Source organism: Flagellimonas eckloniae, assembly GCF_001413955.1.
GTDB classification, from domain to species: Bacteria; Bacteroidota; Bacteroidia; order Flavobacteriales; family Flavobacteriaceae; genus Flagellimonas; species Flagellimonas eckloniae.
Genome location: NZ_LCTZ01000002.1, coordinates 3637501 through 4098873, shown reverse-complemented (window position 1 = coordinate 4098873; position 461373 = coordinate 3637501). Strand labels below are relative to the sequence as shown.

Here is a 461373-nt window from a genome sequence, read left to right as displayed (position 1 = left end):
ACGACCTGTGTAATGCAGGTCGTTTTTTATTTTTATAAACGACTAACTCAAACAAGGTTTTATGAAACAATGCTACACGCTGCTTTTTGTCCTAGCTGGACTCACCCTTACCGCACAAAATACGACTCTCGATTATTATTTACCTCAAGACATTAGCTACAACCCAAATATTCCAAAACCATCTGAGATCATTGGGCATGAAGTTGGCGAATGGCATGTAACCCATGACAAATTAGTATTCTACATGCAGCAGCTTGCAGCTGTAAGCAATCGTATACAAATTGAGAATCGTGGAGAAACCTACGAAGGGAGACCTCTACTTTTACTTACCATTACCTCTCCAGATAACCATCAAAATATTGAAAATATAAGGCAACAGCATACTGCATTATCTGACGGAGATAATTCTTTGAATACTTCAGAAATGCCAATTGTGGTCTATCAAGGTTTTTCCATTCACGGAAATGAACCTAGTGGCTCCAATGCATCTTTGGCCTACGCCTATTATTTAGCGGCGGCGGAAGGACCAGAAATTGATGCGATGTTGGAAAATATGGTCATTCTTTTAGACCCAAGTTTTAATCCAGATGGGTTGCAGCGTTTTGCCTATTGGGCCAATGTCCATAAAAGTCAGAATTTGAATGCTGATACCAACGAAAGAGAATATCATGAAGTTTGGCCCGGTGGGCGTACAAACCATTATTGGTTTGATATGAATCGAGATTGGTTGCCTGTACAATTGCCGGAAAGTAAAGCTCGCATAGCTTCTTTTCATAAATGGTTGCCCAACATTCTTACGGATCATCATGAAATGGGAACAAACTCAACCTTTTTCTTCCAGCCTGGAGAACCTTCAAGGGTAAATCCTCTAACTCCAAACAGAAACCAAGAATTGACTAGGGAAATTGGAACATACCATGCTAAAGCATTGGACAAAATAGGCTCCCTTTACTATTCAGAAGAAAACTACGATGATTACTATTACGGTAAAGGCTCTACTTTTCCCGATGTTAATGGAAGCATAGGCATTCTCTTTGAGCAAGGCAGTTCCAGAGGTCATATTCAAGAGAGTGAAAATGGTATTTTAACCTTTCCCTTTACTATTAGAAATCAGTTTACCACAGCTCTATCTACCATAGAAGCAGCCAAAAATATGCGTGTCAAGATATTGGATTACTATAAAAAATTCTATAGTGATATGCGCTCAGAAGCTTCAAGAAGCAAAACCAAGGCCATTATTTTTGGAGATAGTAAAGATGCTTCCAAAACATGGCACCTGGCCGAAATTCTGAACAGGCACAAGATAAAGTTCCATGAATTGTCTTCTGATGCAACTATTGCGGGAAAAATTTATAAAAAAGGGTATAGCTACATCGTCCCGATGAACCAAAAGAACCCTAAACTCATCAATGCAATGTTCGAAAAAAGAACCACTTTTAAAGACAGTCTTTTTTACGATGTTTCCGCATGGACTTTTCCATTGGCTTTCAATGTGGACTATGCCAATTTAAATTCAATGTCAAATGCCGGTGCTGAAATAACGGACTTTAAGGCACTTTCGGGAATGGTGAGTGGTAAAAGTCAATACGCATATCTTTTTGAATGGCACGAATACTACACGCCTAAAGCCTTGAACAAAATCTTGGAGAAAGGACTTCGCGCCAAAACCGCAAAATCCCCGTTTACTTTAAATGGAGTACGATATGATTATGGTACCATTATGATTCCGGTGCAGAACCAGAAATTAGACCCAGAAGAACTTTATCAATTTTTAAATACCGTCGCGAAAGAAAGTAAAATTAAAATCACAGCTGTATCCACTGGTATTACCACAGGAATAGATTTGGGCAGTAATGATTTTGACCCCGTTAAAAAGCAAGAGGTAGCTGTATTGGTGGGTGATGGTGTTCGTTCCTATGATGCAGGAGAAATTTGGCATCTGCTCGATACTAAATACGATATGAAAATCACTAAAATTGACACCCGTTACTTTAATGATGTTGATTTGGATAGATATACCGATTTAGTTATTCCAAGCGGATGGGGAACCAAAATATTGGATAAAGAGGGTGCAGAAAAAGTAAAAGCATGGGTTAAAAGTGGAGGCACCGTCATAGGCTATAGAAATACCATCAATTGGTTTGAAAAAAATGACTTCATAAAACTTGAAATGAAGAAAGATACTTTAGTGGCCAAGAATATTGCCTTTGACCAAAAAGCTGATTTTAATGGTGCCCAAGTTACAGGAGGTGCTATTTTTGAAGCAAAGATAGATCGGTCGCATCCTATTAATTTTGGATATAAAAATGATAGATTAGCCTTGTTCCGAAACACAAACATCTACCTGAAGCCTGAGAAAAATAGCTACAACAATCCTATTCAATACACCAGTGATCCTTTATTGAGTGGCTATATTTCAGAAGAAAACGAAAAACTCATCAAAAATAGTGTTCCCTTTAAAGTTGGGAGAATTGGGAAAGGACGTGTGATCCTTTTTACCGACAACACAAATTTCAGGGCTTTCTGGTACGGAACAAATAAGTTATTGATGAACGCCATCTTCTTTGGAGAAATGATGTAATTATAGATAACCAACAACTAAATTTTACATGCGGACAGGTATTTTATCAACCAAGATTCTGACTCTTTTTTTTATTTTGGGCATAACTACTTCTTTCGGTCCTATTCCTGAGGATATAAAAAACGAAGGAATTGAGGAACAAACCTTGACTTTCAATACAGATGGGCTGTACAATGCGGAATTCTTCGATTATATTTTTAGGGGACAGTTTGAAAATGTTCAACTAAAGCGGGAGGACAATCAATTTCTCATGATCTTTGAACAATACCTTAGAACTTTTGGCCGGCAATGTCCCAACAATCTACCTTCCACTAAAGTGGAAATCATGAATTGGGTCTGCGCCACCGAAGAAGTCACCACAAATGGGTACGGTATTGAAACCAGTAGGGTCTGTATTGACTGGACAACAGTGGGTTCAGGTCTATATGCCCGTAGAGATTTATATGAGGCCAAACTCCAAGTAGAAAGAATTCAAAGTACAGAGGTATTCCGAAATACGCTAGCTATGATGGCAGACCCTAATGCCATAGGGAATTCTGTTGATATGATTCATAAAGCCAAAGGATTAAAAAATGATATGGCCCAACTTTTCAACTTAAATAAATGTGATAGTCCTGGGGTTCGCAGGTTTGAGGAAAACTTAAAGGCCTTCGCTCTTAACAAGCCCGGGGTTCGAATGCAGGAAGCAAGCAAATATGCCACTATGAAAGAGATAGGTGGCCCAACGGGAAACCAGAATTTTACCAAATTAGTGGATGACCTTGTGGCCAATCATTCCAAAACCTGGGCCTTTAACAGATATGAAATAGGAAGTATCTCGGGTTTAACCATTTTAGCCAGTGACAACCAAGGAAGACCAAGAGAATTAAAAGCAAACTACAAGTATAGTGGATTTACAGCAAGTAGCGCCGGATGGGTACGGGTAACCTTTGACAATGGTCTGCCTAAATGCATTTATTTCTTCGATTTTCCCAATAATTGCAAAACCCCTAATAGTAGCATTGTAGCTTCATATGCGCAGGGTAAATATGGCAGGTGACCAAAAGTGTATTGGGAGTTGAAATTCAAAAAAACCTTCACCAATATTTTTTTTGATTCGATGATGTAATACCCAATTTTATAAGAAAAACATTCATTAATGCATGTCCCATAACCGCAAGAAAAACTGTTTTGGGGCTGTATGCATTCCATAAAATCAATCCAAAACTGCCATAAAATATTGGATACAGTAAAAGAGCAAAAGCAAACCTAAATGTGGCCTCAAATTCCGGTTCCAGCACGCGGGGTTTGACCAGAATTTTCCATAAAAACACCAAAGGCAAATTGGATAGATAGAACAGTGATTTCAAAATTCCAGAAACAAAACTCTTTTTTGGGGAAGTCTTTTGTGGAATAGCATCTTTGGCAATTCTTAAATTATTTCCTTTTGGATATAAGTAGTGCTCGCCCTCTACTCCTATTTTGCTAATGATTTCATTATACCGTATTTCAGGAATATGGGTAGTAAGTTCTGTAAGGCTTTCAAAAACCTTTTGTTTTATCTCGTTGACAAAATCCGTTGCATCTTTATACTCTTGTGCGGCTATGGGTTTACCAAAGTAGAGTACCGCAGAATCCCCAACCTGTGTTGGATATGCATAGTTTTGCCCAATGGGCACTACCTGTAAATCCAAATTAGGATTCTTTTCCAACGCACTATTTATGATTCTGGTAAAACCTTTACTCAAAGGCCTTACTCTACGTTTTAAACTATGATTGGCCTCCGGAAACAATAAAATTGCTTCATGCGCCTCCAATAATTCTCCACATTGACTAAAAATAGCGTTGTTCTTGTATAGGTTGGACTTACCATCCCTAATCCTATATACGGGCAACATCTGTAAAAAATTAAATAGGGGTTTTAAAAATCGTCCTTTAAAAACATCTGATCTTGTAATGAACCACGGCCTATTTTTAAGATGGGTAGCAATCAGCAGCACATCCATAAGCGCATTTTGATGATTGGAAAGAAACACTATCGGTTTGTTCTTTGGGATGTTTTCCATTCCCACCACTTCAATGTTTTTGTAATAGCAAAACAATCCAACCTTAACCCAAAGTCTAATGAAATTATAGCCTAATTGCTTCAAACCAACTCTTCTTTTTCAACAGGCTTACCGCCCCAAATAAAACTTATTACGAGACCGGACACCAGATGCCAAATCCCCCAAAAAGCAGTCAATAAAGCCATACCGCCCAAACCATCAAAAAATGTGAATATCAACAGCAATCCTAATCCAGAATTCTGAATACCGGTTTCTATGGTCAGGCATCTAATGTTATCTTGGGAGAGTCGTATCAATTTTGCAATTGAAAATCCCGTTAACAAAGCGACCAAATTATGAATGATCACCAGCCAAAAAACATAGAGCACATACTCCATGAAAATCTCCTTGTTTTTATAAAGTGCCAGAAATACTAAAATCACAAAAAAAAGCAACGAACCTATCTTAAAGCCCTTAGCCAATTTTTTGGCTGTTTCTGGCCAGTAATTGTTCACCAACATTCCCAAAACCAAAGGTATTCCAAGTAAAAGGGCCACAAGTCTTATCATTTCCAATGGAGAAATGGAAACTTGTTGCAAGATGGATGCTGTTGGGGAATACAGGCCTCCCCAGAAACTAAGGTTAAACGGGGTCATGAATATAGCCAATAGGGTGGCAATAGCCGTCAAGGTAACAGATAGCGCGGCATTACCCTTTGATAAATGGGTAAAGAAGTTGGACACGTTTCCACCAGGGCAGGCCGCCACCATAAACATGCCCAATGCAATACTGGGCAAAGGTTCTGTAATCCACACGAGGACAAAAGTTATAATGGGAAGCAGCAAAAATTGACTCACAACACCAGTCAAAACGGGCTTCGGGGTTTTTAAAAGTCGCTTAAAATCATCTAAGGAAATTTCCAACGCAATGCCAAACATGACCAAAGCAAGGGCTAAATTAAGAGTCCAAAGTGCACTTTCATCAAAATTAATGTGAACATTATCAATTAGCTGTTCCAAAAACCAGGGTGTTTGTGCTACAATATACAGGATTCTTTCATTTGTGAAGAAAGTCCACTAAATTCATGGTTTAAAACAGAATAAAAATCATGGCAAGAACTCCAAGCAACATGCTCCCTTTGGGCACAAAAGCTCCAGATTTTCTCTTGATGGATACGGTAAGCGATGTGCAACGCCCACTACACGAACTAAAAGGTGAAAAGGGCACGGTAATCATGTTCATTTGTAATCACTGTCCGTTTGTAATCCATGTAAACCCTGAAATTTCAAGACTAGGAAAAGAATACAAGGAGAAAGGTATTAGTTTCATTGCCATCTCAAGTAATGATATAGAAAACTACCCGCAAGATGCGCCCCATTTAATGAAAGAAAAGGCCAAGATGGAAGGATATTCTTTTCCCTATTTATATGATGAAACACAAGAGGTAGCCAAAGCCTATGATGCCGCATGTACTCCAGATTTTTATCTCTTTGATAAAGGTCTGAAACTGGTGTACCGGGGGCAATTGGACGATTCCCGCCCCGGCAATGGTATTCCTTTAACGGGAACTGATTTAAATAATGCTATGGATGCTTTGTTGGAAGAAAAAGAAATCATCACTGAACAAAAACCAAGCATTGGTTGTAATATTAAGTGGAAGTAAGCAAAAAATAGATTCCTGCTTTCACTGGAACCAAAACAAAACATATGAAAATCAATCCGACAGAAGCTTTAGAAAAATTGGCTGCCCAAGACAGTCCATTTTTGACCCTTTTTAGTCATGGAACCCTTGAAGTGGAAATTTACAAACCCGAAAAGGTAGACTTGCAAACACCCCATACTAGAGATGAGGTGTATGTTGTAATTTCAGGAACCGGGGAGTTCATCAATGGAGATAAGCGAACTACGTTTACCCCGGGAGATTTTTTATTTGTTCCTGCTGGAGTGGAGCATCGCTTCGAGAACTTTACGGAAGATTTTTCAACCTGGGTCCTATTTTATGGCCCGGAAGGTGGTGAATCTAAATAGAACAAGACCATGGACATTTCTCTTGAACCCATATCGCCAGAAACCATAGATACATATATTTCCGTAGGAATAAAATCCTATAATGAACACTATCCGCATTTATGGGATAATGAGGATACAAGTACCTATATCAACAAAAATTTCACAAAAAAGGGTGTTGAAAGAGAACTGAGCGATGGTAATAATGCCCATTTTTTGATCTACCTAAAAGATAGGGCCATTGGGATTGTCAAGCTGGTCAAAAATTGTTCTATTGATGAGTTTTCCAATGAAGAATCTTTGCTAGCTGAAAAAATCTATCTTCTAAAAGCGTACGCTGGGAAAGGAATAGGAAAAATTGTATTGCAATACATAGAGAATCACGCTAAAAATTTAAACAAACGTATACTATGGCTGGATACCATGCAGAAAGGGAACCCCATAAATTTTTACCTGAAAAATGGGTTTCACATCAAAAGAGAAAGTGAATTGACCTTAACTGGGGCAAAACCTTCTGAAAGGGCTATGTGGATCTTGACCAAACCGTTGTAGATCACCAACCCTCTCTTTTTATCAAATTTTCAATATGCGCAAAATGATGGCTTCCATGCCATGCATAACGGGAAACATTTATTGCTAAAGTTGTTTCTTCATTGCCTTCGGGATGGGTGAATTTTCGTTGCAAATCTTCTTTGGAAAGCCCTTTTAGGAGATAGACCAATTTAGCGTGCACCGCTTTTAAATGGTCCAAAGACAATTGAATAGGTGCTGACTTTGCATCAAACAACTTAGACCATTCTTTTTCTAAATACGCTTTTATCATTGGATTGTCTTCCGTAAGCGCCCACTTAAACCGTATATAGCTATGGTGATGGCTATCAGAAATATGATGCACCAATTGCCTAACCGTCCACCCACCTGGCCTATAAGGTGTTTCCAATTGTTCCGCGGATAGCGGTGTTACCATATCTGCCAATCTTTGCGGTAAATGTTCTAAAATCCTTATCCAATCGTCAAGTTGTTTTTGAGTGATATTTTCAGGAATTTCAAAAACCCCAATAGGGTAGCGAAGTTGTTCTAAAGTATCTTTTTCCATACCATAAAAATACTAAACTTTAAAGCTGTAAAATATCTAAACGTGACCAAAATCATTTGCGGCAACAAAACTTTAATAGACTTTTAACGGGCACTAAATCTTTAAGAACAATAATCTACTAATTTTGTAGGATAGTATAGTTTTAGTTATTAATAAAAATCAAAAAAAATGGCAACACTACGATTGGGAGACACCGCTCCAGATTTTACTGCAGAGACTTCTCAGGGAGTTTTAGGGTTATACGATTATATAGGCGACGGATGGGGAATTCTTTTCTCACACCCTGCAGATTTTACACCGGTTTGTACCACTGAATTGGGAACAGCAGCAAAGTTCAAGGATGAATTTGCAAAGCGAAATGTGAAAATGATGGCCTTGAGCGTGGATGGTGCCGCATCTCATGCCGAATGGATAAAGGATATTAATGAAACCCAGAATACCGTGGTTAATTTTCCCATTATTGCAGATGAGGATAGAAAGGTATCCGATTTATATGATATGATTCATCCCAACGCCAACGATACACTTACGGTACGCTCGGTCTTTATCATAGGTCCAGATAAAAAGATAAAACTGATTTTAACCTATCCTGCTTCAACAGGTCGTAATTTTTATGAGTTACTGCGTGTAATAGATTCGTTACAATTAACTGCCAACCATAAGGTTGCAACTCCAGCCAATTGGGAACATGGTGAAAGGGTTGTGGTAAGTCCCGCAATTCCTACCGAAGAAGCCGAAAAGCTATTTTCTGGAGGTGTTGAAGAGATAAAACCTTATTTACGATTAACACCAGACCCAACTGCTTAATTGGCTTATTTTAACAAAAAAAGTGAAAAATCTTAATTTCCAGCAAATTAAAGTGTACCTTTGCGGCTTAAATTAATTTTTAGTATTTATTATGAGTAAAGGAACAGTAAAATTCTTCAATGATTCAAAGGGCTACGGCTTTATTACTGAAGAAGGTTCAAACACAGATCACTTCGTACACGTTTCAGGCTTAATTGACGAAATTAGAGAAGGTGACGCTGTAGAATTCGAACTACAGCAAGGTAAAAAAGGATTGAACGCCGTAAATGTACAAGTTATAGATTAAGGTAACAGCACACTTTTTTATAGAACAGACCCGGGCAATGCCCGGGTTTTTTATTTCCAATTTTGTTTAACTCCAAACGCAACCTTAGCGTTTTTTCTTATCTAAACATTAAACAAACTTAGCTTTCCTCTTTAACCATTAAATAGAACACTATGAATACCTTCTTTGCAATTCTATCCGTTTTGCTTGCCGTTAATCTACTTTTACTATTGTTGAGCGTGAACAGTTCCAAAAAGTGAAATTTGTAAATTTCTTAGTAGAACGGATTTAAAGTAAAATATAATTCAACAATATAGTAGGGTATTTCTGCGTTGGGTTGTTATAAGATAAAGTTCCCCAAAACGAAATCTTAAACCAATGAATACTTTCTTTACTGTTTTAATATTGCTACTTGCCCTTAATCTTTGCCTATTGTTGATAAGTGTTAACAGAACAAAATAAAAAAGCCTCCATAAATGGAAGCTTTTTTTATTTATTAGCTGTTCATGCTATTTTACCTGCATTAACTCCACATCAAAGATTAAAGTTGCATCTGGTGGAATAACCCCACCAGCGCCAGCACTTCCGTAAGCCAAATGTGAAGGAATTACAAAACGAGCTTTGTCTCCCACTTTTAACAGTGCGATACCTTCATCCCATCCTGAGATTACCTGTCCCACACCCAAAGTAAAATCAATGGGTTGATTTCTACTATAGGAAGAATCAAATACCTGTCCGTTGGGCAAGCTTCCTTCATAATGTACTGAAACCGTTTTTCCTTTTTCAGCTTTGGTTCCACTACCCTGCTGAATCATTTTGTAGCGCAGTCCACTTTCTGTAGCATTAAACCCTGCTGCCAATTTCTCCATTTCTGCTTCTGCCAAGGCCTTTTGCTCGGCTATTCTCTTTTCCCTGGAGCCTTCAAATGTTCTAAACGCCTCAATGGCATTCCATCCTTCAGCCTCAGCTCCTACTCTCACTATCTCAAGTGTCTCAATGGCATCGTTTTGGGCAATGGTATCCACAACCTCTTGTCCACTTTCCACATGACCAAACACCGTATGCTTATTGTCCAACCAAGGTGTGGGAACATGGGTTATAAAAAATTGACTGCCATTGGTTCCCGGTCCGGCATTAGCCATAGATAATACCCCTGGGCCTTCGTGTGTCAGTTCTGGATGGAACTCATCATCAAACTTATACCCGGCATCGCCAGTTCCTGTTCCTTGTGGACATCCCCCTTGAATCATAAAATCTGGGATAACACGATGAAATTTTAACCCGTCATAATAGGGTTTTCCCTGAGGTTTTACAGCGTTTTCCATATTCCCTTCGGCCAAGGCCACAAAGTTACCCACAGTTCCCGGGGTTTTATCATGGGTCAATTTTACTAAAATCTCTCCTTTTGTTGTATTGAATTTTGCGTAGATTCCTTCTTGCATTGTTTTGATTATAAGATGAATCGATTACTCGATCATTGATTTTTTAAGGCAGCAAAGGTAACTCTTTTGGATTGTAGGGAAAAGTATTTTGGGGTTTCAAAAAAGCCCTAGAGCATATCTAATGGACTTTGGATATTTTTAATACTGTGATGGGTGACCTTAGTATATATTTGGGTTGTTTTTACGGAGTTATGCCCCAATAATTCTTGAATAAACCGCATATCGGCACCGGCCTCGAGCAAGTGTGTTGCATAACTATGGCGAAGGCCATGAATACCAATTTGCTTGCGGATCCCCGCTTTTACCATGGCGCGTTTAAAAACTTGTTGAAGACTTGATTTTGTGTAAGGCCCACCATATTGACCTTCGAGCAGGTATTCCGATGGCTTGTAAGCAGCGTAGTATTTTCTTAACAAGGGAAGCAATGTTCTGGGCAACGGAACGTAGCGGTCTTTCTTCCCCTTGGCACCTCGCACATGTACCATCATACGTTCACTGTCAACATCAACAACCTTAAGGTTTACAACTTCTGAAACTCTAAGCCCCATTCCATATGAAAGTTGCAATCCTACGAGATGTTTTAGGTTTTTGGTAACCTTGAACAGTCTTTTTACTTCCGATTTGCTCAGCATTTTTGGTAAGGTTAAAGGCTTTTTGGGCCTTGGAATATCAAAAAACATCTTGGGCCTATGCAATACATGTTCAAAAAAGAATTTAATCGCATTGATCTTTCCATTAATTTTTCGCTCTCCCATTTTCTCTCTGTTGATACAGAACAAAAAATAGTCCTTAAGTCTTTTAGGGTTAAGATTCAGGACAGGGTAGTTTCCCAATAGCTTTAGGAGGTGTTCAAATTCAGCGAGATAGATACGTACTGTACTTTGGCTATACCTTCTTAGCTTTAGCTGCTCTTGCATTTTTAGGTATGCCTGTTGATTTATCGGATGTATTTTCCCTATCTTTTTTACGGTATTTGATTTTGAAGCCATGTGCAGTTCTCGCCTAACCGAGGGGAGGTCTGGCAAATACCATGCTTTTTTTGTAGCACTCCATTTTACAGCGGGAAATCTTTTGCGCAATGCCGTCTGCAGCTGTTTGTTATACTTAAAACTTATTAGGATTACTTTTTTGCCTCGATGCTCGCTTGTTTGGAAAATGTAGTGAGATAAATCCATGTAGGTATTTTATATAACGAGGCAACCAAATCTACAAAATGTTATACAAAACACCTGATATAAATTTGTTTGCAATCACTTTGCTGGCCTAACATTTATGTATAAATGCTATCTTAGAGGCAACTAACGTAAATACAGACTTATTTACGTGTTACCACATATTTTGAAAAGAAAAGTTCTAATCATATTCATAACCCTGATTATCTGTGGGATTGGCTTTGTGATTTATTCAAACAAAAAAATTGAGGGAGTTTGGATAAATCATTACAACACAAGTGTTTCGACCGACTATTTTTCTCCAGGTCGTGACGTACTGAAAATAAAAAATCAAACTTTTCATTCCTATAATCATCAGGCAAATGGTGGACTTATAAAAGAAAAGTATTTCCTTATTGGTAAATCTCTAAGACTATGGCCAAAGGATTCAACAGATTATACATTACCAAAGGTATTTGTTAATCGGGACAGTCTGTTTTTCGAATTTTATAACGAGCATAGAAGGATTTACAAAAAAATTCCAGATTCATTGAAAAACAATTCATATTTCAAATTGGATTTTACCAACAAAGCCTTTCGATTGGAGTCTGAAAAAGGTATTGACACAAACTATTTTGACTCGAAGTTAACGTATTATCGCCGAAAGGACCATCCACATATTGATTGGTATACTGGAGGCTGGGAAACTGTCTCTATTGACAACTATGACTTTTTATTATTGGCAGACGCAACACCAGTTATTATAAAGGAAAATAATGGGAATGTTTTACTATATGTTCTCGATGAAAAGAATAAATTACTGAAAATAAAGCTAGTTGAAATTCAACTGGACAGTACGGACTTAAAAAGCTTAGCACGACACAAAAAATATTATGTTGACCGTTAAAAACATGTGGTAACACGGTGTATAATTAATTGCGGGCGGATTTCCCAAAATGGAAATCCTTGCAATCAATTATCTTTAAGTCACAGCGGACATTTTCCGTTGGAGAAGTCCGCAACTAATCATACACAAACCGTTGTACACAAGCTAAATGAACATTTACAGAATAATTATAAATCGGATTCTATTTCGCTTTCTTCCCATAATAGGGCTTTACATTTTTATCATTTACTACAAGGAAATAACCTTTGATAACATCCTAAAAAAGTTCGACTTTATGGACTGGATTGTAATTGGACTATTTGTGTTTTTCTGCTATGATTTGGTAAAACTTATCAATAAAGCGATGGAAAGGAAAAAAAAGCTCCGTCAAGCACAACTAAAGGACATTCCGACTCAAATTGATTTGCCAAATAAGTTGAACTTTTTAAATAAAAGGATTAGCATTAACGAAAAGAGCATTGATGTATTTTCAAAAAACAAGGTCATCCTTCATTTAAGTAAGGTCAAAAAGCAAATAGAACTTAGAAAATCAATGGGTAATAAAATATTGAAATTCAACGACATACATTTTGTATTTCTTGAATACAATCAATATGAAAAAGACACCTTAATAGACTCTTTTTCCTCTGGTTCATCGTATGACAAAAACGTTTGGAATAATTCAATAATGGCTATGCTCAAAAACGGACAACAAGTAAAGCTTTTTGAAGCTAAACTGGAGGAAACCAATTATGAACAATTGGTCGATTATCAAATATCGGGTAAATACGAAGAGAAATCATACTTAGAGAATGGAAAAAAAATAGTACGTCTTTTTAGTCACTATACGAACAAAAAATATTTGATAGTAAATAACACTGTATAGAAAGCCAGTGTACAACACAACCTATAAACAATACGGACTTCGTGCTTAATCGCAGGGTTTGTGTATTTTTATGATGTCCGCAAAATCTTTTGGATTTTGCTTTTTAGTGGGACAAAGAAAAAAACAAAACCAAAAGATTTCGTTATGTGCGTGGTGGAAAGCAAACGCTAGTTTGCTCCCGTACTGTTCATAGCTAAACCGATGGTGTAGCATTCGCCTGCGGCGAACAAAATTGCTACATCTCACTCACGTTCGATTCCCGCCCTTTTGCAAGGCTACACCATCGAGAGGGCTACACCAAATTGCCGAAACCGTAGGATAAGGGACCTATCCGCCAATATCGCCGCAACGGCGCTAAACAACGCAACACATCAACGGCTAAACGCAATTTGGAACGGCCACATCCGTATTTTACGATTTTATGTACCTTCGGTACAATATCAAAAAATCCAGGGCCGCACTGCGCGTAGCCCTCTCGTTGTGCATAATTTAACCAAACAAAAACGTGAAAAAAATATTCATCTTGACTCTACTCTCATTTTTCGGTTGTAAAAACGAACCAATCTGCACTGTAAATGAAAATAACGCTGGAAAAGAAATTTATGATTTAGACGAGGCAACTTGTTTCATTGCTTTAAAGCTGAACAAGAAAAAGTCCGACTTGAAATTGATTCGCAGTGCTCTAATTGCGGAGGAAAACTATATGAGTAAAATCGGACTGATAACAGAAAATCAGAATCCCGAAAGTGAACCTGAATCGAACGCAGAATTGGACATTAACCAAATGGCGGAATATGCTATGAATGAGGAAAAAGTTGAACTGACAAAAGACGAATTAATCGAAATCTATGACACCGAAATCGAATATTTAATGTTCATCGGAGTTGTGGTACAATAAAAACTATGCACAACAATGGCTATAATTAATACGGGCTTTGGTGCTTAATCCAAAGCTTAGTGTATTTTTATAAAGTCCGCCAAATCTTTTGATTTGGCTTTTAAAATGAAAAAATTAAAACAAAATAAAAAGTTTTGGCTAAGTGCTTTGTCGGAAATTAATCGCTAATCAATTCCCGTACTAATCATAGCCGAAGCCGTTAGCAAACATTTAAAATAAAAGATGAGCATATTTAAAAAACTATTTGGTGGTGAAAAACCAAAAGAAGAGTCTCAAATTGACAAGTCAAAATTCAATAAGATAGAGAAATCTGATTTTAGCGATTTTCAAGATTTGGTAGAACAGAATGCTGGACTTTCATTCGAGAAACAAATGATTTTTGGAGATGTTATTGGCTCAAGTGCTTGGGAACTAGATATGGGAAAAGGAAAAATCTTCTTTGGAGCTTTGGAATTGCCAATTCAAATAATCGGTTCATTGGCTTTCAATAATAACTCTTGGATGTGGGGGTGGGCAAATACGCAAAGTGGGATGCCGGAAAATTTGCTCAAACAATCTAATCAACTAAAGGAAATCGGAGAAAGTAAGAATATTCAAAAGTTAATTGATGGACAATACAACGTTGATGAAGGATTTGAACATAAAATTGGAATGTTAGCTTGCGGTTTATTTAAAGCTAAAAGCTACTATTGTGCAAATTATGGACAAGGGACACTTGTTGTGACTATCGACGACAATAAAATACCAGAAGTGGACAAAAATAGACTTGAAAAAATAATGACCAATTTTCCTCAATTAATTAGCGGAACAGATTTGAATCATAAAAACGCTTTCTTGAATTATTTAATCGACCGTGATTTTGAATTAAGTATTTCCGAAAATAAAATTGAAGGTTTAAGAAATAATAAAATTGTAGTAGCAGAATTTGATGAATTGGACAGATTGAAATCATTAAACGGAAAAATATAAAAAACGTTTGCTAACAATGGCTATAAGTAATTGCTTGTTCTCGCCTACTTCTGAAAATCCGCTAGAATTTTCAGCTTGGTGTGTACTTGTAAAATTAAGTGCTAAACCACGCAACTACTCATAGCCGAGACCGATGGTGTAGCATTCGCCTGCGGCGAACAAAATTGCTACATCTCACTCACGTTCGATTCCCGCCCTTTTGCAAGGCTACATCATCGAGAGGGCTACACCAAATTGCCGAAACCGTAGGATAAGGGACCTATCCGCCAATATCGCCGCAACGGCGCTAAACAACGCAACACATCAACGGCTAAACGCGATTTGGAACGGCCACATCCGTATTTTACGATTTTATGTACCTTCGGTACAATATCAAAAAATCCAGGGCCGCACTGCGCGTAGCCCTCTCGGTTGGCGGTAATTTGACAAACAAATGAAAATGGTTTTTACATATATCTATATTCTGACTTTACTGCTTTCATGTAACATGAAAAATGAACCAGTTTATACTCAATTAAAGCCGAATATCTATGAGATAAACAACCAATATTTCTATAGTGAAAAAGTTCACACATACCTAATCGTATTGGATGATAAAGTACTTCTCTTTGACATTCCGACCTATTCAAAAGAAATCAAAGACTTTATAACTTCCTTCGAGAAACCCGCTTATGCAATAATTTCACACGGTTCGTGTGGAATTTCCGACGGAACAGAATGGCAGAAAGAGATTGGGCTTAAAGTTTATGCTCATAAAGCAGACACGAATCATCCTTGGTTAAGAATGAAACCTGATGTCTTCTTCACAGAAATGTCGGAATTTGGAAAAAATATTGAAGTAATTCACACACCTGGACATAGTGCAGGAGCAGTTTGCATATTAGAAAAATCATCAAAGTCTTTATTTACTGGAGACACTTTCTATGGCAACAAGAATGGCGAGATTAGGGACTTTAACAAAGAAAATCCTGCTGATTATGAAAACCCATCGGACAGAATTGAAAGTTGTAAAAAACTATTGAACTATGATTTTGAAGATGTTTATCCGTTTCATTATGAAATAATAGATAAAGGTGGAAAAGAAAAATTGACGGAATATTTGAAAGATAAATAAAAACTGCCGCCAACACTGTGTATAAAACATAGCTAATAAATGCTAAATCGTAAGGTTTAATACTATTTGGAAAGGCCGCCAAATTTTTAATTTGGCTTTAAAACGAAAAAGTTAAAACAAAATATAAAAATTCGACTCTGTGTTAATCCGAAAAACTAGTGTCTTTTTATACGCTACATTTCATACACGAGACCGTTCGCTACAAGTTTAAATGAATATAGAGGAACTCGGAAAAAAAGAGTTGGAACTTTACTCAAGAATTAGCAACCTAAACGGAAGTATCGAAGATAAAAGCGATAAGGTTGTCTATTTTGGAATAACCAAAGATTACCGAGAAATTCACCAAGAATATTCTCGACTGGCGAAAAAGAATCTTGAAGCACTTAAACGGGGACTATTTATTATGTGGTATGCATTAACTGAGCCTGTCTGGTTATCCGGAATGGGAGAATTGGACTCTGAAGCTGAATTAAGGATTATTAAATTAATCGATAGGAGACTTAAAAGAGACGTCACAGATTACGAATTGGATTGGATGTTAGACTATTATTCTGACTGGGATTACGCTTTCGAAAAATTTAGCGCTTATAAAAATCTGCAAAATAGATTAAAAAGGAAATCAAAGACAGAATTGCCAGATGAAATTGATGTAAAAGAAATGGAAAGGAGAGGGCGAATGGGACTGTATTGGAATTCTTTGACAAATTTTAATAAATAAACAAACCTGTAGCTAACAAAGTGTATAGTTCATTGTTCCAATTTCACTAGCAACAACTTTCCATAATCTTTGTATATTTCGTTAGTGGTAATTTAAAAATGACGAAATCATACTCCGAAATATTGATAAGTAATGAACCTGACAGTGGTTTATTCAAATCACTTTCGGACAGATTGAGAACGGAATTTAAAGCAGAACTTATTGACAGAGTTGAAGACTTGGACTCAAAGTATTTTGATTTCAAAATCAAAGACAAAGTATTGACCTTGCACCTTCAAAATTACATTGGGATAACGCTTTTTCCTAAAGAACCGAATGACTCGACAGTCAAAGCCAACTTACTCGCTGAAACTGTCGGATTTAAACTCAAGTACTCTACTTCTGACTTTGACACTTGGGTAAAAATTAAACACCAAGCAGAAGCCGAAATAAATTACGTTCTAGAAAATGTGCAAGAAGCAAGGAGTGACAAAACTGACTATGAATTAACAACTTATCAAGATTATGCTAATTGCGAAGGACACGACCATTGCGAAATCTGCAATACAGTAATTTCTTGCAATGTAGATGAAAATGAATTCTACTCGACTCAAAGACATTCAATTTGTCCAGACTGTTTTAAAAAGTATGTGGAAAATGACAAATACGTAACTGAAATCGAACGACTTGAAAAAATAAAAAAATTACCGCCAACAAGGGCTATACACAATAAGGGGTTGGTTGCTAAATTGAAAAGTTGGTTTTCATAGCAAGTCCGCCAAATCGTTGATTTGGCTTTTAAAATGAATAAGATAAAACAAAATATAAAAATTCGACTCTGTGTTAATCCGAAAAACTAGTGTCTTTTTATACGCTACATTTCATACACGAGACCGTTGGCAGTAATTTTACAAAAAACACAGACTGATAATATGAAAGCTTTTTTAACTGTTATTTTCTGTTTCATAATATTTACAGGATGTAAAGATAATGACGAAATAGAAGAGAAAAAGGAAGTTAATACTAATCCCAAAGTATCAATTTTAGGAGTATTTCATTTTGCAGGAACATCAGACTACTCTTCTGTGGAGTTTGAAAGTCTTGAGTCCGAAAAGAGGCAACTGGAAATTAAAGAGGTCGTAGAAAAACTTAAAGACTTTAGGCCAACTAAAATTATGCTTGAATTCCCTGCCTATGATTCTCGATATTTAGATAGTTTATATACGGAAACTTTAAATGGGAATCATGACTATTCTATTAACGAAATAGAGCAATTGGGCTTTAGATTAGCAAAAGAATTAAATCATAGTAAGATTTATTCCATAGACCACAGACTTGATTTACCATTTGAAAAACTCATAAAGTTTGCTAAAAAAAATGACAAGAAAAGATTTGAAAATATGGTTGCTTCTATTGAGAAACAGGATAAAAAAGAATCAGATTACCTGGAAAAAAACTCAATATTAGAATACCTTATCTATCGTAATTCAAATGAAGAAGATATTAGAAACAAAGACCAGTATCTCAACAAGTCGGCAAAATTTGTTAACGATTCAAGCTATATAGGAGCTGAATTTGTGTCAAAATGGTGGGAGCGTAATATTTATATGATGACTAATATCGACAAGTGGTTAAACTCGAATGACAGGATTTTGGTTATAGTAGGAGCTGCTCACAGAGCGGTTCTAAAAGATTTTTATGAAGACAGAACTGATGTTGAGTATTTGGAAATAACCAATTTTTTGAAAAATAAAACTACTGCCAACAATGGTTATAAGTAATCGCTTGTTCTCGCCTGTTTCTGAAAATCCTTGCGGATTTTCAGTTTGGTGTATACTTGCAAAGTTAAGTGCAAAACCACGCAACTACTCATAGCCCTCTCGTTAGGCAATATTTCCAAATAAATGGAAAATACTAAATACAAAAGAATACAAGATTATCTAATATCAATTTTCGAACAAAGAGGTTTTGTCGCGGAAAGAAATCAAGACATATCGGATATAGATAATTTTATCATTCAATTCAAAAAGACCAATGATTTAAAAAAAGACTTGGTTCATGTAAGTGTACAATCAGACTCCAAAAGACACAATCTAGTTATTCTTTTTATTGCAAGAAAGAGAATAAACGATGTAGAGATCTATATTAATAATAAAAGACGAAAGTTACTTCAGGATTCGCGAGGAGAAAATTATACTATTCAAACCTTTAGTGGCTTTTTGGAAGATATAAGACTTATTCCCATTTCGGAAATTCAGAAGGATATAGAATTATTTTTAGATAGAATCCAAAAATTTGTAGAAAGCATTGTTCTAAAATCCTTAACTCGATACAAAACCATCCACCATTTGGAAGCGGCAGTAAACAAAGAAATAAATAATGCTAAGCCATTATGGGGCAATGTATTTTGGATTCAAAAAATTATAATTTCCAAGCTGTCAGACTCGGGCAATTATGAAATGTTGTTCAAATACATTATGGAGATGCATATGAAATGCTTAGAGCAAGAAGTGGACAACAATGAAAAAGAATACTATCAAAATTGTGTTGATGTTCTTTTAGAACTACGGGCAGAGTTACAAAATGTACAACCTTACAATATTGTGCTAAATTAATTTCAAAATTATTGATGAAAGTTTTACTAGAAAAAGATTGGTGTTATACACTTTACAGTAATAATGAGTCATACAGGTTAGAAGTCATATGTGGTTCGATAGCATTGTACGAATTAAAAATATTATTAAATCAGAAAGAAATAGAAAAGTTTTTGAACCATGGAGAATCATATATTATTGAATTGGCTGAGGATATTTCGAAAAATTCAACATCATATTTAAAACGATCAATTAAAAATTAATTTAAATGAAGAACATTGCCCAACAATGTATAACCGCAATTACCGCGGATTCGACTATGTTTCGACAAGCTCAGCACAGGCTAAAATCCACTCTGAATTGCTAACGCCAGTGCTAAACCGAATATTAACGCATATAAACCCGTAACTGACGGTTATAATAGACCGTTGTACATAACTTAAAGAAATCATGAAATCAAAACAATACATAAAAAATGGTGCGGGCGAAAATTACAATTATTCACAAGACCACTGCTTTATTAAACTGTCATCAAAAGATACGAATGGAGAATTATGTTTAATCGAAGACACTTTAAAACCAGGGTTTCATTTAAAGCGACATCATCATAAATTGATGACTGAGGTATTCTACATGTTGATTGGCGAGATGGAGCTTGTTTTTGATGATGAAACAATACTTCTAAAAGAAGGCGATACAATTACAGTTCCACCTAACGTATGGCATGAAGCCATTTGCAAGGATGGTGGAAAAATGCTTACTATCTTTAAAAATGGGCAATTTGATATTTTTCTAGAAGAACTTTCAAATATGACTGAAGCAGATTTCTCCAATGAGGAATTAATAAAATCAGTTTCTAACAAATATGATATTTACGAAGAGTAAAAAAAATGTACAACCCCGATTTATTTGCATAAGTTTATTTGTTCAAGGTGTTCATCAGTCGCTTTGATCCAGTTAGTAGATTCGACTACCGTTCGGCTTCGCCCAAGTGAATCCACTCTGAATTGCTATAGCCAATGCTAAACCGAAAAACAGTAACTTAAAATCCGTAACGGCCCGTTATAAAAACCGTTGGCAAAAAGCTAAAAATGGCACTCTTTTATGGTAGAATTAACAGAGGGAAAATCCAATGACGACTTTAAAATTGCTATTCAATTGTTTAAGAATATGCTGCTCAAATTGGGGTTGATTTGGAGTTTCAGAACTTCACTAATGAAATACAAAACATAGAAGTTCAATATTCAAGACCAAAAGGCATAATTTTCATTGCTAGAAATGATGAAAATTTGCCATTGGGTTGTTTTGGTATTAGGGTGCTGGAAGACTCAATTTGCGAACTGAAAAGAATGTTCTTAAAAAAAGAAGCCCGAGGACTTGGCCTCGGAAAACAAATGCTGGAAAAGGCAATTGAGGCCGCAAAGGAACTTGGGTATCAAAAAATGCGTTTGGATACATTGCCAACTATGAATGCAGCCATTGGACTTTATAAAAAAGTAGGGTTTTATGAAATTGAGCCATACCGATTTAACCCAATACAAGGGACAAAATATTTTGAACTAAGTCTGCACAAATAAAGCCTATATCGAACAAAACCTAAACATAATGCAGACTTTACAGCTAAAACCAAGGTCTGAGTATTTTTTATAAAGTCGCCAAATCTTTTGATTGGGTATTAAAAAAGAAAAAATAAAAGATTCGGCTTGTGTATCATCCGAAAATTATCGCTTATTTTCAGTGCTACTTTTTATATACGTGACCGCTAGGAAAAATCTTGAATCAGATGAGAAGAATACTTTTATCATTTTTGTTTTTTTGTATCGTACAATTTGTCGTGGCACAGAATGCATTTCAAAAAGCTTTTACTTCCAAAACTAGATCTACAAAAGAAAACATTCGCATAGAATTTTATGATGATTTAGGAAATTCGGGACACTTGCCTATTTCCATTATAAAAGGTAAACTGGAAGGACCGGTTTTCACCATTGTTGGCGGTGTTCACGGTTATGAATATCCACCAATTATTGCTACGCAAAAATTACTGCAGGAAATCAAGACGGAAGAGCTTAAAGGAACATTGATCATCATTCCAATTGCCAATATCGCTTCCTTTTACACACGAACCCCTTTTATTAATCCCCAAGATCAGAAAAATTTAAACAATGCCTTTCCTGGAAAAAAGAATGGTAGTATTACCGAACAAATAGCCTATTTTATGACTACTAATATTATTGCTTCAAGCGATGTTTTTCTAGATGTTCACGGTGGGGATGCTTGCGAAGACCTTATTCCTTTTGTATGCTATTACAACAACAAAAAAAAACCAGAGCAAACCGCCATAGCTAAGAAACTTTCTGAAAATAGTGGATTTGAATATGTTGTTTCCTATCCCTATACAATTTCGGATACTGAGCCGGCCAAGTATACTTTTAAGCAAGCGGTACAAGACGGAAAAACAGCTCTAAGTATTGAATGTGGCAAATTAGGGAACGTACAAAAAGAGAATGTCAATTTGATAAAAAAAGGGGTATATAATATGCTTGAAACAATGAATATGTATTCAAATGGATCTGGACCCCATAAGAATATTATTTATCGCAATAGCCAGACTTATATAAGGTCCAGTGTGAATGGCATTTTTCATAGCGACTATAAAGCTGGGGATAAGGTAAATACAAATGACGTTGTTGGTTATACTACTGATGAATTTGGTATTGTTCTAGAGGAATACAGATCATCTAACGATGGCATTATTTTGTATATGCTTGCCACGCCGCCAATAAATAGTGATGATACCGTAATGTGTATCAGCACTTATTTAGAAGACTAAACTTTTATAAAACATAGCTAATAAGTGCTAAACCAAAAGTTCGTACATATTTACAAAGACCGACAAATAGTTGATTTAGCTATTAAGAATAAAAAATGAAAAACAAAATGAAAAACTTGATTAAACTGATATTACTATTATCAGTGTCAGTTTCATATTCTCAAAAAGTATCTAGCGATTTAAATTATTTTCCTAAAGTAGAATTTAATGATAAAATTGTTGGAAGTACTATTGATGATAAGGGTACTACTTTTGAAAAAATAGTGCTGGATGGATTTGACTCAAAAATTCCATTTTATATCATAAAACCAAAAAATGGAAAAGAGGGGGAATTTGTAATACTTCTTCATGGTCTAACGGGTAATAAAGACAATTGGGTTGATCCAACAACCAGTCTATCTGAAAAATATGTAAAGCTTAAAGATTCATTATTGACACATGGATATTCGGTAATAATCCCTGATGCAAAATATCATGGAGAACGAAGTTATGAAGCGAACTTTGCTTCACCAGTAACTTTTTTTCCATTACAAGATTCTCAAAAAGTATATAATCTATTTTCCACAACGGTTAAGGATATCAGAATTATAATGGATTATATGCAATCTAGTTTAGGAAATACATCGACTACTTTTGACGTGATTGGTTATAGTATGGGTGGAATGATGGCAATACTTTTAAACTCGGTTGATGACAGATTGAATCGAGTTGTTGTTTGTGTAGCACCTTTGGATATTCAAAAAAATTCCAAAAGAATAGGAATGAACGAAGAGAATGCAAAAGGCTTGGATGCCATATCACCAAATAACTATGCCACAGTACAAAAAGCACCCATTTACTTGCTTATGGGAACCAAAGACGGTTGGTATACTAGAGAAGAAGCCCAAGATTTCTTTGATAAGATAACCATTAAAGACAAATCATTGAAATTCTACGAATCTGGACATTATCTGCCTGATGAGTTTATTTCAGAGGTAATTAAAAGTGTGACTAAAGAATAAAAACTCTGTGCAACAATAACTATAATTCATTTTGGGTTTGACTAAAGTTAAAAAAATGAACAAAAAAAGTATTACATCATTAGCAACGTTTTTAATCCTTTGTATTTCTCCACTACTAAATAGTTGTTTAAATACTACTAAGGAACCTGATAAAAAAGAAGCGACAAAATCCGTTTATGCAAGTGACATCATTCCATTTTTCAATCATTGGAATTTGATTTTAGGTGATGGGTCAAATGCCGGTAAGGCAATTGACTTTAAGCACGATGATTTCTTTTACACTGCGAATGATGGCAAAAGGAATTGGGTAGTTTATAAAGCCCCTAATGCAGGAGATACCCATGGAACTTCAAACAATACAAGGACTGAATTGGCCCAGGTAAAAAAATGGTCTCCTGAAACCGATGCTAAACTGACGGCTACGCTCAAAGTCATGAATGTATCAACAACGGGAGATGCCCGGGTAGCGGCATCATACGCCGTGGTTGTAGGTCAAATTCATAGCGCCGATGGACATGAGAACGAACCCCTTAAGATATTTTACAAGAAATTCCCAAGCCACACCAAAGGTTCCGTTTTTTGGCATTATGAAATAAATACCGCTGGTGATAACAATTCTGGAAGATGGGACTATTCAACAGCGGTTTGGGGCAATGACTTTTCTGTTGTTGGCACTGAAGAAAATACCTATCCAGAAGAACCTGAGGATGGTATCGCGCTAGGTGAGGAATTCAGTTATGAAATTGAGGTCAAGGACGGCATGATGAATTTGAAATTTATATGTGAAGGACATGAGACCAAATCGTTTACAAAAAACTTAATCGTATCAGACTATACAACAACTGCTGATATTCCTGAACAAACACAAAATTTGTTCGTGCCAATTGGTCAGGATGGGGTTGAGCGTGAAAATGCGTATGCCGATGAGGGGCTTTTTTTTAAGCTAGGTTCCTACAATCAGACCAATGGAAAATCTCCTGAAGTAAACAAGAACTGGTGTTCTGGTGCCGAAACGCATGGTGGTGATATTCAAAAGCAATACAAAGACGGTAACTACGCTGAAGTATGGTTTAAAACAGCAAGTATCTATGTAAGTGATGCTGCCGTGTCCAATGAAGGCTATTTCACCAAAAATGATTGAGTCTTATATAACACTGAAAGAATGGCAATCATCAGGCAACATTAAAATAGTAATTAGAACTATCCCTCATTTAAAAACAGTATGAAAATTAAAAATCTAATAATTACACTTCTCTTACTAGTAAGCTTCAGTTCTACGGCCCAAAATATTTTCAGGACAGTATGTAAAGGAGATTTGAAAAGATTGGATAGTCTTCTCCAACATAGTTCCATAAATATTCAAGATAACCGGGACAGGTCATTATTGCATTGGGCAATAGGGTGCAAAAAACCAGAAGTTTTCGATGCTCTGATTACTAAAGGGATTGATTTCAATATAGAGGACAATCAAAAGAGAACACCTTTGCATTTAGCAGTTAATTTTGAAAGTGAACACTGTTTTAATACGCTTCAAAATTTACAGACCGATAACTCTTGGATTGACAACTACGGACCAGTTTTACTGGAAAGCGCCGTTTTAAATAAAAGTGAATTATTTGTTGAAAAACTGGTGAAAATTGGAATTGACATCGACGCCAAAAATGAAAGGGGTAGTACACCTTTGGAGATAGCAAAACGGATAGAGGCAACTGAAATCTATACCTTGCTTTTGTCTTTGGGAGCAGATGAAAATTCAGTTCGCACCTTTACAATGAATGGTGCGTATATGGGGCAGAAACCACCAGAACTTATTCCAAGTATGTTTGCGCCAAACTTTATTTCTACAGAAGAATCAGAATTTGGTTCTTTTTTTAGTACAGATGGAACAGAGTTTTACCTTGGGGTAGATGTAAACGGTAAAAGTGAAATTCGATACTCTAAAATGATAGGTACGGAATGGAGCAAACCAAAAACTTTTCTTTCACATGAGCGCTATGGTTACAATGACCCTTTTCTCTCCAATGATGAAAATAGATTATACTTTATATCCGAAAGAGCTTTAGATGGGGTTGGCGATTTGAAAGATGTTGATATTTGGTATATCCAAAAGAATGACAAGACTTGGTCTGAGCCTATAAATGCAGGTCCAAACATAAACACAGACGGGAACGAATATTACATTTCGTTTACCAATGAGGACACAATGTATTTTTCATCCAATGGTCACAATTCAAAAAAAGATGACCATGATATCTATTACTCAAAAAATGTGGGTGGTATCTTTCAAAAATCAATTCCCCTTGGCGATGCAATCAATACACCCAATTATGAAGGAGATGTTTTTATTGCGCCAGATGAATCCTATATTATCTTCTGTTCAACCCGTGACGATGGATTTGGACAGGGCGATTTGTACATTAGTTTTAAAAATAGTGATGACAGTTGGACCACAGCAGTAAATATGGGAGAGCCTCTAAACACTAAAAATTATGAATATTGCCCTTTTGTAAGCAAGGACGGTAACTATTTGTTCTATACGAGTAACCAAGATATCTTTTGGGTAAGCACAGACATTATAAACGAGATTAAAAACAAAATGTAAAATCTTGTTGATTTACATGCTACGGAAAGTTAAGTTAGCCGCATTACCTTTGTTCTTATGAGAAAATTCCAGTACATATATGTTCTAATAGTGGTAGTATTAGTTACCTCCTGCAAACAAATTTCGACCAAAGCCGCCGAAATAAATGAAAAGACAGAAGTGTCAATAAAAGGCCAGATACTCCATGAAACCGAAAATTTGGTCATAACAAGGTTATCCAACCATATTTATACCCATATTTCCTATTTAGATACAGACGATTTTGGTAAAGTTGCCTGTAATGGAATGTTGGTAATTAACGAATCCAAGGCTGTTGTTTTTGATACACCAACTACAAATGAAGGTTCGCTAGAGTTACTGAATTTTGTTTCAAAAAATATGGCTAGCAAAATCATAGCAGTAATCCCTACTCATTTTCATTCCGATTGTTTTGGAGGTATAGAAGAGTTTGAAAAACAAAACATACAGTCCTATGCGCATAAACTTACCATAGAAATGCTTAAAAGCAGGCAACAGGACTTTCCACAATCAATACACGAATTTGATGAAGACTTTGTGCTAAGTCTTGGAGATAAAAAAGTTTATGCGGAATACTACGGAGAAGGACATACCAAAGACAATATTATTGGATATTTTCCTGAAGACAATGCCCTTTTTGGTGGATGTTTACTTAAAAGTGTCGGGGCTTCCAAGGGGTATCTTGGAGATGCCAATCTGGAACAGTGGTCAAAAACAGTAGAGAAAGTAAAATCCAAATACCCTAAAATAGAAATTGTAATCCCTGGACATGGGAAATGGGGTGGAACTGATTTGTTAGACTATACTATGGAACTATTTGAAAATCATTGAACCTAACAATATTGAAAACAGCACTTTACAACCTAATCTCGAGGGGTGATTTTGCTGCTTTTATCTTTATCAATTAGTATTCTTAACTTAACACCTTTGGTTAGGTAAATTGAATCAACATGAAAAAACATGTTACATCACTACTCCTCTTTCTTCTGTTTTTCATACAATTATGTGTATGCCAAAATGAGAAAACCATACCACTCAAAAATATGTACCCCTGGTGCATTGTCGCCTTTGATTCCATAGAGAGATCTCCTGCTGAACGAATACAGATGCTAAAAGACCTTGGGTTTTCCAAATATGCTTATGATTGGCGTAATAAGGACCTGGATGAAATGGAAAAAGAGCTTGACTTAGCAAAGGAAAACAGGATTGCGATTATTTCTGTTTGGTTTTGGCTGAATGCCAAAAGGGACTCCTTCGGTAAACTAAGTCCTGCAAATAATCGTGTTTTAGAGATCATAAAACGTTCAAAACTTAAAACAACCCTATGGTTAAGTTTTAGCCCAAACTTCTTTGAAGGCAAGACTCAAGAGGAATCAATGGGCCTCGCATTGGAGATGATCAAATTTATACATGCAAAGGCGAAAGAAATTGGTTGTAACGTAGCATTGTACAATCATAGAGGTTGGTTTGGCAATCCTTCCAATCAAGTTGAGCTTATAAAAATGCTTCCACAATGTAATTTGCGTATGGTGTATAACTTTCACCATGCCCATGAGTATTTGGATGATTTTCCGCAAATTGTAAAAAAGATAAAACCCTATTTAACCGCCGTTAATTTGAATGGCATGAGGAAGGAAGGCCCTAAAATCTTACCCATTGGAGAAGGTAATCAAGAAAAAGGTATGGTCAATATGCTTATCAATTCCGGATTTGAAGGTCCATGGGGTGTTTTGGGCCATGTGGAACATAAAGATGTACAATATGTCTTGGAGCAAAATATTAAAGGATTAAACATCCTAGAAATAAATTGGCCTCAAAACAGGAAAAAATAAAAATATCAGAAATATCTTCTTTGATTTGCATCAAAGTTTACACTGAGATTATGTGTATTTATCCCTTTATCTTCTTTGACGGTATTGTACCATATTTGTCCATCAAATACACTAAACTCGCCATAGTGGCCGCACCTAGCTCCAGTTCTCGCTTGTTTACATGTTCAAACGTATCGTTTTCAGCATGGTGATGGTCAAAATAGCGTTGAGAATCTGGTCGCAGCCCCGCCAAAACCAAATCTTGATCCATAAGTGGACGAATATCAGCACCGCTAAACCCTTTTACAAACATATGGATCAAATAAGGCTCGAAAAGGCTTTTCCAACTTTGTACTTGTTTTAGATTTTCTTCGGAACAGTTAAAAGAAAAACCTCTTGGAGTAAATCCGCCCGAATCACTTTCCAGCGCAAATACATGTTTTTCATTTTTTCTTCGAGCTACTTCGGCATATTTGTTTCCACCCCTGAGTCCATTTTCTTCATTCATAAACAAAACAACACGCAAGGTACGCTTAGGTTTGTATCCTGTTTCCTTTAGCAAACGAAGTACATCCATACTCTGTACACATCCAGCACCATCATCATGGGAACCATCCCCCAAATCCCAAGAATCCAAATGTCCGCCAACAATCATTACCTCATTGGGGTATGTACTTCCCCTGATCTCACCTATAACATTATAAGATTCTACATCTTCGTATTGTTTGCAGCTTTGTCTAAAATGAAATTTGATATCTGGGTTTAAGGTAAGCGTAGTGCTCAATAACTCCGCTCCTTTGGTACTTATTGCAGCAGCAGGAATGCGATTTGAAACCGGGGTATCTCCATAACTCATTGAGCCAGTGTGTGGATAATCGTCCAAGCGTAAATTCATGGAACGGACTATAACCCCCAAAGCGCCATATTTCCCTGCTTCCGCCGCACCGGAATATCTCTGGTCCACACAACCTGAATATGCAGCAAATGTGCTTATTTGGGTGGCATCCATTGGTCTATTGTAAAACACTATTTTACCAGCTATCTTTTCTTCCCCCAGTTTTTCAAGATCTTCTATTCCTTTTACTTCAATAATACTGGCTTTGAGACCTCCGTCCGGTGTTGCCACGGACCCTCCAAGTGCACAAATGGGAACATTTGTGGTAAGTCCAGGTTTGGTTTCTATATAAGCAAATTCAGGAGTGCCCCTTACCCACTTTGGAACCATAACGGGCTGTAACCAAACCCTATCCAACCCTAAAGAATCAAGTTGGCCTTTGGTATAATCAACTGCCTGTTGTGCCTGAACGGATCCCGAAAGACGACCTCCAATTTGATTGGAAAGGTAATTTAACCAATCGTATGCTTTGCCGTTGGTCAAAGCATGGTCATAAATTAACTTGATTTGTTTTTCATCATCTGATTGTGAAAAAAATGGGGTACTGACCAATAAAATGGCTAGGAGTAAGGCTATTCTCATTCGGTTTCTTTTTCCAATTCTTGTTTAAAGCTTTCTAATTTAGCTTTTATTTTTTCTTCGAGCTCTGGTTCGGCAATATCTTTGTGTTTTTTTAACGATTCCAATAGAATTGATGCAACTATGACCCTGGCTGCCTTTTTGTTGTCTGCCGGAATTACAAACCAAGGTGCATGGGGTTGAGAAGTTTTATTAATAGCCTCTTCATAACATTCTTGATACTTATCCCATAATTTGCGCTCTTTTAGGTCCCCTGGGGAGAATTTCCAATTTTTTTCCTTTAGCCGTAACCTTCGCAACAATCGTTGTCGTTGTTCTTCTTTGGATAGATGTAGAAAAAATTTAAAGATTAGAGTGCCGTTTTCGGCAATATGCCTTTCAAAATCATTGATTTGTCGGTATCGATTTTCCCAAAATGCTTCATTTATATCTGAAACTGAATCAACTCCCGGGATATTCTCACCCAAAATATAGGAAGGATGTACTTTGGTCACCAATACATTTTCGTAATGTGTTCTATTAAAAACACTGAACTTACCTCTCGCAGGTAATGCAATATAGTGACGCCATAGATAATCATGCTTCAATTCCAATTCAGTGGGTACCTTAAAACTGTGGACTTGCACTCCCCTGACATTAAAATCCTTGAAAACCTCTCGAATAAGACTATCCTTGCCCGAAGTGTCCATTCCCTGCAAGCAAACCAAAACACCGTATTTTCCATGGGCATACAACTTGTCCTGAAATTTGCCCAAATCTTCTCGAATTTCCTCCAAATTCTTTTTGAGCTCCTTATCTGTACTATTAAAATTTTCAAATGTGCTTTTTTCCGAAAGTTTTGTAGCGTTTTTCGCCTTGTATAGGTCGATTTTTATGTTTTCCATAGGACTGAATATACCTTTTTTTACCCATTTTTTCAATCATCGACACAAAACTACCATTCAACGATACTTTTTACGTTTTATAGTTTTAGATCGTTCTTTATCGATTTTTTTTCAACTTAACCCAATCCCCAACGTAATTTAGAGAGAATAACAAGACGCAAAGTCCCAAATCTAGCGTTATGAAAAAAAATAAGATTATTCTCTTTATAGTCTTTATAATAGGTGTAATTAGTCTATTAATACTGTCTTCTTTTATATCTCGCAGTGCATGTGAGTACGCGAATTCCAATATTGAATACATAAAAAATCAAATGCAGGAAGCAGTTGTTGCCAATGATTTTGAAATGTCAAAGTATTATGCTTATAAGGCCATAAATGGAATTGAAAAGACGAGACTCAACTTTATAGATTGTGGTTGCCAAGGAACTATTGAAAGCCTTGAAAAAGCACTTTACTATCTAAAAAAAGGTGCAAAAGAACCTACTTTAAAAGACGCCAAAAAATATTTACATATCGCTCTGGAGAGTACGACTATTGGTATTAATGTCCTCAAAGAATTTGAACAGGATTTCTCTAGCCCCTATGGTAACAACGTATTAGTTCTAAATACCAAGGATGCCTTAGAGCACCAAACTGATGATCCTATGCCTCATGGCGAACATCTACGAACACATGTGCACAATTGCTTACTTGGATTTGAAAGCTCTCTTGACAAAGTGGTAAATGAAGTACCGTGTAAGGAGGCTCAAGCGTTTATCTCAAAAATACATGAGGAAGCTCGATTAAAATTAATGAACGTAGGTTTGTCAGAGCCAAAAAAACAATATCACCAACGCGTTAAGACAATAGCAGAAGATGCACTTTTGCAGTTAGGTGATTGTTCTTTGGATTAATTTATTTACTGGCAAATAATTTTACATCTTCCTCAGAAACTTCTTTGCCTCCCAATATGATTAACCGCTCCACAACATTGCGGAGTTCACGAACATTTCCTGTCCAATCATATCCTTTTAAAAGTTGGATTGCCTTTTTTGAAAATTCTTTTGGTGAAGTACCTTGCTCTGAAGCTATTTTTTTTGAAAAATGGTCAATCAATATGGGAATATCATCCCTCCTTTCATTTAATGCGGGTACCTTTATCAAAATTACCGCCAAACGGTGATACAGATCCTCTCGAAACTTACCATCTTCAATTTCCTTTTTTAAATCCTTGTTGGTCGCGGCCAGAACCCTAACATCTACCTTAATATCTTTATCGGAACCAACCCTGGAAATTTTATTTTCCTGCAATGCTCTCAAAACCTTCGCTTGGGCCGATAGGCTCATGTCTCCAATCTCATCTAAAAAAATTGTGCCCTTATTTGCTGCTTCAAATTTACCTGCCCTATCCTTCACTGCCGATGTAAATGCACCTTTAACATGTCCAAAAAGTTCACTTTCAATTAATTCTGATGGAATTGCAGCGCAATTAACCTCTATAAATGGAGCGGAATAACGAGGACTTTTCTCATGTAACCAGTGCGCAACCAATTCTTTTCCTGTTCCGTTGGAACCGGTAATCAAAACTCGAGCATCTGTAGGAGCCACCTTCTCTATCATATCTTTAATGACTTCTATGGAGTCACTTTCCCCAACCATTTCATAATTTTTGGAAACCTTCTTTTTTAGGATTTTATTCTCAACCTCCAATTCCTTGCGATCAAGGGCATTACGTACCGTTGTCAACAATCGGTTTAAATCTGGTGGTTTGGATATATAGTCAAAGGCCCCTAGGCGCATAGTGTTCACGGCTGTATCCAAATCGCCATGACCGGAAATCATGATAAAAGGAATTTCTGGTTTTATCTTCCGAGCCGCCTCAAGTACCTCAACTCCATCCATTTTTGGCATTTTAATATCGCACAACACCAAATCAAAGTCTTCTTTTTTAACTGCTTCAATACCCTTTAGGCCATCCTCAGCTTCCTGTACATTATAGGTATCGCTTTCCTCACTCAATATTTTTACCAAAACCCTTCTAATGGCGGATTCATCCTCTATTACCAAAATTTTTGACATACTTTATTATTTAAAAGATTCCAATCTTGAACCCAGTTCTAAGATAAAGGTTTGACTCATCATTTAACAGAAAAACATCACCTCTTTTATCATTCCTTAACTTTCCTTCCTGTTCCAATGAACGCCCTCCCAAAACATAGAGAGACATTCTTTTTGATATATTGTATTGGTAACCAATGGCCCCAACTAGTGCGGAAAGCGAAATTTTTGACCCTAATTGATTATCTGGTAAAACGATATTCTCTTGGATATTAATAAAATATCCATCAAATAGCATCGTCATTTCAAACGTATGCTTTTTGGAAATATGATACTTAAAATTGGATCTTGGTATTCCAAGGGTATAGGACCACTTGGGGTGAAATCTTTTGTAGTAACTTATCAGTGGCAAAGGAACAGGTAGTCCTGTGGTACTGTTGTAAGATAGACCAAGGACAATTCTAAAAGGCTTCTCTGCATTGGGCTTTTCTTTCCATAATGTAGCGGTAGCATTAAAAAAGAAATCATCCGTGATGGTTCCACTTGTAAAATTGGAGGCCAATCTTGGTGTTATTATGGTCACCAAATTCCAATTCTCGTTCCACTTGGTTATAAAACCCACGTTTAAATCAACTACATGAAACCGAATCAATTCACTTCTATCAAAAGGAAAATCTTGTGAATAACCAATATCAAGTTTATTGTACTCCATACCCGTTATTAGATAGTCCTTTTTCTCATTTAATTTTATAGGAAGATTAAACAAAAACCTGTAGCGTTGTGTTTTAATGCCGGTATCGTTTTCAGGAATATTGAGATATTCCAATCTAAATATGTCAGAACTCTGACCGAATCCTGAGCAGCAGAAAAATATCCCCAGGAAAAATCCAAAAATCCAGTTTGTAGTATTACGAGTCGAAGTTTTTATTTTCTTGAGGTTTTTGCTGGATTATATGAACATCCCTTTGTGGGAATGGAATGCTAACGTTATTTTCTATGAACTTGGTATTTATGGCGTAACGTATATTACTTTTTATTTTAGGATCACCAAAACTGTCATTGGTAAAAAAATGAAGTGAAAAAAGCAGCGCAGAATCTCCAAAATCGTCAAAAAGGACAAATGGTTTAGGTTTTTTAAGTACTTGTTTCTCTTCATCAGCAACTTGTTCCAAAAGTTGTGTAACCAATGTAACATCGCTACCATAGGCAACTCCAACACTTACCTTCTCACGTGTAGTCTTATGGTTTTGGGTGTAGTTATGGACAATATCGCTTATAAACTTATGATTGGGAATAATGATTACCTTATCATCGCGAGTAAGCGCCCGGGTAGTTCGTAGTTTTATTTCAAAAACTTTGCCCACTTTCCCATCAACCTCAACAATATCTCCAACTTGTAAAGATTTGTCCACGATAATGAAAATCCCTCCAAGAATGTCTTGGAACAATTCCTGAAGTGCAAGCCCTAACCCCACGAACAAGGCCGCAGAGGCTGTAATAATTAATGTGATATCAATTCCCGCAGCACTAAGGGTCACCAATACCACAACCACATATATTACGTAGTTGATGAATTTGAAAACACTGGAGAATTTTAGTTTATCCTCCTGTTCCATTTTTCTAGTCAACAGGTGTCTAAGCCATTTTAATACAAACTTGGTAACAATGAAAGCAACGGTCAAAAGCAACAACAAGCCAACGGTTAGGTGTATGGATTTTTCTCCTTCCCCTAAATGAAATCCCAGATTTAGGAATTCCTTGACAGAGCCCCAAATATCTTCTTGAATGATTTCTTTTATTTCGTTGCCTTCTTCTTGCATTATAATTAACCTAATATTTCAACCACCTGAACAATTCCCTATATGTAGGCCTTTTTCCATACATTAATATGCCTACTCTATAAATCTTGGCCGCTAACCATACAATTCCCAAAAATGTTCCAATCAGGAGAACAATGGACAGTATTAATTGCCACAAAGGTACACCTCCTTCGCCAATTCCGCCTGGCAATCTCATAAGCATAACAATAGGAGAAGTAAGTGGAAACAGTGAGAATCCGACCGCAATTGGTCCATGCGGATTACTGAAAACGGAAAAGAACCCTACATAGATAGCCAACATTAACGGCAGTATTATTGGAAAAATAAATTGCTGTGTATCTGTTTCATTATCCACTGCCGCTCCAATAGCCGCATAAATTGAACTATAAATCAAATACCCTAAAATAAAATATATCAAAAAGGAACTGATTAAAAGTATCCATGGAATATTTAAAATTTCCTTTGCGTAAAGCATCATTTCACTGTTTGAAGAAACGGGAAATTGCTCCATGCCGCCGATTGTTTCGGGTGCGATTGAAGTTTCGGCTGCTATAGCACTTAAATCAATATCTAAAAACAATACCACCAAAAACAATAGAAGTGATGCTGAGATAATCCAAATTGTAAATTGGGTGATTCCAGCCAAAGATGTGCCAATTATTTTACCTAACATTAATTGAAATGGTTTCACGGAAGAAATGATTACTTCAATAATCCTACTGGTTTTTTCTTCGATAACACTGCGCATTACAAAACCTCCATAAATAATAATGAACATCATAATGGCATAACCAAATCCTCCCCCGATAAACGCTTTAATCTCATTTATTCCTTTTACACTTTTCTCACCTTCAAATGTGGCCAGATTTATTTCAAAAGGCTCTTCAATATCTTGAAACTGTGTAGAGGACACTCCTAGTCTGGACAGTTTTTTTTGCCGTAATTGGGTTTGAAAAACACTTTCAAGTCTCTGTGTAACATTGGTATTCGGATTATCCTTGGTATACAAAAATGCTGATTTTGATGCCTGTTCCAAACTAGCTCCCTTTGGAATGTAAAGTAGACCATAATACCCCAACGAACTAGTTGAGTCCTTGGCTTCCTGTAAAGAAAGGTTTTGAAAACGCACAAACGACATACTTTGTGAGGTCTTAAATTGGTGATCCAAAAACTCACTTTCATTCAGGACCGAAATCACTCGCTTTTCACTGTCATTAATTCTAATCAGGTAGGCAATCAAAACAATCATTCCCACAATTAACAAAGGGCTTAGAATTGTCATTATTATAAATGACTTGTTTCTCACCTTTGCCAGGTACTCCCGTTTTATAATCAACCCCAGCTTACCTGTCATTCTCTTTATTATTTACGGTTTGAATAAAAATATCATTGGCCGAGGGTATCGTTTCTTCAAAGCGGTTGATATTTGCTTGGCGTGAAAGTTCCGATAATATATCTGTAGTAGTATTGGATGGCAATTGGACAGTGAAATCCAATTGGTTTTCTTTAGCATCAAATTTTGATGAAAGTATATGATACTTTTCTTCTAAGGTTTTCATAAAGGTATCTCCATTCAATTCCGTCTCCAATCCAACGCTAAAAATATTGTTCTTATATGCCTTTTTTATATCGGATAGTTTACCATCCAGTATTTTTTCCGATTTATGAATCAAGGCGATATATTCACATAATTCTTCCACAGACTCCATTCGATGCGTTGAAAATATGATTGAAGTTCCTTTTTCTTTCAATTGAAGAATCTCATCTTTAATAATGTTGGCATTTATAGGGTCGAAACCACTAAAGGGCTCATCAAAAATCAATAGTTTGGGTTCATGGAGAACAGTTACTATAAACTGGATTTTTTGCGCCATTCCTTTGGAAAGTTCCTGGATTTTTTTGTTCCACCAATCCCCTATGTCCAATCTGTCAAACCAATACTTTAATCGTTTTTTTGCATCATTTTTAGAAAGCCCTTTAAGTTGTGCAAGGTACAATGCTTGCTCTCCAACTTTCATGCTTTTGTAAAGTCCTCTCTCTTCTGGCAAATAACCAATCATCGAAATATGTTCTGGCATAAGAGGGCTACCATTAAACAAAATCTCTCCAGAATCTTGATAGGTGATTTGATTTATTATTCTAATAAAGGTGGTTTTTCCGGCCCCATTGGGTCCTAAAAGTCCGTAAATGCAGTTTTTGGGTATTTCAAGCGAAATGTTGCTCAATGCTTTATAGTCTCCATAGGATTTGGAAACATTTTTGGCAACAAGGATGTTATCCATTTAAACAATTTTTTCAAAGATATGTATTTGAGCAAAAAGACAAGGGTATCCAAAAAAACAAAACCCACCCTTAAAAAAATCTAAGGATGGGAAAAAAATTGCTATGAAAAAGAAAATTAGATGTCAGTTGCCCAACATCAGCTTCAAATATACGTTTTTTATTTAAACAGAAAGCTTTAATCGTTAGGAGAACATATCTTTTACCTTCTCAAAAAACGATTTATCAGATTTTTCCGGTTTTGGTACAAAATTTTCATCATTTTGCATGCGCTCAAAGAATTCTTTCTGTTCCCTATTCAATTCTTTAGGAGTCCAAACATTCACATGAACCAACAAATCTCCACTGCCATACCCATTGATACTTGAAATTCCCTTTCCACGTAACCTTAAAATTTTTCCTGACTGGATTCCCGGTTCCAACTTTATCCTCACTTTTCCACTTACGGCATCTATCTCTTTTGAACTTCCTAAAACAGCCTCTGAAAAACTAATATAGAGATCGTAATGTAGATTATCCCCTTCTCTTTTGAGGGAATCATGCTCTATAGTTTCAATGGCCACCAATAGGTCTCCTGGAATTCCATCTCCTGGTGCTCCGTTACCTTTTCCGGTAACTTTTAACTGCATCCCCTCTTCCACCCCTGGTGGAATTTTTATGGAAACGGTTTCTTCTTCTACTTTAAGCCCCTGTGCATCTGCGCCACTTGGTCTTTTGTCGATAGTTTGTCCAGCTCCTCCACAAGTACTACATGTTGCAGAGGTTTGCATTCTGCCTAAAATTGTATTGGCAATTTTTGTGACTTGACCGCTACCGTTACATGTAGGACATGTTTTATAGGTTACGCCATCTGCCTGTACTTTTCTTCTAACCTTTACTTTTTTCTCAACACCATTTGCAACTTCTTCCAAAGTCAATTTTACTCGAATCCGAAGGTTACTTCCCTTTACTCGGCGTTGTCCGCCGCCAAAACCACCAAAGCCGCTAAAACCACCACCACCAAAAGCACTCCCAAAAATATCCCCAAATTGACTGAAGATATCATCCATATTCATACCGCCACCGCCAAAGCCATTGCCGCCTTCAAAAGCAGCATGGCCAAATTGATCGTATTTGGCACGTTTATCTGGATCGCTCAGGATTTCATAAGCTTCTGCTGCTTTTTTAAACATTTCTTCAGCTTTGGCATCTCCAGCGTTTTTATCCGGATGAAATTCTATTGCCTTTTTCCTGTACGCCTTTTTAATTTCTGCAGCTGATGCGCCTTTGGAAATACCTAATATTTCGTAAAAATCCTCCTTCATATATAGTTAGTTACCAACCACCACTTTTGGGTGTCGAATAATGCGGTCTCCAAGTTTGAAGCCTTTTTCGACCACATCTATTATTTTTCCTTTTAATTTTTTATTGGGCGCTGGAATTTGGGTAATGGCATCATGTACTTCAGCATCAAAAACATCTCCTGCTCCTACCTCAACCTCCTCTAGTCCTTTACCTTTAAGGGTTTCTTTTAGTTTATTGTTAATCAGCTCTACCCCTTTGACCATTTCTTTATCCTTGGATTTTGAAATTTCCTTCAACGCTCTGTCAAAATCGTCCAAAACGGGTAAAAGAGAAACTATCACCTCTTGCCCAGCTGTTTTAAAAAGCTCCATACGTTCCTTTGAAGTTCTTTTCTTAAAGTTCTCAAATTCTGCAAAAAGCCTTAGAAACTTATCCTTTTCCTTTGCCACATCCTCACGCAATTGGTCTTCTACAGACATTTCATTTTCCTCAACATCTGTATTTTCATCGCTCAGTTCAGGACTTTCCATCGTCTGCGAATCATTAAGTTCCGCTTCCATTTCCTCAACCTTACTTTTCTTGCTCATATAACTTGATTTTATTTCCTTTTGTAAAATGGCAAAAGTACTGCCAATTGTCTAAAAATGTCAAAATGTCACCACAAATCATAAAAAAATCCGCCTGGGGCGGATTCTAATTTCATAAGTAACTTAAAAGCTTACACAAACTCCTTGTTTAAGGAAGTGGCCTTGGAATGGCTATGCTCATCATTAGAAAGATATAACTGTTCAAGGGCAGCACCAATGTTAGGGTGCTGAAAGTTAAACCCTTTTTCCTCAATGCGTTTACAACTTACGCGCTGACTTGCAAAGAGCAAATAGGACATTTCGCCCAGAACAAACTGCATAACAAATTTTGGAATATTGGGCAGTACTAGTGGTCTATTCAGGACTCTAGCCAACACTTTTGTCATCTTGGAGTTGGTTACTGGGTTTGGGGCCACACCATTAAATGTACCATCAAGGCCTTTTTCAATTATAAAGACGAACATTTGTGCCAAATCTTCAATGTGAATCCAAGATTGCCATTGGTTTCCGCTTCCAAAAGCTGCGCCCACATAATTTTGTATAGGTTTGGCCATTTTGGGCAATGCTCCTCCCTGGGCAGACATAACAATTCCCACCCTAAGTTTAGAAACATTAAAATTAAATGTATTTAACGCATCTATTTTAGCCTCCCAATCACTGACCACTTTACCTAAAAAACTATCATCAACGGCAGTTTCATTTTCATCATAAAAGGTAAGAAGGGAATCTGGATAAATTCCAATGGCCGATGCTGAAACAAAAGTCTTGATTTTTGAGGAGTCGATTTCTTTTAAAGCATCGTGCAAAGTTTCCAGACTGTCTATTCTACTTGAAAGTACCTTTTTCTTGTATTCTTCTGTCCAACGTTTAGCAATGCTTGCTCCGGCCAGATTAATAATAGCCGAAACATTCTCAAAACAAGCTAAGTCTATTTCACCCTTGGCAGGATTCCAATAAAACCCTTGGAAATCTTCGGAAGAAACTATTTTTGTCTTTCGAGTGGTAAGGTAATTAACTGCAATACCTTTATCGTGTAACACCTCAACAATAGCATTTCCAACTAAACCAGTGGCTCCAGTAATCAATACCTTCATATTGTTATTTTGAAACAAACTTAATGGTTTAACTCTCTGTTTTTGAGGCATTAATTTAGGTTTAACACAAATGTTTAAACTTTAAACAAATTTATCATAAAATCCCAGTACCAATTAACATGAAATTTGCAAAGACCTAAGCTTTGATGGCTCTAAGCATTTCCCGTTTTCCAGGTGGTCCTGGTAGGCGTTCCACAATAAAGCCGACAGCTTGTAAAGCCCTGCGAACGCTACCTTTGGCAGAATAGGTCACCAAAACTCCTTTTACTTGTAATGCTTCATACATTTTTAAAAATACCTCTTCTGTCCATAATTCTGGTTGTACCCGTGCACCAAAAGCATCAAAATAAATAAGGTTGAACAGATTTATGTCATTTATCGACCTAAAATCCTTGTTCTGCTTTAGAAGCTGAAAAGTTTTTGCGATTTGAACCTCCTTCTCCCAAGGTGATGCATGCATTTCATCAAAATATTTTTGGTAAACCTCTGTTTCAAGCTGCGAAATATAATTTAATTGATTCACTTCCTCAGCGGCAACCGGGTACGCCTCCACTCCAGTATAATTTATCTTAAGATAAAGTTTCTCGCTTTCCAAAAAGGTAATTAGGGCATTTAGACCCGTTCCAAACCCTATTTCTAAAATATTGATTTTGGTATTTGTAAATAATCGGAGTCCGTGTTCTATAAAAACGTGATATGCTTCTTGTATAGCTCCGTGTTTGGAATGATATTGTTCATCCCAATCCTCAATCTGAATTGTTTTGGAACCGTCCCCCGTTGTTATAATTCTTCGCTTCAAATCACTTGGCAATTAAAACACCCGAAGCTTCAAATTGAAGGGTACGTTTTGGAGCCTTAATTTTTGAGATTTCTTCCTTTGATTTTCCTGAATCTTCCGCATAATGTTTTTGTTCTTCAATGGAAACTTTCTCTGAAAACGCAATACCATTAAGAACTACTTTACTATTGGCCACATTAGTAGGAACAAAGAAACCATAGTCCTTAAATTTTACAAAAACCTGCTCGCCTTGGTCTAAATTTACCTTCATCCAACAACCTTTGGCCTGACATACTTCTACAATAGTTCCGGAAAATTGGGTAGCAACGGTATCTTTTATATTGATTGTATTCAAGACTTCTTCATATTGAGCAACATGTGTTGCTTTCTCAAACGGCTCTCCATAAGTTTCATAACTACCATTCTGTCCGTATGTCTGTATTTGAAAGAGTAAGAATATGGCAGCTAAAATGTTAAATGTTTTCATAATTAAAAAAAATAAAGATTGTACTTACGAATTACATGATTTAAAATTAATAAAACATTAAAAACTTAGGATAATTAGCTAATTTTATCTGTTCAAATTCTTTTTAGCATGGGAACAATGACAAACACTTTGGTAGTAGAAAAAGCGAAAACTTCCAAAATACAGGATGTTGATTTTGACAATCTTTCATTTGGAAGTGTCTACAGCGACCATATGCTTGTATGTGATTATAGAAATGGGAAATGGGAAGCACCTAAAGTTGTCCCGTATCAACCCCTAAGTCTGGATCCTTCAGCGAAAATATTTCATTACGGACAATCTATTTTTGAAGGAATGAAAGCCTACAAGGATGAGGCAGGGGATGCATGGTTGTTCAGACCTTTGGAAAACTTTAAGCGTTTGAACAAATCTGCAAAAAGGTTGGCCATACCTGAACTTCCTGAAGAGTATTTTATGGAAGGACTTACCACGCTTTTACAATTGGATAAGGATTGGATTCCACAAAACCCAGGCAGCTCTTTATACATTCGTCCATTTATGTTTGCTTCCGGAACAGGTTTTCACGCTTCACCAGCAGATGAATATAAATTTATTATATGTACTGCTCCTTCCGGTGCGTATTTTTCCGGAAAAGTAAAAGTATTAATTGAAGAAAATTATTCAAGAGCAGCAAATGGTGGGGTTGGTTATGCTAAAGCTGGTGGAAATTATGCCGGACAATTTTATCCAACACAATTAGCCATAGAAAAAGGATACAATCAGGTTATTTGGACTGATGATAATTCGCATGAATATATAGAAGAAGCTGGGGCAATGAACGTTTTTGTTCGAATAAATGATACTTTGATCACAGGCCCAACCAGCGATAGAATCCTTGATGGCATAACACGAAAAAGTATTTTGGATATTGCCAACGAAGAAGGTATAGCTACTGAAGTTCGAAAAATTTCCGTGCATGAAGTTGTTGAGGCTGCCAAAACAGGTGAATTAAAAGAAATGTTCGGTGCCGGAACAGCCGCAGTAATCTCCCCTATTTCAGCTTTTGGCTATAAGGATACAGATTATGATCTACCTGAATTGCAGAATAGCTACGCTTCCCTTCTTAAAAAGCGAATAACGGATATTCAGTACAACCGAGTAGCGGATACGTTTGGTTGGAGATACAAAGTATAGTTAAAAAAAAGTGCCTTTTAGGCACTTTTTTATTTATCCAAAACTCCTTGTATATCGGGTTTAAAATAGTTGGGGCCTTTTAGCACTTTTCCATCTTCCCTATAAATAGGTTTTCCATTTTCGTCCAACTTGCTCATGTTGCTTCGTTGTATTTCAGCAAACACTTCTTCTATTTTATATTGCATGCCATGCTCCAATATGGTACCGCAAAGAATATAGAGCATATCTCCCAAAGCATCTGCAACTTCCACCAAATCATTGTTTGTTGCAGCTTCTAGGTATTCTTTATTTTCTTCATCCATTAAATTAAACCTTAATGCATTCTTGGACTCACCTAAATTAGCCTTGGGTTTATGCAGCACTCCCAAGCCAAAAGAATTATGAAACAGCTCTACTGCCTTTATTTTACTTTCCATTGAATATGATTTGATTTAGCTTTGCGTAAAAATATAAAATATGTTCAGCACCGGACAGTTAATTTTTACTGCTCTTTTTGTAGTTGTGTTTATAGGAGTTATAGTTTCAACATATAAAAGGGATAAAAAGACACATAAAAAAAATTATAAAGGGGTTAAATGGGTTTTAATTTCCTTTGCCACATTCATAATAATATTATTTATTATTAAACACTTTCTTAAAAATTAACAAGAATATTGGCTACGCCACAAAAATTAACAGTTTTACAACTTTAATCAGAGAGCAACTCGTATACTATAGGAAAAGACGTACTTTTGTTTAACATTAGTTTAGTAAATGCAATGGTAACATTTTTCACCCTTTTATTCGTTTTGCTAGCTATCAACGCAATTTTGTTGATTTTCAGTGTTAATGGTGCTAGTGAAAAGTTTAAACAACCAATTCAAAAAATTTCGGAGACTTCAATTACAAAATTATTCCCCCAACAACAGTCTTCCGAAACCGAATACAAGAAAGCGGTATAGTTTGTACCTTTGGGTATGAAACAGGTTTTTCTTGTTTTTTTAGGTGGTGGGTTCGGTAGCGTACTTCGTTACGCAATTTCCAAACCCCTGAATACTACACTTCAAAATTTCTTTTTAGGCACTTTCTTGGTAAACATTATAGGATGTCTTTTAATTGGAGTTATCTTGGGACTCTCTTCAAGAAGTAATTTTCTTTCAACAAACACCACTTTATTTCTTGCCACTGGGTTTTGTGGAGGATTTACAACATACTCCTCATTTGCTTTTGAAAAACATAGTTTGCTCAAAAATAGCGACTTGTTCAACTTTTCTATGTATACAATTGCCAGTATTGCTGTTGGGGTTTTAGCCATCGCTTTTGGTTTATGGCTTTCAAAACTAGTGGATTAGTTATAAAATTCATTTTTACTACTTCTTTTTGTTAATATCTGAACATATTTTATAAAAATTCATGTTTTCTGTTAAAAACATCGATTTTTTGATTGTTATGTTAAGGAAAAATCATCAAATAATTAATAAAACTGCATTCAAAATAATATACCCCTAAAATTATAGGGGTATTTTTTATATAAACATAAAAATTTGGACCACTACCTCTAATTATAGATGGTCTTTGATGATTTAACATATATTTGGCATATCAATTAACTACTTAATTATGAAAAAAGTCGAGGCAATTATTAGGAAATCCAAATTTGATGAGGTGAAAAAAGCACTTCATGAAATTGAGGTCAACTTCTTTAGTTACTGGGATGTAACTGGAGTTGGAAATGAAAAACAAGGACATGTGTATCGTGGTATCTCTTACAGTACCTCAGATATACAAAGAAGGTATTTGGTCATAGTGGTATCTGATGACTTCTTAGAAAAAACTGTTGATACCTTGGTTGATACAGCAGCAACAGGCAATGTCGGAGATGGAAAAATCTTCGTATCTGATGTGATTGAAGCTTATAGAATTAGAACCAAAGAAAGCGGAAGCGCTGGAATTAACTAAAAACCAAAATAACTAACAATATTTAAAGATATGGACGCAGGATTATTTACAGCGAATAATGTTTGGATGATGATTTGTACCGGACTAGTGTTTTTCATGCACTTAGGTTTCTCTTTTTTGGAGATCGGTCTCACCAGACAAAAGAATACCGTTAATATTTTATTTAAGAATGTATTTATTATATGTGTAGGCTTACTACTTTATTATGTAGGCGGATTTAACCTAATGTACCCAGGTTTTGAAGATGGGGATATGGGCTTTCTCAAGTTTGCAGGTTTTGGAATTGCAGCACCTGAAGGTGGTATGACTCCTGATTATGCAGATGGAGGATATACTTGGTGGACAGATTTCTTATTCCAAGGAATGTTTGCCGCAACGGCAGCTACAATTGTATCTGGAGCAGTTGCAGAACGTATTAAACTTGGTGGATTTATGATTTTCACCATAGTTTACGTAGGATTGGTATATCCAATTGTAGGTTCATGGCAATGGGGTGGTGGATTCCTTTCATCACTTTCTTATGGTTCAGCTGAAGGGTTTTATGACTTTGCAGGTTCCACTTTGGTTCATTCCGTTGGTGGATGGGGTGCATTGATTGCGATTTTCCTTCTTGGGGCTAGAATTGGTAAATTCGGCGAAGATGGAAAGCCAAAAGCTATTCCAGGGCATAGTCTACCATTTGCCGCAGCAGGTGTTTTGATACTTTGGTTGGGATGGTTTGGATTTAATGGAGGATCTGTTCTTTCAGCAGACCCAGAACTAACTTCTCTGGTATTGGTAACAACTTCCTTGGCTGCAGCAGCCGGTGGTGTTTCCGCTTTCTTAACTTCTTTATTGGCATATAAAAACTACGACCTAACTATGTTCTTAAACGGAATCTTAGGTGGTTTGGTAGGTATTACAGCTGGTGCTGATCAAATGTCTCCAAACGAGGCTGTTATCATCGGATTATTGGCCGGTATCATTATCGTAGCTGGTGTAGCTCTTATAGACAAATTAAAGTTGGACGATCCTGTTGGAGCAGTAGCCGTTCACTTGATTTGCGGTATTTGGGGTACTTTGGCCGTAGGTATTTTTGGAAGCTTGGCCAGTTTTGACCAGTTCTTGGTGCAGTTGGCAGGTGTTGGAGCAGCAGCTACGTTTTGTTCCATAACAGCATTTATCATACTCTTTACCATCAAGAAAGTATCTGGACTACGAGTCTCCGAAAAAGAAGAATTGGAAGGTCTGGACATCCACGAACATGGAATGGATGCCTATGCAGACTTTAGAATGAATCAACACTAATAAATAAAAAGGAAACGGAGCGTTTGGCAGAACGCTCCGTTATATAACCTTTTCAAATTACAAAACTCAATTAAAAAACAAATTAAAGCTCTTAAGTAAGAGCACGTAAATAATTAAGATATGAAAACGATTATAAATACAAAATACATAAAAAATTTAGCTTTTGCCGCAATGGCTTTACTATCAACAGCTGTTTTTGCACAGGATGAAGAGGAATCTCCAAAGTTGGAAATCAGCGGTTCTGTGGATGCTTACTTCAGAACGACCACTAAAGATGGAGGGGAAGCTACCACTTCAACTTTTACTTCATTTGCCAACCAAACTGGTTTTGCATTGGGTATGGCCAATTTAGTTGGTAGCTACGATATGGGAGATACAGGAGTTGTTGTTGATTTAGTTTTTGGACCTAGAGGTACTGAAGCCACTTTTGAAAATGATGTATTGAACGGTATCATTAACCAAGCATATGTATACTGGAATGTATCTGAAGGTACTACTTTAACAATGGGTCGCTTTAATACATTCTTGGGTTATGAGGTAATAGCTCCCCAAGCAAACTTTAACTACAGTGTCTCTTACTTATTTTCCAATGGACCTTTTTCACATTTGGGTGTAAAAGCAGATTTTACCTTGTCTGATGATGTAAGCTTAATGCTTGGTGTGATGAATCCATGGGATACCAATGACATTAGTGGTACAGGTGAATATTCTTTGGGAGGTCAACTTGGTTTTTATGGGCAATACCTAAACCTTTACTATGACAGTGGTAAAAATGGTGGTCTAGGATTCGAAGTAGACTACACTGGTGGGTTCGACCTTTCTGAGGACTTTTTCTTTGGAATCAATGCAGCTTATAACGATAACTCAGAAGCCGGTACCGGTTTTTACGGTGCAGCCATTTACCCACAGTTGTCCACCTCTGATAGTTTTGCTATAGGGTTACGTGGGGAGTATGTGACGTTTACTGATGATGCGGCTACTGATGATTCAAACGTTCTTGGGTTGACACTTACTGGTAGCTTCACAAAAGACAACCTAATCATCAAACCAGAAGTTCGTTTGGATAGCTGGGGCAATGATTTTGAACCCTACAATGATGGTGACGGAGGTTTTACAAATAGCCAATCTTCCTTCTTGATTGCCGCCATTTTCTCTTTCTAGACCCAAAAAATACATTTTAATGCTAATAGAAAGCCTTACTCCTTAGGGATTAAGGCTTTTTTAGTCCTTTTTGAAGTCTTTCACTCCTGCTCTCATATTAGTTCTCAAATAATTTTGCCTTGGCACTAGAGGGCAGGAGTACTTTTTATTATACACACAATAGGGATTATAGGCCTTGTTAAAGTCAATGATAATGGTATCCTTATCATGAATTGTTAAATCGATATAACGTCCTCCCCCATAAGTTTCAGTTCCATTTGTTTCATCTAAAAAAGGAAGAAATAAATAGTCTTTATATTCCTCTTGGTCCATCAAATCGAGGCTTTGGTAAATTTCAAGTTTATGTTTCGCCCCATTCAATTCAAAATAGGCAATACCATATACTACTTCCCTCCTCTTTTCTTCGGTGGTGGTGCCCATCAAAAAAGGAACCGCATCAGGCGTTCGTTCAAATCTTGCTCTTACCATATAAGTGCTATCCGGTTCAAAAAAGTCAAGCCCTTCAAAATTTTTTCGATATTTATCTGGTAACGGTGATGTATCAGGGTTTTTAAAAGTTTCATTCAGTTCTCGCTGAAACAATAATATTTCTTGTATTGCCTTCGATTCAATTTGAACCTTATCAACAGTAGAAGTGTGGTATTTTTTATCAGATTTACAGCCAACTATCAAAAACAACATCACACCAAATACATATTTCATATTGAAAATCTTTTCCATAAAAATAGTAGAAATCGTTCATAATGGTACCTTAGCTATTGCATCACTAATAAAATACCTTGACAGATGGTCAAAAACATTTGCATTTTTACTATTCTACTTCTAATTGTTTCCTGCGGGCGTCAAAAAAATGAGACTATAACAGACACTACGCAAAGAGTTTTTCCAAAGATAGATTCCAATAAATATAATGTCGCCTTTTTACTTATGGATGGTGTCTACAACACAGAGTTTACTGCTCCTTATGATATTTTTCAGCATACCCAATACCGAAAGGGAATAAAGGCCATGAACACGTTTACCGTTGCCAACACTTTGGAACCTATAACTTCGTTTGAGGGAGTACGTATTCTACCGGACTTTGATTATACCCAAGATTCCATTCCCGATATTGATATCCTGGTAGTACCAAGTGCTGAACATCATTTAAACACGGATTTAAAGGATACCATAATGTTGAATTTTGTCAAAAAAGTGAGTAAAGATGCTTTGTTTGTAACTTCTCATTGTGATGGAGCCTTTGTACTGGCAAAAGCTGGTCTTTTAGATGAAGTCGTGTCTACAACCTTTCCAAGTGATATTGACACCTACAAAACCATGTTTCCACATCTGAGGGTCAAGGATAGCGTACTTTTTGTACATGATGGTAAATTTATTACTTCTGCTGGTGGGGCTAAAAGCTTTGAAGCTGCCCTCTATTTATGTGAGCACCTTTATGGAAAAGAGATTGCAGAGTCGCTTGCTGGTGGGCTTGTTATTGATTGGGATTTAAATACTGTTCCAAAACTTATTCTTCAATAATCTCGTAACGCGCATCCTTTAAATATTGGGAAACCAACTTGTTGAATTTTGGTGTTATCCGCAACAAAGCGGTATCCTCCAAACCGTATAGTTTATCCGTATCATTAAAACCTTTCTTTAGCGCTTCTTCCAAGTAAAATAATGCGGTTCCGTAGTCCTCATTTTTAGAACTTAGGGATATTATTTTTAAATAAAATTCAAAATTATCCGGTTCCAATATCGTTTTTAACATATACAAAAATGCCAAGGCATCCTCATCTATTACTGGCTCCGATAGCTCAATTTCAATATTGTCTTCTGCTAAAGCGTTTACATAACCAAGCAATCTGTAACCCATCTCCTTTTCATTGGGATTAACTCCAGAGATAAACTTTTGTATCTCGGCCATTTGATAATTCCACCAACCTAAATTATTGAAATTATGGGTGATGACATCCTCCTCTATGTAATATTGATAATCTTCCTTCAACAGGGATTCTTTGAAAAAAGCCGCGCTTTCTGCTCTTTTCATTCCTCTAAAAACTTTATTTTTTCTTAGCTCTTTTTGTACCTGTCTTAAGGAATCCATGTTTTTATGTACACTGTAAATCGACATCATTTCAGCCATATATTGTTCTGCCAACAATAATCTTCCTGAGTTTTTGAACCTATTCACCTTGGCAATGTCCTCTTTAAACGCATTTTCGATATAACTGGAATCTTTGGCAACAAACTTCCTTCCCATTGCAGCTAAAGTGAACAATTGCAAAGCTTTTTTAAAATAACTCTGATTTGGCCATTTGCCATCATTCTCATCCAACAAAACTTGATTGGGATACCGAAATCTATCCAAAACCTTTTCCAGGTTAAGCATTTCTATATAGTTGAAATTTCTCTTTCCAACAATTCCAATAAAATGAAAAGTACGTTTACTGTTCAATAAATCCGTGTTCGCCATTGACTCATTAACGGATACAACCCCATTTACATTTCTAATAAAAATTGGGACCAGACTAGCTAAACGAGCTCCAGAATCTATTCCACCCGCATATACCCTATCTTTATGAATGGGCAGAATTTCGATAATTTTCCGAAATGCGTTGCTTGTGTTTACCATGTTGTCCGTTAACGAAATACTATCCTTTACCGAAGGAGCCGCAAGCACATAACCTTCTTTCTCCGCAGCTTGCACAAACATGGAAATTGTCTGTTTTGGCTTACCCTCCAAATCCATAATCAATAACAATGGCCAAAATTTATCCGTAGTAAAATCTTTTGGGAGGTAAAGGGAAAAAGTTTCTGCAATGGAATCATTGATTGACAAAGATTCTATAATCGTTCCTTTTTTAAGGACCATTTGTTGTGCAATTGTAGGTTGCAACAAAAATGTAATTAGAAAAAGTGAAGTGTATATTTTTTTCATAATAGTTCCTCAACAAAAACCTAGCCAAAAAGAAAAATCCAATGATACTACAAAATTAATCGAAATTTACATGCTAACCTTACTTGCTTTAATAGGGGCATGGTTCACAATATTGGAAAGCACAATATGGGTTCTGCATTCGCCATAGCTAATTAGTTCATCAATAAACTTTTCTAAATGTGATTGATCTTTGAGTACCACCTCCATAATAATATTTTCATTACCTGTGATACGATAACAATTAATTACTTCCTGAAAGGATTCTACTTTACTGAGAAACGGCTTCAGTTTACCCATAAACGCCCGCAACATGATTATTGCCTTTAATTGATGCCCAGCCAAAGTATACGAAACACTGGTTTGGTATCCTTCTATTATTCCAAGGTCTTCCATCTTTTTTACCCGTTCCGCAACAGCTGGAGGCGTCAACCCCACTTTGCGTCCTATATTGGCAAAAGACTCCCTTGCATTTTGCTGTAAACAACCAAGAATTTCCCAGTTTAACTCATCTATCTTCATATCCAAAGAAAAATCAAATAATACCTTATATTCAAAAGCAGATACATAAATCTACTTTTTAAACCAAAGTTACATTATCTTTTTCATATGTAATTTTATAGTTACAAATTGCTTTAAAACAAAATGAAGAGAAATTCCTTAAATTCTCTAGGTGTATACCGTAAATCATTGGCTTTGCGAGATTTGAGCGAAGCTGTAGCTAACTATTTTGCTTATAATAAGGAAATAATTTCCTTGCGTAAAATTGACAGCTTTCGAGATGACATTACCCAATCCTTGATGACAGATGCCGTGCTTATTACCAAAGAGGTGGAACTTGCTGCACTCAGCAATTCGTATTCTGTTCGAATGAAAAGCATGACCTTTATAAATATCATGACCCGAAACATTTTGGCTTATTGCAATGGTTTAGAGAGGGATGGTATCAAAGAAAAAGAATACTTGAATCTTTTACGAAAAGAAATCAAAACGTTTAGGGGTTCCTTTAAGAAATGGAGAAAGTCTCTTCAAAACGGAAATGACTAGCCTATTTTCCCATTAGAAAATCTACATATTTCTCCTGTACTGACCTCCAACTTGAAACAATGCATTTGTGATTTGACCCAATGAGCAATATTTTGTGACTTCCATTAATTTCTCAAAGAGATTTTCATTGTTGATAGCTGTTCGTTGAAGCTCCAACAATTGAATTTCCGTATCGGACTCGTTTCTACTATGTAAATTTTGCAAGGTTTCAATTTGATTTTTCTTCTCTTTGTCTGCAGCTCTAATAACCTCCGTTGGCAAAATAGTTGGCGAACCCTTGGAACTCAAAAAAGTATTAACACCAACAATGGGATATTTACCGGAATGCTTCAAGGTCTCATAATGCAAGCTTTCTTCCTGAATTTTAGAACGTTGGTACATGGTTTCCATTGCTCCAAGTACTCCTCCCCTTTCCGTAATTCTATCAAACTCCACCAAAACCGCTTCCTCAACCAAATCCGTTAATTCCTCAATTATAAACGAACCTTGCAATGGGTTTTCATTTTTGGCCAACCCCAATTCCTTATTAATAATCAACTGTATAGCCATTGCCCTTCGTACAGATTCCTCCGTTGGTGTGGTAATGGCTTCATCATATGCATTCGTGTGCAAGGAATTGCAATTATCATAAATAGCATACAGTGCCTGTAAGGTGGTACGGATGTCGTTGAAGTCAATTTCCTGAGCATGTAAACTTCTCCCCGAAGTCTGTATATGGTACTTTAACATTTGGGCGCGCGAATTTGCCCCATACTTTTCTTTCATTGCCTTAGCCCAAATCCTTCTAGCCACTCTACCTATTACCGCATATTCTGGGTCAACCCCATTTGAAAAAAAGAACGAAAGGTTTGGACCAAACTTATCAATGTCCATTCCTCTGCTCAAATAATACTCTACATAAGTAAAACCATTGGACAATGTAAACGCCAATTGCGTAATTGGGTTAGCTCCGGCCTCTGCAATATGATATCCTGATATGGAAACCGAGTAAAAATTACGCACCTCGTTTTCAATAAAATATGCCTGCACATCTCCCATAAGGCGTAGTGCAAACTCCGTAGAAAAAATACACGTATTTTGTGCTTGGTCCTCTTTTAAAATATCAGCCTGCACTGTACCTCGAACCTGCTTCAAGGTATTTATCTTGATTTCTTCATATACTTTTTTAGGTAAAACTTGGTCGCCTGTAACCCCTAAAAGCATTAACCCTAAGCCGTCGTTTCCATTCGGAAGTTCTCCATAATAACGAGGTCTTTTACTTTTTTTCTTTTTGTATATTGATAAAATCTTCTGCTCCACCTCCTGCTCTATCCCTTTTTCCTTGATATATTTTTCACAATTTTGGTCAATAGCGGTATTCATGAAAAATGCCAATAACATCGGTGCGGGGCCATTGATAGTCATGCTTACGGAAGTCATTGGATCACTTAAATCAAAACCAGAATATAATTTTTTAGCATCGTCCAAACAACAAATTGATACTCCAGCATTTCCTATTTTTCCATAAATATCTGGTCTATGGTCTGGGTCATTTCCGTACAGCGTTACGGAATCAAACGCTGTTGAAAGCCGCTTGGCGGGCATATCCAGACTCACGTAATGAAAACGCCTATTAGTGCGTTCTGGACCGCCTTCACCCGCAAACATTCGCGTTGGGTCTTCCCCAACTCTTTTAAAAGGATATAAACCGGAAGTATATGGGAATTCACCCGGAACGTTCTCTTGCAAAATCCACTTAAGAATGTCTCCCCAAGCTTTATACTTGGGCAGCGCCACCTTAGGTATCTTGCTATGGGAAAGTGATCTTGTATGTGTTTCAATATTAACTTCCTTACCTCTTACTTTAAATGAATATAGTTCAGATTTATACCTATTTATGGTATGCTCCCATTTTAGAATGGAATCCCAGTTGTGTGGGTCAAGGTTCATTTTCACTTTATCAAATTGAGTCAATAGCAATTTAATGAAGGGAAGTTCTTCATTCTGAACTTGTTTCAGAATCATCACATGGTCAAGGCCAGATTTTATTAGATGCCCATTCTCATTCCCATCGGAAATGATAGATAGGATAGTTTGATGAATGCCAAACAACTTTTGGGCTACTCTCGCTTGTTCCTCAACGTTTTTATCATAAGCTCTGTTATTCTCGGCTATTTCTGACAAATATCTGGTTCTAGAAGGAGGAATAACGAATACTTTTTCAGCTACCTCATTTGCAACTTCAAAATTTGAAATCAACTTTGAGTCAGCTTTTTTAACCAAAGTATCCATCACAATCTTATAAAGTCTATTCATTCCCGGGTCATTGAATTGGGATGCAATTGTCCCAAAAATGGGCAAATCATCTTGATCAACATCCCATAGACCCTGATTTCGCATGTACTGCTTTTTCACATCACGCAAGGCATCCAAAGCGCCTCTTTTATCAAACTTATTAATGGCAACAACATCGGCGAAATCCAGCATATCAATTTTTTCAAGCTGTGTAGCTGCTCCAAATTCAGGAGTCATCACATACAAGGATACATCACTGTGTTCCAGGATTTCGGTATCGGATTGTCCTATTCCCGATGTTTCAAGAATTATTAAATCAAAATTGGCTGCCTTAAGCACCTCAGCCGCCTCGGATACATGTTTGGAAAGTGCCAAGTTTGATTGCCTGGTAGCCAATGAACGCATATACACACGATCATTGTTTATGGAATTCATTCTAATCCTATCGCCCAACAGTGCCCCTCCAGTTTTTCTTTTGGAAGGGTCCACAGAAATTATTCCAATATGTTTTTTGGGGAAATCGGTCAAAAACCTTCGTACCAATTCGTCTACCAAACTGGATTTTCCCGCTCCTCCTGTACCAGTTATCCCCAAAACTGGAACATGACCATTTTTCTTGTTTATCTCAGACTCAAAAACCTCAAAGCGGTCGTGCCTATTTTCAGCCAAAGAAATTAATCGGGCTATTACGCTTGAATCTTTTTCTATTAGTAGCTCATTCAGTTTTTTGCCTTTGCTCAACTTTAAATCAGGAACTTCCGTATCACAACGCTCAACCAAATCATTAATCATTCCCTGGAGTCCCATTTGACGACCATCATCTGGAGAATAGATTCGTTCTATTCCATAATTCATCAAATCCTTAATCTCTTCAGGAAGGATAACTCCACCGCCCCCACCAAAAATTTTAATATGATTGGCATTTCTTTCTTTGAGCAAATCGAACATATACCTAAAATACTCATTGTGTCCTCCTTGGTATGAGGTAATAGCTATAGCATTTGCATCTTCTTGGATGGCGCAATTTACAACCTCGGCTACACTCCGATCATGACCCAAATGAATCACCTCAACACCTGTGGATTGAATTATACGCCGCATGATATTGATAGCGGCATCATGACCATCAAATAGCGAAGCCGCTGTAACAATTCTAATCTTATTTTTAGGTTGATACGCCTTTATTTGTTCCATTAGCAATAACTAAGCTGTTTTTGCTTTGCAATTTACAGAAAATGCAACATATAATTGTTTTTAGTTAGAATTTTATAAAAATTAAAGTTAGTTTCAGTTGCTTTTTTTGAATATCATAATTTTATGGCGTTAAATTAGAGGTATGAAACTCACGATACTTATACATTGTCCGGATCAATCTGGTATTATTAAAGCGGTAACAACATTCATCCACGAACAAAATGGAAATATTATTTACCTAGATCAGCACGTTGATAAGGAAGCTGGTGTATTTTTTATGCGATTGGAAAGTGAGTTTGAAGACAACATCCGTTTACCGGAGTTTAAAAAAGAGTTTAAGAAGGGTCTGGAGGAAAAGTATCAAATGAAATTAGGGGTATATACCGATAGTGTAAGGCCCAAAATGGCCGTTTTTGTATCTAAGTACAACCATTGTCTTTATGACCTGCTAAGCCGATACAAATCTGGAGAGTTATTGGTAGACATTCCTTTTATCATGAGCAATCATCCGGATCTAAATTATATAGCCGAGCAATTTCAGATTCCATATTATCACGTTCCGGTAACCAAGGACTCTAAGGAAACTGCTGAAGAACGGCAACTGGATTTATTGAATGAATACAATGTAGATTTTATTGTTTTGGCGCGATACATGCAGATATTATCCTCAAAAGTCATTGATGTTTATCCTCAAAAAATAATCAACATCCATCACTCGTTTTTACCTGCCTTTGCAGGGGCCAAACCATATCATGCAGCCTTTGAACGTGGTGTTAAGATTATTGGGGCAACAAGCCATTATGTAACCGCTGAATTAGATGCGGGGCCCATAATTGAGCAAGGTGTTACAACAGTATCGCATTCACATTCCATAAAAGATTTTATTACCAAAGGCAGGGATTTGGAAAAAATTGTGCTCTCCCAGGCTGTACAGCATCATGTGGCGCGAAAAACAATGGTTTATAATAATAAGACGGTAATTTTTTCTTAAATATTATTCCATAAGGCATATTGTTTTACTAATAACAGTAATTTCACTTCAACTATAAATTATTAAACATGAAAAAATTACTGCTTGGCCTTCTGGCCTTTCAGCTTATAAGCTGTACCGAACTGCAACAAGTTGTAAACCAATTACCACAAGGAACAACTGGCATTGGCAACGCTGAAATTGCACAAGGACTTAGAGATGCCCTAAATCTTGGAATTGAAAAACAAGTGAACAAATTGTCCGTTAAGGATGGTTTTTTCAAAAATGACCTCGTTAAGATTTTGTTGCCTGAAGAGTTAAAGAAAGTGGACAAAACGCTTAGGGATGTTGGTCTTAGCAGCCTAGCAGATGAAGGTCTCCGAATTTTGAACAATGCTGCTGAAGATGCTGTTAATGAAGCTACTCCAATTTTTGTAGATGCCGTAAAGGGAATTACTTTTAGTGATGCCAAGCAAATTCTGTTGGGCAATGACAATGCAGCTACAATATATTTAGAACAATCTACCAAGACTAAACTCTATGAAAAATTCAACCCAATTATAAAGACCTCATTCAGTAAAGTTGGCGCAGATCAAATTTGGAGCAATATAATAACCAAGTATAATAACCTACCCCTTACCTCGAACGTAAACCCTGATTTAACCGATTATACAACCCAGGAGGCTTTGGATGGTGTTTATACTATGATAGCAATTGAAGAAAAGGATATACGGACCAAGATTTCATCTAGGACAACAGATTTGTTAAGAAAAGTATTCGCTCTTCAAGATTAATCACAAAATTTTCCCGTATACGCAATAAGTTAAATATATCACCGTTCTTTTCTTAGTAAAACATGTCAATTATAACAAAATCCTAAAGTTAAATTAACATTGGTATATAGCTTATAATTGAATTTTGCAAAAGATTATCTGAGTTAGCATTTTTTTGAGTTAGTTAGTTTAAAACCGGTGTTCGCACCGGTTTTTGCATTTTAATATGGTCAATTTTCCATCAATACATTTGGACCTAATCTGATAGCGAGCATTGAATTTGAAAGAGTAAATTCTTATCGGGGCTTACTTTTTTTATGACTTATTTAACGTTTGGAATTTTCTAATTCTGTAATTTACTTAAGCAGCTAATTCACAATCAAAAAATGGGACATTCAAAACTACTCGTTCTTGTATGCTTGTTGTTCGCCATGTTCGGTTACGGAACTGCTTTTAAAATCAATGAGCGCTCTACATCGGTTTCGCCTATTTCATTTCAAGATTCTTTGAAATGGGCCGATTACTACTATAATATAAATAGATATCAAAAAGCAATCGATATTTATGAAAAAAACCTCAACGGTCAACCTGATCTGCAAAAAACGAGGGTTCTTAAAAAACTTGCACTAAGTAAGGCTGCGCTTAACATACCTGAAGAATCTGTAAACTATCTGGAGGACTACCTCATGATTGATTTTAATGCTGCATTTATTCAGCATGAAGGGTTTGATAACATTAGAGATTCCCCGCAATTTAATTTAATTTCTCAGCGCTATCTACCCCAGTTGGGGTTTTGGCCATTGGTCTATCTTTACGTCTCTATAATTGGGTTCTATATTTCGATTGTTATACTGGTCAACAAAAACATAGACTTACAGGCAAAAATTCTTGTTTCTGCATTTGTTTTCATCAATTCCATTTTTATTTTACATATTTCAATAAGTCTTGCCAATTACCATTTCGAATATCCGCATACTTATTTAATGTCCATTCTGTTTTCGTATCTCTATGGTCCATTACTCTACTTTTATTTTAAAAGGATAACACTTTCTTATGTTTTTAAGGCCAGGGATTTACTACATTTAATTCCAACGGTTTTACTGGCACTTTATGTGATTCCCGTTCATATTCTTCAAACCTCTGATCAAAAACTGAAAATACTACTAGAAAGAGCAAGTCTTGGAGTTGATGCGCCAATAGACTCTGAGCTTTTAATTTTGATTTTGACAAAGGCAATTTCTTTAATGATATATGGTTTCTTTGTTCGAAAACTGTACCTTAAGAGTAAAAAGGACCAAACCCTTAATAGCCAAAGTAAAAATTGGCAACGGAATATTTATTACATCCATTTCTCATATATTATTGCTTATATAACATTTGGGCTTGTAATAATTGTTTATAGTTTTACCGCTGCGGCAATTCATGTCCCAAATGTATGCATGGCGATTATGGTTCTTTTTGTAGGTTTTTCAGCAAGTGTTAGACCTAATTTGGTAAATGGTGTATTTGCATATACCCATAAGTTTTTTGATAAATACAAAAAGTCCGGACTTACCCCAAGTTTATCAAATGAATTGAAAGAAAATCTTATTTATCTTTTTGCGGTTGAAAAGATTTATAGAAAAAACAACATAAACCTCGATATGGTGGCTCAAAAATTAAATACCACCCGCCACAACGCCTCTCAGATTATTAATGAGCATTTTGATGTTAGTTTTCATGAATTTGTAAATATGTATCGAATAACGGAGGCTAAACAACTACTTCAGGAAGACACATCACAAAGGTTGAACATTATCAATATTGCATACGAAGTTGGCTACAATAACAAGGTTACTTTCAATAAAGCATTTAAAAAGGACACCCAACTTACTCCAACAGAATATCAAAAAAATATGATAGGAGTCTAGTTTTGGGCTAAGTAAACTTAAATCGGCTATGGAAAGGTTTATCAGGTATTTCTAAAAATAGGTTCAGATAGGCTAACTTAATACATTAAAACAGCTCATCGGACAGTTACAATCATTCTTTTATATTTCTCTCCTATTCAATTTGAATTAGTCATCAACACAACTGGCGTTGGGCTGTTTTTTACTGTCTTTTATATAATCCATCAAAAGCAATATTGACCACCTTATCTCCTTGTAGAACCTCCCAAAATTGCCTAACTGTACCATCATCATTTTTTGTCCAGGTAATTCTATTTATATAGCTTTTACCATCTTTTGTAAATTCATCAGAAGATAATATCATTTTATTTCCAATTCTATTACCTTTTAGTTTTAAATACGAGCCGCCGTTATCGACCCAAAGCTGTTGCCATTGCCTTGAAACCGTATTAAAAAAATTAAGGCTTGTTCCCGTGTAACCAGGTTTGGCACTGGTCCAGTTTTCACGAATAACACAACCGTTCTCTTCTTTACTAATACTATTCTTTCCTGCGATGTCTCCATTTGCGTTGGTCACCTCCCAGTTACCGACCCAAAAGTCAAATGCCTTATGTTCTTCTGAACAACAGTTGCAAGATTGTTCATCTTGCGCACCGATGGAAAAAGAAATCAGAAAAACTGATATTGTCAAGAAAGGTTTCCAATAATTACTATACATTTTGCAAGTAGTTTATTACTTCTTTATTAAAGATGATAGGTTGTTCCACATTAACTACATGCCCGCAATCTTCAACTACAAATAATGTGGACTGAGCATGAGAATTAACCACTTTTTTAATGGTGGGTAAAAACAAATAATCCTCTCCTCCCATGATATAAAAGGTTGGAATCTTGATATCCACCGTTCTAAAAAAACGTAGTAGTGGGTTAATTTCAGAGGTTAACTTAAACCATCTTATAAATTCTTTTTGGTATAGTTTTTTAGCCTCTCTTACAAAAAGCAGCCGAGATTCTTTATGGTTTTTATTTGGCATGATCACAAACGCAAAAAATTTATACAACCATATATAAGGAACTATAGATTTAAAAATCACTCCCAGCCTCATAAGTAACTGTGAGCGAAAATTAAGTTTCATAATTGCACCACCCATTACCATGCTCTTTACTCGACCGGAATAGTTCTCAGCCAGATTTCGAATTAAAATTGTGCCTAATGAAATGCCAATGAAATGCGATTTATCGATTTCCTCATAATCCAAAACCTCTACGATATCAGCAGTAATAGAATCAAAAGTATACTTATCATTAAAGGCATCCTTGATGTTGGGTTTTGAGTTGCCGTGCCCCCTTAAATCCAATAATAGAATATTAAAGTGCTTTTTAAAATCCCTAAGTTGTTTGTACCAAATTGTAGAACTACCTCCCGCACCATGAACAAATGTAACCCACTGTTCTGATGATTTATGCCGATACGCGGTATAATTAAGCAAAGTTGTTTTTTATAAAAGTACGTTAATTTTTTCCTTGAAAATGGCAAGATCATGGGCATCACGCTTTGTTTTTTGTTAATTTTTAGATAAAGTGCCTGATTTCTAGTTGTATAGACAATTCTCTTGTAGTCCAAAACCTTGTTTTCAACGTATCTTTGGTAGAACAAATCTTTAGAAATGAAAAATCAATATTGTAGAGTTGGAGCAGTTACTCCAATCACCAGTGGAAATCAGGCCATATCGGTTTTAGAATATAGATATCAAAGCTTTATTGAAAAAGCCGCTGACACGACTTACATGGATACCAATTTGGGAGAATTTTTTAAGCAAAAGGCTCAGGCAATTAAAAAAATATTGGAGAATTTAGCTTAAACTATTAATTCCGTTTGCGCAATTCAATCTCCATTACTTGTTGCAGCCCTCTTGCTTTGTTATTTGCTGCCATAGCAAAATCCTCTCCTTGGGAAGCGTAGATTATTCCTCTTGAAGAATTTACCAATAGGCCAACATCTTTAGTCATTCCGTAGGCACATACGTCCTGCAAACTTCCTCCTTGTGCGCCTACACCTGGCACTAACAAGAAATTTTCCGGAATAATATGTCTTATTTGCTTTAAGTAAGATGCTTTGGTTGCACCAACCACATACATTAGATTTTCTGAATTCTTATATGTTTTCGATACTTCCAAAACTTCCTTATAGAGTTCATGTTCACCAACATTTTTTGTTTGAAAATCGAAAGCCCCTTGGTTTGAGGTCAAGGCCAATAAAATGGTATGCTTGTTTTCAAATTCCAAAAATGGCTCAACTGAATCTCTTCCCATATACGGAGCTATGGTTATCGAATCAAAATTTAGGGTTTCAAAAAAAGCTTTGGCATATCTAGTAGACGTATTTCCAATATCCCCTCTTTTTGCATCTGCAATGGTAAAAACTTCAGGGTATTCAGCATTCAGATACTTCATTGTCCGTTCCAAGGATTTCCATCCGTTTAGGCCATAAGCCTCATAAAAAGCAATATTGGGCTTATAGGCCACACAGAATTGATGCGTGGCATCAATAATTGCTTTATTGAATGAAAAAATAGGATCTTCCTCTTTAAGGAGATGCTTGGGTATCTTATCCAAATCTGTATCCAAACCAATACAGAGGAAGGAGTTTTTTTGTTTGATTTGGGAAATTAAGTGGTCTATTTTCATTTACAAAGGTTGTCGACTACGCCCGAATTGACAATTAATTCAATACTAGCTACTAATGCTAAAAAATCTCCGATGCTTCTTTTAGTTTTTCTGTGTTCTCTACCAACATTAATTCGTCAATAATCTTCTGTACATCACCATTGATAATATTTTGCAAATCATAGAGTGTCAGACCAATTCTATGATCCGTTACTCGTCCTTGCGGGTAGTTGTAAGTTCTAATTTTTGCTGAACGATCACCGCTACTCACCTGGGAATTACGCTTGGCTGCATCTTCTTCCTGTTTTTTTGCCAATTCCAAATCGTACAATCTAGAACGTAACACTTTAAAGGCTTTTTCCTTGTTTTTATGCTGTGACTTCTGATCTTGACATTGTGCCACCAAACCTGTCGGAATGTGGGTCAATCGTACTGCAGAATATGTCGTATTCACCGATTGCCCTCCAGGCCCCGATGAACAGAAAAAATCAATTCGTACATCCTTGGGCTCTATTTGCACATCAAAATCTTCTGCCTCTGGAATTACCATCACTGTTGCCGCACTAGTATGTACCCTTCCTTGGGTTTCGGTCTGTGGGACCCTTTGAACCCTATGTACTCCGGCCTCAAACTTAAGCGTGCCATAAACATCTTCACCAGATACTTCAAAGTGAATTTCCTTATAACCACCACTGGTCCCCTCGTTTAAATCAATAATATTGGTTTTCCAGCCTTTGGATTCGCAGTACTTGGCGTACATTCTATAGAGGTCCCCGGCAAAAATACTGGCTTCATCACCCCCAGTTCCCGCTCTAATTTCCATCACCACATTCTTCTCGTCCTCCGGGTCTTTGGGTATCAGTAAAAACTTAATTTCATCTTCAAGTTTTGGCAGTCCTGCTTTGGCCTCATCCAATTGCATTTTCGCCATTTCCAACATTTCCGCATCACTTCCATCAGAAATTATCTCTTCTGCTTCATTAATATTGTTTGTTAACTCAATATATTGATCGCGCTTATCAACAAGCATCTTAAGGTCTTTATACTCCTTATTGAGCTTTACATACCTCTTTTGGTCCGCTATTATATCTGGTTGAATTATAAGGTCAGAAACCTCGTCAAAACGTTGTTTTACTATATTGAGTTTGTCTAGCATAAATCAATCCGCGTTAGGAATGCGAATTTACGATTAATTTGTACATTTAGTAAACGCTATGCATCCTTTACTACGCCTGAAAACTTACTATCTTATTTTTTTCTTTTATCGGATCATACTTCTTGTTTCCAGTATAATTGCTATTATTCTGTTTTATGCAAGAGCTCCATTTTCCTCGGTTATGGGTTTTAAGTTATTGATGCTTGGATTAATTTTTATCATACTCCAAGAAACTAAGTACAGACAGGAACTGACCTTCTATCAGAATTTTGGCATCTCTAAAACAATGCTCTTCCTGATTTCTTTCATTTTTGATGTGATTACAACTTTAATTATCTATCTAACCTTTTTTTTATTTGATTCTTGAAATTGATAACATAGAACTGAGTTTTGGGTCGAGAAAGGTACTGTATGGTATTTATCTGAGTGCACAGGAAGGAAAGGTTACAGGGATTTTGGGAAGAAATGGATGCGGTAAGACTTCCCTACTGAAAATCCTATTTGGAAACTTAAAACCTAAGTATAAAACCATACGAGTCGATGGGAAGAATATTAAAAAATCGTTGTTTCAATCAAACTCCATCGCATACCTGCCGCAACACCGACTGCTACCAAAAAATCTAAAAGTAGATACCGCTTTTAATTTATTCAATGCCGACTGGAACAGGTTTATTGAAAACTTCAAAAGTTTTGAGATTTACAAAAAATACCGAATTTCCCAACTTTCAAGCGGAGAACTTAGAGTACTGGAAACCTATCTTATTATCACCAAAAAAAAGAAAATTATTTTACTGGATGAGCCCTTTTCTTTCATCGCACCTATATATATTGAAAGATTCAAGGAAATTATTAACTATGAGAAGAAGGGAAAAATTATTCTTCTCACAGATCATTTCTACCGGGATATCTTAGAAGTGAGTAATACGATTTACCTTTTAAAGGATGGATACTCCAAACAGATAAACATCCAAGAAGATTTGGAAAAAGAGGGTTACGTATTGCCTAATTCCCGATAAACGTGGTCCCCAGCGTAACAATAGAAGCATTTAGTCCATTACTTCTGTCGTACTTGCTAAAACGCAAATCAATGGTCTTTAGTCCAAAGGTCAAGATCTTGGTATTGGTGAAAATATCCTTGTACTGAATGCCAAGACCATATTGGTGTGCATCGTATTCGGACAAATCATAATCCGAAGTATAAAAATCGAATGTGGATTGCGCATCTTCTTTTGCATAAAAATAATCGGCAGCGGATTGGGTATAATAGCGATATGTGGGATACAACGTAAATTTGTCCGTTATCTTAACCGGTGCTTCAATACTTGCGGTATGGGATGTAATCCCCCAATCATCCCAGTAAAAACGATAATAGGTCCGTAGAACAATCATATCGGTGACATAATAGTTCAATCTTCCTCCAAATGGAATTTTAAATCTAGTGTCCGGCAATTGCTCAACATCATCAGCCAGCTGAAAATCATCAATGAAAAAATCTTCGGCATCCCCAAAATAAACCCGTTGAAAAGGTGTACTCAACAATCCGTTTTGAGAGACCACATCCATGAAAAGTGATCCTTGCAATTTCTTGGCTAGGATTTGGGAAAAATTTAATGATACTGAATATGAATTTCTATTCTCCTTTTCAAACACGGCAAAAACGGGATTGTAGGTACCATTTCCAACAATCCGATTATCAAAAAAACCATCCCGTAATTCAATGGGGTAAATAGCGTTCCATTTATCTAAAAAGACATTTCCGCTAATGGTTACTTCTGTATTCTTTTCATTAAAAAGTCTGGAGTAACTACCCCCAAAACCAATGGAAAAATAATCGTATTCCGTTGAAAAATAGGCGTTAGCTGTCCATATAGAATTTCGATCCTCGGAACTATGCTGATAGCTTGGATTTATATAAGCCAAAAGATCCTTTCTTGATTCGCCCGATGAGGCATCAAAAGGAGTGGTGTTAAGATTATTTCCATCCAAGGGATTTACATTGCTGGAAGATGCCGATGTGTAGGCAGACAAACCGACATCAACAGTAAGAACATCATTGGCATTCATGGGCATTCGTAAAACAATGGTAGAGGTCGCATCTGTAAGTTCTTCCGTTCCCTCGCCTCCCGTTACCGCAGCGTTCTGCCCGTCTTGACTGTAATAACTGAACAAAAAATCTATTTCACTTGTCTCTAGGACCCGCTTTTTATAGGAAGTATTGTTTTGTTGCGCATTTCCAAAACCAACGATGCATAAGAATGCTATTACGAAACTTATTTTTATGGGGCTTTTAAATTGCTGGAGCATTGGATTACCGTAATTTAAGTCTTAGGATTTGAAGTCTTAATTTTTAATTGCAGCCACAGCCACCACCTGTTTTTCCTCCATTGGCACCTGCTGAAGCTTCTCTATAAATTTGAAAATTCGTTTCAAAACGTTCAGATGCCCTTGCCCCCAATTGCATTTCAATATCGTTGATATAGGCTTTATCATATTCACGTACAGCAACACAGGAGCTTGAAAAAATCAATAAAGCCAAGAAAAAAAGAGGTTTCAACATATTTAAATTTACTGATTTTTATCGAATTGGATTCCGGTGCTTTTATGGATTTTGTTATCTGAATCCACCACCACTACCTCTACACCATCAATTTGATTGACCATATGGATTCCACTATCTTTTCCCATAATAAATATAGCCGTAGCCAAGGCATCACATAGTTCCGCATTTTTTGCAAATACCGAAACACTATTGACCCCGATGGTAGGATAACCCGTTCTTGGGTCTATGATATGGGAGTACTTTTCATCATTGAGCATAATATACTTTTCATAGTTTCCGGATGTGGCAACCGAAGATTCCACAACAGGTAACCAGCTGAACACCTTATCTTTACTCAACGGGTTTGCGATGCCAATCAACCAACTTTCCCCTGTCACTTTTGTTCCCCAAGTGGTTAAATCTCCTGAAGCATTTATAATACCTCCTTTAACCTGTTTGGATATCAGAAGTTCCTTGGCCTTATCAGCGGCATATCCTTTTCCAATGGCACCAAAACCAATACGCATTCCAGATTGTGAGAGATAAACGGTTTGTTCTTCTGAATCCAAAATAATTTTCTTGTAGCCGATTTTGGCGACAGAACGTTCTACCTCAAATTCGGAAGGTTTGCCCTTCATGGTGCCATCAAACTTCCAGATTTTGTCCATTGAGGCATAGGAAATATCAAAAGCTCCGGATGTAATTTCTGAAATCCTTTTTGAACGTTCTATTAATCCAAACAGTTCCTGACTTACCCTCACGGGTTTTATCCCAGCATTCTTGTTGACCAATGCCGTTTCTGATGATGTATCCCACGAAGAAATTATCTTCTCTATCCGCTCTATTTCCGATACGGCCTCATCAATATTTATATAGCCAATGTCCTCATTGGGAGCAATTACAGTTATCTCGAACCGGGTCCCCATCAATTTCATTATTCTTTTTACAGCAACACCTTTGTTCTCCTGTCCCCAGGAAAACAGTAAAAAAAAGCTGCAAAAAAGTACAAGGAAGGCTCTCATTGGATAAAATCATTAACTAATGAGATATATTCCCCAGGTGAAGTTTTAGTGTTAAATCCAGTCTTTCCCAAAACGGATTCTTTCTTATCCAGTATAACCACCAAAGGGAAATACCCTGTGGAATTATATTTTTCTGCAAGGGTTTTGTTTGCGTTTAGTTTATCCAGAGGAAGCTGGTTTTTCTTCTTTCTAGGAAAGTCAGCATTGTAGATTACATAGTTGGCCTTGGCATAGTTTTTAAACTCCTCCGATTCCAAAATTTTCTTTTTGAATCTAATACAGGGTGCACACCAATCTGAACCTGAAAACACCAAAACAATAGGCTTGTTCTCTTCATTGGCCACCTTAACCGCATCCGCAAAATTATCTTTCCATTGTGCGTTTAGACTACCTATAACAAAACAAAACACTATAGGAAATAGTGATTTCATAAACTTAAGGTTTAAAAATTATTCGAAAATGCGAAGGGTTGTTCCGTCCAGCTCTGTATTATAAACTTTTATTGCTTTTGCAGGATTGCTATCAACTTGATTTAATGGGATGCCATCCTGATCAAAACGTGATCCGTGGACATCGCAATAAAATATTCCCCCATCTTGATTTACAAAACGAACTTGGTCATAAGATTCATGGCTACATACCTGACTTGCAGCAACAAACTCACCTTGAAGGTTTTTGGCTATGACAACTAGATTTTGCAAAATAAACCCACCGTTGGTGGATAGATTATTCGCTTCTGCCGATGTAAGGTCTATGGTAAAGTCAACTCCAGTAGGTTCTTCAACAATAGTACCTGTAACATCATCCTTGGAACAACCATGAACACATGGGAATGTTAGTGCAAAGGCTGCACCTGCTCCTAAACTCTTTAAAAATTCTTTTCTTTCCATAGCGCGGGGTTTATAGAGAGAACGTTAATTTGGATTGAATCGTATGCTAGTATTCAAACTTGCCGTATTCACTTTCGATAGTCAATTTCTTACCTTCCGCGTTTTCTACCCTACCAATAATTTGGGCATCTACGTTGAAACTTTTTGAAATGGATATGATATCATCCGCTACCTGCCCATCAACATATAATTCCATCCTTTGACCGCAATTAAAAACCTGGTACATTTCCTTCCAATCTGTACCTGACTGTTCCTGAATCAACTTGAACAATGGTGGAACAGGAAACAGGTTATCTTTTATGACATGAAGACCCTCTACAAAGTGAAGAATTTTTGTCTGCGCTCCCCCACTACAATGTACCATTCCATGGACTTGTTTTGCGGAATATTTTTCCAATACTTTTTTAATGATCGGGGCATAAGTTCTAGTGGGCGACAGCACCAATTTTCCAGCATCCAATGGTGAATCGGTAGCATCCGTTAATTTTGTGTTCCCTGAATACACAAGGTCATCGGGCACTGCTGCATCATAGCTTTCTGGGTATTTTTTGGCCAAATACTTGGCAAAAACATCATGTCTTGCCGAAGTAAGTCCGTTACTTCCCATACCTCCATTATACTCAGTTTCATAGGTGGCCTGACCAAAAGAAGCCAACCCTACTATTACATCTCCCCCTTTAATATTGGCATTATCGACCACTTTAGTTCTTTCAATTCTAGCGGTTACGGTTGAGTCCACAATAATGGTACGGACCAAATCACCAACATCTGCGGTTTCCCCTCCCGTTGAATGGATGGTTATACCGTGTTTTTGTAAATCAGAAATCAATTCCTCTGTTCCATTGATAATGGCAGAAATAACTTCTCCAGGAATCAAGTTTTTGTTTCGTCCAATGGTAGACGAAAGCATTATGTTATCTGTAGCTCCAACACAGATTAGATCATCTATGTTCATAATAAGTGCATCTTGGGCTATCCCTTTCCAAACCGAAACATCTCCGGTTTCTTTCCAATACATATATGCCAAAGAGGATTTTGTTCCTGCCCCATCCGCATGCATTACCAAACAATAATCTTCATCTCCAGTAAGGTAGTCAGGAACTATTTTACAAAAAGCTTTAGGGAAAAGCCCTTTATCAATGTTCTTAATGGCATTGTGGACATCTTCTTTTGATGCTGAAACACCTCGCTGGGCATATCTTTTACTTGTGTCTGAAGACATAAATTTGGTTTGGGCAAAAATAACAGAAAGCCATCAATTAATGATAGAATGATTTCTATTCTTTTGAGCGAAAGAAAGTAACATACCCATTGGCAATAATTACTTAGCAAACAATAGTTCCCTGTATTTGGTAAAAGGCCATAAATCGTCTGAAATTAACTTTTCAAGCTTATCGGACTGTTCGCGAATGGATTCAAAATAAGGCTTTATGGTATTGCAATAGGCCTGGGCCTTTTTATTGATTGTTGATAGCCCGTTTGCACGTCTTCTAGCCGCAGTCATATCATCCGTCAATTTTTTGATTTCAACAATATGTTCCCCTATTTGCTCCAAAATGTTCAGTTGACTCTCCGCAACCTTCTTATGGGCCGCTCCATAAACATCTTTTAACCCTTTAATATTTTCCAAAAGAATGTTTTGATAACATATCGCAGCAGGAATTATATGATTATAGACCATTTCTCCCAATACCCTACCTTCAATCTGAACATGAAAAATATAGGTTTCAAGCTCTACTTCTTGGTGTGCACTAAGCTCCACCTCACTCATAACTGACATCTCTTTGAAAAGCGCAATACACTCTTTTGATGTAAGAACTTGGACAGCTTCTGGCGTATTCTTATTGTTGCTCAGTTTTCGTCTTCTGGCTTCTTCCTGCCATTCCATACCATAACCGTCCCCGTCAAAACGAATCCTTTTTGAGGTTTTGATATATTCCCGGAGTACATTGAAAACTGCTTCGTCCTTTTTCAAATTCTTTTTATCCACCAATACATCCACTTCTTTTTTAAATTCCGTTAGTTGCTTGGCAACAATGGTATTTAAAATAGTCATCGGTTTGGCACAGTTCGTCTTTGCCCCTACTCCCCTTATTTCAAATTTATTTCCCGTAAACGCAAAGGGTGAGGTTCTGTTTCTATCTGTATTGTCCAATAAAATTTCTGGAATTTTACCAACCACATTGAGTTTTAGTTCCGTTTTTTCCTGTGGAGACAACTTTCCTTTGGAAACACCCTCCAATTCATCCAAAACATTACTTAATTGTTCTCCAATAAAAATGGAAATAATAGAAGGAGGTGCTTCATTTGCACCTAAACGATGGTCGTTACTTGCAGAAGCTATGGAGGACCGCAACAGTTCCTCATAAGTATCCACTGCTTTAATGGTATTGATAAAAAAGGTCAGAAATTGGAGGTTCTTCATTGGCGTAGTGCCAGGACTTAACAGATTAACACCTGTATCTGTTGCCAAAGACCAATTATTATGCTTGCCTGAGCCATTAACTCCTGCAAAAGGTTTTTCGTGAAAAAGAATCGAAAAATTATGCTTATCGGCAATTACTTCCATCACATCCATAAGCAGTAGATTATGATCTACGGAAAGGTTGGCCTCTTCAAAAACGGGGGCAAGTTCAAACTGATTTGGTGCCACCTCATTGTGTCTGGTTTTAACCGGTATGCCCAGCTTAGTACATTCCTTTTCCAAATCACTCATAAAACTTAACGCCCTGTTTGGAATCACTCCAAAATAATGGTCGTCCAATTGCTGTCCTTTTGCAGCTGCATTCCCAACCAAGGTTCTTCCCGTCATTAAAATATCCAATCTAGAATGCGCCAACGCTTTGTCAACCAAAAAATATTCTTGTTCCCATCCCAAAGTAGCATATACTTTACGAACGTTCTTGTCAAAAAATTGGGTTACCGCAGTTGCAGCTTGGTCTACAGCGTGCAATGCTCTAAGCAAGGGAGCCTTGTTGTCCAATGCCTCACCAGTATAGGCAACGAAAATGGTTGGAATACAAAGTGTTGTCTTATAAATAAATGCAGGAGAAGTTGGGTCCCATGCAGTGTAACCACGAGCCTCAAATGTATTTCGGATTCCACCACTTGGAAAACTGGATGCATCAGGTTCTTGTTGAACCAATTGCCCTCCTTCAAATTTTTCCATTGCCCTTCCATCTGGAAGTATGTCGAAAAACGCATCATGTTTTTCTGCTGTTGAGCCTGTTAATGGCTGAAACCAATGTGTGTAATGTGTGGCACCCATTGATAGAGCCCATGCCTTCATACCCTCAGCAACTTGATCTGCAATTTTTCTGTCAATTTTACTTCCTTGAAAAATGGCAGATTTCACCTTATCAAATGCTTCCCTAGTCAAAAATTGAAGCATTTTTTCTTCATTGAACACATTTTTACCAAAAAGCTCAGAACGTTTGCCAGTTTCTTCAACATTCTGATAATTTCTTTTGCGACTTTCTACCAATGCATCAAATCTTGTTCGTGGCATACTACATATTGTTTAAAATACAAAGCTACAATTAACAATTTAATAATATATCTCCAAAATTTTACTTTTTTTTCATTGAACCCTATCCAAAACAGGGGTAATATAAATAATGGGCAGTAGTTTGTGATTTTAACCCGTTAAAATAGAGATTATTGAATGAAAAACATATTTTTGTTAATCGTAAATTTGAGAACAAATAACTACCGGAATTATGAGTAAATCTAAGTTAGAGTACATCTGGTTGGACGGATATGAACCAACCGCAAACTTGAGAAGTAAAACTAAAGTTGAAGAAGATTTTAGTGGAAAATTGGAAGATTGTCCAATGTGGTCTTTTGATGGAAGTTCAACACAACAAGCAGAAGGAGGTTCTTCAGATTGTCTTTTGAAGCCAGTTGCCATTTATCCAGATCCTGTGCGAAGAGATGGGTTTTTGGTTATGACTGAGGTTTTGAATGCAGATGGCACACCTCATATATCAAACTCAAGGGCCACCATTGATGATGAGGACAATGATTTTTGGTTTGGTTTTGAGCAAGAGTACTTTATCATGGATACAGAGACCCAACTTCCCTTAGGTTTCCCCATTGGTGGATACCCCGGTCCACAAGGGCTATACTACTGCTCTGTTGGCGGAAGAAATACTTGGGGCAGGGATTTGGTCGAAGAGCACGCAAACCAATGTATCGATGCAGGACTTAACTTTGAGGGAATCAACCAAGAGGTAGCTGCAGGACAATGGGAGTTTCAATTGTTTGCAAAAGGTGCACAGAAAGCAGGAGATGAAATTTGGGTTGCCAGATATTTATTGAATAGACTTACCGAGAGTTATGGATACTACATTGAACTTCACCCAAAGCCAATCAAAGGTGACTGGAATGGTTCCGGTATGCACGCTAACTTTTCCAATACAACCCTAAGAACATGTGGTTCCAAAGAAACTTACGAAAAGATTTGCGAAGCGTTTAGACCTGTAGCTGCTGAACATATTGCCGTTTATGGTGAGTTCAATGATCAGCGTTTGACAGGATTGCACGAAACCGCTTCCATACACGATTTTAGCTATGGTGTATCGGATAGAGGAGCTTCAATCCGTATTCCAATTATGACGGTTGAAAAAGGATGGAAAGGATGGTTGGAAGATAGAAGACCAGCTTCTAATGGAGATCCATACAAAATTGCAGCACGAATCATAAAGACCGTGAAATCTGCAAACGTATAGTAAATTATATATTGTTGTTATATAATATTGAGCCATCCTTTTAGGGTGGCTTTTATTTTATGGTCAGATAGATAAATGTAACATAGAATAGTAGCAATATTATACCATCCCGCCACCCCAATCGTAATCCTTTTGGAAAGAAAACCAAGGGAAGTATTAAAAAAGAAATTCCCAACATCCAGAAAATATCATTGGAAAGCAAGCCTTGGTCCATTACAGTGATAGGAGTAATTATTGATGTAATTCCCAAAACAGCCAAAAGGTTAAAGATATTGGAGCCAATCAAATTTCCAAGTGAGATGGCCTTTTCCTTTTTTATGATCGCAATTATGGATGCGGCCAACTCAGGAATACTAGTGCCGACAGAAACAATGGTAATACCAATTATTCTATCGCTTACGCCAAATGTTGAAGCCATTCCCACTGCACCATTGATCAATAGTTCAGAACCTCCCCAAAGGGCAGTGCCACCAATGCCCAAAAACAAAACAATCATATATAAAGGAAGAGGGATATCATCTTCAGGCATTTCATCCACTACAGCGGTTTTCTGAAATCTGAGTAGGTAAATCAGGAACAAAAACAAAAAGACGACCATGATAATACCTTCATACTGTTGAAGAACGCCATCAAAATATATAAACCCAACAAAAAGTAAGGATGCTACCATCATCACAGGCCAATCCGTGGTATAAAAGCTTTTGCGAACATCAATACTTCCCAGTATAACAGTGATGGCCAATACTAATCCTAGATTGGCAATATTTGAGCCTACAACATTTCCCAATGCTAAATCAGGAAACCCATCAAGTGCAGCTTTAATACTGACAATGAGCTCAGGCGCTGATGTAGCAAAAGAAACCACGGTCATACCAATAACAATTTTTGGAATTGCAAGACGAAGTGATAGAGCGACCGCCGCTTTCAACAACCAATTTCCTCCTAAAATAAGAAGTACAAGACCTATGATGATAAAAAGAAGGTTTCCCAAGAACTAGAATTTGCCGTAAATATAAATGAAGATTCGTTGTTGTGAGGGAGTAATTCAAAAAAATAAAAACTAAATAAATAGTTAAATAACTATAAAAATAGTTGTTTAACTAAAAATATAGTAATATGTTTGAATTATAAAAAAATACAATGCAAAAATTAACCAACAAGGAAGAAGATGTGATGAAAATTCTCTGGAAGCTAGAAAAAGCTTTTGTAAAGGAGATTTTAAAGGAAATAGAAGGTGGAAAACCACATTACAACACGCTTTCCACCATCGTGAGAAACTTGGAAGAAAAGGGGTATGCTGGGCACGAAGCTTTTGGCAATACCCATAGATACTTTCCGATAGTCACAAAAGAGGCTTATAGAAAGTTATTCATCAATTCAACCATCGCCGACTATTATGATAATTCATATAAAAGTTTGGTGTCCTTTTTTGCGAAGGAGGAAAAAATATCGGTTGAGGAACTAAAAGAGATTATAAACCTCATTGAAAACAAGGGTTAGATGGAAGCTTTTTTAATTTATCTGTTAAAATCTGCGGGAGTATTAACCCTTTTCCTTGGCTGTTACTACTTATTTTTAAGAAAAGAAACCTTGTTTACTGCCAACAGATGGTTTTTGGTCATTGGATTGGTTACCTCAGCAATCCTTCCATTCATACATCTCACCACTACAATTACCCTGTCTGCCGAAATGATGGCTGGGACAAATTCAACCATGGGAAATGATGTCATTGTAGATAGCCAATCCTTTTCTACTTTGCGAAACTTTTTAATTGTAACCTATCTTTTAGGTGTTGCCATATTCTTAGCTCGCTTTATAGTACAAATTCGGTCAGTACTTACCTTTATAAAGTTGGGCAAAAAGAAAATCACGGAAAATGTGACTTATGTTGAAAGCTCCATGGATGTTCAACCTTTCTCCTTTTTTAAGTATGTAATCTATAACCAAAAAAAACATTCTGAAAAAGAATTGGAATCCATACTTGCGCATGAGTTGGTGCATGCGACTCAAAAACATACGGTCGATATACTTTGCGTGGAGCTCATTTCAGTATTCCAATGGTTCAACCCTTTTGCTTGGCTTTACAAAAATGCTCTGAAGCAAAATCTAGAGTTTTTGGCAGATACCAAAAATAGTTCCTTAAAAAAGAATAGGAAGCAATACCAGTATATTCTGTTGTCACAAAGTATATCCAAACAGAATTTATCCATAGTAAATCCATTTTTTAATTCATTAATCAAAAAAAGAATAGTTATGATCAATCAGACTCCCTCAAAAAAACGCAAAACCCTAAAAAGTTTGGTTATTTTACCCTTATTGGCTCTTTTTCTTGTTGGGTTCAATACAAAAACGGTTTATACATTTGAAAATGCGGACGGCCCTACATCTGAAAATACCAAAATCGAACTTATTATCGACAAGGATACTTCTGATGATGAGCTTGTCAAAATAAAGTCAGATCTGGCGGAAGATAAAATCGACTTTTCATACACGCTTCAGAGAAATGACAAAGACGAAATCACTTCTTTCTCCATTAGTGTTGAAGGTCCAAAAAACTCGGCCACTTTAAATAGCTCCAATTCCAATTCAGCAATTAAACCCATGTATGTTATTGTCGACCTTACCACCAATGAAATAGCAATTGGACAAGGCAATAAAACTTCATTTAGACACAGCCCAAATTCAATATATGTTTATGACGATGAAACACATTCCAAAAAAATCAAGGTGAAAAAGAGTAAAAAAGGTAATGGTTTTTTCTTTACACATCATGATGGAGATGAAGACCCCCTCTATATAATTGATGAAAAGGAATTCTCAAAAAAACAATTTGAAAAACTAGATGCTGACCAAATTGAAACCATGAGTGTTCTGAAAGGCGAAAAGGCTATTGAAAAATATGGTGAAAAAGCAAAAAATGGAGTAGTTGAAATTGTAACCAAAAAGAAAAAATAGTCCAAATAGATATGTATTTTAATTAAAAAACCGACTCTTCTTAGGAGTCGGTTTTTTATTTTGAAAAATAATGAAATCGCTAAAAACGGTAGTTTTTTAAACGAAAAGCCCCTTGGTTTTCAAAATTAGGTTAAAAACACCCCTTCAATTATTACATTTTATTACTTAAAATTGAATTTTATATTTCATTTTTAAATATTATTAAAGGAAGTCACATAAATTCTAAATTCTATTTCATTTTTTAACCTACACTCTTGTATGCAATTGTATTGATTTTGCTCCAAAAATTTGGAAACATGATAATTCTCATTTTATATTAAAAAACGTAACCGGTTCTCAACAGTTTTATCAACCCTTAAAAACAATCAACACAATGATTACAATTGTCAAGTTTATGGTGATGTTGCTTATACAGCTCATCGAGTTCATTTTTGTCTAACCTTTAAAACCAATCGCTATGATTACTTTATTTGGAATACTGATTATACAATTAGGAATTGTTACACTGGTCACAAAACCACTTTTCATTTTTCCTCCCCAATTTTTTGCAAAAAGGCAATGTCTTCTTCCACTGTCAATAGAAGTAAGCTCGTAGCAGTACAAAAAACAGGGCTTGTAATGCAATGGTGTCCATTCCAGCTGCCATCTTTATTTTGAATCTTTAGGATACGTCCACTCATACCATCGTACCATTTTTTCCAATCATCATCCTTACTAACCAACAAAGATTCACCAGTTTGCAGGTAGCTTAAAAACTCTTCTCCTCCATTATTCCCAAAGCCATCCAAAACCTCATCTCTTTGGGCAGTTTCCTTAGCAGATTCGTATATTTTGTATGCAGTACCATATTTTTGAGCCTCACCTTGTGCATATCCTATTTCTTCTAGGGTTTCCGCATTTACTTCTGCATCAGCTGCTATCTTTCCTTCTGCTTTGGCTTTGTTAATGTCAGCTTTAGCCTTCCTTGCCTCTTTTGCACTGGCTCTTACGCTACCACTAACAGCATACAACATAATTCCAGCTCCGTCATCCGTTTTAACCGAACCGTCTTCCTCATTATAATTATCTTTTTGATATTTTCTTGACCTTTCTATAACCACCTCATCCACTGAAGCTCCTGCTGCTTGGGCCGCTTCCAAGGCACTATTGGCCATTCCGCTCTGCAAAACACCGGCCCAACCTGCGCCTCTTTGTTTTCCATGCGCATCCGTCCCATTTTGAATATGCGCAATACAAATACCCAAACAACGAACAACCCTTTTTCTATCCATACCGGATAGATTTCTGTCAAGAACATTAGAAAGAAACTGTGCCGCAAGTACAGCATCAATATTTTCGCCTAGTTTTGTCTGAATCTGGGTATTTCTAACCTGAGTGATGTAAGGACTGTCATCATTTGCATTCTCTATAGTGTTCAGTAGATAATCCAACGCATTTTTAAGATTTTCGGCGTGAATCCCTTTTTTTAGCGTTGTACCGCTCCTTAACAATGCCATACCTACCATAGCCGTAGTAGCTGGATCAGCCTTTACAGCATGCGGGTCTCTAACGTGTTGGGCCGAATGGCCACCAGCTCCATAGCCTCCGTTGGGCAATTGCGCCTTGGATAACCATTGAAGTCCATCGCGTACTGCTAGTTGTAGGTTCTGATCAGACTTGTATCGATCAAAACCTTCGGATGATTGTTCACCCATTACGGTCATAAATACACAACCCTTCTCTGGCTGTAAGGTTCTTTTTGGCGTAGAAGCCATTAGCGCAACGTAAAACACTATCCCAACCAATGTCAGCGCAGGCACCCATATAAATTTCAGTTTTGTCTTCATCTTTAAAAATTTTAATTTTTGTTGAAGCTAGACAAGGTAATCCACCCAAAAAATGTCTATTGAGCCTGTTTGACCTTTGACTGAGTGTACCCGAAGTTTTATTGAGTGAAATTTTTTATACTGGCCTTTTTTAGTACTATTCTTTGAAAATCACTTGAACTTTTATAAGAATACATTGATGGTTGAGTTCCCGTTCTGCCTGGACTCTTTTTTAGAAAATTTTAGCAATTTGATACATTCATATTTTGTTTGATATACCTATTTTACATTTTTCTAACAAATCATACTTAAATTGATGAAAAAAATAACAATTTTAATTCTTGCCCTTGTTGTTTTTCAATCCTGCAAAGAGAAACCCAAAAAAGAAGAATCTGCTACCATCAGCGCCAATTTTAGCACTTTATTGGACAGCTATTATGAGGATGGGTTAAAACTAAATCCAATAACCGCCACATTGGCTGGTGATCATCGTTATGATGATGTATTTACAAACGCCCTTTCAGATGAGTTTGAAGAAAAAGCAAAAACTCACTTTGAAAGCTATAAAAATAAACTTGCCGCATTTTCAGATGAAAACCTTACAGAAAGTGAGCAAATGAGCAAGGCTATTTTGGACTGGGAATGCGATATCAACTTAAATGAGTTCAACTTTAACGCAGATCTCACTCCAATTGACCAAATGTGGTCCACCAACCTATTTATGGGGCAACTAGCCAGTGGTTCCAGTGCACAACCGTTTGCAACTGTTGAAGATTATGAAAAATGGATGAAAAGGGTAGATGGGTATCTAAAATGGATGTCCAGTGCTAAAGAAAAAATGAGAGAAGGAATGACCAAAGGTCATGTACTCCCAAAATCATTGATCAAAAAAGTACTACCCCAACTACAATCCCTTACTACAAAGGATTTGGACAAGCACCTCTTTTATCAACCAATAAAAAAATTGCCTGAAGGTTTTACAGAGGATGAAAAAACTGCTTTAACGGAAGCATATCAAAACATGGTGAGCAATAAAGTAATTCCTGCGTATCAAAAACTGTATGATTTCATGAAGCATGAGTATTCAAATGTAGGTAGGGAATCTAGCGGTATACAAGGAGAACCAAATGGTGATGCTTATTATGCACATCAAATAAAAAAATATACCACCACCAATATGACCGCTTCAGAGATTCATAAATTGGGTCTAAGTGAGGTTGCAAGAATACGGTCTAAAATGGAAGAAATTAAAAATCAGGTTGGTTTTGAGGGAGATTTAAAAGCTTTCTTTGATTTTGTTCGAAGCAACAAAGAATTAATGCCGTACACGGACCCTCAACAAGTAATCAATAATTTCAATGCTATTCATGACCGCATGAAACCGCAGATAGAAAAACTGTTCGATGTAAAACCAAAAACTCCTTTTGAAGTTCGCCGTACAGAAGCATTCAGGGAAAATTCGGCTAGTGCCGAATACAATCCAGGGTCATTGGATGGTACCCGTCCAGGTATTTTTTACACGCCTATTCCCGAGGTTACCAAATACAATGTGTACTCAGATGAGTCCTTGTTCTTACATGAGGCTATTCCCGGGCATCACTATCAAATATCCTTAACGCAAGAAAGCGATGTGCTTCCAAAATTCAGGAAAACACTTTGGTATAGTGGTTATGGCGAAGGATGGGCACTTTATAGTGAATCCTTGGGAACAGAATTGGGTCTTTATACAGATCCTTATCAACTTTTTGGTATGCTTGGGGCAGAAATGCACAGAGCGGTTCGTTTGGTTGTGGATACCGGCTTGCATTCCAAAGGATGGACACGTGAAGAAGCCATTCAATATTCTTTGGACAATGAGGCTGAATCCGAAGCTAGCATCACTTCTGAAATTGAACGTTATATGGCCAACCCTGGACAGGCATTATCCTATAAAATTGGTCAATTGAAAATTATTGAACTACGTGAAAAAGCAAAAAATGCCTTAGGAGATAATTTCGATATTCGTCAATTCCATAATCAAATTTTGGAAACCGGATGTGTTCCGCTTGCATTGTTAGAGGATAAAATAACTAATTGGATCAAAGAGAATAGCTAAAAATATAAGAAGGTGTTAAAGCGCCTTCTTTCTTTTAGTCCGTAAGGTTGGAAAACTGCAAACTTGGCTATATTTGTATGACCAATACTCCAAACAATGCTCTATAAGCTTTTAGCTAGGATCAACAAGGCTATCCTTCCTTCATATTCCAAAAAAGGATTGGATTTGTCCAAGGCATCCAAGTTACAGTTGGCAATTATTGGTTGGCGCTATTTTATAACTACAAAAGCTTTAGATCAATAAGTGAGCAAAGCCTTTATATCATAACCATTTAACTTATCTGCACCATTTAAAAAAGTTAGCTGGATTAAAAAATTACATTGCACCACTTCTCCCCCTAATTTTTCCACTAGTTTACAAACTGCATTTGCGGTTCCGCCAGTTGCCAACACGTCGTCATGTACTAACACTTTTTCGCCCTTTTGTATTGCATCCGTATGAATTTCCAGGGTATCCTCACCATATTCCAAGGAATAGGACTCCGAGATTGTTTTATACGGCAATTTTCCTTTTTTACGTACGGGAACAAAACCAGCATTGAGTTTTGATGCAATTAAGGGTGCGAAAATAAAACCTCTGCTATCTACACCAACTACCTTGTCAATAGCATAATCTTTAACCATACCGCAAAGTGTTTCACAAGCTTGGACAAGTGCTTGAGGATCTTTTAAAAGAGGGGTGATATCCTTAAAAATGACACCAGGTTGAGGAAAGTCTTGTATATCACGAATGTAGCGTTCAAAATCCATTATTTTTGGTTATGAGGTTTTGTCGTAAATTTAAAAAGAAATATATTTGCACCCCATTAAAAAGGCCTCGTGGCGCAACTGAATAGCGCATCTGATTACGGCTCAGAAGGTTACAGGTTTGAATCCTGTCGAGGTCACTTAAAATAAAGGGGCTAACAGAGTTTTCTTAATACGCCCCTTTATTATTTGCCCAGTTCTTGCCCATTTTATAATTAAATTTCGATTTATGAGTAAGGACCACATGATTGACGATGCAGTCAGATATATTGCAGAAAACAAGAACCATACAATTACAAAAGATTCCGATTCTGAACTTTTGGAAAAGTTGGAATACGCCCATATTCGTGGCTTTCTTAAATTAGAAAAGTCTAGTAAGTTCAAACGCTACAAAATGGCTGAAAAAGGTCAAAACTTGGCTGACGCTGAATACAATCACTCAGTAATAAGTCATGCTGGGCAAACCAATATTGTTAATTCAGGAAATTTACATATGGGTGACAATTTTGGCAACTATGGTCAAGGTATTAAAAGTGCCAAAAGTTCAATAAACTGGACTAAAGTCGGAGCCATTGCTTCAGTTATAGGAATTGTTGTAGTGATTTTAATTGCAATCCTTAGTTAAATTGATAATGGAAACATGTTCGAAAGTAATACGGGCTTAATAACCATTCTTTATTGAGTTCAGTTTTAGAGAACAAATCTAAGATTATTGATAATTTGTCATTAGTTTTAGAAATAAAAAGCAATTTATATAATTCTTTAACAACAAAAACCATAGTCAAACGATGGTTTTTATTTTTATCTAATCAAATACTTTCTTTTATTTTTTAAAATCCATTGTTTACAGATAAAGTTTTATATTTTTCGTCTAACCAAACCAAAAATATTATATGACAATTGAGGAAATACTAAACAAACTACCTAAGGTTAAAGATGATCGAAATTATTGGTTAGTTAGAGCAGATGGTGGCAAATATTATGACTCCTTTTTAAGGGGCGGCTTTATTGCGATTGGCTATAACAAAATTTCCCTAAAGGACATTCAAAAAGGTAACACAAAAGATGATACTGGTGTTAATATTTTGAAGTTCAACATTATGGATAAATATAAAGACGAGGAGAAAAGACCTGGACACACTGCTAAACAGCTATTGAGGTTTGCATATGAAGTTAAAAAAAATGACATCGTTCTAATTCCAAGTGAAAACTCCGAAGAAATTGCATTCGTTGAAGTTACACAAACTGCCGCTTACAATGATTTGAATGATAGTTACGATTGTCCATATATCAAACGTAAAAAAATTAGATATCTAAAGACCGTCCCTAGGGATACCCTTGATCCCAATCTATATAAACTAATGTTTTCACATCATACTATAACCACTGCGAATATTTATGATTCCTACATTGATAAAATCATCAACTCATTCTTTATCAAAGAAGATGAAGCTCACATGGTTCTTAACGTAGAATCCGAAGAAGATGTTAAGGCTAGAAGTGTGTTTGAAATGGGAGGGCTAATTTTAGATGTTTTTGATGAATTTTGCAAAGAAGAAGAGCTTGATTTAGATTCAAATGACTTTGACGTAAAATTAGCAATACAATCACCTGGGTTTATCGAATTGGCTGGAAATGCTATTTCTGGCATTTTAATTGTAGGAATAATTTTTGTTTGTCTAGCCGGGGGAAATTTTGATTTAAAGATTAGTGAGGAAGTAAATTTAAACGTGCAAACTGATGGCATTATTGAAAGAATACGTCAATTTTTAAAGTCCAACAGTAAGATTCAGACGAAAAAGAAGTTGTTGAAAAAACATATGAAGTCTCTGAAAATAAAAGAACCAACGGAACTAATAGATGTTCTCAAAGAACTAGATAAGGATTAATGATGTGAATAGGCTACTTAATATAATGTCGGTTACAGGGTCTTTCGCAATTGTATTTTCCGTGTTACTAATTCTAATGGAATTTACTTTAGGCCAAATAGGAGTGGTTAATCATATGTTAATTGCAAATTCGATTCCACTGAGATATCCTGTTTTTGTTATTATCGCCCTTTTGATTATAAGAAAATATATTACATTCAAATTTCCACATAAAAGACCATAATTTCCTTTTTTGTTTTTTTCTTGTAATCTATTCCAATCCCTTCAGAGTGAAGTGGATCTATTATCTCTGACCTATTGGCTACAAGGGTATTAGGGACCTCCTGGATGATTGTTCGCAAGTGGATGGCTAAACGCACTAACAGCGAAATATGTCAATTTCAAATCATCTGGAATTTTTCCTAATATGGTATCAACTTCAGTCCATTTCTGAAGGTATTCCTTCTCTCGACTTATGCAATTGTTGTAATACATGTAGAAATTAGAGGACATGTAAATTAATAGAAAATGAAATGAAGACCTAATGAAATTTATAGTTCAATCAACCCAAGAAATTCATTAAGTATATTAAAAGTGCCATTCAGGAACAGTAAAGTAGGTTTAGCAACTAAAGAAATAGCCGTCAAATTTTTCTTGTGGAAATTTCATGTTGTAAAACTAAAGAAACCGCTCCCAAATAAATGGGAACGGCACCAAACCAAAAAATCTAAAAAGTAAACCTAACTATGCTCTTAATTGAGCAATCCTCTTGACCGCCGGAACGAATACCTGGTCTTCCTTCCTTGCGGATGTGAGTTCTAAATACTTTGAAAACGCATTTACCAAACGAGTTCGGTCGTCCATGTTGATAACTCCGTTCTCGAAACCAGCGTTCAGGGTTTTGCACAAGTCCTTTGCCATATTGAGGGCATTGGATTGCATATCATTCTTCACATAGTGATGGTTACGGTCTTTTACTTTTTTAACCGTTTCAGGACTTACTTGTACATCCCCATCGATGATAGCGAATCCAACTGCCGAATGCCGTCCAGGTACCAGGTCAAAAGCCGCTTTTGCAACACTACCATCCAGCCCTTGACTTGAAAGTACAAATTCAACCGTTGCCTTTGGAAATCCGTAAGCGGTGCGAATAAGCCCTTCTAATGCGCTCCAACCTTGATGAAGCAATAACTCCCTTTCTTCAATACTTAGAGGTTCTGGGAGCAGCTTTTGTGCTTGATCCAAAGCATATTTCGCTTGTTCTGCCCATGCACTATATTGGCTTAAAGTCTTTTCAATACCATCATGGTTTACCCACAAAATTTCACGTTTGAGTTCTGCTGATGCGCTCATAATTTTCGTTTTTTGTTGTTCTTTCTTTTGTTCATAACTCTTTTGGCGTAACCAACTGTTTCTTCGGTAGGCTCCAACACCTCGATTACCTCCCCATCCTCTGCTATAATGGTTTCGGCCCCTGGCATGAGGAAAGTGCCTGTTGCAAATTGGCCGTCCAAATAGACAGTATCGCCCACAGCGGGATCTTCCCCGGCTATCAAGTCCGGGAACACCAATTCTTGTCCAAGGATATCCTGAAACGTTTGTTCGGCCCTCGGTTTCCATAATCGCCTAGCGGCATGCTTTTTAGTTGCTTTCATTGTTTTGATTTAATTATTAATGACTATCGTTTATACCGTCTTGGACTGCCTCAATTTGTTCCTCTGAATAGGTCTGGAATACTGTTGGTTTTGATATCATCAGATGGTCCAGACTGTATTGTTTCAATAGGTTCAGGTAGTGATCAATTCTCATACGTCCATCGGCTTCCAGTTCAATCTTGCCCTCCAATGCTTCCACATACTTTGTGACCTGGATTGGCACCTCAACATAGGGGTCATCCGCATACACGCTTGGCGTTGGCAAGTACCCAGGACGCTCCGGTGCATCTACCAAGCTTTTCATCAATTCAAGTTTTTGTTCATCATCCATTGCAGTACTTTTTAAGTTCTTTGTTCATCTGCTTCTTTTCGAGGGCTGCAATCCGTTGTAACCTCTCTTCTTTGCTCAGGCTAAGAAAATCTTGTACATCAAACGAAACGTCCTCTATCTCGCTCCTATTCAGCTTGGGCAATACAAACTCCAACATCGAAATGAAGGCATTCACCCGGTCCTTGGGAGAGAGCTCTTTTAAGTCGCTCAATACAGCTTCATATTCAGCATCAACCAGCTTTTGAATTCTACTACGTATTGATGCCGTGGTCTTATTTGGGCTTCCTTTCCTTGAAGATTTTGCCCCTGCTTCTGAAGCGGTTTTACTATCAAATGGCATTGTTACTTGATGTTACTTTAACTTTTCTATTTGGATAGGTCAGAACATAGGAAGCAACCAATTCAGCAGCTTCCTTTGCCTGTTTAGGGTCTTTACTGTTTGTAAATTCCAAAAGACGCATTGCTAAAATTTCGTCATTGCCCATTTTAATGGTTACGCTGCCATCATCATGAATCTTAACAACATCTGAAGCATCTATCTTCAATTGGCCTTTGCTCTTTATCAACTTCAAAAGTGCTTCGGTCAGCGGTCTTTTACTTTCTGTTTTTTTCATTGTTTTGGTTTTCTATTTGCTTGTACTCATACCCCCCTTTCCTACGCATAATACTTATACTAGGAAACCAAGGAATGCAGAAAAGAACCTAATCGCCATTAAGTGGGTTTTATTTAAACTCCGTAGAGGTATTTTGCGCTTTAGACCGAGTTGTCGGGGGTTGGACATTGCTCGGATTAACCCTTTCTTATCTACCCTACTCCAAGAAAATTGCTTCTCGCCTCATTTCTATTTGGAATAGCTTCGTTCTGTTTTTTGTTTTTATGTCTTAGGGAAGTGTTACCACTGTCAAAGATCACTCCCTGCATGGCAATAATGCCAATTGAGAGTATCTACCCTATATGATTTATTACTAACTTTATCATGCAGTTACCGTTATTAAAAACCCTCGCTGGCGAATCAGGCCGTTGGAGGGTTTTTTATTCTTATCTACTTAATGCGTTATCCAAGTCATTGGATAAATCCAGGCTGGTTTTCATCTTCCCAGACTTCACCCACTCCAACAATTCTGATTTCAGGAAATAGAGCTTCCCGCCTTTCTTGTAATAGGGAATATTGCCAGATTGGACATCTTTGTAAATAGTTTGATTGGAACGGCCTAAAAACTTTGAAGCTTCAGCAATTCCTATTGGGATTTCAATAGGCTTATGATTTGGAGCAATAAATTTGGATAGTTTGTTTTCAAAGCCTTCAAATCTATTGATTAGGCTCTGTAACATTTTTGGTGTTTGTTCAAGTGTGGGAGTATCCATATCTACTATTTTTTAGCAAATATGTGTATGTCTTGGAGTGGTTATGGAGTAACTTTTTGTAACCTTTCTAAAGAACCTTCAAATCTGATAAATATTGGGATGCTCTTTTCTTGCCTTGTTCACTTAGATATTCCAAGACGTTTTCTAAATGGGTTTTTAATATCTCGGGGGTATGCACCCTCATTAAAGACTTGGTATAAATACGTTCTTCTGGGTAAACATTACGGTATTCTCTATAAAGAGTTGAAAGTGCAATGTTTCCAAACTTGCTACTCACTCTGATAGCTTCAGAATTCTTTTCTTCATTTTGCGGTACAGCTTTGTGAACTCTAATTTGTTCAATGGAGCAAATCAAAGCAATTTCGATAGCTGGCAAGTCGAAAATTTGAGATAGTTGATTCCTTTTTTGTTCTAAAAACTGTTCATACTTTAATTTCCTTACACTATACTTTTTTGAAACTTTGACAGATTGTACTCGGCTGATTTCGATTTCAATAAAGTCCAATTCCTTTACCTCAACATTATCGCTTTTCAATTCAACTTGGGCTGGCCCCATAAACAAAGCACCCCCAACTTCTTTAAAAAGCTTTGTCCTTTTAGGGTTTAATAACTCCCCATTTTGATAAATACGATCTGCTACTTGTATTGCCCATTCCCTATACTTCCGCTTATAATAGTCTTCGGCATTTTTAGCGGTTAATCCAATGAACTGAAGGTGACTAAATCGTGTTGAATCCATCAATCAAAGTTTAATAGTTTGTCCATTAAATCCTTTTTAGTTTCATCTTCAAACCCATCTAAATAGTTTTGGGTAACGGATATATCACTATGATTCAAAGCCTCACTTACAAACTCAATACTAGCCCCATTGTTAACCATATTAGTTGCAAACGAGTGTCTAGCCCAATAAGTGCTAAAACCGCTCGGAAAATCAAGCTTTTTAGCTATACGCTTAAGCTGTTGATTGGTGGCCCGGATAAAGTTGTTGACCTTCCGAAAAATAGCTTCTGGAGTATCATTATCTTGAAGAATCGGGAAGACATATCCATCTTCTCGATAGTTGGTACCATAGCACTCTAAAATCCTTTGAGATTCCCGATTTAACGGAACTTCTATTTTCTTAATATTGGTTCTTCTTTTTGTTTTAGTCTTTGCTCGGTAATAGACAAGCTTACTATCTTGAATATTCTCAAACTTCAGAATTGCAATATCCTTAAAGTTCATTCCCTGACTAACATAGCTGAAAAACCAATAATCCCTTGCCTTTTCTTCTAAAGGATTCAATTTTGCCTGATAGAACTCTTTTATTTGTTTTCCGGTCAGTGTTTTTTTTACGGTTTTTTCTTCAGGTATTTCGAACTTACCTTTACCAAATGGATAGTACTTGGGTTCTAAATCGTTAGCACGGATAGCATTATTAAAAATTACTCTTAGTGTTCTGGTATAGATGGCAACTGTGGTTATACTTCTACCCATATCATCAATCATATAAGACTCATAATCCTCCAACCATGTAGGAGTTATTTGATGAAACGATAATGAATCACCGGAACCACTATTCTTTTCTTTGTCATACTTGAGCAATGATATCATTGAAGATCTATAACTAGATGCAGCTCCAATCCTACCCTTAGATTCAAATTCCTTGATTGTTTTGTTAAAATGGTACGCAGCATTGGTTTTATCGGATGCCTTCCTTAGAAGCTTTGTCTTGAACTTATCAAAGTCGAAGTAGTCCAAGGAGTCCGCAGCAGCTTCCGCTCGTTTATAAAGCTCGCTAAGGATTCTATAGCTGGCTTTATACTCACTCTTTACTTTGTCAGGAGAAACACCCCATGCATTGATAAATTGGTTTTCAGTCATGGTAAGATTGGTGCCAATCCTTTTCGCCTTCTTTAATAGGTTTGAATAAATCCGAACCTTGATTGGGTATTTGTAATTGTTAAGTTGTCTGCGCTTATCCAGGACAATTGAAATCTTATAATCCATTGTGATTTGACATTTGCCCACAATTTACCCAGATTTGCCCACAAAATATATAAAAAGATACCAAAAGATATTAACTCAAAAACTTTTGATGATAGGGTTTTACAAGGTTTCACTACAATTCAACCAAAAGAAGAATAACGTTATATTTTGATTACGGCTCAGAAGGTTACAGGTTTGAATCCTGTCGAGGTCACTGGGAGGAAACTCCAAACAAATAAAAAACCTTGTAAAATCTAAGATTTGCAAGGTTTCATTGTTTTTGGTCATAATAAAATTTGAATTTAACAAAACGCTAGAAGGCAAGAACGGGACATTTTTAACACAACTTCAAAATTTTCCTAAATGAGCTCCGTAAAACCAATGTTTTATGAAAATCATTGTCTTTACTTCCGTTCTACCTTAATATATCACTTAACCTTTAACCATGATTCTTTAAATTTGCTAGTAACTTTCATCTCAATGTAGTGTAACATTCAAAGTAAATCTGGGAAATGAAAAATGAAAGTCCCGAGGCAAAGTCACTCTATGAATTATATCTTCATTTGGGACTACCTGTGGATTTAATTCAACCTTCCGAAGGATTCGCTATCCTTAATTTGAAGGATATTAATTTTACACTTCCATATCAGTCCCCATCATTCCGTCCCGACTATTTTTCGTTTCTTTTTGTAAAAGACGGCAAGGGAAAGTATACCATAGACGAACACTCTTTTCCAGTGGAACCACATTCCATCTACTTTACCAATCCGAGCAATTACCGAACATTCAGTTGGGAAAAAATCGAGGAGATTTATCTGATTACTTTTGATGAAACATTTCTAAAACAATATATCAGCAAAGAAATCTTCTCTGCATTTCCATTTTTATTAACTGAAACCATCAGTCCTAAAATTGTAAGTGATGAATTTTATGGCGAAGTAGAACAGGTTTATCTAAATATCCACAACGAATACCTTAATCAATCCACCGATACATATAGAATTGTTGGGCACTTGTTGGCGGTTATGCTCTATAAAATCAAAGCCTATTTTTGGCAGGATTACAATCCCATTTATGAAGGAAACAGAAGTTCACAAATCGTCAAATCGTTCAAACGATTGCTTGAAAAACATTATCGTGATTTAATAACGGGAAAAATGGAAACCGTTTTTAGGGTTCAAGATTATGCCAACGCACAAAACTTGCATCCCAACTATTTAAGTAACATTATCAAAATCAAAACAGGAAAACCTGTTACTACCTGGATTGCGGATAAAACAATTTCTGAAGCCAAATCCCTCTTGCAAAATTCATCCATGCCCATCAAAGAAATAACCTATAAATTGGGATTCTCTGAAACTGCCCATTTTAGCAACTTTTTTAAAAAGCACACTGAAATATCGCCTGTTCAATATAGAAAAGAGCATACTATTTAATGAGTTAGTCCTCTAGTCCCCTCTTCTATTTAAATTTTACAACGAGTACTGTATTCCTCGCAACAAACAAGGGATAGTACCTAAATACCTTTGTTCCAATAAATTCAAAAAGATAGACAAATGAAAAATTTAAGTAACAAAGTAGCACTTATTACAGGTGCATCAAGAGGTATTGGCGCAGAGGTAGCACTACATTTGGCCAAGGCTGGAGCAAAAGTGGTTATTAACTATTCCGGTAGTACAGAAGCAGCTGAAGATGTCGTCAAACAAATCAAAACAAATGGTGGGGATGCTGTCGCCATACAAGCTGATGTAAGCAACGCACAAGATGTAAAAAGCCTTTTCGATACTGCCATTGCCCACTACGGAAAAATTGATGTGTTGGTCAATAATGCAGGTATTATGATCAATACGCTTATTAAAGATACCACCGACGAGGATTTTGCAAAACAACTGGATGTAAATGTAAAAGGAGTATTTAATACACTTCGCGAAGCTGCCACAAAATTAGCAGAAAATGGAAGTGTCATCAACTTTTCAACTTCGGTAAATAGAATCATGCTGCCTACCTATGGACCTTATGTAGCTACTAAAGCAGCCGTTGAACAGTTGACACGTGTGTTTGCAAAAGAAGTGGGAAGCAGGGGTATCAATGTAAATTCAATCTCCCCAGGACCTACCAATACTGCGTTGTTCACAAAGGGAAAACCACAGGAAGTAATTAATCGATTAGCTTCTTTATCAGCCTTCAATCGTATTGGGGAGCCAGAGGATGTTGCAAAAATTGTAACCTTTTTGGCCAGTGATGAAGCAAAATGGATTTCTGCTCAGAACATTGGTGCCAACGGAGCAATGGCTTAACTGCTCCAATCATTTAAATAGTAGATATTATGAAAACATTTTTAACAGCCCTCGTTATGGGGCTATGCGGAGCATTGGCAGTATTTATCTCATTTTCGATGGGATGGGCGACATGGGTTATGTTTCTTGCCTGGATAAGTTATTACCTGTTCGGAAAATCGATCAAAGTATATGTTCCCAGTTTCTTACAGATCATATTGGGAATACTACTCGGAGTACTCATACAATCTATGGCCAGTCTTCTTGTGCCTGCCATGGGAGCAATGGGATTTCCATTGACCGTTTTTGTCCTTATTGGTTCGCTCGCATATGTAACAAAAATCAATGGGCTGAATAACATCCCTGCTTGGTTTCTAGGGTTAATCATATTTTTTGGGGTACATCCAGAGCTACAGGTAATTCCCGTATTGGGTCTACTTGTTCCAATAGTTACAGGGGTCATTTTCGCATTGATCAATGATACAGGACTGAAATACATAAACACAAAATTTTAAAACATAAACAATGAATACACTACAAAATAAAACAGCTTTGATTACCGGTTCTGCAAGAGGTTTGGGAAAAGCCATAGCGGAAAGATATGCAGCACTTGGAGCAAATATCGTCGTCAATTATTCTAGAGACAAGGTATCAGCAGAAGAGACACTATCCACTGTTGAAGCCATGGGGGTCAAAGCAATAGCTATACAAGCCGATGTCAGCAAAGTAACCGACATTGAAAGACTATTTAATCAAACAAAAAAAGCCTTTGGAAAAATAGATATCGTCGTTGCCAATGCCGGTATAGAAATGGTAGAAACACCGGTAACGCAATTCACGGAGGAACAATTTGACCGTTTGTTCAGTATCAATACCAAAGGAGTTTATTTTACCATGCAGCAGGCGGCTAAAAACATCGAAGATAACGGACGTATCATTTACATCGCTTCGAGTACTACGGCTTTTCCGGTTCCGGGAATGGCTGTATATGGTGGAAGCAAAACCACACCACGTTATCTGGTGGATGTTCTTTCAAAAGAAATAGGGCATCGAGGTGTTACCGTAAACTCTATTATTCCATTTGCAGTAGATCATTCCGGAATATTCGTTGATTCCAATGCTTATCCCGAATTAAGAAAATCGCTGATCGAAAGCTGTCCCATGGGTAGGTTGGCAGAAGTAGAAGATGTAGCGAATCTAGCAGAATTTTTTGCCAGTGATCTATCATCCTTTGTAAATGGACAACACCTATTGGTAAATGGTGGTGCTACACAGTGAAAGCATACCGATAGTTGAAATGAATCACTGATGCAATTTATTCGATAAACCCAACTTCCTCACTTTGGCTACATCCTTCCCCAATTCGGCTACAAGAGGGCAAAAGTGATGATTGAACTTTGTATTGTTCTAACATTAAAATTTAAGATCATGGAATATCAAAGAGAAAATAAAGTTTGGTTTATCACGGGCTCTTCCCGTGGATTTGGACGTATTTGGACGGAAGCCGCACTCGAGCGCGGCGATCGAGTCGTGGCAACAGCCCGCAGATTGGAGAGCATATCCGATTTACAGGAAAAGTACGGCGAAAAGGTGCTCACCTTAGCACTCGATGTGACAAAGACGGATCAGGTAAAGGCTGTACTCGAGAAAGGGTATAATCATTTTGGCAGATTGGACGTCATTCTGAACAATGCCGGTTATTCACTTGTGGGTACGATCGAGGAATCAGGTTTGGACGATGTCCGGGCACTCTACGAGACCAACATTTTTGGAGCACTCTCTGTTATTCAGGCAGCGCTACCATTGTTGCGCAAACAAGGTGGAGGTCACATATTGGGCGTATCAAGTAGTCTGGGTCTTGAATCGATGCCTGTAATCGGATACTATTGTTCCACAAAATGGGCATTTGAAGCCATTCATGAAAGTTTGGCTGCAGAGGTGGAGGCCTTTGGTATCAAAGTAACCCTTATTGAACCAGGTTCCTATGCGACCGAGTTCGGCAGTCCCGAATCATTAAAGATGGCCAATGGACTTGACATCTACTCGGACTTTAAAGGGCAATTTGTGCAAGGTCTTCGAAACTTGGAAAGGGGAAACCCCAACGCTACCCCGAAGGCTATTTTCAAAGTGGTCGATGCAGAGCAGCCACCTCTACGACTTTTCCTGGGCAACCAGACATTGCCCTCCGTACGCAAGGCTTACGATGAGCGGTTGGCAACATGGGAGGCATGGGAAGCGATATCCAATGCCGCGCAGGGTTGATAAGACTAAAGCATTTTTTTAACTTTAACGATGACCGATATTTGTTATCTTATCGGTCGTCGTTTTCTAGCAACTAATCCATGAGAAAAGAAGAAAACATACCACGAAAATTTGATTCCTTATCGGACTTTCATCGTGCTTTTGGGCTTTCAAAGCCCTCCCACCCCCTGATAAGTTTTATAAATATCGAAGAGATCCCTATTCCAACAGCCGAATCATTTGATTTCTTTATTTTAAACTTTTATAAGATCGCTTACAAAACCACGCTTTGCGGACAGGCTAGATACGGTCAAAACTACTATGACTTTGGTGAAGGTGGACTGATTTTTACCGCTCCAAATCAGGTATTCGAAAGCCCAAAAAGCACTGCATCGGGCTATATCTTTTTTATCCACCCCGACTTTCTGTTGACGTACCCTCTTGCTAAAAAAATGAAGCAATATGGCTTTTTTTCTTACGCCGCCAATGAAGCATTACATCTTTCTGCCGAGGAAAAATCGACCATGATGGCTATTTTTAAAATCATTGATGATGAGTTAAAGAGCAGAATAGATGATTTTAGCCATGATGTGGTCATTTCGCAAATAGAACTGTTGCTGAACTACAGCAATCGATTTTACAACCGACAATTTATTACGCACAAAGCCATTTATAACAACCTGTTGTTACAACTTGAGGATCTTTTAGAAGATTATTTTAATGGCCCAAAACCGTTAAACGATGGTTTGCCCACGGTTCACTATTTAGCTGACCAGGTCAACGTATCTCCCAACTATTTAAGTGATATGTTACGCTCACTGACCGGGCAAAATGCCCAACAGCATATTCATCATAAGTTGATAGAAAAAGCAAAGGAAGAACTTTCCACGACCCGTCAATCCGTGAGCGAGATTGCTTTTGTTTTGGGTTTTGAACACCCACAATCGTTCAGCAAGTTCTTTAAAGCAAAAACCAAACTCACCCCATTGGAGTTTAGGCAATCGTTTAACTAATCATAAAAACGTACAGTAGATCGTTCACTGGAACACTACCTATAGAACAACGAATTGATAGACCTTCCATTCTGACTACAACAACAATCATTTTGGCTACATCTGTTGCTCAATGAAACAGCAACTTTGTATAAATAAAAAAATAGAAAAAATGAAAATTGTAGTGACAGGCTCATTGGGGAATATTAGCAAACCTCTTGCAGAAGAATTAATTGCAAAAGGACATTCAGTAACGGTTATAAGCAGCAATCCCGAAAAACAAAAAGACATTGAAAAATTGGGAGCAAAAGCTGCTATTGGCGCTATGGAAGATGTAGATTTTTTGACAGAATCATTTACAGGAGCAGATGCTGTGTATTGTATGATTCCACCGGGAGACTACTTCGACCCAGATTTCAATCAAATAGAATTTTACAAACAAGTTGGTAATAACTATGCTGAAGCTATTTTAAAATCAAACGTAAAAAAGGTTATACATTTAAGTAGTATAGGCGGTAATATGAATAAAGATAATGGCCAGCTTATTACACATACCAATGTAGAAAATATCTTTAAGTCCTTACCAGAAGAAGTTAAAATTACCACGCTAAGACCTACATCTTTCTACTATAATTTATTTGGATTTATTCCTGCAATAAAATCTCAAGGAATTATAGCTTCTAACTATGGTGAAGATGATAAGTGTCCTTGGGTATCACCTTCTGATATTGCCGAAGTTGTTGCTGAGGAATTAGAAGGTTCATTCTCAGAAAGAAAAGTGCGCTACATTGTAAGTGAAGAGTTAACTTGTAATGAAATAGCAAAAACATTGGGTGAGGCAATTGGAAAACCAGACTTAAAATGGATTTTGATTTCTGATGAGGATATGTTAAGTGGTGCTTTATCCATTGGATTTAACCCTAAAATAGCAGAAGGATTAATAGAAATGCACAAAAGCATACATAATGGCAAACTATTGGAAGATTATTATAGTAGTAAGCCAAAATTTGGGAAAGTAAAACTAAAAGAGTTTGCAAAAGAGTTTGCAAAGGCATACAACCAATAATTGGTACATTTAAATATGGCGAAGAAAAAACCATATAGAATTAAAACAGTTAGTGAGTTTCATAAATTCAGAGGGCTGCCAGCTCCCAAGCATCCTTTGATCAGTGTAATAGATTACGCTTCGATAAAGCATTCAGATGAAAGCAACTCCATGAGCTGGGTACTTGATTTTTATGCTATTTCTTTAAAAAAATCTTCCCATACCAATTTTGGATATGGATATCAGCAGTGCGATTTTGATGAAGGCTCACTATTTTTTATGGCACCAAACCAGGTATTTCGCGTGGAGGTTGACAAAAACCATACCCCGGTGAACTCAGGATGGATTCTTCTTATTCATCCTGATTTTATTTGGGGCACAGCTTTGGCAAAAACAATCAAGCGGTACGATTTTTTTGGTTATGCCGTAAACGAAGCGCTGTTTCTGGGCCCCAAGGAAGAATCAATAATAAATGGTATTATTCAAAACATTCAGCAAGAGTATCAAGCAAACATTGATAAATTCAGCAAACAAATCATTAGCACGCATATTGAAAATTTGCTCAGCTATTCTGAACGCTTTTATAATCGTCAATTCATAACAAGGGAAAAGGTCAATCATCAAATTTTAGAACGTTTGGAGATGCTATTGACAGATTACTTTAACAGTGATGATTTGGTAATAAAAGGCTTGCCATCCGTTCAATATGTTTCCGAGAAATTGAATGTTTCACAAAGTTACTTAGGAAGCCTACTTAGAGTGCTGACGGGACAAAATACACAACAGCACATTCATGAAAAACTTATTGAAAAAGCCAGAGAAAAATTATCTACCACGAACTTTACAATTAGTGAAATTGCATACGAATTAGGTTTTGAACATTCACAATCCTTCAGTAAGTTCTTTAAAGCAAAGACCAAACGCACCCCAATGGAATTTAGGCAATCGTTCAATTGACATGCCTGCATCATCTACAACTATGCAAGAAAAACTAAGGAGCCATATTGAAGAAATAGTACCGTTAACCGATGATGAGTTTTTGTTCATTCTATCTCATTTCTCTGAGGAGGATTATAAAAAGAATGATTTCCTCATTCAACAAGGAGAATCCGTAACGCATTGTTATTTTGTCAATTCAGGGCTTTTAAAATTAGTGTATGATGATGATGATGGAAAACAACACATTGTCTCGTTTGCAATGGAAAACTGGTGGGAAAGTGATTTTGCAGCTTACTTTACCCAAACTAAGGCTAAATTAGCATTGCAGTGTATCGAAGATACCTCGGTATTTTCCCTAAGCCTCAAAAACTACGAAAAGCTATCAACGCAATTGCCCAAAATGCAGCGTTTCTTTCTCAAAAAATCCAACTCGGGCCACATTGCCTCACAAAATAGAATTTTATCTTTTCTAACATCAAGTGCTAAGGAACGGTACGAGCAACTGCTCCAACAATATCCATCATTATTTCAACGAGTTCCCAAAACACTCCTGGCTTCTTTTTTAGGCGTTTCACGCGAGACGCTCAGTAGACTTTCTTCCTAATCATTGTTACTTTTTCATAATTGTGATGTAGGTCACATGTAAACCATCCTGTTATTCAAACATTTGCAATGTCATCATAAATCAATAATCGTGAAAAGCAAAGTAAAAATTTTAGCAGTCGTATTACTAACCGTTACGTCCGCATTAGCACAAAACAAAAAAGAAGGACAAATGGAAAAAAGAGTAATTAATCCTTGGAAATGGCAGGATGATAGAAGTTACGTACAAGCCGTAGAAGTAACAAAACCTGAAGGAACGCTATACGTTTCTGGACAAACGGCAATCGATGCCGAGGGAAGATCAAGCACAGCCGATATGAAAACACAATTGATTCTGGCGCTTGAAAATTTAGAACAAGTCATCAGCGAAGCTGGCTACGAAAGTAAGAACATCGTACGACTTAATGTCTATACTACTTCTACTGCAGAACTTTGGTCCCATTTTAATATATTCCAAGATTGGATAAAAAAACATGGAATAAAACAGACGAGTACCGTACTTGAAGTAAAAAGTTTGTTTGAAACCTTAAAAGTCGAATTGGAGGTTACCGTGGTAAAGTAGTATTCGCCATAAAAAATGAATGTCCAAAAATCTTCAAATGCCATAACGGTTTGGGTGCGAATCCAAACCGTTTTTCATTGAACCAATATGTTACTGTTCAAAAGTGTTTAAGTTTTACATGATGCTTATTCCGACGGCTAAGTGAAATTTGAACACTCCTTACAAATACCCGAAATAACACAATTTACTCCCTTTACTTCATATCCATTGGGAGCATTGAAATTTACCACCACCGGTAGGCATTCAATGGTGTCACATTGCGTACACTTAAAGTGAAAATGATGTCCAGCCAAAGCTTTGTCCTCACAATCCATACAAACGGCAAAATATTGTTTTCCGTCTTCCGCAACTATTCTATGCAAAATGCCATCTTCACAAAACCGGTTTAAAACACGATAAATCGTTGCCCGATTGATATCCGTGGTGATTTTTTGTTCAATAGCATCCCTGCTCATGGCCCTCTTGGCTTTTGTAAGAACCTCCAATACAGCTTCCTTGGTCGGGGTATTTCTTCTTTCCATATAAAATGCGATTAAGTCGCATTAATAATGCGACTATATTGCAATAGTAAGATTTTTATTTAAATTTGTCAAAAATTCATTGTAATGAATCACACTAAAACCTTTGAAGTAATCATCATCGGTGGTAGCTACGCCGGACTTTCTGCTGCTATGGCGCTGGGTCGATCTTTGCGAAGTGTTTTGATCATCGACAGCAGTCTACCTTGCAACAGGCAAACACCCCATTCGCACAATTTTATTACACATGACGGCAAAGCACCTCGTGTCATTTCCGAACAGGCAAAAAATCAAGTTTTGAAGTATAACACCGTAAAGATGGTGAACGACTTGGCCGTGCACGGAAAAAAAGTTGAAAATGGTTTTGAAATAACCACGGAATCCGGACAAAAGTTTCGTGCCAATAAGCTGATTTTTGCCACGGGCGTAAAAGATATAATGCCCGATATAAAAGGTTTTTCGGATTGTTGGGGGATTTCCGTTATTCATTGTCCGTACTGTCATGGTTACGAGTTCAAAGGACAAAAAACAGGAATCATGGCCAATGGGAATACTGCATTTCACGTCACATCATTAGTTAACAATCTAACAAATGATATTTCAATCTTGACCTCTGGAAAAAGTGATTTTACCATTGAGCAATACGAAAAGTTAAACCAACATAATATTCCAATTATCGAAAAGGAAATTGTTGAGATGGAACATAAAAATGGGCATATTAAAAACGTGCTATTTAAAGATGGAGGCAAAACCGGCTTCAAAGCAGTATATGCCCATATTCCTTTCAAACAGCATTCTGAAATTCCTGTTTCTTTAGGATGTGAACTGACCGACCAAGGAATTCTCAAGGTAGATATGTCCCAAAAAACCAATATCCCTGGTATTTTTGCTTGTGGAGATAGTGCGAGTCCTTTGCGTTCCGTGTCATATGCGGTAGCTACCGGAACCATTGCAGGCGCGATGGCAAATATGGAATTAACCCAGGATAGATTTTAAAAAAGATATGTTAGGAAATAATGTAATTCAGTGGGATGATTTTACCAAAGTTGAAATGAGAATCGGTACCGTAATTTCTTGTGAAGTTTTTGAAAGCGCGAGAAACCCAGCGTATAAAATGAACATCGATTTTGGAGAATTTGGAATTCGTAAAACTTCGGCCCAGATAACTAAACTATATCGACCCGAAAATATCATCGGAAAACAAGTTATTGCGGTACTAAATTTTCCACCGAAGCAAATAGCCAAGATGATGAGTGAATGCCTGGTCTTGGGAGGCGTTGGAGATAATAATGAAGTAACCTTGATTCAGCCTGAAAGGGCCACCAAAAACGGAACCCGCATCGGATAGGAAGGTGATATGTACCGTTCATTAAAAAAGGAGGAGCTATAAAAACCCCTCCTTTTCGTTTTTGATTGATTATAGTTTTCCAAATAGCGGAAGCATTCTTTTACTTCAATGTAACACTCAGGACGATGTTTGCATTTAACAACTTTGAAACCGGGCAGACTTCTTTGGATTTTTCCGCCAATCTTTTAAATTCTTCATCAGAAATACCAGGTACCTCCCCAGTTAAATCCAACTCAATTTTTGGGATAGAACCGTCTTCAAAGAATACTTTTGCTTGGGTGTCCAAATTGGTTGGAACGTAACCTGCCTCGCTGATCAAAAAACTCAGTTGCATCGTGAAACAACCTGCGTGTGCCGCTCCTATCAATTCTTCGGGGTTTGTCCCGATACCTTCTTCAAATCGGGTCTTAAATGAAAGTTGGGTTTCGTTTAGAACGGTACTTTGCGTGTTTACGGTTCCCGAACCTTCCATTCCGGTTCCTTTCCAATTGACGCTTGCTCTTCTATTAAATTTCATGTTTTTTACTTTTTTAAATTATACATTATTTAATTCTTAGTGCAATTTTGCTTTAATGGCCTGTGTAGCCTGTTTTATTGCTGCTCTCGGAGCAGGTGTATTGGTAATGGGGTTTAACATGACAAAATCATGTATGGTGCCTACATATCTCGTCGCCGTTACTTTTACACCGGCAGCATTCAATTTTTTTGCATAGGCTTCTCCCTCATCCCGCAACACATCATTTTCCGCTGTAATGACCAATGCTTCAGGTAATCCTTTCAGTTCTTCCAAGGTCGCATTTAGAGGCGTCGCCGTAATCTGACTTCTGACACTTTTGTCGGGGGCGTAGGCATCCCAAAACCAAATCATTGCGTTTAAGGTCAAGAAATGGCCGTTTGCAAATTGTTGGTAAGAGGTGGTATTATAATTGTCATCCGTAACGGGATAAAACAACACTTGAAAATCAATTTTAGGTCCTTTTCGCGCTTTGGACATTAGAGTAACGGCAATGGCCATATTACCTCCAACGCTATCTCCTGCCACCCCAATTTTATCGGTATTTATTCCTAAGGATTGTCCATGTTCTTTTATCCATTTAGTCGCGGCATAAGCTTCTTCATTTCCTTGGGGGTATACCGCTTCTGGCGTTGGTGTATAGTTTACAAAAACCACCGCTACATTTCCACCAACGGCCAATTCCCTTACTAAACGGTCATGTGTAAAATCATTCCCCAAAATCCAGCCACCTCCGTGGAAATACATCAGAACCGGCAGTTCTTCACTACTGTTTTTGGGTTTTACAATTCTAAGAGTAACTGAAATACCATCTTGGGCGATTTCTTTTTCAGTAACATCTACAGGGAATTTTTCATAATCTCCTGTTTGGGCTCCTATCAAAACATTACGGGCTTCTTCAATAGATAACTCATAAATCTGTGGACCATCATTGCTATGGACCGCTTTAAGAAACTCTCTGGTTTCTTTTTCAACTCCATAATTACCACTTAAAGTGGTTTCAATTTGTGCATTTAACAAAGATGTTAGTGCCATTGCTGCTGTAATCATTACTTTTTTCATTTTTAAAAATTTTAATTGTTACTATTTGTTTTAAATTCTGGTACAAACGTACTGTCGATAACTTCATAAATCAAATTAATAATTTTTATATTTGATTAATTAAAATTATAATTATGACCTTGCAGCAATTAAAATATATTGTAGCCCTGGATGAGGAGCGCCACTTTGGAAGAGCTGCCGAAGCATGCGTTGTATCACAACCAGGTCTTACCATTCAATTGAAAAAACTGGAAGAGGAAATAGGAATACAACTATTCGACAGAACAAAAGTTCCTTTAAAGCCCACAGCAATGGGTGAGGAAATCATTGTTAAAGCAAGAAAGCTTTTGAAGGATGCTGATCACATCCGCGAATTCATCATCGAAAAAAAGAACCTTTTACAGGGAACGATAAAATTGGGGGTTGTCATAACCCTATCCCCTTATCTAATTCCCTTGGCAATAGACAACATCAAAAAATCCATGCCCAAGGTAAACTTCATTATTGAAGAAACCTCTACCGTCGGACTTATGGAATCTTTGGAAAATGGGAGCATCGATATCGCATTAATGGCTACCCCTACTGGGAATAATAACCTAAAGGAATTCTCGATTTTTAACGAGCAATTTGTTGCTTATTTGAATCCTAGCCATTCTTCATCAAATGAAGAATTTTATACGTATCAAAAAAAAGATTATTCGGAACTACTGTTATTAAAGGAAGAGTTTTGCTACAATGCACAACTATTGAATATTTGCGATATTAAGGAAGGGAAGAAAAAGATGGAACAGTTTAATTTTGATGTTACCTCGATTGAAACATTAAAAAATTTGGTTCGTGCAGATTTGGGTTATGCTATCATACCTGAATTATCAATTTTACATGAAAAGAACAAACATCTTATTAAACCTTTCAAAAACCCAAGACCGGTCAGGGAAATTAGCTTGGTAGTTTCCCAAAGTTTTTCAAAGACCCTCATACTTGAGAAATTAAAAGATGCCATTTGGAATTCCATTCCAGAAAGTTGTAGGGAAATAAGCAACTACAAAAAAATTAGTTGGGACGATTCCCCATACTTTAGGCAGGCAACCAGTAAATGACTTTTAAATTCACCTGCCCTTGAGCATAAACTCATTTTTTCCCTTTGGTTTTCTTGTAAATGGTACGAAGTCTATCCTCCCAATCCACCGACCAATCGTAAAAACTGGACAATGGCTCCACAAGACTTTTTCCAAACTCGGTTAAGGTATATTCTACTCGTGGCGGCACTTCGGGATATACCTTTCGTGAGATCATTCCATATTTCAATAAGGTTTTTAGTGTCTGTGACAACATTTTGGGTGAAATACCAATGACCTGTTTTTGTAAATCGCTATTTCGTTTTGTCCCTTGCATCAGTGTAGTTAAAATCAATAAAGTCCATTTATCCGCTATCAAAGCAAAGGATACTTGTATGATACAGTTCTCATCAAAAACGGTTCTGGCACTCAAAGATTCCAAATACGAAATTTTTTTTATTTTTTTTTCAGCTTCCATTACTATTGTTTATTCATTTACTACCCAAAAGTAAGCTATGCACTATTCAGTGCCCTCTTGTGCGATACAAGTATAGCACATAAATTTGTGGAAATAAGTAGAAATTTAAAAAATAATACGATGGAAACAAAAACATTCAACCCGATACTGGCAATATTAATTGCAGTATTTCTGACAACAACGTATTCGGTCCAGTCCCAAAAAGGACAAATCGAAACGAATAACAAGACCTTGACTATAGATGAAGAAAAAATAGTTCAGAATCTATTGGAAGCCTTCAATCTGGGTACTGAAAACGTACTTGAGCTTTTTCATGAAGACGCCATTATTGAATATCCTTATGCCCATTCGTTGGGTACGCCATCTAAACTGGATAAAACGCAGTACGGTAATTATTTGAAAGGTGCTCTTGCAAATATGCCGGATATCGTCTTCTCACAGGTGAAGAGCTATCCATCACAAAACCATGTCGTATGGGCGGAATTCCATGGGGAAGTGGTTATCCCATCGACGAATCAATTATACAAGCAAGACTATGTCGCTCGTATACTACTCAAGAATGGAAAAATCATCCATTATAAAGAGTATTGGAACCCTCTGGCGGTATCCGCTATGGGAGACCATAAAGAGGTCAATAAAATGTTTAACGATAAATCAAAAAAGTAACATCATGAAAATAGCAATCGGGGCTGCAGCAGGTAATGTAGGCAGCCGAATCGCAAAAAAAGTAGCATCAGCAGGTCATTCTGTTATATTATTAGGAAACAAGCTGGATGCTTTAAAAAATTTGAACATCCCAAATTCATCTTCGCACGAAGTGGATATGAGTAACATGGAACAGGTAGTTGCACACACAAAAGGGGCAGATGCGCTATTCTGGCTTGTACCTCCAGCACTTGGGGTTACAAGTTTAAAAGCGTGGTATAATGACATTATCGCTGCTGGGGTAGCTGCCATTAAAGAGAACAATATACCCCGTGTGGTTGCCATTTCTTCCCTCGGTGCCGGAGCTTCCGATAACCTGGGAACGGTGACTTATGTGGGCACTATGGAAAGAGCTTTCAAAGAGGTGGCATCCAATGTGGTTTTCTTAAGACCTGGCTATTTTATGGAAAACTTCTTATTACAAAAGAATGACATCCTTGAAAAAGGTTATTTCTCCTTTCCTTATGCTACGGATCATGATATTCCTTTCATCAGTGCTGATGATATTGGGGATATAGCTACGGAATACCTTATAGACAAGCATTGGGCAGGGCAATGGACCAGAAATATTATGGGACCGCGCAACATTAACCTAAAGGAAGCGGCGGATATTTTCTCGGAAGAATTACAGCAAGAGGTTGTATACAAGCAAGTGACCTATGGTGATATAAAAAATCAATTCGCCGATTTTGGTGCCAATGATATCGTACAGAAAGAATTGGTCGACCTCTATAGAGCTTTGGGAGATCCCAATGGTGCCTATGCGACACCTCGAACCCATGACGCGCATACACCAACAACCCTTGCGGACGTAATCCGGAATAAGTTTATTTCAAAATAGTCAATTTATAAAGTTATCCTGAAAATGAAGGTTCCAAACAACCACAAAAAGTGGAAGATCAAGCGAGTTTCAAAATGAAGCTCGCTTCTTTTTTGGAATAAGGTGGAACTTTGTAAGGAAGGGTAAAATCATTTAGTTTTATCTTTTTTATTATATTAAATTGATAAGTCTATGTTTTGGTATTGAGTTTATAGGTGCTCTAGACCAGCAAAGATTGAAATCCCATTGAAACTATATCAAGAACAGCAATCAATTATTCATCAATCATCAATATAGGATGAAAAATTTTATGTATTCAACAAAAGAGGCAAAAAAAGTATTGCCATTAGCGCCTTTTTAGGTGGTAAAACATTCGCGCTAACATTAATTTTAGCTCAGACCAAACTTAATCCCAGTACATTAATGTATTTAATCCCAAAAAATAACAACCATACAACCAATATGTTTAAAAAATTAAAGCCACAGGTTTTTTTGCTTTTTTGTTGGCATTTGCATGCAAGGGAAAACCAAAAGTTTCTGAGGTAGAAGAGCATAAGGAGAACCGCCCAAATATTGTTTTTATACTAGTGGATGATTTAGTGTATTCAGATGTTGGCTATATGGGATATCAAAATAATATCAACACCCCAAATATTGATAAACTGGCAAGAATAGGTAGATGCTGAGATCCCTAGATAACAGAGACAAGCTATTTACCAATTATTAGAAATATGGAACTAAAAAATAAATTCTTTTTAATCTTGATTGTAGTCATGCTACTTCAGGGCTGCAATCAAAAAGAAAGCACCTTTCAAATCAATTCACCAAATGATAAAATAGCCGTGGTTATACATAATTTGGAAGGGAAGATTACATATTCTTTATTGTCAATGGGGGATACTCTAGTCAAACCTTCAGAGTTTTCCATTTTTCCTGATAAGTCAGCCAAAATCATGGCAGTCCAAAATAGGTCTGAAAACAGCAAATGGAAACCTACATGGGGGCAGTTCAGTGAATTTAATGATAACTATAACGAGTTGATGCTGGATGTAGAATACAATCAAGTCAAAACGAAACTCTATGTCCGTTTGTACGATCAAGGAGTTGGCCTTCGATATGAAATAGAAGACTATAAGGAAGAAGATCAGGCTACATTTTTATGCCAGTACCAATTGAATAGTGGTCAGGTTATCTATTCCGCAAACAGGGAGCATGAGCCTTTAGGCCCATTGGAATTGGATGAATATAAAAAAGCAGTGATGCCCAATGCTAAAGAAGCACATAATACAGTAGGCGAAAAACTGAAAATTTACATTCCTATTATAGTGGAACAGCCCAATACGCCATACCTATCCCTTTTGGAATCAGATCTGTTTTCCGCAAAAGGGTTTGAGTCAATGAAAATCGGTTATGATGAAGAAAGAGGTTCGTTGGTTTCTTCGCATAAGACAGAATTGGAAGGTGGCAAACTGATTACTCCATGGCGGGTGATTTTGGTCAATGACAAAGTCGGGGACCTGGTGGTCAACCCGGTTACTATGAATCTTGCTGCACCATTGGCTTTGGAAGACGATTCCTGGGTCAAACCCGGAATAACGCTTTGGGACTGGCGGGTGCACGGCTATACCGCAGATGATGGATTTCAGTACGGAATTACTACGGAGAGCTACAAACGCTTCATTGATTTTCAAAAGGAGATGGGCATAGGGTACTTCTTAATTGATGACTTCTGGTACAAACATGTATCAAAAGGTCATTTTGAGCTTTCTGATCATTTGAACTTGCAAGAAGTCATAGACTATGCCAATGACATGGGTACAGATCTTTTGCTTTATTATGACAATAGGCATGGTTCGTATGGTAATGACGAGCTTTTTCCATACTACGAATCACTGGGAATGAAGGGAATGAAGTATGGATTTATGGGTGACAATGCCAAGTTCACCAGGATGGCTGTCCAAAAAGGCGCAGAAAGTCATTTACTTATGGATTTTCATGATGGCCCAGTACCGATGACAGGAATTGAAAGGACATATCCCAATGCGGTTTCCAAAGAGTATTGCCATGCACAGCAAGATAGGCGTGCAGCATTCACGCCGGAAGCCTTTGTAAAAATGGCCCTGATCAATGCAATACAGGGTCCGTTGGATATGAATAATGGAGCCTTTGACCTAACCGGAATTAATAGGGGTGAACGGGAAAAAGGACCAAGAGAACAGGGCTCCTACATATCCACAGTAACATCAGAAGCCGCCAGAACCTTGATCATTTATGCCGGTCTTGTATGTATTACGGATGCACCGGAAGCTTATATGGAAAAAGCCGACTTGTTCGAGTTTATCCAAAAATTACCCATTGGAAAATGGGATGAAAGCCGTGTTCTAAATGCTAAAATGGGAGAATATATTACAACGGCCAGAAGTCATAATGGCGAGTGGTTTGTAGGCTCCGTACATGACCAAAAAGGTGGTGTCCTAAACATACCTCTTGACTTTCTTAAAGATGGAGTGACATACGATGTCACCTATTATGAAGATACGGATGAAACACATTGTGTTACCAATCCAGAAGCATATCAGGTAAGGACAGGGACAGCTAAAAAGGGCGATATTGTAAAAGCCAAAATAGCTCCGGGTGGAGGTCATTGTATGTGGATTAGGCCTTCAACAAATAAGTAAAAACAATCAAGTGAATACATTAAACAAAACATTAATCAATCTCGCTTTAGGTCTTTTGTTATTATGTTCCTGTAAGGAGGCCCAAAAAACTATTGAAAACATTAAAAAGCCCAATATTCTCTTTATTGTGGTTGACGATTTAGGCTACGCTGATTTGGGGGTAATGGGAAGTGAATACTATGAGACTCCCAACATAGACAACCTGGCGGATAAGAGTACTGTTTTCACCAATGGTTATGCCACTTGTGCCGTTTGCACTCCTTCAAGGGCAAGCCTGCTCAACGGACAGTTTACCGCAAGACATGGACTTACACAGTATGATGGTGCTAAATCTGGTCAACTTTGGAAAGCCCTCAACCGCCACACAAAATTGTTGCCCCCAGAATTTAATCATCATCTGGATCAAGCTGATATTGTCTTACCTGAGGTTTTAAAAGATAATGGCTATGCTACGTTCTTTGCAGGCAAATGGCATTTGGGGAGTGAAAAAAACCGATCATTACCCACAAACCATGGATTTGATATTAATCAAGGTGGGTATGAAAGGGGCGGCCCATACAGTGGTGGTTATTTCTCTCCCTTCAATAATCCCTATATGCAAGATGATGAAGGTGAACAGGGAATGTCAATGTCAATGAAGTTGGCCAAGGAAACTTCCAAATTCATCCATGCACAAAAAGATTCCACTTTTTTGGCCTATCTCTCGTTTTATGCGGTGCATTCTCCCATACAGACTAGCCAGGCTAAGTGGAAAAAATATAGAGATAAAGCCGATAGCATGGGCATTGCTGAAAAGGGATTTGAGATGGAACGGATACTGCCTGCAAGAAAATATCAGGACAACCCAGTATATGCAGGTTTGATAGAACAAGTAGACGAAGCTGTGGGCAGTGTGCTCAATACGTTGAAGGAACTGGGATTGGAAAAGAACACCATAGTGGTGTTTACTTCGGATAATGGTGGCGTTACTTCAGGCGATAATTACTCCTCCAATATGCTACAGTTGAGAGGAGGAAAAGGGTATCAATGGGAGGGTGGTATTCGTGTCCCTTACTTTATCCATGTGCCCTGGATGGAACAAAAGAGAAGGAATGCAGTGCCCGTATCGGGCGCGGACCTATTCCCTACACTATTGGATCTTGCCGATATTCCACTATTGCCAGAGGTCCATGCAGATGGTAAAAGCCTTGAGCCTCTTTTAAAGGGTGATACCATAGAAGAACGTTCACTATACTGGCATTACCCGCACTATGGCAATCAGGGTGGCGAACCAGTTTCCATTATTCGCAAAGGTGATTGGAAGCTCATACACTATTGGGAAGATAACCATCAAGAGTTATATAACTTGAAGAACGATTTAGGCGAACGAAATAACACTTTAATGGGAAATAAAACCTTGGCCCTTGAGATGAAAAAAGAGTTGATGGATTGGCTAAAAGAAATGGATACACATTATGCGGAGGTAGATACGGAATGGGATGAAAAAGCTAGACAAGAGCGCTTGGAAAGCCATAAGAATATTTTGATGCCAAGATTGGAAAATCAACGTCAGAAGATGTTATTACCAGATTGGAAACCCAATGATGATTGGTGGGGCAGCGCTATAGCAAAAGAATAGCTCCATTCACAAACCCTTTTTGTAGTGCATAAAATGAAACAGAAAAAATCGGTATTGCTCTTTAATCTAATACTGTTGACCTTGTCAGTACAAGGGCAGGATAATACCCATAGAATGTCCCATGATGCTCCCGCGAGCGAATATCTGGCAGAAGGACCAGGCTTTTGGCTACATACAGGAAGTGCGGCCATTAGGCAATGGACGCTTTGGGAGCTTTGTTTGGAGGAACCATCGACAATGGGCAGTATTGCAAAAGAGTAAATAGTATAGAAAGTCTCGCCGCTCGTTATTTTGGGAACGATATTAGGCTGGGCAACTATGCTACATATGAAATCATTTCAAACGAACACACAAAGAATAAATAATGAATCAAAATTTAATACAAAAAGGATATCAGTTCATAATCGCAATACTTATATTCTTTGCATATTATACAGGTATTGCTCAGCAAAGCCAATGGCCCGTACTCAAAACCTACGATCAGGAGCATATACAAAAGATAAAAATGCCCATTGGAGGTATAGGCACTGGAACTATTTCACTTACAGGTAGAGGTTCTTTAGAGGATTGGGAAATTATGAACCGACCAGCTAAGGGATTTAATCCTACTTTGGAAAATAGGGGACCCGTAAAGCAAAAAGGACCGTTTTTTGCTATTTATGTTGAAGATGGGGAAGGTAAAAAACAAACACGGTTGTTAGAAGGCCCTTCAGATATTGCCTCTTATGAGGGAGCATGGGGTGCATACTCTAACCATCATGGGTTACCCCGGTTTGGCAATGCATCGTTCAGTACGGCTTATCCTTTTGGACAAGTTACGCTGAGAGACGAAAGCCTTCCCGTAGAGATTGTTGTTGGCGCATTCAATCCATTAATCCCGGGTAATATTGATGATAGTAGCATTCCCATGGCAGTGCTCAATTTTAACGTAAAGAACACTGGTACCAAAACCATTGCCATTTCACTTGCCGGGAGCATACAGAACTTTATTGGTTTTGATGGTGCACGGGGAAAAGCCGTAAAGAATGTAAACACCTACCGAGAGGAAGATGGAGTAAAAGGAATCCATTATACAACCAAGGGTGTAGATTCAGAGAGTGAACAATGGGGAAGTATGAGCTTTGTTTCCCTTAATGAAGGAGAAACCACTTACAGAACTGCCTGGCAAGCATTGCAGAGTAGATGGGATAAAAAAAGACTTGATTTCTGGGATGATTTCTCTGAGGATGGTCTGTTGGAAAAAAGAACAAATGCTGATGCTAATGCACCTTTAGGTTCAATAGCGGTAAAAAACACACTCAAAGCTGGTGAAGAAAAGAATTTTAGGTTTTTAATTAGTTGGTATTTTCCCAACAGACAAACCTGGGATAAGCCGGGTTTTCAAAAATTGATAAAAGCCACAGTAGGCAATTACTATACTACAAAGTATTCTGATTCCTGGGAGGTCGTCATGAAGACACTTCCCCGTCTAAATGAATTGGAAACCAAGACCAAGACATTTGTAAATGCACTGATTAAAAGTGACATTCCAATAGAAGTAAAAGAATCGGCTCTTTTTAACCTGTCACATTTGAGAACTCAGTTGGCTTTCCGCACAAAAAGTGGTCATCTTTTGGGCTGGGAGGGGTTGTTTGATAATCATGGCTCCTGTTTTGGCTCATGTACTCATGTCTGGAATTATGAGCAAACAACTGCATTCTTATTTGGGGAATTGGCAAAAACCATGCGTGATGTAGAGTACGGTTATGCTACAGATAAAAATGGCCTGATGAGTTTTAGAGCTTATCTGCCATTAGATTCTGCGCAAGAATGGGGTAAAACCGCAGCTGATGGACAGATGGGATGTGTCATGAAATTTTATCGCGATTGGCAACTGTCAGGTGATGATGAATTCTTAAAAAAACATTGGCCTACAGTAAAAAAAACTATGGAGTTTTGTTGGATTCCTGGTGGATGGGATGCCAACAAAGATGGGGTTATGGAAGGTTCTCAACATAACACCATGGATGTGGAATACTTTGGGCCCAACCCACAAATGGGATTTTGGTATCTCGGGGCACTCAAGGCTTCGGCAGAGATGGCATCTTATCTAGGGGATAAAAAATTTGTAAAAACATGCCAGAAGCTATTTAGACAAGGATCTGAGTGGATGGATAACAATCTGTTCAATGGTGAATATTATGAACAGCATATCCAACCCCCCATGTCTGCTGAAAATGTAGCTCCATCATTAATAGGTGCTACTTCTGGTATTCATACCACAGATTTTACATCTCCTGACTTTCAATTGGGTGAAGGTGTTTTGGTAGATCAACTGGTAGGTCAGTTTTTTTCACATCTTGTTGGACTTGGGTATTTGGCAAAAGAAGAAAATATAAAGACTACACTTAAATCTATCATCAAGTACAATTATGTGGAGAATATGTCTTCCCACACCAACTTTCACCGGTCTTATGCTTTGGGTGACGAGTCCGCCTTGTTAATGGCTGCCTACCCGAAGAAAAGACCAGAGAAGCCTTTTCCCTATTATACTGAGGTAATGACCGGATTTGAATACACAGCTGCAATCGGTATGCTTCAAGAAGGTCAAACGGAGAATGGGTTAAAGAGCATTCGAAATATTAGAGATCGTTATGATGGAAGAAAACGAAACCCATTTAATGAAGCCGAGGCAGGGCATCACTATGCAAGGAGTATGATTGCTTGGAGTGGTATTATAGCAACGACAGAATTCCAATATTCCGCTGTTGAAAAATCCATGAAATTTACATCAAAGCCAGGAAAGTACTTTTGGTCTAACGGCTATCAATATGGTACTGTAAAAATTTCTGGAAACAACTTAGAGAAAAAGGTAGCTATAACTGTTCTTAATGGTTCCGTTACACTCAAGTCATTTAAGTTGGAAGGCTTTGGTAGTGAAGATTTCAAAAAAGGCAAAACGTTCAATGAAAATGATGTAGTCAATTTTAAAGTTAACAGAGATTAGAAAAAATTATGAAAATGGATAGGATAACGAATAAACACTTCTTGCAAAGTATCGGCATTCTGTTGGCAATTATCCTTGTGATTGGATGCGACACAAAAAAGACAGAAAGCAAACCAGAACCAGTAGAAGACTATACAAGTTTTGCAGATGATTTTACTTTCATGAGTGAGTACACCGATATGATTGAGCTTACCGATCCTACGGGACAAGGCAAGATTGCTGTCTCTGCTGCACTTCAAGGAAGAGTGATGACCAGTAGTGCTGCAGGGTCGGAGGGTCGAAGTTATGGTTGGATTAACCGAGAATTGTTTGCTTCAAGAGATACATTGGAGCACATTAATGTGTTTGGAGGGGAAGAACGTTTTTGGCTCGGACCAGAGGGAGGGCAATACTCTATCTTCTTTGAAAAGGGAACTGAGTTTAGTCTAGATAATTGGTATACACCTAGGTTGATAGATGTAGAACCATTTGAAATCAAAAAAAATACGCCCAATAGCGTATCATTCACAAAGAAAGCCGCACTAACGAATTATTCTGATTTTAGTTTTGAGTTGGAAATTGAACGCAAGGTCGAAATACTATCCGCACATACCATATCGGCAGAATTGGGTGTGGATATAGAAATGGACATAAAGTCTGTCGCCTATCGAACCACTAACACCTTATCAAATATTGGAGATAAAGATTGGCAAAAGGAAACAGGTCTTTTATCTATCTGGTTGCTCGGTATGTACAATGCCTCATCATCTACTACAATAATTATCCCTTTTTATCCTGGAAGTGAAGAAATATTGGGAAAACCTGTAACTGATGATTACTTCGGTAAAGTACCCTCGGAACGTCTCATAGTAAAAGATAGTGTGTTATATTTTTCGGGGGATGCAACATATAGAAGTAAGATAGGCTTGTCTCCAAGCAGGGCCAAGGATATTTTAGGGTCTTATGATTCTGAAAATAGCGTGCTGACCATTGTTAAATACAACAAACCCGCAGGTGTATCCAATTATGTCAATTCCCTTTGGGAATTGCAGGAGCAACCTTATAAAGGTGATGTGGTCAATTCATATAATGATGGACCGCCTGCACCGGGCGAAAAACAGTTGGGTCAATTTTACGAATTGGAAACCTCATCACCAGCTTTAGCACTAAAAGTTGGAGAAAAATCAACGCATACCCAATTGACTTGTCATTTTGAAGGGGATGAAAAATCACTAAATAAAATAGCTCAACAACTATTGGGCGTATCTATTGAAGAAATTGTAAATATTTTTTAATCCATAAAATAATAATCAATTCAATGGTGAATAAAGAGCAAGGAAACAGGGTGAGAAAGTTATTTTTTTTAATAGCAATACTTACTATTGGTTTCTTCGGATGCTCACAAAAAACCAATGGCAAACCCAACATCGTCTTTATTATGGCTGATGACCTGGGCTGGCAAGACGTTGGCTTTATGGGTAGTCAATGGTTTGAAACACCAAATCTTGATGTATTGGCCAAACAAAGTTTGGTTTTTAATCAAGCCTATATGTATCCCACGTGTTCCCCATCAAGGGCAGCTTTACTTACGGGAAAACAGTCATTCCGAACCCAGGTGTACAATGTTCCTGTCTTGGAAAAGAAATATGCCCCGGATGAAAACATCTATTCTCGCTGGACAGTTGGTAAGGAACATGACACCTATGCAAACCCACTTAAGGAAGCGGGCTATAAACTTATCCACTTAGGTAAATGGCATATTGTAGGGCCTGACCCTCTGTCCGAACTAGCACTCCCCTATCCTTTCGATGAACCACTTTCGCAACCTCCCAATGGTGCTTTATCGTGGTTAAAAAGTCACCGTTCAGATACTGTTCAAGAGTATTATCCTACAGGTAGGGGCTTTCATGAAAATGTAGGCGGTACTTGGTGGGGAGATCCGGCTCGTGGTTATGATGATGGTTACAAAGCTCCAAGTGGTGGTTACAAAGCACCGTTCAAAAATCCATTCATCAGCGATAAACCATCGGATGAATGGCTCACTGACCGATTGACTGACGAAACAATCAATTTCATTGAAAGAAATAAGTCCCAGCCCTTCTTTGTCAACCTACATTACTATGCACCTCATCGACCTACGGTGGTAAGGAACTCGGAGTGGATAGAGAAATTTATGGATAAGCTACCTGATTCTGTAACTGGACAAGGCACTGAAAACCTTGAAGAAATTGCAGCTTATGCCACCATGGTTCAGTCGCTTGATGAGAATGTGGGCAAAATTGTAAAATACCTGAAGGAAAACAATCTTTTGGAAAACACCCTCATCATTTTTACTTCCGATAATGGCTTCAATGGGTTGCAGAGTGTCAACAACCGTTTGAGAGGTGCCAAAGGACATATATATGAGGGAGGGCTTCGTGTGCCCATGTTTGCCTATTGGAAAGGGACAATAACACCTGGTTTCACAGATACCCCTATCCATGGTCTGGACTTTTTTCCAACCTTTTTGGAATTGGCAGGTATAGATGACTATATGGGGACATTAGATGGAGAAAGTCTGGTCCCGATTTATCAAAAAAAAGAATTTAAGGAAAGGCCACTTTTTTGGCACGTAGCCAGTACGTATAAAAATCCACCCTGTTCCATTATCCGAAAAGGAAAGTGGAAACTTATTCAGTTCGTGAACGATGGCAAAATTGAATTATACAATCTCGAAGAAGATTTGGGAGAACGTGAAAATTGCGCAGGGGAAAATAAGGAAGTAGCTTCGAATTTGTTAAAGGAACTCACCACTTGGAGAAAGGAAAATAAGGTTCCAATTCCAGCTTCTTCAATATTAGAGTTTTGAATGAAATGAACATGAAATAATTGATGATATGAAAACACATTTCCACTTTCTAGCCTATTTGTTCATATGCCTTCTTAGAAATTCAAACAGTCAAAACAAACTGTCTCGTGACATACAAAGCGTTTGGGCAATGATGCCAAACTTAGATATGGAAGTGTATACAAGCAATATCAGATGAAAAAAGGAGAAGTTCTCAAATTCAACGGCACACTGGATAAGATATAAATCCACCGTGACAATGGAAATAATAAAAAATACGATCAAACCAATATCAGATGAAACAAAAAGTGAAAAACAAATTTAAAAGCATTCAATTCTATTTGCCCATCATACTAATTTCTGCATTCTTATGGCATGCTTGTGGCAACAAAGAATCCAAAAAAACAGAAACTGAAGAAATAGCTGTACATGAAGTAAAAAGCACCGCAACTGTAACCTTTTCCTATTCAGATGTTATGGGAATCGGCGTAGATTCTGTGTATAACAGAAGAGACCCTAGCGATGTGATTAAAGTAGGCAACAAGTACTATGTCTGGTACAGCAGAATGGATAGCCCAATCACATCGGGGTATTGGGCCACTATCTGGTACGCAACCAGCGAGGATGAAGGACATACCTGGAACGAAAAGGGCATGGCACTTGGTTTGGGCGAAGAAGGGGCTTTTGACAGTCACTCCGTATTTACCCCTAATATTTTGGCACATAAAGGGAAATACTACCTCTATTACACTGCAGTAAAACCTACTCTCGGAAATCCTGATAAAAAATTTGAGGGGAACCATACCACAGACTTTACCGCCATAGGCGTAGCTGTGGCAGATAGTCCTGATGGGCCATTCAAGCGAATAGTAAACAATCCGGTTATTGTCCACAGTGAAGTCGTTTCGGATTTTGATAGCTACCGAGTGGATGACGCCAGTATGATGGTGCGTGACGGTAAAATATGGTTGTATTACAAAGGAAGGTGTATTGAACATGGTAAAGAGGGTCCCAAAAGAACCGAAATGGGGGTAGCCATGGCAGATTCACCTGAGGGTCCATTTGAGAAAAAAGGCTCGCTTCTGGATAAAGGTCATGAGGTACTTATATGGAAAGAAGGAAAAGGGGTCTCTTGTCTAGCTTCCATAAGTCAGTCGATAAACTATGCTAAAGATGGGCTTCAATTTTCCATGCAGCATGATAGTTTGGAAAATATCCCCAAGGCTCCCGGTTTGTACCGTCCTCATTTGGAAAATGGAAACCCAGATGTAGGAATCCCAGGATGGGGCATTGCCATGAACGGTAGAAAAGGGCTGACCTATTTGCTTCGCTATGAGATGACGAAGTAATGATAATATGAAATAAAACAATCATCATGGTAAGAACAAAAATTGTAATTATTGGACTGATGGCACTTTCATACAGCAGCCATGCCCAAACCCCGAAAGGGGACAAAAAAAATTCTCCCAATGTTATCCTTATCTATGCCGATGACTTGGGGTATGGAGATTTGAGCTGCCAAGGTGCCACAAAAGTCCAAACGCCCAATATCGATAAGCTTGCCACCCAAGGTCGCAGGTTTACTGATGCGCACACGGCTTCAGCGGTTTGCACACCTTCTAGATATGCACTATTGACGGGTGAGTATCCCATACGAGTGGATAGTTGGGGGCCCTTGCGCACGCTTGAAAAATTACTTATTGATACTTCCACGCTGACCATAGGTAAAGTATTTCAAAAAAAGGGTTATGCAACTGCCTGTTTGGGAAAATGGCATTTAGGATTTGGAACTGATAAGAACGATTGGCAAGTGCCTCTTGAACCTGGTCCAAACGAAGTGGGGTTTGATTACTATTGGGGTATTCCTTTTGTCAACAGCGGTAGTCCTTTTGTCTATGTCGAAAATAAAACAGTAGTTGGGCATGACCTTAATGATCCCCTTGTCTACCTGGGCAGAAACTATAAAGGTGATTTAGAACCCTCACCTACCCCAACTTTCCCCAAAGAAGCATCAAAAAAAAGTCCAAATCTTTTCTCCGGAGCACGTAAAGCCCATGAATTCTACGATGATGAAAAGACAGGAACCTATTTAACAGAAAAGGCCACTGACTGGATTTCAAAAAACAAAGAAAACCCGTTCTTCCTCTATTTTGCAACTACCAATATCCATCATCCCTTTACACCAGCACCAAGATTCAAGGGAACTAGCCAAGCTGGTCTTTATGGTGACTATATTCATGAGTTGGACTGGATGGTAGGTGAGATTGTAAAGTCTCTGGAAGAAAATGATTTGTCTGAAAACACCATGATTATTTTCACAAGTGATAATGGTGCCATGCTGAACTTGGGTGGACGAATAGCCATAGAAAAAGGACACAAGATCAATGGAGATTTACTCGGATTTAAGTTTGGTGTATGGGAAGGAGGCCACAGGGTTCCCTTTATTGTAAAATGGCCTGGAAAAGTACCAGAAAACACCGTATCAAATCAGCTTATTTCAACAGTGGACATGCTGGCAACCTTTACTGCGCTTACCCATCAGGAAGACAGTCTGTCGTTGGACAGCAAGAACAGCATTAATGTTTTACCTGTCTTCATGGGAACAAAGGAAAGCGTTCGTGAGGAGCTTCTACTAGCCCCATGGAGGCCTAAAAACCTCTCACTGAGACAGGGAAAATGGATGTACATTCCTGCTAAGGGCAGTGGTGGATTTACGGGTTCTAAACCCGAACACCATGCTTGGGGAGGCCCTGCCGGAGTGGCTTTTGTTGGTGGTAAGAATAGTGACATAGAAAATGGAAAGCTTAAAGAAGATATTCCTACTGCTCAGTTATATGACCTAGAAGCTGACCCAAATCAAACCAACAATGTTTACACTGAATATCCTGATGTTGTAACCAAGATGGATGCACGGTTAGGAGAATTGAAGGAAAACCTAACAAAGAAATGACGTCAATTATAAAAACTAAAGCTGGAATATTTGCTTGTACTTTAGTAGTGCTTTTTGCTGTAATATGCACAAGTTGTACTTCGAAAAAAGAAAAAAAAGACGCTGAGCCAAAACCACCCAACATCATTGTCATTTTTGCTGATGATCTAGGTTATGGAGATATCGGATGCTATGGTGCTAAAGGGATCAAAACACCCAACCTGGATGCTTTGGCTACAGGAGGCTTTCGCAGCACGGACTTTTTCATTCCTGCCAATGTATGTAGCCCCTCTCGTGCCGCTTTACTTACGGGCAGATATCCAATGAGAGCAGGGTACCCTGTAGCAACAAGACCAGCATTTCCAAAGTATAAGAATTATGGGTTCGCACCTGAGGAGTTGACAATTCCGGAGCTGTTGAAGTCAGCTGGCTACCGCTCGCTAATGGTTGGGAAATGGCATCTGGGTATGGAAGTGAAAGGGTCGCACCCCCTTGATGCCGGTTTTGATGAGTATCTTGGAATTCCAAGTAACTACGGGGTAGACAATACGCTTTATCATAACAAAGATACAGTCGCCAAAGAGGTCTCATGTGAAATACTTACTTCAGCGTATACAGATAAAGTGGTCGATTTTATTAACGAGAATCAAGACCATCCCTTCTTTATTTATGTTTCCCATCACATCGTGCACAATCCCCTCTTACCAAGTGAAGGCTTCAAAGGAAGTTCTGAATATGGCGAATATGGTGATTTTGTTCAGGAGTTAGATTTCAGTACGGGACGAATAATGAAGGCATTGGAAGAAGCAAAGCTGCATGATAATACGCTTATGGTATTCACTTCCGATAATGGTCCTACATACAAAGGACAGACCGGAGGACTGAGTGGTGGAAAATACTGTACTATGGAAGGGGGACATCGTGTGCCTGGAATCTTCTATTGGCCTGATGAAATTCCAGTAGGACAAACTTCAAGTACCCTAATGTCAAGTATGGATCTAATGCCTCTTTTCTGTAATATTGCAGCAGTGAATCTGCCTAAAGATCGTAAAATAGATGGTGAAAATATTCTGGATATATTGAAGGGAAAGACCTCTGAATCACCTCATGAATTCACCTATTATTATAATGGTACCAACCTACAGGCTATACGTAAGGGAAAATGGAAGCTACACTTACCAAGGACAGTTTCGGATCAGCCCTTTTGGTCAAAGACAGGACACCCAAAAGTGGATAAAGGATTTATCACCCTTGAGGATTATGTACTTTTTAATCTGGAAGATGACCTTGCTGAAAAAGTCAATGTTGTAGTAAAGCATCCGGAGGTGGTAGCGCTATTAAAGAAGCAGGCTGATATAATTAGGGCTGAGCTTGGAGACGTCCATGTCATTGGGACAGATCAAAGAGTACCTAACTTAAAAAATCCCCAAGAACGCGACCCAGTAGAATTAAAAAAGTAATAACTAATGATGGATTATCTCAAACTTTCTGTACTAGCAGTTTTTACCTTGCTTGTTTTAAGCTGCAGACAAAATACAACAACCAAAACATTAGAACCCATTAAACCCAACATTATCTATATCCTGGCAGATGATTTGGGATACGGTGACCTCAGTTGTTATGGACAGCAAAAGTTCAAAACTCCAAATATCGATAAGCTGGCAGCTCAAGGGATGCTCTTTACACAGCACTATTCCGGATCGACGGTTTGCGCACCATCAAGGTCCACATTGATGACGGGAATGCACACCGGCCATACGCCAATTCGTGGCAATAAAGAAATAAAACCTGAAGGCCAACATCCTTTGCCTGATTCTGTGACTACCTTGCCAGAAGTACTTAAGGCCAGAGGTTATAAAACAGCCGCATTTGGTAAGTGGGGACTTGGATTTCCCGGTTCGGAAGGAGAACCGCTTAAGCAAGGGTTCGATTTCTTTTATGGATATAATTGTCAAAGGTTGGCACACCATTATTATCCGCGTTACCTATGGAGAAATAATGAGGTTGATTCCTTAACAGAAAATTTTGGTCAAGCAAAAGGGGCTTATGCTCCAGATTTGATTCATAAGGAGGCCAAAACCTTTATTCACGAAAATAAGGACAATCCATTTTTCATGTACTATGCAGCTGTAGCGCCTCATGCGGAACTTGTTGCGCCAGAACCATATATGGAAAAGTTTCGGGGGAAATTCGAGCCGGAAAAAATATATAAAGGATATGATGAAGGGCCAGGTTATCGAGAAGGACGCTACGAATCCCAGCCGGAATCACATGCCGCTTTTGTAGCCATGATTACACACCTCGACGATCGTGTGGGAGATATCATGTCCACTTTGGAAGAGCTGGGCATAGCGGATAATACCTTGGTGATATTCACTTCCGATAATGGACCCCACTTGGAAGGTGGTGCCGATCCTGATTTCTTTGATAGTAATGGTATTTATAGAGGTTATAAGCGTGATTTATACGAAGGTGGAATTCGAGTGCCCATGATTGCCATGTGGCCAGGTAAAATAAAGGCGAACACCCGTTCGGAACATGTATCGGCATTTTGGGACATAATGCCTACTGTGGCAGAACTTACTGGTCTTGAGGAAGTGGGTAATATCGATGGGATTTCATTTGCCCCAACACTTTTGGATGAAGGAGTTCAGAAAAACCATAAATATCTCTATTGGGAATTTCATGCTAAAGGAGGAAGAAAAGCAATACGAAAAGGAAGGTGGAAGCTTGTGTACTATCAGGTTGGCAATTTAGAAAATAGTACTTTGGAGTTGTTCGATTTGGAAAATGACCCTTCTGAAACAACCAATCTGGCAGAAGAGAAGCCCAAACTTTTTAAGGAAATGAAAGAAATTCTAATGAACGCCAGAACAAGCTCCGATGTATTCAGATTTGCAGATGAGCAATTTGAAGGATGATGAAAAAGAATCTTAACTTATATATTACAATACTACTTTTCTCAACGCTATTCAGTTGCTCCAAAAAACTGGTGCCACAAGGTGATACAGTAAAAGAACACCCTAATCTCGTCATTATATTTACTGATGATCAGGGCTACGGAGACCTTGGCTGTTTCGGAGGAAAACATGTAAATACACCTCATTTGGATAAGATGGCCGCTGAAGGCATGAAGCTTAATAGCTTTTATGTTGCAGCCCCCATATGTACACCATCTAGGGCTGCATTAATGACGGGCTGCTATCCTAAAAGGATAAACATGGCTGACGGTGTATTTTTGGCAGGAGATAGTAAGGGTTTGCATCCTGATGAAATCACCATAGCAGAAATACTGAAAACAAAAGGTTATACAACAGGTATCATGGGTAAATGGCATTTGGGGGACCAACCTGAATTTTTACCCACACGACAGGGCTTTGATGCGTTTTTTGGACTGCCCTATAGCCATGACATCCATCCCTGGCACAGAAACAATAAGAAATTCAATTTTCCTGATCTCCCACTCTTGGAAGGAGAAGAGGTTATTGAAATTAACCCTGATATGAATTATCTTACTCAGCGAATTACCGATAAGGCTATAGATTTTATAGCGGAAAATAAGGATAGACCATTTTTTCTCTACATTCCGCATCCCCTGCCCCATAGACCTGTGTACGCCTCTCCCAATCAGATGAAACATGTATCAGACTCTATTCAATCAATCATCTTGCAAGAAAATGACTCTGTTTTATACGATGTAAGAGATCAAATTTATCCAGAGGCAATAGGCACCATAGACGACTCGGTAGGAGAAATTATGAATGCCCTAAGAGAATATGGAATAGACAAAAATACCTTGGTGATTTTCAGCTCTGATAATGGTCCGGCAAAAGGAGGTATGGGAAGTACGGGATTTCTAAAAGGCAGAAAAGGGCATACCTTTGAAGGAGGAATGCGTATGGCTTCATTGGCCTGGTGGCCAGGTAAAATTCCACCAAGTTCAGAATCGGATGAAGTTTTGACAAGTATGGATTTGCTACCCACATTTGCACATCTTGCGGGGGCTGAAATTCCTCAAGACAGGGTAATTGATGGTGAAAATATCTGGCCCGTTTTGACGAATAAAAAGAAAGATATTCCGGCGCCAAAGTCATTTTATTATTATCAAGCCAATGAACTGCAGGCTGTGAGGTACGGTAGCTGGAAATATTCTAAGAGAGATGGGGTCAGCATGTTGCATAATCTAAAAACTGACATTGGAGAAACCAAAAACGTGATTGACGAATATCCAGCTATTACAACACAAATGGTAAAATACTTTGATACTTTTGAAAAAGAATTGGGAGAAGGTAAAAGTCTTAGCGAAAGGTGTCGCCCGGTAGGATATATTGAGAATGCCAAACCATTGACCAAAGAGAACTAATTACAATTACACCTAATGATATTTGAAAAGCAAATACATGTCTTACCCTTAGTATTTTTTCTATGCATATAAGCTTCTCTACCGGAAAATAACAACGCAACACTCTGTTACTTTAAAAGTTTAGGTCATAAAATAAAAATGGAAATGACAAAGAAAATTAGTGAAATAACCATATCCTCTCCTGGAAGAATAAATTTTATAGGAGAACATGTTGACTACAACGACGGGCTTGTTCTTCCAGCGGCCATAGATAAATGTATTACTATGACGTTCAAAATCAATGGTACAAAAAACATATTTAAGGTTAAGAGCAAAGGGTTTGATAGTTATTTAGTCGCAGACCTTAATAACCTAAAACCAGGAACCGAAGGATGGCACAACTATATTTTAGGGGTTATAAATGAACTACAAGTAATTACTGGGAAAATTGAGGGCTTTGATTGCGAAATGGAGACCAATGTTCCTGTTGGTTCTGGTGTAAGCTCATCTGCAGCTTTAGAATGTGGACTTGCTTTTGGTTTGAATGAGCTGTTTGATTTAGGTTTGAATAAATGGCAACTTGCCAAGATAGGCCAGCAAGCTGAACATAATTTTGTAGGTACAAAATGTGGCATTATGGATCAGTTTGCTTCTCTTTTTGGAAAAAAAGACCATGCCATGCTTTTGGACTGTCAATCACTAGAATTTGAATATATACCTACACTAATTGATCCCTACGTAATTTTATTGCTGAACACCAATGTGGCTCATAACCTTGCTACTAGTGGATACAATACAAGACGTGAAGAAACTGCTTCGGGACTTACTTTAATCTCCAAACGATTTAAGGTCGAAAAATCCTTTAGAAACATAAGTCTTACTATGATTGATGAATGCAAAAAAGAACTAGGAGATATATGCTATAGAAGATGTAGCTATGTTCTTGAGGAAAATAAAAGGGTACTTAACGCTAAGGAAGCGCTAAAACAAAATAACTTTGTGCGATTTGGGGAACTTCTTTATGAATCCCATCAAGGATTAAGCAAAAAATATGAGGTTAGCTGCGACGAATTAGATTTTTTAGTGGACTTTTCAAAATCTAAAAAAGATGTTTTGGGAGCCAGAATGATGGGTGGTGGTTTTGGTGGATGTACACTAAACTTAATTCACAAAGATTCAGTGGACAATTTTGTAGAAAAAGTAGCCAAAGCCTATAAGGAAAATTTCGGCATAGTATTATCTTCTTTCATATGCGTGCCTAGTCAAGGTACATCAATCATCAAAAAAAATATTAATGAATCTTAATTTAAGCGAACATCCACACCGAAGGTATAATATCTTAACAAGGGAATGGGTCTTGGTATCTCCCCATAGGGCAAAACGACCTTGGCAAGGTCAGGAGGAGGAAGTAAACAATGAGATTAGACCGAAGTATGATCCATCCTGCTACTTATGTTCAGGAAACAAGAGGGCAAACGGAGAAATTAATCCAAACTATGATGATGTCTTTGTCTTTAATAATGATTTTGCAGCATTGCAGAAAAGTTCAAAAAAAGACCAGTTCAAAGATGGGTTGTTGTTGGCAGAGGGAGAACAGGGTATATGCAAGGTAATATGCTTTAGTCCGGATCATAGTAAAAGTCTGGCCCAAATGGAGGTAGAGGAAATTGAAAAAGTGGTTAAGACTTGGAAGAAAGAGTACATTGACCTGGGAAGCCTTGAATTTATTAATTACGTCCAAATATTTGAAAATAAGGGAGCAGTTATGGGTTGTAGCAATCCGCATCCACATGGTCAGATATGGAGCCAATCCAACCTGCCCAACGAAATTGTCAAGAAGGATTCCTCCCAAAAAGATTTTTTTAAGAAAAATAATAGGTCCCTTTTAGGGTCATACCTAAAGCAGGAAATTGAAAAAAAAGAACGCATTATTTATGAAAATGATGCCTTCGTGGTATTGGTTCCCTTTTGGTCCGTTTGGCCTTTTGAAACCATGATAATTCCAAAAGAACATCAAAAGAACATCGGTACTTTGAACAATGATCAAGAAGTCGGTTTTGCAGATGCCATCTCTACCATTACAAAGGCATATGACCAAATTTTCAATTGTTCATTTCCTTATTCAAGCGGAATTCATCAGGCTCCAACAAATGGTGAAAAAAACGAGCATTGGCACTGGCATATGAGTTTTTATCCACCATTGCTTAGAAGTGCCACCGTAAAAAAGTTTATGGTAGGTTATGAAATGTTTGGATCTCCCCAAAGGGATATTACTGCCGAACAAGCGGTAAAAATTATTAAACATCATCTATAGGTCTGGGAATATCCCAAACAGAACTAATACAAATACAACGAAAATTGAGCAATTTAAGTTCCAAGGATTTTGAGCTGACCATTGACGGAAAAAACACCCAACTGTTTACCCTTAAAAACAAAAACGGCCTTAACGCTGTTTTTTCAAACTATGGCCAACGAATAATATCACTGCATGTTCCGGATAAACAGGGAAACTTTGATGATATAGTCTTGGGGTTCTCTAGCCTGCCCGAATACTTTGATGGTCCAGGAAAATATTTTGGAGCAGTAATTGGCAGGTATGGAAATCGCATAGCACAGGGTGAATTTACCCTAAATGGAACTACTCACCGACTGACCAAGAATAAAGGAGGCAATCATCTCCATGGAGGTAAGAATGGCTTTGGAAGTGTAGTTTGGGATGCAACACAGGTAAGTGAAGGCGAAATTCATTTTAGTGGTGTTTCACCAGATGGTGAAGAGGGCTACCCAGGCAATTTGTTTTGTGAAGTAACCTATAAGCTAAATGACACCAACGAGTTAATCATTGAATATAAAGCAAAAACTGATAAGGCCACTCCCGTTAATCTTACGCATCATTCCTATTTTAATTTAAAAGGCGCCGGAAACGGTACTGTAGACCGGCATATTTTGCACATAAATGCCAACAGTTTTACACCTGTAGACCAACACATCATACCAACCGGCTCCTTAGAAAGTGTACAAGGCACTCCTTTTGATTTTTTAGAGCCTAAACCCATTGGAAGAGATATTAAAACAAGAAATGAGCAACTGGAATTTGGCAATGGATATGATCATAATTTTGTTTTGGACACTTCATCAAAAAGAGATGATGACCTCATTTTTGCTGCAAAAGTAGTGGAACCAGAATCTGGAAGAACCATGGAAGTATACACCAATGAACCTGGCATTCAATTCTACAGCGGTAATTATTTAGGAATAAAGGGTAAGAAAAGAAAATATTATGAAGACAGAGGAGCATTTTGCCTAGAAACCCAGCATTTCCCAGATTCTCCCAATAACCTAAACTTCCCCAGCACTATTTTACAACCTGATGAGGTCTACAAATCAACTTGTATTTATCGGTTTGGGGTCTTAACAGAAGAAGTATAGGAACTAATTGCCTTTGGAACTTGCTGAATCTCTTGCTTTAATTTGACTTTTCAATTCTTTGATCTCAGTTCTTAGTAATTCTTCCTTATGCGCATTTTGTAGCTGCATTTGATATAATTTCTCCTCCAAATCACTTTTTGATACTGCATTGGAATCAAAAAAAATACCTTTTAAAATACTGAAAAGAGTGAACAAAAAACTTATTGCCACTGCAAAAATCAAAGTAAACAACATGGTTTTTTCACGTCCACGGGATGTCCTTCCCGTCCTACCCTGATTCGTTTTTTTTCCGTTGGCAAGTTTCCGGGTACTCGAGAGCTGTTCCACAAAAGTGTCCCATTTTTCCTCCTCTTTGACAAACATTCCCATGAATCCCCCTTCATTTAAAAAATCTTGCGTGCTCGGTGTGGAAGCCATCATAAAGATTTCCGCACCATTCCCACTCATAATATCCAATAAACTGTCATCGTAGCCCCTAATCTCTTTAATCAATTTTTCAACAAACTGCAAGCTATAATTAGGACGTAAATATTCATCATAAAGGGATTGAATTTCAAAGTAGTCGCTACGCTCCAAGGCATATTCTAAAAAACGATCTTTTAATTCGGCTTTAAAAAATTCGCTCATTTTTCAGACAAGAAAAAAATTAAAGGTTTGGTTATTGGTCTATACACACAAAGTTAATTCATATAAAGAGTGTAACCATCAATACATGTATATAGAATTTATGACTTTTATAAAATCCGCAGTTTTGCAATCTTAAAACTAACAAATAATTAATGTTTCTGCTTCATTACAATCATTTTGCTTAATTTTCAACTGCATGAAAAGGGAATAGTTGTCCGCAATTAAAATTACTTGACCAACAAATGTTCTTAATCATGTTATGCCAATTGATTGTTAGTAATTAGTTGGCGCTTTTATACTATCTAAGCTAAACTTAAGTGAATACTACCAAGAAAATATTAGTCCTAATTTCTTTGTTCATTGGCGCGACAGTGTTAGCACAAGAGTTGCCCCCTATCCAAAACTACTCCCCTTCTGACTATAAAGCTGAAAGTCAAAATTGGGCTATCTCACAAGCTGGAGATAAAGTAATTTATTTTGCCAACAACAAAGGATTATTAGAATTTAATGGCGCTAAATGGACGCTCTTTCCCTCGCCCAACGAAACAATAATCCGGTCTGTTAAAGTTGTAGGTGATAAAATATATACTGGATGCTATATGGAATTTGGGTATTGGCAAAAAGATGATTTCGGCATGCTTCAATACACTTCCTTATCAAAAAAAATAAAGAATGATTTTAAACAAGATGAGGAGTTCTGGAACATTTTGGATATGGATAGATGGGTTGTGTTTCAATCTTTGGATAGAGTCTACATCTACGATTTAACTGACAATTCAGTTAGGTCTATTGATTCTGACACTTCCTTGCCCAAAATATTTAACCTCAACCAAAGTATTTATTTCCAAAAACTTAATAAAGGAATCTTTAAGATTGAAAATGGCAAAGATATTTTGATCTATGATGCCAGTCCTTTTAAAGAAGATGAAATTATCAATATTTTTCAGCACCAAGGAGGTTTGCTTGTTCTTACCCGTCACAATGGATTTTATAAAATTCAAGATGATTTAATTAATAAATGGAATATTAGTGCGGATGCTTTTTTATCCAATGTAAGTACATACAGTGCTTTAGAGTTAATCGATGGAAGCTTCGTTTTGGGCACTATCTCCCATGGCTTAATTTATTTGGATAAAAATGGGAATTTGATATATCATATAGATCAAATAAAGGGGTTACGCAACAATACAGTTTTATCGATATACGAAGATGTTGACAATAACATTTGGCTAGGGCTGGATAACGGAATTAGTTATTTAAACCTTAAATCCGCATTCAAAGTATATCATGACAACAAAGGAGTTGCAGGAAGTGTGTATGCCTCCGTTATTAACAACAACAACTTGTATTTAGGAACAAATCAGGGGTTATTTTATAAGGAAATCAATAGTGAAGGTGACTTTAATCTAATCAACGGTACACAAGGCCAAGTATGGTCTTTGAACTTGATTGGACAAACCCTTTTCTGTGGCCACCATACCGGTACATTTATCGTTGAGCAAAATAAAGCAATAAAAATAGCAGATATTCAGGGCACATGGAACATAAGCGATTTAAATGGCAATCCCAATCTGCTCTTACAAGGAAATTATGATGGCCTTTATGTTTTGGAAAAATTAAATGATAAGTGGCATATTAAAAACAAAATTGAGGGATTTAACCATTCCTCACGTTATTTTGAGACTTTAGGAGAGGATATTTTTGTAAACCATGAATACAAAGGTGTTTTTAAAATTGAAACTGATAATGCTTTTTCCAAAGCAAAAAAAGTGTCCATAGACACTTTGCTAAAAGGTTCCAATTCTGGAATGGTCAAGTATAAAGACGACTTGCTTTATTCCTTTAACAAAGGAATTTTAAGATATGATAAAAGAGATAGACAGTTTGTTAAAGATAGTATTCTGAGTAAAGTTTATACAGAGGGAGAATATCTATCTGGTAAAATGACAGTGGATAATAAGAATGACTATTTGTGGGTGTTTACAAATTCCAACATTAGTTTTATATCCCATGGAAACTTATCTAATACCCCGATTATTAAATCTATTCCACTTACCAAAAACATACGCAGTGGAATTGTTGGATATGAAAGCGTTTCAGCCTTAGACGAAGATGGGAAATATTTGTTTGGAACTAGTTCTGGGTATGTGACCATTGCTATAGATGATTTCCGTGAAAAGGATTTCATGGTAAATATGGGAAGTATTAGAAAAGCAGGAAAAAACACAAACAAAAATGAAAAAAACCTATTAAGTAAAAATGTGAAAGGTAGTTTTGAAAGCAGTGAAAACAATCTAGAAATATCTTTTTTCGCGGCCAATTACATCAAATATTTAAAGCCTAACTATCAATTTCAGCTTTTAGGGATCTATCCAAATTGGAGTGACTGGTCAGAAGAATCAACAGCTACCTTTGAAAACCTTCCCTTTGGTGAATATACTTTTAAGGTAAGGGCAAAAATTGGAGATAAGATTTCTGACAACATTGCCATGTATTCTTTTAAAATTGCAAGACCTTGGTATTTCTCAAATCTAATGTTGGTGCTCTATGCGATAACCGCAATATTAGGTTCAATCCTTATCCACACTTTATATAGAAGATACTATCACAAACGTCAACAAGCACTAATTAAAAAGAACAAACGTGATATGGAGCTTGCCAAGGCTCAAAATGAAAAAGAAATTATAAAAATAAAAAATGAACAACTTAAGGAAGAATTTAAAAGTAAAAGCAATGAGCTCGCGGCTTCAACGTTGAGTATAATAAAAAAGAACGAACTGTTATCAAAGGTCAAAGAACAACTCATATCAAATGTAGAGGATAAAAATTCTGTAAAGCCAATAATTACCATTATTGATAAAAGTCTTAATCAGAATGATGATTGGGAATTATTTAAGGAAGCCTTCAACAATGCTGACAGAAAATTTTTAAAGAAATTAAAGAAGGCACACCCAAATCTATCACCAAATGATATACGCTTGTGTGCATACCTCCGTTTAAACTTATCCTCTAAAGAAATAGCACCATTATTGAACATTTCTCCAAGAAGTGTGGAGATAAAAAGGTATCGACTTCGTAAAAAAATGGACTTATCCCATGATGATAACTTAGTAAACTACATCCTTAAACTATAAATTTCTTTACATCTTTCCAATTACACCTCAACAATACCTATACAAGCCCATGTTTTGACTAAAATTGGCAATACAGGTATCTTGTTGAAAGCCCCTAAAACAAAGGGATTTTATTGATTTCGTAAAAAAAGTACATTTTTTTTATGATGTATATTTTTTGTTGAGGCGTTTTTTATGGACTTCATATTTTTTTAAGATAAGTTTAACCGTTCGCAAAAAGCAGGAGTTCCCCCAATTCTTCAAAACATTTTGTTTTATCAAATCAATACATAATTACTTCTCTTTAGCTAACATCAAACTAAAACTAAACTCTACTATGAAAAACAATTTACTGAGATTACTACTCTTATTGTTTACAACTGGCATCTATGCTCAAGCCGACAAGGTTACTGTTGTAAATAATGATGATGGAACAAAATTGGTTGTCAACGGAAAGGATTTCATGATCAATGGAATGAACTGGGACTACATTCCAATTGGCACCAACACAGTGAACGCAGCATTCTGGAAAAAATCAGATGACATTATCAAGGCGGGACTGGACACAGAAATGTCACTCTTAAAGAACATGGGCGTTAACGTTATTCGTCAATACACGGGTGTCCCAGCCAAATGGATACGGTATATCTATGAGAATTATGGCATCTACACAATGCTTAACCATTCCTTCGGTCGTTATGGGCTTACATTGAATGGTGTCTGGACTCCTGTAACCATTTATGATGACCCTACTACAGTAGAATTTCTAATGTCTGAAATGGAAGAGTTGGTCGAGGGTTATAAAGACACTCCTGGGCTACTACTATACCTATTGGGCAATGAAAATAACTACGGATTGTTCTGGGCAGGTGCTGAAACCGAAGATTTTCCAGACGATGAAGGAAGAATAAATTTTATAGGTGAAAGTCGAGGAAGACCTATGTATCGATTAATGAACGAGGCCGCCAAAAAAATGAAAGCCATGGATTCTTCGCATCCTGTAGCTATTTGTAATGGTGATGTTTTATTTATTGATATCGTTGCCGAAGAATGTACAGATGTAGACATCTATGGTACCAATACCTATCGTGGGGCTTCTTTCGGGGATATGTTCCAAGTTGTAAAGGACAAGCTTAACAAACCTGTAATGTTCACGGAATTTGGAGCTGATGCTTTCAATGCCATTGAAAATAAAGAAGACCAATTCTCACAAGCTTATTATATGGTAGAAAACTGGAAAGAAATCTATCAAAATGCAGCAGGTCTGGGGAAATCCGATAATTCAATTGGAGGTTTCACTTTCCAATTTAGTGATGGTTGGTGGAAGTTTGGTTTCGATGACAGAGAAAATGCAGATGTACATGATAACAATGCTTCTTGGTCCAATGGTGGATACGCCAGAGACTTAGCCTATCCAGGAGCAAACAATATGAACGAGGAATGGTTTGGGATTTGCGCTAAAGGCGCTACCAACCCAAGAGGGTTATACGATCTCTACCCTCGTGCTGCATATTACGCATTAAAGGATGCCCATCAGCTAAACCCATATGACGAAGATATAGATCTTGACTTTGTAAACAATCATTTTAGTAATATACAATTAATGGATGCAGTGCTCAGGGCGCGTGGTGATAAAGCAGCATTGACAGGTGAACAAAGTAACTTACTTCGCATCAGCAACCTTCAAGCCAAGTTCTCAACATTCAGTACAGGTGGTAGTCTGATCACAACACCAGAAAATGCTGATCCAGACGACCCTAATACATTTCCAAATCAACTGGGGTTTGATCATATGCAATCTTATTTCATAGGTGTGGAAGGTAATCCAGCCCCAAATATGAGAGCAGAGGTTAATTTCAATGTAGTTGGAAATGTAGCCCAAAATCCTATTAATGAAATATTCTACGAAAATAGAGCTAGACCGATCACGGTAAGTTCACCAGAAGGAGATATAGTATTGCCAGACAATAATAGGGTAGCTGTCTATCAAGCTGAGTTTGAGTGGAACGCAAAAGAATTTGACTTAAAAGGTTTCTACAGAACTGGCCATTATCATTGGGGTTATGAAGGTGACTTTTTTGGTTTATATCCTGAAGCGAACTATGGGCCAAACTTAGACATCTATAATGGTGAAATACTAGGAATGGAAATTGACGGTAAAGGCCCTCTAAAGGGACTAAAGGCCGCTATTGGACCACAATTGTGGTGGGGAGCCAACCCTACAATGCTCTTTAAATACCAAAAGCACATTGGAAAGTTCGACGTTACCGGTATTTACCACCGAGATTTTAAAACTGAAATTGTTTTTGACGAAAGTGGACGTCGGGTCTTGGATGCAAATCAAGTACGAAGTGGTGTAATCCCATTTTGGCCGACCGAAAGGGCCACATTAGCTATTGAAAGGGAGTTCGGCAAATTTGGAGTTATGCTCGGAGGAATTTGGGCTGGAAGCCCATTAAACGGCACTTCATTTCAAGATGTCAGGGGTACGCCTGGAAATTATGTCGTTTTTGAAGATAGGATTCAATCAAGTGACAACTGGGGCGGTAAAGCTAAGCTTACCTATGAAGGTGGAAAATTCAATTGGTACGGTCAAGGGGCAATTATGGGAATTGCCGCCAATGGTGGTGCTGACCAGACGATGACTTTTACCGGTTGGAAATTAAGGGATACGGGAAGTGGTAATGTAACCAGTGTATTTTCTGGATTTACCATCGCTGCAGGAAATTTTCAGATTGCTCCTAATTTCATGTGGCAAAAACCATTGGTAGATGCTATGCCACAAGATGTACAGGGCCCTGGCAGGTTAAGAAACAATCTTGATGATCCCTTTTCCGTTCGAAGCAACAGAGAGACCACTGCCGGTGAGATTCTCTTTACTTTCGACCCTACCCCAGGTACTTGGATGTACGAGTGGGATAACGACAGATCGGAGGATGCCAAATTCGCCATGAATCTAGGATTTGTATATCGCCACCTGCCAACCACTATGGATTCACATATTGGTTTCAACGCCGACAGGACCTTCTTTGCTTTCCCAAACTCTGCACCAGCTCAAGACTTATGGGAAGTCCATTCCAGAATGGTGTCCAAAATCAATTCCGACATAGGAATTATTGGGAATTTTTACTATGGCAACGGGCAGGCTAACGGAGATAGTGATCGATTGATAAAACGTTTTGGTGGAGACATCCGAATGCTTTATAAAAAATGGAAAGTACAGTACACGCAAAAAATCAACGATTGGGGACCATTTGATTACCATCGAGATTTTAACTTAACGTACCCAGTACAATTGATGTTAGATATCTCCACTACACTAGGTAAGCCTGACTGGTTTATTTTGCCCAGTACCCAAATAGGTATACGTGGTACATGGAGGTCATTAAATGAGTTTTCACCGCGCTATTTGCCAAACGCGGTACCGCCCAATACTTTTTCACAAGAACCTATAGTAAGTCCGGTTGGATTTGATAATGGGAACGAGTGGGAAATTATGACATATGTACACATCAATATCGGTAAATAAAAAGATTGAAAAATGAAAAATAAAAAATATACCAACGTACATTTTATACTTCTTCTGACTTTGGGCATTGCTCTTTTCAGTAGTTGCGAAAGAGAATTTTCAGATGATGTGGAATTTGCCACATTTTCTACCTCTGGAGACATTTTTACAGATGCCCCTGTAGGACTTACGGATGAATTCTTTGATTCTTTTGATCCAAATGAAGGTGCTAATCCCGAAGGCTTTGGTACTGATGATAACGTTGCTTTTGAAGGGCAATCCTCTATACGAATTGATGTGCCCGCTCCAGATGACCCAGATGGGGGATTTATTGGAGGCATTTTCCTTGATCGGGGTGATGGTAGAAACCTGACTGGTTTTGATGCTTTGACCTTTTATGCAAAGGGTTCTACAACTGCTACAATTGGAGAAGTAGGTTTTGGAACTGATTTTGGGGAAAACAAATTTGCTGTAACTGCCCAGAATATACGCTTATCTACGGATTGGCGAAAAGTTATCATTCCTATTCCAGATCCGTCAAAATTGATACGGGAAAGGGGAATGTTCTTTTTCTCTGCAGGGACACAAACTACCAATGGTTTTGGGTACACTTTTTGGATCGATGAATTACGTTTTGAAAAATTGGGAACGATAGCGCAACCAAGTCCGGCTATTTTAAACGGGGTGGATGTTGTACAACAGGCCTTTACTGGATCCAACCTGCTGGTTACTGGGTTGGCTCAGACCTATAATTTGGAATCTGGGATTAACCAAACAGTAATTGCGGCACCATCTTATTTCGATTTTAATTCTTCGGATAATTCCGTGGCCATCGTGAACGAACTAGGTCAAGTTTCGGTTATTGGTACAGGTACTGCAAATATTACCGCACAGTTGGCAGGAGTTCGTGCTTCGGGCTCCTTGGAAGTTACCTCTACTGGTAGTTTAGCGTTAGCTCCAACCCCAACAAGACCGGCCGCCAACGTGAAATCAATTTTCAGTGAGGCATATACAGCGGATACACCCATCAATTTTGCTCCCAGTTTTGGAGGATCTACTACAGAAACTGTTCTAACAAACAATAATGGTGACAATGTGTTGGCTTACACCAATAATAATTTTACTGGTATCACTTTCGATAATACGGTGGACGCTTCTGAATTAACATTTTTACATATAGATGTTTATGTGCAGAGCGCCGGGGTTGAGATAGGTCTTCAAATTAGGGATATTGGGGCCAACCAAGAATTAGAGACCAATACCACTAATGGTTTTCCACAAGGAGACGATGTGGATTTTAGGTTTGACTTAACAGGATTGACCGTCGGTCAATGGACATCGTTCGACATACCCTTGGGGGGTGACCTTGCCACCCAGAAAAACAACTTGGGTGCGCTTATACTTACTGAGGGGCCCGATTTCATATTTGACAATATTTACTTTTTTACGGAATAATACGGACAGTTAATAGAAAAAAAATGATAACGAAAATAAATTTTAATCACGTTGGAACACTGCAGGCAAAAGTTCTAACATATATATGCTTTGCAGCAATCGCCGCCTTTTATAGTTGCGAAACCGACGATGAACAAACTGTGGCAAAATCGACAAACCTAGTCCTTTCTGAGGAATTTAATACGGATGGAGCACCAAACCCAGCGGTTTGGGGATTCGATATCGGAACCGGAGAAAATGGATGGGGAAATAATGAACTGCAGTACTACACAGACCGTACTGAAAATGTAACGATACAAAATGGGGTATTGTTAATAACGGCCCAAGAAGAATCTTTTCAAGGTTCTCAGTATACATCCGCCAGGCTACTGACCAAAGATTTGTTCGAACAACAGTATGGGCGCTTTGAAGCTCGTATTCGTTTACCATTTGGACAAGGTATTTGGCCGGCATTTTGGATGCTGGGAGCTGATATTGATGAAAATCCATGGCCTGGAGCAGGAGAGATAGATATCATGGAGTACCGCGGACAGGAACCTACCGTTCTCATAGGAAGTGTTCATGGCCCCGGCTACAGTGGTGGTGATGCCATTTCCAAGGAATATATATTGGAGAATGACCGCTTTGATACAGGTTTTCACATTTTCGGAATTGAGTGGGGTCCAGATTTTGTCAATTATTATGTTGATGATGTCCTTTACAATCAAATTACCCCGGAAGATGTCGATGAAGAAACGGATGGCGAAGGGGTATGGGTTTTTAACAAACCCTTCTATATTCTTATGAACCTAGCGGTTGGCGGCACTTTTGTGGGTTCCCCTAATGCCGAGACACAATTTCCACAAACGATGCTGATTGACTACGTTCGAGTCTATGAATTTGACGAAAGATTATTTAATAACTAAACTAACTCAACAATACAATGAAACTATTACTCAAAAACATTAAGATAATCCCAATACTATTCTTGGCAATATCTTTTCTAGGATGCGAAGACGATGATGAAGGAACTTTACTTCCAGAAGTTATCGCAAAATTTACACAAACAGTTATTCCAAATTCAGGTACGGTGTCGTTTATCAACATATCTGAAAATGCCAATTCTTATGAATGGGACTTTGGAGATGGTACAACATCTACCGAAATAAACCCAACAAAAACGTATACTTCTGGTACGTATACAGTTACACTATCCGCATCAAACGTTGCTGGTGCTTCAAGTGCATTTGAGGACGAACTCACCATTACTATACCTGACCCTATCATGGTACCCATTACGTTTGATGACGCTAATGTGGATTATAGCGACATAGGTACATTTACAGGTGCTGCATTTGAAATTGTTGCCAACCCAGCGCCAGGGGGATCAAATGACCAAGCATCACAGGTAGGTGCAGTGACAAATATTGGGGCAGCATTCGAAGGTATTTTCTTTAATCTAGGAACTGCTATTGATCTTACTGCAAATAAGACTATCCAAATGAACTTCTGGTCAGAAGCTGCTATTGATGTTTTAGTAAAATTAGAAGAAGGTACCGGAGCGGATACTGAAATAGCTGTTAGTCATGGTGGTACTGGTTGGGAAATACTCTCTTTTGATTTTACTTCTTCAGATAGTTTCTCTAGAATAACCCTATTTGTAGATGGTCCAGGTACAACAGCTGGTACTTTTTACTTGGATGACATTGTTCAAATTGAAACACCTCCTGTGGTATGCACGGATACCATGTTGGAATTACCAATAGACTTTGACTGTGAAGGCATAACATACGATTTTGTTACTTTCAACGGAGCTTCCTATAGTGTAGTGGACAACCCTCAGCTATCTGGGGTAAATTCCGAAGCTTCAAAAGTTGGAGAGATTGTAAATGCTGGTGGAGCATTTGAAGGCGGAGCATTTACTTTGGACACACCGGTGGACTTCTCTACCGACAAATCCATAACCATGAAGGTTTATTCCACAGTGGCACTGCCCGTACTGCTGAAGTTTGAAGGTGCTGGTGCGCCCATTGAAACCCCCGTAAACCATGGTGGTACAGGATGGGAGCAACTTACATTTGATTTCACATCATCTGACCAGTTCACTACATTGGTACTGTTCATAGATGGGCCAGGAACAACAACTGGAACATTCTATATCGATGACATAGAACAGGTCGCAACTTCCGGTGGAATGGTATGTACTGACACCATGCTGGAACTTCCTATGGACTTTGATTGTGAAGGCATAACATACGATTTTGTTACTTTCAACGGTGCATCATATAGCGTAGTGGACAACCCTCAGCTATCAGGGGTAAATTCCGAGGCCTCCAAGGTTGGGGAAATCGTAAACGTTGGTGGTGCCTTCGAAGGTGGTGCATTTACTTTGGACACACCGGTAGACTTCGCTACCGACAAATCCATAACCATGAAGGTCTATTCAACAGTAGCACTGCCTGTTTTACTGAAATTTGAAGGAGCCGGAGCACCCATTGAAACACCCGTAAACCATAGTGGTACCGGATGGGAGCAACTTACCTTTGACTTCACATCATCTGACCAGTTCACCACATTGGTATTGTTCATAGATGGTCCAGGCACAACAGCTGGAACATTCTATATCGATGACATAGAACAGGTGCCAACTGGAGGTGGAACGGTATGTACCGATACCATGCTGGAATTACCCATCGACTTTGATTGCGAAAGCCTTACTTATGATTTTGTCACTTTCAACGGAGCTTCCTATAGCGTAATTGACAATCCTCAACTATCAGGAGTTAATTCCGTGGCCTCCAAGGTTGGGGAAATTGTAAACGCTGGTGGTGCATTCGAAGGCGGTGCATTTACTTTGGACACACCGGTGGACTTCTCTACCGACAAATCCATAACCATGAAGGTCTATTCAACCGTGGCACTGCCCGTACTGCTTAAGTTTGAAGGAGCTGTCGCACCCATTGAAACACCTGTAAACCATGGGGGTACCGGATGGGAGCAACTTACCTTTGATTTCACATCATCTGACCAGTTTACCACATTGGTACTGTTCATTGATGGGCCAGGCACAACAGCTGGGACATTCTATATCGATGACATAGAACAGGTCGCAACTTCCGGTGGCGGAGGCGGAGGTGGAGCTAGTGGAGAACTAGCTACCAATGGTGATTTTGAAACAGGAGACGATACAGGATGGTTCATCTTCCAAAACGGTGGAACCGCTGCATTGGATAACACAACCAGTAATGGAGGTACTTGGTCAGGAAAGCTAACAGTTGGAGATAGCGGTGGCAACCCTGCTTTCAAACAAGAAAGAATTGGAGCTGGTACAGTTGCTGCTGGAGATGTTGTACAAATTCAGTTTGACCATATCGGAACCGTGGTACAACCTGGAGCAGCTGTTAATGTAATTTTATTTGGAGAAGGTGCCAGTGGTGCTTCGTTTACCCAAGTATTAAATCCAGGGCCGGCTTTGGGTACTTCATGGACAACATATACAGGATCTTTCGAAATTCCTGGAGGAACTGACGTTTCAGAAGGAATTTCATTCTTGATAGAAACAGTTTGTGGAGCTGTTAGCGGTTGTAGCGTAACAATGAATATTGATAATGTTTCCGTTACCCTTAATCCATAAACATTAAATAACTGGCCCACAACTGGGAAATCTATGTTGTGGGCTAATTATCAGAATGATATACTATTAAAAAATACCAACTATGAATAGAGAAAAAGGTTAGCATAAAGCAAATGTTTGCTAACCTTTTTAATATGCTGGCCAAAAAACTGGTCTAGTTACAGAAAAATTATCAAAGTCAGAGAAGCGGATTTATGATAAAATTAAAATCTTTAAAACTTTTCATCAGGCTAGTCATAATTGGCACTTGCTTCATTTCATCTTGTAAAAAACAAAAGATGGGTAAAGAAAATAACGCTGATATCAGTATAGAACAAAAGGTAGATTCCTTACTGGCATTAATGACCTTGGAGGAAAAAATAGGTCAAATGACTCAAGTAAGGCATTTTGATGACCTTTCCAATGATAATGACATTGCTACTAAGTTTATTGGTTCAGTTATACATACCCAAGGTCCTTTACCTGGCAATAATGCTTTAGAATGGCAAGCAAGATTTACCAGCCTGCAAGAAAAAGCACTTTCTACCAGATTGGGAATTCCATTATTATTTGGTGTTGATGCAATACATGGTCAAAACACATATGAAGGGGCTACCATATTCCCACACAACATTGGTTTAGGGGCTACCAGAAATGCAGCGCTTGTAGAGCAAGCAGCCAAAATAACGGCAATAGAAGCTCAAGCAACTGGGTTTACATGGGTTTTTTCTCCCTGTATCGCTATTCCGTACAACGAAAAATGGGGTAGGGTTTATGAAGCATTTTCAGAAAGCACAAAGCTTACCGAGGCATTGACAAGAGCTTCTGTAAAAGGACTTCAAGGCAATTTGCTGGATAACCATACGGTCATGGCCACAGCAAAGCATTTTATAGGAGATGGATCAACTGATTTTGGACATGAAGGTGGCGAAACCTCTTTAGGTCCACAACAAGTGCAAGAAAGATTGTTGCCTCCATACACGGTAGCAGTCAATGAAGGAGTTGGCGCAGTAATGGCTTCATTCAATTCCATGTCTGGCAGACCCATGCATGCCCACAAAGAACTAATTACCAAATTACTCAAAGGCACCATGAAATTTGATGGCATTATGGTTTCTGATTGGAAGGGGTATTCAAGATTTGGTGAGAATGATGTTATCAATGCCGGTGTAGATGTGATAATGGCTGTAGAGGGTGATTTAGAGATGTATTTGGAAGGTTTAAAAAGTGGCGTTGAAAGTGGCTATGTATCGCAAGATAGAATTGATGATGCCGTACGCCGTGTATTACGACAAAAATTTAAATTGGGCCTTTTCGAAAATCCATTCCCAGATTCCACTTTAGTTGAAAAAATAGGAATTCAAGAACATCGGGATGTTGCAAGACAAGCCGTTAGGGAGTCGCTAGTCTTATTAAAAAATAATAGAAACATACTCCCGTTAAACAAAGATTTAGCTAAAATAGTTGTAGTTGGAGAACATGCGAACAATTCGGGTTTACAATCGGGAGGCTGGACCATCAATTGGCAAGGCTCTACAGAAAACTATGAAGGTGCCACGACCATTCTACAGGGAATTGAAAATATAGCAAAGGGTGATATTATTTATGATGAAGACGGTACAGGAAATCATGATGATGCAGATATTGCCATCATTGTGGTTGGTGAAACACCTTATGCAGAATCCTTTGGAGATATTGGGGGTGAGATAGATGCTTACGAAATAACATTGACCGAGGCTCATCAAAATTACATCAACAACTATGTAAGCAAAGGTATAAAGACTGTTGTAGTGCTTATTTCTGGCCGCCCATTGGTAACCACCAAACAGATTGAACAATCCGATGCTTTTGTGGCTGCTTGGTTACCCGGTTCTGAGGGAGATGGCATTGCAGAAGTGCTATTTGGCGACTATAGTTTTAAGGGAAAGCTACCGCACTCTTGGCCAAAATCAGAAGAAGATTACAAAGGAAAGTATGGTCCAAATTTTTGGAATGATTCTATTACCCCTCTGTTCTCCTACGGATTTGGTTTACGATAATAAATTAAAATAGTATCGATGACGAACATATGCACATCTGAAACAATAAAGCGAAACAAATAGCAATGCTATGAAATCAATTGTAAAAATAATCTTGGCCACGATAGTTTTGTTAACTGCCTATTCGTGTAAAGAGAAAACAAGCAAAACAGAAGAAAATCAACCCCAAATAACAAAAGAAGTGACAGCTAAAGATATTTTAGGAAACCCTGACTACTTGGCCATATCATACGGAGGTTATAGAAAAGCTACCCGCGATGTTCAACCTACAATAGATGAGCTTAAAGAAGACATGAGGATACTATCTGCGATGGGCATCAAAGTCCTGCGAACATATAATGTTCAATTGCAGCATGCTCCCAACTTATTAAAGGCAATACATGAGTTAAAAAATGAGGATTCCAGTTTTCAAATGTATGTGATGCTTGGTGCATGGATCGATTGCAAAAATGCATGGACCGGTCAAGAACCTAATCATGATGTGGAAAGTGAGCAAAATGAAGGTGAAATAGCCAGAGCCGCTGCATTGGCAAATCAATATCCAGATATTGTAAAAATTATAGCTGTTGGCAATGAGGCCATGATAAAATGGGCCACCAGTTATTATGTGCAACCTTCAGTAATTTTAAAATGGGTAAACCATCTTCAAGAATTGAAAAAAAGTGGAAAGCTACCCAAAGATTTATGGATTACCAGTTCTGACGATTTTGCCTCTTGGGGAGGTGGCGAAGAAAGCTATCATACCGAAGACCTAGAAAAGTTGATTAAGGCCGTAGATTATATTTCCATGCATACCTACGCCTATCACAATTCTCACTATAATCCAGAGTTCTGGGGTGTTCCGGAGGAGGAAGAACAACTTTCAGATATTGAAAAAATAGATGCCGCTATGGTAAGGACAAAAGAATTTGCCATGGCTCAGTATAAAGCAGTATCTAATTATGTAAAAAGTGTCGGTACCGACAAGCCAATTCATATTGGAGAAACTGGTTGGGCCACCGTTTCCAATGGTCATTATGGCCCAACTGGTTCAAAAGCTACTGATGAATACAAAGAAGCAGCTTATCACAAGCTAATACGGGAATGGACCAATACAAACGGAATTTCGTGCTTCTATTTTGAGGCTTTTAATGAGCGATGGAAGGATGCCCAAAACGAACATGGTTCTGAAAACCATTTTGGTTTGATTACGATAGATGGACAAGCAAAATATGCTTTATGGGACCTAGTGGACAAAGGAACTTTTAATGGTTTGACCAGAAATGGAAATCCTATCACCAAAACATACAAAGGGAATAAAAACGAATTAATGAAAGATGTTCTGGTTCCTCCTACAAAGAAAGAACAAGCGATTACTCATTAAGATGAAAAAGTTTAACAAATTAAATATCACATTAACATTGACCGTAATACTAAGTGCTTGCACCGTGGATAATAAATTGGAAGTTGAGGTTATTGAAACTTCCGCAAATGGAAACAAATTAAGTCCCATAACCGAGTTTACAAAAGAAGGAGTTGCTTCAAAGATTACATTATTACCAGAGCAAAAATTCCAAACCATTACTGGATTTGGCGGTTCATTTACAGAAGCATCGGCATATCTCCTTAATCAATTGAGTACAGAAAATCGAAAAAAAATCATCGATGCATATTTTGGTAATGATGGTGCCCGATATTCCTTAACTCGAACACATATAAATTCTTGTGATTTTTCATTGAGTAATTACTCGTATGCGCCTGTTGAAAGGGATATGGAGTTGAAACATTTCTCTATTGAAGAAGATAAGGATGATATTATCCCATTCATCAAAGAAGCAATGGCCACTTCAAAAGATGGTTTTAAAATTTTAGCTTCCCCTTGGACGGCACCACCGTGGATGAAAGACAATAAAGATTGGCGCGGAGGTAAATTATTACCCGAATATTATGACACTTGGGCTCTCTTCTTTTCAAAATATATTGATGCATACAAATCCGAAGGGATTGATATTTGGGGCTTAACAGTAGAAAATGAACCTCTAGGGAATGACAACAATTGGGAGAGCATGCATTATAGCCCTCAAGAAATGACCCAATTTGTGCAAAACCATTTGGGTCCAAAACTAGAAGTTGATGGTAAAAACAATATTAAAATCTTGGGATATGACCAAAACCGAGAGCACCTAGAACATTGGGTAGATGAAATGTTCAAGGATGAAGCCACTTCTAAATACTATGATGGCACCGCGATTCACTGGTATGCAAGTACATATGAGATATTTCCCGATGCGTTACAATACGCCCATAAAAAGGCCCCAAATAAACACTTGATACAATCCGAAGCTTGTGTGGATGCACAAGTGCCTAAATGGAAAGACGATCTATGGTATTGGTCCAAAGAAGCGACAGATTGGGGCTGGGATTGGGCACCAGAACAGGATAAACATCTCCACCCTAAATATGCTCCCGTGTATCGATACGCTAGGGATATTATTGGTTGTCTTAACAATTGGGTAGATGGATGGATAGACTGGAACATGGTTTTGGACACGCAAGGAGGGCCAAACTGGTTTAAAAATTGGTGCGTAGCACCCGTAATTGTAGATCCAGAAAAAGATCAAGTATACTTTACTCCCATATATCACACATTGACCCATTTCAGCAAATACATACGACCTGGCGCTGTGCGCATAGGGTTTGAAAATTCAGACGACTCGCTTATGACTACAGCGGCAAAAAACCCTGATGGTTCAATTGCGGTAGTGATTCTAAATCAAAGTATGGAATCAAAGAATTTTGAACTCATATTGGGCGAAAGTTCCCAAAAAATTACAATTAGTCCGCAGGCCATCCAAACCGTTGTACTAAAAAATCCAACTAATACTAACTAAAAACAATCACTATGTCAATTGTAAAAACCGCGAAAAAAGATAGAGTCCCGTTTGGACAAAAAGCCGCCTTTGGCGCAGGCCATTTGGTTTTGAACCTATATCCAGGAGCCTTAGGTTTTTTCATGTTTTTCTTGTTAACTGCTTTTGGCATGGATCCATTTTTGGCTGGACTTTTAGGTGGATTACCTCGATTTTTCGATGCGATTACCGATCCAATTATGGGATTTATTTCGGACAACACAAGTTCAAAATGGGGAAGAAGGAGGCCATACATTATGGTTGGAGGCATTTTAAGTGCCATAACATTTGTTTTGCTTTGGCAACTAGATGAAAACAATTCTTCAGACTATAATTTTTGGTACTTTCTGATTATGTCCATGGTTTTTCTAATTGGAAATACCATGTTCGCAACACCTCTGGTTGGTTTGGGCTATGAAATGACTTCTGATTATAACGAACGGACGCGTTTAATGGCATTTTCTCAAACAGTAGGTCTTTTGGCTTGGGTAATTGTTCCTTGGTTTTGGGTAATTATTGCTGACCCAGATATTTTTAGCAATCAAGCCGAAGGTGTAAGGACCATGGCAATCTATGTTGGAGTAGCTTGTTTATTGCTTGGACTTTTGCCTGCTATTTTTTGTAGAGGTATCGATGCTTCCCATATGGGAAATAGGAAAAAACTAACCTTTAGAACTATATTTAGTAATTTAAAAGACTTGTTCATCAGCATAAAAGAGGCTGTAAAGAATAAACCTTTTATGAAATTGTGTGGGGCTACCTTTTTAGTATTTAATGGTTACCAAATAGTGGCATCTTTTAGTTTTTTTATTTTCGTTTTTTACATTTTTAACGGAAGTTATGAAGCCACTTCAACATGGCCAGCTTGGTTCAGTTCTATTGGAGCATTGGTTTCAGCATTTTTGGTGATTCCAATTGTGTCAAAAATGGCTGAAAAATGGGGTAAAAAGAACGCTTTTATTATTTCGACGGCCCTTTCCATTGTTGGATATGCTATGAAATGGTGGGCTTTTACTCCCGATAATATTTGGATTTCATTTGTTCCGATACCCTTAATGTCATTTGGTTTAGGAAGTTTATTCACCTTGATGATGAGTATGACAGCCGATGTTTGTGATTTGGACGAACTTGTTAATGGGATGCCTAGGAAAGAAGGTACTTTTGGAGCGTTATATTGGTGGGTTGTAAAACTTGGACAAGGATTAGCTTTAGTTTTAGGGGGATTGGTATTAAAGTTAATAGGATTTGATGGTAATGCAGCCACTCAGACAGTAGAAACTTTGACAAAATTAAGAATCGCCGATATAATTATTCCCGTAGTAACAGCAGCTTTGGCTATTTGGATTATGTGGAAATACGGTCTATCCGAAGATAGGGCAAAAGATATTAAAGCCCAATTGGAAGAAAGAAGAGGCGTGTTATAACAATGTTGAGTTTTTAAGTGAATTTATACAACTAAAAAATAACAAAATGTCAACCAAAATAGTAGTACTAATAATAGGAGTTTTATTTGTCTTAATTGCGTTACTCGCAAGTAAAAAAAGTAATTCCAAACTGGGGATACCTTTAGGTATACTTGGTATCTTAATGATGATATACGGCAGTTATTCTTCTGAATTTGTCAATTATAATAGCCAGATAGAACAAGTTTCCACGGGAAAAAAATTAAAAATTAGCGGACCAGTGAATGCTGTGAAAGTTGTTTCTCCAATAGATAAAGATTCCGTGGATTGCCGTATTTTAACAATGGGTGTGTATCCTGAATCCCATAAAAAAGATATTTGGGCAATAATCAGACCCACTGATGATAGATATTATCCACAATCTGACCATACCAATACCTCCTACAAAAGAGATGGGGAATGGCAGGTTGTAACCCGTTTTGGTGGAGATAAGGGTGAGGCCTATGATTTGATTATTTATGAAGTAGATTCCACCGCCTCATCATTTTTTAGTTCAACCATAGAAAAATGGAAAGAAGTCGATGACTACCCTGGTTTAAAGCTAGAAGAAATGCCTACTGGAGCCAAAGAAGTAGAGCGTCTTAAGATTTATACAAGGAAAAACTGTAGAGGCGTTTTTTAGTACACATCACACAATGAATGAAGAAATTAATACCAAACTGGTCCAAGAAGAGGATAGCATAGGTAAATGTAAACAAACCAAATAATACAATTTAAAGGAACATTATGTCGTCATCAAGAAAAGAAAAGTTTTTGGCATTGGCCGCTCTAGAATACTCTGGTAAAACTACCAAAGAACTTGAAAGTCTATGTAAGCGTGTATTGGAAGATGGAATGCATGGACTATGTTTCAGCCCTTATGAAGAAGGCCAAAAACCTGGTGATCAGATTACCGAAGACCAAATACGCAGGCGAATGGAAATCATAAAGCCCTACACTAAATGGATTCGTTCTTTTTCATGTACGGAGGGAAATGAGGCTATTCCGCGTATTGCAAAAGAATATGGCATAAAAACTATGGCTGGAGCATGGTTGGGAGACGACCCAAAAGTCAATAAGAAAGAAGTTGAAAACCTTATTACTTTGGCCAAAGAAGGCTATGTTGATATTGCCGCTGTTGGTAATGAGGTAATGCTACGTGGAGATTTAACCGAGGATGAACTATTGGATTTTATGCATCAGGTAAAGCAGGCTGTACCTGATGTTCCCGTAGGCTATGTTGATGCATATTACGAATTCACGGAGCGAGAAAGAATAACCGAAGCTTGCGATATAATTCTTGCCAATTGCTATCCTTTTTGGGAAGGTTGCGATATGGATTATTCTTTACTTTATATGAAAGATATGTACCAAAGAGTGCTAAAAGTGGCCAATGGCAAAAAGATAATCGTTTCCGAAACTGGATGGCCTAGTCAAGGTACGAGTCTTGAAGGTGCATTTCCATCCCATGAAAATGCGTTAAAATATTTTATGAACACGCAAAAATGGTCCGAAGAAGATAATATTGAAGTATTTTACTTCTCGTCCTTTGATGAATCATGGAAAGTAGGAGCTGAGGGTGATGTAGGGGCCTACTGGGGACTTTGGGACAAAGATGAAGTATTAAAGTTTTAAGCAAAAACTTTTTCCCAAACAATTAGGTTAGACAATCTCGGCACTTAACCCAGCTTGTAACAATTTTGAGCATCTAGGCTTTAAATCCGTATACTCGCCTGTTTTAACCGTACACTTCCCATTGTGGTGCACAATTAAAGAGCATTGTTCTGCTTGTTCAGGGGTATGGTCACAGACGCTTATCAACGTTTCAATAACATGGTCAAATGTATTTACCTCGTCATTAAAAAGTATAATCTCATTCTGCTTTACGGTCTCTTCTTCTAAAAGAAGTTCTTCTGATACTTTTTCCTTGATTCCCATAATGGTGGAATTAAACAAACCTAATTTACATATTTTGTGGAAATCCAATTATTCTTTTCAATTTTTTTTTCAAATTCTAAACCATACGCACCACATTTTGAGGAAATTGCATCAAAATCCTCTAAATAAAAGCCACTTAAGAATAGGAGTCCGTCAGAATTAAGACATTTGGCGTAAATGGGAATGTCCTCGAGCAAAATATTCCTGTTGATATTCGCTAGTATGATATCATACTTTTTATCCGTAAGAAGACCACTATCTCCTTGATAAACATTGACATCTTTACAGTTATTGCGTTCAACATTCTCTTTGGAATTTAAAAAACACCATTCATCTATATCAATGGCATCAACAGATTCTGCCCTCTTCATTTTGGCAAGAATGGCCAAAACTCCAGTACCACAACCCATATCCAAAACCGATTTTCCTGCAAAATCTGTATTTAAAATATGTTGCAACATCATATGGGTGGTTTCATGATGCCCTGTTCCAAAACTCATTTTGGGTTCAATGACAATATCGTACACAACTTGCCCTGGCTCATGGAAGGGAGCCCTTACCATACATTCCCCACCAACCTTTATGGGGTGAAAGTTTTTCTCCCACTCTGCGTTCCAGTTTTGCTGCTCAATTTCTTTTACCGTCCATGAAATTTCAAAATCAGGGTTTTGAAGAATGAATAGATCATTCAAAATATCTTCTTTCCAATCAGATTTTAGGACATAAGCCAACAAACCTGAATCATTCTCCACAAAACTTTCAAAACCCACCTCTCCCAACTCAGCGATTAAGATATCAGAAGCTGGTTGTGCAGGGTCTATTTTAAAATTGTATTCGAGGTATATCAAACTAAATAAACTGACTTAAATGGCCTTGATAATGGCAACAAAATCATCTGCTTTTAATGACGCTCCTCCTATAAGACCGCCATCTACATCTGGTTTTGAGAAAATCTCTTCGGCATTTCCAGGCTTAACACTTCCTCCATATAGGATTGAAACAGTATTGGCAATTGACGAATCATAAGCTTCTGAAATGGTTTTTCTGATAAATGCATGCATTTCCTGGGCTTGCTCTGGGCTAGCCGTTTCTCCCGTCCCTATCGCCCAAACTGGTTCATAAGCCAGAACAATCTTGCTCCATGCATCTTTATTTAAAGTAAACAGCGCATTTTTTAACTGACTTTCCACAACAGAAAAATGGTTTTCTGATTTTCTATCTTCCAATTCTTCCCCAAAACAAAAAATGACCCTCATTCCTTTTTCCAGTGCAGTTTTGGTCTTTTTGGACAATAGGTCGTCTGTTTCTCCAAAAAGTGAACGACGTTCTGAATGTCCAATGATAACTGTATCCACTTCTATGTTCAACAGCATATCTGCGGAAATCTCGCCTGTAAAAGCCCCATTCTCAGCAAAATGCATGTTTTGAGCAGCAACCTGTATGGTTGATGACTGTAAATTTCTTTGGGCCGCAACCAAGTTCACAAAAGTTGGAGCAACAATTACTTCTGCATGCGTATCAGGTAATTTTGCCGATAGCTCGGACAACAAAACTTCTGTTTCATCAAGGTTTTTGTTCATTTTCCAGTTTCCTGCAACTATTTGGGTTCTCATAATATTTTTGTTAAAATGTTAGTTGATCTAAATCGTTATAATGTACTTTTTGTTGAATTGTGCCGCGTTCCAGAACTAAAATTGCTGGGTTGGAACGAACTATGGTTTTTAATGTGGTTTCATCTGTAAAATAAAAATCGAAATCCAAATTATAATCCTTCTTCATTTTATTGGCTCTTTCTTCATTGGAAGCTGACATACCCACAACCTTGTATCCTTTCTGCCTTGCCTTGGCCGTAACGCCAGCAACCTCAGAGAAAAAATCATTATTACTTTTTGCCAAATCATACGCAATGACCATTACCAATTTGTTTTCTTCCAAGATTTCCGAAGCCAAATCCACACCATCCTTTTCAATGGTGAAATCATGGATTGGTGGCTCGTACCCTTTTTGTATTTCGGTGGTTTCAACATCTATAAATTCCCCATCCACAGAAGGGTATTCTCCATTTGTGACTACAATCTTGTCATCTCCATTGACTTTAAAGCGCCATGCATATTCATATATTGCCTTTGGAGCATTATCAGGCACACTCATTCCTTCTTGAATATTCGCTCCTATTTTATAGGGCCTAAAATCTACTGAGGGAAGATGGTTAAGCACCTGGTTGGCAAACAATGCACAAGCGACCAATGACGCTCCTCCAATAATCCAATTGATTTTAGTGTTAAATATGGGTTTGATATATTTTCTACCCAAAAACAGAATCAGAATAAAAATCAGAAGTATGATATCCTTTGTGAAAGACTCCCAAGGGGTCAATTTTACAGCATCCCCAAAACAACCACAATCAGTTACTTTATTAAAATATGCCGAATAGAATGTAAGAAAGGTAAAGAACACAATCATGAGCAACAAGCTCCAAACAGTAATTTTTGGCTTAAACCCTATGAGTAGAAGTACTCCCAAAAGCACCTCCACAATTACCACGAAAATTGAAATTGACAAAGCCATTGGTATCAAAAAAGGTAGGTCCAAAACCCCTTGACTAAAGTATTCCTCTAATTTGAACGAAAAACCGACAGGATCGTTCAATTTAATGAGTCCGCTTATTATAAATAAGATTCCAACGACAATTCTAGAAATCCAGACCAAATACTTCATTCTTCCTCACTTAAATGAATCAACGCAAATACTGCATAATTAACGATGTCTTGATAATTCGCATCTATGCCCTCACTGACCAAAGTAGCTCCCGCATTATCTTCAATTTGCTTTACCCGCAGTAATTTTTGCAAAATTAAATCCGTCAGCGAACTTACACGCATATCGCGCCATGCTTCGCCATAATCGTGATTTTTATTTTCCATCAAACTTTTTGTGATTGAAACTTCGGTATCATAAAGTTTAATGGCCTCATTGGCATCAAGATCAGGCTGCTCAGCCACTCCTTTTTTTAATTGGATTAATGCCATAACAGAGTAATTGATTATCCCAATAAACTCAGATTGTTCTCCTTCATCAACTTTTCTGACTTCATTTTCTTGAAGACCACGAATCCGTTGCGCTTTAATAAATATTTGATCTGTAAGGGATGGAAGTCTCAAAATACGCCACGCCGTGCCATAATCTTTGGCCTTTTTTAGAAATAGTTCCCGGCAGGCATGGATAACCGCATCATATTGTTCGGAAGTCTGCTGCATGTATTCTTGCTAATTTGCGTAAATTTCGTAAAATAAAAGTGCTGAAAAAGCACATCGCCAAAGATAATCAAACACAGCAAAGCAGGTATTTTTTATGACCATAAACTGCAAAGGAGAACTTATTGATCTCGCCGCCCCAAAAATAATGGGAATTCTCAACCTTACTCCTGATTCTTTTTACGATGGCGGAAAGTATAAAGATGAAAGTGCAATTCTTAAACAAGTTGAAAAAATGATTTCTGATGGTGCCTCTTTTATAGATATGGGCGCCTATAGTTCCAGGCCAGGTGCTGAACATGTGCCTGAGGATGAAGAGTTGAAACGAATGCTACCTATACTGGAACTGATACTTCGTAATTTTCCACAGACCTTGACTTCAATAGATACGTTCAGAAGTAAAGTGGCTTCTGAAAGTATTCATCGTGGTGCCGCCCTTATCAACGATATCTCTGCGGGTAATTTAGATGTTGCAATGTTGAACGTTATTGCTACGCATCAGGTTCCATATATAATGATGCACTTAAAAGGAACACCTCAATCCATGCAAAAAAAAGCGGTCTATGATGATTTATTGAAAGATTTGCTTTCTTATTTTTCAAAAAAAGTAAGTGATGCAACCTCCTTAAAAATCAATGACGTCATTATTGATCCGGGGTTTGGTTTTGCAAAAACAACGGCACAGAACTATACATTATTGAGCCATTTAGATTTGTTCCAAACTTTTAATACTCCAATTTTAATTGGTTTAAGCCGAAAATCCATGATTTACAAAATCCTGGAATCTTCTCCAAAAGAAGCCCTTAACGGAACTACTGCCCTGCATACCGTTGCCTTGTTAAAAGGCGCTAACCTTTTAAGGGTTCATGATGTAAAAGAAGCTGCGGAATGCGTTAAACTTGTAGAGGAATTAAAAGCGAACACCCAATAATTTTTGGTTCTGCTATTTTTGCTAATTTTACAAAAACACCGCGGTTGGATTTTCTGAATTTTCTTGAATTTAAAGTTACTGATGTCATAGACATTCTTCTTGTTGCCGCCCTACTCTATTATATTTATAAACTGGTCAAAGGTACGGTTGCCATTAACATCTTTATAGGCATCGTCATTGTATGGGCTTTATGGAAACTTACCGAGTTGCTTCAAATGAAAATGATCAGCAGCATGGTAGGCGGGTTCATGAACATTGGGTTGATTGCTTTAATTATTGTTTTTCAACAGGAAATACGAAAATTTTTATTGATGATCGGTTCTACCAATTTTGCATCCAAACGAAATTTTATCCGCCATTTTAAATTTCTAAAACAAGAAGCCATGCCCACAGATACCGATGTGGATGCCATAATTGGTGCATGCGAAAAAATGGGGAGCACAAAGACAGGGGCAATTATTGTTATTGAGAAAACCAATTCCCTTGATTTTGTAAGATCCTCAGGAGATACCATGAACATTGAAATAACGCAGCCCATTTTAGAAAGTATTTTCTTTAAGAACAGTCCGTTGCATGACGGAGCTGCAATTATCCAAGACAACTACATAACCGCAACACGCGTAATTTTGCCAGTTTCCAATGACCGAAACATTCCATTACGATTTGGATTGCGACACCGTGCTGCCGTTGGAATTACTGAGAAAACAGACGCTGTCTGTTTGGTGGTAAGTGAAGAAACCGGTTCCATCTCCTATATTAAAAATGGTGAATTTGTACCCTATAAAGGTTTAGAGGAATTGGTAAACTTCATTAAAAAAGATCTTGAATAATGGATTGCAAAAATTGTGGCAATACGTTACGAACAGATTTTACATATTGTCCAAATTGTGGTGCGAAAATTATCAAAAATCGATTGTCCTTAAAAAACGTATGGCAAGATCTAAGCTATCAAGTATTAAACTTGGACAATACCTTCCTAAAAACTTTTCGACATCTATTTTCTAGACCAGCGGATGTTGTCAATACCTATATTAAGGGTACTCGAAAAAAATACATGAACCCAATCAGCTATTTCGCAATCGCCATTACGCTTTCTGGAATCTTGTTTTTTGTACTTAAAAAAATATACAAGATAAATTTAATGCATAACAGTTTTACAGAAAAACAGGCGTCAAACTTGGATTTCATTATGGACTATCAGGGATTGCTTTCGTATTTCATAATGCCTATTTATGCCTTGATGACCTGGTTGCTCTTTATTGACAAAAAGAAACTGAATTATACGGAACACCTTGTGGCCAATGCCTATATTACCGGGCAAACTTCTTTTGTTCAGGTACTTATTTGTTTGCCCTTATTCGGTTTTTTTGATATTGGATATGACATTTTCAACTGGGCATTTTTGATAGGTATTGTGATATACCAATTTTTTGTTTTTGGACAAATTCACCAAACCAGTTTTTTAAGCACGTTTGTAAGAGGTCTTATTTATTTGATTCTATTTGCCTTTGTAATGTTGGCACTGGGCATGGCGATTCTTCTAATTGCAACACTAACCGGGCAGATCAGTTTAGAAAGTATTGTCCCAAAATAGATTATGCAACCTCTTCGGCCAAAAACTGGGCTTCATACAAATCATTGTAATACCCACCATTTTTTAGCAATTCTTGGTGTGTACCAATTTCAACAATCTTTCCGGCATCCATCACAATAATCTTATCTGCTTTTTTAATCGTTGCCAATCGGTGTGCAATAATAATTGAGGTTCTACCCTCGGTTATTTTATCCGTTGCGCGTTGAATCAATTGTTCTGAATAAGTGTCTACGGATGAGGTTGCTTCATCCAGGATTAAAATACTGGGGTTGCTAACATAAGCCCGTAAAAATGCGATCAATTGGCGCTGTCCGCTGGAAAGCATAGTTCCACGTTCCTTTACATTATATTGATACCCGCTGGGTAAGCTCGAAATAAAGTCGTGAACTCCGATTTGTTTTGCGGCTGCTTCAATTTCAGATAATGCTACAGATTCTTCGCGAAGCGAAATGTTATTGGCAATGGTATCCGCAAATAGGAAAACATCCTGAAGTACAATGGCAATATGCGACCGAAGTGATTTTAATGTATAATCGCGGATAGTATGACCATCTATCAGGATATCTCCAGAATTAATCTCATAAAACCGGTTCAATAAATTAATAATGGTAGACTTTCCTGCACCCGTAGCACCAACAATAGCGACCGTTTGTCCTGCTTCAACACTAAATGAAATGCCATGTAAAACCTCTTCGTCCTCAATATACCCAAAATGAACATTCGAAAATTCAATAGCACCCTTAACGTCTTGCTTTTCCAAAGTACCTTGATCCGAGATATTACTTTCAGTATCCAGAATCTTAAATACACGGTTGGCAGCTACCATTCCCATTTGAAGGGTATTAAATTTATCCGCTATCTGTCTCAATGGACGAAACAACAGGTCCATCAAGAAAAAGAATGCAAAAATAGAGCCTGTGTCGTTCAACGCAACATTCTCAATGTTTTGAACCACACCAAAGTATACTACCAATCCAATACCAATGGAATATGAGATTTCAGCAATTGGAAAGAAAATAGAATTGTACCAAACTGTCTTTAACCACGCATTTTGATGCTTTTCATTGATTTTTCTGAATTTCTCTTTCTCTATTTCCTCCCGATTAAAAAGCTGTACAATCTTCATTCCAGCAATCCGTTCTTGAACAAAGGAATTTAAGTTGGCTACTTGTGCACGTACTTCTATAAAAGCAACTTTCATGGCCTGTTGAAACAATCGCGTAGCAACCAAGATTATCGGTAAAATTGCAAACACGATCAATGCCAATTTCCAGTTGATTAAAAGCATTATTGCCGCTCCAGAAAGCATTTTCAGCAAATCTGCCACAATAACAAAAAATCCTTGACTAAATATCTCTCCAATACGCTGCATATCGGCAACTGCCCTAGTCACCAACACTCCAATGGATGAATTATCAAAATAGGTCATTTTAAAACCCATCATCTTTTGAAAAAGTCTGATGCGTATATCCTTGATTACCGACTCTCCCAAAAGATTAGCATAATAATTGAACGATAGTTGACAAAGTACCTGTCCGAATAAAGCCCCTAACATGACCAAAACGACTAACGTAAGCTCTTCACTATCCTTTTTGGACAATGCCTCATTTATAATTTCCCTGACCAGAACTGGTGTTAAAACGGCAAACGCAGCAGATAATATGGCAACTATGGCAACTACCCAAAAGATAGTTTTATAAGGCTTGGTATGCTCAAAGATTCTTTTGAACAAACCAAAATCAAATGCTTTTCCTATCTCATCATTTTTGCTCATCAAATATTTCTTTTGGGTATACGATCTTGGTCAAATATAATCCTTTTGCAGGGACAGAAACTCCAGCTTGCCCCCTATCTTTACTTGCGATTATTGCATTTATTTCTTCAGCTTTCATTTTTCCAATTCCTACATTCAACAATGTACCTACTACAGCTCTTACCATATTTCGTAAAAACCGATCTGCGCTAATGGTAAACACCAATTTACATTCCCGCTTTTCCCAAAAGGCATGCTGAACATCACAATTAAACGTTTTAACATCCGTATTGGACTTGGAAAAACATTCAAAATCCGAATGATTTAACAGAAAAGAAGCCGACTTGTTCATAGCCTCGATGTCAAGTGGGTGTTTCACAAAATGTGCGAAATCTGACAAAAATGGGTTTTTCTCTTGAACCAACCAATATTCATAAATCCGTTGCGTAGCATCAAATCTGGCATGAGCATCATCCTTCACATTTTCAATATCTTGAACCGCTATATCTTCCGGAAGAAAAGCATTTAAGCGGAAAACCAATTCCGTCTTATTTTCGATTAAATTAAAATCAAAATGCGCATACATTTCTTTGGCATGCACACCAGCATCAGTTCTACCAGCACCAACTAGTTCAATTTTTTCTCGCAAGAGCGTAGACAAAGCCTTTTCCAATACTTCCTGGACAGTAATGGCATTGGGTTGGTTTTGCCATCCATGGTAAGCTTTTCCGAAATACGAAAATCGGATAAAATATCTCAATTGGTTTCTTTAATTTTAAGGTTTTAAAGATACTTGAATCCCTCGCAAAAGATATCTAACCAACATTTTTTAGCATATTTTTAGCGTTATGACTAAAATTTTACTGCTTTCGGATACCCATGGGCACATGGACGAGACTATTTTAAAATATGTTGAGCAATCCGATGAAGTGTGGCATGCGGGAGATATTGGAAGTCTTGATGTAACTGATAAGCTAAAAGCACTTAAACCGGTACGTGGTGTTTATGGCAATATTGATAACCATGTTATCCAAAAAGAATTTCCTGAACATAACCGATTCTTTTGTGAGAATGTTGATGTTTGGATAACACATATAGGGGGATATCCGACCAAATACAATGTTAAGGTCCGTGAGGAGATTAAATTGAATCCTCCAAAACTTTTTATCTGTGGGCATTCCCATATTTTAAAGGTGATGAACGACAAAAAATTAAATCTGCTTCACATGAATCCAGGAGCTTGCGGAATACATGGTTTTCACCATATGCGTACTATGCTCAGATTTGTAATTGATGGAGAAAAAATATCCAATCTTGAAGTCATTGAAATAGGAAAGAGGTAAATATGAGAGGTTTTTATATAATTGTTTTCTTTATAGCGGTTGCTTGTAACAATAGTAGCAAACAAGTGAAAACGGTTGGTGTGGAACCCGAAGTTGAAAATGTAAAAGTTTCCCTTTATGTTTTGGGAACGGTGCAAGACGGTGGGAGTCCGCATATAGGATGCCAAAAAGAGTGTTGTTCTCTTTTGTTCAAAAGTCCAGACGCCACTCGGAAAGTAGTTTCTTTGGGCTTCGTTGATCACGAGAATAAAAAATCCTATTTATTTGAGGCAACTCCTGATATGCCTTCGCAATTAAAACTATTAAAAGAGCTTTCAGGAATAGACAATGAAACTCCAAACGGCATCTTTTTAACACATGCGCATATGGGCCATTACACAGGTTTGATGTATTTGGGAAGAGAAGCCTTAGGTTCTAAAAAAATTCCTGTTTATGCCATGCCTAAAATGAAATCTTTTTTAGAGAGTAATGGGCCGTGGGACCAATTGGTAGCGTTGGAGAATATTGCTGTTAAAGAGTTGAACAATGAGAAACCAATAAAACTAACTCCAAATTTAAGTGTGGTTCCTTTTACAGTCCCACATAGAGACGAATACTCTGAAACGGTTGGTTACAAAATAATGGGGCCTAACACCTCTGTGTTGTTTATTCCAGATATTGATAAATGGTCTAAATGGAAAAGCAACATTATAGAGGAGATCAGCAATGTTGACTACGCCTATTTGGATGCCACTTTTTTTGATGGGGAAGAAATAAACAACAGGGATATTTCAGAAATTCCACACCCGTTTGTTATAGAGAGTATGGGGCTTTTTGAAAATTTACCAGAAATTGAAAAGAAAAAAATCCATTTTATTCACTTTAATCATACGAATCCACTACTCAATCCCAATAGCAAGCAATTTAAATCCGTACTAAAGAAAGGGTACAGTATTGCTTCTTTTTCAGATAGGGTTAAACTGTAATTTTCTACTATTGTATGTAAGCAACTAGATTTTCCACGTCTAAACGCCCAAACAATTAGTCCAAATAAAATGAAAACATTACGAATAAAGCTTTTTACTATTGCTAGTATTTTACTTTTGGCCTCCTGTGGTCAAAAAGCAAAAAAGATGGAGGTCATTGCTGAAGAAATTTCGGAAGCAGTTTCACCTGAACCTATATATGATACCAACGAGCCAAAGACAATTTTGGCAGCTGTTGCACATGCGCACGGAGGTTGGAATGATTTATGGAAAAAAAAGGATGTAGAGTATACCTATGACTATCGCATTCCATCAAACGGGAAGGCCGATATTTCTACCGAACGCTACATTTTTGATTCTGAAGCTTCTTTTGGTAAATATTCGCAACATGAAATCAACGTAGTGCCAGATAAAGATGGAGAAGTAACTCAATGTTTTGATGGTAAAGAAACCATGGTTATGATAAATGGAGAGAAAAATGAAGACCCACAATTAATAGCAGTAAGTGATTTTCTAAGAAGGGCCAATTACTATTGGTTTACAATGGCCTATAAATTGAACGATAAAGGTACCGTTGCCAAATACCTAGGTCAAGAAGAGTATAATGGAAAGATGTATGATAAAGTACATGTAACTTATGACCCAGAAGTGACTGGAAAAGAACAAAACGACATTTACATCCTATATGTAAATCCAGAAACGAAAATGATAGACAGATTTTTCTTTTCGTTACCTTTCTTAGGTGTCGAGGAACCCGCTATTGTTGCCAACTACGAATACGAAGATATAGATGGGCAAATGATTTCAACGAAACGCACTTATTTTATGCCGAGTGAGCAGGGTTATTCCGAAAAACCCAACCTGATCCAAACCATGACCAATGTAAAATTCAATAATGGGTTTACCATAGAAACATTAATGCAATGATTTTTAAATCCTGAGAATCAATAAAAATAAAAAACCCGGCCTTGGCCGGGTTTTTCTCGCACTAATACTACTAAGATGTTAGGTTTAACGCAAACGATCAACAGATTTTACAAGATCTTCATCCTTTTTGATGGCTCTGTTGGACAGAACCAGAAAAACGATAGAAAATACAGGAATCAACATCCCAATACCCTTCTCAGAAATTTCACTTTCTCCGGATAAGTTTAGCGATCGGTAAACGAAAAATCCTAGTAAAAAAAGATTTAATATCATATTCAATCTGTTCATTACAAATTGATTTTGCCTGTTTTTGAACATAAAAATCGAAATCAAAGCCAAAGCCGCAGAAACGTAAAATACAATGCTGATCCAAAGCTCACTTTTGGCAAAGACTTTAATTGCTTCAGCATCAATCCATAAGTTTAGAACCAATGGTAGTACTCCTGCTATTAGGGCAACTATCACTAAAAAAAACGTTTGAATACGCTGAATCATTGTTTAAATTGATTTCGGAAGGCAAAAATAAGCGTCTTTTCGGTAAATGACCCCTATTGTTGAAAAATAATTTGTATACTTGTGTCGTTATTAGCGAAGCACTTACCCAGGGAATTCTTTCCCATCGTAGTACCCAAATAACTTTTTACTTCAATTATATACATTATACAAGTTTAACTTATTCATTACTTAATGTTCGAGATTTCAGATCTAAAAGCTAAAAAGCTTCCTGAATTGCAGGAAATTGCAAAAGGACTAAACGTTCCTAAATTTAAGACCCAAAAAAAACTGGATTTGGTCTACCAGATATTGGATGTGCAAGCTTCCAATCCAAAAGTAGTGCAGGAAAGCACTAAAACGCCCCAAGAAAAGCAAGAAAAACCAGCTCCAAAACCCAGAAAGGAAAGAGCTCCAAGACCAAAAAAAGAAGCAAAGGAAACTGTTTCGAAAACAACTACGGAACCTGCAAAGGTCAGTGCTGAAACTGAAGCGGTTGATAAAAAAGAGACCGCCCCTTCAACTCAACCCCATAAAAGAGAGCCCCACAAACAAAATGGCCCTCAAAAGAATCAAAATAACAATAGAAGAAACAATCCCCACCAAAGAAATGGTGGGCACGAAAAAAAGAGCAGTAATTTTGATAAAGATTTAAAAAACAGGTACAAAGAACCTGAGTTTGAATTTGATAGTATTATTGAAAGTGAAGGTGTGTTGGACATCATGCAAGATGGCTACGGCTTTTTACGGTCTTCGGATTATAACTATTTATCTTCTCCTGATGATATCTATGTTTCACAGTCACAAATTAGATTATTCGGCCTTAAAACCGGTGATACTGTGTTGGGCAACGTAAGACCTCCTAAAGAGGGAGAAAAGTACTTTCCCCTTATAAAGGTCAGCAAGATAAATGGATTAGATCCGCAAGTGGTTAGAGATAGGGTGTCATTTGAGCACTTAACGCCCTTATTTCCAAAAGAAAAATTTAAATTGGCCGAGCGACAAAGCACATTATCTACACGAATAATGGATTTGTTCTCTCCTATTGGAAAAGGACAGCGGGGCATGATAGTTTCCCAGCCCAAAACTGGAAAGACAATGTTATTAAAAGACATTGCCAATGCAATTGCCGCAAACCATCCAGAAGTATATCAAATTATTCTTTTAATTGATGAACGCCCAGAGGAGGTTACCGATATGCAACGTAATGTTCGTGGCGAAGTGGTGGCTTCTACGTTTGATAAAGAAGCTACAGAACACGTAAGAGTTGCCAATATTGTATTGGAAAAGGCAAAACGTTTGGTAGAATGCGGTCATGATGTTGTTATTCTTTTGGATTCAATTACCCGGCTTGCAAGAGCTTATAATACCGTGCAACCGGCATCTGGAAAAGTATTGAGTGGTGGTGTTGATGCCAATGCCCTTCATAAACCAAAGCGTTTCTTTGGAGCTGCAAGAAACATTGAAAATGGCGGGTCGCTTTCAATTATTGCAACAGCGCTTACAGAAACTGGTTCTAAAATGGATGAAGTCATCTTTGAAGAATTTAAAGGAACCGGTAACATGGAACTCCAATTAGATAGACGAATTTCTAACCGTAGAATATTCCCGGCTATTGACCTTATCTCTTCTTCTACACGTAGAGACGATCTTTTATTGGATGAAGCTACAATTCAACGCATGTGGATTATGCGTAAGTACCTAGCAGACATGAATCCTGTTGAAGCCATGGAGTTTATGGAACAGCGCATAAAACAGACCAAAAATAATGAAGAGTTTTTGTTGACGATGAATCAATAAAATTTTTCAACAACATATCTAATTCCCTTTGAGTAATCTCAAAGGGTTTTTTATGCACTCATTTTAAAGAAAAAACATATCTTTAGTACGGTTTCCCCATACTATGAACCTTAAAATTCTTACAGCATGAAAAACACCAAAAGAGCAGCCTCTCTTTTTTTGGGATCAATGCTCCTTTTTTTAGGAGCTTGTCAGCAAATACCAAAAAAAGAAAAACCTCATGAAAAACCACGTGAAAAAGTTGAACCACCAAAACAGATTATCTCTCTAGAGGAATCCAAATCTTTGTTTGACAACTATTCAAGAAATAGAGCCGGATTGATTGAGACTTATGAAAAAGAGCACTATCCTAAAGAAGAGTTTCATGTTGCCCGCTTTGTATCATGGGATTTTGATACCATAAAACAGTATATAGCATTTATTGAACAAGAAGCAAAAACAGCCGAAGTAGATATTTCCTCGCTTCGTTTCTATTTTGCCAATTACCCAGATAAAAATGATTTCCCCGATAAGGATAGGATTGAACATGCAAGGCAAAATTCTATTTTTATACTTCCAGCAATGGAAGTTGACGGACAAGATTACGGATTTTACATTGGTGCAGATGGCAAGGCAAAACTTGTTAAAGATGCAGTTGGTGAACAGGGTATTGGAAATATCTCAGATGATAGGGAAAAATCTTATGCCGGTTTTGCACCTAACTTATCTACCGCACCTCCAATATATGCCGCGCAGAGTTTAACACTCAACCGAGGGAACAGTGCACCGCCACCACCACATGATTACTAAAAAATGGTCCACGAATTTCTGGAATTTCTTAAAGAACAGTATTTCATCCCGTTTTACTTTGTTACATGGGTAATATCAGCTTTAAACTACAGGAAATATTTTGATACCGTATTAAAATATTTTCCTGTATTTATTGCGTATACTTTCTTTACTGAAGTCTTGGGCTATTTTATAAAATTTCATGATGGATTTCAATTCTTTTCAGATGAAAGGTACTCTTGGGACAACGTTATCATTTACAACGTATACTCAATAGTATCATTTTCATTTTTTTACTATATATATTTGAATACACTGAAAAACCAAAAACATAAAAAATGGTTGAAGTATGGTATACTGGTATCTGCAATTGGATACCTAGTCAGCATCTTTGTTCAAGACCCTTTCCATATTAACCTTTATTACGCAGACCTGATAGCCTCCATTGTTCTTCTATTTGCTATTGGATTGTATATTAAGGAAAAAATGGGAGAACCTAGTGACCATCCAATGAAGTTCAACCTATTGTTTTGGATAAGCTTGGGACTTGTCGTTTTCCACATATTTTTTCCATTTATATTTTTGTTGCTTTATGAAGCGATTGATTTCTATTATAAATATCACCTTCACGAGCTACTCATAATTCTAATTATGGTCATGTATTGTTTATTCTCAATAGGGTTTTTAATGAGTAAGAGGAAAGCTTTCAGATAACCCATACTTTTAGTTCTGTTCTTTCAATAACCACAACTTTCTTTTCACCCCTATGCCTTGTCTCTTACAGGTAAAATGTATTTTTTAAAGTCTTTTTCTTTCAATTTTAACTCTATAAGCGTATAAATTCATTTATCGAAAAAAATACACCGCGTATCGATACTTAAATGTATACCAACCAAATACGCAAAGTTTACAGCCAAGTCGTGCCTAATTTTAGCAGCATATTTTAAATAATTGTAAAAATGAACAGGTCCCAAATTATTTTATCGACAATAGCATGTATATTTCTTTTTATGACAACATCCTGTGTAAAAGACAATCTGGATGATGCCCTAAATCCTGATTTAGAAACAGAAGGAGAAGTTGAAACTCCTATTGAAGAATTGGAAATTACGCAATTGCAAATCCCAAGTGGTTTTGCATTCGGAACAGAAAAAGAGCTCACAATTCAAATAAATGATAATACCGCTGATGTAATCTACGACGTTTATGCCTACAACAACGAAATAGTTTACGGAAATGATATTACATTCTTAAACGAGGAAGGTGAGGAAGTAACAGCTCCGGAAGTAGTTGTTGACAATCTTAACCATATTCTTTTTCGTGGAGCGCCATCGGGTGGAAAAATAGAACATTCAGTCGTGATTCCCAGCTATTATAAACAATTATATATTAGAAGAAAAGAAGGCTTTAAATACTCATCGTCCATAGTTGATATAAGTTCGAATAGAATAACCTATACCCATGTTCCTAAAGCGGGAAAAAACACCTGGGCAGGCAAAAGCATAGTTGAAGACTATCTTTATTGTGTTAACGGTAATGCAGAACTTTTTCAAATTGACCCCATTACTGGAGCCTACACCTTTGTATCTGACATGCCTATGGGAAGTTATACCGCTGCTATTGATAAACAAAACATGTTACTATATTCGATAGGAAAAAGTAGCCCCTATCCATTGATGAAATACGATTTGGTCAACGATTCTTGGGACACAGTTGGAAACGTTGGACAAGGCGGACCCAGATTAAGTTATAACAGTGCTGATGGTCTGTTATATTTTTCCACCAACAGTAAGCTCTATACTATTGATCCCCAGAATGCCAATATCATTTCAAACTGGAACATTTCTGGCTTGGATAAGCAACAGGGAGGAGATTTAGACTTTGCAGCCGACGGAACAATTTATCTATGTTCTTTTTCCGGATTATACAGATTGGATTCCAATGGAAATGGTGACTATGATGCTGTTAGGATAAGCGGAGAGGATTTACCCTTCTCCCCTACCTCTATGACAATTGATAGCAATGAAGAATTATGGCTTGCAAACAACAGTAATGACAGTGATCTTATTGTGATGGATACACAAACAGGAGGTTGGGAATATCGCTATGGACCAAATTCTACCTCGGGTATTACTTTTGGCAGAACCATAAATGACCTTGCCACATTAAGTATTGTTAATGAAAATGCCGAAGATCCCGATACTGATGGAGATGGTATCACCGATAGCAATGATGAATATCCAAATGATGCAGAAAAAGCCTTTGAGCAATTTACACCCAGTAAATACGGATGGGGAACTGTAGCATTTGAAGACCTTTGGCCTTATCTTGGAGACTATGACTTTAATGATACCGCCATCAATTATAGATTTGTTGCTGTATTGAATTCGGATAATATGGCCGTACAACTTGACATTCATTTTGAGGTAACCTCTGATGGTGCTGGATTGATAAATGCTTTTGGTATTGAAATGGAAAATATTGCCCCTAGCTTAATTGAATCGGTTACGGGAACAGTCTTAACAGAAAACTATATTAATGTAGCGGCCAATGGTACGGAACAAGGCCAAGACAAAGCTGTATTCATTCTATTTGATAACAACGAAACAATGGTGAACGTGCCAACAACCGTGGTTGTTAAATTCACTACCCCAATAACAACCACTCAATTGGGTCTTGCACCATTCAATCCATTCCTTATTGTTGATAGGGATAGAGGAAGGGAAATTCATCTTCCCAACAAGTCAAGAACCACTTTGGGAGTAAACAATACAGCTGTTGAAGGAGTAAACCACGATATTGATGGAAACTTTGCTACCGATTCCGGATTACCCTGGGCTATAAATATTGTTCATAATTTTATACCCCCAAAGGAGTCTGTTCCAGTAAATCAAGCCTACAACTTTTTTAACGAATGGGCAATATCAGGAGGGGAACTATATCAAGATTGGTATAAAGATTCCAATGGATACAGAAACGAATCCCAACTTCAGGATTAAAAGAACAATCTTTTTATATACAAAAACGCTCCAAATGGAGCGTTTTTTTAGTAATTATATGGCATGTTTCTTCTATAAACATCAACAAATCAGTATCAGCATGGTAATATTAAGGACTTAGTTTTCGCCACGCTTTTTTCAGATTTCACAACTTTACATTACCGTTCATCGGTAAAATATATGTTTTTGTAGTCTTTTTCGTTCAATTTGTGTTTTATAAGCGTATAAATTCATTTGTCGTAAAATATATACTATGTATCGACACTTAAATGTATACCAACCAAATACATAAATTTTACAAATTAGGCGTACCTAATTTTAACAACATATTCTAAATAATTGCAAAAAATGAAAAAGTCCCAAATTATTTTGTTTGCCTCTTGCTACACATTGCTGTTTTTAATAACCTCTTGTGTTAAGGATAGTTTTGATGATGGAGTGGAGCCTGAGGGTGAAGTTGAAGTTGAGGTACCTATTGATGAACTGGAAATCACAGAACTACAAATTCCGACTGATTTTGAATTTAATACCGAAAAGGAAATAACCTTGACCATTAATGACAATGAGTCAAATATAAAATATGACGTTTATGCATATAGTGATGAGGTAAATATTGGAGATTCGGTAACCTATTTAAACGAAGAAGACGAGGAAGTCACGGATTTTGATATTTCAGTGGACAATCTTAACCATCTTCTTTTTAGTGGAGTTCCTTCCGGAGGAAAAATTGAACACACCTTTGTTGTTCCTGACTACTTTGAACAATTGTACATAAGAAGAAAAGATGGTTTTAAATATTCATCTGCAATAGTTGATATCGTATCTAATGTTATATCATATACATATGCTCCAGAGGCTGGAAAAAGGGCTTCCACAGGGAAACCAGGAGTTGAAGACTATTTATATTGCGTAAATGGAAGTGGTGATCTATTTCAAGTAGATCCATTAACTGGGGCCTATACATTTATTTCGGATATGCCTATGGGCAGTTGGACAGCCGCTATTGACCAAGAAAACAAATTATTGTATTCTATTGGACGAAGCAGCCCCTATCCCCTTATGAAATATGACATTGTGAATGATACTTGGACTACCGTTGGCAATGTTGGACAAGGAGGACCAAGGTTAAGCTATAATAAAAATGATGGGTTATTATACTTCTCCACCAAAGCCAAACTGTATACCATTGACCCACTTAACGCAGGCATCATTTCAAATTGGGATATAATCGGGTTGGATAGTATTCAAGGAGGCGATATGGATTTAGCTGAAGACGGAACCATATATGTTTGTACATTTTCTGGACTGTATAAACTTGACTTAAATTCTGATGGCGATTATGACGCAACCCGTATCAGCGGTGAAGATTTACCTTTTAAACCAACTTCAATGACAATTGATTCCAATCAGGAATTATGGCTTGCAGATAATTTATCAAATGGCAACCTAATTGTAATGGATACTCAAACTGGTGGTTGGGAATATAGATATGGTCCCAACTCAACAAGCGGAATAACGTTTGATCGTACTATCAATGACCTAACAACTTTTAGCATTATAGATGATACCGTGGTAGATCCAGATACGGATGGAGATGGTATTACGGATAGTAATGACGAGTTTCCAGATGATCCAGATAAAGCTTTTGAGCAATTTACACCAAGTAAATATGGCTGGGGTACGGTTGCATTTGAAGATTTATGGCCTTTTCTGGGAGATTATGATTTTAACGATACCGCAATCAATTATAGATTCGTCGCGGTGTTGAATTCAGATAACATGGCCGTACAATTGGACATTCATTTTGAAGTGACATCCGATGGTGCAGGTCTCACAAATGCCTTTGGTATTGAACTGGAAAGTATTGGACCAAACTTAATCGAGTCAGTTACCGGAACAGTGTTGACAGAAGGCTTTATTAACGTAGCAGCAAACGGGGTTGAACAAGGACAAAATAGAGCAGTCATCATCCTATTTGACAATAATGAAACCATGTTGAATGTTCCTACAACCGTTACTGTAAAATTCACAACACCTATTACCACTAATCAATTGGGCTTGGCACCATTTAATGCATTCTTGATTGTTGGCGGGGATAGAAGCAAAGAAATTCATTTGCCAAATAGACTTAGAACTTCGTTGGGTATTAATGATACATCTGTAGATGGCGTGAATAGAGATCTTGATGGAAATTATGCAACAGAATCAGGTTTGCCCTGGGCCATTAACATTATACATAACTTTACTCCCCCAAAAGAAAACATTCCGGTTAACCAAGCCTATAACTTCTTTAACGAATGGGCCACATCAGGAGGTGAATTATATCAAGATTGGTATAAGGATTCTGATGGATATAGAAACGAATCTGATTTACAAAATTAGATGTCCTCGTGCTAAAAAAACGCTCCTTATGGGGCGTTTTTTAGTACCCTTATTTCACTAAAATAAAGTAATTCCAAAAAAAATATAAGCTTTACACTTTATTGTTTATTGGTCTGTTAGCCCCTCAAAAAAAGGATTGGAAATCCAAAACTTTTCTTTACCACACTTTTAACTCTTTTCACAACTTTGAGGTGTTGTTTATCGATTAAAAAAATAGATAATGTAGGTTTTTTCGTTCATTTAATGAAATATTTAGTAATGAAGCTTAAAAGATGCTTTTCCTTAGTTCTTATTTCTACGATAGCCTTTCTTTTTCAAGGTTGTTTAAAGGAAAAATACAACAAATACCTGGAGTCTTTGGCTCAAGACTCTACAGAAGTTGAGGAAGCGGTTCTAACGGACCTTAAATTCCCAACCAATTTTGATTTTAAGACAGAAACCACAGTATCTGTTAGTATAACTGACAACTCACCTTATGTAGTTTATGAGGTTTATTCCTATAGTGATGAACTCATTGAAAGCTTAGATAGTATTACTGGGCCTCTTCCCAATAAACTTTTTGAAAAATTACCTCTAAACGGTACCATTCAGGAGAGTGTAACAATATCATCTTTTATAGATAATTTATTCGTCGTTAGAAAATCAAATGAACGTATAGACAATATAATAATACCAATAACACAAAACTCCGCTTCTTACATCTATAACGGCCCTACGGGCAAACAAAATAGATTACAAACCATTTCCAGTAAAAACACGGATTGTGCAAACGTATTTGGTCAAGAGTATTATACCGATGTAAGCAATGTCAACATCTCAAGTAATGGTGATATAAACACAATTTCAAATATTAACTTCCCAAAGCAAGGTGTTACGGCAATTATTACAGCTACTGATACAGACGGAGCTGAACTTAAAAGTAAATTCTCTCTAGCTGGTGCAAGTTTTTCCACCCCGATTTTCACATTTTCCGGGTTTAATTTTTGGATTAGTTCAAGAATTGACACCAATAGTGACCCAGACGGTTATGTGAAATTTGAAATGACTTTTGATGCTCCTGTTCAAAATTTATTGATGCATTTTAAAAGTGTGGACGCTTCCTTATATCAATTTGTTGGAGATCAGCATTCAGAAACCTTATTATCTGGAGGTACTGAGTTCTTTTATGATGAATCCGAAAGAATACTTAAGGATACCGATTCAAGAACAAAAGGAAGATACTACAGAGATGGTTATGGTTCTATTTTGATTTCTGCCACATCGGGCACTTTTGATAAAATTATTTGGCATAGAATAGATGACCCAACCAGTAACTCTCAAAACGACTCCAATTGGTTTATATTTTCTGAAGTTGAAATATGTAATGATCAAGATGGTGACGGTGTGGTTGATTCCGTAGATGAGTTCCCTGATGATGCAACAAAAGCATACACTACAACCTATCCTTCAAGTTCTACAAAAGCTTCTTTGATTTTTGAAGACCTTTGGCCTTTTCAAGGAGATTGGGACTTCAATGATACTGCTGTGGACTATTCCATTATCAAAATTTTCAATGCAACCAACGAAGTAGTGGGAATAGATTTTGATTATGTAGTAACCTCTGATGGTGCTGGTTTTGTGAATAGCATGGCCTTTGAGGTAGGAGGTTTAAATCCAAATAACGTTGCTTTCACAACGGGTCAAATTCTTGATAGGGATGTCTTTGTCCTGGATGGAAATGGAACGGAGCAAGGGCAACAAAATGCTGTAATCGCATTGTTTGATGACCATTCCACCATTGTTAACCAAGAAAACACGGTAAGTGTCTCCTTTGTCAATCCAATTTCAGATACTTCCTTGGATTTTGCTCCATTCAATCCTTTTTTAGTTGCAAATGGAGAACGGGACAAAGAAATTCATTTAGCCAATTATAATTCTACCACCTTAGGCGATTCACAACCAAATGTTGAAGGCAACAATGCAGATGTTGATGGCAATTATAGCACCGATAATGGCCTCCCATGGGCAATCAATGTTATTGAATCCTTTCCCCTATTATTGGAAAAAGAACCTATAAATGAAGGGTATCTTTATTTTGAAGAATGGGGATTGACAGGTGGTGAGAGTAGAAAAGATTGGTATAAAGATTTACCCAATTATAGAAATAAGGTAAAGCTCAAAGGGAATTAAGAAATTTAATGAATTCGATAAAATAACTAAACAAAAAGCGCCCCAAAAAATGGGGCGTTTTTGTATTGTTATTATTGTCAAGGACAATTTACAAGGCGGCTACCTTACTCATTAATTTACTCTTTAAATTAGCAGCCTTATTGTTATGGATGATATTTCTTTTGGCAAGCTTGTCTATCATTCCAACAACTGTTGGCAATAATGCTTCCGCTGCTTTCTTATCTTCCTCGCTGCGCAATTTTTTTATGGCATTACGCACTGTTTTATGCTGATACCTGTTGCGTAGGCGCACTGCTTCGTTTCTTCTAATCCTTTTTAATGCTGACTTATGGTTTGCCATTATCTTAATTTATACTTTCTAATTCCTTTTAGTAGCCCGTAGGGGAATCGAACCCCTGTTACCAGGATGAAAACCTGGCGTCCTAACCCCTAGACGAACGGGCCAATTGATTAAAAATGAAGGTCTATGACCATTACATTTTCAATATTTCATTGAACTCTAGTAGCCCGTAGGGGAATCGAACCCCTGTTACCAGGATGAAAACCTGGCGTCCTAACCCCTAGACGAACGGGCCTTAAGGCTGCATAATTGCGGATGCAAAAATACAACTATTTTTAACTCTTGCAACAGTAAAATTTATTTTTTACCCCCTTTTAATAGGCCTTGGCAAACAAAACCCTTTGGGTAGATGCCTTACCTGTTACTATACATTTGCCTTCCTCTTTCTCCGTATCCAAAGGAATACATCGAATTGTGGCTTTTGTCTCCTCTTTTATTTTATCTTCTGTCTCCTTACTTCCATCCCAATGAGCAGATACAAAACCTCCTTTTTCCTCAATTATTTTCTTGAACTCATCATAAGAATCCACAGCGGTAATGTGTGATTCTCTATAATCCAGCGCCTTTTTAAAAATATTTTCTTGAATCTCCACCAATAGGGTTTCTATTTTATTGGCGACATCGCTGGCTGGAATGGTCTCCTTTTGCAAGGTATCCCTTCTGGCAACTTCATATGTGCCGTTATCCAGATCACGCTGCCCAATGGCCAATCGCACAGGAACACCTTTAAGTTCATATTCATTAAACTTAAAACCTGGTTTATGGGTATCCCTTTTATCAAACTTCACCGATATTCCTTTAGAGCGTAATTCCTTAACCAAAGGTTCCACTTTTTCCGCAATTGCATCCAATTGGTCCATACCTTTATATATAGGGACAATAACCACCTGAATAGGAGCTAAGTTTGGAGGAAGCACCAATCCACTATCGTCACTATGTGTCATAACCAAAGCGCCCATAAGTCGTGTTGAAACTCCCCATGAGGTGGCCCAAACATATTCCTGCTTTCCTTCTTTATTGGCAAATTTCACATCAAAGGCCTTTGCAAAATTCTGTCCAAGAAAATGTGAGGTTCCTGCCTGTAAGGCTTTCCCATCTTGCATCAATGCTTCAATACAATACGTTTCTTCAGCTCCAGCAAAACGTTCACTCTCCGTTTTTATCCCTTTAATTACCGGAACCCCCATATAGTTTTCCACAAATTCAGCATAAATATGCATCATCTGCTCTGCTTCTTCCACAGCTTCCTGTCTTGTTGCATGTGCTGTATGCCCCTCTTGCCATAAGAATTCGGCGGTACGTAAAAATAAACGGGTCCGCATTTCCCAGCGTACTACATTGGCCCACTGATTCACCAATATTGGCAAATCCCTGTAAGATTGCACCCATTTCCTATAGGTATCCCATATAATTGTCTCAGAAGTTGGTCGCACAATAAGCTCTTCTTCCAATTTGGCATCTTCATCTACAATAATGCCACTTCCATCTTCTGCATTTTTTAACCGATAATGGGTAACTACAGCACACTCCTTGGCAAAACCCTCTACGTGGCTGGCCTCTTTACTTAAGTAGGATTTTGGTATGAATAAGGGGAAATAAGCATTCTCATGTCCAGTCTCCTTGAACATTTTATCCAACTGCGCCTGCATCTTCTCCCAGATAGCATACCCATAGGGTTTTATTACCATGCATCCGCGTACACCCGAATTTTCCGCTAAATCCGCCTTTACTACAAGTTCATTATACCATTTGGAATAATCCTCGCTTCTACTCGTTAATTTTTTACCCATCTAGATAGTTTGGCACAAAACTTGTGATAATTCTTTTGAAAAATAGTTCGGTAAAACTAACTATTTTTAGTATGTTCAACAATAAAAATTGCGCAATGATAAAGTCTTTACATCACCCCAAATTCCAAATTCCAATATTGTCCATTGTGGCCGTTCTCTTTTTGGCTTCATGTGGTTCTTACCAACAAGCTTCATATTATGATGATGATGGAATTTATGCAAATGACAATCGTGTTGTTCGTGTTGAAAAAAAATCTGCTGAAGCAGTAAGAATAGAGCAACAAGAAAGTGATATCTATGGAGATTACTTTGGCCAAATAGCTGATGAATACAGTGAAATTTTAGATGATGAAATCTTTACAGATGTAGATGGCTATTATAGTGATGTTGAAAACGATAGTATTCCATTTAACGCCCAAACAGATTATTTTACCGACAACAATACATATAACGGAAACCCAGGCTGGGGAGATAACCCTACCAGTGTTAGTATAAATGTTTACGACAACTGGAATGCTGGCTTTGGTTGGGGATGGAATGATCCTTGGCTTTGGAACGGATGGGGCGGTGGCTTCGGATGGGGCTGGAACAATCCTTGGAGATGGAACCGCTGGGGATGGGCCGGTGGATGGGGCTCACCTTACTGGGGCGGCGGCTTCGGTTGGGGCGGTGGCTTCGGATGGGGCGGTGGTTTTGGTTGGGGAGGCGGCTTCGGTTGGGGCGGTGGCTTCGGATGGAACCAACCCTTTTTTAACAATTATAACAGAAGTTACGCATTCAACAGAAGTAGAAGGGGATATTCCAATACTGCTATTCCAGGAACATCACTACGTGGAAGGTCCAATTTGGCATCTAGAACAAGTGGAACCTCTTCTAGATACAGAACTAATAGCGGACGTTCTAATGCAAGCAGAAGTGCAGCAACAGGAAGGAGTTCAAGATCTTACCAAAGTGGAACAACAGCTAGAAGAAGTGTAAGTGCCGACGCAGTAGCGCGAAACAGAAATTACAGGACTAGTAGAAGCACCCGTACTACACCAAGTTATGGTAGAAACTCAGGTACGTATCGCTCTTATGGCACATCACCATCTACTCGAAGTGGCAGTACCATAAATAGAGGTTCTTCTACAAATAGGAGTTCAAGAAGTTATCAATCTTCACGAACCACTACTCCACGAACCAGCACTTATAGAAGGTCTTCCTCTGGAAATTCCAGAAGTTCTGGTAGTTACCGCAGTAGTGGTAGTTCTTCAAGAAGCAGTGGAAGCTATAGAAGTTCCGGAAGTTCATCAAGAAGCTCTGGAAGTTATAGAAGTTCAGGAGGTAGTTCGTCAAGAAGTTCAGGTAGTTACAGAAGCTCTGGAAGTTCTAGTAGGTCTTCGGGCTCTAGCAGGTCTTCTGGTTCAAGCTCAAGGTCTTCGTCATCTAGCAGAAGTAGAAGATAGATTCCTAAAAATCATTGTAAAAACTAAATCACGAAAAATGAAAATAGTTTCAACTTTCATAATGGTATTGGCATGTGTTTTTGTAAACGCACAAAATATAAATGATGTATTGCGGTATAGTACAGAAAATATTCAAGGTACAGCCAGGTTTCAGGCCATGGGAGGCGCTTTTGGCGCATTGGGCGGTGATTTGTCGTCCCTAAACGTGAATCCCGCTGGTTCCGCAGTATTCAACTATAGTCAGTTTACCATTTCTGGTTCAAATTTTAACAGAAGTAATGATGCGTTTTTTGGGAATAGCACTCAAAATACGGATATCAACTCATTAGAATTAAACCAAGTTGGTGGAGTTTTTGTATTTAAATCCTCTACAGACAGTCCTTGGAAAAAAATAGCACTGGCTTTCAATTATGATATGGTTCAAAATTTTGATAATGAATTTTCTGTTTCGGGCAATACTGCTCAAGGAATAGACAATTATTTCTTGAACTTTGCGCAAGGAGAGGCCTTGGGACCTCTTCGAGTACAACAAGGGGAATTTATAGAGGAGGCTTACCTCGATATCGGGGCAAATCTTGGCTTTGGTGCCCAACAGGCATTTCTTGGGTTTCAAGCTGGAATTATAGAGCCTACGGTGGATGATGACACCAATACCTCGTATTTTTCCAATGCGCAATACAGTAGTGTAAATCAACAGTATTTGCAGAGTACAACAGGATACAACAGTAGATTTACCGCTAACTTTGCAGGACAATATCAGGACAACCTATACCTTGGAGCATCTTTGAATTTCCATTCTGTATTTTATGATAGATTGACTCTTTTGGATGAAAGCGGTTATGACAACGATTCTGATGTTGAATTTACTACGTTTGATAATTTGCTTCGCACAGAGGGCTATGGTTTTTCCTTTAGTTTGGGAGCCATTGCAAAATTGAACGATAATGTAAGAATTGGAGGAAGTTACCAGTCTCCTACTTGGTATGAACTAACAGATGATACCTCGCAACGTATAAATTCTACATTGGCAGAACCAGACATCGATTTTATCAACTTTAATATTGTAAATCTTTTTGAGGAATATCGAATAAAAACTCCTGGAAAACTAACGGGAAGTGTAGCCGTAGTTTTTGGAAAAGATGGATTATTGAGTTTTGACTATGGATATCAAGATATGTCACAAGCCGAACTTCGTCCAACAGCTGACCCTAGTTTTTCAGCTGAAAATGATTTTATCGTCAGCGAATTGGGAGCTGTAAATACTTTTAGACTTGGTGGTGAGTTTAGGATTGATGAAGTTAGCCTGAGAGCCGGATATCGGTTTGAAGAAAGCCCTTATGAAAGTGGTGATATTATTGGTGATTTAACCGGATATTCTGGAGGAATTGGTTATAACTTTGGAGGAAGCAGGTTGGATTTAGCCGTAAATAGAACAGAACAAGATATAAACGCCTTTCTTTTTGATTCCGGGATAAACAGTTCAGCAATGATCAATAGGATAAATACCAATGTTACTTTAGGCTACACGCTAAAATTCTAGTCTTTACAGCAAAAAAATATGAGTGAAAGGTCAGAGATATCTGGCCTTTTTTATTTTATCGTACTAGGGAAAAATGCCTTCTCACTGATCTAGCTACAACAACGCCGGTATCATCTCGATCATAGTCCAAACGGAACCAATAATCTGAAGATGGTAATTCCCTACCATTAAATGTCCCATCCCAAACGCTACCGGTATCCAATTGTTTTAAAAGTTTTCCATAGCGGTCAAAAATATAAACGCTTGGTGCGGTCAGCGTTTCAATACCCAAAACATTCCAACTGTCATGTACCCCATCACCATTTGGAGTGAAGAACTTTGGATATCCAACTACCAAGAAAGGAAGTGCTTCTGTTATACCACAACCATTTTTATCATTGATGATTACCGTGTTTTCACCAGGTGGCACATCAAAAAATTGCGGGTCATCCTGGAATTCCCCTCCGTTAATGGCGTATTCATAATCACCATCACCCAAAGGAACAATCTCAATATTGTAAGGATCAGTTTGATCACTATTCACTAAATCATCAATTACGCGTACTTCGTCCAGTTCTGGAACGCCGTAAAATGTAATAAGAATATCATCTGTTATAATTGTGGCTAAAGTTGTTTCTATAGACACAAAATAACGTCCTGAATTTGGACTAGTTACCGTAAATTCTGTTTCAGCCGGACCAGCAGCAAGAACCTCATCTATAGTCCCGTCATCATCACGGTCCAAAGTCCAAGTAACATTTGCGATATCCGGACCTGCAGGTGAATTTAGAGCGCTCAGCACAATATCTGGGTCGCCTTCACAAGCAATAATGTCCAAACCTAAAAACTCATCACGCAAAGTACAATCCAATGCAGTATTTTGATCGGCATCCACGGAAGTTCCTGTAAAAGTCAATGCAAAAGGCTCTGCATCTCCATCAAAATTGGTATTGTAGTTATTTATGAATAGGTAATAAATCTCTCCTGCAGTTACATCTAGCCATTCATCGTAAGTATTCTGACTTCCTTTTACAAATGGCGCACCTAACCTGCCATCAATAGGGTTAACCCCAATTCCGGTAAATCCTGTATCGTTTACTTCGTAATTACAACGTATAGGTTGTGCCGAACCATCACCAATTATGGTACAAAAATTTTGTCCTGTGGTTTGGTCAAAAGGGCCATAAAGTGCAAAATCCAACTCGGATGTGAGTATTGTTCCAGAAACAGGAAGGGCTTCAATATCAAAACCTATTTGTCCATCTGTTCCAGCCCTAAAAACGTACCATGAAGTATTGTTTTCGATATTTGCTGAACTAACACTACCTTTTTCCAAACAGCCAGATTGCGTTATCACATCTGGGTCAAAATCATCGATATCACCACTCCCGTCCGTAGTGGACAAAATAGGCGCGTCCGCACATACAGGAATTGCTGTTCTACAATCTGGGGAGTTTTGAGCATTTGCTCCAATAGAAACTAAAAATAAACAACAGATAGCGCTAAATAGAGCTCTCATAGAATTTGGGGCTAAAGGTTATTTTGTAATCTACCTTGTATAACTGCCCAAAACATGCTTTTAGTATTTTTCAACCGAAAAATAATACAGTTAATCGATAAAATGCACTTTGTACTATCTTCTCAACGAAAAATGGTTCTGTAAATATTTAGCGTATGTCCTATTGCCATCAGTATCAATATAGGATAGTTTGAACCAATAATCTGTTGAGGGAAGTGGTTTTCCATTAAAGCTTCCATCCCAGCCTGCACTAAACTCGGTTAATTCCTTTATGAACTTACCATAGCGGTCATAAATGGTGACTACTGGCGAATTTAATACGGAAAGACCATCTATATGCCAGGTTTCATTGAGTACATCGCCATTTGGTGAAAAAATAGCTGAGAATCCAACTACAACGATATCCTCCTCAACCTCTCCGCAGCCAAATACATCTCTCATCCTTACCGTATGTGTACCGGCGGGAACATCTTCAAAAACACTACTGGATTGATAAGCGCCATCATCTAATTGATATTCAAATTCACCAATCGCATTAGTTAAAATGCTTACGCTATTGCTAGTTTGAAAACCGTCTATTTCAATATCTGAAATAGATGGTAAGACCGAGCTCTGCACACTCACTGTTCTATTCTCTATACAGTCTATACCATTGGAAGAGTTAATTACCGTTACGGTATAATCTCCTTCTTGCGTAACCATTATACTTGGGGTCACTTCCCCAGTGCTCCAGGCATAAGTAAAGCTTGGGTTGGGCATGGTCTCCCCTATCTCAACACCTGTTGTATCCTCACAAATAACAATTTCATCATCAAAGGTTAGTAAGGGTGTTTCAATGGCATTAAAAATGAAACTCTCAGAAGCATCATAGCAATCTGGGTTCGCCAGAGATGTTGTTCTCACATAAATAATTTCCTGACCAGGGTTTTTGGTGTATTCTTTTGGTAATGGATTTATTCCTGCATCTGCATCGGCCTGTGAGCTGTGGTAACTTATCCTATAACTATCGGGGTCTTGCGTTCCAAGTGCTTCGGAATCTTTTAGGGCCAAATCGAAGATCATATTCTGGGTATGACACATAGTCTCATCCGCAACTGTATCAGTAAAAGGTATTTCATTAAAAGCAACTTGCACATCACTTACAATTGTTTCTGTGGGAGTAGTTACAACAGTACGATAAATACCAGAAGTCATGGTATTGAATATTGGATTGGTAGCTCCTATAATTATTGAGAAACCAGAACCTGTATCGCTATACCATTCATAGTTGGTTGCACCAGCAGTTGTTGCATCTAAAGTAACGGTATCTCCTTGACATGCAGCTATTGGAGACCCCAGTAAGTTGCTTACAATGGAACAATCCAGAGCATCCGTTGGGTTGGTAGTAAAAATTGCGCCCGTAAACTGAATGGAAAAACCAGAGTTTACATTACTGAAATTATTGATAAGTAGGTAATAATCCTCTCCCGCATTAACATCTACCCAGTCTTCAAAATGTACTGAAGTTGCATTTCCCGAAGGGTCTTCCCCTACACCAATAAAACTGGTCATATCACTATTATCAAAGAAGTTGCAACGAATTGGATCTCCCAAACTATTACAATCATTGGCCCTATAGAGTGCAAAATCCCAATCTTCTGTACTATCGTGCCCTATATTAAAGCCCAATTGCCCTGAAGCCATGGTTCTAAATCTATACCATGCAGAGTTTGACTCTATTGATCCGGAAAGTGACTGCTCCAAACATCCACTTGAAGTCGCGCCATTAAAATCATCAGTTCCAAAACCGTTGGCACCACCATTAACCGGTGTATTATTGCAAAGAGGTATTGCGCTGGCACATTCTTGAGTGACCTGCGAACTTACGATTTGGCAAAACAAAATCGCTACTAAAACTTTCATCATCAGTCTCACCATAAAAGGCTGTAGATTTGGATATTATAAAAATAAAATAGCTTTTGCCTTAACAATAATTTATGTTGTCAAACTATATAGACCAGATGTTAAATAGGCTTTTAATGTATATCTTTGCTTTCTTGTAAGAATTAGAAAATGAAACTAAAGCAGGCATTGGAAGAACAATATGAAGAAAGAGGAGACGACCATGTTGGCTCTTCAACCGAAACCCCGTTAAGGGAAGATGCTTTTGTATTGAGCGATGAGGAAAAAATTGAAAGAATTCAGAATAGTGTTCGGGAAATTATGTTGACCCTGGGCCTTGACCTGGATGATGATAGCCTCAGCGGTACTCCACATAGAGTAGCTAAAATGTATGTAAAAGAGATTTTTGGTGGGTTGCATCCCAAAAGAAAGCCAAAATCCTCAACATTTGAGAATAAATACAAGTATGGAGAAATGCTGGTTGAGAAAAACATTGTTCTCTATTCTACTTGCGAACACCATTTACTCCCAATAATAGGAAGGGCACATATTGCCTATATTTCCAACGGCACAGTAGTAGGTCTTTCCAAAATGAACCGTGTAGTGGATTACTTTGCAAGACGTCCTCAAGTACAGGAAAGATTGAATATTCAAATAGTAAAAGAACTTCAAAAAGTATTGAATACGGAAGATGTTGCCTGTGTTATAGATGCAAAACACTTATGTGTGAATTCTAGAGGAATACGGGACATTGAAAGCAGTACTGTTACGGCAGAATATGGTGGAAAATTTAAGGACGAAACCGTAAAAAGGGAGTTTTTAGACTACATCAACCTAGATACCGACTTTTAATTCCTCGCTTTTAAATGCAACTTTACAAAAACCAAGACCTTAGAGTATATAATTCACTTTCGGGAAAGAAGGAAGTTTTACAGCCTATAAATGAGGGGCATATTGGCATGTATGTATGTGGACCTACGGTTTACAGCAATGTGCATCTTGGAAATTGCCGTACATTCATGTCCTTTGATATGATTTTTCGATACTTCAGGCACTTGGGTTTCAAGGTGCGGTACGTGCGTAATATTACAGATGCCGGACATTTGGAAAATGACTCTGATGATGGTGAGGATAAAATATCCAAAAAAGCAAAATTGGAACAGATTGAACCCATGGAAGTAGTTCAGCGTTACACGGTCGATTTTCATGAAACACTCCAAAAGTTCAATTTTTTACCCCCAAGTATTGAGCCTACGGCCACAGGCCATATTATTGAGCAGATAGAGATTATCAAGGAAATTCTTGAGAAAGGCTATGCTTATGAAATAAACGGTTCTGTTTATTTTGATGTATTGAAGTTCAATGAAACGAATGAATATGGCAAACTTAGTGGGAGAAAGTTGGAAGATATGGTTGCCAATACCCGTGAGCTTACCGCACAGGATGAAAAGCGAAACCCGCAAGATTTTGCCCTTTGGAAAAAAGCCGAACCACAACATATTATGAGATGGCCTTCGCCTTGGGGTGATGGTTTTCCAGGTTGGCATTTGGAGTGTACCGCAATGAGCACCAAATATTTAGGAGAGACTTTTGATATTCATGGTGGTGGAATGGATTTAAAATTTCCACATCACGAATGTGAAATTGCCCAAGCGGAGGCAAGCAGGGGAAAATCACCTGTCAAATATTGGCTACATGCCAATATGTTGACCCTAAACGGCAAAAAAATGTCGAAATCCACAGGAAACAATATCTATCCTTCTGAGATTTTTAGTGGTGACAACGATATACTCAGTAAGGCCTATGCACCATCGGTTGTTCGGTTTTTTATGATGCAAGCACATTACACCAGTATTTTGGATTTAAGTGATGATGCATTGCTGGCTTCAGAGAAAGGATACAATAGATTGATGGATGGAATGAATGGCATTGAGAAAATCAGCACAGGACCAACATCAGATTTTGACATAGAAGCATGGCAGCAAAAATGTTACGAAGCCATGAACGATGATTTTAATACGCCAATTCTTATTGCCAATCTTTTCGAGGCCATTAAACACATCAATCTGATAAAGGAAGGAAAAGAGAGTATTACACAAGAGGAAAAAGCTTTATTGCAAAAAACCATGAATAGTTTTGTTCATGATATTCTTGGATTGGAAAATCAATCAAAGACAAAAGATGATTCCAATGCATTAAACGGGGTCATGGATTTGTTGATTGAACTTCGAAATGAAGCACGGGCCAATAAAGATTTTGCCACTTCCGACAAAATCAGGGATGAGCTTACAGCTTTGGGCATTCAGCTGAAAGATGGTAAAGATGGGACTACATTCAGCGTAAACTAGTTGTTTTAAACTTTGAAATGAATCTAAAGGAATGACTGTAAAAAAAATTCTTATCGCTCCTTTTGTTCTTTTGGTAAGACTCTATCAACTTTTAATTTCTCCCTATACCCCGGCAACATGCCGGTATTCCCCAACCTGTTCAGCATATACCTTGGAAGCACTTAAAAAACATGGGCTCTTCAGAGGCGGTTGGCTATCCTTAAAAAGAATTTTTAGCTGTAACCCTTGGGGTGGAAAAGGGTATGACCCGGTTCCTTAAGCAATAAAACCTATCCTATATTTTAGTCTAAATCTAACACCTAAAAGCATAGCGATCTAACATCTTTGGTTATCTTAGTCCAAAATTTTATACATGTATTTCCTAGGCTTTAACTGGAATCCTGATGGTACATTACTAAAACTCGGATTCATACAGATTAAATATTACAACCTACTCTGGATAGCGGCCTTTGTTGCTGGCTGGTTTATTATGAAACGTATCTTTTTGAATGAGAAAAAATCCATGGAAAAATTGGATTCACTCTTTATTCATGCAGTGGTATCCATTATGCTCGGGGCTCGCCTAGGACACGTCTTTTTTTATGACTGGGATTACTATAAAAACCATTTGATAGAAATATTATTACCTATTCGGGAAAGTTCTGACGGGTCTTTGTTTGGATTTATAAATGGGTATGAATTCACTGGTTTTACGGGCCTTGCTAGCCATGGAGCCACTATTGCCGCAATAATTGGCGTCTGGTTATATTGCCGAAAATGGAAGGACATAAAATTTTTGTGGTTATTGGACAGAATGGTGGTTGCTTCTGCAATTGGAACCGCTTTTGTTCGAATTGGAAACTTTTTCAACTCAGAAATCAACGGAAAAATAGTGGATAAATCTTTTGCTTTGGCAACACGTTTTATTAGAGATTCAGATGATATGCCAACCTATAAGGCCATGGGCATTACTAAGGAAAAAACGGCCAGTGCAGCTTACAAAGCAATTGAAAATAACCCGGAGTTCGCAAGCGTTTTGGAAACTATACCCTATAGACATCCAGCTCAATTGTACGAAGGTGTTTGTTACATTTTTGTTTTTTTGGCTTTGTATTTTTTATATTGGAAAACGGACAAGAAGGATAAAGTTGGGTATTTGTTTGGAGTCTTCATGGTTGGTTTATGGACGGTTCGCTTTTTTGTTGAATACTTCAAAAAAAGTCAGGGAGGATTTGAAGATGCATTGGGGACTTTTACAACTGGGCAATGGCTAAGCATTCCTATGATTCTTGTTGGCCTGTACTTCATGTTTAGGCCTGTTCCATCAAAAATTGCTCAATAATGCGGATACTAGTTGTCCTTTTAATAGGCTCTGTTCTTTTATTGGGTTCCTGTAAAACAGATTCCAAAAAAGAAATTAAAACCGAAACCATAAGTTTTACCAAGGAAGGTGAGCTTACTATCTTAAAACAGGAAACAGATTCCATAGCAGCACTTTTCAATATTGAAATTGCTGAATCGGAGTACGAAACCCAAACCGGATTAATGTACCGTGAATCCATGGAAGAAAACCAAGGGATGCTATTCATATTTCCGGATGTTGCCATGCATTCCTTTTACATGAAAAACACGCAATTTCCGTTGGACATCATTTATATTGATGAAAATTTGAAGATTGCCAGTTTTCAAAAAGATGCAAAACCATATAACGAATCTGGACTTTCTTCAAAGGTTCCAGTAAAGTATGTGTTCGAAATCAATGCAGGGCTTTCGGAAAAACTAGGGCTGGAAATTGGTGATGTCGTCTCTTTTACAAAAGAATAAATGCCCAAGTATCTACTGGAAGGTGAAACCTCAAATCGATTGCAGTTTCGAAAGATAACACAATCGGATTTCGATAGTTGGCTACCTTTCTATCACAACCCTCTATCTACCCAATATTGGGATGGTTTGCCTTCCGACCCAATAAAAGCTTGCAAAGAACAGTTTGACAGAATTTTTGAACGCTACGAAAAAGGGCTTGGCGGAATGAACGCTCTAGTCTTAAAAGAGACGCAACAACTAATCGGCATTTGTGGTCTTTTGGTTCAAAATGTTGATGAAATTGAAGAACTGGAGATTGGTTATTCCATTTTGCCCAAATTCTGGCTACAAGGTTTTGCAATTGAGGCAGCCCAAAAGTGCAAGGACTTCGCCTTTAAAAATAATTTTACAAAATCCTTGATCTCCATAATACATGTGGATAATGTGCCATCACAAAAAGTAGCGCTCAAAAATGGAATGTATTTGGACAAAACCACTACGTACAAAGACAATCCCGTTCATATTTTTAGGGTAAATCAAGGATAATCTTTATTTTCAAATTTCCTTAATCCCATTCTGGATTTATTACTTGAATGAATCAGCCTAAAAACTACGCTATACTGATCAGCAATACATCGCAAACTAAAAGTTTGGCGCATGACTTATTGAGTGATTCAATTATTGAAGGTTTTGAAGAATTACACAGCAAAAAAGGGCTTCTTTTTGCAAGATCCGAGATCAATCGTTTCATGGATGAAGAAGAACGTCACGATTTTAAAATTCTTACCAAAAACACATCTCAATCTTTAAAAACAATGAGTAGTGGGGAACAGAAAAAAGCCCTACTCCACCATTTGCTTCATCTAAAACCCGATTATTTGGTTCTAGTGAACCCTTTTGACAATCTTGATGTTGGCACCCAAGATTATTTAAAGGAAAAATTAAGGTCAATTTCCAAGACAACAATCTTGATTCAATTGATAAATAGATTGGATGATATTTTACCGTCAACCACAGACTTCTTTACAGTAGAGGATAACAAACTATATAAGTATACATCTTCAAAAGCTTTTTGGGAAGCAAATACAAAAACATCTTCACATTTTACAGATGCAATTCCACCACCTATTGATTCAATAAAAACTGGTAGTGAATTGATCAAGTTCAATAAGATATCTGTCAGTTTTGATGGGCGCCAAGTTTTGGACAATATCAGTTGGACCATAAAAAAAAGGGAGTTTTGGCAGTTAATCGGCCCCAATGGAAGTGGAAAAACCACCTTGCTCTCCATGATTATTGGAGATAGTCATAAAGGGTATGGCCAAGACCTTACGTTATTTGGACAAAAAAAGGGAAGTGGGGAAAGTGTTTGGGACCTTAAGAAAAAAATTGGCTACTTCACTCCTGCCATGATGGATAAATTTAGCGGGTATCATTCCTTGGAAAATATGATGATATCCGGTTTCTATGATTCCATTGGACTTTACAATAATCCAACCGATCAGAAAAAACGATTATCTGGTCTCTGGTTGAAACTTTTGGGACTTTACGAAAAGAGAAATATTCAATTTTTGGAGCTTACCGCAGGTGAAAAAAGACTGGTCATGACGGCAAGGGCCATGGTTAAACACCCTCCTCTTCTTATTTTAGATGAACCCACCGCAGGACTGGATGATGCAAATGCGCGTTTATTTATTGATCTTGTCAATAAGATTTCTAGGGAAAGTGAAACCGCAATTGTGTTTGTTTCCCATAGAAAGGAAGTTGGGTTACAACCACAATTTGACTATATTTTGAAGATGAACACTACAGGTTCAACCGGTAAAGCAAAAAATCATGCGGATAGTTGAAGCTACCATATCCGAGGCAACGTATATTGCTCTTTTAGCCAGAATAACCTTTGTAGAAACTTTTGGCCACTTTTTTAGGGATAAAAAGGACTTAGAGGAGTATTTGGACCAAACTTTTGGTGTCCAAAAAATTCGCAATAGCATTGAAAAGTCCAATAATATTTTTTGGCTTGCTTATATTGATGAACTTCCGGTTGGGTACGCTAAATTGAAGCTGAGTTCCCCTTCAAAATTTATAGCTTCCGAAAACGTCTGTCAACTTCAAAAAATATACGTTCTGAAAGACTTTCTTTCCAAGAAAGTTGGTGGATCGCTGCAAGATGAACTGTTTAAAAAGGCATCTGAGAGCAAACGGGGAAAAATTTGGTTATCCGTATTAAAAGAAAACACCCGTGCCATAAAGTTTTATCATAAAAATGGTTTTGAGACCATCGGTGACCATGATTTTCAAATAGGAAAGGAACATTTTGAGTTTCAAGCAATGGCAAAGAATTTAATGTAAATTTGAATGGATGCGCGAAGAAGTATTGAAAATATATGATGAGTTGGTTGCAGCCAACCCCAACTTCCCCAGGAAAGGCAAGACAATGCCCTATACATCTGCAAATGGGTATATGTTCTCGCTCTTGAACAAGGCCGGAGAGTTGGGTATTCGACTTTCCAAAAAGGATACCGAAGCATTTGATACTGCTTTTGGGGCTAAGCCATTTATATCCTATGGAGCTACCATGCGGGAGTATGTCCTAATCCCAAAATCTCTTTTAGAAGATAGAGAAACACTGGGAAAATACCTCCAGAAGGGGTATGAGTATGTTATGTCTTTACCACCTAAATAGGCCCTTATGGGATTTTACGATTTACCCAAAAATGAACGTTCGCTGTTGGTTCAAACAATTGATTCCGATATTTTGGAAGGTTTTGTACAAAAGAAGGAATCCATTGTCTTAAACTACTTTTCTGATGATGACACCTATATCCGAAAGACAGGCTATTTAGCTGTAGGTAAAATCCATAAAAATAAAGCACTCGAAATTGATAGTCTTGTCAGTTTTCTTAATCAATTATACTTATCCAAGCTGTATAAAGTTCGTCAAACTGTTATCAATGCGGCTGGAGAATTGGGCAAAACCCATTTCGAGTTTGTGGAACACTTTTTTGATAAAGCTTTGTTTGATGAACACCACTCCGTCAGGAATGCAGTTATAGGCTCCATCAAAAAAATGGGCGAAAATAACCCAAAACCTATTTTGAAATGGGCTAGAAAATATTTACATCATCCAGATAAGGAAGTTAGAAGGGAAATCTGTCATGGTATTGAGTTAAGAGGGCGCAAGTATCCCCAAGATATTCTTCCATTGCTAAAAGAATTGCAGCATGATACAACCGCTCGGGTAAAAAACACCTTGATTCATGTTTTAGGGCAAATTTCGTATAAGAAAGGATGTCTGGAAACCGTGGTAAAAGAATTAAATACTTGGGAAAATAAAGCATTGGTTGAAAAGGCACTGGACGAAATTGTGGATGTGCACGACCGATATAAAAACTTTTCGGTACTTACACAAAAAGAGGCTATAACTTATATTGATAGGAATTTTCGAGGAAAAAATGAGTGAAATTTAAATTAAAAAAGCCACCCATAAATGGGTGGCTTTTTTATATAAATCGTATTGAACGTTTTATTCGTCAGCTCCAGCTATTTTCTTTTTTAGGGCATCGAACATAATCGGTGTTGCAATAAACACAGATGAGTAGGTACCTACCAACACACCAACAATCATAGCAAACATAAATCCTTGTAGACTTTCTCCTCCAAATGTAAAGATGGCCAACAGCACTATCAATGTGGTTAAAGAAGTGTTCAATGTACGGCTCAATGTACTATTCAATGCTTGATTGATATTTTCTCCATTATTCCACCCCTTAAGGTTCACAATCTCACGAATACGGTCAAAAACAACCACCGTATCATTCAGAGAGTACCCTATTACGGTAAGGATTGCGGCTATAAATGCTTGGTCTATTTCCATATTAAACGGCATGATACTTCCAGTTAGTGAGAAGATTCCCAACACAATCATTACATCATGGAAAACCGCAACAACAGCACCCAATGAGAACTGCCATTTTCTAAATCGTAATAAGATGTATAGGAATACAACCGCCAGTGAGCCAATAATTGCCAAAAAGGCGTTATTCTTAATATCATCAGCTATGGTTGGACCAACTTTTACAGATTGCAAGATACCTATTGATTTTTCAGAGGCCCCAACGGTAAAGTCTTCAAAAGAAGTGCCATCTGGCAAGTAGTTTTGAAGTGCTGTATATAATTTATCTTGAATTTCATTATCCACCTCTATACCTTCAACATCTACCTTATATGGAGTGGTTACTTTAATCTGATTTGCCTCTCCGAAAGTTTTCACATTGGTTCCGCTACCGAATACAGTATTTAGTTCTGAAGCAATTTCTGATGGATTAACGGCCTTTTCAAAACGGATTTGATAAGAACGTCCACCAACAAAATCAACTCCTTGTTGCAATCCTGTTGTGAATAATGAGAATACTCCGACTCCAACAAGAATAAAAGAAACAACATAAGCTATCTTACGTTTGCCCAAGAAATTGATCTTCATATTCGTGAACAAGTTCTTGGTCAATCCTGTTGAAAAATCCAAGCTTCTTCCCTTTTTGGCAACATACCAATCTACCAACAAACGAGTAATAAAGATTGCAGTAAACAAAGAAGTAACAATACCTATCAATAAGGTAGTAGCAAATCCTTTAATAGGACCTGAACCGAAGATGAAAAGTATAATCGCTGTAAGACCAGTTGTAATGTTTGCATCTAAAATAGAGGACAATGCATTACTGAAACCATCGGCAACGGCTTGAGCTTTTCCTTTACCACGCGCCAATTCCTCCTTAATTCGTTCAAATATAAGTACGTTGGCATCTACCGACATACCAATGGTCAAAACGATACCGGCAATACCAGGTAAAGTCAATACTGCGCCTAAGCTTGTCAGTACTCCAAAGATTAATAGGATGTTAAGTATTAAGGCAATATCTGCAAAGATTCCGGCTTTTCCATAGTAGAAAACCATCCATACCAATACAAATGCCATTGCAATCAAGAAAGACATAAAGCCACTATCAATAGCTTCTTGCCCTAAAGATGGACCAACAACTTCTGATTGAATGATTTCTGCGGAAGCTGGTAATTTACCTGCACGCAATACGTTAGCGATATCTTTGGTTTCATTTACTGAAAATGTTCCCGTAATCTCCGAACGACCACCAGATATTGGTCCTGTAGAAACTCCTGGAGCAGTGTATACTTTGTTATCCAATACAATGGCAATACCTGTTTGGTTGTTGAAAGCATCTCCGGTCAACTTTTCCCATTCCTTTGCCCCTCTTGTATTCATAGTCATGCTTACGGCAGGCTTGTTGAATTGGTCAAACGTATCTTGGGCATCAGAAACTACATCTCCACTTATTCTAGGAGTATTATCTCTATTAGACTTTAAGGCGTACAATTCGGCCAATTCAGAATCTTTGGCCGATCGCTCCCAAAGGAATTTCGTAAACTGTACATCATTAGGTAAAAGTCTTTTGATTTCGCGCATTCTCAGGTATCCACCGATTTCTGCAGTATCTGTAACCAATACCCTCGCAATTGCATGACTACCTGGACTTGCAGGAATCAATTTGCTCAACAATGGGTTTACCTGTGTGCTTAAGTCCAAAGAATCTTGTGCAACATCTGATAATAAGGAATCAATTTCAGATTCCGGTTTAGAAATTTCTTCCTCAGTTTCAACCGGTTCTAAAATCTCTTTTAGTTTTTCATTTGCATTGATAAAAAAGGTACCTATACTCTGGTTACTTTGTGAGTAGGTTTCCCAGAATTCCAATTGGGCCGTACTTGACAATAGTTCTTGAGCCCTTGCAATGTCTCTAGCTCCTGGTAATTCCACCAAAATACGTCCAGAATTCCCTTCCCTTTGAATATTGGGTTGTGTTACTCCAAAACCATCAATACGCTCGCGGAGTACTTCAAAAGCAGAAACTATTGACTCATCAATCTTTGTCCTAATGATTGGTTTTACCTCATCATCCGTCATTTGAAAATTGATGACATCACTTAATCCCTTGTTTGCAAAAATATCAGGGGAAGCAAGCTTAGCATCTCCTTTTATATTGTCGAAGGCATCGAAAAATAACTCCAAATACGTATCCGGGCTATTCTTGGAAGCATCATCGGCATCTGCCAAAGCTTTGTTGAAAATTGGATTCTTAGTATTGTTTGCAAGACCTTTCAAGATATCTTTTACCGAAATCTGAAGGGTTACATTTATACCTCCCTTAAGGTCCAATCCCTTGTTCAATTCCTTTTTCTTCGCATCATCATAGCTGGTATATCCCAAAACCGGATTACTACCAATCGAATCTAGATATGATGCTTCTAAAGCCTCACGCTTTGCCACATAATCTTCTTCAGCTTCCGAAATTTGGCTAACAGCATAGGTTTCAGCATCCTTTTCCAACTTACTTGCGATGAAAGTATAGGAAAGCTGATAAATACTTACCAAACCAAAAAGGAGCGCGAAAAGCTTTATAAGTCCTTTATTTTGCATTGATTGTTAAATTTTTAGAAGTTTTCTTAAACAGCGTGCAAATATATCATTTCCAACAGGATTTGCCAATAGAATTTAGGGGAATTGCAAATGGGCAGTCTCCTGCCCATTTATTTTAAATATTAAAATGTATCAAAGTTTAGAACTGAAGCAGCCCGTTGGTTTTTTTAACCCCTTCAGCACTTTCCTGCATTTTTGCCTTTTCAGCATCACTCAATTCTATCTCCACAACCTTTTCTATACCATTTCTTCCCAACAGTACGGGAACTCCAATGCATAAATCTTCCAATCCATATTCCCCTTCCAAAAGTGTTGAACATGGGAACATTTTTTTCTGATCACAAGCAATTGCCTGAACCAATCCTGAAACGGCGGCTCCTGGCGCATACCAAGCACTGGTTCCCAATAGTTTTGTTAAAGTGGCACCACCAACCTTAGTGTCCTCTACCACTTGTTGCATGCGGTTTTCTGCCAAAAATTCGGAAACTTTAACGCTATTTCTAGTTGCGTGACCAATTAACGGCACCATCCCTTTATCGCTATGACCACCAATTACCATCCCATCAACGTCAGAAATAGGTGCTTCCAATGCTTCTGCTAATCTATATTTAAAACGGGCACTGTCCAAAGCACCGCCCATACCAATAATCTTATGTTTTGGCAAACCTGTAGTTTTATGTACCAAATAGGTCATTGTATCCATAGGATTACTTACCACAATCAAAATAACATTGGGAGAATGCTCAATAAGACTAGAAGATACCGTCTTTACGATTCCTGCATTGATCCCTATAAGTTCTTCACGCGTCATCCCTGGTTTCCTAGGAATTCCCGAAGTAATAACGGCAATATCGCTACCTGCAGTTTTTGAATAATCACTGGTACTCCCGGTAATTTTGGTATCAAACCCATTTAGTGAGGCCGTCTGCATCAAATCCATCGCCTTTCCTTCGGCATATCCTTCCTTAATATCCAACAATACAACTTCTGATGCAAAATTTTTCATTGCAATATATTCGGCACAACTAGCGCCAACAGCGCCTGCTCCAACTACGGTAATTTTCATTTTTCTAGGTTTAAATTTGAATCGCACAAAAATAAGGCATTTAAATCAGAAAAAACCTGACTTTTGGCATTTTAGAGTATGTCTGTTTTCTTGTTTTCTTGTAAGTAAATGAAACGTAATGTTAACAAAATATGTAATTCAACGATGAAATAAAAGCAAGTCATACCATACATCGAATTTGTAACAATAGTTTTTCATAAATCAGCGTTATAATAGTCCCAAATTACGTTTAACCTACTTACCTATGAAAAAGCTCTTTTCATTATTGTCAATTGTATGTATAATTGCGATAAGCAACTGTACCAGTATCCCTGAAAATAATGACCCTATTTTAGGCGTCTGGGCACGAGGCAGTTCTACAATTGATAGCAAAAGTGAAAATACCACACGGGAAGAGTGGATTTTCAATGACGTATACTTAGGTAGATACCAAAGTTATTCCAATTCCCATCTTATTTTTTATACAGATTTTAAGTGGTCCGAAGAAAGTGGCGTTTATTCCATTATTTATTCAGACGACGAAGTAAATGATGTTTCTGTAAGTTTAGAGGAATCCAATGATTCAGAAGTTTTAGCCCTGGAAAACGGTTCTGTCTTCGCCACTAGGGAATAAACCAGAAGACATCCATATGAAAATAAAATGCCCCATCTTTTTTAACGGGGCATTTTTAGTTATGGTTGGTTATTTGTTTTATCTAAATCCAAAATTGACGCCAAAGGTAAAAGTGCTAAATTCAGCAATGTTGTAATCGGCATTTATTCTAAAAAAGCCTAGTTTCAGTTTTGTCCCGATGTTTGCAGATACCCCACTTACCTTGTTACTAATGGCAAACGGGTCATCATAAACAATCGGAGCGCCTGTTGTTTCAACTTCGTATGTCCCCAAAATATCGATATCTGATTTTCCGGTGATATAATTCAATCCTCCATAAAAATTGATTACAGGCAAACGTGTAGAGACTACGGCACTAAAATTCCATGAGCTGAACTGAGCATCAATACGCTGGTTTTCCCCGTTAACAACCCCTGTGCTGGTAAAATCATATTCACCACTCAGATTGGTATAGCCAATCACTGCAGAGATTGCTACAGGAAGCAATTTATCAGCTGGAAGGTGTTTGGTAAAATCATGTTGAATACCAAAACCATACAGTCCCACTGAAACATCATCTGTGTTTATTTTAGGCAAAAACCGAGCTTTTATCTCAGTTCCCTTTATTAAACCTACGCTTGCTTGAATGTATCCTGAAGGAATAAAATTTAAATCTTCTGAGGACAAACCAGATGGCAGTTCAAACTGTGTGGTTACCTGCTGTCCTTCAATAGTTGCATTAATTGCAACATCAATTCCCTCAATATCCCCTAAAGCCGTTGCTACTTCTTTTGAAGTACTTGCATCAACAAACTGAAGATTTTCATAATCCGCAGTATTTAAGGTAAAGGTCTTTTTATCATCCTTGTTTTTAAAACCGGTGATATTTCCAATAATTGAAATTTCAAATCCGCCCAATGGTTTGGCATCTGCAGAATTGTACCATCCGTTAGAGATGCTATAGATTCCTGCTTCTGTCATTGGGGCCATCCAATCATTGGTAAACCGCTCTGCGTCATTTAAACCTGCGGCCAAAAGGTCATTTAAATTAGATTGAGCCATTCCTATGGAAAAACTACATAATGCGAACAAAAGAATTATTCTTTTCATCTTGTAAAATTTTTCCTAAAACTAAAAAACTCGCCTTGTATGGGCGAGTTTTTGTTGTAAACAGGCGTTATTTATACATCTATGTTCGCATAAACGGCATTTTTCTCTATAAATTCTCGCCTTGGCGGTACCTCATCCCCCATCAACATTGAGAAGATGCGGTCAGATTCTGTAGCATTATCTATGGTAACCTGTCTTAAAGTTCTAAAATCAGGATTCATTGTAGTATCCCACAATTGTTCTGCATTCATTTCACCCAGACCTTTATATCGCTGAATACCAGCTCCACCATTCATGGATTCTATAATTTCATCACGTTCGGCGTCGGTCCATGCATATCTTCGCTTGGTCCCTTTTTTCACTAAATATAATGGTGGGGTAGCAATATAAACATGTCCGCCTTCTATCAACTCACGCATATACCTGAAAAAGAAAGTTAGAATCAGAGTCTCAATATGGCTCCCATCCACATCCGCATCACACATAATCACCACCTTGTGGTAACGTAATTTTTCAAGGTTCAATGCTTTACTATCTTCTTCGGTTCCAATAGTGACACCAAGAGCCGTGTAGATATTTTTAATTTCTTCGTTTTCAAAAACCTTATGCTGCATGGCTTTTTCAACGTTCAGGATTTTACCTCTTAAAGGTAATATGGCCTGAAAGTTTCTATCTCTTCCTTGTTTTGCCGTACCTCCTGCAGAATCTCCCTCTACCAAGAAAACCTCACATTTGGTTGGGTCTTGTTCCGAACAATCGGATAGCTTTCCCGGTAACCCTCCAACGCTCATTGGATTCTTACGCTGAACCATTTCGCGAGCCTTGGCCGCTGCATGTCTTGCTTGAGCTGCTAGCTTTACCTTCTCAACGATTTGCTTGGCATCATCTGGATGTTCTTCCAGATAATTCGTCAGCATTTCTGAAACTGACTGACTTACCGCACTGGTCACTTCTCGGTTACCCAGTTTAGTTTTTGTTTGACCCTCAAACTGGGGTTCAGCCACCTTGACTGACACGATTGCCGTCAGACCTTCCCTAAAATCATCTCCAGAGATTTCAAACTTTAATTTATCAAGTAAGCCTGAATTGTCAGCATACTTTTTAAGCGTACCTGTCAATCCTCTTCTGAAACCTGATAAATGTGTTCCTCCTTCATGTGTATTAATGTTGTTGACATAGGAATGCAGATTTTCTGAAAAACCGGTATTGTATATCATCGCCACTTCAACAGGGATGCCATTTTTCTCTCCTTCCATAGAGATAACCTTTTGAATAAGAGGCTCCCGAGTTTCATCCAAAAATCGTATAAACTCTTTTAATCCTTCTTGAGAATGGAACGTTTCAGAAATATATTCTCCTTTTTCGTCCTTATTTCTTTTATCTGTGAGTGTTATTGTTATTCCCTTGTTCAAATAAGAAAGCTCTCGCATCCTATTTGCCAAGGTGTCATAACTATATTCCGTCGTCTGTGAAAAAATGGTATTATCAGGAATAAAGGTTACTACGGTACCTGTTTCCTTACTCTCACCAACACTTTTGACGGGATATAAGGTTTTACCTCTTTCGTATTCTTGCTCCCAAATTTTACCTTCACGATAAACAGTAGCTTTTAAATGACTTGAGAGTGCATTTACACAGGAAACCCCTACACCATGAAGACCACCTGAAACTTTATAGGAATCCTTATCAAACTTACCTCCAGCCCCAATCTTGGTCATAACAACTTCTAAGGCCGAAACTCCTTCCTTTTTGTGAAGACCTACCGGAATTCCCCGTCCGTTATCTTTTGTTGTTATGGAATTATCTTCATTGATGATTACATCGATAGTATCACAGTACCCTCCCATGGCTTCATCAATGGAATTATCCACAACTTCATACACCAAATGGTGCAATCCCCTAGTACCTACATCTCCAATATACATTGAAGGTCTCATACGCACATGTTCCATCCCTTCAAGGGCCTGAATACTATCTGCTGAATACTGGGGTTTTTTAGCTTCTTCGCTCATAAATTCTCTTTAATTGCCTTGAAATTTTCAAATCCTACAAATATAAGGAATACCCAATGAAATTAGGTACTTGAAGCCATTCAGACACCTTAAGTTATCAACAAATAAATGTGGAAAAATAAGCTTGATTTTAAGACGCCGAACTATAGGTGCAGAATAACAAAAAGCCCCTTCTCCAAGGGGCTTTTCTGACTAATTAAATGAAACAAAACAGCATCTTCACCCTACATATCTTAAAATTTGGTTGCCTATTTATCGTATGCATCTTCATGGACATTGGCCACTGCCCTTCCTGATGGATCATTCATGTTCTTAAAAGCTTCGTCCCACTCTAAAGCTATTTTGGTGCTACAGGCCACAGAAGGTTCCTGAGGCACGCACAATGCAGCGGCATCTGACGGAAAATGTGACTCAAAAATGGAACGGTAATAGTATTCCTCTTTCGTTGTTGGTGTTTGTATTGGGAATTTGAAATGGGCGTTGGCCAATTGCTCATCACTCACCTCCTGATCCACTAATTCTTTCAGCGTGTCTATCCAGCTGTATCCAACACCATCAGAAAATTGTTCTTTTTGTCTCCAAGCCACACTTTCTGGAAGATAGGCTTCAAAAGCTTTGCGAACCACCCATTTTTCCATACGCTCTCCATTGATCATTTTATCTTTTGGGTTTATACGCATGGCAACGTCCATAAACTCCTTGTCCAAAAAGGGGACACGACCTTCTATTCCCCATGCGGCAAGCGATTTATTGGCCCTAAGGCAATCATACATATGTAATTTATCAAGTTTTCTAACGGTTTCTTCATGAAAATCTTTTGGGCTTGGAGCCTTATGGAAGTACAAGTACCCTCCAAACAACTCGTCCGCTCCTTCTCCCGATAACACCATCTTAATTCCCATCGATTTTATTACTCTGGCCATCAAATACATTGGAGTAGAAGCTCTAATGGTAGTAATATCATAGGTTTCCAGATTATAAATAACATCTTTTATAGCATCAAGGCCTTCTTGGATGGTAAATTTGATTTCATGGTGTATTGTACCAATATGATCCGCAACCAATTTGGCCGCGGCCAAATCTGGGGAGCCCTCCAAACCTACTGAAAAGGAATGTAGTTGAGGCCACCAAGCCTCTTTGGTATCTCCTGATTCAATCCGCATTTGCGAATACTTTTTAGCAACCGCAGAGGTTACTGATGAGTCCAAACCACCAGACAATAAAACACCGTATGGCACATCCGACATCAACTGACGATGCACAGCAGCTTCCAAAGCATCCTTTATCTCCTGAATACTGGTTTCATTTTCTTTTACGGCATCATACTCCATCCAATCTCTTTTGTACCATCTTTTAAACTCACCATCGGCACTATGTAAATAATGTCCAGGAGGGAAAAGTTCAATCTTGGAACAGGTTCCTTCTAATGCCTTAAGTTCAGATCCAACATAAAAAGTACCATTTTTATCCCATCCTATATATAATGGAATGATTCCCATATGATCTCGAGCAATGAAGTATTCGTCCTTTTCGCTATCATATATGGCAAAACCAAAAATTCCATTTAGTTCGTCAACAAAATCAACTCCTTTTTCTTGGTACAGCGCCAAAATAATTTCACAATCAGATTCGGTCTTAAATTCATATTTACCTTCAAACTGCTTTCTTAATTCTCTATGGTTATAAATCTCGCCATTGGCGGCCAACACCAGTTTTTCATCCGCACTGAACAATGGTTGCTTTCCGGATGCCGGGTCAACTATTGCCAACCTCTCATGGGCCAATATTGCCTTATCATCTGAATAAATTCCACTCCAATCCGGTCCTCTATGCCTCACTTTCTTGGACATTTCCAAAAGTTGGGGCCTTAATACTTCTGTACTTTCCTTGACATCAAACGCACATACAATTCCGCACATATCTTTCTATTATTTCAATTTTAAAACAAAAATGACATTAATATTACATTAAATAAACACATATCACTTTATTGATTACATTTTATTATTTAAATATTCATTTTTATATAAAAATGAAATAATTTTTTATTGAAAACATATTTTACAGAGCAATTTGAAAGTGGTGTTAAATTTTAACTTCTTTTTAAATAAAAACGAGCCAATTACACCCTAGTTTTGAAATCAACTAAAATCATCATGATGAAAAATATTTTATTACTTACTTTTTTAACCTTAACGCTTGTTTTTTCAACAGAGGCAACCGCTCAAAAATTTAATGGCCTGGATAAAAGTCCCGCGGATATTGCATCTTTTCCATCTAGTTACAGGGTTTCTGAGAAAGCTGCCCGTGTAATATACAGTCGTCCGCAATTAAAAGGGCGTAGTCTTTCTGAACTGGCGCCTGATGGTAAAGTTTGGAGAACTGGTGCCAATGAAGCACCAGAAATTACTTTTTATAAGGATGCCACTGTAGGTGGGAAATCTGTGAAAGCTGGAACTTATGCTCTATTTACTATACCAGGAGAGAGTGAGTGGACTGTTATTTTAAATGGAAATTTAAACCAATGGGGAGCCTATTCTTATAATAGCGATGCAGATGTGGTACGAGTTACAGCAAAAGCAAGTACTGACAGTGATTCTTTAGAGGCGTTTTCTATTGCTTTTGAAGAAAATGGCACTATGGTTATGGGATGGGGAACCACACGTGTTTCCTTGCCAATGAGCCTGTAATACAAGATTTTTATAGAAAAAAGGCGAACCTAACAGCTCGCCTTTTTTTATTTTACCTGATTTCCTCCAATAAAAACCTGTTCTGCCTTCAAACTGGGGATTTGATCAAGTGGTATGGTCATAATATCATCTTCCAAAATGACAAAGTCAGCAAATTTACCAACTTCGATGCTACCTTTTTCGTTTTCTTCAAAATTTGAATATGCCGCCCAAATGGTCATCCCTTTCAAGGTTTCCTCCCTGGTAAGTGCATCCTTAGTTTGAAAACCAACTTCAGGGTACTTTTCCAAATCTTGACGGGCCACCGCTGCATAGAATGTTAAGAATGGACTGACCTGTTCCACTGGAAAATCTGTTCCCAAGGCAACGATACCCGATTTATCCAATAATTTTTTAAATGCATATGCGCCTTGAACCCGTTCTGGTCCCAAACGATCTTCGGCCCAATACATGTCACTGGTTGCATGCGTAGGTTGAACAGAAGGGATTGTTCCATTTTTAAAATAGTCAAAATCTGCTTCGGAGACCACTTGCGCATGTTCTACCCTCCAACGTCTATCTTCCATGTTGTCCAGCGCCTTTTTATAGGCTTTAAGTACCACAACATTTGCTGAATCACCAATGGCATGTGTATTCATTTGATAATCGGAGGTAGCAATTCGCTCCGCCAAATGTTCAATTTCGTCCACAGGGGTAACCATAGCTCCAAAATGATTTTCTTTATCTGAATATGGTTTTTTTAACGCGGCACCTCGTGAACCCAATGCACCATCACCATAAACTTTTACCGAACGCACATTCAACCTATCTGTTTTTATGATTCCATTTTCTAGGTAATAATCTAAATTTTCAGATGTATTGCTCACCATGGCATACACCCGTATGGATAAATCTCCCGTACCTTGGAGACTGTCTATCAATTCAATCGTACTTCTGTGGAGTCCAGCATCATCAACTGTGGTTAAACCATAATCTAGGCATAGTTGCTCTGCATCTTTTAAGGCTTGAATCTGGGTTTTTCTAGTGGGTTTGGGGATTACGGCATCTACCATTGCCATGGGATTGTCAACCAAAACACCTGTTAGTTTTCCGTCCTTTTTTACAATTTCACCACCTTCCACTTGAGTATTGGCAATAATTCCAGCCAAATCCAATGCCTTTTGATTGACCAAATAGGCGTGTCCATCCACTCTTTCCAAGGCGATGGGAGTATCTGGAAATAACTCGTCCAATCTATCTTTTGTTGGAAATTCCTTTACCTCCCAATCATTTTGGTCCCAACCCCTACCTCTAATAAAATTTGCGGGCTGTTCTTTTTGAAATGCCACTATCCTATCAACAATCTCCTCAAAACTAGAAGTGCCAACCAAATCCACAACTTGCTGGTTAAGCCCCAATCCATAAAAATGGCAATGTGCATCAATTAGTCCTGGGACGATAGTTCTTCCTTCTACATTTATCTCCTTCTTTGCCTTATATTTTTGCTGAATTTCCTCGGTATCCCCAACAGCCACAAATACACCATCTTTTACTGCTGCGCTGGTTACTTTTGAAAAATCCGAATCAACAGTATAGATATTGGCGTTGGAAACAATTAAATCAACTTCCTCTTTTGGGTTGCAGGCAACAAAAAAAGAAAGGATAAAAAAACTGAAAAGAAATTTTTTCATTTTTGAAGGTTTCCTTCAAAAATAGAAAATGTAATTGTAACGATGTCTATGAAACTGAAGACACACCGGAAAATACTAATCCTTAAATTCGGTCATCACAAATTCTACTCTCCTATTGGAAAGATGATCTTCCTTGATTTTTCCGTTTCCAAGCGGTCTTGTGTCTCCAACACCTTCCCACACAATGCGATTATCATCAATACCAAGGTTTTTGAGGTATAGTGCAACGGCTCTTGCCCTTAAAGAAGATATGTACTTATTATATCCTGGTTGTCCTACATTGTCTGAATGGCCTGTAATCTTCATCTGAACCTCCGCATTCTCTTTTAGAAACTTGAATATCTTTTTAACACTTGCTATTGCCTCTGCGTCCAATTCGTATCCTTTTGGTTCAAATGGATTACGCTCCAACACATATATCTTATCTTTTTCATAATTAATTCTTGGCAATTCTTCCAAGGCTAAATTATCGACGAAGTAATACGAGAAATCACTGGATAATATAGATTCTTTTTGATTCAACAACTCCGTATTTATATTGTCACTAAAATTGCCAACTATAATATGGTTTTCAAAACCTTTCGCATCAAATTCCGCAGTCAGTGTTACCCAGTCATCTGTGTTTGCCAATGAATTGTCTGCCTTTAATCTTACCTTATGAAATTTTATATCCTCCTGTAAATCCATTCGAGAACTGGTCAAGGCTGAACTATTGGGTAATTTTACTTTTTTATTTACCAATACAATGGACATATTTTTCAATGCCAAGCTAGAAGTCTCTGCAAGGCTCACTTGTAAAGTTATCTTATACGGATGTTTTTCCCTGAGTGTTCTACTGGTGTTTAATTGAATATATTCACGATAATCATTTAAGGCATAGAAATAAAGCCCCACATAACCTGAACCTTCGGTGGCTTTTTGTGTTCCCTTGAAATTTGATGGAACTCCAAAATCAGTTGAACCGCATGTATTGAAATAATCTCCCGAACTTGATGATGGCAAAGAAACATCCTCGAGCAGAGTACCAAAATTAGTAATGTTTAATGGGCAGGTTTTGTAGTTTTCAAAACCAGGGTTCAAAATTAAATTTTGTCCAAAAAGAGGTGCTGCTATCGAAAAATAAAGACTAAGGGACAAAAAAATACGAGTAACCTTATAAAACATAGTTATGATTATTTGTAGGTTCTCGTACCGCATATACAAACGTGTTTTTTCAACCCATATTGTTTAGCATACTATTTTTTGATGCCACTAATTTTATCTCTTTTTAGGATACTAACTTCCAATAAAATTCGTTACTATAGTCCAAATCTTACTATGATGCGCATAGTGACCTGTATGTTCATATTATCGATTATTCCCTATTTTGGCATTGGCCAAAATAAGATAACTGGGAAAATTGTTGATCAGTTGGGATTTCCTGTCTATCGAGCTTCTGTTGAATTAAATGCAACGGATAATATTACGTATACCGATTACGATGGTTCTTTTTCACTTAGTAGTACGAAAGATTTTCATTGGAAAATCAATATAAAATCCAAAGGTTACAAACCGGAATCTTTTTTTGTTCTAAATGGTGGAAATACCGGAAATATTGTACTGGAATACAATACGGATATAAACAAATTATTGGACGGCAGTTCTAGTTTGCACCAAAAATTTTATTGGGATACGTGGAACAAGGAAATTTTATTTCCCAAATCGGAACATTTATTGGTAGGCCTTTTCAATCCATCAAATTAAAAGAATCTGTTAGAGATTATTCGTCTACGAATTCGGTCATAACAAACTCTACCCGGCGATTCTTTCTTCGGGCTTTATCACTTTGCGTACTATCCAAAGGCATCTTGTTCCCATATCCTGCAGAAGTAATCCGGCTTTTTGGAAGCCCTAATCGCATTAAATATTTTGCAACGGTTTTGGCTCTCTGCTGTGAAAGAACATCATTGTATTCCTCTGAACCTTGATCATCAGTGTGTCCACTAATGGACACCTTTAGGTTTGGGTTCTTTTGAAGATGTTGGTATACGTCTTTTAAACTTTGTTTAGCCTTTGGCTCCAATTCAAATCGGTCAAAGTCAAAATTGACATGGTTTAGTACATAGCTCTGATTGGTTTTGTAGTCCGGGCCTAAATAGACAAGTGAGATATCATCCAAGTAATAATAAGAGTAACCTTCAGTACTTGTCGCCGTTTTTCCAAAATCTAAATACTGGGTCCCGCCATTACTTTTAAAATTTCCAAGAATTAGTATTTTTTCAAATCCCTTCGCAACGATATCCAAATTTACCTGCATCCAATCTGTTTTATCATCATAAAAACCTGTAGCTGAAAACTGCTTTGCATGGGTTGTCTTTGTTGATTCCGAAGCCAGAACACTATTTGAGAGTTGTCTTTTGGTATGAATGGATAGGGGATATTCGGCAAAGATTGCCCCAATATCCATTACAGCTCCATCGGATTTTTCGGAGAGGCTCAAGGAAAGGCTTAATCTATATCGGTGCCCTTTCTTTAGGGTTTCGGTCAATTCAACCTGAATATATTCCCTGTAGTCCTTTGGTGCAAACAAATATAAGCCTGCATAGGCATTGCCTTCATATGCTTCCTGTTTACCCTTAAAATTCATTGGAATTCCCAACTTTGTCCTACTGCATTCATTAAAATAATCGGTAGTACCCAAGGTTGGTGCACTCCAATATTCAGCATCCTTATTGAGATTGCTCATTTTAACGGGGCATTCCACAAAATCTTCAAACCCACCGTTGTGCACAAGGTTTTGTGATACCGCCGATGAACAAATCAGGGTGAAAAGAGTGTAGGTTAGTATGTTAATGAATCGTAATTGCATGATTTCCAATTCAATTGGAGCAATCAATCCACAAAAAAACAATAGATTGAGGTAGTGATTAAAACGATTCCATTAACAATTTATTGTGCTAATTTACAGCTCAAAAATCAAATTTGTAAGAAACACCTGCTAAAGCTTGAAAGCCTTGCACCCTAAAATTGGCCCATCTCTGGTAATCATTATTGGCGATATTGGATGCTTTTACAAAAACCGATAACTGTTCGTTAAAACGATAGCCTACATGGGCATTGGCATCAAAAAAACCATCTAATGTTACAATTGCTGCAGGAAATTCTGAAGGCAACACATTTTGAACAGCTTGCGAAACCAAATCTTCACGTTCTCCAACATAAAACAAATTAGCGCCTAAATACCATTGCTTATTTATCTGGTAATCCATAAACAAGGACCCTTTAACGCTTGGTAAGTTCCAAGCCGGGTTATCAGTTTCAGTATCATAATCATAAAATTCCGCATTGATACCCAAAGTGAAGTTTCGGTTTATATCAATATTTAATTCTCCGAAAATGCCCAATGTTTTTACATCATCATAAAACACTTGGAAAGAATTCCCGTAGAAATAGCCTTTCTCATCATCCCTGAAAAGATTTTGGGGATTGAGAAAAAACAAGGGCCTTCTATTCTCCGCTGTGTATGAACCCTTAATATTATATCCCACATTTGACACTAATTGTCCTTTGAGTCCCAAATATCCTTCATACTGTTGATCTGTGGGTTGAATATCCAAAGTGGGAGAGACATAGGGGTTTTCATCTACAAAATCATGATAGGAGTTTTGTTTTAGTTCGCCTTCAATACCGCCATAAGCGATTACTGTTTCGTCCACCAAACGATACGAAGCGGTAACTGCTGGGTATATATAAAAATTACCGTCACTGCTTTCTGTATCCAATCCATATACAAAATTGGCACCCAAATTAAGGGTAAGGTCATCACGCAATATTAATAAACTTGGGTTTACCCCAACTTGAAATTGGCTATACTTAATTTCAGAATCATTTACAGTGTTGTTTAATGAGGCGTTTTTAAAGTTCCCATTAACGTAGTCAATTTTGGTGTTTATAGTTATTAATTCCTCTGTTATGGGCAATTCTATGGATGGTTCCAAGACCACACGGTTCTCACCTGATTCCGTTGCATCCCAAAATCGTCTCAACAGAACAGTTCCTTTCTTAAAAAATGAATCTTCCAAATTTAAATGGGCTTTTGCCTCGCCATTAAAATAATTCTGGCGTTCATCTATGGATGCAATTGTAGCATCATCAAAAGCTCCATTTTCAATTCCGTACCAGTTATATAATTGGTGCTGAAGTCCAATACTAGCCCCCCAATCCATGTCCCTGTCCTTCTTAGCGTAGGAAACGTCTAGATTTGTATTGTAAAAATCTGCATCTAAGGGAGTGGTTTCTATAGCGCCGCGAGATGAGTGGTGACTCAATCCAAAATCCAACAAGTCTTCTCCTCTATTAAATTCTCTACTGGTATATAAATCGACCAAAGAGTTGTTGAAATTTCCCAAACCAACGGAAGCGTATGAATTATACAAGGTAGGCGCCGGTGTCTTTTTTACTCTCGATGCTTTTCCTTTTGCCGGTGTAAATGTGGAAGCCACTGGCACAGAGAAAATACTGTAATTGATCTCTTTTTTTTGAAGAACTATGGAATCGTTCAAATTTGGAGTGGATTTTATTTTAAAGGCATCTGAAACGGTGGGAGAATACGGTTTGACAACTGTAACCGTTTCAGTGCCTATATCATCGGTTTCCTGTGCAAAAACCGTACTCCAAAGACTCAAAAATAATATGGAAAATATATAGCTGTTCTTATGCATAATCATGTCTCGCTTTAATTACCGTTGGGGTCTACCGAAGAATTGCTCTGTGCCTCTCGGGTCTTTATCCAGGATAGTTCTCCTTTTGCCTCTTCTACAATGTCATCATACTCGGCAAAATTGGAAATAACGCTCTCAAGGATATAGGTAGCCTGAAAAGCATCTTCCAAAGCATAGAAGTTTTTGGCCATGATGATTAATCCCTTTCCTCCCCATTGCTTATAACCAGCATAATCTTTTGCCAATTTCTGAACGGATATATTGGAAGCTTCAAAATCCTGATTTTTATTTTTAAAATAGGCATCATAAAACCAGGCTTCTGCCGCCAATTCGCCTGTTGCTATTTTCTTCACCTCTTTATAGGCAGTTTCAGCCAATTGTTCATTATCAGTAGCTATGGCAGAGCGAGCGATCATGGTCTGTGCATCACTTTTAATACGGTTGTCAATTTTCGGGGCTTTCAATACTTTTTCAGCATAAGCAATGGTCTGTCCGTAATCTTTTTTCCCGTAATAGCCTTTCATCAGATTGGATTGGGCAAACGTTTTGTTCTGAACAATTTCAGCCGTGCTTTCCAATTGTTCCAGATATGGAATGGCATTTTGGTAATCCTGTTTTCCCACATATATTTCACAAACCCGCGTAAGTGCTTGCTCCGTATTTTCTCCGCTACCACTATTGGCCACTACTATATAGTTGCTCAGCGCATTATCTTTTTCTCCTTTGGAAAAATACAATTGTGCCAGATTAAAATTGACTTTTAATGCGTGAAGACCATTAGGAAACTCTCGTAAGTAATCTTCAAAACCACGTATGGCAACATCCGTTTTTCCTTCCACATATTTTCTATCGGCTGCTTCAAAAGTGGCATTATCCAATTCTGAATCCGTAACCTCAACAAAATCCAAGTTTCTTACCCAAGCTGCATATTCCCCCACTCTTCCTTCATCCACATATACCAATTTTGCCGTGGCCACTGCCTGTTTGGCTTCCTGTGTATTGGGATATTTTTTAACAACGGCTTTTAGCTTCGATAAAGCTTGGTCATTCCTATTTGCATTGTAATGCACCAATCCTTGTCGCAATAATGCTCTAGGTGCAAATTTACTTCTACTGAACTCTTCTATTAATCGGTCATAGGTTTGTAAGCCTGATGTTTCCTTTCCAGCTTTTATATAGGAGTTCCCTAATTCAAAAAGGGCATCATCTCGCAATGATGACTTGGAGTATCTAATCAAAAACTGATTCAAATCATCAATTTTAGCTGAGCTGTTACCCAAAAATCCGCTGCAAAGTGCTTTCTGAAAGGCTGCATAGTCCCGTTCAGGACCATTCAGTTTAGATGATTCATCATAAGCGGATTGGGCCAACTTATATTTACTATTTACAAAATAGCTGTCACCCAAGCGCAGGTAACTGTCATTCAAACGCTCATTGTCCTCCGCATTAGAAGTTGTGACTTTTTTGAAGTAAGTAATAGCGTTGCCATAGTCCTTCAATTTGAAATAGCAGTAGCCCAAATTGTAATCGATACTTTGATATTCATCCAAACTTTTTGCAACTGGGTTACGTTGAAATTGTGAGAAATCCACAAGGGCATCATCAAAACGGTTCAATCTATAGGCCGATTCGGCTTTCCAGTATAGAGCACGCGCTTCAAAAGTTTTGTTTTCTGCACTTTTCAAGGATTTGGAAAAGCGCTCCAATGCTGGTTCATAGTCACCATCAATAAACAATTCCACTCCTCTGTAAAATGCAACTTTTTGATAGGTTTCCTTACTGGCATAGCCCTTGTTTTTTTCCAAAAGTGTCATTGCTCCCTCAAAATTCTTGGAAGTGATATACGAATCAACCAATAGTTCACGAATTTCCTGCTGATGTTCATCCTTAGGGTACCTCTCCAAATAGTTGGTCATCACCTGCGGAACGGGTTCATAGGCGTTTCCAATTTCATAACTCAATCTGGCATAATTGAGTAGGGCATCTTTTTGGATTTCCGCACTAAAATCCATTTGGGAAGCATTTCTAAAAGCGTTAAGTGCTTCTGATTTTTTATCTAATTTCAGATAACATTCAGCCAGATGATAATATGCATTTTGGGAAACACTGTTTGTTCCTCCTATAATTTTATTGAAATATTGAATAGCCCCTTCAAAATCACCTTGCTTATAATGGCTGTACCCCATTAAGTAATAATCAGTATTGCTCAACTTCCCTCTTCTCCCCCTATATTTTTTCAAATAAGGAACGGCTTCACCGTACTGCCCAAGGTTAAAGTAACTTTCACCTATTATCTTATTGAGTTCAGATATTTCTTTCCGGTCTGATTTTGGTAATTGTTTTTTCGCCATGGCTATGGCTTCTTCAAAATTACCGAGCTTAAAATTTAAATCGGCCTGATAATAAGACAGCTTCTCATTGAGCAACTCTGGGTCTGTAATTTGGTCGAATCGGGCACTCGCTTCATCATAATCATCTTGTTCATATGCGATATATCCTAAATAATATTTAGCCTGGGAACCGTACTTAGGAGAATTGCTCACCTTACTCAAATAGCGTTCCGCATCTTTGGGTCTTTTTGAAGCATACAGGGCATATCCGTTATTGAAGTTAAAGCGCTCTTTGTCCGTATTGGACATGGCAGATTGATCTACCTTTTTATACCATTTTAGGGCATACGGGTATTTTCCCGTCTCAAAATAATAGTCGGCAACATCTAAAAAAGCGGAATTACGTTTGGTTGATGTTGGATAGCGTTCCACAAAATCTTCCATCATCCCATCGGCTCCACGTTGATTCAACCGAATAGCGGCGTTGGCCGAATAGTATGCACTATTGGCTTCTGTCTCACCATCTGCTGTGGTGGTTTTCACCTTTTCAAAAATAGCTTGAGAAGCTTGGTATTGTTGATTATTGTATAAGGCCAACGCATCTTGAAATGCCTTATCCTCATGTGAATAGATTTTGGTCTCTTGGGCGGAAAGCACAAAAAAGGTTCCCAAGAAAATCAGGAAAAAAAGGAGGTTTTTTCGATTCATAGTGTTCTACGCTGTTCTCGATTGACTTTTAACATAACGTCAAATTTTAGGCCAAAGTATATTAGAAATTTAAGAACCCGAATTTGTAATCGCTTAACGTATTATAATTTTAGAACTTAGTACCTTTATTTCTCAAAGCAGAATTATGTCAGATACTATTTTAAAATTAAAGGACGTAGCCGTTTTTCAAAATGAAAATCTCATTTTAAAAGACATCACCTTAGAAGTCAAAAAAGGAGAATTCGTTTACATTATAGGAAAAACAGGTAGCGGCAAAAGTAGTTTTATGAAAACGTTGTACGCCGACATCCCTTTAAAACAAGGGTCTGGAAGTGTGGTGGATTTTGGTTTGAAAAACTTACAAGAAAAAGACATTCCTTTTTTAAGAAGAAAGCTTGGTATTGTTTTTCAGGATTTTAAACTATTGCCTGATCGTAATGTAAATAACAATCTGCGTTTTGTACTAAAAGCAACCGGATGGACCGATGCTTCTAAAATGGATTCCAAAATTGAAGAGGTTTTGGATAAGGTAGGAATGAAAACCAAAGGTTTTAAATTTCCCCATGAACTTTCAGGTGGAGAACAGCAACGTATTGCAATTGCTCGGGCCCTCTTGAATGACCCTGAATTGATTCTTGCTGACGAACCTACTGGAAACCTTGACCCTCAAACCAGCGTTGAAGTCATGAAAGTTCTTCAGGACATTAATCAAAATGGGCGAACAATTATTATGGCCACACATGATTACGCACTAATTTTAAAATATCCCCATAAAACATTAAAATGTGATGGAAGCAAGGTTTTTGAGGTCATCCAAAAAGCAACTTCAACATGATCATTAAAAAAAAAGACTGCGCAAGGGATAAAAACTCAAACCCTGTTATAGGGGTCCTTCTTTTCTTTATCTCCATTATTCTGATGATTCTAACCGGGCCGATAGGACTTCTATGCGGTTTTCTTCAACAACTATTAACCAAAGGGGTACATGGAATTGGAGAATTTGCATTAAAAATGGCAATTTCAATTGATCAGTTGGGTAATGTGATGATGCAACATCTTTTTAATCTATTATGGATAAAAGAAGGTGGATACGAATTTGGAAACAGGGATGAGACCATTTCCAGTGCGCTAGGAAAAAACAAGCAATTGGGCACATTATCTGGGTTTGGAAAATTAATTGATAGCATTTTGGATTTCATTGATCCAGACCACTCCCTTAATTCTATTGATTATTACATTCAACCATCAAAAAAGAACAGTTAACAAATTTTTAATTATTGTTATCGAGTTAACTCTTTGACCGCCAAAAGTTTTTGTTTATTTGTCAAAATTTAATTTTCTTCCTTTTATGGAAATTCTTGGTATTGATATAGGCGGATCGGGCATTAAAGGTGCATTGGTAAACGCCGAAACTGGAGAAATGCTTACAGAAAGATATCGTATTCCCACTCCTGCTTCGCGAAAACCTGGAGACATGGCTGAAGTTATTTCCCAAATTGTAGCACATTTTAAGTATAGCGGTCCCGTGGGTTGTGGTTTCCCTAGCATTGTTAAAAATGGAGTTTGTTTATCTGCAGGAAACTTACACCCTAGTTGGGTCGGGGTAAATATTGATGAACTGTTCACAAAGGTCACTGGCCATGAATTTACAGTTTTGAATGATGCCGATGCCGCAGGATATGCCTCAATGAACTATGGTGTTGGAAAAGGAAGAAGTGGTCTTGTTCTTATGATTACCATTGGCACTGGATTAGGAAGTGGCGCATTTTATAATGGCGTATTGCTTCCCAATTTTGAATTGGGTCAAATTCCTTATAAAAAATATAAAAAGATTGAACAATGGGCAGCCGCATCTGCAAAGGAAAGAGAAGGTCTTTCGTTTGAAAGATGGAGCAAACGATTTAATAAATTCCTAGGCTTAGTAGAATTGATTGTTTCTCCAGACCTTATTATTGTTGGCGGAGGAACCTCAAAAAAGTGGAAGGAATTTAGCCATTTGATAACTATTGAAACTGAAGTCGTCAAAGCGGAACTCATGAACCACGCTGGCATTATTGGAGCTGCCATTGCTTGTTTACGAGAGCAACACCATGGACATTTGAGCCAAAAAGTTTAATCAATCTTATTACGCTTTCTATCTACTTCCTTTAGGAAAATCTTACGGAGCCTAAGATGACTTGGGGTAACTTCAACATATTCATCTTTCTGAATATATTCCAAAGCTTCCTCCAATGAAAACTTAATTGCGGGAACAATCTTTGCCTTATCGTCGGCACCTGAAGACCGTACATTGGACAGTTTTTTAGTCTTGGTCACATTTACCGTCATATCATCTCCGCGCGAATTCTCACCTATCACCTGTCCTTCATAAATATCTTCTCCCGGGTCGATAAAGAATTTACCTCTTTCCTGTAATTTATCAATTGAATATGGAATTGCTGTACCATTTTCCATAGAAACCAAGGAACCGTTCTGACGTTGTGCGATTTCTCCTTTTAAAGGTTGATATTCAAGAAAACGGTGCGCCATAATTGCTTCACCTGCAGTTGCGGTCAACAATTGATTTCTAAGGCCTATTATTCCTCTGGAAGGAATCAAGAACTCACAGAGCATTCTGGAACCCTTGGCTTCCATACTGGTCATCTCCCCTTTTCTGATGGATACCATTTCTACTGCCTTTCCAGATACTTCTTCTGGTAAATCAATGGTCAAATGTTCAACCGGTTCGTATTTTACACCATCAACTTCCTTAATGATTACCTGAGGCTGACCAATTTGAAGCTCATATCCTTCCCTACGCATGGTTTCGATTAATACCGAAAGGTGCAAAACACCACGGCCAAAAACCATAAATTTATCCGCACTATCAGTTTCTTCAACACGCAGTGCCAAGTTTTTCTCCAACTCTTTTTCCAGGCGTTCCTTTATATGCCTTGAGGTCACAAATTTTCCATCCTTACCAAAAAACGGGCTATCATTAATGGTAAACAGCATACTCATGGTAGGCTCATCAATGGCAATGGTCTTTAGTTTTTCGGGGTTTTCAATATCGGCAACGGTATCACCAATTTCAAAACCTTCCATTCCAACAATGGCGCAAATATCACCAGCAACCACTTCCTGTACTTTTTTACGACCCAATCCCTCAAATGTAAAAAGCTCTTTTACTTTTGTTTTTACTATTGCTCCATCCCTTTTTACCAAAGAAATTTGCTGGTTTTCCTTTAAAGTACCGCGTTGTAATCTTCCAATGGCAATTCTACCTGTAAAAGATGAAAAATCCAGTGAAGTAATCAGCATTTGGGTTGAGCCTTCTTCTGGTTTGAATTCTGGAACATGGTCAATAACCATATCCAAAAGAGGTTCTATATTTTCAGTTGGTTTTTCCCAATCCTCGCTCATCCAATTCTGTTTGGCCGAACCATATACCGTTGGAAAATCCAATTGCCACTCTTCTGCTCCCAATTCAAACATGAGGTCAAAAACTTTTTCATGTACTTCTTCCGGAGTACAGTTTTCTTTGTCCACTTTATTGATGACCACGCATGGTTTCAATCCCAAATCGATAGCTTTTTGCAGTACAAATCGAGTTTGGGGCATTGGCCCTTCAAAGGCATCCACCAACAGCAAAACCCCATCGGCCATATTCAAAACCCGCTCAACTTCGCCTCCAAAATCGGCGTGACCAGGGGTATCAATGATATTTATTTTTGTGTCTTTGTAAACAACGGAAACATTCTTGGAAACAATGGTAATTCCCCGCTCTCGTTCCAGGTCATTATTGTCCAAAATCAAATCACCTTTATTCTCATTATCACGGAATAATTGACAATGAAACATGATTTTATCCACCAGTGTAGTTTTACCGTGGTCAACGTGTGCAATGATGGCAATATTCTTGATTTTAGACATAACCCTATTTTTAAGCCCGCAAAGATACTCCGATTTCTTTGCATGACAACCTAAAGGAATGTTATTTTTATCTTGTTGATTTTGAGACAATTCGCAAGAATGGTTCAGAAACTAAAACCAGTATCTTTGCAATCAAATAAAAGAGGCATGAATTTGGAGTTTATTCCACAGATAAAACACACCAACGGAGATAACTTTTTCTTACTGGCAGGCCCCTGTGCCATTGAAGGAGAAGAAATGGCATTACGAATAGCTGAAAAAGTGGTCAAGATTACCGAAACGCTTAAAATTCCATATGTTTTTAAAGGAAGTTTTAAAAAAGCCAATCGGAGTAGAATTGATTCTTTTACCGGAATTGGAGATGAAAAAGCTTTAAAAATCCTTAGAAAAGTTTCCGAAACCTTTAAAGTTCCCACAATTACAGATATTCATACCGAACAGGATGCTGCTATGGCTGCCGACTATGTGGATGTACTGCAAATACCCGCATTTTTGGTTAGACAGACCGATTTGGTAGTCGCAGCTGCCAAAACGGGCAAAGTGGTCAACCTTAAAAAAGGGCAATTCATGAGCCCGGAGAGTATGCAACATGCTGTTAAAAAAGTAACGGATTCTGGAAATGACCAAGTTTGGATCACAGACCGTGGAACCATGTTCGGCTATCAGGATATGGTGGTGGATTTTAGAGGGATTCCTACCATGAAACAATACGCACCAGTAGTTTTAGATATTACACATTCGCTGCAACAACCCAATCAGTCCTCTGGGGTTACCGGGGGCCGACCTGCCTTAATAGGAACCATGGCCAGAGCTGGTATTGCAGCAGGGGTGGACGGACTCTTTATGGAAACCCATTTTGACCCAAAAAATGCAAAAAGCGATGGGGCCAATATGCTGGATTTGGGCTTGCTTGAAAAACTATTGACGGATTTGGTGGCTATCCGAAAGGTTGTGAACTCACTTTAACTTAAATCACTTTTCTTATAAAATCCTTTCTTTCTCAAAGTAAAGGCCTCTTGCAAGACATCAACCAAAATTTGGTCTTCAATTTCTTCCAAGGTTGAATAACGCAGGGATTTGACAACCTTACGTTTTTCGGAAATCATTTTATCCAAATGTTTGGTGAGATGGGCAGAATTCCAAAAAGCAATATCAACATAGCCTTTTTTCTGGGAGACATTCAAATAGCAAATTGGACTTTTTCCAACATAAAAGCAGGGAATACGCCATTTATATTTCATTTCTACACTAGGAATGGAGGCTGTAATAACTACCTGTAGGTGTAATAAAATACTTCGGAAAGGTTCTGGTTGGTTCAATATGTAATTTTCGGCGGGATTCATATCTTTAAAGAAAGTTATAACTAATGAGATACTTGATATTGGTGTTTATCTTCTTTTTGACTTCTATTTGTTTTTCACAGGATTATTACCAGGTAGATTCCAAAGTTAAGAACTATCCCGAGTTCTCCAGTCTTACTAATTTATCGATACGAATAAAAAACGATTTCGAAAGCAATTCGGAAAGAGTGAGAGCGGCTTTTACATGGATTGTATCAAACATAAGGTATGATGAATCTTTGGACACTTTTTTTGCACCCAAACCAAATTTGGTTTACCTCTCGGAACGGGGAAGAAATCATCAAATACAAAAAAATACCGGTAAACGAATCGCCAAAGCCTTCCGTTCAAAAAAAGGTACTTGTATAGAATATTCAATGCTTTTGCATAAACTGTGCCTTACTTTCGGAATTGATTCCCAAATTATTAAGGGTATTGCCAAAACCGAAATAAAAAACTTTAAAGGTGAACAACTGTTCAAAAACCACTCTTGGAATGTGGTCAAATTAAATAATGAATGGGCATTCATTGATGCAACTTGGGCATCAGCCTATTTTGAATCTAATTCCAAGAAAATTGTACATGAAAGTGCTGAACATTATTTTTTAACACACCCTTCTTCATTTATAAAGACACATTTTCCTGCTAATCCAGATTGGCAATTGTTATCACCCATGGTTGATATTGATTCTTTTTTTAATGGCCCAATTTTTTTTCCAGGCTACTTCGCCAATGGAGTTGCTTTGGCATCCAACATGGATGGTTGGCTCAGGCTTTCTAAGGACAATGATTTTCTTATCCGTTTTGAAAAACTACCTAAAAAAAAGAATATGCAGTTTTGGATATCTGAAACTTCAGAACTCAAAAAACTACGGCTTAAAAAAACAGAAAACAACGAGTACGTTTTCAAGTCTAGATTGAATAAAAAATTACAAGACAAGAAAGACCTTGTTTTAATTTGGGATAATCAACCAATACTAGCTTTTAAGATTCAAAAAGGTCATGAATTTTAGGGACGGGAATAATCTCAAAATTTGCATTCGTAATTAACTTCAATGGTTTTGGATATCTTTTTCCCTTTCCAAAGAATTCTAAATAATTTATAACTTCTTGAAGAACTTATCACTCTGCTCTAGAATATACCCAATACTACTGCTGTTTCTCATACTATGTCCAAGAAATTCCATAGTAGTAAATTTGTCTTTCCTACCACGCTTTTCAAACTCTTTTCTCATTATTTCTGCTTGTTCAAAAGGTACTATCCTGTCATTTCTACCATGAAATACCATTATTGGTTTGGTTATTTTATCCACATAATTAATTGGCGATATCTCTTCATAATAACTTTTACCCCTATTCCCCAATACAGTTCTCCAATATTCATAAGTAAACTTGTTGTCTTCCTCTTTTTGGGTTTTTAGCCAGCTTTTTAAATCCGTTGGAGCTGCAATGGCAACTCCACCAGCAAAAGCTTCTGGGTATCTAATCAAGCTTAAATAAGCAGCATACCCCCCGTAACTATGCCCAAATACATATCTCCTCTTAGTATCAATATTATAGTGTTCCTGAATGTAATTCTTAGCATCAATTATATCATCAATCATCACGGTATTGATAGCTTCAACACCAGCAAGTACATGTTCTTTCCCAAATCCTACCGATCCTTGAAAATTAACTCTCAATACCGCATAACCTTGATAGGCAAAGTATTGCGCATAAGGGTCTAATTCCCAATAATCCCTTGACCAAGGTCCTCCGTGAGGAATCACTATTAAAGGTGAAGAATTATTTTCATCATCTTTATTATAGTTTGGAGGAAGATTGAGATAAGAAGGTAAGTGCTTTCCATTTCTGTTCTTAATCCCAATACTTTTTGTTTTTGATAAAACGTACTCATCAAGTTCTGCATTAAAGTTTATCATTATTTTATAATTATCCTCAACAACATTATAAATTCCTATATTACCGGCATAATTATCACTCCATTGATGGATAACAAATCTATTATTATCAGAATCTACATCAAGGATATCATTAAAATAGGTTCTAAATTTTCTTCTTACCTTAGCATATGCAGTTTTAAAATCATTGGAAAAAGGAATAAAAACTGGTGTAACACCCTCATATCGTACACCTCCTAATTCTTTGTTTTTGTAATCATACAAAATGCGTATTTCCGTACCCTCTGGATTCCCAACATCACAATTTTTATCTACAGCAATGGTATCTAAAACTCGTTTTTCTTTGTAATTATAACTAATCAGCTTGCGCTTATCATCATTTATATTACTTGTTAAATAGATAACATCCTTGTCAAAACTGCTTCCTTCAAAAGTTAAATTTTGATTTAGAAAGGTTCCTGCCTCATATTGTAGATTATAGAGTTTATCAGAAATATTAATCTGCAAAGGAGCCAATTTTTGGGTTTCGCTGTCTTTTACAAAATATTTCCAGCCTAACTCATTCATTTTGATTCCAACCGCTGGCCTTCCTTCTTTATCAACAATCCATGAATTTATTTTATCATAAACGCCATCTATAACACTGAACTCCTCACCTGTGTAGATATTAACCCTTTTGATTTTAGAGTAGCCTTTATAATCTAATGATTGAACTAAAATCTCATCCTCATTAACTTTAAGTTCGGTAAAAATCTTACTTAATCGATACTTCTTACGATTATTATAACGGTTTATATAATGAGTTTTATCAAATATATGATTTACAAGAATGACATTATTTGTCCCTTCAATATCAATTGCATAAATTTTTCCATTGGAACTATAACTAATTCGTTTATTGGTTAACCACAGTAAATCATAAACTGGTTTAGCTCTTAGTGGTATTCGGTACAATATCTCATAATTATCTATATCAACTATTATTACCTCATTTGACACATCACTCTTTAAAAGTTGCATAAAATATTTCCCATCAGGAGAAATTGAAAAATCACTTTGCGTAGCTTTAGTAAATAATAAATCTGCCGAAAGAGGCTTATTTGCTGTAGTCTGAGCAAAGCATAAATTCATAAAAAGGATGAGGAAATAGGAGATATAATACTTACTCATTGGTTAAGTTTTGTTTAAGAACAAAGGAAGTAAAAATCCTACTAATAATTTTCCTTGACCATGAAATACTTTTTAGTCTGGGCCATACAAAAGTATGGCTGATGACATTCGCATTTGGTTTTTTTCTTTGGATGGTCTTTTCCGTTTTTCGCTGGGTTAAGCAATAGTTTAAACTGCTGAGAACAATGCGGAGCCATTTATTTCCTTATCAAAATCATCTCGAATACGGTCAATATAGTTGTGAGGGGTTTTTTCTGAAATCCAAACCCACTGGTTTTTAATGTCCACATCAAAATGGAAGGCTGAAAAGTCTCCATATAATTCATTATCCAATCGAGATAATAGGAATTGAGTAATTCTGGGTCTTAAGCGGTATTCTAAATCTATACAGATTTTTTTAATAGATGGAGTAGTGTCTCCATTAATTACCCAATTGAACTTCACAGGTTTGTTTAAAATTGAAGCTCAAGATAAGAAAAAAAGACTACCGGTATAAAGTTCTACTTTGTCGTTAGACCAATGACTTTTTATTCAAGACCATCAACGTACTTTTGCAAGTAAGCGTACCTTTTTGTAAGACTTCCATTTTTGGTCATTCTTGCCCTTTCCAGAATGCCATCTTCATCATTGTTGAAAAATGCGGGGATCACATATTTTGAAAAAGCTTCCCCAAAGCCAGTACTAGCATCCCTAGGCAGTTCACAAGGTAAATTATCCACTGCCATGACCCCGATAGCATTGGGGTTTTTAAAATCAGTTTCTTTCTCTGTAATTGGATCATAACCATAAATGGGTTCTGCAATAGTGGAAGCCTTTATTGTTGATGCCACCGGGCCATCAATATCGCAACTGATATCCGCGACCAGTTTTATCTTAAAGTTTGGATGTTTTGCATCTTCACGTGTATATAAAAACGGTGCACCATCGCCATGGAAATGACCTGCAATATAAAAATCGGTTACTTCTGTAAAACGGAAGAAGTTGGATTTATATTCTTGAGGATTAGCAAAAAAATCAGCTTTATTACCTCTTACACCATCCTTACGTTTATTGTATTCTGATGCATCTATCTGACAATATACAGGTTCGTTGAATGTATCTGTTAAGTATTCCGATACGTTCACTTTTTTTAGCCCCATGGCATCCAACATTTCACGAGAACCGTTGCCTACCCTACCCCTACCCGTCAATAAAATCTTAATGTTGGGCAACTTTACTTTTTGAAGCTCAGAGATCAATGCCTTTTGGTCTTTCAATGTTTCCGCTTTGGGTAGGTTGAATAGATTAAATTTTAACCCATACGCCCGCATTCCGTTGTAAGCTCCCACAATTCCGGCATACCGCCCAAAGGCCACCAAACGTTGTCCTTTGCTATTGGTAATCACCTCATGGTCATAGAGTTCTATGTTCTTTTCCAATATTGCTTTTAACAATGGACGGTTATAGGGCTGCTTTTTTATGGTATGGGAAAAGAAAAAGTATTTCTTGTTGGGAATAAGGGCATCTATGGGTACTTCTTTTACCCCTAGCAGAACATCGCATTTTTCCATTTCTTTTGATACGGAAATACTCTTTTGTTGGTATTCTTCATCAGTAAATACCCTAATTGGTGATGGTTCGACAAATATTTGTGAGTCGGGAAAGGCGGAAAGGACATTTTGGCACTCCGTTGGGGATAGTACCACTCTCCTATCTGGGGGATTTTTACGTTCTCTTATTATTCCAAACTTCATATCTATTCTGGTATAATTGTTGACCTAAAATAAGGGTATTGAAGAGGTGGCACAAACTTTTTTCTGGTTTGATGGATAAAAGTTAACTTTGCCGCCCGCGTTAGGGATAGAGGCAAGTACCGTGTACAGCCGATAGCCCGCCCTTTTTAATAAAAAGGAACGCCATATTTGTTCTTTGAATTATGGGGCCGACCGGTTTTGACAGCGAGACCAATGGCGATGTAAGCATGCCGAGCGCTGGGATACAGCTCGTTAATCTCATTTTCCACACTTTTAATTGGCGATAATAATTACGCTCTTGCCGCTTAATCTGAATTATAGTAGGATTTAGCCTCGTCCTTACTAGGTAGGGAAGCGAGATGTTCCTGGGTAGCCCTTGTTGATGGCGACCCATTTAGGAGCACCAGAAAAGTCAACATAAGGGTGTTGTTCGCTTTGGCGACACCACTAAAACTTTAAGAAGCTAAGTGCAGAATAGGCGGTCTTTGGTCGGTTCTGTATCGAAAATTGAACAAGGACTACGCATGTAGAAAGCATTGATGTTGCTTGTTTGGACGAGGGTTCGAATCCCTCCGGCTCCACTTTTTAGCCACCTTATGGTGGCTTTTTTGTTCTATCATTATTTCTATTACCATACTACTTTATCTGTCAAGAAAGATGATTGTTTATAAAAGGAATCTATTAAAGACAAATATTTAGGTAATTTTGAAGAAGAAGGGGCCGGGATTTGGACACCCGACCAAAGATTCATTTGCCAGTGACTAAAGAGTTTGGACCTCTTTAACGGGAGAACTAGCATTTGAAAGCTCGACTCCTTCAAATTTTCAATAATAAAAATAGAGTACTACTTACTACCAATACCGTATTTTAAAGCTGAGTTATGTGCTACCTGTGTTCAAAGTTAAAGTTGATAACTCAAAAGGACTGTTGATAAGTCATTTTTCTTCAAAAATCAACTAAATTTTAATTAGTTTTCAATCTGATTAAAGAAGTGGGAAAGCTTTACTCCTCTAACTTCACAAATCTTGTGAAGTGTTTTTAATAGGATATTACAACCTTCTTTTTAGGGAAGCTTTTCTTGGTTCGGATTATCGCCCTCGGATTTTTCAGATTTTTCCATTTCCTTTAGCTTCAAACCCAAATCATATCCTATGGAAAAAGACAAAATCATTGACTTGTAAAACCTAGACCTCCCTTTGGAAACTTATTTTGGTTCGTTAACACCTAAGAAAAGGGGTTATAGTGCCACTCATCTGCGGTTTAAAGGCTACCGCAACCTTCTTTTTAAGTTGGAGTCGTTGCTCAACGCCTGCATTTTGGCTTTGGACAATAAAAATTCTGGTAATCATAAAAATATCGTAGAGTCGGATGTGAGCATTTTATCTGTTTTGGAGATGGCGGCACAAATAATTCCGCATGCAGAGGCTGAGTTTTTGGGTGGGGTTAGGGAGAAGTTTTTGGGCGAAAACGGTAATTTGTAACGTGTACCTTTATCTATATTAATACCAGATTGAATAACTGTGATAAAGCAAAAAAGCCTCAAAGGGCTTTTCCAGTAACAACCTATTTCACTAGAATCAAGTTTGTCCCCTTTAGATTCAAAAAAAACTGATTAAGGTTACTATATGACTCCAATAATTATTTCTTCTTTTTTCCTTTTTTACCCTTTTTTACCCTTTTTTTTATCTCGATAAAAGTAATCGGTCAATTTGAAAAACAAGCCGTGATAGATTACACTGGCAATATGTAAACTTATTGCAGTTACTCTATATACCGGAACCATTTCCTCTTCTTTCAACTCGTTAATCATTTCCATAATGTCGGACACAAACTCTTCCCGGCAAGATTTTGGCAATAAAAACTTGAAAATAGTTATTATCGGTATTTCTCCCTTATTTCTTGAAGAACTTACGTAATTTTCTTGAATGGATGTTGAAAAATTCAAATCAGAATGGACATAAACATTACTACCAGTCTGGGTCATGGCAAAAGCTGGTTCAGGAACCAATTCATCCGAGTTTAAATATAGCTCCGAGTAAAATTCACGAACAAGTTTATAAATCATCCGGGTATCATAATACGAATAGGGATGCAATGCCCAAAGTCTTTCCTTACTGGGTAACATTCTGTAAGAGTTATTCAAAAGCACACCATACCGAATCTCGCCGTTTTGTTTATCATAAGCTGTAAACAAATTATCATCAATAAAATTTAGAAATTGAAAACCGTCCGGTGTACCATCCCAAAGTCCATAGACAAACCCTCCCTTGGAATATTTTTCATTATAACCTATCAATCTATCATGATTGTTGGCATAGACAAAAACCTGAAACAAATTACGCTCCAAAAAAACTATCCTCGAGTAACCCAAAGACATGTATTTTTGGCGAAAATTGTTTGCGAAGTTTTGCTGTGCCCTATTCATAATTCTCTATTATATTGAGGTTAATCCAAAATTGGTTAACATTTCACCTTTGAGTGTATCAAAGCAATTTTGCCCTTCTGCAGTAATACGGTAATACTTTCTTCTTCCCGCCTGATTAATTTCATCTCCCCATCTTGATTTGACAAATCCTTTTCGCTCCAAGGATTTCAAACTATTGTACAAGCTGCCTAGCAAAATTTGATCATCCAATTCTTTAAGAATTTGATAACCATACTTCTCATCCGTCTCAATTAATGATAAAATCTTTAATTGCTGAATTGTAATCCCGTAATAGCTCATTCGGTAAATTATATATGTTTCACTTTTACAATATACTTAATTTAATTATAATATACAAATGCTTATAAATTAGATAGCCTATTTTGGGCCGTTAAAGCCCTAGAAAAAGGGTTTTAGTGCCGCTCATCAAAGGTTTAAAAGTTACCGTGACCTGCTTTTTAAGTTGGAGTCGTTGCTCAACGTCTGTATTTTGGCTTTGGACAATAAAAATTCTGGCAATCATGCAGCCATTGTGGAACCGGATGTGAGTATCTTATCTGTTTTGGAAATGGCCGCTCAAATGATTCCGAATGAAGATGCCGAGTTTTTGGATATGGTAAGAAAGCAGGTTTTGATTGTGGAAACCGCTCCATAAAATCATTGGTGTCAGTTGGTTTTAGCGTGTTACCCTATTGCTTTACATTCTTCGCCCTGCAAGCAGTACAAAAAATGTAAACACTGGGTGCTTTATGTACTTATTAAACGAGCGCAAAATCCATCAAATTTTATGGAAACTTAGATTTGAATGTTTCTGCTTATTATTTAGTTATAAATGAATTTAAAATCTGACATCAATAGCTTTTTTAGTACGTTTTTTTGAATTCTCAGATTTTGGTGAGCTATTCGGTGAGCTGTAAAAATGTAAGTATTGTAAAGCCAGTAATCACCTCTATTCCAGAATTAGGTTCTGGTCTTTATACTTCCATTCCTAGGAAAGTTAACATGCTTATCCTATTCTTTTTCAATATATTAGGAATATTTCCCACAAATCATACAAAAAAACCTACAATTCATACATGTCCAGCAAAATACACTAACCTTTTCCCATACCTTATTCATGGATTATAAAAGTTAGGCCATGGACAAAAAAACCTTTCCTTTTAAAACACTTATTTGGGCCGTTGTGGCCATTGCTGCTTTGGTGCTCTTTAAACCTGAAATTGGTAACCTACTGAACAACAGTAATGAAATTGACGTTTTTGGCGTAAACATAAAAGTAAGCGATCAACAATCCGAGGAACTCTTAAAAGAACAAAAAAAGTTTGAGGAACAGGCCTCGGACTTGAATGAACAGATCAAAAATCAAGATACCGCTATTGATTCCCTAAACCTGCTTGCTTCCCATCTGGCAGGACAGATCCAAGGCTGCCAGGGTGCCCAATCCACGGCCAAAAAGATAGATTCCAGCATTAGAAACCTAAATATTTTGAACAAAAACATAAAAAGGGAACCCTTTTTATTGAAGGACTATCAAATTATTAAAATGAACACCTCCAAGGTAGGAACAAACAACTAAGCTATGAGGAGCATCCAACACTCGGTTATAACCGCTGTCATTGCAAGCATCTTTTTGATGTCATCCTGCGTGAGTACACGTATAGAAGCCAGTCCGTATCAGGACAGTATGGAAAATCTGGAATGCCAGCGCAAATCCAGCTGGAGCTATTGGTGGGGCGTGGCGCCGGGGAGTACCAAAACAGTCAGTGCGAACCCTGAAATACAAGATACTATTTGTCCCTGTGCCGAGCAGGCCATGAGCTGGACGGTGGTAAAGACCTCTTTTCCCGACTTTCTATTAAGTCTGGTCACCTTGGGAATCGTGAACCATAGAACCGCTATCTACGGATGTGCCAGACCACAGGGCGGTGAGGGAGATTTGGACAACTAAACACAACACTATGTTACCGGAAGGAATAACGCAACTGCCCATTCAGCAATGGACCAACAAACATGAAAATTTCACCCATAACCTCGTACAGGATGCTTCTTTCAAACTAAGAAATCCCCCGGGGCAAAATCATAAAGAGCGCTACAGAAAGAGTACGGAAAACTTTCAGTGGTTAATGCAACATGCCCTGAACAACAATATTAAACTGCGTGCCATGGGCAGCGGTTGGTCTTTTACCAAAGTAGGGGTTACCGAAGGTGGACTTATTGATACGGCTTCCTTGAATTTCTCGTTCCCCCTGACCCAAAAGTATGTACATGCCAATTATGCCCATGGGCCTGAAGACCTATATTTTGTACAATGCGGCACCATCATCTATGAAATCAATAACCGTTTGGATGCCAAAAATCCACCCAGGTCCATCAAAGCGTCCGGAGCGAGCAATGGTCAAACGGTTGCCGGAGCGCTCTCAACGGGTACCCATGGTGCCGCGTTTAATGTAGGCGCCATTCCCGATTTTGTTGCGGGTTTACACCTCGTGACGGGTCCCAATACCCATATTTGGCTGGAACGGGCTTCCTATCCGGTTGCTTCACAGGAATTTGTGGATTGGCTGGGCGCTGATCTAATACAGGACGATGACCTTTTCAATGCGGCCCTGGTTTCTTTTGGAAGTTTTGGGTTTATCCATGGGGTCATGATAGAGACCGAGCCCCAATTTTTGCTTACGGAACATCGGGTGGGCAATATCCCATATGACGATACCTTGAAGCAAGCTATGAAGACCCTGGATTTTTCCGGCCTTCAGTTACCAGGAACCGGACAAAATGGGGATATGTACCATTTTGAAGTGTTGTTCAACATTCATGATTTTGAGGCCAACAATCCTGCAAAGGGAGCTTTTTTAAAGTATATGTTCAAAAAACCTGTGGTGCCCCATCCTCCAATTCTACGAGATGACAATTTCACCTATGGTGATGATCTTTTAGGAATAATTTCAACAGTTCTGGACAAATTGCCTGGCTCTGGGCTTTTAATACCTGCAATGGTAAATGCCATGTTCAATCTCGCTTTTCAACCTCAGGCCCCTGTTCAAGGGACGGTAAAAGAAATTTTCAACTATACCAAATTCAGGGGTAAGGTGGCTAGTGCTGCGGTTGGAATCGCTATTGAAGATTCGCCAAAGGCGGTTGAGCTTATTGTTGAAGTGAATAAGCAAAAACCATTTCCTGGTGGCTTATCCCTGCGTTATGTAAAGGGAACACAAGCTACTTTAGGGTTCACCAAATTTGCAAATACCTGTGTTTTGGAAATGGATGGTGTGGATGGTAACAAGGCCCGCGAATTTTACGAAGCCGTTTGGAACAAATTTGAACAGGAAGGGGTTCCTTACACCCTGCATTGGGGGAAAATTAATTTCAATCTTAACGAAAACCGTGTCAAGAACATGTATGGTCCGATTAATGTACAGTCTTGGATAGATGCACGAAACCAATTGCTTACACCTCTCGTAATGAAGGTTTTCAATAATAAGTTCATTGAACGTTGTGGATTGGACAAAGTTAATGGTCCAATAGTGTAGATTGAAAAATATTAAAACCAATGCCCATGAATCCTCAAGAATATCATTTTAAATTACCCAAAAAACAATTTGATAAGACCGTAAAGATTCCTGAAGTCTGGTATCCTGGTGTTAAAGACTATTGGGAAGATTGTACATCCAAAAGACTATTCAACCCAATCTTTGGAATTAAGGGAGTGATAATCCACGCTACTGCAGGACATAGTTCATCAGGAGCAGTATCTGTAATGCGAGATGGAAAAGCTAGTTTCCATTGGTTGATTCCTGATGAGGACGAACCGGAACACGGGCAAATCATATGGGCAACTGCTCCAGAAACACTCGCTGCATGGCATGTACGAAATTCTGTTATGCATCCAGAAGTAAATAATGGAACTAACAAAACAAATCACTGGTCTCTTGGAATTGAACTAGTGAACTCCCAAGTAAATGACCCATTTTCAGAATGGCAGGTTAAAATGGTCGCTGATATTGTAAAATATTGTTGGGCGAAATATCCCAATATTGAGGACGTGGTCTCTCATGCAAAACTAGACCCCTCTAGAAGATCCGACCCTGGTATAAATTTTCCTTGGAATCAATTCAAGGAAATGGTCTTAGATGAAGACATGGATGACCTAGTTGTATTCAACGAAATAACAGAAAACAAAATCAACAATGTAAAACTAGCGCCAAGCCTTTCCATAAGTGGGGAATTGTGTTGCTAGTCTTTTTCTTTGCTTCTATCCAAACTCTTGCGAGCCAGGTCTTGAAAGTTATCCCAGCATTCCCAAAAAACAGTGGGAATTGTATCGTTGGCATCTTCTATCCTAATTTTTTGGATTTGGTCACTATCAAACAAAGTAAGTTCCATGGTGCTGAAATCTGCACTTCCCATGGGAGCCAAATACAAAGTGTCCATGCTTTCCAGCCCTCTCCTCATTTGTGAACTTAAAACCAGCTTTTTAAGTTGTCTTTCGGAAAGATTGGAAACTGCTCCGTTAGGATGATGAATCTCCCCATTGGAATAAAAAACCCATTCCCTTTCAAAAGGTAACAATCCTCCAGAAACCTTTTGTCGAACAATAATTTCATCTTTTGATGTTTGTTCAGAAGGATTAGGTTCCTTTTTTTCAATATCCATAGAATCGTTCTCTTTACTATTTTCCGGCAGTCCTTTGCAAGACAAAACTGCCCCGAATAATATCGCACAGCTTAAAATAATGAAAAAAACAGACTTGAATAGATTCATAGACTAATAAATACCCACAAGCTTCCAAGCTCTACGCAAAAGTAAAAATTCCCTGCTTCCATTGCCAAATCTTACAAATGCCTGATTGAGAGTTTCATCAGCCCAATCTACAAAAGTAGCATGCGGATTGTTGATATTTTGTAGGGCATCATACCAAACATGTCCTGCTTGCTCCCAAGATTTGCCTCCTAACATTACCGCATATAAATAAAAGGCGTGGTTAGGGATACCAGAATTTATATGAACACCCCCGTTGTCCTGAGAAGTATTCACATAATGATCCATATGGTACGGTTGTGGGTCTTTACCAAGCAAAGGATCATTATATGCCAACCCTGGGGTCTTCATAGAACGTAAAGCATCTCCATTGATTCCAGGACCAATAATCTCTGCTCCCACCAGCCAATCTGCATCAGATGCCTCCTGATCCTTCTTGTGCTGCTCAGTAAGGCAGCCCATTACATCGGCAAAATGCTCATTTAGGGCACCCGATTGATTTCTATAAATCAGTCCACCAGAGAATTGCACAACTCCATGGCTCAGCTCATGCCCAATTACGGTAAGAGATCGAGTCAACGGTTCAAAAAAGTTGCCATCACCGTATGCCATTTGTGACCCATTCCAAAACGCATTGTCGTAATTGTTGCGGTGATGGACCGTTGATATTAATTTCATTCCGTTTCCGTCCAAGGAATCGCGTCCATAGATATCAGCAAAAAGCCTAAAAGTGTCGCCAGCTCCATCAAAAGCCTCGTCCACCTCTCGATCTCCAGTAGGACCGTCTCCTTCTTTTCTAGCCAATTTACCAGGGAGACCTACTTTACTTTCACCATCGTAGACTTCCCTGTTAGGATTTAAAGGAGCTATGCCGAATACCTCATCCGCAACCTGAAAGCCCCCAGAAGGAATCAATTCATTTCGTCTTTCCCTAATTTCATGAGCCAATTTTTCGAGACCCATTGCTTCTTTCTTCTGCTTGTCCGTTCCCCTCATTTTAATGGACTCCAACATATGCGGAGGCATAATACAATGGATTGAACAATGGTGATGATCGTGATTTTCAAGTGTTTTCATTTTCGTTTGTTTTTTTGTTTGACAAATTGTTGAATCTAAGATTCATTGAATACTACAGTGAACTTTCAATTCTATCAGTTTCACTATAGTTTGAGCTTTAGACTTATCGCATAGAAGGATTGTTTTTCAAAATTCTTGGCCGGATTATCTCCATTGGTATAGTCAAAACCTATTTTAGCCGATTTTTTGCCTTCATTGGCACTAAAAAAAATATAGTTAAAGCTTACTGTGAAGTACCGATGGTCGTTAAAAATTAAGTCTTCCACATTTTCGGAAAAATTGTATCGGTACTGCCAATCCGTGGCGAACTCAAATTTATCTCTGCATTTTTCACTTTTGGGGAATAGAAGAATATTGGAAGTTATCCTTATCAAAGCGCGATATATATAACCTTCGGCACTTTCCGTTTCCGTAGCAATCCTATTTTCATTTTCCAGTCCTACATATGGTGTGTAGATGAATTGAAAAAGGTTTCCAAAATTTACCGTCGTATTTGGAAGCCAGAAAAATTTGGGGTCCAATGCCTTCCCTTTAAAAATTGGTGTGAAATATAAATTCCCTTGAAATGATGAAATTTCATTTTCCTGATCTCTGTTGAATTTAAGCGATGATAAAATAACTGGAGACCAACTTCTATCAGGTTTGGATAAATCTGAGGTTTGCATTTCAAGCGAAAATCCTGTTTGCCAATTGTTCTGTTCTGAATCGACCAAGGTATTTCGATGGTATTCGAAATAAGGGTTTAAAAGGATGATTTTATCTGTATTTTCCAAAAGATCTATGCCTATAGCAGCGCTTAACAACCAGGATTCTTTGTTATTCTTAGGATTGGTATAGGTTATCACTGCCGCTTTGGACATATTATTTTTACTATCAAAAGATTTTCTTAGTATCAACTTATCAAAAAAGGTGCGTGGCTTATCCTCCTCTTCTTGCGAAAAAGTAGTGTTGAACATCAACAAAAGAAATAAGAGTAATCCTTGATCAATTCTCATACTTTAGATTTTACCAGAACGATGCAATCCTTAACTGTTCCCAACCTTTCACATTCCTTTACTTTAACAACCTTGTCAGATTTTAGGTCCTTAACAATCTTTTGAAAGTATGATTTAAGAGATCTCTTGTGATATAAGCTTAACCCTAAATCCAATTTTAAGTTTTGGGATTCATTGATATCTTCAATATCAAAACCACTTAAATCCGATAAAGCTTCGAAAACCTTTCTTTTGATATAGTCATCCGGGTTTCCTTTATCCACTACCAGGTCAACCAACTCTTGCATTCCTGCCAGATTGCTTTTTTGGAGCAATTCCCTTAGCTCCAATAGTTCATCGGCATCCAATGAAAACAAAATTTTTTGCTTCATTTCTTATACTTTAAAACAGTCCTTTAATCCAACCTAAAGCACCTAGACTACATAGTTCTTTATTTCTGCTATTTATTCAGCTTAACAACACCACTTATCAAACTAAATACCACAAGAAAAATAGAAGCCATACCTGCATTGTACCATTCAACCAATTCTTTCCCAGTTGTGGCAAAGGCCCAAACTGCAAAAGCCAAAAAGGACAATACCGCATGTACAACCCATGGCCTATTAGCTTCCCGTTGGAGATAAATATAAATGGGGGTAAACACCTGAAATAAAATGTAACTCCCAATAAACCAATAGTAAAGATTTATATCACCTCCTGTATCGTTATCTCCACTAGCCATTGTGGGTATTAATCCAAAAATTGTAAGATAGCCTGCGACCAGTTCCGCCGGTATTAGCTTTGAAACCTTCTCTAAATAAGATCTAGCCCCTCGCTCTCCTTTGGGTGGTGGTGAAGCTGCTGCTTGTGCATCACCGAATACTTCATCATCGTCTGATGTTGTCCTTTGTGTTTCATAAAATAACCTGCTCATAATTCTATTGTTTTATTGATTACTATAAATTGATTTCTAAGCCTTCTTCCCCTACATTAGGATAAACCGTATTATACCCATGGGAATCTTTAAGTGATTGTATATCCCACACATCGTTGAATTTGGTCTTGTAATTGAAGAATAATTGAGTTCCTGGTCCAGCCTTTTTTATAATTCTGGCAATGGTATCTTGTTTTGGATGTTTAAACCTTGATCCATTGGTGGATATCACATATTTTTTACAATTTATTTTCTCCAATAGTTCAGGACTGGTGTTATGTGAACTCGCATGGTGGGAAACCTTCATTAAATCCAAGTTTATTTTTGATGTTGGAGATATTAAATCAAGGGCTTTAAACAATTGTGATGGGAAAGCATCCCCACAAAAGAGCATAGATTTATCGTCAAATTCGGCCAAAAATGCAATACTACTTCCATTACCCGCCGCTTCATCTTCATGAAAATCCTTCAAAACCAGATTTTCAATATCGGGAATGGAACCCCCTCCAAAATCTTCTTCATCATCTTCGTCTTCATCACTATCTGAGACCAGGGGCGAACCCGGAATCATATTGGCTTCTGTAACTTCTTTGACCCATTGCTTCTTAAGTTCATTCAAATGACCAACTGCGGGAGACAACAAGGTCAACTTCATGCCACCTGGTAATGTAATAGTGGGTAATTCATCATCACCAGCCATAATGGACTTTCCCAAAAAATCAATATTCCATGGAATTTCATGTTTAACTATTTGTATGCTAAGACGTTCTCCCTGAACTGCTCCGAAATCCTCCTCGTCTTCATCTTTGGGTAAATGGTCAAAACCGTTAAACCAGAAATCCCTAACCTTAAAATTCAGGGTGTCCGATTCCTCTAATAAACGTAAAACCCCTTCTATATGGTCTTGGTCAATGTGGGTCACTACAACCAGTTCGAAATCTCTTTCGTCTTCAGGTAAGGCTGCAATCAACTCGTTGATTTCATGTCTTGTGCCCCCAGTACCTCCATCTATTAGAATACGACTCCTTTTTGTGTCATCCCCGTATTCAATCCAGATGCAATCACCAAAACGCGCAGGAAGAAATTTTAGCTTAATCATCTTTTATGTTTATCTGCCTTTTCTAAATCTATCTATTTCACTATCCAAATCGATATTGGATGATCTTACATTCCAGTTCTTGGATGTCTTCAGATTATCTATCTTCTTTACAGCTTCATATATGGATTTGTAGCTTTTACCTGTGTTGGGTTCAACAAGACGGGATCCAGAAACTTGCAAACGAGTGGGGGATTCTTCTTCGGAAATTACTTCGATAACATCATCAGAGGTTAACGAAGTTGCATCGACCAAAACTTTTGAGGGTACATCATAGATATAAACAAGGTTTGATGTGTCTCTTGGGGTACCTCGTCCGGATTTTTTACTTGGAGATGAAAAGTCAGCTCCATTAAAGGTGGTTACAGTAGCACTCCAATCCGCCGCCTCGGCATACTTTCCAATCCTGTCCAAGGCAGATTTTAACTCTTCATCATCTCTATTTGTATAGCAAAGCATTTTTAATCCTTCCCACAACAACCTAAGACCCTCCGTATATATCGGCAGACCTCTTTGTGATGCTTCTAAAAACCGTTTACGAACCTCATTGACGTCAAAACCTCCTGTTCTTCTACCCTGTTTAATGAGCTGCCATGCCCAAATGATGGAGCCATCTGGCAACCAATCTGACCAATTTGCAAGATTTCTGGCCCAATTATGGAGTTGGTCAAATTTTTCAAACTTTAATAAATAATATCCGCCGATTGCGGCAGCGGTTGGATTGGAAACTTTATTATAAAGCAATCTTTCTGCAAAATTATTTGTATCAAATACTTCTTTAGCCTTTGCAGTAGCATTATTTCTCAATAACGTTAAAATGGCCTCTGCTTGCCAATTATCCGAAGTAACCGTAATTTCAAAGGGATGTTCCACCTTTGTGGGACCATTATTGGGTTTGATTAGGCACATGACATTGTTACTTGGTGGCAGTGCAACAAATCGCCAAGGTATTCTTGGACCTCCAACCTGTAGAAATTGTAGTTGTTGCTCCACTTCCTCCAGTTTATAACTTACTCCATCCTCGTCCCATGAACTGAATTCTGAAATGTTCATGTGCTTTAACCTCCAAATGTTATCCTGAAAACACCAAAGTCGAATCCAAGATCCCAGATATTTTGAATCGGTCAAACTTTTCGAGGTATCGGCTATCTGATTGGAAAGATGAGCCCATTCATGAGTTTCATGATTGCTTAAATTCGCAAGATTAAAGTTTATAGTTTTATTTAAACCTGATTTTATTTCGATTACCTCCTCCAATTTTTGACCAGATGGGAGGGTCATGACCACAGCATACATTCCGTTGTCCAAATCCACATTTTGCGCATCTCCACCTTGTATCCAAAACGACTTAACTTTATTGAATTTAGAATCGAGTATCTGTATTTCCTTTGGAATCTCAAGGGACTCACTACTATGTGCAATGGTATTTATCGCTATTGACGCCATCTATTGACATTTTAATATTTCTTTGGAACTCGGCGGAACCACAGAAATGTTTTCATTTGTATTGTTAAATTCAGCGTTTGGAAACGCTGCGCTGATTTTGTAGAGCCCGGAAGGGATTTCCAAATCCCACACCAACTTTGTATTTGGATCTCGACTTATAACATCACCTGAGTTTATGTCCTTACATTGAAATTGGGCATGCTTGCAAGCGTTTTTAGGGTTACATTCCACCGAGAGATGAGCCAATGGAGCATCTTGATGAATCAAGATTTCTGTGGAATCAAGAAAATTGGTGGGAAAACGTTGTTTCTGAACTTTATCAGGTCTTATTATTCCCAAAATGGTATCTGTTCTCGTAGCAATATTTCCTGTAGTTACAGACCATATGCCGTTTTCCTTTGAAGCACCATATCCTTCAAATGCTTTTAACAATACTTGGGTAAAATATGAGGGTTTTCTCTTGGGTCCATGAGCGGTTTCATTATGAGCGGCTGCTTTAATTGTCAAATTATGTGTGCAATCGGGTTCAAGAAAGGTTGGGACATCCAACGGGACATCCGGCAAATCTTTCTGCAGCATATCCCCAGTGATTTGTCTGCAAGAGTCTATGAAAAAACACTGAGTTTTTGCTTTGACCGCATGAAACGCTCTTCGTGTTTTGTCAAAGTTAAAACTCTGCATCCATGGATTGTTTGGGCTTTTACCAAAATCCTCTGCTAACAAATAGTGATCCGCTTTTTCTACCCCATGTCCACTAAAAAAGAATATTGCTACATTGTCTTCATGGGCATTGCAACGCTGTTTCCACTTATCATAGGCTTCTTCTATACCTTCCCTAGTGGCAGGTTCGAATATTTCACCGGGTTTACCGGGTTGAGGGTCGCTCTTTGAAGGTGATATTAACAATTCTATGCTACCCAAGGGTTTGGCAAAACGCATTTTGCTGCTTTGGTGGATTTCCAGCATGGCGTCTTTAAATGCAATTGCGGATCTCGGAGGGGACGTCAATTGTCTTAACAGACCAACTTGGTTTAACAGTTGTTGTTTTTCTTGTTCTCCATCCTTTAGAAAAGGATAACCACCAACCCCTATAATAAAAACATGGGTTTGTGGATCATTACTTGTATTATCAAAAACTAAGTCCATCAATTAAATACTAATTCATGAAACAAAATATCTGAGCGATTTTTGCTTCATATCTTCAACAATTGGTTGTTATCTTAAAGTGCAGGGGGAATTATCTAATTTACGATAAAACACTATAAACCAATTACATAAAAACCTTAAAAAAACTGTGGTTTTTCAGTAATTTTTAGTCGAATCCTTGAAAAAGAGACCGGTTCGGTGAGCGTAAATTTCCAAAAGCTTCAGAAGCCTTTATTTATAGGGATTAATCAAGCAGGTTCTAGTCCCTCCGGCTCCACTGAAATCAAAATTTTTAAACGAAACAAAAAATCGGGCAAATTAAAAGTTCGCTTTTTTGTTTTATGGACTACGTAAATAATAAATGCTCATAATCTTTTTCCACTGGCCAAGCTGCTAGTTCTTTCCGAACTTAATCTAAATACTACAATGGAATTTCTTTTTTATAGATTAAATCCAATAGTTAAGAGAACGGTACAATTAATTAAATTCAATGGGAAAAAATTGTCCTTTACAATGTCGATTCACTATAATGGAGTAACAGCATAGTACAGGATGCTAATTATTAAAAACTCCATTATACTTGTTTCTAAGTTAAGGACACTCAAAGTATGATAAAAAGAATAACATTTGCATACTGTGCTATTGCATTAAGTCTATCTTTTTGTTTTACGAACTGTGGTAAAAAAAACGAAATTTTACCTGCATTTGCACTAACGGTAAATGAAGGTTTCGAAAACCCTATTGGATTCTATAGTAACGAACCTTCATTTTCTTGGAAACTCCCACAAACAACTCAATTTCAAAGTGCCTACAGTATAGCAGCAGCCACCAGTCCAGAACTCTTACCTCACAATGCTGATTTATGGCAAAGTGGAAAGGTCGAATCAGACCAATCCTTATTTATTACATATAAAGGTTCAAAATTAACTTCTAGGCAAAAAGTATATTGGCAAGTCAGGTATTGGGATTCCAACGATAAACCATCGAAATGGAGTGAAATAGCTAATTTGGAATTGGGGCTCTTAAATACTAATGATTGGAAAGGAAAATGGGTTGGATTACCCACAAGGAATGATAGCATAATAGGCGTCAAAAAAACAATCATCCATACGCCTCAACACCTCAGAAAGAGTTTTAAAATACCCTCAAATATTGTATCCGCAAGACTCTATGCTACTTGTAAAGGAGTCTTCAGTGCGCAAATCAATGGTCAAAAGATAAGTGATGCTGTCATGTCGCCGGGATGGACTCCGTATGATAAGCGTATTGAATCATTGACGTATGACGTTACTGATTTAATTACATCTGGAGAAAATACGCTCGGGTTTCAAGTAGCTTCTGGATGGCACTTTGGCCGTATGCTCTGGAACAAACTCATATGGGGGCAATCTGGATCTCCAAAAATTTTATGCCAATTGGAAATAACCTTGAAAGACGGTTCAAAAGAAATTATTGTTTCCGATGACAGCTGGGTCGGTACCACATATGGCCCAATTCGTTTTGCTGAAATTTATGATGGAGAAATCTATGATGCAAATTTTGAGATTTCAGATTGGAGCACTAATACCTTTGATGCCAAGAATTGGAAAGCCGTCGAGATTTCCAACATAGAGGATAACATAAAAATTCAACCAAAAAGGCACTATTCGGTTAAAGAAAAAACCGAACTTTCTGTTAAGGAAATCATTAAATCAGCTGATGGTAGTATCATATTTGACCTAAAACAGAATATGGTAGGTGTTCCCAAAGTAAGAATTCCGATGATAAAAGGTGATACGTTAAAAATTCGCTTTTCTGAAATGTTGGCTCCTGACGGAAGTTTTTACACGGACAATTATCGTTCTGCACATTCAACCGATTATTACGTTGCAGCCATGGATGGAACCATCGAATGGATGCCTAAGTTTACCTTTCATGGGTTTCGATATGTAGAACTTAGTGGATTTGACAAATCACAAGTACCTCAAGAAGATTGGGTCACAGGGATTGTACAATATTCAGATTTTGAATCGAATGGAACATTTACTTCATCACATGAAAAACTAAATCAACTACAAAGCAATATTGTTTGGGGGTTACGGGGTAATTTTTTCGATATTCCCACAGACTGTCCGCAACGGGATGAACGTCTTGGCTGGACAGGTGATGCACAAGTCTTTGCACCAACTTCAATATTTAATGCCGATGTACATTCTTTTTGGAAGAGTTGGTTACAGACCTTAAGGGAGTCCCAATTCGAAAATGGAGGGATTCCGTTTGTTGCCCCCGATGTTCTAAAAAATGATGCGGTAAGTTCCGGTTGGGGAGATGCTGCTGTAATTATTCCTTGGGACATTTATATGCGTACTGGAGACAAATCTGTACTTCTAGAGAATTACCAGATGATGAAGGATTGGGTCGCCCACCATCATAATGAAGCTGAAGACTATATATCCAACATGAATTCTTTTGGTGATTGGTTACAACCTTATCAAGCCAAGGAAAGCAAAAAAAGAGGTGATACTTCCAAAAATCTTATTGGAACTGCCTTTTTTGCCCATGCTTCGCATCTCACCTCAAAAGCTGCTGCGATTTTAAATCATCCTGAAGACAAAGAAAAATATCAAAACCTCTATAGAACAGTTGCAGATGCTTTCGAGAATGGATTTTTCGATGAAAACGGCAGCGTTAAAAATGAACAAGGAACCCAAGCGGCATATTTACTAGCATTAAACTTTGGGTTGCTGTCAAATGAAAAAGAGCAAAAAGCAAAGAAACATTTAATAGATGAAATAAAAGAAGCAAACAATCACCTACGTACCGGTTTTTTAGGCACTCCATTACTACCAAAGGTACTGGATGAAATGGGTGAAATAGACCTTATGTACGAAATACTGTTTAAAGAAACCTATCCTTCCTGGTTCTATTCTATAAATCAAGGTGCAACAACAATGTGGGAGCGTTGGAACAGCTATAGTAAGGAAGAAGGATACAATCCAGAATCGATGAACAGTTTAAACCATTATGCTTATGGTGCTGTTGGGGAATGGATGTATGAGCGCATTGCAGGCATCAAGCCTTTAAAACCTGGATATAAGGAAATACGCATTGCACCAATTCCAGGGGGTGGACTCACCTCAGGGGAGGCCAGTTACAACTCACCCTACGGTAAAATTATTTCATCGTGGAAAATTGATAATGGTATCTTTGAATTAAAAGCTACGGTACCACCGAATACAACAGCTAAAATTCATATCCCAACACAAAACTATGGACAGATTATAGTAGATGGAAAACAAGTATCAGCAAATTCAAATCTTTCTTTACTTAATGAAAATGCAAAATCAATCGAGTTAAAAGCCCAACCAGGTACTTACGTTTTTACTACTCCTTATTAATAAAACAATCAATATCTTAATGAAAACCAGATTCAGAGCCATATTACTTTTTGCCTTTTTGATTGGGTTTAATTCCTGTAAAGAATCAAAGCAGAAAGCAAAAGAAGAAGTTGTAGAAGAAAAATTACCAAATATTGTTTTCATCCTCTCTGATGACCAAGCCTGGACGGACTATGGTTTTATGGGACATAAAGTAATAGAAACACCAAATTTGGATAAGTTAGCTTCCGAAAGCCTGACTTTTGAAAAAGGATATGTGCCCACTTCTCTTTGTTCTCCTTCATTAGCCTCCATCATAACTGGGATGTATCCCAGAAAGCATATGGTTTTGGGGAATGATAGAGTGTTGCCAGGTGAAGTAAGGGAATCAAAAGCACAATGGAAATCTACCCAGAGACCAAAGAACTATAAATCGGTCATTGAAAACTTTAGAAAATGGAATACGTTGCCCAAACTATTAAAGGAAAAAGGATATCTCTCCTTTCAAACTGGTAAATGGTGGTTGGGCAATTACAAAAATGGAGACTTTGATTATGGAATGACCCATGGCGACCCTAATCGTGATGGCAGACATGGCGATTATGGATTGGAGATTGGCCGCAAGGGAATGGATACGCTATATAATTATATTGATTTGGCATTGGAAAAAAAGAAGCCATTTTTTATGTGGTATGCACCATATTTGCCGCACTCACCCCACAACCCCCCAGATAGCCTTTTGCAGAAATACCTGCCAAAAGCACCAACAGAATACGTAGCCAAATATTGGGCTATGTGCGAATGGTTTGATCAAACTTGTGGTGACCTTATTGATTATATTGATAAAAAAGGGGAAACTGAAAACACCCTGTTCGTTTATGTATGCGACAATGGATGGATACAGAATGAGAATGACTCTAGTTATGATAAAATATCCAAGCGCTCACCCTACGATTATGGTTTACGTACACCAATCATGTACAAATGGAAAGGTAAAATCGAACCTAAACAAGATAGTTTGACGCTGACCAGCAGTCTAGATATGGTGCCAACTGTTTTAAGTATAGTTGGGATTGAACAGCCCAAAAACTTAGACGGAATTGACATCTTAGATAAGAGTGAGGTAGAAAAGCGAGATGCCATTTATGGAGAAATTTATAGTCATGATTTTAATACTATTGAGGAGAGCCTTTACTATCGAATGGCCATGACCAATCCCTATAAAATCATCGTGCCAGATGAAACCAATAAACCCAACGAAGAAATCAAGCTGTTCAATATTTATAAAGATCCAACCGAGCAACATAATCTGGCAGCCGAACTTCCTGAAATAGTGGAAGGGTTGAAACAAAAGATTGAAACTTCTTGGAATGAATAACCAAAAACAAGTATGAAAGGTAAAATTCCAATGTTTTTCGTACTATTTGCTTTGTTGTTCAGCGCGTGCCAAGAAGTAATTAAAGAAAAAGATGCTGACAAACGTAATCCACCAAACGTTCTTTTCATAGCAGTGGATGATCTAAATACAATGTTAGGTAGCTTGAACGGACCTGCAAAAACCCCTAATATGGACAAACTTGCATCCATGGGTGTTTTATTTTCTGATGCACATTGCCAAGCACCTCTATGCGGTCCTTCGAGAGCTTCAATAATGACAGGACTCCGATCTTCCACTACTGGTATATATGGAATGGTTCCTGATAATAAAATTATTTCTGAAAACCCTGCGACAAGAGACATTGTTTTGCTTCCAGAATATTTTAAAAAGAATGGTTACCATACGATGGGTATCGGTAAATTATTTCACATTCATGCTCCTGATAGTCTTTTTGATGAGTCTGGTGGAAGGGTCAAAGGCTTTGGTCCTTACCCAGAGAAACGATTTGTATGGGATGGTTTCGGTACTTCAGATAGAAAAAACTATGGTAGAACAAGCACTGATTGGGGAGCATTTCCAGAAGCTGACTCTTTAATGCCAGACCATCAATCTGTAAACTGGGCTATTGAACGCTTGGAGCGTAAACATGACAAACCTTTTTTTATGGGGGTTGGTTTTCTTAGAGTTCATGTACCCCTATATGTTCCACAAAAATGGTTTGATATGTATCCTTTGGATAGTATTGAAACCATGCCTTATAAAGTAGATGATTTGAATGATGTCCCCGAAGTTGCTCTTAAAATCAACGACCTGCCAATGATGCCATCTACAGATTGGGCCATTGAGAGTGGGGAGTGGCCAAAAATCATTCAAGCCTATCTAGCATGTATAAGCTATGTAGACTATGAAATTGGTCGCTTGTTAAAGGCTCTTAAAAATAGCGAGTATGCAGACAATACGGTTATCGTACTATGGTCTGACCATGGTTATCGACTAGGGGAAAAAGGTACATTTGCCAAACACGCGCTGTGGGACGCGGCTACAAAAGTACCGCTAATGTTTGCTGGTCCTACAGTACCAAAGAATAAAATAGTGGCCCAACCTACTGAGTTACTGTCCATCTATCCTACACTGCTTGAACTTTGCGGTCTTCCAGCTTACAAGAGAAATGAAGGAAAGAGCTTGGTTTCATTAATGCATGATAAGGATGATGAAGCATCAGTAGCAATAACAACCTTTGGAATGAACAACCATACTGTAAAATCCTCTCGTTACCGTTATATACGATATGAGGACGGTGGTGAAGAATTCTACGATCATAAAAATGACCCTAATGAGTTTACCAATCTTGCTAGTAGTCCAGCTTACACATTTGAAATGAACCACTTAAAGTCATTTTTACCAAAAGAGAATGCAATTTGGGACTCCAATTCATCTTATAGTTTTCAGCCTTATTTTGTGGAACAGAAAGCACGTGTTAACGGTTCAGAAAAATAACAGATAAATGGGTGTAAATCGGTAAATATGCTCTGCCACGCACTTTCTAAAGCTCAATTGGAAGGTTTGACCTTTGGTAGTGTTTCCGATGAACAAAAGAAGAGAAATAGATTTAATTATGATTGGAAAGATATTTTGGCCGCTATTTTTATATTGTTCGTTGCGGTTTACATTATGATTTCATTTAGCTCCTTGGCATTACAAAACAGAAATCTAAATGCTTTTTATCTCAACAGTTTCGCTTGGTTTGAATCCAATTCGGTGAGCTTTTACAAGTAAGTTACAGCCTTCTATAATAGTGAATGGTTTTTGGTACACCATCCACGATTTTGGTTCCTTATCATCTTCTCCTATGATTTTATAACCGATAGAAGCACCTTCGGTAGCACAACTTATGGTAATCCTATTATTGGAAGATGCAACTTTAGGAATTGAAGTAACAGGTTGGGTTTCTTTAGTATCCCATAACTGGTCAATAAGTTCTCTCTCTGGCAAGTTGGGTTGGTCACCGATTTGTACCAACCATCTATCCATTTCTTGACGAAACTCACTTAGCTTATTGACATATTCCGGGTCTTCTGCCAGATTATGTAACTCATTCGGGTCTGTTTGACAGTCATACAATTCTTCCACAGGTTTGCTTTCTTTAAACCATAACGATTGAATGGAATCCAATTTCCCTTTAGCGCTTAGGCGCAGTAGTTCTTGCATTGTAGGTATTCGTTCCCGATATTCAACAGGAAGATAATAACCTTGTTCAGGTCTGTAATTTCTAATGTACTTGAATCTTTTGTCACGTACAGCACGAATTGCATCGGTAAAGGCATCAAAACGGTCTGCGGCCGCATGAATATACTCTCTTTCCTTTTCAGGTTTATATTCTCCTAAAAAGGCATGGCCTTGAAGATGTTCAGGAGGGTTGGTCCCCGTAAGTGAAAGAAGGGTTGGTGCGAAATCAACAAAACTCACTAGTTGGTCGTCCCTAGTTCCCGCACGCATCTTATTTGGAAAACGTACAATCATTGGCGTATTCAATCCTGAATCATAAATCAAACGTTTCTGTCTGGGTAATGGTCCTCCATGATCCCCATAAAAAAAGATAATCGTGTTCTCCAGAATACCATCATCTTCCAATTGCTTTAAGATAGCCCCAACCTGATTGTCCATCACGGCAATGTTGTTGTACAATTTCCACATATCCCTTTTTACAACATCTGTATTGGGTAGATAGGGAGGAATAGAAAATTCGATATCTCTAGGCAAATGCACTGTCGTCTCGGTCTCTGTCATTCGGTCTGGTTTCCATTTATAGCTCGTATCTCCCGATTTGTAATGTCTGGTTTCACTATATCTATGCCCATAGGGTTCAAATAGTCCAGACTCATGAGTATCCGTAAAATTGAAAACTGAAAAGAAAGGCTGGTCAACAGCACGGTTTCGCCAATGTGCATACGGACTGCTTTCATCCCATGCGGTTGCTGGTGCTTTAAATTGATAATCTTGCTTTGAATTGTTGGTGCAATAATATCCTTTTGTACGCAGCAACTCACTTATCATTCGAACTTCAGGTGGAGGCACAGCATCATAAGCTGGCAACCCTGTAACTTCAGTATATGAAGTGGTTCGCATATGGTTGGCACCAATGCTCGAAGGATACATCCCTGTGGCGATGGCAGCCCTGCTAGGAGCACATACTCCCGAAGTTGAGAATAGATTCGGATAGACAACACCCTCTTTTGCCAATCGGCTTAAATTTGGAGTGACGATGGTAGAATCACCAAATGAAGGTAAGTAGGCACCCATATCTTCGGTAACCAACCATAAAATGTTAGGTCGCTTCGGCAACTCATTATTCATTTCCGTTGACAGTGTATTTTTATCCTGTTTAGTCTTATCCTGACAACTTACAGCCATGAATGCCCAGAATAGTATAATCAAGAATTGTCTTAATGAGTAGGTCAAAGCATCCGTAACTATCATTTTTGTTGTATTTTAAGGTTTGTTACAATAATACTAGGATTTATAACCAAACGTACCCTGCACTATGCTGAAAATACATGAAAATGAACATTTTGTAAGGAATCGCATGAATCTTAAAATAACAGTCTCATGGATACTCTACATTTACTTGTTTAAAGCCAATCCTATTTTTAATCAAGTAGAGCTTTCCTCATTTTTTGCAGACAATATGGTATTGCAACAAAATGATTTCGTTCCCATTTGGAGAACGGATATGTCAAATACAGATATCCAAATTGTAACAAATTGGAGTATTGATACTTTTACTAGAACTGACACTAAAGAAAGCTGGGAAAACATAACTGAAAACATTACAGTAAGTTACGGCTTCGGAAATTGTTTTAAGGAAACACTTTTCAATTTGGTAAGACTTCCTGTTTCATCATTTCGAACCGATACTTGGTAACTAAATTCTATTTCATGTTCAGGATAGAACAGGATGGATAATTTACTTTTGAATCATAAGTTTGATTAGTATAGTATTATCCAGAAACACTTTTAAACCTAATGAAATTCAGAATATCCAAAACACATAAATTTTGAAGAAAATAAAAACTGCTGCCCTACTACTTTTTTGTTTGATGCTAGGTACGATTAAGGCACAAAAAACGAAACAAGGAACCCAAAAACCCAATATCATTTTCATATTGACCGATGACCAACGATTTGATGCCATTGGTTATGCAGGCAACAAATTAGTCACTACACCAGAAATGGACCGATTGGCAGAGGAAGGCACTTTCTTTGAAAAAGCTATGGTTACCACACCAATATGTGCTGCCAGTAGGGCCAGTATTTTGACCGGGCTCTATGAAAGAACCCATAGTTTCAACTTTAAAACCGGTAATATAAGGGAATCCTATATGGAGAATTCATACCCAAAAATATTAAAGGAAAATGGTTACACAACCGCTTTTTATGGTAAATATGGAGTGCGCTATAATGGTTTGAAGAAACAATTTGACCAATACGAATCCTATGACCGGAACAATAGTTTTGATGATAGACGAGGCTATTATTATAAAAAACTGGGTAAGGACACCGTACATTTAACCCGATATACAGGTCAAAAAGCGCTGGATTTTATATCGAGTTCCGATGCTGCGCAACCTTTTTGCCTCTCTTTGAGTTTCAGCGCGCCACACGCACACGATAGGGCTGAAAAGCAATATTTTTGGCAAGAAGAGTCAGATAATCTATTACAGAATACCATCATTCCTAAAGCGGCAATAAGTTCAGATGCCTATTTTGAGGCACAGCCCAAATTTGTACAAGATGGTTTCAACAGGCTCCGTTGGACTTGGCGTTATGATACACCTGAGAAATATCAACACAGTGTAAAGGGTTACTATCGAATGATTTCTGGAGTTGACCGTGAAATCACCAAAATCAGGAAAAAACTAAAAGAAAAAGGTATTGATAAAAATACGGTCATCATTTTAATGGGCGATAACGGCTATTTTCTTGGAGAGCGGCAATTGGCTGGTAAATGGTTATTATATGACAACTCCGTTAGAGTACCCCTTATCATTTTTGACCCTAGGGTAGAAAATCAACAAGATAGTGATGCCCTTGCACTGAACGTTGATGTACCATCGACAATGTTGGATTTAGCGGGCATTGACCAGCCACAAAGCTGGCACGGTAAAAGTCTAATACCAATTACAAAAAATGAGACTGAAAATCTTCAAAGAGATACCGTACTGATCGAACATATTTGGGAATTTGAAAGTATCCCCCCTAGCGAAGGAGTACGAACCAAAGATTGGAAATATTTTCGATATGTAAATGATCAGTCGTTCGAAGAATTGTATGATTTAAAAAAAGACCCAAAAGAGACAAAAAACCTAGCTAAGAACAAGAGATATGCAGAAAAACTGAAAGCGTTCAGGAATAAAACCAATGATTTGATTCTTGAACATTCGGACGCATATTCTGAAGGACCAACGGATTTGATCGTTGAATTTATCAGAAATACTTCCAATGTTGAAATCATTGATACAAAACCAGAATATGGTTGGGTCGTACCAGAAGGAGCGGTTTTACAATCCGCGTATCAGATTTTGGTTTCATCATCCAAGGAAAATAACGTAAATAATATAGGCGATATATGGGACAGTGGTCAAATAAGAAGTAGCAACTCATCTCAAATTGAACATGATGGAAAGAAACTGGAGGTTGGCGAAACTTATTATTGGAAGGTGAGAATTTGGGATATCGACAATAGACTGTCTAGATATTCAGAGTCTCAAAGTTTTGTTATGGGCAAACCCAAAGCAACATTGACTACGCCCAATAGTTTTCAGGTGGATCGCATCACACCCAAAGTATTTGAAAAAAGAGGTGATGTCCATTTTATTGATTTTGGTAAAGCTGCGTTTGCTACAATGGATTTTACCTATGATGCAAAAACGGAGCACACCCTTGTCTTTCACGTTGGCGAGCAACTAGACGGAAATAGGGTAAACAGAAATCCACCTGAAAAGAGTCATATTAGATATCAAAGGATTGAAGTGCCCGTGAAACCTGGCCAATCAACATACCAACTTCCAGTTCATGTCGATAAAAGAAATACGCTCCCTGGAAAGGCATTACCCCTGCCAGAAGGCTTTCCTGTTTTGGTTCCCTTTCGATATGTAGAATTAGAAGGGGCTAAAGAAACGCTACAACCAGAAAACTTTGAGCAATTGGCGCACAATAGTTACTGGGAAAATGACACCAGTGATTTTAAGAGCGATAACGATATCCTGAATCAAGTTTGGGATTTGTGTAAATATTCCATCAAAGCCACCACTTTTAACGGACTGTATGTGGATGGTGACCGAGAGCGGATTCCATATGAAGCCGATGCATATTTGAACCAATTAAGTCACTACACTACAGATCGTGAATATGCGATTGCCAGACAAACCATAGAATATTTTATGGAACATCCCACATGGCCTACCGAATGGCAGCAACATGTCGCATTGATGTTTCATGCCGACTATATGTACACGGGTAATACAGAGTTGATTGCAAAGTACTATGAGCCCTTGAAGCATAAGACCTTATATGAACTATCAAATGAAGATGGACTTATAACCTCTATAAAGGTTACTCCTGAGTTTATGTATAAACTTGGCTTTAAGGAAGGATATCCTAAACCATTAACGGATATTGTGGATTGGCCCTCAGCAGGTTGGGGTGGCGACCCCAATAATAAAGGAGAACGAGATGGCTACGTCTTTACGGACTACAATACCGTAATCAATGCCTTTTACTATAAAAACATGAAAATAATGGCTGAGTTTGCAACTATTTTAGGCAAAACAGAGGAGTCCAATGCATTTGAATTAAGGGCCTTAAAATCAAAAAAAGCGCTCAACAAACAAATGTTCGATTTTGAAAGAGGGATTTACAAAGATGGCATTGGCACCGACCACGCTTCCCTTCATGCCAACATGCTACCACTTGCATTTAATATGGTACCAAAAGAACATATTCATACGGTAGTGGAGTTTATAAAATCAAGAAAAATGGCCTGTAGCGTCTATGGGTCTCAGTATTTAATGGACGCACTGTACAATGCAGGTGAAGAAGATTACGCATTGGCGCTATTGACAGACACCAGTGATAGAAGTTGGTATAACATGATTCGCCTAGGGTCCACAATCACGCTGGAAGCATGGGACAATAAATACAAAAACAATCTGGATTGGAACCATGCTTGGGGTGCCGTACCAGCAAATGTCATCCCTAGAGGGCTTTGGGGCATTCAACCCAAAACCCCCGGTTTCGGTATTGCCACTATAAAACCACAAATGGGTAATTTAAAAGATAGTTATATTGAAGTCCCTACCATTCGTGGAACTATAAAAGCTGCGTATAGCTACAAGAACCAAAGGCTTCAAGTATACTCCATTGAAATACCTGCTAATATGGTAGCTGAATTCCAGATAACCCCTTCACAGGACAAAGAATTAATGCACAATGGCAAAAAAGTTGTTCCTGCTTTTGGCACGGTACGTTTGGAACCCGGAAAACACGAAGTGAAATTGGTCATCAACTCATTCTAAGATAGTTTTTAGGTCTTTGATTGAGTTCTATTTTTAATCTGTAAGAACGTAAACATGGTACAGAAATTTTTACTCCTTTTAGTACTAGCATGCATTTCTTGTTCAAAACAACCGCAACCTAAGTTTAATGGGGAACTAAAGAAATGGCACAAAATTACCCTTTCATTTGAAGGCCCCGATACCGATGAACTTGCAGAGATAAACCCCTATTTGGAATATCGATTGGATGTTACTTTTACAAATGGAAACAAAAGCTATGTTGTACCTGGGTTTTATGCAGCGGACGGCAATGCAGCCGAAACAAGTTCTACCTCTGGCAATATCTGGCAGGTTCGGTTTACACCTGATGCTATTGGGGAATGGATGTATACAGTCTCTTTCAAAAAAGGAAATGAAATCGCAGTGGCAGAAACAGCTGAAGAAGGAGTGTCCGCAGGATTTATGGATGGGCAATCGGGTAGTTTTCAAATTACTACAACCAATAAAACAGGAAAGGACAACAGGGCCAAAGGCCGCTTGAACTATATTGGAGAGTCCTATTTACAGTTTGAAGAAACTGGGGACTATTTTATCAAATTAGGTGTAGACGCTCCAGAAAATCTGTTGGGCTATGAAGACTTTGATTCCACTACCAATGCGTTGGACTTCTTAAAAAAATGGGAACCGCACGCTAAAGACTTCGAAACCTCAGCCGAACCTTATGTATGGAAAAAAACTAAAGGGAAAAACCTATTAGGCGCAATTAATTACTTGGCCTCCGAAGAATTGAATGTGTTTTCGTTCCTTACGTTCAATGTAGACGGAGATGACCGTAATATTTTTCCATACCTTTTAAAAAAGCCCGTCGCTGAATATGAGGTTTATGCCAGTGACAAAAAGAACAAAAAGGCGTGGGAAAACTTTTTTCATAAAACACGGTTGGATGTTTCTAAACTGGAACAGTGGGAACGCATCTTTGAATATGCCGAGACGAAAGGTATGTTTCTTCATTTTAAAACACACGAGACAGAAACTGACCATTTAATGGATGGTGGCGTTTTTGGCACAGAGACAAAACTATATTATCGAGAGCTTATAGCCCGCTTTGGACACCATTTGGTCATGAACTGGAATGTAGGTGAAGAAAATGACCAACCCACAAAGGAAGTCCTAAAAGTGGCCAATTATATTCATAAACTTGACCCATATCAACACCATTTGGTCATGCATACCTTTCCCAATAAAGACGACCGCTATGAAGAATTCATCGGCGAACAATCACCCTTGACCGGGGCTTCGTTACAACTAAGTGATGCTGAATTCAGAGATGTACCCCCCAGGGTATTAAAGTGGAGAACTAAATCGAATGCTACGGGCAGAAAATGGGCCCTTTCTGTTGATGAACCGGGCAAGGCAAATATTGCCTTACTTCCAGATAACGAGGACATGGAGCATAACTTGGCTCGTGCGAATGCACTATGGGGAACACTTATGGCAGGAGGGTTTGGTGTAGAATGGTATTTTGGTTATGCAAGTCCAAACTCTGATCTTACCTGTGAAGATTTTAGAAGCCGTGATTTATTTTGGGATCAAAACAGACATGCGCTTAACTTTTTTGAAACCCATATTCCATTTTGGGAAATGGAACCAGCCAACCAACTCACAACAGACGATATAAGCTTTTGTTTTGCTAAAGAAAATGAAGTGTATCTGATCTACCTTCCTATGGAACTTGAAACTACATCCTTAGATTTAGGTGATTCAGATAAAGATTTCGCTATAAAATGGTACAATCCTAGAGATGGCGGTGACCTTAAAGATGGTTCGGTAACCGTAACCAAAGCAAGTGGCACAGTTGATTTAGGCCTCCCTCCTATTGAACCTATTAAAGATTGGGTGGCTTTGGTTACTGTAAAAAAATAAAAACGCTTTACTACAGGACTTAACTGATTAGAGTAAAAATTTACTTTTCCACGATTCTTCATAAGGTTTTCCCCAATGTTTCATCGCTTTTCGGTTGAACATTGTACCACTTTTACTATCAATCTCAAAGTTTTCATTGATTCTTGATGAGACGTTTGCATAATGAACCATGGCCATAGATATGTTGGCATCGTCAATTGGTGCATTTAAAGTTGCCTTGCCTCTAACCGTGTCAAAAAAGTTCATGACATGTGTGGTAGACATATTACCGCCGCCGCCCAACGCTATACCAGATTCATCTGTTTTGCCCTTACTTTCCTCAACAAGCTCTCCTTTTCTGTCGTACAGCTTATGGTGGCTACGGTTCACAAATACTATTCCTTCGGTACCATAAATAATAACACCTCGACCACTACCATATGTATTGTAGGCATTTCTGCTTTTGCCATCCCATTCAATTTGTTTGTTATCCTCAAAGGTAAATCTGGCCAACATGGTATCATACATCTCCCAACCATCGTCCACAAAATGCCTCTTGGCGGACTCTACTTCTACCATCTGCGGAAAGTTTACATTTAAGGCCCAACGGGCTATATCCAACTCATGTGTAGCATTATTGCCCATTTCGGCGGTGGCATAGTTCCATCCGTACCAGTGCCAGTTGTAGTTCCAGGTTTCTGAAGTATACTCGCGATGTACTGCAGGACCTTGCCAAAGATTCCAATCCAAGCCCTCAGGAACCGCTGCCTTTTTCTGAAGCGGTACCGCCCCTCTTCCATTACTATAAAAAGCGACGGCTTTGTAGGCATCACCGATAGCTTTATCGTGTATTTTTTTGATAATTTCTTGAGTTTGACCAGATGAACGTTGCTGATTGCCCATCTGCACTACCTTATCATACTTTTTAGCAGCTTCCACTAAAAGCTCATTCTCTTCCATGGTACAACTACTGGGTTTTTCAACATATACATGCTTCCCCGACTTCAAGGCCATAATAGAACCGGGAGTGTGCCAATGGTCGGGGGTGGAATTGATTAGAACATCGACTTTGTCATCATCCAATACCTTGAAAATATCTTTCTCAAGTTTTGGCGCATAATCAATATGCTCTTTAAACTTGGTGGCTGCCTTGGTCATTTGACTTTCCATGGGGTCACATAGATATAATAAGCGGACGTTACTTTTTTTATGTGCAATAGGATCATAAAAAGCACCCAACCTTCGGCCTAAACCGGCAATGGCAACATGAAGTCGGTCGTTGGCACCTATAATATTTCGATAGCTTTTGGCACTCATCGACATAGCGGAGGCACTTACTAGACCTAGTCCACCTAATGCGGATTTTTTCACAAAATCCCTTCTATTCTGCTTGCTCATACGTTTTTATTTTGATGTTTTTGAAAGAAACCCGGTCACCATGATCTTGAAGAAGGATGTTTCCTTTTTCCAAAAGTCCAAAATTGGGCCAATCCTTATACTTGCTTTCACTTACCAATTGTAAAAAGTCTTCACTGCCACGCTCGTATTCAAGTACCTTTACACCATTGAGCCAATGTTCAACCTTATTCTCTTTAGAAACGATATGGGCGGTATTCCATTCCCCAATAGGGTTCATATGTTTATTGGTATCTGCTTGAATCAAATCATATAGCGAACCTACAGTCCTGCTTCCCTCGTGGTTTCCCAATTTAGCATCGGGATGCCGTTCATCGTCCAAGATTTGAAACTCCAATCCAATAGAGGAGCCTTCTCCTTTATTCAGTTCGGTATCCACATAATATTTAATACCGCTATTGGCACCTTCCGTAATCTTAAAATCGGTCTTCATTTCAAAATCTCCATAAAGCTTTTTGGTCACAATATCCCCACCAGCTTCAGATTCACCACCACCACTTGCCAGAACGGTCAACACACCATCCTCAATTTCCCAGCCAGTTTCAGGAAATTCCTCTAATTTAGCTCCTCTCCAACCATTGGTTGTTTTACCGTCCCATAGCATTTGCCACCCATCTTTCTTCTCTTGAAAAGTCAATTGATTTTTGGTAATTATAGGTGCTAAGGATATTGATTTACTATAACTTGATACATCTTTAGTGATAAATTCAAGGTTTTTCCAGCGTATATCAACGCCTGGTTTTCCTCTCTTTCCAATACTGTGCACCTGCAGGGCAATGAAACCTTCGTTCGTCATGTCATCAATCAAATGTGCAGCGGGCACTCCATTGATCCAAGTTTTAATGGTATCGCCTATGGCCTCTATGCGATAATGGTTCCAATCGTTTGGTTTATATGCTTTTTGAGCTTCTGGATTTCCATTAAGTGGACAAAGCCATTTCCTTCTTTTTTCATCATAGATGCCACCGCTCCAAGCCCTTTTTGAAGGGTCTATCTCTACTTGATATCCATGGACAATACCATTACGGTACCAAGGAAAGCTATTACTCCTGATTTGAACCCCGGAGTTAGATACGGAATCAGTTTTAAAATCCAATTCCAAGATAAAATCAGTGTACAGCGAATCAGTAGCCAAAAAAGTGTTTGGTGTATTGGCAACGGTGGTGCCCACGATTTCACCATTATCAACTTTATAAGTAGCCTTGCCTCCTACGGTATGCCAGCCTTGCAATGTATCTCCATCAAAAATAGGAGTAAGATGGTCTTTAGAGTTATCATCACAGCTTGACATTAAAACAAAAACCGATACTAATGAAAAGTATCGCAAACAAACATTTAGGTTGTTAAAAATCGTTTTCATCTATAAAAATTTAAGTCTTAAAGGTACCCAATATCCATTATGAACTATCCTGTGGTTACATGCATATCAAGGTAAGTCTTCCATATGGTTAATAATAGGTGTCTTAAAAACAAAAAATACCAAGTAGCTTAATCCATTACTATTGGAACAGCATACCACAGGATACCTTAATTAGGGAAAAATGGTAGCTTGCTGATGAGATATTTATTTTCTATAAGTCATACCTCTTCTAAATTTTAGCTTATATCATGCGTTCGACAAATCTGATATGCTTTATTTTTTTGAACATCGTAGCCTCTTGTTTTAATATGCAGGCCCAGAGCGAAAAATCAATATATACTGCTCCTATTGTTGGTGAAGAAAACTTTTTCGAAGAAAAAAATGGGCTTGTAGCCATAGAAGCGGAATATTATTACAAACAAAGTAAATCTGAGATTCGCCAATGGTACCGAACCACCATACATGAAGCACCATTTGCGGGACTAGATGGAGATGACAACCATGCCAGCCAAGCAAGCAACAACACCTATCTTGAAATTCTGCCAGATACTAGAGCGACTCACGCCGACAAGCTTATCCATGGAGAAAACTTCTCAAATGAACCAGGTAAGCTAGAAGTGTTGCACTACAAGGTCAACTTCAACAATCCGGGTAGATATTATCTTTGGATGCGTGCCTTCAGTACGGGCAGCGAGGATAATGGTATTCACGTAGGCCTTAATGGGACTTGGCCTGAAAATGGGCAACGCATGCAGTGGTGCGAAGGAAAAAATGAATGGACATGGGATAGTAAACAACGAACAAAAGAAGTGCATTGTGGAGTACCCTATCAAATTTACTTAGATATTGAAAAAAGTGGTGTTCACGACATTCAGTTAAGTATGCGTGAAGACGGCTTTGAGTTCGATAAGTTTATACTAACAAAGGATAGAAACTATGTACCAAAAGATAAAGGAGCTAGAGTAACGCTTTTATGGACAGAACCATCATATTTTCAGACCATAGGTGCTTCGGTTATTGAGAACAAGACATTACCTGTAGATGATTTTCCAATTGAAGGAACCGGATATTACAAAGACACAGGTGGTCGGTGGCTTGCCATTAATCCAAATAAAAACAAAGAAGCAAGTACCACAACAGATTTTACTTTTAAAAGTGCAAACTATGATGTAGTATTTGTTGGTGTTGGTGAAAACGACGGACAATCAACTTTTACACTGCTCATCAATGGTACGGAACTTGGCTCTTATTCGCCCAGCCTAACCCAAAAAATGTTCGAAGAAGGTGAAGCATTCAATGCATTATGGGAGAATGTACAATTGAATAAAGGTGATAAAGTTACTGTTGTCTCAAAAATAGGAAGTACTGACGGGAAAGAATGGGCAAGGGCCAGATGGGCAGGAATCATTTTTGCACCAGTTGGAAAGGGAAAGGAAGTGAAAAATCTATTGCTGAGCCATATAAAAAACCCATAAAATCAACAGATTAGCATGTCAAGTTAGAAGCTTAGATGAACAGCGCCAAAAATTGTTATCCTCTGATTTTAAACCGAACGAAGACTGGTGGAGCAGTAAAATAACCAAAGACTAAACACATGTATCAAATTTTCAAAAAAACATCAATTTTAATCTTTTTTACCATTGTCTTAGGCGTATCCTTTTATTCTTGCAAACCAAAAGGTAGGCCTTTAACCAACAAGTTCATTCAAGATTTTCAAAATCCACCAGACGATTATAAACCAATGCCTTTTTGGCACATCAATGGTGAACTCACTACGGAAGGTATTAAAAAGCAAATGAAGGACGCCAGAGAGTTGGGAGGTTTTAGTGGCATAAGCGTTTTACCCCTGGCTCCAAAAAAAGATGGGCGCCCTGGTACAACACCTAAATTTCTTTCACCCCAATATTTAGAACGCTTTCAAGATGTTTTGGACACTGCTGAAGAATTGGACATGCAGGTAATTTTATACGATGATAATGATTTTCCAAGTGGAATGGCAGGTGGTAAGCTCGGAGAACTTTTTCCACAACATACTATGAAGCGTTTGGATAAAATAGAAAAGCTGGTAAAGGGTCCAACCGATTTTAATGAGAGAGTGCCTGACGGAAAACTTCTTTCTGTGGTTGCCATGAACCAAAAAACATTGGAAAGAATTGAGCTTACAGCATCTGTAAACAAAGGTTTTCTCTCTTGGAAAGTACCTCAGGGTGAATGGAATATCATGTATTTTCCTATAGTTAAAGACAGTCACCATAAGGCATTTCCCGTAGTGGACTATTTAGATACTACTGCAGTTAGGGAAATGATACGATTAACCTATGATGTTTACAAAGCCAACTTTGAATCATACTTTGGAAACGCCATCAAAATGACCTTTTTTGATGATATCGGTTTTTGGAGACACCCTAGAACATGGACTGGTCGTTTCAATGAAAAGTTTGAGGAATTAAATGGGTATGACCCCAAACCTTGGTATCCTGCCTTGTGGTACAACATTGGTCCAAAAACCGAATCTGTACGCCACGCATTTTTTAACACAAGAGCGGAACTATTAGCGGAAGGATTTCCAAAATTGGTCGGTGAATGGACCAAAAAGAACGGACTCAAAGATACGGGACATCCACCAGGTAATTATGACCCTACCCCCATAGATATGAACGGTGATATTTTCAAATTTTTTAGGCATACCGCTGTTCCACTAACTGATGCCATTAAATGGTATCAATTTGGTCAAGATGGACATAAATTAATAAGTTCAGCAGCTGATTACTATGACAGGCCCATTGTCGCCACCGAAATCTATGGTGCCTATAAAGAAAAGGTTTTTGATTCATTGATGCTTTACCGCTCTATGATGGATTTGTTTTCACGCGGCGTAAATTTTGCTGTCCCCCACGGATTATGGTACAATCCAGAACAGGTTTATATTCAGCCTTTGGTTTCGCCCTACAGTGAAAAGATAGCTCCTGCCCTACCAACATATTCCAATTTCGTTGGAAGGTCATGCATGCTATTGCAAGGTGGTAGACGAGTTGCTGATGTGGGCGTTTTTTATCCTTTTGAAGAACTGGCAGGGTGGTTTCGTTTTGATGATCCTGAAAATCCGAGACAAGGTTTTTTTGTATCTCCAGAAACCGACTACCAAGAAATTAGCGGGTTATTGACCAATGACATTCGGCAAGATTTTACATTTATCCATCCAGAATATTTTTTGGAAGAAAAGTACAGTATCCAACCAGGAAGTATCCGCCTAAACAATGCTGAAAACAAACAAGAATATAAAGCACTGATTATTTCTGGTTGTAATGTAATCTCTTATAAAACCCTTGAAAAGATAAAGGATTATTATAGTCAGGGAGGTTTAGTAGTTGCTACGACCCAATTACCTTTCAAATCTTCAGAGATGGGAGAGGACGAAAAGGTCATAAATCTTGTCCGTGAAATTTTTGATGTCAATTCACTGGCTCTGGACACCTCTAAAGTTCGGACAAATTCAAATGATAATGGAGGACATGCTGTATTCATTCCTATCCCAGATAAAGAAAACATCTCAAAAGCGATTAGCCAGCACCTTATACCAGATGTCCAGTTTTCACCAAACCCAGTGTTATCAACTGACTTTGGCAAATTCTCCTATATTCACAAAATCAAGGATGGAATAGACATTTTTTACTTTTCCAACTCCAGTGATGAAACCATCCGTACAGAAGTCACTCTAAAAGGAACATTGTACTTGAACAACGCCAACCCCCATAATGGAGAAATTCTTGAACTGAAAAACATAACCCATTTTAAAATAGATGGTCATGAGTACACCAAGTGTTATTTAACACTCAAACCAGTGAGTTCGACCTTTTGGATTTCGAAATAAAACCTAATCATAATGAAAACCTTTTATCCTTTAGGCATCAGATTTTTAATCCTATTTGGTTTTGTATTGTTTGGGCCGTGCTCGTATGGGCAAATGACAACTTCAAATCTAGAAGTCAAGTTTAAAAATCCTCCAGAAGAAGCCAGACCAAGAACATGGTACCATATCATGAATGGCAATATGAGCAAAGTAGGTGTAACAAAAGATTTGGAAGCTATGGTCGAAGCAGGTATTGGTGGAATCATTTTGTTCAACGTATCCCATAGAATTCCTGAAGGCAATATAATCTTTAATTCCCCTGAGCATATTGAAATAATCGGTCATGCTGCAGCCGAGTGTGAACGCTTAGGTTTAAGTTTTGGAGTACACAATTGTGATGGGTGGACTTCGAGTGGAGGACCATGGGTAACTCCTGAACATTCCATGAAGCAAGTTGTATTCAGTGAAACGATAACCGATGGAGGCCATGTCAATCTTATGCTTAAAACCCCTAGCCAAAGAGGAGATTTTTATCAGGATATCGCGGTTCTCGCCTATCCCGCGTTTGCATCCGAGATAAACGATGCTAAGCTACTACCCAAATTGAGTTCTTCAAATACAGATTTAAATCTAGCGGTCTTAACTAATGGCAAAATTGACAATAGAACGTTCTTAAAAGCAGAAGGTAACACCCCTTGGATTCAATTTAGCTACGAAAGTCCTTTTACGCTGCGTTCATTATATATAAACTTTGAAAAGGCCATCAGTGCGAAAGGCAAAGTTGTACTACAGACCTCAAAAAACGGAATTGATTTCAATACTATATCAGAACTCAAACTTTTACGTCAAGGTAAAAAAGAGCATGGCATTGATATGTCTTTTGATGGAATTACCAGCCGCTTTTTCAGAATTCAAAGTGAAATCGCCTTGGACATTTCTGAAATTAAGCTAAGTTCTACCCAGCGCTTCGATAATATGTTGGCACGTACTTCGCTGTTCAAACTGGAAAACCATCGTATTCCTGAAATCAAAGCGTCCAACAAATCGATGGTTGTTCAAAAAAAGGATATCATCAACCTCACTAATGCTATGACCAAAAATGGACAACTAACCACACAGCTACCAGAAGGAAAATGGAGCATCATGCGTTTTGGATATACAATTACAGGTGCAGTGAACAGTCCTGCATCAGACGCAGGAAGAGGTTGGGAAGTGGACAAAATGAATCGCGAATCTTTCAAAACCTTTTACGATGGCTATGTAAAAAACGTCATTGATATATCCAAGCCAGTTGCGCCCAATGCCTTGCAATATATCGAAATAGATAGCTATGAGGTTGGAGGGCAAAATTGGACCAAAGGCTATGAAAACCAATTTAATAGTGAACTGGGGTACAACATCCTTGATTATTTGCCCTTGTACGCGGGGCGTTATATCAATGATGCAGAGACCACCGAACGTATTTTGTGGGATATCCGAAACTTCAATAGCAAAATGATGACCGATAATTATTTTGAATATTTCACGGAGCTTTGCCATAAAGATGGTCTCATAAGCTATATTGAACCTTATAGTTTTAATGCTTCTTTTAACGAACTCGACGCCGCAAGAAAAGTGGACATACCTATGGGCGAGTTTTGGATGCATCAGCGTTACCAAACAGAAACAGCAGTTTCTGGCGCCCGTATTTATGGTAAGAACATTATTTCTGCAGAGTCCTTTTCGGCAAGGCCAGAAGTCAATTGGAAAGGTCATCCCGGTAGTTTAAAGTTAACAGGTGACAAAGCATGGACGCTTGGCATCAACGAATTTATGTTTCATCGTTATGCGCATCAAGCCAATACCAATGTGGCACCAGGAATGACTATGAGTCAATGGGGCTCACATATTGACCGTACCCAAACGTGGTGGGACAATGCTGGCAAGTCATGGTTCAAATATCTTGCCCGGGGGCAATTCATGCTACGCCAAGGTACACCTGTCTCGAGAGTTCTCACTTTTGTTGGTGATGGATCACCGAATTCAATTGTAAAACGGAATGCATTAAAACTACCAAATCACATCAATTTTGATTGCGTCAATACCGATGCGCTTCTAAACAGAGTAACCAGCACTAATGGTAAACTCGTTTTTCCAGATGGTTTGACCTATGATGTACTACAACTTTTTAATACCAAAGAAATATACCTTTCAACACTTAAAAGAATTGCAGAACTATCAAAACAAGGTGTTGTCATTATTGGTGAAAAACCAAAGGAATTAGGAGGTTTTAAAATTACCGAAGAAGATAAGAAAGCCTTCACTAACCTCGTTGGTATTATTTGGAACAGCCCTAGCACATACGTTGAAATAACAGATTGGGATGCCTTGTTTAAAAAGCATAATATTCCAATAGATTTATTGATAGAAGATGGTGAGGACATCAATTACATCCATAGAAAAACAGCCGAAAAGGATATTTATTTTTTCTTTAATCCAGATACTACTACAACCAAACGCACATATAGATGTACGTTCAATGTAAACGGAAAAATTCCAGAATTATGGAACCAAATGACAGGAAAAATCACAAAACTAAGTGCTTTCGAACATGAAAATGGGAAAACCTTTGTAGATATAACTTTACCTGCCGAAGGGTCTACTTTTATAGTTTTTAGAGAAATATCCAATGGTATAAATTCAATACAGCCAAACAGTATAAAAGCGTATTCAAACATAAAATCGACATTATCAAATAAAAATGCAATTCAATTTGAAATTAACAAAAATGGTACGTATGATTTTCTATTGAAGGACGGCAATTCAAAAACGATATCGATAAAAGACCTACCTAAAGCACTTGATATCTCTAAGGATTGGGAAGTCACTTTTCCTGATATAAAGTTTAAGGATAATGCCTTTTCATTTTCAAATTTAATAGACTGGACAACACATAAGGGTGAAGTCATAAAATATTATTCGGGAACCGCAACCTATGTAAAAACATTCAATATTAAAGATGAAATGCTTGCAAAAGGCCAAAAGATTACCATCGATTTAGGTCAAGTTAATATCGCCGCGAAGGTTGTTTTAAATGATACGAATTTAGGGGTGCTTTGGAAAGCCCCATTCATAATAGATGCAACTTCAGCTTTAAAGAAAGGGGAAAATACCATTAAAATTGAAATAACAAACCAGTGGACCAATAGATTAATTGGGGATGAAAATTACCCTAACATTTCTGGCTATGAGCTATCTATGGATAAAATGCCGGATTGGTATATTAATAATAAACCTGCAAATCTTGGAGAAAGGTCCACTTTTACGGTATATCCATTTTACGAACAAGGAGATGAATTATTGCCTGCTGGTTTGATTGGACCCATTCGAATAATACCTTCTGTTATACAACTTTTAGAACCTTAATTTATGAAATTTCAAATTTATTTGAGAAAATGTATACCTCTTTCGTTGCTGCTTTTCCTTTCTGTATTAAACGGTTTTTCACAACGTACTGAAACCAACTTCAATCAAAATTGGCGATTTATTTTAGAGGACGATTCTTCCTTTTCAAAAGAAAATCTAGATGATTCAGCTTGGATTACTCTAGATGTTCCTCACGATTGGTCTTTCGAAAAAGGTGTCAGAGAAGGTGGTGATCAAGGTCAAGGTGGTGGTTATCACGATGGTGGAATCGGTTGGTACCGCAAATCTTTCGAACGGAATAAAGAAAGGCTTTCCAACACTACATACATTGAATTTGAAGGAGTCTATATGAACAGTGAGGTATGGGTCAACGGGGCGTATTTGGGCAAACGACCTTACGGCTATATTAGTTTCAGGTATGATATTTCCGAATATTTAAAAGAAGGTCAAAATACCATTGCTGTCCGTGTTGACAATAGTTTGGAACCATCCGCACGCTGGTATCACCCATGTGGCATTTATGCCCCTGTTCATTTGATAGAAGTACAACCCACACACATTGCGCCAAACGGTGTTTTTGTAACTACACCTAAAATCACCAACTCAAAAGCTACGGTAGCTGCTAAAATCAACATGATTGAAGCAAAAAAAGGCTTGGTTTTAAAGGTAAGGGTACTCTCTCCTCAAGGAAAAATCCTTGCGACCACTTCAAGAAATATCCAAAACATCGAAGATGATTTCCAAATTGAATTTGAAGTAGATAACCCCTCATTTTGGAGTCCAGAAACACCAGAAGTATACCAGCTCATGACTCAAATAGAGAGCAACGAAACAGTACTTGATGAAGTCAAGACCAATTTTGGCTTTAGAACGATTGAATGGAAAACAGAAACCGGGTTTTGGCTCAATGGTGAGAATATTAAATTAAAAGGGGTATGTGAACATTGGGAAGGTGGCCCTGTTGGTGGTGCTTGGACCAAGCCTATGCTGCGTTGGAAACTGCAATTGCTAAAAGACATGGGCATTAATGCAATTCGTCCATCCCACAACCCTACTCCACCTATGTTCTATAATCTTTGTGATGAAATTGGTTTGTTGGTGATGGACGAAATATTTGATGGTTGGCATAAAAAGGCAGCACAGGATTATGGCAAGCAAGCGTTCGATTCTTGGTGGCAACGAGATATGAAAGAATGGATTACCAGAGACCGTAATCATCCCAGCATTTTTCTTTGGAGTTTGGGTAACGAAACACATAGTGACATTGCTCCAGAATTGGTGAGATTCGGAAAAAGTTTGGATACTACACGCTTGTTCACCTCTGGAGCGGGGAATAGTGAGGACATGGAAATCATTGGCGTTAACGGGGGCTCTGAAACAAAAAAATTCATTGAAAGTAAAACCTTTGACAAGCCGTTCATTTCTACTGAAGCACCCCATACATGGCAAACACGTGGATACTATAGAACACAAACATGGTGGAGAGATAATGAACTGCCAGGCACATATCCATTACCAGATTTAACCGAAAAAGAAATTTTCTTTTATGAAGGTATTGACCCTAAAAACTGGAAAAACAGAAAACAAAGCTTCAATTCATCATATGATAATGCTACGGTTAGAGTGTCTGCAAGAAAGTATTGGGAAGTAGTACGCGATTTACCTTGGCATAGTGGCCATTTCCGTTGGACAGGTTTTGATTATTATGGAGAAGCAGGTCTAGCACACGGAGGCTTGCCCTTTAATTTATTTATGGGCGGTGCTTTGGACGTTGCCGGATTCAAAAAGGACTTGTTCTATTTCTACCAAAGTCAATGGACCAAAGAAACCATGTTGCATATGCTACCAAGTTGGACACACCCTAGAATGAAAAAGAGTAATGTAGTCCCAGTTTGGGTGTATTCAAATGCAGATGAAGTTGAATTATTTCTCAATGGCAAATCTTTAGGTAAGGATAAACCGGGAACCGTTTGGAACGAAATGCAGTGCGAATGGATGGTGCCCTACCAAGAAGGAAAACTTGAGGCCGTAGCCTATAAAAAAGGTCAAGAAGTAAAACGAACAGCTTTTAACACAAGCAAGCAACCATCAAAATTAAAAACAACACTAGATACATTAGCTGCCGAATCAGGTTTCACCACAAGTTACATCATAACTTCTGAAGGTATGGATGCCAATGACAATCTATTCCCTTATGCGGAAAACAAGGTGTATTACAATCTACTTGGCGATTTAGAAAAAGTATCTATTGAAAATGGAAACCCCATAGACCCAACCAGTCGTACCAAAGCTAATTTTAGAAGTATGTTTTTTGGAAAAGTTAGATTGTTTCTAGAAGAAAAAGAAAATGCCCAAGAGGGTTCCCTTATTACTGGAGGCATTTTAGGCGATAAAGCACTGTATTTATCCAACCAAGTTTCCATTATCGCCGAAGAAATTCCAATCCTTGGTAAAATCAATAATGCCAAACTCGAAATACTTTATACTACCAATGGCACTGACCCAGAGACTAGTGGGATTCCATATCAAAAACCATTTGAAGTTACAGATGGCACTACCGTTAAGGCTGTTGTAAAACAAAATGGGAAAGTCGTTTTGAATATGAGTGAGAAATTTGGAAAAAATGAAGGCCTATTTTGGGGTGATGAACATTCAGAAGATATGTGGATCGGGAGAGGAATCAATATTGCCGCAGAAGAGGGTATCATGGAAGGTGGAGCAAAATCGAGTAAAAATGCGCATCGATTTAAAGGTAGTGGATTTGTAAAATTCGATGGAAAAGAAGGTGCAATAACGTGGTATCAAGAAAACGATGGTGAGGCCGGTGATTATAGTATTCGGTTCAGATATATGCACAACAATACAGATCAACTGCATCCGATGGAATTATACGTAAACGATGAATACATCAGAACGCTAGAGTTTCATCCAACGGGGGGTTGGGAAAAAGAATGGAAATTTGTGCCAACCATTATTACCCTTAACACTGGAGCAAATAACATTCAATTAAAGACTACTGGCAAAAGCGGACCTTTTATTGATGAATTGTACATTGATTAAATACCGATAATACACTACAGATACATTCTGGATTTTGGATTTCTAAATAGTATAACTTGAACTATTAACACCATACAGTACAGGATACTTCAACAAGGGCAATAAAGTATTTTAGTTGACCAGGATTTTGTAGTATGCGAAACTTTATAGCTAGTTTTATTTTACCGTTCATCTTACTCCTTTCTTGCCAAACGGAGAAAAAGGAAACATCCAACCTAGAAGATGAATTCAAAAATCCTCCAGAGGCATCTAGACCTAGAACATGGATGCACGCCATGAGCGGAAATATGACCAAAGCCGGGATTACGAAAGATTTAGAAGCAATGGCAGAAGTTGGCCTCGGAGGCTTGTTGTTGTTCAATATCACACAGGGTATACCCAATGGCCCTATCAAATACAATTCTCCCGAACATCATGAGATGATTTCACATACCGCCAAGGAAGCTCAGCGATTGGGACTCACTTTTGGGGTGCACAATTGTGATGGATGGTCTGCTAGTGGTGGCCCATGGATCACCCCTGAGGAATCCATGAAAATGGTAGTTTGGAATGAAACGCAAGTATCTGGTGGAGACATTGAATTGGCACTTGAAAAACCAACGGAACGAGAAGGTTTTTATAGAGACATTGCCGTAATCGCCTATCCAGCTTTGGAATCCGAACTGGATGATGCCACTAACACGCCCACCCTAACTTCTTCAGATAAACGCCTTGATATTTCAATAGTTTCTGATGGTAAAGTCGATGATGTATCCGAATTAGGTGCCAAAAACAATAAGAATCCTTGGCTACAATTCAACTACCAGTATCCAAAGACCATACGCTCGGTCAAGATCGTCTTCAATGACAGGCATGCAAAAGCAATTTTGCAGACCAGTGACGATGGTACAAATTTCAAGGACGTAAGAGATTTATTTAAAGTCCGAACCGGAAAAGGGGAGTGGGCCATCAACGACCATTTTGAAGGTATTACTTCAAAGTATTTTAGATTACAGTTCAATCAACCGACCAAACTGAAAGAAGTGCAGCTCACCAGCACTTATTTTATAAACAACCCATTAGGCAGAACTTCGATTACCAGAACAGAAGACCACCGATTGGATGTGATTGGCAATGCAGAAGATAAAATGATCATCTCCAAAGAGGACATCAAGGATTTAAGCAAAAACATGACCGAAGCCGGAATGCTGAAAGCAACTCTACCCAGAGGAAGCTGGACTATCTTACGTTTCGGGTATACCTCTACAGGTGCCTTCAATAATCCTGCATCTGATGAGGGACGGGGATTGGAGGTAGATAAATTAAGTCGGGCGCCTTTTAAAAAACACTACGACGCCTTTATCAAAAAGGTAGTTGAAAATTCAAAAGCGATAGCTCCTAATGCTTTAAAATATGCAGAAATCGACAGCTACGAAATGGGAGGGCAAAACTGGACAGAGGGTTTTGTTGAAATATTTTCAAATGAAAAAGGGTATGATTTCATCTCTAAACTACCTCTAGTTGCAGGGCGTTTCATAGAAAGTCCCGAAGCCTCTGAAGCCGTTCTTTATGACTATCGTCAAGTCATAACTAACTTAATGACCAAAAACTATTTTCAATACTTTACCGAACTCTGTAATGCTGATGGTCTGGAAAGCTACATTGAACCTTATGGATTTGGCCCTTTAAATGATTTGGACATAGGTGGCGTAACCGATATCCCCATGGGCGAATTTTGGATGAATAGACCCATTACCCAGACCGCATCCGCGGTTTCTTCTGCCCATATTTATGGGAAACCTGTGATTTCTGCAGAATCCTTTACCTCAAGGCCAGAAATCAACTGGAAAGGTCACCCTGCAATGGCAAAAACTTCTGGTGACTTGGCATGGACCTATGGTATTAATGAGTTTATGTTTCATCGTTTTGCGCATCAAGCCAACACTCATGCCGAACCCGGCATGACCATGAACCGTTGGGGCTTTCATTTTGACCGTACCCAAACCTGGTGGAAAAACGCAGGAGCTGCTTGGTTTGATTATATCGCTCGTGGTTCTCATATGCTTCGGCAAGGCGTACCAGTTTCCGATATGTTGGTCTATGTGGGTGAAGGAACCCCAAATTCTTCCTATTACAGAACAGATTTTAATCCCGTGATTCCAAAACAAATCAATTTTGACAATGTCAACACCGATGTACTTCGCAACCGATTAAAAATTGAAAATGGCGAATTAAAACTTCCGGAGGGAACCACCTACAAAATATTGGTGTTGAAAAATAGTGAGACACTTTCTCTGCCAACACTAAAGCGAATCCTTGAAATTGCAAAAAGCGGGGTTACCATTTTCGGTGATAGACCGAAAAAGCTATCCGGATATCAAGCATCAGCAGAATCAAAAAAGCAGTTTGAGCAATTGGCCAAGGAATTGGCACCTTTAATAGGTGAAGCAGATGATTGGAAAAAGGTAATGAACACCGCTAAATTGGAGCCCGATATGGACATTCTCAATGGTGATGCCGTAGATTATTTCCACAGAAAAACAAAGGAAGAGGACATTTACTTCTTTTTCAATGCCGATACCATTGGTACCAAAACGTTCAAGACCTCTTTTAGGGTAGCTAATAAAATTCCTGAACTATGGAATCCCATGGACGGAAGCATTACCAAAATGGCACAGTTCAAAAATGACGGAAATAGTACAGTTACAGATATTGAATTAAATACAGGCGAATCGGTATTCGTGGTTTTCCGTGAAGAAGCTTCCGATGTTGAATCGGTTCCAAGTCCTGTAAAAGATGTATTTTTTACTTTATCCGAAGAGAATAAAATACAAGCCACTACAGCTACAATCGGTAATTACGACGTGCAATTATCATCAGGAAAAACATGGAAAGTTTCAATAAAAGATATTCCTGAACCCGTTGATATTTCAAAAGATTGGGAAGTTTCGTTCCAAGAAGGCCATGGTTATGGCGGTAATGTGCAATTTGAATCCTTAGTGGACTGGAGCAAACATGGAATGGATTCAATCAACCATTACAGCGGTACTGCTACGTATGTCAAAGATTTCAATTTGACCAAAGACCAGATTGAAGCGAATACGAACGTAACCTTAGATTTGGGGACGGTCCATATCGCTGCAGAAGTTATCATCAATGGAAAAAAAGTTGCTGTTTCGTGGATGCCACCTTTCCAGTTGGACGTAACCGATTTTGTTCATCTTGGAAACAATACCTTAGAAATTCAACTTACCAATCTATGGAGCAACCGTTTGATTGGTGATGAACGCTATCCCCCAAATGATGGTGGGTATCAACTAGGGCAGCATAGAGCTACATCTTTGACAATGCCAGAATGGTACACCAACAATGAACCTAGGCCCCCGGGAAAAAGAACAACTTTCACCACAGCGCCCTTTTATAAGAAAGATGATCCATTAGTTCCTTCAGGATTGATAGGGCCCGTACAAATCCATTTCTCAAAGACAATAACGAAATCTTCAAACTAAGCAAATGAATTACTTGCACTTTAAATTATGGGTTATGTTAATCTTCATAGCTTCTTGTAATGAAAAAGAGCAAGAAGAACCGGAAAATGCAGTAAATCCTAGCCCTACCGTTGATCAACTGACCTATGTGGAAAAAGACGGTATTGTCAGCGTCGAATTCGAAACCGTTGAAGGAACGATTGAGTGGGAACGAGGAGCAACCCTGGAAGGCTTTGATGGGGAAGGCTATCTGATTTGGAACAAGGAAGATAACTTCACGACACCAGGTATCGGAATATTGACCTATAAAATAAACATCACCTCCCCAGGAACGTACCAGTTCGTATGGCGTTCAAGAATTTCTGAGGGCAATAGTATTTCAGAAGCCAATGATTCTTGGCTTCGATTTGGGGATGCAGCAGATTTTTTTGGGCAAAGGGAAGGTAGCACGGTATATCCCAAGGGTACTGGTAAAACTCCTAATCCAGAAGGAAATAGTGCAGATGGTTGGTTCAAAATTTATATGAACAGAGTTGGTGAATGGTTTTGGCGTTCCAATACCAGTGATAACGACCCGCATGATATTTTTGTGACGTTTGAAACTGCTGGCATATATACGATGGAGGTTTCCGGAAGGTCAAGATTCCATGGATTGGACAGATTTGTGTTGTTTATAGAAGGAAAGACATTATCGGAAGCTCAAAATGCGGAGAGAAGTGAAATTGTTAGACCTTAAGTGGTAGAATCGATATGCAAAACAAAAAAAATACATTACTTTTTTCATTATTCCTGATGGGGCTAATCGCTACAGGACAAAATCCTATCGTCCCAAACAAAGGACTTAACGACCCGCATATACACATATTTAAAGATACCGCTTACGTGTATGCTTCCCATGACAAATCTATAGAAAACAAGAGATTTATCATGGAAGATTGGTGGGTGTGGTCCTCCCCTGACCTGGTCAATTGGACGCACAGAAGTACCCTAAAACCAGAAGAAACCTATATTAGAAAACCTTTTGAGGGCTGTTGGGCAACCGACGTCGGATACAGAAACGGAAAATACTATTGGTATTTTTCAGAACGTAATCAACAAACTGGGGTTATGGTTGCCGATTCACCAACGGGCCCGTGGTCAGACCCCCTTGGAGAACCACTATTGAAAGAAGACCTTACCCCTTCAGATGAATATGATATGGCCATTTTTGAAGAAGATGGTGAACATTACATCATCTTTGGTGTTTGGGACTATTACATCGCCAAGCTCAACTACGATATGGTAAGTCTGGCCGAAACACCAAGGAAAATTGAAATCAAAAATCCAAGGGGGCCATATAATCAGGACGGAAATAATACTGAAAAACCAACAGACGACAAACCTTTTGTTCACAAGTATAAAGACAAGTATTACCTATCGTGGGGCTGTTTTTATGCCATATCCGATAATCTATATGGCCCATATAACTATATAGACACCGTTATAAAAAAAGAAAGCTTTGCCAAGGGTTACGAAGCCCCTACTTGGCCAAATGGATTTCTTCAAGGCAGGCATGGTTCGTTCTTTGAGTGGCACAACCAATGGTATTATACGTATTGCGATATAAGCCAAACTGGTAACCGATGGTTCAGGGACACTTTCATTAGCTATGTACATTATAAAGACAATGGCGAAATCGCTACAATCCGTGTAGATGGCATTGGTGTCGCAAATTATAACGCCGATCAACCTGTAATTGAAGCTGAGGATTACTTTAAAATGGAAGGTATGGTAAAAAAAGAATATGGAGAAAATGGATTTATTGTTGCTACAAATGCTAAAAAGAGCTATTTGAATTTTCCGAACATCAAAGAGATTAAAGGATATTCAGGAATTACGTTTACGATTGATTCGATTGAAGAAAGCCAATTTTCTATTGAAATTCGAAGGAATCAACTGGATGGTGAGGTGCTGGCATCCAAAAAAATCCAGATTGCACCACTGGACAAAAATTTCACATCAGTTTCAATACCTATCACCACCGGATTTGAAGAAACCGAGAACCTATACTTTTTGATTCATAAAAAAAGTGGTGGGGCAGTTGAGATTGACAATTTTAAATTTTATAAATAACGATAATACGCATGAAATACCGTTTTCTATTTTATCTATTGCTTTTGGCAATTAGCGCAAGTGCCCAAAAGAACAAAATGCCTTATCAAAACACGTCTCTTTCTATTGAAGAACGTGTTGAAGATTTATTGCCAAGAATGTCATTGGAAGAAAAAGTAGCCCAGATGCGAATTTTTCACGCCAACATCGGTGTGAAATCAGATGAAAAAGGAAAACTAGTACTATCCGAAAAGGTTACTGAAAAATTAAAACTCGGTATAGCCGGCATTAAAAATCCTGGAGAACATATTTCGCCATTGGCAGCGGCTAAACTGAACAATGACCTTCAGAAATATATAATTAAAAGTAATCGATGGGGTATCCCTGCATTATTTATAACCGAATCCTACAATGGTGTAGATGCCGAGGGCTGTACAAAATTTGGACGTCCGATAACCTCAGCGGCTTCCTTTAACCCAGAACTGGTCAATCGAATTTGGGATGTAGTTGGTAAAGAAGCCCGTTTACGCGGTATGCACATGTGCCACTCTCCCGAAGCTGATATCGTAAGAGACCCAAGGTTTGGCCGTATGTCGGAAGCGTTTGGGGAAGACACCTATTTGACCACTCAAATGGTCGTCAATGCTATCAAAGGAGTTCAAGGTAATTATGAAGGCCTTGGCAATGGAACACACATTGGAGCGGTTGCAAAACACTTTGCTGGTTATGGACAAGTGCTCGGCGGATCCAATTTCGCAGCAGTAGAAATTTCGCCCAGAACATTGATAGACGAAATTTACCCACCTTTTGAAGCGGCGGTAAAGGAAGCACGCACCTTGGGAATCATGGCCTCTCATGGTGATTTAAACGGTGTTGCCAGTCATGGAAATCCAGAATTGCTTACCGGAGTTTTGAGAGACCAGTGGGGTTTTGACGGTTATGTAGTTTCCGATTCCAACGATATTGCCCGGTTGTACTACTTTATGAAAGTGGCTGAAAGCCCAGAAGCAGCAGCCCTGATGGGATTGGTTGCCGGCATTGATATTGATTTGTATGCCGAAGATTCGTATGCTTACCTGCCTGAAATGGTCAAAAAAGACCCAAGTATTGAAAAAATGATTGACCGTTCCGTGAAACGGGTACTGCGGACAAAAATGATTCTTGGGCTGTTTGATAATCCGTATGTTGATATTAAAAAAGTTGAAAAAGAAGTGCGTTCCGAAGCTTCTTTAGCGTTGGCACAAGAGGCCGATTTGGAATCTATCATCCTTCTAAAAAATGAAGGCGACATCCTCCCCTTAAAAAAAGAAAAGCAGAAAATCGCGCTGTTGGGTCCGTTACTAGATAAGGGAACCAAAACCGCTTTTGAAGAAGTTGCAGGAAACACGATTACATTTACTGCCGAACAGGGTTTTGAATTGACCGATGGGAATACAAGTGTACCAAAAATGCGTTCTACCACACCTGACGAACTGGACAAGCTTTTGGATATAGCAAAACAATCGGACGTAGTAATCCTGTTTCTAGGTGGGGATGAATTCACCTCTAAAGAAGCTTACTTTAATATTGCATTGGGTGATCGTGCCACAATTGACCCTGTCGGCGCCCAAGACGAATTGGTAAAACGGGTAAAAGCAATAGGCAAACCGGTCATTGTTGTTTTAAAACACCGAAGGACCCTTTCAGTCAATACAATTTCAGAAAAAGCGGACGCTATTTTAGATGGTTGGGACTTGAGTGAATTTGGAGATTCATCTATGGCAAAAATCATTTTTGGGGAAGTTTCCCCATCTGGTAAATCACCTGTAACCGTACCGCGTTCTATCGGTCAACTACCCTTTCATTACAGCATGAAGGAAATCAACAATAAAAAAGGCTATTTGTTTTTAGAAGATGGTCCCTTATATCCTTTTGGTTTTGGTTTGAGCTATGGAAAATTTGCTTACAGTAACCTTAGTCTTTCTTCGGAAACAATGACATCAACTTCAGAAATTACGGTTAACGTTCAAGTCACCAATATAGGTAAAATGAAAGCCAAAGAGGTGGTGCAACTCTATCTTAAAGATGAGATAGGTTCTGTGACACGACCTGACAAAGAGTTAAATGGATTTGAGAAAATTGAGCTCAATCCTGATGAATCAAAAACGGTCACTTTCACCATCGTACCAAAAATGCTGGAATTCACAGGGCTAAAAATGGAGAAAATTTTAGAACCAGGTGACTACAGCGTCATGGTGGGAACTTCTTCAAAAGAAAATCTAACTGCAAAATTTAGATTGGAAAAATGAGTATGGGTCGACAACTAAAAATAAGGTATAGTAAGTTAAAAGTTTTGACTTTGATAATTACCTGTATGCTTATAGTAAGCAATAAGCTACTTGCCCAATCACCAGAGCGTCCATTAATTTGGGTAAAACCAGCTGATAAAACTGAAATTTTACAAAAAATTAAAGATTACCCTCAAGTAAAGCAGTACTATAAAAAATTCCAGAAAAGGGTTGAAAAAGATATCGCACAGTATCAAAAAGATAAAGAACGTTACCTATTCCAACTACCATGGAATTTGGATTTAAATAAAGCCAAAAACTACCCTCCCTTTAAAACATACATCTCTTTTAATGGAAAGGACAGACAGGAACAAGACCTAATGATGCATTATTTGCAAACTGCTGTAGATTGTGGTGTACTTTATTTTTTGACGGAAGAAGAATCGTATGCGGAATACGCAGCTACCATACTTCATACGTTTGTCAATGGCCTGCTTCAACTCCCCATAAAAAAAGAATATCACAATGCAGGCTGGGTTTACATCAGAGATCATCTTCGCGAGGCAAGGGAAATAGGAGCACAATTGCCCATCATTTATGATTTTGTGCATTCGTATCTAAAGCAGGATGGAAAAGTGTATGATTTAGCAGCAGCTGAAATGGTACTTTTTGATTTTTCAAATGGCCAAAAGGTATTTCGAACTTATGTTGACCTCGCACTTGAACGAGGGATTATAAACTGTAATTGGCCCATATTGGAATCTCCAAGTTTGGTAGGCAACATCTTGGCATTGGATAATGAACAAGAACGTGAAGAACTACTGCCCTATTTTTTAACAAAAAATACCAGACGCCAAGATGCTTTCGAAAAGATAAGCGCCCACTATCTTGATTATGGTGGGGATTGGCCCGAGAGCATCAATTATTCAAACGGAGTAAATCGGTTTTTGACGTATTTGATGACAATCATGGTCAAATATCGACCTTCATTACAATTGGGCAATAACAATTCCCATATTTTAGAGGTACTGCCCAAAGATTATTTTCTGACCTATCCCAATAAAACAGAAACGCTTAGCTTTGGTGATGGCCATCGCCAATATCGTCCCAATCATCATGCCTATGAAACTGCTTATCATCTAGCTAAACTTGAAAAACTAGAAATATTACAAGATAAATTTGGCTCACTTATCAATAGTGCTGTTGCCGATAAAAAGTATAAGAGATTTCAATTAAAGGAGAGAAGTTATAGTGCCACATATTATGGTGAACCCACTAAGTTACTTTGGTTTGAACCTAGCATTGAGGGTAGCGTTAAAGACTATCCCTTGCCTACAACAGATGAGTTACCTTTTGCCGGTATTGTTTTGCAACGAAATCTGAGTGAAACCAATAATCCCAAAGACGGCCTAATGAGTTTTGTTGGTGGTGGTCATTATGTTCATGGGCATGCTACAGGAATGTTCATGGAATTATATGGCAAAGGTTTCGTACTAGGTAATAAAGCAGGCCGTAGCACATACCGAACCGAAATCCATGAAAATTACTATCGGATTTTTGCTTCTAACAATACCGTGGTGGTCAATGGTGCTTCTGAAGGTAAAGGTGGCTGGGCCGGATTGGAAATTAATACAGTAGCACAAATTGCCGTTGAACCTAGGCCAGAAAAAAAACCTGTATCACCATTTCATTCATTCTCAATGACAAGTTTTAAAGATGATAAAGGCGATAATGCAGAAGCAATACAGGAACGGACCATGGGTATTGTGAGAACTTCACCCACTACCGGATATTATATCGATGTGTTCCGTTCCAAATCTGAGTTACCTAATGAATTCCATGATTACATTTACCACAACATTGGAGAATCTCTTCAATTAAAACATAGCAAAGGAGAACTAACCTTAACTTCTGACCCCAATCGATATTCAAATTCCAAAAACAAACCCTGGACAAATAACAAAGAAGCTCGCCACCCTGGTTGGCATTATTTCAAAGAAATTAAGTCTAGTGATACATTTAAAGAAAATGTTACTGCGGTATTCAAAGCGGAAAAACTTGCCAAAACATCTATTGGTATGAAGGCTTTCATCATGGGTAATGAAAATAGAACCTACACCAAAACCATGGCACCACCCACTTTAGAAGGTCCTAAAGTGTATCGTGATGCAAAGACCCCTACTCTTGTTGTTCGGCAAAATGGTGAGGCATGGCATAATCCATTTGCAGTAATCTATGAGCCCATCAGCAACAATCAGAGCCATCTTACATCGGTAACTAAAATAGAGCATGACGGTATATTCAAAGGTTTTCAAGTTACAAGTGAATCTTCCAGTGGACCCTTAAAACAATACATTATCATTCAAGAATCTCCATTGGATATGTATACTGATTCAGAAGAAAAATTATCATTCACCGGGCGCTATGCTGTTATCACCCTAGATGAACGTAACAACTTATTTTCAACTTATATAGGTGATGGCAGTGCTTTGAATTATGGGAATTTAAGTGTCAAAGTTGAAAAAGAAGAAACAGCCGCAGTGTTTATCTCTTTTGAAGATGGTAAACCCAAGGTAAGTACAACCAAAAAAATCATACTTAAGTCAGGAGCAAATCATATGAAGTCATATACTCCAACACACCATAACTAATACTATTCTAACACAGCACAATGAAAAGCAAACTATCACAAAAATTACAACGCAAAGGCATAGCACTAATTTTGTTTTTAGCCTGTTCGAACCTCTTCGCACAAAATACTTTGGATAAGGTGCAAATTGAAAAAGCCATGGTAAAAGCCTTAGAATGGCAAGAAGCACATCCAATTTTTGCATTGGCGCCAACAGACTGGACCAACGGAGCATATTATGTTGGGGTAAGTAAAGCCCATCAGGCAACAAAGAATCCCATTTTTTTAGCTGCTTTAAAAACGATGGGGTATTACAATGAATGGAAACCACTATACCGCACATATCATGCTGATGATGTCGCCATTTCGTATATGTACCTCTATGCCAATGCTACAAGGAAGAACTTAGTCGACCTTGGACCAACAAAAGTATTTTTGGACACTCACCTCTACGAACCAAACTCATGGAAAGACGGGACGGACAAGAAAAAAGAGAAAAAAATTCTTTGGTGGTGGTGCGATGCGCTCTTTATGGCTCCGCCTGTAATTACGGTTTATGCCAAACAAACTGGAGAACAAAAATACTTAGATGCCATGCACAAGTATTACATGGAAACCTATGACCTATTATACGATAAAGAGGAAAAACTTTTTGCCAGAGATACCCGTTTTCAATGGGGTGTAAATGATGAGGATTTAAAAGAACCAAATGGCAAGAAAATATTCTGGGCCCGAGGAAATGGATGGGTACTTAGTGGCCTAGCTTTAATACTAACCGATTTACCAAAAGAGTATGAGCATTATGATTTCTACCTGAATCTTTACAAGGAAATGGCATCCCGAATAGCTTCTTTACAACAAGATGATGGATTATGGCGAACCAGTCTGTTGTCTCCCGAATCATTTGACCATGGTGAAGTAAGTGCAAGTGGGTTTTACACCTATGCTTTGGCATGGGGGGTGAACAATGGCATTCTTGATGAAACCAAATATACCCCGGAGGTAAAAAAAGCCTGGAAGGCTTTAGTGGCATGTCAGCATGAAAATGGTATGGTTGGTTGGGTACAGGATATAGGCGCTAGTCCAGAACCTGCAACCAAGGATAGCTGGCAAAACTATGGTACTGGAGCTTTTTTATTGGCAGGAAGTGAGTTATTAAAACTAGAATAGGCCATATGTATATCAACTCATTTAAATTAGCGGTTTTAGTTATCTTTTTTGTAAAGGCCCATACTTTTGGGCAGGATTTTACAGCAGAAAATAAAAATGATCCCAAAGAAAACCATGTTCCGAAAACAAATACCATACCTGTTATAAGTAGTACATTGACCAGCCTCAACTACGACAATTTATTGTTGGTGAAACAAGCAATAAAAAATGAATCGGAAACGTATCTGCCAGCCTACGAAAAATTGCTTGAAGCTGCGGATAATGCATTAGAAGAAGGTCCATTTTCTGTAATACAAAAAAAGAAAGTGGCAGCCAGTGGCGATAAGCATGATTATTTGAGCTTGGCACCATATTGGTGGCCAGATCCAGAAAAAACGGACGGACTTCCATGGATAAGAAAAGATGGTGAAGTCAACCCGGTCACTAGAGGGGAGAATGTAGATAAAACTGCCAAAAACAAAATGTTCAATAACGTAAGTAGCCTTTCATTAGCATACTTCTTTTCTGATGATGAAAAATATGCCGATAAAATTAAAAAACTTCTAAAGGTCTGGTTTGTGGATGAGGCCACTAGAATGAACCCCAATTTAAATCACGCCCAAGGCATACCCGGCGAGAATACGGGAAGGGGTTTTGGCATCATAGAATTCTCAGGTGTCGTTAATATCCTGACTGCCATAGAAATTTTGCAACTAAATCAATTGCTAGAACCTGATTTGGACAGTGCTATTAAACAGTGGATGGACGAGTATCTCAAATGGCTACAGACCAGCGAATTTGGACTTTTTGAAAAATCTAGAACCAATAATCACGGTACATTATACGACGTCCAAGAAGTAGCGCTGTTGTTATTCTTCGATAAAACAGCTGAAGCAAAGGCAGTTTTGGAAAATGTTTTTGAAAAAAGAATTGCCGAGCATATCGAAGCTGATGGGAGTCAACCTAATGAGCTTAAGCGAACAAAGGCGCTTACTTATAGCATTCTAAATCTATCAGGACTTACAAAACTTGCATTTTATGGAAGAAAAGAGGGAGTCAATGTAGATTTATGGAACCAAAAATCACCTGATGGGGATATGCAAAAAGCATATGACTATCTTTATCCATACTTAAATAAAGAAAACAGTTGGCCTTACGAACAGCTAGGTGATATGGACAAAGCCATAGAACGATTACGAAGAATGTTCGTAACTTCAGGGAGTATGCTGAGTATTGAAAAATACTGCCAAATAGCTTCTGAACTTAAAGGAAGTGATAACTTACAACAACTTACACATCCTTGTTTACCGTAATGGATTAAGATAAATATTGGACAAAATCAAAAAAATCAAACATGAAAAAACAGGAGAAAACCAATAGCAATACCAAGGCATCCATCTCCCGGAGAAAATTCATCAGAAATACTGCGTTGACCGCAGGTCTAATTTCTATTGTACCAAGACATGTTTTAGGTAGGGGCTTTACAGCTCCAAACGACAAAATCAATTTGGGATACATTGGCCTCGGGAAACAAGGGGGAATCCTCGCCAACAAGTTTCTGAGCAATACCCAAGCACAAATTGTTGCTGGTACCGATGTGTGGACACCAAAACAAGAGTGGTTCAAAGAATTGGTCGAGGGCTATTATGCAGAAAAAAGAAACGTTTCAGGCTATAAAGGAGTAACTACTTATTTGAACTATGAAGAGCTTTTGCAGCAAAAGGGTTTAGATGCTGTAGTTATTTCCACTCCAGACCACTGGCATGCCAAACAAGCCATTGATTCCATGAAATTAGGGAAAGATGTGTATTGTGAAAAACCCATGACCAATACCATTAAAGATGGTAGGGACATGGTGGATGCACTACAAAAATATGATAGTGTACTACAGGTTGGCAGTATGCAACGATCATGGGCAAAATTTAAAAAAGCCCATGAAATAGTATCCTCTGGAAAACTGGGAGAAATTAAAAAAATATTGGTCAATGTTGGAGATCCCTATCGTACTTATGACTTACCCGCAGAACCCACGCCAGAAGGGATAGATTGGAATTTATGGTGTGGGCCGGCACCACTGCTGACCTATCATCATACCATTGCTCCTGAAGCCGTGAAGTCCTACCCGGATTGGCGGGAGTTTAGAGAGATTGGTGGTGGAAGGCTAGCAGATTGGGGCACGCACATGTTCGATATTGCCCAATGGTGTTTAGGCATGGACAACACGGGTCCAGTATCTTTTATTCCTCCCAAAGACCCTAATGCAGTAAGGGGTTTGCAAATGTTCTATGAAAATGGTGTAGAACTAGTGCATGAAGATTTTGGCAGAAGCTGGGCCGTTCGTTTTATAGGTAGCGAAGGAACTTTGGATGTGAGCAGAAGCTTTATCGAAACTACGCCTAAGAACATACTAATGCCCAATGGAAGTGACCCTAAAGGCTTGTTTAATGACCAAGGTAATCATTATCAAAACTGGTTAGATACCATCAAAAGCAGGAAACAGCCCATATGTGACGTGGAAACAGGACATCGTTCTGCATCCATTTGCCATATTGCCAATATCGCTTATGAACTCAATAGACCGTTACAATGGAATCCATACAAAGAGAAGTTTGTTGGAGATTCTGAAGCGAATAAAATGAGAAAACGTAAAAAAAGAAAGTATTGATTCAATATGAGGTTTTTAAGTGGATGTAGTATTGTATTTCTTTTATTGTGCTTTTTTGGATGCAATGAGCAAAAACCCACTGCAAAAAAAATTGATGAAAAACAAGATAGTAGTGAAAGGGCCGTAATGGTAAACGACACCTATTACCATTACAGTATTTGGTGGGCTTTTGTCAATAAGGTTTTTGATGCGGACCTTTCTGTGGCAACCTTAAAAACGAAGGGGGACACAGGACTTGGCTCCTTTAACCTACTTGATGGTGAAATGGTGATGATTGATGGAATCGCTTATCGTGTTCGAGAAGATGGTTCCATTAGTGAAGGAGCAGATTCGGATACCATCGTATACGCAAACGCCGCTTTTTTCAATGAAGAAATCACGATTGAATTAAAAAATCAACCGACCACTGACATCGAGCTTTTAAAATCAAATCTTTTAGAGACCATCCCCTCAAAGAATTTCTTCTACGTATTCAAAATTAATGGAGTTTTTAACTACATGAAATGTGGTGGACTCAAAAAGCAAGAACCTCCCTTTGACGAAGGACTTGACGTGCTTATCCCCAATAGGCCTATTTTTGAAGGCAATGACGTTTCTGGAACCATTGTTGGTTTTTATTGCCCTGATTTCATCGGAAATATCAACGTAAAAGGATTTCATTTTCATTTTATTTCTGACGATAAAAAGCTTGGTGGCCATGTTATGGATTTTAAATCCTCCAATATCCTAAACGTTGGTATTGATAAAAAGACCGATTACCATTTTGTGCTTCCGGATAATACTGACTTTGAAAATGTGAGTTTGGAAAAAGAATTCCAATACAAGAAGAACTAAAAACTGCTCTGAGTAAGCTGACAAAATCCACGGAATGCAACGACTAGCCTTTAAAATGAAATTAAATCCTGGTCAAAAAGATGTTTATATAAAAAGACACAAAGAATTGTGGCCAGAGTTAAAAAAAATTCTTAAGGATTCAGGAGTAAGTGAGTATTCTATTTTTTTGGATGAAGAAACTCATACACTCTTTGCCTTTCAAAAGGTTTCAGGTCAAGGGGGATCACAGGAACTTTCAAACAATCCCATCGTAAAAAAATGGTGGGCTTTTATGGCGGACATTATGGAAACCAATCCGGATAACTCACCAATTTCCCATCCGTTAGAAGAGGTTTTCTATATGAAGTGAAACACATATTGCCATCAAATCATTATCAAAAGCACTAAGTATAAAGTATTGTTTTACAGGATGGTGCAGGATACCTATTCAGTTAATATTCCATTAATTGTAGTATTTAACCTATAAAACCCCATGTCATGAAAAGAATTACTTTCCGTTATGCGGCTTGGTCCGTACTCGCTTTTTTATGTATAGAGATGTCTATGGCTCAAGTACTTTGGTACGGTGACCCAAATGAAGATGTACGAACAGTGTTTAGAAGATTAGATCCCGATGGAAATAGCAATCCATCCGGTAGCCAGTGTGTTGATGACTCCAACAATCCACCTACCGTATCCACTCCAACCGATTCCGATTTTGGTAAATACTGGCGGATTACAAAGCCAACATCCAGAAAAAGGGCTGAATTTGCACGTACCAACGGTTTTATACCGCAAGAAGGCCAGACATATTATATCGGATGGCGATGGAGAATTAATTCAACCCCAAATTTGAATGATGGGATAGCCGTATTTCAATGGAAAACTGACCCGGGAGGGAATACAAACTCCAATAAACAAAACTATGCGTTCAATATGGGCTATGATGGCAATGAACTGTCCATTAATGCTTATGGGCCCGCAGAACCCAACTGGAACAGACCAGGGTCTATAAACCAAAGAAAAACAACCATTTGGAAAAAAAACGTTTCCGAAAATAGTTGGGTAAGTTTGGTGTTTAGAGTCAAGGTAGATCGAGATTTCGATAATTCCAACAACAGATACAACGGTTTTATAGAATTTTGGTTCAACGGTTCAAAGCAAACCTTGATGAATTCTGATTTTGATGAATATCAAGTAGTATTGGCAAATGATAATAAAAGGGCATATCACAGAACCAATGATGGGTCTGAAGTCTACATGAAGTGGGGCTCTTACAATGAAAATGCTTGTGACTATCGCATTCTGACAGATTTTGACGACATGCGGGTGGCAGAAACATACAGTGAGGCTAGACCAGAGCCCGCTGGTAGTACTGGTGGTTCTTCAATAGAGGGCACCTATCGGTTTAAAAATGTGGCTACCGGACTATATATGGATTCGAATGGGGCAACTGTGGCTTCGAGCAGCTCTCCTAGCGGGAGTGATAGGCTTTGGAGAGTGGTAGAATCGGCACCAGGCTTATACAATATAGATTCAGAATTTTCAGGGGGTAGAGGAGTTTTGGATACAAATGGAAATGGTGTAGTTGTTGGTAGTAACATAGAACCGGTGGTTACTACGGATGATAAAGAATGGAGTGTTGAATCAGTTAGTGGAAACATCTACAGGTTTAAAAACAATTTTACTGGAAGAGGTTATTTAGCAGTAAATACTTCAACAGGTATTGTTGAGTACACAAATACCTGGAATGGTGCACGAGCACAATGGACTTTGGAATCAGTAAGTACTAATCTTACAACACAACTTTTAATACCGGAAGATTTAGAGGAAGTAGCATCAGATTCTAAGTTATATCCAAATCCTGTAAGTTACTCGTTACGAATTGATACCCTAGAGGAAATGAATACAATCAATGTGTATGATTTATCAGGTCGTAAGGTTAAGTCAGAGCATATTGAAGGTAATAGCACTTATTCCCAACTTGATGTAAGTGCATTATCAAAAGGAATATATGTTTTGGAAATCATAGGCAAGAACGAAACCGTGAGGAAAAAATTTGTGAAAGAATAATTTTTAGAACAAACACGTTACTATTGATGCACTTATGTTAATTCATTGGTGCTTTTTTTTGCCCGAAAAGAAAATGGTGTTTTGCTTTAAAAATCCAGTATAGTACAGGATGACATATCTCTAAAAAGATGGTAACATTAAACCTATATTGTAAAGTGTCCTATTTTGAGAATTATAGAAACAGAATCTAGATTTTATCTGAAAAAAACATGTTTTTTCACAGTATGTACCGTTTTTTTAGGGTTAGTATTTTTTATTACATGTTCACCAAAAAATGATGTCGTTTCAATAGCCACTTTATTGGATGATGCTAAAGTAAGTTTCGGAATTGAACACATTCAAGAAGCTTTATCAGATAGGGGATTGAAAAATTTAATTCAAAAGGAAAAGAAAGGCACCATAACCTTTGTTTTAGATAGTGTCCATACCACAATTAAATCTGAGGGCTTTGAAATCAAAAAAGAGAACGATGCAATAGAGATTATTGCGATTGATACCGAAGGGTTAATGTATGGCGGTCTGGAACTCGCCGAACAAATAAAACTATATGGGATTGAAAGGATACAACCTTTGCTCAAGAACCCATATATGGAAATGCGAGGGCCTAAGTTCAATATCCCATTGGATGTTCGTACCCCTAGCTATTCTGATGCAAGTGACACCGGACAACAGAATATTGAAACCATGTGGGACTTTGATTTTTGGAAAGATTACATCGATACCATGGCACGCTATCGTTATAACTACATTTCACTTTGGAGTCTTCATCCTTTCCCTTCTTTGGTAAAAGTACCCGGTTATGAAGATATCGCCTTAGACGATGTAAAACGCTCCACCGGCAAATGGAAAGAACTTTATAACCTCAACGGTATAGGTATGGACGCCCCACATATACTAGACAGTACCGAAACCCTCAAAAAAATTTCCATTGAAGAAAAAATAACATTTTGGAAAAAAGTAATGACCTACGGAAAACAGCGCAATATCGATTTTCATATTATCACTTGGAACATTTTTGACTATGGCACAGGGGGAAAGTATGGCATTACAGATGATATAAATAACGAAATTACCCAAGACTATTTTCGGAAAAGTATAAAACAACTGTTTGTCACCTATCCTGATTTAGCCGGTATCGGTTTGACCACTGGTGAAAACATGAAGAACAATGGCAAACGCACAAATGCCAAAGAACGTGAAGATTGGGCTTATAAAACCTATGCCAAAGGTATTTTGGACGCTGCAAAAGAGATGTCCGACCGGCAATTCACCTTTATACACAGACAGCACCAGACAGGAGCCAAAGAGATTGCAAAAAAGTTCAAACCGGTACTGAGTGCAGATAATGTCGAGTTCTTATATTGTTTTAAATATGCAAAGGCACACGTTTACAGTGCTATGGAACAACCGTATCATGAACAGGACAATTTTGTAGCCGATATTGAAGGGATGAAAACCATTTGGGGGCTGCGGAATGATGATACGTACTATTTTCGTTGGGGAGCTCCTGACTTTGTCCGTGGGTTCATTAATAAGATACCACATGAAGTGGCCAAAGGCATTTATTTTGGTTCTGACCAATGGATTTGGGGACGGGATTTCCTCACTAAGGACCCTGAACTGTTCGGTCAATTAGAAATTCAAAAGCATTGGTACCAATGGCTCTTATGGGGCAGATTGAGCTATGATCCTGAAATTGGCAACGAGCGATTTACAGCCTTGATTGCCAATCGTTTTCCAAATACCGACGCGAAAAAACTGCAAAAAGCATGGCAGCAAGCATCTATGATTTATCCAGTTACTACTGGTTTTCATTGGGGAAGTTTGGACTTTCAATGGTACATTGAAGCTTGTATCAGTCATCCAAAACCTGCTAGCAACAAGACTGGATTTCATGACGTAAATCGATTCATCTCTTTGGGCGTGCATCCAAAGTCAGGCAATCAATCCATTCCGGATTATGTTAAAATGAAGGTTAAAGATAGTACGTCCACACGTACGAGTCCGTTACAAGTCTCTAAAAAACTACATCAACTTTCTGATAGTGCGCTATTGAATTTGGAAACGCTCAATACAGGAAACAATATAGAACTATCACATACACTAAACGATATTGAAACGATATCCTATTTAGGCAAATACTACGCGCATAAAATTGCAGGTGCTACACAGGTTGCCCTATATCGAGAAACCAAAAATAGGCAATACCAAAAAAAAGCTGTCAACGAACTAACCAAAGCATTGGGTTTTTGGAAAAAATATGTCAGCCAAGCTTTAAAACAGAATAAAAACCCCTTATGGACCAATAGGGTCGGTCATGTAGACTGGATGGAAATCACAAAATGGGTGGAACAGGATATTGAAATAGCGAAACAAAACCAATAAATATAAGATGAAAGGACTACGATTTGTATTAGTAATCTTCATGCTCAGTAGTATGACTACTACCTACTCCCAAGAGAAGAATTCACGTTTAATAATCCTAGCAGACATGGGTAATGAACCCGATGAAGAACAACAGATGGCCCATATGCTACTGTACTCCAATGAGTTTGATTTGGAAGGCCTTATTGCAGTAAGTGGAAAGTACCTGAACTCAGAACATCGTCTGCCTGAGCGGCGAAGGCTATATCCTGAACTTTTCCATAAAATTATTAATGGATACGAAAAAGTATATCCCAATTTAAAAAAGCATGCAGATGGCTACCCCGAACCATCACATTTAAAGTCTATTGTTGTATCTGGACATACGGATTATGGGGTTGCCGCAATCAGTAAAGGAAAAAGTAATCAAGGTTCAGAACTCCTATTGAATAGTTTTTTAAAAGAAGACCAAAGACCATTATATATTGTAGTAAATGCGGGCTCCAACACGCTAGCGCAGGCGCTAATGGATTATGAAGCAGCACATTCAAAAAAAGAATTAAAAAATCTGCTCAAAAAAATCTGGGTATTTGAAAATGGTGCGCAAGATGACGCCGGTGCATGGATATGTGCCAATTATCCCGAAATCAATTGGCTACGCAGCAACTATCAAACCTATGCTTATGGTGGTCCGGCATGGGCTTGGGGGAAATCAAAAGATGAGGACAAAAAGGGGCCACATACCTGGAAACCTTATACTTACAGTGCAACTGGTCAACATCAATGGGCGTTGGAACATATTAAAAATCACGGCGCTTTGGGTTGGGTATATCCACTACGCGAGAACCACTCAGGGAAAATGGTATTTATAGAAGGAGGAGGCACTATTCCTTGGTTGGGCTTGGTACATCAAGGTATGACCGATTTTACAAAACCCCATTGGGGTGGTTGGAGTGGTAGATTCTCTGCGGAAAAAGTGAAAAATGTATATTCAAGACATCAAAGTGTAAAAGCTACGGAAGTGAATTATGGAGATTTTGAAGTATATGCAGAGGCAAAAGATACTTGGACGGATACCGCAATGGATTCTATTTATAATAATATATACGCGCCTGTGTGGCGATGGCGACAAGCCTACTTTGACGATTTCAAAGGTCGCATGGATTGGTGTGTTGCTTCCTTTGAAAATGCCAATCATCATCCGGTTGCAGCTATTAATGGGGATGATACGGAGAAAATTCACATTATAAATACAAAAGCCGGAGAGCAAATCGTACTTGATGGGTCAGCTTCAACAGACCCCGACGACGATATGTTAAACTATCATTGGTGGATATATCATGAAGCGGGGACGTATTCTAAAAAAGATATCAATATTCAAAATGACGTTACATCAAAACCATTAATACAAATTCCCGATGATGCTCAAGGAACGACCATTCATGTCATATTTGAATTAAGTGATGAAAATAACATTGCTAAGCTCTCAGATTACAGAAGAATCATAATTCAAGTTGATTAAAAGATAATTTTTAAATAAAATTCAATGGAACGACGGGATTTCGCACAACTCTCCGCTCTAGCTAGTATGGGATTGTTAGTACCCCTACAAGCCTGCAGGGACAAAGTCAATTTAGAGCATCAAGAAAGTGGTGAATCAATACCATTTGAAGCATTAACTTTTCAACTTTTGACCACATGGAGCAATGCCATGGTTGACATTCAAATTGATGACCCTGAAAAACCGGAAGTACATGGAGCTTTGTACTGCAAAGCTTGTAACCGAATTCATGGTCGTTGTATGGATGCCGTGTATCCTTTTTTATATATGGCAGATAAAACCGGAGCGCAAAAATACTTGGATGCGGCAATCAATGTGATGAAATGGTCAGAAAACGTCTCCATGCCAGATGGGAGTTGGACAGTAGTTCCCGACCCTAAATCTTGGAGAGGCATTACCGTTTTCGGAGCAATCGCCTTAGGCGAAGCTTTACATCATCATGGACACGTTTTACCGAAGGAAATTAGTGATGACTGGACACAACGTTTACAGAAAGCAGCAAAGTTTATCCATGAAAATTTCACTATAGATTACAGTCATATAAATTATGCCTTCACAGCTATATATGGCCTTAACTTTTTGGGCCGCATGTTCAAAAATGTAGCATATATAAATCATAGCCGACAGTTGGCAGATGAAGTTCCTAATTGGCTGACAAAACCGAACAAGCTCATTTTCGGGGAAAACAAACCTTCCGATGAACCAAGTGCAAAAGGGTTATTGCCAGTAGACCTGGGTTACAATGTTGAAGAAACCCTAAACGGATTGGTACAATACGCCGTTCTAGAAAAAGATGAGCAATTGTTACAGCTGCTAACAGAGTCAATGAATGGACATCTGGAGTTTATGTTACCCGATGGTGCATGGGACAATAGCTGGGGTACACGTCAAAACAAATGGAGCTATTGGGGCAGTCGAACTACAGATGGTTGCCAACCCGCATTTGCTTTGATGGCAGATAGAAACCCCGCATTCGGCACCGCTGCATTCTTAAGTACTGAGCTTTTGAAACGTTGTACCGTAAATGGCTTGTTGGCTGGAGGCCTTCATTATGAATCACATGATGTAAAACCTTGCTTGCACCACACCTTTGCACACGCAAAATCTTTGGCATTTATCATGGACAATACTGAGAAGCTATCGAACATTTCAAAAAAAACAGCCCTTCCCAGAGGTAAAGGCGATGGAATAAAGCATTTCCCGGAACTAGATGTTTGGTTAGCTGCAAAGGGACCATGGAGGGCCACGGTATCCTCCTACGATGTTATTTTTAAAAAACCTCATTCGCAAGCGGCGACTGGAGGATCGCTTGCAGTTCTTTGGCATAATGAAGTAGGGCCTATTTTTACTGCAAGTATGGCCGAATATATATTGGTAGAGCGTTACAACCAACAACCCCAACCAAATGGAGAAGATTTTCCCTTGACCCCAAGAATTGAGTCCAATAGAGAAGGGAAATGGTATAGCAATCTGTTCGATTTGAAAGCAAAAGTTAAAACAAACGAAAAAAACAATACGCTTAACTTTGAAGTAGTAACCCAATTGACTGATAGGGAAAGAGCTATTTTACCTGATTCTAATTATCAGTTAAATTACAGTTTGAGTATAGAAAAGACTATTATTGTGGCCAAGAAAGTAAATGATGCTCCGTTGGATAAAGAAGCGTCATTGGTACTTCCAATAATTTCCCCACAACATGAACAAGTTGTCCAAGTATCAGAAAAGCTTATTGAGATTCAAAAAAAAGAAGGTACGGTTTTGGTTATGTCCAGTGTTCCTCTTTTAATTGTTAAAACAAAAAAGAAAAGAGTATTTAATATGGTACCCGGTATGGAAGCTATTCTTGTAAAAGCAGTCTTTGAAAAGAATACAAATGAAATTAGTTGTGAGATAACTGTTAGGTGAGTACTTTCAAAGTACAAATTTGCCAGAGAGTGCAGGACAGTTTACTGTTCTGGTATTTGTATTATTGGTAATATCGTATAACTACACTTATTCCATAAATATGAAGCGCTGTTTTTATCATTCTTTACTAATTGTTTTGTTGTCGGTTTCTTGCAAGGGCCAACAAAAAGAAGTTCAAAAAATTGAATCTGAGCCATTGAATATCTTAATGATTGCGGTTGATGATCTGCGGCCCGAATTAAATATCTATGGAGCCAGTCATATCAAATCTCCTAATTTGGACAAACTCGGTTCTGAAAGTATGGTGTTCGAACGTGCCTATTGCAACATTCCCGTATGTGGAGCTTCCAGAGCTAGCATTTTAACAGGAGTAAGACCAACTAGGAATCGCTTTATAAATGCATTTACCAAGAAAGATGAAGACTATCCAAAAGCTGTTTCGTTACCAATGTTGTTAAAACAAAATGGGTATCGAACAGTTTCAAACGGTAAAATATACCATCATAAAACCGATGATGCCGATGCTTGGGACGAAATCTGGCAAGCTGACAGATTATGGGATTATGCCCTTGAAGAAAGTCAAGAAACTCGAAGAAATACGCACAGGGGCCTACCATTTGAATCAGCTGATGTGCATGATTCGGTCTATCGCGATGGTAAATTGGCTTTGAAAGTCATCGGAGATTTAAAAAAGTTTAAACGTTCGGAAGAACCTTTTTTTCTGACCATGGGCGTGGCAAAGCCCCACCTTCCGTTCACTGCTCCAACAAAATACTGGAATTTGTACAACCGTGAAGAAATTGAATTGCCCGAAAGCTATATCCGGCCAATATCCACACCTACAAAAGCCTTTCATAAGTTTGGTGAATTACGCAATTACGAAGGAATCCCAAAAGAAGGGCATCTTCCTGAAGCCTTAGCCAAAGAATTGATTCATGGCTATTATGCTGCGGTAAGTTATATAGACGCCCAGATAGGGTTGGTACTGGACGAACTGGACAAACTTGGTATGGCAGAAAACACCATTGTTGTGCTTTGGGGAGACCATGGATGGTTTCTTGGTGACCATCAGCTATGGTGCAAGCATTCAACATTTGAAAAGGCCTTGCGAACCCCATTGTTCATAAAAGTACCTCATAAAACAAAAGGTCAGAAAACAAAAGCAATAACTGAATATGTTGATGTATACCCAACACTATGCGAGCTTATTGGCATAGCTGTTCCAAATACTGTTGAAGGGCGTAGTGTTGTTTCCATAATTAATGGTGAGGAAAGCGATAAGAACTGGGCTGTCAGCAAATTTAAAGATGCCGTCACCTTGATAAAAGGAGATTTATTCTACACTGAATGGACGGATGATAAGGGTATTGCATACGAGCGTATGCTATTTGATCATAGCAAAGACCCATTGGAACTTGATAATTTAGCAGAAAAAGCAACATATCAAGAAACAGTTGCCCAACTGGCAAAAGAACTACGGGAAAAATGGGGTAAGGATTTTTTATCAGGTAAAGCTGAATCAGAAAAAAATTGATACAGTGGTTTTCCCTTTTTAGTCTAGCCAATCCAATGTTTCTCAAACATATCTAAAATACCATTTCATAAAATGTAGATTTAACTTATTATTTACTCTCCATAAGTTCGCATTTGCAAACTTGAAGGATTTTCGATAGCTAACTCTTTTTGCAGTTTTGATAGTCTCCCTGTTTCACTATGTCTTTTAAAAACGACCACATTGTTGGTGAATTGGTTGGCCACTAACAAAAAGTTACCTGACGGGTCAATACAAAAATTTCTGGGATGCTCGCCAAAAGTAGGTTCGTGTCCTACTAGAGTTAGCCTACCTGTATTCTTGTCTATTGAAAATATAGAAATACTGTCTTCTTCTGGTCCACGATTAGAGGCGTAAAGAAATTTTCCATCTGGCGAAATATGAATATCAGCTGCGCGATAAAGATCTTGTTTTTTACTGTATGACAGGTAATCTTCGATGTACTCAAGCTTTCCATCTGTATAAGAATATGCCGTTATCGTGCCACTTAATTCTGCCACGCCATAACCAAAGTTGCCATCGGGATGAAACGTAAAATGTCTTGGACCACTACCTGGTTTTATGGTTATAAAGCCAGACTCTTCGAGTTGTAATGTGTTCTTGGTGGGATAAATAACTTCAAAAACCCTTATTTTATCTGCTCCTAAATCTTGCCCGAACGAAAAATCCCCATCTGGTGAAAAATTAGTGGAATGCAAATGTGCCGCATCTTGCCTACCTTTAACAATACTGCTGTCTTGAAAGGTAATGAGTTGGTGATTTTTATGTAGACTACCGTTGGCATTTATTTTAAAGACCGATATCCCAGCATCGGTATAATTTGAATTTACCAAATAATTCCCAGTAGAATGTATAGCCAAGTGGGCAGGATTTCTACCACCAGAATCTTGGAAGTTCAATAACTGTAATCTTCCAGTTAAAGAATCGACAGCAAATGCAGCTACTTTTCCGTTGGATTGCAATTGACTCTCCAATACTGAATACAAATGGCGACCATCAGGCGAAACTTTTAAAAATGAAGGGTTGATGGTATTCTCTTCCTCATGTACGAGTTGTAACGCCCCAGAATTGACATCAAACTCATAAACAAGAATTCCTTTTGCTGGTTTTCCCTCTGTAAAACTCCCTATGAACAAAAAAGTCTTTGTAGTCTTGTTCGAGCAATTCAGCAATAAGCCAAGTAGGGGCAAAAGAAGAACAATTCTATAATTCATAAGCTAACATATTGAACTTTGCAAACCATTTAATATCGCTTAATTCAACCAGATCAATGGATAGCGTATAGGCATATTCCGTATTACCTCCGGATTATCAAAATCGGCATCTAGCTGGTTCCATATATCAAGGTATTCCATATTGTCCAGTGACCTGCCTGTAAACAATAAAAATGGATGGCGTACCGGCCAATCATCCCAATGAAGCACATCTTTTTCGTAGGGCCAATCTGCTTTATTCTTTATATAAGGATATAGAAATTCAACCCCTTTTTTTATACTTCTACCTTCGTGGTCAAACACAAACATATTCTCATTTGTATTAGAAATTACTTGGGCAATGCCCGTCATTATATCTAAATTGAACAAGGAATACCCATAAGGCTTGGTTCTATTCAATTCTTTCGGAAATGAACCATCTTCAGCCATTTGGCACGGCAATAAAACCTTCTTAAACTTCTCTTTTACATAAGCCTGCATTCTTTCATTCTCTGTAAATTCAGAAAAAACGGCTGCCTGTAAAAACCAGCAGGCACCGTGGTTGTTATCCTTAGCTTGTTCAGAAATTCCATAAGGGTGGGTATCCATCCATCGTAAATAATTTGCGAACCAAGTCTTTAACTTGGTAACTTCTTCGTTGGAAAGCAAATTAGCATCCTGTATGGCGATGATGGCCTTGACCACATCCAATAATTGTATTGTATCAATGATGCCAATACCTCTTCCTGTTACCTTACCTTTTATTGCCTGCGCATATTCCAGATTGGGGTTCATTAATGTTGTCTCATCTATAAACCATGCTTTTAAATGTGGAACCAATTGCTTTACATAGAATGTATCATCAGTAATTAGATAGGCGGACGCCAAAGCACCACATATTTGGCTAAGCCGTATCATAGCATAACGATGTGCCGTAAAATTATCAGGATTGGTCATTCCATCTTTTCGAATGTAAGGTCCTTCAGGGTTTTCAGGGTCGGGCCACCAATAATCACCTTCAGAATAAAAATCATGTATTCCCCCGGCACTACGTCCACAAGATTCAGCTGTTACCGTAACTGGTGTTGCATCGATATATTTTTCAGCCAATTTCAATATTCTTGCTTTTTCTTTATCGAAAATAGGGTCATCAAATAGTCTTGGCTCCTGCTTGCACCCGAGAAAGAAGAGGCATAGTAATACGATTATATTTTTCATATCGTCTTGTTATTAAAACCTCACACCCTATTTTTCAATGGTTAGATAAGTACCCTTAAAATTTTGATTTAGGACCATTACGGTTAAATCAATCTCGGTGTCATCTGGAATAATTTCTATGGATGCCTGCCCGTTTGCCATGCCAATGACCTCACTACCAGTAGGTGTTCCTTGGTTTTTAAGAGCCTTACCGCCTTCAAGGCATTGAAAATATACCTTGTCCTCATAGTCCAGACATCGTAACCCATTTTCATCGACAGCCATGGCGGTTAACAAGAAATTTCCATTTTTTAATTTAGATGAAGAGAGCAACAGTTCTTTGGCCGAACCGTTTTTAGTATAGCGGTAAGAAATATTCAGCGTATCACGTATCGTGTTACCAGCCATTTCAGAAACAGCAATCAATTGATTGTCACCTTCTTCAAAATCAATGTCCCAAACAAGACCTGAAGCGGGAAACTTAGTGATGTCTTTCACTTTTTTTCCCAATTCATTACCGTTGTGAATGAGATTAACTACATCACAATTGCTAAAAACATTGATACTTCTTGGTTTGCCTTTTGGCCCCTGTCGCTTCGTCCACGTTTCTGATTCTATGTAAATGAAAGGGGCATCAGACCAATAGCTCTTAAAAACGTAATATGCATCCTTAGGCTTTCCGTTTCGGTCAACCAAACCTTTTTGGTTCATGTAGGGAATATCGTTTTCTGGTCGCAAAGGTGTTCCAAAGTCCTTGAACGCCCATTGTGCGTTGCCTACGAAGGTCGAGTCCGTTTCGGTAATACGCAGGTGCCAGTCAAATAAGTCCACAATATAATTTTCGCTCCAATCCCCAATCTTGGCAATGTTGGCGACCTTGGTCTGAACTATGGCTTCTTCCCATCCTTCGGATTTTATTACTCCCTCACCGGTAATGGGATTTTCAGAATGTCGTCCCACATGACTGGACCCACCGTATTCTGCATGCAAAAAATGATTGTATTGTGGCTTATAGGTCTCTATGGCCTTTTGATAACTCTTGTAGCTCCCAGAGTACCAACCCGACCAAATGGACGGTGAGAAAACATCTACGATATCGGCACCTTCATAGTACTTTCTTATCGCCGTTTTACGGGTAGGGTCCAATTTATGGGCAAGCGTATTCAACTCGGACAAAAAGGTATTCATCTTTGTAGTATCGTCGCCACCCTCAAAATCGGGCAACCAATACATTTCATTGCCCAATGACCAAATAATAATACTGGGATGGTTATGATTTTGATCGATAATTTCTGTGAGCATATTCTTGGTGTTCTTTTGCCATGTTTCTTCACCTAAACCCCCTCTGCACCAAGGAAGTTCATCCCAAACCAAAATACCAAGCTCATCGCAGGCTTTGTAGACCTCTGGGTCTTGTGGATAATGCGCCAAACGAACAAAATTTGCACCCATCTCCTTAATCTGCTCCATATCCTTTCGGTGCTGTTCGTTTGACATGGCAGCCCCAACACCCGCATGTTCTTCATGACGATGAGTGCCGCGGAGCAATACACGTTTACCGTTAAGATAGAATGGCCCGTTTTTCTTAAACTCAAACCAACGAAAACCTACTTTTTCCAAAACCTCATCGATGATTTCTTCATTACTAGACAATGATACATTTACTTTATAAAGATTTGGGTCTGATATATCCCATAGTTGGGGATTTTGAATATCAGTGATTGTTATTGTTGTAGTTTTCGAAGACACCTTCTCAGACTTAGACACGACAACTTCTCCTTTTTCATTTTTCAATACTACTATAAGCTTCAAATCCGATACTTGTTCCGCACCTTCCAGAGGGACTTCAACTTGAAGTGAAGCTTTTTCGTGCGATACTTTTGGTGTAGTCAGTTTTACATTCCCAATCGAAGTTTTAGGTTTGGTAATTAGCCAAACATCCCTTGTAATACCTCCGTAGATGAAAAAGTCACTCTTTTGGGACGGAATTATATCTCTGTCATAACTATTATCGACTCGCACATAGATACTATTTTGCCCTTTTTGAAGATGCTCAGAAATATCAATTTCAAAACCAATATACCCCCCAATGTGTGTACCTATTTCACTACCGTTCATATAGACCTTTGCGGTTATATTTGCTCCTTCAAAATAGAGAAGATATCGCTTATCTGGGTTTATTCCATCGAGTTCAAGCTCTTTTTTATACCAACTACCACTTCTTCGGTAACCGGCCATATTATCTGTTGGGTCTTCACTGTTCCACGTATGGGGCAAATCAATGCTAACCCAATCTAAGCTGTTTTCAATATCTGCGAGTGAACGAGTTGGATTCTCTAGGTAGGACCATTCTTTATTTATATTCTCTTTTGTTCTAAGTGCGCCTTCTTCAGGTTTCTGTCCACAATTCAAAAGAAATAAAGCAACACAGAAAATGATACATTTTAATTTCATTATAAACCTATTAAAAATGATGAGAGTCTCCCATTGCGCTTAAAAGTAGGGTGGTCAAGTTTTGGTTTCATCCTGTACTATCCTTGTACTCGGGTATTAAACGCTACTATTCTTTGCCGATATCGTATTTGTTTTGATTTGGGATATGAACTTTCCTAATTCGGTCATTGACTTTCTTTTCTCAGAAGTGCTTCCAAGTAGTAATAATCTCCATAAACAATCGGTTTATCCATTTCGTCTTTCCTTGGCCAATTACCGGTACTATGTTTTAAAATAAATGGTGCTTGAACTTCTGGTCCTAGAATGTATTCCTCTGTATTTAAAGTCTCCATGACCTTATTGGCGTATTCCAAATACCGAGAATCATTATCATATTGTGAAAGCTCATAAAACGCTGAGGTAACAATTGTTGCAGCAGAGACATCTCTTACTGCATCAGGAATATTAGGGTCATTGAAATCCCAATACGGAATACCATCATCTCGCATATTTGGATGTTGCATATAAAATGAAGCGCTAGATTTTGCCTGTGCCAGATATTCGGCATCTTTGGTATATCTATACGCCATAGTAAACCCATAAATACCCCAGGCCTGACCCCTAGCCCATGCTGAAGAAGCATTGAAACCTTGATGGGTAACCTTATCTTTTACCTTACCATTTATGGTATCATAAACAACTACATGATAGCTACTTGAATCTTCTCTAAAATGGTTTTTGAGTGTAGTATTGGCATGGGAAACTGCAATATTGTGATAGGTACTGTCACCTGAAATTTTTGTTGCCTCGAACAACAATTCCAAGTTCATCATATTGTCAACGATTACGGGAAATTCCCAAACATCTTGATTAAAATCCCAAGACCGAAGGCATTCCACTTGTTCATTATAGCGAGTGGATAAGGTCTTGGCGCTTTCAACTATAATTTTTTTATAATCTTCGTTTTTACCAATCCTTAATCCTTCACCAAAACTGCAGAATACTTTAAAGCCCATGTCGTGTGTACCTGCATTTAGCTTTTCCTTTTCAATAAAGCTTGTCCATTCTTGTGCACGTTCCTTGAACGCTTCATTTCCCGTAAGTTGGAATAAATGCCAAAGATTACCGGGGAAAAATCCACTGGTCCAATCTCTAGAAGGAACTTTTCTTATTTCATTTGCCGTTGGATTATAGCTTCTAGGAAAACTTAAAGAATCCAAAGGATACTTCAATAGCTTTTGATACCGTGTTTGTACTAATGAGTCTATCGATACAGAACTTGTAACATTTTCGTCTTTACCGTCGGTTTTACAAGACAGAAAAAATAAAGTAAAACCAACAGTCAAGACAAAGTAACTAACTCTATTCATTAAATGGATTTTTAAAACTCTCCCAAGGCTACTTTTCTAAAGACAAAAGACAACCCTGGAAGAATTTGATTTTAATAACCGGGATTGTTGGGAGCTAAATTGGGGTTCCTATCCAACTCATCGAAAGGCAGAGGAAATAAGTAATCTCGACTTGGATCAAAATTAGGTTGTGGTTCCAAACTTCCGGGTCCAAAAACCTCTGGACCTAGTTGTCTTCTTTTGATGTCATACCACCTTTTGAATTCGAAGGCAAGTTCCCATTTACGCTCTTCCAGCACCATATTCCTGAAATCATCTTGCGACATACCTCCTGCAACATCCGCTGGGAAAGCTGAACCGTTGCCTTCCCTTGCTCTTGCTCTTACGCGATTGACATAACCGGCCGCTTCTCCAGAACCCGGGCTCAATTCGTTTAAAGCTTCTGCAGCTATCAACAAGACCTCAGCATAACGCATTAATCCATAATTTAAACTTGATGCCCGACCATTTCCTGTTCCTGTAGGCCCAATGGCTCTTGTATACTTAGCGATATAGGCACTTTGGATATTTCTTGAATCAAAATCAGGGAAAGCAGTAAAGGGTTCTTCTACGCCATCGAATATTCCTGTGGTGTCTAAACTTACCGCTTTTCTGTAGTCACGACCATCCCATGAATTATATACATTAATCGTAGGTACAGCAACAGACCAACCACCTCCAATGTTGCCGCGTTCATTTGCTCGTATTCCAGTTAGGGCAGGTGCATAATCCCTTCCTGTATCCCCATCACTGAAACCGTTAAAATCAAGACTTAAAAGAAATTCGTTCGTACTTGTTTGGGCGGCATGGTCAAACAAATCTTGAAAATCAGCGGCAAGACCCAAATTAAAGGCACCTTCGTTATCTATTACAAATTTTGCTTCATCATAAGCATTTTGAAATTCCCCTAAGGTTAAATAAACTGAAGCTAAAAATGCCGCTGCCGTTGCTTTTGATGGCAAAGCGCTAACAGATTGGTTATCTGGAAGTTGTGATTTGGCAAGCTCTAAATCAGCAATGATATTGTTGTATACCGCATCCACGGAGCTCTTGCCTATTTGACTAGCTTCTTCGACATTGACTACTGGCGCATCAAGGTATGGGATTTCGCCAAACAATCGAACCAAATGATAATAGGTATATGCTCTAAAAAAGTGTGCTTGAGCTGTTACCGGATCAATTTGTTCCGGTGGAAACCCTGTCAAGGTAGCTGCCGCCGCAATGGCTTCATTCGTTGCCGCTATGACTTGGTATGCCCTTGGCCATAATGCCGTGACCATACCATTATCATCGGACATTGAAAATCTATCGACATCTTGCCGACGGCCTGGTGTCCCTAAATCTCCTATGGAAACCATATCACTTCTCAACATAATTGGCAGCGACAGTTTTCTTCCCCAATAAGCCTCTGTGGCCATATTACCAATGGCACCGTTAATCAAGGTTTGAACATCTGCCGGTGACTGTACCAGACCATCTGGCGACAGCCTACCTACGGGCACCTCTTCTAAATCCGAGCACCCCACTACCGTAGCAAATGCCAGAAGAATTCCTAAAGTTTTAAAATTTTTCATAGTGCTATTTTTTAGAATTTTAGATTTATTGATAATGTGTACGACCTTATATTAGGGTAACTTCCGTAGTCGAATCCTCTGTTTACGTTACTATCTTGACTATTGGCAGTAGTTTGGTATTGTGCCTCAGGGTCTGTACCAGGAAAATCCGTAAATGTCAATAAATTTTGACCGCTCAAACTAAGACGTACGCCCTGCATTCCCATTTTACTCACAATACCGGTTGGAAGATTGTATCCTAAAGAGAGGTTTTTTAATCGAACATAACTACCATCATAAACAAAGCGATCTGTAATACGCTTTTCACGAACAGCGGCAGAAGGAACATTGGTGTTGGTATTGGCAGACGTCCATGCGTTCAATACTTCTGGAGTTGCATTGGATTCACCTGAAGCCAACTCAAGAAAAGTATAGCTGAAGATATCACCGCCTACAGAAGCTTGGAAGAAAATATTCATGTCAAAATTCTTATACCTAAAATTGTTGCTAAGACCTGCTATCCAATCTGGATTGGGGTCTCCAATAATTTTACGATCTTCTCCTGTAATTACACCATTATCATCCAAATCTGTAAACAGCTCATCCCCTGCTCCAGTTCCAGAATACCCAGCTGTACCAGCCTCTGGTGTTCCCTGATTTACACCCCTATATTCATAGCCCCAGAAGACCCCTACAGGTTCACCTTCCCTTAGAATATGGGTTTCATCTTGTAAGAACGAACCAGGCGAAGAATCCAAAAATATATCCTCACCGTCTATAAGCTTTACTACTTCAACCTTATTGGTCGACCAATTCAAATCTGTAGTCCATGAAAAGTTCTCAGTGGTTACATTTTTTGTGGAAAGTGTCACTTCAAATCCAGTATTGTTAATTTCCCCAACGTTCTGGAATGGGTTACTCAGAAGACCTGCATACTCTATCAATCCAGAATTTCGTAAGATTAAATCTTTTGTATCGATTGTATAATAATCCAACGTAGCGCTGATTCGGTTGTCAAAAAGACCAAAATCAAGACCTATATTGGTTTGATACGAAGATTCCCATTTTAAGTCGGGATTTTCCAATAAATCAGGTACAACAGCTCCAACTTGTTGATCTCCTACATTGGAATAAATAGGCTGAAAATTTGCCAAAGACTGGTATGGAGTTAGAGAAGGATTTCCTGTTACACCATAACTAGCTCGCAGTTTTAAATTGGAAAGTGTTTTATTGTCCCTTAGAAATTCTTCGTTGGAAATTCTCCATCCAATTGCTCCGGAAGGGAAAAAAGCGTACTTATTGTTTTTGGCAAAATTGGAAGCTCCATCCCTTCTTGCCGTAAAAGTCAATAGGTAACGATCATCGTACTCATAATTAAGTCTCCCAAATAAAGAAACAATTTCCCTTTCGGTGAGCGATGAAGAGGGTGTCTGAATATCAGAGCCGGCATCAAGGGCAAAATAGGATAAACTATTGCTAAGAAACCCCTGTGATGCTGCTCTAAATCTTTCCGTTCTATCTTTTTGGTATGAATAACCTGCCAAAGCGGTTAAATTACCTTTACCAATTTCGGTAGTATAGGTCAAATAATTTTCAGAAAGAATATTGGTTCCTTTAACTGATTCTACACTGGCAATACCACCTTGAATGCTTGCTTGGCCTATTAAAGTTGAAGGTTGAAACCTACCACGGGTTCTATTTTCCGTACTAAATCCAAATGTAGTTTTAAACGATAGTCCTTTTATTATTTCATAATCGGCATAAAAATTGGCCCTGTAATCGTCTGTTGTGGTTTCATCAACCGATTCCGTAGCGATAGCAAATGGATTATCGAATTGATCTCCCACCGGGTTTGTGGTATTCACACCGTTTTCATCTTGTACCGGAGTATCAGGTGCAAAACGATATGCAGTGGAAATTACATCTCCTTCCCCACTTCCACCACTTCCTGCTTGACTTTGTATACCATCTTTATTACCACGATTGGCAAATGCATTAAAGCCAAGTTTTAATTTATCCGTAGCCTGAACTTCAATGTTGCTCAAAAATGAAAAACGTTCAAAAGCTGAGTTGATTACTACTCCGTTTTGTTTAAAATAATTACCGGATACGTAGTAGTTAATCTTATCAGATCCCCCTGAAAAAGAAAGCTGATGGTTGGAAATGTTACCTGTCCTGTAAATAAGGTCTTGCCAATCCGTTTGTGCCGAACCCTGTACATAGGATGGATTGATAGCTTGTCGGTAGGACGCAAACTGGTCTGCATCTAAAAGCTCTAGTCTTTCGGTAACCGCTTGGGAAGAATATGTGGAATTGATTTCGACAACCATTCTACCCTTTGTTCCTTTTTTTGTGGTCACCATAATCACCCCATTTGCTCCCCTAGAACCATAAATGGCAGTGGCGGAAGCATCTTTGAGTATTTCTATGGATTCGATATCAGCAGGTTGTGGTAAAGCACCACCAACAAAACCATCTACCACCACCAATGCAGCACTACTGGATCCTATTGAAGTATTACCACGAATGCTAATCGCTATTGGCGCACCAGGTTCACCCCCATTGTTGGATTGTACAGCAACACCTGCGGCCCGACCTTGTAGTGCCTGCTCTGCGCTCAATACCGGAAAGGCTGTCAATTCTTCTGATTTAACAGAAGAAACAGACCCAGTGATATCAGATTTTTTAGCCGTTCCATAACCGACTACCACAACTTCATCCAATGCACTGATGTCTTCTTCCAGACTTATGTTAATTGTTGCGCTGCCAGAAACATTTTGTTCTTGTGATACAAAACCAATATAGCTGAAAACCAAATTAGCATTCTGACTTGACACCGTAATTGAATAATTCCCATCAAAATCAGTAGTAACACCGTTAGTTGTTCCTTTTTCAACTACATTAACGCCCGGAATACCTATACCATCCGCACTGGCCACTACGGTGCCTGTAATATTTTTTTGCTGACCATAAGTCAGCGTACTGGCAAGAATAAAAACACCAAAGCATAGTGCCCTTATCCATCTACAAATTCTTGTTTTTAACATAAGCTTCAATTGTTTGTGAGTTAGTTTTCAGATTATGGAATTCAGTAATACAAAATTCATCGAACAGTTGACAGTGAAAAAAAAGTTATTGCACACTTTTTCGTTGAACAAGTATTTACAAAATCACACTATCCCAAAGTTATGCTAAAAGAGAATGGTAAAAGTCCAGAAATAGGGGTGCAAAAATCCTATAATTAAAATTTAAATGACTAATATTCAGGCATTTAATTTAAGCCAAAAAACTCTTCGGAGAATTTTTTCAGGTAAGCCGATGGACTTAAACCGAATTTTTTCACAAAGCATTTGCTGAAGTATTTTGGGTTTTTAAACCCTACTTGATAACCAATTTCAGCAATTGTAAGATTTCCCTGCTCCAGCAATTGAATAGCTCGTTTCATTCTGATTTCTTGAATGAATTCATATGGTGTGAAATTGGTCCAAGCCTTAATCTTAGTAAACAGTAAAGTCCTACTAACCCCAAGCTCGGCACTAAAGGTTATAATATCAAATTGGTCATTTGAAATATTATCTTCAACAATCTTGAGTGCTTTCTTCAATAACTTTTCATCTATAGATGAAATCACTATTTCATTGGGTGTTAAGCCTTTTTCATCAGAAAATTTACTTTTAAGCCTGTTTGTAGAATCTATCAGGTTTTTAATTCGGAGTTTGAATTCCATAACATCAAAAGGCTTGCTTATGTAATCATCCGCACCACTCTCCAAACCTTCAAACTTATATAACAAAGATGTTCTCGAAGTAAGCAATATTACAGGAATATGGCTTGTTTGAATATTCTCTTTAATCTTTGCACAAAGTTCTGTCCCTACCATTACGGGCATAATCACATCAGAAACAATTAAGGACGGAATATATTTCAAAGCTTTTTCCAGCGCCTCTTTTCCATTACCTGCTTCTAGTACATTATAAGTATCCTGTAATATATCTTTAATAAAGTTTCTCAAGGGTACATTATCCTCAACTATAAGAACTACATCACGTTCCTCAGTCATCAACAGTTCGCTTGAAGTTATCGAAATATCGGGTAACTTTTGCTGTAATTGCGAAGTATAAAGACCTAGATCATCACTAAACTTAAAATCCTTGATTATCTCATCATCGTTGACGTGGAGTCTTCCTAATTTCAAAGCTACTCTAAAGGTACTTCCAGATGAATTATTGCTAACAACCGAAATAGTTCCTTTATGAAGCTCCACTATACTTTTGGCAATGGATAAACCGATTCCAGTTCCCGTACCGCGAGTGTTTTCATCTTTAGTGAAATCGGGTATTTCAAAAAACCGATCAAATACTTTATCTCTATATTTCTCAGGTATTCCACGTCCTGAATCTTTAACATCTACAAATACCGATCCTCTATCTTCTTTTACACTAATAATAATCTTTCCACCGTAAGGAGTATATTTAAATGCATTGGAAATCAAATTGTAAAATACTTGCTCGAGTTTGGAACGATCATAATACACAAGAATTTTAGACTGCTCCGTTTCAAATAGGTACTCGTAACCGTTTCCTTTGGCAAATTCAGAAAAAGAGAGGTAGATTTCCTTTAGAAATTTTACAATATTACCTTCAGCAGTTTCAAGTTTATATTTTTTATGCTCTAATTTCCTAAAGTCCATCAGCCTGTTTATCAACTGCAATAGATGTTTGGCATTACTTTCTATCACCAACAACTTTTGATAAACGACCCTACTCCCCTTATAATCTGTCAACAATTGTTGCAAAGGTCCAGTAATAAGGGTCAAGGGCGTTCTAAACTCGTGGGAGATATTGGTAAAAAATCTTAGTTTGGCATTGTTGAGCTCTTTATTGCGCTCATGCTCCAAATGTTCCAATTCCAATTTATGTTTGAGTTTTGTTCTTGAACGAATAATACCAATCAACCCAAAAAGTACTCCTAAAAATAAAAGACTATATAAGATTTTTGCCCAATTACTTAGCCAAGGAGCAGGAAGAACCTTAATTTTCAAAATAGTAGGCTCAGGGTTCCAATATCCATCATTATTTGCTCCTTTTACTTGAAATACATAATCCCCTGGCCTCTGTATGGTATAGTTCGCCTTGGATTGATTGGTGAGCGTCCAATTTTCATCTAATCCTACCATACGATATTGGTACTGGTTGCTATTTGGATTAATAAAGTTGGGGATTGTAAAATCAATGGAAAAATTTGCCTTATTATAATCAAGTGTTATCTGCTTGGTAAAAGGCATACTTTGATTTAAAATACCATTTTCATTGGTGACAGATACTGTCTCGTTCTTAATCTTCAAATCAGTTAATAAAACCTGCGGTACATAAGAATTTTTAGCGATTGCCTTAGAATCAAAATAAGAAACACCTTCCGCCCCCCCAAAATAGAATTTTGAGGGTTCTGGCCGAAGAGCCGCGCCGGTACTGAACTCGTTTCCCACTAGTCCATCTTTTCCACTATATAGAACAAACGAACCTTCGTAAGTATTATATTTCACTAAACCTTGGTTACTGCTCATCCATAATGTATTGTCAACATCCTCTAAAATGGCATAAATAGAGGTTACCTGTATATTGGTATTTAAAGGTATTTTTTGAAATTTTTTGCCATCAAAGCGAAATAGGCCTTTTGCCCTTATTCCAATCCAGATTACACCACTTGTATCTTGAAAAATTGTAAGAATATCATCACCAGACCCTGTTTCATTATCATAAAAAAATCTAGTTATCTTGTCCGATGTATATCCTCCATTGGAGAAAGGCAATAGATTAAGACCACTTTGCGTACCTACCCACACGTTTGCACCCTTATCTATCATTAAACTACGAATTCTGTTACTTGAAACGGATTTATCTACTTCCGGCTTATGACCAAATACCTTATATGTTTTTTTCTTCAAATCATAGCGAACGAGTCCTTGCCCAAATGTACCAAACCAATAATCCCCTTCTATACCTTTTTTAATGGTATAAACTCCTGTCTCGTTTAATATGTCATCCAACTCTTTAGATAGGATACTTGTTTCAAACCGATTTTGTTCAATATTGAAAATTTCGACTCCACCGTTAAAGGTTCCCACCCAAAGTAAGTTATCATCAATAAGCAATGATTTGATATTATCACTTTGGAGAATATTGGTATTTGATGTATTGATGTAACGTGGTTCTTTCCCTTTTTTATCAAAAACCGTTACCCCACCACCTTCGGTTCCAAAATATAGATTCTCTTTATTGTCGCTGACTATAGAACTCACTACCTTATGTCCTAACCTATTTTTGCCTGAAGATTCTTTATAGTTGATAAAGTTGGCATTGGAAACATCCCAAATATCTATTCCCCCGTAATAGGAGCCTATCCAAATAGATCCTTTCCTATCCTTAAAAATGGATTTAATATAGTTGTGACTTATACCGTTTTGCTTTTCAGGTTCGTAAGCGATATTTTTTAAAATATCATTGTTATTCAATAAAATGATTCCTTTAGAGGTACCCACCCATAAAACACCTTCCTCTGCAGCTGCAACTGCTCTTACATCTTTATATTCAATGGTACGGGAATTGGTAAGAAATCGTTCAGAAATCAAGTCAAAACTCAACAACCCCATGTTTTTAGTCCCTACGCAGATACTGTTTTCCCCACAATCTGAAATGGTCTGTACAAAGGGTTGTTCATGATAATTGCTTGGGCTGAATTGTTGAAAGTCAATAGTATGCTCCTCTTCTTTTATAGCTTTACAAAAACCTTTTGATGTACCTACCCAAATTGTGCCATTATTGGCCTCCTTAATGCTTAGAACATAATTAGATGGTATTTCGTTATCAGAAACTGAATCACCATTATTGTACACATTGGTGAATTCATTTGTTTCTTTGTTGTAGATAGACAATCCATTTGAGGTTCCAATCCAAATATCACCATTTGTAACTTCCTCAATTGACCAAACCGTATTGTTACTTAGCGAATTTTTATCCTTGAAATGATAAAACCGTTCAAAGGTATCTTTAATAGGGTCATATCTGTTCAACCCGTTATAAGTACCTATCCATAAAAAACCTTCACTATCTTCCTTTATTGAAAGAATATCGCTATTACTGATGGACGTACTATCGTTTAAAATAGTGCGGTACACCTTAAACATGGTGCCATCATACACATTGAGTCCATCCCGTGTACCCAACCACATGCGCCCTAATCTGTCTTGCTCCATTGCGATAACGGAACTTTGGGAAAGTCCATCACTAGTATTTAGGTGTTTAAATTGATAGGCCTTGTCTGGACTTTGACCAAAGCAAAAAACACTAAAAAAAACAAAACAGAATGTATATAGGTTTTTCATAGAAATCCCGTGAGCTATGTAAGGCTAACGAATTTAAGTTTAGCCCTAATATAAAAATAACTTGTGTTAATATCGAAGCCGTACATTTAGTTGATAATCATATGATAAGAGAATATGTTCTAGGTTTTGATTTTTTAATTCCATGCAAGCGCTTAAACAAGTAGGCTATCTTAACTGGATGATTCCCTTTAATTCCAATTAGACTATTAAAAAATCCACCTTGCATTGAGTTCAATAACAATAAGCCCACTATTTTCAAAACTATCATTTCCCATCTCACCAAAAGCATAGCCCGCATAACTAAAATCAGCCAAACACTCAACTTCTGACCCATTGAAGAATTGTGAAATCTATGGAAGTTCATGGGACAGAAACATCAAGAGAGAAAAACAATAAGACTGGCGGCTTGCACGCATGGAGTATATCATAATACTGTTTTTTTTGGAAAGAATTCCTAAAAAAATGAATCAAAAAACAAGATACCACAGGATAGCTGCATTTTTCACCTTTAGTACTTTTAGAAACGATATGTTGGACTTATTTACCCCTTTTTTTGGACTATTTGTGCAGGTGACCCACTAGTTCCTTTCAATTAAAAGCTTGAAATTTGAGTAAGCGGTGTTATCATGTTTTTAAGTACTTGATTCTAAAAAAAAGTAATTGTTTTAACTGATACCAGTCGCGTTTTATTCTGTAAATCTGCCACAGTTATAGTTAATGAAAGGCACAAATTTTCTTTTTTTGGTTTGTAGCAAAACACTTCTAAAAGTAGCCAAAAGAATTCAATAGAATAGGTAGTAAAGTCTGAGGTATTATCGCTCATATTATTTGAAAAAGGAGTGGTTAGAAAAGAGTAGAAAGGAAACAAATAGCTAACAAATAGAAAATAAATATTATGTCAATATCCTACCAAACTAGATACGCCTCAAGCCCAAAAGCTGTAAAAAAATACGATACTACCGAACTGCGGGATGAGTTTTTGATAGACAATCTTATGCAAAAAGGTAAAATCAATCTGACCTATACCCATTATGACCGCTATATAGTTGGTTCGGCAGTTCCAGAAAATCCACTCAAACTACATAAAATCGACCCATTAAAGGCAGATTATTTTCTAGAAAGACGTGAGCTTGGAATTATAAATGTAGGCGATTCGGGTTCAGTTGAAGTAGATGGTACTTCCTTTGAATTGGGCAATAAAGATGCCCTATATATTGGTATGGGCAATAAAGAAATTGTTTTCAAGAGCAATGATAAGAACAAGCCAGCCATGTTCTACTTGAATTCAGCACCAGCACATACAACCTACCCTACTAAAAAGGTTAGTCTTTCGGAGGCCAATAAATTGGAGCTTGGTTCTCTAGAAACGGCAAATGATCGTACTGTGAGCCAAATGATCATTGGTGGGATAGTCACGACCTGTCAACTGCAGATGGGAATGACCGAGTTGAACACGGGAAGTGTTTGGAACACTATGCCAGCACATGTACATGACCGAAGGATGGAGGTTTATTTTTATTTGGATGTTCCCGAAGGACAATCTGTATGTCATTTTATGGGACAGCCCCAAGAAACACGTCATATCTGGATGCAGAACCACGAAGCCGTTATTTCACCACCATGGTCTATCCATTGTGGTTCAGGAACTTCGAACTACACTTTTATATGGGGTATGGCAGGAGAAAATATGGATTATGGTGATATGGATGCCACCAAGATAACAGATTTAAGATAATGCAATGAGCACAGAACTATTCAACCTAACCGGGAAAATCGTATTGGTTACTGGCAGCACACATGGATTGGGCATGGCTATGGCCAAAGGACTCGGTAAAGCAGGAGCCACTATTGTTGTTAATGGAAATTCATCACAGCAAAAAATTGATGACGCCGTAAAGCTTTATAAAAGGGAGGGTATCAAGGCTGTGGGCTACAAGTTTAATGTGGCTGATGAAGATGAGGTGATTAATGCCATAAGCAAGATTCAAAGTGAGGTTGGACCTATCGATGTTTTGGTAAATAATGCAGGCATTATCAAAAGAACTCCTTTGGAAGAAATGGAAATCGCTGATTTCAAAGAAGTAATCGATATTGATTTGGTGAGTCCCTTTATCGTTTCCAAACATGTAGTCAAGACCATGATGTCCCGTAAGAAAGGAAAAATCATCAACATTTGCTCAATGATGAGCGAATTGGGTCGAAATACGGTTGGAGCTTATGCAGCCGCAAAAGGAGGACTTAAAATGCTGACTCAGAATATGGCAACGGAATGGGCCAAACACAATATCCAGGTAAACGGTATCGGACCGGGCTATTTTGCTACTTCCCAAACGGCCCCGATTAGGGTTGATGGCCATCCTTTCAACGAGTTTATTATAAATCGCACACCTGCTGCAAAATGGGGAGACCCAGATGATTTAGCAGGAGCGGCCATATTCTTGTCCTCAAGAGCAAGCGATTTTGTAAATGGACACATCCTATACGTTGATGGTGGTATCCTGGCCACGATAGGAAAGCCTACCAATGAAAATTAAATAGTATCAATTATGAGAAAAATCAATCTTTTGCTGATAGCTATCTTTTCAATCATAGCTTTCTCATGCGAAGAAAAATCAAAAAAGAACCAACAGATCATTGTAAAGAATACTATGGATACAAACCGTTCTTTCGAAACAGTCTCTGTAGACATTGCTTCGCTTCAACTAGTTAATGTAAAAGGTAGTATTGTACTCTTGGATACAGAAAACAAAACTGAAATTACTTCACAGCTAGTAGACTCAGATGGAGATGGAGAAATGGATGCGATTTTATTCCAACCTGAAATTGCAGCCAATAGTGAAAAAGTATACGAGCTAACATTTTCTGAAGCAACAAAGCAAAAAGATAGTGTTCCAGCTTGTTATTCAAGATTTGTGCCCGAACGAACGGACGATTACGCTTGGGAAAACAATCGCGTTGCCTTCAGGACCTACGGCCCAACCGCACAAAAAATGATTGAAGATGGAGTTAAAGGAGGAACATTATCCAGCGGCATTGATGCTTGGTTAAAACGTGTTGATTACCCTATCATCAATAAATGGTATAAGAAGGAACTGGAAACGGATGGTAGTTATCATAAAGATGACGGTGAAGGACTGGATAATTTCCATGTTGGCATAAGCAGAGGAGTTGGCGGCATCGCAAAAAAGATAGATACCACCTATTATATTTCTAGAAATTTCACTTCATGGAAAACGTTGAACATAGGACCTATACGGACAAGTTTTACACTCTCTTATGCCGATTGGGATGCCGCTGGCAACAAAATATCAGAAGAAAAAAAGATATCGCTGGATTACGGAAACAACCTATCAAGATTTGAGATTAGCTTAAAAGGTACTGATACGATATCAGCAGGTCTCACACTTCATGAAAAAAATGGGAAAGTTGGAGTAAATCAAGAAAATGGATGGGTTAGTTATTGGGAACCCCATGAAGATTCGGAACTGGGAACCGCTATTGTTGTTCCTGAAAACGCGATGGCAGGTCACGAACATTATCAAACTGATAGAAAAGATGAAAGCAATCTTTTTGCACATATCAAAATTAATGATGGGAAAGCCATTTATTATGCAGGTTTTGGATGGGAAAAAAGTGGTCAGTACACTGATAAGGCAGAATGGGAAGCTTACATCGATGAATTTGCCAAGCGCCTAAATAACCCATTGAAAGTCACTATTAAATAAAGTATTTTGAAAAGATTGGAATATATAAACATAGATACAAACTCTAGAATCCCCAAATACAAACAAGTAATGGATTCGATAATGAAGAGTATTCATATGGGCAGTTTAGGTATGGGGCAAAAAATACCTTCTATCAATGAACTAAGTGAAGAGTATTTATTGTCTAGAGATACAGTTGAAAAGGCTTATGGACTCTTAAAAAAACAAAATATTATAGCATCAGTAAAAGGTAAGGGGTATTACATTGCAAAAACGGACCTATCCATCCAAGCAAACGTTCTTTTCTTGATCAATAAACTGAGCACATACAAAATGCGCATTTTCAATTCTTTTGTAAACACGCTGGGCGCGAACGCAAAGGTTGACCTTGATATATACCATTGCGAACCCTTAGTTTTCAGGGATATTTTAGATAAAAAGAAAAATCTTTATGATTATTATGTCATCATGCCACATTTTAAAAATGAGAATTTGCAACATATGGGCTGTACTGATGACATCCTGAAAACCATTCATTCCATACCAAATGGTAAATTGATAATAATGGATCGTAACCTCAAAAGTCTATCAAAGGAATCTGGAAGAATTTATCAGGATTTTACCGAAGATATTTATGATGCTTTGACCACTGCTTTGGAAAAGTTGAATAAGTACAAGAAAATTATGCTAGTATATCCAAGCAAAGCAGTATATCCTTACCCCAAGGGCATAGTTACGGGGTTTAAAAGGTTCTGTATTCAACATGCCATAGACTATGAAATACTTGATGAGATTTATGATAGTATGGAGTTACAACTAAATGACCTTTACATAATAATAGAGGAAGGAGATCTTGTAAACTTGGTCAAACAGGTAAGAGACCGCCATTATAAATTGGGAGAGGATATCGGTATTATTTCTTACAATGACACCCCACTAAAGGAACTTTTAGGGATTACAGTAATGAGTACAAACTTTAAAAAAATGGGGGAAGAAGCTGCAAATATGATCTTAAACAATAACCCTATTGACATAAAAAACAAGTTTCACTTCATAGACCGTTTTTCTTTGTAATTCTTCAAAAGTTCAACTTTTGTTCTGAGTGCAAAATTCTGAACATTTGTTTTTTCTTTAAAATTTTCATAAGAAAATAAGTTATTTTTTCGAAGTATTTATCTTATATTTTTTTATAAAACAAACTATTTTTAGATAATTACAGTACACCACAGGATGCTATGAAAATTTCAAGTTTATATAATTGTTATTGAATTACTATATATAAGTCCATTTTGCTGTTATTTCAGCAATATTCTTCTTAATAAATTAGTAAATATTAACCATATCAATTTAATTAAACTAAACTTGAAATGAAAAAAAAGTCTAACAAACGGTTCCGTTTTGCTGGTTTGGCGTTTATGGCGACGATGGTATTATGTATATTTTCCATTTCGTCTTCATTTGCACAAATACAAGCAGTGACGGGTACGGTGACCGATGTAAACGGAGAACCTCTTCCTGGGGTAAATGTGGTTCAAAAAGGAACAACAAATGGGGTATCTGCCGACTTTGATGGCAATTATGCAATCAGATTAATTCCAGGATCGCGAGTAATAATCTTTTCTTCTATTGGTTTCAATACCAAAGAAGTAACAGTCAATGCCTCAAACATTAACGTAACACTTGATGAAGATACTCAAAGCTTGGATGAAGTAGTTGTTGTGGGTTATGGCACTCAGAAAAAAGCAAATTTAACCGGTGCCGTATCCGTCGCAACAGCTGAGGTTTTACAGAATAGGGCCATCGCCAATGTTGGAGAGGGATTACAAGGGGTGGTACCAGGCCTTAATGTAACTGTAACTAGCGGTGACCCTACGGAAGGTCCGGAGTTTAATATTCGGGGTTTTGAATCTATTAACGGGGGGTCTCCTTTAATACTTGTTGATGGTGTACCTATGGATCTCAACCGTATCAATCCGGAGAACATTGAGAGCGTAAATGTATTAAAGGATGGTGCCTCGGCTGCAATCTACGGGGCAAGGGCCGCTTTTGGTGTAATTCTAGTAAAGACAAAGGAAGGCTCCCTTGGTAAAACTAACGTTCAATTGAGCACACAGCTATCTTGGAACAAACCTATCTTTAATATTAACCAAATAGACAATGGATATATCTATGCTTTGGAAAGAAATAAGGCACAAGAAAGAAATGGTGGAGATCCTAGATACGATGAAGCTTATTTACAAGGACTTCAGCAATATTGGGCAGATCCGGCAAACAATGCACCATGGGAAGTAATTGACGGTAGTTTTGTAAATTATGAAAACCCGGGTATGGTGGACGATTTGGTCAATGCAACTTCACCTAGACAAAAAATTGATTTGACCATTTCAGGTGCCACTGAAAAAACCAATTACTTCACTTCTTTTGGACTTTTTAATACCGACGGGTTTTATAATCATCCAGCAAATGATAATTTTAAAAGATATAATATTCTAGCGAAGGCAGATTATAAACTCACGGATTGGTTAACATTCGATAGCCAGATTACTGCAAATTTTGAAAATTCAGATAAGCCAGCTGCTGTGGATATAAATACATTGATCCGGATTGAACCCATACGTCCATACCGCGTACCCTTAATACCTGGGTATGAACAATACGAGGGTATGAGTTGGAACCACGCGTTCCCAATTTATGCACAATTGGAAAATGGGGGGCGTACCAAGTTCACGACCCAGGATATATGGTTAAGGGGTGGCCTAGTAGCCAATCCCATTAAAAACCTTACCCTGAACGGTAATTTCTCCTATAATACATTTACCAGGCAGTTTGAAAGCTTTAGACCGGCCTATGAGGTGGTTTCATTTAACCTTGAACAAGATAACCCGGTACAGGTTGTAGGGGATGACGATATTGAGATACAAAGAAACTTTAACCAATATTATGTATTGAACCTTTTTGGGGAATATGAATTAGATTCTTTGGATGACCACTACATAAAAATGGTTTTTGGTTACAACCAAGAATGGGATTTCAACCAACGTATTGCTGGTGATGCAAACCAGTTGGTTTCGCCAAACATTATTGACATAGGGGCAACTACTGGGAATAGATTTATAGAAGGTGGAAAAGGACATGCTACCCTTAGAGGCTATTTTTATCGCTTAAATTACATTTATAAGGACAAATATCTTTTGGAAGCCAGCACCCGTTATGATGGCACATCACGTTTTCCTGCAGGAGACCGTTTTGGGCTTTTCCCTTCAATTTCCGCAGGGTGGAGAATTTCTAACGAAAACTTTATGTCGGGCACTCGTGAGTGGCTCGATAATCTTAAGTTAAGAGCCTCCTATGGAGAACTAGGTAACCAACTTTTAGGCTCTGGAAGCCAGCTCCTAGGAAATGATAGTTTTTATCCCTACATACCCTCACTTAGTGTAGGCACATCAAATAATGTTTTGTCTTCAGGACTAATTCCAACTGTTGGTGCCCCAGGATTGGTCAGTCCAAGTCTTACTTGGGAGCGTGTAGTAAGTACCAACCTTGGTTTAGATGTTGTGATGTTCAAAAATAAATTGGATATGTCTTTTGATGTATATACCCGAGAAACCCTTGATATGCTCTTAAGAAGGGCTTATCCTGATGTTTTAGGAGCTGCCGCCCCAAGGGAAAACGGGGCCGACCTAAAGACCCAAGGTTGGGAAGCATCCATAAAATGGCGTGACAAAATTGGGGATAACATTAGCTACTTCATTAATTTGAATGTAGCGGATTGGACTTCGGAAATAACAAAGTATGATAATCCTACAGGGGCCATTCCAGGTAATCCCAGTAATGGAAATGCTTTATCCGCAAATGCGAGCAGTAATTACTATGAAGGCCAACAGATTGGCGAGATATGGGGGTATGAGACCGTTGGTATTTTTCAAGGAGGAACTGATGAAGAGGTAGCGGCCTTTAATGAAAGTCAATCTAGACTTGGTAACGGATGGAGAGCAGGGGATATTCAATTTAGAGATCTTAATGGTGACGGAGAAATTAGTCCTGGCATCAATACGCTTGACGATCCTGGTGATAGAAGAATTATTGGTAATACAACGCCAAGGTATACTTATGGTATAAATACCGGAATAAGTTATAAAGGTTTTTCCATAGACGCATTCTTTCAAGGGGTTGGAAAAAGAGACTATTATCCGGGTAACCAAAACTGGACATGGTTTTTCCCGTGGCGTTCGTATAATGGTGATGAATCTTGGTTGACCAATACTTGGACTCCAGATAATCCAAATGCATATTTTCCAGAAATTCAGACAGACGCCAAAAATTATACTGAACAAACTCGATTTTTGCAGAACGCGGCTTATATAAGACTTAAAAACCTTAATGTTGGTTATGCATTCCCCACTTCAATAACTGATAAGATAGGCCTGTCTAGTTTCAGGTTATATGTGGCAGGGCAAAATGTTTGGGAATATTCCAAAATTCGAAAGCCTTTGGATCCTGAATATATTTTTGACAATTCAATAGATTTTCCATTATTGAGAACCTATAGTGTTGGAATGGTGTTGGGCTTTTAATAGTTAAGATTTTAAAAGCCGATAGATTTAAAAACAAAAAATTACAACAAATGAAAATTATAAAATATCTTTTAACAATCATAGTGTTGGGCATACTGTCCTGCAGTGACGATTTCTTAGATCGTACGCCACTTGACGAGGTAAGTAATGAGACATTTTTTTCAAACGAAAATGATATTGTCAATTATAACAATAGCTTATACGACATTGCCAAAAACGATAGAGACTATCCCATTATGATGGGCTTGGGTCCTGGCCCCGGAGTATTGTTTTACCACGGTATATGGTGGCAAGACGAAATGAGCGATAATCTGGGAGCGACACACCCAAGAGCAATAGAAATGTACCGGGTAAGGGCAGGCAAACATAATATTGACAATGATCCTAGGCCCATGGGGTATACTGGATGGGATTTTATACGATCTATTAATTTCGGACTTGAAAATTATGACAGGGCTGGGCTAAGTGAGGAAATCGTTAACAGGTATAAGGGCGAGGCTCGTTTGTTCAGGGGGTGGTTCTATTCAGATAAGGTCAGAAGGTTCGGGGATGTACAATGGATTGATAAGGTATTGAACATAGATTCAGAAGAATTGTTCAACCCTAGGGATAACCGTGATTTTGTAATGCAAAAAGTATTGGAGGATTTGGATTTTGCCATTGCCGGTCTACCAGAGGACTGGGAAAATGGGGGAAACCCAGGCCGCGTTGATAAATGGGTAGCCTTAGCCGTAAAATCCAGAGTGTGTCTATTTGAGGGTACTTGGAGAAAATATCATGGGCTTAGTAATGCCGATTTTTGGCTGGAACAGTGCGTAGTGGCCTCAAAAGAATTGATGGACAATGGAGGTTTTACACTATATAGCACTGGTGACCCTGTAGGGGATTACCGCTATGCATCATCTTCAACAACTCAAGAAGGAAACTCGGAGGTAATCTACTGGCGTAAATATGAGTCGTTGATTAACGGTCATTTTGCATCACGTTTGTTTTGGAACTATAACGGAGGTGCCACAAAAAGCTTTGTGGAAGATGTTCTTTGTGAAGACGGATTGCCGATTTCTCTATCACCCCTTTATGCCGGAGATGCACAAATAGAGGATGTTTTTGTGGCTCGCGATTCGCGTCTAAGACAATGTGTATTGAATCCAGCGGATAAAGAATTACTTAATTATCCCAATGATGATTTCGATTATCCAAGATTAGTAGGTATGACGGGAGGCAGAAATAGATCCAATACCGGATATCACGTGGTAAAGCACTGGAATGCAGAGGATGAACAACGTCCTAGAAACCAACATATTGCATCCCCCCCTTGTTTGAGATTGGGTGAAGTATTTTTGAACTTTGCAGAGGCGAAAGCAGAATTGGGAACACTAACTCAAGGAGATTTGGACATTTCTATTAATCTGTTAAGGTCTAGGGTAAATATGCCTGGTTTGGATATAAATCCACCTATGGATCCAAGATATGCAGATATGGGAGTTTCATCTTTGATTGTTGAGATACGCAGGGAAAGAAGGGTTGAACTTTTCTTGGAAGGCCATCGCTACCATGATGTAAGACGTTGGAAGCAAGGCCCGCGATTTTTTGGACAATCAGATTTTGGTATACGATTCGATGCAGCGGCAGAAGCAAGGTACGAAGGTGCTAATGTAGAAATTACTGAAATAGATGGTATACCATATATAGATGTACGTAAGGACACGGATTTTATACCTGAATTCGACGAGTCCAGGCATTATTTATGGCCCATACCTGCAAATGTTATTTCCCAGAACCCAAATATTCAACAAAATCCTGGGTGGTAAATAATTTCATAAAAATGAGTACAAGAAAAATATAGATTACAATAGCGATTTGAGTTAGTAGTCCCCAACATCAATTTAATATGTTGGGGATTTTTTTGAAGTATCTTGATTGTTATTTATATGTTTTTTCGCACAAAATATTTTCTTTTTTGAATTAAAAGCATTAGTTCAGCACAGTACAGGATGCCCTAAAAATTTCAAGTTTATATAATTGTTAACGAATTACTAAATCTAAGAGGCTTTTGTTGACCTATCAGCAATATTCTCTATAAGAAATTAGTAAAGCTTGAACAAATTAATTTAACTAAACTAAACTTGAAATGAAAAAAAAGTCTAACAAACGGTTCCGTTTTGCTGGTTTGGCGTTTATGGCGACAATGGTATTATGTATATTTTCCGTTTCGTCTTCATTTGCACAAATACAAGCAGTCACGGGAACGGTGACCGATGTAAACGGAGAACCTCTTCCAGGGGTAAATGTGGTGCAAAAAGGAACAGCAAATGGAGTATCTTCTGACTTTGATGGTAACTACTCCATACGACTGGGGCAAGGCTCTAGGATTCTCGTTTTTTCTTACATCGGATTTAATGCCAAAGAAATTACGGTAAATGCAGCTACCATCAATGTAGCACTTGAGGAGGACACCCAAAACCTAGATGAGGTCGTGGTAATTGGCTATGCTACCGTGTCCCGTGAAAAAGTATTGGGAGCTTTATCTACTGTAAAAGCTGAAAAGATTGCAGAAGTGACACCCACAAATGCCTTCGAAGGAATACAAGGGCGTTTAGCAGGAGTGCAAATTGCAACAAACGGTGGTCCAGGAGCTGGTTTTGATATTCGGGTACGAGGTACCTCTACCTTCAGTGCGGGCGGTACAGGGCCATTATATGTAGTAGATGGTCAACAATTGGATAATGTTGATAATATCGATCCCAACGATATTGCTTCCTTGGAAGTATTAAAAGATGGAGCAACAACTGCAATCTATGGTACGCGAGGTGCAAACGGAGTTGTATTGATTACCACAAAATCCGGTAAAGCTGGGGATGTAAGTATAGATGTAAATGTTGTAACTGGTATTAATACCTTGAATGGGGCCATTCCAGTTGCCAATACAAGGCAGCGTTTGTTTTACGAAGATGTGCGAAGAACGGACGCACAAAGACTAAACCCTACAGGTAACCAACGTGATTCCTTAAGTCTATTGCTTAGAAATTCGTTCGATCTGCAAGATTTGATTACAAGAGCTGGTACTAGAAATCAAATAAATGTAGCTGTAAGTGCAGGTAGTGATAAAGTACGTGCTTATTGGAACACAGGTTATTTAAATGAAGAAGGTATTGTGGTGAACAGTAGTTTCAGAAGAATAAACACCCGTTTCAAGCTTGATTTTACACCTAACAAAAAATTAGCCCTCAGTTCTTCTTTTAATGCATCTTTCGAAGAATTTAGCGGACTTAATGAAGGACAGGTATTCCAACAGTTAGTGGAACGAATCGCCTACTTTCCCATCTTTGAACCCAACGGCGATTTGACCCCCGAAATTGCGGGTCGTCAAAACCCTGTTGCGGAAGCACGATTGCGTCAACAGCGCTTACGAACATGGAGGGGGCAGAGCTTTAACTCGGCCCAATATAACATTACCCCTTCCTTTTCCATTAAGTCTACCCTAGGTATCAACTTTAGATTAAGAAGGAACAATAACTTTGAACCCTTATTGGTATTAAACCCTAGAAATACGAATCCTTTGGCTAGCTATAGAGATCGTATCGATTATGATATTCAACAAGAAAACTTCGTCAATTATACTAACGAATTTGGAAAACATAGTGTATCAGCATTTGCCGGTATGCAGATATTGAAGCGGTATCAAGAGGAATTTGGTATTTCAAATGCTCTTTTTGTTTCTGAAGACATTCAAACATTTAACAATGTAGACCCAGATGGACTGGGTATTAATGCTGATCAAACCTTTGATACAAGAAGTAATTTGTTCTCGCTTTTTGCAGGTTTCAACTATGACTTTGACAACAGATACTTGATTAGTGCTACAATAAGACGTGACGGGTCTTCTCGATTCGGTGAAAACAAAGAATTTGGTTATTTCCCATCTGGGTCTATTGGCTGGCGGGTTAGCAACGAACCTTTTTTACAAGGGAACAACATTTTAAACAACCTGCTATTACGAGCTAGTTATGGTGAAACAGGGAATGATCGAATTGGTGATTATGAATTTACATCAGCTTTTGAACCGGGGGCGGTTTATGATGGGATAAGTGGTGTTGCACCTTCTAGGTTGGGAAATCCTGAACTAAGCTGGGAAAGCACTAATGCTACCAATATTGGTTTTGACCTAGGCATGTTCAGAAATCGGTTAACCGTTAACTTTGATGTTTGGAGAAAAGACACCGAAGATCTTTTAGCAAGTGTTCCATTGCCAGAAGAATCAGGTTTTAGTGGAATTCGTCAGAACGTTGGTGCCGTTCGTAACCAAGGAATTGACATAAATGTAGGCGGCAGCATCATCCAATCTGAAAATTTCAGTTGGAATAGTAATTTCAACATAAGTTTTCAGGAAAATGAAGTTACTAGATTATTTGAAGGCACTCCATTTCAATCAGGGGATTATTTGATTGAAGAAGGCCAACCTATAGGTAATATTTTTGGCTTCAAAAATCTTGGTGTATATCAATACGATGAATCCAATGCATTTACAGATGATGGCGTACAGCTTACCCCAAATTTTGACGGTTCTGGCAACTTTGCTAATTATACCTTGAACGGTCAAGAATTTACAGGTAATGTTAATCAGATTAGAAATGATGGGCGTGTTGCCGAAGGTGGCGATATTATCTGGGACGATGTTGATGGTGATTTTGTCATCACCAATGAGGATAGACAGGTAATAGGTAATGGTCTGCCAACAGCCTTTGGTGGATTTTCCAATGACTTTAAATATAAAGATATCAGTTTGAGTTTTCTTTTTGATTTTACCCTAGGTAATGATCTATGGAGACGATGGGATGAAACACGTAACGATTTGAACTCTTCAAACGAGACCCCAGGTCCTGATCGTATTGAAGGAGCTTGGCTAAACCCAGGAGACGTTACGGTTTACCCTAGACTAACCCGTGTGCCACAAAACAGGGACAGACCCAACAGCTTTTTTGTAAGCGACGGCGGCTTTATCAAATTACGATTTGTACGATTAGGATATGACTTGCCACAAAAAGTGCTCGAGAGGATAAGCTTTCTTAAGAAATGTTCATTTTTTGTATCGGGCAATAATTTATTGACATGGACAAATTACAAAGGTTTTAATCCTGAATTAGGTACCAGAGGCAACCCATTACAACCGGGGGTTGATAACTTAAGGTTCCCCAACGATCGTGAGGTAATTTTAGGTCTTAATCTTAAATTTTAAAACAACAACGATGAAAATTCAAAATATAAAAAACTATATCACACTAGTACTTACCATTCTTATGGTATTCGTAGGTACTATATCATGTAATGAGTTGGTTGATGAATCGCCAATAAGTGAAATTGATCCAAACAACTTCTTTAGAAACAATAATGATGCCTTGGGAGCTATCATTGGAATGTATGATGCTATGCAACCTACATTTAGGCTGAAGCATTATTATTGGGGGGAGCTCAGGGGAGACAGTTACATCAACGGAAACGATGGCGCTAATGCGGATAATATTGAGTTAACCACAAATGACGTTACTTCAGGTAATTCAAATGTGATACGATGGAATGACTTTTATGACATGATCAACAGGGCTAATTATGCCATAGCCAATATTCCAACAATTGATGGCTTTGACTCCAATTTGCTTGGTGAGGCTCAAGCGATGAGAGCATATGCTTATTTTCAAGCTGTCAGGGTATGGGGAGCTGTCCCGCTCTTCACAGAACCTGTAGTGGGTGCTGGACCAGAGTTGCAAAAAACGCGCACGGATGCCAATACAATTATTAATGAGGTAATTATACCAGATATGTTGGCAGCGGAGCAAAACATGAACTTATTTACCGCACCATATAGGTTTTCTTTGACCAGTATTTGGGCCTTACAAGCCGAGGTATACGGATTTTTGGGTGATGATACAAACGCCCGTACAGCTTTACAAAAGATTGTTGACAGCAATGAGTTTAGCCTAGTAACAACTGCCGAGGCATGGCAAAACCTTTTCCTTAATGATAACGTAGATCCTTTCGACCCGGATTCTGAAAGCATGGGACCTTTGAAGGTTCAGGAAGGACCGGAGCTTATAATGTCAATTGGTTTCAGTTTAAATGAGGATGCAGGGTCAGGTAATCGTAACAGAGCAGGTATTTATGCCTTGTTTTTTGCTGGTATCCCTTCTTACACACTATCACCGGCACTTGAAAATAAATGGAGGGAAAAGTTTCCAATCGATTCTTTAGGCTGGGTAACAAAATACCCAAATACCGATCCAGTACTTACCCAGACAGTGGTTTTTACCGATGAAAATGGTATGGAACAAGATTCCATTGCACCAGTCTACGGGGACTATAGATATTACCTATCCCGTGAAAATGATGTAAACTTGGAAAGTAAAGGTCTTGGTAATGCAAGATTGGCAAAGTATAATAAGGTAAATTATAATCAATCGCTGGACGATAGTGATATGGTATTGTACCGTTATGCCAATATTATACTTTATTTGGCTGAAGTAGAGAATAGACTTGGTAATAATGCAAGGGCATTAGAATTGATAAATGAATTTAGAACTGCAAGACAATTACCACCTGTTGATTCAGTAGAATTCGGCGCAACCATGGACGAACGGGAAATCTTTATCCTAGATGAACGTCACCTTGAGTTGGTAGGTGAAGCACAAAGATGGTGGGATCTTAGGAGAACCAATAGAGCCTTGGAAGTCATGAACCCAATATTGGACACGCTTACAGGAGGTATCCCTTTGACCCAAGAACGATTGTTGTTCCCCATTTTTGATGACCATTTGGTTGAGAATCCATTGTTAGGCCAAACACCAGGATACTAAATCACAACATAAACAAAATTGATAATGATGAAAAACATAAAAAATATAAAGATTTTGGCATTGGCAAGCTTTACAATGTTTTTGTTTGGCTGCGATATAGACCTGCAAGAAAGATTTGTTTTTGAGCCTGATGTTGACCTCACGGATCCATATGACACTATTACAGCTTGGGAATTTTTCAATCTACCACAAGTCAATGGATTGAATGAAGATGGCACATTCAATGGTGACAATTATAATTATTTAGTTGCCGCCATAGAAGCAGCAGGTATGATAGATGAATACAATACCCCTAACAGTGGTAGAACATATTTAATGTTAAACAACAATGCTTTTGAAGGAGGGGGCGATGTTATTGAACTAATAACAGGCTCTGAAGAGGTTGCCGAAGGAGAAACCCCTGCCCAAGTAATGGCCAGGGCAGATATTGATGTTTTAAGGTTGATTTTACAATATCACATTATTACAACCTATATAACCCAAAACGACCCTCTTATTGAGTTTGACGTGAATTACGAATTTCAAACGTTGATACCGGGTGATGCAGGTAAGATTATTTTAAGACGCGATAATAGACTACGTATAGATGTTAATAGGAGTCCTGCTCCATTGCCAAGTACAGCAACAAGTCAGGACGAAAGGTTGAGAAATTATAACTACGTTTTTAACAACGGCATAGGCCATAGTTTGAACGATCCTGTTAGGAACCAACCGTATCCAGCTCCAAGCATTTAATAAAATAATTAGTTTGAGTTAGTTTTTTTGTGAGTTAGCATGAAATCCTCTATAGTTTATAAATATGCTATAGAGGATTCTTGTTGTTGTAAATAATTTATTGGTAATATTTCTAAAATTAGGCGCCAGCATCTCTTGCAGAAGAGCATCAACCATGGTACTTCCAAATGACTAAAAACAAACTAGACGAGCTCCTTATGCTAATTGACAGGCTCAAATTATTGAGGAATTGATTATAGTTTTAAATTGTATGCCAAGAAGTTGCGCAAAACAATGTTTTGAGTATTCTAGAGTATCCGATCTTCATAACTTTACTTTATTGACCACAAAAATTGGTTGAAAAGCTATATTTTTCGATAAAACCTGTCCTCTTTACCATTTATCCTATCTTCTTTTCTTTGAACGAATCCAAAAGGGTAAAACCCCCAATCTTCCCAACTTTGTTCAAAAGAAGTTCCCATGAAAGCATTGATTATCACTATTAAAAAGGAATTCACACCCGACAACCTATTTGCAGCTTTTTGCTGTTTGACCATCTCTATCACAATTTTTGTAATTATGGGGGTTATGGGTAGAGAAACGCTACTGTAGTTTTCAGGTATATTATATTAGTCTTTAAAAAATCCAGCTTTTTGGAGCAATTTCCATGGCTTCAATAAAAACATGGTTGTTCAAATATGGATAGTTCTCCATATCTCTTATCACAATTCAAGAAAGCATATCCTTTTTCCGATTTATAATTCCTTTATCCTGATATTTTTAAACCAAATAAAGCTGCCGTGGTCCTGAAGTCCAATGAATCCCTTTTTTGCAAGCCCATAATCAGGATAGTCCTTCCACTTACCCTTCTCTTTTTTCATATTCCAATCGTCTGACCAAGGAATGAATTCAATAACCTTCTTTCCATTCAACCAATGCCGCACCTTGTTGGGTTGAAATACAATTCTAGTGGTATTCCATTCTCCAGCTTGTTTTACTACCAAATTGGCCTTGTCTGTTATGTACATTCCATAATCCGCTCCAACGCTCTGCCAATCTTCGAGTTTTTGGGGAAATCCCAACTGATCTATCAATTGATACTCAGGTGCATTCTGATAGGGCGACTCATATTGTTCTCCCTCCTGAACATGATAAAAAACACCACTATTTCCCCCTTCAGATATTTTCCATTCTAAATAAAGTTCAAAGTTTTCAAATTCTTGAGAACTGTATACGATATCCCCTCCAATATCGCCACCTTTTCCAAGTGATTTTAATGCTCCATCTTCAATAATCCAGCTAGCCGGAAGTTCTGTGGAATTATAACCTCTCCATCCTTCAGTTGTTGTACCATCAAATAGATAAAGCCAGTCTTTGTTCTTTTCCAAGTTTTGGGTTTGTGGTTCTGCTACAACCTCTTTTTCCTTAACCTTCTCTAAACAACCAGTTAGCAAAAAGATACCAATCAAGCATATTTCAATTGAATTTTTCATTGATTTTATTTTAAATGATTGATTTTTAAAGCCAAAATCATCTTGTCTTTATTATCATTCTTCTTCAACTTCCATTGTAATTGGATTCCATTTAATGAATTTATCTTTAAAATAACTCTCATTGCATAACAAAGCTGGAGCAGCTGCCCTAAATCCAAATATGGGATCCTCCACTACCGATGTGCCATTTCTAATTGCATTCACAAAATTTCCATGATGATCATAATGTGCTCCTTTGTATCCATTTTCTGCCTTATAGACCACTTCACTTGGAGGGACCATTTTCTTTCTGTCATTTGGTTCTATACCGGCCTCTTTCATTTTGGCCAATTCAAAGGGGTCATCTGTAGAGGTAGCGTTCCTTCTTAACACCACTTCTTCCCATTTCACATCCATGGAACCCTTGCTACCAACAAGTTTTAAATATGTGGTTCCGCTAGTGCCATCAACAAAATTACATCTCAAGGAAAGATTGAAACCTGGATGTTCCTTGACCTCTGGATATTGGAACATTCCCAAAAGAACATCAGGCACTTCCCTTCCGTCCTTCCAATACCGTAGGCCTCCCATAGCACTAATTTTATTTGGCCCCAACGAATTGGTAATAAAGTGAAGGCTTGAAAAAAGATGCACGAACAAATCGCCAGACATTCCAGTACCGTAATCCAAATAATTCCTCCATCTAAAAAATCGAATGGAATCAAAAGGTATTCTTTTTGTATTTGATACAAACTGGTTCCAATTTACAGTTTTTTGGGAGGCATCCGTTGGAATGGTATACTGCCACGCTCCAATGGGGGAGTGCCGTGCCCAAAAACCTTCAGCATAATTCAGTTCACCAATTGCTCCATCTGCCAATAATTGTTTTGCCTTTTCATTACCTAAAGAAGAAAGTCCCTGACTCCCTACCATAAAAACCTTCCCAGAACGTTTCCACGTATTGATCAACTCATGCCCTTCTTCAACCGAATGTACCATTGGTTTCTCACAATAAACATGCTTTCCAGCATTTAGGGCATCTATCGAAATCTGTTTGTGCCAATGATCAGGAGTACCTATTATAACAGCATCAATATCCTTTCGTTTAAGTACGTCTTTATAATTATCCGTTAAAAATAGATTTTCTCCCCATTTTTCACTTGCAGCTTTTAGTCTCCCTTGATACAAATCACAAACTGCAACAAGTTTTACACCATCATGCTTAAGAATGGTATTTACATTCTCAGAACCCATTCCCCCTGCCCCAATTACCGCAATTGAAAGCTCTTCGTTATTTACTTTTGATTTGGAAACGCGCTTAAGTTGGTTTGTAGATTTATAATCGCCAGAAAATCCAAGTGTTGGTGAGGCCACAATAGCACCACCACCAAGAACGGCTCTTTGTAAAAACTTTCTTCTTTTATTTTCTGACATACTGCTTTGTTTAAAAGTATTTCCCTTTGTTCTCCTTATAAAACTATGATTTTTTTGATCTTGAACGTTACAAGAACCACCCTTTTTAGATGATATTTGGAATAGGGAACGAATTTGCCACAAAAAAAATTAAATATCATGCAAAAGCAGTTTCAACAAATGTTATCCGAAGAGGAAAATGAAATCTTTTAATCAATAAACTGGACCAAAAGAAAGAAAAACGCTAAAACTAGATAGATTTTCTATCGATAAAGTGAAACGGATTTTTAATTTTACCTTTCTCCTTGTTCAATATCATTCTGGCCGCAGTTTCACCCATTGCTTCAAAATCTGTAGAAATTACGGTAACCCTTAACAGTTCTTTTAACTGAGTGTCATTATATGAGATAACCCCTATATCCTTTCCAATAAGAAGCTCCCCGTCCCTTATTTCATTTATTAAATTAACTAAATCAGATTCTTCAATAGTAATGAACAAGTCTCCCCTCTTGAGAATTATATCATCATATATTTCATCCAAAATTTCAAAATCCATATCAAATTCAGTACAGAATTTTTTAAAACCCATCAAAACCCTTTTAGGGTAGGGGTAAATCGATTTTTTGGGATAGACCATAATCAATTTCTTGTATGATGAAATTTTAGAAAGGCCCTCTTTCAATGCTTGATAGATATCATTTTCAAAATCTTGATAGATTTCTACAATGTCTCCATCAATTTCAAGCTTATTATTGTCCATGATAATAAGCTTACCCTTGGGGATTTTGTTAATCGTTTTCAATACTTCATCAGTGTAACTTATGTGTTTTAAGTCTTTCGTTTTAAAATGAGGCATGATTACATAGTAATCATATGATTTATTATTTTTTGCCATTAAGTTTAAAAACAAAGACTCATCACAATGATAAATATGAAGGTCGGTGTGTGAATTTCCACCCATGTTATTTATGAAGGTATTGTATATCTTCATTTTGTAAGTACTCAGCTTATTTATCAGAAACAAGATATTTATCTTGGATATCAATTGGGTGCGAGCAATATAATATCCTTTGCCCCTAATCGATGAAATAATTTTCCGCTCCTTTAAAATACTGTAGGCTTTTTCAATAGTATCCCTAGAAATAAGATATTCCTCACTAAACATATTGATTGATGGAATCTTTTCATCAATCTGAAGGTTGCCAATGGAAATATTGTAAATAATGGAATCCACTATTTGTTGATACTTGGGGATACGTGAATTTTTATCAATCTGAATATATTTAAACATATTCATTTAAACAGAGGTTTAGATTGATTGTAAGGTTAACAACATTTTTTCAATTTTAAAAATTCCTTTTCAAATCTAGTTGATATCCCAAATACCAAAATATCTGGTGTAACCTTTTGATAGTCTATTCCTATTTTGAATTAAGACCGACTTAAAGAGCCTAGAAAAAATTTATAATTATAACATTCTGGGTCAACATTGATAGTTTTTTATCAAGGATGGCCTGAAAATCCAAAAACTATACTTTCAAAATTAACAATAACAGCATAGCACAGGATACAGTTTTATAATGGGGGTTATATATTAGCATTCAATACAAGGTAAAGAAAGAGGACGATAATTTTTAAGTAGCCTAACCAAAACATGGAAGTAAAAAAGAAGAAATACCAATATGTTGATTATCTATGGGATAAAGAAAAAGCAGATCAACTTTCAGGAAATGAAGTTGAATTGTTCCTATACCGTTCCAATATTTTAGGAGCTGATTTAAGGATAACCAACTATGGAGGAGGAAATACCAGTTGTAAGACCTTTGAGATAGACCCTCTAACAAAAAATAAAGTTGAAGTAATGTGGGTCAAGGGCTCTGGGGGTGATATTGGTACCCTTACCAGGTCTGGAATTGCAGGTCTCTATGTAGAAAGACTACAAAACCTAAAGAAAGTATACAGGGGAATAGAAAATGAAGACGAAATGGTTGCCCTGTTTAACCATTGCATCTATGATTTAGATAGTAAGGCACCTTCTATAGATACCCCTTTGCATGGATTGCTACCTTTTAAACATATAGATCATCTGCATCCAGACGCTTTAATTGCTATTGCTGCCGCCAAAGATGGGGAACAAATCACTAAGGAGATATGGGGTGATTCCATGGGGTGGATTCCATGGCAAAGGCCTGGATTTGATCTGGGTTTACAGTTAGAGAACTGCCTGAACAACAACCCTGGGATTAGAGGTATAGTCTTGGGGAGCCATGGTTTATTTACCTGGGGAGATACTTCCTATGAATGTTATGTAAACAGTCTTGAAGTTATTGAAAAAGCATCCGCTTACATTGTGGACAAAATAAAGTCAAACGGTGTTGTCTTTGGAGGGGAAAAAATTACAGCTGCTCCTCCAGAAAAAAGGATTTCACAAGCCGCTCAAATTGCGCCTATTTTAAGAGGACTGTGTTCCCAGGAAAATAGGATGATAGGGCATTTTACCGACTCGGAAGCAGTTTTGGAATTCATCAACAGTAATGATTTGGAGCGCTTGGCTCCAATGGGCACATCTTGCCCGGATCACTTTCTTCGAACAAAAATAATGCCTTTGGTAATTAATTTGACTTCTGATGAAGATTTTTCCAATACTGAAGAAATCATAGCAAAACTAAAACCACAATTTGAAAATTACAGGGCTGACTATGCCGCGTATTATGACAATTGCAAGCATGAGAATAGTCCCGCAATGCGAGATGCCAATCCTGTGGTTATAATTTATCCGGGCATTGGAATGTTCACTTTTGCAAAAAATAAGCAAACGGCACGTGTGGCCAGTGAGTTTTATTTAAATGCAATTAATGTAATGCGAGGGGCAGAGGCCATTTCCAAATATACCGCACTTCCAAGACAGGAAGCTTTTAACATTGAATATTGGCTGTTGGAAGAAGCCAAATTGCAGCGAATGCCAAAGGAAAAGCCACTTTCAAGAAAAGTTGCCATTGTAACAGGTGCAACTGGTGGTATTGGTAAGGCAATTGTAGACAAGCTGGTCGCAGAGGGAGCAAATGTAGTACTTACAGATTTGGACAACAATGTGCTTTCCGAAACTCAGAAATCCTATAAAAAAGATGAAACTGCAACAGCGGTCTGTGATGTAACCAAAAGTGAATCGATTGAAGATGCCTATGCTAAAGCTTGTATAGAATTTGGTGGGGTTGATATTGTTGTACATTCTGCTGGATTGGCAATTTCCAAACCTTTGGAAGAAACCACAACTGATGATTGGACGTTACTACAAGATATTTTGGTAAAGGGCCAATTTTTAATGGCAAAAAAAGGAGCTTCAATATTAAAGGCACAAGGCTTGGGAGGAGACATTATTCATATTGCCAGTAAGAATGGCATTGTCTCAGGTCCCAACAATGTCGCCTATGGAACTGCTAAGGCCGCCCAGCAACATATGACCCGTTTATTGGCTGCAGAATTGGGGAAACACCAAATAAAGGTTAATACGGTAAACCCGGATGGAGTTATTGTAGGAAGTAAAATTTGGGAAGGTGAATGGGCAGAAGGAAGGGCCAAGGCATATGGTATTTCCGTTGAAGAATTACCCAAACATTATGCAAGCAGAAATCTTTTAAATGAAATCATTTTACCAAAAGATATTGCAAATGGCGTATATTCATTAGTAGCTATTTTGGATAAAAGCACAGGAAACACTATTAATGTTGATGGTGGAATGGCAAATGCTTTTGTGCGATAATCTAACGGTCATATGAAAATAGAAAAGCAACAAATTGCATCGCTCAATAAAAGTAAAAAAGCTGAGCATACCGTTCAACTTGATTTTGCTTTAAATCAACTTAACTCAAAGGGAATAGATGGCCATGCTATTATTCAAAAAATAAAAGATTTTCAAGTAGCCATACCCAGTTGGGCATTGGGTGCCGGAGGAACAAGGTTTGGCAGATTCTCTTATGGGGGAGAACCTTCAAACCTACATGAAAAACTTGATGATATTGGCATTTTACATGCACTGACTAACACCGCTGGGTCAGTTTCATTGCATATTCCATGGGACACTCCCGAAGATTACGATGCTACAAAGCAAATAGCAGCCTCCCATAATATTACCTTTGATGCAGTTAATTCAAACACTTTTCAAGATCAAAAAGATGCCAAGCTGAGCTATAAGTTCGGTTCACTTTCCAATAGTGAAGATGCCATTAGGAACCAGGCGATCCAGCACAATATAGAAGTTGCTAAAATTGGTGAAAAATTAGGCTCAAAAAGTCTTACGGTATGGTTGGCAGATGGGGCAACTTTTCCAGGACAGAGCAATTTTCAAAAAGCACTACAAAACACTGAAAATAGTCTTAAGGAAATTTACAAAGAACTACCATTGGATTGGAGGATGTTTATAGAATACAAACCATACGAGCCCAATTTTTACAGCACCGTTATACAAGATTGGGGCACTTCATTAATGCTTGCAAATAGCTGCGGAGACAGGGCTTTTTGTTTGGTTGATCTGGGGCATCACTTACCAAACACAAATATTGAGCAAATTGTAGCTACTTTAATGTTAAAGGGCAAATTGGGTGGTTTTCACTTTAATGACAGTAAATACGGTGATGATGACCTAACTGTAGGTGCAATAAAACCCTATGCACTCTTTTTAATATTCAATGAGTTGGTCTATGGAATGGCAAATAATGCAAATAATCCAGATTTAGCCTGGATGATAGATGCCAGTCATAATATCAAAGATCCCCTTGAAGATCTCATTCAATCTCTGGAAGCTATACTCATTGCCTATGCCCAAGCCCTTTTGGTAGATCAAGATACTTTAAGAGCAGCACAACAAGACCATGACGTTGTAAAGTGTCAAGAAATACTTCAAGATGCCTACAGAACTGATGTTCGTCCTCTACTAAAAGAATCAAGGTTGCAGGCTGATGCAGCTATAGACCCTTTAGCTGTATACAGAGATTTAAACGTACGTGAAAACCTTATCAATAAAAGGGGTAATGATTCAATAGCATCTGGGCTTTAATATCATGAAAAAGGTAATTGCGGTTTTTGATATAGGTAAGACCAATAAAAAATTCTTTCTTTTTGATGAAAATTACAAGAAGGTTTATCAAGAGTATCTTGTAATTGATGAAATTCAAGATGAAGATGGTTTTCCTACCGAAGATTTGAACAAACTGCAAAAATGGCTAAAGACATCTGTTGATAAAATACTGGAAACCAATCGGTTTGATGTTCGAGCAATCAACTTTTCCACCTATGGGGCAAGTTTTGTGCATTTAGATGCAGACGGGAATGTGCTCACTCCGCTCTACAATTACCTAAAGCCACTTCCTGAAAAAATAGCTGATACGTTTGATACCGATTATGACCAGACCACCATATCCCAGGTAACCGGTTCTCCGGAGGCCGGAATGTTGAATTCAGGAATGCAATTATATTGGTTAAAACGCACCAGGCCAGAATTGTTTAAAACCATAAAGTATTCGCTACATTTTCCGCAATACCTATCATTTTTATTTACAGGCAAACCAGTCGCCGAATTTACCAGCATAGGCTGTCATACCGCTTTATGGGACTATAAAAAAAGAGAGTATCACAATTGGACAATAGAAGAGGGGCTTACCAAAAAGTTTCCTGATATTTTGCCAGCGACCAAAAGCTATAGCTTTGATTATGGCGATAAAAAGATAAAAATTGGAACGGGTATACACGACAGTTCAGCAGCCCTGATTCCATATATGTTATCAGAAAAAAAGCCATTTATATTGATTTCAACCGGAACATGGAGCATTACCCTTAATCCATTCAGTGTAAATGCACTGTCCTCCAATGATATTGAAAATAACTGTCTAAATTACTTGACCGTACAAGGAAAACCAGTCCGTGCTACACGCTTTTTCTTAGGAAAGGAATATGGCCTTCAGGTAAAAAAGCTTGCTGCTATTTTCGATAAAAGCAAGACCTATCACAAACGCATTAAATTTGATTTTGGGCTCTATCAAAAATTAAAACAAAAAACACATCGTTTCTTCAAATTTGATGAAATTAGAATTGATAGCCATACAGAATTTTCAAATCAAGATTTAACGATTTTTAATTCTTTTGAAGAAGCCTATCATCAATTAATGCTGGAATTGGTCACTATTCAGGTGAAGACCATCAGATTGGCCATAGGTAATTCAAAAATTAAAAAAATCTACATTGATGGTGGCTTTGTTGACAATGACATTTTTATAAAATTGGTGGCTTTGAACTTTCCCGAACTTAAAGTTAGAACGACTAAATCTCCTCTTGGATCAGCACTTGGTGCCGCCATGGTCATTTCAGAAAAGGAAATCGAGAAAAATTTTCTAAAATCACATTATAAAATGCGAAAATTGAAAGTACCGCTAGAGTAATACAACTAAAATATTGCCAAAACTAAACAACCAAAACATGAGCGCACCAAACATTGAACAACAAGAAAACGAAACTACTAGTACCGAGTTTGTAAGGCAGCCAGTGCCAAAATCAAATTGGAAAAGCTGGAAAAGTTTTTTGGGAATGTACGCCGGCGAACATGCTGCTGGTACCGAATTCATGATTGGACCACTTTTTCTAACAGCCGGGGTCAGTGCTTTTGATTTGATTATTGGATTACTTATTGGAAATCTTATGGCTGTTTTGAGCTGGCGGTTCCTAACAGCAGAAATAGCGGTAAAAAATAGATTGACCCTGTATTATCACTTAGAAAAAATATGTGGTAAAAATCTCGTCACAGGCTATAACCTTGCCAATGGGGTGCTTTTTTGTTTTTTGGCGGGTGCAATGATTACCGTATCCGCAACCGCGGTTGGCGTACCATTTAACATGGAAATGCCAAAATTAACCGATACACTGCCCAATGGCATTACATGGATTATAATTGTAATAGCAATAGGACTGGTAATCTCCTTGGTAGCGGCAAAGGGTTACGACACAGTTTCAAAAGCTGCCAATTGGATGTCTCCGATAATTGTACTTGCATTTTTAGCATGTGGAATTGTTGCTCTCAATCAATTAGGGGCAACCTCTTTTAAGGATTTTTGGGATATTTGGGGGCAAGGTTCAGAGCCATTCCCTGGACAAATAAAATTCACATTTTGGCATGTAGTTCTATGGTCATGGTTTGCCAATGCGGCCATGCATATTGGAATGTCTGATCTTTCAGTATTTAGATTTGCCAAAAACGCCAAATCTGGTTGGACCACTGCCGCTGGTATGTACATTGGCCATTATATGGCTTGGATTGCCGCAGCTTTACTTTATGCAGTGTATCTAAAAACACCAGAAGCACAGGCCTTTTTAGGCAACGGAGAGGCTCCTCCAGTTGCACCGGGACCCTTGGCTTATAATGCAATAGGAATATTCGGTATTATTGCCGTCATACTTGCCGGATGGACGACGGCAAACCCAACAATTTATAGAGCGGGACTGGCCTTTCAGGCCATCTTGCCGAAAACATCGACTTTCTGGGTCACAATTCTTGCAGGTTCAATAGCAACCATTGCCGGTATTTTTCCAGCCTTTGCCATGAAATTACTCGGGTTTGTATCGCTTTATGGTTTTATCCTTGCACCTGTTGGAGCTATAATCGTATTTGAGCACTTCTTTGCAGACCGTTTTAAAGTTGTTTCCTTTTATGCTGAAAAGAAAAAAATAAACTTCAACATTTCCGTTTTCCTTGCCTGGGGAATCAGTTTTGCGGTTTTTTATTTGGTATCATTAAAATTTGACATCTTTCTTTCATTCTTAACATTACCTGCTTGGGTCTGCTGCGGAATTATGTTTCTTATTTTTAGCAAATTTCTACAAAAACAGTAATTTTAAGCAGCTTGTTCGTGAACACGGTACCTTAGTAAGAACCGAAAGAGAATTCTTTGCGATATTCCCTTTTTTTAAATTCGAATGGAACCTTAAAACTAATTTAAAAGGTTCTCAGATTATTTCTAATTTTAGGGAGTGTACACTATCATCGATATAGAGACCACCGGAAACGGTATCAAGGGCAACAAAATCACGGAAATTTCCATTTTCAAGTTTGATGGGGAACAAATTATTGATGAGTTTACCTCTTTGGTGAACCCGCTCTCCCCTATTCCCTATTTTATTACTGGACTGACAGGCATCGATGATCAAATGGTACAAAATGCACCGGTCTTTAGCGAAATTGCCAACACAATTTTAGAAATTACAAAAGATAGCATCTTTGTGGCTCACTCCGTAAACTTTGATTATGGCGTAATTAAAGAGGAATTTAGAAGGATAAATCTTGATTTCACTAGAAAAAAACTTTGCACGGTCAGATTGTCCCGTAAACTTATTCCGGGTCTACAATCCTATAGTTTGGGAAAACTTTGCTCTGCAGTTCAAATTCCATTGGTTGACAGGCATAGAGCAAGGGGCGATGCCCATGCTACAGTTCTTCTTTTTCAAAAACTGCTAAATGCTCCAGAGGCTGATTCCATTATTCAAAAATCTTTGAATGCCCGAAGTCAGGAAGCAACCCTTCCCCCCCACTTACCTAAATCGGTTTTTGATGCTATTCCCTACAAGCCTGGTATTTACTATTTCAAGAATCAAAAAGATGAGATTATTTATGTGGGAAAGGCCATTAATCTTAAGAAAAGGGTACTAAGCCATTTTTATGACAAAAGCACCAAGGAAACCCAAATGTGCCGTGAAACCGCACATATTGATTTTAAACTTTCAGGAAGTGAACTTGTTGCGCTCCTAATGGAGTCAGCTGAAATAAAAAAGCACTTCCCCTCATACAACCGTGCTCAAAAGCGTGTGGTAAAACAATATGCTATTTTTAGCTATGAGGACAGAAAGGGTATTGTACATCTTGCTTACAATACCATAAAAGGAGTGCCAAATCCCATAAAAGTCTTTTACAATCAGACCGATTGCAGAACGTATTTGCATGAAGTTTGCGGAAGATTCTCCCTTTGTCCTAAATATTGTCACTTACAGCAAACCAATTCAGCTTGTTCACATCATGAATTAAACTCTTGTGAGGGCATTTGTACTTCCCAAGAATCAGTAATTGACTACAATCAAAAAGTGGAATCTGCTATCCTAGAAATGAAAAACATGCAATCTGGGGTAAGGATTATCAGAGAGAAAGGTCGAGATGCGAATGAAAATGCAGTTGTACTTATTTCTGAAGGAATATATCGAGGATATGGATTTATAGATCAAGAACTGAAAGTTTCTTCAATTGAAGATATAGAAGCATTCATTGTCCCTCAAAAGAACACCTTGGAAACCGAGCGTATTGTAGCCTCTTTACTTCCAAAATTGGAATCATTTGTTCTTTAAAGCACAAGGAAAATTTACTTTTTTATTTTCCGGTACATTTTGACCATAAAGACAATCCAAATCACAAAAATAAGGGCAACTACCAAAACGTAAGGAAGTATAATATCCATAACAAGCAGATTGAAGTTTTTATAAGCCCCTACACCAGAACCCTAGAAAAAGGTTCTTATTTTTTCCACCGGAAAAGAACGAACTAAAAACAAGAAGGTGATTTTTTGCTTCTGGTTACTCTAAATTAGTAAGAAATTAGATACGGAAGGTTAAGAAATTATGATTTTTTTAACTTTTCAAAAAATCAATCACACTTTTAGCATTACTTTAAAAATTTCCTCTGAATCTTTAAGATACCGAAAACCTGAATTCAAATCCCGTTGTGCAACAGAATAGGGATAAAAAGAAATAGGCTCTATGCAAACCATGTTTCTAACCTCAGTCCAACACATGAAATGTCCAAAACCCTCGGTTTCTATAGTAAGCTCCTTTTTGTCCTGTAAGGTGATTGATGAACAATTTTCAACCTGAAACGCTCTATTGCCTACAGCCAACACCTCATCCAAAGTAATCTGCCCATTATCTGAAACAATTAATGGCTGGTCAATATGAAGTTTAAAAGCAGGATGATATCCGAGCATAAAAGGCATATCCCGTTCGCCAGAAACCGTAAATGTGATTTCCAGTTTATTTTCATTTAAAGAAAAAGATTTTTGGAAACTAAAGGAATACGGCCAAATCTGCCATTTTTTAGTTGACTTTTCAGGGAACTTGGAATTCGCGATCATTGTTCCCGCTGAATATTCCTTTCTAAAAACGGCGTTTGTATCATTCTGTGAAACCAATTGATATTGCAATTCACGAAGAATACCATGTTGATCTTGAATGGCATTGCCTCCTTTGGGAACTTGCACTCTATAATCGGTTTCGTTTACGGGCCCTATAATAGGAAACATTTCCGTATCCGCACTGCGCCAACCCGGACTTCCTTTTTGATGGATGTATTCATGTGCATCAACCTTAAAACTGACCAATTCCCCTTGATCAATCTTTACTGATGCGTTTCCTTCTTGTAATTTAACCATACTTATTCAATATATCCTTTTTCACGCATCCAATCATCATTAAACATTTTACCTACATAACGACTGCCATGATCGTGAAACAAAACTACAACCACATCATCTTTTGTAAAACGTTCCTTCAACTGTAATAACCCTTTTATGGCTGCACCGGCTGAATTTCCCAAAAACATCCCCTCTTCTTTAGCCAAGCGTTGCGTGTAGACTGCAGCATCTTTGTCAGTTACCTTAGTAAACCCGTCTATGATATCGAAATTGACATTTTTGGGCAATATGTCTTCTCCAATACCCTCGGTAACATATGGATAGATTTCATTTTCATCAAAAATGCCTGTCTCATGGTATTTTTTGAACACAGAGCCATAGGTATCAATCCCCCAAACTTTAATATCTGGGTTTTGCTCCTTTAGATAAGTTCCAACTCCCGAAATAGTACCCCCCGTACCTACTCCAACCACAAAATGCGTCACTTTAGCGTTGGTTTGCTCCCATATCTCAGGGCCTGTACTTAAATAGTGTGCTTTGGTATTGCTTGGGTTATCATATTGATTTACATACCATGAGTTTGGAATCTCAGTGGCCAATCTTCTTGCAGTGGAATAATAACTTCTTGGGTCGTCTGGGGCAACATCTGTTGGGCAAACATGTACTTCACTGCCTACAGCTTTAAGGATATCTATCTTTTCCTTGGATTGTTTGTCACTGATAACGCAAATCATCTTATACCCTTTGACCACAGCGGCCAAAGCCAAACCCATTCCTGTATTTCCTGATGTACCTTCAATAATAGTCCCTCCCGGTTTCAATATGCCTTCGGCTTCCGCGTCTTCTACCATTTGAAGTGCCATACGGTCTTTAACGGAGTTCCCGGGGTTAAATGTTTCATATTTGGCCAAAACCAAGCATGGCAAATCCTCGGTAAGCTTATTGAGTTTAACCAACGGAGTATTTCCAATGGTTTCCAAAATGTTATTTGCGTAGTCCATAATTGCAACAAAGATAGTTTTTCGCGAAGACCTTATTCAAACTTTATGGCCTTTACTGGTGTAATTTTGGTGATAATATAAGAAGGCACCAAAAGCATCAACAAGCACAATACCAGTACCCCTAGGTTTAAGAACAATATCATAGGTATATCAATATGCACGGGGATGTACTCAATATAATATTCTTCTGGATTGGGAAACTTAAAGAGTCTATATTTATTCTGAAGAAACAGCAATCCCAAACCAATTGCATTCCCCCACAATAATCCAATAGTGATTAGGTAGGCAGCATTATACAAAAACACTTTTCGAATACTCCAATTGGCCGAACCCAAAGCTTTTAAAACTCCTATCATTTGGGTTCGCTCCAAGATAAGCACAAGTAGCGCAGTAATCATATTGATTCCGCCGACTATAATCATGATTCCAATGATCAATGCAATGTTAAAATCAAAAAGACCTATCCATTCAAATATTCTGAAGTATTTGGTCTTAATGTTCTGCGTATCCAAATTTGAAATCGTCTTCCCATAAATCTCGTTGCTCTTCTCCTCTAATTGATTGAAATCCGACAGAAAAACTTCAAAGTTGCCAATTTCATTTGAAGCCCATTTGTTCATGCGTTGTATATGTCGAATATCAACAAAAACATAGGTTGCATCAAACTCTTCAAAACCACTATCGTAAATACCCACAATCTTAAACCTTCTATTATTGGGAACTTTGGAGGCATCTCCTTCTTTTAAGAAAAAGGAAAAAAAGGAATCGCCAACATTTAGTTGAAGTCTGTTGGCCATCAATTTGGAAATCAAAACCTCATCATTTAGTTTCCCCATATAATCTGGCAAACTTCCATCAACAATATATTCTTCAAAAACCGTCCAATTATAGTCTTTTCCAACTCCTTTGGCCAGCATTCCTTCAAATGTATCCTCTGTTCGAATAATTCCACCTTTGGTGGCCACGGCCTGCACATGTGAAATGCCTTCAACATCTTTAAATTCAGGATAAAAGTCTTTCTCAATAGAAACTGGCTTCACGGATACTTCGGAAGTATTATTGTCGAAATTGGAAATTTGGATGTGCCCATTAAAAGCGGCCACTTTTTCTCGAATCTTATGCTTTAGGCCTACTCCGGTGGCAATGGCAATGAGCATCATAACAATGCCAATGGCGATAGCGGCAATGGCAATTTTTATAATAGGTGCGGAAATACTAATTTTATGCTCCTTCCCTGTAATCAGGCGTTTGGCAATAAACAATTCTAAATTCAACGAATGCCCATTTTTTCTATTTTCAAAAGTACAGTTTTATTGTTGGTTTTAATGTTTTCTTCGTGCAAGGGGCAAGAAAAGGAAATCGCACGCATTGCGGTAAATGCAGAAATTGATTCTGTCCCGAAAATAGAAGTAGCAGCAAATAGAACGGAACTGTATTTACCACTTCTTAAAGAAAAAAAAGTTGGAATTGTAGCCAACCAAACCAGCGTCATCTTTAAAAAAACCGGACATACACATCTGGTAGATTCTTTATTGACCCTAAAAATAGACATCAAGAAGGTATTTGCACCAGAACATGGATTCCGCGGAAAGGCCGATGCAGGAGAATTGGTGAAAGATGGAATTGACACTAAAACAGGTCTTCCCATTACTTCTCTTTATGGAAAAAACAAAAAACCTTCCAACGAGCAATTAAAGGGTTTGGATATTGTTGTTTTTGATATTCAAGATGTTGGGGTTCGTTTCTATACGTATATTGCTACATTACAATTGGTAATGGAAGCCTGTGCAGAAAGTGATATTCCGATTATTGTTTTGGATAGACCCAATCCCAATGGGCATTATGTGGATGGTCCAACCATGAAAAAAGAGCATACCGGTTTTCTTGGAATGACCACGATTCCATTAGTATATGGAATGACTATTGGAGAGTATGCACAAATGCTCAATGAGGAAAAATGGTTAGAAAATGGAAAGCAAGTGAATCTCACTGTACTTCCGCTTAAAAATTATACGCATAACTCTGCGTACAATCTTCCCATTAGGCCCTCTCCCAACCTACCTAATGATATATCTATTAATATTTATCCTAGTTTGGGGCTTTTTGAAGGTACGAATGTTAATGCCGGTCGGGGAACAGAATTCCAGTTTCAGCGCTATGGGGCATCTTTTATGGATAGTACCCAATATGATTTTAGTTATGTTCCGAAGCCTAATTTCGGGTCAAAATATCCGAAGGAAGAAGACAAACGTTGTTTTGGGAGAGATGTATCTGAATCTGAACGAATGCAATCAGTTTCTTTGCGTTGGTTAATCGATGCTTATAAAAACACACCTGATAAATCAAAATTCTTTATTACTACATCATTTACCAAACATGCGGGAACATCCGAATTACAGAAACAAATTGAAAAGGGGCTACCAGAATCGGAGATAAAGGTAACTTGGAAACAGGATTTGGAGGATTTCAAAAAAATTAGAGTTAAGTACTTAATCTACTAGTAATCCAACTGACTTCCTGCAACCTTTAAACCATATCATAATATAAGGCTGTTTTAGGCCAAAGTGTGGTTTCAAATCTTCTACTGAAAAATCCAAAGTGACCTATTTTTTCAGCACCAATATCTTTGGGCCTTACAAGTTCAATTCTTTTATCAGCAGAAGTAAATACATCATGTATTCTTTTTAATGCTTTTTCTGTTCCAATTGGATCATCCTCAATTGCCAAGGTCAAAAGCTTACCATAAAACTCATGATAGTACACTTTTTGACCACTCTTGTTCAACTGCTCTGTCATGTTATGGATTTTTCTTCTTGCATGCCACTGTTTTATCACTCCTTTGGGAACATCTTCTAAAAGACCAAGCCGTTTTCCTGGAAAATACCCAAAAACCTTTGTGATAGATGGGAAAACCACATGCCACAAAAGATAAAGTTTATGTTTTTCCACATCCCAATCTTTGTAGTAGGCCGTCTGGGCACCAATATTAACTATTCCATCAATTAATGAGCAATTTTCCGACATTCCAATTATGGTTCCTCCAATACTATGGCCTAAAACCAAAACTGAATAATTTGGATAGTTTTGCTTTGCGTATTGCAATACGCCCGTGAAATCCTTTTGGCCCCAAATTGAAAAAGAAGCTTGAAAACCTCTCAGTTTTTTGGGTCTTGAAGCTGCAATACCACGATAGTCATAGGTAATCACATCAAAACCATACTCTGACATGTATAAGGCATAATTCTTATACAAATCTTTGCTTACGGCCGTAGCTGAGTTAATGACAAGTACTTTCTTTTTATTTGAAGAAGGTTTAGCAGAATATATAGTTCCTTTGAGCACAAAACTATCTTTACAAGGAATCTCAATCTCTTTGTAAATCATAGGTAAAGATTACTAAAAAGGTTTTACTTAGTCTCTGAGGTGGTAGGCCTTCTGTATTTATGGAAAGGCTGTTTGAGTAACCCTACAATACTACTGTTTTCCTTTTCATCGGGAAAAGTATCCACACCATAAACAATGTCATCAACCTCCATTTTCATATAGGTTCCAAATAACCTATCCCAAATAGAGAAAATATTACCATAGTTAGAATCTGTATAGGGAAGCTTATAATGGTGGTGCACTTTATGCATATCAGGACTTACGATTAACCAGCTTATTGCATTGTCCACCTTTTTTGGCAATCGAATATTGGCATGGTTAAATTGTGAAAGAACAACTGATGCACTTTGATATAGCATTATAATCCCAATTGGAGCACCAACTACAAAAACGCCGATCAATGTAAAAATATACCTAATCAAACTCTCCAACGGGTGATGGCGGTTAGCCGTTGTGGTATCCACATTATGATCAGAGTGATGTACCAAATGCACCATCCACAAAGGTTTTACCTTATGTTCCACCAAATGGGCAGTATAGGCTCCAATTAAATCCAGCAGCATTAATCCAAGTACTACATAAAGCCAAAGTGGCATTTGTGGTAGCCAATTGATGATTCCAAATTGATTCTCTATTGCCCAATCAGATGTTTGTAACAATAAAAATGCAAGTGGAAAATTTATGATGATCGTGGTTAGTGTAAAAAAGAAATTAGGAACCGAATGCCGCCACTTTTTGTACGGAATTTTGAACAAAGGCACAATACCCTCCAGAATCCAGAAAAACGTAATTCCCCCTACAAGAATAATACTTCTGTGCAATGGAGGTATATTCTCAAAGTATGTTATTAGCTGTTCCATATTTTCAAATATACTGAATTGGTCATAGTTTTATTTTCTTCTTCATCTCCTCAACAATGTTGAATGCTGCCGGACAAATGGATGTGTTTTTTAGTGTGAGATTACTAATTTGATGAAACTTTTTACGGTTGGTATGCGGAAATTCCCGACACGCTTTTGGCCTAACATCATATATGGAACAATAATTATCCATTCCTAAAAAAGCACAGGGCACTTCCTTTAACACATAGTCGTTTTCGTCATCAATTCTTAAATAGCGTTCTATAAAGCGAGAGGGTTTTAACCTAAAATGCTTGGCAATTCGATCAATATCAGCGTTAGTAAAAAGAGGTCCAGTGGTTTTACAGCAGTTCGCACAACTTAGACAATCAGTTCGTTCAAATTCAGCATCATGCAATTCACCCATTACATAATCTAAATTCTTTGGTGGACGCTTTTTTAGTTTTGCGAAGAACTTTTTGTTCTCAGCAAGCTTTTCTTTTGCTTTTTTTGGTAATTCCCCTAATTGCCTCTCCATATCCAACAAACATAAAAAACTGTTTTCATTTAAACCTTTATGTGCGATTAAAGTCCCATTTTTGCAGTTTTAGCATATAACATGGCTGACATTTTTGGACAAGCACTTCTTGACTACCAGTCTGGTAACTATACTGAAGATATAAAAACCTTTTCTTCTTTGGATGAAGAGGACACCATTCCATTGCCCTACCTTTTCCGAGGTTTTGATAAAATGCCCATTTTAGAGCAAAAAGCTCTACAATTGGCAAAAGGGAAAGTTCTTGATATAGGCTGCGGAGCTGGAAACCACGCCTTGTACCTTCAGAAAAAAGGAATGGATATTACTGGTCTGGATACATCCGTTGGGGCTATTGAGGTTTGTAAAAAAAGAGGCGTTCAGAATACCATTTCCTCTTCAATATTAGATTATACCAATGTAAAGTATGATACACTTCTTTTGCTGATGAACGGAATAGGTTTGGCGGGAAAACTCACGGATTTAAGTTCTTTTTTACAACATTTGAAATCGCTTTTATCGCCAAACGGTCAAATCTTGTTGGATTCAAGCGATATCATTTATATGTTTGACCAAGATGAAGATGGTGGGGTTTGGGTTCCAAATACAGGAAAATATTACGGCGAAGTTCAGTTTTACATGGAATATAAAGGCAAAAAGAGCTTACTGTTTCATTGGCTCTACTTGGATTTTAATACCTTGCAAAATGCTTGTTTAGATAATAATTTAAAATGTGAACTTGTAAGTGAAGGTGAACATTACGACTATTTAGCTAAACTTTCTATACGATCATAATAGAATGATTTCATCTCCGTTTGTTATACATACAGATTTACCATGAAAAAGAAAATCTTTATTGCCTTATTTTTGAGTCTTGGACTTGTTATAGCTTGTTCTGATAGTTCTGATGATACTTCAGGACCACAAAATATTGATAAAACGCCAAATCTTAGAGCAGCAGGAGCTTCGGCCAATGATATTTTATCCAATGACAATTTTGATAAGTTAGTAATTGAAATTGCTTATGTTCCTGGATTTAGGCCAACGCCGACCTCCATTTCCAACTTTGAAGATTATCTTAGGGAAAGAACATTTAAAGAAGATATAGAGGTAATTTATAATGAACTGCCATCTCCAAATGAAGAAACCCTGGTTCTTGAAGAAATAAGGGATTTGGAAGATGAAAATAGAACGCAATACAATAATGGAACTACCTTGGCCATCTACATTTATTTTGCCGATGCCCCTTCTGATGGGGACGAATTGGATGAAGGTTTAGTAACTCTTGGGGCCGTTTACAGAAATACTTCAATGGTAATATATGAATCTACCATTTCGGAACTTGCGAGAAGAAGTGCCATAGTAACTGTTACAGACATAGAAACTGCTACTTTGAACCATGAATTTGGGCATTTGTTTGGATTGGTAAATTTAGGAACACCACCCATAAATGACCATGAGGGTGTACAAACGGATGAGAATGATGAGCCCATTCTTGATTCCAATGGCATTCCACTCGGTAACGATCATTGTAATGTTGATGGATGCTTAATGCTTGCAGAAATTCAATTTGGCAGCTCTACCTCTAGAAGTTTGACTTCAAAAGGAAGTGTTTTGACTTCTCCATGTGCATTAGATGGAGACTCTATGCTAAAAATTTTAGAAAGCAGAACTGCAAAAGGACTTGCAATAGTACCAGTGCTTGATACTGAATGTATTCTGGACCTGCAAGGTAATGGCGGACGTTAATCCATAAATAGAATTAGGGTATATTCAAATATTTATGGGTTTGTAAGGATACCTTCCATTTGGGGTTTTTCATTACATAATCCACAATCAAAGGAACCATTTTTTCACGAACACTCCATTCTGGCTGAAGATACAGAATGCACTTTCCATTTACTTTTTCTGCTTGTTCCTCTGCAAAAATAAAATCGTGCTTGTTGTAAACAATGACTTTTAATTCATGCGCAACAGCATATATTTCTTCTTCGGGAAGCTTATTTTTCTTGGGTGAAAGACAAATCCAATCCCAAATACCTGTGAACGGATAGGCACCCGACGTTTCAATATGTGTTTGCAGTTTTTTTTCCTTTAAAGCAGCAGTCAAAGGCCCCATATCCCAAGTCAGTGGCTCTCCTCCCGTAATAACAATGGTATCAGAATAATTCGAGGCATTATCAACAATACTCGCTATTTGTGTTGGTGGATGTGTTTCCGCATTCCAACTTTCCTTAACATCACACCAATGACAACCTACATCACACCCACCTACGCGGATAAAGTAGGCAGCCGTACCCTTGTGATATCCCTCTCCCTGAATTGTGTAGAACTCCTCCATTAATGGAAGCATAAGTCCTTTATCAACCAAATCCATGACCTGTTCTGAAACCATTGGGCAAAGATAGGATTTAGTTAATTCTTAAACCTTAGTTTAAAAAACTATTGCACCGCAATAACTTCAATCTCAACCTTGGCGTTTCTGGGCAAACCACTTGCAGCCATAGTTGTCCTTGCAGGCTTTTTTGGAAAAAACTTGGAATAAACCCCATTGAAAACATTATAATCCGAAATTGAATTTAAAATCACTGTGCACTTCACCACATTATCCAATGTCATCCCATGTTGCGCCAACACTTCTTCAATATTTTTGATACTTTTTTTGGTTTCAGCCTCAATACCACCTTCAACCAACGTTCTTGTGGAATGATCCATTCCTATTTGACCAGATAGATAGAATACATTCCCTACTTGTACGGCGTCACTGTATGGAGCACTTAGTTTCTTTTCTTCATGGGTCTTGTGAAAAACAACATTGGTTTTTTCCTGAGAATACAGGCATGTGAAGATTCCCGACATAAAAATGGAAAGAAAAAGGTAATGGGCAGTTTTCATCTTGATGTGTTTTTAGATTTGGTTAAAATTACCCTATTTTTATCGGAAATTGAATTCCATGAGTAGCAAAGAAAAATTCTTTGAACATATTGAAAAAGGCTATACCACAAAGGGTGATTTTATTACTATGGGGGCAGGAATGTTCAACGGGGAGACGGTTACGAATGCCCACGTAAAAATTCCATTAAAAACACTGAATAGGCATGGTCTTATTGCTGGGGCCACCGGTACTGGAAAGACAAAGACATTACAGGTTATTGCAGAAAACCTTTCAAACAAAGGGATACCCGTCCTACTCATGGACCTTAAAGGAGATCTCAGTGGGATTGCACAACCAAGTCCTGGACATCCGAAAATTGATGAACGCCATGAAAAAATTGGGCTTCCATTTGAAGCTAGTGGATTTCCTGTTGAAATACTATCCCTTTCGGAGCAAGATGGAGTACGTTTAAGAGCAACCGTTTCGGAGTTTGGTCCAACCTTATTATCCAGAATACTAGATTTAACAGTTACACAGGAAGGTATTGTAGCTGTTGTATTTAAATATTGTGATGACAACAAATTACCGCTTTTAGACCTTAAAGATTTTAAAAAGGTGCTACAATATGCTACAGGACAAGGCAAAAAGGAATTTCAAGAGTCCTATGGTCGTATTTCTACCAGTTCTACAGGAACTATATTGAGAAAAATCATTGAACTGGAACAACAGGGTGCTGATTTATTTTTTGGCGAAAAGTCTTTTGATGTTGATGATTTGGTAAGAATTGATGAAAATGGCAAGGGATACATCAACATAATCCGCCTAACTGACATTCAAGATAGACCTAAACTGTTTTCAACTTTTATGTTGAGTCTTTTGGCTGAAATCTATTCAACTTTCCCTGAACAAGGGGATAGTGATAGGCCTGAGTTGATCCTTTTTATTGATGAAGCCCATCTAATTTTTAAAGAAGCTTCAAAAGCCCTTTTAGACCAAATTGAAAGTATCGTAAAATTGATTCGCTCTAAAGGAATAGGCCTCTATTTTGTCACTCAAAACCCTACTGATGTACCTGACGATGTGCTCGCGCAATTGGGTTTAAAGGTACAACATGCGCTTAGGGCATTTACCGCAAAAGATAGAAAGGCCATTAAGCTTACTGCTGAAAACTATCCTGATTCTGAATTTTATGATACAAAAGAGGTGTTGACATCCTTGGGAATAGGAGAAGCCTTGATTTCTGCACTTGATGAAAAAGGAAGACCCACTCCTTTGGCCGCCACAATGTTGCGCGCACCCATGAGTCGAATGGATGTTTTGACCGATACCGAGCTGAAAGAAACTTTGGGTAAATCAAAATTGATAAAAAAATACAACGAGGACATTGATAGGGAAAGTGCCTATGAAATCCTGAATGAAAAAATAGAAAAGGCCGAGAAGGAAAAAGAAAAAGAACGCAAAACCACTTCGAAAAAAAGCTCATCATCCCGAAGAAGCACAAGAATGAACCCTGTCGTTAAGGTATTGACCAGTGCTACTTTTATAAGAGGGGTTTTGGGAGTTTTGAAAAAAGTTATCCGGTAATCAATAAAATGAAAAAATATATAGTAGTACTTGGTATTTGTTGTCTGTTGTTTTCTCTTGGTTGTGAAAAAAAAGACACTTCTTTTTTAATTACCGAAAATAGTATAGGTCCACTTTCAAATACAACCCCGGTTGAAGATTTGGAAGCTGTATTTATTCAGGATTCCATTGTAAAAGACACCTCCAGCCTTTCGATTGCATCACAATCCAGAAAAATCAAACTTTTTGAAAAAGGAGGTAAACATCTTATGACCCTTACTCCGAATCTGGACAGTGTTCCAAAAATTGAAAATATTAGAATTTTTGATACCCGTTATGTCACGGGTGATGGCATTAGTTTGCAAAGCACTTTTAAAGACATTCAAACTACATACGCCATAAAGAAAATTGTTACCACTTTGAACAGTATCGTTATATTTCCAAAGGAAAGTAATCTGTATTTCACTATTGATAAGGGTGAATTACCAGCCAATCTTAGATATTCGACTTCAACTATTGAAGCTGTACAGATTCCAGATAATGCCAAAATAAAGTATCTAATGTTGGGGTGGGAGTAACACTTGTTAATTAATTCCTAAAGAAAGTCGTGACTTTAGTCCATTTGGTTAATTTGGGTAAAATCCATCCAAATGAAATACTTTCTTTTAGTTTTAGTCTTTCCCTTTGCATTATGTGCTCAATACGATTTTGAACCTTCAGTTGAACATCCTTTTGGATTGCCCAATCCAAACGCACCAAAGGAACTTTTAGACTTTGCTCCCCTTATTGGAGAATGTAATTGCAAATCCCAGACAAAAAAAGCCGACCAAACCTGGGCTGAACCTGTTGACATGATCTGGCGGTTCAAATACATTATGAACGGAATGGCGATTCAGGATGAAACCTTAAAAGAAGACCAAACGTTTTCCGGAAGCATTCGCCAATTTATTCCAGATAGTACAAAATGGTATGTACATTATTACAGTACCCGTTCACCCAGTCCTACACTTCCAGTATGGGAAGGCAATAAAACCAAAGAAGGGAAAATTGTACTTTATAGAGAGCAAAAAGCACCAAATGGCACGGATGGATTTTATAGGCTGTCTTTCTATGAGATTGACGAAAAAGGTTATAAATGGGTTGGAGAATGGGTAGATAAGACGGAAACAATAGTTTTTCCTACCTGGAAGATCGATTGCAGCAATGGGAAAATATCAGCAGAACAGGAGGAATTGAAAAACGAGATTGTTCAAGCTTCTCAAAACTTCTCAAAAGCCTTTATGCAAGGTGATATTGAAGGAATTCAAAACAGTTATACTTCGGATGCGAAAATTTTCCCCAACAATTTGGACATTTTAAGCGGTTCAGGGCTACTGGAATATTGGACTCCACAAAACAATGGTTCAAAGGTGATTCACCATAAAATAAGTTCAGAAGAAATTAAATTTTTGGGCAACTATGCACATGATCATGGATATTATGAAGGGAAAACCCAAAACGCAGCTGGCGAGGTGTTTGAATGGGGAGGAAAGTACGTGGCTATATGGAAAAAGGAAAATGGCAGTTGGAAAATGTATTTAGATATATGGAATAGAATAAAAGACTAAAGCAGTCCAAACTTTTCCCTATTAGCCAAAACTTTTGGGCTATTGGATTGCATCCATTCCGTTAATTCCAATAATTTTTCAACATACGTTTGTCCAAAATCTGTCAATCTGTATTCAACTCTAATGGGAACTTCAGCATATGCTTTCCTAGAAATATAACCATCCGCCTCCAACACTTTTAACCGTTGGCTTAAAACCTTATTTGATATTCCATAAACAAACTTTTTAAGTTTATTGAAGCGTAGCACTGGAAAGTATCCCAACCAAAGAATAATCAATGTACTCCACTGATCTGAGGCCACGGACATCACATCTCTGACAGGGCAAAGTTCAGGAGGGTGCTTGTAATCAATATGACCAAACATTTTTTCTAATTTTTTTGCCGTTCTAACTTTCTGATTTTCAGCGATAGTTTCCATATTCATACCTGATTTTACTTTGGTAACCAATATTTTATTTAAAAGTTATCTGTATTTTTGATTTCTTTTATAGAGTAAGTTACAAAAAGTAACCAAATGAAAAAACTTATTACTAAAATACTTCCGCTGGTCTACGGCCAATATTTCAACATATATTCTCTTTTTACACCTAAAAAAGCCGCCCACAAGGCTTTCAATCTACTCTGTACCGTAAGAAAAGGGAAAGTCAGAACTGAGCAAAAAGATTTTTTGGATAACGCAAAACTGGAGGTTGAAGATGCAGCTGGGCATCAGTTACAATCGTATCGGTGGCCCGGTAAAAAAGAAACCATATTGCTGGTACATGGCTGGGAAAGTAACACATTCCGTTGGCGTAACTTGATAAAAAAACTTCAAGATGCTGAGTTTAATATTATAGCATTTGATGCTCCATCGCATGGTTATTCATCCGGTAAACTTTTGTATGTGCCATTGTACGAAAAGGCCTTGCATTATATGACAAAAAAATACACCCCAAAATATATCATCGGGCATTCGGTAGGAGGTATGACGCTCATGTACAATGAGTTTAAAAACCCAAATCCTAAAGTTGAAAAACTTGTGACTATTGGAGCTCCTTCAGAATTTCATGAGTTTATGGACAATTATCAAAAAATTCTAAAATTCAGCAATCGGTTTATGACTGTTCTGGATGGTTACATTTTTGATAGATTCGGTTTTCATATCCAGGACTTTTCATCCTCACGGTTTGCACAATCAAATACTAAAAAAGGGTTGTTGTTCCATGACCGATTGGATAAGATAGCGCCTTATCACGCATCTGAAAATGTCCATAAGAATTGGGCGAGCAGTAAATTAATCAGTACGGAAGGTTTGGGGCATTCCATGCATCAAGAGGAAGTGAACAACCAAATTATAGAATTTTTGGAGGCTTGAAAAAGAAAAACTAACTTTCCGAAAAAGTCTTTTTCATGCAAACCATTACTCCATTCCATGTTGCTATTCCTGTTCATAATTTAGATGATTGTAGGTCATTTTATAGAGATGTTTTGGGTTGTGAAGAAGGAAGAAGCAGTAATCACTGGGTAGATTTCAATCTTTTTGGCCATCAATTGGTGATTCATTATAAGCCAAAATCGGAAGGAAATTTGCATACTAACGCTGTAGATGGAAAAAATGTTCCCGTACCTCATTATGGAGTAGTCTTACCGTGGGACGTGTTCCAATCATTTTCTAAAGATCTTCAAACTAAGAAAATTGAGTTTGTTATCGAACCTTACATTCGATTTAAGGATGAAGTCGGTGAACAAGCTACCATGTTCTTTTTAGACCCAGCCGGAAACGCCTTGGAATTCAAAGCATTTAAGGATATGGAGCAACTTTTTGCCAAGTAAAGGTCAATCCAAAATAAGCCCTTTTCTTCTAACCCAATAAAACGCAAAAATTATGTTGGGTACCCAACAGAGCCAGGCTACAATTTTATAGGCAATCAAAAACTCACCAAATGTCATTGTTAAAAGAGGAAGCCAAATGCGCAGGGTAACGGCAGCAAAGCATGCTGCATAACTGTAAATCATCATACCTTGATGAAGGGATAAATCCTTTGCCTTTATGGCACGGTATGCTCTTACCGTAGTGTATAGCCAAATTAGACCCAAACACATGAATCCAAGTGTAGTGATAACTCCACCGGTTGCAAAAAAAGCGATATACACACCACATACTCCACTAACCAAGGCGGTTAGAACATAAAACTTACCCAGGTTTCTATGCAATTTTAGATTTTTGGCTCGGATTTTCTTACTGAATTGTGACCAACCGCTCATAAGCGCCAACCCACCAAAGACAATGTGCCCGTAGAAGCCAATATTCCATAGCTGGTTCGCCAATACTTCTGCCGTCTTACTATTTAAAATTCCAAAGTTATCTGAGGTAAACAAATATACCGCAGGATACAACCCAACTCCCATGGCAAGAAAAGCAAATACAATCCAAGAAACCTTATTCATCGATTTATTCATAATACCTCTAATAAACAAATAGCAATTTATCGAATAATCAACATAAATAACAAGAATCAAAAACCTAAAACGTTATAAAACTAAATGAACAAGCAATATTGCCCCTTAATTGTTTATTATGAAAATTGTTTTTTTATTGATTACGGTCCTATTTTCTACAATGGCAGTAACTAGTTGCACCAACGACGAGGGTGACCAAGATTTAGAGATTCTAACTCCAGAAGAGGAAACACAATTAGAAGAGTAACAGCTTATTTATTCATTCTATGCCGTTCTCTTGCCAATAATGTGTTTTTCAACAGCATTGCAATGGTCATGGGTCCTACTCCACCAGGAACTGGTGTAATAAATGAAGCCTTTTTGCCCACATTTTCAAAATCTACATCACCTGTAATATAATATCCTCTTTCTCTTGTATCGTCGGGAACTCTGGTTATTCCTACATCTATGACCACAACATTGTCTTTGACCATATCTGCCTTTAAAAAGTTGGGAACCCCAAGCGCCGAAACAATGATATCTGCCTGTAAGGTAAGTTCTTTGATATCTTTAGTACGGCTATGTGTAAGTGTTACGGTAGAATTGGCCGCTTTTCCTTTTTGACTCATAAGAATACTAATAGGTCTGCCCACAATATGGCTTCGTCCAATTACAACGGTATGTTTACCCTCGGTCTCAACATTATACCTCCGCAACAATTCCATAATTCCAAATGGCGTTGCCGGAATAAATGATTGCATATCCAAGGCCATTTTTCCAAAATTTGTAGGGTGAAAACCATCCACATCCTTATCGGGGTGCACTGCCATTAGAACCTTTTGTTCATCAATGTGTTTGGGCAATGGAAGTTGTACAATATATCCATCTATATCCTTATTGGCGTTTAGCGCCTCAACTTGAGCTAGCAATTCTTCTTCCGTGGTTTCCTCTGGTAAATGGACCAAAGTAGAGTCAAAACCAATCTTTCTACAGGAACGCACTTTACTCCCTACATATGTGAGGCTTGCGCCATCATTCCCTACCAATACAGCTGCCAAATGAGGAACTTTTTCTCCTCGTTCCTTTATTTGGGCTACCTCTACGGCAATCTCATCTTTAATTTGGTTTGATATTTTTTTTCCGTCAAGAATTTCCATTGGGTTGGTTTATAGGGATATATTCAAAGGTTTTTATCAGGTTTTAGAGAATTATCTCATGTTCTGCATCATTTGCATCATTTTCTTGCCACCACCGCCTTGCATCATCTTCATCATCTTGCTCATTTGCTCAAATTGTTTTAACAGTTGATTGACCTCTTGAATGGTACGACCGCTTCCTAAAGCAATTCTTTTTTTACGACTGGCATTTAATTTTGAAGGGGTTGAACGCTCCTCCGGAGTCATGGAATGAATAATGGCTTCAATATGTTTAAAGGCATCATCATCAATATCCAGCCCTTTCAATGCTTTTCCAGCACCTGGAATCATTCCCATAAGGTCCTTCATATTCCCCATCTTCTTGATCTGCTGTATTTGACTCAAGAAGTCATCAAACCCAAATCTGTTTTTGGCTATTTTCTTTTGGATTTTACGTGCCTGCTCTTCATCAAATTGTTCTTGGGCACGTTCCACCAAAGAAACCACATCACCCATTCCAAGAATTCTATCGGCCATTCTGGAAGGGTAGAATACATCTATGGCCTCCATTTTTTCCCCTGTTCCAATAAATTTGATAGGCTTATCAACAACAGATTTGATTGATATAGCCGCACCACCACGGGTATCACCATCCAATTTTGTAAGTATTACTCCATCAAAATTAAGGACATCATTAAAGGCTTTTGCCGTGTTCACAGCATCTTGCCCAGTCATGGAATCTACTACAAACAGCGTTTCTTGTGGGGTAATTGCCTTATGGATGTTTTCAATTTCGGTCATCATTTGTTCATCAACCGCCAAACGACCTGCTGTATCAATGATAACTATATTACATCCTAAGCTTTTTGCATGTTTAACTCCAGCTTTTGCAATGGAAACCGGGTCATTGTTTTCCCTATCCGAGTATACTTCCACTCCAATTTGTTCGCCTACAACGTGCAATTGATCTATTGCCGCAGGACGGTATACATCACAGGCAACCAAAAGTGGTTTTTTGGCCTTTTTGTTTTTTAAATAATTGGCCAGTTTACCGGAAAAGGTTGTTTTACCAGAGCCTTGTAAACCTGACATCAAAATTACGGATGGATTTCCCGAAAGGTCAATTTCTTCAGCATCCCCGCCCATCAATTGGGTCAATTCGTCCTTTACAATCTTGACCATTAACTGACCTGGTTGAAGATTGGTAAGAACGTTTTGCCCTAACGCTTTTTCTTTGACCGTGTTGGTAAACTCTTTTGCTATTTTAAAGTTAACATCCGCATCCAAGAGTGCCCTACGCACTTCTTTTAGTGTTTCCGCAACATTAATTTCCGTTATCTGTCCATGTCCTTTTAGAACGTGTAACGCTTTATCTAGCTTGTCACTTAAATTATCAAACATGTGCTTTCGTCATTTTTGAAGAAGGACAAATTTAAGAATAAAAAGAAAAGGACGGCTTTGGGGAAAGCCGTCCTTTTCAAAAAAATATTGGGGAAATTCTTATAGTAGTTTTTCAAAAACCAGTATTTCAGTGGAATTTTCATCTTCATGAACCAGTTCAAGACGGTTACCATCTGTTGAAAGGGATTCGAAATACCAATCATCCGTCAACTCACCAAATATGCCATCATGGTCAAAGTTTAGGTAAAACTTCAATTTACCTTCATCATTTCTAATAACTCTCCATAAACCTTCTATAATGGGATTATCGTTTTCATCAACTTGTACTCGGTGCATTTCGTTGAAATAGAAATCCAATCCGCTAAGCTCAGTAGTCTTATCCACATCACCTTCTTTATATTGGGCAACGTTCCATGCTCCACCCATCATTATATTTCTAATTTCAGCAACATCTCCATCACCTGCGTTGTCATCACAAACCCGTAGTAAAATCAGTTCATAATCAACTTCTTCAACTTCAAACTTCAGTCTAGTGTTGGTAAGGTCCCTTAAAGGCCAATCGAAGCTTACACCAGGTTCATCTCCCATCGTAATTAATAGTGATAGTACTCCATCATCGTTCAATCCTATTTCCCAAGAACCGGTAGATGTTGTTTCGCCATCACTCAAGGTAACCACACCACCTTGCATGAATTCAAATCCAAACCCTAATAGTCTATCGATTTCCTCACCTTGGTTTTTTACTTTTTTGATAATCCACTCACACTCTGTTAAGATCTCTCTAAGTGTATCTAGATTAGGCACTTGGAAATCGCAGTCTTTGCGCAATACAAGATACCTTCCGTTGGCATTTTGGATTTTCACCCATCCTTCTCCACAGGCCACAATGGTCCAGTCTCCAACAATGAACTCCAATCGTTCAATCAGGGAGTTGAATCTAAAACCTGTATCGGTAAGTTCCCAGTTGCCTTCGTCAGCAAAAGCGCCATTATCAAGGTAAGCATGGATATTTCTGTTTGAAAAATCAATTGTACCATCAAAATCAAAGTCTTCATTGGATTCTTCGATTCTCCATTTACAATATTCCAGAATAGTCGCTATGTCATCAATACGACATTCACTCCCACTATTTTCACAACGTTGCTTAAGGATAATTTTATCTCCGTCTCCAGCGTATAGTTTTATTTTATACTCATCAATCTCATACACTATCCATTCTAAAGTGAAGTCAACTAGATTGTCAAAATCCAAGGTAAGCAGTACTCCATTGTCAGTAACTCTAGTAGTCCATGTTCCAGGAATAGCAATATCACCGTCCATAACCAACATCACGCTTCCATCTTCCATGAAATTGAGCATATTTTCAAAATACTGGTCGGTTTGATACGTACCACTTCGTAAAACCTCACGAACTTCCCAAGGACATTCCACCAAATACGCATCTAATCTTTCTTTGGTAAAATCATCATCATTGTAATCATCGTCATCATCTTCATCACATTCATCTTTAGCCTCTTCAAGGGCATTGGCCAATTCGCCATTACTATCAACAACTATCTCTGTTCCATCGTACTTCTTTAAGGTTACTGGAAAATCAATACTTACAAGATCATTATCTTCCAATCCAGCAAAAAACCTTCTAAGTTCCTTATCGCTTCCAATCACAACTTCTCCCGTAACCTGGTTGTCCACATTAAAGGTGAACATTGTAAGGGGGTATACAAAATCGATGCATTCAATATCATCATCGTCACCACCCTCTATACATTCAGCAGCCAATTCTCTTAATTGCTCTTTGTTTTCAATTACGATTTCAGTAAAGTCGGCAAGCGTAATAGTAATAGGGAAAATGATATCCAAAATATCATCATCAATATCTACCTCATCAAATATTTCTTCTATTTGGTGTAAATCTTCTCTAGAATCAATGGTAACTTCAATTCCATTTACTTCAACTGTATATGGAAATTCAACGGCAAAACAGCTTGCGCCATCAACGATATTATCAAAAGAACCATCATTGGAAGATGTTTTTTCAATCAATACAGCAGTAGAAGAATTCGCAGAAATGGTTTCCTGCTGTTCATCCCCTCCTACTTCTTCATACTCCTCCTGACATGAGGTAAAAATCAATGCCATTGAAAACAGGCAAGTGTAAATCAGTTTAGTTATTAAATTTTTCATAGCGATTTGGATTTTTTAGTTATTCCACAACTCTAAAACAACTTTCAAAAAAAAAACCCTACTTCTTCTTAAAAATTTTTAAAATATCTTTGGGGCTTTGACAAACCAACTTAAATGAACAACGTTTGCGAAGAGCAGGTCTTCAGCTCAATATTTAAGTCCAATTCCAAAACGATATTCAATTATATATATTATAAGTTTGGTAATGAGGAGAAAGCGCATGACGCCGTACAAGAAGCCTTTGTAAAACTTTGGGAGAATTGCGCAAAGGTTATGCCCGAAAAGGCAAAGTCTTATTTGTACACTGTTGCCAATAATTTATACTTGAATGTCCTAAAAGCAGAAAAGGTACGCTTAAAATATGCCGATTCTTCATTGGAGCATACAAACGAGTCTCCAGAATTTCTAATGGAAGAAAAGGAATACAAGCAAAAATTGGACAAAGCATTGGAGGATTTGCCCGAAAATCAACGTACTACGTTTTTGCTCAATAGGATTGATGGAAAGAAATATGCTGAAATTGCTGAAATGGAAGGTGTAAGTGTAAAAGCAATAGAAAAGCGCATGCACTTGGCTTTAAAAACATTGCGGGAGCAGATTGATGGCATTTAAACAGTAGGCAGTAGGCAGTAGGCAGTAGGCAGTAGGCAGTAGGCAGTAGGCAGTAGGCAGTAGGCAGTAGGCAGTAGGCAAAGCTATTAAAATAAAAAATCAACAACCGATAACTGATAACTGATAACTGATAACTGATAACTGATAACTGATAACTGTAAAATTGTTAATTGTAAACTGAAAAGTAGGGTTTTATAGTACTTAATTGTTATTATGGTGTAAAGCATAGAAATCATGCAAGAAAATTACTTGGCCAAATGGCTTAACGGAGAACTTTCTGAGGAAGAGCTTACGGAATTCAAAAAGTCCGAAAGCTATGCTTCTTATCAGAAATTGAAGGAGGTTTCAGGAACTTTAAAAACTCCTGAATTTGATGTTGACCAAGCTTGGAACACCTTTAAAAATAGAGGTTCTGAAGAAACGCCTAAGGTTATTACGTTAAATCCATTTAAGCAATTCTTGCGGGTTGCCGCTGTTGTTGCGGTATTGCTCTCGGGTTCTTATTTCTATCTAAATAGTCTTAATGAATCCTTTAGTACACAATTGGCCGAACGTTCTGAGGTTTTGCTTCCTGATAATTCTGAAATTATACTGAATGCGGATTCCAAAGTCTCATTTAGTGAGAAAAAATGGTCAGAAAAAAGAAATGTGAACTTAGAAGGTGAGGCATTTTTTAAAGTGGCCAAAGGAAAAAAATTCACTGTTTCTACTGAAAATGGCACTGTTGCTGTATTGGGGACCCAATTTAACGTGGAAAACAGAAATGGTTTCTTTGAGGTAACCTGCTACGAGGGCCTCGTAAGTGTAACCTACAATAACATTGAACGAAAATTGCCAGCGGGCACATCTTTTGTGGCCATAAATGGTAAAATTCAAGATTTTGACAATATTACGATTGCCCAACCTTCGTGGATGAGCAATGAAAGTAGCTTTCAAAGTATCCCTTTAAAATATGTATTGGCTGAATTTGAAAGACAATTTAACATTGAAGTTAAAACCAAAAATATAGATGCTGAACAGTTGTTCACAGGAACATTTAACAACAACAGCATAAAATTAGCGTTAGAAAGTATAAGCATTCCTTCACAGATTAATTATAAATTAGGTGAGGATAACGTGCTTTTCTATGCTGAGGACACTCCGTAGTTTTATTATACTAGTTTGGGTTGGGTTGCTTTTACCTATATCCATCAACCTCTGTTATGCCCAAGAGATCCAAACAGATCTAAAATCCTATCTCACCGGACTGGAAAAAAGATTTGATATCAAATTTTCTTATGTTGATGAAGATTTGGAAAAGGTTGAAATCTCAACTCCTGTTTCCAATTCGTTACAAGGTATTCTAGAATCCATTCGCGCTCAGACCCAGATAAAAATAGAAAAGCTCAACGAACGTTACTATACCTTGGTCAAAAGCACTCTAGTTGATATTTGTGCAAAAGTGCTTGACAATTTTGCCGAAAATACTGTTTCAGCGGCATCCGTGGAGGTTGTGGGAAGTGAAATTGCTCTTGTAACAGATTCTGAAGGCCTTTTTTCACTCCGCGATATTCCTAGGGAAGCATTGATAAGGATTCGTTTTTTAGGCTATGTTACCAAATATGTTCCTGTAGAGAGTTTGATTGCTCGAAACGATTGCCCCAAGATTCTTTTGGCGCAAAATTATGAGCAGCTTGAAGAGGTGGTTTTGTATGAGTTTTTAGCTCCCGGAATCATTAAACAAACAGATGCCAGCATTACCCTAAATACTTATGAATTGGGTATACTCCCAGGGCTTGTGGAACCTGATGTTTTGCAAACAGTCCAAGCGTTGCCGGGCATCAAGAGCATCGATGAAACTGTCTCGGACATAAACGTGCGCGGAGGAACAAACGACCAAAATCTTATTCTTTGGAATGGCATAAAAATGTATCAATCCGGACACTTTTTTGGCCTTATTTCGGCGTTCAACCCCTATTTAACTGATAAAGTGACTGTTTTCAAAAACGGAACGCCCACACAATATGGCGATGGCGTTAGTAGTGTTATTAGTATGGAAACGAAAAACGATATTGATGGCTTCTTTACAGGAGGAGCTGGCATCAATTTTATAAGTGGCGATGTCTATGGCCAAATTCCCATAAAAGATAACATGGCATTTCAATTTTCTGCACGCCGTTCAACAACCGATTTTCTAAATACGCCTACCTATAATAATTTTACGGACAGGGCCTTTCAGGATAGTGAAGTTAAAAATCAACAGAACCAAACCATTGATGAAAACTTTCAGCGAGATGAGACCTTCTTCTTTTATGATTTCTCAGGAAAATTATTGTACGATATCAATGACAAACATCAACTACGTTTCAATTTTATTACCATCGCCAATGATTTGGAATTCACCGAAACAAATCTGGATATTGATGAAACCACGCTCAGTTTATTAGATCAGACCAATATTTCTGGAGGAATTCGATTGCAAAGCAATTGGACAGACAAGTTTTCTTCCAACCTTAATATTTATTACACCAAATATAACCTAGACGCCCAAAGCTTGTTTGGCAACCAAGTTCAAACTCTATTTCAAAATAATAGAGTCACCGAAAATGCACTCAAAATAGATACCAACTATACCATTTCAGAAAATCTAGACTGGACCAATGGCTATCAATTTATTGAAACGGGTATTAAAAACTTCACCCAAATCAGTCAACCAAATTTCTTGAGCAATATTACAGGTGTCATTAGAATTCATGCACCCTACACTGAAATTGGCTATACTGCTGAAGAAAATAAATTTATTGCAAGAGCAGGCGTTCGGGTAAATTATATTGAAAATCTGGCCACCTTTAATGAACTGTTGATAGAGCCCAGGTTGAACCTAAATTTTAGAGTAGCCAAATATCTGAGAGCTGAAATTTTAGGTGAATTTAAAAGTCAGTCCACCAATCAGGTCATAGATCTGGAACAGAATTTTTTAGGTATTGAAAAAAGGAGGTGGATTATTTCTGATGGAAATGAATTGCCCATCACCAAAAGCAAACAAGGATCCTTAGGCCTTAATTACTCGAAAAATGCCCTTTACATCGGCCTTGAAGGCTTTTATAAATACGTTGATGGCATCAGTATAAGAACCCAAGGTTTTCAGAACGAAAATCAATTTGGGGGTGAAATAGGAAACTATGACGTAAAGGGGATTGAGTTTCTAATCAACAAAAAAGGGGATAATTATAGTACATGGTTTAGTTATACCTTCAATAAGAACGATTATAACTTTACAAATATCACCCCAAATTCTTTTCCAAATAATCTGGATGTAAGGCATACCTTAACTTTTGCAAGCACCTATAGCATCAAAGACCTTAAGTTGGGTCTCGGAATAAATTATCGTACTGGTAAACCTTTTACCAAACCTGAAGCGGATAATCCATTGGACACTTCATTTTTTCCTGCAAGAATTAATTATGAAACTCCAAACAGCAGCCGATTGCCAGAATATGTTAGGATGGATGCTTCGGCTTCATACGGATTTGATATGGGCAGAAGGGTTAAGGCAAATGCCGGTATTTCATTGCTCAACCTTACAAATCGTGAAAATTTGCTTAATCGTTATTACAGGCTTTCAGATACCAATGAAATTGAAACCGTTGAGAATGTTTCTTTAGGTATTACCCCAAATGTGAGTTTTAGGGTTAGTTTTTGATTATTTTTCTAATCTGGACATTACAATTACATGGGGAAAAGTGATCGCGGCTAAAAAATAGAGCATTATTGAAGCAAAAAACTGATTGTCCTCTTTTAAAAGAAAATATAGTCCAAATAACCCAATAAGCGATATCAACCAATATTTCCAGGAAGACTTCAGGTATTGCAGCAACGTCCACTTATTGGATATACCGTATAAATAATTCATTTGGTCCACTAATGATGGAATACTATGCCATACAATGAAATACACACAAAAACCCCAAAGCAATGAAGCAGTCTTAAATATTATAAAAAAGATTCCTAGGAAAAAGAGTTCTTCTAAAATACTGACTTTCAAAAAATCAAAATATAAATAAAAGCTTAGCTGTATGATCAGGGCAATGCCAATAACACTTGTTATTGTTAGATATACATCTTCTTGGAATTGAAATCCAGAAATATCGTTTATGACTTGTGATGCTTGTTCATACTTTATATAAAAGATCATAAACAAAATAAACAAGCCATACAGTGTGTACAAAAGCTTGTTCCATACAGTTTTTTTTATTAAGTATTTATTCCAATGCTGTTCACCAAAGTGAAATCCACTTATTATAATGAAGAAAATAAATGCCACCCTAGGAAAAAAAGAAAATGTCAGCAGTATGGCCAAGACTGTAGAAACATATAATAGAAAAACCTTTTTCCTAGATACTTTTCCAGCACTTCGCATTGCATTTATATGGATTAACTGAATATCATTTGATCCATGAAGAATACCAAAACTAAAAATTAAAGCATAAGAAATATACCCCTCAATCTGTTCACTAAAGAATACTGAAAACCATAGAGCAAAAATGGTCATCACTATCATTACATTTCTCAATTTGACAAAATTTAAATCCTTTTGTTTAATCATTCTCAAAAAATAATAAACAAATTTATCATTTTTTTGTTTAATTTTTAATAGATTTGATTAAACAAAATTAATTAACACAAAATAAAATGGAAAGTTTATTCACTTCTTTACCCATGGTAGCTAAAATTGCTACGAATGATTATGTTGGCTTTACCTTTTTTGTAGGTTGCATGGCCATGATGGCAGCTTCTGCCTTTTTCTTTTTATCAATGAACAATTTTGATAGAAAATGGAAGACCTCAATCCTAGTGTCAGGATTAATAACTTTTATTGCCGCAGTACATTATTGGTACATGCGCGATTATTGGGCTGCGAACGGAGAATCTCCTACATTCTTCCGTTATGTGGACTGGATTCTTACGGTTCCTTTGATGTGCGTTGAATTTTACCTTATTCTTAAAGTTGCAGGGGCAAAAAAATCTCTAATGTGGAAACTGATTATTCTATCTGTAGTTATGCTCGTCACCGGATATCTTGGAGAAGCAGTTTATAGAGACCAAGCCCAAATATGGGGTCTTATTTCCGGTATCGCTTACTTTGCCATTGTTTATGAAATATGGTTTGGTGGCGCCAAAAAACTGGCTCAAGAAGCAGGTGGTGCTGTTCTCAGTGCACACAAAACGCTATGTTGGTTTGTATTGGTAGGTTGGGCAATCTATCCTATCGGATATATGGCAGGAACACCAGGCTGGTATGACGGTATTTTTGGTGGTCTATCATTGGATGTAGTTTATAACATTGGTGATGCTATTAACAAAATTGGATTTGGACTGGTTGTTTACAACCTAGCGGTTACGGCCAATTCCGATTCATAGATTTTTAGTTGGTTGTTAAGAAAGGCCATGTTTGCGAACATGGCCTTTTTTTACAACTTCTCAGGAACATGAATCCCTAAAACTTTAAGTATGGATTGAAAACTCTATTACCTTTAATATAAGTTTAGGGTAAATTTTTAAGCCTCCACAACGGTTTATTGAGGTCAAAATTCAACATTCTTCTGAGGATGTCGTACAAATCAGGGAATTTATTCGAAAACTCGGATGAACTCTCTATAAAATTTTCCATAATAACCGCGAAAAACTCATAGAAATTAGACTTGGCATATGTCCTAAAATACGTTGATTCCTCCAACTTTTTCTGGAAATCCTTTTGGTCATAGATTCTTTTTATTTGTGCCAAACCCACTTTAAACCTTCTTGCTTCCCAACTGGATTTATTTCTCATTTCAAACATCAACGCATGAGCCACCTCATGGATACCCAGATTTCGGTTATCATTTGGAATTTTAAATCCTTTTTCAAGGTCCTCAGCCGAAAACACCAATATCTTTAAGTTCGGATTAAATTCTCCAATATGATGGTTTTTCCGAATGCGTGAGTAATATGTATTGGGATAAATGATGATTCTTGAAATTGATTTTTCATACCTAAAATCCCGCATTCCCATGGTCAACAGAGCAGCGGAAGCAGAAACATAGGCCTTTATTTTTTCAGTATTGGTTATTCCATTATAAAAAACAAAAGCTTTTTTGGATTTGAACCAAGCGAATCGCTTTAAAAAAGTTCGTTTCTGTTCAGCATTAAAGTGTTGAAAAGGAATAAGAAACTCACTTATAAATTGTCGTTCCTTGGCCGTAATTCTCTTAACTGGATGAAAAACATTGTAAAACGTAAACCTTTCACCAAAAAAATACACATAGCCTACCCTCGCAAACACATAAAGCAGACCAACTGCCAAAACAAGCGCAGCAATCTGTCTCTCTGTCTCGGACAAGCCTCCAAATTCCTCCATTACATTCGTTCAGGTACATTGATGCCCAACAATAAGAATGCTGATTGAATTACCTCTCCAACTTTTCTGGACAATTGTACTCTAAACTGTTTTTTCAGTGCTTCAGTTTCAGGCAAAATAGGAACTTGTTGGTAGAAAGAGTTAAATTCTTTGACCAAATCATACGTGTAATTAGCTATCAGCGCTGGGCTGTAATTTTCTGCAGCCAATTGAACGGTTTCCGGGAAAAGCTGAAGCTGTTTGAGCAATTCCTTTTCCTTTTGATGCAGTTTTAACGAGGTCTCAATTGCGCTGGATTGCACGCCTTCTGCTTTTCGTAGAATGGACTGAATCCGTGCATAAGTGTATTGAATGAAAGGCCCTGTATTCCCTTGAAAATCGACAGATTCTTCTGGGTTGAACAAGATTCGTTTTTTAGGATCTACTTTTAGAATATAGTATTTAAGCGCGCCTAAACCAATGGTTCTATAAAGGCCTTGTTTTTCTTCATCCGAATATCCATCCAACTTACCAAGTTCTTCAGAAATCTTTTCTGCAGTTTGGGTCATATTATCAATCAAATCATCTGCATCAACAACGGTACCCTCCCTACTCTTCATTTTACCGCTTGGCAGGTCCACCATACCATAACTCAAATGATACAATTGTTCCGCCCAACCATATCCCAGCTTTTTGAGAATCAAAAACAAGACCTTAAAATGATAGTCTTGTTCATTCCCAACCGTATATACCATTCCATTAATGTCTGGAAAATCCGTTACCCGCTGAATGGCAGTTCCTATATCTTGGGTCATATAAACGGCAGTACCATCTGAGCGGAGTACAATTTTTTCATCCAATCCCTCATCTGTCAAATCTATCCAGACACTACCATCGTCCTTTTTAAAGAAAATCCCTTTTTCAAGTCCTTCTTGTACAACATCCCTTCCTAAAAGATAGGTAACGCTTTCATAGTACAACGTATCAAAATCGACACCCAAATTTTTGTAGGTAGTATCAAATCCCTCATATACCCAACCGTTCATTTTTTTCCAAAGTGCAACAGTTTCAGAATCTCCATCCTCCCATTTGCGAAGCATTTCTTGGGCTTCATTTAAAATTGGTGTATACCCCTTGTTTTCCTCAACATAATCTTTAATAAACTCTCTCTTTCCCTTTTTTTCGTACTTTTCAATTCTCTTTGGATTCGATAGAAAAGATTTTTCAATTTTTTGATATTCTAACTCATAGTCTTTTTTGAAATCTACTGATTTCAGTGCCAAAACTCCAGTCGCCAATGAGGTCAAATCGCCAAGTATTCTAAGATTTGAATCATCATCCTTTCTTCCCTTTTTGTACAAATAGCTTGCAAGTGCCAAACCTCCGAGCGCCCAAAAAATATTCTTATTGAATTTAACACTTGTGCTAGACTCAACAATAGTTTTGAAAGGAGCAATTTCTGGGGAAGGTTTTGGGTTTTTAAATTCTTCGTATGCTTTTTCGGCTAAATCAATTAGTCGAATACGTTCATTTTCATACTCGGTATTATATCTCACATAATATTTTCCCACCAAATGATCTCCTTTCAGACCAGAAGACTCCGGGGTCTCTCCATTTCCAAACTTCTTCCAGGCCAACATACTTTTGCAGATATGAATACCGCGGTCGTTGATAATCTGTGTCTTGTATACTTTTTTCCCTGCAGCCTTAAGGATTTCAGCAACAGAGTACCCTAAAAGATTGTTTCGAATATGCCCTAAATGCAACGGTTTATTAGTATTTGGAGAGGAATACTCTACCATCACGGCATCTTTGGAAGGTGTTTTTACATATCCAAAGTCTGCTTCATTATACATAGAATTGAAAAAATTCAGATAAAAACTATCTTCAATAACTACATTCAAAAAGCCCTTGACTACATTGAACTTTGAAACTTCATCCACATTTTCTTGCAAATACTCGCCAATCTTTGTTCCAATTTCCATAGGATTCCCTTTTACCACTCGTAGCATGGGAAACACCACCACGGTAACATCGCCTTCAAAATCTTTGCGAGTTGGCTGAAATTCTACCGAAGGTAGTTCTGCATTAAAAATTGAGGAAACAGCTGCTTTGACTGTAGTTGTAAGTACCTGTTCAATATTCATTAATAAACTGCATTTAAGGGTGCAAAACTACATATTTTTTAGGCTTTATGACTAGTTTAATACGCCTTGTGCAAATTCATGAGATCATTTTGGCTAATTTTGAAAATGCTACTCAATGTTTCTTATTCAGACAAAAAAGTCACCAAAAAAATTGATGAAGCCGTAGGCAAGCCTTTTACATTAAAAGAACGTTTTGCACTAGGTGGAATTGGCTCCCCAAAGTTGTTTATTACGGAAACTAGTTTGGAAATCCAAAACCTACTCATTTTGGACAATAACCTCAATACATGTAATATTGAGATGCGTCCAAAAGGTATCATAGTTCGGTTTAGGTCTTTGCTGGAAACTTATGGATTGATTATACCCTATTACAAACTCACAATTTATAAAGGAGATTTTGCAGTGTATTCCATTTACCTGGACAACTACTATATTAAGGTAAAATCAGACACTAAAGCCATACAAAAGTTCTTTAGAAAGTTACTGGATTATAAAGCGGACAATGCGCCAACTTCTATTGAAGATTTATAACCCATATACACTAGAATCTGTAAAAAACCCACCTATGGAACAATCCTTGTTACAAATCCATTTAACATTCGTCTATTCAAAAGCAACCTTTTTACCATTTATGTTGTCTTTGTAAAAGAGAATAGTATAAAAATAAATCCATGTCTTTACTAAAGCCTTTACTTACTTTCTGCCTCTTTTTGGTACTATGTCATTCCCTGACCGCACAAACCGTTAGCTCCAAATTAGTGGATGCCAAAACGCAAAAAGGCATTCCCTATGCAACAATTCAATATGGGGAACACCAAGGGGTTATTACCAATGAGGAAGGACGTTTTAGTTTTGTTATAGATGAGGGAGCTGTTAGTTTGGATTCCATTTATATAACCTCAATGGGTTATGAAAAAAGAGGTTTTACGCTGCAACAATTGCAAGACAGTATTATTCCTATAAATCCAAAGGCAATCGAGCTAAGTGGAGTCTGCCTTTTTGATAAAGAACTAAGTGTGGACGAAATCATGGAGCGTGTTGAAGAGCGACTTCCTTATAATTATAACAAAGAACCCTTAAAACAACGATTTTTTTTAAGACAATCCAGTTTCAATACCATGCAGCGGTTGGACATAGAATTTAAGAAATCTACGATTGAAGAATTGAACAAAAAGTTGATTGATAGTATTATTACCATCCTTCCCAAAAGCGCATCCTACTATACAGAAACCTTAGGAGATTATTACAAAAATGGCGAGGAAAACAAATTGGAAATCATAAAAGCGGCGGAATTGTATGATAAAAGCAACGAAGGTTCCATGGAGGCGCTTTCCGATAAAATGGAGGCTATATTTAAGGCCAATGTAAAACCAGATTCTTATCTAAAGATAAAATCGGGCATTTTTGGGGAAAAGGTACAATTGGATTCCATTTTTGACGCTGAGGAAGATGCCGAGGCGTTGGAAGAGGAATTTGACAAACCGAAGAAAAATGATTTTCTAAGCAACCGCAAATATGTGTTGAAAGAAATCCATTCCCAATTTTTTGGAAAAAAGTCCAAATTGGATGTAGCCAAAAAGCTGAATCGGTATGAATATGAACTGTTGGGGTATTCCGAGCTTGAAAATCAAGGCGTATACGTCATAGGGTTTGTGCCAAAAGGCGGAGCTGATTTTAAAGGACAACTTTTTATAAATATTGAGGATTTTGCCATTATACGGATGGATTATGAAAATGTAAAACCGCTACGTAGCATTAAACTGCTTGGTTTTAGCTATCGTGAACAGAAATATACGGGTAGTACCGTTTTTTCCAAGCATGGAAAAAACACGTACGATCTTAAATTCATGAACCTCACTTTTGGCCGAAAAATGGGTGTGGACAGACCTTTAAAAGTGATTGAAAAGAACAAATATGTAAAGGGTCGAAGAAAACAAAATGAATTGTCCCTTGCCTTGGATATCATTAACTACAATACCGAAAAATTTGAATTTGTAGTTTTTGATTCAAATGCGGTGCCCAAAACCAATTTTGAAGCTTTGGAAGAAGATGAAACCGTAAAAGCCACCTATCTATCTTCTTATAATCCAGAGTTTTGGAAAGGCTATACCATTATGGAACCCAACAAAGCCATACGCGAGTTTGTAGTTGAAGGGGAGTGATTATTGTCACTTTTCAACAACCAACTTTTCATTTCGAAATGAAATGCAAAGCATTGATTGAGAAATCAAAACAACTCATGGATTTCTCGATTGCGCTCGAAATGACATAAATTAAGATTTCTCAGTACCTTCGAAATGACAAAGAGTTTTAAAACTAAAAGCCATCTTTAATTTCCTAAAACATAATAAACTACTATCAATCTCCACGGGAACCCTACTGCTTTTTTCAGTATTGGTTTTCTTTTTTACGGAAGCGAGTTACCGCAGTATAGAAGAGCTATCGCTTTGGGTACGAACTTATTTTGGATATTTCTACCTCTATTTAGGTCTGGGTTGTGTGCTTTTACTATTGGGTATTGCCTTTTCACCATGGGGTAAACTCAAATTGGGTGGGCCAGAAGAAAAACCTGAACATTCTTCTTGGGCATGGGCCAGCATGCTCTATAGTACGGGAATGGGAGCCGGTATTTTGCTACGCGCGGTACAGGAACCTGTTTTTATGCAGCAAAATCCTCCATTTCCTTCCAACAGTTCCAATGAAATTTTGGCGTTGGAATTTACTTTTTACCAATGGGGTTTTACGGCATGGGCCTTTTATGGACTATTTGCTTTGGTTATAGGTCATGCATTATTTGTAAAACACAAAAAAGTATTGGTAAGCAGTTCCATTCCAGAAAAGTTCAAGGGAAAGAAACGAGCCAATACCATAGACATTTTGGCTATCATCACTACTGTTTTTGGACTTATCGCAGCTGTGGGTTTGGGTACGGCCCAAATTACAGGCGGGCTTAATCATGTGTTTCAAGTAGATTTAGGAGTCTCCGTCACCCTACTTCTGGCAATTCTTATCTCTGTCATTGCCTTTATTTCAGTTTGGTTGGGTGTGGACAAGGGTATAAAACAGATTTCAAAATTCAATATTCTGGTGACCCTGGTTTTACTGGGTTTTGTTTTTATAACCAGTAATATGGGTGAAATTCTTCTTTCCTTCGGAAAGGCATCCCTACACTATATCATTGACTTTATTCCCATGAGTCTTGCTATAGGCAGCTATAATCCCGGTATTGATTTTCTAACGGATTGGACCTTTTATTATTGGGCTTTTTGGCTCGCATGGGCGCCTTTCACAGGGATTTTTATTGCCCGTATCTCAAGAGGGCGAACATTGCGACAAATGCTATTGGGTGTATTGATTTTACCTTCGTTGGGTACTTTTTTTTGGTTTTCTGTGTTTGGTACTTCCGCATTTGAGGTCATCGAAAGTTGGGGTAGCTATAACAACGAATTTGGAAATGTGTTTTCCTCCATCTTTGTGTTTTTTGAACACTATCCCATACCTTCAGTATTAAATAGTATCACCATTCTGTTATTGGTAAGTTTTTTGGTCACCTCAGTAGATTCAGCGGTTTTTGTGTTGAGTATGTTCACAGATAACGGGAACCCTAAACCACAAAAAAAACATCGGTTAGTATGGTCAATTCTTATTCTGTTGGCTACATTGGCCATCATTTTATTGGGTAACGCAAAGCCAGAAATAAATGTGCTCGAAGCGGTGCAAAAACTATTGATTATCACCTCTCTCCCTTTTGCATTTTTTATGGTTGCAATGGGAGCTATTTTTTTGTGGAATTTCAAAAAGTGAGACCCTGATTCAAGTTAGGGAAAACAACCTAATTCTTGGGTAAAAAAACCTCTGCCATCATGCAACGGGCACTACCTCCGCCACAAGTTTCAATCGTATCCAAAGGACTGTGAATAATTTGGCAGTGCTTTTCAATAGCATCAATTTGGGTTTGATTCAGGCTTTTAAATGCCGCTGAGCTCATTACCATAAAACGTTGGTCATTGGCACCTATAACTTGAAGCATATTACCAGCAAACTGATACATCTGCTCTTCTGAAATGGTAATAATTTCCCTACCGTCTTTTTTAAGATGTTCAAGCACATTTTTACGCTCTTTTTTATCATCAATTGTACTGGAACAGATTACTGCAAACGTTTCGGCCATGGCCATCATTACATTGGTGTGGTAAATGGGCAAGCGTTTCCCGTCCACGGTCTGGTTAGCAGTAAATAGTACCGGAAAACAATCAAAATCTTCACAAAACTCAATAAAAAGCTCTTCGTGGGCACGTTCGGATAGTGCGCAGTATGCTTTCTGGTTAACCCTGTCCTTTAAAATACTACCGGTTCCTTCCAAAAAAATACCTTCTTCCTCAGCACCGGTATAATCCACAATAGTATCTACGCGAAAACCATGTTCTTCCAATGTATCAAAAATATCCTCCCTCCGCTCCTTTCTTCGGTTCTCGGCAAACATGGGATACACACATACGGTTCCGCTATCATGGAATGATATCCAATTATTAGGGAAGATGGAATCTGGGGTATCCGTTTCCTTTTTATCGTCCACCACAATAACATTCACACCATGGTCTCTTAGCTTGGCCACGAAATCATCAAACTCTTTCTGGGCCTTACCATTGACTTCATCATTCTTTATGTTCAACTCCTCTTGAAAGTAATTGTTCACTGCCGTCTGCTCATTCATTCTGAAATTGACAGGCCTAATCATTAAAATTGTGTTGGTAACTTGCATTGAAACGATTTTTTATGCTCTAATTAACGGTAAAGTACTACAGCGTAGAAGACCTTCTTGTTTGGCAATCTCCGCATACGGAACTTCCTCTACCACAAAGCCATTTTCACGTAGCCAATTGTTTAAACGAGTAAAGTTTTTTTCTGAAACAACAACTTCTGGGGAAATGGAAAATACATTGCTGAACATCTGATACATCTCATCTTTTGTAATTTCAAATATGTTGTCCTTCCCAAAATAATCAACGAGCCATTGGTATTCTTCCTCAATTAAAAATCCATTTTTATGCAAAATTGCCTTATTCCTCCCTACCGGCTGAAAACAACAATCAAGGTGCAAGGCATTATCTTTTGCAATTGTATTTGATTTTCGGAGTTCAAAGGATTTTACTTTTTTATGCGGAAATTGTGCCTTTATGTATTCCACCGCCTCCTTGTTGGTCCTAGCTGTTATTAAATCGGGATAGTCTTTACCCGTGTAGGTGCCAATAAAAATGTATTCGTTCCATGGCATGACATCACCTCCTTCTATATGCACTTCTTCGGGAGGGCGGACAATCTTAGTTGGGTCCATTTTATCCAAAATATGTTGAATGGCATCAAATTCCTTTTCACGATCGGGCAATATATTGGAGTGAAATAATTTATCCTCAATGACAAATGCAATGTCCCTAGAGAAAATCTGATTACAATTCTCCAAAATTGAAGGCCTAAATACTTCAACTCCATACTTTTGGAACACTCTTGCAAACGCTTCCATTTCGTTTACCATATCTTCTTCCTTAGGATATGTGCCCGCTAGAATATGCTCCAAAGATTTAGGGTCATAAGCTTCTTCAGGTTTTGGTACTGGCCCACAACTTTTGGCTGTACCTAAAATGACCGCTTTGAGAGGGTCTGTTTCATTTAAAATATGCAATTGCATCATATATGATTACTTCATTGGTAAGGGGCAATAAAATACCTTGAACTGGAGGAAATCCTCAAAAATTGTATGGCAAATCTAATGCTTTGCCAACGATTTTCCATTTAGTTAAATAGAAAAAATATCAGTTTTATTAAGGCATTTTACCATCCTTTATGGATTTTACTATTACATTTTTAATTGTTTGATTTTCAAATGTTTAAAATCAATATAGTTATAAAAAAATTCAATATTTAAGTGTGAAATTATATAAATTAATTACTACATTTAAAATAAGAAAAAACGTAAAGATGAAAAAAAACACTTTCCTTTTCAGTTTGATCGTTTTAATTGTTTTGGGTTTTACCGTTGAGAATCTTTTCCCTAATATGCTGTCTTTTTCCAAGTCGTTAAACTCAAAAAAAAGTGATGGACTGGATTATTCCAAAAAATATGTAGACTGTATAAATGATGCTGATTTTTTAGCCCGTTCGAATCCAAAATTGGAAGATTATACTGATGAATATCAAGGAATTTTTGAGGAACTGAATTTAAGTTTGGAAAAATACCAACGTTCATTGGACTCCACTATCCAAAATTTAAATACCATTGATGCCCACGAGTTCCTGCACAGTGAATATGAAAAAAGTAAAGGCTTGATTCAAAAGGAAAATACTTCAGAAATAAAACAATATTACCATATTAAAGCAATGGAACTATGCTATACAATGGATAAATCCTTAAATGTGAATTTAAAAGGTAACCCCGAAAAGTTTTAGCAAAAAAAAGACGATTCTAAAAAAATCGCCTTTCTAATATGGTTTGGGGATCTTTCCCTATCTTTTCTCAACGTTAACGAAAGATCTAAGATTTTCTCCTACATACACCTGTCTTGGTCTTCCAATCGGTTCTCCTTTTAACCTCATTTCCCTCCATTGTGCAATCCAACCGGGTAACCTTCCTAAAGCAAACATTACCGTAAACATTTCCGTAGGGATACCCAAAGCACGGTAGATAATACCTGAGTAAAAATCTACATTTGGATATAGCTTTCTTTTTACAAAGTAATCATCTTCCAAGGCTTCTTTTTCAAGGCCTTTTGCAATATCCAAGATTGGATCTTCAATTCCTAAGCTACCCAAAACTTCATCAGCAGATTTCTTGATAATCTTTGCTCTTGGATCAAAATTCTTATAAACTCTATGCCCAAAGCCCATTAGCCTAAATGGGTCATTTTTGTCCTTGGCCTTAGCCATATATTTTTTTGTATCGCCTCCATCTGCTTGAATGGCTTCTAACATTTCTAAAACAGCTTGGTTGGCGCCTCCATGAAGAGGGCCCCATAAAGCTGAAATTCCAGCTGATAAAGATGCGTACAAACCAGCATGTGATGATCCCACAATACGTACTGTTGATGTGGAACAATTCTGTTCGTGATCGGCATGTAAAATCAATAGTTTATCCAATGCGTCAATCACTATTGGGTCTTTTTTATACTCTTGGTTTGGCTTTTTGAACATCATCTTATGGATGTTTTCCACATACCCAAGAGTATCATCGCCATAATCCAATGGTAATCCTTTCTTTTTTCGCTGTGCCCAAGCTACTAAAACAGGAAACTTGGCCAGGATGCGCACTATAGAACTGTACATTGCACTTTCAGAAGAAACGTCTACCGATGTTGGATTAAAAGCTACCAATGCACTGGTTAAAGAGGATAGCACTCCCATGGGATGTGCTGACTTTGGAAAACCATCCAAAATCTTTTTCATCTCTTCATCTACCTGGGATTCTTCTTTGATATCATTATGAAAAGTATCAAGTTGCTCCTTATTTGGTAATTCTCCAAAAATTAAAAGATACGCCACCTCTAGAAAATCAGCTTTCTCGGCTAAATCTTCAATAGAATACCCTCTATACCTTAATATTCCTTTTTCTCCATCCAAAAAAGTGATAGCACTCTCACATGAACCGGTGTTTTTATACCCAGGGTCAATGGTAACCATTCCACTAGATGCCCTAAGTGCTTTTATATCTATAGCAAGTTCATCCTCTGTTCCTTTAATAACAGGGAATTCATATTTTTCACCTTCATATTCAAGTATTGCTTTATCAGACATTGTATGGTTTAAAAGATTAACAAAATAGAGGGTGCAAAATTACGAAAAAGTGGAGCAATTAACAATCTCCTGGGCACATTTATAGTTGTGCAAAAACATAATTAATTGTTAAGTATAAAACAGTATCAGGAAGCTTTAAAATTGTAGAGCACTTTATAGTAGTTGTCCACCGATTTTTTCCAAGTAAATCGCTTTTTTTTGGCTGCGGCTTGGATTTTCTTCCAGGTCGTTTTATCGTTTTTATAAATATCCAAGGCCAAATCGAACCCATCAAGCATACTCTTAATTTTCTCATCATAGGTGTCCCCATCGAAACAGAAGCCTGTCTTCATATGGGAAACGGTATCTTTTAATCCTCCAGTATAATGTACCAAACAAGGATTCCCATTACGCATGGCCAACATTTGGCTTATTCCGCAGGGTTCAAAAAGACTGGGCATAAAATATAGGTCGGATTCCAAGTAAATGGAATCTATTAGGCTTTCAGATTGGCCATTGGTAAAAATGAAATTTTTGTGTTCGTAACTCAATTTTCTAAAAAGCTCTTCATATTCTGGAGCCCCTGTACCCAAAAGCATAAAAATACCGTCAACCTTTTTCAGTTTCTTCAAAATTTCTACGAATGCTTCAGGTGAGCGTCTAAAAAAATAGAACTTTTGTTCGGTCAATCTTGCTATGCTTGATACTATGAATTTAGGGCGCACATCTACATATTCCATTATCTTTTCACCGGTATGGGCCAAGAAATCAGCTTTATATTTTTTTGATTCTTCTTGAAGCCACCTAAAAAGAGCTTTTACCGTATTCCGATAGATAAATCCACTTTCCTCCGCATTAATGTTTTTGTAATTGCAACCGTTTAAAATTCCAAAGAGCCTCCCTTCTTCATCGGCTTTAAGCAAATCTTTTTCCAATCCTTCCCCTCCAATAAACTCTGGGGGAGAGCTTGGCAACAAAATGTCTTCCTTATATGATGGGGAAACGGTATGTACAGCATCGGCAAAACGAATTCCAACGGCCATTAAGTTGATACAATCCTGATATCGATAATCCATTAGGGCCATATAGTCCATTTCTATATGGGGAAACCAATTCCTTACTGATGAATAATTATCATCAAACGGACGGATACCTTGAATGGCCAAGTTATGGATACTGTATACCGTTCGAATCTTCTTTAAGTTTTTATAATCACCGTGGTATTCCCGTAAAAAAAGAAGCAAACTGGAATGCCAGTCGTGCAAGTGAATAATATCCAATTTTCCAAAAGCTCCTTTTTTTATAGCTTCGGCAACTCCGGTACAAAAAATGAAGTACTTTATGGCATCTGTGTAAAAGGGTTCTTCAGGATCATTATGGTATATATGGGCAATGTCCCCTGCCTCAATTTCTGGATGATGTAGCACATAATGAACAATATTGGGATATTCTCTCTTTGGTTTTACTTCATAAAGTTCCGCGGTATAGGTCAAACCTCGAAGTGAAAAATTCAAATTCGTTTTAAATAGACCTTCTTGGTGAAGCCTACTATATGAGGGAACTATTACGTGAACTTTATCACCACGCTGAGAAATTTGCCTGGGAACATCTCTGACCACATCACCCATTCCTCCAGCTTTACAATTAGCCAAGGCATCATTTTCTGCGGCAACAAAAAGAAAATTGTTCATTAGGTAAGTTTTGCTAGTTAATCTTGCTCGGTTTAATTTCTTAAGTTAATCTTTCTTACTGAAACAAAAAAAAGCCTTTCTCAATTTAGAAAGGCTTTTATTATGCTAAAAAATCATTATCTATTACTTTATTTTGAATGCCTTTTCTTGGGGATAGTATGCGGTACTTCCCAATTCCTCCTCAATACGCAACAATTGATTGTACTTGGCCATTCTATCACTTCTTGATGCAGAACCTGTTTTAATCTGCCCTGTATTCAATGCCACGGCCAAATCTGCGATAGTATTATCTTCTGTTTCCCCGGAACGGTGAGACATTACTGAAGTGTATCCCGCATTTTTTGCCATGTTTACAGCTGCAATGGTCTCTGTCAATGTTCCAATTTGGTTTACCTTAATAAGGATTGAATTGGCAATACCGTTTTCAATTCCTCTAGAAAGTCTTTCTACATTGGTCACGAACAAATCATCGCCTACCAACTGTACTTTATCTCCAACTTTATCTGTCAGCATTTTCCAGCCATCCCAATCATTTTCATCCATTCCATCTTCAATAGAAATAATAGGGTATTTTCCACAAAGGTCTGCCAAGTATTGTGCTTGTTCTTCAGAAGTTCTCACAACCCCTTTATCACCTTCAAACTTAGTGTAGTCGTATTTTCCATCAACATAAAATTCTGCTGAGGCACAATCCAAAGCAATCATTACATCATCACCTAATTTATATCCTGCTTTTGCTACTGCCTTTGCAATGGTATCCAAAGCATCTTCGGTTCCGCCTTCCAAAGTTGGTGCAAATCCACCTTCATCTCCTACAGCAGTGCTCAATCCCCTATCATGAAGTACTTTTTTAAGGTTATGGAAGATTTCTGTTCCCATTTGCATGGAATGGCTAAAGTCCTTTGCCTTAACCGGCATTACCATAAATTCTTGAAAGGCAATTGGAGCATCTGAATGGGAACCTCCATTGATAATGTTCATCATGGGTACTGGTAATGTATTTGCGCTTACACCGCCAACATATCTGTATAAAGGCATGCCCAATTCATTTGCGGCGGCTTTTGCAGCTGCAAGGGAAACCCCTAAAATGGCATTCGCACCCAATTTTGATTTATTTGGAGTTCCATCCAAAGCAATCATGGTTTCATCAATATGATTTTGCTCAAAAACCGATGTCCCCACCAATTCCTCGGCAATAGTTGTATTAACATTGTTCACTGCTTGGCCAACACCCTTTCCCATAAAAGAATCTCCACCGTCCCGTAGCTCAACAGCTTCATGCTCTCCTGTAGAAGCACCTGAAGGTACCGCGGCTCTTCCCAAAACTCCGTTTTCGGTAATTACATCTACCTCTACCGTAGGGTTACCTCTTGAATCTAATATCTGTCTTGCATGAATGTTGATAATAATGCTCATTTTGAACTTAAAATTTATGATTGAAATTAATTTAACAAATATACAAAAGGTGGCCTTCTAAGCTTTATGATAATGCTCATAAAACCCTTATAATAACCTAAAAATAAACTATAACGTTTTAGTTGCGACTTGTCTTGATTGCTTCAAAAAACTGGTCGAATAAATAATCTGCATCATGTGGTCCGGGACTGGCTTCAGGGTGATATTGAACGGAAAATACATCTTTGCCCTTCATTTTTATTCCTGCCACGGTATTATCATTCAAATGCAGATGCGTAATCTCCAAATCTTTATTGGACTCTGTTTCTTCCCTATTTACAGCAAAACCATGGTTTTGAGAGGTAATCTCTCCCTTCCCTGTCACCAAATTAAGAATTGGATGGTTTATCCCTCTATGTCCGTTATGCATTTTATAGGTTGAAACTCCATTTGCCAATGCCAATACTTGATGCCCAAGACATATTCCAAACAAAGGTTTGTTGGAATCTATCATTCCCTTGGTAGTTTCGATAGCTTCGGTCAATGGTTCCGGATCTCCTGGGCCATTGGAAATGAAGTATCCATCAGGGTTCCATTTTTCCAATTCTGTAAATGGTGTGTTGTATGGGAATACTTTTATGTAAGCCCCTCTTTTAGCAAGATTCCTAAGGATATTCTTTTTAATTCCAATATCCAAAGCAGAAATCTTATAGGTTGCATTTTCTTCCCCAAAATAATACGGCTCTTTTGTAGAAACCTTGGAGGAAAGTTCCAGACCTACCATACTTGGTACCTTTGCCAATTCTTTCTTTAATTCATCCAATTCATCCACTCGTGTGGAAATCAGAGCGTTCATAGCACCATTATCCCTAATATAGCTCACCAAAGCCCTTGTATCAACATCCGAAATAGCAAAAAGATCGTTCTTGTCCAAAAAATCCAATAGACTCATATCTGCACTTGGCCGAGAATAGTCATAGCTAAAGTTTTTTACGATAAGTCCGGCAATTTTAATGGAATCCGATTCTACTTCTTCCGAATTGGTCCCATAGTTACCAATATGGGCATTTGTGGTTACCATTAATTGTCCAAAGTAAGATGGATCCGTAAAAATTTCTTGATACCCGGTCATTCCTGTATTGAAACATACTTCCCCAACAGCTGTTCCCTCCTTATTCCCGATAGCCTTGCCATAGAAAACAGTACCATCTGCCAGTAATACCAGTGCTTTTTTCTTTGAGTGATACTTCATTGTGATTTTTAATTTCGAGTTTGACAAAAAAACATAAAAAAAGGATAAGTTTTCACTTATCCTTTTTACAATTATCTAATAGTTAATAACATCTTGTTATTCTTCTGAATCATCTGCTGTTTTTGTTTCAGCAACTGGAGCAGCTGCTTCTACTTTTTTACCTCCACCTCTTCTGCTTCTTCTGGTGGTTTTCTTGGCAGGTTTGCCAGCGTTGTAAAGTTCGTTAAAATCAACCAACTCTATCATCGCCATATCAGCGTTATCTCCAAGACGGTTACCCAACTTGATGATTCTTGTATATCCTCCGGGTCTATCCCCAACTTTTTCAGCTACAGTTCCGAACAATTCCGTAACGGCATGCTTACTTCTTAGGTTGCTAAAAACAATCCTTCTGTTGTGAGTACCTTTTTCGGTAGTCTGATTGTTCTCTGCTTTAGACTTGGTAATCAACGGCTCTACAAACTGCTTTAATGCTTTTGCCTTGGCAACCGTAGTGTTGATTCTTTTATGTTCTATTAGGGAACAGGCCATATTGGCCAACATTGCCTTTCTATGGGCCGCTGTTCTACCTAAGTGATTGAATTTTTTTCCGTGTCTCATGTTTTTGTTTTATCATCTTGCTTCCAAACCCGTAAAATCACGAGGAGCAAAATATGATTACTTAATCTTTGTCCAATTTATATTTTGATAGATCCATTCCAAACTGAAGTCCTTTGTTGATTACCAACTCTTCCAATTCGGTCAATGATTTTTTACCAAAGTTTCTGAACTTCATCAAATCATTTTTGTTGAAAGAAACCAAATCTCCCAAAGTATCAACTTCAGCAGCTTTAAGACAGTTCAATGCCCTTACGGACAAGTCCATGTCTACCAATTTGGTTTTCAACAATTGACGCATATGTAATGATTCCTCATCGTATGTCTCAGTCTGTGCGATTTCATCAGCTTCTAATGTAATACGCTCATCAGAGAATAACATGAAGTGGTGAATCAAAACTTTAGCAGCTTCGGTCAACGCATCTTTTGGGTGAATTGAACCGTCAGTAACGATTTCGAAAACCAATTTTTCGTAATCGGTCTTTTGTTCAACCCTAAAGTTCTCAATGCTGTATTTTACATTCTTTACTGGAGTGTAAACAGAATCAACAGCAATGCTTCCCAATGGAGCATTGGATTTTTTGTTTTCCTCAGCTGGAACATATCCACGTCCTTTTTCAATAATAACCTCAAGGTTAATACTTACTTTAGGGTCCATGTTACAGATAACTAAATCTGGATTAAGAACTTGGTACCCTGAAATGAACTTTTGGAAATCTCCAGCGGTCAATTGCTCTTTTCCACTTACTGAAACAGAAACTGTTTCGCTCTCAACATCATCAATCTGTCTTTTAAAACGAACCTGCTTCAGGTTCAATATCATTTCTGTAACGTCTTCAACAACGCCAGGAATAACAGAAAACTCATGCTCAACTCCATCTATACGTACCGAAGTAATTGCAAAACCTTCCAAAGAGGAAAGTAAAACTCTTCGTAACGCATTTCCAACTGTTAATCCATAACCAGGTTCCAAAGGGCGGAATTCAAACTTCCCTTCGAAATCTGTTGAATCTATCATTATAACTTTATCGGGCTTCTGAAAATTTAGTAATGCCATATTGGATTAATGTTGATTTTATTTAGAGTATAACTCGACGATTAATTGTTCCTTGATATTTTCAGGAATCTGCAATCTTTCTGGAATGGCCACAAAAGAACCTTCTTTCTTTTCTGTGTTCCAAGTAATCCATTCGTAAACGCTACTATTGTTATCCAAGGAATTTTGGATTGCTTGAACGGATTTAGATTTTTCCCTAACTCCAACAACATCGCCTGGTTTTAATGAGTATGAAGGAATATTTACGATTTCACCATTTACGATGATGTGCCTGTGCGAAACTAATTGTCTAGCACCGCTTCTGGTAGGAGAAAGTCCCATTCTGTAAACTACATTGTCCAAACGGGATTCACATAGTTGAAGTAAAACCTCACCGGTTACTCCTTTGCTACGGTTTGCTTTATCAAAAAGATTTCTGAATTGCTTTTCCAAAATACCATAGGTATACTTGGCTTTTTGCTTTTCCATCAACTGGATTGCATATTCAGATTTCTTACCACGGCGTCTGTTATTACCGTGTTGTCCTGGAGGGTAACTTTTCTTTTCGAAGGCTTTGTCGTCTCCGAAAATCGCTTCTCCAAATTTTCTAGCGATTTTTGATTTTGGTCCTGTGTATCTTGCCATCTTCTTTTAATTTGAAAGTGCGATTATGAATTAAGGCTTATCCTTCGATAATCTACAAAGCACTTTCGTGAAGACCCATATTGGGCCGATTTATTACTAATTAAACTCTTCTTCTTTTGGGTGGTCTACAACCGTTGTGTGGAAGTGGGGTAACATCAACTATCTCAGTTACCTCAATACCGGCATTGTGGATGGAACGAATAGCAGATTCTCTACCATTTCCAGGTCCTTTCACATATACCTTTACTTTTCTTAAGCCAGCTTCATGTGCTACTTTTGCACAATCTTCGGCTGCTACCTGGGCAGCATAGGGAGTATTCTTTTTAGAACCTCTAAAACCCAACTTACCAGCAGATGACCAAGAAATTACATCTCCCTTTTTGTTGGTAAGGGAAATAATAATATTATTGAATGAAGCTGTAACGTGTGCCTCTCCAGTAGATTCTACAATTACTTTGCGCTTTTTAGCTGTTTTAGTAGTTGCCTTTGCCATACTATTACTTATTATTTAGTTGCCTTTTTCTTGTTGGCAACCGTTTTTCTTTTTCCTTTTCTTGTCCTAGAGTTGTTCTTGGTACGTTGACCTCGTAGTGGTAATCCGGATCTGTGACGAATTCCGCGGTAACAACCAATATCCATCAAACGCTTGATGTTCAATTGTGTTTCTGAACGAAGTTCCCCTTCAATGGTATACGAAGAAACAGCATCCCTGATTCTTCCTATTTCATCATCATTCCAGTCAGAAACTTTAGTATCCTCGTTTACTTGGGCTTTCTCTAAAATCTCTTCTGCCCTACTTTTACCAATTCCGTAAATGTAGGTAAGTGAAATAACTCCACGCTTTTGTTTTGGTATATCTACACCTGCGATTCTTGCCATAATTACCCTTGTCTTTGTTTAAATCTAGGATTCTTTTTGTTGATTACGTATAATCTGCCTTTTCTGCGAACTATCTTGCAGTCGGCGCTTCTTTTCTTAACTGATGCTCTAACTTTCATCGTATTAGTATCTGTAAGTAATTCTTGCTTTTGTTAAATCGTATGGGCTCATTTCAAGTTTCACCTTGTCTCCTGGAAGTAACTTTATATAATGCATCCGCATTTTCCCAGAAATATGTGCCGTAACAACATGACCGTTCTCTAATTCAACTCTAAACATTGCGTTTGACAATGCTTCAATTATAGTTCCGTCCTGTTCTATTGCTGGCTGTTTTGCCATAAATTATGCTACTTTTCTATTTTTACCGGTTTTCATCAAACCATCATAATGTCTGTTCAACAAATAAGAATTTATCTGTTGTACTGTATCTATTGCAACACCCACCATAATCAATAGTGATGTACCTCCGTAAAATAATGCCCAACCTGCCTGCACATCCATCAACTTAACAACTACAGCAGGTAAAACTGCCAATAGTGCCAAGAAAACAGAACCTGGCAAGGTTATCAATGACATGATTTTGTCCAAGAAATCCCCAGTTTCCTTACCTGGTCTAATTCCAGGAATGAATCCTCCACTTCTTTTTAAATCATCGGCCATTTTGTTCGTAGGAACTGTAATAGCCGTATAGAAATAGGTAAATATGATAATCAATACAGCAAACAATATATTGTAAGCCAATCCGAAGATATCTGCAAACTGTACCTCCATCCACTGACCCGCTGCTGTATTATTAAAGGTTTTACCCAATAAACTTGGCGCAAACATAATTGCTTGTGCAAAAATGATAGGCATTACCCCAGACGCATTCAACTTTAATGGAATATATTGTCTGGATCCCATAATGTTTTTCTCATAACCACCAGATGCAGTTCTTCGTGCATACTGAACTGGAATCTGCCTTACCGCCATTACCAATAGTACACTGGCCAATATTACCAAGAACCAAATAATAACTTCAATAAGGATAAACATAATACCTCCAGTATTGTTAGTTGTTCTTGAAATAAATTCTTGAACAAAAGACTGAGGCATTGTGGCTATAATACCAATCATGATCAACAAAGAAATACCATTACCGATTCCTTTATCCGTAATCTTTTCTCCCAACCACATTGCAAATACACATCCGGTAACCAATATAATCACGGCAGGAATAATGAAATCAGCACCTTTTCCCAATACAAAAGCGCTATCTGGAACTCCAAGAGCACCCAAACCAAATAAATAAGCAGGGGCTTGAACGATACAGATTGCAATGGTCAACCATCTTGTAATCTGGTTGATAGTTTTTCTACCGCTTTCTCCTTCCTTCTGTAGCTTTTGTAGATAAGGAATTGCAATTCCCATCAACTGCACCACAATAGAAGCAGAAATATATGGCATGATTCCCAAAGCAAATACAGAAGCATTTGCAAAAGCTCCACCTGTAAAAGCATTAAGCAAGCCAAGTATTCCCTCTCCAGCTGCACTGTTTAATTGCGCTAGTTGGGAAGTATCAATACCTGGAAGGACAACTTGGGCACCAAAACGATACACTATAAGCAAACCAAGGGTAACAAGAATTCGTTGTCTTAGTTCTTCTATCTTCCAAATATTTGATATGGTCTCAATAAATTTCTTCATGCCTTATTTTACTTATAAACTTATTGCCTCTCCTCCTGCGGCCTCAATCGCTGCTTTAGCAGAAGCAGTAAATTTATGTACTGAAATTTTCAAAGGTGCTTTTAATTCACCATCTCCCAAAATTTTCACCAAATCATTCTTGCCAGCCAATCTGTTCTCAACAAGAATATCCAACGTAACTTCTTTTTTAAGAGTTCCATTGTCAACCAATTCTTGCAATTTGCCCAAATTGATTCCTTGATATTCTTTTCTGTTGATGTTCTTAAAACCAAATTTAGGAACACGACGTTGCAAAGGCATTTGTCCACCTTCAAAACCAATCTTTTTGGAATATCCGGACCTAGACTTTGCACCTTTATGACCTCTTGCGGCAGTTCCGCCTTTACCAGAAGCTTGACCTCTTCCTAAGCGTTTTCCATCTCTGTTAACAGCGCCTTCTGCTGGTTTAAGATTATGTAAATCCATGTACCCTTATATTTTAAGCTTCCTCTGTGGAAACCAAGTGTTTTACCTTATTAATCATTCCAAGGATATTAGGCGTTGCATCGTGTTCAACAACATGCCCAATCTTGCGCAAACCAAGGGCTTCTAAAGTCCTTTTCTGGTTTTGAGTCCTCTTGATGGCGCTCTTTACTTGTTTAACCTTAATCTTTGACATAATATCCTCTTATTTATCCCTTAAAGACTTTTTCCAAAGAAATACCTCTTTGATTGGCTACAGTTTGTGCTCCCCTCAATTGTAAAAGCGCATCAAAAGTCGCCTTAACAACATTATGCGGATTGGAAGAACCTTGTGATTTTGATAGTACATCCTGTACCCCCACTGCTTCCAATACTGCTCTAACCGCACCACCTGCAATAACTCCCGTACCATGAGATGCTGGCTGAATATATACTCGTGCGCCACCAAACTTTCCTTTCTGCTCATGGGGAAGTGTGCCTTTGTTCAAAGGAATTCTTATCAAATTCTTTTTGGCGTCTTCAATAGCCTTGGCAATAGCAGTAGCAACTTCTTTAGATTTTCCTAAACCATGTCCTACCACACCATTCTCATCACCAACAACAACTATTGCCGAAAAACCGAATGCTCTACCACCTTTGGTAACCTTGGTAACCCTTTGGACACCAACCAAACGATCTTTCAACTCCAGTCCACCTGGCTTAACTGTTTCTACGTTTTTGTATTTCTGGTACATAGTCTTATTAGAATTTTAGTCCTGCTTCCCTTGCGCCTTCGGCCAATGATTTAACTCTACCGTGATAAAGATTTCCACCTCTATCAAAAGCTACAGTTTCAACACCAAGCTTAATTGCCTTCTCTGCAATTGCTTTTCCAACTTGGGTGGCAACTTCGGTTTTAGTTCCTTTCACTTCTACTCCTTTATCTCTTGATGATGCAGCAGCCAAAGTAACTCCTTTGTTGTCATCAATCAATTGAGCGTATATCTCTTTATTACTTCTGAAAACAGACAACCTTGGTCGTGCTTCAGTACCAGAAGACACTTTTCGTATTCTTCTTCTGATTCGTAATTTTCTTTCTGTCTTAGATAATCCCATAGTGCTACTAATTATGCTGATTTACCTGCTTTTCTTCTTAATTGTTCTCCTACGAACTTAATTCCTTTTCCTTTGTAAGGCTCCGGCTTACGGAATGCCCTTATCTTGGCTGCTACCTGACCTACCAATTGTTTGTCATGAGACATTAATTTTACGATTGGGTTTTTACCTTTTTCGGAAATAGTCTCAATCTTTACTTCTGGAGCAACATTCAGTACAATATTGTGTGAAAAACCTAGAGCCAAATCCAATTTTTGTCCTTGGTTACTTGCTCTATATCCTACACCTACCAGTTCCAATTCCTTGGTCCATCCCTTAGCAACTCCTTCTATCATATTAGATACCAAGGAACGATATAGTCCATGCTTTGCTTTGTGTTCTTTAGAATCAGAAGGTCTTGCAATATGAGCACTTCCATCTTCAACCTTTATTGCAACTCCTGAAAATTCTTGGGAAAGCTCCCCCAACTTACCTTTAACGGTAACTACATTCTCGTTCACCTCTACAGTGACACCTTCTGGAATTGTAATTGGATTGTTACCTATTCTAGACATCTTTTTTCTCTTTAGTCAATTAATAAACGTAGCACAATACTTCGCCACCTACGTTATCTTGCTTTGCTTGTTTGCTTGTCATAACACCATGGGATGTTGAAACTATAGCAACGCCCAATCCGTTAAGAACTCTTGGAAGCTCCTCTGAACCTGCATATTTACGAAGTCCAGGCTTACTTACCCTCTGCAATTTTTTTATCACAGGTTCTTTCGTAAACTTATCATACTTCAAGGCAATTTTTATGTTTCCCTGAACTTTGTTATCCTCGAACTTGTAGCTCAAAATATATCCTTGATCGAACAATATTTTGGTAATCTGTCTTTTTAGATTGGAAGCAGGAATATCCACTACCCTATGACCTGCGCTACTGGCATTTCTAATTCTGGTCAAATAATCTGAAATTGGATCTGTAAGCATTTCTTTTCTTTATCTAATTACCAACTTGCTTTTTTAACTCCCGGTATCAAACCTTGATTGGCCATCTCCCTAAAAGTTACCCTAGATATACCAAATGTTCTCATATACCCTCTTGGTCTACCTGTTAATTTGCAACGATTTCGCATACGAACTGGAGACGCATTTTTAGGAAGCTTTTGTAAAGCCTCATAATCACCAGCTTCTTTTAAAGCTTTTCTCTTTTCAGCATATTTTGCTACCGTTTTTGCCCTTTTTACCTCACGGGCTTTCATTGATTCCTTAGCCATACTAGTTCTTTTTAAAGGGTAATCCCATTTCGGTTAACAATGATTTTGCTTCTTTATCTGTACTGGCAGAAGTAACAAATGTGATATCCATTCCGTTAATTCTGTTTATTTTATCGATATTGATCTCTGGAAAAATAATCTGCTCAGTAACACCCAAGCTATAATTTCCTCTTCCGTCAAAACCAGTAGCCTTTATGCCTTGAAAATCTCGTACCCTAGGTAGCGCAGATGTAATCAATCTATCTAAAAACTCATACATTCTTTCACCTCTAAGGGTTACTTTGGCACCAATTGGCATTCCTTTTCTCAATTTGAAGGTAGCCACATCCTTTTTAGAAAGCGTAGACACTGCTTTTTGACCAGTAATATTGGTCAATTCATCAACAGCATGGTCAATCAATTTCTTGTCAGATACTGCAGCTCCCACTCCACGGCTTACTACAATCTTTTCCAATTTAGGAACTTGCATTACATTTTTGTAACCAAACTCGTCAGATAGTGCTTTAACAACACGCTCTTTATATTCTGTTTTTAATCTTGGAATGTAACTCATAACTAAATTACTTCATTGGATTTTTTGGCAAGCCTAACTTTCTTTCCATCCCTTACTTCATATCCTACACGTGTAGTCTCACCAGATTTTGGATCGATCAACGATAGATTGGAAATATGTATTGGGGCTTCCTTTTTTACAATTCCTCCCTGAGGGTTTTGAGCACTTGGCTTCTCATGTTTTGAAACGGTATTTACACCTTCCACGATAGCCTTGTTTTTTTCACGGTCAACCTGAAGTATTTTTCCCTCAGTGCCTTTGTGGTCTCCCGCAATGACTTTTACCGTATCCCCTGTTTTTATTTTCAACTTCATCTTTCTGAAATTTCTTTTAAAGCACCTCTGGAGCTAGTGAAACAATCTTCATGAACTGTTTGTCCCTAAGCTCTCTGGCAACTGGTCCAAAAACCCTAGTTCCTCTCATTTCTCCTGTCGGATTCAGCAAAACACAAGCGTTGTCATCAAAACGGATATAAGAACCATCTGGTCTTCTTACTTCCTTCTTTGTTCTAACCACAACAGCTGTAGAAACAGAACCTTTTTTTACTGTTCCATTGGGAGCAGCTTCCTTAACGGTAACTACAATCTTATCACCTAATGAAGCATATCTTCTTTTTGTTCCTCCAAGTACGCGGATGGTCAAAACTTCTTTTGCACCTGTATTGTCCGCAACCTTTAATCTAGATTCTTGCTGTAACATAATTATTTAGCTCTTTCAAGGATTTCAACCAGTCTCCAACATTTAGTCTTACTCAATGGTCTGGTTTCCATTATTTTCACAGTATCGCCTTCTTTGCAATCATTCTTTTCGTCATGGGCAACATACTTCTTGGTCTTTAAAACGAACTTACCGTACATAGGGTGCTTAACTCGCTTTACCTCGGCAACCACAATAGATTTCTCCATTTTGTTGCTGGTAACAACCCCTATTCTCTCTTTTCTTAAATTTCTTTTTTCTTCCATAAGGCAGAACCAATTATTGTAATTCCCTTTTTGTTAATTCTGTTGCAAGTCTTGCCACCGTCCTTCTTGTTTTTCTAATCTGCAAAGGATTCTCCAATGGTGTAACCGAGTGTGCAATTTTCAAATCTGCATGTTGCTTTTTAAACTCAGTCAACCTTTCCTTTAACTCTTCAATTGAAAGTTCTTTTATTTCTGCTTGTTTCATCTTTCTTCCCAATTAAAAATTAAGCGGAATAATCCCTAGCTACGATAAACTTAGTTTTCACTGGCAGTTTTTGCGCAGCAAGTCTCAAAGCTTCCTTTGCGATGTCCATAGGGACACCAGCTACCTCAAACATGATTCTTCCAGGCTTAACAACGGCTACCCAATATTCTGGAGCACCTTTACCTTTACCCATACGTACTTCAAGAGGCTTTTTTGTGATAGGCTTGTCTGGGAATATCTTGATCCACAACTGACCTTGCCTTTTCATATACCTTGTCGCAGCAATACGTGCAGCCTCTATCTGACGGGAAGTAATGAAGTGTGAATCCAAAGACTTTATACCGAACATTCCATTGGAAAGTTGGTGTCCTCTTTGGGAATTCCCTTTCATACGCCCCTTCTGGGCTTTACGAAATTTTGTTCTTTTTGGCTGTAACATTTTACCTTTACTTTATCTTATTACTTTCTACGACGTTGTGGCTTCTTACCATCTCGTTTGTCGCCTTTTCCTTGACCTTTGGACAATCCTACTAATGGGGAAAGCTCTCTCTTACCATAAACCTCACCCTTCATAATCCAAACCTTGATTCCCAGTCTTCCATATGTAGTATGCGCTTCATGTAAAGCATAATCTACATCTGCACGGAAAGTTGATAATGGAATCCTTCCTTCCTTATAAGACTCAGAACGCGCCATTTCAGCACCGTTCAAACGTCCAGAAATCTGAATTTTGATACCTTCCGCGTTCATACGGATTGCAGCCGCAACAGCCATTTTAATAGCCCTTCTGTAAGAAATTCTACTTTCAATTTGTCTTGCAACACTTGCAGCAACCAAATTGGCATCAAGCTCAGGTCTCTTTATCTCATGAATATTGATTTGAACCTCTTTGTTGGTGATTTTCTTAAGTTCTTCCTTAAGTTTATCAACCTCCTGTCCACCTTTACCAATGATAATACCAGGTCTAGCCGTAGTAATGGTAATAGTGATCAATTTTAAGGTTCTCTCAATAATTACCCTAGACACACTGGCTTTTGCCAAACGTGCGTGGATATATTTTCTTATTTTATCATCCTCAGCCAGCTTATCGCCGTAATCGTTACCGCCGTACCAGTTGGATTCCCATCCTCTGATTATTCCTAAGCGATTTCCTATCGGATTGGTCTTTTGTCCCATATTATACTCTAGCTTTGAACGTTGTTATTAGCTTCCAAGATCATGGTAACATGGTTGGAACGTTTTCTAATTCTATGTGCTCTTCCTTGCGGTGCAGGACGTAGTCTTTTCAACATAGTTCCCCCATCCACTCGAATTTCTTTAACGATAAGGTCAGCATCTTCAATACTAGCCTCTTCATTTTTAGCTTCCCAGTTAGCAATTGCAGAAAGTAACAATTTCTCTATCTTTCTTGAAGCTTCTTTAGGATTGAACCTCAAAATTGCAAGTGCCATTTCTACCTGTTTTCCTCTAATCAAGTCAGCGACCAAACGCATTTTTCTTGGAGAAGTTGGGCAATTGTTCAACTTGGCTATAGCAAGTTGCTTTTTCTCTTCTTTTAACCTTTCGGCCATTTGTCTTTTACGAACTCCCATAGCTTACTTACTTTTTACCTTTGTTTTTAGCTCCTGCATGACCTCTAAAAGATCGTGTAGGTGAAAATTCTCCAAGTTTGTGACCTACCATGTTTTCTGTTACATACACAGGAACAAATTGTCTCCCGTTGTGCACAGCTATGGTTTGTCCTACGAAATCAGGTGTTATCATTGAGGCTCTAGACCATGTTTTGATAACCGATTTCTTACCTGAATCTATATTGTTCTGGACTTTCTTTTCCAGACTATGATGAACGTAAGGTCCTTTTTTTAATGAACGTGCCATTTACTTTTTCTTTTATTTCTTTCTACGTTCTATGATATATCTATTGGTGTCTTTAGTCTTGGAACGTGTTCTAAATCCTTTAGCTGGAATACCGTTCTTAGATCTTGGATGACCTCCAGAAGCCCTTCCTTCACCACCACCCATTGGGTGATCAACAGGGTTCATGGCTACTGGTCTAGTTCTTGGTCTTCTGCCCAACCATCTGCTTCTACCTGCTTTACCAGATACTAACAATTGGTGGTCAGAATTGGAAACAGCTCCAATAGTAGCCAAACAATTGGCTAAAATCATACGAGTTTCTCCAGATGGCAATTTAATGGTAACAAACTTTCCGTCCTTTGCCATTAATTGCGCAAATGTACCTGCACTTCTTGCCATAACAGCTCCTTGACCGGGTCTTAATTCGATACATGAAATAATAGTACCCAATGGAATTTCACTTAATGGAAGTGCATTTCCAATTTCTGGAGCAGCTTTTGAACCAGAAGATATCTTCTGACCTACTTGCATTCCGTTTTGGGCAACCACATATCTCTTTTCACCATCTTTGTATTCAATCAAAGCGATAAATGCAGTTCTGTTGGGATCGTACTGGATTGATACAATAGTAGCATCTACTCCTTGTTTATCTCTTTTGAAATCGATAACACGATACCTTCTTTTATGCCCACCACCTCTATGGCGAATGGTCATTTTTCCTTGACTGTTCCTACCACCTGACTTTTTTAACGGAGCAAGCAAGCTTTTCTCCGGCTTATCAGTAGTGATGGCGTCAAATCCATTCACTACTCTAAAACGCTGTCCAGGGGTTATCGGTTTTAATTTTCTAACTGACATTTCTCGTCTTTATAGATTACTGTAAAAATCAATAATATCACCTTCCGCTACGTCAACAATTGCTTTCTTCAAAGCATTTGTCTTTCCGTGTTGGATTCCTGTTTTTGTATAACGACTCTTACGATTTGGACCATAGTTCATGGTTCTTACCTTTTCCACAGAAACACCATAAGTAGCCTCAACAGCTTCCTTAATTTGAAGCTTGTTGGCCGTTGGAGCAACGTAGAAACCATAACGATTGAAAAGCTCGCTGTCAGCGGTCATTTTTTCCGTAATGATTGGTTTTATCAACACACTCATGATTTTCTTATTTCTTTAGGTTCGATTCTATTCCCTCCAAAGCACTTTCGGTCAATACTACATTTCCAGCGTTAACTATCTTGTAAGTACTTAATTCTGAACTAGTTATAACTTCGGAACGCTCCAAATTGCGCGACGACAAATATACATTATTATTTGAATCGCCCAACACTATAAGAGACTTTTTATTTTCTATTCCAAGAGAGGCTAAAAATGCTTTAAAATCCTTGGTTTTTGGAGCTTCAAAATTGAAATCCTCAACAACAAGCAAAGCTTTGTCTTTTGACTTCAATGTTAAGGCTGATTTACGAGCCAAACGCTTAACATTCTTGTTCAATTTTTGGGTGTAATCTTTTGGTCTTGGACCAAAAATTCTACCACCACCTCTAAAAATAGGAGATTTAATACTACCTGCTCTTGCAGTACCCGTTCCCTTTTGTTTCTTGATCTTTCTTGTACTACCCGCAATCTCAGCTCTCTCCTTTGCCTTGTGAGTACCTTGTCTTTGGTGCGCTAAATATTGCTTAACATCTAAATAGATGGCATGCTCATTAGGTTCTATAGCGAAAACATCTTTAGAAAGGTCAACCTTTCTTCCTGTTTCTTTTCCTTTAATATCTAAAACTGCAACCTTCATTACTTCTCAATTGTTACGTAAGCATTCTTATGGCCTGGAACCGCACCCTTCACTACGATAAGGTTTTTCTCAGGAACCACTTTCAATACTCTCAAGTTTTGAACTGTTACCCTCTCACCACCCATTCTACCGGCCATTTTCATTCCTTTGAAAACTCTAGCAGGATACGAAGCAGCACCAATAGAACCAGGGGCTCTTAATCTGTTGTGTTGACCGTGGGTTGCTTGACCAACACCGGCAAAGCCGTGTCTTTTCACAACACCTTGAAAACCTTTACCTTTTGATGTACCAATAACATCAACAAACTCTCCTTCTGTGAAAAGCTCTACATTTAAAGTATCTCCTAGTTTAAATTCACCTTCAAAATCCCGGAACTCAACGACTTTCTTTTTAGGAGAAGCACCTGCTTTTTTAGCATGGCCTAATTCGGCCTTGTTTGCACGTTTTTCTGCCTTGTCATCGAAACCAAGCTGAAGGGCACTGTACCCGTCGACCTCTTCGGTTCTGACTTGGGTAATCACGCATGGTCCAGCTTCAATAACGGTACATGGAATATTTTTTCCATTCTCGTCGAAGATGCTGGTCATACCGATTTTTCTTCCTATTAACCCAGACATATATTTAATTATTAATTGTTTACTTTTTGTTACGCCAATTTCTTGGCAAAAAAATTGGGTCAAAGAAAAAGATTCTGTGACCCAGATATTTTTCTTATTCCCGTTTTTCCATCGCACGCAGCTCCGGACATGTCCACCTTTCTCTCAAAAGGCGTGCAAATTTATACTTTTATTTCGACTTCTACACCACTCGGAAGCTCTAATTTCATTAAAGCATCAATGGTTTTTGAAGAAGAACTGTAAATATCCAATAACCTCTTATAAGAACTCAATTGGAACTGCTCTCTTGATTTTTTGTTCACGTGTGGTGAACGCAAAACTGTAAATATTTTCTTGTGCGTTGGCAATGGAATTGGACCCGTAACCACAGCACCTGTTGTCTTAACTGTTTTTACAATCTTCTCAGCGGATTTGTCCACTAAATTATGATCGTAAGATTTAAGTTTTATTCTAATTTTTTGACTCATCTTGCTGAAAAATTAAGCGGTTACTCCTTTTACTGATTTAATAACTTCTTCTGCAATATTGCTAGGAGTTTCTGCATAACGCGAGAATTCCATAGTTGAAGTAGCTCTACCAGAGGACAATGTTCTCAATGATGTTACATAACCGAACATTTCTGATAATGGTACTTCACCTTTTACAACTTTTGCACCAGCTCTATCACTCATATCACTGATTGTACCTCTACGTCTGTTAAGGTCACCCACAATATCACCCATGTTTTCTTCAGGTGTAAGCACCTCAATCTTCATGATTGGTTCCATGATAACGGCTCCAGCAGCTTTACCAGCAGCCTTATAACCCATTTTTGCAGCCAATTCGAAAGAAAGTGCATCAGAATCCACAGGGTGGAATGATCCATCTTTCAATACCACCTTCATGGTATCCATTTCAAATCCAGCCAATGGACCGTTTTTCATTGCAGCTTTAAATCCTTTCTCAACCGATGGAATGAATTCTTTTGGAATACGACCACCCTTGATTTCATCAACGAATTGTAGCCCAGTTCCTTCGAAATCTTCATCCGCAGGACTCATTTCAAATATAATATCACCAAACTTACCACGTCCACCAGATTGCTTCTTATACGTTTCTCTGTGAGCCGCCATTTTGGTAAGCGCTTCTTTGTATTCAACTTGTGGCTCACCTTGATTTACCTCAACTTTGAACTCACGACGTAAACGGTCAACAATAATATCTAAGTGAAGCTCTCCCATTCCAGAAATAATAGTCTGTCCTGAAGCTTCATCTGTTTTAACCTGGAATGTAGGATCTTCTTCAGCTAATTTAGCCAAAGCCATACCCAATTTATCTACATCAGCCTTTGTTTTAGGCTCAACCGCGATACCAATTACAGGGTCAGGGAAGTCCATACTCTCAAGTATAATAGGATGTTTTTCCGAAGACATAGTATCTCCAGTCTTAATATCCTTAAATCCAACTGCAGCACCTATATCTCCAGCCTCGATATAATCAATAGCATTCTGTTTATTGGAATGCATTTGATAAATACGTGAAATACGTTCTTTTTTACCTGAACGATTGTTCAATATATAGGAACCAGCATCCAAACGACCTGAATATGCCCTAAAGAAAGCCAAACGACCAACGAATGGATCCGTAGCAATTTTAAAAGCCAATGCTGAAAATGGTTCTTTTGAATCAGGTTTTCTAGTGATTTCATTACCCGTATTAGGATCCGTTCCTACAATATCATCCTTATCTATAGGTGATGGCAGGTAACGACAAACAGCATCTAACAAAAACTGAACTCCCTTGTTCTTAAATGAAGAACCACAAATCATAGGAATGATAGCTCTGTCCATTACTGCCGCTCTTAGCGCTGCATGTACTTCTTCTTCAGTGATAGAATCTTCATCTTCGAAGAATTTCTCCATTAACTCTTCATCATACTCAGCAACAGCCTCAATTAAAGCAGCTCTATACTCCTTTACTTCAGCTTTCATATCCTCAGGAATATCAACAACATCAAACGTTGAACCGAAGTTATCATCATGCCAAACTATGGCTCTGTTCTTTGCCAAATCAACGATTCCTTTGAAATCAGCTTCTTCACCAATTGGCAAAACAATAGGCACAGCATTAGAACCAAGCATGGTCTTAACTTGCTTACAAACCATAAGGAAATTAGATCCTTGACGGTCCATTTTGTTCACAAATCCTATACGTGGAACTTTATAGTTATCGGCCAATCTCCAGTTAGTTTCTGATTGTGGCTCAACACCATCAACGGCACTAAACAAGAAAACCAAACCATCCAATACACGTAATGAACGATTCACCTCAACGGTAAAATCAACGTGTCCGGGAGTATCTATAATATTAAAGTGGTATCCTTTTGCATCAGCAGTGGGCTTTCCATTTTCCGTAGGAAATTCCCAGGTACATGTTGTAGCAGCAGAGGTAATGGTGATACCACGCTCTTGCTCTTGCTCCATCCAATCCATAGTTGCAGCACCATCATGCACCTCACCTATTTTATGGCTTACACCTGTATAAAAAAGAATACGTTCTGTAGTAGTGGTTTTTCCAGCATCGATATGCGCTGCAATACCAATATTCCTTGTGAATTTTAAATCTCTTGACATTTTACCAACTAGAATCTAAAGTGAGAGAATGCTTTATTGGCTTCCGCCATCTTGTGAGTATCTACTCTTTTCTTAACCGCCGCGCCTTCTTCTTTTGCAGCAGCCAAAACTTCTGCAGCCAATTTTTGCGCCATGGATTTTTCGTTACGCTTTCTAGAATAACTAATCAACCACTTCATTGCCGTAGATATCTTTCTATCTGGACGGATTTGCATTGGAATTTGAAATGTAGCTCCACCCACTCTTCTACTTCTTACTTCAACATGTGGCATTACATTGGAAAGTGCATCTTTCCATAACTCCAAAGCAGTTTTTTCCTCGTCAGTATTTTTTTCTTCAACGATATCAATTGCATCATAAAAAACCTTGAAAGCAACTGATTTCTTACCATCCCACATCATCATATTTACAAAACGTGTTACCAATTGATCGTTAAATCTTGGATCTGGCAACAACGGTCTTTTCTTCGCCTGTCTTTTTCTCATCTCTTCTTATTTTTTTGGACGTTTTGCACCGTATTTAGATCTTCGCTGTGTTCTACCTGCAACACCTGCAGTATCTAATGCACCACGGACGATATGATATCTAACTCCTGGCAAATCCTTTACTCTACCACCTCTAACCAATACTATCGAGTGCTCTTGGAGGTTGTGACCTTCACCAGGGATATATGCGTTGACTTCCTTACCATTTGTAAGCCTCACCCTTGCAACTTTACGCATTGCAGAGTTTGGTTTTTTTGGTGTAGTTGTATAAACACGCGTACATACCCCTCGTCTTTGAGGACACGAATCCAAAGCAGCCGATTTACTCTTCTTGGTAATTGTGACTCTTCCTTTTCGTACTAATTGTGAAATTGTTGGCATTAAAATTTCTGTTAAAAATGTAAACAACCCTCTTTTTGAGGGCTGCAAATGTAGTGATATTTCGGAATAATTCAAATAAGGGGGGACTATTTTTTGCTAAAAAAATTACCCCCTTAAACATTTATCCTTTTAATGGAAAAATACACAAAAAACCGGAGCTCGAACCAGAGTCAAAAAAGTGAAAAGAAAACTTGCTATATATTAAGGTATAGGATTCATTAAACAACAATTGTTAAATACAAAAAGAAATATCACATCTTACTAAGAGAGTAAAAATCCACGCCTAAAATGCCCAAATTTTCATAACATACACTTAACACATACATATTCTTACCGTTTAGGATTATAAAAATCAATAATTAGCAATCTCTTTTGTGATGTCTAGATGTTAAATTATCGTCATTTGTTAAAATATTGAAGATAATTCACTTATACACCCTCTTTTTAACAGAAAAATAAATTATGCGCGCATAATTTTATAGAGAAAAAGTTGGATTATTAACATGAAATTATGATTTTAGCGCCTAGCTAATTCAAATAATTTCAAAATGAGAACAAAACTTAATGGATTGTTAACGCTTTTTATGGCGTTAATTGTGCAAATTTCATTTGCTCAAGACAAAACGATTTCAGGTAACGTCACTGATACTGACGGATTACCATTACCTGGAGTTAACATTGTCGTAGGAGGTACTACAAATGGTACTCAAACCGATTTCGATGGAAACTACTCCATCAACGCTTCCGAAGGTCAAATTCTACTCTTTTCCTATATAGGGCAAAAAGATGAAAGAAGAACTGTAGGAGCCTCAAGTACTATTAATGTACAAATGCAGGAAGATGCACAAGCCTTGGGTGAAGTTGTTGTAACTGGGGTTGCCCAGGGAACTTCCAAAAAGAAACTTGCTTTTAAGGTTGAAACGGTTCCCGTGACTGGAGTTCAGTCTGTACCTACACCAGATGCTGCTTCAGCGCTTATTGGTAAAGTTGCCGGTGCTCAAATTGTACAAGGTGGTGGTAACCCTTTAAGAAACTCAGCAGTAATATTAAGAGGTGCTAGTTCTATTGAAGGAAGTACAGCTCCACTTATTATAGTTGATGGTATTATTACTGAAGGTTTCTTAAATGAATTCAGTACACAGGATATCAAATCTATAGAAGTTGTTAAAGGTGCTGCTGCATCTTCTTTATATGGTTCTTTGGCGGGTAACGGGGTTATCCAAATTATCACAAAACAAGGAACTACCGAAAAGCCAAGAGTTACTTTACGTTTCGAGAATGGTTTTTCTAACGTGCAGAATCAATACCCAGTAGCTAGAAATCACGACAGATTGTTGGATGCCAATGGAAATTTTGATGTGAGCAGTGGTGCCATTGTTCCAGACCCAGATGGTATTTTTGACAATCCTTGGCCGGGTCAGATAGTTGATAACGTTGGTAACTTAATTACTTCCCAAGCGTATCAGCAGATTACTGCCAGTGTATCACAACGTCTTGATAAAGTATCCTACTTTACTTCTTTGGAAAGAACTGAGGTTGCAGGGATAATAGATGGTGTTAAACCTTTGATCAGGACCAATGCAAGGTTGAATTTCAAAGTGGATTTGAGTGATAGATTGCAATTGGATATGACAAATTATGTTGTTCGGAGAACTGGTCAGGAAGTACAACAATCAGGTCAGGGCGATAATATATTTTTCAATTTATTGACTGCAGATCCTACTGTGGATTTAAGCATTCCTAATGCTGATGGAAGCTTCGTTCCTTTCTACGAAGGAAATGGTTTTTTAAATGAATATCAGAACCCATTGTATGTGTCAAGAAATCAAGCTCAAGATTTACAAATCAATAGATTGACCTCTGCTATTAATTTGAAGTATAAGATTACTGACAATTTAACTTTTGACACACAGGTTTCAACGGATCGTGGTAGTCAAAGGTTTACTAACCTTTTTCCTAAAGGCTATATTTCAGGGTCTCAATTCAATGCCAATGTTGATAACGGATTTATTTTTGATTTAAGAGCTTCTAGGGCTCGTGTAAATGCAGCTGCTCAATTAAACTACAACAATAGTTTTGGAGATTTTAATCTAAGAAGTTCATTACGTTACTTGCATGAAGATGTAAAATCTGAATTTACCACTGCTCAAGGGTCAAATTTCTTGACTGAGGGAGTGACCACACTTCAACAAGCTACCGAAAACATTTTGATTACTTCTGGAGCAACAAGGGAAAAAACTCAAAATGTGTTCTTTTCAATGGATTTAGATTGGAAAGACAAAATAATCATAGGGGCATTTGCCAGAACAGACCGTAGTTCTTTGTTTGGAGAAGAAAACAGAGACCAATTCTTTTACAGAGGTTCTTTTGCATATCGTTTAGGAGAAGATATCACTGCAGATTGGTTGGATGAGTTAAAGTTCAGAGCTTCTTTTGGTACAGCTGGTCTTCGTCCAAATTTTGGTGATATTTTTGAAACCTTTACAGTAACCCAAGGAAATGTTTCTCCACTTCAAATTGGTAATCCTAACTTACAGTCCCCTACTATAGAAGAGCTTGAAGTTGGTATAGATGTAGCTATTTTAAACAAATTGGAACTTTCGTTAACGTATGCGAAGTCTAATACCGAAGATGCTATCCTTACTGTTCCATTATCAGGAGCTGTTCCAGGTACTGTTCAAAGACAAAATGTAGCTTCCACAGAGTATGAAGCTTGGGAAGCAGCCTTTTCCGGAACTCCGATAGAAAACGATAATTTTTCATGGGATTTTGGTGTAACATTTGCTGCCGTCGATAACATGATTACGGATCTAGGTGATGTAGCACCTTTCAACAGAAACATAATAAACTTTGGTGGTCAAATTACCGCTGCAGTAGATGCCGATCCTGCCGTTAATGTATTTAGAGTTGAAGCTGGGCAGCCGTTTGGGGCAATGTTTGGTAATTCACTAGCTCAATCCCTAGATGATTTAACCGTTCAAAATGGTGTAGTAATCAATGAAGGCTTAAACTTACCATTATCAGATTTTTCTGTAAACGAATTTGGACATGTTATCGTTACGGCAAATGAAGGACAATCTGGATTAGTGAGTGCAGGTGGTGAACAAGCTATCCGCAAATGGAATCCTGATGACAACCAAGCTGCCGTTGGTGTATTCGGTGATACAAATCCAGATTTCATTATGGGCTTCAAAAATACTTGGACTTATAAGAACTTGAGCCTTTATGCATTAATTGATATGCAAATAGGAGGAGATGTATACAACTACACTAAGCAACTTTTATATTTCAACGATAGACATGGTGACCTCGATTCATTTGGTGCAGCTGGACAACAATCGTCTTATGCTAACGCCAGTTCTACAATCTATAATGGCGGTGCGCCAATTGACTATTTTGTTGAAGACGCATCTTTTGCCAAGATTCGTGAAATTTCATTGTCCTACACCTTGGACGGTGACACATTTGGACCTAAAATTCCTCTGGAAAGTGTGAAATTCACTCTTTCTGGTAGAAATTTACACACTTTCACAAATTATTCAGGATTTGATCCAGAAGTAGCTTTAAGTGGTAGCCCTATTTTTAAGTTAGATGAATTTTCGTTCCCCGTCTTTAGAACTTTTGCTGCTTCGGTACAAGTAACATTTTAAAAAAAAAAGCAATGAGAAAAGTAATTTATTTAGTAACGGCATTATTGGTAATGTCGTGTTCGCAAGAGGAATTCAACATTGGAAACCCCAATCAAGCAGATGCTGCTAGGGTTTTAGCCAATGCAGCGGATTTCCAAAACTTTAACATCTCTAACCATACCACAATGTTGACAGCTCAAGTTAGCTTTTCAGGTATTTATTTTAGAGGTGCAGCCGATCAATTTTCTACGACCAATGCATTTAGAGGGTTTTGGGATTATTGTGACCAGCCAAGAAGACAGGTTTTAAACACAACCTCTAACGATGATTTAATTTACCAAGCTGGTCTTCCATGGGTCGACTTCAATGGTGTAATCAACAATGCCAACATTGTAATTAATAATATCGAAAATGATGGTGGTGAAGTAATCGTTAGTGGCTCTGATGTAACTGAACAAGAACTGGCAGCAGCCTACTTTGATAAAGGTGTCGCCCAAGGTTACTTGGCTTTAATATATGACAAAGCCTATATTGTTGATCCGGATACAGATCCAAATGCTTTGGAATTTTCTACGTATCAAGAATTATTGGATGCTTCGCTTGCAAATATTACTACTGCAATTGGGTTGGCTTCTGGTTCTTTTGAGTATACCTTGTATGCCTCTGGACCATCTTTGGATGCAGCTACTTTTACTCAATTGGCAAATAGCTATATGGCTAGATTTGCAATTGGGGTTGCAAGAACAGACGCTGAAGCTCAGTCTTTGGACTACAATCAAATCTTGACATATGCCAACGCTGGTTTAACAGAAGACTTTTTTCCACCAGCTCTTGAAACTGTATTTTTTAACAACTTTCAAGATTGGTCATTGTTTCTTTTAGGTGATGGTGCTGGTTATATGCCAACAGATCAAAAAATCACTCATTTATTTGATCCATCATACGATACAGATTATCCAACGGATGCGTCTATTATTCTTCCAGCTGCAACTTCGGACGATCCAAGACTGGATTTGTATTATGAGTATGTTGCTGAGAACTTTGGATTCCTCAGAGAATCAAGGGGAAGACAATTATTTTCCAGTTATAGAACCATTAAGTTCTTTAATGATAACGATCAAAATCAAACAGGTATTCCTGTGAATATTTTCCCTAAAGCAGAGATTGATTATATCAAGGCAGAATGTTACTACCGTCAAGGAAACTATGGTGCAGCAGTAACTGCGTTGGATGCTTCACCGCGTATGTCAGTAGGTATGCAGAGTACAACTGCTGCTGGCCCTAACGTTCTTAATGCACTTTTATATGAAGTTTCTATTGAATTGGATTTGGCATCAGGTATAATAGTACCATGGACTTTTATGCGTAGACATGACATGCTTCAAGCAGGTACACTTACTATGTACCCAGTTCCAGCTTCAGAATTGGAAATTACCCAAGATGAAATCTATACTTTTGGTGGTCCTGCAGCAGCTGGCGAAGTAGGTACTGCAAGTGGTTCCAATGATTGGAGAAACATTAATCTGGTTTATTAATTTAAATCACTTAAAGTTCATTTAACTAAATACGAAAAGCCGCTTTAACCAGCGGCTTTTTTTAACTATGAGAATTAAATTCATTTTTGTTTCATTGGTATTCTTAAGTCTTGTCGCTTCTTGTATCAAAACAGAAAAACCATGCCATAAAGCAGATACCATTGGTATTCAGTTTACACCTCCGTTTGACTTTACAAAATCTGATACATTACAAATAGATGACCTAAAGTTTACCCATGTTAACAATATAGATAGCTTTCAACTTGGAAATTACCTTCCAAATAAAACAATGGTCTTTTTTGAATTAGAGGGTAAACAAGCAAAAGAAAATTCCAACCAAATCACAATTGGAACAGCCTTGGGTAGGAAATTAACTAAATCCGGTCAATATAACATTCTTAATGGTGCAGAACTTTTGACTACTGGAAAATTGAGAATTTCTAGGAAAGACGGTAAAAACATCAAAATATGTTTTCCGCCAAACTATCAAGCCATTCTATTGGATTAAAATAAAAACAGGCCTTAATAACAATTTTGCCAAATGTATACTTTCAAACTTCTTGTGTATGTCATCAATAAAAAGAAAGCTTAGCGTTTCTTTTCCTTTTATTTACATCCTTTGCGCTCTTTCAACATATCAAGTAGGAGCCCAATCCTCAGATATTACATCAATCCTTAAACAATTTGATAATATAATTGATTATCAAAACTCCGGAATTTATTTTGGCAAACCAAATACACCTTATCCAAATATAAATGAGGAAAATCATCCCTTCTTTGCATATTTGGACTACCAAAATGCTTCGGTAACATACAAAGGCCAGCCTTATCTTGATCTTCAAATCAGATATGACATTGTTAGGAATGACATTCAAATACTCCCAGATAAAAAACTAAATCTATTAGGAATTACGCTATTCAAAGAATTTATTTCCGATTTTTCAATTGGAAACTTTCATTTTGAAAGATTGGAGGGTATGGAAATGGAAAAAAAATTCTTTCAAATTATCCTGAAAAACCCATCATTCTCTTTGTTTAAAAGTTACGTCAAAAAAGAAAAGGAAAGATTAAAAAATAGAAACGTTCTCTACAACGAATATGTGCTGGACACAACTCTTTTTATTTTGTCGAACGGTCGATTGGAAGAGATAAAATCCAAGAAACAACTTATTGCATTTTTCCCAGATGACAAAAACACCTTAAATATCCTTTTCCAGCGTAATAAGTCAAAAAAAATGTCAAAAGATGCTATTATAATAGCTGTACTAAAAGATTGGCACTCAACTATTTTAAATCCTAAATCTGTAGAATAAATGTTTAGATGTTGTACCAATCTTTTTGCTATTCTATTTTTTTACGGTGTCTCTTATGCACAGATAAAGACAACAACTTTCTCCATTGAAGCCCAAGGTGAGACAAAAGAACAATTGCTCAATAAAATTGAAGCTTCTACGGGTTTTAAGTTTTATTATTTAGCTGAATGGTTGGATAACACCCCTATTTACAAATCGTATGGGAATAGCACAATACAAAGTGTTTTAGAGGATGTACTCGCAGATACCAACTTGCATTTTATAGAATATGGTAATGGAAACGTGTATCTCACACAAGGAAGGCTTATTCACGATTATTTGCCGGATGACTTTTTTCCAGCTATAAAAGAGGTGACCACAGAATCTTCTGATACCAATGAGGCTTCATCAATTTCTGTTGTATTGGATAACCAAAAGGCCCCTGAAAGAAGGAGAAGAAAAACCGTAAGAATAGGAAAACAAAATGCAGGTGCTACCAATTCAGAATTTACAATATCTGGTTATGTTAAAAATGAGCTTAGCGGAAGCCCCCTTCCCAATGTTGTTGTAAGTACGGACAAGAACAAAAACACCCTCACCAACAACCAGGGGTACTATAGTCTCGAATTACCTTATGGCCAAAACATAATTTTTACTGATGCTCTAGGGCTTGAACGTATGGAGCAACCAGTTGTAGTCTATAGCGATGGTGTTCTTGATATAACATTAAAGGAGAGTGTTGAGCAATTGGATGAAGTAATTATAAGTGCAAACAGCAGACAGGTCATAGACGGAACCACTACCGGTAAAAACACTATAGAATCTGAAGAGTCCAAGACAATACCGGTTGTTTTGGGAGAACGTGATCTACTAAAAATTGCAACAACCCTTCCAGGAATCACAACTGCTGGTGAAGGCTCTGCAGGATTTAACGTGAGGGGAGGAAAGACTGACCAAAACCTTATTCTTTTAGATAACTCGGTTCTTTATAACTCCTCGCATTTCTTTGGAATCTTTCAAGCTTTAAACCCGTATACGGTCAAATCCATTGATATTTATAAAGGAAATATCCCCGCAGAATTTGGCGGAAGGCTTTCATCCGTATTCAATATCAATACAATAGATAGTAATACTGAAAAAATATCTGGTGAAGCTTCCATAGGCCCCGTTACTGGTAATTTAAAGTTGGAAATTCCCATTGTAAAGGAAAAGGCAGCTTTGATGGTAGCTGGCCGAGGCACATATTCAGATTGGATATTGGGAGCTTTGGACAATGAAGATTTACAAGGAAGAAGTGCTTTTTTCTATGATTTGATTGCCAAATACCAACATGAGCTCAACTCAAAAAACAATGTTGAAGCTATGGCATATTATAGCAAAGATGCCTTTAGTATAACCCAAGATTCCCTTTATGCTTATGAAAATAAGCTTGTTTCAATGCAATGGAACCATAAATTGAATGAAAAGCACCAGGGAAGTTTAAAACTTTCTAGAAGCGATTACTTTTTTGAAATCGATTATGATGGTAGACCACAAATAGACTTCAACTACAACTTCAATATCAAGGAAACGCAACTGAAGCTTAAGATGCGATATGCTGCTAATACAAATCATTCCTTCACCTATGGGATATCGAGTAAGTTATATGAACTAAGCCCGGGAACCATAGATGGAAAAAGTGAGCTAAGTCAAGTTGAGGAATTTTCGCTGTCCGAAGAGAAAGGCTTGGAGTCCGCCATTTTTATCGCCGATAATATAAAAGTTTCAGAAAAGCTGCAATTGGATTTAGGTTTACGGTATTCAATTTTTAATGCTATCGGACCATCGGAACAACGAATTTATGCCGAAAACCAGCCCAGAAACGAAACATCTTTATTAGAAACCCAAAGTTTTGATAGTGGAGACTTATTTAAGACCTATTCCTTTCCGGAAGTAAGAGTAGGTGCACGATATTATATTAAACCAGATTTTTCGGCCAAAGCTAGCTATAGTAGTTCTACCCAATACATTCATTCGCTATCAAACAATACAACTGTATCTCCCATAGATACCTGGAAACTTTCAGATATAAATATAGAACCACAAAGAGCTTCCTTATTTTCTGCGGGATTATACAAATTCTTTGGAGACAATACCTATGAAACCAGCATAGAAGGGTTCTACAAAACCCAAAACAACATTTTAGATTTTAAAGTAGGTGCCCAACTGCTATTAAATGAAGTTATTGAACAAGAAACACTTCAGGGAAAAGGAAAATCATATGGGGTTGAATTCTTGTTGAAAAAGAATAGAGGTGCGCTAACTGGATGGCTTGGGTATACCTATTCAAGATCCTTCTTTCAATTAAGAAGCGATTTTCCAGAGGAACAGGTGAGTAATGGCGAGTTTTTTCCAGCAAATTTTGACAAACCCCATGACATAAGCTTGGTATCGAATTACAATATCACAAAGCGATTGAGTTTTTCCACCAATTTCACATATCAAACCGGTAGACCAGTAACTTTTCCTACAGGAACCTTCTTTTTCAATGGAGAACAACAGGTTTTGTATAGTCAAAGAAACAAGTTTAGAATCCCCGACTATTATCGTTTGGATATAGGGTTCAATCTTGAAGGCAATCATAAAAAAAAGAAGTTAGCACATAGTTTTTGGAGTTTTTCCATTTACAATGTCCTTGGAAGAAATAATCCATACTCCGTGTTTTTTGTTACACAAGATGGAGAGGTAAAAGCCTTCCAAAGTTCTGTTTTCAATATTCCGGTCCCATCCCTAACCTATAATCTTAAATTCTAAGTATGAAAAAATCAGGATACATGTTTAGGATCAAAAAAAAGATATTCTTTGCTATCGCATTATCTTTAATCGTTATTTCTGGCTGTGTAGAACCCTTTGAAATATCACCACAGACTTTTGACGATGTTCTTATTGTTGAGGCAACATTGACCAATGAAGAAAAAACGCAGGTCATTTCTCTTAGTAGAACTGGAATTTTGGGAAGTACGGAGCCTATTTGGGAAGAAGGAGCTGAAGTAATTGTCACCCAAGATTCAAATAACACACTAAGATTCCTCGAGACTCAACCAGGTATTTATGAATCTGAATTTGAATTCGCGGCATTACCAACAAGCAGTTATCAATTGTCAATCACTACAAGAGATGGGGATAGTTATACTTCCAATCAAGAAAATCTCCCCTCCTCTGCCGTTATTGATGATGTAATAGCCAGAAAAATAACAAATGACGATGGTATAGAGGGAATTGAAATCTTTGTAAACAGTTTTGATGCCACTGGCCAGTCTAAGTTTTATCGATATTCTTATGAAGAAACTTATAAGATAATTGCACCCCAATGGAATCAGTTCGAAGCTTTTGTTGTTTCGGAAAACCCGCCATCAGTTGATATTCGTTTAAGACCACAGGAAGAATTAATATGTTACGGAAACAATGCGTCAAGCACAAGTATTTTGTTTTCAACCACCACTCTTAACGAAGATCGTGTCTCTGAATTGCCCATTAGGTTTATTGAAAAATCAGATTTCATAATCGCACACCGCTATAGCATATTGGTAAAACAAATTGTTCAGACAGAACAGGCCTTTCAGTTTTATGAAAAATTACGGGAGCTTTCAAGTCAAGGAAACCTGTTGTCCCAAAGTCAGCCTGGGTTCTTGATTGGAAATGTTTTTCCTGACCAGGAAACATCCAAGAGTGTTACGGGTTATTTTGATGTTTCTTCAGTTTCCACAAAGCGACTTTTTTTCAACTTTGAAGATTTTTTTGATGATATTGGAACGCCCGCCTACATAGTAGGTTGTGAACAAATTTTAACACCCACGCTGGATGCAGACCGTTTTGGAAATTCAGCATTGATTCAAGCAATACAAAACAATTCATTGGAATTTTTTAATGATAATGTTGGTATGGGCGGCGTTACACCACAAGGAGAAGGGCCTTTTCAAATGGTTCCACGAATCTGCGGTGATTGTACAGTCATTGGAAGCAATGAAGTTCCAGAATTTTGGATTGAATAAGAATAAAATGACCAAAAATCAAATGTTTAAACATAAAGCAATATTACTTTTTATTTTCTGCAGCATTATTGCCGCAACGAACTCAGTACTTGGTCAAACTGAAACTACAATCCCCAATGAAAGAACTTATGTTCACACTAGTGCTACCCTGCTATTTCCTGGTGATTATCTGTATTACAAGTGCTATGTTCAAAGATTGGACACCAAAAATTTGAGCAATCTTAGCAAAGTGGTATATGTAGAATTGATAAATGAGGAACAGGAACTAATTTTTCACCATAAGCTTTTTCTTGATAAAGGACTGGCTCATGGAGATTTTTTCATCAACCAATCCTTGTCCTCGGGAAACTATAAATTAATCGCCTATACGCAATGGATGAAAAACCTGGGAGTGTCTATTTTCTTTCAACAGGATATTTCAATCATTAACCCTTACACCAATGATCAGAAAGAAATTCTAAAAACTGATGCCGATACAATTGCTGAAAATAGTATGGCGTATGATAATAAAAATAAGTTCGAATTTTTAAAGCTTTCTGTCGATAGCGATAACTACTCAACTAGAAGTATGGCCTCTTTATTAATTGAAGCCGCTACGGATGATGTGAAAAAAGGATCATATTCCATCTCAATAAAGCAAAAACAACCCACTGAAGCCGCCAGAAGTATTGGGGCAGATGAGTTTAATAGTTTTTACAGAACAATTCCCGAAGAAAATAGCTTGCTTAACTCAAGTTTCTTGCCAGAACTGCGTGGCGAACTAGTTATGGGAAAGGTATTGGACAAAGAAACATTAAAACCTATTAAAAATACCCGTGTAATCCTTTCTGCTTTGGGGCAAGAAACACTTTATACCGTTGCCTCTACAAATGAACAAGGGAAGTTTTATTTTAACATAGCACAACCTTATGATCAAACGTCCGTTTCGCTAAGGCCTCTTGATAACTCAAATCATTCGGTAAAGGTTATGGACAAGGAAAAAAATGACTATTCAAAAATTGAATTCTTCAATTTAAAGATAGATAGTACGTTAAGAACCAAAATATTGGACAAAAGCATACACAATCAAATTGAAAATGCCTTCTCTGCTGTAAAACCAGATTCAATTTCCATTCAAAAACCTAAGTTGTTTTTTGATGATGAATATCTGGTCACTTATAATTTAAGTGATTACACTAGATTTCCAACTTTCAGACAAACGGTACAAGAAGTTATCCCAGATATCGGGATAAAAAGAATTAATGGTGAAGACAGCTATTCTGTTAGAACACCCGACAACGTACTTTTTAATGCCTTACCCTCAGTTATGCTGTTGGATGGTTTATTAATTGATGAGCATTCCAAATTAGGCCAATTGGATGCGCGGGAAATTGAGAAAGTTCAGGTTTTTACTTCAAACTTCATTAACAATGGCGCATATTATAAGGGTGCTATTCTTATTGAAACCAAGGATATGAAAGATGCCACCTCTATCAAGACGTACTCGGATGACCTGCGACATACACTTTCAGTTCCCCAAAAAAGAAAAAAATATTTCTCCCCGAATTACACTAACGAAACTGAAAAAAATAACTCCATCCCTGACTTTAGGTATCAACTTTTATGGTATCCAGATTTTAGTTTTAGTGGTAAAAAGAATGAAATTGAATTTTTTACCTCGGATTTACAAGGTATTTTTGAAATCTCACTGGAAGGATTTACCTATAGTGGAAAACCGGTTTCCTTAAAAAGTTGGTTTACCGTTATGGATTAAATAAAAAGTGATAAACCCTTGTTAATGGATCATAAAAATCAGGTCTACGGTATTCGAGCTATATTGGAAGCAATTAATGCCGAACAACCTATCAACAAAATATTTCTCCAAAAAGGTATTGGTGGTGAATTGTTCAAGGAATTGGAAGCTGTAATTCGGAAAAAAGGAATAAGCAGTTCCTATGTGCCTGTTGAAAAGTTGAACAGGTTGACCAAAAACAATCATCAAGGTGCGGTTGCCAATATTTCCCCTGTACCTTTCCATAATTTTGAAAACTTGGTTGAAGGTATTCTTGAAAAAGAAAAAAATCCGTTCTTTTTGCTTTTGGACCAAGTATCTGATGTTCGGAATTTTGGTGCCATCATACGAACAGCAGAGTGTTGTGGTGTTAATGGTATAATCATACCTAAAAGTGGTGCAGCGCCAATTACCGAGGATACGATAAAAACCTCAGCTGGAGCTGCATTTAAGGTACCAATAACAAAAGTGGACCATCTTAAGGATGCCATATTTTATCTACAATCCTCAGGAATTAGTATTGTTGCCGCTACAGAAAAATCAGAAGAAGAAATATATACCGTGAATTTTAATCAACCCTGTGCCATTGTCATGGGAGCGGAGGATAGAGGTATTTCGGCATCTATTCTAGGGCTTGTTGACCATAAAGCAAAACTTCCCCTACTAGGTGAAATAGGCTCGTTAAATGTATCCGTGGCCTGCGGGGTCTTTCTTTATGAAGTGGTTAGGCAACGTACAAAATAGTAATTATTCATCGTCCTTTTCCTTTTCCTTGAAATGATATGTAATCTTTACGGGGACATCATCACCTTTATCATTTTGTTCTTCAATAAAATTTCCGTTTTCATCAAAATGTTTTAAAAAAGGATCTTCCTCCTCATTATAACCTTCCCTCTCCCATTCATACTTTTTTTCTACAGGAACCTTGATCTTTGTCATAAATGCTAACAGAAAACCGGTAATAAATCCGGATAGGTGACCTTCCCAAGAAATAGTATCCTTCACTGGAAAAATATACCATAGCATACTGCCATATATAAACACAACTATCAATGAAAGTGCCACCAATCTGAAATGTTTGGTAAAAACACCCTTAAAAAAAATAAAACTGGCCAAAACATAGATTAGGCCACTAGCCCCTATATGATATGATGGTCTTCCAATCAACCATGTTAAAAAACCTGAAGCAAAAACCCCTAACAATAGGGTCCGTAAAGCTGCCCTTCTATAAAAGAAAATCAGAAACGCGGTCAAAACAGCTAGCGGAATGGTATTGTTGTACAGGTGTTCAACCGACCCATGAATGAATGGACTGAACAACACTCCTTTCAAACCGGAAAACCTTCGTGGGTAAATTCCATACTCATTAAAATTGACCCCAAATTTAACTTCGATCCAGAAGACAGTCCAAATAGAAAGTACGGCCAATAAGGGACCGAATAAAATCCAATTTGAAAATTTAAAATGGTTGTTCTCTGACATACTTATTTAAGAGCAATTTACTTACCATTAAGGTGAATTTACACAAATTGTCATGTTTGGCGTACCATAATTATAGCAAATCATTCTTTATTTAAGGTAATACATCCTGCAAATTTATTTTACTTTTATTGTCATGAACGAACCTCTTGCGGAACGCATACGTCCCCGAACATTGGAAGAATATATTAGTCAAAACCATTTGGTTGGGGAACAGGGTTCACTTACCCATCAAATTAAAAACGGTATTATTCCATCCTTGATCCTATGGGGCCCTCCCGGAACCGGTAAAACCACACTTGCCAATATAATAGCCAATGAAAGCCAAAGACCTTTTTATACCCTTAGCGCAATAAGTAGTGGCGTTAAAGATGTACGGGAAGTAATTGAAAAGGCAAAACAGAGCGGAGGACTGTTTACTGCAAAAAATCCCATTTTGTTTATTGATGAGATTCATCGTTTTAGCAAATCGCAACAAGATTCATTGTTGGGTGCGGTGGAAAAAGGCTGGGTAACACTGATAGGGGCAACCACAGAAAATCCGAGTTTTGAAGTAATTCCTGCACTTTTGTCAAGATGCCAAGTTTATGTTCTCAATCCTTTTGAAAAAGAAGATTTAGAGGCTCTTTTGAGTCGGGCCATAGCTTCTGATGACATCATTAAGTCAAAAAAAATAATTCTTAAGGAAACCGAAGCATTGTTAAGACTATCTGGGGGTGATGGTAGGAAACTTCTCAATATTTTTGAGTTAATTGTTAATTCTGAAGCTGGTAAAAAAATAACAATAACCAATGAAATGGTCTTACGTAAAGTTCAGAAGAACACAGTACTTTATGACAAGACCGGAGAACAACATTACGATATTATATCGGCTTTTATAAAGTCTATTAGAGGTAGTGATCCAAACGCGGCAGTATATTGGCTAGCCCGAATGATTGAAGGTGGTGAAGATGTTAAGTTTATTGCCCGAAGATTGGTCATCTTGGCCTCTGAAGATATTGGAAATGCAAACCCAACGGCCCTTGTGCTGGCAAATTCTGCCTTTCAGGCAGTAAACACAATTGGATACCCGGAGGCCAGAATAATTTTAAGCCAATGTGCTACATACCTAGCCAGTTCCCAAAAAAGTAATGCCAGCTATGCCGCCATTAAGGAAGCTCAGCAGAAAGTAAGAGAGACCGGTGATTTGTCCGTTCCTCTCGCAATTAGAAATGCCCCTACCAAATTGATGAAAGACTTGGGATATGGAAAGGGGTATGGCTATGCCCATGACCATGAAAACAATTTTGTTGAGCTTGAATTTCTCCCTGAAGAAATATCAGGAACTACATTCTACAGACCGGGTGACAATCCACGAGAAAATGCCATGAGAGAATTTTTAAAAAATAGATGGAAGAGTAAGTACGGGTTTTAGAACTTAATGTTCAATTCCGTAAGCTTTTTTTCGCCGTTTTCCGTAGACTCTAAAAACCATTTGTCGTTTTTCTTGAAGACCAATCCATTACCTGCCCCATGCCCTCCAATCATAAATACATTATCCATTGAAGTAGATATTAATTTCAATACAACTTTTGGAGTACTATCTATAAGCTGATACCCATTTTCAGTTGGTTGTGCATATAACAAATCTGAAGTTATAGGTTTGGATTCCATAACTTCTTGTTTCTTTTCAATTGTTGACGCTACAGGCTCCACAGTCTTAAAACTTTGGTTTTCCTGAGTTGCCTCTTGTATAACGACCTTACTTTTCTTTGGTTTCTCCTCAATAGATTTTACGTCGTTCTTAAAACTTACTGTAAGGGGCTCCTCTGCCTTTATTGGTTGTTTTTTTGGAGTATACTGATATGGTAATTCTTTAATTGAAACAAATGCTTTTTCAATAGCTTCTGAATACGCTGCCTTAAACTCTTTGATCTTACTTTTACCCTCAACCGTCTTAAAAACTTCCAAGGATTGGCAATCCTTCAAAACAAGGGTAGTCTTTGTACTGAACATACTCGAATTGTCTACCAAATTCACCAATAGTCCCAAACATCTATTTTTACTTAAATCCTCAGGTAAAGCGTCATCATATACGGCCGAGAATCCCTTTTGAACAAAAAGATGTTTAATCTTTGTACTTGTCAAATGCTTGTTCTCAGTCTTATAGGCATCAAATTTCTTTGGCACAATGATATATTTATAATCGTTCAACTGAGCACTTGTAATGCTGTTAAACCCTATTGTAAATAGTATTAAGAGTAAAAGTTTAGATTTCATTTTAGGAAGATAATCAATTATCGTTCCAAGATATAATATTAAATCCAAACTGTAAAGAAGCGTAATGGGTATCCGCTATATTTTGATAAGACAAGAGGTTATCTCCCAAAATGTAAAAATTTACTGGGCCCGCTTGAAGACTAAACCCCAAACCAATGTTGGATAATGAATATTTATCTACGGTATAGGTAGTTTTTAACGAGAATGTCCTACCCAGTTTTTTTTGATAAAAACCTGTCAATGCCGCCTGTAATCCACGAGGTCTTTTAATGAAATACAATTGCCCGCCAACACTATTTCTGTACATCTCCTCATATTGACCGCTACCTCCTGCATTGATTCCACAACCACAATCTTTATTTGAAGCCTCCCTTAAACCAAAATCATATCGTATGGACCCATAAGCCTTTATTGGTCTTAGGGAAATGAATCCATCATCATTGTTATCAAAGGGAACAGATTCTTCTATCTCATCAATCAAATCTTGCCATAAATCCACACCTAAATTGGTGATATCTTCCGGTAAAACAACTTCAATACCCTCATTGGTTGCACTCCCATTTAATGTGTAATTTTTAATATCCTTGGAATGGTATATAAAGCCCACATCCAATACACTACCCGCTATGGTCGTCTGCGGATTAAGTTTATAGGAAAATCCGGCATCAAACCCCAAACCAAGATTACCTCCCAACAATACCCTTTTGGCAAATAGGCTTGCTAAATCTTTTTGCGTAGTTGAAGTGTCTTCATCCAAAATGTCCAAAATACCTTCTACTCCAGATGTCTGGAGTTCCATATCTGCAACAATAGTATTTGCATAAATGTTATCCAAGCCTTCCGTTGTGCTAAAAGTGCCTGAGTTTTTTGTTGATTTAAATTCAAATATGCTAGAATACAATTTGGCCCTTGCCCCAACTGTTAATGTATTACTTACTTTTCTATTTACCCCAAAATGGAAAACATTTACCATTTCCCCTCTTACATTAAGGTGCCCTAAATCAAAAGACCTCCCGATATTGGCTCCCCCATTCCCTTCAAAAGCCAAAATCGCCAAATCTTCCGGCCAATACACAATGATATCGGTCTCTCCATAAATTCCAAAGGAATAATAATCATTTGGCCTGTTTCTTCCTCTAAACCCCACATTAAAGCCTTCTATTTGACTTGTTGTACTAATATCATCGCCCTTGGTCATTGCATCCAAAACGCGTTCTTGTACTTTGGTGGTAAAGTCAATTCCATCATTGGCAAATAAGTCATTTACAGTAACGCCACTTGTCCCTGCTTGGAACGCCAATCCAGAGATAAATGGGATTCCCGTATGCCACTTTTCCATAGTTTTGACTCCTGGGTTAACCATAAGTGATTGCGGAATCTCATGAAAATCGTACAACAACTGCTTATTTTGGGAGCATACTGTAGCTACCCCAAAAAGGATGGTGAAAAGGAACTGAACGGTCAACCTCATTTTAATCGAAATAAAAATTCGGCGGCGGAGCCCATTGTAATTTTTGGTTCTGATGAAGATGACACACTGGTTGTATCACCCAAATTACTTGCCGTTACCCTAAGATTTGAAGTATTTATCAAAATATCCAGACTTTTCCCAGTAGGACCATAGGCTACTTCTCGGGAGGATAGTGTTGGCTGGGAATCAACATCAAAAGTTTCCACATCCAATACGTTACCTGCTTCATCCAAAAATTCTATGACTATATTTAATCTTTTACTGGTAGTGTTTTCAAATTCATAGGATATTGTCCCTTCCAACAATCGTTCTGCCACAAATTGTTCTGTAAAAGCATCAAAATTGAAAATTTGGGAATAAAATACGTTTGTAGTGTTTACAGAATTGATGAATGCCTCGTCGGATTCTAAATAAAAAATACTGGATGTAAGGGTTGGGGTAACACTTAAATCATCAAATTGACCAAAATCCTGTTCTTCGGAACAAGAAATCGTAGTTAGGAAAACTGAGAGCACCAACAGTCCAAGAAAAAATAATCTTTTCATAGCGTAAAAAGCATTTCTAATAAAACAATAGAGGTTGGCTATACCCTACTATAACTCTATAAAAAGCTTTTTATTTCAATAAGATCGCTTATCATTAGACACAAATCATGCTCAGGTTCGCTATGTGCGTTAAAATGAATGGATTCCATTCCAACTGCCCTTGCTCCCATAATATCTGCTTCAAGATTATCTCCAATCATCAAGGAATTTTTTGGCGCAACCTTTGCCTTTTGTAAGGCCAACTCAAAAATATATGGATTTGGCTTTTTGACTCCTGCCATTTCAGAATTGATGACCTGATCAAAATACTTGTTGATATTTGATTCAACTAATTTTTTATCCTGAATTTCCTGAAATCCATTAGTGATAATATGAAGATTATAGTTGGGAACCAGATATTCCAATATTTCAACGGTATTTGGAAATAGATGGGTGAAAGATGATAAATGGGCAATGTAATCATCAGCCAAAACATGAATTATTTCATCGGAGACTGATGCTCCAACTTTATCAAAAGTGTTTTTTAATCGTTGATATCGTAGCTGGGCTTTACTTATTTTTTCTTCCCGATACAATTTCCAAAACTCAAGGTTTATGGGCACATATACCTCTAAAAAATCTTCCAGAACCACACTTACATCATTTTCTTTTAGAATCTTCTTAAAGGTAAGCGCCGAATTTCTATCAAAATCCCACAAGGTATGGTCCAAATCAAAAAAAACGTCTGTAATTACGTCTTTAAACATAATATCTTCTTAAAACCAATTGATAAAGTTCCATCCATTTTATTCTGTGTGTACTTCCCAACAATTCATTTGAAAAGATAGTGAGCATCTCACCATTTACCTGTTTTACCAATCTATAAATACCATCCATTTTCTCAAAGGCCTCTTCTTTCTTTTTTAAGTGGAGCAAGGAATAATCATGAATGGCAAAAGGGTGCACCATTAAGGGTTGTTTTACTTCCATATTAATATCATAAAAATAAAAAGGGGTGCAGGTTCCTGCCCTAAAACCTACCTCATGTGTATATCCCATGGAAAAATCATCTGTAAACTCAGTTTCGATAAGATTCCGATAGGTAACTGGAATATTTACCTTGTTATACCGTAATCTTGAATAGCTTACAGGTCTATTTATCAAGTTTGATAATTGTTGTTTTTCCTCTTTTAAAACCTTTTTATCTGTTGATGAGAGAAAAGAACTACTCAAAGAGACGGCACTATAATCAGCAACCGATTTTATCAGATATCTAAACTTGTTATTATTGGGTGAAATATTCTTATCATGCTCTGAATATTTGGCAAACTGAAAGAAAAACATTGTTTGTATGGGGAATTTTTTATGTATCTCCACCAATTCTTGAAAATTGTCGAAAGGATCCTTTTTAAAACCCAAAAGCACGGAAATCCTTTTCACAAAACGTCTTAGTTTAAAACGGCCCAAATCAAAAAGAAACCCACCAATACTTCTAACCAAGCCCCTATAGGCATAGCAATGTGATGTTGTAACATTTATGATTGAAGTAAAACGATAGGCTCTTTTTTTATGTTCTATGTTAGGGAAAACTTCTTTAAGCGCAGTTATCAATTTATACGCCCATAAATCGACAACTGGAAGCTCTAAAAAATTATTTTGATAGGCTATACTTTCCTTTGCTGGAAATCTTCCCAAACTATCTTTAACATGTGGAAGGTACTCCTCATATCTACTTAAAAGAAAAAAGCTTGCTGAAAAAATATCGTACGGAATGGAGCTTTTATCACCACAACTAAAAAAACAGGGAACTCCATCCCAATTGGCAACCTTAATTTCCAAATCGTTGATTCCTTGTTCAAACAACAGATCATTGCTCCGAATAAAAAATTCGTTTTGAAGGGGTTGTTTTGAATAGGTTATTTTTGGTCCTGAATGCTTGATAAAATCTTCCACCTTTGTTGTAAAAGCAATTTCTACACCTAAAATTTTTTCAAAAATATGCCTTGCCGTATAGGTAAGTCTATTTGTGATTTTATGTGTAAATATCAATAACATTCGTCTTCTTTCTATAGTATTCCCTCATCCGCAAAACTAAAATAATCATGCTGGGTCACAATCAAATGATCCAATATCTTAATATCCAAGGCTTCGGACGCCACTTTTAGCTTTTTAGTGATCTGTTTATCCGCTTCGCTGGGCTTAAGTGTTCCCGATGGATGGTTGTGCGCCAAGATAATCCCCACGGACCCAAGTTCCAGAGCTTGTCTTAAAACCAAACGAACATCCACCAAAGTTCCAGTAATTCCACCTTTGCTAAGTTGATTCTTCTGTATAACTTTATTTGAATTGTTAAGATAGATAATCCAAAACTCTTCATGTTCCAAATCTCCCATGGTAGGATACAACAAATCAAAAGCATCCTTGCTGCTTAAAACCTTTGAAATTTTTTCACCTTCCCCTCCTCCTCTTCTTCTTCTTCCCACTTCCAACGCAGCTGAAATGGAAACTGCTTTTGCCTCCCCAATTCCTTTAAACTGCATCAATTGATTAACAGAAAGTTTGCCCAACTCATTCAAGTTGTGATTTACGGATGCTAAAATTCGTTTAGAAAGTTGAACTGCGCTCTCCTCTTTATTACCTGATCCTATTAAAATTGCAATGAGTTCGGCATCTGAAAGCACAGAACGCCCTTTCTGAACCAACTTTTCCCTTGGTTTGTCATCATCGGCCCAGTTTTTAATAGAGAAAGATGCGACTTTTTCTTGCATGCTTTAAATATAGGGGAATATTTATGTAATTTTCTATACTAATTTATATGTATATGAAATCGCTTTTTGATTCTGAAGCCCATTCAGAAATTTTAGACAGAATTACTTCCCTTAGTGTATCCAGCAAAGGAGAATGGGGACAGATGGAGGTAGGCCAAATGCTTTTCCATTGCCAATTTCCATTAAAGCTTGCGCTGGGCAGGTATACCATGGAAAAGCCCAGCCCAGTTATGAAGCTTTTGTTCAAAAGCTTTAAAAAGAACATGTACAATGACAAACTCTGGAAGCCCAATTCCCCAACAGCAAAGGGTTTTAAGGTTGTGGATAAAAAAGAGTTTGATCCTGAACAGAAAAACCTCGTTACATTGGTCAATGATTTTCATGCCGAAAAAGATAGAACGTCATGGGAACCACATCCCGCCTTTGGTGTTTTTACCCATGATCAGTGGGGACAAATGCAATACAAACATTTAGATCATCACTTAAGGCAGTTTGGCGTATGAAATCATAAACAAATACTAGTGGTTCTCATCCTCATCCTGTATTTCTTGGTGTTCAATTTTAGGGCGGGTATCATGAATCATTCGGTCTTCCTCTAAAATGACATTGGAAATACCCAGCATAAAAGCCGCCATTAAAATGGAAGCAAAACGGCGAAGTCTCTTCGGTATGTTTTCAATGAAAGTATGGAGTGGCAATTTCACGTAAAATAAATGACAATTACCATTCCAAGAATAAAACTGACAAAATTACCTTTTTACCTCCTTCTTTATTGAAATAAAGTTTTCAAGTTTTCAAAATCCAACCCACCGTAATTCCCAGAACTCATTAGCAAAAGTGAGGAATCATCAAAGTTTTGAGCAAAAAGATACTCCTGAAATGCTTTGGCATTAGTAAATATCTTTAAATCTTCTCGCTTTAACGCTTTTGCGATCTGTTCCGAGGTAACTTCTTCCAGCTGTTTGATTTTTACAGCATTTGGTGAATAAAAGACCACAGCTTCGTCTGCTGCATCCAATGCTCCATTATATTCTGTCAAAAACTCGGCATTAAGACTGCTATAGGTATGAAGTTCCAGACAGGCAAGGAGTTTTCTCCCTGGGAATTGTTCTTTAACAGCTTGGGTTGTTGCCTTTACTTTACTTGGAGAATGTGCAAAATCTTTAAACGCCACTTTGTTTGAACTTTCCGCAATTTTTTCCATTCGTTTTGAAGCTCCCGAAAATGATGCTATCGCCTCGTAAAAATCAGCTTCGTCCACTCCCATTTGTTGACATATCCATTTGGCTCCCGCCAAATTATTCAAGTTGTGTTTTCCAAAAATTTCAATGGGCATTTCCCCCTCTGGAGTGTCCAATACGGTAATCCCATCCGCCACTTTGTAATTTGGTGTGGCATACGGAAACTTACGAATTGTATTTTCTGTAGCCTCTACAACACTTTTCACCTTTAAATCTTCTTCATTATAGGTAATACTACCGCCCTTGACTATTCCATCAACAAAAATCTGGAACTGATCCACATAATTATCAAAAGTGGGAAATACATTAATGTGGTCCCAAGCAATACCACTTAATAACGCAATATTGGGTTGATATAAATGGAATTTAGGTCTTCTATCAATAGGTGAGGACAAATATTCGTCTCCCTCCAAAACAATAAAGTCATTTTCTTCAGTAAGGTGAACCATTCTTTCAAAGCCTTCCAACTGTGCTCCCACCATATAATCCACAGCTATATCTTGATAATCCAACACGTGAAGAATCATAGATGTAATAGTGGTTTTTCCATGGCTTCCCCCAATAACAACCCTTGTTTTATGCTTTGATTGCTCGTACAAAAATTCAGGATACGAATATATTTTCACACCTAGTTCCTGTGCCCTTAGCAATTCAGGATTATCAGGTTTGGCGTGCATGCCCAAAATAACAGCATCAAGCTCAGCATTTATCTTTTCTGGAAACCAACCAAATTCCAATGGCAACAACCCTTTGCTTTCCAGTCGTCCTTTTGAGGGCTCAAAAATCACATCATCACTACCGGTTATCGTATATCCCTTATGTTCCAATGCCAAAGCAAGATTGTGCATGGCGCTACCTCCAATGGCAATAAAATGGATTTTCATTTTTTCTGTTTAACAATCAAAAATAGACATTGACAAAATCAATCCAAACAAAGAATGAATCTTATTAATTTCTATCTTGAAGAAAATTTATACGTTATGAATCTATCAGAAATAAAATCCAAGGAAATCATGCTTGGCTATCATGGAAAAATGGTGCACAGTGAAACAATGTCATGGGTTTTTTGGGATGTTGAAAAAGATGCCAAAGTTCCAGAACATCATCATTTCAACGAACAGATCATGCATGTTGTGGAAGGTTCTTTTGAATTTACTGTTGGTGGAAAAACCGATATTTACAAGCCAGGAGATGTTGTTATTGTTCCATCAAACATTCCGCATAGTGGAAAGGCGTTGACGGCATGTAAATTAATGGACATTTTTAGTCCGGCAAGAGAAGAATACAAGTAGTATGAAAATAGATTTAATAGGAAAAAATGCCTTGGTAGGCGGAAGCAGCAAAGGAATTGGCGAAGCAATAGCGAAGCAGTTGGCTGCTAGTGGGGCCAATGTTACTCTAATGGCCAGGAATAAGGAAAAGATGAAAACCATTGTTGATGAACTTGACACAAATCAAGGCCAGGAACACGGTTTTCTGGTGGTGGATTTTTCAAACTTTGAAGTTTTTAAAAACACCATTTCCTCTTTTTTTGAACAAAATACCATTGATATTCTGGTGAACAACACCCAGGGTCCTGAAGCTGGCGGTGCACTGGAAAAGAAAGTGGAAGATTACCAATCCGCTTTTGATTTACTCTTCAAGTCCGTTGTTTTCACCACCGAACTTGCGCTAAAAAATATGCAGAAAAAGCAATGGGGCAGGATCATAAATGTGGCATCCATTTCGGTAAAAGAACCCTTGAGCTATTTAGCGTTATCCAATTCTATAAGGGCTGCCGTGGTTACTTGGGGTAAAAGTTTGGCCTTTGATGTCGCAAAAAATAGTATTACGGTCAATAATGTTCTTACAGGTTATTTTGATACGGACAGAATAGCACAACTCAATGCCAAAAAAGCTGAAAAACTGGGAATACCCGTTTCGGAAGTACGTGCTGCCATGGAAGAACTGGTACCGACAAAACGTATTGGCGACCCCAAAGAGTACGGTTTTTTGGTGGCATTTTTAGCTTCTGAACAGGCGGCTTATATCACGGGCACCAATATTCCCATTGATGGTGGGTTGTTAAAGTCTTTTTGATTAAAGACTCATACGGTCCTTAAAAATGTAGGATTGTCTTCGTGACACTTCAATCTCTTCGCCATTTTTCATGTGCAGCTTTAGTTTCCCGTTGAACCAGGGAACCACATTTTCAATAAAATTGGTATTTACAATTTGCTGTCTATTTGCGCGAAAAAAAGAATTTTCGGGTAGTTTCTCTTCAACTTGGTTCAATGATTTATACAACAACGGCTTTTTGTCCTCAAAAAATACCCTTGTGTAGTTGCCAACAATTTCAAAATGCGAGATATCCCCTATTTTGACCAACCAACAGGCTTCACCATCTTTAATGAAAATCTGACTGCTCTCCGAAAGCTTTTTTGTTTTATGGTCTTCTCCCTGATTTTTTGATAATTTGACCCTTACCTTGTCAAGCGCCATTGTAAAACGCTTTTGGTTAACTGGTTTGAGTAAATAATCCAAGGCGTTATATTCAAAAGATTTGATTGCATACTCATCAAATGCAGTCGTAAAAATGGTTATGGGTACTTGATCTAACATTTCGAGAAGTTCAAAACCATCTTTTTCAGGCATATTAATGTCCAAAAGCAATAAGTCCGGATTTTCTTTTTGAATCAATTCATACCCGATATCCACATTTTCTGCCTCCCCTATCAACTCAATTTCATCATGCTGCTTTAGCAATTCTTTGAGCTCATTACGTGCAAGCCTTGAATCTTCAACAATTACCGTTCTTATTTTCATGTCAACGGAATTTTTATATTGGCCACGACCTCATCAGCAATCTCACTCAACTTAAAAGATGCCTTGTCAGCATACAATAATTTCAATCGTTGCTTTATGTTTTTAAGGCCTAGTTGGGTTGAGTTTTTTGCTATTTGAAGCTTCCCGGTGTTTTTCACCTCAATAATCAATCCTTCATTTTCCATTTTGATGGTCAAAACGATTCTTCCTCCATTTTTTAGGTTTGAAATTCCATGTTTTGCCGCATTCTCAATCAACAATTGTATAATCATCGGGGGAATCTGCAGTTGTAATGTGTTGTCGTCAACGTGTTTTTCAAAATCGAGTCGATTTTCAAATTGAATCTTGGATAAATCGATATAGTTATCCACCACTTCCAATTCTTCTTGCACTGAAATGGCGTTGATATTGTTTTTGGTCAACGAATACCTAAGAATTTCCGATAGTTTGGTAAGCATATCCCTAGATTTCTCAACATCTTCCAACATAAGCCCTCTTATATTATTAAGGCTGTTGAACATAAAATGCGGGTTTATTTGACCTTTTAAAGTATTTAATTGAGCCTGTTTTAGATTTGTATTTAACTCTAGCCGTTCTATTCTATCCTTATTGAGTTTTAAGAGTAATTTTATGACCAAATACGTAACTATCCAGGCTCCAATGATAAAAAGTGAATTAATTACTTGTATCCAAAAGCCATCATACAATTTAAACATCTGTATCTCGGCTTCGGATAAACCAGGCCCAAACTTTGCGTAAAGGTGTCCAAAAGCATAATTTAAGGATCCAAAAAGGGTTGCTCCAAAAATAAAAGATGCCAGAATCTTCAAAAAGTCCTTAAGCCCGAATGCTTCAAACTGAACATTTCTCTTCAAATACCATCTTAGCAAGGAAGAAGAGAAAATTCCAATGAACATACCTGCTAAAATTGAGTAAACCAGTAGCTCCGTGCTAACTTTCTTTACAATAAAAATTGAAAGAACATTGATGAATCCCCAACCAAGAAATTGTAGGATCCAAAAAATATAATTGCTTTTTTTATTGCTCAATTTCATAAATACGCCTCAGGAATAGTTCAAATATAATTCTTTGAAAGATTGGACTGCAATGTAACTTATATGAAAAGAATTCATCAGCATAAATCCTGTTGTCGCCTCCTCTTACAAATTAATGTATTATGCTTTTCTTTTTACTTTTTTAAACGGATTGCAGCATTTTGAGCTGGTATCTAAAAAAGCAATCCAGGATAGCGATATTCCTGTATAAAAGGGTACAAAATAATAGTCGTATTCCCAACCAGATATTTTTCCAAAAATACCAATTAGTACCGCCAGTAGCCCAGCGCCCAAAATAACTTTCTGTTGAATGTTTAATTTTTTCATATCGATAAAATTTTACCTAAATCAGATTATACTAAAATATTGATAAGTAAGGTGATTATTAGTTTAACAAGTGCTATCATGGCTGTTCGTTTTTTAATTATACTATAAAAATATCGCCAAAGGGAGTTAAACCAAAGGGGATTATGACCAGTGGTAAAATAGAAACTGTGAACGGCAACAAGCTTTTTTATCTTAGAATCATTAACAAAAAAAGGAGCCTTAAAGCTCCTTTTTTACTATTAGTTTTTGGTATTATTTCACTAATCTTTCAATGGGGTAGGAATCTCCTGTTTTCCCAGATGCTTGGCATAGAAGCCCATCATTGATTTGTATAATTGAATACGGTTTTCTTCCTTACCAAATCCATGGCCTTCATCGTATCTTACCATATACGGAACATCATAACCCTTGCCTCTAAGGGCACTCACTATCTGATCCGATTCATCAATATTCACCCGTGGATCATTAGCTCCCTGTACCACAAACAAAGGCTTTTTAATTTTGTCAATTTGATATACTGGGGATACTTCTTCCATAATGGCTTTTTCCTCCGCTACGTCTTCATCATACCAAATTTCTTTAATGATTTTCAAATAGGGTTTCCAATACGGAGGAATGGTCTTCATAAATGTAAAAAGATTGGATACCCCAACATAGTCTACTCCACAGGCATATAAATCCGGGGTTTTCGTCAAACCTCTAAGAACGGCATAGCCACCATGACTGCCACCATATATGGCTGCCTTATCGGCATCTACCCATCCTTGATCAATTACGTATTTCAATCCATCTTCCACATCATCCATTGCTTTTCTTCCAATTTGTTTAAAACCAGATTCCAAAAACTCCCTTCCATAACCTCCAGAAATTCTAAAGTTTACCTGAAGTGTGGCATATCCTCTACTGGCAAACAACTGCGACTCAGGATTGAAACCCCATGAATCCCGAATTCCTTGTGGCCCTCCATGCGGATTAACAATTACTGGAACCTTCTCTCCCGCTAAAGCAGCCTTTGGAAGGGTGATATAACCATGCAGTGTGATGCCATCCCTACTTTTAAAGGTTATTGGGCGCATTTCGGACATGTCCTCTTCCTTTAACTGGGGCATTGTATTGTATAGCTCTTTCAAACTATTCTCGGCTACATTATAAGCGTAATAAATTCCATATAAACGGTCACTATCTACATAGACCATATATAGATTTTCATCTTCTGTAGCATCTAAAACACTATACTGTTTTCCAGGAAGTTCTTCTTTCATCTTGGCATCCAACTGTTTGTAGGCATTACTTATAGGTACCACAATATTTTTCTCCCCTTCATAGGAAAAATAGTCTATTTCATAATTTCTTTTTCTGGAAAAACCCATGCTCTGTACATCGTACTGGTCATTTTTAAAGACTTGCTCTATCATCTTATCCTCTTTTAGATCGTAGAGCACAATTTCTGCCTTATCACTGTTTAAATTTGAAATGATATAGGCATCATCCGGATTTTCCGTAGCATAATTGAAATTGAGAATACCAAAGGAATCTTTCCAGCTTAAACTTTTCATCAGCTTATATCCTCCATTTCCATCTTCATAGTATAGATCCATCTCCACACCATCCCTCATCTTTGTAAAGCCTTTCAAATTTCCGTTTTTATCAAAATCATACCCGGCAATTGGGTTTGCTGGGTCATCGTTGGTATAAAGTTGCGTAAGCTCCCCTGTTATAAGATTTACTTTGTAGGGCTCAAATACTTGTGGATTGTTCTTGTTCAAAGAAACTATGATATGTTCCTTATCCTCCCTAAGAAGTTCATTAAATTCAGCTCTAACCCCATCAAACGGAGTAAGGTCTTTTAAATTACTCCCGTCAAGATCCACTGCATAGATATGGTAGTTTTCATCCCCTCCTTTGTCCATTGCGTAAAACAATCTTCCATTATTGAGCCAACCGTATTGTCTTACCAACTCTTCTTTTTCTTCAATGGCACGTTTGATTTCATCAGTGGCCAAATTTTTAACATAGATATGTTGTTTACCATTTTCATCGCTCTCGCGGTAGGAAAGGTATTTTCCATCTGGAGAAAATCTAAAAGTGAAGGCCTTTGGATTGGCAAAGTAGTCTTCTACGGTATACCTATAGTCGCCTTCATCTAAAGATGCCAAAGAAATAAGCTCATCATCAGAGCTTACCAGTTCTGGATTTCCAGGAAGGGTTTTCTCCTTGGTATCTGAATTTTCTGCTGGTGCTTGGGCAATCCCAAAAGTACTGCACAGCATACATAACGAAAGGCCATAAATGGCCTTTAAATTGAATAATGTTCTCATAGTTTTAATTTAATTAGTTTTTGATTGAAATCTCAAGTTAATCTTTAGAATAAGACTTTCTTGAAAAGCTTTTGTTACATTTTGATCAAAGTAAATATAATACTTGGGCAAAAGCGCAGAAACCACAATATGATGAGCGGTAAAATTGCTTTGGCAAACGGGGGTTATTTCTTTTGTGGCGGGAACTTTGAAAATACTTTCTTTACTACTGCCCTCAATCTTTCTTCGCGTACACTTGGAGACGCATTTTCCCGAAAACCGCTTTCACTTGATGCCTGCCAGAACAGAGCATCCCTTTGTGCATCTACAAAATCAAACTGAATGCGACGCTGAATTCCAGAATTTCCCAATGGTAATCCAACAGAAACCCCTCCTCCAACATTTCGCCCTGTTCCACCAATACCTACACCAACAGCATTGTTGGGACTGCTCCTGAACTCATTACTTATAATATTGATAAAAAAATCAGGTTCTTCCGCCAATAGATATCCTTTCGACAGTAGTGTGGAGTCCAAAACACGAACCAACCTTTTTTCATCCAACTGACTTAGTCCAGATTCAATATCCGAAAAATAATTATAGGTACTATAGCTCGAAAAGTCCGTAGCCTTATCATAATCATAGTTTACCCGTACGGAACTACAGGAGGTAAGAAAACAAAAAAACACTATTGAAAAAAGGTATCTCATCTTTTACAAAATGTACCTTTAAAATTAAACAATAATTAACTTGGAAATATGAAAATGTAGCTTTATTCGTTCAAAAGTTTCCAGAGTGCATCCTTAAGTTCTTGAATGCCTTGTTGTGCCACGGATGAAATAAAAAGATAAGGCACATTTTTAAAGTCCTTATCCAACTCGACCTTCATTTCTCCCATAAGTTCTTCATCCAACATATCGCTTTTGGAAATGGCAACCAATCTTTCTTTATCCAATAGTTCAGGATTATAGCGCCTAAGTTCATCCAAAAGTATTTCATATTCCTTTGAAATATCGTTACTATCCGCAGGAATTAGAAAAAGCAGTGTGGCGTTACGTTCAATATGCCTTAAAAAGTAATGCCCCAGACCTTTTCCTTCAGCTGCCCCTTCTATAATTCCGGGAATATCGGCCATTACAAAACTCTTAAAATCCCTATGTTCTACAATACCCAAATTTGGTTTAAGGGTGGTAAACTCATAGTCCGCAATCTTTGGTTTTGCAGAGGTCATTACAGAAAGTAATGTGGATTTCCCCGCATTTGGAAAACCAACAAGGCCAACATCGGCCAAAACCTTTAGTTCCAATGTTACGTGGGATTCTTGTCCTGGAATTCCCGGTTGGGCATATCTTGGCGTTTGATTTGTAGAACTCTTAAAATGCCAGTTACCCCGGCCTCCCATTCCACCTTCAGCTACTATTTTTTCCTCACCATTCTCTGTTATCTCGAAGAGAATTTCATTGGTTTCTGTATCCCTAACCACAGTACCTAAAGGCACATCCATATAAACATCTTGTCCATCGGCTCCTGTGCTTCGGTTTTTGCTTCCGTGCTCTCCGTGACCTGCTTTAAAGTGTTTTTTAAATTTGAAGGTTACCAATGTCCACAGGTTATTGTTCCCCCGGGCAATTACATGACCACCACGGCCACCATCGCCACCATCAGGTCCTCCTTTGGTAATATACTTTTCCCTATGTAAATGAACAGAACCCTTACCCCCATTTCCAGAGGCTACATGTACTTTAACATAATCAACAAAATTTCCTTCAGTCATTGTTATTACCTATCAATTTTCTTTTTAAAAGGATTAAAAAGAACCTTCTTCAAATCGTCAATTGCTACAAAGAATCGATGACTTTGCCAAGTCGCGTAGTTATCTCGTCAATCTCACCTATACCATTTATGGAATGGAACTTTCCTTGTTTTTCATAGAAAGATTTTAGAGGGGCAGTTTTTAAATTGTACTCGTCAAACCGATTTCTGATTTTATTCTCATCCTGGTCATCTGAACGTCCACTTTCCTTACCGCGTTCCAACAAGCGGGCTACCAAAATATCATCATCAGCCTCCAAAGCTATAGTGGCATTGATCTGCATGTCTTTGGATTCCAAAAAATTATCCAATGCTTCGGCCTGTGCAGCAGTTCTTGGAAAACCATCAAATATAAAACCAGCAGCATCGGGATTTTTCTCGACCTCGTCCTTCAGCATATTTATGGTAACTTCATCCGGAACCAAATCACCACGATCTATATAGGATTTGGCCAATTTTCCCAATTCCGTACCATTCTTCATATTATAACGAAACACATCTCCTGTTGAAATATGTTTTAGATTATATTTTTCTTTAAGAAACCCAGCTTGGGTTCCCTTTCCAGCTCCTGGCTTTCCAAAAAGCACTAGGTTGATCATATTACTTTGGTTTAGTTGATATACTTCTCTTAAATTTCTACCTAATTCCTTATAATCCAGACCATATCCTACAATAAAATCATTTGGGATTTCAAGTCCAACATAGTCAATGGCATATTCTCCTGAGTACGCTTCGGATTTATAAAAAAGTGATGCGATTTTAAATTCTTTCACGTTGGTTTGGGAGAACAAATGCACTAGCTGTTTCAAAGTCCTTCCCGTATCAATTACGTCTTCTAAAATAACAACACTTCTCCCATCAATATTTTCAGGGACATCCAATAATGTTTCAACAATTCCTGTTGATGTAAGACCATGATAAGAGCTTAAGCGAACAAATGAAACTTCACAAGGATACGGATATACCTTTAAAAAATCGGAAACAAACATAAAAGCGCCATTGAGGACCCCCACAAAAATGGGAGTTTTATCCTTATAGTCTTTTGCAATTTCAGCAGCCATTTTTTCAACGGCAGCCAAAATCTGTTCCTCCCTTAAATAGGGTTTAAAAGTCTTGTCGTGAAGCTTGATCAAATCGTCATCAATTTATCAGGTTGGCAAAGATAACATTTTTAGGTGCGCTTTAAGCCCAGACCTTTTATCCCTTCGTGGAATTCATGTATTTTTGCCATCATTCCAATTCACTAATTGATGCATTTTTTCTCATCTGATTTTAAACTAGGTATTCTTGGAGGTGGACAACTGGGCAAAATGTTGCTCTATGAGACCCGAAAGTGGGATATCCAAACCAAAGTAATGGATACTTCCAAAGATGCTCCGTGCAAAATAGCTTGCAATGAGTTTGTTCTTGGAAATCTGCTGGATTTTGATGATGTATACAACTTTGGGAAGGATGTTGACATCCTTACCATTGAAATTGAAAATGTAAATGTGGAGGCCCTTGAAAAGTTGGAACAGGAAAATGTAAGGGTGTATCCTCCAACAAAAACCCTTCGAACAATCCAAAATAAGGCGACCCAAAAGTTGTTTTATACCGATAATGGCATTCCTACTTCGCCATTTACACGATTTGCCTATACTTCCGAAATTGAAGATAGTATTTCCAACGGTGGGCTTCAATTTCCATTTGTTTGGAAAAGTGCACAATTTGGGTATGATGGACAGGGTGTAAAAGTGGTGCGAAAATTAGAGGACTTAAGCAGATTACCAAACGTGGAATGCATTGCCGAGGAAATGGTGAATTTTAAGAATGAACTGGCCGTAGTGGTTGCTAGAAATACCAAAGAAGAAGTAAAAACCTATCCTGTTGTTGAAATGGAGTTTCATCCTGAAGCCAATCAGGTGGAATATGTAATTTGTCCTGCTCGTATTGAAGAATCCATAGGACAAAAAGCAGTTGAAGTGGCACTGAAGGTTTCAGCACATTTGGAGCATGTTGGTTTGCTTGCTGTGGAGTTGTTCCAAACCCAAGACAATGAGATTTTAGTGAATGAAGTAGCGCCCAGACCGCACAATAGTGGTCATTACAGTATTGAAGCAAGCTATACCAATCAATTTGAACAGCATATCAGAGCCATTTTAGGGCTACCTTTAGGCAAGACAGACAGTAAGGTTGCCGGGGTTATGGTAAACTTGGTTGGTGCCGAAGGACATATAGGCGATGTGGTTTATGAAAATATCGATGCTATTTTAGAAATGGATGGGGTAACACCCCATGTTTACGGAAAAAAGCAAACACGACCATTTCGAAAAATGGGGCATGTGACCATTGTGGATGAGGACATGTTTAAAGCAAGAAGGATAGCGCAACAAGTAAAAGAAACGATTAAAGTTATAAGCAAATAGCATTATGAGCAAAGTAGCCGTAGTTATGGGAAGCACCAGTGACCTTCCTGTTATGCAAGAAGCCGTTGATATTTTAAAAGGGTTTGATATAGAGGTTGATGTAGACATCGTATCTGCTCACCGAACTCCTGAAAAACTATTCGATTTTAGCAAAAATGCCCATAAAAATGGATATACCGTCATAATTGCAGGCGCCGGCGGTGCTGCACATCTTCCTGGAATGGTCGCTTCTTTATCTCCTTTACCTGTGATTGGGGTTCCTGTAAAAAGCAGCAATTCCATTGATGGTTGGGACTCTATTTTATCCATTCTTCAAATGCCCAGTGGAGTTCCCGTAGCAACAGTAGCCCTAAATGGTGCAAAAAATGCTGGAATTTTAGCAGCCCAGATCATTGGCTCATCAGATAAATGCGTTTTGGATAAAATTGAAGTCTATAAACAAGGACTTAAGGAAAAAGTAATCAAAGGGGCAGAGGAAGTACGAAATAAATAGTCAGTAGTCAGTAGTCAGTAGTCAGTAGTCAGTAGTCAGTAGTCAGTAGTCAGTAGTCAGTAGTCAGTAGTCAGTAGTCAGTAGTCAGTAGTCAGTAGTCAGTAGTCAGTAGTCAGTAGTCAGTAGTCAGTAAGAAGATATATTTTAATTATTACAAAATTCATTGAATAAAATCCATCAATTCAAAAATAGGGTTTACAAATTTTCTCAATTCTAAAATCTATATGGATAATCCCCTTCTCAAATCATTTGACAAAGCTCCATTTGAACAAATCAAAAACGAGCATTTTAAACCTGCTTTTTTAGAAGCAATTGAAAATGCCCGAAAAGAGATTGATGCGATAGCTGAAAATACCGAGGAACCAACTTTTGAAAATACTTTGGAAGCTTTGGACTTTTCTGGAAAGCAATTAGACCGAATTTCCAGTATTTTTTTCAACCTAAATTCTGCGGAAACCAATGATGAAATTCAAAAAATTGCACAGGAGGTCTCTCCTTTGTTGTCAGAATTCAGCAATGACATTACACTGAACGAAAGTCTTTTTCAGCGGATAAAATCAGTTTACGAACAAAAAGACGACCTTGACCTAACGGTTGAACAGCAAACTTTATTAAAAAAACGATACAAAAGCTTTAGTAGAAATGGAGCGAATCTTAATGATACAGATAAAAAAAGACTGCGCGAAATAGACGCTGAACTATCTAAATTAAAACTAAAATTTGGAGAAAATGTGTTGGCAGAAACCAACAAATTTGAACTGTTGCTTACTGACGAAAAAGATTTAAAAGGCCTGCCAGATGGAGCAAAGGAAGCCGCATCTCAGTTGGCAAAATCAAAAGACAAGGAAGGCTGGTTGATTACATTGGATTATCCAAGTTACATTCCGTTTATGAAATATGCCGAAAATAGGGCATTGCGAAAAGAATTGTCTCTCGCATTTGGGAGCAAAGGGTTTCATAAGGATGAACTGGACAATCAAGAAAATGTTTTAAAGATTGCTTCGCTTCGCTTCGAACGAGCCAACTTATTGGGATATAAAACGCATGCAGATTTTGTCTTGGAGGAGCGAATGGCGGAAACTCCGGATAAAGTACAGCAATTCTTAACAGAACTTCTGGAAAAAGCAAAACCAGCAGCCGAAAGAGAATTTGCAGAATTACAGGCATTTGCAAAAGAGTTGGACGGTATTGCGCAATTGGAAAAATGGGATAGCGCTTATTATTCAGAAAAGTTGAAACAAAAACTCTTCAATTTGGATGATGAAAAGCTAAAACCCTATTTTAAACTGGAAAATGTAATTGATGGCGTTTTTAAGGTAGCGGAAAAATTGTTTGACCTCAATTTTAAAGAAGTTTTTGATATTGAAAAATATCATGATGATGTTAAGACCTACGAAGTTTATGACAACTCGAAAAACTTGATTTCAATTTTCTATGCAGATTTTCATCCCAGACCAGGAAAACGAGGGGGAGCTTGGATGACCTCTTATAAATCACAGTACACGTTTCAAGGTAAAAATAGTAGACCACATATTTCCAACGTCTGCAACTTTACAAAACCAACAAGTACAAAACCTTCCCTTCTTACCTTTAATGAGGTAACTACGTTGTTCCATGAATTTGGCCATGGGCTGCATGGCATGCTTGCAAATACAACCTATCCAAGTCTTTCTGGGACTTCGGTGTATTGGGATTTTGTGGAATTACCAAGTCAAGTCATGGAAAATTGGTGCTATGAAAAAGAAGCATTGGAACTTTTTGCCTTTCATTATGAAACTGGAGAGTTGATTCCTATGGAACTGGTTCAAAAAATAAAAGAATCTGCAACTTTTCAGGAAGGTATGGCCACACTACGCCAACTAAGCTTTGGGTTCTTGGACATGGCATGGCACGGAACTGACCCATCAAACATTAAAGATGTAAAAAAATATGAGTCTAAAGCCTTTGAAGGCACCAATATATTTCCAGAAACTCCTGAAACCTGCATGAGTGTAGCTTTCTCCCATATTTTTCAAGGAGGATATTCATCTGGTTATTACAGCTATAAATGGGCAGAGGTTTTAGATGCAGATGCATTCACCTATTTTAAGGAAAATGGAATTTTCAACAAGGAAATTGCAACCAAATTCAAAGAAAATGTGCTTTCCAAAGGAGGTACAGAAAATCCAATGACCTTGTACAAGCGCTTTAGAGGTGCGGCGCCTAAAATTGAACCTTTGTTGGAAAGGGCTGGGTTAATCAAGAAAACAGGATGATATTTTTTGATTTTCAATAATTTTTGAAATTACAAAAATAATGTTATCTTTGTTTTATGGAATTCCAAGAAGCAAAAGAAAAGTTTATCAGCACATGGGGAAGTTTGGGTACCCTTTGGGGTATTAATAAGGCCATGGCCCAAATTCAAGCTTTGCTTTTTATTTCTACAAAACCGCTTACCACTGAGGAAATCATGGAGGAACTTCAAATTTCTCGGGGCAACACCAGTATGAATGTTCGCCAATTGATTGATTGGGGCATTGTGACCAAAACGCTTAAGTCTGGCGAGCGCAAGGAGTTTTATACTACGGAAAAAGATGTGCAGGAATTGGCTCGTATAGTTGCCAAAGAACGCAGCCGTAGAGAGTTACAGCCTGTAATTAAGACATTGAAAGAAGTTAGTAGTATTGTCATTTCGGATGATGCTGAACAAAAAGAGTTTGCGCAACAGACCAAGGCACTTTATGAAATGGCTGATACTGCGGATACCCTACTAAATAAGTTGGCAGACCAAAAGCAAAATTGGTTTAATAAAACCATACTAAAAATGTTTAAATAATTTTTTTGCTTTGATATTTCAATAATTTCTGAAAATTCAATAACTACATAATTATGAAAATTACATATCAAATTTCAAAAATTTTAAACGTAATGGCTCTTCTATGTCTTCTAGTTGGTCCATATGGACTCCCTTTCACCGGTATATTACAAATATTGGCTGCATTCTTTTTTCTTATAGCATTTCCTAAAAGTAAATTGATATATACCTACTTCACAATTACTTCTTTGTTTTTTATTTCAATAAAAACCAATGTCTTTGAACTATTCAGTCCGATACTTCTAGTCCCAATAGTTTTAATATTCTTTTTAAGTTATATAGTTCATTTCAAAAAACTAGGCCATGAAATATAACATTCTTAATTGGCTCATTGTAGTTGCTGGAATCGGCCAGATATTTACAGCTCTTATTTATCCATACATCCGTCACAGAGTATTTGACTGGTACACTGATGTAAAACAATTAAAACCTTTAAATCAAGAAATAGCAAAAACCTATGGCAGATACATACAGGGTCTGAATTTTTCTTTTGGTTGCATTGCCATTGTCCTTAGTAAAGAACTACAAAATGGAACCACATTGGCCATTGCCCTTACCGGCTTAATTTGCGCCTATTGGGTGGGTAAGGTGGCCACTCAAATTGCCTATTATCCTATGTATACCATTCCACAAAAAACCATATTTAAAGTTGGAAGCTATTTTATGAATATGCTTTTTGTCCTGTTTGCACTTGTATTCACATGGCTTTTTATAAATAACTGTATCTCTTATTTTAATCTTTAAAAATATTGTAATGAAACAACTAGCCCTGCAAGAAGCATCCCAAGCACTTCACGAAGAGTCCAGAACCGAGGTGGATATTATTGATTTCTACAATCAGGCAACAGAAGATTATAAGTTTTGGAGCAACGATTTTAATATGCACTTTGGGTATTTCAATCCATTAAAAACAAATCCTTTTAGGAGGGATCAAATGCTGAATGAAATGAACAGACAAGTATTAAATAGATTGCATTTACCAAATAAAGGGCTCATGGCTGATTTAGGCTGCGGAATGGGTGGTAGCATGAGATATGCACTGAAAAAAAATGAAAACCTTTCCACCATTGGTGTTACGCTATCAGAGTTTCAAGTCGATGAAGGAAATAAACTTCTAAAAGGTTTAAAGGGTTTGATATTAAAAGAAAACTACAACAAAACCTCTTTCATCTCTAATTCATGTGACGCAGCAATAGCCATGGAAAGCTTTTGTCATTCAGGTCATGACAAATCCTCATTTGTGGAGGCCCATCGTATTTTAAAACAAAATGGAAGGTTGGTGATTGCTGATGCTTTTCTAAAGAAAGAACCACAAGAGCTATGTCGAGGAGGGTTTTACGCTTATAAAAACCTGTGTGACCATTGGAGTTTACCTAAACTTGGTACCATACACAATACCATAGTAGATTTAAAGAATGTAGGTTTTAAAAATATAGAAGTAGAAGATGTCTCTTTTAAAGTTGCTCCCTCCGTACTTCATGTTCCATTTGCCATAGTTGGTTTTATGCTCAAAAAACTCTGGAAGAACAGAACTTTAAAAAAAGAAAGTCTGCATAATCTTAAGGGTTCTTTTTATGCTTTGCTATCTAGTTTGCACATGAAAAGTTTTGGCTATTATTTAATTACTTGCACCAAATAACATATTTAAGAGACCGTTAAAGGTTTTAAATGAGTTTATGTCCCTAAAAATCTTAACAAATAGCTAAAGTTTACTTTCATGACCTTTTCGTGATACTTTTTAAGGTCGTTTGTAATGGACAAAGCATGAAATCATTAACCAAAATCCATTACATTTGACACTTCTTGAGAAAAACATGGCACACGAACTTCACCCCGAAACATGGGTAGACCAATATGCAGATTATCTTTTTAACTACGCAGTAGCACGCGTAAGTGATTCGGAAATTGCAAAAGATTTGGTGCAAGAAACATTTTTTGCCGGGCTTAACTCAGCTAAAAATTATAAGGGTGATGCTGCCGAAAGAACCTGGTTAATTGCCATTTTAAAGCGAAAGGTCATAGACCACTATCGAAAAATCAACTCTAAAAAAGGAAAAGCAGAAGTTCGAATCAATTACAATTCGGATACGGATTCCGAAGGGGATTGGTTAGAAGAACAGGTGGCAGACCCTTTCAGTAAAGATGGTGACAATACACTTGAAAATGAGGAACTGGGACTGGCCATTCAAGAATGTATTTCCAAATTGCCGAAAAAACAATCCTTGGTTTTCAATATGAAAACTATTCAAGGCATGAGTACGGAAGATATTTGTAATGAATTAGGAATTAACCCGTCCAACCTGTGGGTGATGATTCATAGGGCACGAACAGCTTTAATGGGTTGCCTAAATCAAAATTGGTTTTAATTATGAAGATTTCATGCGAGGAGGCCTCGAACATTTGCACTAGATCGCAATATAAGGAAGCTAGTTTTTGGGAAATACAAAAACTCCGTTTGCATATTTTTATGTGTAAAGCCTGTGCTAAGTTTACCAAACAAAATACAGCTTTGACTTCTCTTTGTAATCGAGCGGACTTAAACACATTGTCTGAAAGTGATAAAGAAGCCATGAAAAAAGATTTGGAAAAACACCTCTAAAAAAGTCTATTCCCCACTAAAAATAAACCATACCAAAATATTGGTATTCCCTCTACCCAAAATGAAGCAAGGTATTTAGCTTTAAAATTACGTTTTGACAAAAACAATAGCACTAAGACTACACAAAGAATCAATCGCATTGTATATTCTATCTGGGGAATATCATCTTTCAAAAAAGTAAGTGCAAAAAATAACAGGGTCAATAGAACTCCCAATTTCTTGGTTTTTCGAACCCCCAGTACCTGCGGCAAAGTCTTCAAATCTTTCTCGTCCCATTGAAGATCCCTAATCTCAAAGGGCAATAACAATATCAAAACTAAAATAAATCGCTGCATTGCGGTTACCCAAAAATCCCAGTTAAAGGGTAATTGAGCCTCTAAAATTGGCAACAATACGGTAAACCCAGTCCAAACCAGAGCTACAGTAACTATTTTAAAGCCACCAAGACTTCTTAAATTTTTAGCCTTTGGAAGAAATGGAATTGCGTAAAGCATTGAAATCAATACCAAAACCAAAATAGCTGTCCAAATTTTCTTATCTAGACCAAACCAAAAGTAAAGTGCCCCTGCAAAGCATAAAAAACTAAAAACTTGAATGTTTTTGTGGTAGATATTGGATACAATTAAGTATTTCTTAGCCTCAACTCCGTATTTAATGAAATTGTAGCAAACAACAGTACCAAAAAAGGTAAAACCTATCAAAAAAAAGTTCATGGGAATGTTTAACAATATACTTGTTGCGCCCATTAGGCATACAACCGCCAAAGCCACATGTATACTGGCATCCAAGTAAAAATTAAAACTATTTTTCAAGAAACGCATTAAACAAAATTCAATAGTATAGGTTTAGGGTTAATTTCTGGTTAACAACTTTGATTTGGCTTGCTTCAAAATTGACAATTTTCATTGAATTAATCCCTAATTTTGTGCACTTTATTGCATTGAATATGAATACAGAAGTGTTTGCCTCAAGGCACATTGGCATTACGGAAAGAGACCTCGAGTCCATGTTTGAAACGGTTGGGGTAGAAAACCTTGAACAGTTAATATTGGAAACAATTCCAGATGATATTAGACTCAAACAACCATTGCAAATTCCGCAAGGTATAAGCGAGCATGAATTTTTGACCCACATTCAAAATCTTTCGGAAAAGAATAAGGTTTTTAAATCCTATATTGGATTGGGATACCATGAGAGCTTGATACCATCCGTAATTAAAAGAAATATTCTTGAAAACCCAGGATGGTATACCGCTTACACACCCTACCAAGCTGAAATTGCCCAAGGTAGATTGGAAGCCTTGCTAAATTTCCAAACCATGGTATGTGATTTAACCGGAATGGAACTGGCCAACGCATCTCTTTTAGATGAAAGTACCGCAGCGGCCGAAGCAATGACCATGTTGTTTGATATTCGTTCAAGGCAACAAAAAAAGGAAGGTGTGCTTAAGTTTTTTGTTTCTGAAGAAGTACTCCCCCAAACAGTAAGCCTACTGCAAACACGATCAACTCCTTTGGGAATAGAATTGGTAGTTGGAAATCACGAGGAATTCGCTTTTTTGGATAATTTTTACGGAGCACTTTTGCAATACCCCGGCAAACATGGCCAAGTTCATGATTATGCTGAATTCGTTCAAAAAGCCAAGGAAAATGATATCAAAGTTGCTGTGGCAGCAGATATTTTAAGTTTAGTAATGCTTACTGCTCCCGGTGAATGGGGGGTAGATGTAGTAGTAGGAACAACACAACGTTTTGGAATTCCATTGGGGTATGGTGGTCCCCATGCTGCCTTTTTCGCTACAAAAAGAGAATACAAAAGGAGCATTCCAGGAAGAATTATTGGAGTTACAAAAGACACCGATGGCAATCCTGCGCTCCGCATGGCATTGCAAACAAGGGAACAGCACATAAAACGTGACAAAGCCACATCCAACATATGTACAGCACAGGTACTATTGGCCGTTATGGCTGGCATGTATGCCGTTTATCATGGGCCAAAAGGGTTGGGCTATATTGCCAATAAAATACACAATCAGGCTAAAGTCCTTTCCAATGGATTTAAAAATATTGGTTTACAACAACTGAATACTTCATTTTTTGATACTATAAAAGTTAAGATAGCCGATACACAGAAGTTGAAGGGAGTTGCTGAAGGTAAGGGAATAAATTTCAACTATATTGATTCTGAAACCATTTCAATTGCATTGAATGAAGCTACCAACAAAACGGATATAGAGTCTATATTAAATTGTTTTGGTGAAACCGAAATTTCTATTCAAGAAGAAGTTGCTAATGTAATCTCAAGTTCGTTAAAACGTCAAACACCATTTTTAGAGCAAGAAGTCTTCAACTCATACCATTCTGAAACAGAATTGATGCGCTATATCAAAAAATTGGAGCGAAAAGATTTGGCATTGAACCATTCCATGATTTCCTTGGGCAGCTGTACCATGAAACTGAACGCTGCTTCAGAAATGCTTCCATTAAGCTGGGCAAACTGGGGCAACATCCATCCCTTTGTACCACTTAATCAAGCTGAAGGATATCAAGAAGTTTTAAAAGAGCTGGAAGAGCAGTTAAACGTGATTACCGGTTTCGCTGCAACATCATTACAACCCAACTCAGGAGCACAGGGAGAATACGCAGGATTGATGACCATACGGGCGTATCATGAAGCCAATGGGGAAGGACACAGAAATATCTGTATTATTCCTGCCTCTGCACACGGAACAAACCCTGCCTCAGCTGTTATGGCAGGGATGAAAGTTGTGGTTACCAAAACCGATGAAAAAGGAAACATTGATGTCGCTGATCTAGAGGAAAAAGTACACTTACATTCTGAACATCTAGCAGCCTTGATGGTTACCTATCCTTCAACCCATGGTGTATTTGAGTCATCTATAAAACACATTACCCAACTAGTTCATGAAAATGGAGGGCAAGTCTATATGGATGGTGCCAATATGAATGCTCAAGTGGGGCTAACAAACCCAGCTACCATAGGCGCCGATGTTTGTCATCTTAACCTGCACAAAACATTTGCAATTCCTCACGGCGGTGGCGGACCAGGGGTGGGCCCTATCTGCGTAGCTGCACAATTAAAACCATTTCTTCCAACAAATCCAGTTGTGGAAACGGGGGGAGAAAAAGCAATTACCGCTATATCAGCAGCACCTTGGGGCAGCGCGCTGGCCTGTTTAATATCCTACGGGTACATTAAAATGTTGGGAGCGGAAGGATTAACAGATGCCACTAGAATTGCCATTTTAAATGCCAATTACATTAAAGACAAGCTGAAAGGTAAATTTGACGTGCTCTACTCTGGTGAAAAAGGAAGAGCTGCCCATGAAATGATTATTGATTGCAGACCATTTAAAGCTAATGGAATTGAGGTAACTGATATTGCAAAACGATTGATGGATTATGGATTCCATGCACCCACGGTTTCTTTTCCCGTAGCTGGTACCATTATGATAGAACCAACAGAAAGCGAAAGTCTTGCTGAATTGAACAAATTTTGTGATGCCATGTTATCGATTCGTGAGGAAATTGACGAAGCAAGCGACGAAGATCAAGACAACGTGCTTAAAAATGCACCGCATACTTTGGAAATGGTCACTAACGACCGTTGGGATTACCCATATAGTAGGAAAAAAGCTGCTTTTCCATTACCCTTTGTTTCAGAAAATAAGTTCTGGCCAACAATAAGAAGAACAGATGAAGCCTTTGGGGATCGTAATTTAATATGTACCTGCACACCTATTGAAGCTTACGTAGAAGCATAGCCAACTATCAAAATAGCTGAAAAATAGCCTCGATATATAACTTAAATCGGGGCTTATGCATATTCACTGAACAGGAAAACCAAACTTGGACATCGTAGGAAATATTATGCATGCATAAGAACCTATTGATGAACTGGTATATTTAAGTACTAAAACCTCAAAATGAAAATTGGGATTACAGGTACTGGTAGATATATTCCATCTATCATTACAAAAAACGAGGACTTTTTGGAACATGAATTTCTTGGTACAGATGGAAGCACTTTTGCAAATGAAAATGCCGTAATCATAGAAAAATTCAAATCCATTACAGGAATTTCTGAACGTCGATATGCTAAACCTGAATTAAAGACATCAGATTTAGGGTATCTAGCTGCTGAAAAAGCAATTGAAGATGCAAAAATTGATAAGGAGGAACTGGATTACATCATTTTTGCACATAACTTTGGAGATTTAACTGTTGGGAAAACGCAGGGTGACACCTTACCCAGCCTAGCCACACGTGTAAAGCATCTACTTAAAATAAAGAATCCAAAATGCGTCGCCTATGATATGCTTTTTGGCTGCCCAGGATGGATAGAGGCAGTTATACAAGCAAATGCTTTTATTAAAAGTGGAATGGCCAAAAAATGTTTGGTTATTGGGGGCGAGACCCTCTCAAGAGTGTTGGATGACCATGATCGTGATAGTATGATTTATTCCGATGGTGCTGGCGCAGCCATAATTGAAGCCAATCCAAGTTCTGGGGAAATTTTGGCTCATACATCCGTTACACATGCCAATGGCGAGGCCTATTACTTGTTTTTTGATAAAACCTATAGCAACGAAGAAGGATCTGATACCAGATATATAAAAATGCATGGCCGTAAAATCTACGAATTTGCATGTACTCATGTACCACAGGCCATGGCTGATTGTTTGAATGAAAGTGGAAGATCCATTGATGAAGTAAAGAAAGTGTTCATTCATCAAGCCAATGAAAAAATGGACGAGGCCATACTAAAAAGATTCTACCGTTTATACAACAAAGAAGTGCCGGAGGGGATCATGCCTATGAGCATCCACAAATTGGGAAACAGTTCCGTAGCTACCATTCCCACACTTTTTGATTTAGTGCGAAAGGGGGAATTTCAAAATCACAAAGTAAAAGAGGGAGATGTTATTATCTTTGCAAGCGTTGGCGCTGGTATGAATATCAATGCCATTGTTTACAAATATTAGATGTACGAAGGCAAATATCCACACAAACGGTATCGAATAACCCTAGAGTTTTTAAAAAAGCATATTGATACTTCAGAATCCATATTGGATTTGGGAGTAGAAAATCCGTTTTCAGAAATCATGAAATCCAACGGATACCAGGTAAAAAATACTGGCGGGGAAGACTTGGATGTAAATTTTGATACCGTTGCCAATACCGATGCAAAAGTGATTACTGCTTTTGAAATTTTTGAACATTTGGTTGCCCCCTATAATGTATTAAAGGAAATAAAAGTAGATAAACTAGTTGCGAGTATTCCAATGCGGTTATGGTTTTCATCGGCATACCGGAGCAAAACAGACCCATGGGACCGACATTACCATGAATTTGAAGATTGGCAGTTTGATTGGCTCTTGGAAAAAGCGGGGTGGACAATCAAAGATTCCGCTAAATGGACCAATCCTACCAAAAAACTAGGGCTTAGACCATTGTTGCGCTACTTTACCAATCGCTATTATATTGTGTACGCAGAGCGAAAGTCCTAACCTGTCATTTCGAGCGCAGTCGAGAAATATTTTATTAATCGAAGCATTCTTGATAAAAGGGTCAAGGACAAAAGGTTAATCACTACTCCTATTTCCAAAGAACATAAAACTTCTTTGGGATAAGTGTTCATTTTTTTGGAATTTTAGCCTATGCGAATAAGCATTATTATCCCTGCCCATAATGAAGCATCTTATCTTTCAGATTGTCTGGATTCCTTTGTTGCACAAACCCAGACTCCAGATGAGGTAATTGTTGTGGACGATAATTCCAGTGATGATACATTTAAAATTGCTTCAGGCTATTCTAAAAAGTTTGATTGGATAAAGGTTTTCAAGAGAAAGTCTATTGATGAACATATTCCAGGAAAAAAGGTAGTGGATACTTTTAATTTTGGACTACAGCATGTATCCAATTTTAACTTGATAGGCAAATTTGACGCGGATATTATCCTCCCTCCCAATTATTTTGAAGTTATCCTAAACCATTTTCAAAGCAATTGGAAATTAGGTATGTGTTCTGGGTTGCTTTACATAAAAAAAGATGACGATTGGGTATATGAAACTATTGCAAAAAAAAACCATATTCGTGGACCTATAAAGCTATATCATAAATCTTGCTTTATTAAGATTGAAGGTTTACGCCCAGGAGTTGGGTGGGATACTGTGGATGTCCTTCTGGCCAAGTACCATGATTTTGAAACCTTAACGGATTCTTCATTGCATGTAAAACACCTACGTCCCACTGGTCATGGCTATAGCTCAAAAAACTATAAGACCAAAGGAGAAGCGCTTTACAAAATGCGCTATGGCATTGTCCTCACCAAAGTCGCTGCACTAAAAATGGCGTGGCATTCCAAAAGCTTGAAGTTATACATTCAAATAATTTTGGGCTATCTAAAAGCCTTGATTTACCAGGTTCCCCGATTTGTTTCAAAGGATGAAGGCGCTTTTATCAGAAAATATAGATGGAAAGGTATCTTGCAAAAAATGTAGTTAATCCGTTAGAACTAAAATTAAGATATGGTCCAAAAAACAGTATTCCTATCTCGAATTTTCCCAAAGCTGGCAACTCAGCTTCTAGAAGGTGCCGGTTTTAAAGTAATCAGTTGGGATAAAGAGTATCCCATGCCCTACGAGCAGTTGACAAAGGCTGTCAAAGATTGTGATGCCCTTTTTTGTACGTTAACAGATAAAATTGACAGTGCTTTTTTAAACACCTGTTCACACTTAGACATTATTACCCAATTTGCTGTGGGCTATGATAACATAGATATCAATGAAGCCACAAAGCTTAAGATTCCTATTGGATATGCTCCGAATGCTATGACCGAGGCTACAGCAGATGTTGCCTTTGGCTTGATGATTGCCACCGCCCGAAAGATGTTCTTTATGAACCAAAAAATAAAGGATGGAAAATGGAGTCACTTTGACCCTATAGGTCATTTAGGGCTGGAACTTAAAGGTAAAACACTTGGTATTTTAGGCTTGGGGAGAATAGGCATGGCAATGGCCAAAAGATGCAAAGGTGCCTACGATATGGAAATCTTGTACCATAACAGAAGTGTCAACAAAAGAGCGGAAAAAGAACTTGGAGCAGGATTTGTTGATTTTGACACCTTGGTATCACAAAGTGATGTGATTTCAGTTCACTGTGCCTTAACACCAGAAACCCAAGGCATATTCAATAAAGTAGTTTTTAAAAGAATGAAGCCTTCATCATTGTTTATAAACACGGCTAGAGGGGGAGTCCATAATGAAAAAGATTTAATAGACGCCTTAAATAAAGGTAATATTTGGGGAGCTGGCCTAGACGTGACCAATCCGGAACCAATGAAGCCCAACAATCCTCTTCTTTTAATGGAAAATGTCTGCGTACTCCCTCATATCGGCTCGGCAACTATTACTGCCCGAAATGAAATGGCTAGAATGGGAGCCAGAAATATAATCAGCTTTTATGAGAAGGGAAATGTCCCAAATATTGTTAACCCGGATGTCCTAAAATAGAATATAAAACGCTTAACTAATTAAGCACTTCATTTATTGGCTCACCTGTTGTACCATTTGGAAATGCTATACCTAATAAAGTAGCAAGAGTAGGCGCAATATCGGGGATTTCCGTTCTATTTGCCGTACTTCCTTTTTTTATTCCTTTTCCATAAAACAAAAGAGGAACATGCGTATCATAAATCATAGGGGAACCGTGTGTAGAACCAGTTGTATGATATGAAACGTAACCAGGATTTTGCACTATAAGAACATCCCCCGAGCGCTTTTGATTCCATCCATTTTGCAAAATATAAGGCAAACCCCTGGTATATTCATTTTGCCACATTTGATACCCTGTATATATTTTTCCAACATCATCATAGTCCAATAATTCAAAAGCAATTTCTTCCTCTACGTCTTCAATATTCATATCAAGATTGTCAAGGACTTTTCTATCAAGAAAAATTTGAAAATCACTTATTCTTTTAACAATGTCCGTAGTACCGTATTTGTATTTCAAGAACTCATCAAACCTCACTTTTGAAGCCTCAGAATCCATATATCCTGCGGGTATTTTTTCATCCATAAGGTAAGACGGAACATGAACTGCCCCATGATCTGCGGACAAGAACACTGTATACTCACCCTTACCAACTTTTTCATCCAAAGTATTAAGGATTCGTGCCAAATCAACATCAAGTCTTAAATATGCATCTTGAACTTCTTTTGAGTTCACTCCATATTTATGGCCAATGTAGTCGGTACTTGAAAAACTGATGGCTAGAAAATCCGTAATGGCATCGGTTCCCAAATTTTCCTTTTCCAGCGCTTCAAGAGCAAAATCTGCAGTAATACTATTTCCGTAGGGAGTATATTTTAAGATTTCAAAATCCTTTTCCTTATTCAGTAGATTTGGCGTACTGTGGGGAAAGGTAGGAGTGGTTTCATCCTCAAATGGAGTTTCATAGTTATTGTTATCGCTTCCACTTTCCACATATAAACTTATATCCTTTAAGGTGTTCCATGGTTTTTTATATGCTTTTATTTTATTCGATGCATTAAAATCAGCCACCCATTTAGGAAGCTGTTGCATGTAATATGTACTGCTTATCCATTTCCCATAGTCACCACCTTCAAACCAATATGCCGCACTTGCCATATGCCCTCCAGGCAGTATCGCACCTCTATCTTTTAGTGCCACTGCGATTACTTTACCCCTCTTTTGGGTATGCAAACGTAACTGATCGGTTATTGTAGTTGTCAACATACGGTGTGGTGACATTTCTCCAGCATCCGATGATGTTCCAACAGACTTATAACGAGCATCACCCGCACAATACACACTTTCATCTTGGGTTTTATCATACCAATTATTCCCGATTATGCCATGAATGGATGGTGTAGTTCCCGTATAGACAGATGTATGCCCTGGTCCTGTACTAGTGGGAGCATAATTAAAATGATGGTTTTTACAATTAAACCCATCGGTTACCAAACGCTTAAACCCTCCTTCTCCATAATGATTCCAAAAACGGGTCAAGTAATCATACCGCATTTGATCTACAATAATTCCCACAACCAATTTTGGCGATTGTGCAATCTCTATTGGCTTTTCCTCAATGGTTTTTTTTGCTTTACGTTGGGCAAAAGAAAAACAGGCAGCAAAAAGAGTTAGCACCAGTACGAGCGTGTTGGTTTTTTTCATGAATAATCTAATTTATAAACGAGTACAAAACTATTCATTTAAACCTTTTAAATTTTAAATGGAGGTTAAATACTGTTCAATATTCTTATTTTTAGTGCATGAATTACCTTGAAGCGATTGGAAAATACTTCATCATGGTTTGGGAGGTATTTAAAAAGCCAACCAAGTGGCCAATCATGAGGTCCCTTATTTTAAAGGAAATCGATGAATTGATATTCGGTTCTTTGGGCATTATTATATTTATCGCCTTTTTTATTGGTGGGGTTGTTACCATACAGACCGCCTTAAACCTTACCAGCCCCTTTTTACCAAAAAGCCTTATTGGATTTGCAGCAAGACAATCCGTTATTTTAGAATTTGCGCCAACTTTTACTTCCATAATTATGGCAGGTAAGGTGGGTTCTTATATCACATCCAGTATTGGTACAATGCGGGTTACCGAACAGATTGACGCTTTGGAAGTGATGGGAGTCAATTCACTGAATTATTTGGTTTTCCCAAAGATTATAGCCATGTTAATGTATCCGTTTGCTGTGGCCATTGCCATGTATGTAGGTATCTTAGGTGGATGGATTGCTGCCGTTTTTGGTGGCTATGCACCAAGTGGGGAGTTTATCAAGGGATTGCAAATGGATTTTGAATCGTTTCATGTGACCTATGCTTTTATAAAGACGTTAATATTTGCATTTGTAATTGCAACGGTGCCATCCTACCATGGTTTTTTTATGAAAGGTGGGGCTTTGGAAGTAGGCAAGGCCAGTACAACCTCATTTGTTTGGACAAGTGTGGTCATCATTATTTTGAATTACATCCTTACACAACTAATGTTAGGTTAATGATAGAAGTTGATAATATTCATAAATCATTTGGAGACGCCCATATACTTAAGGGTGTAAGCACCATTTTTGAAGACGGAAAGACCAATTTGGTCATTGGCCAAAGTGGATCTGGAAAAACCGTTTTTTTAAAATGTCTTTTGGGATTGTTTGAACCCGAAGAAGGTCAAATTTGCTATAACGGTCAGTTTTATTCTGAATTATCCACCAGTGAGCGCAGGGATTTGCGACAAGAAATGGGAATGGTATTTCAAGGAAGCGCCTTATTTGATTCTATGACTGTTGAAGGTAATGTGATGTTCCCTCTGGATATGTTCACCAATCAATCTAAAGCTGAAATGCAAGATCGTGTTGATTTTGTTTTAGAACGTGTTAATCTAATTGATGCGCATAAAAAATTTCCTTCTGAAATATCTGGTGGGATGCAAAAAAGGGTGGCCATTGCACGTGCCATTGTAATGAATCCCAAATATTTGTTTTGTGATGAACCAAATTCCGGATTAGATCCCAAGACGGCAATCTTGATAGACAATCTAATCCAAGAAATTACCAAAGAATATAATATTACCACCATTATCAATACGCACGATATGAACTCAGTAATGGAAATTGGAGAAAAAATCATCTTTTTAAAGAACGGACACAAGGAATGGGAAGGAACCAACAAAGAAATTTTTAAAACCGACAACAAGGCGGTTACTGACTTTGTCTATTCCTCCGAGCTCTTTAAAAAAGTACGACAAATGTATATAGAGGAGCGTAATTAATAATAAGACTGACTACTCAACCTTCTTAACCACCAAAGTTGAATCTTGCAAACGAAGTTTTAACCAAGCAACCATTTTTTTAGTGTCTGCTTCTTTTTGATTTTTTTGAATTCCTTCCTTCCATTTCACCTCAAAGACGGGAACGGTATCCAACTTATTAAAATCAGTTTGTATTTGATAAGAGAATCCAAGTCCTACAATATTTTCATAGTTGGCCTTTGCCTCGTCACTTATATTTTTAAATGGAATTTGTTTTCCCGCATTCTTGGTCAAACTGGCAACCTCCTCTTCCAACAAACGTATTTGCTCATCCTTGTTTAAAAGTTCAACTTTGTTTTTCTCGTAAAGTTCACTTACATAGTTGAATTTTTCTTCGGAGTCGTCTCTACCTCCTTGTAAAACCCTAAAATCTGCATCTTTCAATCTAGAAAACTCATTTTTTTGGACTCGCCAGGTATTAATGATATTCTCAGGAATCAATTCATCGCCCATACAGACCAATTCTATTAACGACGTGCCATCATCTACAAATTCAATTTTAGTAAGATTGTCCACATAACGACCTGATTCATTGAATTGATATACTTCAATAGTATCTTTCAAAAATTCCTGTGCCTGTTTTTTAAAAAGTGATTCCTGAAAAACTTGATAAAAGGTGAATCCCGCAGGAATCATTACCGCAATCCCGGTTATTGATGCGACTCGGGCTATAAGCCTCCTTCGTTGGGAGTTGGCATAACGCACCATGGGGAATCGTAAAAACTTGATGACCAAAAAGGTCGCCAAACCAATAAACATGGTATTGATGATGAACAAATACATTGCGCCCCAGGCATACTCCAATTTTCCTATTGCCAAGCCAAAACCTACGGTACAAAGCGGTGGCATAAGTGCCGTGGCAATTGCAACTCCAAAAATAACACTGGCAATTGTACCCTTTTTAGCTCGAGCTATTACCAAAGAAAGTCCACCAAAAAATGCAATCAACACGTCTCTAATATCAGGTTTCGTGCGCGCCAAAAGCTCAGAAGACTCATCTCGCAATGGAAACAGATAGAAAAACAAAAAGGCAGTAATTACACTTAAAACCACCATTACGGTAAAATTCTTGAGCGATCTACGTAATGTATCAATATCATTAATTGCCAATGAAAGACCCATTCCCAAAATGGGACCCATTAAAGGGGATATTAACATGGCTCCAATAACAACTGCTGTGGAATTGGCATTAAGACCTATGGAGGCAATAAAAATGGAGCAAATAAGAATCCAAGACGTATGTCCTTTAAACGGAATATCGGCTATTATGGATTCTTTTGTAGCAGCGGCATCTGTATTGGTTCGAATCTCCAAGAGTTCAGAAAGAAACTTACGTACACTTCCCAAAAGCCCCTTAAAATCCTTTTTTACGTCTTCCCCACTATCTTGATTTGGGGTTTGCTCCCCTCCAAATAAATGTTCACTCATAATTATGCGTGCTGATCACCAAACCTTTCCTTTACCAGACCTAGCACTTTTTTAATGTCTTGCTGCTTCGATTTTGGATAAATCAGTAAAACTTCCTCTTTATCCACAATAATATAATCTTCTAACCCATCAACAACTACAATCTTTCCTTTTGGAGATCGAATCATATTTCCTTTAGCGCCTTGAAGTACCGTTTTGCTATTTACAACAGCATTCTGCTCTTCATCCTTATCAAGCTTATCATACAGTGCGCCCCAAGTCCCTAAATCGTTCCAATCAAAAGTAGCAGGTAAAGTATATATAGATTTGGATTGCTCCAATATAGCGTAATCTATTGAAATGTTTTCGGCCTTTGGATAGTTTTCCTTTATAAAAGACTCTTCATCAGCAGTATTATAGCAAGAAACGCCATTTTGAAACAAATCAAACTGGTCTGGTTGATAGTTCTTGAACGCGTTTACAATTGTGTTTACACCCCACATAAAAATTCCTGCATTCCAAAGAAAATTACCTTGCGCCAAAAATTCTTTGGCTGTTTCATAATCCGGTTTTTCTCTAAATTGAGACACCTTTTTTAGAGCTTGGTCACTTCCTTTTTCAAATTCGATATACCCAAAACCTGTGTTGGGAAAGGTTGGCTGAATTCCCAACGTACACAACACGTCTTCGCTTTCACATTTATCAAAACAGGCTTTTACATCATTTTCAAATGCTTTTTCGTCCTCAATCCAATGGTCGCTTGGTGCCACAATCATGACTGCATTGGGGTTCATTTTTTGAATCTTTAAGGAGGCATATAAAATACAAGGCGCTGTATTTCGCATCGCCGGCTCCAAGACCACTTGTTCTTGACTCACTTGGGGTAATTGCTCCAAGACCAAATCGTTATACCGTTCATTGGTAAGAATCAAAATATTTTCTGTTGGAATGAATTTATTGAGTCTATCAAATGTTTTTTGAATCAAGGTTTTTCCAGTTCCCAACATATCATGAAACTGCTTGGGATAGGAAGAAGTGCTAACAGGCCAAAATCGGGAACCGACACCTCCGGCCATTAATATTGCGTAATAATTTTTGTTCATCTTATCAATGTTTTATCTAGTCGAGCACAATCGAAAACTTGGTGCACTCTATTTCCGCACCAACAACGTCCTCTTAACTTATTAATTCAACTTCAGCATTAGGTTGAAACAAATATACTTTTCCAGTGGCCAATTCCGTACATTCAAATCGTTTTATTCGCTTTTTTCCTTTTTGGAAAAGTTTCCCGTTATACAAACGAAACTTGCTACCTATTGGCAATTCATAGACATAACTGTTCTTTCTTTCTTCGGAATCAAAAGTCTTTAGTGCTATGGATAGGCGAGCATCTGTACTGCTACTTGCTTTTGGATTTTTAAAATGATTCGCAATGATGGGAAGCAACTGGGAAGGGAACACCTCCGGCCTGATAAAAGGAATCATTAAATGTTGAAAAGTGCGTTTCCATTCCAATCCATGAGGTTTAATACGACGACCATATTTTTCAAAAGCAACTAAATGGGCAATCTCATGCACCAACGTAATTAAAAAACGATATTTATTCAGGGACGCATTTACAGTTATTTGATGCAAGCCATTGGGCATCCTCCTGTAATCGCCATGACGTGTTACCCTATGATTTACAATTTTTAAATGCACACCATTATGTTCTATCAAACTAAGGCATGGTTCAACTGCACGTTCTGGTAAATATTTTTGCAACGTGGTGCTCACAGAACTAAATTAAGATTATTCTATGGAGTACTATTACTTACTTGCAACAACTTTCCGTTATACAATTCTTGACCTGTTAATGAAAAATCTTTAATATAAGTTGCCATTTCTTTTGCTGTTACTGGTGCTTCGTAACCTGGAAAGGCCTCAGCCAACATTTCCGTCTGTACCGCTCCCAATGCCAGCACATTAAAACTGGGGCCTGTCTCTTTAAATTCTTCCGCCCATAGCTCTGTAAGGGTAATTACGGCACCTTTACTGGAACTATATGCCGAAAGTCCTGGAAATTTAATACTTCCCTGTACTCCACCCATTGAACTAATGGTTACCACATGTCCATCCTTGTCCATTTTTGGGAGTGCGGTCTTGGTCATTTCAGCCACTCCAAACACATTTACTTTGTAAACTGCTTCAAATTCTTCTTGGGAAGTTTCCAAAAATGGCTTGTTCAATAGACTCCCAGCATTATTGATAAGGACATCCACTTTATCCCAATCCTTAAGAAAATTCGTGATTCTTTTAAAGTCTTTTGGGTTTGCCAAATCAAAAGAAAAAGAATGTACATTGGACAACTTCAATTCCTTTATAGGATTTTCATTACGAGATAATGCCAAAACCTGATGTCCTTCTTGGGAAAAGAGCTTTACGAGTTCAAACCCTATACCTCTACTTGTTCCCGTGATAATAATATTCGCCATAGAGAAACCCCCTCAACTAAGCTTGGGGTGGTCTTATGTTAATGAATTTTAATTTCTTGGGTCGGTGCATTGGAAATTCCCTCCAACACAGGTAGCATTTTATTTACCAAAGTTGCCATATGGTCAAAATCCATTATATCATTTTCATCTCCTACTTTATGATAATGGTCAAAGTTGGTGAAATCAAAGGTACAATAGGTATGAGATGGCACCCCAAATTCTTGGTAAAACGGATAATTGTCCGATCTCTGGAAAAGATTGTATTCACTTGCTGTTGGTAAATATCCTACTAAATTCTCCTTAGCATACTCGTTATTTACTGCGGCCAAGTTGGATTTTTTGTAACCGGTTACATAAACAAAATAGTCCTTTCCTTGTAATGGAACCCCTGTCATTTCAAAATTCAACATGGCATATAGGTTTAAGTCCTTTGCTTTGAGCTTTTTGGCCAAATGTTTTGAACCCAACAATCCTTTTTCTTCTGCGCTGAACAAGGCAAATATCAAGCTTCTCTTGTTCGTTTTTTCTGTTCCAAAGTATCTTGCCAATTCCATTACTGTTGTGGTTCCAGAAGCATTGTCGTTCGCCCCGTTTGCAATCGCATCTCCTTTATCAATGGTAATTATCCCTATATGATCATAGTGGGCGCCAATTACGATATATTCATTCTTCAAAACAGGATCATTTCCTTCAACAATCCCAACAACATTATAAGACGTCTTTTTGTAATTGGACAGTGTATCCCGATACGATTCAAAATATGGGGTAATGCCATATGACTTAAAGTAGTTTTCAATATATGTTGCGGCCATTTCAATACCTTCACTTCCAGAATCTCTTCCTTTTAAATCATCCGAAGCTAGATAATTCATGATTTCACCCACCCGTTCCGGATTTGTAAACATTTTCAAGGAGCTACCAGAAGCTTTCGCATCCATTGCTTCATCTGCAATGCTGCCTTTTACACCTTCTGGACCTGACACTGTTGTCTGCGTTGGAACCGTTGTTGTTTCCCGCATTTGTGTTGACCCGCAGCTGGCCAATAGCCCAATTGCAAAAACACATAAAACTTTTTTCATATTTTTATTTTATAATCTTTTAAAGATAAAAAAAGCATCCTAAAAAGGATGCTTTCATATTGTATTCTTCTCTTATCCTATTATGCCAACATGGTAACCGGGTTTTCTAAATAAGCCCTTAGTGTTTGCAAAAATTGAGCACCTACTGCACCATCAACCGTTCTATGGTCACATGCCAAGGTTACTTTCATTGTATTACCCACAACAATTTCGCCATTTTTAACCACTGGCTTTTCAACTATTGCTCCTACGGATAAAATAGCTGAATTTGGTTTATTGATGATGGATGTGAATTCTTGAATTCCAAACATTCCAAGGTTGGATACCGTAAAAGTACTACCTTCCATTTCATCTGGTTTTACTTTCTTGTTTCGTGCTCTTCCTGCCAAGTCCTTCACTGAAGCACCTATTTGCGTCAAACTTAGTTGGTCTGCAAATTTTATAACAGGAACAACCAAACCTTCATCTACCGCAACAGCAACACCCATATGGATATGATGTTTGTATATGGTAGCTTCATCTGTCCATGTTGTATTTACTTGTGGATGCTTTTTCAATGCCATTGCACAAGCTTTTAATACCATATCATTAAAAGATACTTTGGTATCTGGCAGACTATTTATCTGCACCCTTGATGCCTTAGCGTTGTCCATATCCACTTCAATTGTCAAGTAGAAATGTGGAGCACTGAATTTAGAAGCGCCCAAATGTTTGGTGATTGCTTTTCGCATGGAAGAGTTTTTCACTTCTTCCTGACTTTCCTCACCAACGGGCAAGTTGATAGGAGCTATCGGGGTAGCGGAAGTTTCTACTTTTTCAGCAGTTGGAGCCGATACTTGTGAAGGTTGGAAATTCTCGACATCTCGCTTTACAATTCGACCATGATCACCTGACCCACTTACTTCTGCTAAGTTAATTCCTTTGTCACTGGCAATTTTCTTTGCCAAAGGCGAAGCTAGAATACGTCCATTTTGGGAAGTAGTTGCTTGTACCGGAGCTTCCTGAACCGCTGGTGCAGCTGTCTGAACCTCAGCTTTTGGAGCGCTTTCAACCGGGCTTGAACCTGAAGAAGCATTTAAAACGGCATTGACATCTGTTCCTTCTGGGCCAATAACGGCCAAAACCTCATCTACAGGAGCTGATTCTCCTTCTTGAATTCCGATGTGCAGCAAGGTACCTGAATAGAAGGATTCAAATTCCATGGTAGCTTTATCTGTTTCAATCTCGGCCAAAATATCCCCTTCTTCTACCGTATCTCCCACTTTTTTAAGCCATGTTGCCACAGTACCTTCTTCCATGGTATCGCTCAATCTGGGCATGGCAATGACTTCCACTCCTTCGGGAATATCAGCCGTAGGTGTTGCTTCTGAAGTAGAAGTAGCAATAGCTTCCGGAGTACTTTCGGTGGCAGGTGCTTCTGAGGTCGCAGAATCTCCACTACCACTCAATAAACCAGAAATATCTTCACCATCTTCGCCAATAATCGCCAAAAGCGAATCTACTGGAGCTCCATCTCCTTCTTCAATTCCTATGTGAAGTAATGTACCTTCATGGAAGGACTCAAATTCCATAGTGGCCTTATCTGTTTCAATCTCGGCCAAAATATCTCCTTCTTCAACCTTGTCTCCCACTTTTTTGAGCCATTTAGCCACGGTACCTTCCTCCATAGTATCGCTCAATCTAGGCATATTGATTACTTCTGCCATCTACTTATAATTTATGTTGTAAAAATGGATAATCTTCTTGTTCGTAAACCGTGTCATATAGTTGTTGAACTGGGGGGAAATCTGATTCTTCAGCAAACTTCTCACATTCCGATACCAAACTTTTTACCCTTTTATCGACCTCCTTGATCTCATCCTCAGATGCATATCCCTTTTCAAAAATCACATCTTTAACCTGAGTGATTGGGTCTATTTTCTTATATTCTTCAACCTCTTCTTTTGTTCGATAATGTTGCGCATCTGACATGGAATGTCCACGGTAACGATAGGTCTTCATCTCTAGGAAAGTAGGTCCTCCTCCAGAGCGAGCCCGTTCTATGGCTTTATCAACTTCTTTGGCAACAATGGTAGGGTCCATACCATCAACAGGGCCACAAGGCATTTCATATCCTAGTCCCAGTTTCCATATTTCGGTGGAATATGACGTTCTTGCTACTGAGGTTCCCATAGCGTATCCGTTATTTTCACAAATAAAGACTACAGGCAATTGCCAAAGCATTGCCAAGTTGAAAGCTTCATGCAAAGAACCTTGGCGAACCGCACCATCACCCATATAACATAGGGTAACATTATCTCTTTTAAAGTATTTGTCCGCAAAGGCCAATCCAGCTCCCAGAGGAATCTGTCCTCCAACAATTCCATGCCCTCCATAAAAACGGTGTTCTTTGGAAAAAATATGCATAGAACCACCCATACCTTTGGAGGTACCCGTTACTTTTCCAAAAAGCTCGGCCATTACCCTTTTTGGGTCTACCCCCATGCCAATTGGTTGCACATGGTTCCTGTATGCAGTTATCATTCTATCCTTGGTCAAATCCATTGCATGTAATGAGCCCGCCAGAACAGCTTCCTGACCATTATATAGATGTAGAAAACCTCTAACTTTTTGTTGAATATAAACTGCAGCAAGTTTGTCCTCGAACTTTCTCCAGAACAACATGTCTTCGTACCATTTTAGGTAAACCTCTTTGGTGATTTTTTTCATTAACGGTTATATTATATGAAATTCTTCAGCGTTGAAGAACAGCAAAAATACATATATATCTGTTTTGTAAAAACATTTGGTTTAAGAATCGCTCAAAAATGAACTGCTAAATGCCAGTGGTAAAATATCAGCAACGGAATCACACTTATATATTGGTCCTATTTGGCCACGAAGTAACAATGAAACAGGCGCTTTTTGTTTTTGCTCATACTCAATAATAGATTGCCTGCAATTGCCACATGGACCTGCAGGGGTATCGACCACATAATCCTTTGAAGTTGCACTAATAGCAATGGTTTTGATAGGAATACCAGGATATTTTGCTCCAGCCTGAAATATGGCTACACGTTCTGCACAAAGCCCTGATGGATACGATGAATTCTCCTGATTATTACCAATAACCGTTTCTCCATTTTCCAATAAGACAGCCGCTCCTACCTTAAAATTTGAATAAGGTGCATAGGCATTCTCCCTAGCTTTTTCCGCATCACTTAACAATTTTTGTTCGTTTCGTGACAGATCTTCATCATTCTCATAAATGGAAAGCTCAAAACCAATATGTTGTTTCTTCATTCTGATTCTGTGTTAGGTATTGACCAAAAATAAGAAAACCTGTCGATGGACAGGTTTTCTTATGATTTTATTGTTTTTGTTTAGTCATTCACATACTCCTCACCAAAGTTGAAGGTAAGGGAGAAACGCAATGTATTTTCCAATGGGTTTCTAACTTGTGAAGTTGAGAATAAATAAGATAAATCTATTTGAGCCGCTTTAAACTTGAATCCTGCGCCCAACGTAAAGAATTGCCTTGCTCCTTTTTCCTCGTTTTCGTTGAAATACCCTGCCCTAAGCATAAATGCTTCTTGATACTTATATTCTGCCCCAAGTGCCCAAGTAATTTCTTTTAGTTCTTCTCCAAAACCATCAGGAGCATCTCCAAAAGATTCAAAAACACCACTGAAGAAACCTATTTGTTGATATTCATCATTATCCTCGGCTGTAATCTGCCCATCTCCCGTAAAATCTCTAGGGGTTGGCACCAATAACTTGTTAAATTCTGTATGAAGACCAATAACGTTGTCTTGATCCAGTATGAAATCAAACCCAGCACCAAACTTAAGATTCGTTGGCAAGAAGTTTTCCTGACCACCTTCGTCATATTGAATTTTGCCTCCAAGATTGGAAACATTGAATCCAGCTCTCCAACGACCATCAAAACTATTATAAGCAATCTCTCTAGATCGATAAAAACCTGAAATATCCACTGCAAAAGCATTTGCAGCCTGTGAATCCTGAGCGCCGTCTTGGAATCTAAGATTTGAACTTATAAACCTACCACCTACAGCCATGGAAAAAGTTTGGCTTAACTTTAACGAATAGGATCCATCGATAGCAAATTCATTGGGCTTCACCAAAGTAGCATCCTCATCTATTGTCTGACGGAGTTCAATTTCTCCTAAACCAAAATAGCGAAGGCTCACTGCAAATGCGCTTCGATCATTAATCTTATTATAAAAATTTGCGTTTAACAGGGAAACATCATTAACAATGCTTTCCAAATATGGTGTATAACTTATCCCTACTCCAGTTTTTTGGTTGGCGAAAGCGAATTTTGCCGGATTCCACTGTTGTGAGAAAGCATCAACGGAAGTGGCAACTCCCATATCTCCCATACCAGATGCCCTGGCATCTGCTGCAATAGTTAGAAATGGAACAGCTGTAGTAATTACTCTTTCTTGTTGTGCTCTTGCAAAAGGGGTTATGCCAAGAATCACTACCAATATCAGTAACTTTTTCATTTTATGCATTTAGCGTTTAGTGAATGTTAAGGTCATTATAATCTAAAATATCTATTAGATGTATTACATGTAAACGAGCTTTTCCATAAATTCTTATAAAAGAACTCTGTTTTTTTAAACAAATTTAAAGGAACATTTAAAGTTTGACGAGATTATTACTTCAAGAAGGCCATAAAACCGTTAAAACCTCAATTGCACCATACTATTTTTAAACCTGTGGCGTTTAAATTCTATCAGATGTTTGTTCAATGGTTGCAATAATTATTTTCCAGAGACAAAATATTATGGCCAAAACGTCGTTTTATTGCCATTACAGGTTTTAATAAATCAAATCAAGTTAAAGTAGCTAGGGATGAAACCCTAAGTTTTAAAGTACTCAAGCCCAAATTATGAAAAAACACTTTATAAAAGTTGTACTTTCTTTCGCAGTAGTTGTTGGAGGTTTTTCCAGTTGTAAAAATTCCTCATCTTCTTCTTCCAAAAATGTATCAAGAGCCACAGGATGGAAGATTAATGCAAAAGAAGGTGGTTTTCAATATAATTCAGATTTCAAGGAACAAGTAACTCCTCCTGGAACTGTTTTTATTGAAGGGGGAACATTTACCAAAGGTAAAGTTCAAGATGACATTATGCATGATTGGAACAACACACCCACGCAACAGCATGTGCAATCATTCTATATGGATGAAACTGAGGTGACCAATGTAATGTATTTGGAATATTTGGATTATCTGAAAGCGGTATATCCACCAGAAAATCCAAACTATAAAAATATTTATAACGGAGCATTGCCAGATACCTTGGTTTGGAGAAACAGATTGGGCTTCAATGAGACCATGACCAATAGCTACTTAAGACACCCTGCTTATGCGGAATATCCTGTTGTAGGTGTTAACTGGGTGCAAGCCTCACAGTATGCGGAGTGGAGAACTGATAGAGTTAATGAAGCCATGTTGGAAAAAGAAGGATACTTGGCCCAAGATGCAAAATATAAAGTATTGAATGGTGAAATTGGCGGTACTTTTAGTACTGAAGCCTATTTGAACAACCCAGAATCAGTTTACGGGGGTCAAATAGATTCTTTACAAGGAAAACAAAAGCGTGATTCCATTAATACGTTTGCAAAAAGAAGTAGTGGCATCATTATGCCAGAATACAGACTTCCAACTGAAACAGAATGGGAATATGCAGCTCAGGCACTCATTGGTTCCAGAGAATACAATAACTATAGAGGTAGAAAAAAATATCCATGGGAAGGTGATTATACCAGAAATGGACAGCGTGTAGGTCGTGGAGACCAATTGGCCAACTTTAAGCAAGCCAAAGGTGACTATGGTGGAATTGCCGGTTGGTCTGATGATGGAGCCGACATCACGGCTGAAGTAAAATCGTATAAATCAAACGATTTTGGTCTTTATGACATGGCAGGTAATGTATCTGAATGGGTAGCCGATGTTTATCGCCCAATTGTTGATGATGAAATAAGTGATTTCAACTATTACCGAGGAAATATATTCCTTAAAAAGGCTATCGATGAAGATGGTAAAGTAAAAGTTTTACGTGATGATATAGTCTATGACACACTGCCGAATGGGAAAATCGTTGCCTTAAATCTTCCAGGTGAGATTGAAATGGTACCAGTTACCGAAGAAGAAACCTATTTGAGAACAAACTTCTCTTCTAGTGATAATAGAGGTTACCGAGATGGTGATCCAGGTTCTTCCAGATTTTTTGAAAGATTTAGTGATGAGAATGACAATAGAAAAATGTACGACTCGCCAAAGCATAAGGTTGAGCGTGATTCTACAGGTAAGATTCTTCGTCAGTATGACACTTCCAACTACAGAACTTCTTTGATTAATGATGAAGTACGTGTTTATAAGGGAGGTTCCTGGAGAGATAGAGCATTTTGGCTAGATCCAGCGCAGCGTAGATACCTACCGCAATACATGGCAACAGATGATGTTGGATTCAGATGTGCGATGTCCAGAGTTGGTTCTAAGTCCAAAACAAAGAACAAAACTGTAAGACACAAAAAAGCTAAATAGAGCATCCGGAAAGATATTTCATAAAAGCCCTGATTAAAATCAGGGCTTTTTTTTATCTTCGAATTATGACATTGGAAGAACTTCACGTACTGTTTTTACAGTACCCCTCAATTTGCACAGATACACGTAAAATAACGAAAGACTGTATATTCTTTGCATTAAAAGGTCCCAACTTCAATGGCAACAAATTTGCTAAAGCTGCTCTAAAAAAAGGTGCATCATATGCTATAGTTGATGAAGAAGAACATTCCACTTCTGAAAGGTGTATCTTGGTTGATGATGTTTTGGAAACCCTTCAAAAGCTTGCCACATTCCACCGGAATAAAAATACTGCAAGAGTTATTTCATTGACTGGAAGCAATGGCAAAACCACCACAAAAGAATTGATCAGTCAAGTTCTTTCGCGTAAGTATAAGACCATTGCAACAAAAGGAAATTTAAACAATCATATAGGAGTACCCCTAACCCTGTTATCCATAAAACCGGAAACTGAGATAGCCATTGTTGAAATGGGTGCGAACCATCAAGGGGAAATAGCATTCTTAAGCAGTATAGCACAACCAGATTTTGGTTATATCACCAACTTTGGAAAAGCCCATTTAGAAGGCTTTGGTGGTGTTGAAGGTGTAATCAAAGGAAAAAGTGAGCTGTATGATTATCTAATTCCGAATAACAAATACGTTTTTTTAAATGCAGATGACCCTATACAACAGGAAAAATTGGGTTCGTACATTAACAAGTCTGGTTACAGCCAAGAAAATCATCAGTATTATACTATCAGTTTTGTGTCTGCCAACCCTTTTGTGGTTCTTGAAATGGAAAATATGAGGATTGAAACACAATTGATCGGCAAGTATAATTTTTCAAATTGCTGTGCTGCAGTACTTATGGGGAAATACTTTAATGTACCCTTATCAGAAATAAAAATTGCAATTGAGAAGTATCAACCCCAAAACAACCGTTCCCAGATTATCACTAAAAATGGATTTCGTATCATTATGGATGCTTATAATGCCAATCCAACTAGTATGCAGGCTGCATTGGAGAATTTTGAGCTAATGGAAACAGATAATAAGACTCTTATTCTTGGCGACATGTTTGAGCTTGGACAAGATGCCGAAAAAGAACACCAATCAATAGTAAACTTGGCAAGAAACAAAGGGTTTACCCATGCGTTTTTTGTAGGTGAGAACTTCTTCAACACTGAAACTTCATTTAAAAAATTCAAGTCTTTTGACGATTTTAGAAAACATCTTGAAGAAAATCCATTAAAAACCGGAAACCTTTTGATTAAAGGGTCACGAGGTATGGCATTGGAACGAGTCTTGGATTTGTTATAAGGGAAATGTGGGATATACTGGATTCGAACCAGTGACCTCTGCCCTGTCAAGGCAGCGCTCTAAACCAACTGAGCTAATATCCCATAAAAGGGCTGCAATATCGTAAAATTGTCACCAATCTCCATATTCTGCCGAATTCTTCTGGGTTTCATGCAACGAAATATGCAATAGTTGCTCTTTTCCCAATTTTGGTTTCAAAATATCATAAATGACTTTCACAAAATGTTCTGTAGAAGGCAACAATCCTTCAAATTCCGGACAATCCGTGTTTAGGTTCTTATGATCGAACCGGTCTTCAATTTCTTCTTCGATAAGAGTTCCCAAAACGGCCAAATCCATCACAAAACCTGTATCCGGGTTTACTTCACCTCTTATTCTTACTTCCAAATCAAAATTATGTCCATGATAATTTGGACTATTGCATTTTCCAAAAACCTCTCTATTCTTTTCATTGCTCCATTTGGGGTTGTGCAGTCTATGGGCTGCATTAAAATGGGCTTTTCTGCAAATTGTGGCTATCATTTCTATGTATGATTCAAAACAGCAAATTTAAGTGAAATTCCATTTTTAAAATTAATAATTGGATGAAATGAAGTTTAAAAGAGAAAAACAGACCTATTTACAATCCCCAATATTAAAACCTTTTTCAATTGGATTGGATGGATTTAGGTCTTTACCCAACAATCCTGGGTATTCTGGGTCATATCTAATAACCTGAAACACATTGGATATAGGATCATCCCCTTGTGTTAAAACTTCACCTTGCGACGTTACTGGATTTATATACTTCCATACGGTTTCATCGGCTTCGTTTATTTCAAAAAAAGTGCCAGATGTACCCTCACATATCAATGTATTACCATTTGGTAAGCGTTGTGCACTTGACAATATTCTTGAATAAAATGACGTAGGGTCATTTGGTGCTGTATATGACCATTCTGGTTGTGCGGGAGCGTATGGCTCTCCCAGATTGTATTCATAATTATACGTCCCGGCCATTGTTGGTTCTATAATTTCAACTGAAGAATAGGAAATGTCCCTACCGAGACCATTGTTGAAAACGAGTATCTTATTTCCATCTGGAAAATTGCCTGATATCCAATGTGGATTATGCTGTCCAAAAAATTGCTGATCTTCCACGTTACCATGTCCATAGGCCGCTGGATTTCCCCATCGGTATAAAAAATCGCCGCCCATTCCACTATTTCCTCCCGAACCACCTTTGGCCTCCTGGGTTGTGACCGAATGATCTAGAATATATATTTCACTCAATTTTTGCGAACCCAAAATAATTTGATCAAGATCAGCATTGTAGCTTAACGCATTAAAATGAAGCCAATCCGCATTACCCTCAGCGGTACCTAAAAAATTAATGTCCAACAATTGGGGATTATCCGCAACAACTCCAAAATTATCTTTGGTATTATCAAAATTCTGCACAAAATGGTCCCATGCACTCCATTCCCACACAATGGTGCCATCATTATTGCCCAATGGTTCTATTTCCAATATAGCTTCGTTGTAAAGTACTCCTTCTGAAAGATTCTCAGGATTCCTTCCCGCTTTCAATGCTTCTGACTCATTCATTACGTGGACGGCCAAAATTAAAATATTCCCATTTGGCAATGGATACAGTCCATGGTGCTGGCTATACGTAGAACTCGAATAGGTATATTGCCAAGTCAAGTTTCCATCCCAATCAAACTTTTCTATAATTCCCCCAATGCCTCCGTAAGGCAAATCGGGATTATCAATTTTTCCTGAACGTAATAAAGAGCCATCTTCCAACAAATGAAAAGCGCCTCCTCTATCATACTCACTTATCCATTTATTTACAACCTGTCCGCAATTATCTATAAGGTATGTAGTTTTATGGATAGTAAATAAAGTATATCCTTTATAGGAATCTGTTATATTTAAAAGTACTCCGATTGTATTCTCCAAAGGAATTCCAACAAAATCCTCATCAGAATTTGGTTCTTCCGGAATAGGTGGGTTTATCCCATTATCCCCTGAGCAGCCAAAAAAAATAAAGCTACTTACTAATAAGGTTACATATAAATGATTCCTTTTCACAGCAAAAAAAGTTAAAAAAAAACAGCTTTTTGCTATGCAAAAAGCTGTTTTTAATACTATTTAATCCTACTGTGTAAACAAAGCAGGCCAATCTTCTCCTCCTTCACGAGTAATTACAACATCTCCCGAATCTCCATAGTTATTAACCCATGATATTGAAAGCTCAGAACCTCTAACCTCTGTAATTTCCCAAGTGTAAGCTAATCCATACTGGTCCAATCCTCCTGAGACAATTAAATTACAAACATCACTAAAAGTGGCACCTCCACTAGTTGCGGGGGTATCACTCCAACATGAAGTTCCATATTGTCCAAAACCAAGATCTGAAGTCAAGTAAACACCTCCACCTTGATCAGTCCATGTTACTGTTCCTGTAGTCTCACCAGTTGGACATGGAGTTGCTGAGTTAATTGCTTGAAAATTGGTAGAAACATAAGAATGCGTTCCTCCTAAACTTGATGCGCATACCACCGGATAATTTACAACAGAATTAAAAAGAACAGTTGTCTGGATATTTGTACCTGTATTACTTGTTCCATCTTCATTTACAATATCTAAAACCCTTCCATCGTCCATTATAAATTGGGTTGTCAAGGTCAAAACATCTCCAACTTCAAAGTCCGTATTACTCGTTATTTCCGGAAAAGCTGAAATAATATCAGTCACAGACAATGAGAAATCCTGTGGTAAAGTGATATTCTCTTCCAGCACCGCATAGTATACATCACCGGAAAAAGAAGTATAAACCCCAATTAAATTGGCAGAAGCTGGGTCTCCCTGAGCAACTGAAGCATTGAATTGAACGGTAACATTTTCTCCATTGGTCACGTCAATCAAATCTATAAAAGCCGGGCCTGTGGCAGAGTTGACCATATTGGGTACAGCTCCATCTTCCAACCCTAACTGAGAAGTTCCTCCATCGTCTTCACATGAAAATCCGAAGACCATCATGGATATTATCAGTAAAACAATTTTATTTTTTTTCATGATTTTTTATTTTGATTAGTTATCCCAAAAAATTGAATACGTTCCAGGGTCTTTCTGCGCTGGAGCATTCTGATTTAGATTCAGCTCGGGCTGTGGCCAGAAAAAGGATAACTGAAAAGGATTGTTCAAAACAGTAAGGTTATCCAATAGTGGAAATCCATCCCCATTATCCAACTGATATTCTGGGCTTTGAGATCCAGATGGATCTGCCAAAATAGGATAGCCCGTTCTTCTATAATCAGTATATTGATCCATTGGGTCAGCAAAAGTTGCTACCCACTTTTGGGTCATTATTATTTCTAACTTTTTGGCATCAGAAGCAGCATCATATTCCGCAATAATTGCATCCATAAAATCATTAACCTCTGTTGATCCGGATAATGTTGGAACTGCTTGTGTTGTTCCTGTACCTGCAACAACTTCGTCTACCTTAGCAAAACTTGCCTCCATGGCTTCTCTGAGTTTTACCCCAGCATCTCCTGGCAGTACACCGTCCAGAATAAGTTCTGCCTGTATGTACAAAAACTCGTCATACGTAAGGATTCTTCTTGGAGCTACCCCGGTTCCACTAGCAATGGTCCTTGCAAAACCTTGTCCATCATCATAACGCCCCCCGCAAGGGAATATCCCTGGAAAAGTAGCATCATTTTGCACTGCTCCATCCCTATCTGGTCCAATACTACCGAAACGAATACTAAAAAAGCCCGTTGAAGCATCCCAGTAATCTGCATTTGGATCACCTGTAACCGCGTCTCCTTGATCTCGTGGGAACTGCCCAGGCACCAATTGATTTACAAAATAATAGGCCAACCTTGGATCTGGGTTACCTGTATGTATATTTGGATTAACACCTCTAAGTATTTCATAGAACCAAGGACTTCCGTAATAGGTAACTTGGGCTCCGCCGTATGCAGAAATAAAAAGTTGATTACGCTCATCTGTAGGAGCTTGATTTGCAGTATGGGTAAATTGAAAGTCATCTGCACTTGATGTAAGAAAGTTATCATCAGCAACTAATGCATTAAAATCCGACTGATCAAACAAAGCGGTGGTCCTAATCTGGTTGTATAGTTTAAACTTAAGCGTATTGGCAAACTTTACCCAATTGGCAGTTGCACCTCCATAAAACAAGTCATCCCCAGCTGGGAAATTATTTCCTGCCCCACTGGCTACATTTGCTTTTCCTTCATCAATCAAATCAAGAACTGTTTGATAAACAGCTTCTTGGTCATCAAAAACCGGACTAACGACTCCTTGTTCCAGAAGTGTTGCCTCAGATAAAGGAATATCGCCCCAAAGATCAACTGCTACTGAAACCATATAGGCCTTAAGTATTTGGGCTATTCCAATGTAAACATTATCACCACTTTCAGTGGACTGGGCAATCAAAGTTTCAATATCTGTAAGGGTCAAATAAAAGTTGTCCCAATCGTTGTTTAAATTGATATTGTCTGCTTTCGTGCCATATTGGTCTTGCTCTTCCCTAGCAGTAAATTGGTGTGTGTATACCTGCAGCATATCACCAGACCAAAAATTAAAGTCTGCCATGTTAGCAACTCCTACATGTATATTCGGTAAGAGTTGGTTCTGTGGAGCTATTGTTGGAGAATCGCTATCTACATCCACATCTAGATAATCCTCACATCCAATGAATGCGAATACCAAAAATATCCCCGTAAAAAAGTGTTTAAGGATTCTTTTATATATTATATTTTTCATGCTTCTTTTTTAAAACGTTAAATTAAGTTTGAACCCATATCGTTTGGAAGTAGGCGCAGCAGAAATCTCTACACCTTGCAATCTTGTGTTACCAAAACTGGTAACTTCCGGGTCAAAATTGGTGTACTTTGGAAAATTGGGAGCAAAATACCATAGGTTATTCCCTAATACACTAAAACTCATTCTTCCAAAGGGTGTTTTATCCAACCATTTTGTAGGTAAATCATAGGTAAGGCTCAACTCTCGTAAACGATACACTGTTCCGTCATACACTGATGCTTCATCAACCGTATTAATACCAAATGTATTACCTCCAGCCGGTGAGAAATACAATTCATTCATATCAACCTGTGTTGTATTCGGAATCTGATTGCCATTTTGATCCAGGATAGGATTACCAGCATTGTCGCCATAAAATCCAGGGATAATAAATGTACGCTCCCTATCTTCTGTATCTTTTGTTACACCACGCCCTAGTAAGGCATCTAGACTAGTAGATTTTATGTCTCCTCCTTCTCTCCAGTCAAACTGAGCGCGTAGGCTCAATGTTTTATATTTAAACGTATTTATGAATCCAATTCTAAAATCTGGGGTAGGGTCTCCTATAACACCATTTTCCAAATCTTGAACAATTCCACCACCTGCTTGATTAATAAGGTAATTTCCATCAGCATCTCTTGCAAAACGGGTTCCGTAGAAAACACCAAATGGTTCACCAACAATTGCATGCGAAACTTCATTTGCATTAAACTGTATCCGCTCCAAACCTTCTACAAGTTCCTTTACCTCATTAACATTTTTCGTAAACGTGGTATACATGTCCCATTTAAAGTTCAATGTTTGTATGGGAACTATGTTCAAACCAATTTCAACACCCGTATTCTCCATTTCACCAATGTTTGTGTTGAACGTGGAAAAACCACTTGTTGAAGGAACACTTACCGGTGAAATCAAATCTGTGGTTACTTTTTTATACCAGCTAAAGTCCACAATCGCTCTTCTATTGAAAAACTCTAAATCCGCACCAATTTCAAGTTCATCTGTAAACTCTGGTGTAATTTGTTGATCTCCTAAAGCTGTCCTGTTTCCTATAACCGGATTTCCGTTAAATGCATTACCAACAGCAAAGGTTCTATTCAAAAACTCAGCTGGAGCATCTCTACCTACAGAGGCATATCCTGCCCTTAATTTGGCAAATGTCAGAACCTTACTGTTAATATTGAAGGCATCTGTCGGTATAAAAGATAGACTTACAGAAGGATAAAAATAGGATCTGTTATCCTTAGGCAGGGTCGAACTCCAATCGTTCCTACCAGTTGCATTTAAAAACAGATAATCCTTGTAGGATAAACTAATATCTCCAAATACACCAACATTCCTATTTCTAGCATAACCAATTCCATTAGTTGGTGTAGGCTGTACCAAGGCAACATTTAAGTTGTTTTCTATAGTGAATATACCTGGTGAAATAAATGTGTTCGCTATAATTGCATTACGTTGCTGGGTATTCTGCAGTACATTATTACCCAATATTACCGCCAAACCTAAATCTTCTGTCAGCTCATAATCAAAATTGAACAACAATGTAGATTCCAGAGCCTCATTTAAGAAATTATCAGTAGTTATACCACCAAGGCCATTGTTTGCTCTAGAGCCAATATCCCTGATTTCCTTTCTACTAAGATCGTACTTGTTTAACCCTACACGATAAGATGCTGAAATATTATCATTAAAAGTATAGGCGAAATTAACATTAACAACTGTTCTGTTTGTAGACGTAATTATTTGATCATGTTTCCAAGACCAGAGGGGATGATCCCATCCGTTATTTGGAGTCAACGACCCACCTGTTACAGGATCCTCAAAGGGTAAATCCGTATTCCAAGCTCTTCCCAACCACAAGGTTCTGGCAAATGAAGAAGCTGATCCAGCAAATTGATTTTCACCAAAGAAACCACCAACTTGTCCAGTTTCCGAATAGCTCAAAGATCCGCCAACCCTAAGGTTGTTGGCAAGTTTAAAATTACCCCCGGCAGAAACCGAAGTTCTACTAAAGGTGTTATATGGAATATATCCTTGTTGATCCAAATCTGAAATGGTAACATTAAAATTACCATCCTCTCCTCCATATGAGAAGTTTACAGAATTATCATATACAACTCCTGTTCTAAATAAGTTCTCTACATTGTTTGGTTGAGCTACATAAGGTTGAGTTGGACCAAGCTCTGGAAACGCATTTAATAAATTGGGCCATGTGGGTATAGTTTCTAATGAGTCAAATCTAGGACCCCACGAACCGTTCGCATTCAAATAGCTGAAATTAACCCCATTACCATAGGTATTCTGGTACTCAGGTAGATTTGCAATTTCTTCAAAATAAACACCAGAATTGACAGATACACTTAATTTGTTATTTCCTGAAGCACCTCTAGCTGAACCAGATTTGGTAGTTATAACAATAACCCCATTTGTGGCCCTTGAACCATATAATGCAGCTGCAGCTGTACTTTTCAATACGTTGACAGAAGCAATATCATTTGGGTCCAATGTTGATATTCCAGACTCATAGCCTCCACCGCCAGTAGATTGGCTACTAGCAGTTGTTGTGTTCAAATCTGCCGTAGTGGCCTGTGTATTGTCATATGCTATACCATCTACAATAAATAAAGGTTGACTAGCACTACCTATCGTCGTTGCTCCTCTAATATTAATCTGATTGGATGCACCAGCAACCCCTGTGGACAAATTAATGTTTACACCCGGAACCTTGCTTGTTAGGGAACGAAGCAAATCTGGTTCGGAATTTTCTACAATATCCTCTGTTTCAACCTTGTTTACAGCATATCCCAATTGCTTGGGATTCCTTTGAATTCCAAAGGCGGTAACCACTACTTCTTCCAATGCTTGTGCATCTTCTTCCATTTGAATGTTAACAACATTCTGTGCTCCAACCAAGCGCTTAGTGGTTTTCTGTCCGAGATATGTGTAGACTAATGTTTCGTCAACATTGGCGGTAATGGCATAATTGCCATCAAAATCGGATTGGGTACCGTTTGAAGTACCCTCCACAATAATATTGACCCCCGGAAGTGGTATACCTGTTTGATCAATAATTGTTCCTGTGATTGTTTTCTCTTGAGACCATAGACATGTTATTGATAATAACATAAACATGAGAGTCCCAAATAGCTTCTTTACTTTCATAGAGTTAAAAGTTTTGTTAGTAATTAATGAGTCAGCGCAACTGAGAAAGGCAGGCGGGAGAAGTGGTTTGATAGCTAATTCAAATAACTCCCTGGTTACGAAAACAAAACCTAATGGAAAGTCTCTAATAAAATAAGGAAGTAAAGCCTCTCACCGCCTTACCTTTACAATTGCAATTACAAAACAATCGTATGGGGAATAAAAACCAGTACTTCTAAAACGGGATGGACATCAAAAAATAGCATCCCCAACGGGAAGTACTTTTTTTAACACTTCTTAGGCCACATGTGACTATTAAAAGGTTTGTTAAAAATTAACAAAGAGAAAATGCTATGGATAATACCAATAAGTAACCATTGTTGGAGAAGTAGTCATTTTATAAAACCTCTACTAAATAACTTATACGTCTTTTAATGGAAGAGCAATTTTTTAAGAAGCATAAATGGACAAATTGCGAAAATCATTTGGACTCAATCCAGTCTCTTTTTTGAAAGCACTATAGAAACTGGTCTTACTGCTATAGCCCACTTCGTACATTATTGCCTTTACACTGAGAAAAGGTTGGGATAAAAGTAGGTCCTTTGCTTCCCTAATTCTGTAGTAACTTAATAGGGAGTAGAAATTTTTTGATAGGTACTCGTTTATCACTTGGGAAATCTTGTATCTATCACTACAGATATGTCTGGAGAGGTCATTAAGCCCTATATCATTATTCTTATAAAGCTTATCATGCTCAAAGGCAGTCTTAATTTTTTCTTTTATTTCAGCTGCTTCTTGTAATGTGAGTCCTGACTTAACATACTTTGTCTCCAAAGCACTTTCATATTGCCTTGGTTGATGACTGTTTGCAGAGAAAAAGTGTCGAATAAGTTTTCTCATAATAGTTGATTAATTGATGATATACATAGTTAACACTATTAATCCGGTACGGAGGTCTTCCCGATAAGGATTTACGTAAACTATCATCGGGAGACTTTACTCTACACTAAAAATGCAAATGGAAGAACTAAAATGCTTTAAACGGAACTAGGTGACAAAATAAGTATTTTTCAATATATCGCCACTTAATACTCGAACAATTTAGATGAATACAATGCAGCTAAAAAACGCAAAAACCACCTATAAATAGGTGGTTTTCTACTGGTGGGCGCGAAGGGATTCGAACCCCTGACCCCCTGGGTGTAAACCAGGTGCTCTGAACCAACTGAGCTACGCGCCCGTTCTTAAAACGGAGTGCAAATATAGCACCATTTTTTATTACCAAAAAGAAAAAACGAAAAATATCTAAACTACTTCTGCAACCACAAATGTGCTACCTCCAACATAAATAAAATCATCTCTTTTGGCGCTATTTTTCGCGTTCTTTAATCCCATTTTTACAGACTTGTATGCCTCTCCAGTAAGCCCAAACCTAAATGCTCTATCCTTTAACTCCATAACATCCAATCCTCTTGCCACATTTGGTTGAACAAAATAGTAAACAGCATCCGTAGGAAAAAGACAAAGGATATCTTCCAAGTCCTTATCGTTTACAAAACCCAGTACAAAATGTACTTTTGAAGCTTTGTGATTTGCAATTTGTTTCAAAATTAAATCAAGTCCCTCTCTATTATGTGCCGTATCACAAATAATCGTTGGGTTGTTTCCCAAAACCTGCCATCTTCCTAAAATTCCAGTATTTACAACGCACTTTTTAAGTCCGCTTCTTATATGTTCTTCTTTTACACTGAATCCCTTTAATTCCTTTATCAAAGCAACAACTCCACTGCAATTTTTCTTCTGATAATTTCCTAGAAGGTCAGTTTTATATTCTTTAAGTGAAAGCTCCTCTGCAAAAACTATTTTTGATCTTTTCTGACCAGATATCAACTTAAAGATTCCCTCCGTTTCCTGTTGTTTCTCACTAATTACAATCGGAATCCCTCTTTTTATGATTCCTGCTTTTTCCAAAGCAATCTTTTCCAAGGTGTTTCCCAATACCTGTGTATGATCTAATCCTATATTGGTAATTAACGATGCTTCAGGGGTAATAATGTTTGTTGAGTCCAATCTTCCGCCCAATCCAACTTCAACAACTGCAATATCCACTTTCTCGTCAGCAAAGTATCGAAAAGCCATACCAACGGTCATTTCAAAAAATGATAGCTTATTCCATTCGAAAAAGGTTTTGTGCTTTTTCACAAAATCCTTTACATATTTCTTACCAATAGATTTCCCGTTGATTTTGATTCGCTCCCTAAAATCCTTTAAATGCGGGGAAGTATATAAGCCAACTTTATATCCCGCCTCTTGAAGAATAGAGGCAAGCATATGACTACTGGACCCTTTCCCGTTAGTGCCAGCAACATGAATACTTTTAAATTGATTGTGGGGATTCTCAAGAACCTCAGAAAAGCTCAAAATATTATCTAACTTATCCTTATATGCTGAAGTTCCTTTTTGTTGGTACATTGGAAGTTGTTGAAACATCCAATCCAAGGTTTCTTTATAAGTCATTGGATTATTGACCAAGCTTAAAGTTAACAACAACAAAACCAATTTGTTGTGATGGTGCGTTGGAATCCAAGTTCCATTTATGTAGAAAGGCCGTCTTCTTTGCTGGTTCTAGCAAACAAGGTGCATTGTTGGTTGTTCCCTTTACTCCGGGAGTTGCCTTTATAACCTTTCCATTTCTATCTACAACTATACGCACAACGACACGGCCATCCTCATTACATTCTTGTTGTACTTTTCCTTTCTTTACCAATGAGCGGCCATTCAAACCATATCCACCTGTCCCGCTTCCACTGCCGGGGCTTCCGTAATAACTTGTAGCATAAGGATTGCCTTCTGGCTTTCCTTTGTCCCCTGCCTGGTTATCATCTCCCTCACTTCCAGTTGTTTTCCCATCAGATTTTCCAATACCTCCAATCAAGGCATCCAAACTCTTCTTTTTGGCTTCTTGCTGTTGTCTTTTTCTTTCTTCAGCCTGTTTTTTTTCTAGAGCAACACGCTCCGCTTCGGCCTGCGCTTTCTTTGCAGCTTCATCCGATTTACGTTTGGCTTCTCTTTGTTGATTTATTCTGATTGTCTCTTCATTCTCGGAAGTCAAGACCTTTTCCACGGGCGCTTCAGGTAAAGTCTCTTTTGGTTGTACTTGTTCCTGAACCTCTTCTACAGGTTTTGCAACCTCTCTTTTAGGTTCAGAGCGTACTTTCTCTTTTGGTTGCACTTTGCCACTTCCAAAATCCATGGTGCCAAAATTTATAGCTATCCCATTCTCAATTGGAGGGTCCATATAAGTAAGCCCTATATAAAAAAGTAGGAGCAATAACACGCTCAACAGAAGTGAAGTTAGCGTGAATGATTTTTTCTTGTGTCTCGTATCTAAAAATGACATTATTTTGGCCGCACTGCCAAGATAACCTTATAACTATTCCTATTGGCAATATCCATAACGTTTACAGCCTCTTTAATGGCCACGCTTTCTTCTGCCCTTAGAATTATCGTAGGCTTTTCTTGACCTTCAAGTGCCTTTTTTAATTCAATTTCAATGTATTCCTCGTTTATCTGTTCATTATTCACAAAATACTCCAGGTTCTTGTTTATGGTAACCGAAACATTCTGTGTATTGGTGGATTTCCCCTTAGCCTTTGGTAACAGTAAATCCAAAGCATTGGGAGCGTTTGAAGTCAACATAAAAAATACCAATAACAGAAACACAATATCTGTCATTGATGACATACTAAATTCTGGGCTTACCTTGTTCCTTCCTTTTAGTTTCATCCTGAAATTCTAAATAGGTTCATTCAATAAATCCAAAAATTCAACCGCATTGGCCTCCATTTTATGCACTACTTTATCAGTTCTGTTCACCAAGTGATTATATCCTATATAGGCAATAATACCAACCACAAGACCTGCAACCGTAGTGGTCATGGCCGTGTAAATACCTGAAGCCAATGAACCCATTTCTGCTTGTCCACCGCTACTTGCCATTTCATGGAATGCCAAAATCATACCAATTACGGTTCCTAAGAAACCAATCATGGGAGCAGCACCTGCAACAGTAGCTAAAACACTTACATTTTTTTCGAGTTTGTACACTTCAAGTGTGCCTGCATTCTCGATAGCAGTATTAATGTCATCCAAAGGTTTTCCAATTCTGGACACCCCTTTTTCCGTTAATCTGGCAACAGGTGAGTCAGTTTGTGCACATAGAAGTTTTGCAGCTTCCAACTTACCATTCATGACATGGTCACGAATCTGGTTCATAAAATTTTTGTCAATTTTTGAAGCTGCTTTAATAGCAAAAATTCGCTCAAAATAGATGTAGAGCGCTACAAAAAGAAGCACAAAAAGTACTGTAATAATTATTATACTTCCTGTTCCTCCATTAACAATTAAGTCAATAACAGAAAGGGTTTTTTCTTCTGAAATAGATGCACCCATCTCAGCCCCTTCTTCCAAATCTTGAAAAGTAATCATATAAAATCCCCAATTTAAGTTGCAATAATAACGGAGATTTTTGAGCTAAAGTATTTTTCTAAAAGAAATATCGCATTACAACAAAGCAAATGGCTCCTGCCAGAAATCCAAGGGCTGCAAGCCAAGCAATTTTCTTAAGATACCAGAAAAAGTCTATTTTTTCCATTCCCATGGCAACAACTCCTGCTGCAGAACCAATAATAAGCATACTTCCTCCAGTTCCAGCTGAATAGGCAATAAAATGCCATAATGGATCGTCTAAAGGCTCTGAGAACATTCCCAAACTTGCAGCTACCAAAGGTACATTGTCTATTACAGCTGAACCAACCCCAAGGATAATAACCACCAAATCCGAAATTTCGGTTCCAGGAAGTTCGGTACCCAATAATCCAATTCCTTGTTTTAATCCTTCTGCAAAATTGAATAATAATCCTAAGGACTCTAAAGCAGCTACGGCCATTAAAATTCCCAAGAAAAATAGAATACTTGGCAACTCAATCTTTGTCAGTGCACTGTGAACAGGGCTGTGGTGTGATTCCGCATCGCTCTCTAAATCCACAGATGAAATTGCTATTTTGGAATTACTATATATCTCAGCAAATGTAGCAACTACAGCCAAGGACAACATCATACCTACATAAGGTGGCAAATGGGTCACTGTTTTGAATATGGGTACAAAAACAATGGCTCCCAGACCTAAATACAACATTGTGGCTCCAAATTTTGTTTTTGTTGACTCCCCTTCTTCAACGTCGATATTCCCTTTGAATGCCGGTAAAAAAGATGCAATAAATGTTGGTACAAGCATACATACTAATGATGGTAACAATAAATAGCCAATTAACTTACCTGTAGATACTTTATTACCTATCCATAGCATTGTTGTTGTAACATCCCCAATTGGAGACCATGCTCCTCCAGCATTGGCTGCAATAATAATTAGACCCGCATACCACAATCTATCATTTCTCTCCCTAACTATTTTCTGAAGGATAGATATTAATACAATAGTTGCGGTAAGGTTATCGATAATGGCGGAAAGAATGAACGCCAAAAAAGCAAAAATCCAAAGTATCCTCCTTTTACTTCTAGTTTTTACAAACGATTTAATGGTAGCAAAACCATCAAAATAATCAATAATCTCAACAATGGTCATTGCTCCCAAAAGAAAAACCAAAATTTCTGAGGTCTTTCCCAAATGATGTAACAATGTTTCTTCAAGCACATGCATTTTGTCTTCATGCCCCAGAGCAGAAAAACCTTCCATTAAGGCATGTTTTCCGGAATCGAACCAAGTAGTGAATCCATCAATCCCAAATGCCATCATAGCCCAAAGAGTTGCCATCATAGCCAATGCAGGTATCAGCTTATCTATCTTTAAGTTATGTTCTAAGGTAATTGCGAGATATCCAATAACAAATATGGCAATGAGAATGGTTTCCATGTTCAGTTGGTTTATTTAGTTTTATGCGTTTTCAAAGAAATAATCTATTACGCTAAAGATATTCAAAATGAGTTTTCCCACATAATCTTAGTCGTAGAAAAATAATTAAAAATTAGTATTGGCTCTTCTCTCAAATCCATAAATTAACTTTAAACTATTCTCATTTATTTCAGTCATTCGTTCATAATCAGTCATCTAAAAGTTATATTTGCATACTATTTTTATTTATTTCCCAATTTTATGGATTTCACGCTATCAGAAGAACAATTAATGATTAAGCAAGCGGCAAAAGATTTTGCCCAGAATGAGTTGTTACCAGGTGTAATAGAAAGAGATGATGCCCAAAAATTCCCAACAGAACTTCTAAATAAAATGGGGGAGTTAGGGTTTATGGGAATGATGGTAGATGAAAAATATGGCGGTAGCGGATTGGATACACTTTCCTATGTCTTGGCCATGGAGGAATTGTCAAAAATTGATGCTTCCGCTTCTGTAATGGTATCCGTAAATAATTCTTTGGTCTGTTGGGGGTTGGAAACTTATGGAACTGAAGCACAAAAACAAAAATATCTGACCCGTTTGTCCACAGGTGAAATTATAGGCGCCTTCTGTCTTTCGGAACCGGAAGCAGGAAGCGATGCTACATCTCAAAAAACCACGGCAATCGATAATGGAGACCACTATATCTTAAATGGCACCAAAAATTGGATAACAAATGGCAGTGCAGCAGAAGTCTATTTGGTAGTGGCCCAAACTGATGTTGAAAAGGGGCACAAGGGCATTAATGTGCTCATTGTAGAAAAGGGAGCAGAAGGATTTGAAATAGGTCCTAAGGAAAATAAACTGGGCATTAGAGGTAGCGATACCCACTCCTTATTATTTAACGATGTTAAAGTTCCAAAAGAAAATCGCATTGGGGAAGATGGTTTTGGCTTCAAGTTCGCTATGAAAACCCTTGCTGGTGGCCGAATTGGAATTGCGGCACAGGCATTGGGAATAGCTGCAGGTGCATATGAATTGTCCAAAAAATATTCAAAAGAGCGTAAAGCCTTTGGTACGGAAATAGCAAATCATCAAGCTATTGCATTTAAGCTTGCTGATATGCATACCAAAATTCAAGCGGCTCGCCACCTGGTCTATCAAGCCGCTTGTGATAAAGATAATGGGGACGATTATACACTTTCTGGCGCAATGGCTAAACTTTATGCCTCGGAAGTTGCCATGGAGACCGCCGTGGAAGCAGTTCAAATACATGGTGGCAATGGTTTTGTGAAAGATTACCATGTGGAAAGATTTATGAGGGATGCTAAAATCACACAGATATACGAGGGAACTTCTGAGATTCAAAAGATTGTAATCTCCAGAAGCATATTAAAAAGCTAGAACACTTTAATTTAGCAATTCCAACACCCCGGTCATTTAATCAGGGTTTCAAACGAATAGTAACGTATTTTTTCTCTCTACCGTTACTTTTTGAGTGCATTCAAATAAAATTTAACTATTTATTAATGATTACCCCTAAATACACAGGGGTACCCATAATTGCCTGTTCTAATTTTATGGTAATCATAATTTAGTATTGTATAAATTCTGTTTCTGAACATTTTTTAACGAATTAATACAAACGTTGATGAATTAATTGACATTATTTAAAAACCTTGTTGTTTATTCATTCAAAATGATATTTTTGAATAAATACCATACTAATGAGGCTAGAAAAACAGGGTTTATACCTACCGGAATTTGAGCATGACAACTGTGGCGCAGGGTTTATCTGTAGTTTGAAAGGAAGGAAGTCTAATGATATAATTCACAAAGCACTTGAGATATTAGATAAGTTGGAACACAGAGGTGCCGTAAGTTCTGATGGGAAGACAGGTGATGGAGCGGGGATCTTAATAGATATTCCACATGATTTCTTTTCGGAAGTATGTAAGTTTACTTTACCCAAACCTGGCGATTATGCCGTTAGCAATGTTTTTTTACCACAAAAGGAAAACCAACGGGATTTCTGCATTGCAACACTTGAGGAAAATATAAAAAATCAGGGATTACAACTATTGGGCTGGCGTGATGTCCCCGTAAATAGATCTGTTCCCGGAAGGATTGCTGCAGAAACAGAGCCTTTCGTAAAACAAGTTTTCATTGGGAAAGGTGATGCTTTGGATACGTTTCAATTCAACCTTAAGCTTTTCATAGCCAGAAAAATAACTGAACACACGATTATAGAGAGTAAACTTTCTCAAAGTCAGTTCTTTTATTTACCCAGTCTATCCACTAAAATCATCATTTTTAAAGGACTCTTGGTTCCTCATGATATAAGTAGATACTATGAAGACCTTCTAGATCCCAGAGTGGTCACTCGTTTGGCTTTGGTACATCAACGTTTTTCAACCAATACATTTCCAACTTGGGATTTGGCACAACCCTTCCGTTACATGTGCCATAATGGAGAAATAAATACATTAAGAGGAAATGTAGCGCGCATGAAATCGCGTGAAGAATTACTGCAAAGTGATTGGTTTGGCGAAGACATCAAAAAAATTCTTCCAGTTGTACTGCCAAGAAAATCAGATTCTGCAAGTATGGATATGGTTGTGGAGCTATTGTTAATGACCGGTCGTTCTCTGCCAGAAGTAATGATGATGTTGGTTCCTGAAGCTTGGGAAAAAAATACTGAAATGTCCGAATCAAAAAGAGCTTTTTATGAATACAATTCTTGTGTAATGGAGCCTTGGGATGGCCCTGCCTCGATTCCATTTACAGATGGTAATTACATTGGAGCTGTTCTGGATAGAAACGGACTCCGTCCATCTAGATATTCCGTTACCAAAAAGGGATATGTTATCATGTCCTCAGAAACCGGGGTCGTTGAGCTTGAACCAGAGGATATTGAATTCCATGGACGTCTGGAGCCTGGAAAAATGTTCTTGGTGAACATGGAAGAAGGCCGAATTATTAATGACGAAGAAGTTAAGGAAGCCATTGCTAAAAAGCATCCCTACAAAAAATGGTTGAAAAATAACTTGGTCCACCTAAAAGACATCCCTTATAATGATTGCCCTGTCTTTTTTGGTGAATTTCCTTTAGAAACCAGAAGAGCTGCTTTTGGCTATACACGTGAAGACATAAACACTATTATTCTTCCCATGGCAAAAAGTGGTAAGGAGCCAATCGGTTCTATGGGTTCAGACACACCCATAGCCGTTTTGTCTGAGCGTCCACAGTTAATTTACAACTATTTCAAGCAATTGTTTGCCCAGGTTACCAATCCACCTTTAGATGGTATTCGTGAAGAATTGATTACAGATATTAGTTTAACACTGGGTAGCGATCAAAATATTTTTGAAATATCAGAACTCCATTGTAGAAAACTGAAAATTCAGAATCCCGTAATCTCAAAAGAAGATCTGGATAAAATAAAAAACTACGATGCCAGTCCAGATTATAAAGTTGTCGCCATTTCCACACTTTATGAAATTTCACGGGGGCATAATGGATTGGAAGAAGCTTTAGATTCCATTTTAGATCAAGCTTCAGCTGCTATTGATGAAGGGGCTAACATTATTATTCTATCAGATAGGATGATTAGTACAGAAATGGCGGCAATACCAGCTTTATTGGCATGTTCTTATGTAAATAGCGGACTCGCCAGGTTGGGCAAACGCTCCAATTTGAGTATAATTATTGAATCCGCAGAACCTAGAGAAGTGCATCATTTTGCCCTATTGTTTGGTTTTGGGGCAAGTGCGATCAATCCCTATTTAGTAAATGAAATTATTGGTGAGCAAATTAAAGAAAATGACATTACAGAATACACTTTTGATGAGGCCATAAAGAATTATAACAAGGCCATTGGAAAAGGCATATTGAAAGTGATGAACAAAATTGGAATTTCAACCTTAAATTCTTACCGAGGCTCACAATTGTTCGAATGTATTGGAATAAACACAAAAGTGGTAGACAAATACTTCCCCAATACACCAACTCGTATTCAAGGAATAGGTTTGTATGAAATTGAAAAGGAAATAGCAAAACGCCATCAAAAAGCATTTAAAAATCAAGTATTGGCTGCCAATCTTGATATTGAAATTGGCGGAGAGTACCGTTGGAGAAGAGATGGTGAAAAACATATGTTCAATCCATTAAGTATTGCAAAACTTCAAAAATCTGTACGAAATAACGAGCCAGATACTTATAAGGAATATTCCAAATTGGTGAATGAGCAATCTAAAAACCTCATGACCATTCGTGGGCTGTTTGAGTTTTCGAACTATGACCCTATTCCAATTGAAGAAGTAGAGCCATGGACTGAAATCGTAAAAAGATTCAAGACCGGTGCCATGTCTTATGGAAGTATAAGTAAGGAGGCCCATGAAAATCTTGCGATTGCAATGAACCGAATCGGAGGAAAAAGTAATTCAGGTGAAGGTGGAGAAGATGCTACACGTTTTTACAAAAACAAAACTGGAGATTGGAAAAACAGTGCAATCAAACAAGTAGCTTCAGGTAGATTTGGAGTCACTTCGGATTACCTAACCAATGCAAAGGAAATCCAAATAAAAATGGCCCAAGGGGCTAAACCTGGTGAAGGTGGACAATTACCTGGCCCAAAAGTGAATCCAGCCATTGCCAAAACGCGGAATTCAACACCTTATGTTGGTTTAATTTCACCGCCACCGCATCATGATATTTATTCTATTGAGGATTTATCACAATTAATTTATGATTTAAAGTCAGCAAATAGAGACGCTAGAGTCAATGTTAAACTAGTATCCGAAGTTGGTGTAGGTACAGTCGCCGCAGGGGTTTCCAAAGCAAAGGCAGATGTTGTTTTGATATCTGGATTTGATGGAGGTACAGGTGCATCACCTCTAACATCATTAAAACATGCCGGACTTCCATGGGAACTCGGTATTGCAGAAGCTCAACAAACGCTGGTCTTAAACGACCTAAGAAATAGAATAGTCCTTGAATGTGACGGACAGTTAAAAACAGGAAGGGATGTAGCTATAGCCTGTCTATTAGGTGCAGAAGAATTTGGCTTTGCCACGGCACCCTTGGTTGCATCTGGGTGTATAATGATGCGGGTTTGCCATCTAAATACATGCCCTGTAGGTATCGCGACCCAAAATCCGGAACTTCGCAAAAAATTCAAAGGTAAACCGGAGCATGTGGTCAATTACATGTACTTTGTTGCGGAAGAATTGCGCGAAATTATGGCGAAACTTGGTTTCAGGACTATTGATGAAATGGTTGGTCAAGTTCAAAAATTGGATAGAAAAAAAGCCATTCAGCATTACAAAGCCGCCGGTATTGATTTGAGTCCAATTCTATATCAAGTTGATGTCCCTGAAGGAACCAAATTTTACAATACCGAAAAACAGGTTCATAACATTGAAAAATCCATTGAGTTTGATATTATAACCCAGGCTCATCCTGCTTTGTTTAGAAAGGAAAAGATTTCTTTGGATTTCCCGATCTATAATACAGATCGAGCAGTTGGAGCCATCATCAGCAATGAAATATCAAAAATTTATGGTGCTGATGGTTTACCGGATAACACATTGAAACTGAATTTTACAGGTTCAGCCGGACAAAGTTTTGGCGCTTTTGCAACTAAAGGACTTACCATGGTAGTCAATGGAAATACTAACGATTACCTGGGCAAAGGACTATCTGGTGCCAAATTGATTATTAAAGTACCTTATAAATCAACGCTAAAACCAGAAGAAAATATCATTACTGGGAATGTTACCCTTTATGGTGCAACATCCGGAGAAGCCTATATAAATGGTAAAGCCGGAGAACGTTTCTGTGTCAGAAATTCTGGGGCCAAAGCTGTAGTGGAAGGAATTGGTGATCATGGTTGTGAGTATATGACAGGAGGAATCGCTGTAATTCTGGGAGCTGTTGGAAGAAACTTTGGTGCTGGTATGAGTGGTGGAATTGCCTATGTGTTTGATAAAGACAATTCTTTTGAAAAAAGATGTAACGGCGAAACGCTGAATTTGCTTCCTGTGGAAGAGGACACTGATATCAAGCAGTTAAAAGAACTTATTGAAAACCACTATAATGCAACCTTAAGTCCATTAGCGCAAGATATTCTTGAAAATTGGGAAGAATGCCTGCCCAAATTTATAAAGGTATTCCCTGAAGAATATAGACAAGCATTAATACGATTGGAAAAAGAAAAACTACAAACCTTATAATTTGAGCCATGGGAAAGACGACTGGATTTATGAAGTTTGACAGGAAAATTGAAGCTTACGAACCTGTTGAAGAAAGAATCAAAAACTATAAGGAATTTACGGTTCCTTTAAAGGAAAGTGAATTAAAAAATCAAGGTGCCCGTTGTATGGATTGCGGTATTCCGTTTTGTCATAGCGGTTGTCCCTTGGGCAATCTTATTCCTGATTTTAATGATGCCGTTTACCAGGGAAAGTGGGAAAAGGCCACAAAGATTTTACATTCTACCAATAACTTTCCAGAATTTACTGGAAGATTGTGTCCTGCACCATGCGAGGAAGCTTGTGTCCTTGGAATTAATGAAGACCCTGTCTCCATTGAAAACATAGAGAAAAATATAGTCGAAACTGCCTTTAAAAATGGCTGGATAAAACCAGAACCTCCTATAAAAAGAACCGGCAAAAAGGTTGTTGTTGTAGGCTCAGGACCGGCAGGGCTTGCCGCTGCACAACAACTGAATAGAGCTGGACATACGGTTACACTTCTTGAGCGAGATGAAAAAATCGGCGGTTTGCTTCGTTATGGCATTCCTGATTTTAAAATGGAAAAAAACGTAATTGATAGGCGCCTTGAAGTAATGGGCAAAGAAGGTATCATTTTTAAGACTGGTGTCCATGTAGGTGTTCATATCAAAGCCGATGAACTTCAAAAAGAGTATGACGCCATAGTGCTTTGTGGTGGTGCAACCGTTAGAAGAAACCTTCCAATACCTGGTTCAGATTTAAAGGGTGTTGTGCAGGCAATGGATTTTCTTCCTCAAAACAATAGAAAAGTAGATGGTATTCCGTATGAAGGTGAAGAGCTTTCCGCCAAAGGGAAAAGAGTAATTGTTATTGGTGGAGGTGATACGGGGTCAGATTGTATTGGAACTTCCATACGCCACGGCGCAGTTTCCGTCACCAATTTTGAAATCATGCCAAAGTCAACCACCCAAAGACCTGAAGGCCAACCATGGCCCTTCTGGCCAATGCGACTGAGAACCAGTTCGTCACATAAAGAAGGAGCCGAACGTGTTTTTAGTATCTCCACTAAAAAATTTGTAGGTGACGAGAAAGGTAATTTAAAAGGTTTAGTTACAGCTGAAGTATATTGGGAAAAGAAGCCTGGACAACGTCCCGTTCTTAAAGAAGTAAAAGGGTCAGAAAAAGAATGGGAATGCAATTTGGCCCTTCTTGCACTTGGATTCACAGGTTCCGAAACTACAATAGCAGATCAGTTAGGGCTGCAAATGGATGCCAGAACCAACATTAATGCCTCTATCAAGGATTATAAAACCAATATTCCAGGGGTTTTCGTTGCAGGAGACCAAAGAAGAGGTCAATCCCTAATAGTTTGGGCCATATCTGAAGGAAGAGAGGCTGCTTATCATGTAGACAGCTTTTTAATGGGAAAATCAAACTTACCATTAAAGGGTGATGGTGATTTACCTAGAGTTTAAAATTTAAATACCCAACCAAACCCTTTATAAAAACTCCCCAAAGAATTTTTTTGGGGAGTTTTGCTTTTTATTATCTAATTACCAAACGGTGCACTTCCGTTTTATCAGCTGCAATAATCCTCAGAAAATATAGCCCCGCAGTATATTCTTCAACATTAATAGAAGTTCCCATCTTATACTTACTTGAATGGATCACTCTTCCCTCCATATTTATTAATTGGATAGTTACATCTTTATAATTCGCGTTCTCCAATCGAAAAGTAGAACTTGTGGGATTGGGATAAAATAAAGTTTGAACTTGCTTCTCAGAAAGCACATCAAAAAGTTCAATGTCATCAGGGAGTTGAATCTTCAGGGGAGTACTTGATTGAAATTCGTATGCTCCCACATCAAAACCGCTTCCCGAGGGCCGTGATGCATTGCCCATATCAAAAGTTATACCCCAAGACGCGACATCAGATCCAACATCCACAACATCTGAGCTTGAAGAAGAAGGGCTAAAATCATTGTTCAAAACATCCGTCAATCCTAAAGTATCTATTTGACGAGTCATAATATTTGAATAGATATTGGTTAACAAACTATCCCTTGTATCCCGTTCATTAAAATCAAAGTAGCTTTCTTGATTTTGCTTCCAAGTATTTCCTCCCTCAAAATCATATCCAGGATCAACCACCAAATTATTTACAAAATAGGATGGAACCTCACTTTGATTCCTATATAAATCAGCCGGATCAACAGGATGTAAAACAGTTGTATTATAATGTACCCCTGCTCTTTCCGGCTCCACTATAGTATTATTGGCCACATAGTAGCCTTCATTTAAATCTTCAAATTCATGCCGATTGTGAAGAAATATTCCATGCATTTTAGGTTTTACAAATACATTATTATAAACCTTTGTTCCACTTTTACCATTAATTATTTGCATTCCCCATCCTTTTTCCAAAGGACCATTAACCACATGATTATTATAAACTTCATAAGCTCCACCTCCCAAACTCATAGCAAAGGCCTGCCCCCAATTACCACGTGTTCCATAATCATAAATAATATTATCTCTTACCTTGCTATTTATATGTGCCAAATTCAGTTGAATAGCATCCCAACCGGTATCTTCAACTATGTTATTATGTATATCTACATTTTCAAGCCAATGTCCATAAACCTCTGTGCCATTACAGTTACGTCCAGAGTCCAACTTATACCCCAATGTAAAACCAATATAAATACCTTCTCCATGGGTATTATGAATATAATTATGATGAATATTTAAATTTTTCATTACAAAACCATTAATCCTCCAAGTATCAGAATTATTGCAATCCGGGTCTGTTTTTGCCATCAATCCCGCAAAACCAGCATGAGCAACTTCAATATGGTC

402 protein-coding genes, 5 tRNA genes, 1 other RNA gene and 2 pseudogenes (1 of these 410 only partly in view) are annotated in these 461373 nt (G+C 37.8%); 212 read left to right on the top strand and 198 right to left on the bottom strand.

Features of this window, described 5'->3' with window-relative positions:
- The first annotated feature begins 61 nt into the window (after positions 1-61).
- Entirely contained in the window at positions 62-2581 is a 2520-nt protein-coding gene (locus AAY42_RS17735) for a M14 family metallopeptidase (RefSeq protein ID WP_055397627.1), read from the top strand.
- A gap of 28 nt (positions 2582-2609) precedes the next feature.
- Positions 2610-3620: a hypothetical protein gene (locus tag AAY42_RS17730; protein ID WP_055397624.1), complete on the top strand. Its 1011-nt coding sequence runs from the start codon at positions 2610-2612 to the stop codon at positions 3618-3620.
- A 37-nt stretch (positions 3621-3657) separates the two neighbouring features.
- On the opposite strand, the gene AAY42_RS17725 is transcribed toward AAY42_RS17730, so the two are convergent.
- Together AAY42_RS17725 and AAY42_RS17720 are read right to left on the bottom strand one after the other, a co-directional pair.
- Positions 3658-4632: a 1-acyl-sn-glycerol-3-phosphate acyltransferase gene (locus tag AAY42_RS17725; RefSeq protein WP_262491964.1), complete on the bottom strand. Its 975-nt coding sequence runs from the start codon at positions 4630-4632 to the stop codon at positions 3658-3660.
- A gap of 74 nt (positions 4633-4706) precedes the next feature.
- A complete protein-coding gene (locus tag AAY42_RS17720; protein ID WP_055397620.1) occupies positions 4707-5624 on the bottom strand; it encodes a bile acid:sodium symporter family protein in 918 nt (305 codons plus the stop codon).
- Between the two features lie 89 nt (positions 5625-5713).
- Here AAY42_RS17720 and AAY42_RS17715 point away from each other — a divergent pair, with 89 nt between their 5' ends.
- Genes AAY42_RS17715 through AAY42_RS17705 form a run of 3 tightly spaced genes read left to right on the top strand, consistent with a single transcriptional unit; the run spans position 5714 to position 7164 of the window.
- Positions 5714-6268 carry a thioredoxin family protein gene (locus AAY42_RS17715; protein WP_055397618.1) on the top strand — a complete coding sequence of 185 codons (555 nt, stop codon included), beginning with the start codon at positions 5714-5716 and terminating at the stop codon, positions 6266-6268.
- 44 nt (positions 6269-6312) lie between these two features.
- Positions 6313-6633: a cupin domain-containing protein gene (locus tag AAY42_RS17710; RefSeq protein ID WP_055397617.1), complete on the top strand. Its 321-nt coding sequence runs from the start codon at positions 6313-6315 to the stop codon at positions 6631-6633.
- Between the two features lie 9 nt (positions 6634-6642).
- Positions 6643-7164 carry a GNAT family N-acetyltransferase gene (locus AAY42_RS17705; protein WP_055397615.1) on the top strand — a complete coding sequence of 174 codons (522 nt, stop codon included), beginning with the start codon at positions 6643-6645 and terminating at the stop codon, positions 7162-7164.
- Between the two features lies 1 nt (position 7165).
- Here AAY42_RS17705 and AAY42_RS17700 read toward each other — a convergent pair whose 3' ends face one another.
- Entirely contained in the window at positions 7166-7708 is a 543-nt protein-coding gene (locus AAY42_RS17700; RefSeq protein ID WP_055397613.1) for a YfiT family bacillithiol transferase, read from the bottom strand.
- Between the two features lie 168 nt (positions 7709-7876).
- On the opposite strand from AAY42_RS17700, the gene AAY42_RS17695 reads away from it, so the two are divergent.
- Positions 7877-8515 carry a peroxiredoxin gene (locus tag AAY42_RS17695; RefSeq protein WP_055397611.1) on the top strand — a complete coding sequence of 213 codons (639 nt, stop codon included), beginning with the start codon at positions 7877-7879 and terminating at the stop codon, positions 8513-8515.
- 91 nt (positions 8516-8606) lie between these two features.
- Entirely contained in the window at positions 8607-8801 is a 195-nt protein-coding gene (locus AAY42_RS17690) for a cold-shock protein (protein ID WP_055397609.1), read from the top strand.
- A gap of 488 nt (positions 8802-9289) precedes the next feature.
- Here the strand turns inward: AAY42_RS17690 and AAY42_RS17685 are convergent, their stop codons facing one another.
- The gene (locus AAY42_RS17685) at positions 9290-10222 is read right to left on the bottom strand and encodes a peptidylprolyl isomerase (protein ID WP_055397607.1); all 933 of its coding nucleotides are present in this window, start codon (positions 10220-10222) and stop codon (positions 9290-9292) included.
- 107 nt (positions 10223-10329) lie between these two features.
- Positions 10330-11397, bottom strand: coding sequence for a tyrosine-type recombinase/integrase (locus AAY42_RS17680; RefSeq protein WP_055397605.1), 1068 nt, complete (start codon positions 11395-11397; stop codon positions 10330-10332).
- 163 nt (positions 11398-11560) lie between these two features.
- On the opposite strand from AAY42_RS17680, the gene AAY42_RS17675 reads away from it, so the two are divergent.
- The 17 genes from AAY42_RS17675 (at position 11561) to AAY42_RS17590 (ending at position 27700) form a co-directional block, all read left to right on the top strand.
- Positions 11561-12280, top strand: a complete 720-nt coding sequence (locus tag AAY42_RS17675) for a hypothetical protein (protein WP_055396627.1) — start codon at positions 11561-11563, stop codon at positions 12278-12280.
- 274 nt (positions 12281-12554) lie between these two features.
- Complete coding sequence (locus AAY42_RS17670) at positions 12555-13145, top strand: hypothetical protein (RefSeq protein ID WP_055397603.1); 591 nt, start codon at positions 12555-12557, stop codon at positions 13143-13145.
- Positions 13146-13650: 505 nt separating this feature from the next.
- On the top strand, positions 13651-14043 hold the full coding sequence (locus AAY42_RS17665; protein WP_055397601.1) for a hypothetical protein: 393 nt from the start codon (positions 13651-13653) through the stop codon (positions 14041-14043).
- Between the two features lie 222 nt (positions 14044-14265).
- Complete coding sequence (locus AAY42_RS17660) at positions 14266-15012, top strand: DUF6882 domain-containing protein (protein ID WP_055397599.1); 747 nt, start codon at positions 14266-14268, stop codon at positions 15010-15012.
- Positions 15013-15499: 487 nt separating this feature from the next.
- Positions 15500-16126 (top strand): MBL fold metallo-hydrolase, encoded by a 627-nt coding sequence (locus tag AAY42_RS17655; RefSeq protein ID WP_175288785.1) that lies wholly within the window; start codon positions 15500-15502, stop codon positions 16124-16126.
- Between the two features lie 211 nt (positions 16127-16337).
- Complete coding sequence (locus AAY42_RS17650; protein ID WP_055397595.1) at positions 16338-16844, top strand: hypothetical protein; 507 nt, start codon at positions 16338-16340, stop codon at positions 16842-16844.
- 98 nt (positions 16845-16942) lie between these two features.
- Entirely contained in the window at positions 16943-17593 is a 651-nt protein-coding gene (locus AAY42_RS17645) for a hypothetical protein (protein WP_055397593.1), read from the top strand.
- A gap of 126 nt (positions 17594-17719) precedes the next feature.
- Positions 17720-18604, top strand: a complete 885-nt coding sequence (locus AAY42_RS18360) for a DUF5694 domain-containing protein (protein WP_175288784.1) — start codon at positions 17720-17722, stop codon at positions 18602-18604.
- A gap of 123 nt (positions 18605-18727) precedes the next feature.
- Positions 18728-19438, top strand: a complete 711-nt coding sequence (locus tag AAY42_RS17635; protein WP_055397589.1) for a hypothetical protein — start codon at positions 18728-18730, stop codon at positions 19436-19438.
- A gap of 429 nt (positions 19439-19867) precedes the next feature.
- On the top strand, positions 19868-20302 hold the full coding sequence (locus AAY42_RS17625) for a cupin domain-containing protein (RefSeq protein WP_055397585.1): 435 nt from the start codon (positions 19868-19870) through the stop codon (positions 20300-20302).
- Between the two features lie 308 nt (positions 20303-20610).
- Positions 20611-20994 carry a GNAT family N-acetyltransferase gene (locus tag AAY42_RS17620; protein WP_055397583.1) on the top strand — a complete coding sequence of 128 codons (384 nt, stop codon included), beginning with the start codon at positions 20611-20613 and terminating at the stop codon, positions 20992-20994.
- Between the two features lie 206 nt (positions 20995-21200).
- On the top strand, positions 21201-22247 hold the full coding sequence (locus AAY42_RS17615) for a M14 family metallopeptidase (RefSeq protein ID WP_055397581.1): 1047 nt from the start codon (positions 21201-21203) through the stop codon (positions 22245-22247).
- A gap of 107 nt (positions 22248-22354) precedes the next feature.
- The gene (locus AAY42_RS17610; protein WP_175288783.1) at positions 22355-23248 is read left to right on the top strand and encodes an alpha/beta hydrolase family protein; all 894 of its coding nucleotides are present in this window, start codon (positions 22355-22357) and stop codon (positions 23246-23248) included.
- Positions 23249-23303: 55 nt separating this feature from the next.
- On the top strand, positions 23304-24389 hold the full coding sequence (locus AAY42_RS17605; RefSeq protein ID WP_055397577.1) for a polysaccharide lyase family 7 protein: 1086 nt from the start codon (positions 23304-23306) through the stop codon (positions 24387-24389).
- A gap of 81 nt (positions 24390-24470) precedes the next feature.
- Complete coding sequence (locus AAY42_RS18010) at positions 24471-25850, top strand: ankyrin repeat domain-containing protein (protein WP_082433516.1); 1380 nt, start codon at positions 24471-24473, stop codon at positions 25848-25850.
- 57 nt (positions 25851-25907) lie between these two features.
- Entirely contained in the window at positions 25908-26699 is a 792-nt protein-coding gene (gene bla, locus AAY42_RS17595) for a subclass B1 metallo-beta-lactamase (protein ID WP_082433514.1), read from the top strand.
- Between the two features lie 212 nt (positions 26700-26911).
- The gene (locus AAY42_RS17590) at positions 26912-27700 is read left to right on the top strand and encodes a sugar phosphate isomerase/epimerase family protein (RefSeq protein WP_175288782.1); all 789 of its coding nucleotides are present in this window, start codon (positions 26912-26914) and stop codon (positions 27698-27700) included.
- Between the two features lie 58 nt (positions 27701-27758).
- On the opposite strand, the gene AAY42_RS17585 is transcribed toward AAY42_RS17590, so the two are convergent.
- Complete coding sequence (locus AAY42_RS17585) at positions 27759-29156, bottom strand: M20/M25/M40 family metallo-hydrolase (RefSeq protein ID WP_055397573.1); 1398 nt, start codon at positions 29154-29156, stop codon at positions 27759-27761.
- Positions 29153-30037 (bottom strand): PPK2 family polyphosphate kinase, encoded by an 885-nt coding sequence (locus tag AAY42_RS17580; protein ID WP_055398045.1) that lies wholly within the window; start codon positions 30035-30037, stop codon positions 29153-29155. Before AAY42_RS17580 ends, AAY42_RS17585 begins: the two co-directional genes overlap by 4 nt.
- 179 nt (positions 30038-30216) lie before the next feature.
- On the opposite strand from AAY42_RS17580, the gene AAY42_RS17575 reads away from it, so the two are divergent.
- A complete protein-coding gene (locus tag AAY42_RS17575; RefSeq protein WP_139063767.1) occupies positions 30217-30930 on the top strand; it encodes a hypothetical protein in 714 nt (237 codons plus the stop codon).
- Between the two features lies 1 nt (position 30931).
- Here the strand turns inward: AAY42_RS17575 and AAY42_RS17570 are convergent, their stop codons facing one another.
- The 10 genes from AAY42_RS17570 to AAY42_RS17525 form a co-directional block, all read right to left on the bottom strand.
- Positions 30932-32095: a sigma-54-dependent transcriptional regulator gene (locus AAY42_RS17570; RefSeq protein WP_055397570.1), complete on the bottom strand. Its 1164-nt coding sequence runs from the start codon at positions 32093-32095 to the stop codon at positions 30932-30934.
- A gap of 10 nt (positions 32096-32105) precedes the next feature.
- Positions 32106-32900: a DUF6268 family outer membrane beta-barrel protein gene (locus AAY42_RS17565; RefSeq protein WP_245625640.1), complete on the bottom strand. Its 795-nt coding sequence runs from the start codon at positions 32898-32900 to the stop codon at positions 32106-32108.
- An 82-nt stretch (positions 32901-32982) separates the two neighbouring features.
- The gene (locus tag AAY42_RS17560; RefSeq protein ID WP_055397566.1) at positions 32983-33894 is read right to left on the bottom strand and encodes a mechanosensitive ion channel family protein; all 912 of its coding nucleotides are present in this window, start codon (positions 33892-33894) and stop codon (positions 32983-32985) included.
- 10 nt (positions 33895-33904) lie between these two features.
- Positions 33905-35248: an ABC transporter permease gene (locus tag AAY42_RS17555; protein ID WP_055397563.1), complete on the bottom strand. Its 1344-nt coding sequence runs from the start codon at positions 35246-35248 to the stop codon at positions 33905-33907.
- Positions 35238-36176, bottom strand: coding sequence for an ABC transporter ATP-binding protein (locus AAY42_RS17550; RefSeq protein WP_055397561.1), 939 nt, complete (start codon positions 36174-36176; stop codon positions 35238-35240). Before AAY42_RS17550 ends, AAY42_RS17555 begins: the two co-directional genes overlap by 11 nt.
- A gap of 183 nt (positions 36177-36359) precedes the next feature.
- Positions 36360-37478, bottom strand: coding sequence for a molecular chaperone DnaJ (gene dnaJ / locus AAY42_RS17545; RefSeq protein ID WP_055397559.1), 1119 nt, complete (start codon positions 37476-37478; stop codon positions 36360-36362).
- Positions 37479-37484: 6 nt separating this feature from the next.
- Positions 37485-37988, bottom strand: coding sequence for a nucleotide exchange factor GrpE (locus tag AAY42_RS17540; RefSeq protein WP_417935088.1), 504 nt, complete (start codon positions 37986-37988; stop codon positions 37485-37487).
- A gap of 188 nt (positions 37989-38176) precedes the next feature.
- Positions 38177-39139 carry a TIGR01777 family oxidoreductase gene (locus tag AAY42_RS17535; RefSeq protein ID WP_055398043.1) on the bottom strand — a complete coding sequence of 321 codons (963 nt, stop codon included), beginning with the start codon at positions 39137-39139 and terminating at the stop codon, positions 38177-38179.
- A 136-nt stretch (positions 39140-39275) separates the two neighbouring features.
- Positions 39276-39938, bottom strand: coding sequence for a tRNA (5-methylaminomethyl-2-thiouridine)(34)-methyltransferase MnmC2 (gene mnmC2 / locus AAY42_RS17530; RefSeq protein WP_055398041.1), 663 nt, complete (start codon positions 39936-39938; stop codon positions 39276-39278).
- 1 nt (position 39939) lies between these two features.
- The gene (locus AAY42_RS17525; RefSeq protein WP_055397555.1) at positions 39940-40404 is read right to left on the bottom strand and encodes a DUF4920 domain-containing protein; all 465 of its coding nucleotides are present in this window, start codon (positions 40402-40404) and stop codon (positions 39940-39942) included.
- Between the two features lie 108 nt (positions 40405-40512).
- On the opposite strand from AAY42_RS17525, the gene AAY42_RS17520 reads away from it, so the two are divergent.
- Positions 40513-41577 carry a branched-chain amino acid aminotransferase gene (locus tag AAY42_RS17520; protein ID WP_175288781.1) on the top strand — a complete coding sequence of 355 codons (1065 nt, stop codon included), beginning with the start codon at positions 40513-40515 and terminating at the stop codon, positions 41575-41577.
- A 29-nt stretch (positions 41578-41606) separates the two neighbouring features.
- On the opposite strand, the gene AAY42_RS17515 is transcribed toward AAY42_RS17520, so the two are convergent.
- Entirely contained in the window at positions 41607-41993 is a 387-nt protein-coding gene (locus AAY42_RS17515) for a pyrophosphohydrolase domain-containing protein (RefSeq protein WP_055397553.1), read from the bottom strand.
- A gap of 540 nt (positions 41994-42533) precedes the next feature.
- Between AAY42_RS17515 and crcB the strand changes: the two genes are divergently transcribed.
- The 4 genes from crcB to AAY42_RS17485 all read left to right on the top strand — a co-directional run bounded on the left by crcB (position 42534) and on the right by AAY42_RS17485 (position 45963).
- A complete protein-coding gene (gene crcB, locus AAY42_RS17500) occupies positions 42534-42908 on the top strand; it encodes a fluoride efflux transporter CrcB (protein WP_055397547.1) in 375 nt (124 codons plus the stop codon).
- 268 nt (positions 42909-43176) lie between these two features.
- Positions 43177-43515, top strand: a complete 339-nt coding sequence (locus AAY42_RS17495; protein WP_055397546.1) for a P-II family nitrogen regulator — start codon at positions 43177-43179, stop codon at positions 43513-43515.
- Positions 43516-43545: 30 nt separating this feature from the next.
- On the top strand, positions 43546-44802 hold the full coding sequence (locus tag AAY42_RS17490) for an ammonium transporter (protein WP_055397544.1): 1257 nt from the start codon (positions 43546-43548) through the stop codon (positions 44800-44802).
- Positions 44803-44922: 120 nt separating this feature from the next.
- The gene (locus AAY42_RS17485; protein WP_055397542.1) at positions 44923-45963 is read left to right on the top strand and encodes an outer membrane beta-barrel protein; all 1041 of its coding nucleotides are present in this window, start codon (positions 44923-44925) and stop codon (positions 45961-45963) included.
- Between the two features lie 60 nt (positions 45964-46023).
- On the opposite strand, the gene AAY42_RS17480 is transcribed toward AAY42_RS17485, so the two are convergent.
- Entirely contained in the window at positions 46024-46665 is a 642-nt protein-coding gene (locus AAY42_RS17480; RefSeq protein ID WP_055398037.1) for a DUF1684 domain-containing protein, read from the bottom strand.
- Between the two features lie 84 nt (positions 46666-46749).
- Here AAY42_RS17480 and AAY42_RS17475 point away from each other — a divergent pair, with 84 nt between their 5' ends.
- Positions 46750-47484 carry a DJ-1/PfpI family protein gene (locus tag AAY42_RS17475; protein ID WP_055397540.1) on the top strand — a complete coding sequence of 245 codons (735 nt, stop codon included), beginning with the start codon at positions 46750-46752 and terminating at the stop codon, positions 47482-47484.
- Here the strand turns inward: AAY42_RS17475 and AAY42_RS17470 are convergent.
- Both AAY42_RS17470 and AAY42_RS17465 read right to left on the bottom strand, forming a co-directional pair.
- The gene (locus tag AAY42_RS17470) at positions 47471-48886 is read right to left on the bottom strand and encodes a hypothetical protein (protein WP_055397538.1); all 1416 of its coding nucleotides are present in this window, start codon (positions 48884-48886) and stop codon (positions 47471-47473) included. The two genes, AAY42_RS17475 and AAY42_RS17470, sit on opposite strands and share 14 nt — an antisense overlap.
- A 66-nt stretch (positions 48887-48952) precedes the next feature.
- Positions 48953-49405, bottom strand: coding sequence for an Lrp/AsnC family transcriptional regulator (locus AAY42_RS17465; protein ID WP_055397536.1), 453 nt, complete (start codon positions 49403-49405; stop codon positions 48953-48955).
- A gap of 123 nt (positions 49406-49528) precedes the next feature.
- Between AAY42_RS17465 and AAY42_RS17460 the strand changes: the two genes are divergently transcribed.
- On the top strand, positions 49529-49930 hold the full coding sequence (locus AAY42_RS17460; protein WP_055397535.1) for a hypothetical protein: 402 nt from the start codon (positions 49529-49531) through the stop codon (positions 49928-49930).
- A gap of 21 nt (positions 49931-49951) precedes the next feature.
- Here the strand turns inward: AAY42_RS17460 and AAY42_RS17455 are convergent, their stop codons facing one another.
- The gene (locus AAY42_RS17455) at positions 49952-53398 is read right to left on the bottom strand and encodes a methylmalonyl-CoA mutase family protein (RefSeq protein ID WP_055397533.1); all 3447 of its coding nucleotides are present in this window, start codon (positions 53396-53398) and stop codon (positions 49952-49954) included.
- 142 nt (positions 53399-53540) lie between these two features.
- Here AAY42_RS17455 and purU point away from each other — a divergent pair, with 142 nt between their 5' ends.
- The 3 genes from purU (at position 53541) to AAY42_RS17440 (ending at position 57051) form a co-directional block, all read left to right on the top strand.
- A complete protein-coding gene (gene purU, locus AAY42_RS17450; protein ID WP_055397531.1) occupies positions 53541-54389 on the top strand; it encodes a formyltetrahydrofolate deformylase in 849 nt (282 codons plus the stop codon).
- 68 nt (positions 54390-54457) lie between these two features.
- Positions 54458-55162 carry a DUF4197 domain-containing protein gene (locus AAY42_RS17445; RefSeq protein WP_055397529.1) on the top strand — a complete coding sequence of 235 codons (705 nt, stop codon included), beginning with the start codon at positions 54458-54460 and terminating at the stop codon, positions 55160-55162.
- A 365-nt stretch (positions 55163-55527) separates the two neighbouring features.
- Positions 55528-57051, top strand: a complete 1524-nt coding sequence (locus AAY42_RS17440; RefSeq protein ID WP_082433512.1) for a helix-turn-helix domain-containing protein — start codon at positions 55528-55530, stop codon at positions 57049-57051.
- A 181-nt stretch (positions 57052-57232) separates the two neighbouring features.
- Here the strand turns inward: AAY42_RS17440 and AAY42_RS17435 are convergent, their stop codons facing one another.
- On the bottom strand, positions 57233-57748 hold the full coding sequence (locus AAY42_RS17435) for a hypothetical protein (protein ID WP_055397525.1): 516 nt from the start codon (positions 57746-57748) through the stop codon (positions 57233-57235).
- Positions 57741-58520, bottom strand: a complete 780-nt coding sequence (locus AAY42_RS17430) for an alpha/beta fold hydrolase (RefSeq protein WP_055397523.1) — start codon at positions 58518-58520, stop codon at positions 57741-57743. The genes AAY42_RS17435 and AAY42_RS17430 overlap by 8 nt, the downstream gene beginning before the upstream one ends.
- A gap of 177 nt (positions 58521-58697) precedes the next feature.
- Here AAY42_RS17430 and AAY42_RS17425 point away from each other — a divergent pair, with 177 nt between their 5' ends.
- On the top strand, positions 58698-58892 hold the full coding sequence (locus AAY42_RS17425; RefSeq protein ID WP_055397521.1) for a hypothetical protein: 195 nt from the start codon (positions 58698-58700) through the stop codon (positions 58890-58892).
- A gap of 4 nt (positions 58893-58896) precedes the next feature.
- Here the strand turns inward: AAY42_RS17425 and pyrF are convergent, their stop codons facing one another.
- Both pyrF and prfA read right to left on the bottom strand, forming a co-directional pair.
- Positions 58897-59718, bottom strand: a complete 822-nt coding sequence (gene pyrF, locus AAY42_RS17420; RefSeq protein WP_055397520.1) for an orotidine-5'-phosphate decarboxylase — start codon at positions 59716-59718, stop codon at positions 58897-58899.
- 58 nt (positions 59719-59776) lie between these two features.
- Positions 59777-60853, bottom strand: a complete 1077-nt coding sequence (gene prfA / locus AAY42_RS17415; protein ID WP_055397519.1) for a peptide chain release factor 1 — start codon at positions 60851-60853, stop codon at positions 59777-59779.
- A 356-nt stretch (positions 60854-61209) separates the two neighbouring features.
- On the opposite strand from prfA, the gene AAY42_RS17405 reads away from it, so the two are divergent.
- Entirely contained in the window at positions 61210-61869 is a 660-nt protein-coding gene (locus AAY42_RS17405) for an ATP-binding cassette domain-containing protein (RefSeq protein WP_055397515.1), read from the top strand.
- Here AAY42_RS17405 and AAY42_RS17400 read toward each other — a convergent pair.
- The 7 genes from AAY42_RS17400 to AAY42_RS17370 form a co-directional block, all read right to left on the bottom strand.
- Positions 61856-63157 (bottom strand): DUF3570 domain-containing protein, encoded by a 1302-nt coding sequence (locus AAY42_RS17400; RefSeq protein ID WP_055397513.1) that lies wholly within the window; start codon positions 63155-63157, stop codon positions 61856-61858. The two genes, AAY42_RS17405 and AAY42_RS17400, sit on opposite strands and share 14 nt — an antisense overlap.
- Before the next feature lie 43 nt (positions 63158-63200).
- Positions 63201-63410, bottom strand: a complete 210-nt coding sequence (locus AAY42_RS17395) for a DUF4266 domain-containing protein (protein ID WP_055397512.1) — start codon at positions 63408-63410, stop codon at positions 63201-63203.
- An 8-nt stretch (positions 63411-63418) separates the two neighbouring features.
- A complete protein-coding gene (locus AAY42_RS17390) occupies positions 63419-64414 on the bottom strand; it encodes an FAD:protein FMN transferase (protein ID WP_055397510.1) in 996 nt (331 codons plus the stop codon).
- Positions 64411-64845: a thioredoxin family protein gene (locus AAY42_RS17385; RefSeq protein WP_055397508.1), complete on the bottom strand. Its 435-nt coding sequence runs from the start codon at positions 64843-64845 to the stop codon at positions 64411-64413. The genes AAY42_RS17390 and AAY42_RS17385 overlap by 4 nt, the downstream gene beginning before the upstream one ends.
- A gap of 18 nt (positions 64846-64863) precedes the next feature.
- On the bottom strand, positions 64864-65304 hold the full coding sequence (locus AAY42_RS17380) for a QcrA and Rieske domain-containing protein (protein WP_055397505.1): 441 nt from the start codon (positions 65302-65304) through the stop codon (positions 64864-64866).
- 46 nt (positions 65305-65350) lie between these two features.
- Positions 65351-66526, bottom strand: a complete 1176-nt coding sequence (locus tag AAY42_RS17375) for an AIR synthase related protein (RefSeq protein WP_055397503.1) — start codon at positions 66524-66526, stop codon at positions 65351-65353.
- Between the two features lie 99 nt (positions 66527-66625).
- Positions 66626-68812, bottom strand: a complete 2187-nt coding sequence (locus tag AAY42_RS17370) for a glutamine synthetase III family protein (RefSeq protein WP_055397501.1) — start codon at positions 68810-68812, stop codon at positions 66626-66628.
- 211 nt (positions 68813-69023) lie between these two features.
- Here AAY42_RS17370 and AAY42_RS17365 point away from each other — a divergent pair, with 211 nt between their 5' ends.
- The gene (locus AAY42_RS17365) at positions 69024-70034 is read left to right on the top strand and encodes a glutamine synthetase beta-grasp domain-containing protein (protein ID WP_055397499.1); all 1011 of its coding nucleotides are present in this window, start codon (positions 69024-69026) and stop codon (positions 70032-70034) included.
- Positions 70035-70086: 52 nt separating this feature from the next.
- Here the strand turns inward: AAY42_RS17365 and AAY42_RS17360 are convergent, their stop codons facing one another.
- The gene (locus AAY42_RS17360) at positions 70087-71025 is read right to left on the bottom strand and encodes a calcium/sodium antiporter (RefSeq protein ID WP_055397498.1); all 939 of its coding nucleotides are present in this window, start codon (positions 71023-71025) and stop codon (positions 70087-70089) included.
- Positions 71026-71174: 149 nt separating this feature from the next.
- On the opposite strand from AAY42_RS17360, the gene AAY42_RS17355 reads away from it, so the two are divergent.
- Positions 71175-71534, top strand: coding sequence for a BlaI/MecI/CopY family transcriptional regulator (locus AAY42_RS17355; protein ID WP_055397496.1), 360 nt, complete (start codon positions 71175-71177; stop codon positions 71532-71534).
- Positions 71535-72989 (top strand): M56 family metallopeptidase, encoded by a 1455-nt coding sequence (locus AAY42_RS17350; protein WP_055397493.1) that lies wholly within the window; start codon positions 71535-71537, stop codon positions 72987-72989.
- Positions 72990-73513: 524 nt separating this feature from the next.
- On the opposite strand, the gene AAY42_RS17345 is transcribed toward AAY42_RS17350, so the two are convergent.
- Complete coding sequence (locus AAY42_RS17345; RefSeq protein ID WP_055397491.1) at positions 73514-74815, bottom strand: prenyltransferase/squalene oxidase repeat-containing protein; 1302 nt, start codon at positions 74813-74815, stop codon at positions 73514-73516.
- Positions 74816-75110: 295 nt separating this feature from the next.
- Between AAY42_RS17345 and AAY42_RS17340 the strand changes: the two genes are divergently transcribed.
- Together AAY42_RS17340 and AAY42_RS17335 are read left to right on the top strand one after the other, a co-directional pair.
- Positions 75111-76889, top strand: a complete 1779-nt coding sequence (locus AAY42_RS17340; RefSeq protein WP_055397489.1) for a DUF885 domain-containing protein — start codon at positions 75111-75113, stop codon at positions 76887-76889.
- Between the two features lie 96 nt (positions 76890-76985).
- Positions 76986-77132: a hypothetical protein gene (locus AAY42_RS17335; protein ID WP_055397487.1), complete on the top strand. Its 147-nt coding sequence runs from the start codon at positions 76986-76988 to the stop codon at positions 77130-77132.
- Here AAY42_RS17335 and AAY42_RS17330 read toward each other — a convergent pair.
- Positions 77126-77638, bottom strand: coding sequence for an adenine phosphoribosyltransferase (locus AAY42_RS17330; RefSeq protein WP_055397485.1), 513 nt, complete (start codon positions 77636-77638; stop codon positions 77126-77128). The genes AAY42_RS17335 and AAY42_RS17330 overlap by 7 nt on opposite strands.
- Before the next feature lie 63 nt (positions 77639-77701).
- On the opposite strand from AAY42_RS17330, the gene AAY42_RS17325 reads away from it, so the two are divergent.
- The 3 genes from AAY42_RS17325 to AAY42_RS17315 all read left to right on the top strand — a co-directional run bounded on the left by AAY42_RS17325 (position 77702) and on the right by AAY42_RS17315 (position 79524).
- Positions 77702-77775 (top strand) — tRNA-Arg (locus tag AAY42_RS17325).
- 89 nt (positions 77776-77864) lie between these two features.
- Positions 77865-78260: a hypothetical protein gene (locus tag AAY42_RS17320; RefSeq protein ID WP_139063766.1), complete on the top strand. Its 396-nt coding sequence runs from the start codon at positions 77865-77867 to the stop codon at positions 78258-78260.
- Between the two features lie 268 nt (positions 78261-78528).
- Positions 78529-79524 carry a hypothetical protein gene (locus AAY42_RS17315; RefSeq protein WP_055397481.1) on the top strand — a complete coding sequence of 332 codons (996 nt, stop codon included), beginning with the start codon at positions 78529-78531 and terminating at the stop codon, positions 79522-79524.
- Between the two features lie 723 nt (positions 79525-80247).
- On the opposite strand, the gene AAY42_RS17310 is transcribed toward AAY42_RS17315, so the two are convergent.
- The 8 genes from AAY42_RS17310 to AAY42_RS17275 all read right to left on the bottom strand — a co-directional run bounded on the left by AAY42_RS17310 (position 80248) and on the right by AAY42_RS17275 (position 84844).
- Positions 80248-80856, bottom strand: coding sequence for a hypothetical protein (locus AAY42_RS17310; RefSeq protein WP_055397479.1), 609 nt, complete (start codon positions 80854-80856; stop codon positions 80248-80250).
- Positions 80853-81158, bottom strand: a complete 306-nt coding sequence (locus AAY42_RS17305; protein ID WP_055397477.1) for a hypothetical protein — start codon at positions 81156-81158, stop codon at positions 80853-80855. Before AAY42_RS17305 ends, AAY42_RS17310 begins: the two co-directional genes overlap by 4 nt.
- 16 nt (positions 81159-81174) lie before the next feature.
- The gene (locus AAY42_RS17300) at positions 81175-81489 is read right to left on the bottom strand and encodes a hypothetical protein (protein ID WP_055397475.1); all 315 of its coding nucleotides are present in this window, start codon (positions 81487-81489) and stop codon (positions 81175-81177) included.
- Positions 81482-81829 carry a hypothetical protein gene (locus AAY42_RS17295; protein ID WP_055397473.1) on the bottom strand — a complete coding sequence of 116 codons (348 nt, stop codon included), beginning with the start codon at positions 81827-81829 and terminating at the stop codon, positions 81482-81484. The genes AAY42_RS17300 and AAY42_RS17295 overlap by 8 nt, the downstream gene beginning before the upstream one ends.
- Positions 81819-82103 (bottom strand): hypothetical protein, encoded by a 285-nt coding sequence (locus tag AAY42_RS17290; RefSeq protein ID WP_055397471.1) that lies wholly within the window; start codon positions 82101-82103, stop codon positions 81819-81821. Before AAY42_RS17290 ends, AAY42_RS17295 begins: the two co-directional genes overlap by 11 nt.
- Before the next feature lie 425 nt (positions 82104-82528).
- A complete protein-coding gene (locus tag AAY42_RS17285; RefSeq protein WP_055397469.1) occupies positions 82529-82855 on the bottom strand; it encodes a helix-turn-helix domain-containing protein in 327 nt (108 codons plus the stop codon).
- A gap of 67 nt (positions 82856-82922) precedes the next feature.
- Complete coding sequence (locus AAY42_RS17280; RefSeq protein ID WP_055397467.1) at positions 82923-83594, bottom strand: hypothetical protein; 672 nt, start codon at positions 83592-83594, stop codon at positions 82923-82925.
- Positions 83594-84844, bottom strand: a complete 1251-nt coding sequence (locus AAY42_RS17275; protein WP_055397465.1) for a tyrosine-type recombinase/integrase — start codon at positions 84842-84844, stop codon at positions 83594-83596. Before AAY42_RS17275 ends, AAY42_RS17280 begins: the two co-directional genes overlap by 1 nt.
- A 491-nt stretch (positions 84845-85335) precedes the next feature.
- Between AAY42_RS17275 and AAY42_RS17270 the strand changes: the two genes are divergently transcribed.
- From AAY42_RS17270 to AAY42_RS17225, 10 genes are all read left to right on the top strand, one after another.
- Positions 85336-86259 carry a helix-turn-helix domain-containing protein gene (locus AAY42_RS17270; protein ID WP_055397463.1) on the top strand — a complete coding sequence of 308 codons (924 nt, stop codon included), beginning with the start codon at positions 85336-85338 and terminating at the stop codon, positions 86257-86259.
- A gap of 120 nt (positions 86260-86379) precedes the next feature.
- Positions 86380-87120 (top strand): SDR family oxidoreductase, encoded by a 741-nt coding sequence (locus tag AAY42_RS17265; protein ID WP_055397461.1) that lies wholly within the window; start codon positions 86380-86382, stop codon positions 87118-87120.
- A 29-nt stretch (positions 87121-87149) separates the two neighbouring features.
- Positions 87150-87614, top strand: a complete 465-nt coding sequence (locus tag AAY42_RS17260) for a DUF1097 domain-containing protein (RefSeq protein WP_055397459.1) — start codon at positions 87150-87152, stop codon at positions 87612-87614.
- 10 nt (positions 87615-87624) lie between these two features.
- A complete protein-coding gene (locus AAY42_RS17255) occupies positions 87625-88377 on the top strand; it encodes an SDR family oxidoreductase (protein WP_055397457.1) in 753 nt (250 codons plus the stop codon).
- A gap of 108 nt (positions 88378-88485) precedes the next feature.
- Positions 88486-89361 (top strand): SDR family NAD(P)-dependent oxidoreductase, encoded by an 876-nt coding sequence (locus tag AAY42_RS17250; protein ID WP_313778141.1) that lies wholly within the window; start codon positions 88486-88488, stop codon positions 89359-89361.
- An 80-nt stretch (positions 89362-89441) separates the two neighbouring features.
- Positions 89442-90353, top strand: coding sequence for a helix-turn-helix domain-containing protein (locus AAY42_RS17245; protein WP_055397453.1), 912 nt, complete (start codon positions 89442-89444; stop codon positions 90351-90353).
- 112 nt (positions 90354-90465) lie between these two features.
- The gene (locus AAY42_RS17240) at positions 90466-91398 is read left to right on the top strand and encodes an NmrA family NAD(P)-binding protein (RefSeq protein ID WP_245625639.1); all 933 of its coding nucleotides are present in this window, start codon (positions 90466-90468) and stop codon (positions 91396-91398) included.
- A 15-nt stretch (positions 91399-91413) separates the two neighbouring features.
- On the top strand, positions 91414-92334 hold the full coding sequence (locus AAY42_RS17235; RefSeq protein WP_055397451.1) for a helix-turn-helix domain-containing protein: 921 nt from the start codon (positions 91414-91416) through the stop codon (positions 92332-92334).
- A gap of 22 nt (positions 92335-92356) precedes the next feature.
- Complete coding sequence (locus AAY42_RS17230) at positions 92357-92920, top strand: Crp/Fnr family transcriptional regulator (protein WP_055398034.1); 564 nt, start codon at positions 92357-92359, stop codon at positions 92918-92920.
- 171 nt (positions 92921-93091) lie between these two features.
- On the top strand, positions 93092-93481 hold the full coding sequence (locus AAY42_RS17225; RefSeq protein WP_055398032.1) for a RidA family protein: 390 nt from the start codon (positions 93092-93094) through the stop codon (positions 93479-93481).
- Positions 93482-93618: 137 nt separating this feature from the next.
- Here the strand turns inward: AAY42_RS17225 and AAY42_RS17220 are convergent, their stop codons facing one another.
- Positions 93619-94002, bottom strand: coding sequence for a Fur family transcriptional regulator (locus AAY42_RS17220; RefSeq protein ID WP_055397449.1), 384 nt, complete (start codon positions 94000-94002; stop codon positions 93619-93621).
- 84 nt (positions 94003-94086) lie between these two features.
- On the opposite strand from AAY42_RS17220, the gene AAY42_RS17215 reads away from it, so the two are divergent.
- Positions 94087-94995 (top strand): NAD(P)/FAD-dependent oxidoreductase, encoded by a 909-nt coding sequence (locus tag AAY42_RS17215; protein ID WP_055397447.1) that lies wholly within the window; start codon positions 94087-94089, stop codon positions 94993-94995.
- A 7-nt stretch (positions 94996-95002) separates the two neighbouring features.
- Positions 95003-95347 (top strand): tRNA-binding protein, encoded by a 345-nt coding sequence (locus AAY42_RS17210; RefSeq protein WP_055397445.1) that lies wholly within the window; start codon positions 95003-95005, stop codon positions 95345-95347.
- A 100-nt stretch (positions 95348-95447) separates the two neighbouring features.
- Here AAY42_RS17210 and AAY42_RS17205 read toward each other — a convergent pair whose 3' ends face one another.
- Both AAY42_RS17205 and AAY42_RS17200 read right to left on the bottom strand, forming a co-directional pair.
- Positions 95448-95864, bottom strand: coding sequence for an OsmC family protein (locus AAY42_RS17205; RefSeq protein ID WP_055397443.1), 417 nt, complete (start codon positions 95862-95864; stop codon positions 95448-95450).
- 36 nt (positions 95865-95900) lie between these two features.
- Positions 95901-96923: an alpha/beta hydrolase gene (locus AAY42_RS17200; RefSeq protein ID WP_082433510.1), complete on the bottom strand. Its 1023-nt coding sequence runs from the start codon at positions 96921-96923 to the stop codon at positions 95901-95903.
- A 113-nt stretch (positions 96924-97036) separates the two neighbouring features.
- Here AAY42_RS17200 and AAY42_RS17195 point away from each other — a divergent pair, with 113 nt between their 5' ends.
- Positions 97037-98002 carry a hydrogen peroxide-inducible genes activator gene (locus AAY42_RS17195; RefSeq protein WP_055397441.1) on the top strand — a complete coding sequence of 322 codons (966 nt, stop codon included), beginning with the start codon at positions 97037-97039 and terminating at the stop codon, positions 98000-98002.
- A gap of 31 nt (positions 98003-98033) precedes the next feature.
- On the opposite strand, the gene AAY42_RS17190 is transcribed toward AAY42_RS17195, so the two are convergent.
- Positions 98034-98438, bottom strand: a complete 405-nt coding sequence (locus tag AAY42_RS17190) for a winged helix-turn-helix transcriptional regulator (protein ID WP_082433508.1) — start codon at positions 98436-98438, stop codon at positions 98034-98036.
- Positions 98439-98558: 120 nt separating this feature from the next.
- Between AAY42_RS17190 and AAY42_RS18195 the strand changes: the two genes are divergently transcribed.
- The 17 genes from AAY42_RS18195 (at position 98559) to AAY42_RS17105 (ending at position 120751) form a co-directional block, all read left to right on the top strand.
- A complete protein-coding gene (locus tag AAY42_RS18195; RefSeq protein WP_055397438.1) occupies positions 98559-99104 on the top strand; it encodes a nuclear transport factor 2 family protein in 546 nt (181 codons plus the stop codon).
- 4 nt (positions 99105-99108) lie between these two features.
- Positions 99109-99984, top strand: coding sequence for an NAD(P)H-binding protein (locus AAY42_RS17180; RefSeq protein ID WP_055397436.1), 876 nt, complete (start codon positions 99109-99111; stop codon positions 99982-99984).
- Positions 99985-100466: 482 nt separating this feature from the next.
- The gene (locus AAY42_RS17175) at positions 100467-100649 is read left to right on the top strand and encodes a hypothetical protein (protein ID WP_139063764.1); all 183 of its coding nucleotides are present in this window, start codon (positions 100467-100469) and stop codon (positions 100647-100649) included.
- 45 nt (positions 100650-100694) lie between these two features.
- Positions 100695-102641, top strand: coding sequence for a glycoside hydrolase family 97 protein (locus tag AAY42_RS17170; RefSeq protein ID WP_055397432.1), 1947 nt, complete (start codon positions 100695-100697; stop codon positions 102639-102641).
- 10 nt (positions 102642-102651) lie between these two features.
- Positions 102652-104259 (top strand): sulfatase, encoded by a 1608-nt coding sequence (locus tag AAY42_RS17165; RefSeq protein ID WP_101956480.1) that lies wholly within the window; start codon positions 102652-102654, stop codon positions 104257-104259.
- A gap of 33 nt (positions 104260-104292) precedes the next feature.
- Positions 104293-104520: a hypothetical protein gene (locus AAY42_RS17160; protein WP_055397430.1), complete on the top strand. Its 228-nt coding sequence runs from the start codon at positions 104293-104295 to the stop codon at positions 104518-104520.
- 103 nt (positions 104521-104623) lie between these two features.
- Positions 104624-107245 carry a GH116 family glycosyl-hydrolase gene (locus AAY42_RS17155; protein WP_082433504.1) on the top strand — a complete coding sequence of 874 codons (2622 nt, stop codon included), beginning with the start codon at positions 104624-104626 and terminating at the stop codon, positions 107243-107245.
- A 14-nt stretch (positions 107246-107259) separates the two neighbouring features.
- Entirely contained in the window at positions 107260-108519 is a 1260-nt protein-coding gene (locus AAY42_RS17150) for a DUF6786 family protein (RefSeq protein ID WP_222836846.1), read from the top strand.
- Between the two features lie 23 nt (positions 108520-108542).
- Positions 108543-110072, top strand: a complete 1530-nt coding sequence (locus AAY42_RS17145) for a sulfatase (protein ID WP_055397426.1) — start codon at positions 108543-108545, stop codon at positions 110070-110072.
- Between the two features lie 275 nt (positions 110073-110347).
- Positions 110348-111400, top strand: coding sequence for a family 43 glycosylhydrolase (locus AAY42_RS17140; protein WP_055397424.1), 1053 nt, complete (start codon positions 110348-110350; stop codon positions 111398-111400).
- A 26-nt stretch (positions 111401-111426) separates the two neighbouring features.
- Positions 111427-113001: a sulfatase family protein gene (locus AAY42_RS17135; protein WP_082433503.1), complete on the top strand. Its 1575-nt coding sequence runs from the start codon at positions 111427-111429 to the stop codon at positions 112999-113001.
- Entirely contained in the window at positions 112998-114440 is a 1443-nt protein-coding gene (locus AAY42_RS17130; RefSeq protein ID WP_082433501.1) for a sulfatase family protein, read from the top strand. Before AAY42_RS17135 ends, AAY42_RS17130 begins: the two co-directional genes overlap by 4 nt.
- A gap of 6 nt (positions 114441-114446) precedes the next feature.
- Positions 114447-115901 (top strand): arylsulfatase, encoded by a 1455-nt coding sequence (locus AAY42_RS17125; protein ID WP_055397420.1) that lies wholly within the window; start codon positions 114447-114449, stop codon positions 115899-115901.
- Positions 115901-117343 (top strand): sulfatase family protein, encoded by a 1443-nt coding sequence (locus AAY42_RS17120; protein ID WP_082433604.1) that lies wholly within the window; start codon positions 115901-115903, stop codon positions 117341-117343. Before AAY42_RS17125 ends, AAY42_RS17120 begins: the two co-directional genes overlap by 1 nt.
- A gap of 144 nt (positions 117344-117487) precedes the next feature.
- Positions 117488-118627: a galactokinase gene (gene galK / locus AAY42_RS17115; protein WP_245625638.1), complete on the top strand. Its 1140-nt coding sequence runs from the start codon at positions 117488-117490 to the stop codon at positions 118625-118627.
- Positions 118617-119636 (top strand): UDP-glucose--hexose-1-phosphate uridylyltransferase, encoded by a 1020-nt coding sequence (locus AAY42_RS17110; RefSeq protein WP_055397414.1) that lies wholly within the window; start codon positions 118617-118619, stop codon positions 119634-119636. The genes galK and AAY42_RS17110 overlap by 11 nt, the downstream gene beginning before the upstream one ends.
- A 44-nt stretch (positions 119637-119680) precedes the next feature.
- Positions 119681-120751, top strand: coding sequence for an aldose epimerase family protein (locus AAY42_RS17105; RefSeq protein ID WP_245625637.1), 1071 nt, complete (start codon positions 119681-119683; stop codon positions 120749-120751).
- Positions 120752-120754: 3 nt separating this feature from the next.
- Here the strand turns inward: AAY42_RS17105 and AAY42_RS17100 are convergent, their stop codons facing one another.
- On the bottom strand, positions 120755-121378 hold the full coding sequence (locus AAY42_RS17100; RefSeq protein WP_055397410.1) for a hypothetical protein: 624 nt from the start codon (positions 121376-121378) through the stop codon (positions 120755-120757).
- Positions 121379-121695: 317 nt separating this feature from the next.
- Here AAY42_RS17100 and AAY42_RS17095 point away from each other — a divergent pair, with 317 nt between their 5' ends.
- The 11 genes from AAY42_RS17095 to AAY42_RS17045 all read left to right on the top strand — a co-directional run bounded on the left by AAY42_RS17095 (position 121696) and on the right by AAY42_RS17045 (position 141050).
- A complete protein-coding gene (locus AAY42_RS17095) occupies positions 121696-124512 on the top strand; it encodes a helix-turn-helix and ligand-binding sensor domain-containing protein (protein WP_139063763.1) in 2817 nt (938 codons plus the stop codon).
- A gap of 316 nt (positions 124513-124828) precedes the next feature.
- Positions 124829-128020, top strand: a complete 3192-nt coding sequence (locus AAY42_RS17090; protein WP_055397406.1) for a glycoside hydrolase family 2 TIM barrel-domain containing protein — start codon at positions 124829-124831, stop codon at positions 128018-128020.
- Positions 128021-128032: 12 nt separating this feature from the next.
- The gene (locus AAY42_RS17085; protein ID WP_055397405.1) at positions 128033-129454 is read left to right on the top strand and encodes a hypothetical protein; all 1422 of its coding nucleotides are present in this window, start codon (positions 128033-128035) and stop codon (positions 129452-129454) included.
- 23 nt (positions 129455-129477) lie between these two features.
- Positions 129478-130359, top strand: coding sequence for a glycoside hydrolase family 16 protein (locus tag AAY42_RS17080; protein WP_082433497.1), 882 nt, complete (start codon positions 129478-129480; stop codon positions 130357-130359).
- A gap of 17 nt (positions 130360-130376) precedes the next feature.
- A complete protein-coding gene (locus AAY42_RS18630; RefSeq protein ID WP_055397403.1) occupies positions 130377-133067 on the top strand; it encodes a carbohydrate binding domain-containing protein in 2691 nt (896 codons plus the stop codon).
- 278 nt (positions 133068-133345) lie between these two features.
- Positions 133346-135085: a glycoside hydrolase family 3 protein gene (locus AAY42_RS17070; protein ID WP_082433495.1), complete on the top strand. Its 1740-nt coding sequence runs from the start codon at positions 133346-133348 to the stop codon at positions 135083-135085.
- Between the two features lie 70 nt (positions 135086-135155).
- Positions 135156-136448, top strand: coding sequence for a glycosyl hydrolase family 17 protein (locus tag AAY42_RS17065; protein ID WP_055397401.1), 1293 nt, complete (start codon positions 135156-135158; stop codon positions 136446-136448).
- Between the two features lies 1 nt (position 136449).
- The gene (locus AAY42_RS17060; protein ID WP_055397399.1) at positions 136450-137955 is read left to right on the top strand and encodes a glycoside hydrolase family 30 protein; all 1506 of its coding nucleotides are present in this window, start codon (positions 136450-136452) and stop codon (positions 137953-137955) included.
- An 11-nt stretch (positions 137956-137966) separates the two neighbouring features.
- On the top strand, positions 137967-139397 hold the full coding sequence (locus AAY42_RS17055) for an MFS transporter (protein ID WP_055397397.1): 1431 nt from the start codon (positions 137967-137969) through the stop codon (positions 139395-139397).
- Positions 139398-139443: 46 nt separating this feature from the next.
- Positions 139444-140058, top strand: coding sequence for a hypothetical protein (locus tag AAY42_RS17050; RefSeq protein WP_055397395.1), 615 nt, complete (start codon positions 139444-139446; stop codon positions 140056-140058).
- 104 nt (positions 140059-140162) lie between these two features.
- On the top strand, positions 140163-141050 hold the full coding sequence (locus AAY42_RS17045) for a glycoside hydrolase family 17 protein (RefSeq protein ID WP_055397394.1): 888 nt from the start codon (positions 140163-140165) through the stop codon (positions 141048-141050).
- Between the two features lie 27 nt (positions 141051-141077).
- Here AAY42_RS17045 and AAY42_RS17040 read toward each other — a convergent pair whose 3' ends face one another.
- Genes AAY42_RS17040 through AAY42_RS17020 form a run of 5 tightly spaced genes read right to left on the bottom strand, consistent with a single transcriptional unit; the run spans position 141078 to position 144610 of the window.
- Positions 141078-141353, bottom strand: coding sequence for an ATP-dependent Clp protease adaptor ClpS (locus tag AAY42_RS17040; protein WP_055398017.1), 276 nt, complete (start codon positions 141351-141353; stop codon positions 141078-141080).
- A gap of 20 nt (positions 141354-141373) precedes the next feature.
- Positions 141374-142201 carry a 50S ribosomal protein L11 methyltransferase gene (gene prmA / locus AAY42_RS17035; RefSeq protein WP_055397392.1) on the bottom strand — a complete coding sequence of 276 codons (828 nt, stop codon included), beginning with the start codon at positions 142199-142201 and terminating at the stop codon, positions 141374-141376.
- Positions 142202-142216: 15 nt separating this feature from the next.
- The gene (tpiA, locus tag AAY42_RS17030; RefSeq protein ID WP_055397390.1) at positions 142217-142966 is read right to left on the bottom strand and encodes a triose-phosphate isomerase; all 750 of its coding nucleotides are present in this window, start codon (positions 142964-142966) and stop codon (positions 142217-142219) included.
- Positions 142967-142976: 10 nt separating this feature from the next.
- Positions 142977-144071: a BT_3928 family protein gene (locus tag AAY42_RS17025; RefSeq protein WP_055397389.1), complete on the bottom strand. Its 1095-nt coding sequence runs from the start codon at positions 144069-144071 to the stop codon at positions 142977-142979.
- On the bottom strand, positions 144068-144610 hold the full coding sequence (locus AAY42_RS17020; protein ID WP_055397387.1) for a DUF1599 domain-containing protein: 543 nt from the start codon (positions 144608-144610) through the stop codon (positions 144068-144070). Before AAY42_RS17020 ends, AAY42_RS17025 begins: the two co-directional genes overlap by 4 nt.
- 94 nt (positions 144611-144704) lie before the next feature.
- On the opposite strand from AAY42_RS17020, the gene folP reads away from it, so the two are divergent.
- The 3 genes from folP to AAY42_RS17005 are packed head-to-tail and all read left to right on the top strand — an operon-like array spanning position 144705 to position 147132.
- Complete coding sequence (gene folP, locus AAY42_RS17015; RefSeq protein WP_055397385.1) at positions 144705-145538, top strand: dihydropteroate synthase; 834 nt, start codon at positions 144705-144707, stop codon at positions 145536-145538.
- Between the two features lie 44 nt (positions 145539-145582).
- Positions 145583-146368, top strand: coding sequence for a diadenylate cyclase CdaA (gene cdaA, locus AAY42_RS17010; protein ID WP_055397383.1), 786 nt, complete (start codon positions 145583-145585; stop codon positions 146366-146368).
- On the top strand, positions 146368-147132 hold the full coding sequence (locus AAY42_RS17005) for a DUF3667 domain-containing protein (RefSeq protein WP_055397381.1): 765 nt from the start codon (positions 146368-146370) through the stop codon (positions 147130-147132). The genes cdaA and AAY42_RS17005 overlap by 1 nt, the downstream gene beginning before the upstream one ends.
- A gap of 1 nt (position 147133) precedes the next feature.
- Here AAY42_RS17005 and AAY42_RS17000 read toward each other — a convergent pair whose 3' ends face one another.
- On the bottom strand, positions 147134-148906 hold the full coding sequence (locus tag AAY42_RS17000; protein ID WP_055397379.1) for an ABC transporter ATP-binding protein: 1773 nt from the start codon (positions 148904-148906) through the stop codon (positions 147134-147136).
- Entirely contained in the window at positions 148893-149645 is a 753-nt protein-coding gene (gene truA, locus AAY42_RS16995) for a tRNA pseudouridine(38-40) synthase TruA (protein WP_055397377.1), read from the bottom strand. Before truA ends, AAY42_RS17000 begins: the two co-directional genes overlap by 14 nt.
- Positions 149646-149733: 88 nt before the next feature.
- Here truA and AAY42_RS16990 point away from each other — a divergent pair, with 88 nt between their 5' ends.
- From AAY42_RS16990 to AAY42_RS16980, 3 genes are all read left to right on the top strand, one after another.
- Entirely contained in the window at positions 149734-150228 is a 495-nt protein-coding gene (locus tag AAY42_RS16990) for a metallophosphoesterase family protein (protein WP_055397375.1), read from the top strand.
- 2 nt (positions 150229-150230) lie between these two features.
- Entirely contained in the window at positions 150231-151193 is a 963-nt protein-coding gene (locus AAY42_RS16985) for an MBL fold metallo-hydrolase (RefSeq protein WP_055397373.1), read from the top strand.
- 69 nt (positions 151194-151262) lie between these two features.
- Positions 151263-152120 (top strand): DUF6503 family protein, encoded by an 858-nt coding sequence (locus tag AAY42_RS16980; protein ID WP_055397371.1) that lies wholly within the window; start codon positions 151263-151265, stop codon positions 152118-152120.
- 84 nt (positions 152121-152204) lie between these two features.
- Here the strand turns inward: AAY42_RS16980 and AAY42_RS16975 are convergent, their stop codons facing one another.
- A complete protein-coding gene (locus AAY42_RS16975) occupies positions 152205-152615 on the bottom strand; it encodes a DUF4293 domain-containing protein (RefSeq protein WP_055397369.1) in 411 nt (136 codons plus the stop codon).
- A 192-nt stretch (positions 152616-152807) separates the two neighbouring features.
- Between AAY42_RS16975 and rho the strand changes: the two genes are divergently transcribed.
- From rho to AAY42_RS16945, 5 genes are all read left to right on the top strand, one after another.
- Positions 152808-154412 (top strand): transcription termination factor Rho, encoded by a 1605-nt coding sequence (rho, locus tag AAY42_RS16970; protein ID WP_055397367.1) that lies wholly within the window; start codon positions 152808-152810, stop codon positions 154410-154412.
- Positions 154413-154538: 126 nt separating this feature from the next.
- Positions 154539-155201: a hypothetical protein gene (locus AAY42_RS16965; protein ID WP_055397364.1), complete on the top strand. Its 663-nt coding sequence runs from the start codon at positions 154539-154541 to the stop codon at positions 155199-155201.
- Between the two features lie 989 nt (positions 155202-156190).
- A complete protein-coding gene (locus AAY42_RS16955) occupies positions 156191-158179 on the top strand; it encodes an LruC domain-containing protein (RefSeq protein WP_055397360.1) in 1989 nt (662 codons plus the stop codon).
- Between the two features lie 348 nt (positions 158180-158527).
- Positions 158528-160561 carry an LruC domain-containing protein gene (locus tag AAY42_RS16950; protein ID WP_055397358.1) on the top strand — a complete coding sequence of 678 codons (2034 nt, stop codon included), beginning with the start codon at positions 158528-158530 and terminating at the stop codon, positions 160559-160561.
- Between the two features lie 258 nt (positions 160562-160819).
- Positions 160820-162730, top strand: coding sequence for an LruC domain-containing protein (locus AAY42_RS16945; RefSeq protein WP_055397356.1), 1911 nt, complete (start codon positions 160820-160822; stop codon positions 162728-162730).
- 88 nt (positions 162731-162818) lie between these two features.
- On the opposite strand, the gene rpsT is transcribed toward AAY42_RS16945, so the two are convergent.
- The 4 genes from rpsT to proS all read right to left on the bottom strand — a co-directional run bounded on the left by rpsT (position 162819) and on the right by proS (position 164860).
- Positions 162819-163070 (bottom strand): 30S ribosomal protein S20, encoded by a 252-nt coding sequence (gene rpsT / locus AAY42_RS16940; protein ID WP_055397355.1) that lies wholly within the window; start codon positions 163068-163070, stop codon positions 162819-162821.
- A 32-nt stretch (positions 163071-163102) separates the two neighbouring features.
- Positions 163103-163174 (bottom strand) — tRNA-Glu (locus AAY42_RS16935).
- 59 nt (positions 163175-163233) lie between these two features.
- Positions 163234-163305, bottom strand: a tRNA-Glu gene (locus tag AAY42_RS16930).
- A gap of 79 nt (positions 163306-163384) precedes the next feature.
- On the bottom strand, positions 163385-164860 hold the full coding sequence (proS, locus tag AAY42_RS16925) for a proline--tRNA ligase (protein WP_055397353.1): 1476 nt from the start codon (positions 164858-164860) through the stop codon (positions 163385-163387).
- A 95-nt stretch (positions 164861-164955) separates the two neighbouring features.
- Here proS and AAY42_RS18355 point away from each other — a divergent pair, with 95 nt between their 5' ends.
- Together AAY42_RS18355 and AAY42_RS16915 are read left to right on the top strand one after the other, a co-directional pair.
- Positions 164956-166305, top strand: coding sequence for a hypothetical protein (locus AAY42_RS18355; RefSeq protein WP_245625636.1), 1350 nt, complete (start codon positions 164956-164958; stop codon positions 166303-166305).
- A gap of 37 nt (positions 166306-166342) precedes the next feature.
- Positions 166343-167845 carry an OmpP1/FadL family transporter gene (locus tag AAY42_RS16915; protein ID WP_055398015.1) on the top strand — a complete coding sequence of 501 codons (1503 nt, stop codon included), beginning with the start codon at positions 166343-166345 and terminating at the stop codon, positions 167843-167845.
- Between the two features lie 55 nt (positions 167846-167900).
- On the opposite strand, the gene AAY42_RS16910 is transcribed toward AAY42_RS16915, so the two are convergent.
- Together AAY42_RS16910 and AAY42_RS16905 are read right to left on the bottom strand one after the other, a co-directional pair.
- Positions 167901-169343, bottom strand: coding sequence for a T9SS type B sorting domain-containing protein (locus AAY42_RS16910; protein WP_055397348.1), 1443 nt, complete (start codon positions 169341-169343; stop codon positions 167901-167903).
- A 114-nt stretch (positions 169344-169457) separates the two neighbouring features.
- Complete coding sequence (locus AAY42_RS16905) at positions 169458-171248, bottom strand: T9SS type B sorting domain-containing protein (protein WP_313778054.1); 1791 nt, start codon at positions 171246-171248, stop codon at positions 169458-169460.
- A gap of 147 nt (positions 171249-171395) precedes the next feature.
- Here AAY42_RS16905 and folE point away from each other — a divergent pair, with 147 nt between their 5' ends.
- From folE to AAY42_RS16855, 10 genes are all read left to right on the top strand, one after another.
- Positions 171396-172076, top strand: coding sequence for a GTP cyclohydrolase I FolE (gene folE, locus AAY42_RS16900; protein ID WP_055397344.1), 681 nt, complete (start codon positions 171396-171398; stop codon positions 172074-172076).
- A 14-nt stretch (positions 172077-172090) separates the two neighbouring features.
- Positions 172091-173572 carry a cysteine--tRNA ligase gene (gene cysS, locus AAY42_RS16895; RefSeq protein ID WP_055397342.1) on the top strand — a complete coding sequence of 494 codons (1482 nt, stop codon included), beginning with the start codon at positions 172091-172093 and terminating at the stop codon, positions 173570-173572.
- Positions 173573-173603: 31 nt separating this feature from the next.
- A complete protein-coding gene (gene yidD / locus AAY42_RS16890; RefSeq protein ID WP_055397340.1) occupies positions 173604-173831 on the top strand; it encodes a membrane protein insertion efficiency factor YidD in 228 nt (75 codons plus the stop codon).
- Positions 173832-173924: 93 nt separating this feature from the next.
- Positions 173925-174893 (top strand): prolipoprotein diacylglyceryl transferase, encoded by a 969-nt coding sequence (lgt, locus tag AAY42_RS16885; RefSeq protein ID WP_055397338.1) that lies wholly within the window; start codon positions 173925-173927, stop codon positions 174891-174893.
- A complete protein-coding gene (locus AAY42_RS16880; RefSeq protein ID WP_055397336.1) occupies positions 174893-175375 on the top strand; it encodes a DUF192 domain-containing protein in 483 nt (160 codons plus the stop codon). Before lgt ends, AAY42_RS16880 begins: the two co-directional genes overlap by 1 nt.
- Positions 175376-175900: a GNAT family N-acetyltransferase gene (locus AAY42_RS16875; protein ID WP_055397334.1), complete on the top strand. Its 525-nt coding sequence runs from the start codon at positions 175376-175378 to the stop codon at positions 175898-175900.
- A 47-nt stretch (positions 175901-175947) separates the two neighbouring features.
- A complete protein-coding gene (locus AAY42_RS16870; RefSeq protein ID WP_055397333.1) occupies positions 175948-177204 on the top strand; it encodes an ABC transporter ATP-binding protein in 1257 nt (418 codons plus the stop codon).
- Positions 177191-177706: a GNAT family N-acetyltransferase gene (locus AAY42_RS16865; RefSeq protein WP_055397331.1), complete on the top strand. Its 516-nt coding sequence runs from the start codon at positions 177191-177193 to the stop codon at positions 177704-177706. Before AAY42_RS16870 ends, AAY42_RS16865 begins: the two co-directional genes overlap by 14 nt.
- A gap of 10 nt (positions 177707-177716) precedes the next feature.
- A complete protein-coding gene (locus AAY42_RS16860) occupies positions 177717-178040 on the top strand; it encodes a hypothetical protein (protein ID WP_055397329.1) in 324 nt (107 codons plus the stop codon).
- A gap of 6 nt (positions 178041-178046) precedes the next feature.
- Positions 178047-178817 (top strand): HEAT repeat domain-containing protein, encoded by a 771-nt coding sequence (locus AAY42_RS16855; protein ID WP_055397327.1) that lies wholly within the window; start codon positions 178047-178049, stop codon positions 178815-178817.
- 63 nt (positions 178818-178880) lie between these two features.
- On the opposite strand, the gene secDF is transcribed toward AAY42_RS16855, so the two are convergent.
- A complete protein-coding gene (secDF, locus tag AAY42_RS16850; RefSeq protein ID WP_055397325.1) occupies positions 178881-181844 on the bottom strand; it encodes a protein translocase subunit SecDF in 2964 nt (987 codons plus the stop codon).
- A gap of 139 nt (positions 181845-181983) precedes the next feature.
- A complete protein-coding gene (mdh, locus tag AAY42_RS16845; RefSeq protein WP_055397324.1) occupies positions 181984-182910 on the bottom strand; it encodes a malate dehydrogenase in 927 nt (308 codons plus the stop codon).
- Between the two features lie 244 nt (positions 182911-183154).
- On the opposite strand from mdh, the gene AAY42_RS16840 reads away from it, so the two are divergent.
- A complete protein-coding gene (locus AAY42_RS16840) occupies positions 183155-183523 on the top strand; it encodes a hypothetical protein (protein ID WP_055397321.1) in 369 nt (122 codons plus the stop codon).
- Positions 183524-183601: 78 nt separating this feature from the next.
- Here the strand turns inward: AAY42_RS16840 and AAY42_RS16835 are convergent, their stop codons facing one another.
- From AAY42_RS16835 to asnB, 3 genes are all read right to left on the bottom strand, one after another.
- The gene (locus AAY42_RS16835; protein ID WP_055397319.1) at positions 183602-184612 is read right to left on the bottom strand and encodes a DUF6588 family protein; all 1011 of its coding nucleotides are present in this window, start codon (positions 184610-184612) and stop codon (positions 183602-183604) included.
- A gap of 71 nt (positions 184613-184683) precedes the next feature.
- A complete protein-coding gene (gene gyrB, locus AAY42_RS16830; RefSeq protein WP_055397317.1) occupies positions 184684-186624 on the bottom strand; it encodes a DNA topoisomerase (ATP-hydrolyzing) subunit B in 1941 nt (646 codons plus the stop codon).
- A gap of 248 nt (positions 186625-186872) precedes the next feature.
- Positions 186873-188543 (bottom strand): asparagine synthase B, encoded by a 1671-nt coding sequence (gene asnB / locus AAY42_RS16825; protein WP_055397316.1) that lies wholly within the window; start codon positions 188541-188543, stop codon positions 186873-186875.
- A 240-nt stretch (positions 188544-188783) separates the two neighbouring features.
- On the opposite strand from asnB, the gene AAY42_RS16820 reads away from it, so the two are divergent.
- Positions 188784-189314, top strand: coding sequence for a DUF2911 domain-containing protein (locus tag AAY42_RS16820; RefSeq protein WP_055397314.1), 531 nt, complete (start codon positions 188784-188786; stop codon positions 189312-189314).
- A 47-nt stretch (positions 189315-189361) separates the two neighbouring features.
- Here the strand turns inward: AAY42_RS16820 and AAY42_RS16815 are convergent, their stop codons facing one another.
- Positions 189362-190984, bottom strand: coding sequence for an amidohydrolase (locus tag AAY42_RS16815; RefSeq protein WP_055397311.1), 1623 nt, complete (start codon positions 190982-190984; stop codon positions 189362-189364).
- 75 nt (positions 190985-191059) lie between these two features.
- Positions 191060-192181: an OmpA family protein gene (locus AAY42_RS16810; RefSeq protein ID WP_082433488.1), complete on the bottom strand. Its 1122-nt coding sequence runs from the start codon at positions 192179-192181 to the stop codon at positions 191060-191062.
- Positions 192182-192229: 48 nt separating this feature from the next.
- On the opposite strand from AAY42_RS16810, the gene AAY42_RS16805 reads away from it, so the two are divergent.
- Positions 192230-192727: a carboxypeptidase-like regulatory domain-containing protein gene (locus AAY42_RS16805; protein ID WP_139063762.1), complete on the top strand. Its 498-nt coding sequence runs from the start codon at positions 192230-192232 to the stop codon at positions 192725-192727.
- 16 nt (positions 192728-192743) lie between these two features.
- On the opposite strand, the gene AAY42_RS16800 is transcribed toward AAY42_RS16805, so the two are convergent.
- The 3 genes from AAY42_RS16800 to AAY42_RS16790 form a co-directional block, all read right to left on the bottom strand.
- Entirely contained in the window at positions 192744-193832 is a 1089-nt protein-coding gene (locus AAY42_RS16800) for an OmpA family protein (protein ID WP_139063761.1), read from the bottom strand.
- 100 nt (positions 193833-193932) lie between these two features.
- Positions 193933-195684 carry a TonB-dependent receptor gene (locus AAY42_RS16795; protein WP_055397303.1) on the bottom strand — a complete coding sequence of 584 codons (1752 nt, stop codon included), beginning with the start codon at positions 195682-195684 and terminating at the stop codon, positions 193933-193935.
- 14 nt (positions 195685-195698) lie between these two features.
- Entirely contained in the window at positions 195699-198722 is a 3024-nt protein-coding gene (locus AAY42_RS16790; RefSeq protein WP_055397301.1) for a tetratricopeptide repeat protein, read from the bottom strand.
- A gap of 145 nt (positions 198723-198867) precedes the next feature.
- Here AAY42_RS16790 and AAY42_RS16785 point away from each other — a divergent pair, with 145 nt between their 5' ends.
- From AAY42_RS16785 to ppgK, 3 genes are all read left to right on the top strand, one after another.
- Positions 198868-199557 (top strand): cell division ATP-binding protein FtsE, encoded by a 690-nt coding sequence (locus tag AAY42_RS16785; RefSeq protein ID WP_055397299.1) that lies wholly within the window; start codon positions 198868-198870, stop codon positions 199555-199557.
- Positions 199554-199985, top strand: a complete 432-nt coding sequence (locus AAY42_RS16780) for a hypothetical protein (protein ID WP_055397297.1) — start codon at positions 199554-199556, stop codon at positions 199983-199985. The genes AAY42_RS16785 and AAY42_RS16780 overlap by 4 nt, the downstream gene beginning before the upstream one ends.
- Positions 199986-200070: 85 nt before the next feature.
- Positions 200071-200838 (top strand): polyphosphate--glucose phosphotransferase, encoded by a 768-nt coding sequence (gene ppgK, locus AAY42_RS16775; protein ID WP_055397295.1) that lies wholly within the window; start codon positions 200071-200073, stop codon positions 200836-200838.
- Here ppgK and typA read toward each other — a convergent pair.
- Positions 200835-202634: a translational GTPase TypA gene (gene typA / locus AAY42_RS16770; protein ID WP_055397293.1), complete on the bottom strand. Its 1800-nt coding sequence runs from the start codon at positions 202632-202634 to the stop codon at positions 200835-200837. The genes ppgK and typA overlap by 4 nt on opposite strands.
- A gap of 147 nt (positions 202635-202781) precedes the next feature.
- Here typA and kdsA point away from each other — a divergent pair, with 147 nt between their 5' ends.
- A complete protein-coding gene (gene kdsA / locus AAY42_RS16765) occupies positions 202782-203600 on the top strand; it encodes a 3-deoxy-8-phosphooctulonate synthase (protein WP_055398012.1) in 819 nt (272 codons plus the stop codon).
- On the opposite strand, the gene AAY42_RS16760 is transcribed toward kdsA, so the two are convergent.
- Positions 203597-203977, bottom strand: a complete 381-nt coding sequence (locus tag AAY42_RS16760; protein ID WP_055397291.1) for a DUF1801 domain-containing protein — start codon at positions 203975-203977, stop codon at positions 203597-203599. The two genes, kdsA and AAY42_RS16760, sit on opposite strands and share 4 nt — an antisense overlap.
- 23 nt (positions 203978-204000) lie before the next feature.
- On the opposite strand from AAY42_RS16760, the gene AAY42_RS16755 reads away from it, so the two are divergent.
- Positions 204001-204987, top strand: coding sequence for a transglutaminase domain-containing protein (locus AAY42_RS16755; protein ID WP_055397290.1), 987 nt, complete (start codon positions 204001-204003; stop codon positions 204985-204987).
- 87 nt (positions 204988-205074) lie between these two features.
- Here AAY42_RS16755 and AAY42_RS16750 read toward each other — a convergent pair whose 3' ends face one another.
- The 3 genes from AAY42_RS16750 to AAY42_RS16740 form a co-directional block, all read right to left on the bottom strand.
- Positions 205075-207045, bottom strand: a complete 1971-nt coding sequence (locus AAY42_RS16750) for an alpha/beta hydrolase family protein (protein ID WP_082433486.1) — start codon at positions 207043-207045, stop codon at positions 205075-205077.
- 168 nt (positions 207046-207213) lie between these two features.
- Positions 207214-207489: a hypothetical protein gene (locus tag AAY42_RS16745; RefSeq protein WP_055397286.1), complete on the bottom strand. Its 276-nt coding sequence runs from the start codon at positions 207487-207489 to the stop codon at positions 207214-207216.
- Between the two features lie 83 nt (positions 207490-207572).
- Positions 207573-208778 carry an NAD(P)-dependent oxidoreductase gene (locus tag AAY42_RS16740; protein ID WP_055397284.1) on the bottom strand — a complete coding sequence of 402 codons (1206 nt, stop codon included), beginning with the start codon at positions 208776-208778 and terminating at the stop codon, positions 207573-207575.
- Positions 208779-208962: 184 nt separating this feature from the next.
- Between AAY42_RS16740 and ssrA the strand changes: the two genes are divergently transcribed.
- Positions 208963-209362: a transfer-messenger RNA gene (gene ssrA / locus AAY42_RS18000) on the top strand.
- 612 nt (positions 209363-209974) lie between these two features.
- The gene (locus AAY42_RS16735; protein ID WP_055397282.1) at positions 209975-210259 is read left to right on the top strand and encodes a hypothetical protein; all 285 of its coding nucleotides are present in this window, start codon (positions 209975-209977) and stop codon (positions 210257-210259) included.
- A 179-nt stretch (positions 210260-210438) separates the two neighbouring features.
- On the opposite strand, the gene AAY42_RS16730 is transcribed toward AAY42_RS16735, so the two are convergent.
- The gene (locus AAY42_RS16730) at positions 210439-211155 is read right to left on the bottom strand and encodes a hypothetical protein (protein ID WP_139063760.1); all 717 of its coding nucleotides are present in this window, start codon (positions 211153-211155) and stop codon (positions 210439-210441) included.
- 57 nt (positions 211156-211212) lie between these two features.
- The gene (locus AAY42_RS16725; RefSeq protein WP_055397278.1) at positions 211213-211503 is read right to left on the bottom strand and encodes a PadR family transcriptional regulator; all 291 of its coding nucleotides are present in this window, start codon (positions 211501-211503) and stop codon (positions 211213-211215) included.
- Between the two features lie 163 nt (positions 211504-211666).
- Between AAY42_RS16725 and AAY42_RS18185 the strand changes: the two genes are divergently transcribed.
- The 5 genes from AAY42_RS18185 (at position 211667) to AAY42_RS16705 (ending at position 215440) form a co-directional block, all read left to right on the top strand.
- Positions 211667-211858 carry a hypothetical protein gene (locus AAY42_RS18185; protein ID WP_175288780.1) on the top strand — a complete coding sequence of 64 codons (192 nt, stop codon included), beginning with the start codon at positions 211667-211669 and terminating at the stop codon, positions 211856-211858.
- A gap of 483 nt (positions 211859-212341) precedes the next feature.
- Complete coding sequence (locus tag AAY42_RS16720) at positions 212342-212779, top strand: hypothetical protein (protein ID WP_055397276.1); 438 nt, start codon at positions 212342-212344, stop codon at positions 212777-212779.
- A 3-nt stretch (positions 212780-212782) separates the two neighbouring features.
- Positions 212783-213151, top strand: a complete 369-nt coding sequence (locus tag AAY42_RS16715) for a hypothetical protein (RefSeq protein WP_139063758.1) — start codon at positions 212783-212785, stop codon at positions 213149-213151.
- Between the two features lie 10 nt (positions 213152-213161).
- The gene (locus AAY42_RS16710) at positions 213162-214733 is read left to right on the top strand and encodes an FAD-binding protein (protein ID WP_055397272.1); all 1572 of its coding nucleotides are present in this window, start codon (positions 213162-213164) and stop codon (positions 214731-214733) included.
- A gap of 26 nt (positions 214734-214759) precedes the next feature.
- Positions 214760-215440 (top strand): N-acetylmuramoyl-L-alanine amidase, encoded by a 681-nt coding sequence (locus AAY42_RS16705; protein WP_222836844.1) that lies wholly within the window; start codon positions 214760-214762, stop codon positions 215438-215440.
- On the opposite strand, the gene AAY42_RS16700 is transcribed toward AAY42_RS16705, so the two are convergent.
- From AAY42_RS16700 to AAY42_RS16665, 8 genes are all read right to left on the bottom strand, one after another.
- On the bottom strand, positions 215437-215856 hold the full coding sequence (locus AAY42_RS16700) for a hypothetical protein (protein ID WP_139063757.1): 420 nt from the start codon (positions 215854-215856) through the stop codon (positions 215437-215439). The two genes, AAY42_RS16705 and AAY42_RS16700, sit on opposite strands and share 4 nt — an antisense overlap.
- A 111-nt stretch (positions 215857-215967) precedes the next feature.
- The gene (locus tag AAY42_RS16695; protein WP_082433484.1) at positions 215968-217038 is read right to left on the bottom strand and encodes a M4 family metallopeptidase; all 1071 of its coding nucleotides are present in this window, start codon (positions 217036-217038) and stop codon (positions 215968-215970) included.
- Positions 217039-217121: 83 nt separating this feature from the next.
- Positions 217122-218033 carry a hypothetical protein gene (locus tag AAY42_RS16690; RefSeq protein WP_139063756.1) on the bottom strand — a complete coding sequence of 304 codons (912 nt, stop codon included), beginning with the start codon at positions 218031-218033 and terminating at the stop codon, positions 217122-217124.
- A complete protein-coding gene (locus AAY42_RS16685; RefSeq protein ID WP_055397262.1) occupies positions 218030-218404 on the bottom strand; it encodes a hypothetical protein in 375 nt (124 codons plus the stop codon). The genes AAY42_RS16690 and AAY42_RS16685 overlap by 4 nt, the downstream gene beginning before the upstream one ends.
- Positions 218405-218472: 68 nt before the next feature.
- Entirely contained in the window at positions 218473-218946 is a 474-nt protein-coding gene (locus AAY42_RS16680) for a hypothetical protein (protein ID WP_055397260.1), read from the bottom strand.
- Positions 218947-218968: 22 nt separating this feature from the next.
- The gene (locus AAY42_RS16675; protein ID WP_055397258.1) at positions 218969-220045 is read right to left on the bottom strand and encodes a ComEC/Rec2 family competence protein; all 1077 of its coding nucleotides are present in this window, start codon (positions 220043-220045) and stop codon (positions 218969-218971) included.
- A 9-nt stretch (positions 220046-220054) separates the two neighbouring features.
- A complete protein-coding gene (locus AAY42_RS16670; protein WP_055397256.1) occupies positions 220055-221488 on the bottom strand; it encodes a hypothetical protein in 1434 nt (477 codons plus the stop codon).
- Entirely contained in the window at positions 221489-222634 is a 1146-nt protein-coding gene (locus tag AAY42_RS16665) for a caspase family protein (protein WP_055397253.1), read from the bottom strand.
- A gap of 608 nt (positions 222635-223242) precedes the next feature.
- Here AAY42_RS16665 and AAY42_RS16660 point away from each other — a divergent pair.
- From AAY42_RS16660 to AAY42_RS16650, 3 genes are read left to right on the top strand one after another with little or no spacing between them, the layout of a single operon-like run.
- Complete coding sequence (locus tag AAY42_RS16660; RefSeq protein ID WP_055397252.1) at positions 223243-226011, top strand: family 78 glycoside hydrolase catalytic domain; 2769 nt, start codon at positions 223243-223245, stop codon at positions 226009-226011.
- A 19-nt stretch (positions 226012-226030) separates the two neighbouring features.
- Entirely contained in the window at positions 226031-227368 is a 1338-nt protein-coding gene (locus AAY42_RS16655) for a sulfatase-like hydrolase/transferase (protein ID WP_082433482.1), read from the top strand.
- Between the two features lie 12 nt (positions 227369-227380).
- Complete coding sequence (locus AAY42_RS16650) at positions 227381-228865, top strand: sulfatase (RefSeq protein WP_055397250.1); 1485 nt, start codon at positions 227381-227383, stop codon at positions 228863-228865.
- Between the two features lie 213 nt (positions 228866-229078).
- Here the strand turns inward: AAY42_RS16650 and AAY42_RS16645 are convergent, their stop codons facing one another.
- The gene (locus tag AAY42_RS16645) at positions 229079-230845 is read right to left on the bottom strand and encodes a sulfatase family protein (RefSeq protein ID WP_082433480.1); all 1767 of its coding nucleotides are present in this window, start codon (positions 230843-230845) and stop codon (positions 229079-229081) included.
- Between the two features lie 64 nt (positions 230846-230909).
- On the opposite strand from AAY42_RS16645, the gene AAY42_RS16640 reads away from it, so the two are divergent.
- The 3 genes from AAY42_RS16640 (at position 230910) to AAY42_RS16630 (ending at position 236844) form a co-directional block, all read left to right on the top strand.
- The gene (locus tag AAY42_RS16640; RefSeq protein WP_139063755.1) at positions 230910-231290 is read left to right on the top strand and encodes a hypothetical protein; all 381 of its coding nucleotides are present in this window, start codon (positions 230910-230912) and stop codon (positions 231288-231290) included.
- Positions 231291-231423: 133 nt separating this feature from the next.
- Positions 231424-234942, top strand: a complete 3519-nt coding sequence (locus AAY42_RS16635; protein WP_245625635.1) for a sulfatase-like hydrolase/transferase — start codon at positions 231424-231426, stop codon at positions 234940-234942.
- A 54-nt stretch (positions 234943-234996) separates the two neighbouring features.
- Entirely contained in the window at positions 234997-236844 is a 1848-nt protein-coding gene (locus AAY42_RS16630; protein ID WP_055397244.1) for a DUF5060 domain-containing protein, read from the top strand.
- A gap of 27 nt (positions 236845-236871) precedes the next feature.
- On the opposite strand, the gene AAY42_RS16625 is transcribed toward AAY42_RS16630, so the two are convergent.
- Positions 236872-238221, bottom strand: a complete 1350-nt coding sequence (locus tag AAY42_RS16625) for a Gfo/Idh/MocA family protein (RefSeq protein ID WP_055397242.1) — start codon at positions 238219-238221, stop codon at positions 236872-236874.
- Complete coding sequence (locus tag AAY42_RS16620) at positions 238205-239530, bottom strand: 3-keto-disaccharide hydrolase (protein ID WP_101956453.1); 1326 nt, start codon at positions 239528-239530, stop codon at positions 238205-238207. The genes AAY42_RS16625 and AAY42_RS16620 overlap by 17 nt, the downstream gene beginning before the upstream one ends.
- 317 nt (positions 239531-239847) lie before the next feature.
- Here AAY42_RS16620 and AAY42_RS18350 point away from each other — a divergent pair, with 317 nt between their 5' ends.
- The 19 genes from AAY42_RS18350 (at position 239848) to AAY42_RS16525 (ending at position 274432) form a co-directional block, all read left to right on the top strand.
- Positions 239848-241074, top strand: coding sequence for a hypothetical protein (locus tag AAY42_RS18350; RefSeq protein WP_222836843.1), 1227 nt, complete (start codon positions 239848-239850; stop codon positions 241072-241074).
- 119 nt (positions 241075-241193) lie between these two features.
- Positions 241194-243470 (top strand): glycosyl hydrolase, encoded by a 2277-nt coding sequence (locus AAY42_RS16610; protein ID WP_055397238.1) that lies wholly within the window; start codon positions 241194-241196, stop codon positions 243468-243470.
- Between the two features lie 12 nt (positions 243471-243482).
- The gene (locus AAY42_RS16605) at positions 243483-246854 is read left to right on the top strand and encodes a glycosyl hydrolase (protein WP_055397235.1); all 3372 of its coding nucleotides are present in this window, start codon (positions 243483-243485) and stop codon (positions 246852-246854) included.
- Positions 246855-246857: 3 nt separating this feature from the next.
- Entirely contained in the window at positions 246858-249914 is a 3057-nt protein-coding gene (locus tag AAY42_RS16600) for a glycoside hydrolase family 2 TIM barrel-domain containing protein (protein ID WP_055397234.1), read from the top strand.
- Positions 249915-250048: 134 nt separating this feature from the next.
- Positions 250049-253402, top strand: coding sequence for a glycosyl hydrolase (locus AAY42_RS16595; RefSeq protein ID WP_055397232.1), 3354 nt, complete (start codon positions 250049-250051; stop codon positions 253400-253402).
- Positions 253403-253436: 34 nt separating this feature from the next.
- On the top strand, positions 253437-254117 hold the full coding sequence (locus tag AAY42_RS16590; RefSeq protein ID WP_055397230.1) for a hypothetical protein: 681 nt from the start codon (positions 253437-253439) through the stop codon (positions 254115-254117).
- A 14-nt stretch (positions 254118-254131) separates the two neighbouring features.
- The gene (locus AAY42_RS16585) at positions 254132-255493 is read left to right on the top strand and encodes a family 43 glycosylhydrolase (RefSeq protein WP_082433478.1); all 1362 of its coding nucleotides are present in this window, start codon (positions 254132-254134) and stop codon (positions 255491-255493) included.
- 11 nt (positions 255494-255504) lie between these two features.
- Positions 255505-257760, top strand: coding sequence for a glycoside hydrolase family 3 N-terminal domain-containing protein (locus AAY42_RS16580; RefSeq protein ID WP_055397228.1), 2256 nt, complete (start codon positions 255505-255507; stop codon positions 257758-257760).
- Positions 257761-257825: 65 nt separating this feature from the next.
- Positions 257826-260390, top strand: coding sequence for an endo-acting ulvan lysase-like protein (locus AAY42_RS16575; RefSeq protein WP_055397226.1), 2565 nt, complete (start codon positions 257826-257828; stop codon positions 260388-260390).
- A gap of 20 nt (positions 260391-260410) precedes the next feature.
- Positions 260411-261538 (top strand): glycoside hydrolase family 88/105 protein, encoded by a 1128-nt coding sequence (locus AAY42_RS16570; protein WP_055397224.1) that lies wholly within the window; start codon positions 260411-260413, stop codon positions 261536-261538.
- 5 nt (positions 261539-261543) lie between these two features.
- On the top strand, positions 261544-262830 hold the full coding sequence (locus tag AAY42_RS16565) for an alginate lyase family protein (protein ID WP_055397222.1): 1287 nt from the start codon (positions 261544-261546) through the stop codon (positions 262828-262830).
- A gap of 41 nt (positions 262831-262871) precedes the next feature.
- Positions 262872-264182, top strand: coding sequence for a Gfo/Idh/MocA family protein (locus tag AAY42_RS16560; RefSeq protein WP_055397220.1), 1311 nt, complete (start codon positions 262872-262874; stop codon positions 264180-264182).
- Positions 264183-264188: 6 nt separating this feature from the next.
- The gene (locus AAY42_RS16555; RefSeq protein WP_055397218.1) at positions 264189-265016 is read left to right on the top strand and encodes an acetolactate decarboxylase; all 828 of its coding nucleotides are present in this window, start codon (positions 264189-264191) and stop codon (positions 265014-265016) included.
- Positions 265017-265050: 34 nt separating this feature from the next.
- Positions 265051-265365 carry an L-rhamnose mutarotase gene (gene rhaM / locus AAY42_RS16550; protein ID WP_055397216.1) on the top strand — a complete coding sequence of 105 codons (315 nt, stop codon included), beginning with the start codon at positions 265051-265053 and terminating at the stop codon, positions 265363-265365.
- 128 nt (positions 265366-265493) lie between these two features.
- The gene (locus AAY42_RS16545) at positions 265494-267068 is read left to right on the top strand and encodes a T9SS type A sorting domain-containing protein (RefSeq protein WP_082433476.1); all 1575 of its coding nucleotides are present in this window, start codon (positions 265494-265496) and stop codon (positions 267066-267068) included.
- A gap of 300 nt (positions 267069-267368) precedes the next feature.
- Complete coding sequence (locus AAY42_RS16540; RefSeq protein ID WP_139063754.1) at positions 267369-269453, top strand: carbohydrate-binding family 6 protein; 2085 nt, start codon at positions 267369-267371, stop codon at positions 269451-269453.
- A 7-nt stretch (positions 269454-269460) separates the two neighbouring features.
- Complete coding sequence (locus AAY42_RS16535) at positions 269461-270954, top strand: nucleoside hydrolase-like domain-containing protein (protein ID WP_055397211.1); 1494 nt, start codon at positions 269461-269463, stop codon at positions 270952-270954.
- A gap of 24 nt (positions 270955-270978) precedes the next feature.
- Positions 270979-272898, top strand: coding sequence for an ulvan lysase-like protein (locus AAY42_RS16530; protein ID WP_055397209.1), 1920 nt, complete (start codon positions 270979-270981; stop codon positions 272896-272898).
- A gap of 100 nt (positions 272899-272998) precedes the next feature.
- Positions 272999-274432 carry a sulfatase gene (locus AAY42_RS16525; protein WP_055397208.1) on the top strand — a complete coding sequence of 478 codons (1434 nt, stop codon included), beginning with the start codon at positions 272999-273001 and terminating at the stop codon, positions 274430-274432.
- A gap of 92 nt (positions 274433-274524) precedes the next feature.
- On the opposite strand, the gene AAY42_RS16520 is transcribed toward AAY42_RS16525, so the two are convergent.
- The 7 genes from AAY42_RS16520 to AAY42_RS16490 form a co-directional block, all read right to left on the bottom strand.
- Positions 274525-275664 (bottom strand): lactonase family protein, encoded by a 1140-nt coding sequence (locus AAY42_RS16520; RefSeq protein ID WP_055397206.1) that lies wholly within the window; start codon positions 275662-275664, stop codon positions 274525-274527.
- 39 nt (positions 275665-275703) lie between these two features.
- Positions 275704-276861 (bottom strand): alginate lyase family protein, encoded by a 1158-nt coding sequence (locus tag AAY42_RS16515; RefSeq protein WP_055397203.1) that lies wholly within the window; start codon positions 276859-276861, stop codon positions 275704-275706.
- Positions 276862-276888: 27 nt separating this feature from the next.
- Positions 276889-279294, bottom strand: coding sequence for a glycoside hydrolase family 2 protein (locus AAY42_RS16510; RefSeq protein WP_055397201.1), 2406 nt, complete (start codon positions 279292-279294; stop codon positions 276889-276891).
- Positions 279295-279458: 164 nt separating this feature from the next.
- Positions 279459-280643 (bottom strand): glycoside hydrolase family 88 protein, encoded by a 1185-nt coding sequence (locus AAY42_RS16505; RefSeq protein ID WP_055397199.1) that lies wholly within the window; start codon positions 280641-280643, stop codon positions 279459-279461.
- Positions 280644-280714: 71 nt separating this feature from the next.
- Positions 280715-282235, bottom strand: coding sequence for a RagB/SusD family nutrient uptake outer membrane protein (locus AAY42_RS16500; protein ID WP_055397197.1), 1521 nt, complete (start codon positions 282233-282235; stop codon positions 280715-280717).
- 11 nt (positions 282236-282246) lie between these two features.
- Positions 282247-285261 carry a SusC/RagA family TonB-linked outer membrane protein gene (locus tag AAY42_RS16495; protein WP_055397196.1) on the bottom strand — a complete coding sequence of 1005 codons (3015 nt, stop codon included), beginning with the start codon at positions 285259-285261 and terminating at the stop codon, positions 282247-282249.
- A gap of 224 nt (positions 285262-285485) precedes the next feature.
- Positions 285486-289595 carry a hybrid sensor histidine kinase/response regulator gene (locus AAY42_RS16490; protein ID WP_055397194.1) on the bottom strand — a complete coding sequence of 1370 codons (4110 nt, stop codon included), beginning with the start codon at positions 289593-289595 and terminating at the stop codon, positions 285486-285488.
- Between the two features lie 895 nt (positions 289596-290490).
- On the opposite strand from AAY42_RS16490, the gene kduI reads away from it, so the two are divergent.
- The 9 genes from kduI to AAY42_RS16440 all read left to right on the top strand — a co-directional run bounded on the left by kduI (position 290491) and on the right by AAY42_RS16440 (position 305456).
- A complete protein-coding gene (gene kduI / locus AAY42_RS16480; RefSeq protein WP_055397190.1) occupies positions 290491-291330 on the top strand; it encodes a 5-dehydro-4-deoxy-D-glucuronate isomerase in 840 nt (279 codons plus the stop codon).
- Between the two features lie 4 nt (positions 291331-291334).
- Positions 291335-292129: a gluconate 5-dehydrogenase gene (locus AAY42_RS16475; RefSeq protein WP_055397188.1), complete on the top strand. Its 795-nt coding sequence runs from the start codon at positions 291335-291337 to the stop codon at positions 292127-292129.
- Between the two features lie 12 nt (positions 292130-292141).
- Positions 292142-293320: a DUF4861 domain-containing protein gene (locus AAY42_RS18345; protein WP_055397186.1), complete on the top strand. Its 1179-nt coding sequence runs from the start codon at positions 292142-292144 to the stop codon at positions 293318-293320.
- Positions 293321-293326: 6 nt separating this feature from the next.
- Complete coding sequence (locus AAY42_RS18340; protein WP_245625634.1) at positions 293327-294373, top strand: GntR family transcriptional regulator; 1047 nt, start codon at positions 293327-293329, stop codon at positions 294371-294373.
- A 293-nt stretch (positions 294374-294666) separates the two neighbouring features.
- Entirely contained in the window at positions 294667-297873 is a 3207-nt protein-coding gene (locus tag AAY42_RS16460) for a SusC/RagA family TonB-linked outer membrane protein (RefSeq protein ID WP_101956451.1), read from the top strand.
- A gap of 50 nt (positions 297874-297923) precedes the next feature.
- Positions 297924-299684: a RagB/SusD family nutrient uptake outer membrane protein gene (locus tag AAY42_RS16455; protein ID WP_055397182.1), complete on the top strand. Its 1761-nt coding sequence runs from the start codon at positions 297924-297926 to the stop codon at positions 299682-299684.
- 320 nt (positions 299685-300004) lie between these two features.
- On the top strand, positions 300005-303109 hold the full coding sequence (locus tag AAY42_RS16450) for a SusC/RagA family TonB-linked outer membrane protein (protein WP_055397180.1): 3105 nt from the start codon (positions 300005-300007) through the stop codon (positions 303107-303109).
- Positions 303110-303119: 10 nt separating this feature from the next.
- Positions 303120-304721: a RagB/SusD family nutrient uptake outer membrane protein gene (locus AAY42_RS16445; protein WP_055397179.1), complete on the top strand. Its 1602-nt coding sequence runs from the start codon at positions 303120-303122 to the stop codon at positions 304719-304721.
- 27 nt (positions 304722-304748) lie between these two features.
- On the top strand, positions 304749-305456 hold the full coding sequence (locus tag AAY42_RS16440) for a fasciclin domain-containing protein (RefSeq protein WP_055397178.1): 708 nt from the start codon (positions 304749-304751) through the stop codon (positions 305454-305456).
- A gap of 344 nt (positions 305457-305800) precedes the next feature.
- Here the strand turns inward: AAY42_RS16440 and AAY42_RS16435 are convergent, their stop codons facing one another.
- The 4 genes from AAY42_RS16435 to AAY42_RS16420 all read right to left on the bottom strand — a co-directional run bounded on the left by AAY42_RS16435 (position 305801) and on the right by AAY42_RS16420 (position 309611).
- Entirely contained in the window at positions 305801-305992 is a 192-nt protein-coding gene (locus tag AAY42_RS16435) for a hypothetical protein (RefSeq protein WP_055397176.1), read from the bottom strand.
- 198 nt (positions 305993-306190) lie between these two features.
- Entirely contained in the window at positions 306191-306928 is a 738-nt protein-coding gene (locus AAY42_RS16430; protein ID WP_055397174.1) for a 3-keto-disaccharide hydrolase, read from the bottom strand.
- Between the two features lie 54 nt (positions 306929-306982).
- Positions 306983-308341, bottom strand: coding sequence for a Gfo/Idh/MocA family protein (locus AAY42_RS16425; protein ID WP_055397172.1), 1359 nt, complete (start codon positions 308339-308341; stop codon positions 306983-306985).
- 229 nt (positions 308342-308570) lie between these two features.
- Positions 308571-309611 carry a GntR family transcriptional regulator gene (locus AAY42_RS16420; RefSeq protein ID WP_055398001.1) on the bottom strand — a complete coding sequence of 347 codons (1041 nt, stop codon included), beginning with the start codon at positions 309609-309611 and terminating at the stop codon, positions 308571-308573.
- Between the two features lie 363 nt (positions 309612-309974).
- Here AAY42_RS16420 and AAY42_RS16415 point away from each other — a divergent pair, with 363 nt between their 5' ends.
- The 5 genes from AAY42_RS16415 (at position 309975) to AAY42_RS16395 (ending at position 317695) form a co-directional block, all read left to right on the top strand.
- A complete protein-coding gene (locus AAY42_RS16415; RefSeq protein WP_055397170.1) occupies positions 309975-312080 on the top strand; it encodes a bifunctional rhamnulose-1-phosphate aldolase/short-chain dehydrogenase in 2106 nt (701 codons plus the stop codon).
- A gap of 12 nt (positions 312081-312092) precedes the next feature.
- A complete protein-coding gene (locus tag AAY42_RS16410; RefSeq protein WP_055397168.1) occupies positions 312093-313373 on the top strand; it encodes a sugar isomerase in 1281 nt (426 codons plus the stop codon).
- Between the two features lie 4 nt (positions 313374-313377).
- Complete coding sequence (locus AAY42_RS16405; protein WP_055397166.1) at positions 313378-314751, top strand: FGGY-family carbohydrate kinase; 1374 nt, start codon at positions 313378-313380, stop codon at positions 314749-314751.
- 37 nt (positions 314752-314788) lie between these two features.
- Positions 314789-316195, top strand: coding sequence for a purine-cytosine permease family protein (locus tag AAY42_RS16400; RefSeq protein ID WP_055397164.1), 1407 nt, complete (start codon positions 314789-314791; stop codon positions 316193-316195).
- Positions 316196-316333: 138 nt separating this feature from the next.
- Entirely contained in the window at positions 316334-317695 is a 1362-nt protein-coding gene (locus tag AAY42_RS16395) for an exonuclease domain-containing protein (protein WP_055397162.1), read from the top strand.
- Positions 317696-317994: 299 nt separating this feature from the next.
- Here the strand turns inward: AAY42_RS16395 and AAY42_RS16390 are convergent, their stop codons facing one another.
- Genes AAY42_RS16390 through AAY42_RS16380 form a run of 3 tightly spaced genes read right to left on the bottom strand, consistent with a single transcriptional unit; the run spans position 317995 to position 321028 of the window.
- Positions 317995-318771, bottom strand: a complete 777-nt coding sequence (locus AAY42_RS16390) for an aldose 1-epimerase (protein ID WP_055397160.1) — start codon at positions 318769-318771, stop codon at positions 317995-317997.
- A gap of 2 nt (positions 318772-318773) precedes the next feature.
- Positions 318774-319754 carry a PLP-dependent cysteine synthase family protein gene (locus tag AAY42_RS16385; protein ID WP_055397158.1) on the bottom strand — a complete coding sequence of 327 codons (981 nt, stop codon included), beginning with the start codon at positions 319752-319754 and terminating at the stop codon, positions 318774-318776.
- Positions 319755-319786: 32 nt separating this feature from the next.
- Entirely contained in the window at positions 319787-321028 is a 1242-nt protein-coding gene (locus tag AAY42_RS16380; protein WP_055397156.1) for an ABC transporter permease, read from the bottom strand.
- Positions 321029-321031: 3 nt separating this feature from the next.
- Here AAY42_RS16380 and AAY42_RS16375 point away from each other — a divergent pair, with 3 nt between their 5' ends.
- Positions 321032-322255, top strand: a complete 1224-nt coding sequence (locus AAY42_RS16375; RefSeq protein ID WP_055397155.1) for an exo-beta-N-acetylmuramidase NamZ family protein — start codon at positions 321032-321034, stop codon at positions 322253-322255.
- 25 nt (positions 322256-322280) lie between these two features.
- On the opposite strand, the gene AAY42_RS16370 is transcribed toward AAY42_RS16375, so the two are convergent.
- The 3 genes from AAY42_RS16370 to AAY42_RS16360 are packed head-to-tail and all read right to left on the bottom strand — an operon-like array spanning position 322281 to position 324515.
- The gene (locus AAY42_RS16370) at positions 322281-323138 is read right to left on the bottom strand and encodes an alpha/beta hydrolase family protein (protein ID WP_055397153.1); all 858 of its coding nucleotides are present in this window, start codon (positions 323136-323138) and stop codon (positions 322281-322283) included.
- A gap of 23 nt (positions 323139-323161) precedes the next feature.
- The gene (locus AAY42_RS16365) at positions 323162-323998 is read right to left on the bottom strand and encodes a sterol desaturase family protein (RefSeq protein WP_055397151.1); all 837 of its coding nucleotides are present in this window, start codon (positions 323996-323998) and stop codon (positions 323162-323164) included.
- A gap of 22 nt (positions 323999-324020) precedes the next feature.
- A complete protein-coding gene (locus AAY42_RS16360) occupies positions 324021-324515 on the bottom strand; it encodes a YkgJ family cysteine cluster protein (RefSeq protein WP_055397149.1) in 495 nt (164 codons plus the stop codon).
- An 81-nt stretch (positions 324516-324596) separates the two neighbouring features.
- Between AAY42_RS16360 and AAY42_RS16355 the strand changes: the two genes are divergently transcribed.
- Positions 324597-325307 (top strand): class I SAM-dependent methyltransferase, encoded by a 711-nt coding sequence (locus AAY42_RS16355; RefSeq protein ID WP_055397147.1) that lies wholly within the window; start codon positions 324597-324599, stop codon positions 325305-325307.
- A gap of 42 nt (positions 325308-325349) precedes the next feature.
- On the top strand, positions 325350-326261 hold the full coding sequence (locus AAY42_RS16350) for a hypothetical protein (protein WP_055397145.1): 912 nt from the start codon (positions 325350-325352) through the stop codon (positions 326259-326261).
- Positions 326262-326274: 13 nt separating this feature from the next.
- Here AAY42_RS16350 and AAY42_RS16345 read toward each other — a convergent pair whose 3' ends face one another.
- The gene (locus AAY42_RS16345) at positions 326275-326907 is read right to left on the bottom strand and encodes a 7-carboxy-7-deazaguanine synthase QueE (protein ID WP_055397143.1); all 633 of its coding nucleotides are present in this window, start codon (positions 326905-326907) and stop codon (positions 326275-326277) included.
- Positions 326908-326954: 47 nt separating this feature from the next.
- Positions 326955-327407: a RidA family protein gene (locus AAY42_RS16340; protein WP_055397141.1), complete on the bottom strand. Its 453-nt coding sequence runs from the start codon at positions 327405-327407 to the stop codon at positions 326955-326957.
- A 58-nt stretch (positions 327408-327465) separates the two neighbouring features.
- Between AAY42_RS16340 and AAY42_RS16335 the strand changes: the two genes are divergently transcribed.
- From AAY42_RS16335 to AAY42_RS17995, 3 genes are all read left to right on the top strand, one after another.
- On the top strand, positions 327466-328971 hold the full coding sequence (locus AAY42_RS16335; protein WP_055397139.1) for a helicase HerA-like domain-containing protein: 1506 nt from the start codon (positions 327466-327468) through the stop codon (positions 328969-328971).
- An 8-nt stretch (positions 328972-328979) separates the two neighbouring features.
- Complete coding sequence (locus tag AAY42_RS16330; RefSeq protein ID WP_055397137.1) at positions 328980-329528, top strand: hypothetical protein; 549 nt, start codon at positions 328980-328982, stop codon at positions 329526-329528.
- A gap of 72 nt (positions 329529-329600) precedes the next feature.
- A complete protein-coding gene (locus AAY42_RS17995) occupies positions 329601-330557 on the top strand; it encodes a YybH family protein (protein ID WP_082433474.1) in 957 nt (318 codons plus the stop codon).
- Here AAY42_RS17995 and AAY42_RS16320 read toward each other — a convergent pair.
- Positions 330554-330982 carry a winged helix-turn-helix transcriptional regulator gene (locus AAY42_RS16320; RefSeq protein WP_055397135.1) on the bottom strand — a complete coding sequence of 143 codons (429 nt, stop codon included), beginning with the start codon at positions 330980-330982 and terminating at the stop codon, positions 330554-330556. The genes AAY42_RS17995 and AAY42_RS16320 overlap by 4 nt on opposite strands.
- A gap of 90 nt (positions 330983-331072) precedes the next feature.
- On the opposite strand from AAY42_RS16320, the gene AAY42_RS16315 reads away from it, so the two are divergent.
- Entirely contained in the window at positions 331073-331912 is an 840-nt protein-coding gene (locus tag AAY42_RS16315; protein WP_055397133.1) for an alpha/beta hydrolase, read from the top strand.
- A gap of 35 nt (positions 331913-331947) precedes the next feature.
- The gene (locus AAY42_RS18335; protein ID WP_055397131.1) at positions 331948-332370 is read left to right on the top strand and encodes a VOC family protein; all 423 of its coding nucleotides are present in this window, start codon (positions 331948-331950) and stop codon (positions 332368-332370) included.
- Positions 332371-332373: 3 nt separating this feature from the next.
- Here AAY42_RS18335 and AAY42_RS16305 read toward each other — a convergent pair whose 3' ends face one another.
- A complete protein-coding gene (locus AAY42_RS16305) occupies positions 332374-332985 on the bottom strand; it encodes a DUF2306 domain-containing protein (RefSeq protein WP_175288779.1) in 612 nt (203 codons plus the stop codon).
- A 130-nt stretch (positions 332986-333115) separates the two neighbouring features.
- Here AAY42_RS16305 and AAY42_RS18590 point away from each other — a divergent pair, with 130 nt between their 5' ends.
- Positions 333116-333244, top strand: a complete 129-nt coding sequence (locus tag AAY42_RS18590; protein ID WP_262491958.1) for a hypothetical protein — start codon at positions 333116-333118, stop codon at positions 333242-333244.
- Positions 333245-333248: 4 nt separating this feature from the next.
- Here AAY42_RS18590 and AAY42_RS16300 read toward each other — a convergent pair whose 3' ends face one another.
- From AAY42_RS16300 to AAY42_RS16290, 3 genes are all read right to left on the bottom strand, one after another.
- A complete protein-coding gene (locus AAY42_RS16300) occupies positions 333249-334133 on the bottom strand; it encodes a bifunctional 5,10-methylenetetrahydrofolate dehydrogenase/5,10-methenyltetrahydrofolate cyclohydrolase (protein ID WP_055397127.1) in 885 nt (294 codons plus the stop codon).
- Between the two features lie 51 nt (positions 334134-334184).
- Positions 334185-335513 (bottom strand): signal recognition particle protein, encoded by a 1329-nt coding sequence (gene ffh / locus AAY42_RS16295; protein WP_055397125.1) that lies wholly within the window; start codon positions 335511-335513, stop codon positions 334185-334187.
- Positions 335514-335612: 99 nt separating this feature from the next.
- Positions 335613-337697 carry a hypothetical protein gene (locus tag AAY42_RS16290; RefSeq protein WP_139063753.1) on the bottom strand — a complete coding sequence of 695 codons (2085 nt, stop codon included), beginning with the start codon at positions 337695-337697 and terminating at the stop codon, positions 335613-335615.
- A gap of 114 nt (positions 337698-337811) precedes the next feature.
- On the opposite strand from AAY42_RS16290, the gene AAY42_RS16285 reads away from it, so the two are divergent.
- The 3 genes from AAY42_RS16285 to AAY42_RS16275 all read left to right on the top strand — a co-directional run bounded on the left by AAY42_RS16285 (position 337812) and on the right by AAY42_RS16275 (position 341991).
- Entirely contained in the window at positions 337812-338309 is a 498-nt protein-coding gene (locus AAY42_RS16285; RefSeq protein ID WP_055397121.1) for an RNA polymerase sigma factor, read from the top strand.
- A gap of 234 nt (positions 338310-338543) precedes the next feature.
- The gene (locus tag AAY42_RS16280; protein WP_055397119.1) at positions 338544-339455 is read left to right on the top strand and encodes a FecR family protein; all 912 of its coding nucleotides are present in this window, start codon (positions 338544-338546) and stop codon (positions 339453-339455) included.
- Entirely contained in the window at positions 339436-341991 is a 2556-nt protein-coding gene (locus AAY42_RS16275; protein WP_055397117.1) for a TonB-dependent receptor, read from the top strand. Before AAY42_RS16280 ends, AAY42_RS16275 begins: the two co-directional genes overlap by 20 nt.
- Here AAY42_RS16275 and AAY42_RS16270 read toward each other — a convergent pair whose 3' ends face one another.
- Positions 341992-342894, bottom strand: coding sequence for a Brp/Blh family beta-carotene 15,15'-dioxygenase (locus AAY42_RS16270; protein WP_055397115.1), 903 nt, complete (start codon positions 342892-342894; stop codon positions 341992-341994).
- Positions 342895-342980: 86 nt separating this feature from the next.
- Between AAY42_RS16270 and AAY42_RS16265 the strand changes: the two genes are divergently transcribed.
- Complete coding sequence (locus AAY42_RS16265; RefSeq protein ID WP_055397113.1) at positions 342981-343709, top strand: bacteriorhodopsin-like; 729 nt, start codon at positions 342981-342983, stop codon at positions 343707-343709.
- Between the two features lie 124 nt (positions 343710-343833).
- On the opposite strand, the gene AAY42_RS16260 is transcribed toward AAY42_RS16265, so the two are convergent.
- The 3 genes and pseudogenes from AAY42_RS16260 to argS (AAY42_RS18620) all read right to left on the bottom strand — a co-directional run.
- A complete protein-coding gene (locus tag AAY42_RS16260) occupies positions 343834-344685 on the bottom strand; it encodes a zinc-dependent peptidase (protein WP_055397111.1) in 852 nt (283 codons plus the stop codon).
- Positions 344685-345938: pseudogene (gene argS, locus AAY42_RS18625) on the bottom strand (arginine--tRNA ligase); the annotation flags it as partial. The gene AAY42_RS16260 and the pseudogene argS (AAY42_RS18625), both read right to left, overlap by 1 nt.
- A gap of 192 nt (positions 345939-346130) precedes the next feature.
- Positions 346131-346811: pseudogene (gene argS / locus AAY42_RS18620) on the bottom strand (arginine--tRNA ligase domain-containing protein); the annotation flags it as partial.
- A 105-nt stretch (positions 346812-346916) separates the two neighbouring features.
- Between argS (AAY42_RS18620) and AAY42_RS16250 the strand changes: the two are divergent.
- From AAY42_RS16250 to AAY42_RS16240, 3 genes are all read left to right on the top strand, one after another.
- The gene (locus AAY42_RS16250; RefSeq protein ID WP_055397107.1) at positions 346917-347342 is read left to right on the top strand and encodes a hypothetical protein; all 426 of its coding nucleotides are present in this window, start codon (positions 346917-346919) and stop codon (positions 347340-347342) included.
- A gap of 140 nt (positions 347343-347482) precedes the next feature.
- Entirely contained in the window at positions 347483-348973 is a 1491-nt protein-coding gene (locus AAY42_RS16245) for a peptidase associated/transthyretin-like domain-containing protein (RefSeq protein ID WP_055397105.1), read from the top strand.
- A gap of 163 nt (positions 348974-349136) precedes the next feature.
- On the top strand, positions 349137-350615 hold the full coding sequence (locus AAY42_RS16240; RefSeq protein ID WP_082433473.1) for a BCCT family transporter: 1479 nt from the start codon (positions 349137-349139) through the stop codon (positions 350613-350615).
- Between the two features lie 28 nt (positions 350616-350643).
- Here the strand turns inward: AAY42_RS16240 and ctlX are convergent, their stop codons facing one another.
- Entirely contained in the window at positions 350644-351573 is a 930-nt protein-coding gene (gene ctlX, locus AAY42_RS16235; protein ID WP_055397102.1) for a citrulline utilization hydrolase CtlX, read from the bottom strand.
- Between the two features lie 12 nt (positions 351574-351585).
- Positions 351586-352500 (bottom strand): dimethylarginine dimethylaminohydrolase family protein, encoded by a 915-nt coding sequence (locus AAY42_RS16230; RefSeq protein WP_055397100.1) that lies wholly within the window; start codon positions 352498-352500, stop codon positions 351586-351588.
- 287 nt (positions 352501-352787) lie between these two features.
- Between AAY42_RS16230 and AAY42_RS16225 the strand changes: the two genes are divergently transcribed.
- Positions 352788-353255 carry a hypothetical protein gene (locus tag AAY42_RS16225; protein ID WP_055397099.1) on the top strand — a complete coding sequence of 156 codons (468 nt, stop codon included), beginning with the start codon at positions 352788-352790 and terminating at the stop codon, positions 353253-353255.
- A 57-nt stretch (positions 353256-353312) separates the two neighbouring features.
- Here the strand turns inward: AAY42_RS16225 and AAY42_RS16220 are convergent, their stop codons facing one another.
- The 36 genes from AAY42_RS16220 to rpsL all read right to left on the bottom strand — a co-directional run bounded on the left by AAY42_RS16220 (position 353313) and on the right by rpsL (position 376039).
- Positions 353313-354596, bottom strand: a complete 1284-nt coding sequence (locus tag AAY42_RS16220) for a citrate synthase (protein WP_055397097.1) — start codon at positions 354594-354596, stop codon at positions 353313-353315.
- A gap of 125 nt (positions 354597-354721) precedes the next feature.
- Positions 354722-356266: a glycogen synthase gene (locus tag AAY42_RS16215; RefSeq protein ID WP_055397095.1), complete on the bottom strand. Its 1545-nt coding sequence runs from the start codon at positions 356264-356266 to the stop codon at positions 354722-354724.
- 123 nt (positions 356267-356389) lie between these two features.
- Positions 356390-357682, bottom strand: a complete 1293-nt coding sequence (eno, locus tag AAY42_RS16210) for a phosphopyruvate hydratase (protein ID WP_055397093.1) — start codon at positions 357680-357682, stop codon at positions 356390-356392.
- 118 nt (positions 357683-357800) lie between these two features.
- Positions 357801-358913, bottom strand: a complete 1113-nt coding sequence (gene carA, locus AAY42_RS16205; RefSeq protein ID WP_055397091.1) for a glutamine-hydrolyzing carbamoyl-phosphate synthase small subunit — start codon at positions 358911-358913, stop codon at positions 357801-357803.
- Positions 358914-359009: 96 nt separating this feature from the next.
- The gene (gene rplQ / locus AAY42_RS16200; RefSeq protein WP_055397089.1) at positions 359010-359513 is read right to left on the bottom strand and encodes a 50S ribosomal protein L17; all 504 of its coding nucleotides are present in this window, start codon (positions 359511-359513) and stop codon (positions 359010-359012) included.
- A gap of 61 nt (positions 359514-359574) precedes the next feature.
- The gene (locus AAY42_RS16195) at positions 359575-360567 is read right to left on the bottom strand and encodes a DNA-directed RNA polymerase subunit alpha (RefSeq protein ID WP_055397087.1); all 993 of its coding nucleotides are present in this window, start codon (positions 360565-360567) and stop codon (positions 359575-359577) included.
- A gap of 18 nt (positions 360568-360585) precedes the next feature.
- Complete coding sequence (gene rpsD, locus AAY42_RS16190) at positions 360586-361191, bottom strand: 30S ribosomal protein S4 (protein ID WP_055397085.1); 606 nt, start codon at positions 361189-361191, stop codon at positions 360586-360588.
- 100 nt (positions 361192-361291) lie between these two features.
- Positions 361292-361684: a 30S ribosomal protein S11 gene (gene rpsK / locus AAY42_RS16185; RefSeq protein WP_055397083.1), complete on the bottom strand. Its 393-nt coding sequence runs from the start codon at positions 361682-361684 to the stop codon at positions 361292-361294.
- An 11-nt stretch (positions 361685-361695) separates the two neighbouring features.
- Complete coding sequence (gene rpsM, locus AAY42_RS16180; RefSeq protein WP_055397081.1) at positions 361696-362070, bottom strand: 30S ribosomal protein S13; 375 nt, start codon at positions 362068-362070, stop codon at positions 361696-361698.
- Positions 362071-362072: 2 nt separating this feature from the next.
- Positions 362073-362189 (bottom strand): type B 50S ribosomal protein L36, encoded by a 117-nt coding sequence (ykgO, locus tag AAY42_RS17990; RefSeq protein WP_013305171.1) that lies wholly within the window; start codon positions 362187-362189, stop codon positions 362073-362075.
- A 4-nt stretch (positions 362190-362193) separates the two neighbouring features.
- Entirely contained in the window at positions 362194-362409 is a 216-nt protein-coding gene (gene infA / locus AAY42_RS16175; RefSeq protein WP_014031991.1) for a translation initiation factor IF-1, read from the bottom strand.
- A 3-nt stretch (positions 362410-362412) separates the two neighbouring features.
- Positions 362413-363756, bottom strand: a complete 1344-nt coding sequence (secY, locus tag AAY42_RS16170) for a preprotein translocase subunit SecY (RefSeq protein WP_055397079.1) — start codon at positions 363754-363756, stop codon at positions 362413-362415.
- Between the two features lie 12 nt (positions 363757-363768).
- Entirely contained in the window at positions 363769-364221 is a 453-nt protein-coding gene (gene rplO, locus AAY42_RS16165; RefSeq protein ID WP_055397077.1) for a 50S ribosomal protein L15, read from the bottom strand.
- Positions 364222-364234: 13 nt separating this feature from the next.
- The gene (gene rpmD / locus AAY42_RS16160; protein WP_055397075.1) at positions 364235-364414 is read right to left on the bottom strand and encodes a 50S ribosomal protein L30; all 180 of its coding nucleotides are present in this window, start codon (positions 364412-364414) and stop codon (positions 364235-364237) included.
- A 13-nt stretch (positions 364415-364427) separates the two neighbouring features.
- A complete protein-coding gene (gene rpsE, locus AAY42_RS16155) occupies positions 364428-364952 on the bottom strand; it encodes a 30S ribosomal protein S5 (protein ID WP_055397073.1) in 525 nt (174 codons plus the stop codon).
- A gap of 7 nt (positions 364953-364959) precedes the next feature.
- On the bottom strand, positions 364960-365313 hold the full coding sequence (rplR, locus tag AAY42_RS16150) for a 50S ribosomal protein L18 (protein WP_055397071.1): 354 nt from the start codon (positions 365311-365313) through the stop codon (positions 364960-364962).
- An 11-nt stretch (positions 365314-365324) separates the two neighbouring features.
- Complete coding sequence (gene rplF / locus AAY42_RS16145; RefSeq protein WP_055397069.1) at positions 365325-365867, bottom strand: 50S ribosomal protein L6; 543 nt, start codon at positions 365865-365867, stop codon at positions 365325-365327.
- 19 nt (positions 365868-365886) lie between these two features.
- On the bottom strand, positions 365887-366285 hold the full coding sequence (rpsH, locus tag AAY42_RS16140; RefSeq protein ID WP_055397067.1) for a 30S ribosomal protein S8: 399 nt from the start codon (positions 366283-366285) through the stop codon (positions 365887-365889).
- Positions 366286-366302: 17 nt separating this feature from the next.
- The gene (rpsN, locus tag AAY42_RS16135) at positions 366303-366572 is read right to left on the bottom strand and encodes a 30S ribosomal protein S14 (protein ID WP_055397065.1); all 270 of its coding nucleotides are present in this window, start codon (positions 366570-366572) and stop codon (positions 366303-366305) included.
- 1 nt (position 366573) lies between these two features.
- Positions 366574-367125 (bottom strand): 50S ribosomal protein L5, encoded by a 552-nt coding sequence (rplE, locus tag AAY42_RS16130; protein WP_055397063.1) that lies wholly within the window; start codon positions 367123-367125, stop codon positions 366574-366576.
- 2 nt (positions 367126-367127) lie between these two features.
- A complete protein-coding gene (gene rplX, locus AAY42_RS16125; protein WP_055397061.1) occupies positions 367128-367439 on the bottom strand; it encodes a 50S ribosomal protein L24 in 312 nt (103 codons plus the stop codon).
- Positions 367440-367455: 16 nt separating this feature from the next.
- Positions 367456-367824, bottom strand: a complete 369-nt coding sequence (gene rplN / locus AAY42_RS16120; protein ID WP_055397059.1) for a 50S ribosomal protein L14 — start codon at positions 367822-367824, stop codon at positions 367456-367458.
- A 2-nt stretch (positions 367825-367826) separates the two neighbouring features.
- On the bottom strand, positions 367827-368087 hold the full coding sequence (gene rpsQ, locus AAY42_RS16115; RefSeq protein WP_055397057.1) for a 30S ribosomal protein S17: 261 nt from the start codon (positions 368085-368087) through the stop codon (positions 367827-367829).
- A gap of 13 nt (positions 368088-368100) precedes the next feature.
- Positions 368101-368292 (bottom strand): 50S ribosomal protein L29, encoded by a 192-nt coding sequence (rpmC, locus tag AAY42_RS16110; protein ID WP_055397055.1) that lies wholly within the window; start codon positions 368290-368292, stop codon positions 368101-368103.
- 19 nt (positions 368293-368311) lie between these two features.
- Positions 368312-368731 carry a 50S ribosomal protein L16 gene (gene rplP / locus AAY42_RS16105; RefSeq protein ID WP_055397052.1) on the bottom strand — a complete coding sequence of 140 codons (420 nt, stop codon included), beginning with the start codon at positions 368729-368731 and terminating at the stop codon, positions 368312-368314.
- 20 nt (positions 368732-368751) lie between these two features.
- Positions 368752-369468: a 30S ribosomal protein S3 gene (rpsC, locus tag AAY42_RS16100; protein WP_055397051.1), complete on the bottom strand. Its 717-nt coding sequence runs from the start codon at positions 369466-369468 to the stop codon at positions 368752-368754.
- Positions 369469-369476: 8 nt separating this feature from the next.
- Positions 369477-369884 carry a 50S ribosomal protein L22 gene (rplV, locus tag AAY42_RS16095; protein WP_055397049.1) on the bottom strand — a complete coding sequence of 136 codons (408 nt, stop codon included), beginning with the start codon at positions 369882-369884 and terminating at the stop codon, positions 369477-369479.
- A gap of 7 nt (positions 369885-369891) precedes the next feature.
- Positions 369892-370170: a 30S ribosomal protein S19 gene (gene rpsS / locus AAY42_RS16090; protein ID WP_055397047.1), complete on the bottom strand. Its 279-nt coding sequence runs from the start codon at positions 370168-370170 to the stop codon at positions 369892-369894.
- Between the two features lie 12 nt (positions 370171-370182).
- Entirely contained in the window at positions 370183-371007 is an 825-nt protein-coding gene (gene rplB, locus AAY42_RS16085; RefSeq protein WP_055397045.1) for a 50S ribosomal protein L2, read from the bottom strand.
- Positions 371008-371016: 9 nt separating this feature from the next.
- Entirely contained in the window at positions 371017-371307 is a 291-nt protein-coding gene (gene rplW / locus AAY42_RS16080) for a 50S ribosomal protein L23 (protein ID WP_055397043.1), read from the bottom strand.
- 7 nt (positions 371308-371314) lie between these two features.
- Positions 371315-371944, bottom strand: a complete 630-nt coding sequence (rplD, locus tag AAY42_RS16075) for a 50S ribosomal protein L4 (RefSeq protein WP_055397041.1) — start codon at positions 371942-371944, stop codon at positions 371315-371317.
- Positions 371944-372561: a 50S ribosomal protein L3 gene (rplC, locus tag AAY42_RS16070; RefSeq protein WP_055397999.1), complete on the bottom strand. Its 618-nt coding sequence runs from the start codon at positions 372559-372561 to the stop codon at positions 371944-371946. The genes rplD and rplC overlap by 1 nt, the downstream gene beginning before the upstream one ends.
- A gap of 161 nt (positions 372562-372722) precedes the next feature.
- On the bottom strand, positions 372723-373028 hold the full coding sequence (rpsJ, locus tag AAY42_RS16065) for a 30S ribosomal protein S10 (protein WP_007094989.1): 306 nt from the start codon (positions 373026-373028) through the stop codon (positions 372723-372725).
- 12 nt (positions 373029-373040) lie between these two features.
- Positions 373041-375173 carry an elongation factor G gene (gene fusA / locus AAY42_RS16060; RefSeq protein WP_055397039.1) on the bottom strand — a complete coding sequence of 711 codons (2133 nt, stop codon included), beginning with the start codon at positions 375171-375173 and terminating at the stop codon, positions 373041-373043.
- An 8-nt stretch (positions 375174-375181) separates the two neighbouring features.
- Positions 375182-375658, bottom strand: coding sequence for a 30S ribosomal protein S7 (gene rpsG / locus AAY42_RS16055; protein ID WP_055397037.1), 477 nt, complete (start codon positions 375656-375658; stop codon positions 375182-375184).
- Positions 375659-375664: 6 nt separating this feature from the next.
- Positions 375665-376039, bottom strand: coding sequence for a 30S ribosomal protein S12 (rpsL, locus tag AAY42_RS16050; RefSeq protein ID WP_031445118.1), 375 nt, complete (start codon positions 376037-376039; stop codon positions 375665-375667).
- A gap of 548 nt (positions 376040-376587) precedes the next feature.
- Here rpsL and AAY42_RS16045 point away from each other — a divergent pair.
- The 8 genes from AAY42_RS16045 (at position 376588) to rlmB (ending at position 389041) form a co-directional block, all read left to right on the top strand.
- The gene (locus AAY42_RS16045) at positions 376588-379689 is read left to right on the top strand and encodes a SusC/RagA family TonB-linked outer membrane protein (protein WP_055397035.1); all 3102 of its coding nucleotides are present in this window, start codon (positions 376588-376590) and stop codon (positions 379687-379689) included.
- Positions 379690-379700: 11 nt separating this feature from the next.
- Complete coding sequence (locus AAY42_RS16040; RefSeq protein WP_055397033.1) at positions 379701-381203, top strand: RagB/SusD family nutrient uptake outer membrane protein; 1503 nt, start codon at positions 379701-379703, stop codon at positions 381201-381203.
- Between the two features lie 67 nt (positions 381204-381270).
- On the top strand, positions 381271-381711 hold the full coding sequence (locus AAY42_RS16035; protein WP_055397031.1) for a hypothetical protein: 441 nt from the start codon (positions 381271-381273) through the stop codon (positions 381709-381711).
- A 58-nt stretch (positions 381712-381769) separates the two neighbouring features.
- Positions 381770-382516, top strand: a complete 747-nt coding sequence (locus AAY42_RS16030) for a hypothetical protein (protein ID WP_055397029.1) — start codon at positions 381770-381772, stop codon at positions 382514-382516.
- The gene (locus tag AAY42_RS16025) at positions 382517-385288 is read left to right on the top strand and encodes a TonB-dependent receptor (protein ID WP_055397027.1); all 2772 of its coding nucleotides are present in this window, start codon (positions 382517-382519) and stop codon (positions 385286-385288) included. It abuts the gene before it with no gap.
- A gap of 2 nt (positions 385289-385290) precedes the next feature.
- Entirely contained in the window at positions 385291-386526 is a 1236-nt protein-coding gene (locus AAY42_RS16020) for a DUF4249 domain-containing protein (RefSeq protein ID WP_055397025.1), read from the top strand.
- Positions 386527-386548: 22 nt separating this feature from the next.
- On the top strand, positions 386549-388279 hold the full coding sequence (locus AAY42_RS16015; RefSeq protein ID WP_175288778.1) for a hypothetical protein: 1731 nt from the start codon (positions 386549-386551) through the stop codon (positions 388277-388279).
- A gap of 24 nt (positions 388280-388303) precedes the next feature.
- Positions 388304-389041 carry a 23S rRNA (guanosine(2251)-2'-O)-methyltransferase RlmB gene (rlmB, locus tag AAY42_RS16010; protein ID WP_055397021.1) on the top strand — a complete coding sequence of 246 codons (738 nt, stop codon included), beginning with the start codon at positions 388304-388306 and terminating at the stop codon, positions 389039-389041.
- Between the two features lie 3 nt (positions 389042-389044).
- Here the strand turns inward: rlmB and AAY42_RS16005 are convergent, their stop codons facing one another.
- Positions 389045-389779: a rhomboid family intramembrane serine protease gene (locus AAY42_RS16005; protein ID WP_055397019.1), complete on the bottom strand. Its 735-nt coding sequence runs from the start codon at positions 389777-389779 to the stop codon at positions 389045-389047.
- A gap of 133 nt (positions 389780-389912) precedes the next feature.
- On the opposite strand from AAY42_RS16005, the gene AAY42_RS16000 reads away from it, so the two are divergent.
- Positions 389913-391190, top strand: a complete 1278-nt coding sequence (locus tag AAY42_RS16000; RefSeq protein WP_055397017.1) for a replication-associated recombination protein A — start codon at positions 389913-389915, stop codon at positions 391188-391190.
- On the opposite strand, the gene AAY42_RS15995 is transcribed toward AAY42_RS16000, so the two are convergent.
- Genes AAY42_RS15995 through radC form a run of 6 tightly spaced genes read right to left on the bottom strand, consistent with a single transcriptional unit; the run spans position 391187 to position 396798 of the window.
- The gene (locus tag AAY42_RS15995; protein ID WP_139063751.1) at positions 391187-392035 is read right to left on the bottom strand and encodes a hypothetical protein; all 849 of its coding nucleotides are present in this window, start codon (positions 392033-392035) and stop codon (positions 391187-391189) included. The two genes, AAY42_RS16000 and AAY42_RS15995, sit on opposite strands and share 4 nt — an antisense overlap.
- Positions 392036-392048: 13 nt before the next feature.
- A complete protein-coding gene (locus AAY42_RS15990; RefSeq protein WP_055397013.1) occupies positions 392049-393506 on the bottom strand; it encodes a DUF5723 family protein in 1458 nt (485 codons plus the stop codon).
- Complete coding sequence (locus AAY42_RS15985) at positions 393503-394051, bottom strand: hypothetical protein (protein WP_055397011.1); 549 nt, start codon at positions 394049-394051, stop codon at positions 393503-393505. The genes AAY42_RS15990 and AAY42_RS15985 overlap by 4 nt, the downstream gene beginning before the upstream one ends.
- 56 nt (positions 394052-394107) lie before the next feature.
- On the bottom strand, positions 394108-394797 hold the full coding sequence (locus tag AAY42_RS15980) for a YjjG family noncanonical pyrimidine nucleotidase (protein ID WP_055397009.1): 690 nt from the start codon (positions 394795-394797) through the stop codon (positions 394108-394110).
- Positions 394790-396085, bottom strand: coding sequence for a polysaccharide deacetylase family protein (locus tag AAY42_RS15975; protein WP_055397007.1), 1296 nt, complete (start codon positions 396083-396085; stop codon positions 394790-394792). Before AAY42_RS15975 ends, AAY42_RS15980 begins: the two co-directional genes overlap by 8 nt.
- A gap of 11 nt (positions 396086-396096) precedes the next feature.
- Entirely contained in the window at positions 396097-396798 is a 702-nt protein-coding gene (gene radC / locus AAY42_RS15970) for a RadC family protein (RefSeq protein ID WP_055397005.1), read from the bottom strand.
- 53 nt (positions 396799-396851) lie between these two features.
- On the opposite strand from radC, the gene AAY42_RS15965 reads away from it, so the two are divergent.
- On the top strand, positions 396852-397301 hold the full coding sequence (locus tag AAY42_RS15965; protein WP_055397002.1) for a DUF1569 domain-containing protein: 450 nt from the start codon (positions 396852-396854) through the stop codon (positions 397299-397301).
- A 15-nt stretch (positions 397302-397316) separates the two neighbouring features.
- Here AAY42_RS15965 and AAY42_RS18175 read toward each other — a convergent pair whose 3' ends face one another.
- Both AAY42_RS18175 and AAY42_RS15960 read right to left on the bottom strand, forming a co-directional pair.
- Complete coding sequence (locus AAY42_RS18175; protein ID WP_139063750.1) at positions 397317-397502, bottom strand: hypothetical protein; 186 nt, start codon at positions 397500-397502, stop codon at positions 397317-397319.
- 65 nt (positions 397503-397567) lie between these two features.
- Positions 397568-398923 (bottom strand): UDP-N-acetylmuramate--L-alanine ligase, encoded by a 1356-nt coding sequence (locus tag AAY42_RS15960; RefSeq protein WP_055397000.1) that lies wholly within the window; start codon positions 398921-398923, stop codon positions 397568-397570.
- 96 nt (positions 398924-399019) lie between these two features.
- Between AAY42_RS15960 and AAY42_RS15955 the strand changes: the two genes are divergently transcribed.
- Entirely contained in the window at positions 399020-399331 is a 312-nt protein-coding gene (locus AAY42_RS15955; protein WP_055397996.1) for a cupin domain-containing protein, read from the top strand.
- A gap of 1 nt (position 399332) precedes the next feature.
- On the top strand, positions 399333-400118 hold the full coding sequence (locus tag AAY42_RS15950; RefSeq protein ID WP_055396998.1) for an SDR family oxidoreductase: 786 nt from the start codon (positions 399333-399335) through the stop codon (positions 400116-400118).
- Here AAY42_RS15950 and AAY42_RS15945 read toward each other — a convergent pair whose 3' ends face one another.
- The 7 genes from AAY42_RS15945 to AAY42_RS17985 all read right to left on the bottom strand — a co-directional run bounded on the left by AAY42_RS15945 (position 400119) and on the right by AAY42_RS17985 (position 407468).
- On the bottom strand, positions 400119-400844 hold the full coding sequence (locus AAY42_RS15945; RefSeq protein WP_055396996.1) for a LytR/AlgR family response regulator transcription factor: 726 nt from the start codon (positions 400842-400844) through the stop codon (positions 400119-400121). It abuts the gene before it with no gap.
- Positions 400841-401761: a sensor histidine kinase gene (locus tag AAY42_RS15940; protein WP_245625632.1), complete on the bottom strand. Its 921-nt coding sequence runs from the start codon at positions 401759-401761 to the stop codon at positions 400841-400843. Before AAY42_RS15940 ends, AAY42_RS15945 begins: the two co-directional genes overlap by 4 nt.
- A gap of 258 nt (positions 401762-402019) precedes the next feature.
- Positions 402020-402226, bottom strand: coding sequence for a hypothetical protein (locus AAY42_RS15935; protein ID WP_055396992.1), 207 nt, complete (start codon positions 402224-402226; stop codon positions 402020-402022).
- A 260-nt stretch (positions 402227-402486) separates the two neighbouring features.
- Positions 402487-404496 (bottom strand): S9 family peptidase, encoded by a 2010-nt coding sequence (locus AAY42_RS15930; protein ID WP_417935087.1) that lies wholly within the window; start codon positions 404494-404496, stop codon positions 402487-402489.
- Positions 404497-404708: 212 nt separating this feature from the next.
- Complete coding sequence (locus AAY42_RS15925) at positions 404709-405233, bottom strand: DUF4136 domain-containing protein (RefSeq protein WP_055396990.1); 525 nt, start codon at positions 405231-405233, stop codon at positions 404709-404711.
- Positions 405234-405295: 62 nt separating this feature from the next.
- Positions 405296-406297, bottom strand: coding sequence for a GTPase ObgE (gene obgE / locus AAY42_RS15920; RefSeq protein ID WP_055396988.1), 1002 nt, complete (start codon positions 406295-406297; stop codon positions 405296-405298).
- A 64-nt stretch (positions 406298-406361) separates the two neighbouring features.
- Positions 406362-407468, bottom strand: coding sequence for an adenylate kinase (locus tag AAY42_RS17985; protein WP_082433469.1), 1107 nt, complete (start codon positions 407466-407468; stop codon positions 406362-406364).
- 117 nt (positions 407469-407585) lie between these two features.
- On the opposite strand from AAY42_RS17985, the gene AAY42_RS15910 reads away from it, so the two are divergent.
- The 8 genes from AAY42_RS15910 (at position 407586) to AAY42_RS15870 (ending at position 414686) form a co-directional block, all read left to right on the top strand.
- A complete protein-coding gene (locus AAY42_RS15910) occupies positions 407586-408740 on the top strand; it encodes a 5-(carboxyamino)imidazole ribonucleotide synthase (RefSeq protein ID WP_055396985.1) in 1155 nt (384 codons plus the stop codon).
- Positions 408741-408744: 4 nt separating this feature from the next.
- Entirely contained in the window at positions 408745-409233 is a 489-nt protein-coding gene (purE, locus tag AAY42_RS15905) for a 5-(carboxyamino)imidazole ribonucleotide mutase (protein WP_055396983.1), read from the top strand.
- Positions 409234-409457: 224 nt separating this feature from the next.
- Positions 409458-411488, top strand: a complete 2031-nt coding sequence (locus tag AAY42_RS15900; RefSeq protein ID WP_055396981.1) for a M3 family metallopeptidase — start codon at positions 409458-409460, stop codon at positions 411486-411488.
- Positions 411489-411544: 56 nt separating this feature from the next.
- Positions 411545-412048, top strand: a complete 504-nt coding sequence (locus AAY42_RS15895) for a GbsR/MarR family transcriptional regulator (RefSeq protein WP_055396978.1) — start codon at positions 411545-411547, stop codon at positions 412046-412048.
- 342 nt (positions 412049-412390) lie between these two features.
- Positions 412391-412831 (top strand): hypothetical protein, encoded by a 441-nt coding sequence (locus AAY42_RS15885; protein WP_055396974.1) that lies wholly within the window; start codon positions 412391-412393, stop codon positions 412829-412831.
- Between the two features lie 10 nt (positions 412832-412841).
- Positions 412842-413726 carry a methyltransferase domain-containing protein gene (locus AAY42_RS15880; RefSeq protein ID WP_055396972.1) on the top strand — a complete coding sequence of 295 codons (885 nt, stop codon included), beginning with the start codon at positions 412842-412844 and terminating at the stop codon, positions 413724-413726.
- A 175-nt stretch (positions 413727-413901) separates the two neighbouring features.
- Complete coding sequence (locus AAY42_RS15875; RefSeq protein ID WP_055396970.1) at positions 413902-414453, top strand: sigma-70 family RNA polymerase sigma factor; 552 nt, start codon at positions 413902-413904, stop codon at positions 414451-414453.
- A gap of 2 nt (positions 414454-414455) precedes the next feature.
- A complete protein-coding gene (locus AAY42_RS15870) occupies positions 414456-414686 on the top strand; it encodes a hypothetical protein (protein ID WP_055396968.1) in 231 nt (76 codons plus the stop codon).
- Here the strand turns inward: AAY42_RS15870 and AAY42_RS15865 are convergent.
- Positions 414683-415507: a UbiA prenyltransferase family protein gene (locus AAY42_RS15865; RefSeq protein WP_055396966.1), complete on the bottom strand. Its 825-nt coding sequence runs from the start codon at positions 415505-415507 to the stop codon at positions 414683-414685. The genes AAY42_RS15870 and AAY42_RS15865 overlap by 4 nt on opposite strands.
- 125 nt (positions 415508-415632) lie before the next feature.
- On the opposite strand from AAY42_RS15865, the gene gcvP reads away from it, so the two are divergent.
- The 5 genes from gcvP to AAY42_RS15840 all read left to right on the top strand — a co-directional run bounded on the left by gcvP (position 415633) and on the right by AAY42_RS15840 (position 422220).
- Positions 415633-418470 carry an aminomethyl-transferring glycine dehydrogenase gene (gene gcvP / locus AAY42_RS15860; protein WP_055396964.1) on the top strand — a complete coding sequence of 946 codons (2838 nt, stop codon included), beginning with the start codon at positions 415633-415635 and terminating at the stop codon, positions 418468-418470.
- A gap of 162 nt (positions 418471-418632) precedes the next feature.
- Positions 418633-419691 carry a 3-oxoacyl-ACP synthase III family protein gene (locus AAY42_RS15855; RefSeq protein WP_055396961.1) on the top strand — a complete coding sequence of 353 codons (1059 nt, stop codon included), beginning with the start codon at positions 418633-418635 and terminating at the stop codon, positions 419689-419691.
- Complete coding sequence (locus AAY42_RS15850; protein WP_055396959.1) at positions 419692-420216, top strand: class I SAM-dependent methyltransferase; 525 nt, start codon at positions 419692-419694, stop codon at positions 420214-420216.
- 150 nt (positions 420217-420366) lie between these two features.
- The gene (locus AAY42_RS15845; RefSeq protein ID WP_055396957.1) at positions 420367-421209 is read left to right on the top strand and encodes a glycosyltransferase family 2 protein; all 843 of its coding nucleotides are present in this window, start codon (positions 420367-420369) and stop codon (positions 421207-421209) included.
- 27 nt (positions 421210-421236) lie between these two features.
- A complete protein-coding gene (locus tag AAY42_RS15840; RefSeq protein WP_055396955.1) occupies positions 421237-422220 on the top strand; it encodes a 2-hydroxyacid dehydrogenase in 984 nt (327 codons plus the stop codon).
- A gap of 16 nt (positions 422221-422236) precedes the next feature.
- Here AAY42_RS15840 and pafA read toward each other — a convergent pair whose 3' ends face one another.
- Positions 422237-423907, bottom strand: a complete 1671-nt coding sequence (gene pafA, locus AAY42_RS15835) for an alkaline phosphatase PafA (protein WP_055396953.1) — start codon at positions 423905-423907, stop codon at positions 422237-422239.
- Positions 423908-424005: 98 nt separating this feature from the next.
- Here pafA and AAY42_RS15830 point away from each other — a divergent pair, with 98 nt between their 5' ends.
- The gene (locus AAY42_RS15830) at positions 424006-424743 is read left to right on the top strand and encodes an MlaE family ABC transporter permease (RefSeq protein WP_055396951.1); all 738 of its coding nucleotides are present in this window, start codon (positions 424006-424008) and stop codon (positions 424741-424743) included.
- Positions 424743-425510 carry an ABC transporter ATP-binding protein gene (locus AAY42_RS15825; RefSeq protein WP_055396948.1) on the top strand — a complete coding sequence of 256 codons (768 nt, stop codon included), beginning with the start codon at positions 424743-424745 and terminating at the stop codon, positions 425508-425510. Before AAY42_RS15830 ends, AAY42_RS15825 begins: the two co-directional genes overlap by 1 nt.
- A 12-nt stretch (positions 425511-425522) precedes the next feature.
- Here AAY42_RS15825 and AAY42_RS15820 read toward each other — a convergent pair whose 3' ends face one another.
- The 9 genes from AAY42_RS15820 to porV all read right to left on the bottom strand — a co-directional run bounded on the left by AAY42_RS15820 (position 425523) and on the right by porV (position 435017).
- Positions 425523-426977, bottom strand: coding sequence for a DUF389 domain-containing protein (locus AAY42_RS15820; protein ID WP_055396947.1), 1455 nt, complete (start codon positions 426975-426977; stop codon positions 425523-425525).
- A gap of 2 nt (positions 426978-426979) precedes the next feature.
- Positions 426980-428059 (bottom strand): mannose-1-phosphate guanylyltransferase, encoded by a 1080-nt coding sequence (locus AAY42_RS15815; protein ID WP_055396945.1) that lies wholly within the window; start codon positions 428057-428059, stop codon positions 426980-426982.
- A gap of 73 nt (positions 428060-428132) precedes the next feature.
- The gene (locus tag AAY42_RS15810; RefSeq protein ID WP_055396942.1) at positions 428133-428732 is read right to left on the bottom strand and encodes a SprT-like domain-containing protein; all 600 of its coding nucleotides are present in this window, start codon (positions 428730-428732) and stop codon (positions 428133-428135) included.
- A gap of 20 nt (positions 428733-428752) precedes the next feature.
- Positions 428753-429430 (bottom strand): SDR family NAD(P)-dependent oxidoreductase, encoded by a 678-nt coding sequence (locus AAY42_RS15805; protein WP_055396940.1) that lies wholly within the window; start codon positions 429428-429430, stop codon positions 428753-428755.
- Positions 429431-429468: 38 nt separating this feature from the next.
- On the bottom strand, positions 429469-430509 hold the full coding sequence (locus AAY42_RS15800; protein WP_055396938.1) for a M28 family metallopeptidase: 1041 nt from the start codon (positions 430507-430509) through the stop codon (positions 429469-429471).
- A gap of 80 nt (positions 430510-430589) precedes the next feature.
- Positions 430590-432215, bottom strand: coding sequence for a pyruvate dehydrogenase complex dihydrolipoamide acetyltransferase (locus AAY42_RS15795; RefSeq protein ID WP_055396936.1), 1626 nt, complete (start codon positions 432213-432215; stop codon positions 430590-430592).
- Positions 432216-432219: 4 nt separating this feature from the next.
- Complete coding sequence (pdhA, locus tag AAY42_RS15790) at positions 432220-433218, bottom strand: pyruvate dehydrogenase (acetyl-transferring) E1 component subunit alpha (RefSeq protein WP_055396934.1); 999 nt, start codon at positions 433216-433218, stop codon at positions 432220-432222.
- Between the two features lie 81 nt (positions 433219-433299).
- Positions 433300-433791 carry a cytidine deaminase gene (locus AAY42_RS15785; protein ID WP_055396932.1) on the bottom strand — a complete coding sequence of 164 codons (492 nt, stop codon included), beginning with the start codon at positions 433789-433791 and terminating at the stop codon, positions 433300-433302.
- Positions 433792-433871: 80 nt separating this feature from the next.
- Complete coding sequence (gene porV / locus AAY42_RS15780; RefSeq protein WP_055397992.1) at positions 433872-435017, bottom strand: type IX secretion system outer membrane channel protein PorV; 1146 nt, start codon at positions 435015-435017, stop codon at positions 433872-433874.
- 389 nt (positions 435018-435406) lie between these two features.
- Here porV and gldJ point away from each other — a divergent pair, with 389 nt between their 5' ends.
- Complete coding sequence (gene gldJ / locus AAY42_RS15775) at positions 435407-437065, top strand: gliding motility lipoprotein GldJ (RefSeq protein WP_055396930.1); 1659 nt, start codon at positions 435407-435409, stop codon at positions 437063-437065.
- A gap of 65 nt (positions 437066-437130) precedes the next feature.
- On the top strand, positions 437131-438405 hold the full coding sequence (locus tag AAY42_RS15770) for a UDP-N-acetylmuramoyl-tripeptide--D-alanyl-D-alanine ligase (protein WP_055396928.1): 1275 nt from the start codon (positions 437131-437133) through the stop codon (positions 438403-438405).
- 8 nt (positions 438406-438413) lie between these two features.
- On the opposite strand, the gene AAY42_RS15765 is transcribed toward AAY42_RS15770, so the two are convergent.
- The 13 genes from AAY42_RS15765 to nhaD form a co-directional block, all read right to left on the bottom strand.
- Positions 438414-438488, bottom strand: a tRNA-Val gene (locus AAY42_RS15765).
- A gap of 28 nt (positions 438489-438516) precedes the next feature.
- Positions 438517-438927, bottom strand: a complete 411-nt coding sequence (locus AAY42_RS15760; RefSeq protein ID WP_055396926.1) for a 6-carboxytetrahydropterin synthase — start codon at positions 438925-438927, stop codon at positions 438517-438519.
- 93 nt (positions 438928-439020) lie between these two features.
- On the bottom strand, positions 439021-440481 hold the full coding sequence (locus AAY42_RS15755; RefSeq protein WP_055396924.1) for an aryl-sulfate sulfotransferase: 1461 nt from the start codon (positions 440479-440481) through the stop codon (positions 439021-439023).
- A gap of 66 nt (positions 440482-440547) precedes the next feature.
- The gene (locus AAY42_RS15750; protein WP_055396922.1) at positions 440548-441468 is read right to left on the bottom strand and encodes a hypothetical protein; all 921 of its coding nucleotides are present in this window, start codon (positions 441466-441468) and stop codon (positions 440548-440550) included.
- A 15-nt stretch (positions 441469-441483) separates the two neighbouring features.
- Entirely contained in the window at positions 441484-443187 is a 1704-nt protein-coding gene (locus AAY42_RS15745; RefSeq protein ID WP_055396920.1) for a SusD/RagB family nutrient-binding outer membrane lipoprotein, read from the bottom strand.
- A gap of 9 nt (positions 443188-443196) precedes the next feature.
- On the bottom strand, positions 443197-446391 hold the full coding sequence (locus AAY42_RS15740; RefSeq protein WP_055396919.1) for a SusC/RagA family TonB-linked outer membrane protein: 3195 nt from the start codon (positions 446389-446391) through the stop codon (positions 443197-443199).
- 429 nt (positions 446392-446820) lie between these two features.
- The gene (locus AAY42_RS15735) at positions 446821-447270 is read right to left on the bottom strand and encodes a helix-turn-helix domain-containing protein (protein ID WP_055396917.1); all 450 of its coding nucleotides are present in this window, start codon (positions 447268-447270) and stop codon (positions 446821-446823) included.
- Positions 447271-447532: 262 nt separating this feature from the next.
- Positions 447533-447610: transfer RNA gene (locus AAY42_RS15730), tRNA-Val, on the bottom strand.
- 65 nt (positions 447611-447675) lie between these two features.
- On the bottom strand, positions 447676-448887 hold the full coding sequence (locus tag AAY42_RS15725; RefSeq protein WP_055396915.1) for a bifunctional folylpolyglutamate synthase/dihydrofolate synthase: 1212 nt from the start codon (positions 448885-448887) through the stop codon (positions 447676-447678).
- A 4-nt stretch (positions 448888-448891) separates the two neighbouring features.
- Positions 448892-449770 carry a hypothetical protein gene (locus AAY42_RS15720; protein ID WP_055396912.1) on the bottom strand — a complete coding sequence of 293 codons (879 nt, stop codon included), beginning with the start codon at positions 449768-449770 and terminating at the stop codon, positions 448892-448894.
- Positions 449770-450156: an ExbD/TolR family protein gene (locus AAY42_RS15715; protein WP_055396910.1), complete on the bottom strand. Its 387-nt coding sequence runs from the start codon at positions 450154-450156 to the stop codon at positions 449770-449772. The genes AAY42_RS15720 and AAY42_RS15715 overlap by 1 nt, the downstream gene beginning before the upstream one ends.
- Positions 450157-450165: 9 nt before the next feature.
- Positions 450166-450858, bottom strand: coding sequence for a MotA/TolQ/ExbB proton channel family protein (locus tag AAY42_RS15710; RefSeq protein ID WP_055396909.1), 693 nt, complete (start codon positions 450856-450858; stop codon positions 450166-450168).
- A 58-nt stretch (positions 450859-450916) separates the two neighbouring features.
- Positions 450917-452302, bottom strand: a complete 1386-nt coding sequence (gene nhaD, locus AAY42_RS15705) for a sodium:proton antiporter NhaD (protein ID WP_055396907.1) — start codon at positions 452300-452302, stop codon at positions 450917-450919.
- A gap of 240 nt (positions 452303-452542) precedes the next feature.
- Between nhaD and AAY42_RS15700 the strand changes: the two genes are divergently transcribed.
- From AAY42_RS15700 to AAY42_RS15690, 3 genes are all read left to right on the top strand, one after another.
- On the top strand, positions 452543-453685 hold the full coding sequence (locus AAY42_RS15700) for an acyl-CoA dehydrogenase (protein ID WP_055396905.1): 1143 nt from the start codon (positions 452543-452545) through the stop codon (positions 453683-453685).
- Positions 453686-454008: 323 nt separating this feature from the next.
- Entirely contained in the window at positions 454009-458514 is a 4506-nt protein-coding gene (gene gltB, locus AAY42_RS15695; protein ID WP_055396903.1) for a glutamate synthase large subunit, read from the top strand.
- 8 nt (positions 458515-458522) lie between these two features.
- A complete protein-coding gene (locus tag AAY42_RS15690) occupies positions 458523-459989 on the top strand; it encodes a glutamate synthase subunit beta (protein ID WP_055396901.1) in 1467 nt (488 codons plus the stop codon).
- A 70-nt stretch (positions 459990-460059) separates the two neighbouring features.
- Here the strand turns inward: AAY42_RS15690 and AAY42_RS15685 are convergent, their stop codons facing one another.
- On the bottom strand, positions 460060-461373 hold the 3' portion of the coding sequence (locus AAY42_RS15685) for a T9SS type A sorting domain-containing protein (protein WP_055396899.1). Its footprint extends 417 nt past the window's final position; only the last 1314 of its 1731 coding nucleotides appear in the window; its start codon lies beyond the right edge, outside the window; the stop codon is at positions 460060-460062.

Coding starts and splice junctions, on each gene's coding strand:
- AAY42_RS17735 (WP_055397627.1), top strand. CDS start 62: ATGAAACAATGCTACACGCTGCTTTTTGTCCTAGCTGGACTCACCCTT.
- AAY42_RS17730 (WP_055397624.1), top strand. CDS start 2,610: ATGCGGACAGGTATTTTATCAACCAAGATTCTGACTCTTTTTTTTATT.
- AAY42_RS17715 (WP_055397618.1), top strand. CDS start 5,714: ATGGCAAGAACTCCAAGCAACATGCTCCCTTTGGGCACAAAAGCTCCA.
- AAY42_RS17710 (WP_055397617.1), top strand. CDS start 6,313: ATGAAAATCAATCCGACAGAAGCTTTAGAAAAATTGGCTGCCCAAGAC.
- AAY42_RS17705 (WP_055397615.1), top strand. CDS start 6,643: ATGGACATTTCTCTTGAACCCATATCGCCAGAAACCATAGATACATAT.
- AAY42_RS17700 (WP_055397613.1), bottom strand. CDS start 7,708: ATGGAAAAAGATACTTTAGAACAACTTCGCTACCCTATTGGGGTTTTT.
- AAY42_RS17695 (WP_055397611.1), top strand. CDS start 7,877: ATGGCAACACTACGATTGGGAGACACCGCTCCAGATTTTACTGCAGAG.
- AAY42_RS17690 (WP_055397609.1), top strand. CDS start 8,607: ATGAGTAAAGGAACAGTAAAATTCTTCAATGATTCAAAGGGCTACGGC.
- AAY42_RS17685 (WP_055397607.1), bottom strand. CDS start 10,222: ATGCAAGAAGGAATCTACGCAAAATTCAATACAACAAAAGGAGAGATT.
- AAY42_RS17680 (WP_055397605.1), bottom strand. CDS start 11,397: ATGGATTTATCTCACTACATTTTCCAAACAAGCGAGCATCGAGGCAAA.
- AAY42_RS17670 (WP_055397603.1), top strand. CDS start 12,555: ATGGACTGGATTGTAATTGGACTATTTGTGTTTTTCTGCTATGATTTG.
- AAY42_RS17660 (WP_055397599.1), top strand. CDS start 14,266: ATGAGCATATTTAAAAAACTATTTGGTGGTGAAAAACCAAAAGAAGAG.
- AAY42_RS17655 (WP_175288785.1), top strand. CDS start 15,500: ATGAAAAATGAACCAGTTTATACTCAATTAAAGCCGAATATCTATGAG.
- AAY42_RS17650 (WP_055397595.1), top strand. CDS start 16,338: ATGAATATAGAGGAACTCGGAAAAAAAGAGTTGGAACTTTACTCAAGA.
- AAY42_RS17645 (WP_055397593.1), top strand. CDS start 16,943: ATGACGAAATCATACTCCGAAATATTGATAAGTAATGAACCTGACAGT.
- AAY42_RS17635 (WP_055397589.1), top strand. CDS start 18,728: ATGGAAAATACTAAATACAAAAGAATACAAGATTATCTAATATCAATT.
- AAY42_RS17625 (WP_055397585.1), top strand. CDS start 19,868: ATGAAATCAAAACAATACATAAAAAATGGTGCGGGCGAAAATTACAAT.
- AAY42_RS17615 (WP_055397581.1), top strand. CDS start 21,201: ATGAGAAGAATACTTTTATCATTTTTGTTTTTTTGTATCGTACAATTT.
- AAY42_RS17610 (WP_175288783.1), top strand. CDS start 22,355: ATGAAAAACTTGATTAAACTGATATTACTATTATCAGTGTCAGTTTCA.
- AAY42_RS17605 (WP_055397577.1), top strand. CDS start 23,304: ATGAACAAAAAAAGTATTACATCATTAGCAACGTTTTTAATCCTTTGT.
- AAY42_RS18010 (WP_082433516.1), top strand. CDS start 24,471: ATGAAAATTAAAAATCTAATAATTACACTTCTCTTACTAGTAAGCTTC.
- bla (WP_082433514.1), top strand. CDS start 25,908: ATGAGAAAATTCCAGTACATATATGTTCTAATAGTGGTAGTATTAGTT.
- AAY42_RS17590 (WP_175288782.1), top strand. CDS start 26,912: ATGTACCCCTGGTGCATTGTCGCCTTTGATTCCATAGAGAGATCTCCT.
- AAY42_RS17585 (WP_055397573.1), bottom strand. CDS start 29,156: ATGAGAATAGCCTTACTCCTAGCCATTTTATTGGTCAGTACCCCATTT.
- AAY42_RS17580 (WP_055398045.1), bottom strand. CDS start 30,037: ATGGAAAACATAAAAATCGACCTATACAAGGCGAAAAACGCTACAAAA.
- AAY42_RS17575 (WP_139063767.1), top strand. CDS start 30,217: ATGAAAAAAAATAAGATTATTCTCTTTATAGTCTTTATAATAGGTGTA.
- AAY42_RS17570 (WP_055397570.1), bottom strand. CDS start 32,095: ATGTCAAAAATTTTGGTAATAGAGGATGAATCCGCCATTAGAAGGGTT.
- AAY42_RS17560 (WP_055397566.1), bottom strand. CDS start 33,894: ATGCAAGAAGAAGGCAACGAAATAAAAGAAATCATTCAAGAAGATATT.
- AAY42_RS17555 (WP_055397563.1), bottom strand. CDS start 35,248: ATGACAGGTAAGCTGGGGTTGATTATAAAACGGGAGTACCTGGCAAAG.
- AAY42_RS17550 (WP_055397561.1), bottom strand. CDS start 36,176: ATGGATAACATCCTTGTTGCCAAAAATGTTTCCAAATCCTATGGAGAC.
- dnaJ (WP_055397559.1), bottom strand. CDS start 37,478: ATGAAGGAGGATTTTTACGAAATATTAGGTATTTCCAAAGGCGCATCA.
- AAY42_RS17540 (WP_417935088.1), bottom strand. CDS start 37,988: ATGGAAAGTCCTGAACTGAGCGATGAAAATACAGATGTTGAGGAAAAT.
- AAY42_RS17535 (WP_055398043.1), bottom strand. CDS start 39,139: ATGAAGGTATTGATTACTGGAGCCACTGGTTTAGTTGGAAATGCTATT.
- AAY42_RS17525 (WP_055397555.1), bottom strand. CDS start 40,404: ATGAAAACATTTAACATTTTAGCTGCCATATTCTTACTCTTTCAAATA.
- AAY42_RS17520 (WP_175288781.1), top strand. CDS start 40,513: ATGGGAACAATGACAAACACTTTGGTAGTAGAAAAAGCGAAAACTTCC.
- AAY42_RS17515 (WP_055397553.1), bottom strand. CDS start 41,993: ATGGAAAGTAAAATAAAGGCAGTAGAGCTGTTTCATAATTCTTTTGGC.
- crcB (WP_055397547.1), top strand. CDS start 42,534: ATGAAACAGGTTTTTCTTGTTTTTTTAGGTGGTGGGTTCGGTAGCGTA.
- AAY42_RS17495 (WP_055397546.1), top strand. CDS start 43,177: ATGAAAAAAGTCGAGGCAATTATTAGGAAATCCAAATTTGATGAGGTG.
- AAY42_RS17490 (WP_055397544.1), top strand. CDS start 43,546: ATGGACGCAGGATTATTTACAGCGAATAATGTTTGGATGATGATTTGT.
- AAY42_RS17485 (WP_055397542.1), top strand. CDS start 44,923: ATGAAAACGATTATAAATACAAAATACATAAAAAATTTAGCTTTTGCC.
- AAY42_RS17480 (WP_055398037.1), bottom strand. CDS start 46,665: ATGAAATATGTATTTGGTGTGATGTTGTTTTTGATAGTTGGCTGTAAA.
- AAY42_RS17475 (WP_055397540.1), top strand. CDS start 46,750: ATGGTCAAAAACATTTGCATTTTTACTATTCTACTTCTAATTGTTTCC.
- AAY42_RS17470 (WP_055397538.1), bottom strand. CDS start 48,886: ATGAAAAAAATATACACTTCACTTTTTCTAATTACATTTTTGTTGCAA.
- AAY42_RS17465 (WP_055397536.1), bottom strand. CDS start 49,405: ATGAAGATAGATGAGTTAAACTGGGAAATTCTTGGTTGTTTACAGCAA.
- AAY42_RS17460 (WP_055397535.1), top strand. CDS start 49,529: ATGAAGAGAAATTCCTTAAATTCTCTAGGTGTATACCGTAAATCATTG.
- AAY42_RS17455 (WP_055397533.1), bottom strand. CDS start 53,398: ATGGAACAAATAAAGGCGTATCAACCTAAAAATAAGATTAGAATTGTT.
- purU (WP_055397531.1), top strand. CDS start 53,541: ATGAAACTCACGATACTTATACATTGTCCGGATCAATCTGGTATTATT.
- AAY42_RS17445 (WP_055397529.1), top strand. CDS start 54,458: ATGAAAAAATTACTGCTTGGCCTTCTGGCCTTTCAGCTTATAAGCTGT.
- AAY42_RS17440 (WP_082433512.1), top strand. CDS start 55,528: ATGGGACATTCAAAACTACTCGTTCTTGTATGCTTGTTGTTCGCCATG.
- AAY42_RS17435 (WP_055397525.1), bottom strand. CDS start 57,748: ATGTATAGTAATTATTGGAAACCTTTCTTGACAATATCAGTTTTTCTG.
- AAY42_RS17425 (WP_055397521.1), top strand. CDS start 58,698: ATGAAAAATCAATATTGTAGAGTTGGAGCAGTTACTCCAATCACCAGT.
- pyrF (WP_055397520.1), bottom strand. CDS start 59,718: ATGAAAATAGACCACTTAATTTCCCAAATCAAACAAAAAAACTCCTTC.
- prfA (WP_055397519.1), bottom strand. CDS start 60,853: ATGCTAGACAAACTCAATATAGTAAAACAACGTTTTGACGAGGTTTCT.
- AAY42_RS17400 (WP_055397513.1), bottom strand. CDS start 63,157: ATGCTCCAGCAATTTAAAAGCCCCATAAAAATAAGTTTCGTAATAGCA.
- AAY42_RS17395 (WP_055397512.1), bottom strand. CDS start 63,410: ATGTTGAAACCTCTTTTTTTCTTGGCTTTATTGATTTTTTCAAGCTCC.
- AAY42_RS17390 (WP_055397510.1), bottom strand. CDS start 64,414: ATGAGAGCCTTCCTTGTACTTTTTTGCAGCTTTTTTTTACTGTTTTCC.
- AAY42_RS17385 (WP_055397508.1), bottom strand. CDS start 64,845: ATGAAATCACTATTTCCTATAGTGTTTTGTTTTGTTATAGGTAGTCTA.
- AAY42_RS17380 (WP_055397505.1), bottom strand. CDS start 65,304: ATGGAAAGAAAAGAATTTTTAAAGAGTTTAGGAGCAGGTGCAGCCTTT.
- AAY42_RS17375 (WP_055397503.1), bottom strand. CDS start 66,526: ATGTCTTCAGACACAAGTAAAAGATATGCCCAGCGAGGTGTTTCAGCA.
- AAY42_RS17370 (WP_055397501.1), bottom strand. CDS start 68,812: ATGCCACGAACAAGATTTGATGCATTGGTAGAAAGTCGCAAAAGAAAT.
- AAY42_RS17365 (WP_055397499.1), top strand. CDS start 69,024: ATGAGTAAATCTAAGTTAGAGTACATCTGGTTGGACGGATATGAACCA.
- AAY42_RS17355 (WP_055397496.1), top strand. CDS start 71,175: ATGCAAAAATTAACCAACAAGGAAGAAGATGTGATGAAAATTCTCTGG.
- AAY42_RS17350 (WP_055397493.1), top strand. CDS start 71,535: ATGGAAGCTTTTTTAATTTATCTGTTAAAATCTGCGGGAGTATTAACC.
- AAY42_RS17345 (WP_055397491.1), bottom strand. CDS start 74,815: ATGAAGACAAAACTGAAATTTATATGGGTGCCTGCGCTGACATTGGTT.
- AAY42_RS17340 (WP_055397489.1), top strand. CDS start 75,111: ATGAAAAAAATAACAATTTTAATTCTTGCCCTTGTTGTTTTTCAATCC.
- AAY42_RS17335 (WP_055397487.1), top strand. CDS start 76,986: ATGCTCTATAAGCTTTTAGCTAGGATCAACAAGGCTATCCTTCCTTCA.
- AAY42_RS17330 (WP_055397485.1), bottom strand. CDS start 77,638: ATGGATTTTGAACGCTACATTCGTGATATACAAGACTTTCCTCAACCT.
- AAY42_RS17320 (WP_139063766.1), top strand. CDS start 77,865: ATGAGTAAGGACCACATGATTGACGATGCAGTCAGATATATTGCAGAA.
- AAY42_RS17315 (WP_055397481.1), top strand. CDS start 78,529: ATGACAATTGAGGAAATACTAAACAAACTACCTAAGGTTAAAGATGAT.
- AAY42_RS17310 (WP_055397479.1), bottom strand. CDS start 80,856: ATGAGCGCATCAGCAGAACTCAAACGTGAAATTTTGTGGGTAAACCAT.
- AAY42_RS17305 (WP_055397477.1), bottom strand. CDS start 81,158: ATGAAAGCAACTAAAAAGCATGCCGCTAGGCGATTATGGAAACCGAGG.
- AAY42_RS17300 (WP_055397475.1), bottom strand. CDS start 81,489: ATGGATGATGAACAAAAACTTGAATTGATGAAAAGCTTGGTAGATGCA.
- AAY42_RS17295 (WP_055397473.1), bottom strand. CDS start 81,829: ATGCCATTTGATAGTAAAACCGCTTCAGAAGCAGGGGCAAAATCTTCA.
- AAY42_RS17290 (WP_055397471.1), bottom strand. CDS start 82,103: ATGAAAAAAACAGAAAGTAAAAGACCGCTGACCGAAGCACTTTTGAAG.
- AAY42_RS17285 (WP_055397469.1), bottom strand. CDS start 82,855: ATGGATACTCCCACACTTGAACAAACACCAAAAATGTTACAGAGCCTA.
- AAY42_RS17280 (WP_055397467.1), bottom strand. CDS start 83,594: ATGGATTCAACACGATTTAGTCACCTTCAGTTCATTGGATTAACCGCT.
- AAY42_RS17275 (WP_055397465.1), bottom strand. CDS start 84,844: ATGGATTATAAGATTTCAATTGTCCTGGATAAGCGCAGACAACTTAAC.
- AAY42_RS17270 (WP_055397463.1), top strand. CDS start 85,336: ATGAAAAATGAAAGTCCCGAGGCAAAGTCACTCTATGAATTATATCTT.
- AAY42_RS17265 (WP_055397461.1), top strand. CDS start 86,380: ATGAAAAATTTAAGTAACAAAGTAGCACTTATTACAGGTGCATCAAGA.
- AAY42_RS17260 (WP_055397459.1), top strand. CDS start 87,150: ATGAAAACATTTTTAACAGCCCTCGTTATGGGGCTATGCGGAGCATTG.
- AAY42_RS17255 (WP_055397457.1), top strand. CDS start 87,625: ATGAATACACTACAAAATAAAACAGCTTTGATTACCGGTTCTGCAAGA.
- AAY42_RS17250 (WP_313778141.1), top strand. CDS start 88,486: ATGATTGAACTTTGTATTGTTCTAACATTAAAATTTAAGATCATGGAA.
- AAY42_RS17245 (WP_055397453.1), top strand. CDS start 89,442: ATGAGAAAAGAAGAAAACATACCACGAAAATTTGATTCCTTATCGGAC.
- AAY42_RS17240 (WP_245625639.1), top strand. CDS start 90,466: ATGAAACAGCAACTTTGTATAAATAAAAAAATAGAAAAAATGAAAATT.
- AAY42_RS17235 (WP_055397451.1), top strand. CDS start 91,414: ATGGCGAAGAAAAAACCATATAGAATTAAAACAGTTAGTGAGTTTCAT.
- AAY42_RS17230 (WP_055398034.1), top strand. CDS start 92,357: ATGCAAGAAAAACTAAGGAGCCATATTGAAGAAATAGTACCGTTAACC.
- AAY42_RS17225 (WP_055398032.1), top strand. CDS start 93,092: ATGGAAAAAAGAGTAATTAATCCTTGGAAATGGCAGGATGATAGAAGT.
- AAY42_RS17220 (WP_055397449.1), bottom strand. CDS start 94,002: ATGGAAAGAAGAAATACCCCGACCAAGGAAGCTGTATTGGAGGTTCTT.
- AAY42_RS17215 (WP_055397447.1), top strand. CDS start 94,087: ATGAATCACACTAAAACCTTTGAAGTAATCATCATCGGTGGTAGCTAC.
- AAY42_RS17210 (WP_055397445.1), top strand. CDS start 95,003: ATGTTAGGAAATAATGTAATTCAGTGGGATGATTTTACCAAAGTTGAA.
- AAY42_RS17205 (WP_055397443.1), bottom strand. CDS start 95,864: ATGAAATTTAATAGAAGAGCAAGCGTCAATTGGAAAGGAACCGGAATG.
- AAY42_RS17200 (WP_082433510.1), bottom strand. CDS start 96,923: ATGAAAAAAGTAATGATTACAGCAGCAATGGCACTAACATCTTTGTTA.
- AAY42_RS17195 (WP_055397441.1), top strand. CDS start 97,037: ATGACCTTGCAGCAATTAAAATATATTGTAGCCCTGGATGAGGAGCGC.
- AAY42_RS17190 (WP_082433508.1), bottom strand. CDS start 98,438: ATGGAAGCTGAAAAAAAAATAAAAAAAATTTCGTATTTGGAATCTTTG.
- AAY42_RS18195 (WP_055397438.1), top strand. CDS start 98,559: ATGGAAACAAAAACATTCAACCCGATACTGGCAATATTAATTGCAGTA.
- AAY42_RS17180 (WP_055397436.1), top strand. CDS start 99,109: ATGAAAATAGCAATCGGGGCTGCAGCAGGTAATGTAGGCAGCCGAATC.
- AAY42_RS17170 (WP_055397432.1), top strand. CDS start 100,695: ATGGAACTAAAAAATAAATTCTTTTTAATCTTGATTGTAGTCATGCTA.
- AAY42_RS17160 (WP_055397430.1), top strand. CDS start 104,293: ATGAAACAGAAAAAATCGGTATTGCTCTTTAATCTAATACTGTTGACC.
- AAY42_RS17155 (WP_082433504.1), top strand. CDS start 104,624: ATGAATCAAAATTTAATACAAAAAGGATATCAGTTCATAATCGCAATA.
- AAY42_RS17150 (WP_222836846.1), top strand. CDS start 107,260: ATGGATAGGATAACGAATAAACACTTCTTGCAAAGTATCGGCATTCTG.
- AAY42_RS17145 (WP_055397426.1), top strand. CDS start 108,543: ATGGTGAATAAAGAGCAAGGAAACAGGGTGAGAAAGTTATTTTTTTTA.
- AAY42_RS17140 (WP_055397424.1), top strand. CDS start 110,348: ATGAAACAAAAAGTGAAAAACAAATTTAAAAGCATTCAATTCTATTTG.
- AAY42_RS17135 (WP_082433503.1), top strand. CDS start 111,427: ATGGTAAGAACAAAAATTGTAATTATTGGACTGATGGCACTTTCATAC.
- AAY42_RS17130 (WP_082433501.1), top strand. CDS start 112,998: ATGACGTCAATTATAAAAACTAAAGCTGGAATATTTGCTTGTACTTTA.
- AAY42_RS17125 (WP_055397420.1), top strand. CDS start 114,447: ATGATGGATTATCTCAAACTTTCTGTACTAGCAGTTTTTACCTTGCTT.
- AAY42_RS17120 (WP_082433604.1), top strand. CDS start 115,901: ATGAAAAAGAATCTTAACTTATATATTACAATACTACTTTTCTCAACG.
- galK (WP_245625638.1), top strand. CDS start 117,488: ATGACAAAGAAAATTAGTGAAATAACCATATCCTCTCCTGGAAGAATA.
- AAY42_RS17110 (WP_055397414.1), top strand. CDS start 118,617: ATGAATCTTAATTTAAGCGAACATCCACACCGAAGGTATAATATCTTA.
- AAY42_RS17100 (WP_055397410.1), bottom strand. CDS start 121,378: ATGAGCGAATTTTTTAAAGCCGAATTAAAAGATCGTTTTTTAGAATAT.
- AAY42_RS17090 (WP_055397406.1), top strand. CDS start 124,829: ATGAAAAACAATTTACTGAGATTACTACTCTTATTGTTTACAACTGGC.
- AAY42_RS17085 (WP_055397405.1), top strand. CDS start 128,033: ATGAAAAATAAAAAATATACCAACGTACATTTTATACTTCTTCTGACT.
- AAY42_RS17080 (WP_082433497.1), top strand. CDS start 129,478: ATGATAACGAAAATAAATTTTAATCACGTTGGAACACTGCAGGCAAAA.
- AAY42_RS18630 (WP_055397403.1), top strand. CDS start 130,377: ATGAAACTATTACTCAAAAACATTAAGATAATCCCAATACTATTCTTG.
- AAY42_RS17070 (WP_082433495.1), top strand. CDS start 133,346: ATGGGTAAAGAAAATAACGCTGATATCAGTATAGAACAAAAGGTAGAT.
- AAY42_RS17065 (WP_055397401.1), top strand. CDS start 135,156: ATGAAATCAATTGTAAAAATAATCTTGGCCACGATAGTTTTGTTAACT.
- AAY42_RS17060 (WP_055397399.1), top strand. CDS start 136,450: ATGAAAAAGTTTAACAAATTAAATATCACATTAACATTGACCGTAATA.
- AAY42_RS17055 (WP_055397397.1), top strand. CDS start 137,967: ATGTCAATTGTAAAAACCGCGAAAAAAGATAGAGTCCCGTTTGGACAA.
- AAY42_RS17050 (WP_055397395.1), top strand. CDS start 139,444: ATGTCAACCAAAATAGTAGTACTAATAATAGGAGTTTTATTTGTCTTA.
- AAY42_RS17045 (WP_055397394.1), top strand. CDS start 140,163: ATGTCGTCATCAAGAAAAGAAAAGTTTTTGGCATTGGCCGCTCTAGAA.
- AAY42_RS17040 (WP_055398017.1), bottom strand. CDS start 141,353: ATGGGAATCAAGGAAAAAGTATCAGAAGAACTTCTTTTAGAAGAAGAG.
- tpiA (WP_055397390.1), bottom strand. CDS start 142,966: ATGAGAACCCAAATAGTTGCAGGAAACTGGAAAATGAACAAAAACCTT.
- AAY42_RS17025 (WP_055397389.1), bottom strand. CDS start 144,071: ATGAAGTATTTGGTCTGGATTTCTAGAATTGTCGTTGGAATCTTATTT.
- AAY42_RS17020 (WP_055397387.1), bottom strand. CDS start 144,610: ATGCAGCAGACTTCCGAACAATATGATGCGGTTATCCATGCCTGCCGG.
- folP (WP_055397385.1), top strand. CDS start 144,705: ATGACCATAAACTGCAAAGGAGAACTTATTGATCTCGCCGCCCCAAAA.
- AAY42_RS17005 (WP_055397381.1), top strand. CDS start 146,368: ATGGATTGCAAAAATTGTGGCAATACGTTACGAACAGATTTTACATAT.
- AAY42_RS17000 (WP_055397379.1), bottom strand. CDS start 148,906: ATGAGCAAAAATGATGAGATAGGAAAAGCATTTGATTTTGGTTTGTTC.
- AAY42_RS16990 (WP_055397375.1), top strand. CDS start 149,734: ATGACTAAAATTTTACTGCTTTCGGATACCCATGGGCACATGGACGAG.
- AAY42_RS16985 (WP_055397373.1), top strand. CDS start 150,231: ATGAGAGGTTTTTATATAATTGTTTTCTTTATAGCGGTTGCTTGTAAC.
- AAY42_RS16980 (WP_055397371.1), top strand. CDS start 151,263: ATGAAAACATTACGAATAAAGCTTTTTACTATTGCTAGTATTTTACTT.
- AAY42_RS16975 (WP_055397369.1), bottom strand. CDS start 152,615: ATGATTCAGCGTATTCAAACGTTTTTTTTAGTGATAGTTGCCCTAATA.
- rho (WP_055397367.1), top strand. CDS start 152,808: ATGTTCGAGATTTCAGATCTAAAAGCTAAAAAGCTTCCTGAATTGCAG.
- AAY42_RS16965 (WP_055397364.1), top strand. CDS start 154,539: ATGAAAAACACCAAAAGAGCAGCCTCTCTTTTTTTGGGATCAATGCTC.
- AAY42_RS16955 (WP_055397360.1), top strand. CDS start 156,191: ATGACAACATCCTGTGTAAAAGACAATCTGGATGATGCCCTAAATCCT.
- AAY42_RS16950 (WP_055397358.1), top strand. CDS start 158,528: ATGAAAAAGTCCCAAATTATTTTGTTTGCCTCTTGCTACACATTGCTG.
- AAY42_RS16945 (WP_055397356.1), top strand. CDS start 160,820: ATGAAGCTTAAAAGATGCTTTTCCTTAGTTCTTATTTCTACGATAGCC.
- rpsT (WP_055397355.1), bottom strand. CDS start 163,070: ATGGCAAACCATAAGTCAGCATTAAAAAGGATTAGAAGAAACGAAGCA.
- proS (WP_055397353.1), bottom strand. CDS start 164,860: ATGGGTAAAAAATTAACGAGTAGAAGCGAGGATTATTCCAAATGGTAT.
- AAY42_RS18355 (WP_245625636.1), top strand. CDS start 164,956: ATGATAAAGTCTTTACATCACCCCAAATTCCAAATTCCAATATTGTCC.
- AAY42_RS16915 (WP_055398015.1), top strand. CDS start 166,343: ATGAAAATAGTTTCAACTTTCATAATGGTATTGGCATGTGTTTTTGTA.
- AAY42_RS16910 (WP_055397348.1), bottom strand. CDS start 169,343: ATGAGAGCTCTATTTAGCGCTATCTGTTGTTTATTTTTAGTTTCTATT.
- AAY42_RS16905 (WP_313778054.1), bottom strand. CDS start 171,248: ATGATGAAAGTTTTAGTAGCGATTTTGTTTTGCCAAATCGTAAGTTCG.
- folE (WP_055397344.1), top strand. CDS start 171,396: ATGAAACTAAAGCAGGCATTGGAAGAACAATATGAAGAAAGAGGAGAC.
- cysS (WP_055397342.1), top strand. CDS start 172,091: ATGCAACTTTACAAAAACCAAGACCTTAGAGTATATAATTCACTTTCG.
- yidD (WP_055397340.1), top strand. CDS start 173,604: ATGACTGTAAAAAAAATTCTTATCGCTCCTTTTGTTCTTTTGGTAAGA.
- lgt (WP_055397338.1), top strand. CDS start 173,925: ATGTATTTCCTAGGCTTTAACTGGAATCCTGATGGTACATTACTAAAA.
- AAY42_RS16880 (WP_055397336.1), top strand. CDS start 174,893: ATGCGGATACTAGTTGTCCTTTTAATAGGCTCTGTTCTTTTATTGGGT.
- AAY42_RS16875 (WP_055397334.1), top strand. CDS start 175,376: ATGCCCAAGTATCTACTGGAAGGTGAAACCTCAAATCGATTGCAGTTT.
- AAY42_RS16870 (WP_055397333.1), top strand. CDS start 175,948: ATGAATCAGCCTAAAAACTACGCTATACTGATCAGCAATACATCGCAA.
- AAY42_RS16865 (WP_055397331.1), top strand. CDS start 177,191: ATGCGGATAGTTGAAGCTACCATATCCGAGGCAACGTATATTGCTCTT.
- AAY42_RS16860 (WP_055397329.1), top strand. CDS start 177,717: ATGCGCGAAGAAGTATTGAAAATATATGATGAGTTGGTTGCAGCCAAC.
- AAY42_RS16855 (WP_055397327.1), top strand. CDS start 178,047: ATGGGATTTTACGATTTACCCAAAAATGAACGTTCGCTGTTGGTTCAA.
- secDF (WP_055397325.1), bottom strand. CDS start 181,844: ATGCAAAATAAAGGACTTATAAAGCTTTTCGCGCTCCTTTTTGGTTTG.
- mdh (WP_055397324.1), bottom strand. CDS start 182,910: ATGAAAATTACCGTAGTTGGAGCAGGCGCTGTTGGCGCTAGTTGTGCC.
- AAY42_RS16840 (WP_055397321.1), top strand. CDS start 183,155: ATGAAAAAGCTCTTTTCATTATTGTCAATTGTATGTATAATTGCGATA.
- AAY42_RS16835 (WP_055397319.1), bottom strand. CDS start 184,612: ATGAAAAGAATAATTCTTTTGTTCGCATTATGTAGTTTTTCCATAGGA.
- gyrB (WP_055397317.1), bottom strand. CDS start 186,624: ATGAGCGAAGAAGCTAAAAAACCCCAGTATTCAGCAGATAGTATTCAG.
- asnB (WP_055397316.1), bottom strand. CDS start 188,543: ATGTGCGGAATTGTATGTGCGTTTGATGTCAAGGAAAGTACAGAAGTA.
- AAY42_RS16820 (WP_055397314.1), top strand. CDS start 188,784: ATGAAAAATATTTTATTACTTACTTTTTTAACCTTAACGCTTGTTTTT.
- AAY42_RS16815 (WP_055397311.1), bottom strand. CDS start 190,984: ATGAAAAAATTTCTTTTCAGTTTTTTTATCCTTTCTTTTTTTGTTGCC.
- AAY42_RS16810 (WP_082433488.1), bottom strand. CDS start 192,181: ATGCGGTACGAGAACCTACAAATAATCATAACTATGTTTTATAAGGTT.
- AAY42_RS16805 (WP_139063762.1), top strand. CDS start 192,230: ATGCCACTAATTTTATCTCTTTTTAGGATACTAACTTCCAATAAAATT.
- AAY42_RS16800 (WP_139063761.1), bottom strand. CDS start 193,832: ATGCAATTACGATTCATTAACATACTAACCTACACTCTTTTCACCCTG.
- AAY42_RS16795 (WP_055397303.1), bottom strand. CDS start 195,684: ATGCATAAGAACAGCTATATATTTTCCATATTATTTTTGAGTCTTTGG.
- AAY42_RS16790 (WP_055397301.1), bottom strand. CDS start 198,722: ATGAATCGAAAAAACCTCCTTTTTTTCCTGATTTTCTTGGGAACCTTT.
- AAY42_RS16785 (WP_055397299.1), top strand. CDS start 198,868: ATGTCAGATACTATTTTAAAATTAAAGGACGTAGCCGTTTTTCAAAAT.
- AAY42_RS16780 (WP_055397297.1), top strand. CDS start 199,554: ATGATCATTAAAAAAAAAGACTGCGCAAGGGATAAAAACTCAAACCCT.
- ppgK (WP_055397295.1), top strand. CDS start 200,071: ATGGAAATTCTTGGTATTGATATAGGCGGATCGGGCATTAAAGGTGCA.
- typA (WP_055397293.1), bottom strand. CDS start 202,634: ATGTCTAAAATCAAGAATATTGCCATCATTGCACACGTTGACCACGGT.
- kdsA (WP_055398012.1), top strand. CDS start 202,782: ATGAATTTGGAGTTTATTCCACAGATAAAACACACCAACGGAGATAAC.
- AAY42_RS16760 (WP_055397291.1), bottom strand. CDS start 203,977: ATGAATCCCGCCGAAAATTACATATTGAACCAACCAGAACCTTTCCGA.
- AAY42_RS16755 (WP_055397290.1), top strand. CDS start 204,001: ATGAGATACTTGATATTGGTGTTTATCTTCTTTTTGACTTCTATTTGT.
- AAY42_RS16750 (WP_082433486.1), bottom strand. CDS start 207,045: ATGAGTAAGTATTATATCTCCTATTTCCTCATCCTTTTTATGAATTTA.
- AAY42_RS16740 (WP_055397284.1), bottom strand. CDS start 208,778: ATGAAGTTTGGAATAATAAGAGAACGTAAAAATCCCCCAGATAGGAGA.
- AAY42_RS16730 (WP_139063760.1), bottom strand. CDS start 211,155: ATGTCTTTGGGTTACTCGAGGATAGTTTTTTTGGAGCGTAATTTGTTT.
- AAY42_RS16725 (WP_055397278.1), bottom strand. CDS start 211,503: ATGAGCTATTACGGGATTACAATTCAGCAATTAAAGATTTTATCATTA.
- AAY42_RS16720 (WP_055397276.1), top strand. CDS start 212,342: ATGGACAAAAAAACCTTTCCTTTTAAAACACTTATTTGGGCCGTTGTG.
- AAY42_RS16715 (WP_139063758.1), top strand. CDS start 212,783: ATGAGGAGCATCCAACACTCGGTTATAACCGCTGTCATTGCAAGCATC.
- AAY42_RS16710 (WP_055397272.1), top strand. CDS start 213,162: ATGTTACCGGAAGGAATAACGCAACTGCCCATTCAGCAATGGACCAAC.
- AAY42_RS16705 (WP_222836844.1), top strand. CDS start 214,760: ATGAATCCTCAAGAATATCATTTTAAATTACCCAAAAAACAATTTGAT.
- AAY42_RS16700 (WP_139063757.1), bottom strand. CDS start 215,856: ATGGATATTGAAAAAAAGGAACCTAATCCTTCTGAACAAACATCAAAA.
- AAY42_RS16695 (WP_082433484.1), bottom strand. CDS start 217,038: ATGAAAACACTTGAAAATCACGATCATCACCATTGTTCAATCCATTGT.
- AAY42_RS16690 (WP_139063756.1), bottom strand. CDS start 218,033: ATGAGAATTGATCAAGGATTACTCTTATTTCTTTTGTTGATGTTCAAC.
- AAY42_RS16685 (WP_055397262.1), bottom strand. CDS start 218,404: ATGAAGCAAAAAATTTTGTTTTCATTGGATGCCGATGAACTATTGGAG.
- AAY42_RS16680 (WP_055397260.1), bottom strand. CDS start 218,946: ATGAGCAGGTTATTTTATGAAACACAAAGGACAACATCAGACGATGAT.
- AAY42_RS16675 (WP_055397258.1), bottom strand. CDS start 220,045: ATGATTAAGCTAAAATTTCTTCCTGCGCGTTTTGGTGATTGCATCTGG.
- AAY42_RS16670 (WP_055397256.1), bottom strand. CDS start 221,488: ATGGCGTCAATAGCGATAAATACCATTGCACATAGTAGTGAGTCCCTT.
- AAY42_RS16665 (WP_055397253.1), bottom strand. CDS start 222,634: ATGGACTTAGTTTTTGATAATACAAGTAATGATCCACAAACCCATGTT.
- AAY42_RS16660 (WP_055397252.1), top strand. CDS start 223,243: ATGATAAAAAGAATAACATTTGCATACTGTGCTATTGCATTAAGTCTA.
- AAY42_RS16655 (WP_082433482.1), top strand. CDS start 226,031: ATGAAAACCAGATTCAGAGCCATATTACTTTTTGCCTTTTTGATTGGG.
- AAY42_RS16650 (WP_055397250.1), top strand. CDS start 227,381: ATGAAAGGTAAAATTCCAATGTTTTTCGTACTATTTGCTTTGTTGTTC.
- AAY42_RS16645 (WP_082433480.1), bottom strand. CDS start 230,845: ATGATAGTTACGGATGCTTTGACCTACTCATTAAGACAATTCTTGATT.
- AAY42_RS16640 (WP_139063755.1), top strand. CDS start 230,910: ATGCTGAAAATACATGAAAATGAACATTTTGTAAGGAATCGCATGAAT.
- AAY42_RS16630 (WP_055397244.1), top strand. CDS start 234,997: ATGGTACAGAAATTTTTACTCCTTTTAGTACTAGCATGCATTTCTTGT.
- AAY42_RS16625 (WP_055397242.1), bottom strand. CDS start 238,221: ATGAGCAAGCAGAATAGAAGGGATTTTGTGAAAAAATCCGCATTAGGT.
- AAY42_RS16620 (WP_101956453.1), bottom strand. CDS start 239,530: ATGTCAAGCTGTGATGATAACTCTAAAGACCATCTTACTCCTATTTTT.
- AAY42_RS18350 (WP_222836843.1), top strand. CDS start 239,848: ATGCGTTCGACAAATCTGATATGCTTTATTTTTTTGAACATCGTAGCC.
- AAY42_RS16610 (WP_055397238.1), top strand. CDS start 241,194: ATGTATCAAATTTTCAAAAAAACATCAATTTTAATCTTTTTTACCATT.
- AAY42_RS16605 (WP_055397235.1), top strand. CDS start 243,483: ATGAAAACCTTTTATCCTTTAGGCATCAGATTTTTAATCCTATTTGGT.
- AAY42_RS16600 (WP_055397234.1), top strand. CDS start 246,858: ATGAAATTTCAAATTTATTTGAGAAAATGTATACCTCTTTCGTTGCTG.
- AAY42_RS16595 (WP_055397232.1), top strand. CDS start 250,049: ATGCGAAACTTTATAGCTAGTTTTATTTTACCGTTCATCTTACTCCTT.
- AAY42_RS16590 (WP_055397230.1), top strand. CDS start 253,437: ATGTTAATCTTCATAGCTTCTTGTAATGAAAAAGAGCAAGAAGAACCG.
- AAY42_RS16585 (WP_082433478.1), top strand. CDS start 254,132: ATGCAAAACAAAAAAAATACATTACTTTTTTCATTATTCCTGATGGGG.
- AAY42_RS16580 (WP_055397228.1), top strand. CDS start 255,505: ATGAAATACCGTTTTCTATTTTATCTATTGCTTTTGGCAATTAGCGCA.
- AAY42_RS16575 (WP_055397226.1), top strand. CDS start 257,826: ATGCTTATAGTAAGCAATAAGCTACTTGCCCAATCACCAGAGCGTCCA.
- AAY42_RS16570 (WP_055397224.1), top strand. CDS start 260,411: ATGAAAAGCAAACTATCACAAAAATTACAACGCAAAGGCATAGCACTA.
- AAY42_RS16565 (WP_055397222.1), top strand. CDS start 261,544: ATGTATATCAACTCATTTAAATTAGCGGTTTTAGTTATCTTTTTTGTA.
- AAY42_RS16560 (WP_055397220.1), top strand. CDS start 262,872: ATGAAAAAACAGGAGAAAACCAATAGCAATACCAAGGCATCCATCTCC.
- AAY42_RS16555 (WP_055397218.1), top strand. CDS start 264,189: ATGAGGTTTTTAAGTGGATGTAGTATTGTATTTCTTTTATTGTGCTTT.
- rhaM (WP_055397216.1), top strand. CDS start 265,051: ATGCAACGACTAGCCTTTAAAATGAAATTAAATCCTGGTCAAAAAGAT.
- AAY42_RS16545 (WP_082433476.1), top strand. CDS start 265,494: ATGAAAAGAATTACTTTCCGTTATGCGGCTTGGTCCGTACTCGCTTTT.
- AAY42_RS16535 (WP_055397211.1), top strand. CDS start 269,461: ATGAAAGGACTACGATTTGTATTAGTAATCTTCATGCTCAGTAGTATG.
- AAY42_RS16530 (WP_055397209.1), top strand. CDS start 270,979: ATGGAACGACGGGATTTCGCACAACTCTCCGCTCTAGCTAGTATGGGA.
- AAY42_RS16525 (WP_055397208.1), top strand. CDS start 272,999: ATGAAGCGCTGTTTTTATCATTCTTTACTAATTGTTTTGTTGTCGGTT.
- AAY42_RS16520 (WP_055397206.1), bottom strand. CDS start 275,664: ATGAATTATAGAATTGTTCTTCTTTTGCCCCTACTTGGCTTATTGCTG.
- AAY42_RS16515 (WP_055397203.1), bottom strand. CDS start 276,861: ATGAAAAATATAATCGTATTACTATGCCTCTTCTTTCTCGGGTGCAAG.
- AAY42_RS16510 (WP_055397201.1), bottom strand. CDS start 279,294: ATGAAATTAAAATGTATCATTTTCTGTGTTGCTTTATTTCTTTTGAAT.
- AAY42_RS16505 (WP_055397199.1), bottom strand. CDS start 280,643: ATGAATAGAGTTAGTTACTTTGTCTTGACTGTTGGTTTTACTTTATTT.
- AAY42_RS16500 (WP_055397197.1), bottom strand. CDS start 282,235: ATGAAAAATTTTAAAACTTTAGGAATTCTTCTGGCATTTGCTACGGTA.
- AAY42_RS16495 (WP_055397196.1), bottom strand. CDS start 285,261: ATGTTAAAAACAAGAATTTGTAGATGGATAAGGGCACTATGCTTTGGT.
- AAY42_RS16490 (WP_055397194.1), bottom strand. CDS start 289,595: ATGAAAAACCTATATACATTCTGTTTTGTTTTTTTTAGTGTTTTTTGC.
- kduI (WP_055397190.1), top strand. CDS start 290,491: ATGTCAATATCCTACCAAACTAGATACGCCTCAAGCCCAAAAGCTGTA.
- AAY42_RS16475 (WP_055397188.1), top strand. CDS start 291,335: ATGAGCACAGAACTATTCAACCTAACCGGGAAAATCGTATTGGTTACT.
- AAY42_RS18345 (WP_055397186.1), top strand. CDS start 292,142: ATGAGAAAAATCAATCTTTTGCTGATAGCTATCTTTTCAATCATAGCT.
- AAY42_RS16460 (WP_101956451.1), top strand. CDS start 294,667: ATGAAAAAAAAGTCTAACAAACGGTTCCGTTTTGCTGGTTTGGCGTTT.
- AAY42_RS16455 (WP_055397182.1), top strand. CDS start 297,924: ATGAAAATTATAAAATATCTTTTAACAATCATAGTGTTGGGCATACTG.
- AAY42_RS16450 (WP_055397180.1), top strand. CDS start 300,005: ATGAAAAAAAAGTCTAACAAACGGTTCCGTTTTGCTGGTTTGGCGTTT.
- AAY42_RS16445 (WP_055397179.1), top strand. CDS start 303,120: ATGAAAATTCAAAATATAAAAAACTATATCACACTAGTACTTACCATT.
- AAY42_RS16440 (WP_055397178.1), top strand. CDS start 304,749: ATGAAAAACATAAAAAATATAAAGATTTTGGCATTGGCAAGCTTTACA.
- AAY42_RS16435 (WP_055397176.1), bottom strand. CDS start 305,992: ATGGTCAAACAGCAAAAAGCTGCAAATAGGTTGTCGGGTGTGAATTCC.
- AAY42_RS16430 (WP_055397174.1), bottom strand. CDS start 306,928: ATGAAAAATTCAATTGAAATATGCTTGATTGGTATCTTTTTGCTAACT.
- AAY42_RS16425 (WP_055397172.1), bottom strand. CDS start 308,341: ATGTCAGAAAATAAAAGAAGAAAGTTTTTACAAAGAGCCGTTCTTGGT.
- AAY42_RS16420 (WP_055398001.1), bottom strand. CDS start 309,611: ATGTTTAAATATATTCAGATTGATAAAAATTCACGTATCCCCAAGTAT.
- AAY42_RS16415 (WP_055397170.1), top strand. CDS start 309,975: ATGGAAGTAAAAAAGAAGAAATACCAATATGTTGATTATCTATGGGAT.
- AAY42_RS16410 (WP_055397168.1), top strand. CDS start 312,093: ATGAAAATAGAAAAGCAACAAATTGCATCGCTCAATAAAAGTAAAAAA.
- AAY42_RS16405 (WP_055397166.1), top strand. CDS start 313,378: ATGAAAAAGGTAATTGCGGTTTTTGATATAGGTAAGACCAATAAAAAA.
- AAY42_RS16400 (WP_055397164.1), top strand. CDS start 314,789: ATGAGCGCACCAAACATTGAACAACAAGAAAACGAAACTACTAGTACC.
- AAY42_RS16390 (WP_055397160.1), bottom strand. CDS start 318,771: ATGGTTAAATTACAAGAAGGAAACGCATCAGTAAAGATTGATCAAGGG.
- AAY42_RS16385 (WP_055397158.1), bottom strand. CDS start 319,754: ATGGACTACGCAAATAACATTTTGGAAACCATTGGAAATACTCCGTTG.
- AAY42_RS16375 (WP_055397155.1), top strand. CDS start 321,032: ATGCCCATTTTTTCTATTTTCAAAAGTACAGTTTTATTGTTGGTTTTA.
- AAY42_RS16370 (WP_055397153.1), bottom strand. CDS start 323,138: ATGATTTACAAAGAGATTGAGATTCCTTGTAAAGATAGTTTTGTGCTC.
- AAY42_RS16365 (WP_055397151.1), bottom strand. CDS start 323,998: ATGGAACAGCTAATAACATACTTTGAGAATATACCTCCATTGCACAGA.
- AAY42_RS16360 (WP_055397149.1), bottom strand. CDS start 324,515: ATGGAGAGGCAATTAGGGGAATTACCAAAAAAAGCAAAAGAAAAGCTT.
- AAY42_RS16355 (WP_055397147.1), top strand. CDS start 324,597: ATGGCTGACATTTTTGGACAAGCACTTCTTGACTACCAGTCTGGTAAC.
- AAY42_RS16350 (WP_055397145.1), top strand. CDS start 325,350: ATGAAAAAGAAAATCTTTATTGCCTTATTTTTGAGTCTTGGACTTGTT.
- AAY42_RS16345 (WP_055397143.1), bottom strand. CDS start 326,907: ATGGTTTCAGAACAGGTCATGGATTTGGTTGATAAAGGACTTATGCTT.
- AAY42_RS16340 (WP_055397141.1), bottom strand. CDS start 327,407: ATGAAAACTGCCCATTACCTTTTTCTTTCCATTTTTATGTCGGGAATC.
- AAY42_RS16335 (WP_055397139.1), top strand. CDS start 327,466: ATGAGTAGCAAAGAAAAATTCTTTGAACATATTGAAAAAGGCTATACC.
- AAY42_RS16330 (WP_055397137.1), top strand. CDS start 328,980: ATGAAAAAATATATAGTAGTACTTGGTATTTGTTGTCTGTTGTTTTCT.
- AAY42_RS17995 (WP_082433474.1), top strand. CDS start 329,601: ATGAAATACTTTCTTTTAGTTTTAGTCTTTCCCTTTGCATTATGTGCT.
- AAY42_RS16320 (WP_055397135.1), bottom strand. CDS start 330,982: ATGAATATGGAAACTATCGCTGAAAATCAGAAAGTTAGAACGGCAAAA.
- AAY42_RS16315 (WP_055397133.1), top strand. CDS start 331,073: ATGAAAAAACTTATTACTAAAATACTTCCGCTGGTCTACGGCCAATAT.
- AAY42_RS18335 (WP_055397131.1), top strand. CDS start 331,948: ATGCAAACCATTACTCCATTCCATGTTGCTATTCCTGTTCATAATTTA.
- AAY42_RS16305 (WP_175288779.1), bottom strand. CDS start 332,985: ATGAATAAGGTTTCTTGGATTGTATTTGCTTTTCTTGCCATGGGAGTT.
- AAY42_RS18590 (WP_262491958.1), top strand. CDS start 333,116: ATGAAAATTGTTTTTTTATTGATTACGGTCCTATTTTCTACAATGGCA.
- AAY42_RS16300 (WP_055397127.1), bottom strand. CDS start 334,133: ATGGAAATTCTTGACGGAAAAAAAATATCAAACCAAATTAAAGATGAG.
- ffh (WP_055397125.1), bottom strand. CDS start 335,513: ATGTTTGATAATTTAAGTGACAAGCTAGATAAAGCGTTACACGTTCTA.
- AAY42_RS16290 (WP_139063753.1), bottom strand. CDS start 337,697: ATGAAAAATTTAATAACTAAACTGATTTACACTTGCCTGTTTTCAATG.
- AAY42_RS16285 (WP_055397121.1), top strand. CDS start 337,812: ATGAACAACGTTTGCGAAGAGCAGGTCTTCAGCTCAATATTTAAGTCC.
- AAY42_RS16280 (WP_055397119.1), top strand. CDS start 338,544: ATGCAAGAAAATTACTTGGCCAAATGGCTTAACGGAGAACTTTCTGAG.
- AAY42_RS16275 (WP_055397117.1), top strand. CDS start 339,436: ATGCTGAGGACACTCCGTAGTTTTATTATACTAGTTTGGGTTGGGTTG.
- AAY42_RS16270 (WP_055397115.1), bottom strand. CDS start 342,894: ATGATTAAACAAAAGGATTTAAATTTTGTCAAATTGAGAAATGTAATG.
- AAY42_RS16265 (WP_055397113.1), top strand. CDS start 342,981: ATGGAAAGTTTATTCACTTCTTTACCCATGGTAGCTAAAATTGCTACG.
- AAY42_RS16260 (WP_055397111.1), bottom strand. CDS start 344,685: ATGGAGGAATTTGGAGGCTTGTCCGAGACAGAGAGACAGATTGCTGCG.
- AAY42_RS16250 (WP_055397107.1), top strand. CDS start 346,917: ATGCTACTCAATGTTTCTTATTCAGACAAAAAAGTCACCAAAAAAATT.
- AAY42_RS16245 (WP_055397105.1), top strand. CDS start 347,483: ATGTCTTTACTAAAGCCTTTACTTACTTTCTGCCTCTTTTTGGTACTA.
- ctlX (WP_055397102.1), bottom strand. CDS start 351,573: ATGCAAGTTACCAACACAATTTTAATGATTAGGCCTGTCAATTTCAGA.
- AAY42_RS16230 (WP_055397100.1), bottom strand. CDS start 352,500: ATGATGCAATTGCATATTTTAAATGAAACAGACCCTCTCAAAGCGGTC.
- AAY42_RS16225 (WP_055397099.1), top strand. CDS start 352,788: ATGAAAAAAAACACTTTCCTTTTCAGTTTGATCGTTTTAATTGTTTTG.
- AAY42_RS16220 (WP_055397097.1), bottom strand. CDS start 354,596: ATGTCTGATAAAGCAATACTTGAATATGAAGGTGAAAAATATGAATTC.
- AAY42_RS16215 (WP_055397095.1), bottom strand. CDS start 356,266: ATGAACAATTTTCTTTTTGTTGCCGCAGAAAATGATGCCTTGGCTAAT.
- eno (WP_055397093.1), bottom strand. CDS start 357,682: ATGAGCATTATTATCAACATTCATGCAAGACAGATATTAGATTCAAGA.
- carA (WP_055397091.1), bottom strand. CDS start 358,913: ATGAAGTATCACTCAAAGAAAAAAGCACTGGTATTACTGGCAGATGGT.
- rplQ (WP_055397089.1), bottom strand. CDS start 359,513: ATGAGACACGGAAAAAAATTCAATCACTTAGGTAGAACAGCGGCCCAT.
- AAY42_RS16195 (WP_055397087.1), bottom strand. CDS start 360,567: ATGGCATTACTAAATTTTCAGAAGCCCGATAAAGTTATAATGATAGAT.
- rpsD (WP_055397085.1), bottom strand. CDS start 361,191: ATGGCAAGATACACAGGACCAAAATCAAAAATCGCTAGAAAATTTGGA.
- rpsK (WP_055397083.1), bottom strand. CDS start 361,684: ATGGCAAAGGCAACTACTAAAACAGCTAAAAAGCGCAAAGTAATTGTA.
- rpsM (WP_055397081.1), bottom strand. CDS start 362,070: ATGGCAAGAATCGCAGGTGTAGATATACCAAAACAAAAGCGTGGAGTT.
- ykgO (WP_013305171.1), bottom strand. CDS start 362,189: ATGAAAGTTAGAGCATCAGTTAAGAAAAGAAGCGCCGACTGCAAGATA.
- infA (WP_014031991.1), bottom strand. CDS start 362,409: ATGGCAAAACAGCCAGCAATAGAACAGGACGGAACTATAATTGAAGCA.
- secY (WP_055397079.1), bottom strand. CDS start 363,756: ATGAAGAAATTTATTGAGACCATATCAAATATTTGGAAGATAGAAGAA.
- rplO (WP_055397077.1), bottom strand. CDS start 364,221: ATGGATTTACATAATCTTAAACCAGCAGAAGGCGCTGTTAACAGAGAT.
- rpmD (WP_055397075.1), bottom strand. CDS start 364,414: ATGTCAAAGATTAAGGTTAAACAAGTAAAGAGCGCCATCAAGAGGACT.
- rpsE (WP_055397073.1), bottom strand. CDS start 364,952: ATGTACCAGAAATACAAAAACGTAGAAACAGTTAAGCCAGGTGGACTG.
- rplR (WP_055397071.1), bottom strand. CDS start 365,313: ATGGGATTATCTAAGACAGAAAGAAAATTACGAATCAGAAGAAGAATA.
- rplF (WP_055397069.1), bottom strand. CDS start 365,867: ATGTCTAGAATAGGTAACAATCCAATTACAATTCCAGAAGGTGTCACT.
- rpsH (WP_055397067.1), bottom strand. CDS start 366,285: ATGCTTACAGATCCAATTTCAGATTATTTGACCAGAATTAGAAATGCC.
- rpsN (WP_055397065.1), bottom strand. CDS start 366,572: ATGGCTAAGGAATCAATGAAAGCCCGTGAGGTAAAAAGGGCAAAAACG.
- rplE (WP_055397063.1), bottom strand. CDS start 367,125: ATGAGTTACATTCCAAGATTAAAAACAGAATATAAAGAGCGTGTTGTT.
- rplX (WP_055397061.1), bottom strand. CDS start 367,439: ATGAAGTTGAAAATAAAAACAGGGGATACGGTAAAAGTCATTGCGGGA.
- rplN (WP_055397059.1), bottom strand. CDS start 367,824: ATGTTACAGCAAGAATCTAGATTAAAGGTTGCGGACAATACAGGTGCA.
- rpsQ (WP_055397057.1), bottom strand. CDS start 368,087: ATGGAAGAAAAAAGAAATTTAAGAAAAGAGAGAATAGGGGTTGTTACC.
- rpmC (WP_055397055.1), bottom strand. CDS start 368,292: ATGAAACAAGCAGAAATAAAAGAACTTTCAATTGAAGAGTTAAAGGAA.
- rplP (WP_055397052.1), bottom strand. CDS start 368,731: ATGTTACAGCCAAAAAGAACAAAATTTCGTAAAGCCCAGAAGGGGCGT.
- rpsC (WP_055397051.1), bottom strand. CDS start 369,468: ATGGGACAAAAGACCAATCCGATAGGAAATCGCTTAGGAATAATCAGA.
- rplV (WP_055397049.1), bottom strand. CDS start 369,884: ATGGGAGTTCGTAAAAGACAAATGGCCGAAAGGTTAAAAGAAGAGAAA.
- rpsS (WP_055397047.1), bottom strand. CDS start 370,170: ATGGCACGTTCATTAAAAAAAGGACCTTACGTTCATCATAGTCTGGAA.
- rplB (WP_055397045.1), bottom strand. CDS start 371,007: ATGTCAGTTAGAAAATTAAAACCGATAACCCCTGGACAGCGTTTTAGA.
- rplW (WP_055397043.1), bottom strand. CDS start 371,307: ATGAGTGTGTTGATAAAACCAATCATTACGGAAAAAATGACCGCTGAC.
- rplD (WP_055397041.1), bottom strand. CDS start 371,944: ATGAAGGTTGCAGTTTTAGATATTAAAGGAAAAGAAACAGGAAGAAAG.
- rplC (WP_055397999.1), bottom strand. CDS start 372,561: ATGTCTGGGTTAATAGGAAGAAAAATCGGTATGACCAGCATCTTCGAC.
- rpsJ (WP_007094989.1), bottom strand. CDS start 373,028: ATGAGTCAAAAAATTAGAATAAAACTTAAATCTTACGATCATAATTTA.
- fusA (WP_055397039.1), bottom strand. CDS start 375,173: ATGTCAAGAGATTTAAAATTCACAAGGAATATTGGTATTGCAGCGCAT.
- rpsG (WP_055397037.1), bottom strand. CDS start 375,658: ATGAGAAAAAGACAGGCGAAGAAAAGACCGTTGTTGCCAGATCCAAGA.
- rpsL (WP_031445118.1), bottom strand. CDS start 376,039: ATGCCAACAATTTCACAATTAGTACGAAAAGGAAGAGTCACAATTACC.
- AAY42_RS16045 (WP_055397035.1), top strand. CDS start 376,588: ATGAGAACAAAACTTAATGGATTGTTAACGCTTTTTATGGCGTTAATT.
- AAY42_RS16040 (WP_055397033.1), top strand. CDS start 379,701: ATGAGAAAAGTAATTTATTTAGTAACGGCATTATTGGTAATGTCGTGT.
- AAY42_RS16035 (WP_055397031.1), top strand. CDS start 381,271: ATGAGAATTAAATTCATTTTTGTTTCATTGGTATTCTTAAGTCTTGTC.
- AAY42_RS16030 (WP_055397029.1), top strand. CDS start 381,770: ATGTCATCAATAAAAAGAAAGCTTAGCGTTTCTTTTCCTTTTATTTAC.
- AAY42_RS16025 (WP_055397027.1), top strand. CDS start 382,517: ATGTTTAGATGTTGTACCAATCTTTTTGCTATTCTATTTTTTTACGGT.
- AAY42_RS16020 (WP_055397025.1), top strand. CDS start 385,291: ATGAAAAAATCAGGATACATGTTTAGGATCAAAAAAAAGATATTCTTT.
- AAY42_RS16015 (WP_175288778.1), top strand. CDS start 386,549: ATGTTTAAACATAAAGCAATATTACTTTTTATTTTCTGCAGCATTATT.
- rlmB (WP_055397021.1), top strand. CDS start 388,304: ATGGATCATAAAAATCAGGTCTACGGTATTCGAGCTATATTGGAAGCA.
- AAY42_RS16005 (WP_055397019.1), bottom strand. CDS start 389,779: ATGTCAGAGAACAACCATTTTAAATTTTCAAATTGGATTTTATTCGGT.
- AAY42_RS16000 (WP_055397017.1), top strand. CDS start 389,913: ATGAACGAACCTCTTGCGGAACGCATACGTCCCCGAACATTGGAAGAA.
- AAY42_RS15995 (WP_139063751.1), bottom strand. CDS start 392,035: ATGAAATCTAAACTTTTACTCTTAATACTATTTACAATAGGGTTTAAC.
- AAY42_RS15990 (WP_055397013.1), bottom strand. CDS start 393,506: ATGAGGTTGACCGTTCAGTTCCTTTTCACCATCCTTTTTGGGGTAGCT.
- AAY42_RS15985 (WP_055397011.1), bottom strand. CDS start 394,051: ATGAAAAGATTATTTTTTCTTGGACTGTTGGTGCTCTCAGTTTTCCTA.
- AAY42_RS15980 (WP_055397009.1), bottom strand. CDS start 394,797: ATGTTTAAAGACGTAATTACAGACGTTTTTTTTGATTTGGACCATACC.
- AAY42_RS15975 (WP_055397007.1), bottom strand. CDS start 396,085: ATGTTATTGATATTTACACATAAAATCACAAATAGACTTACCTATACG.
- radC (WP_055397005.1), bottom strand. CDS start 396,798: ATGCAAGAAAAAGTCGCATCTTTCTCTATTAAAAACTGGGCCGATGAT.
- AAY42_RS15965 (WP_055397002.1), top strand. CDS start 396,852: ATGAAATCGCTTTTTGATTCTGAAGCCCATTCAGAAATTTTAGACAGA.
- AAY42_RS15960 (WP_055397000.1), bottom strand. CDS start 398,923: ATGAAAATCCATTTTATTGCCATTGGAGGTAGCGCCATGCACAATCTT.
- AAY42_RS15955 (WP_055397996.1), top strand. CDS start 399,020: ATGAATCTATCAGAAATAAAATCCAAGGAAATCATGCTTGGCTATCAT.
- AAY42_RS15950 (WP_055396998.1), top strand. CDS start 399,333: ATGAAAATAGATTTAATAGGAAAAAATGCCTTGGTAGGCGGAAGCAGC.
- AAY42_RS15945 (WP_055396996.1), bottom strand. CDS start 400,844: ATGAAAATAAGAACGGTAATTGTTGAAGATTCAAGGCTTGCACGTAAT.
- AAY42_RS15940 (WP_245625632.1), bottom strand. CDS start 401,761: ATGTTCATTGGAATTTTCTCTTCTTCCTTGCTAAGATGGTATTTGAAG.
- AAY42_RS15935 (WP_055396992.1), bottom strand. CDS start 402,226: ATGAAAAAATTAAACATTCAACAGAAAGTTATTTTGGGCGCTGGGCTA.
- AAY42_RS15930 (WP_417935087.1), bottom strand. CDS start 404,496: ATGCTGTGCAGTACTTTTGGGATTGCCCAAGCACCAGCAGAAAATTCA.
- AAY42_RS15925 (WP_055396990.1), bottom strand. CDS start 405,233: ATGAGATACCTTTTTTCAATAGTGTTTTTTTGTTTTCTTACCTCCTGT.
- obgE (WP_055396988.1), bottom strand. CDS start 406,297: ATGACTGAAGGAAATTTTGTTGATTATGTTAAAGTACATGTAGCCTCT.
- AAY42_RS15910 (WP_055396985.1), top strand. CDS start 407,586: ATGCATTTTTTCTCATCTGATTTTAAACTAGGTATTCTTGGAGGTGGA.
- purE (WP_055396983.1), top strand. CDS start 408,745: ATGAGCAAAGTAGCCGTAGTTATGGGAAGCACCAGTGACCTTCCTGTT.
- AAY42_RS15900 (WP_055396981.1), top strand. CDS start 409,458: ATGGATAATCCCCTTCTCAAATCATTTGACAAAGCTCCATTTGAACAA.
- AAY42_RS15895 (WP_055396978.1), top strand. CDS start 411,545: ATGGAATTCCAAGAAGCAAAAGAAAAGTTTATCAGCACATGGGGAAGT.
- AAY42_RS15885 (WP_055396974.1), top strand. CDS start 412,391: ATGAAATATAACATTCTTAATTGGCTCATTGTAGTTGCTGGAATCGGC.
- AAY42_RS15880 (WP_055396972.1), top strand. CDS start 412,842: ATGAAACAACTAGCCCTGCAAGAAGCATCCCAAGCACTTCACGAAGAG.
- AAY42_RS15875 (WP_055396970.1), top strand. CDS start 413,902: ATGGCACACGAACTTCACCCCGAAACATGGGTAGACCAATATGCAGAT.
- AAY42_RS15870 (WP_055396968.1), top strand. CDS start 414,456: ATGAAGATTTCATGCGAGGAGGCCTCGAACATTTGCACTAGATCGCAA.
- AAY42_RS15865 (WP_055396966.1), bottom strand. CDS start 415,507: ATGCGTTTCTTGAAAAATAGTTTTAATTTTTACTTGGATGCCAGTATA.
- gcvP (WP_055396964.1), top strand. CDS start 415,633: ATGAATACAGAAGTGTTTGCCTCAAGGCACATTGGCATTACGGAAAGA.
- AAY42_RS15855 (WP_055396961.1), top strand. CDS start 418,633: ATGAAAATTGGGATTACAGGTACTGGTAGATATATTCCATCTATCATT.
- AAY42_RS15850 (WP_055396959.1), top strand. CDS start 419,692: ATGTACGAAGGCAAATATCCACACAAACGGTATCGAATAACCCTAGAG.
- AAY42_RS15845 (WP_055396957.1), top strand. CDS start 420,367: ATGCGAATAAGCATTATTATCCCTGCCCATAATGAAGCATCTTATCTT.
- AAY42_RS15840 (WP_055396955.1), top strand. CDS start 421,237: ATGGTCCAAAAAACAGTATTCCTATCTCGAATTTTCCCAAAGCTGGCA.
- pafA (WP_055396953.1), bottom strand. CDS start 423,907: ATGAAAAAAACCAACACGCTCGTACTGGTGCTAACTCTTTTTGCTGCC.
- AAY42_RS15830 (WP_055396951.1), top strand. CDS start 424,006: ATGAATTACCTTGAAGCGATTGGAAAATACTTCATCATGGTTTGGGAG.
- AAY42_RS15825 (WP_055396948.1), top strand. CDS start 424,743: ATGATAGAAGTTGATAATATTCATAAATCATTTGGAGACGCCCATATA.
- AAY42_RS15820 (WP_055396947.1), bottom strand. CDS start 426,977: ATGAGTGAACATTTATTTGGAGGGGAGCAAACCCCAAATCAAGATAGT.
- AAY42_RS15815 (WP_055396945.1), bottom strand. CDS start 428,059: ATGAACAAAAATTATTACGCAATATTAATGGCCGGAGGTGTCGGTTCC.
- AAY42_RS15805 (WP_055396940.1), bottom strand. CDS start 429,430: ATGGCGAATATTATTATCACGGGAACAAGTAGAGGTATAGGGTTTGAA.
- AAY42_RS15800 (WP_055396938.1), bottom strand. CDS start 430,509: ATGAAAAAAGTTTTATGTGTTTTTGCAATTGGGCTATTGGCCAGCTGC.
- AAY42_RS15795 (WP_055396936.1), bottom strand. CDS start 432,215: ATGGCAGAAGTAATCAATATGCCTAGATTGAGCGATACTATGGAGGAA.
- pdhA (WP_055396934.1), bottom strand. CDS start 433,218: ATGAAAAAAATCACCAAAGAGGTTTACCTAAAATGGTACGAAGACATG.
- AAY42_RS15785 (WP_055396932.1), bottom strand. CDS start 433,791: ATGAAGAAACAACATATTGGTTTTGAGCTTTCCATTTATGAGAATGAT.
- porV (WP_055397992.1), bottom strand. CDS start 435,017: ATGAAAAAGTTACTGATATTGGTAGTGATTCTTGGCATAACCCCTTTT.
- gldJ (WP_055396930.1), top strand. CDS start 435,407: ATGAAAAAACACTTTATAAAAGTTGTACTTTCTTTCGCAGTAGTTGTT.
- AAY42_RS15770 (WP_055396928.1), top strand. CDS start 437,131: ATGACATTGGAAGAACTTCACGTACTGTTTTTACAGTACCCCTCAATT.
- AAY42_RS15760 (WP_055396926.1), bottom strand. CDS start 438,927: ATGATAGCCACAATTTGCAGAAAAGCCCATTTTAATGCAGCCCATAGA.
- AAY42_RS15750 (WP_055396922.1), bottom strand. CDS start 441,468: ATGAAAAAAAATAAAATTGTTTTACTGATAATATCCATGATGGTCTTC.
- AAY42_RS15745 (WP_055396920.1), bottom strand. CDS start 443,187: ATGAAAAATATAATATATAAAAGAATCCTTAAACACTTTTTTACGGGG.
- AAY42_RS15740 (WP_055396919.1), bottom strand. CDS start 446,391: ATGAAAGTAAAGAAGCTATTTGGGACTCTCATGTTTATGTTATTATCA.
- AAY42_RS15735 (WP_055396917.1), bottom strand. CDS start 447,270: ATGAGAAAACTTATTCGACACTTTTTCTCTGCAAACAGTCATCAACCA.
- AAY42_RS15725 (WP_055396915.1), bottom strand. CDS start 448,887: ATGACTTATAAAGAAACCTTGGATTGGATGTTTCAACAACTTCCAATG.
- AAY42_RS15720 (WP_055396912.1), bottom strand. CDS start 449,770: ATGTCATTTTTAGATACGAGACACAAGAAAAAATCATTCACGCTAACT.
- AAY42_RS15715 (WP_055396910.1), bottom strand. CDS start 450,156: ATGAAACTAAAAGGAAGGAACAAGGTAAGCCCAGAATTTAGTATGTCA.
- AAY42_RS15710 (WP_055396909.1), bottom strand. CDS start 450,858: ATGATTACTTTTCAAGATTTGGAAGAAGGGGCTGAGATGGGTGCATCT.
- nhaD (WP_055396907.1), bottom strand. CDS start 452,302: ATGGAAACCATTCTCATTGCCATATTTGTTATTGGATATCTCGCAATT.
- AAY42_RS15700 (WP_055396905.1), top strand. CDS start 452,543: ATGGATTTCACGCTATCAGAAGAACAATTAATGATTAAGCAAGCGGCA.
- gltB (WP_055396903.1), top strand. CDS start 454,009: ATGAGGCTAGAAAAACAGGGTTTATACCTACCGGAATTTGAGCATGAC.
- AAY42_RS15690 (WP_055396901.1), top strand. CDS start 458,523: ATGGGAAAGACGACTGGATTTATGAAGTTTGACAGGAAAATTGAAGCT.